Source organism: Marinobacter sp. DUT-3, from assembly GCF_050379435.1.
In the GTDB taxonomy this organism is placed as follows: Bacteria; Pseudomonadota; Gammaproteobacteria; order Pseudomonadales; family Oleiphilaceae; genus Marinobacter.
This window is the reverse complement of sequence record NZ_JBNRMG010000003.1, coordinates 230,687-648,678: the sequence shown is the minus strand read 5'-3', so window position 1 is coordinate 648,678 and position 417,992 is coordinate 230,687. Positions and strand designations below refer to the sequence as shown.

380 protein-coding genes, 4 tRNA genes and 2 pseudogenes (1 of these 386 cut by a window edge) are annotated in these 417,992 nt (G+C 57.6%); 168 read left to right on the top strand and 218 right to left on the bottom strand.

Features of this window, described 5'->3' with window-relative positions; genetic code table 11:
• Nucleotides 1–380: 380 nt before the first annotated feature.
• Genes purT through ACQUWM_RS08315 form a run of 4 tightly spaced genes read right to left on the bottom strand, consistent with a single transcriptional unit; the run spans nucleotide 381 to nucleotide 2,918 of the window.
• On the bottom strand, nucleotides 381–1,571 hold the full coding sequence (gene purT / locus ACQUWM_RS08330) for a formate-dependent phosphoribosylglycinamide formyltransferase (RefSeq protein ID WP_428921807.1): 1,191 nt from the start codon (nucleotides 1,569–1,571) through the stop codon (nucleotides 381–383).
• 27 nt (nucleotides 1,572–1,598) lie between these two features.
• Complete coding sequence (locus ACQUWM_RS08325) at nucleotides 1,599–1,781, bottom strand: DUF1289 domain-containing protein (RefSeq protein WP_406999872.1); 183 nt, start codon at nucleotides 1,779–1,781, stop codon at nucleotides 1,599–1,601.
• Nucleotides 1,778–2,311, bottom strand: coding sequence for a gamma carbonic anhydrase family protein (locus ACQUWM_RS08320; RefSeq protein ID WP_406999870.1), 534 nt, complete (start codon nucleotides 2,309–2,311; stop codon nucleotides 1,778–1,780). The genes ACQUWM_RS08325 and ACQUWM_RS08320 overlap by 4 nt, the downstream gene beginning before the upstream one ends.
• A 1-nt stretch (nucleotide 2,312) precedes the next feature.
• Nucleotides 2,313–2,918 carry an NUDIX hydrolase gene (locus ACQUWM_RS08315; RefSeq protein WP_406999869.1) on the bottom strand — a complete coding sequence of 202 codons (606 nt, stop codon included), beginning with the start codon at nucleotides 2,916–2,918 and terminating at the stop codon, nucleotides 2,313–2,315.
• Nucleotides 2,919–3,015: 97 nt separating this feature from the next.
• On the opposite strand from ACQUWM_RS08315, the gene ACQUWM_RS08310 reads away from it, so the two are divergent.
• Entirely contained in the window at nucleotides 3,016–3,564 is a 549-nt protein-coding gene (locus ACQUWM_RS08310; RefSeq protein ID WP_406987718.1) for an NUDIX hydrolase, read from the top strand.
• A gap of 6 nt (nucleotides 3,565–3,570) precedes the next feature.
• On the opposite strand, the gene ACQUWM_RS08305 is transcribed toward ACQUWM_RS08310, so the two are convergent.
• Both ACQUWM_RS08305 and purL read right to left on the bottom strand, forming a co-directional pair.
• Complete coding sequence (locus ACQUWM_RS08305) at nucleotides 3,571–3,882, bottom strand: NGG1p interacting factor NIF3 (RefSeq protein WP_406999867.1); 312 nt, start codon at nucleotides 3,880–3,882, stop codon at nucleotides 3,571–3,573.
• Nucleotides 3,883–4,320: 438 nt separating this feature from the next.
• Nucleotides 4,321–8,226: a phosphoribosylformylglycinamidine synthase gene (gene purL, locus ACQUWM_RS08300; protein ID WP_428921806.1), complete on the bottom strand. Its 3,906-nt coding sequence runs from the start codon at nucleotides 8,224–8,226 to the stop codon at nucleotides 4,321–4,323.
• 379 nt (nucleotides 8,227–8,605) lie between these two features.
• On the opposite strand from purL, the gene mltF reads away from it, so the two are divergent.
• A complete protein-coding gene (gene mltF / locus ACQUWM_RS08295) occupies nucleotides 8,606–10,084 on the top strand; it encodes a membrane-bound lytic murein transglycosylase MltF (protein WP_428921820.1) in 1,479 nt (492 codons plus the stop codon).
• Between the two features lie 11 nt (nucleotides 10,085–10,095).
• Here the strand turns inward: mltF and ACQUWM_RS08290 are convergent, their stop codons facing one another.
• Entirely contained in the window at nucleotides 10,096–10,581 is a 486-nt protein-coding gene (locus tag ACQUWM_RS08290; protein ID WP_406999864.1) for a regulatory protein RecX, read from the bottom strand.
• A 172-nt stretch (nucleotides 10,582–10,753) separates the two neighbouring features.
• On the opposite strand from ACQUWM_RS08290, the gene ACQUWM_RS08285 reads away from it, so the two are divergent.
• Nucleotides 10,754–13,225, top strand: a complete 2,472-nt coding sequence (locus ACQUWM_RS08285; protein ID WP_428921805.1) for a DUF349 domain-containing protein — start codon at nucleotides 10,754–10,756, stop codon at nucleotides 13,223–13,225.
• An 11-nt stretch (nucleotides 13,226–13,236) separates the two neighbouring features.
• On the opposite strand, the gene ACQUWM_RS08280 is transcribed toward ACQUWM_RS08285, so the two are convergent.
• Nucleotides 13,237–13,500 (bottom strand): late competence development ComFB family protein, encoded by a 264-nt coding sequence (locus tag ACQUWM_RS08280; RefSeq protein WP_428921804.1) that lies wholly within the window; start codon nucleotides 13,498–13,500, stop codon nucleotides 13,237–13,239.
• Nucleotides 13,501–13,687: 187 nt separating this feature from the next.
• Here ACQUWM_RS08280 and ACQUWM_RS08275 point away from each other — a divergent pair, with 187 nt between their 5' ends.
• From ACQUWM_RS08275 to ACQUWM_RS08260, 4 genes are all read left to right on the top strand, one after another.
• On the top strand, nucleotides 13,688–14,896 hold the full coding sequence (locus ACQUWM_RS08275; RefSeq protein WP_406987729.1) for an acetyl-CoA C-acetyltransferase: 1,209 nt from the start codon (nucleotides 13,688–13,690) through the stop codon (nucleotides 14,894–14,896).
• 33 nt (nucleotides 14,897–14,929) lie between these two features.
• Nucleotides 14,930–17,080: a 3-hydroxyacyl-CoA dehydrogenase NAD-binding domain-containing protein gene (locus tag ACQUWM_RS08270; protein ID WP_428921803.1), complete on the top strand. Its 2,151-nt coding sequence runs from the start codon at nucleotides 14,930–14,932 to the stop codon at nucleotides 17,078–17,080.
• A gap of 259 nt (nucleotides 17,081–17,339) precedes the next feature.
• On the top strand, nucleotides 17,340–19,496 hold the full coding sequence (locus ACQUWM_RS08265; protein WP_428921802.1) for a carboxy terminal-processing peptidase: 2,157 nt from the start codon (nucleotides 17,340–17,342) through the stop codon (nucleotides 19,494–19,496).
• 35 nt (nucleotides 19,497–19,531) lie between these two features.
• Nucleotides 19,532–20,245, top strand: a complete 714-nt coding sequence (locus ACQUWM_RS08260) for a helix-turn-helix domain-containing protein (RefSeq protein ID WP_406999854.1) — start codon at nucleotides 19,532–19,534, stop codon at nucleotides 20,243–20,245.
• On the opposite strand, the gene mtnA is transcribed toward ACQUWM_RS08260, so the two are convergent.
• Entirely contained in the window at nucleotides 20,234–21,298 is a 1,065-nt protein-coding gene (gene mtnA / locus ACQUWM_RS08255) for an S-methyl-5-thioribose-1-phosphate isomerase (RefSeq protein WP_428921801.1), read from the bottom strand. The two genes, ACQUWM_RS08260 and mtnA, sit on opposite strands and share 12 nt — an antisense overlap.
• Nucleotides 21,299–21,481: 183 nt before the next feature.
• Here mtnA and ACQUWM_RS08250 point away from each other — a divergent pair, with 183 nt between their 5' ends.
• The 8 genes from ACQUWM_RS08250 to rdgC all read left to right on the top strand — a co-directional run bounded on the left by ACQUWM_RS08250 (nucleotide 21,482) and on the right by rdgC (nucleotide 27,310).
• Nucleotides 21,482–22,813, top strand: coding sequence for a TRZ/ATZ family hydrolase (locus ACQUWM_RS08250; RefSeq protein ID WP_406999851.1), 1,332 nt, complete (start codon nucleotides 21,482–21,484; stop codon nucleotides 22,811–22,813).
• Between the two features lie 52 nt (nucleotides 22,814–22,865).
• A complete protein-coding gene (gene ubiG / locus ACQUWM_RS08245; protein WP_428921800.1) occupies nucleotides 22,866–23,594 on the top strand; it encodes a bifunctional 2-polyprenyl-6-hydroxyphenol methylase/3-demethylubiquinol 3-O-methyltransferase UbiG in 729 nt (242 codons plus the stop codon).
• Complete coding sequence (locus ACQUWM_RS08240) at nucleotides 23,591–24,250, top strand: HAD family hydrolase (RefSeq protein ID WP_428921799.1); 660 nt, start codon at nucleotides 23,591–23,593, stop codon at nucleotides 24,248–24,250. Before ubiG ends, ACQUWM_RS08240 begins: the two co-directional genes overlap by 4 nt.
• A 48-nt stretch (nucleotides 24,251–24,298) precedes the next feature.
• Complete coding sequence (locus tag ACQUWM_RS08235) at nucleotides 24,299–25,048, top strand: YciK family oxidoreductase (RefSeq protein WP_406999845.1); 750 nt, start codon at nucleotides 24,299–24,301, stop codon at nucleotides 25,046–25,048.
• Entirely contained in the window at nucleotides 25,048–25,281 is a 234-nt protein-coding gene (locus tag ACQUWM_RS08230) for a glutaredoxin family protein (protein WP_127331718.1), read from the top strand. The genes ACQUWM_RS08235 and ACQUWM_RS08230 overlap by 1 nt, the downstream gene beginning before the upstream one ends.
• A 12-nt stretch (nucleotides 25,282–25,293) precedes the next feature.
• On the top strand, nucleotides 25,294–26,064 hold the full coding sequence (gene yaaA / locus ACQUWM_RS08225) for a peroxide stress protein YaaA (protein WP_406987743.1): 771 nt from the start codon (nucleotides 25,294–25,296) through the stop codon (nucleotides 26,062–26,064).
• A gap of 26 nt (nucleotides 26,065–26,090) precedes the next feature.
• A complete protein-coding gene (locus tag ACQUWM_RS08220) occupies nucleotides 26,091–26,291 on the top strand; it encodes a DUF2788 domain-containing protein (RefSeq protein WP_406987744.1) in 201 nt (66 codons plus the stop codon).
• An 89-nt stretch (nucleotides 26,292–26,380) separates the two neighbouring features.
• Nucleotides 26,381–27,310 carry a recombination-associated protein RdgC gene (gene rdgC, locus ACQUWM_RS08215; RefSeq protein WP_406999841.1) on the top strand — a complete coding sequence of 310 codons (930 nt, stop codon included), beginning with the start codon at nucleotides 26,381–26,383 and terminating at the stop codon, nucleotides 27,308–27,310.
• A gap of 22 nt (nucleotides 27,311–27,332) precedes the next feature.
• Here rdgC and ACQUWM_RS08210 read toward each other — a convergent pair whose 3' ends face one another.
• Complete coding sequence (locus ACQUWM_RS08210; RefSeq protein ID WP_406999839.1) at nucleotides 27,333–30,077, bottom strand: GNAT family N-acetyltransferase; 2,745 nt, start codon at nucleotides 30,075–30,077, stop codon at nucleotides 27,333–27,335.
• Between the two features lie 203 nt (nucleotides 30,078–30,280).
• On the opposite strand from ACQUWM_RS08210, the gene ACQUWM_RS08205 reads away from it, so the two are divergent.
• On the top strand, nucleotides 30,281–31,207 hold the full coding sequence (locus ACQUWM_RS08205; RefSeq protein ID WP_406999837.1) for a histone deacetylase family protein: 927 nt from the start codon (nucleotides 30,281–30,283) through the stop codon (nucleotides 31,205–31,207).
• On the opposite strand, the gene ACQUWM_RS08200 is transcribed toward ACQUWM_RS08205, so the two are convergent.
• Entirely contained in the window at nucleotides 31,204–32,064 is an 861-nt protein-coding gene (locus ACQUWM_RS08200; protein ID WP_428921819.1) for a flagellar protein MotY, read from the bottom strand. The genes ACQUWM_RS08205 and ACQUWM_RS08200 overlap by 4 nt on opposite strands.
• A 215-nt stretch (nucleotides 32,065–32,279) precedes the next feature.
• Between ACQUWM_RS08200 and pyrC the strand changes: the two genes are divergently transcribed.
• Complete coding sequence (pyrC, locus tag ACQUWM_RS08195; protein ID WP_406999835.1) at nucleotides 32,280–33,317, top strand: dihydroorotase; 1,038 nt, start codon at nucleotides 32,280–32,282, stop codon at nucleotides 33,315–33,317.
• Between the two features lie 66 nt (nucleotides 33,318–33,383).
• Nucleotides 33,384–34,040 carry a ribonuclease T gene (gene rnt, locus ACQUWM_RS08190; RefSeq protein ID WP_406999833.1) on the top strand — a complete coding sequence of 219 codons (657 nt, stop codon included), beginning with the start codon at nucleotides 33,384–33,386 and terminating at the stop codon, nucleotides 34,038–34,040.
• Between the two features lie 58 nt (nucleotides 34,041–34,098).
• On the opposite strand, the gene ACQUWM_RS08185 is transcribed toward rnt, so the two are convergent.
• Entirely contained in the window at nucleotides 34,099–36,084 is a 1,986-nt protein-coding gene (locus ACQUWM_RS08185; protein ID WP_428921798.1) for an SDR family oxidoreductase, read from the bottom strand.
• A 380-nt stretch (nucleotides 36,085–36,464) separates the two neighbouring features.
• On the opposite strand from ACQUWM_RS08185, the gene ACQUWM_RS08180 reads away from it, so the two are divergent.
• Nucleotides 36,465–36,764 carry a hypothetical protein gene (locus tag ACQUWM_RS08180; RefSeq protein ID WP_406987752.1) on the top strand — a complete coding sequence of 100 codons (300 nt, stop codon included), beginning with the start codon at nucleotides 36,465–36,467 and terminating at the stop codon, nucleotides 36,762–36,764.
• A 20-nt stretch (nucleotides 36,765–36,784) separates the two neighbouring features.
• On the top strand, nucleotides 36,785–39,637 hold the full coding sequence (locus ACQUWM_RS08175) for an insulinase family protein (RefSeq protein WP_428921797.1): 2,853 nt from the start codon (nucleotides 36,785–36,787) through the stop codon (nucleotides 39,635–39,637).
• A gap of 12 nt (nucleotides 39,638–39,649) precedes the next feature.
• On the opposite strand, the gene ACQUWM_RS08170 is transcribed toward ACQUWM_RS08175, so the two are convergent.
• Complete coding sequence (locus ACQUWM_RS08170; protein WP_428921796.1) at nucleotides 39,650–40,288, bottom strand: TIGR04282 family arsenosugar biosynthesis glycosyltransferase; 639 nt, start codon at nucleotides 40,286–40,288, stop codon at nucleotides 39,650–39,652.
• Nucleotides 40,272–41,015 carry a TIGR04283 family arsenosugar biosynthesis glycosyltransferase gene (locus tag ACQUWM_RS08165; RefSeq protein WP_428921795.1) on the bottom strand — a complete coding sequence of 248 codons (744 nt, stop codon included), beginning with the start codon at nucleotides 41,013–41,015 and terminating at the stop codon, nucleotides 40,272–40,274. The genes ACQUWM_RS08170 and ACQUWM_RS08165 overlap by 17 nt, the downstream gene beginning before the upstream one ends.
• 96 nt (nucleotides 41,016–41,111) lie before the next feature.
• Between ACQUWM_RS08165 and ACQUWM_RS08160 the strand changes: the two genes are divergently transcribed.
• The 6 genes from ACQUWM_RS08160 (at nucleotide 41,112) to ACQUWM_RS08135 (ending at nucleotide 45,044) form a co-directional block, all read left to right on the top strand.
• A complete protein-coding gene (locus ACQUWM_RS08160; protein WP_428921794.1) occupies nucleotides 41,112–41,759 on the top strand; it encodes an MBL fold metallo-hydrolase in 648 nt (215 codons plus the stop codon).
• Between the two features lie 60 nt (nucleotides 41,760–41,819).
• Nucleotides 41,820–41,896, top strand: a tRNA-Arg gene (locus tag ACQUWM_RS08155).
• A 264-nt stretch (nucleotides 41,897–42,160) separates the two neighbouring features.
• Nucleotides 42,161–42,634, top strand: a complete 474-nt coding sequence (locus ACQUWM_RS08150) for an AtaL-like protein (RefSeq protein WP_428921793.1) — start codon at nucleotides 42,161–42,163, stop codon at nucleotides 42,632–42,634.
• Nucleotides 42,635–42,676: 42 nt separating this feature from the next.
• On the top strand, nucleotides 42,677–43,261 hold the full coding sequence (locus tag ACQUWM_RS08145) for an antibiotic biosynthesis monooxygenase (protein ID WP_428921792.1): 585 nt from the start codon (nucleotides 42,677–42,679) through the stop codon (nucleotides 43,259–43,261).
• Nucleotides 43,262–43,280: 19 nt separating this feature from the next.
• Nucleotides 43,281–44,318 carry a lipid A deacylase LpxR family protein gene (locus tag ACQUWM_RS08140; protein WP_428921791.1) on the top strand — a complete coding sequence of 346 codons (1,038 nt, stop codon included), beginning with the start codon at nucleotides 43,281–43,283 and terminating at the stop codon, nucleotides 44,316–44,318.
• A gap of 33 nt (nucleotides 44,319–44,351) precedes the next feature.
• A complete protein-coding gene (locus tag ACQUWM_RS08135) occupies nucleotides 44,352–45,044 on the top strand; it encodes a pirin family protein (RefSeq protein WP_428921790.1) in 693 nt (230 codons plus the stop codon).
• A 27-nt stretch (nucleotides 45,045–45,071) separates the two neighbouring features.
• On the opposite strand, the gene ACQUWM_RS08130 is transcribed toward ACQUWM_RS08135, so the two are convergent.
• Nucleotides 45,072–45,959, bottom strand: a complete 888-nt coding sequence (locus ACQUWM_RS08130) for a LysR family transcriptional regulator (protein WP_428921789.1) — start codon at nucleotides 45,957–45,959, stop codon at nucleotides 45,072–45,074.
• A gap of 253 nt (nucleotides 45,960–46,212) precedes the next feature.
• Here ACQUWM_RS08130 and ACQUWM_RS08125 point away from each other — a divergent pair, with 253 nt between their 5' ends.
• The 3 genes from ACQUWM_RS08125 (at nucleotide 46,213) to ACQUWM_RS08115 (ending at nucleotide 48,052) form a co-directional block, all read left to right on the top strand.
• Entirely contained in the window at nucleotides 46,213–46,863 is a 651-nt protein-coding gene (locus tag ACQUWM_RS08125) for a hydrolase (RefSeq protein WP_428921818.1), read from the top strand.
• 50 nt (nucleotides 46,864–46,913) lie between these two features.
• Entirely contained in the window at nucleotides 46,914–47,231 is a 318-nt protein-coding gene (locus tag ACQUWM_RS08120) for a c-type cytochrome (RefSeq protein WP_428921788.1), read from the top strand.
• Between the two features lie 146 nt (nucleotides 47,232–47,377).
• Nucleotides 47,378–48,052: a spermidine synthase gene (locus ACQUWM_RS08115; RefSeq protein WP_407002376.1), complete on the top strand. Its 675-nt coding sequence runs from the start codon at nucleotides 47,378–47,380 to the stop codon at nucleotides 48,050–48,052.
• Between the two features lie 66 nt (nucleotides 48,053–48,118).
• Here the strand turns inward: ACQUWM_RS08115 and eat are convergent, their stop codons facing one another.
• The 3 genes from eat to ACQUWM_RS08100 are packed head-to-tail and all read right to left on the bottom strand — an operon-like array spanning nucleotide 48,119 to nucleotide 51,819.
• Entirely contained in the window at nucleotides 48,119–49,561 is a 1,443-nt protein-coding gene (eat, locus tag ACQUWM_RS08110; protein ID WP_428921787.1) for an ethanolamine permease, read from the bottom strand.
• A 22-nt stretch (nucleotides 49,562–49,583) separates the two neighbouring features.
• Nucleotides 49,584–50,414: an ethanolamine ammonia-lyase subunit EutC gene (gene eutC, locus ACQUWM_RS08105; RefSeq protein WP_428921786.1), complete on the bottom strand. Its 831-nt coding sequence runs from the start codon at nucleotides 50,412–50,414 to the stop codon at nucleotides 49,584–49,586.
• Entirely contained in the window at nucleotides 50,407–51,819 is a 1,413-nt protein-coding gene (locus tag ACQUWM_RS08100; RefSeq protein WP_428921785.1) for an ethanolamine ammonia-lyase subunit EutB, read from the bottom strand. The genes eutC and ACQUWM_RS08100 overlap by 8 nt, the downstream gene beginning before the upstream one ends.
• A 223-nt stretch (nucleotides 51,820–52,042) precedes the next feature.
• On the opposite strand from ACQUWM_RS08100, the gene ACQUWM_RS08095 reads away from it, so the two are divergent.
• Entirely contained in the window at nucleotides 52,043–52,999 is a 957-nt protein-coding gene (locus ACQUWM_RS08095) for a helix-turn-helix domain-containing protein (protein WP_428921784.1), read from the top strand.
• A 50-nt stretch (nucleotides 53,000–53,049) separates the two neighbouring features.
• Here ACQUWM_RS08095 and ACQUWM_RS08090 read toward each other — a convergent pair whose 3' ends face one another.
• From ACQUWM_RS08090 to ACQUWM_RS08080, 3 genes are all read right to left on the bottom strand, one after another.
• Nucleotides 53,050–54,060, bottom strand: a complete 1,011-nt coding sequence (locus ACQUWM_RS08090) for a hypothetical protein (RefSeq protein ID WP_428921783.1) — start codon at nucleotides 54,058–54,060, stop codon at nucleotides 53,050–53,052.
• Between the two features lie 135 nt (nucleotides 54,061–54,195).
• The gene (locus ACQUWM_RS08085) at nucleotides 54,196–56,838 is read right to left on the bottom strand and encodes an AAA family ATPase (RefSeq protein WP_428921782.1); all 2,643 of its coding nucleotides are present in this window, start codon (nucleotides 56,836–56,838) and stop codon (nucleotides 54,196–54,198) included.
• Nucleotides 56,835–57,986, bottom strand: coding sequence for a metallophosphoesterase family protein (locus tag ACQUWM_RS08080; protein WP_428921781.1), 1,152 nt, complete (start codon nucleotides 57,984–57,986; stop codon nucleotides 56,835–56,837). Before ACQUWM_RS08080 ends, ACQUWM_RS08085 begins: the two co-directional genes overlap by 4 nt.
• Nucleotides 57,987–58,164: 178 nt before the next feature.
• On the opposite strand from ACQUWM_RS08080, the gene ACQUWM_RS08075 reads away from it, so the two are divergent.
• Nucleotides 58,165–58,827 (top strand): hypothetical protein, encoded by a 663-nt coding sequence (locus tag ACQUWM_RS08075; protein ID WP_407002368.1) that lies wholly within the window; start codon nucleotides 58,165–58,167, stop codon nucleotides 58,825–58,827.
• A gap of 55 nt (nucleotides 58,828–58,882) precedes the next feature.
• Here the strand turns inward: ACQUWM_RS08075 and ACQUWM_RS08070 are convergent, their stop codons facing one another.
• The gene (locus ACQUWM_RS08070; protein WP_428921780.1) at nucleotides 58,883–59,506 is read right to left on the bottom strand and encodes an L-threonylcarbamoyladenylate synthase; all 624 of its coding nucleotides are present in this window, start codon (nucleotides 59,504–59,506) and stop codon (nucleotides 58,883–58,885) included.
• Complete coding sequence (locus tag ACQUWM_RS08065; RefSeq protein WP_407002366.1) at nucleotides 59,503–59,847, bottom strand: BolA family protein; 345 nt, start codon at nucleotides 59,845–59,847, stop codon at nucleotides 59,503–59,505. The genes ACQUWM_RS08070 and ACQUWM_RS08065 overlap by 4 nt, the downstream gene beginning before the upstream one ends.
• Nucleotides 59,848–59,962: 115 nt before the next feature.
• Here ACQUWM_RS08065 and ACQUWM_RS08060 point away from each other — a divergent pair, with 115 nt between their 5' ends.
• The 4 genes from ACQUWM_RS08060 to ACQUWM_RS08045 all read left to right on the top strand — a co-directional run bounded on the left by ACQUWM_RS08060 (nucleotide 59,963) and on the right by ACQUWM_RS08045 (nucleotide 67,186).
• The gene (locus tag ACQUWM_RS08060) at nucleotides 59,963–62,131 is read left to right on the top strand and encodes a DNA topoisomerase III (protein ID WP_428921779.1); all 2,169 of its coding nucleotides are present in this window, start codon (nucleotides 59,963–59,965) and stop codon (nucleotides 62,129–62,131) included.
• 68 nt (nucleotides 62,132–62,199) lie between these two features.
• Nucleotides 62,200–62,925, top strand: coding sequence for a response regulator transcription factor (locus tag ACQUWM_RS08055; protein WP_407002364.1), 726 nt, complete (start codon nucleotides 62,200–62,202; stop codon nucleotides 62,923–62,925).
• A gap of 73 nt (nucleotides 62,926–62,998) precedes the next feature.
• Nucleotides 62,999–64,573, top strand: a complete 1,575-nt coding sequence (locus tag ACQUWM_RS08050) for a FecR domain-containing protein (protein ID WP_428921817.1) — start codon at nucleotides 62,999–63,001, stop codon at nucleotides 64,571–64,573.
• 33 nt (nucleotides 64,574–64,606) lie between these two features.
• Nucleotides 64,607–67,186, top strand: a complete 2,580-nt coding sequence (locus ACQUWM_RS08045; RefSeq protein ID WP_428921778.1) for a CHASE2 domain-containing protein — start codon at nucleotides 64,607–64,609, stop codon at nucleotides 67,184–67,186.
• A gap of 18 nt (nucleotides 67,187–67,204) precedes the next feature.
• Here the strand turns inward: ACQUWM_RS08045 and ACQUWM_RS08040 are convergent, their stop codons facing one another.
• From ACQUWM_RS08040 to rpsB, 26 genes are all read right to left on the bottom strand, one after another.
• A complete protein-coding gene (locus ACQUWM_RS08040; RefSeq protein ID WP_407002362.1) occupies nucleotides 67,205–67,441 on the bottom strand; it encodes a fibronectin type III domain-containing protein in 237 nt (78 codons plus the stop codon).
• Nucleotides 67,442–67,890: 449 nt separating this feature from the next.
• Nucleotides 67,891–68,517 carry a condensin complex protein MksE gene (locus tag ACQUWM_RS08035; protein WP_407002361.1) on the bottom strand — a complete coding sequence of 209 codons (627 nt, stop codon included), beginning with the start codon at nucleotides 68,515–68,517 and terminating at the stop codon, nucleotides 67,891–67,893.
• Nucleotides 68,510–69,937, bottom strand: a complete 1,428-nt coding sequence (locus ACQUWM_RS08030) for a hypothetical protein (protein WP_407002360.1) — start codon at nucleotides 69,935–69,937, stop codon at nucleotides 68,510–68,512. The genes ACQUWM_RS08035 and ACQUWM_RS08030 overlap by 8 nt, the downstream gene beginning before the upstream one ends.
• Complete coding sequence (locus ACQUWM_RS08025) at nucleotides 69,930–72,872, bottom strand: hypothetical protein (RefSeq protein WP_428921777.1); 2,943 nt, start codon at nucleotides 72,870–72,872, stop codon at nucleotides 69,930–69,932. Before ACQUWM_RS08025 ends, ACQUWM_RS08030 begins: the two co-directional genes overlap by 8 nt.
• The gene (locus ACQUWM_RS08020) at nucleotides 72,865–73,647 is read right to left on the bottom strand and encodes a hypothetical protein (RefSeq protein WP_428921776.1); all 783 of its coding nucleotides are present in this window, start codon (nucleotides 73,645–73,647) and stop codon (nucleotides 72,865–72,867) included. Before ACQUWM_RS08020 ends, ACQUWM_RS08025 begins: the two co-directional genes overlap by 8 nt.
• A 146-nt stretch (nucleotides 73,648–73,793) precedes the next feature.
• Nucleotides 73,794–75,101 (bottom strand): DUF3883 domain-containing protein, encoded by a 1,308-nt coding sequence (locus ACQUWM_RS08015; protein ID WP_428921775.1) that lies wholly within the window; start codon nucleotides 75,099–75,101, stop codon nucleotides 73,794–73,796.
• Nucleotides 75,098–75,493 carry an HIT family protein gene (locus tag ACQUWM_RS08010; protein WP_428921774.1) on the bottom strand — a complete coding sequence of 132 codons (396 nt, stop codon included), beginning with the start codon at nucleotides 75,491–75,493 and terminating at the stop codon, nucleotides 75,098–75,100. Before ACQUWM_RS08010 ends, ACQUWM_RS08015 begins: the two co-directional genes overlap by 4 nt.
• A 13-nt stretch (nucleotides 75,494–75,506) precedes the next feature.
• Nucleotides 75,507–75,824, bottom strand: a complete 318-nt coding sequence (locus ACQUWM_RS08005; protein ID WP_407002354.1) for a hypothetical protein — start codon at nucleotides 75,822–75,824, stop codon at nucleotides 75,507–75,509.
• Between the two features lie 261 nt (nucleotides 75,825–76,085).
• Nucleotides 76,086–76,898 carry an SDR family NAD(P)-dependent oxidoreductase gene (locus ACQUWM_RS08000; RefSeq protein ID WP_407002353.1) on the bottom strand — a complete coding sequence of 271 codons (813 nt, stop codon included), beginning with the start codon at nucleotides 76,896–76,898 and terminating at the stop codon, nucleotides 76,086–76,088.
• 8 nt (nucleotides 76,899–76,906) lie between these two features.
• Nucleotides 76,907–77,977 (bottom strand): AraC family transcriptional regulator, encoded by a 1,071-nt coding sequence (locus ACQUWM_RS07995; RefSeq protein WP_428921773.1) that lies wholly within the window; start codon nucleotides 77,975–77,977, stop codon nucleotides 76,907–76,909.
• A gap of 439 nt (nucleotides 77,978–78,416) precedes the next feature.
• Nucleotides 78,417–78,493: transfer RNA gene (locus tag ACQUWM_RS07990), tRNA-Met, on the bottom strand.
• Between the two features lie 70 nt (nucleotides 78,494–78,563).
• A complete protein-coding gene (gene rnhB, locus ACQUWM_RS07985) occupies nucleotides 78,564–79,241 on the bottom strand; it encodes a ribonuclease HII (RefSeq protein WP_428921772.1) in 678 nt (225 codons plus the stop codon).
• Nucleotides 79,238–80,416, bottom strand: a complete 1,179-nt coding sequence (gene lpxB / locus ACQUWM_RS07980; protein WP_428921771.1) for a lipid-A-disaccharide synthase — start codon at nucleotides 80,414–80,416, stop codon at nucleotides 79,238–79,240. Before lpxB ends, rnhB begins: the two co-directional genes overlap by 4 nt.
• 17 nt (nucleotides 80,417–80,433) lie before the next feature.
• Nucleotides 80,434–81,225 carry an acyl-ACP--UDP-N-acetylglucosamine O-acyltransferase gene (lpxA, locus tag ACQUWM_RS07975; protein ID WP_407002349.1) on the bottom strand — a complete coding sequence of 264 codons (792 nt, stop codon included), beginning with the start codon at nucleotides 81,223–81,225 and terminating at the stop codon, nucleotides 80,434–80,436.
• A complete protein-coding gene (gene fabZ, locus ACQUWM_RS07970) occupies nucleotides 81,225–81,662 on the bottom strand; it encodes a 3-hydroxyacyl-ACP dehydratase FabZ (RefSeq protein ID WP_407002348.1) in 438 nt (145 codons plus the stop codon). The genes lpxA and fabZ overlap by 1 nt, the downstream gene beginning before the upstream one ends.
• Nucleotides 81,663–81,673: 11 nt before the next feature.
• Nucleotides 81,674–82,699, bottom strand: coding sequence for a UDP-3-O-(3-hydroxymyristoyl)glucosamine N-acyltransferase (lpxD, locus tag ACQUWM_RS07965; protein ID WP_428921770.1), 1,026 nt, complete (start codon nucleotides 82,697–82,699; stop codon nucleotides 81,674–81,676).
• Between the two features lie 64 nt (nucleotides 82,700–82,763).
• Nucleotides 82,764–83,261 carry an OmpH family outer membrane protein gene (locus ACQUWM_RS07960; RefSeq protein ID WP_428921769.1) on the bottom strand — a complete coding sequence of 166 codons (498 nt, stop codon included), beginning with the start codon at nucleotides 83,259–83,261 and terminating at the stop codon, nucleotides 82,764–82,766.
• 44 nt (nucleotides 83,262–83,305) lie between these two features.
• On the bottom strand, nucleotides 83,306–85,624 hold the full coding sequence (gene bamA / locus ACQUWM_RS07955; protein WP_428921768.1) for an outer membrane protein assembly factor BamA: 2,319 nt from the start codon (nucleotides 85,622–85,624) through the stop codon (nucleotides 83,306–83,308).
• Nucleotides 85,625–85,667: 43 nt separating this feature from the next.
• Nucleotides 85,668–87,017 (bottom strand): RIP metalloprotease RseP, encoded by a 1,350-nt coding sequence (gene rseP / locus ACQUWM_RS07950; protein WP_428921767.1) that lies wholly within the window; start codon nucleotides 87,015–87,017, stop codon nucleotides 85,668–85,670.
• A 53-nt stretch (nucleotides 87,018–87,070) separates the two neighbouring features.
• Complete coding sequence (gene ispC, locus ACQUWM_RS07945; protein ID WP_407002343.1) at nucleotides 87,071–88,246, bottom strand: 1-deoxy-D-xylulose-5-phosphate reductoisomerase; 1,176 nt, start codon at nucleotides 88,244–88,246, stop codon at nucleotides 87,071–87,073.
• Between the two features lie 8 nt (nucleotides 88,247–88,254).
• The gene (locus tag ACQUWM_RS07940; protein ID WP_428921816.1) at nucleotides 88,255–89,094 is read right to left on the bottom strand and encodes a phosphatidate cytidylyltransferase; all 840 of its coding nucleotides are present in this window, start codon (nucleotides 89,092–89,094) and stop codon (nucleotides 88,255–88,257) included.
• 22 nt (nucleotides 89,095–89,116) lie between these two features.
• A complete protein-coding gene (uppS, locus tag ACQUWM_RS07935) occupies nucleotides 89,117–89,887 on the bottom strand; it encodes a polyprenyl diphosphate synthase (RefSeq protein ID WP_406987857.1) in 771 nt (256 codons plus the stop codon).
• Between the two features lie 67 nt (nucleotides 89,888–89,954).
• Nucleotides 89,955–90,512, bottom strand: a complete 558-nt coding sequence (gene frr, locus ACQUWM_RS07930) for a ribosome recycling factor (protein WP_407002340.1) — start codon at nucleotides 90,510–90,512, stop codon at nucleotides 89,955–89,957.
• A 72-nt stretch (nucleotides 90,513–90,584) separates the two neighbouring features.
• Nucleotides 90,585–91,313, bottom strand: coding sequence for a UMP kinase (pyrH, locus tag ACQUWM_RS07925; protein WP_406987859.1), 729 nt, complete (start codon nucleotides 91,311–91,313; stop codon nucleotides 90,585–90,587).
• Between the two features lie 188 nt (nucleotides 91,314–91,501).
• Nucleotides 91,502–92,371, bottom strand: coding sequence for a translation elongation factor Ts (tsf, locus tag ACQUWM_RS07920; RefSeq protein WP_407002339.1), 870 nt, complete (start codon nucleotides 92,369–92,371; stop codon nucleotides 91,502–91,504).
• A gap of 89 nt (nucleotides 92,372–92,460) precedes the next feature.
• A complete protein-coding gene (rpsB, locus tag ACQUWM_RS07915; RefSeq protein ID WP_407002338.1) occupies nucleotides 92,461–93,213 on the bottom strand; it encodes a 30S ribosomal protein S2 in 753 nt (250 codons plus the stop codon).
• Nucleotides 93,214–93,557: 344 nt separating this feature from the next.
• On the opposite strand from rpsB, the gene ACQUWM_RS07910 reads away from it, so the two are divergent.
• The 3 genes from ACQUWM_RS07910 to ACQUWM_RS07900 are packed head-to-tail and all read left to right on the top strand — an operon-like array spanning nucleotide 93,558 to nucleotide 95,785.
• Nucleotides 93,558–94,076: an SRPBCC family protein gene (locus tag ACQUWM_RS07910; protein ID WP_407002337.1), complete on the top strand. Its 519-nt coding sequence runs from the start codon at nucleotides 93,558–93,560 to the stop codon at nucleotides 94,074–94,076.
• A gap of 42 nt (nucleotides 94,077–94,118) precedes the next feature.
• The gene (locus tag ACQUWM_RS07905; RefSeq protein ID WP_428921766.1) at nucleotides 94,119–94,976 is read left to right on the top strand and encodes an SDR family oxidoreductase; all 858 of its coding nucleotides are present in this window, start codon (nucleotides 94,119–94,121) and stop codon (nucleotides 94,974–94,976) included.
• 53 nt (nucleotides 94,977–95,029) lie between these two features.
• The gene (locus ACQUWM_RS07900) at nucleotides 95,030–95,785 is read left to right on the top strand and encodes an AfsA-related hotdog domain-containing protein (RefSeq protein ID WP_407002334.1); all 756 of its coding nucleotides are present in this window, start codon (nucleotides 95,030–95,032) and stop codon (nucleotides 95,783–95,785) included.
• On the opposite strand, the gene ACQUWM_RS07895 is transcribed toward ACQUWM_RS07900, so the two are convergent.
• A complete protein-coding gene (locus ACQUWM_RS07895) occupies nucleotides 95,770–96,702 on the bottom strand; it encodes a LysR family transcriptional regulator (protein WP_407002333.1) in 933 nt (310 codons plus the stop codon). The genes ACQUWM_RS07900 and ACQUWM_RS07895 overlap by 16 nt on opposite strands.
• 49 nt (nucleotides 96,703–96,751) lie before the next feature.
• Between ACQUWM_RS07895 and ACQUWM_RS07890 the strand changes: the two genes are divergently transcribed.
• Together ACQUWM_RS07890 and ACQUWM_RS07885 are read left to right on the top strand one after the other, a co-directional pair.
• Nucleotides 96,752–98,395, top strand: coding sequence for an FAD-dependent monooxygenase (locus tag ACQUWM_RS07890; protein ID WP_428921765.1), 1,644 nt, complete (start codon nucleotides 96,752–96,754; stop codon nucleotides 98,393–98,395).
• Nucleotides 98,392–99,105: an HAD family hydrolase gene (locus ACQUWM_RS07885; protein ID WP_428921764.1), complete on the top strand. Its 714-nt coding sequence runs from the start codon at nucleotides 98,392–98,394 to the stop codon at nucleotides 99,103–99,105. Before ACQUWM_RS07890 ends, ACQUWM_RS07885 begins: the two co-directional genes overlap by 4 nt.
• A gap of 69 nt (nucleotides 99,106–99,174) precedes the next feature.
• Here the strand turns inward: ACQUWM_RS07885 and ACQUWM_RS07880 are convergent, their stop codons facing one another.
• Nucleotides 99,175–100,032 (bottom strand): SMP-30/gluconolactonase/LRE family protein, encoded by an 858-nt coding sequence (locus tag ACQUWM_RS07880; RefSeq protein WP_428921763.1) that lies wholly within the window; start codon nucleotides 100,030–100,032, stop codon nucleotides 99,175–99,177.
• Nucleotides 100,033–100,151: 119 nt separating this feature from the next.
• On the opposite strand from ACQUWM_RS07880, the gene ACQUWM_RS07875 reads away from it, so the two are divergent.
• From ACQUWM_RS07875 to dapE, 7 genes are read left to right on the top strand one after another with little or no spacing between them, the layout of a single operon-like run.
• Entirely contained in the window at nucleotides 100,152–100,925 is a 774-nt protein-coding gene (locus ACQUWM_RS07875; RefSeq protein ID WP_407002329.1) for a helix-turn-helix transcriptional regulator, read from the top strand.
• Nucleotides 100,926–100,959: 34 nt separating this feature from the next.
• Nucleotides 100,960–101,730 (top strand): type I methionyl aminopeptidase, encoded by a 771-nt coding sequence (map, locus tag ACQUWM_RS07870; protein WP_406987866.1) that lies wholly within the window; start codon nucleotides 100,960–100,962, stop codon nucleotides 101,728–101,730.
• Complete coding sequence (locus ACQUWM_RS07865; RefSeq protein WP_407002328.1) at nucleotides 101,731–104,376, top strand: [protein-PII] uridylyltransferase; 2,646 nt, start codon at nucleotides 101,731–101,733, stop codon at nucleotides 104,374–104,376.
• Nucleotides 104,373–105,575 carry a succinyldiaminopimelate transaminase gene (dapC, locus tag ACQUWM_RS07860; RefSeq protein WP_428921762.1) on the top strand — a complete coding sequence of 401 codons (1,203 nt, stop codon included), beginning with the start codon at nucleotides 104,373–104,375 and terminating at the stop codon, nucleotides 105,573–105,575. Before ACQUWM_RS07865 ends, dapC begins: the two co-directional genes overlap by 4 nt.
• Nucleotides 105,572–105,919: an ArsC family reductase gene (locus ACQUWM_RS07855; protein WP_428921761.1), complete on the top strand. Its 348-nt coding sequence runs from the start codon at nucleotides 105,572–105,574 to the stop codon at nucleotides 105,917–105,919. The genes dapC and ACQUWM_RS07855 overlap by 4 nt, the downstream gene beginning before the upstream one ends.
• Before the next feature lie 27 nt (nucleotides 105,920–105,946).
• Nucleotides 105,947–106,975: a 2,3,4,5-tetrahydropyridine-2,6-dicarboxylate N-succinyltransferase gene (gene dapD, locus ACQUWM_RS07850; RefSeq protein WP_407002324.1), complete on the top strand. Its 1,029-nt coding sequence runs from the start codon at nucleotides 105,947–105,949 to the stop codon at nucleotides 106,973–106,975.
• Entirely contained in the window at nucleotides 106,962–108,098 is a 1,137-nt protein-coding gene (gene dapE / locus ACQUWM_RS07845) for a succinyl-diaminopimelate desuccinylase (protein WP_428921760.1), read from the top strand. Before dapD ends, dapE begins: the two co-directional genes overlap by 14 nt.
• Before the next feature lie 2 nt (nucleotides 108,099–108,100).
• Here dapE and ACQUWM_RS07840 read toward each other — a convergent pair whose 3' ends face one another.
• On the bottom strand, nucleotides 108,101–108,319 hold the full coding sequence (locus tag ACQUWM_RS07840) for a SlyX family protein (protein ID WP_407002322.1): 219 nt from the start codon (nucleotides 108,317–108,319) through the stop codon (nucleotides 108,101–108,103).
• Between the two features lie 218 nt (nucleotides 108,320–108,537).
• On the opposite strand from ACQUWM_RS07840, the gene ACQUWM_RS07835 reads away from it, so the two are divergent.
• Nucleotides 108,538–109,083, top strand: coding sequence for a cold-shock protein (locus ACQUWM_RS07835; RefSeq protein WP_428921759.1), 546 nt, complete (start codon nucleotides 108,538–108,540; stop codon nucleotides 109,081–109,083).
• 57 nt (nucleotides 109,084–109,140) lie between these two features.
• On the opposite strand, the gene ACQUWM_RS07830 is transcribed toward ACQUWM_RS07835, so the two are convergent.
• The 4 genes from ACQUWM_RS07830 to ACQUWM_RS07815 all read right to left on the bottom strand — a co-directional run bounded on the left by ACQUWM_RS07830 (nucleotide 109,141) and on the right by ACQUWM_RS07815 (nucleotide 112,896).
• Nucleotides 109,141–109,518, bottom strand: a complete 378-nt coding sequence (locus tag ACQUWM_RS07830) for a hypothetical protein (protein ID WP_428921758.1) — start codon at nucleotides 109,516–109,518, stop codon at nucleotides 109,141–109,143.
• A complete protein-coding gene (locus tag ACQUWM_RS07825; protein ID WP_428921757.1) occupies nucleotides 109,490–110,896 on the bottom strand; it encodes a hypothetical protein in 1,407 nt (468 codons plus the stop codon). The genes ACQUWM_RS07830 and ACQUWM_RS07825 overlap by 29 nt, the downstream gene beginning before the upstream one ends.
• 61 nt (nucleotides 110,897–110,957) lie before the next feature.
• Nucleotides 110,958–112,364 (bottom strand): mannose-1-phosphate guanylyltransferase/mannose-6-phosphate isomerase, encoded by a 1,407-nt coding sequence (locus ACQUWM_RS07820; protein ID WP_428921756.1) that lies wholly within the window; start codon nucleotides 112,362–112,364, stop codon nucleotides 110,958–110,960.
• Between the two features lie 91 nt (nucleotides 112,365–112,455).
• Complete coding sequence (locus ACQUWM_RS07815) at nucleotides 112,456–112,896, bottom strand: VOC family protein (protein WP_428921755.1); 441 nt, start codon at nucleotides 112,894–112,896, stop codon at nucleotides 112,456–112,458.
• A 131-nt stretch (nucleotides 112,897–113,027) separates the two neighbouring features.
• Between ACQUWM_RS07815 and ACQUWM_RS07810 the strand changes: the two genes are divergently transcribed.
• The 4 genes from ACQUWM_RS07810 to ACQUWM_RS07795 all read left to right on the top strand — a co-directional run bounded on the left by ACQUWM_RS07810 (nucleotide 113,028) and on the right by ACQUWM_RS07795 (nucleotide 117,328).
• Nucleotides 113,028–113,453, top strand: coding sequence for a hypothetical protein (locus ACQUWM_RS07810; protein ID WP_407002316.1), 426 nt, complete (start codon nucleotides 113,028–113,030; stop codon nucleotides 113,451–113,453).
• Between the two features lie 43 nt (nucleotides 113,454–113,496).
• Entirely contained in the window at nucleotides 113,497–114,408 is a 912-nt protein-coding gene (locus tag ACQUWM_RS07805) for a DUF1853 family protein (RefSeq protein ID WP_428921754.1), read from the top strand.
• Between the two features lie 52 nt (nucleotides 114,409–114,460).
• Nucleotides 114,461–116,338 carry an MFS transporter gene (locus ACQUWM_RS07800; RefSeq protein WP_428921753.1) on the top strand — a complete coding sequence of 626 codons (1,878 nt, stop codon included), beginning with the start codon at nucleotides 114,461–114,463 and terminating at the stop codon, nucleotides 116,336–116,338.
• A gap of 141 nt (nucleotides 116,339–116,479) precedes the next feature.
• Complete coding sequence (locus ACQUWM_RS07795) at nucleotides 116,480–117,328, top strand: substrate-binding periplasmic protein (protein WP_428921752.1); 849 nt, start codon at nucleotides 116,480–116,482, stop codon at nucleotides 117,326–117,328.
• Between the two features lie 101 nt (nucleotides 117,329–117,429).
• Here the strand turns inward: ACQUWM_RS07795 and ACQUWM_RS07790 are convergent, their stop codons facing one another.
• The 6 genes from ACQUWM_RS07790 to ACQUWM_RS07765 all read right to left on the bottom strand — a co-directional run bounded on the left by ACQUWM_RS07790 (nucleotide 117,430) and on the right by ACQUWM_RS07765 (nucleotide 128,506).
• Nucleotides 117,430–119,586 (bottom strand): hypothetical protein, encoded by a 2,157-nt coding sequence (locus ACQUWM_RS07790; RefSeq protein WP_428921751.1) that lies wholly within the window; start codon nucleotides 119,584–119,586, stop codon nucleotides 117,430–117,432.
• Between the two features lie 253 nt (nucleotides 119,587–119,839).
• The gene (locus ACQUWM_RS07785; RefSeq protein ID WP_428921750.1) at nucleotides 119,840–120,283 is read right to left on the bottom strand and encodes a hypothetical protein; all 444 of its coding nucleotides are present in this window, start codon (nucleotides 120,281–120,283) and stop codon (nucleotides 119,840–119,842) included.
• Nucleotides 120,284–120,387: 104 nt separating this feature from the next.
• Nucleotides 120,388–120,729 (bottom strand): hypothetical protein, encoded by a 342-nt coding sequence (locus ACQUWM_RS07780; RefSeq protein ID WP_428921749.1) that lies wholly within the window; start codon nucleotides 120,727–120,729, stop codon nucleotides 120,388–120,390.
• A 7-nt stretch (nucleotides 120,730–120,736) separates the two neighbouring features.
• Nucleotides 120,737–125,653, bottom strand: coding sequence for an RHS repeat-associated core domain-containing protein (locus tag ACQUWM_RS07775; protein WP_428921748.1), 4,917 nt, complete (start codon nucleotides 125,651–125,653; stop codon nucleotides 120,737–120,739).
• Nucleotides 125,654–125,667: 14 nt separating this feature from the next.
• A complete protein-coding gene (locus ACQUWM_RS07770) occupies nucleotides 125,668–126,498 on the bottom strand; it encodes a DUF4123 domain-containing protein (protein ID WP_428921747.1) in 831 nt (276 codons plus the stop codon).
• A complete protein-coding gene (locus ACQUWM_RS07765; protein WP_428921746.1) occupies nucleotides 126,443–128,506 on the bottom strand; it encodes a type VI secretion system Vgr family protein in 2,064 nt (687 codons plus the stop codon). Before ACQUWM_RS07765 ends, ACQUWM_RS07770 begins: the two co-directional genes overlap by 56 nt.
• A 170-nt stretch (nucleotides 128,507–128,676) precedes the next feature.
• Between ACQUWM_RS07765 and ACQUWM_RS07760 the strand changes: the two genes are divergently transcribed.
• Nucleotides 128,677–129,702: an NADP-dependent oxidoreductase gene (locus ACQUWM_RS07760; protein ID WP_428921745.1), complete on the top strand. Its 1,026-nt coding sequence runs from the start codon at nucleotides 128,677–128,679 to the stop codon at nucleotides 129,700–129,702.
• 50 nt (nucleotides 129,703–129,752) lie between these two features.
• Here ACQUWM_RS07760 and ACQUWM_RS07755 read toward each other — a convergent pair whose 3' ends face one another.
• The 5 genes from ACQUWM_RS07755 to ACQUWM_RS07735 are packed head-to-tail and all read right to left on the bottom strand — an operon-like array spanning nucleotide 129,753 to nucleotide 135,666.
• Complete coding sequence (locus ACQUWM_RS07755) at nucleotides 129,753–130,718, bottom strand: NAD(P)H-quinone oxidoreductase (protein WP_428921815.1); 966 nt, start codon at nucleotides 130,716–130,718, stop codon at nucleotides 129,753–129,755.
• Between the two features lie 22 nt (nucleotides 130,719–130,740).
• Nucleotides 130,741–131,880 carry a tRNA-queuosine alpha-mannosyltransferase domain-containing protein gene (locus ACQUWM_RS07750; RefSeq protein WP_428921744.1) on the bottom strand — a complete coding sequence of 380 codons (1,140 nt, stop codon included), beginning with the start codon at nucleotides 131,878–131,880 and terminating at the stop codon, nucleotides 130,741–130,743.
• A gap of 14 nt (nucleotides 131,881–131,894) precedes the next feature.
• Nucleotides 131,895–133,625 carry an alpha-amylase family glycosyl hydrolase gene (locus ACQUWM_RS07745; protein ID WP_428921743.1) on the bottom strand — a complete coding sequence of 577 codons (1,731 nt, stop codon included), beginning with the start codon at nucleotides 133,623–133,625 and terminating at the stop codon, nucleotides 131,895–131,897.
• The gene (locus ACQUWM_RS07740) at nucleotides 133,622–134,845 is read right to left on the bottom strand and encodes a glycosyl transferase (protein ID WP_407002302.1); all 1,224 of its coding nucleotides are present in this window, start codon (nucleotides 134,843–134,845) and stop codon (nucleotides 133,622–133,624) included. The genes ACQUWM_RS07745 and ACQUWM_RS07740 overlap by 4 nt, the downstream gene beginning before the upstream one ends.
• A 17-nt stretch (nucleotides 134,846–134,862) precedes the next feature.
• Nucleotides 134,863–135,666, bottom strand: a complete 804-nt coding sequence (locus ACQUWM_RS07735; RefSeq protein ID WP_407002301.1) for an HAD-IIB family hydrolase — start codon at nucleotides 135,664–135,666, stop codon at nucleotides 134,863–134,865.
• Between the two features lie 316 nt (nucleotides 135,667–135,982).
• On the opposite strand from ACQUWM_RS07735, the gene ACQUWM_RS07730 reads away from it, so the two are divergent.
• Nucleotides 135,983–137,437 (top strand): protein adenylyltransferase SelO, encoded by a 1,455-nt coding sequence (locus ACQUWM_RS07730; protein ID WP_428921742.1) that lies wholly within the window; start codon nucleotides 135,983–135,985, stop codon nucleotides 137,435–137,437.
• A 33-nt stretch (nucleotides 137,438–137,470) separates the two neighbouring features.
• On the opposite strand, the gene ACQUWM_RS07725 is transcribed toward ACQUWM_RS07730, so the two are convergent.
• Nucleotides 137,471–138,985, bottom strand: a complete 1,515-nt coding sequence (locus ACQUWM_RS07725; RefSeq protein ID WP_406987909.1) for a fumarate hydratase — start codon at nucleotides 138,983–138,985, stop codon at nucleotides 137,471–137,473.
• Nucleotides 138,986–139,150: 165 nt separating this feature from the next.
• On the opposite strand from ACQUWM_RS07725, the gene ACQUWM_RS07720 reads away from it, so the two are divergent.
• Both ACQUWM_RS07720 and ACQUWM_RS07715 read left to right on the top strand, forming a co-directional pair.
• The gene (locus tag ACQUWM_RS07720) at nucleotides 139,151–139,924 is read left to right on the top strand and encodes an enoyl-CoA hydratase (RefSeq protein WP_428921741.1); all 774 of its coding nucleotides are present in this window, start codon (nucleotides 139,151–139,153) and stop codon (nucleotides 139,922–139,924) included.
• Between the two features lie 287 nt (nucleotides 139,925–140,211).
• A complete protein-coding gene (locus ACQUWM_RS07715) occupies nucleotides 140,212–142,968 on the top strand; it encodes a hypothetical protein (protein WP_428921740.1) in 2,757 nt (918 codons plus the stop codon).
• 112 nt (nucleotides 142,969–143,080) lie between these two features.
• On the opposite strand, the gene ACQUWM_RS07710 is transcribed toward ACQUWM_RS07715, so the two are convergent.
• Nucleotides 143,081–143,434 (bottom strand): EF-hand domain-containing protein, encoded by a 354-nt coding sequence (locus ACQUWM_RS07710; RefSeq protein WP_428921739.1) that lies wholly within the window; start codon nucleotides 143,432–143,434, stop codon nucleotides 143,081–143,083.
• A 111-nt stretch (nucleotides 143,435–143,545) separates the two neighbouring features.
• Entirely contained in the window at nucleotides 143,546–144,670 is a 1,125-nt protein-coding gene (locus ACQUWM_RS07705; RefSeq protein ID WP_428921738.1) for a CaiB/BaiF CoA transferase family protein, read from the bottom strand.
• Nucleotides 144,671–144,843: 173 nt separating this feature from the next.
• Here ACQUWM_RS07705 and ACQUWM_RS07700 point away from each other — a divergent pair, with 173 nt between their 5' ends.
• On the top strand, nucleotides 144,844–145,863 hold the full coding sequence (locus ACQUWM_RS07700) for an AraC family transcriptional regulator (RefSeq protein WP_428921737.1): 1,020 nt from the start codon (nucleotides 144,844–144,846) through the stop codon (nucleotides 145,861–145,863).
• A gap of 9 nt (nucleotides 145,864–145,872) precedes the next feature.
• Here the strand turns inward: ACQUWM_RS07700 and ACQUWM_RS07695 are convergent, their stop codons facing one another.
• Complete coding sequence (locus ACQUWM_RS07695) at nucleotides 145,873–146,730, bottom strand: hypothetical protein (protein WP_407002293.1); 858 nt, start codon at nucleotides 146,728–146,730, stop codon at nucleotides 145,873–145,875.
• A 5-nt stretch (nucleotides 146,731–146,735) separates the two neighbouring features.
• A complete protein-coding gene (locus ACQUWM_RS07690; RefSeq protein ID WP_428921814.1) occupies nucleotides 146,736–147,968 on the bottom strand; it encodes a DNA recombination protein RmuC in 1,233 nt (410 codons plus the stop codon).
• Between the two features lie 324 nt (nucleotides 147,969–148,292).
• Between ACQUWM_RS07690 and ACQUWM_RS07685 the strand changes: the two genes are divergently transcribed.
• From ACQUWM_RS07685 to ACQUWM_RS07670, 4 genes are all read left to right on the top strand, one after another.
• Nucleotides 148,293–148,664, top strand: a complete 372-nt coding sequence (locus tag ACQUWM_RS07685; RefSeq protein WP_428921736.1) for a hypothetical protein — start codon at nucleotides 148,293–148,295, stop codon at nucleotides 148,662–148,664.
• Between the two features lie 167 nt (nucleotides 148,665–148,831).
• Nucleotides 148,832–149,623 (top strand): ATP-dependent zinc protease family protein, encoded by a 792-nt coding sequence (locus ACQUWM_RS07680; protein ID WP_428921735.1) that lies wholly within the window; start codon nucleotides 148,832–148,834, stop codon nucleotides 149,621–149,623.
• Nucleotides 149,620–151,137, top strand: coding sequence for an inactive transglutaminase family protein (locus tag ACQUWM_RS07675; RefSeq protein WP_428921734.1), 1,518 nt, complete (start codon nucleotides 149,620–149,622; stop codon nucleotides 151,135–151,137). Before ACQUWM_RS07680 ends, ACQUWM_RS07675 begins: the two co-directional genes overlap by 4 nt.
• Entirely contained in the window at nucleotides 151,137–152,087 is a 951-nt protein-coding gene (locus ACQUWM_RS07670; protein ID WP_407002288.1) for an alpha-L-glutamate ligase-like protein, read from the top strand. The genes ACQUWM_RS07675 and ACQUWM_RS07670 overlap by 1 nt, the downstream gene beginning before the upstream one ends.
• 75 nt (nucleotides 152,088–152,162) lie before the next feature.
• Here the strand turns inward: ACQUWM_RS07670 and ACQUWM_RS07665 are convergent, their stop codons facing one another.
• Nucleotides 152,163–153,752, bottom strand: a complete 1,590-nt coding sequence (locus ACQUWM_RS07665) for a BCCT family transporter (protein WP_428921733.1) — start codon at nucleotides 153,750–153,752, stop codon at nucleotides 152,163–152,165.
• 231 nt (nucleotides 153,753–153,983) lie between these two features.
• Here ACQUWM_RS07665 and ACQUWM_RS07660 point away from each other — a divergent pair, with 231 nt between their 5' ends.
• The 4 genes from ACQUWM_RS07660 (at nucleotide 153,984) to ACQUWM_RS07645 (ending at nucleotide 157,436) form a co-directional block, all read left to right on the top strand.
• Nucleotides 153,984–155,627, top strand: a complete 1,644-nt coding sequence (locus ACQUWM_RS07660) for an FMN-binding glutamate synthase family protein (protein WP_428921732.1) — start codon at nucleotides 153,984–153,986, stop codon at nucleotides 155,625–155,627.
• A gap of 112 nt (nucleotides 155,628–155,739) precedes the next feature.
• Nucleotides 155,740–155,816: transfer RNA gene (locus ACQUWM_RS07655), tRNA-Pro, on the top strand.
• Between the two features lie 160 nt (nucleotides 155,817–155,976).
• On the top strand, nucleotides 155,977–156,819 hold the full coding sequence (locus tag ACQUWM_RS07650; RefSeq protein ID WP_428921731.1) for a cytochrome c oxidase assembly protein: 843 nt from the start codon (nucleotides 155,977–155,979) through the stop codon (nucleotides 156,817–156,819).
• Nucleotides 156,816–157,436, top strand: coding sequence for an SCO family protein (locus ACQUWM_RS07645; RefSeq protein ID WP_428921730.1), 621 nt, complete (start codon nucleotides 156,816–156,818; stop codon nucleotides 157,434–157,436). Before ACQUWM_RS07650 ends, ACQUWM_RS07645 begins: the two co-directional genes overlap by 4 nt.
• A 23-nt stretch (nucleotides 157,437–157,459) precedes the next feature.
• On the opposite strand, the gene ACQUWM_RS07640 is transcribed toward ACQUWM_RS07645, so the two are convergent.
• The 23 genes from ACQUWM_RS07640 to ACQUWM_RS07530 all read right to left on the bottom strand — a co-directional run bounded on the left by ACQUWM_RS07640 (nucleotide 157,460) and on the right by ACQUWM_RS07530 (nucleotide 186,186).
• Entirely contained in the window at nucleotides 157,460–158,380 is a 921-nt protein-coding gene (locus tag ACQUWM_RS07640) for a pirin family protein (RefSeq protein WP_428921729.1), read from the bottom strand.
• A gap of 21 nt (nucleotides 158,381–158,401) precedes the next feature.
• Entirely contained in the window at nucleotides 158,402–158,965 is a 564-nt protein-coding gene (locus ACQUWM_RS07635; RefSeq protein ID WP_428921728.1) for an NADPH-dependent FMN reductase, read from the bottom strand.
• A 121-nt stretch (nucleotides 158,966–159,086) separates the two neighbouring features.
• Entirely contained in the window at nucleotides 159,087–159,452 is a 366-nt protein-coding gene (locus tag ACQUWM_RS07630) for a MerR family transcriptional regulator (protein WP_407002281.1), read from the bottom strand.
• Nucleotides 159,433–159,735, bottom strand: a complete 303-nt coding sequence (ihfA, locus tag ACQUWM_RS07625) for an integration host factor subunit alpha (RefSeq protein WP_127331513.1) — start codon at nucleotides 159,733–159,735, stop codon at nucleotides 159,433–159,435. The genes ACQUWM_RS07630 and ihfA overlap by 20 nt, the downstream gene beginning before the upstream one ends.
• A gap of 3 nt (nucleotides 159,736–159,738) precedes the next feature.
• Nucleotides 159,739–162,111 (bottom strand): phenylalanine--tRNA ligase subunit beta, encoded by a 2,373-nt coding sequence (gene pheT, locus ACQUWM_RS07620; protein WP_428921727.1) that lies wholly within the window; start codon nucleotides 162,109–162,111, stop codon nucleotides 159,739–159,741.
• Nucleotides 162,112–162,172: 61 nt separating this feature from the next.
• Nucleotides 162,173–163,171 carry a phenylalanine--tRNA ligase subunit alpha gene (gene pheS, locus ACQUWM_RS07615; protein WP_297796664.1) on the bottom strand — a complete coding sequence of 333 codons (999 nt, stop codon included), beginning with the start codon at nucleotides 163,169–163,171 and terminating at the stop codon, nucleotides 162,173–162,175.
• A 171-nt stretch (nucleotides 163,172–163,342) separates the two neighbouring features.
• Entirely contained in the window at nucleotides 163,343–163,696 is a 354-nt protein-coding gene (gene rplT / locus ACQUWM_RS07610) for a 50S ribosomal protein L20 (RefSeq protein ID WP_012138471.1), read from the bottom strand.
• Between the two features lie 50 nt (nucleotides 163,697–163,746).
• Nucleotides 163,747–163,938 carry a 50S ribosomal protein L35 gene (gene rpmI, locus ACQUWM_RS07605; protein ID WP_250090481.1) on the bottom strand — a complete coding sequence of 64 codons (192 nt, stop codon included), beginning with the start codon at nucleotides 163,936–163,938 and terminating at the stop codon, nucleotides 163,747–163,749.
• A 94-nt stretch (nucleotides 163,939–164,032) separates the two neighbouring features.
• Nucleotides 164,033–164,578 (bottom strand): translation initiation factor IF-3, encoded by a 546-nt coding sequence (gene infC / locus ACQUWM_RS07600; RefSeq protein ID WP_406988020.1) that lies wholly within the window; start codon nucleotides 164,576–164,578, stop codon nucleotides 164,033–164,035.
• A complete protein-coding gene (thrS, locus tag ACQUWM_RS07595) occupies nucleotides 164,575–166,500 on the bottom strand; it encodes a threonine--tRNA ligase (protein ID WP_407002279.1) in 1,926 nt (641 codons plus the stop codon). Before thrS ends, infC begins: the two co-directional genes overlap by 4 nt.
• 151 nt (nucleotides 166,501–166,651) lie before the next feature.
• The gene (locus ACQUWM_RS07590; RefSeq protein WP_428921726.1) at nucleotides 166,652–169,252 is read right to left on the bottom strand and encodes a TRAP transporter permease; all 2,601 of its coding nucleotides are present in this window, start codon (nucleotides 169,250–169,252) and stop codon (nucleotides 166,652–166,654) included.
• A gap of 84 nt (nucleotides 169,253–169,336) precedes the next feature.
• Nucleotides 169,337–170,320 (bottom strand): TAXI family TRAP transporter solute-binding subunit, encoded by a 984-nt coding sequence (locus ACQUWM_RS07585; RefSeq protein WP_428921725.1) that lies wholly within the window; start codon nucleotides 170,318–170,320, stop codon nucleotides 169,337–169,339.
• Between the two features lie 181 nt (nucleotides 170,321–170,501).
• Complete coding sequence (locus ACQUWM_RS07580) at nucleotides 170,502–172,886, bottom strand: efflux RND transporter permease subunit (RefSeq protein WP_428921724.1); 2,385 nt, start codon at nucleotides 172,884–172,886, stop codon at nucleotides 170,502–170,504.
• A 46-nt stretch (nucleotides 172,887–172,932) separates the two neighbouring features.
• Entirely contained in the window at nucleotides 172,933–174,027 is a 1,095-nt protein-coding gene (locus ACQUWM_RS07575) for a YCF48-related protein (protein ID WP_428921723.1), read from the bottom strand.
• A 204-nt stretch (nucleotides 174,028–174,231) separates the two neighbouring features.
• Complete coding sequence (locus ACQUWM_RS07570) at nucleotides 174,232–175,620, bottom strand: DUF1329 domain-containing protein (protein WP_428921722.1); 1,389 nt, start codon at nucleotides 175,618–175,620, stop codon at nucleotides 174,232–174,234.
• A gap of 144 nt (nucleotides 175,621–175,764) precedes the next feature.
• A complete protein-coding gene (gene pepN, locus ACQUWM_RS07565) occupies nucleotides 175,765–178,407 on the bottom strand; it encodes an aminopeptidase N (protein ID WP_428921721.1) in 2,643 nt (880 codons plus the stop codon).
• A gap of 73 nt (nucleotides 178,408–178,480) precedes the next feature.
• Nucleotides 178,481–179,323: a DUF2797 domain-containing protein gene (locus tag ACQUWM_RS07560; RefSeq protein WP_407002271.1), complete on the bottom strand. Its 843-nt coding sequence runs from the start codon at nucleotides 179,321–179,323 to the stop codon at nucleotides 178,481–178,483.
• Nucleotides 179,320–179,610, bottom strand: coding sequence for a YeaC family protein (locus tag ACQUWM_RS07555; protein ID WP_407002270.1), 291 nt, complete (start codon nucleotides 179,608–179,610; stop codon nucleotides 179,320–179,322). The genes ACQUWM_RS07560 and ACQUWM_RS07555 overlap by 4 nt, the downstream gene beginning before the upstream one ends.
• A gap of 169 nt (nucleotides 179,611–179,779) precedes the next feature.
• Complete coding sequence (locus ACQUWM_RS07550; protein ID WP_428921720.1) at nucleotides 179,780–180,640, bottom strand: rhomboid family intramembrane serine protease; 861 nt, start codon at nucleotides 180,638–180,640, stop codon at nucleotides 179,780–179,782.
• Between the two features lie 3 nt (nucleotides 180,641–180,643).
• Entirely contained in the window at nucleotides 180,644–181,657 is a 1,014-nt protein-coding gene (locus tag ACQUWM_RS07545) for a metallophosphoesterase (RefSeq protein ID WP_407002268.1), read from the bottom strand.
• A 2-nt stretch (nucleotides 181,658–181,659) separates the two neighbouring features.
• Nucleotides 181,660–182,544, bottom strand: coding sequence for an NAD(+) kinase (locus ACQUWM_RS07540; protein WP_127331485.1), 885 nt, complete (start codon nucleotides 182,542–182,544; stop codon nucleotides 181,660–181,662).
• Between the two features lie 129 nt (nucleotides 182,545–182,673).
• Nucleotides 182,674–183,924, bottom strand: coding sequence for a DNA repair protein (locus ACQUWM_RS07535; RefSeq protein ID WP_407002267.1), 1,251 nt, complete (start codon nucleotides 183,922–183,924; stop codon nucleotides 182,674–182,676).
• A 192-nt stretch (nucleotides 183,925–184,116) separates the two neighbouring features.
• Nucleotides 184,117–186,186 carry an FAD-dependent oxidoreductase gene (locus ACQUWM_RS07530; protein WP_428921719.1) on the bottom strand — a complete coding sequence of 690 codons (2,070 nt, stop codon included), beginning with the start codon at nucleotides 186,184–186,186 and terminating at the stop codon, nucleotides 184,117–184,119.
• Between the two features lie 146 nt (nucleotides 186,187–186,332).
• On the opposite strand from ACQUWM_RS07530, the gene ACQUWM_RS07525 reads away from it, so the two are divergent.
• Entirely contained in the window at nucleotides 186,333–187,394 is a 1,062-nt protein-coding gene (locus ACQUWM_RS07525) for an AraC family transcriptional regulator (protein WP_428921718.1), read from the top strand.
• A 63-nt stretch (nucleotides 187,395–187,457) separates the two neighbouring features.
• On the opposite strand, the gene ACQUWM_RS07520 is transcribed toward ACQUWM_RS07525, so the two are convergent.
• Nucleotides 187,458–187,534: transfer RNA gene (locus ACQUWM_RS07520), tRNA-Asp, on the bottom strand.
• Nucleotides 187,535–187,703: 169 nt separating this feature from the next.
• Nucleotides 187,704–188,735 (bottom strand): AraC family transcriptional regulator, encoded by a 1,032-nt coding sequence (locus ACQUWM_RS07515; protein ID WP_407002264.1) that lies wholly within the window; start codon nucleotides 188,733–188,735, stop codon nucleotides 187,704–187,706.
• 230 nt (nucleotides 188,736–188,965) lie between these two features.
• On the opposite strand from ACQUWM_RS07515, the gene ACQUWM_RS07510 reads away from it, so the two are divergent.
• A complete protein-coding gene (locus tag ACQUWM_RS07510) occupies nucleotides 188,966–189,838 on the top strand; it encodes a MaoC/PaaZ C-terminal domain-containing protein (protein WP_428921717.1) in 873 nt (290 codons plus the stop codon).
• On the opposite strand, the gene ACQUWM_RS07505 is transcribed toward ACQUWM_RS07510, so the two are convergent.
• The 6 genes from ACQUWM_RS07505 to pncC all read right to left on the bottom strand — a co-directional run bounded on the left by ACQUWM_RS07505 (nucleotide 189,835) and on the right by pncC (nucleotide 196,810).
• The gene (locus ACQUWM_RS07505) at nucleotides 189,835–191,421 is read right to left on the bottom strand and encodes an ATP-binding response regulator (protein ID WP_428921716.1); all 1,587 of its coding nucleotides are present in this window, start codon (nucleotides 191,419–191,421) and stop codon (nucleotides 189,835–189,837) included. The genes ACQUWM_RS07510 and ACQUWM_RS07505 overlap by 4 nt on opposite strands.
• Before the next feature lie 44 nt (nucleotides 191,422–191,465).
• Nucleotides 191,466–192,092: a response regulator FixJ gene (fixJ, locus tag ACQUWM_RS07500; protein ID WP_407002261.1), complete on the bottom strand. Its 627-nt coding sequence runs from the start codon at nucleotides 192,090–192,092 to the stop codon at nucleotides 191,466–191,468.
• A gap of 37 nt (nucleotides 192,093–192,129) precedes the next feature.
• Nucleotides 192,130–194,538 (bottom strand): Lon protease family protein, encoded by a 2,409-nt coding sequence (locus tag ACQUWM_RS07495; protein WP_428921715.1) that lies wholly within the window; start codon nucleotides 194,536–194,538, stop codon nucleotides 192,130–192,132.
• Nucleotides 194,539–194,693: 155 nt separating this feature from the next.
• Nucleotides 194,694–195,155 carry a flavodoxin family protein gene (locus ACQUWM_RS07490; RefSeq protein WP_428921714.1) on the bottom strand — a complete coding sequence of 154 codons (462 nt, stop codon included), beginning with the start codon at nucleotides 195,153–195,155 and terminating at the stop codon, nucleotides 194,694–194,696.
• Nucleotides 195,156–195,182: 27 nt separating this feature from the next.
• A complete protein-coding gene (recA, locus tag ACQUWM_RS07485; protein ID WP_428921713.1) occupies nucleotides 195,183–196,235 on the bottom strand; it encodes a recombinase RecA in 1,053 nt (350 codons plus the stop codon).
• Between the two features lie 74 nt (nucleotides 196,236–196,309).
• Complete coding sequence (gene pncC, locus ACQUWM_RS07480) at nucleotides 196,310–196,810, bottom strand: nicotinamide-nucleotide amidase (protein WP_428921712.1); 501 nt, start codon at nucleotides 196,808–196,810, stop codon at nucleotides 196,310–196,312.
• Between the two features lie 103 nt (nucleotides 196,811–196,913).
• Here pncC and mutS point away from each other — a divergent pair, with 103 nt between their 5' ends.
• Together mutS and fdxA are read left to right on the top strand one after the other, a co-directional pair.
• Nucleotides 196,914–199,553 (top strand): DNA mismatch repair protein MutS, encoded by a 2,640-nt coding sequence (mutS, locus tag ACQUWM_RS07475; protein ID WP_407002255.1) that lies wholly within the window; start codon nucleotides 196,914–196,916, stop codon nucleotides 199,551–199,553.
• Nucleotides 199,554–199,692: 139 nt separating this feature from the next.
• The gene (fdxA, locus tag ACQUWM_RS07470) at nucleotides 199,693–200,016 is read left to right on the top strand and encodes a ferredoxin FdxA (protein WP_200364774.1); all 324 of its coding nucleotides are present in this window, start codon (nucleotides 199,693–199,695) and stop codon (nucleotides 200,014–200,016) included.
• 78 nt (nucleotides 200,017–200,094) lie between these two features.
• Here fdxA and ACQUWM_RS07465 read toward each other — a convergent pair whose 3' ends face one another.
• The 6 genes from ACQUWM_RS07465 to ACQUWM_RS07440 all read right to left on the bottom strand — a co-directional run bounded on the left by ACQUWM_RS07465 (nucleotide 200,095) and on the right by ACQUWM_RS07440 (nucleotide 207,161).
• Nucleotides 200,095–200,727: a LysE family translocator gene (locus ACQUWM_RS07465; protein WP_428921711.1), complete on the bottom strand. Its 633-nt coding sequence runs from the start codon at nucleotides 200,725–200,727 to the stop codon at nucleotides 200,095–200,097.
• A 37-nt stretch (nucleotides 200,728–200,764) separates the two neighbouring features.
• Complete coding sequence (locus ACQUWM_RS07460; RefSeq protein WP_428921710.1) at nucleotides 200,765–201,799, bottom strand: hypothetical protein; 1,035 nt, start codon at nucleotides 201,797–201,799, stop codon at nucleotides 200,765–200,767.
• A 138-nt stretch (nucleotides 201,800–201,937) separates the two neighbouring features.
• Complete coding sequence (locus ACQUWM_RS07455; RefSeq protein WP_428921709.1) at nucleotides 201,938–202,888, bottom strand: DegV family protein; 951 nt, start codon at nucleotides 202,886–202,888, stop codon at nucleotides 201,938–201,940.
• A gap of 110 nt (nucleotides 202,889–202,998) precedes the next feature.
• On the bottom strand, nucleotides 202,999–203,832 hold the full coding sequence (locus ACQUWM_RS07450; protein WP_428921708.1) for a metal-dependent hydrolase: 834 nt from the start codon (nucleotides 203,830–203,832) through the stop codon (nucleotides 202,999–203,001).
• 227 nt (nucleotides 203,833–204,059) lie between these two features.
• Nucleotides 204,060–205,436: a solute carrier family 23 protein gene (locus ACQUWM_RS07445; protein WP_428921707.1), complete on the bottom strand. Its 1,377-nt coding sequence runs from the start codon at nucleotides 205,434–205,436 to the stop codon at nucleotides 204,060–204,062.
• Nucleotides 205,437–205,532: 96 nt separating this feature from the next.
• A complete protein-coding gene (locus ACQUWM_RS07440; protein ID WP_428921706.1) occupies nucleotides 205,533–207,161 on the bottom strand; it encodes an acyl-CoA synthetase in 1,629 nt (542 codons plus the stop codon).
• Between the two features lie 173 nt (nucleotides 207,162–207,334).
• On the opposite strand from ACQUWM_RS07440, the gene ACQUWM_RS07435 reads away from it, so the two are divergent.
• Nucleotides 207,335–208,813 (top strand): sensor histidine kinase, encoded by a 1,479-nt coding sequence (locus ACQUWM_RS07435; RefSeq protein WP_428921705.1) that lies wholly within the window; start codon nucleotides 207,335–207,337, stop codon nucleotides 208,811–208,813.
• Complete coding sequence (locus ACQUWM_RS07430; protein WP_428921704.1) at nucleotides 208,806–209,453, top strand: response regulator transcription factor; 648 nt, start codon at nucleotides 208,806–208,808, stop codon at nucleotides 209,451–209,453. The genes ACQUWM_RS07435 and ACQUWM_RS07430 overlap by 8 nt, the downstream gene beginning before the upstream one ends.
• On the opposite strand, the gene ACQUWM_RS07425 is transcribed toward ACQUWM_RS07430, so the two are convergent.
• Nucleotides 209,439–210,848: a PLP-dependent aminotransferase family protein gene (locus tag ACQUWM_RS07425; protein WP_428921703.1), complete on the bottom strand. Its 1,410-nt coding sequence runs from the start codon at nucleotides 210,846–210,848 to the stop codon at nucleotides 209,439–209,441. The two genes, ACQUWM_RS07430 and ACQUWM_RS07425, sit on opposite strands and share 15 nt — an antisense overlap.
• A 178-nt stretch (nucleotides 210,849–211,026) precedes the next feature.
• Here ACQUWM_RS07425 and ACQUWM_RS07420 point away from each other — a divergent pair, with 178 nt between their 5' ends.
• The 4 genes from ACQUWM_RS07420 (at nucleotide 211,027) to ACQUWM_RS07405 (ending at nucleotide 214,746) form a co-directional block, all read left to right on the top strand.
• Nucleotides 211,027–211,332, top strand: a complete 306-nt coding sequence (locus ACQUWM_RS07420) for a hypothetical protein (protein WP_428921702.1) — start codon at nucleotides 211,027–211,029, stop codon at nucleotides 211,330–211,332.
• Nucleotides 211,329–212,132 (top strand): PhzF family phenazine biosynthesis protein, encoded by an 804-nt coding sequence (locus ACQUWM_RS07415; RefSeq protein WP_428921701.1) that lies wholly within the window; start codon nucleotides 211,329–211,331, stop codon nucleotides 212,130–212,132. The genes ACQUWM_RS07420 and ACQUWM_RS07415 overlap by 4 nt, the downstream gene beginning before the upstream one ends.
• 94 nt (nucleotides 212,133–212,226) lie before the next feature.
• A complete protein-coding gene (locus tag ACQUWM_RS07410) occupies nucleotides 212,227–213,408 on the top strand; it encodes an NAD(P)/FAD-dependent oxidoreductase (RefSeq protein WP_428921700.1) in 1,182 nt (393 codons plus the stop codon).
• A gap of 57 nt (nucleotides 213,409–213,465) precedes the next feature.
• Nucleotides 213,466–214,746: an MgtC/SapB family protein gene (locus ACQUWM_RS07405; RefSeq protein WP_428921699.1), complete on the top strand. Its 1,281-nt coding sequence runs from the start codon at nucleotides 213,466–213,468 to the stop codon at nucleotides 214,744–214,746.
• 20 nt (nucleotides 214,747–214,766) lie between these two features.
• On the opposite strand, the gene alkB is transcribed toward ACQUWM_RS07405, so the two are convergent.
• A complete protein-coding gene (gene alkB / locus ACQUWM_RS07400) occupies nucleotides 214,767–215,435 on the bottom strand; it encodes a DNA oxidative demethylase AlkB (protein WP_428921698.1) in 669 nt (222 codons plus the stop codon).
• A gap of 80 nt (nucleotides 215,436–215,515) precedes the next feature.
• Here alkB and ACQUWM_RS07395 point away from each other — a divergent pair, with 80 nt between their 5' ends.
• The 4 genes from ACQUWM_RS07395 to ACQUWM_RS07380 are packed head-to-tail and all read left to right on the top strand — an operon-like array spanning nucleotide 215,516 to nucleotide 222,486.
• Nucleotides 215,516–218,389 (top strand): HD domain-containing phosphohydrolase, encoded by a 2,874-nt coding sequence (locus tag ACQUWM_RS07395; RefSeq protein WP_428921697.1) that lies wholly within the window; start codon nucleotides 215,516–215,518, stop codon nucleotides 218,387–218,389.
• 47 nt (nucleotides 218,390–218,436) lie between these two features.
• Nucleotides 218,437–219,207 (top strand): co-chaperone DjlA, encoded by a 771-nt coding sequence (djlA, locus tag ACQUWM_RS07390; RefSeq protein ID WP_428921696.1) that lies wholly within the window; start codon nucleotides 218,437–218,439, stop codon nucleotides 219,205–219,207.
• Nucleotides 219,204–220,613, top strand: coding sequence for an amidase (locus ACQUWM_RS07385; RefSeq protein ID WP_428921695.1), 1,410 nt, complete (start codon nucleotides 219,204–219,206; stop codon nucleotides 220,611–220,613). The genes djlA and ACQUWM_RS07385 overlap by 4 nt, the downstream gene beginning before the upstream one ends.
• Nucleotides 220,606–222,486 carry a sensor domain-containing phosphodiesterase gene (locus ACQUWM_RS07380; protein WP_428921694.1) on the top strand — a complete coding sequence of 627 codons (1,881 nt, stop codon included), beginning with the start codon at nucleotides 220,606–220,608 and terminating at the stop codon, nucleotides 222,484–222,486. Before ACQUWM_RS07385 ends, ACQUWM_RS07380 begins: the two co-directional genes overlap by 8 nt.
• On the opposite strand, the gene ACQUWM_RS07375 is transcribed toward ACQUWM_RS07380, so the two are convergent.
• Genes ACQUWM_RS07375 through ACQUWM_RS07365 form a run of 3 tightly spaced genes read right to left on the bottom strand, consistent with a single transcriptional unit; the run spans nucleotide 222,478 to nucleotide 227,410 of the window.
• Nucleotides 222,478–223,254, bottom strand: a complete 777-nt coding sequence (locus tag ACQUWM_RS07375) for a pseudouridine synthase (RefSeq protein ID WP_428921693.1) — start codon at nucleotides 223,252–223,254, stop codon at nucleotides 222,478–222,480. The genes ACQUWM_RS07380 and ACQUWM_RS07375 overlap by 9 nt on opposite strands.
• The gene (locus tag ACQUWM_RS07370; RefSeq protein ID WP_428921692.1) at nucleotides 223,251–226,322 is read right to left on the bottom strand and encodes an efflux RND transporter permease subunit; all 3,072 of its coding nucleotides are present in this window, start codon (nucleotides 226,320–226,322) and stop codon (nucleotides 223,251–223,253) included. Before ACQUWM_RS07370 ends, ACQUWM_RS07375 begins: the two co-directional genes overlap by 4 nt.
• A gap of 5 nt (nucleotides 226,323–226,327) precedes the next feature.
• Nucleotides 226,328–227,410, bottom strand: a complete 1,083-nt coding sequence (locus ACQUWM_RS07365; RefSeq protein ID WP_428921691.1) for an efflux RND transporter periplasmic adaptor subunit — start codon at nucleotides 227,408–227,410, stop codon at nucleotides 226,328–226,330.
• A gap of 316 nt (nucleotides 227,411–227,726) precedes the next feature.
• Between ACQUWM_RS07365 and ilvG the strand changes: the two genes are divergently transcribed.
• The gene (gene ilvG, locus ACQUWM_RS07360; RefSeq protein ID WP_428921690.1) at nucleotides 227,727–229,427 is read left to right on the top strand and encodes an acetolactate synthase 2 catalytic subunit; all 1,701 of its coding nucleotides are present in this window, start codon (nucleotides 227,727–227,729) and stop codon (nucleotides 229,425–229,427) included.
• Entirely contained in the window at nucleotides 229,424–229,702 is a 279-nt protein-coding gene (locus ACQUWM_RS07355; protein WP_407002230.1) for an ACT domain-containing protein, read from the top strand. The genes ilvG and ACQUWM_RS07355 overlap by 4 nt, the downstream gene beginning before the upstream one ends.
• Nucleotides 229,703–229,709: 7 nt before the next feature.
• Here the strand turns inward: ACQUWM_RS07355 and ACQUWM_RS07350 are convergent, their stop codons facing one another.
• Nucleotides 229,710–231,047, bottom strand: a complete 1,338-nt coding sequence (locus tag ACQUWM_RS07350; protein ID WP_407002229.1) for a sodium-dependent transporter — start codon at nucleotides 231,045–231,047, stop codon at nucleotides 229,710–229,712.
• A 92-nt stretch (nucleotides 231,048–231,139) separates the two neighbouring features.
• Between ACQUWM_RS07350 and ACQUWM_RS07345 the strand changes: the two genes are divergently transcribed.
• Entirely contained in the window at nucleotides 231,140–232,144 is a 1,005-nt protein-coding gene (locus ACQUWM_RS07345; RefSeq protein ID WP_428921689.1) for an AraC family transcriptional regulator, read from the top strand.
• A 6-nt stretch (nucleotides 232,145–232,150) separates the two neighbouring features.
• Here ACQUWM_RS07345 and ACQUWM_RS07340 read toward each other — a convergent pair whose 3' ends face one another.
• Genes ACQUWM_RS07340 through ACQUWM_RS07330 form a run of 3 tightly spaced genes read right to left on the bottom strand, consistent with a single transcriptional unit; the run spans nucleotide 232,151 to nucleotide 235,291 of the window.
• The gene (locus tag ACQUWM_RS07340; protein WP_428921688.1) at nucleotides 232,151–233,332 is read right to left on the bottom strand and encodes a thiolase family protein; all 1,182 of its coding nucleotides are present in this window, start codon (nucleotides 233,330–233,332) and stop codon (nucleotides 232,151–232,153) included.
• Nucleotides 233,333–233,354: 22 nt separating this feature from the next.
• The gene (locus tag ACQUWM_RS07335; protein WP_428921687.1) at nucleotides 233,355–234,506 is read right to left on the bottom strand and encodes an acyl-CoA dehydrogenase family protein; all 1,152 of its coding nucleotides are present in this window, start codon (nucleotides 234,504–234,506) and stop codon (nucleotides 233,355–233,357) included.
• A 23-nt stretch (nucleotides 234,507–234,529) separates the two neighbouring features.
• Nucleotides 234,530–235,291, bottom strand: a complete 762-nt coding sequence (locus ACQUWM_RS07330) for an SDR family NAD(P)-dependent oxidoreductase (RefSeq protein WP_428921686.1) — start codon at nucleotides 235,289–235,291, stop codon at nucleotides 234,530–234,532.
• Nucleotides 235,292–235,485: 194 nt separating this feature from the next.
• Between ACQUWM_RS07330 and ACQUWM_RS07325 the strand changes: the two genes are divergently transcribed.
• From ACQUWM_RS07325 to ACQUWM_RS07260, 14 genes are all read left to right on the top strand, one after another.
• Nucleotides 235,486–235,932 carry a MerR family transcriptional regulator gene (locus ACQUWM_RS07325; RefSeq protein ID WP_406988029.1) on the top strand — a complete coding sequence of 149 codons (447 nt, stop codon included), beginning with the start codon at nucleotides 235,486–235,488 and terminating at the stop codon, nucleotides 235,930–235,932.
• A gap of 24 nt (nucleotides 235,933–235,956) precedes the next feature.
• Entirely contained in the window at nucleotides 235,957–237,123 is a 1,167-nt protein-coding gene (locus tag ACQUWM_RS07320; RefSeq protein WP_407002224.1) for an isovaleryl-CoA dehydrogenase, read from the top strand.
• A gap of 194 nt (nucleotides 237,124–237,317) precedes the next feature.
• On the top strand, nucleotides 237,318–238,925 hold the full coding sequence (locus ACQUWM_RS07315; RefSeq protein WP_406988032.1) for a carboxyl transferase domain-containing protein: 1,608 nt from the start codon (nucleotides 237,318–237,320) through the stop codon (nucleotides 238,923–238,925).
• A 14-nt stretch (nucleotides 238,926–238,939) separates the two neighbouring features.
• Nucleotides 238,940–239,743 carry an enoyl-CoA hydratase-related protein gene (locus tag ACQUWM_RS07310; RefSeq protein ID WP_406988034.1) on the top strand — a complete coding sequence of 268 codons (804 nt, stop codon included), beginning with the start codon at nucleotides 238,940–238,942 and terminating at the stop codon, nucleotides 239,741–239,743.
• A gap of 5 nt (nucleotides 239,744–239,748) precedes the next feature.
• Nucleotides 239,749–241,743, top strand: coding sequence for an acetyl/propionyl/methylcrotonyl-CoA carboxylase subunit alpha (locus ACQUWM_RS07305; protein ID WP_428921685.1), 1,995 nt, complete (start codon nucleotides 239,749–239,751; stop codon nucleotides 241,741–241,743).
• Between the two features lies 1 nt (nucleotide 241,744).
• A complete protein-coding gene (locus ACQUWM_RS07300) occupies nucleotides 241,745–242,653 on the top strand; it encodes a hydroxymethylglutaryl-CoA lyase (protein WP_428921684.1) in 909 nt (302 codons plus the stop codon).
• Nucleotides 242,650–243,228 carry a peroxidase-related enzyme gene (locus tag ACQUWM_RS07295; protein WP_407002219.1) on the top strand — a complete coding sequence of 193 codons (579 nt, stop codon included), beginning with the start codon at nucleotides 242,650–242,652 and terminating at the stop codon, nucleotides 243,226–243,228. Before ACQUWM_RS07300 ends, ACQUWM_RS07295 begins: the two co-directional genes overlap by 4 nt.
• A gap of 49 nt (nucleotides 243,229–243,277) precedes the next feature.
• Entirely contained in the window at nucleotides 243,278–244,966 is a 1,689-nt protein-coding gene (locus ACQUWM_RS07290) for an AMP-binding protein (RefSeq protein ID WP_428921683.1), read from the top strand.
• A gap of 313 nt (nucleotides 244,967–245,279) precedes the next feature.
• Nucleotides 245,280–245,978: a hypothetical protein gene (locus tag ACQUWM_RS07285; protein WP_428921682.1), complete on the top strand. Its 699-nt coding sequence runs from the start codon at nucleotides 245,280–245,282 to the stop codon at nucleotides 245,976–245,978.
• Between the two features lie 131 nt (nucleotides 245,979–246,109).
• The gene (locus ACQUWM_RS07280; RefSeq protein WP_428921681.1) at nucleotides 246,110–246,880 is read left to right on the top strand and encodes a hypothetical protein; all 771 of its coding nucleotides are present in this window, start codon (nucleotides 246,110–246,112) and stop codon (nucleotides 246,878–246,880) included.
• A gap of 414 nt (nucleotides 246,881–247,294) precedes the next feature.
• Nucleotides 247,295–248,491 carry a hypothetical protein gene (locus ACQUWM_RS07275; protein WP_428921680.1) on the top strand — a complete coding sequence of 399 codons (1,197 nt, stop codon included), beginning with the start codon at nucleotides 247,295–247,297 and terminating at the stop codon, nucleotides 248,489–248,491.
• A gap of 90 nt (nucleotides 248,492–248,581) precedes the next feature.
• A complete protein-coding gene (locus tag ACQUWM_RS07270) occupies nucleotides 248,582–250,099 on the top strand; it encodes an LA2681 family HEPN domain-containing protein (RefSeq protein ID WP_428921679.1) in 1,518 nt (505 codons plus the stop codon).
• Between the two features lie 101 nt (nucleotides 250,100–250,200).
• Entirely contained in the window at nucleotides 250,201–250,782 is a 582-nt protein-coding gene (locus tag ACQUWM_RS07265; protein WP_428921678.1) for a hypothetical protein, read from the top strand.
• 31 nt (nucleotides 250,783–250,813) lie between these two features.
• Nucleotides 250,814–251,185, top strand: a complete 372-nt coding sequence (locus ACQUWM_RS07260) for a hypothetical protein (RefSeq protein WP_428921677.1) — start codon at nucleotides 250,814–250,816, stop codon at nucleotides 251,183–251,185.
• 123 nt (nucleotides 251,186–251,308) lie between these two features.
• Here ACQUWM_RS07260 and ACQUWM_RS07255 read toward each other — a convergent pair whose 3' ends face one another.
• Nucleotides 251,309–252,241 (bottom strand): AraC family transcriptional regulator N-terminal domain-containing protein, encoded by a 933-nt coding sequence (locus tag ACQUWM_RS07255; protein ID WP_428921676.1) that lies wholly within the window; start codon nucleotides 252,239–252,241, stop codon nucleotides 251,309–251,311.
• A gap of 196 nt (nucleotides 252,242–252,437) precedes the next feature.
• Between ACQUWM_RS07255 and ACQUWM_RS07250 the strand changes: the two genes are divergently transcribed.
• Both ACQUWM_RS07250 and ACQUWM_RS07245 read left to right on the top strand, forming a co-directional pair.
• Nucleotides 252,438–253,523: an aldo/keto reductase gene (locus tag ACQUWM_RS07250; protein WP_428921675.1), complete on the top strand. Its 1,086-nt coding sequence runs from the start codon at nucleotides 252,438–252,440 to the stop codon at nucleotides 253,521–253,523.
• A gap of 82 nt (nucleotides 253,524–253,605) precedes the next feature.
• Entirely contained in the window at nucleotides 253,606–254,157 is a 552-nt protein-coding gene (locus tag ACQUWM_RS07245; protein WP_428921674.1) for a YdeI/OmpD-associated family protein, read from the top strand.
• Between the two features lie 10 nt (nucleotides 254,158–254,167).
• On the opposite strand, the gene ACQUWM_RS07240 is transcribed toward ACQUWM_RS07245, so the two are convergent.
• On the bottom strand, nucleotides 254,168–254,764 hold the full coding sequence (locus tag ACQUWM_RS07240; protein ID WP_428921673.1) for a glutathione S-transferase family protein: 597 nt from the start codon (nucleotides 254,762–254,764) through the stop codon (nucleotides 254,168–254,170).
• Nucleotides 254,765–254,777: 13 nt separating this feature from the next.
• On the bottom strand, nucleotides 254,778–255,230 hold the full coding sequence (locus ACQUWM_RS07235; protein WP_407002207.1) for a VOC family protein: 453 nt from the start codon (nucleotides 255,228–255,230) through the stop codon (nucleotides 254,778–254,780).
• Nucleotides 255,231–255,364: 134 nt separating this feature from the next.
• On the opposite strand from ACQUWM_RS07235, the gene ACQUWM_RS07230 reads away from it, so the two are divergent.
• The gene (locus tag ACQUWM_RS07230) at nucleotides 255,365–256,369 is read left to right on the top strand and encodes a LysR family transcriptional regulator (protein WP_428921672.1); all 1,005 of its coding nucleotides are present in this window, start codon (nucleotides 255,365–255,367) and stop codon (nucleotides 256,367–256,369) included.
• Here the strand turns inward: ACQUWM_RS07230 and ACQUWM_RS07225 are convergent.
• Genes ACQUWM_RS07225 through ACQUWM_RS07215 form a run of 3 tightly spaced genes read right to left on the bottom strand, consistent with a single transcriptional unit; the run spans nucleotide 256,359 to nucleotide 257,266 of the window.
• On the bottom strand, nucleotides 256,359–256,610 hold the full coding sequence (locus tag ACQUWM_RS07225) for a bacteriocin immunity protein (RefSeq protein ID WP_407002205.1): 252 nt from the start codon (nucleotides 256,608–256,610) through the stop codon (nucleotides 256,359–256,361). The genes ACQUWM_RS07230 and ACQUWM_RS07225 overlap by 11 nt on opposite strands.
• 7 nt (nucleotides 256,611–256,617) lie before the next feature.
• On the bottom strand, nucleotides 256,618–256,875 hold the full coding sequence (locus ACQUWM_RS07220; RefSeq protein WP_407002204.1) for a bacteriocin immunity protein: 258 nt from the start codon (nucleotides 256,873–256,875) through the stop codon (nucleotides 256,618–256,620).
• Between the two features lie 16 nt (nucleotides 256,876–256,891).
• Nucleotides 256,892–257,266, bottom strand: coding sequence for a bacteriocin immunity protein (locus ACQUWM_RS07215; protein ID WP_428921671.1), 375 nt, complete (start codon nucleotides 257,264–257,266; stop codon nucleotides 256,892–256,894).
• A gap of 322 nt (nucleotides 257,267–257,588) precedes the next feature.
• On the opposite strand from ACQUWM_RS07215, the gene ACQUWM_RS07210 reads away from it, so the two are divergent.
• The 9 genes from ACQUWM_RS07210 (at nucleotide 257,589) to ACQUWM_RS07170 (ending at nucleotide 264,887) form a co-directional block, all read left to right on the top strand.
• Nucleotides 257,589–258,023 (top strand): GFA family protein, encoded by a 435-nt coding sequence (locus tag ACQUWM_RS07210; protein ID WP_428921670.1) that lies wholly within the window; start codon nucleotides 257,589–257,591, stop codon nucleotides 258,021–258,023.
• 67 nt (nucleotides 258,024–258,090) lie between these two features.
• Nucleotides 258,091–258,555, top strand: a complete 465-nt coding sequence (locus ACQUWM_RS07205; RefSeq protein WP_428921669.1) for a GNAT family N-acetyltransferase — start codon at nucleotides 258,091–258,093, stop codon at nucleotides 258,553–258,555.
• A gap of 68 nt (nucleotides 258,556–258,623) precedes the next feature.
• Nucleotides 258,624–258,941, top strand: coding sequence for an antibiotic biosynthesis monooxygenase family protein (locus tag ACQUWM_RS07200; RefSeq protein ID WP_428921668.1), 318 nt, complete (start codon nucleotides 258,624–258,626; stop codon nucleotides 258,939–258,941).
• A gap of 53 nt (nucleotides 258,942–258,994) precedes the next feature.
• On the top strand, nucleotides 258,995–259,609 hold the full coding sequence (locus ACQUWM_RS07195; RefSeq protein WP_428921667.1) for a class I SAM-dependent methyltransferase: 615 nt from the start codon (nucleotides 258,995–258,997) through the stop codon (nucleotides 259,607–259,609).
• 92 nt (nucleotides 259,610–259,701) lie between these two features.
• The gene (locus ACQUWM_RS07190) at nucleotides 259,702–260,340 is read left to right on the top strand and encodes a glutathione S-transferase family protein (RefSeq protein ID WP_428921666.1); all 639 of its coding nucleotides are present in this window, start codon (nucleotides 259,702–259,704) and stop codon (nucleotides 260,338–260,340) included.
• A gap of 113 nt (nucleotides 260,341–260,453) precedes the next feature.
• Nucleotides 260,454–260,873 carry a VOC family protein gene (locus tag ACQUWM_RS07185; RefSeq protein WP_428921665.1) on the top strand — a complete coding sequence of 140 codons (420 nt, stop codon included), beginning with the start codon at nucleotides 260,454–260,456 and terminating at the stop codon, nucleotides 260,871–260,873.
• A gap of 160 nt (nucleotides 260,874–261,033) precedes the next feature.
• On the top strand, nucleotides 261,034–261,720 hold the full coding sequence (locus ACQUWM_RS07180; RefSeq protein WP_428921664.1) for a DUF2959 domain-containing protein: 687 nt from the start codon (nucleotides 261,034–261,036) through the stop codon (nucleotides 261,718–261,720).
• 85 nt (nucleotides 261,721–261,805) lie between these two features.
• Nucleotides 261,806–263,791, top strand: coding sequence for a hypothetical protein (locus ACQUWM_RS07175; RefSeq protein ID WP_428921663.1), 1,986 nt, complete (start codon nucleotides 261,806–261,808; stop codon nucleotides 263,789–263,791).
• Nucleotides 263,792–263,849: 58 nt separating this feature from the next.
• Entirely contained in the window at nucleotides 263,850–264,887 is a 1,038-nt protein-coding gene (locus ACQUWM_RS07170; protein WP_428921662.1) for a fatty acid desaturase family protein, read from the top strand.
• An 8-nt stretch (nucleotides 264,888–264,895) separates the two neighbouring features.
• Here the strand turns inward: ACQUWM_RS07170 and ACQUWM_RS07165 are convergent, their stop codons facing one another.
• Entirely contained in the window at nucleotides 264,896–265,276 is a 381-nt protein-coding gene (locus tag ACQUWM_RS07165) for a nuclear transport factor 2 family protein (protein WP_428921661.1), read from the bottom strand.
• Nucleotides 265,277–265,487: 211 nt separating this feature from the next.
• Here ACQUWM_RS07165 and ACQUWM_RS07160 point away from each other — a divergent pair, with 211 nt between their 5' ends.
• The 3 genes from ACQUWM_RS07160 to ACQUWM_RS07150 all read left to right on the top strand — a co-directional run bounded on the left by ACQUWM_RS07160 (nucleotide 265,488) and on the right by ACQUWM_RS07150 (nucleotide 267,601).
• On the top strand, nucleotides 265,488–266,120 hold the full coding sequence (locus ACQUWM_RS07160) for an MBL fold metallo-hydrolase (RefSeq protein ID WP_428921660.1): 633 nt from the start codon (nucleotides 265,488–265,490) through the stop codon (nucleotides 266,118–266,120).
• A gap of 152 nt (nucleotides 266,121–266,272) precedes the next feature.
• Complete coding sequence (locus ACQUWM_RS07155; RefSeq protein WP_428921659.1) at nucleotides 266,273–267,094, top strand: YciI family protein; 822 nt, start codon at nucleotides 266,273–266,275, stop codon at nucleotides 267,092–267,094.
• 21 nt (nucleotides 267,095–267,115) lie between these two features.
• Entirely contained in the window at nucleotides 267,116–267,601 is a 486-nt protein-coding gene (locus tag ACQUWM_RS07150; protein ID WP_428921658.1) for a VOC family protein, read from the top strand.
• 65 nt (nucleotides 267,602–267,666) lie between these two features.
• Here the strand turns inward: ACQUWM_RS07150 and ACQUWM_RS07145 are convergent.
• Nucleotides 267,667–267,837: pseudogene (locus ACQUWM_RS07145) on the bottom strand (diguanylate cyclase domain-containing protein); the annotation flags it as partial.
• Between the two features lie 176 nt (nucleotides 267,838–268,013).
• Between ACQUWM_RS07145 and ACQUWM_RS07140 the strand changes: the two are divergent.
• The 8 genes from ACQUWM_RS07140 to ACQUWM_RS07105 are packed head-to-tail and all read left to right on the top strand — an operon-like array spanning nucleotide 268,014 to nucleotide 279,719.
• Complete coding sequence (locus ACQUWM_RS07140; protein ID WP_428921657.1) at nucleotides 268,014–269,459, top strand: YfcC family protein; 1,446 nt, start codon at nucleotides 268,014–268,016, stop codon at nucleotides 269,457–269,459.
• A gap of 23 nt (nucleotides 269,460–269,482) precedes the next feature.
• A complete protein-coding gene (locus ACQUWM_RS07135) occupies nucleotides 269,483–270,712 on the top strand; it encodes an arginine deiminase (protein ID WP_428921656.1) in 1,230 nt (409 codons plus the stop codon).
• An 18-nt stretch (nucleotides 270,713–270,730) separates the two neighbouring features.
• Nucleotides 270,731–271,732: an ornithine carbamoyltransferase gene (gene argF, locus ACQUWM_RS07130; RefSeq protein WP_428921655.1), complete on the top strand. Its 1,002-nt coding sequence runs from the start codon at nucleotides 270,731–270,733 to the stop codon at nucleotides 271,730–271,732.
• Nucleotides 271,733–271,747: 15 nt separating this feature from the next.
• A complete protein-coding gene (arcC, locus tag ACQUWM_RS07125) occupies nucleotides 271,748–272,653 on the top strand; it encodes a carbamate kinase (protein ID WP_428921654.1) in 906 nt (301 codons plus the stop codon).
• Nucleotides 272,604–275,357 carry a cation-translocating P-type ATPase gene (locus ACQUWM_RS07120; RefSeq protein WP_428921653.1) on the top strand — a complete coding sequence of 918 codons (2,754 nt, stop codon included), beginning with the start codon at nucleotides 272,604–272,606 and terminating at the stop codon, nucleotides 275,355–275,357. The genes arcC and ACQUWM_RS07120 overlap by 50 nt, the downstream gene beginning before the upstream one ends.
• Before the next feature lie 45 nt (nucleotides 275,358–275,402).
• Nucleotides 275,403–277,124 carry a cation:proton antiporter gene (locus tag ACQUWM_RS07115; protein ID WP_428921652.1) on the top strand — a complete coding sequence of 574 codons (1,722 nt, stop codon included), beginning with the start codon at nucleotides 275,403–275,405 and terminating at the stop codon, nucleotides 277,122–277,124.
• Nucleotides 277,111–278,073 carry a universal stress protein gene (locus tag ACQUWM_RS07110; protein WP_428921651.1) on the top strand — a complete coding sequence of 321 codons (963 nt, stop codon included), beginning with the start codon at nucleotides 277,111–277,113 and terminating at the stop codon, nucleotides 278,071–278,073. The genes ACQUWM_RS07115 and ACQUWM_RS07110 overlap by 14 nt, the downstream gene beginning before the upstream one ends.
• A gap of 26 nt (nucleotides 278,074–278,099) precedes the next feature.
• Nucleotides 278,100–279,719 (top strand): Na/Pi cotransporter family protein, encoded by a 1,620-nt coding sequence (locus ACQUWM_RS07105; RefSeq protein ID WP_428921650.1) that lies wholly within the window; start codon nucleotides 278,100–278,102, stop codon nucleotides 279,717–279,719.
• Nucleotides 279,720–279,756: 37 nt separating this feature from the next.
• On the opposite strand, the gene ACQUWM_RS07100 is transcribed toward ACQUWM_RS07105, so the two are convergent.
• Entirely contained in the window at nucleotides 279,757–280,734 is a 978-nt protein-coding gene (locus tag ACQUWM_RS07100; protein ID WP_428921649.1) for a helix-turn-helix transcriptional regulator, read from the bottom strand.
• Between the two features lie 162 nt (nucleotides 280,735–280,896).
• Between ACQUWM_RS07100 and ACQUWM_RS07095 the strand changes: the two genes are divergently transcribed.
• A complete protein-coding gene (locus ACQUWM_RS07095; protein WP_407002179.1) occupies nucleotides 280,897–281,532 on the top strand; it encodes a glutathione S-transferase family protein in 636 nt (211 codons plus the stop codon).
• A 3-nt stretch (nucleotides 281,533–281,535) separates the two neighbouring features.
• Here the strand turns inward: ACQUWM_RS07095 and ACQUWM_RS07090 are convergent, their stop codons facing one another.
• On the bottom strand, nucleotides 281,536–282,453 hold the full coding sequence (locus ACQUWM_RS07090) for a LysR substrate-binding domain-containing protein (protein WP_428921648.1): 918 nt from the start codon (nucleotides 282,451–282,453) through the stop codon (nucleotides 281,536–281,538).
• A 122-nt stretch (nucleotides 282,454–282,575) separates the two neighbouring features.
• On the opposite strand from ACQUWM_RS07090, the gene ACQUWM_RS07085 reads away from it, so the two are divergent.
• Nucleotides 282,576–283,277 carry an FMN-dependent NADH-azoreductase gene (locus ACQUWM_RS07085; protein ID WP_428921647.1) on the top strand — a complete coding sequence of 234 codons (702 nt, stop codon included), beginning with the start codon at nucleotides 282,576–282,578 and terminating at the stop codon, nucleotides 283,275–283,277.
• Nucleotides 283,278–283,304: 27 nt separating this feature from the next.
• Here the strand turns inward: ACQUWM_RS07085 and ACQUWM_RS07080 are convergent, their stop codons facing one another.
• Nucleotides 283,305–286,442, bottom strand: a complete 3,138-nt coding sequence (locus ACQUWM_RS07080; RefSeq protein WP_428921646.1) for an efflux RND transporter permease subunit — start codon at nucleotides 286,440–286,442, stop codon at nucleotides 283,305–283,307.
• The gene (locus tag ACQUWM_RS07075; RefSeq protein ID WP_428921645.1) at nucleotides 286,439–287,632 is read right to left on the bottom strand and encodes an efflux RND transporter periplasmic adaptor subunit; all 1,194 of its coding nucleotides are present in this window, start codon (nucleotides 287,630–287,632) and stop codon (nucleotides 286,439–286,441) included. The genes ACQUWM_RS07080 and ACQUWM_RS07075 overlap by 4 nt, the downstream gene beginning before the upstream one ends.
• A 186-nt stretch (nucleotides 287,633–287,818) precedes the next feature.
• On the opposite strand from ACQUWM_RS07075, the gene ACQUWM_RS07070 reads away from it, so the two are divergent.
• Both ACQUWM_RS07070 and ACQUWM_RS07065 read left to right on the top strand, forming a co-directional pair.
• On the top strand, nucleotides 287,819–288,337 hold the full coding sequence (locus ACQUWM_RS07070) for a hypothetical protein (RefSeq protein WP_407002174.1): 519 nt from the start codon (nucleotides 287,819–287,821) through the stop codon (nucleotides 288,335–288,337).
• Between the two features lie 175 nt (nucleotides 288,338–288,512).
• Entirely contained in the window at nucleotides 288,513–288,947 is a 435-nt protein-coding gene (locus ACQUWM_RS07065; RefSeq protein WP_407002173.1) for a DUF7282 domain-containing protein, read from the top strand.
• 57 nt (nucleotides 288,948–289,004) lie between these two features.
• Here the strand turns inward: ACQUWM_RS07065 and ACQUWM_RS07060 are convergent, their stop codons facing one another.
• The 39 genes from ACQUWM_RS07060 to ACQUWM_RS06870 form a co-directional block, all read right to left on the bottom strand.
• Nucleotides 289,005–289,985, bottom strand: coding sequence for a tetratricopeptide repeat protein (locus tag ACQUWM_RS07060; RefSeq protein WP_428921644.1), 981 nt, complete (start codon nucleotides 289,983–289,985; stop codon nucleotides 289,005–289,007).
• A 29-nt stretch (nucleotides 289,986–290,014) separates the two neighbouring features.
• Nucleotides 290,015–290,974: a type II secretion system F family protein gene (locus ACQUWM_RS07055; RefSeq protein WP_428921643.1), complete on the bottom strand. Its 960-nt coding sequence runs from the start codon at nucleotides 290,972–290,974 to the stop codon at nucleotides 290,015–290,017.
• A gap of 12 nt (nucleotides 290,975–290,986) precedes the next feature.
• On the bottom strand, nucleotides 290,987–291,970 hold the full coding sequence (locus tag ACQUWM_RS07050; protein ID WP_428921642.1) for a type II secretion system F family protein: 984 nt from the start codon (nucleotides 291,968–291,970) through the stop codon (nucleotides 290,987–290,989).
• A gap of 3 nt (nucleotides 291,971–291,973) precedes the next feature.
• The gene (locus ACQUWM_RS07045) at nucleotides 291,974–293,341 is read right to left on the bottom strand and encodes a CpaF family protein (protein ID WP_428921641.1); all 1,368 of its coding nucleotides are present in this window, start codon (nucleotides 293,339–293,341) and stop codon (nucleotides 291,974–291,976) included.
• Between the two features lie 10 nt (nucleotides 293,342–293,351).
• Complete coding sequence (locus tag ACQUWM_RS07040; protein ID WP_407002168.1) at nucleotides 293,352–294,530, bottom strand: AAA family ATPase; 1,179 nt, start codon at nucleotides 294,528–294,530, stop codon at nucleotides 293,352–293,354.
• Nucleotides 294,531–294,552: 22 nt separating this feature from the next.
• A complete protein-coding gene (locus ACQUWM_RS07035; protein ID WP_407002167.1) occupies nucleotides 294,553–295,038 on the bottom strand; it encodes a TadE/TadG family type IV pilus assembly protein in 486 nt (161 codons plus the stop codon).
• Complete coding sequence (locus ACQUWM_RS07030; RefSeq protein ID WP_407002166.1) at nucleotides 295,035–295,493, bottom strand: TadE/TadG family type IV pilus assembly protein; 459 nt, start codon at nucleotides 295,491–295,493, stop codon at nucleotides 295,035–295,037. Before ACQUWM_RS07030 ends, ACQUWM_RS07035 begins: the two co-directional genes overlap by 4 nt.
• A 29-nt stretch (nucleotides 295,494–295,522) precedes the next feature.
• On the bottom strand, nucleotides 295,523–296,728 hold the full coding sequence (locus tag ACQUWM_RS07025; RefSeq protein WP_428921640.1) for a Tad domain-containing protein: 1,206 nt from the start codon (nucleotides 296,726–296,728) through the stop codon (nucleotides 295,523–295,525).
• Between the two features lie 27 nt (nucleotides 296,729–296,755).
• Entirely contained in the window at nucleotides 296,756–297,064 is a 309-nt protein-coding gene (locus tag ACQUWM_RS07020; protein ID WP_428921639.1) for a hypothetical protein, read from the bottom strand.
• On the bottom strand, nucleotides 297,054–298,547 hold the full coding sequence (locus ACQUWM_RS07015; RefSeq protein ID WP_428921638.1) for a type II and III secretion system protein family protein: 1,494 nt from the start codon (nucleotides 298,545–298,547) through the stop codon (nucleotides 297,054–297,056). The genes ACQUWM_RS07020 and ACQUWM_RS07015 overlap by 11 nt, the downstream gene beginning before the upstream one ends.
• 72 nt (nucleotides 298,548–298,619) lie before the next feature.
• On the bottom strand, nucleotides 298,620–299,396 hold the full coding sequence (cpaB, locus tag ACQUWM_RS07010; protein WP_428921637.1) for a Flp pilus assembly protein CpaB: 777 nt from the start codon (nucleotides 299,394–299,396) through the stop codon (nucleotides 298,620–298,622).
• Between the two features lie 29 nt (nucleotides 299,397–299,425).
• Entirely contained in the window at nucleotides 299,426–300,748 is a 1,323-nt protein-coding gene (locus ACQUWM_RS07005) for an AAA family ATPase (RefSeq protein WP_428921636.1), read from the bottom strand.
• Nucleotides 300,749–300,787: 39 nt separating this feature from the next.
• Nucleotides 300,788–301,300 (bottom strand): A24 family peptidase, encoded by a 513-nt coding sequence (locus ACQUWM_RS07000; protein WP_428921635.1) that lies wholly within the window; start codon nucleotides 301,298–301,300, stop codon nucleotides 300,788–300,790.
• Between the two features lie 69 nt (nucleotides 301,301–301,369).
• The gene (locus ACQUWM_RS06995) at nucleotides 301,370–301,564 is read right to left on the bottom strand and encodes a Flp family type IVb pilin (protein ID WP_428921634.1); all 195 of its coding nucleotides are present in this window, start codon (nucleotides 301,562–301,564) and stop codon (nucleotides 301,370–301,372) included.
• A 142-nt stretch (nucleotides 301,565–301,706) separates the two neighbouring features.
• Complete coding sequence (locus ACQUWM_RS06990) at nucleotides 301,707–302,540, bottom strand: helix-turn-helix domain-containing protein (RefSeq protein ID WP_428921633.1); 834 nt, start codon at nucleotides 302,538–302,540, stop codon at nucleotides 301,707–301,709.
• Between the two features lie 257 nt (nucleotides 302,541–302,797).
• Nucleotides 302,798–303,793, bottom strand: coding sequence for a branched-chain amino acid ABC transporter permease (locus ACQUWM_RS06985; protein WP_428921632.1), 996 nt, complete (start codon nucleotides 303,791–303,793; stop codon nucleotides 302,798–302,800).
• Between the two features lie 2 nt (nucleotides 303,794–303,795).
• The gene (locus ACQUWM_RS06980; protein WP_428921631.1) at nucleotides 303,796–304,683 is read right to left on the bottom strand and encodes a branched-chain amino acid ABC transporter permease; all 888 of its coding nucleotides are present in this window, start codon (nucleotides 304,681–304,683) and stop codon (nucleotides 303,796–303,798) included.
• 104 nt (nucleotides 304,684–304,787) lie between these two features.
• A complete protein-coding gene (locus ACQUWM_RS06975) occupies nucleotides 304,788–306,002 on the bottom strand; it encodes an ABC transporter substrate-binding protein (RefSeq protein WP_428921630.1) in 1,215 nt (404 codons plus the stop codon).
• A 78-nt stretch (nucleotides 306,003–306,080) separates the two neighbouring features.
• Nucleotides 306,081–306,803 carry an ABC transporter ATP-binding protein gene (locus ACQUWM_RS06970; protein WP_428921629.1) on the bottom strand — a complete coding sequence of 241 codons (723 nt, stop codon included), beginning with the start codon at nucleotides 306,801–306,803 and terminating at the stop codon, nucleotides 306,081–306,083.
• Complete coding sequence (locus tag ACQUWM_RS06965) at nucleotides 306,800–307,573, bottom strand: ABC transporter ATP-binding protein (RefSeq protein ID WP_407002154.1); 774 nt, start codon at nucleotides 307,571–307,573, stop codon at nucleotides 306,800–306,802. Before ACQUWM_RS06965 ends, ACQUWM_RS06970 begins: the two co-directional genes overlap by 4 nt.
• A gap of 81 nt (nucleotides 307,574–307,654) precedes the next feature.
• Complete coding sequence (locus tag ACQUWM_RS06960; RefSeq protein WP_428921628.1) at nucleotides 307,655–308,458, bottom strand: alpha/beta fold hydrolase; 804 nt, start codon at nucleotides 308,456–308,458, stop codon at nucleotides 307,655–307,657.
• A gap of 4 nt (nucleotides 308,459–308,462) precedes the next feature.
• The gene (locus tag ACQUWM_RS06955; protein WP_407002152.1) at nucleotides 308,463–308,879 is read right to left on the bottom strand and encodes a PaaI family thioesterase; all 417 of its coding nucleotides are present in this window, start codon (nucleotides 308,877–308,879) and stop codon (nucleotides 308,463–308,465) included.
• A complete protein-coding gene (locus ACQUWM_RS06950) occupies nucleotides 308,876–310,525 on the bottom strand; it encodes an AMP-binding protein (RefSeq protein WP_428921627.1) in 1,650 nt (549 codons plus the stop codon). Before ACQUWM_RS06950 ends, ACQUWM_RS06955 begins: the two co-directional genes overlap by 4 nt.
• A 119-nt stretch (nucleotides 310,526–310,644) precedes the next feature.
• Complete coding sequence (locus ACQUWM_RS06945; RefSeq protein WP_428921626.1) at nucleotides 310,645–311,688, bottom strand: proline racemase family protein; 1,044 nt, start codon at nucleotides 311,686–311,688, stop codon at nucleotides 310,645–310,647.
• Complete coding sequence (locus tag ACQUWM_RS06940) at nucleotides 311,688–312,830, bottom strand: zinc-binding dehydrogenase (protein ID WP_428921625.1); 1,143 nt, start codon at nucleotides 312,828–312,830, stop codon at nucleotides 311,688–311,690. The genes ACQUWM_RS06945 and ACQUWM_RS06940 overlap by 1 nt, the downstream gene beginning before the upstream one ends.
• Before the next feature lie 102 nt (nucleotides 312,831–312,932).
• Entirely contained in the window at nucleotides 312,933–313,631 is a 699-nt protein-coding gene (locus ACQUWM_RS06935) for a DUF3592 domain-containing protein (protein WP_428921624.1), read from the bottom strand.
• 110 nt (nucleotides 313,632–313,741) lie between these two features.
• Nucleotides 313,742–314,605, bottom strand: coding sequence for a hypothetical protein (locus ACQUWM_RS06930; protein ID WP_428921623.1), 864 nt, complete (start codon nucleotides 314,603–314,605; stop codon nucleotides 313,742–313,744).
• Nucleotides 314,606–314,708: 103 nt separating this feature from the next.
• Nucleotides 314,709–315,731, bottom strand: a complete 1,023-nt coding sequence (locus tag ACQUWM_RS06925) for a tetratricopeptide repeat protein (RefSeq protein WP_428921622.1) — start codon at nucleotides 315,729–315,731, stop codon at nucleotides 314,709–314,711.
• 2 nt (nucleotides 315,732–315,733) lie between these two features.
• Nucleotides 315,734–316,753 (bottom strand): tetratricopeptide repeat protein, encoded by a 1,020-nt coding sequence (locus tag ACQUWM_RS06920; protein WP_428921621.1) that lies wholly within the window; start codon nucleotides 316,751–316,753, stop codon nucleotides 315,734–315,736.
• A 2-nt stretch (nucleotides 316,754–316,755) separates the two neighbouring features.
• Nucleotides 316,756–317,748: a tetratricopeptide repeat protein gene (locus tag ACQUWM_RS06915; RefSeq protein WP_428921620.1), complete on the bottom strand. Its 993-nt coding sequence runs from the start codon at nucleotides 317,746–317,748 to the stop codon at nucleotides 316,756–316,758.
• 3 nt (nucleotides 317,749–317,751) lie between these two features.
• Complete coding sequence (locus ACQUWM_RS06910; protein ID WP_428921619.1) at nucleotides 317,752–320,628, bottom strand: hypothetical protein; 2,877 nt, start codon at nucleotides 320,626–320,628, stop codon at nucleotides 317,752–317,754.
• A gap of 217 nt (nucleotides 320,629–320,845) precedes the next feature.
• Nucleotides 320,846–321,694 (bottom strand): DUF4123 domain-containing protein, encoded by an 849-nt coding sequence (locus ACQUWM_RS06905; RefSeq protein WP_428921618.1) that lies wholly within the window; start codon nucleotides 321,692–321,694, stop codon nucleotides 320,846–320,848.
• A 62-nt stretch (nucleotides 321,695–321,756) separates the two neighbouring features.
• Nucleotides 321,757–322,242 (bottom strand): hypothetical protein, encoded by a 486-nt coding sequence (locus tag ACQUWM_RS06900; protein ID WP_407002140.1) that lies wholly within the window; start codon nucleotides 322,240–322,242, stop codon nucleotides 321,757–321,759.
• 39 nt (nucleotides 322,243–322,281) lie between these two features.
• The gene (locus tag ACQUWM_RS06895) at nucleotides 322,282–324,411 is read right to left on the bottom strand and encodes a type VI secretion system Vgr family protein (RefSeq protein WP_428921617.1); all 2,130 of its coding nucleotides are present in this window, start codon (nucleotides 324,409–324,411) and stop codon (nucleotides 322,282–322,284) included.
• Nucleotides 324,412–324,580: 169 nt separating this feature from the next.
• On the bottom strand, nucleotides 324,581–325,468 hold the full coding sequence (gene mmsB / locus ACQUWM_RS06890) for a 3-hydroxyisobutyrate dehydrogenase (protein WP_407001965.1): 888 nt from the start codon (nucleotides 325,466–325,468) through the stop codon (nucleotides 324,581–324,583).
• A gap of 63 nt (nucleotides 325,469–325,531) precedes the next feature.
• On the bottom strand, nucleotides 325,532–326,617 hold the full coding sequence (locus ACQUWM_RS06885) for an enoyl-CoA hydratase/isomerase family protein (protein ID WP_428921616.1): 1,086 nt from the start codon (nucleotides 326,615–326,617) through the stop codon (nucleotides 325,532–325,534).
• A gap of 1 nt (nucleotide 326,618) precedes the next feature.
• Nucleotides 326,619–327,398, bottom strand: coding sequence for an enoyl-CoA hydratase (locus ACQUWM_RS06880; RefSeq protein WP_428921615.1), 780 nt, complete (start codon nucleotides 327,396–327,398; stop codon nucleotides 326,619–326,621).
• A 53-nt stretch (nucleotides 327,399–327,451) separates the two neighbouring features.
• Complete coding sequence (locus tag ACQUWM_RS06875; protein ID WP_407001968.1) at nucleotides 327,452–328,618, bottom strand: acyl-CoA dehydrogenase family protein; 1,167 nt, start codon at nucleotides 328,616–328,618, stop codon at nucleotides 327,452–327,454.
• A 103-nt stretch (nucleotides 328,619–328,721) separates the two neighbouring features.
• Entirely contained in the window at nucleotides 328,722–330,218 is a 1,497-nt protein-coding gene (locus tag ACQUWM_RS06870) for a CoA-acylating methylmalonate-semialdehyde dehydrogenase (protein WP_428921614.1), read from the bottom strand.
• A 164-nt stretch (nucleotides 330,219–330,382) separates the two neighbouring features.
• On the opposite strand from ACQUWM_RS06870, the gene ACQUWM_RS06865 reads away from it, so the two are divergent.
• From ACQUWM_RS06865 to ACQUWM_RS06850, 4 genes are all read left to right on the top strand, one after another.
• Nucleotides 330,383–331,255 (top strand): AraC family transcriptional regulator, encoded by an 873-nt coding sequence (locus ACQUWM_RS06865; protein WP_406988600.1) that lies wholly within the window; start codon nucleotides 330,383–330,385, stop codon nucleotides 331,253–331,255.
• A gap of 167 nt (nucleotides 331,256–331,422) precedes the next feature.
• Entirely contained in the window at nucleotides 331,423–331,851 is a 429-nt protein-coding gene (locus tag ACQUWM_RS06860) for an SRPBCC family protein (protein ID WP_407001970.1), read from the top strand.
• 207 nt (nucleotides 331,852–332,058) lie between these two features.
• On the top strand, nucleotides 332,059–332,427 hold the full coding sequence (locus ACQUWM_RS06855) for a hypothetical protein (protein WP_407001971.1): 369 nt from the start codon (nucleotides 332,059–332,061) through the stop codon (nucleotides 332,425–332,427).
• Nucleotides 332,428–332,578: 151 nt separating this feature from the next.
• Complete coding sequence (locus ACQUWM_RS06850) at nucleotides 332,579–333,301, top strand: YebC/PmpR family DNA-binding transcriptional regulator (RefSeq protein ID WP_428921613.1); 723 nt, start codon at nucleotides 332,579–332,581, stop codon at nucleotides 333,299–333,301.
• A gap of 64 nt (nucleotides 333,302–333,365) precedes the next feature.
• On the opposite strand, the gene ACQUWM_RS06845 is transcribed toward ACQUWM_RS06850, so the two are convergent.
• The 4 genes from ACQUWM_RS06845 to ACQUWM_RS06830 form a co-directional block, all read right to left on the bottom strand.
• Nucleotides 333,366–333,977 (bottom strand): CAP domain-containing protein, encoded by a 612-nt coding sequence (locus ACQUWM_RS06845; protein WP_428921612.1) that lies wholly within the window; start codon nucleotides 333,975–333,977, stop codon nucleotides 333,366–333,368.
• Between the two features lie 254 nt (nucleotides 333,978–334,231).
• Nucleotides 334,232–334,582, bottom strand: coding sequence for an FHA domain-containing protein (locus ACQUWM_RS06840; protein WP_407001976.1), 351 nt, complete (start codon nucleotides 334,580–334,582; stop codon nucleotides 334,232–334,234).
• Between the two features lie 16 nt (nucleotides 334,583–334,598).
• A complete protein-coding gene (locus tag ACQUWM_RS06835) occupies nucleotides 334,599–335,360 on the bottom strand; it encodes a PP2C family protein-serine/threonine phosphatase (protein WP_428921611.1) in 762 nt (253 codons plus the stop codon).
• The gene (locus ACQUWM_RS06830; protein WP_428921610.1) at nucleotides 335,360–337,015 is read right to left on the bottom strand and encodes a protein kinase domain-containing protein; all 1,656 of its coding nucleotides are present in this window, start codon (nucleotides 337,013–337,015) and stop codon (nucleotides 335,360–335,362) included. Before ACQUWM_RS06830 ends, ACQUWM_RS06835 begins: the two co-directional genes overlap by 1 nt.
• A 213-nt stretch (nucleotides 337,016–337,228) precedes the next feature.
• Between ACQUWM_RS06830 and ACQUWM_RS06825 the strand changes: the two genes are divergently transcribed.
• From ACQUWM_RS06825 to ACQUWM_RS06815, 3 genes are all read left to right on the top strand, one after another.
• Nucleotides 337,229–338,683: a phospholipase D family protein gene (locus tag ACQUWM_RS06825; RefSeq protein ID WP_428921609.1), complete on the top strand. Its 1,455-nt coding sequence runs from the start codon at nucleotides 337,229–337,231 to the stop codon at nucleotides 338,681–338,683.
• Between the two features lie 182 nt (nucleotides 338,684–338,865).
• Nucleotides 338,866–339,267: a PA2779 family protein gene (locus ACQUWM_RS06820; RefSeq protein WP_428921608.1), complete on the top strand. Its 402-nt coding sequence runs from the start codon at nucleotides 338,866–338,868 to the stop codon at nucleotides 339,265–339,267.
• A gap of 17 nt (nucleotides 339,268–339,284) precedes the next feature.
• The gene (locus ACQUWM_RS06815) at nucleotides 339,285–340,289 is read left to right on the top strand and encodes a PA2778 family cysteine peptidase (RefSeq protein ID WP_428921607.1); all 1,005 of its coding nucleotides are present in this window, start codon (nucleotides 339,285–339,287) and stop codon (nucleotides 340,287–340,289) included.
• A 4-nt stretch (nucleotides 340,290–340,293) separates the two neighbouring features.
• Here ACQUWM_RS06815 and ACQUWM_RS06810 read toward each other — a convergent pair whose 3' ends face one another.
• Nucleotides 340,294–340,962, bottom strand: coding sequence for a class I SAM-dependent methyltransferase (locus ACQUWM_RS06810; RefSeq protein WP_428921606.1), 669 nt, complete (start codon nucleotides 340,960–340,962; stop codon nucleotides 340,294–340,296).
• A 129-nt stretch (nucleotides 340,963–341,091) separates the two neighbouring features.
• On the opposite strand from ACQUWM_RS06810, the gene ACQUWM_RS06805 reads away from it, so the two are divergent.
• The 3 genes from ACQUWM_RS06805 (at nucleotide 341,092) to ACQUWM_RS06795 (ending at nucleotide 345,097) form a co-directional block, all read left to right on the top strand.
• The gene (locus ACQUWM_RS06805) at nucleotides 341,092–342,114 is read left to right on the top strand and encodes a helix-turn-helix domain-containing protein (protein ID WP_428921605.1); all 1,023 of its coding nucleotides are present in this window, start codon (nucleotides 341,092–341,094) and stop codon (nucleotides 342,112–342,114) included.
• 204 nt (nucleotides 342,115–342,318) lie between these two features.
• Nucleotides 342,319–344,184, top strand: a complete 1,866-nt coding sequence (locus ACQUWM_RS06800; protein ID WP_428921604.1) for a choice-of-anchor D domain-containing protein — start codon at nucleotides 342,319–342,321, stop codon at nucleotides 344,182–344,184.
• 88 nt (nucleotides 344,185–344,272) lie between these two features.
• Complete coding sequence (locus ACQUWM_RS06795) at nucleotides 344,273–345,097, top strand: DUF6160 family protein (protein ID WP_407001985.1); 825 nt, start codon at nucleotides 344,273–344,275, stop codon at nucleotides 345,095–345,097.
• Between the two features lie 39 nt (nucleotides 345,098–345,136).
• Here the strand turns inward: ACQUWM_RS06795 and ACQUWM_RS06790 are convergent, their stop codons facing one another.
• From ACQUWM_RS06790 to ACQUWM_RS06770, 5 genes are all read right to left on the bottom strand, one after another.
• On the bottom strand, nucleotides 345,137–346,129 hold the full coding sequence (locus ACQUWM_RS06790) for a CobW family GTP-binding protein (protein ID WP_407001986.1): 993 nt from the start codon (nucleotides 346,127–346,129) through the stop codon (nucleotides 345,137–345,139).
• Nucleotides 346,130–346,207: 78 nt separating this feature from the next.
• On the bottom strand, nucleotides 346,208–347,002 hold the full coding sequence (locus ACQUWM_RS06785) for an ABC transporter permease (RefSeq protein WP_407001987.1): 795 nt from the start codon (nucleotides 347,000–347,002) through the stop codon (nucleotides 346,208–346,210).
• Nucleotides 347,002–347,613 (bottom strand): ABC transporter ATP-binding protein, encoded by a 612-nt coding sequence (locus ACQUWM_RS06780; RefSeq protein WP_428921603.1) that lies wholly within the window; start codon nucleotides 347,611–347,613, stop codon nucleotides 347,002–347,004. The genes ACQUWM_RS06785 and ACQUWM_RS06780 overlap by 1 nt, the downstream gene beginning before the upstream one ends.
• A gap of 36 nt (nucleotides 347,614–347,649) precedes the next feature.
• A complete protein-coding gene (arfB, locus tag ACQUWM_RS06775; RefSeq protein WP_406988570.1) occupies nucleotides 347,650–348,063 on the bottom strand; it encodes an alternative ribosome rescue aminoacyl-tRNA hydrolase ArfB in 414 nt (137 codons plus the stop codon).
• Nucleotides 348,064–348,118: 55 nt separating this feature from the next.
• On the bottom strand, nucleotides 348,119–349,042 hold the full coding sequence (locus ACQUWM_RS06770; RefSeq protein ID WP_407001989.1) for a GGDEF domain-containing protein: 924 nt from the start codon (nucleotides 349,040–349,042) through the stop codon (nucleotides 348,119–348,121).
• Nucleotides 349,043–349,248: 206 nt separating this feature from the next.
• Between ACQUWM_RS06770 and rluF the strand changes: the two genes are divergently transcribed.
• The 5 genes from rluF to ACQUWM_RS06745 all read left to right on the top strand — a co-directional run bounded on the left by rluF (nucleotide 349,249) and on the right by ACQUWM_RS06745 (nucleotide 354,256).
• Nucleotides 349,249–350,151 (top strand): 23S rRNA pseudouridine(2604) synthase RluF, encoded by a 903-nt coding sequence (gene rluF / locus ACQUWM_RS06765; protein ID WP_428921602.1) that lies wholly within the window; start codon nucleotides 349,249–349,251, stop codon nucleotides 350,149–350,151.
• 133 nt (nucleotides 350,152–350,284) lie between these two features.
• Nucleotides 350,285–351,568, top strand: coding sequence for a sensor histidine kinase (locus tag ACQUWM_RS06760; RefSeq protein ID WP_428921601.1), 1,284 nt, complete (start codon nucleotides 350,285–350,287; stop codon nucleotides 351,566–351,568).
• A complete protein-coding gene (locus ACQUWM_RS06755; protein WP_428921600.1) occupies nucleotides 351,565–352,008 on the top strand; it encodes a response regulator in 444 nt (147 codons plus the stop codon). The genes ACQUWM_RS06760 and ACQUWM_RS06755 overlap by 4 nt, the downstream gene beginning before the upstream one ends.
• On the top strand, nucleotides 351,992–353,758 hold the full coding sequence (locus tag ACQUWM_RS06750) for a putative bifunctional diguanylate cyclase/phosphodiesterase (protein WP_428921599.1): 1,767 nt from the start codon (nucleotides 351,992–351,994) through the stop codon (nucleotides 353,756–353,758). The genes ACQUWM_RS06755 and ACQUWM_RS06750 overlap by 17 nt, the downstream gene beginning before the upstream one ends.
• A gap of 6 nt (nucleotides 353,759–353,764) precedes the next feature.
• On the top strand, nucleotides 353,765–354,256 hold the full coding sequence (locus tag ACQUWM_RS06745) for a hypothetical protein (RefSeq protein WP_428921598.1): 492 nt from the start codon (nucleotides 353,765–353,767) through the stop codon (nucleotides 354,254–354,256).
• A 42-nt stretch (nucleotides 354,257–354,298) separates the two neighbouring features.
• Here ACQUWM_RS06745 and ACQUWM_RS06740 read toward each other — a convergent pair whose 3' ends face one another.
• The 8 genes from ACQUWM_RS06740 to ACQUWM_RS06705 form a co-directional block, all read right to left on the bottom strand.
• Complete coding sequence (locus ACQUWM_RS06740; protein ID WP_407001992.1) at nucleotides 354,299–354,643, bottom strand: YdbL family protein; 345 nt, start codon at nucleotides 354,641–354,643, stop codon at nucleotides 354,299–354,301.
• A gap of 29 nt (nucleotides 354,644–354,672) precedes the next feature.
• On the bottom strand, nucleotides 354,673–354,855 hold the full coding sequence (locus ACQUWM_RS06735; RefSeq protein ID WP_407002057.1) for a YnbE family lipoprotein: 183 nt from the start codon (nucleotides 354,853–354,855) through the stop codon (nucleotides 354,673–354,675).
• A 29-nt stretch (nucleotides 354,856–354,884) separates the two neighbouring features.
• On the bottom strand, nucleotides 354,885–356,384 hold the full coding sequence (locus tag ACQUWM_RS06730; protein WP_428921597.1) for an intermembrane phospholipid transport protein YdbH family protein: 1,500 nt from the start codon (nucleotides 356,382–356,384) through the stop codon (nucleotides 354,885–354,887).
• A 41-nt stretch (nucleotides 356,385–356,425) separates the two neighbouring features.
• A complete protein-coding gene (locus ACQUWM_RS06725; RefSeq protein WP_428921596.1) occupies nucleotides 356,426–357,994 on the bottom strand; it encodes a nitrilase-related carbon-nitrogen hydrolase in 1,569 nt (522 codons plus the stop codon).
• Between the two features lie 72 nt (nucleotides 357,995–358,066).
• Nucleotides 358,067–358,609, bottom strand: a complete 543-nt coding sequence (thpR, locus tag ACQUWM_RS06720) for an RNA 2',3'-cyclic phosphodiesterase (protein ID WP_428921595.1) — start codon at nucleotides 358,607–358,609, stop codon at nucleotides 358,067–358,069.
• Nucleotides 358,610–358,619: 10 nt separating this feature from the next.
• Complete coding sequence (locus ACQUWM_RS06715) at nucleotides 358,620–359,048, bottom strand: organic hydroperoxide resistance protein (RefSeq protein WP_407001996.1); 429 nt, start codon at nucleotides 359,046–359,048, stop codon at nucleotides 358,620–358,622.
• 58 nt (nucleotides 359,049–359,106) lie between these two features.
• Nucleotides 359,107–359,592: a MarR family winged helix-turn-helix transcriptional regulator gene (locus ACQUWM_RS06710; RefSeq protein ID WP_428921594.1), complete on the bottom strand. Its 486-nt coding sequence runs from the start codon at nucleotides 359,590–359,592 to the stop codon at nucleotides 359,107–359,109.
• A 74-nt stretch (nucleotides 359,593–359,666) separates the two neighbouring features.
• On the bottom strand, nucleotides 359,667–359,984 hold the full coding sequence (locus tag ACQUWM_RS06705; protein ID WP_406988556.1) for a DUF2007 domain-containing protein: 318 nt from the start codon (nucleotides 359,982–359,984) through the stop codon (nucleotides 359,667–359,669).
• Between the two features lie 196 nt (nucleotides 359,985–360,180).
• Between ACQUWM_RS06705 and ACQUWM_RS06700 the strand changes: the two genes are divergently transcribed.
• The 4 genes from ACQUWM_RS06700 (at nucleotide 360,181) to ACQUWM_RS06685 (ending at nucleotide 362,419) form a co-directional block, all read left to right on the top strand.
• The gene (locus ACQUWM_RS06700) at nucleotides 360,181–360,750 is read left to right on the top strand and encodes a DJ-1/PfpI family protein (protein WP_407001998.1); all 570 of its coding nucleotides are present in this window, start codon (nucleotides 360,181–360,183) and stop codon (nucleotides 360,748–360,750) included.
• Between the two features lie 51 nt (nucleotides 360,751–360,801).
• Nucleotides 360,802–361,182 carry a ribbon-helix-helix domain-containing protein gene (locus tag ACQUWM_RS06695; protein WP_407001999.1) on the top strand — a complete coding sequence of 127 codons (381 nt, stop codon included), beginning with the start codon at nucleotides 360,802–360,804 and terminating at the stop codon, nucleotides 361,180–361,182.
• 88 nt (nucleotides 361,183–361,270) lie between these two features.
• Nucleotides 361,271–361,774 (top strand): C40 family peptidase, encoded by a 504-nt coding sequence (locus ACQUWM_RS06690; protein WP_428921593.1) that lies wholly within the window; start codon nucleotides 361,271–361,273, stop codon nucleotides 361,772–361,774.
• 18 nt (nucleotides 361,775–361,792) lie between these two features.
• Nucleotides 361,793–362,419, top strand: coding sequence for a hypothetical protein (locus ACQUWM_RS06685; RefSeq protein WP_428921592.1), 627 nt, complete (start codon nucleotides 361,793–361,795; stop codon nucleotides 362,417–362,419).
• Between the two features lie 15 nt (nucleotides 362,420–362,434).
• Here the strand turns inward: ACQUWM_RS06685 and ACQUWM_RS06680 are convergent, their stop codons facing one another.
• Entirely contained in the window at nucleotides 362,435–363,043 is a 609-nt protein-coding gene (locus ACQUWM_RS06680) for a LysE/ArgO family amino acid transporter (RefSeq protein ID WP_428921591.1), read from the bottom strand.
• 88 nt (nucleotides 363,044–363,131) lie between these two features.
• Between ACQUWM_RS06680 and ACQUWM_RS06675 the strand changes: the two genes are divergently transcribed.
• Together ACQUWM_RS06675 and ACQUWM_RS06670 are read left to right on the top strand one after the other, a co-directional pair.
• Nucleotides 363,132–364,007: a LysR family transcriptional regulator ArgP gene (locus ACQUWM_RS06675; RefSeq protein WP_428921590.1), complete on the top strand. Its 876-nt coding sequence runs from the start codon at nucleotides 363,132–363,134 to the stop codon at nucleotides 364,005–364,007.
• 151 nt (nucleotides 364,008–364,158) lie between these two features.
• Nucleotides 364,159–364,434 carry a MerC family mercury resistance protein gene (locus tag ACQUWM_RS06670; RefSeq protein WP_428921589.1) on the top strand — a complete coding sequence of 92 codons (276 nt, stop codon included), beginning with the start codon at nucleotides 364,159–364,161 and terminating at the stop codon, nucleotides 364,432–364,434.
• Here ACQUWM_RS06670 and ACQUWM_RS06665 read toward each other — a convergent pair.
• Nucleotides 364,424–367,312: a BACON domain-containing protein gene (locus ACQUWM_RS06665; RefSeq protein ID WP_428921588.1), complete on the bottom strand. Its 2,889-nt coding sequence runs from the start codon at nucleotides 367,310–367,312 to the stop codon at nucleotides 364,424–364,426. The two genes, ACQUWM_RS06670 and ACQUWM_RS06665, sit on opposite strands and share 11 nt — an antisense overlap.
• A gap of 302 nt (nucleotides 367,313–367,614) precedes the next feature.
• On the opposite strand from ACQUWM_RS06665, the gene ACQUWM_RS06660 reads away from it, so the two are divergent.
• A complete protein-coding gene (locus ACQUWM_RS06660) occupies nucleotides 367,615–368,034 on the top strand; it encodes a DUF2721 domain-containing protein (protein WP_407002009.1) in 420 nt (139 codons plus the stop codon).
• Here ACQUWM_RS06660 and ACQUWM_RS06655 read toward each other — a convergent pair.
• From ACQUWM_RS06655 to ACQUWM_RS06640, 4 genes are all read right to left on the bottom strand, one after another.
• Nucleotides 368,025–368,645 (bottom strand): lysostaphin resistance A-like protein, encoded by a 621-nt coding sequence (locus ACQUWM_RS06655; RefSeq protein WP_428921587.1) that lies wholly within the window; start codon nucleotides 368,643–368,645, stop codon nucleotides 368,025–368,027. The genes ACQUWM_RS06660 and ACQUWM_RS06655 overlap by 10 nt on opposite strands.
• On the bottom strand, nucleotides 368,646–369,500 hold the full coding sequence (locus ACQUWM_RS06650; RefSeq protein ID WP_407002011.1) for a crotonase/enoyl-CoA hydratase family protein: 855 nt from the start codon (nucleotides 369,498–369,500) through the stop codon (nucleotides 368,646–368,648).
• 106 nt (nucleotides 369,501–369,606) lie between these two features.
• A complete protein-coding gene (locus tag ACQUWM_RS06645) occupies nucleotides 369,607–370,005 on the bottom strand; it encodes a DUF2784 domain-containing protein (protein ID WP_428921586.1) in 399 nt (132 codons plus the stop codon).
• Between the two features lies 1 nt (nucleotide 370,006).
• The gene (locus ACQUWM_RS06640) at nucleotides 370,007–370,333 is read right to left on the bottom strand and encodes an antibiotic biosynthesis monooxygenase family protein (RefSeq protein ID WP_407002013.1); all 327 of its coding nucleotides are present in this window, start codon (nucleotides 370,331–370,333) and stop codon (nucleotides 370,007–370,009) included.
• A gap of 242 nt (nucleotides 370,334–370,575) precedes the next feature.
• Between ACQUWM_RS06640 and ACQUWM_RS06635 the strand changes: the two genes are divergently transcribed.
• Complete coding sequence (locus ACQUWM_RS06635; RefSeq protein ID WP_406988534.1) at nucleotides 370,576–370,782, top strand: cold-shock protein; 207 nt, start codon at nucleotides 370,576–370,578, stop codon at nucleotides 370,780–370,782.
• A 62-nt stretch (nucleotides 370,783–370,844) separates the two neighbouring features.
• Here the strand turns inward: ACQUWM_RS06635 and ACQUWM_RS06630 are convergent, their stop codons facing one another.
• Nucleotides 370,845–371,978 carry an AI-2E family transporter gene (locus ACQUWM_RS06630; protein ID WP_407002015.1) on the bottom strand — a complete coding sequence of 378 codons (1,134 nt, stop codon included), beginning with the start codon at nucleotides 371,976–371,978 and terminating at the stop codon, nucleotides 370,845–370,847.
• A 33-nt stretch (nucleotides 371,979–372,011) separates the two neighbouring features.
• Nucleotides 372,012–372,683, bottom strand: coding sequence for an SDR family oxidoreductase (locus ACQUWM_RS06625; RefSeq protein ID WP_428921585.1), 672 nt, complete (start codon nucleotides 372,681–372,683; stop codon nucleotides 372,012–372,014).
• A 127-nt stretch (nucleotides 372,684–372,810) separates the two neighbouring features.
• Between ACQUWM_RS06625 and ACQUWM_RS06620 the strand changes: the two genes are divergently transcribed.
• Together ACQUWM_RS06620 and ACQUWM_RS06615 are read left to right on the top strand one after the other, a co-directional pair.
• Entirely contained in the window at nucleotides 372,811–373,845 is a 1,035-nt protein-coding gene (locus tag ACQUWM_RS06620; protein WP_428921584.1) for a 2-dehydropantoate 2-reductase, read from the top strand.
• 73 nt (nucleotides 373,846–373,918) lie between these two features.
• A complete protein-coding gene (locus ACQUWM_RS06615; protein WP_428921583.1) occupies nucleotides 373,919–374,788 on the top strand; it encodes a zinc-dependent peptidase in 870 nt (289 codons plus the stop codon).
• Here the strand turns inward: ACQUWM_RS06615 and ACQUWM_RS06610 are convergent.
• On the bottom strand, nucleotides 374,727–375,650 hold the full coding sequence (locus ACQUWM_RS06610) for a LysR family transcriptional regulator (RefSeq protein WP_428921582.1): 924 nt from the start codon (nucleotides 375,648–375,650) through the stop codon (nucleotides 374,727–374,729). The two genes, ACQUWM_RS06615 and ACQUWM_RS06610, sit on opposite strands and share 62 nt — an antisense overlap.
• 111 nt (nucleotides 375,651–375,761) lie before the next feature.
• Between ACQUWM_RS06610 and ACQUWM_RS06605 the strand changes: the two genes are divergently transcribed.
• Together ACQUWM_RS06605 and ACQUWM_RS06600 are read left to right on the top strand one after the other, a co-directional pair.
• Nucleotides 375,762–376,202 (top strand): DoxX family protein, encoded by a 441-nt coding sequence (locus tag ACQUWM_RS06605; protein WP_428921581.1) that lies wholly within the window; start codon nucleotides 375,762–375,764, stop codon nucleotides 376,200–376,202.
• A 41-nt stretch (nucleotides 376,203–376,243) separates the two neighbouring features.
• Entirely contained in the window at nucleotides 376,244–377,056 is an 813-nt protein-coding gene (locus ACQUWM_RS06600; protein WP_428921580.1) for a DODA-type extradiol aromatic ring-opening family dioxygenase, read from the top strand.
• Here ACQUWM_RS06600 and ACQUWM_RS06595 read toward each other — a convergent pair.
• Together ACQUWM_RS06595 and ACQUWM_RS06590 are read right to left on the bottom strand one after the other, a co-directional pair.
• Nucleotides 377,017–377,259, bottom strand: coding sequence for a hypothetical protein (locus ACQUWM_RS06595; protein ID WP_428921579.1), 243 nt, complete (start codon nucleotides 377,257–377,259; stop codon nucleotides 377,017–377,019). The genes ACQUWM_RS06600 and ACQUWM_RS06595 overlap by 40 nt on opposite strands.
• Nucleotides 377,260–377,925, bottom strand: coding sequence for a DNA-3-methyladenine glycosylase I (locus ACQUWM_RS06590; RefSeq protein WP_407002025.1), 666 nt, complete (start codon nucleotides 377,923–377,925; stop codon nucleotides 377,260–377,262).
• 89 nt (nucleotides 377,926–378,014) lie between these two features.
• Here ACQUWM_RS06590 and ACQUWM_RS06585 point away from each other — a divergent pair, with 89 nt between their 5' ends.
• Nucleotides 378,015–378,191: a DUF2897 family protein gene (locus ACQUWM_RS06585; RefSeq protein WP_407002026.1), complete on the top strand. Its 177-nt coding sequence runs from the start codon at nucleotides 378,015–378,017 to the stop codon at nucleotides 378,189–378,191.
• 17 nt (nucleotides 378,192–378,208) lie between these two features.
• Here the strand turns inward: ACQUWM_RS06585 and ACQUWM_RS06580 are convergent, their stop codons facing one another.
• From ACQUWM_RS06580 to ACQUWM_RS06570, 3 genes and pseudogenes are all read right to left on the bottom strand, one after another.
• Nucleotides 378,209–378,724, bottom strand: coding sequence for a copper chaperone PCu(A)C (locus ACQUWM_RS06580; RefSeq protein WP_428921578.1), 516 nt, complete (start codon nucleotides 378,722–378,724; stop codon nucleotides 378,209–378,211).
• A 77-nt stretch (nucleotides 378,725–378,801) separates the two neighbouring features.
• Nucleotides 378,802–379,140: a zinc ribbon domain-containing protein YjdM gene (locus ACQUWM_RS06575; RefSeq protein ID WP_407002028.1), complete on the bottom strand. Its 339-nt coding sequence runs from the start codon at nucleotides 379,138–379,140 to the stop codon at nucleotides 378,802–378,804.
• A gap of 70 nt (nucleotides 379,141–379,210) precedes the next feature.
• Nucleotides 379,211–379,634: pseudogene (locus ACQUWM_RS06570) on the bottom strand (histidine phosphatase family protein).
• A gap of 329 nt (nucleotides 379,635–379,963) precedes the next feature.
• Between ACQUWM_RS06570 and ACQUWM_RS06565 the strand changes: the two are divergent.
• The 6 genes from ACQUWM_RS06565 to ACQUWM_RS06540 all read left to right on the top strand — a co-directional run bounded on the left by ACQUWM_RS06565 (nucleotide 379,964) and on the right by ACQUWM_RS06540 (nucleotide 386,920).
• The gene (locus tag ACQUWM_RS06565) at nucleotides 379,964–380,416 is read left to right on the top strand and encodes a YaiI/YqxD family protein (protein WP_428921577.1); all 453 of its coding nucleotides are present in this window, start codon (nucleotides 379,964–379,966) and stop codon (nucleotides 380,414–380,416) included.
• Nucleotides 380,417–380,515: 99 nt separating this feature from the next.
• Nucleotides 380,516–382,306 (top strand): ABC transporter ATP-binding protein, encoded by a 1,791-nt coding sequence (locus ACQUWM_RS06560; RefSeq protein WP_428921576.1) that lies wholly within the window; start codon nucleotides 380,516–380,518, stop codon nucleotides 382,304–382,306.
• Nucleotides 382,307–382,402: 96 nt separating this feature from the next.
• Nucleotides 382,403–383,176, top strand: a complete 774-nt coding sequence (locus tag ACQUWM_RS06555) for an ABC transporter ATP-binding protein (protein WP_407002031.1) — start codon at nucleotides 382,403–382,405, stop codon at nucleotides 383,174–383,176.
• Nucleotides 383,166–384,098, top strand: coding sequence for an ABC transporter substrate-binding protein (locus ACQUWM_RS06550; RefSeq protein WP_407002032.1), 933 nt, complete (start codon nucleotides 383,166–383,168; stop codon nucleotides 384,096–384,098). The genes ACQUWM_RS06555 and ACQUWM_RS06550 overlap by 11 nt, the downstream gene beginning before the upstream one ends.
• Nucleotides 384,088–386,118, top strand: coding sequence for a Fe(3+)-hydroxamate ABC transporter permease FhuB (gene fhuB / locus ACQUWM_RS06545; protein ID WP_428921575.1), 2,031 nt, complete (start codon nucleotides 384,088–384,090; stop codon nucleotides 386,116–386,118). Before ACQUWM_RS06550 ends, fhuB begins: the two co-directional genes overlap by 11 nt.
• Nucleotides 386,105–386,920, top strand: a complete 816-nt coding sequence (locus tag ACQUWM_RS06540) for a (2Fe-2S)-binding protein (RefSeq protein ID WP_428921574.1) — start codon at nucleotides 386,105–386,107, stop codon at nucleotides 386,918–386,920. The genes fhuB and ACQUWM_RS06540 overlap by 14 nt, the downstream gene beginning before the upstream one ends.
• 172 nt (nucleotides 386,921–387,092) lie before the next feature.
• On the opposite strand, the gene ACQUWM_RS06535 is transcribed toward ACQUWM_RS06540, so the two are convergent.
• A complete protein-coding gene (locus tag ACQUWM_RS06535; RefSeq protein ID WP_428921573.1) occupies nucleotides 387,093–389,270 on the bottom strand; it encodes a TonB-dependent siderophore receptor in 2,178 nt (725 codons plus the stop codon).
• 228 nt (nucleotides 389,271–389,498) lie between these two features.
• Between ACQUWM_RS06535 and ACQUWM_RS06530 the strand changes: the two genes are divergently transcribed.
• The gene (locus tag ACQUWM_RS06530; protein ID WP_428921813.1) at nucleotides 389,499–390,587 is read left to right on the top strand and encodes a PQQ-dependent sugar dehydrogenase; all 1,089 of its coding nucleotides are present in this window, start codon (nucleotides 389,499–389,501) and stop codon (nucleotides 390,585–390,587) included.
• Between the two features lie 13 nt (nucleotides 390,588–390,600).
• On the opposite strand, the gene ACQUWM_RS06525 is transcribed toward ACQUWM_RS06530, so the two are convergent.
• Nucleotides 390,601–391,014: a GFA family protein gene (locus ACQUWM_RS06525; protein WP_406988495.1), complete on the bottom strand. Its 414-nt coding sequence runs from the start codon at nucleotides 391,012–391,014 to the stop codon at nucleotides 390,601–390,603.
• Nucleotides 391,015–391,146: 132 nt separating this feature from the next.
• Here ACQUWM_RS06525 and dkgB point away from each other — a divergent pair, with 132 nt between their 5' ends.
• Nucleotides 391,147–391,956 carry a 2,5-didehydrogluconate reductase DkgB gene (dkgB, locus tag ACQUWM_RS06520; protein WP_428921572.1) on the top strand — a complete coding sequence of 270 codons (810 nt, stop codon included), beginning with the start codon at nucleotides 391,147–391,149 and terminating at the stop codon, nucleotides 391,954–391,956.
• A 40-nt stretch (nucleotides 391,957–391,996) separates the two neighbouring features.
• Here dkgB and ACQUWM_RS06515 read toward each other — a convergent pair whose 3' ends face one another.
• Entirely contained in the window at nucleotides 391,997–392,767 is a 771-nt protein-coding gene (locus tag ACQUWM_RS06515; RefSeq protein WP_428921571.1) for a glutathione S-transferase N-terminal domain-containing protein, read from the bottom strand.
• A 263-nt stretch (nucleotides 392,768–393,030) separates the two neighbouring features.
• On the opposite strand from ACQUWM_RS06515, the gene dacB reads away from it, so the two are divergent.
• From dacB to ACQUWM_RS06500, 3 genes are all read left to right on the top strand, one after another.
• A complete protein-coding gene (gene dacB, locus ACQUWM_RS06510) occupies nucleotides 393,031–394,617 on the top strand; it encodes a D-alanyl-D-alanine carboxypeptidase/D-alanyl-D-alanine endopeptidase (protein WP_428921570.1) in 1,587 nt (528 codons plus the stop codon).
• A gap of 205 nt (nucleotides 394,618–394,822) precedes the next feature.
• Nucleotides 394,823–395,197, top strand: coding sequence for a DUF4398 domain-containing protein (locus tag ACQUWM_RS06505; RefSeq protein WP_428921569.1), 375 nt, complete (start codon nucleotides 394,823–394,825; stop codon nucleotides 395,195–395,197).
• A 27-nt stretch (nucleotides 395,198–395,224) separates the two neighbouring features.
• On the top strand, nucleotides 395,225–396,037 hold the full coding sequence (locus tag ACQUWM_RS06500) for an OmpA family protein (RefSeq protein WP_428921568.1): 813 nt from the start codon (nucleotides 395,225–395,227) through the stop codon (nucleotides 396,035–396,037).
• 69 nt (nucleotides 396,038–396,106) lie between these two features.
• On the opposite strand, the gene ACQUWM_RS06495 is transcribed toward ACQUWM_RS06500, so the two are convergent.
• The 5 genes from ACQUWM_RS06495 to ACQUWM_RS06475 form a co-directional block, all read right to left on the bottom strand.
• The gene (locus ACQUWM_RS06495) at nucleotides 396,107–396,874 is read right to left on the bottom strand and encodes an SDR family oxidoreductase (protein WP_428921567.1); all 768 of its coding nucleotides are present in this window, start codon (nucleotides 396,872–396,874) and stop codon (nucleotides 396,107–396,109) included.
• 17 nt (nucleotides 396,875–396,891) lie between these two features.
• Nucleotides 396,892–397,581 (bottom strand): histidine phosphatase family protein, encoded by a 690-nt coding sequence (locus ACQUWM_RS06490; RefSeq protein ID WP_407002043.1) that lies wholly within the window; start codon nucleotides 397,579–397,581, stop codon nucleotides 396,892–396,894.
• The gene (locus ACQUWM_RS06485; RefSeq protein WP_428921566.1) at nucleotides 397,581–398,645 is read right to left on the bottom strand and encodes a phosphotransferase family protein; all 1,065 of its coding nucleotides are present in this window, start codon (nucleotides 398,643–398,645) and stop codon (nucleotides 397,581–397,583) included. Before ACQUWM_RS06485 ends, ACQUWM_RS06490 begins: the two co-directional genes overlap by 1 nt.
• Before the next feature lie 61 nt (nucleotides 398,646–398,706).
• Nucleotides 398,707–399,525 (bottom strand): SDR family oxidoreductase, encoded by an 819-nt coding sequence (locus ACQUWM_RS06480; protein WP_407002045.1) that lies wholly within the window; start codon nucleotides 399,523–399,525, stop codon nucleotides 398,707–398,709.
• Between the two features lie 389 nt (nucleotides 399,526–399,914).
• Complete coding sequence (locus ACQUWM_RS06475) at nucleotides 399,915–401,126, bottom strand: acyl-CoA dehydrogenase family protein (RefSeq protein WP_428921565.1); 1,212 nt, start codon at nucleotides 401,124–401,126, stop codon at nucleotides 399,915–399,917.
• Between the two features lie 121 nt (nucleotides 401,127–401,247).
• Here ACQUWM_RS06475 and ACQUWM_RS06470 point away from each other — a divergent pair, with 121 nt between their 5' ends.
• Nucleotides 401,248–402,141, top strand: a complete 894-nt coding sequence (locus tag ACQUWM_RS06470; RefSeq protein WP_407002047.1) for a LysR family transcriptional regulator — start codon at nucleotides 401,248–401,250, stop codon at nucleotides 402,139–402,141.
• 9 nt (nucleotides 402,142–402,150) lie between these two features.
• Here ACQUWM_RS06470 and ACQUWM_RS06465 read toward each other — a convergent pair whose 3' ends face one another.
• Nucleotides 402,151–402,507 (bottom strand): hypothetical protein, encoded by a 357-nt coding sequence (locus ACQUWM_RS06465; protein WP_407002048.1) that lies wholly within the window; start codon nucleotides 402,505–402,507, stop codon nucleotides 402,151–402,153.
• Between the two features lie 177 nt (nucleotides 402,508–402,684).
• Here ACQUWM_RS06465 and ACQUWM_RS06460 point away from each other — a divergent pair, with 177 nt between their 5' ends.
• Together ACQUWM_RS06460 and ACQUWM_RS06455 are read left to right on the top strand one after the other, a co-directional pair.
• Nucleotides 402,685–403,845, top strand: a complete 1,161-nt coding sequence (locus tag ACQUWM_RS06460) for an isocitrate/isopropylmalate dehydrogenase family protein (RefSeq protein WP_428921564.1) — start codon at nucleotides 402,685–402,687, stop codon at nucleotides 403,843–403,845.
• Nucleotides 403,846–403,922: 77 nt separating this feature from the next.
• On the top strand, nucleotides 403,923–405,182 hold the full coding sequence (locus ACQUWM_RS06455) for an aspartate aminotransferase family protein (protein WP_428921563.1): 1,260 nt from the start codon (nucleotides 403,923–403,925) through the stop codon (nucleotides 405,180–405,182).
• A gap of 72 nt (nucleotides 405,183–405,254) precedes the next feature.
• Here the strand turns inward: ACQUWM_RS06455 and ACQUWM_RS06450 are convergent, their stop codons facing one another.
• The 3 genes from ACQUWM_RS06450 to ACQUWM_RS06440 all read right to left on the bottom strand — a co-directional run bounded on the left by ACQUWM_RS06450 (nucleotide 405,255) and on the right by ACQUWM_RS06440 (nucleotide 407,337).
• Entirely contained in the window at nucleotides 405,255–405,824 is a 570-nt protein-coding gene (locus ACQUWM_RS06450) for a DUF1439 domain-containing protein (RefSeq protein ID WP_407002051.1), read from the bottom strand.
• Nucleotides 405,825–405,911: 87 nt separating this feature from the next.
• Complete coding sequence (locus tag ACQUWM_RS06445; protein ID WP_407002052.1) at nucleotides 405,912–406,103, bottom strand: CPXCG motif-containing cysteine-rich protein; 192 nt, start codon at nucleotides 406,101–406,103, stop codon at nucleotides 405,912–405,914.
• A gap of 7 nt (nucleotides 406,104–406,110) precedes the next feature.
• On the bottom strand, nucleotides 406,111–407,337 hold the full coding sequence (locus ACQUWM_RS06440) for a pyridoxal phosphate-dependent aminotransferase (protein ID WP_407002053.1): 1,227 nt from the start codon (nucleotides 407,335–407,337) through the stop codon (nucleotides 406,111–406,113).
• A gap of 259 nt (nucleotides 407,338–407,596) precedes the next feature.
• Between ACQUWM_RS06440 and ACQUWM_RS06435 the strand changes: the two genes are divergently transcribed.
• Nucleotides 407,597–408,580, top strand: a complete 984-nt coding sequence (locus ACQUWM_RS06435) for a D-2-hydroxyacid dehydrogenase (protein ID WP_428921562.1) — start codon at nucleotides 407,597–407,599, stop codon at nucleotides 408,578–408,580.
• Between the two features lie 57 nt (nucleotides 408,581–408,637).
• On the opposite strand, the gene ACQUWM_RS06430 is transcribed toward ACQUWM_RS06435, so the two are convergent.
• The 4 genes from ACQUWM_RS06430 to ACQUWM_RS06415 form a co-directional block, all read right to left on the bottom strand.
• Nucleotides 408,638–409,714, bottom strand: coding sequence for a fatty acid desaturase family protein (locus tag ACQUWM_RS06430; RefSeq protein ID WP_428921561.1), 1,077 nt, complete (start codon nucleotides 409,712–409,714; stop codon nucleotides 408,638–408,640).
• A gap of 389 nt (nucleotides 409,715–410,103) precedes the next feature.
• On the bottom strand, nucleotides 410,104–410,769 hold the full coding sequence (locus ACQUWM_RS06425; RefSeq protein ID WP_406986502.1) for a LuxR C-terminal-related transcriptional regulator: 666 nt from the start codon (nucleotides 410,767–410,769) through the stop codon (nucleotides 410,104–410,106).
• Nucleotides 410,770–410,813: 44 nt separating this feature from the next.
• On the bottom strand, nucleotides 410,814–412,760 hold the full coding sequence (acs, locus tag ACQUWM_RS06420) for an acetate--CoA ligase (protein WP_428921560.1): 1,947 nt from the start codon (nucleotides 412,758–412,760) through the stop codon (nucleotides 410,814–410,816).
• A 325-nt stretch (nucleotides 412,761–413,085) separates the two neighbouring features.
• On the bottom strand, nucleotides 413,086–414,621 hold the full coding sequence (locus tag ACQUWM_RS06415) for a fatty acyl-CoA reductase (protein ID WP_428921559.1): 1,536 nt from the start codon (nucleotides 414,619–414,621) through the stop codon (nucleotides 413,086–413,088).
• A gap of 718 nt (nucleotides 414,622–415,339) precedes the next feature.
• Between ACQUWM_RS06415 and ACQUWM_RS06410 the strand changes: the two genes are divergently transcribed.
• On the top strand, nucleotides 415,340–417,328 hold the full coding sequence (locus ACQUWM_RS06410; RefSeq protein ID WP_428921558.1) for an HDOD domain-containing protein: 1,989 nt from the start codon (nucleotides 415,340–415,342) through the stop codon (nucleotides 417,326–417,328).
• Nucleotides 417,329–417,348: 20 nt separating this feature from the next.
• Nucleotides 417,349–417,992: the 5' portion of a putative bifunctional diguanylate cyclase/phosphodiesterase gene (locus ACQUWM_RS06405; protein ID WP_407002063.1), read on the top strand. Its footprint extends 1,528 nt past the window's final position; 644 of the gene's 2,172 nt are visible here — the first part of the coding sequence; its start codon is at nucleotides 417,349–417,351; its stop codon lies beyond the right edge, outside the window.

Below are 417,992 nucleotides of genomic sequence, written 5' to 3'. Positions count from 1 at the left end.
CCTCGGCCAGCGCCCACACGAATTACTTGGTTAACTTTTTAAAGAGCGTTCGGGGCTTGCCCGATCAAGGTGGCGTATTCTACATCGCTCCGCCGCCTTGTCAACCGTTTATTTTCCGTTGTTTCCGTCTCCGGAAACCGCCGAAAAATGAACCGGCTTACTGCTGTATCGAGGCGCGCATTCTACACTGAACCGCCACCTTGTCAACTGCTTTCTGAAGAAATTTGAAACTCATTTTCTTCAATACTTTCAAACAGTTGCCTTCCGAATCCGGAGTCGCCTAAGTGGCTTACCCCTCGAAAGAGATGCGCATTCTACAGAGCTCAGGCGAGGTGTCAACGGTTCATTTGAAACTTTTTCCAAAGACCGTCACTGCCCCACTATATATCCACTTTTACGGCTGCTGCGGAACCGGTTGCCTTTGCCCGTGCTTCTTCTATCGATTCCGCTTTCGCAAGGGCAACACCCATGCGGCGGCGCCCCTTCAGTTCCGGCTTACCAAACAGCCTTAACTGGGTATCGGGATGAGCCAGCGCATTTTCAAGGCCGGTATAGGACACCTCTGAAGAATCCCCTTCCGGGAGGATCACGGCTGAGGCGGAAGGCCCCTGCTGGCGAATCGCCGGTACCGGCAACCCGAGGATTGCACGGGCATGCAGTGCAAACTCAGACAGATCCTGGGAAACCAGCGTCACCAGGCCGGTGTCATGGGGGCGAGGTGACACTTCGGAAAACCATACATCGTCTTCCTTTATGAAAAGCTCAACCCCGTATACGCCATAACCGCCAAGATTGCCCGCGACGGCTTCCGCTATTTCCCTTGAGCGGGCCAGGGCTTTTGCACTCATTGGTTGCGGTTGCCAGGACTCCCGGTAATCACCGTCCTCCTGACGGTGACCTATCGGATCACAAAAGGAGATACCATCCCGGTGCTTCACCGTCAGCAATGTGATTTCGTAATCAAAATCCACAAAGCCCTCAACAATCACTCGCCCCTTACCTGCCCTGCCGCCGGTTTGCGCATATTCCCAGGCCGCCTCTATATCGCTTTCTGTTTTGACGGTGCTCTGTCCTTTACCAGATGAACTCATCACCGGCTTCACCACCAGAGGCAAACCAACTTCCCGGACCGCCGCCAGATAATCTTCCCGGGTTTCCGCAAACCGGTACGGTGAAGTAGGCAGCCCCAACTCTTCTGCGGCAAGCCGCCGGATCCCTTCACGATTCATGGTGAGATTGACCGCCCGGGCCGTCGGTATAACCCGATACCCTTCTTTCTCCAACTCCACCAGTTCCGGCGTTGCAATCGCCTCGATCTCCGGAACAATCAGATTGGGGCGTTCCTGCTCAATAATCGCTCGAAGCGCCTTACCATCCAGCATATCCACGACATGACTACGGTGGGCCACCTGCATCGCCGGCGCGTTGGCGTAGCGATCAACTGCTATTACCTCGACGCCAAGACGCTGGAGCTCAATGACAACTTCCTTCCCCAGCTCCCCAGAGCCACAGAACAGGACTTTGAAGGCATTTGATTTCAACGGCGTACCAATGCGCACGGTTTCAGACATCGTTCAGGGTTCCTGTAGCTTCAAGGTTTACAGCGCAACTTTCTCTTCACGCCTGGCAACTTTCTTTAGAACTTCACGGCGCTCATCATTGGTCATCCGGGTCCAGCGCATGATCTCATCACCGGTCCGATGGCATCCGATGCAGACATCATTGGCATCAAGAGCGCAGACACTGACGCACGGGGAGCGCACCTTATCAGCAACTTTCATTGTTCAGGCTCATACGGTGCCAGTTGACCAAGATAGCGCTCGGCATTCTCGACATAATGAAGGGCGCTGAGCTCCAGCATCTTCTTCTGGTTGTCATTCAGTTCGCGCTTGATCTTGCCAGGCGACCCAACAACCATGGAGCCATCGGGAATTTCCATACCCTCGGGTATCAGGGTGTTGGCCCCTATCAGGCAGTGCTTGCCGATCTTTGCACCGTTAAGGATCACGGCATTGATACCGATCAGCGAATAGTCACCGATATTGCAGCCATGAAGCATCGCCTTGTGGCCAACCGTAACACCGCGACCGAGGGTCAGAGGGATCCCCGGATCGGTATGAAGTACTGAGCCATCCTGCACATTGGATTCGGGACCAATCGTAATCAGATCGTTATCCCCACGGATGACCACGTTAAACCAGACACTGGCCTTGTCCATCAACCGGACACTGCCAATAACCGTTGCGTTGTCGGCGACATACTGACCAGCGCCCTCCAGCTCTGGCTTGCGATCGCCCAGCGAATAAAACATATCAGCCTCCTGTGCGGGAAGTTTTGGGAGTGGGTGGTTCCAGAAGATCAATACCAGCGCCGTATACGGCGTTGAGAAAATCGACCAGCACCACAGCCGACAACCCCCAGATCTGGTAACGCTCCCATCGGTAACAGGGAACATAAAAAGTATGATTCAGAAAATCGAGAGCATCCGTACGCTCCCTGTTGTCCTCCAGAAAAAACTCCAGAGGGACCCGAAAAATACTCTCGATTTCATAGGGATTCGCAGTCAACGGATGATCGCCGGGAATCACACCCACGTATGGTGTCACCAAGATCCCATACCGCGACATAACCTGACTCAGTGGTGCGACTACCCGCACCTGATCCGGGGGCAATCCGATTTCCTCGTGTGTCTCCCGAAGTGCTGTTGCCGCCAGGGAAGGATCGGACACATCCCGCTTACCGCCAGGGAAAGCCACCTGCCCTCGATGGGTATTGAGATTGGACGACCTCAGCGTGAACACCATTTCGGGATTCCGCTGGTCGTCTGTAACCGGTACAAGAATTCCGGCCTCCGGATAATCCAACGCCAGTTGACGGGGCGCGTATCCGGCAAGCCGTTCTTTAAGGAGGTCGTGCAAAACCCTGCTCCAATTACGACTGGCTATTGAATGAGACAGCGGCAGCGCAGATCGTTAAACTTGCTACCAAACATTTTATAAGTATACGGTGAAACCCATGAAATACTGCAGCACATGCGGCCATCCTGTTGAACAACGAATTCCCCAGGGAGATAACCGCCACCGCTATGTGTGCGTGAGCTGCGAAACCATACATTACCAGAACCCCCGTATCGTAGCGGGCACGGTTCCCATTTGGGAAGGCCGCATTTTGCTTTGCCGGCGCGCCATCGAACCTCGCTATGGTTACTGGACCCTGCCGGCCGGTTTCATGGAAAACGCGGAAACCACCATCGAAGCCGCCGCCCGGGAAACCCGGGAAGAGGCGCTGGCCGAGGTCAACATTGATGGCCTCTACACGATTATCGATGTCCCTCACATCAATCAGGTACACATGTTCTATCGTGCGACGCTGATCGACGGCACCTACGGGGCCGGTGAGGAATCCCTGGAAACCCAGCTGTTCGACCTTGATGACATTCCATGGGACGAGATTTCATTTCCGACGGTCCGGAAAACCCTGGAGCTCTACCTGGAAGATCTGAGACGCGAATCCTTCCAGGTACATGTCAGTGACATTCGCTACTCAATCAAAGCCCGCACGTAAGACCCGCTACATAGCCTCCATTCGGTAGACTTCGTAGGCGGGCTCCTCATAGGGGTGCGCCTTCTTGAACGCTTCCAGCGCCTCACCGATGAGCTCGTCTTTACATACCAGCTCAACCTTGTATTCATCCACCACTTCCAGCTCGCCCTGCTGACCAAGAAATGGCTGACTGCCATCCAGGGGACGGAACTGCCCCTGCCCCCGACATTGCCAGGCACAACAGTCGTAATCACCGATGCGGCCCGCCCCGGCTTCAAATAGCGCCGCTTTGGTTTGTTCCAGGTGTGTTTCCGGCACGAAATAACAAAGCTTGTACATGGCTTTCACTCCTCGAAACGAAACATCCGCCCCAACAACGTCGGATATTTTTTGTACAGATTAAGCATTTACCCACTTACCCACAGAATCTGTGGATAACTCTGGGGAAAGTTTTTGGGTACACGCCCCCATCCCCCGTGATTACTGCACTTTCGTTAAATTGGCGACAAATTCACCTAAAGCAATAAATCTTTATTTATCAATCAGTTAACAAAGTCGATTAAAAGTTGAACCAAAAATCATCTAATTGCTCATGGATCACACAACAGGGCACCAACAATGTGCATAAACGTAATGAGTCAAGAGAAAAAATAGCATTTCCAGGAGAAATTCCCCTTGAATTATGCACAGACTTGAGACTTGCAGGCACAAAAAAACCGGCCTGAAGACTTGCAGTTTTGCAACTCCTCAGGCCGGTTCCCGATTCAAGCAAAGCGATCAGCCAAACCAGCGACGCGCATTGCGGAACATCCGCATCCAGGGTCCGTCTTCCTGCCACTCGCCAGGACGCCAGGAATGCTGAACCGCCCGGAACACCCGCTCAGGGTGAGGCATCATGATAGTGACCCTGCCATCACGCGTGGTCACACCGGTAATGCCAGCCTCGGAACCGTTGGGGTTATAGGGGTACCGCTCGGTCGCCTGGGCGCGATTATCCACATACCTCAAGGCCACCAGCTCGCTTTCCTCCAGAGCCGCAGCGGAAGCCGCACCACCGAATTCGACGCGGCCCTCACCGTGGGCAACCGCAATGGGCATCTTCGAGCCTGCCATACCGTCCATAAACGCAGACGGAGAAGGCATGACTTCGGCCATCACCAGGCGCGCTTCAAACTGCTCTGACTGGTTGCGCACAAAGCGTGGCCACCCTTCGCTGCCCGGGATCAGTTCATGGAGGTTGGAGAGCATCTGACAGCCGTTACAGACACCCAGCGCCAGGGTGTCCTGACGGTTGAAGAATGCCGCAAACTGGTCCCGGACACGATCGCTGAACAAAATCGACTTGGCCCAGCCTTCGCCCGCTCCCAGTACGTCACCGTATGAGAAGCCACCGCACGCCACAAGGCTGTTGAAACCTTCCAGCGAAATGCGACCGGACAGCAGGTCACTCATGTGAACATCAACCGACTCGAATCCAGCCCGATCGAAGGCCGCCGCCATTTCAACCTGACCATTAACACCCTGCTCCCTGAGCACGGCGACCTTTGGCCGGGCACCGGTGTTCACAAACGGAGCAGCGATGTCTTCATTGATATCGTAACTGAGATCGATACTGAGCCCGGGATCTTCCCGATCCAGCAGGTTGTCGAACTCTTCCTGCGCGCACTCGGCATTATCACGCAGGGACTGGACGCGATAGCTTGTTTCCGCCCACAACCGCTGCAAATCAGCCCGGGCTTCATCGACCACCGCTTTGCCTTCAAAGGTAAAGCGGACGCGATCGTCTTCCCTCAAAGAACCAATCACCGAGGTATGATCGCCAAGACCGGCTCCGGAGAACTGTTGCAGTACAAAATCGGTGTCTTCGCGGCGCACCTGGATGACAGCCCCGAGCTCTTCGTTAAACAGCTCCCGGGCAAACTGGGAGGCCTCTTCTGCCAGCCCGTCCAGCTTGATGTCGATGCCGGTGTGACCCGCAAAGCTCATTTCGGCGAGGGTTACGAACAGCCCGCCGTCCGAGCGATCGTGATAGGCCAGCAGTTTATTGTCGCCGTTGAGCCCCTGAATGACAGCAAAGAACGCCTTGATATCCTCAGGGTCGTCCAGGTCGGGAGCAACAGCGCCTACGTGGCGATATACCTGCGCCAGGGCCGACCCACCAAGACGGTTCTGCCCCGCGGCCAGATCAATCAGGATCAGGTCGGTGTCGCCGGCATCCGTTTTCAGCTGCGGAGTCAGCGTTCGTGCCACGTCGGTAACCGGAGCAAAACCGCTGATAATCAGGGACAGTGGCGATGTCACGCTCTTCTGTTCACCGCCGTCTTCGTCCCAGACGGTTTTCATGGACATGGAATCCTTGCCCACCGGGATGGTAATGCCCAGCTCGGGGCACAATTCCATGCCCACCGCACGAACGGTTTCGTATAGGTTTTCATCCTCACCCGGGTGGCCCGCTGCAGCCATCCAGTTCGCGGACAAGCGAATATCTGACAGCTCCGCAATGGACGCCGCGGCGAGGTTGGTGATCACCTCACCCACGGCCATGCGTCCGGAAGCCGGAGCATCAATCACGGCGACCGGGGTTCTCTCACCCATCGCCATGGCTTCACCGGTACGGACATCAAAAGAGCTTGCCGTAACAGCCACATCGCTGACCGGCACCTGCCAGGGTCCGACCATCTGGTCCCGGGCCACCAGCCCGGTGATGGTACGATCCCCGATCGTAATCAGGAAACTCTTGGAGCCAACCGATGGCAATCGCAATACCCGCCGGATAGCGTCGTTCAGATCCACCTTGGTGGAGTCGAAGATCGGCTTGGTAAAAGAAGACCGGGACACGCTACGGTGCATGCGCGGCGGCTTGCCGAACAGCACGTCCATGGGAAGGTCAACGGGCTTGTCATCAAAATAGGAGTCACCCAGCTCCAGGTGATGCGCTTCGGTGGCTTCACCAATGACTGCGTAAGGGCAACGCTCACGACGGCACAGCGCATCAAACTGTTCCAGGTTCTCCGCTGCCACTGCCATGACGTAGCGTTCCTGGGATTCATTGCACCAGATCTCAAGCGGGGACATGCCCGGCTCATCGCTGGGGATATCGCGCAGCTCAAACTTGCCGCCACGACCACCATCCTTGACCAGTTCCGGCATGGCGTTCGACAGGCCACCGGCACCGACATCATGAATGAAGGCGATGGGGTTGTTCTCACCCATCTGCCAACAGCGGTCAATCACTTCCTGGCAACGGCGCTCCATCTCCGGGTTATCACGCTGTACCGAGGCAAAATCCAGGTTTTCGTTACTGGCGCCGGAATCCATGGACGACGCGGCACCGCCACCGAGGCCAATCAGCATGGACGGACCACCAAGCACAATCAGTTTGGCGCCGACCGGAATATTGCCTTTCTCTACATGCTCGCCCCGGATGTTGCCGAGACCACCGGCAATCATGATGGGCTTGTGATAACCGCGAACTTCCTCACCGGCCGCGCCTGGCACCAGCTCTTCAAAGGTGCGGAAGTAACCGGCCAGATTCGGACGGCCAAATTCGTTGTTGAATGCAGCGCCGCCAATCGGCCCCTCAATCATGATGTCCAGAGGCGAGGCAATGCGGTCCGGCTTGCCGTAACCGATTTCCCAAGGCTGCGGATCATCGGGGATATTCAGGTTCGACACCGTGAAGCCCGCCAGCCCGGCTTTTGGCTTCGAACCGCGACCGGTTGCGCCCTCGTCACGTATCTCGCCCCCGGAGCCAGTCGCGGCCCCGGCAGCAGGCGCGATCGCTGTGGGGTGGTTATGGGTTTCCACCTTCATCAGGATGTGGATGTCTTCCTGGTTGTACCCGTAAATACCGGTCTCAGGATCCGGGAAGAAACGGCCACCACGGCTGCCACGAATAACGGAGGCATTGTCCTTGTAGGCGGACAACACCCCTTCACTGTTCATTTCATAGGTGTTGCGAATCATCGCGAACAGGGACTTATCCTGTCCTTCCCCATCGATATCCCAGGAAGCATTGAAGATTTTGTGGCGGCAGTGCTCGGAGTTCGCCTGGGCAAACATCATGAGCTCCACGTCGGTGGGATCGCGCTCCAGCTCCGTGAACGACTTCACCAGATAATCAATCTCATCTTCCGCCAGCGCCAGCCCCAGCGACTGGTTGGCCTCGACCAGAGCATCGCGACCACCGGCCAGGACTGGCACGCGGTTCAGCAAACGGGGCTCTTCATGACTGAACAGTAATTCCGCGCCGCCCATTTCATGAAATACTTTCTGGGTCATACGGTCATGCAGGAGGGCGGCGATTTTCTCGCGCTGGGCCAGGTTCAGCTTGCGGTTGGCGCGGACGTAATAGGCAATACCCCGCTCAATCCGACGAATCTGACGCAGGCCGCAATTACGGGCGATGTCCGTTGCCTTGCTCGACCAGGGAGACAGGGTACCGGGGCGCGGAACAACGAGAAACAGAACGCCCTCGGGCTCCTCCACCTGCACACTCGGCCCGTAGGTCAGCAATCGGTCCAGAATGGCCTGTTCCGGCTCGGAAAGCTCAAACTCCAGATCGGTGAAGTGCATGAACTCGGCATAGACGTGCTCAACCTCTGGCACAACGTCCTGAATGCGAGCATGCAATTTACTGGAGCGGAAAGGCGAAAGCGCGGGAGCGCCGCGAAGTTCAAGCATGATAGAAACCTGTATCGCGCGAAACTGGGAGGTCAGGGCAGCTGCCAGAACTGGCAGAAGGCACCCGGCCATCTGAAAGGCCGCCATGATACTTGAAAGCGTGGCAGGGATACAGCGCCACACGTGTAATTACGGCCATGTACAATTGACATTGTTTTGCATATTAATTGACCACGTTTATTGACCAGCAAGACCGGACCGGAGATCATGGTTTTGCGGCAACGGACGCCGCCGTCAGCAAAGAACTCGGATCAACCTGCATATTGGCTTCAACGGTGATCGCTCCAGCAGAGGTTGGTCGTACACTCAGGGTCCTGCAGCAGTTCCAGGGGAGACCAGGGATTTGTCAAAACTAAAATGGTATGCCGGCAGCCGATGGATGCGCTGGCTATTGCCTTTCGCCATTATCATGTTGGCAGGCGGATGCTCCAGGCCGACCACGTTGCAGGAGATCCGCTCGGAAGGCGTACTGCATATTATTACCCGCACTGCCCCGTCCATATACTTTGAGGGGCGTGATGGCATCACCGGGTATGACTACGAACTCGCCAAACGTTTTGCAGAGAAGCTGGGCGTGGAGCTTCGAGTACGCGTGGCCGAGAACAATACCGAAATCCTGTCTGTTCTCGATCGCAATTTCGCGCACATTGGCCTGACGGGCCTGTCGAATCGTCCCGGGCTGGCTGAGAAATATCACGCATTGCCAACAGGAATTGAGGCCGAGTCCGTGGTTGTCTACCACCGGGGCACTGACCGCCCGGAAACCGCTGAAGACCTGGCCGGCACCACCGTGCACCTGGTGGCCGACAGCAACCACGAACACAGACTGCTGGAGCTCCGGGAAAAGCACCCGGATCTGAACTGGCAGGTTCACGCCACGCTGGATGCAGCCGGCGTCCTGGCACGCGTGGAGTCCGGGGAATTCACCACGGCCATTGTGTCGTCGAACGAGCTGGACCTGAACCACGTCTACTTTCCGCAGGTGAAGGAATCCTTTTCCCTGGGCGAACCGGAAGAACTGGCCTGGCTTTTCCCCGCAGAGCAGGACGATTCACTGACAACAGCCGCACGGGATTTTCTCAACCAGCTCCGTGACGACGGCACGCTCGCACAGCTGTCCGAGAGGTTTTACGGCCACCTTGACCGACTCAACTACGTGGGTGCCCGCACCTTCGCTCACCACGCCAATAATCGCCTGCCAAAATATGAAGCGCTTTTCCGCAGCTATGCTGAGGAATACGGCATTGACTGGCGATTATTGGCTGCGATCGGTTACCAGGAATCCCATTGGCGCCCGAATGCCGTATCTCCCACCGGAGTCCGGGGCCTGATGATGCTGACACGGAATACCGCGGGCCAGATTGGCATCAACAACCGGCTGGATGCGGAAGAAAGCATCCATGGCGGCGCGAAGTACTTTACTTTCGTTCACCGCCAGATCCCAGACCGCATTCCGGAACCAGACCGGACCTGGTTCGCACTGGCTTCCTACAACGTGGGCTTCGGCCATCTGGAAGACGCACGAAGACTGACAGAAGACGCTGGCAGGAATCCGGACCGCTGGATGGACGTCAAGGAATTTCTGCCATTGCTGGCGCAGAAAGAATGGTACACAAAGACCCGTTATGGGTATGCCCGGGGGCACGAACCGGTGATCTATGTACAAAACATCCGCCGCTACTACGACGTTCTGGCCTGGATGACGGAACCGGAAGAAGAACGCCCCGCACCGAAAGAGCCCTGGTTCGTCGATCTGGACGGGGCTGAGACCAGCGACGGTTCCGCCAGTTCCGGGTCCGAAGACGGCATGAGAGCCATGTTACCGCGAGAGCTGGGAATGATTCCTCCCACCCTATAACGGTCGGGGCATCACCACTCCCCGCCTTCCCGCTCCACATAATCAAGCGCGGCCTCGACATGAGGCGAAGCGAACCCACGTCGCGTCAGGAACCTCGCCTGGCGCGCCTTCTCCTCCCAGTCCTCACGGATATCGATTCCGCCAAACCGTTTCAGACGCAACCGGATAGCCCGCTCCGACCAGTCTTTGTCATTCAGATCGTTCACACAGGCCGGGGTATGATGCACGCCTCGCTGCTGAAGCTCGGCAAGGATGCGGAGCGGACCGTAACCAAGATCCATGCGTTGGCGGGCGTAGATATCGGCAAAACGGTCATCATCCAGCCAGCCTTCCGCTTCATAGTCATCCAGCACCGGCTCAATCACCTCACTGGGGATTTTTCGTTGCCGCAACTTGAGACTGAGTTCCAGCCTGCTGTGCTCTCGCCTGGCCAGCAACCGCAGCGCTGCCGAGCGGGCCCTGTATTCCAGATCCTCCGGATTTTCCTGTTTTCCCATTCTGACCCTTCCCGCAAACGCAGACAAAACGCTAGACTAGTGCGCCAAAGCGGATGCCTGATATTCAGGCAACCCCTGACTTCTCCGGCCCCCTGCCATGGGATGCCGATGGTCGGTGCCGGCACACTGTGCCCCACACCGGGAACTGGTTTCAATATTCAAGGATACCCTGATGGCTGCATTCATCCAGAAACTGTTCAAAAACCGTAAATCCACCGGAAAATCAGGCGCGACACCGGGTCGGGCAAAAGCCGCGCCGGTGCAACAGAAAGAGACACCGGAAGTGGACCTGAGGAAAGAGCAGCTTGAGGAACAAAAGCAGCAATTATCGGGCTCTCCAACCGGGGATCAGTTGGAGCAGCTGGCCATTGGCGGGTTAACCGCTGACCTGCGTACCGAGGCAGCCCGCCAGATTACCGACAAGTCCGCTCTGCAACGGGTGCAGAAAGAAGCCAAGGGGCGCGATAAGGCCGTCTATCAGCTGGTACGCCAGGCCCTGCAGGAAATCCGCCATGAAGAAGAACAGCAACAGAAAACCCGGGAACGCATAGAAACGTTGGTGGCCCAGGCGGGAGACCAGGCCCGCAGCGAAGACACCAAACTCTACGAAGCCCGCCTGGACGCTCTGCTCAGGCAGTGGGCCGAAGTAGAGCATGAAGCTTCCAGTGAGCAAACCACCAAATTCCTCGAAGCCGTTCACCGCTGCCGCGAACGGGTCGAGCACCTGAAGGCCGAGGCCGAGCAGACCCTGCGCCAGCAGGAGCAACAGAAACAACGCACCGAAACCCTTGAACTGCTGCAAGCAACCCTGGACGAGCTCCGACAACAATCACCGGACCAGGCACCCTCCCTTTCTACACTGGATGCGCTGCAAAAGACCCAGGAAAACCGCTGGCTGGAAGCCACCCGCGAAACGTCGGTTGAAAAGCACGAACAGAAAACCTACGAAAGCTGCATGCAACCGCTGCGCAATTACATCGGGGCGCTGAAGCGATTTACCCAGCACCGGGACCAGCTGTCTGCCCTGACGGAAAACCCGTCCGCGGATGGAGATCCGCAGAACGAGGCCCGGGAACTGATCAAGACCATCGACTGGCCAACAGACTTCAGTCGCCCCGCCCAGTTGGAGACGGTCTGTAAACTAGCCGGCACGGCCAAAACAAAACCGGCCCCCCAGCGGGACAGCAAGGAACAGAAACAACAGGCTGATGCCTTGAAAACCACCCTGGAGAAGCTGGACGCTGCGCTTGAAGCCAAGCAGCTCAAGGAATCCAGACAGCTGTTCAAACACGCCCAGCACCAGTTCAGGGATCTGGATCACCGGCACGGCAAACCATTCCAGGCACGTATGCAACTGCTGGGCGGGCAACTCCGCGAACTGACAGACTGGCAGGGGTTTGCGACCGAACCCAAACAGATAGCCCTGTGTGAACAGATGGAATATCTGGCCACCCAGCCAATGGAGCCGGAAGCCAAAGCCGAGCGCATACACGAGCTTCAGAACGAATGGCGAGAGCTGGGCGGTTCGTCTGACCGGGCGCTTTGGACTCGCTTCAAAGCCGCATCAGACAAGGCATATGAACCGTGCAAAGCCTACTTTTCAGCCAAGTCCGGCCTCAAACAGGCCAACCTGGAAAAGCGCAAAGCGATCTGCGAGGAGCTGGAAACCTTCCTCGGCGCCGCCGACTGGTCCGCGATCGACTGGAAAACCGCGGAGCGTATACACCAGACAGCGCGCCAGGAATGGAAAGCGGCCTGGCCCATTGAGTTCCGGGACAACCGGCCGGTACAGAAACGCTTTGACGCATTACTGAAAAAACTCGAAGACCCTCTGAATACAGAGCGCCAGAAGAACGAAGCGCTGAAACAGGACATCGTCGACCGCGCCAACGCCCTGATCAACCATGAACCCCTGACCGACGCGATGAATCAGGCCAAGGCATTACAGACTGAATGGAAACAGATCGGCATCACCCGACACCGGGAGGACCGCAAGCTCTGGCAGGCATTCCGCAAAGCCTGTGACGAGATCTTCGCCCGCCGCGATGCCCGGAAGTCCGAGCAACAACAGGCCGCACGAGAGGCCGACGAGCGGGTGGAAGCGGTGATCGCGTCCTGTGAAACCCTGAATGGTGATGAAATCGATACCGGCGTCATCGAAAACGCGCTGGGTGATCTCAAAACCCTGGCGTCGGAACCCGTCTCGCAATCAGTCCGGGATCGCATCGGGGAGCAAAAGCGCCGCTTGTCGGGCATGCTGGAAGACCTTAAAACCCGAAGCAAGGTGCAATCCTGGCAGGACCACGTCCAGGCCCGGCTTGCCGGAAATCAGGACAACGACAGCATCCCAGCAGCATGGCCGGCGCTGGCCGACGAGCCTGACACCATGGACGCCAGGGAGCTGGTCATCCGCGCAGAGATTCTGACCGGCGCGCCCTCCCCTGAATCGGATCAGGGGCGGCGAATGGAAATTCAGGTACAGCGCCTGGCGGACGGTATGGGAAATACAGGAGGTACGGATAGCGACAAGAATCGTCAGTTGGAAAGCCTGGTGGCGAACTGGTGCATCCAGCAACCCCAGGAAGCGCTTGACGATGATCTGGCGACGCGCCTTAACACGGCACTGGAAACGCTGCTGGGCTGAAGGTCACGCCCTCAGTTCCTCTGATGGTTCGCCACAAAATCCCTGGCTTCCTTAACGGCAGCCAGGGATTTTTGCTTCATACTCTTTAATTCGTCATCCCCCAGGTAGAACATCATATCGATAGAGTGGCAGTAATATCGCGGTGGTAACCGATTGAGGGCAACGCACATCACATCCGTCAGGAAGTCGGCAGTATCGGAATCCTGCCGGGTGGCATCGATTGCATCCACCACCAGCCTTTCATAGAAATTGTCGACCGCATCTCTCAGGGACATTCTCAGCCTCCTGTTTCGAGTTGCCTGTAGTTAAACCATAGATCTCCCCAGCTCCCTTGTCATGGACCCGGTGAGCACTTTCGCCAATACGATTGGCAGCCCGCGTCATTACCCACGGTGCCTGCAACCCGCTATGGTTAATGCATCGGACTATCGTCCCGAAACAATAACCACCAGAGGAATAGCAATGACCACCGAAGCGTATATCTTCGATGCAGTACGCACCCCCCGGGGGCGCGGCAAGAAAGACGGTTCCCTGCACAGCGTCAAGCCCATCACGCTGCTGACCACCGTTCTCAACGCACTGCAGGAGAGAAACAGCCTGGACACTGCCCAGGTAGACGATATCGTGATGGGGTGTGTCACCGCCGTTGGCGATCAGGGGGCAGACATTGCCAAGACCGCAGCCCTGGCCGCCGACTGGGATGAAAAAGTGGCCGGCGTCACCCTGAACCGTTTCTGTGCCTCCGGCCTGGAAGCGGTCAACCTCGCCGCCATGAAAGTCCGTTCAGGCTGGGAGGATATGGTCGTGGCCGGCGGCGTGGAAGCCATGTCCCGAGTGCCCATGGGTTCCGACGGCGGCGCCTGGGCAACGGACCCTGCAACCAACCTGCACACCGGCTTCATGCCGCAGGGTATCGGTGCTGACCTGATCGCAACGATCGAAGGCTTCAGCCGTGAAGATGTGGATGGTTTCGCGGTGAAATCCCAGCAAAAGGCAGCCAGTGCCTGGGAAAAGGGCCATTTCGTCAAATCCATCATCCCCGTGACTGATCAGAATGGCGTGGTTATCCTGGATCGCGACGAACAGGTCCGCGCCAACACCACGGTTGAATCTCTCGCCGGGCTGAAGCCTTCTTTCCAGATGATGGGCGAGATGGGCTTCGACGGTGTTGCACGGGAAAAATACCACTACGTGGAGAAGATCAACCACGTACACCATGCCGGTAACTCCTCCGGTATTGTGGACGGCGCTACCGCCATGCTGATTGGCAGCGAAGCCAAGGGCAAAGCCCTGGGGCTCAAACCCCGGGCACGCATCGTGGCAACCGCGGTCACCAGCACCGATCCCACCATCATGCTCACCGGCCCTGCCCCTGCTACCCGCAAGGCCCTGGAAAAGGCCGGCATGACCGTCGATCAGATCGACCTGTTTGAAGTAAACGAAGCGTTTGCCTCCGTGGTTATGCGCTTCCAGAAGGAGCTGTCTGTTCCGGATGAAAAAGTGAACGTCAACGGCGGCGCCATCGCCATGGGCCACCCGCTGGGTGCCACCGGCGCCATGATCCTGGGCACCCTGCTCGATGAACTGGAACGCCGTGAACTGCGCTTCGGTCTCGCCACCCTGTGTGTGGGCGGCGGCATGGGTATTGCCACCATCATCGAGCGCATCTGAGCCCGACACTTTTTCTGACAGGAGAACCGAATTATGAGCGCCATCCGATACGAACTGGGTTCAGACCAGATTCTGACCCTGACCATTGATATGCCCGGCCAGTCCGCCAACACCATGAATGCGGATTTCCGCCAGGGATTGACCGAGACCGTTGCAAAGGTCAAAGAAGACCTCGAAAACATCCGCGGTATTATCGTTACCTCCGCCAAGAAAACCTTCTTCGCCGGTGGCGACCTGAAAGAGCTGCACAAAGTCACCCGCGACGATGCACAGGCTTTCGAAGATATGGTTAACGGCCTGAAAGCCGAAATGCGGGCGCTGGAAACCTGTGGCAAGCCGGTTGTTGCTGCCATTAACGGCTCTGCGCTTGGTGGCGGTCTGGAGATTGCCCTCGCCTGCCATCACCGCATTGTGCTGGACAACGACAGCATCCAGCTGGGCCTGCCCGAAGTCACTCTGGGCCTGCTGCCCGGCGGTGGCGGCACCCAGCGTCTGCCACGGATGATCGGCCTGGAAGCCGCGTTTCCGTTCCTGATGGAAGGCAAGAAGGTCAAACCCAAGGCCGCGCTGAAAGCCGGCATCGTCAATGAGCTGGCGTCATCACCGGAAGACATGATGACCAAGGCCCGGGCCTTCATCGAAGCCAATCCCAAGTGCCAGCAACCGTGGGATCAGAAAGGTTTCAAACTGCCCGGCGGTGCGCCCCATCACCCGGCCATGGCACAGAAGCTGGCCATTGCCCCGGCGATGCTCAAACAGAAGACCAAGGGCTGCTACCCGGCACCGGAGCGCATTCTCTCCGCCGCGGTGGAAGGCTCTCAGGTGGACTTCGACAACGGCAGTCTGATCGAAACCCGGTATTTCGCCGAACTGGTTATTGGCCAGGTCGCCAAGAACATGACCGGCACCTTCTGGTTCCAGCTCAACGCCATTAACGCCGGTGGCAGCCGCCCTGAGGGCGTCGAAAAGGAAACCTTCAAGAAGGTGGGTGTTCTGGGTGCCGGCATGATGGGCGCTGGCATCGCCTACTCCACCGCTACCCGCGGCGTTGAGGTTGTCCTCAAGGACGTATCAGTGGAAAACGCCGAGAAAGGCAAAAGCTACTCCGAAAAACTGCTAACCAAGAAGGTCAGCCGTGGCCGCATGACCGAAGAGCAGAAAGCCGAAGTCCTGGGCCGCATCAAGGCCACGGACTCTGCCGACGATCTGGAAGGTTGCGATCTGGTGATCGAAGCCGTCTTCGAAGACAGCGGCCTGAAAGCCAAGGTCACCCAGGAAGCCGAACCCAAACTGGTGAACAACGGTATCTTTGCCTCCAACACCTCGACCATCCCTATTACGCAATTGGCCGAGGCTTCCGCCAAGCCGGATAACTTTATCGGCCTGCACTTCTTCTCCCCGGTGGACAAGATGCAGCTGGTGGAAATCATCGTGGGCGAGAAAACCTCCGATGAGACGCTGGCAAGAGCGTTCGATTACGTTCAGCAGATTGGCAAAATCCCCATTGTGGTCAACGACAGCCGTGGCTTCTTCACCTCACGGGTGTTCGGCACCTTCGTAAACGAGGGAATCTCCATGCTGGGCGAAGGGGTGCATCCCTCCAGCATCGAAAATGCGGGCGTACTTGCCGGTATGCCCGTCGGGCCCCTGGCGATCTCCGATGAAGTCAGCATGACCCTGATGCAGCACATCCGCGCCCAGAGCAAGAAGGACACCGAAGCCGCTGGCGGCACCTGGCAGCCGCACCCGGCGGAGGCCGTGATTGATCAGATGGTGGATACCCATAACCGCAAGGGCAAGGCCGCCGGCGCCGGGTTCTATGAGTATCCCGCCAATGGCAAGAAGTATCTGTGGCCGGAGCTGGAAAACCTGTACGTGGATGCCGGCAAGGCCAGCACTGTGAGGCTCCAGGACCTGAAGGATCGTATCCTGTTTATTCAGGCCATCGAGACGGTCCGCTGCCTGGAAGAAGGCGTACTCAAAACCGTGGAAGACGCCAACATCGGCAGCATATTCGGCATTGGTTACGCCCCCTGGACCGGTGGCGCCATCCAGTTCATCAACCAGTATGGCGTGAGGGCCTTCGCAGAACGAGCCAAAGAACTGGCGGATCAGTACGGTGACCGATTTGCCCCTCCGGCACTGCTGCTGGAAAAGGCCGAAACCAGCGCCCTGTTCTCGTAACCGGTGCAAGGCGGGGGCTATATGGCCCCCGCCCCTCCCTGCGTTTTCCTGATCCAACGACAAACCTGCCCACATCATGGACAGATTGTCACGAACCGATACGTCGGGGCTATGGCAACCGCCATTACGCTTGCCTACAATAAATTCATAAGCCAAATCCGGCGATACCGTTCAGGCGTATCTGTTTCAGGGGTACCTACCCACGCAGCTTACCCGCCAGGCATATCTGTATTGCCATGCACCGTCAGGTAAAACGTTTATGAGCATTGCGCAACGATTGATCACCAGAAACATGCAAGCCCGGCCGTTGGCAAAAGGCATCACCCTCGCCCTGATGCTGGCCATGCCGTTTTCAGTCTCTGGCGCTATCGATCGGGACGCACAGTACGAACCTGTCACTCCCACGGTAGAGCAGGCGCGCGCCAATATACTGATCGCCCGCCAGCTTCAGTTCACCCATTTCCGGGATCTGGGCATCAATGATTCCCTCTCCGGTGATGTCTTCGATGCCTACCTGGACTATCTGGATGGCCAGCGAATCTACCTCACCCAGGAGGACATCCAGAAGTTTTCGGCAATCCGCATGGGGCTCGGTTCCGCCCTGAAGACCGGGCAACTCCAGCCGGGGTTTGATATTTACAACCTGGTCCAGCAGCGCATTATTGAGCGCCTCAACTTTGCTCTCGGACTTATTGACGAGGGCATCGACAATCTCAACTTCGATGCCGAGGAAACCATTCTCCTGGATCGCTCAGGGGCCGAGTGGGAACCCAACAAAGAAGCCCTGGACGAACTCTGGGTGAAACGAGTCAAGAACGCCGTTCTGGCGCAGCGACTGAATGGCTCAGACGACGAAGCCATTAAAGATAGCCTGCGCCAGCGCTATGAAGGCCAGCTCAAGCGTGCCTACCAGGCCCGCAGCGAGGACGCATTCCAGGCCTACATGAACGCCTTCGCTGGCATGTGGGACCCCCACACTTCCTATTTTTCACCGCGCACCTCCGAGAACTTCAACATCAACATGAGCCTGTCCCTCGAGGGTATTGGCGCGGTGCTACAGTCCGACAATGAATACACCAAAGTGGTCAGACTGGTTCCTGGCGGCCCCGCAGCCAAGCAGGGCCAGCTAAAACCGGCGGATCGCATCGTCTCCGTGACCCAGGAAGATGAAGAAAAGCCGGTCAACGTCATCGGCTGGCGCCTGGATGAAGTGGTGGACCTGATTCGCGGTCCCCGGGAATCCACGGTGACCCTGGAAGTTGTTCCCGCCAGCGCCACGGACGAAACCGTCACCAAGACCATCGCCATCAAGCGCGACAAGGTAAAACTGGAAGAACAAAGCGCCAGCAAGGACGTTATCGAGCTTGACCGCGGCGGCGAGAGTTACCGTATTGGCGTTATTAACATTCCCACTTTCTATGCCGATTTTCAGGCCATGCAGGAAGGCGATCCCAACTACAAGAGTACCACCCGCGATGTCCGCAACCTGATTGAAGAACTCAAGGAAGACGGCGTCGACGGGGTGGTGATGGATTTGCGAAACAACGGCGGCGGTGCATTGCACGAAGCCAATGACCTGGTGGGCCTGTTCATCGATCAGGGCCCCACGGTGCAGATCCGCAATTCCAATAACGACGTGCAGGTCCTTACCGATGAAGACCCCTCGGTAACCTACGACGGCCCGCTGGTCGTGCTGGTCAATCGCATGAGCGCGTCTGCCTCTGAAATCTTCGCTGGCGCCATACAGGACTATGGCCGCGGCCTGGTCGTCGGTTCCCAGACCTTCGGCAAGGGCACCGTACAGGCAGTGCGCCCGCTGAACCACGGTCAGCTGAAAATTACCCAATCGAAGTTTTACCGGGTATCCGGTGGCTCCACACAACACAAAGGCGTCATCCCCGATATCGAGATTCCGTCCCGGGTCGATAAAACCCGCATTGGGGAAGATGCCCTTGATCACGCCCTGCCCTGGGATCAGATAGAGGCAGTCCCCCACGCCCGGTATTTTGATTTCAGCGGCATTATCGACGAACTGCGCAAGCGCCACGACGAGCGCTTTGAAACCAGTCCGGAATTCCGCCTGTTGCAGCAGGAAATTGATTTCCTGAAGGAACAGCGGGAAATGGAATCCGTTAGCCTGAACCATGAACAACGCAAGGAACACCAGTCCCAGATCGAGCGCACACGGCTGACCATCGCCAATGCACGGCGCGAGCTCCGTGGTGAAGAGCCGTTCGACACACTGGAAGAACTGGATGACTGGCAGGATATGCAGGCCGCAGATCTCGACAGCACCGATGAAGAGCTTGATTTCATCATCCGTGAGGGCGGCCATATCATGGCCGACATGCTCGAGCTGGACCAACGCATGGCGTCTATCCTGAACCCCAGGCAAATCACTGCCCAGGCGCGCTGAGAGCAGCGCCTGGCGCCCGACCAACAAGGCCATCAATGACCGCCACAGACGACGACCGCAAGAAAGCACAGGCGCTTCAGGGCATGCTTATGGACGCCATGCATGCCATGAAGTCTCTGGACGAAGTGGAAGGCCTTGAACAGGGGGCGGAGTCCCGGGATCAGAGGTCCCTGGTGAATCGCATTACCGGCATGACCGGCTCTGCCCTGCGTTTCGCCGCTCGTTCGACCGACACCTCCCTGCGTGTCGGCAAGGCGCTGATAAACTCCCAGGACCAGTTGCGGATGATGCTGACGGCCGGACAGTCCCTCAAGGACATCCGCGAAGTCGCCGGGCTGACATTGTCGGAAATGAGCGAGGCGCTGAATCTCAAGGACAAGTCTGTCCTTGAGGCTGTGGAAAATGGCACCGCCACCCTGTCATTCGAGCTTATTCTGCGACTTGCCGCGCTGATTGCCCGCAACGACCCGATCCCCTTCATCCTGCGCACCACCCGTAACTACAACCCGGAAGTCTGGCAAATCCTCAACGACTGGGGCATCGGTCGGCTGCCGTTACAGTTCGAGCGGGAGCGGGAATTCATCAACATCTTCCGCCGCCATGACGACGCCCGGAACCTCTCGGACGAAGGGTTCCGGAAAGTCCTTGAGTTCACCCGGCAAAGCTTTGAAATGTCCCTGCATTTCGTTGAGGAACAGGAGCAGAAGGTCGCTGAACTCCGGGATAAGTACGAAGACTCAGCCGAATAGCGCGCGCATTCCGGTAATATTGGGGTTATGGACTACGCCCTTCTCGGTCACGATGGCGTCGATCAGACTGGCCGGGGTGACATCAAAGACCGGATTGAACACGCTCACGCCTTCCGGTGCGATGGGAACCCCTTTGATCTGCCTCACCTCACTGCCCTCGCGCTCTTCAATGGGAATGTCCTGCCCCGACGCCAGAGCCATATCGACGGTGCTTGAAGGCGCCACCACCATGAATCCAACCTTGTGGTGACGCGCCAGCACCGCCAGGCTATACGTACCAATCTTGTTAGCGACGTCACCATTAGCGGTGATCCGGTCCGCGCCCACCACAACCCATTTAACATCGCCCCGGGCGAGAATCGCAGCGGCTGCACCGTCTGCATTCAGCGTGACAGGAACCCCCTCCCGAGCCAGCTCCCACGCCGTCAGGCGGCTGCCCTGAAGCCAGGGGCGGGTTTCATCGGCGTACACCCGCTTCAACAGTTTTTCCTCATGAAGGCGGCGAATAACCCCCAGCGCCGTGCCGTAACCGCCGGTCGCCAGCGCCCCGGTATTGCAATGGGTCAGCACCGAAAACGGCGTTTCCGGAGCCATGAATTCCAGGGCATGGTCTGCCATGGCCAGATTGGCCGCAAGATCATCCTCATGGATGCGCACCGCCATCGCCGAAAGGCGCTTGACCGCCTCATCCAGCGAATGGCAGCCATGGAACTCCTGCTCCATGATCTGCAGCGCCCAGAACAGGTTGACCGCGGTCGGACGCGACGCCGACAGTTCACGAATGGCCTGTTTTATTTCCGCCTGCCAGTCGCCACCACCGGCATGGCGGGCGGCCAGGGCCACGCCATAGGCAGCACTGATGCCAATGGCGGGCGCGCCACGTACCACCATATCGCGAATACACTGGGCAACGCCGGATGCGCCTTCCAGCGTAATCCAGTGCTCCTCCGTCGGCAGCAGCCGCTGGTCCAGCAACTCCAGACTGCTTTCATGCCAACGCATGGCAACGGTACCAATTGCACGGTTTGCAGACGGCTTGGAAGACTTCGGCATCAGTGAGCTCCGGTAGATTAAATCCATAACACAGGCCCGCCAGTATACCCACGTTAACGGGGGATTCTCAGCCCTGAATCCAGGGTAGTTCTCCGGGCGGTGGCTGGTTATACTTTCCGGCTACATTCTCCGGGATCTGATCATGGTGACAGACGCCCGTACCGCACCCAAAAGGCAGGGTAAATGACGGCAGATACCATTACTGCAGCCGATATACGCATTAACGCCCGCTGGCTCGTTCCGGTGGAACCCGCTAACACCGTACTGCACAACCAGGCCGTTATCATCCAGGGCGACCGGATTGCAGCGGTGGTATCCCGGGAAGAGGCCGACGCCCGCTTCCGGGCCCGTGAAACCATAGACCTGGACCAGCACGTGGTTTTGCCAGGCCTGATCAACATGCACGGCCACGCCGCCATGTCACTGTTCCGGGGCATGGCGGACGACCTGCCGCTGATGACCTGGCTGAACGATCATATATGGCCCGCCGAGGGCGCCTTTGTCAGTGAGGAATTCATTGCCGATGGCACTCAACTGGCCATGGCCGAAATGCTGCGCACCGGCACCACTACCTTTTCGGACATGTACTTCTTTCCGGAAATAGTTGCCCAGATGGCCCACGATGCCGGCATGCGGGCGCAGGTCTGCTTTCCCCTGCTGGATTTCCCGACCCCCTGGGGCTCCGGCCCGGATGAGTATCTCAGCAAAGGGGCGGCCTTTATCCGGGAATGGCAAGGTGATGAATACATCATGCCCGCCATTGGTCCCCACGCGCCCTACACGGTATCCGATGATCCGATGACGCGCGCGGTGGCACTGTCTGCCGACACCGGAGCGCCCATCCAGATTCACCTGCATGAAACGGCGTTCGAGGTAGCGGATGCGCTGGAAAAGTCAGGCAAGCGCCCCACGGCCAGGCTCGCCGAGCTGGGGGTACTCGGTGCCCACACCCAATGTGTGCACATGACCCAGATCGACGAATCCGATATCGCCTTGCTGCAGCAGACCGGCGCCCATGTAATCCATTGCCCGGAATCCAACCTCAAGCTCGCCAGCGGGCTGTGTCCGGTGCATAAACTGGCGGAGGCCGGCATCAACGTGGCCATCGGTACCGATGGCGCCGCCAGCAACAACAACCTGGACCTGTTCGGGGAAATCAATACCGCCGCCATGGTGGCCAAGGTTGTCGCCGATGATGCCTCCGCCCTGTCTGCCCATCAGGCCATTGCCATGGCCACGATACAGGGTGCCCGGGCGTTGGGACGGGACCACGAACTGGGCTCGCTGGAAGCCGGCAAACTGGCGGATGTCATCGCTGTTGACCTGAGCGATCCCTTCCTGCAACCGGTTTATGATCCGGCTTCCCATCTGGTTTACAGCAACCACGGTCGCCAGGTCAGCCATAGCTGGATCAATGGCATTCCCCAGGTTCAGGATGGTCGGCTGACCCGAATCGATGTGCCGGACCTGATGCTCAGGGTACAATCCTGGTCTGACCGGATTCGTAACCAATAAGACAGGCACTCCCCCTGGCCGCCACCGTATTTTCAATCAGGCAGAACCGACTATGAGTAACCATAACGTAGACCACAACGAAATCGCCAAGTTCGAGGCCCTTGCCAGCCGGTGGTGGGATCCGACCAGCGAGTTCCGGCCGCTGCATGACATCAACCCGCTGCGCCTGAACTACATCGACGAACGTGCGCCCCTCGCCGGCAAGCGGGTGCTGGATGTGGGCTGTGGCGGCGGCCTGCTGTCAGAGGGCATGGCCCGGAGGGGCGCCCACGTCACTGGAATAGACATGGGTGAAGCCCCGCTGTCCGTGGCCCGACTGCATGGCCTGGAAAGCGGTATCAAAGTGGACTACCGGCAAATCACCGTGGAAGCCCTGGCGGCGGACCCGGAGCACGCCGGGCAGTACGATGTGGTGACCTGCCTGGAAATGCTGGAGCACGTGCCCGATCCGTCATCGGTCATCAAGGCCTGTGCGGCCATGCTCAAGCCCGGCGGCCACCTGTTTGTCTCCACCATCAACCGCAACCCGAAGTCGTTCCTGTTTGCCATTGTTGGTGCGGAATACGTGCTGGGCCTGCTGCCAAAGGGCACCCATGAATGGCGCAAATTCATCCGTCCGTCGGAAATGTCGGATCACCTGCGTCACGCGGGGCTGGACGTCCGTGAACTCACCGGCATGACCTATAACCCCGTCACCAAGGTTTACCGCCTCGGCCGTGATGTGGATGTGAATTACATGATGCACGCCCTGGATACCCGGGAAGGTGACCCACAACCGTGAACCAGCAACCTTCAACCGTACTGTTCGACCTGGACGGCACGCTGATAGATACCGCACCGGACTTCATCCGCTGCCTGAACCTGTTGCGGGGCCATCACGGTATGGAACCGCTGCCGCCGGAAACCATCCGTCGTTCCGTGTCCAACGGCGCCCGTGCCATGGTTCGTGTCGGTTTCGGACTGGAGCCTGAACACCCCGACTACCTGGAAAAACATACCGCGTTTCTGGACCTCTATGAGGAAGGCGTCGCCGTTGAAACCAGCCTGTTCCGGGGCATGGATACGATTCTCCGCGATCTTGAGTCCCGGGACATCCCCTGGGGCATCGTCACCAACAAACCGGTGCGCTTCGCGGCGCCCCTGGTAGAGGCCCTTGGCCTGGCGAAACGTTGTGCCGCAGTCATCTGCCCGGACCACGTCACCCACCGCAAACCCCACCCCGAAGCCCTTCACCTGGCTTGCCAACATATAGGAGCCGATCCGGCTAAGGGCATCTACGTAGGCGATCACGAGCGGGATATCGAAGCAGGCCGCAATGCCGGCATGACAACCATTGCCGTACGTTATGGCTACATTGAAGAGCCCGAAACGGTTGACCTGTGGCAAGCAGACCTCATCGCCGACACCGTCCAGGACCTGGCAAAACTGTTACAATAGCCCCATTCAAACGTTGGACCCATCGGTTTCCCAAATCGGAGACAGGTTATGCAAGATTATCAGGCACCGGCAGATCTGCTGAAAGACCGTATCATCATGGTGACGGGCGCCGGCAGCGGTATTGGTCGTGTGGCCGCCAAGACTTTCGCAGCCCATGGCGCGACCGTGATTCTGCTCGGTCGGACGGTGTCAAAGCTGGAATCCGTATACGATGAAATTGAAGCCGCCGGGCACCCCAAGCCGGCCATTGTGCCCCTGAACCTCGAAGGCGCGGCGGTCAAGGAATACGAAGAACTGGCCATGACCATTGAAGACAACTTCGGTCGGCTTGATGGTTTGCTGCACAATGCCGGCATTCTCGGCACCCGCAGCCCGGTGGAAATGTATGACCCCGAAACCTGGAACCAGGTCATGCACGTCAACGCCACTGCCCCATTCCTTCTGACCCGTGCCGCTATTCCATTGCTGCGCAAGTCCACCGACGCCTCAGTGGTGTTTACCTCATCAGGTGTCGGCCGTAAGGCGAAGCCATACTGGGGAGCTTACGCGGTCTCGAAGTTCGCCCTTGAAGGGCTGAGCCAGCTGCTGTCAGAAGAACTGGATGACGAGCGCCACAACGTGCGCGTCAACAGCCTGAACCCCGGAGCCACCCGCACCAATATGCGGGCCCACGCCTACCCGGCGGAAAACCCTCAGCAAAACCCGGCGCCGGAAGACCTGATGCCCATCTACCTGTACCTGATGGGTAAGGACAGCGCAGGCGTCAATGGCCAACAACTGGACGCCCAACCGAAATAATGGAACTGCTGTTTTACACCACATCCCAGTGCCATCTGTGTGAACTGGCGGAAGCCCTGCTCGTAAACACTCCCATGCCGGCCCCGATCCCGGTCGATGTGGTGGACATTGCCCAGTCCGAGGCTCTGGTGGAGCGTTACGGCACCCGTATTCCGGTGTTGCGCCGCAACGACACCGGCGCCGAATTGGACTGGCCGTTCACCCGGGACCAGTTACTGACTTTTCTGCAATGAGGACAGCCTGACATGTTGATGGTTATTTCCCCGGCCAAGACCCTGGACTACGAGAGTCCACTGGCAACTGAACACTTCAGCCAGCCGGATTTCCTCGATGATGCCTGTGAACTGGTGGACCAGCTGAAAACCCTGGAGCCCCATCAGGTCAGCAACCTGATGAACATCAGCGACAAGCTGGGACAACTGAACGCCGAGCGTTTCCAGCAATGGCACACGCCATTCACGCCGGAGAACGCCCGCCAGGCCATTCTCGCCTTCAAGGGCGACGTCTACACCGGGCTGGATGCCGAAAGTTTCAGTGAAAAAGAGTTCGAATTTGCCCAGAAACACCTGCGCATGCTGTCCGGCCTGTACGGTGTGCTCAAACCCCTGGACCTGATGCAGCCCTACCGGCTGGAAATGGGCACCCGGTTCGAGAATACCCGGGGCAAGGACCTGTATGCATTCTGGGGCAACCGGATCACCGACGAACTGAACCGGCTGCTGGCTGAGGATGACGGTGCGCTGGTCAACCTGGCTTCCAACGAATACTTCAAGAGCGTTCGCAAGAAGGACCTGAAAGGTCGGCTGATCACCCCGCAGTTCAAGGACTGGAAGAACGGCCAGTACAAGATGATCAGCTTCTACGCCAAGAAAGCCCGCGGCCTGATGTGCCGCTACGCCATTCAGAACGGCATTACCCAGGCGGACGATCTGAAAGGCTTCAACCTTGATGGTTACTACTTCTGCGAAGAGCAGTCCGACCAGGACAACTGGCTGTTCCTGCGGGACGAGCAGTAACCCTGTCAGCATTTCCGGAGCATTGAATGAACGAAGCAGTGTTTTCCCAGATTGCCATGCTGGTACTACTTACCGGCCTGATTATCTGGATGGGCTTTATCGTCTGGGATCTCGCCAAGAAATCCCAGGCAGGCCGTTTTGGTACCATCGCCCTGTTTACCGTACTGGGCGCGGGTGTTGTCGGCTTTATCGTGAAAACCGTTCTGGTTGAAATCATGCAGCTGTAATGTGACGCCCGCGCCGCCACTTTACGGCCACTGACCGGTGGCCGTATCATCCCTTTCCCATTTTGAAACTCTGACAAGGATCGACCCTGATGTGGTTTCGTAATGCCCGTGTATTTCGATTTACCAAGCCCTTCGATATTTCCGCTGAAGCTTTGGAAGAAAAGCTGCAGAACGATGGATTCAAACCTTGCGGTCCCCAGGAAACCACGCGCCAGGGCTGGGTTCCGCCACTGGGCAAACACAGCGACATGCTGGTGCACAGCACCAACGGCTACCATCTGGTCGCACTGCGCAAGGAAGAGAAAATCCTGCCTGGCCCTGTCGTAAAAGAGTTGGTCGAAGAACGCGCCGAAGCCATTGAAGCCGAACAGGGGCGAAAGGTTCGCCGCAAGGAAAAGGACGAAATCAAAGAACAGGTGATGCTGGAAATGCTACCCCAGGCCTTTTCCAAGAACCGCCGCTGCTTTGCCTACCTGGCACCGAAAGACGGCGTGCTCGTAGTCGATGCCGGCTCCTCCAAGCAGGCCGAAGACCTGGCGTCATTCCTGCGTAAGAGCCTTGGTTCCCTGCCCGTCAGGCCGCCTGCGGTAGAACAGGCTCCGGCCTTCACGTTCACCGGCTGGCTGAATGAGAGCGTTGACCTGCCATCCACCATCGAACTCGGCAGCGAATGCGAGCTCAAGGATCCGTCCGAGGATGGCGGTGTTGTGCGCTGCAAGGGTCTGGACCTGCAGGCCGACGAAATCCGCAACCATCTGGATGCCGGCATGCAGGTAACCAAGCTGGCCGTCACCTGGGACGACAGCCTGTCATTCGTGCTGGATGAGGAACTGGGCATCCGCCGGCTCAAGTTTGGCGACACCCTGCAGGAGAAACTGGACGACGTGGATGCGGATGATGCCGCCGCCAGGTTCGATGCGGCGTTTGCGCTGATGACCCTGGAACTGGCCAGGCTCATTCCGGGCTTGCTGGAAGCCCTGGGTGGCGAGGATCGCTCGGCGATTGTCGAGGAAGCCTGAAGCCTAGTGTCCCGTCTGACTGTCAGTGGGAGCTCTTGAGCAGCCGCTCCCGCTGCCAGTCCTTATCCGGCTCATTCAGCACCAGCCGCAAGTCCATCACTTCCTCTTCCATGTTGTACTGGACCTCGAACCCGAGATGTTCTGCCAATTGCAGCATGGGCCGGTTATCCGGCAATACGTTACCGACCATTTCCACGGTTCCCCGTGACCGGCAGTAATCAATCATCTTCTGCATCAACGCCACACCGAGGCCTTCCCCCTTCATGTTGTCATGCACCATGACGGCGAATTCGCAGCGGAGATTATCGGCGTCCGTCCAGACCCGGACGGTTCCCAGGGTCTCCTCACCTTCCCCGTCTTCCCTCGGGGCATTGGCGATAAAGACCATTTCCCGGTCATAGTCGATCTGCACCATCTGGGCGACATCCTCGCGGGAGAAATGCTTCCGATACTGAAAGAACCGGTAGCGGATGGACTCCGGCGACTGCAGCTCATGAAAGGCCCGGTGGGCCGGCTCGTCTTCCGCCAGCACCGGCCGGATGATCACCCGCCGCCCGGACTTCGGCAGCATGATCCACTCTTCCAGTTCCCGGGGATAAGGCTGGATGATGGGCCGCCCGGGTTTGTCGGCCAGATCGATGGCAATGTTCACCGCCACAGCACCCTGTTCGTTAAAGAGCAGCGGGGCGATTTCCAGGCCGCGGATTTCAGGGATATCGATCACGATCTGGGACAGAGTCACCAGGGTTTCAGACACCGCCCGAATATCTTCTTCCGGTTTCAGGCTGTGTTCCTTGAGGAGCTTGTACATATAGGTGCGGCGTAGAAGCTCTCGCGCCAGCACCATGTTCAGAGGCGGCAACGCAATCTGGCGATCAGTCATTACGTTGATCTGGGCACCGGCGGCGCCACAGACCACCAGCGGGCCAAACACCGGATCCCGGGTGATACCAACGCTGAACTCAATACCGCCTACATGCTGATAGGAGCGCTGCACGGCAAAGCCGAGGAACCCGCTGCCCGGAAAATGGTTTTGATACTCCTCCATCAACACCCGACAGGAATCAATGATCGCCGCTTCGCTATTGAGCTTCTGAATGGTTCCCTTGAATCGGCGCTGCCCGGTGCTCAGCTCCAAAAACGGGTAACACGCCTGTTCGTGGATCAGCGTGATATCCACCGGACGACGCTCCACCGAAAACGCCTCCAGCACCTCTTCCACATCATCGCAATAGATGGTCTCAATGGTGTTGATGCCGTAATCCCGAATGACCTCCCGTGCTTCACGATTCGACAGATGCATCCGCCCGGAACGCATGGCCCCCATCACCACACGACGAGTCTGGGTGCGATCATCGAAATGATCGGTAAACGACTCCGGGGTTTCAGTGAGCAGACGCTGTACCCGCTGGTGACGCACATGCTGCATGAAAGCCATCACCGCTTTTTCCGGATTGAAAAACGACGGCAGCCCGGCGCGGTAAAATTCATCACGGGCATCCATTACGGTGCTCTGCCCCAACCAGCAGGTAAATACGTTCAACCGACTGCCCTTGGCGGCCTGGACCACCGCATCAGCAATCTGCAGGCTGTCTTCCGTCAGGCTGGGAGCGTACATCACCAGCACATTCGCCACCTCCGGATCCTTGGCCAGGATCTTGATGGCTTTGGCATACAGCTCCGGTGAGGCGTCGTAGTTGAGGTCAATCGGATTCTTACGGGTCCAGTACGGCGGCAGGTTTTCCGCCAGCGCCTCAATGGTGTGCTCCGACAGGTTGGCCAGCTCGCCTCCCAGATCAATCAGCCGGTCAACCGCCAACACCCCCGGGCCCACACCATTGGCCATGATCGCCAGGGATTCCCGGCGCAAGGGGCGCATCCGGGTCAGTGTCTCCAGGGCATCAAACATCTGCCCCAGGCCATCCACCCTCAGCACACCGGCGCGCTGGAGCATGGCGTCGTATATCGGATCGCTCCGTCGGAGGCCCGCCGGTAGTTGATGGGCGAACCATTCCGATTCCGGCGTGCGGCCACTTTTCACCGCGATGACCGGCTTGGTGCGGGAAGCCACCCGAACGGCCGACATAAAGCGCCGGGGGTTGGGGATATTCTCGATGTGCAGCAGGATGGCCCGGGTCTGGCTGTCCTGGGCCAGGTAGTCGATCAGATCGTCATGATCGATGTCCATGCCATCGCCAAGGGTCAGGAAGTAGGAAAAGCCCACGCCCCGGGCAAACGCCCAGTCAATGATGGAGCTGGCCACGGTGCCGGACTGGCCAATGAACGCCACTTTGCCGGGAATGGCCCCCATATGGGCGTAGGTTGCGTTCAGGCTCCGCGCGGGCACCATCAGCCCGATGGTATTGGGCCCCAGAACCCGGATTCCGGTTTCCCGCGCTGCATCCCGTACCGAATACATCAGCGGCTGGCCGGTTTTACTGTGGGTACGGGACATGCCCCCGGTCATGACGATGGCGGTGCGTACCCCGGCCTCCCCGAGCCGGCGCACCATTTTCGGCACCGTGTCCGGTGGCGTACAGATAATAGCCAGATCCGGACTGAACTCCATTTTCGAGACCTTGCGGACACAGGGCACGCCATGAACGTTGTCATAATCGTTCTGGTTGATGACCAGAAGCCTGCCGGGATAGCCGCCGCCCAGAAGGTTACGCAGCACCATGCCGCCCAGGTTGTCTGCCCGCTCGGAAGCACCGATCACCACAATGGACGATGGATTGAAGAGACTTTCCAGATAGCGGGTGCTCAAGCGTAAACTCCTTGCTGTTTTCAATCGTTGACGAGGCTATCCTTATCTTAGGCGGTTGTTTCCTGATGTAAAATGTCGATTACCCCTATAAGACCAAAGAAACACGGCAACCACCTACCATCCCTGATAATATTGGTGGAAATACAAGCATAAACCTCGCGTGCAGGACACACGCATGCAGGAAAAGAGTAGTCAGGACCCGTATGACCACAGCCTTCTTCTCTCATGATGACTACCTGAAGCACAACATGGGCCCGGAGCACCCCGAGTCGCCGGAGCGGCTGTCAGCCATCATCAGTTACCTGGCCGATTCCGGCGTTGGTGATGTACTGGACTGGGTACGCCCGGATGAAATCACCCGTGACCAGCTGCTGACGGTTCATCCTGAAAAATATCTGCACCAGCTGGACCTGATGCAACCAACCCGTGGACGCGTTTTCACCGACCCCGATACCGCCATGATGCCGGACACCTTGCGGGCAGCCCGGCTGGCAGCCGGCGCCAATATCCAGGCGGTGGACATGGTCATGAGCAGCCAGGTGACCAATGCCTTTGTCTGCGCGCGGCCACCGGGGCACCACGCCGAACGCAGCAAATCCATGGGTTTCTGCTTCTACAACAACATTGCACTGGCGGCGATGCGGGCGCTGAACTTCCATCATCTGGAACGGATCGCCATCATCGATTTCGACGTTCATCAGGGCAACGGCACCGCTGACATCATTGGCGGTGACGAACGAATACTGATGTGCTCCAGCTTCCAGCACCCGTTCTACCCGCACTCCCACGTACACCGTCAGCCGGAAAACATCGTCAACATTCCCATTGCCTCCGACTGTTCGGCACTGGACTACCGCAAAGCCGTAGAGGCCGGATGGCTGAAGAAGCTGCAGGATTTCAGGCCCCAGGTGGTCCTGGTGTCGGCGGGCTTCGATGGCCACCGGCTTGATCCGATGGCCGAGCTGAACCTGGAGGTGGAGGATTATCGCTGGCTGACGGAAATGATCACCAGCGTCGCCGGTGACCACGCCAATGATCGGGTCATCTCAACCCTGGAAGGGGGCTACCACCTGAGGGCATTGGCAGAAAGCGTCAATGCCCACCTGGAAGTACTGAGCGCCGTTAACTAGCCGGAATATCCGGCTTCATAACCATTGGCCTGCTGAAGGTCGGGCCGTTCGCCCAGACGCTGCAGGCGAATGGTGGCACGCCGGTTATCCGCCGGGCGCCCGGAAGCCGGGTACTGGTCGGCGTGGGCGCGGACAGTGATCAGATCCTGGGGAATCCCTTGCCCGATCAGGTAATCCGCCACGGCATTGGCCCGCTCTTCCGACAGGGCGCGATTATCAATGCGACTGCCACTGCTGTCGGTGTGACCATCCACAAAGATACGCTCCACCGTCGAATCCGCCTGCACATAAGCCACGATGTTGTCCAGCAACTCACGGTCGCCGCCCGACAGACTGGTACTGCCGGCACGAAACGGGATTCGAGAGCGTTTGATCTGGTCGTAGTTAACCGGTAGCAGGCTGGCGGTACAGGCACGATAGCTTTCGTACTGACCGGCGAAATTGATATTGGAAACCCGTACCCGGACCGGGCTTCGGTCATACCAGGATTCCCGCGTGACGGTCGGGGTCATGCCATCAAGCAGACCCCGGGCAATCACCATGGCCTGGCGTGAGCTCAGCGCGACTGGCCGCCGGCCCTCACCGACATTGACCGTCCCCACTTTTCGTGGCGCCGCCCCCGGACGCCAGGCCGGTGCTTCCACCACCAGGCTGCCCCTGCCCGGACGCATCAAGGCGGTATCCGATTCAAGGTAAAACGACAGCTCCTCCCCGGCCTTATGACGGAAGACGGCGCGGCCATAACCGGGAACTTCATGCACCATGGCGCATTCAAACACCGACTCCGACACGTACCACTGGCTGTTTTCGATACCGGCGCCAAAACTGGACGGCAGGGCTGTACCACTGATCCCCATCAGCACCGTGAGGGCAAATGCAGCTCTATACGGGAGCAAGGTTGCTAGTCTGACCATGGCGTCTATCCGTCAGTATCTGGGTTTCTGACCGTTTAACGGCGGCATGATTCGTTTCTTTAGCCTTTCACCGGAAACAATCGTAAACGGCATCTGGTATAATCCCGCCAAATTTTCACCGGCATCTGCCCGAGCTGACCTGGAACTGGAATCGCCGCATGACCGAACAACTGACCATCACCCGCCCCGATGACTGGCACCTCCACGTCAGAGACGGCGCCGTCCTGAACGATGTGGTACCGGCCACCGCCCGGTGCTTTGGCCGCGCGATCATCATGCCGAACCTGGTGCCACCGGTGACCACGGCCAGCGATGCCATGGCGTACCGCCAGCGCATCCTGAGCGCAGCTGGCGACACCCCGTTCGAACCGCTGATGACCCTGTACCTGACCGAGTCCACCTCGGCAGAGGACATCCGCGAAGCAAAATCCGCCGGAGTAGTCGCCGCCAAACTTTACCCGGCCGGCGCCACCACCAACTCCGCATCCGGTGTGACCGATATCCGCAATATCTACCCGGTACTGGAAGCGATGGCTGATTGCGGCATGTTGCTGCTGGTCCACGGCGAAGTGACCGATGGGGATATTGATATTTTCGACCGGGAGAAGGTGTTCCTTGAGCGTGTACTGGCGCCCACCCTGGAAGCCTTCCCCAACCTGAAAGTCGTGCTGGAGCACATCACCACCGCTGATTCCGCCGACTTCGTCCGCCAGCACAAAGGTGACAACCTGGCCGCGACCCTGACGCCGCAGCACCTGATGTACAACCGTAACCATATGCTGGTGGGCGGTATTCGGCCCCACCTTTACTGCCTGCCGATCCTGAAGCGAAACAAGCACCAGCAGGCCCTGCGGGATGCCGTTGCCAGCGGTGACAAACGCTTCTTCCTGGGCACGGATTCAGCCCCTCACGGGCGGGACAAGAAGGAAGCCTCCTGTGGTTGTGCCGGCTGCTACTCCGCCTACGGCGCGATTGCCCTGTACGCCGGGATTTTCGAGGAGCTGGGCGTTCTCGACAAGCTGGAGGCCTTCGCCAGTTTCAACGGCGCAGACTTTTACGGGCTGCCACGCAATACCGACACTATTACTCTGACCAGGGAAAGCTGGACCATGCCAACGGAGCTACCGCTGGCAGACGGCACCATTGTTCCGCTTTGCGCCGGCGAAACCCTGAAGTGGCAACTGACAAGCGCCTGAACCAGACACCCTGTACCTTTTTACCCGTACTCTTTACCGTATTCTGGCTAATCCCTAGGAGTTTGAGTGACTGACGAAAACAAAGAACCGCATCCGATGGCCCGACGTTTCCGGGGATTTCTCCCGGTGGTTGTCGATGTCGAAACCGGTGGTTTCAATCCCGAGACAGACGCCCTGCTGGAAGTGGCTGCGGTGCTGTTGACCATGGACGAAGACGGCTGGCTGAGACGCACCGAAACCCACGTCCAGCAAATTGATCCCTTCGAAGGCGCCAACCTAGAGCAGTCCGCACTCGACTTTACCGGAATCGATCCCTGGAGCCTGGAGCGGGAAGCCGTGCCGGAGCGGGAAGGCCTGAGTGAAATCTTCAGCCCTATCCGCAAGGCGGTCAAAGCCCACGACTGCAAGCGCGCGGTGCTGGTGGGCCACAACGCCACCTTTGATCACAACTTCGTATTCGCTGCGGCCCTGCGTTCGGACATCAAGCGCAACCCATTCCATCCGTTCTCGACATTTGATACCGCCACGCTTGCCGGGTTGGCCTATGGCCACACGGTACTGGCGCAGGCATGCAAACTGGCCGGCATTCCCTTCAGCAACAAGGAAGCCCATTCGGCAGCCTATGATGCGGAAAAGACCGCGGACCTGTTCTGCGGCATCGTCAATCGCTGGAAGGAACTGGGAGGGTTTCCTCCGCCGCTGATCAGCGAGACAGAGGAATAAAACGAGTTGATAAAAAACGCCTCCCGAGGGAGGCGTTTTTTTATGTCCAACCGGACAATTACCAGTAAATACCCCGCATGATCGCCGCAAAGGCCACCTGTTCCGTGGACACCTTGGGCTTCTCGCCAGACCGGCTGCCGGCCGCCGCCGGAGAGTCCGGGAACATGCGATAACCGGTGTTCATCACGATCTCGCCCATCTTCGGCGCGAGTGCGTGCAGAACCTGGGCAAAAATACCCAGTCGGGTAGCGATCCGCTTGGGCCGGTATACAATAGCGTCCGCCACCATTTCCGCCGCCTCATCCGGAGTCAGGGTCGGCACCGAATCGTAGATCTTGGTGGGTGCAATCATCGGGGTCTTCACCAGCGGCATGTTGATGGTGGTGAAGGTAACGTTGCGATCAGACCACTCCGCCGCTGCACAGCGACTGAACGCATCCAGCGCGGACTTGGACGCCACGTAGGCCGAGAAACGCGGTGCGTTGGTCAGCACGCCGATGGAGGAAATGTTCACCACATGGCCACGACGGCGCTCCAGCATGGCCGGGGCAAAGCCCATGATCAGGCGCACGGAACCAAAGTAGTTCAACTGCATGGTGCGCTCGAAATCGTGGAATCGGTCAAACGAAAGTGCCAGCGACCGACGGATGGAACGACCGGCGTTGTTGACCAGCACATCCACGTGGCCGTGGTTGTCCAGAACGGTTTTCACGAAGCGATCACAGTCTTCCATTTCGGCAAAGTCACACTGGTAGGCGTGAACATTGCCCCCACGGGCCTCCAGGTCGGCCGCAATTTCCGCCAGCCGTTCTTTCTTGCGAGCGCCAATCACCAGGATGGCACCCGCATCGGCCAGTTTCTGGGCCGTTGCCAGACCAATGCCTGAAGTACCGCCGGTCACCACACACACCTTGCCTTCCACGGTGCCACGCAACGTACGGTCCTTGAACAGGTCCGGATCCAGGTGACGCTCCCAGAAATCCCAGATCACCGGTGCGTAATCCGGCAGGCGCGGAACCGCAATATCGGTGTCCTTCAGGACCCGCTCGGTTTCCCGGGCATCGAACCGGGTCGGGTAATTGATAAACGAAAGCACGGACGGAGGAATGCCCATGTCATCCAGCACCGCGTTGGTCAGACGCTTCACCGGTGGCAGGTTCTTCAGGCTCTGGCGGATGAACGGCGGCACAAAACCGAACATCCGCGAGTCGATGCGCATCCCCATACGTGGCGCATGACCGGCCTCACAGAAGATATTAAGGATCTCGCCCACTTTGTAAGGATCGGAATCCACCAGATGGAAACAGTTGCCGTCTTCACCGTCCAGATGAGCAATGTGATCCAGAGCATTCACCACGAAATCCACCGGCACCACGTTCAGTCGGCCACCTTCAACACCAATCGTCGGCACCCACTGCGGCAGCGCGTGGCGGATTTTCTGGATCATCTTGAAGAAGTAGTAAGGCCCGTCCACCTTGTCCATCTCGCCGGTTTCGGAATGGCCAATCACCATGCCCGGACGATAGATGCGGAACGGCACCTTGCAACTTTCACGAACCACTTTTTCGGATTCATGCTTGGTCAGCAGGTAGGGATGATCCAGCTTCTCCGCTTCCTCGAACATATCCTCACGGAACGTGCCCTTGAACAATCCGGCGGCGGCGATGGAAGACACGTGATGGAAGCAACCGGCACCCATGGCCTGGGCTGCATTGACCGCGCTGCGGGTGCCCTCAATGTTGGTCGCCTGCTGGGCTTCTTCGTCGGCGCCCATGTCGTACACGGCGGCCAGATGGAAGAAGTGGTCAATATGACCTTTCAGGGAATCCATGGTTTTGTCGTCAATGCCCAGATTGGGGCTGGTCAGGTCGCCAATAACCGCCTTTATCTGGTTCTCGTCTGCTCCCCAGCGTTCCCTCAGGGTGTCCAGCTTGCCCAGGGATTGCTCACGTACCAGCACATGTACGGTGCCGCCACGCGCGAGGAGTTTTTCTACGAGAAAACGGCCGATAAATCCGGTGCCACCCGTCAGAAAGTAGTTCATCGATAGTCCACCTTGCCAGTTGTTCAATTGTTATCTGTCCTTAAGCCCGAACGTCTACGACTAAAGTCTTAGATCATTCGGGAGCGCCGGCATTGTACTTAATTGCAACCCTCATGTATCGAACTTTTTTAGAGCATTTACTCTTGCAAGTCATTGTTTTATTTAGAGTAACTACTCTACATTTTTTCGCCGGGACAAGCGGGCACGCAGAAAGCACCGCTGAAATCGACACACTGAATTTGAGCCTAGCACAAGGTTTTGGAGCTGACCGAAAAACTGCCGGATTACCAGAAAGAAATGAAACCACCCTATAGCAATGACATAATCCGCCCATACATCCGCAACACGCGAACCACTCACTCCACACCGGATACCCGTATATGAAGAAAGACGACGCCAACGCCGAACGCTATATCGCCATCGCCCGGGCCTGCCTGAAAGCCATTAACGACACCACGGCGGATGCCGGCTCCCGCGAGGAGAAGGTCCAGGCGGTTTACCAGGCGATTGACGACGCCTTCCAGGCGGAATTTGCTGATTACCGGCAGTCCGTCGCAGTGATGGGCACCGTGCTTGAGCGCATCGCATCCGGGCAACTGGATGCTGATACAGCAGCCTCTCTCGCCCGTAAAACTCTTGACCAGCAACCAGAGAGCACAAAGAACGCAATAATCCACTGATTTCCGGAGCGAGCGACACCATGCCTTCAGGTCTGAACCTTATAGCCCGCCATTGGCGCTGTCTGTCCCAGTTGTTGACCCTGCTTCTGTTCCTGGCCGCAAGCGCCCTCACCCAGGCCGCCATCGAGCCGGTGAAAAGCCCCAATGACCGGAACAGCTACCGCTACCTTGAACTGGATAACGGCATGCAGGTATTGCTGGCATCCTCTCCGGGTTCCGATAAGGCGGCTGCCTCCATGAACGTTGCGGTAGGCAGTGGCGATGACCCGGAGGAGCGGGAAGGCCTGTCCCATTTCCTCGAACACATGCTATTCCTGGGCACCGAGAAATACCCCGATCCCGGCGAGTACCAGCAGTTCATCAAGAGCCACGGTGGCAGCCACAACGCATTCACCTCGTTCCAGGACACCAACTACTTCTTCGATATCCAGGCCGACCACCTGGATGACGCACTGGATCGCTTCGCCCAGCAGTTTTCCGCGCCCCTGTTCACCCCCGATCTGGTCGACCGGGAACGGCAAGCCGTGCATTCGGAGTTCACCTCGAAGCAAAAAGACGATGGCCGCCGGATCTATTCCGTCAGGAAAGCCATCAGCAATCCGGCGCACGCCTTCAGCCAGTTCGCAGTCGGCAATCTCAGCACCCTCGAAAACACCGATGAGCGCCCACTGCGGCCGGACCTGATCGAATTCTGGAAGAACCACTACTCATCGAACCTGATGAGCCTGTCGGTGTATGGCCCTCAATCCCTCGATGAACTGGAGCGAATGGTCAGGGGCCGTTTCGAGGCCATCGAAAACAGGAACCTGGAACCGAAAGTTCACGACGTGCCGCTGCTGGAGCCAGACCGCCTGCCGGCCGAGGTAACCGTGGATGCCCTGAAGGACCTGCGCAGCCTGTCGCTGACGTTTCCCATCCCTTCCCAGCGGGAGAATTACCGCAGCAAGCCTGCCAGCTCCATCGCCAACCTGCTGGGGCACGAGGGCCCCGGCAGCCTGTTTGATGTCCTGAAACAGGCCGGCCTGGTGGACAGCCTGTCGGCGGGTAGCGGTATGGATACCGGGACGGAATCCAGCCTGGTACTTTCCATGGCCCTTACGCCCAAAGGGCTGGAGAACAAGGACCGGATCCTCCGCCTGGTGTTCGCCTATATCGAGGACGTCCGTGAGGAAGGTATCTCGGAGGAACGCTTTGAGGAGATGAAGAACCTGGCGGAAATCGATTTCCGTTTCCGTGAGCGGGGCGAGCCAGTCAGCGAGGTCATGCGTCTTTCCAGCCACCTGCGTCATTATGACGCGACCGATGTCCTCCGGGCGCCCTGGATGATGGAAGCCTACACACCGGAAAAATACCGCGACATTCTGCAGCGCCTGACGCCGGATAATGTACTCATCACCGTAGTGGAACCGGAACCCGAGATCGAGACACCCAGCCTGACCCAGTGGTACCAGGCCGCCTGGGAACTCAAACCCGTCGATCCGTCGGTGATCGCAGCCACACCCGACAAGGCGCTGGCCAGCCAGCTTCGCCTGCCCGAGCCCAACCCGTTTGTCCCCGAAAACCTGAACATGGTCTCTGGCGCGGATATGGACAAGCCGGTGAAACTGGCTGACCAGGGCGGCCTCTCTGTGTGGTACGCCCGGGATACCCAATTCGGCACGCCGAAAGCCAATGTCTACGTCAGCATCCGCACCCCGCTGGCGCAAGCCTCCGCCCGCGGCAAGGTACTCACGCAACTGTTGGTGGATGCCGTCAACACCAACCTCAACGCCTGGGCCTACCCGGCGCAGCTGGCGGGGCTGGACTACAGCGTTTACTCTCACCTGCGCGGCGTGACCATCCGGGTGGGGGGCTACAGCGACAAACTGCACACCCTGATGACACGGATCCTGACCCAGGTGGCAGACCCGCACCTGACACAGCAACGCTTTGATATTGCCCGTCAGAATGTGATCGACAACCTGCAAAACAAGGCCAAGGAACGACCAGTCCAGCAGACGTCTGAAAAAGTGCAGACCCTGCTGATCGAAGGCGCGTGGGGCACCGACGAACGCCTCCGGGCAGCTCGGGAAGTAACGTTGGACGAGCTCCGGAACTTCGCCAGCGAACTGTTCGCTCAAACCGATCCGGTGATGCTGGCCCACGGCAACCTGAGTCAGGCGGCTGCCCTGAACCTTGCCCAGCAAGTCCGGGCAGTGGTGCTGAATGGTGCCGCGATCACCGAGGTGCCCCGCAGCACCGTACGGCAGCTCCCCGAGGGCGAGTCCGTCGTGCCGCTGTCAGTGGACCACCCGGATACCGGCTATACCCTCTACATGCAGGGAGACAATACCGGCTTCAGCGAACGCGCTGCCTTCCGGCTGCTGGGCCAGATCATCAGCAGCCCCTTCTATGAAGAGATTCGCACCACCCGGCAACTGGGCTACATAGTCTACGCCACGCCCTTTGAGATGCTGGAAACACCGGCACTGGGTTTCGTGGTTCAGTCCCCGGAAGCTTCAGGCGAGGAAATCGACCAGGCCGTTCGTGAGTTTTCCGACACATTCGAGGAACGTCTGAGTTCCCTCAGCGACAGTGATCTCGAGCGGGAGAAGCAGGCGGTGATCAGCCAACTGATGGAACAGGATCGTACTCTTGGCGCGGTGTCAGAGCGTTTCTGGCGGGAGATTGACCGGGAAGCTACAAATTTCGATTCGCGGGAACAGCTGGTCAAAGCAGTAAAAGCGGTTGACCGGGACCAACTGATAAAGACCTACCGCAAGGCTGTTCTTGACCGTGAACATGCCCTCAGAGTGGTCACCGGCGCCTCGCTGACGAACGCCAGCACCCTCGTCCAACGCATCCTGGAACAGGCGCCTGTCCCGGACGCCTGATCCCGGGTCCGCTCAGCCTGGAGACTGGTCGAGGAACCGCTGCCAGTCTTCGGGCTCATCCACGTCCCAACGGGGCGGCAACAGCCCCACCGACAGACCCAGTCCGGCCATTCCGGTGCAGGTCTGGTCCAGCACACTCCCGGTGCCCCAGTTCACGCCATCGAGCATCCCGGCGACCACCCGGCGAGCGCCAATCATCACGTACCCACCGTCATTGGACGGCCCCAGCACCACATCGCTGGTATCCAGCTCCGTCACCGCCTGCCGCACGTAATCCGGATCCACCGAGGGGCAATCACTGCCAACCACCAGGGCCTTGTCATGATCCTCCAGCACTCGGGCCAACGCGGCTTCCATTCGTTGTCCCAGATTGTCGCCCTGTTGAATACCCGTGGTGATCTGCGCCGCATCCAGCTTGGACAACACCGGGGCCGCTGCGGCGGGTGCCTGATCCAGCGGGCGATCCCACCAGAACTGAACCGGGAACCCGCTAGCGATGAGATTGTCCAGTACTTCCAGGCTCAGCCTGACATGAGCCGCCAACGCGCCACTGGCACCCAGCGCCGGCATCAGCCGGGTTTTCACCCTGCCCTCTTCCGGCCACTTGGAGAACTGCATAACCAATACTGACGACTCAGGGCTCTTGGGCATTACGAACATCCGAACGATAGGCATTTGCCAGGGATTCCGGCGATTCGCCGCGCCAATAGCGCCAGCGCAACCGCCACATCAGGAAGATAGTACGCCAGGCCCCACCCTGTTCCCAGCGTCGGCTATCAGTGACCACCGGATCGGTGACACAGAACGGGCGGGACACCAGCCTCAGCCGGGAACACAGCTCCACGTCCTCCATTAACGGCATCTCCCTGAAGCCCCTGAGCACTTCAAACACCGGGCGCTGCACAAACAACGCCTGATCACCGGTGGCGATGCCCGTCAACCAGGACCGCTGATTCATGAACCATTCAATGACACGGAACAGAAGGCGCTGGCCGCTCAACCGGACATTGAACCGCCCCCAGGCATTGCGACTGGCGTGGAACCGCTCCAGCGCCGCCAGTGCGGACTCGGGCAGGCGCGTGTCTGCATGTAAAAACAGCAGGACATCACCGGTGGCCACCTCTGCCCCGGCGTTCATCTGACACGCACGGCCACGCCCGGACGACAGCACCCGGTCACACAGGGGCTCGGCGAGCTTCTGAGTACCGTCGTCGCTACCACCATCCACCACAATCACCTGATGGCCAGCCTCACGAATCGGCGCCAACTGCTGCAGGGTAGCCGTAATGGTTGCGGCTTCCTGCCAGACCGGAACAATCACGCTTAGCCTTAGTGGTTCTCCCGGTTCGTCATCCTCACGCGATGACTGCTCGCTCATCCGCAACACTCTCCTTACCTTGAAAATTCGAGCCGAGACTCGATTACCTTTACCATAGCCATTCTAAACCAGTACAGCCGTCAGATGAGTATCACTATGCCACTGAAATACAGAATCATTCCTGTGACCCCGTTCCAACAGAACTGTTCCCTGATCTGGTGCGAGGATTCCGGGGTAGCAGCCGTTGTCGATCCGGGCGGCGATTTGGACAGGATCCGCGCAGCGGTCGAGGAAGAAGGCGTGAAGGTCGAAAAGATACTGCTGACCCACGCCCATATCGATCATGCCGGCGGCACCGCTGAACTGTCACGGTCGCTGGGCATTCCCATTGAAGGGCCTCACCGGGAAGACGATTTCTGGATTCAGGGCCTGCCCATGCAGGCACAGATGTTTGGCTTTCCGGCGCCGGAAATATTCACCCCGGACCGCTGGTTGGAAGATGGCGAGCAGGTCACCGTTGGTAACCAAACACTGGAAGTTCTGCACTGCCCCGGCCACACACCGGGCCACGTAGTGTTTTATCACGGTGAATCAAAACTGGCCCTGGTGGGCGATGTACTGTTCCAGGGCTCCATTGGCCGCACCGACTTCCCGAAAGGCGACTACAACACCCTGGTGCGATCCATCCGCGAAAAGCTGTTCCCCCTGGGGGACGACATCGCCTTCGTACCGGGCCACGGCCCCATGTCCACCTTCGGCCACGAAAAGGCCAGTAACCCGTTCGTATCCGATCATCGGGGATAAATGCCCGCGGGCCCTTGAGACACATCAACGGGCCCGCTATCATACCCGCCTTCTGACGATGCCCCCGTAGCTCATCTGGATAGAGCGATCCCCTCCTAAGGGATAGGTAGCAGGTTCGAGTCCTGCCGGGGGTACCATCATTTTCCCCGCCCCACATCGCGTTCTATATATGGAACATACAGTTCAAAAGTTCCGCCTATCCTCGCTCACAATTATCAATTAGATTTACCCCAGTGGCGTACTTTCATTGTAAAGGCGGAAAATGATTCTTTGGTGACGTCCGCCACACTCCTTTTTGCTGCCCTGTTTTTTTTCAATTGAAGGCATCGCAGCCCTGCTGGTTATTGGGGTCGCTATTCGAAACCAGCAGGCTTATTCACCTGTCGCAAGAGGAACCCAACGTGCAATTTGAACACGTAATCCAGGTTAATGACCTCACCGACCAATCAATCGCCAATCTGACCAGAAAACAGTTGTGGGACGGGCTCGTCTCCCGGGCAACCGCTCCCGAACATTACGTCATTGGACTGGGCGAGTATGAACTGGACTGGCAGGACGATAAGCGGCTCAAGCGCAGCCTTGAATTGCCAGGATTAATGGTCGAAGACCTGGTTACGTTTCAAGAAGAAGAGTCCGTGCATTACGAGATCCTTCCAACGGCCAACGTACCGGGCGGCAACCTGACCATGACGATCGAAGAGCCGGAACCGGAATCGCTGTTCGTACGCTTCAGTTACTGCGCTCGCTATGTTGATAATTTAGGTGAGGAGCTGCCCTATGACCTGTTTGTCCAGCAGGCTTACGTTGCGGCGGACATCGACACGATTCAAATTATTCGAAATCGTGCGAAAGAAAACGGCACACCCCCCCAGTAATTCGCCGGCTATACTCCACTAAAGCGATTGCGGAATGAAGCTATGAGCAATGAAGCGGAAAACGCCACACCCAGCGTGCATTACAATTCCGGTAGATCGATCATTATCCGACACACCGTCCGCCCACACCTCAGGGACCGCTACGAAACCTGGCTCAGACAGATTATCTCTGCCGCAGCTGAATTTCCCGGTCATCAGGGCGTTCATGTAGTCCGGCCTCCAGAAGGCAATGACACCTTTGAGATCGCAGTGCGCTTTTCAACCAATGAGGAAGCCGAGGCCTGGCTGAGCTCGGATATCCGCAAGGAACTGATATCCGACATCGCCTCCGCACTGGCTTCCGACGAGCAGGTTGAAATCAAAAGCGGCATCGACTTTTGGTTTACCCCACCAGCTTCGAAAGCCAAGCAACCCACACGATGGAAACAATGGCTCATCACAACTTCGGTGATATGGCCCCTTACCATGATCGTGCCAGTGGTGTATCAGCCTGTGTTTGAAAGAATTCCAGAGCTTGCAGTCTGGGGCGTTCGGCATGGGATAGTCGCCGCCACCATTGTTGCTCTTGTGGTGTACTTGATCATGCCTCGAGTGGTTCGCCTCGTTGCGGGCTGGTTATTTCGCTAAATCTGACAGTGTTGAGACTATGCGTATTCGTAACCGGATTTTCTGGCCAGGTCGTCAACTGGCAAAAGCTCTCCTGATCTTATGGTCTTGGGAAGCTTCAGCAGACTCGCCGAATGGCACCTGGTTTTTGTCAGTCGACAACGACAGCTTCGCCCAAACGGATGACCACTACACCAACGGCCTGCAGATAGGATGGGTATCAGGCTATCTGGAAAAGTATGAAGAGGGTCCCGTTCCTGGTTTTGTTGCGACGGGTTTGGGATCTCTACCGTTGATCAACAAACAAGGCCGCCAAAGATTCATTAGCCACAGCCTCTCCCATCGAATTTTCACCCCTAACGATACAGAAACCACCGAAGCGGTTGAAAATGATGTGCCATACAGTGGGATGCTGTTTGCCTCCCTCACGGCTGGCGCCCAGGACGCAAAAAACATGGACGCTTTTACGTTTTACTATGGTTTTGCTGGTCCGAGTGCACGTGGCGAAGAAGTGCAGAATGAATTCCATCGCCTGATTGGCGTAGATCAAGTCAATGGTTGGGATCACCAGATTCACGACGAAATCCTGTTAAACGTTGCCTATGAACATCGTCGACGTTTGTGGAGTTTTGGCAGCAATCAAGGCTGGGGCGGTGACGTTATCGGTCAACTTGGCGGCAGTCTCGGCAACCTGATATCAATGGCTACCGCTGGCATAGGTGCTCGTTTCGGTTGGGGCGTACCCGACGACTATGGCATTCCCCCTCAATTCTTTGGGGAGGAAACCATCGGTTCTCGCCCCTATACCTCCTACGGAACACAATCCGGGGTTTGGCTGTTCACTTTGCTCAACGGCTCTTACATAGCGAATGCAATATTCTGGGACGGCAACACCTTCAAGGACAGCATGTCTGTTGATTACGACCCCGGTATTGCCCGCCTGTACACGGGAATCAATGCTCGCTCAGGCAATTGGAGCGGGAGTTTTGCCATCACCAAAACGACGGTGCCTTGGGAAAACCCTACTGATAGAAAAGTACAAACCTACGGGCGCATAGGGATCACGTATACCTATTAACCAGCAATATCCCAGTGAAACAGGGGGCAAACAATGATTAAAGTCAGAGCGGGTAACGACCGGGGACATGCCAAACACGGTTGGCTGGACTCCCGGCACTCCTTTTCATTCGCAGAATACTATGATCCCGCGTTCATGGGGTTTTCCGACCTTCGAGTCATTAACGATGACTGGGTCGATCCTGGTGCTGGATTTGGCACTCACCCTCATCAAGACATGGAGATCATCACCTATGTTCTTGAGGGAACCGTCGAACACCGGGATACCATGAATACGCATTCGAGAGTGAGCGCCGGCGAGGTACAGATTATGAGCGCAGGCTCGGGTGTGCGACACAGTGAGTACAACGCCTCATCAACCGAGCCCCTGAATTTTCTACAGATATGGATTATTCCCAACCAGCGGGACGCAGAACCTCGATACGGCCAAAAGGATTTTTCTGACAGCGCGGGAATCACACTGCTGATATCTCCCGACGGCGAGGAAGGGTCCCTGCCAATCCGTCAGGATACCCGGGTGTACAAGATTCTGATTAACAGCGAAGCCCTCCCGTTTAAGCCGGCACCCAAGCGTATCTACTACGTTCAGATAGCAAGAGGTGAGCTGTCCTTGAACGGTACGGCTCTCACTGCGGGCGACGGGGCTTATATTGTCGAAGAAGAAAGCTTGACGTTCAGTGCAGACCAGCAAGCCGAAGCACTCTTGTTCGAATTGCGTTCCTTTTAACACCGATCCCCATGACCTGCGGGGTGTCTACCCCGCTCTGCTCAGACTCGAACTTAGCTCACTAATGAACGCCCGGGCAGCTGGCCCCATTCGATCTTTACATAGATAGTTGAGATAGAAGCTTATGGTCCTTCGTGCCCCCTCTTTCAAAGGCAGGCACCGAAGGTGTCCGCTTTCAAGGTCATCTTTAATCGCATGCGATGGCAGCCAGGCAAACCCCAGTCCGGAACTTACTAACGCCACGGACGTACGCATGTTACTGACAGTCCAACATTCTTCCGAGCCTAACCACCCTGAGCTGACATTCTTATAGAGAGCAGAGTCCCTCACTATGATCTGGCGACAAGTCTTCAGATCCTCAAATTCCAATGGCCTCTCCAGCCGAATCAGAGCATGTTTTTCATGTGCAACGGCCATAAATTCGACCTGACATATCTCCTCATGCAGCCCATTGTAAAAAGGGAACGGGGATATAGCGATATCGACTCTGCCTGAGTTTAAAAGTTCGTTTGCACCAGACAGGACGGCGTCATAGATGTCGATCTGCAGTTGTGGGTACACCCTGGAGACGTGATCAAGGGCTGCAAACATGCGATCCTGATAGATGGCCCCATCAATGGCAACCGCTAGTGACGTTTCTATGCCAGAGCTTAGCGAGTCGGCTACTGACTCAATACGATCAACCTCTGTCAACAGTGAGGCGCTCCTTTTGAGCAATAGGCTCCCCTCCTCCGTGAGTACCACTTTTCGCCCATCCAGTTTGAACAGCTTCAGGTTAAGACTTTCTTCCAGCTTGCCAACCGCATGATGGACGGCTGACTGACTCTTGTGAGTTTTCTTTGCCGCTAGCGCAAACCCCCCGCAATCCACAACGGCTTTAAACATCCGCCATTGCTCAAGTGTCGTTTTGGACATTATGTAGCGTTACCTTTTTATTGATATTGATGTGTAGGGGCGGGGTTAGCCCTTTTTTATCCTAGTAAATCGAAAGCTTCGGTCAATTTTTCGAATTTTTATTACATTCATGCACGTTCTATCTTTTATAAGAGCCTGCTCAAATGCAGGAATTCGAAATAAAAAAGTCGCACTAAAAGGAAAACATCCCATGAAAATAAACAACTGCATAGCGCTGGTGTGTGCAACATTGTTCACAATGCTTGCTTCTGGCATGGTGGCTGCCGGGGAACCTGGCAAGGGTATGTTAACACCTGACAACCACTCCCTGATCCTGATTGATCATCAACCACAGATGGCATTCGCAACCCATTCGCACGACATTGTTGAATTACGAAACAACGTAGCGGGACTAGCCAAAGCGGCCAAGGTCTTTGAAGTTCCCACCATTTTAACAACCGTTGCAGAAAAAACATTCGCTGGCCCGATATTCCCTGAAGTTCAGGCAGTTTTCCCTGACCAAAAGCCCATAGACCGAACCACTATGAATACTTGGGAAGACAAGCGCGTCACTGACCTCATTGAAGATTATGATCGCAAAAAGGTAGTTATTGCAGCACTGTGGACTGAAGTCTGTGGTGTCGGCCCGGCACTTTCCGCCATTGACGAAGGCTACGAAGTCTATTTCGTGACCGATGCCTCCGGCGGCGTCAGTAAAGAAGCCCACGACATGGCGGTTCAACGCATGGTTCAGGCCGGCGCACAACCAATCACCTGGCTGCAGTACATGCTGGAACTCCAGCGAGACTGGGCCAGAACCGGTACCTATAAGGCAGTTACCGATATTGCCAAAGAACACGGCGGTGGTTACGGCCTTGGCCTTATCTACGCAGAGGATATGTTTGGCGCAAGTGAAGGCCAATAAATCAATCATCAGGCGGGACCCATGGGTCCCGCTTTAAAGAGGTAGCCGTTATGACCAGGTTTCAGCTTTGCGCCCTCCCTTTGTGTTTTTTAGTCGCAGCCCTTTGCCGTGCTGAGGATACAACCTTAATTGAACAGGGACGAGAACTTGCTCAATACTGCGTTGGCTGTCATGGAATCGACGGGCGGACCGATATTGACTCGCACCCCCGGTTAGCCGGCCAGAACCAGGCCTACTTGGAGTCAGCCCTTAAAGCGTACCGTGACGGAAATCGACGCGGGGACCTTGCCGACATCATGCGGCAAAATGCCAGGGGGCTTTCAGACCAAGAGATCCGGGCGCTGGCAGCTTACTATTCCTCACTGTAGGCAACCTGCTTAGAAATAAAATCATTGCAGTTATAGGGAAACGTTGACTAATCCCGAACAAATAGCCCCGTTGAAGCGCCAAACAGAACATATGCCGTTGTCCGTAGGTTAAGATGTCGATCCAAACACGCCAAACGGAACCCCAAATGGCTCGCTTCAACGAAATCGGCACCGCAACCATTCCCGGCAAGGGAACTCAGCTACGCCTGCTGCAACGCAATGATGAATTCTCCATCAAGATTGCCGGTACCACCGGTGAACTGATGAACAGCCGGATACACGGCTCCGAGGATGCCCTGGCCACGCTTGCCTGTGAGCGTATCAACGGGCAACCAGAGCCCCGCGTGTTGATTGGCGGGCTGGGCATGGGATTTACATTGGCAGCGGCGCTGTCATCGCTGAATGACGATGCCCGGGTAACGGTGGCCGAACTGGTGCCCGAAGTGGAAACCTGGAACCGGGGGCCGCTGGGGGCTGCAGCCGGGTTCCCGTTGAATGACCCGAGGGCCAGCGTTCACGTTGGCGATGTGGCGGAGTTGCTCAGGGATGGCGATGGCGACTGGGATGCCATCCTGCTGGATGTGGACAACGGCCCGGAAGGACTGACCCGTAAGGAAAACAATTGGATCTACTCCCCTGCGGGCATTGCCGCCGCCCAGAAATCCTTGCGTCCGGACGGCATCCTGGCCTATTGGTCCGCGGGCCCCGAGCACGCCTTTACCGAAAGGCTCCGCCGTGCCGGGTTTGCCGTGGAACCGGTTACGGTGCGAGCCTTGCGTCCCGGCAAAGGTGCACGCCACGTGATCTGGCTGGCCTGGTAAAGGTCTCTGTCATTCATGGGCCCGGGGCGCCCGCCACTACAGGCAGCACCCCGGGGCTCATGGCGTTCAGGCCTCGGCAGCCTTGGGTGGCACCTCCCCTGCACTGTCTTCCTCCAGATCCGATTCCGCATCCAGAATCAGAGCCAGCTCTTCATCCGCTGTCTTGGCGACAAGCTTGTTCTTGCCATAGGCAAAGTAATAAACAGCGCCGACCACAAACAACACCAGCGTGTAGTTGAAGGCACGCGGATCAAAAGCGTAGACACCCGTCATGGCGACCAGCGACAGCACCAGTGCCAATGACGAGGTGAAGATGCCACCGGGGGTTTTGTAGGGGCGCGGCAGGTCCGGCCGATTCAGGCGCAGCAGGATGTGGCTGCCGGCCATCAGGGCGTAGGAGATGGTCGCGCCGACCACGGCCATGCCCAGGATCAGATCCCCTTCCCCGGTCAGCGACACCAGGAAGCCGAACACACCGGGCACGATCAACGCCCACTTTGGCGCCTTGCGCTCGCTGGTCAGTGACAGGACCTTGGGCAAGTAGCCTGCGCGGGAGAGTGCAAACACCAGCCGGCTGTAGCCATAAATGATGGAGAAGAAGGAGGCAATCAGCCCCATCAGACCCAGCATGTTGATAAAGGTAGCAAGATTCCCGCTGCCGGTGGCTTTGAGGGCATCCACCAGGGGAACCCCACTTGCACCAATCAGATCAGCACCGGCCGCCCCAGCCAGCAGGAACACCACCAGCGTGGCGGTGAAAAGCAGAAAAATCATCGCACCGATGATGCCCCTGGGCATATCCCGCGCCGGGTCCTTGGATTCTTCCGCTGCCAGGGGAACACCTTCAACGGCCAGAAACAGCCACATACCAAACGGAAGCGCTGCCCAGACCCCGTACCAGCCGAACGGCAGGAACTCGCTGGCGCCGGCGGCATCCGTGGGCGCGATATTGAAGAGGTTGGCGGTATCAAAATCGCCAACAAGGGCCACTGCAGTGGCGATGATAGCCACCACGGCCAGCCCGCTGATCACCATCATCACCTTGAGCGCCTCACCCACGCCGGCAAGGTGAATACCGACGAACACCGCATAGAACAGGGCATAGACCCAGGGCCCGTTGATGCCCAGCAGTTCCTCTACCGCGGCGCCGATGAAGATGACGATGGCCGCGGGCGCCAGGGCGTATTCAATCAAAACCGCCAGCCCGGTCAGGTATCCACCTGCCGGCCCCATGGCGTGCCGGGCAAAGCTATAGCCGCCCCCGGCTACCGGAATCGAGGCCGACATCTCCGCCAGCGACAGCACCAGTGCGAAATACATCACGGCCATCAGCGCCGCGGCAATGGCAAAGCCACCCCAGCCGGCTTCACCGATACCAAAGTTCCAGCCGGCAAAGTCGCCGGAAATGACGTAAGAAACACCCAGCCCCGCCAGCAGTACCCAGCCGGCCGTGCCTTTCTTTAACTGGCGCTTGGCCAGATAATCCTTGTCTACGTTGCTCGTTGTCATCTGCGTTCTCCAGGTAAGTTCATCAGTTATCCGTGAGGAAGTTTTTGTTATTCGCGGTTTTCTCGATCACCACCTCTTCTGTCCGATCCTTGAGACCGACTCCGGAAATCCCGAGCCGTCTTGCTTCACGCATCAGATAGAGGAGGCGTTGGCTGGCATGTTCAAAACTCAAACCCGCAGGCCGCACGTTGGAGATGCAATTGCGGCGCGCGTCGCTTAACCCACTCTCGGGGCCCCAGGTGAGGTAAATCCCCAGGCTGTCGGGAGAGCTGAGACCGGGGCGCTCGCCGATCAGGACAACCACCACGCTGGCTCCCAGGCATTCACCAATCTGGTCACCGATGGCCACCCGCCCCTGCTCAACAATGGTCAGGGGCGCCAGTCGCCAATCCCCTGAGTTGTCCTCAAGATCCCTGAGAAACTGCGTGACCATGGGCACTGCGTTATTCTGGATGGCGGATGACGACAGGCCATCGACAATCACGATGGCGATGTCTGACTCACCCGGATCGCTGGCTCGATGCCCAGCGAGGCACTCCACAGATTCCTGGGACAGGCACCGCCCGAGATCCGGGCGCTGTAGATAGGTCAGTCGATCTTCCGCCTGGCTTTTGAGCCGCAGCGGAGACTTCTCAGGTAATGCCGTTGATGATTCGGCCAGATCGTCCACCAGACGCTCCACATCCAGGGGAAAGTGGACGGCATCCCTCGCCTGGGCGTGGGCCAGCTGGAACTTGAGGAGTTCGTGGGTAGGCAGGCTGACACCGGCTCTGCCGAGACCAATCCTGGCGTCAGTGAACTGGCGCAACACCCGCCAGACATTGCCGGTCACAATCGGCTTGTGCTCACTCATGACCGGCCTCCCGGGTGAGCCCCTTCAATGGCGTCTTGAACAGGTCTGGTAACTGCCTGCTCGGTTCATAGCGGGAGGCACTTTCGAAGATCTGCATTCGAACCAGCCAATCCTCGAATTCGGGGGCCGGCTTCAGGTCCAGGACACGGCGGGCGTAAAGAGCGTCATGGAAGGAGGTGGTCTGGTAATTCAGCATGATGTCGTCGGAGCCGGGAATGCCCATGATGAACGTGCAACCGGCGACCCCCAGCAAGGTCAGCAGGTTGTCCATATCGTTCTGGTCGGCTTCGGCGTGGTTGGTGTAACAGATGTCGCACCCCATGGGCACGCCCAGCAACTTGCCGCAGAAGTGGTCCTCCAGTCCCGCCCGGGTGATTTCCTTGCCGTCAAACAGGTACTCCGGCCCGATAAACCCGACGACGGTGTTGACCAGTAACGGATCGAAACGCCGCGCCACGGCGTAGGCCCTGGCTTCACAGGTCTGCTGGTCAAGACCGTGGTGGGCGTTGGCGGATAGCGAGCTGCCCTGCCCCGTCTCGAAATACATCACGTTGTTGCCGACCGTGCCCCGCTTCAGGGACAGGGCCGCATCCTGGGCCTCCTGCAACGTCGCCAGATTGAACCCGAAGCTGCTGTTGGTGGCCTCCGTGCCGCCGATGGACTGGAACACCAGGTCCACGGGTGCGCCCTGCTCAATGGCCTCCAGGGTGTTGGTAACGTGAGTGAGCACACAGGACTGGGTGGGAATGTCGTATTTCTGGATAACATCATCCATCAGGCCCATCAGCTTGATGGCCTGGCTGACGTTGTCCGTGGCCGGGTTGATGCCGATCACCGCATCGCCGTTGCCATAGAGCAGGCCGTCCAGCAGGCTTGCGGCAATGCCCGACACGTTGTCGGTCGGGTGGTTCGGCTGGAGGCGGGTTGAGAGATGGCCAGGCAGGCCGATGGTGTTGCGGAACGCCGTTGTCACCTGGCATTTCTTGGCCACCAGGATGAGATCCTGGTTCCGCATCAGCTTGCTGACGGCCGCCACCATTTCCGGCGTCAGGCCGCTGCGGAGCCGTTCCAGCGCTTCTGGCGTGGCCTGGTCGCTCAGCAACCAGTTGCGAAAATCCCCAACGGTGAGATGGGCAACCGGAGCAAACGCAGCTGAATCGTGAGAGTCCAGTATCAGGCGCGTCACCTCATCCTGTTCATAGGGCACCAGCGCCTCGGAAAGAAACGCCAGCAACGGCAACTCGGCCAGGCGCATCTGGGCAACAACGCGCTCCTCAGCCGACTCTGCAATAACCCCGGCGAGCCGGTCACCGGAGCGTGCCGGCGTGGCCTTGGCCATCAGGTCAGCCAGATTCCTGAAATGCCAGGTCCGCGTGCCCAATGTGTACGTGTACTTGTAACCCATGTGCTTTTTCGCCCCTTAACAGTGTTCCCCCGGAACAATCACTCAATCCGGGGGAACGGATATTGCTGTCCATTCCACTGTAATCCTCCTGTCACAACTGAGTTATCGAAAAATGGCAAACCTCGATGGGCACGGAAGTCGTATGGAATTAGGCGCTAAGTCCTGTTGGCAGAATCCGGAAAGCGGGTCCAAGCTGGAACAAAACGACTCTTTCGGAGTTCCCATGAACCAACAACAAGAAAAAAAGGCACCAAAGAGGTGCACTTCGGTCGCGGATGATGCCAATGAGCACGCCGGCAACCTGACCAACTGGCATCAGCAATACGATCAGGTGGGAAGTGGCCGGTTCTATGGCCGGATCGACGAGCTGCACCTGGATGGCATCCAGCTCTTCATCGAACACACCAGCCATGCCGTGAGACAGCAATGCATGGTGTGGCCGGAATCCATCTGGTTCGGCATTCCGAGCAGGAACGAGGACGTTCGCATCAACGGCCAGCAGGCCGATCACACAGACATCCTGTGCCGCCCGGGAAGCCGGCATTTTGAGCTGGTAACGCCTGACAGCTTCGACATGCTCAGCCTGGTGGTCCACCAACGGGAGCTGGAGCAGCAATCGGAATCCCAGGGCATCGAACTCAAGGTGCTGGATACCTCAAGCTATCCAAGACTGAAGCTGCCAGCCCAGACCCTTCGGAATATTCAGTATTTGTTGCGGAGGATTGTCCGCACCGATTCCAGCCGGCTGGACGGACAAATCCACCACGATCTGCTGATCATGGCGGTGCTGGAATTGCTCGCTGTGGAGAAGCCCAACCGCACGGTGGCGCCAAGCTACGCCCACCGGAAAGCGGTGGTGGAAAAAATAAAGGCCTATGTGAATACCGTCGACGATTTGCCCGTCACCATGACAAAGCTCTGTGAAGTGGGATGCGTCAGCCGGCGCACGCTTCAATACAGCTTTGAAAGCATACTCGGCATAAGCCCGCTCCAGTTTCTGAGGATCAGCAGGCTGAACCGGGTCCGGCGCATGTTGCGGGAGGAAGGCGCTCAGTCCGTATCAGATATTGCGGCGTTCAATGGTTTCTACCATCACAGCCAGTTTTCTGCTGACTACAAGCAGTTGTTTGGGGAGTGTCCGTCTGAGACGTTGGGGCGGTGTTCGGGGGAGGTTGCTTAGAAGAGGCAGCGGGCGGTAGGTACCTTCTCCACCCGCTGCCAGGTTACTTGTTAGAAAATCAGCTCATCACAAGTGTTATAGAATACCTGTTCACTACTATTGATCTCGACCACGGCCACATCATCTGGCCCACCAGTGCCTGTCATATCGTCGCCGTAGCGGATCTCGGCAAATGTTCCGCCGTCTCCACCCAGTTTGATAATGCCATTTCCCGGGCAACTTTCACCGGAAGCCACAACAACGGACTTTTCTGTAGAGATATCAATGTAGCCATCAATCGCCGACCCGATGAGCTTGGACGCGAGCGAGACAACCACACCTGAGCTATCGACCTGCAACTCCGTCAGCGCATTAGCGATGGCAAAGTAATTGTCTCCGATGATGAACTCCAGCGCGTCAGTCTGATAGGTTTCAGTCCGCTCGTCGCCATTGTCAACGATCTCCCACTCATCCAGTCCCTTGGCGACAATGGCGTCCCCATCCGCAACCACGGTCCCGGTTATATTAAACACCTGAAAACCGGCATTGCCGTTGCTCATGACTTCGTTGACATAGGCGTAATCACCGTTCAGGACGATACGGTCAAACGTCGGTGTGTTCAGATCGCAGTTGTTAAAACGCCAGCGCTCGTCGTCACTCACATCGTCGCTGTTTACCGTGATGACAACCTGTCCGCCATTTTCACAGTCGTAGGTCAGTTCATTGTCCGAGATACTGGGTGGCGATGAGGTTACCGCTGTATCCACCTCTTCAATCAGGCGGTAAGCGTTTTCAGCGTCGTCGTACAGTACGAGAATTGCATTAGTGTCTGCCTCTCCGCTGATGGTCACTTGCCGTTCTGCATAACCATCGGGATCGACAGAAATATCAGCGTCGGAAGGGCGTTGGGTTTCGGTGCGGTCGCCGCTACTGCTACTCCCGCCTCCGCCACCACCGCAAGCGGTTAAACCCCATGCGCATACGATTGCCAGAATTCCGGCAGTTGTTGTTTTGACCACAGCAAGTACTCCCTTTTGTACCGGCCGGCGCGAACAGATGAACAATCTCGGTTCACCTGACATCCTTTCGCGTCTTCCTGAACTCACTCATAAACCAGTGGGCCGAAGCGACCCCCGGTTACATAATCGATACACCTGTAAGTGAGAGTAGTCTATGCAACAAATTTCCGGCAGTATTTTGCAAGATTTGACGATTGTTTAATCGGCGGTTTTCAACGCTTCAAGATCCCTGGGCGCCACGCCGAGGTCCTGCCAGTTTTCCGGGTGGCAGGTAAACAGCAGCACCTGATGCCGGCTGGCGGCGTCAAACAGGATGCGCTTCATCTGGTCCAGGCGCTGGCGATCGCTGTGCACCAGGGTGTCGTCGAGGATGATCAGGGTTGGTCGGCCGGCTTCTCGCAGCAGATCCGCGTAGGCCAGGCGGCTGATCAGCCCCATCTGTTCCCGGGCGCCGAAGCTCAGTTCAAGGACATCCCCGGTTTCCTGGCCCTGTTGGCCGGTGCGGGTTAACTGGCCGGGCATCAGGTTATCGTCCACGTCCAGGTTGGCCTTGGGGAACAGCACGCCCAGATAGTGGTTCAGATGTTTTTGCAGCGGCGCCTGGAGGCGGCGGGTCAGCGCCTGGCGCTTTTCCTGCAGGAGCGCGAGCAGCAATTTCAGGGCTTCCGCGCGCCGATGCAACTCAGAGTAGCGGCGAACCACATGCTCCAGCCGCGCCGCCAGTTCCTCTCTTTGCTCCTCCAGCCCTTCGGCGCCCTGGCTTTCCAGTTTGCTTTCAAGGCTGGTCAGCTCCAGGGCTTCCTGCTGGTGGCTGCGTTCCAATTGTTCGGCGCTGGCTTTGAAGCGAGCCATGTCCTGTTGCAACAACTCCGGGCGCGCTTCGTCAATCTGCTCCTGCCGTTTGCTGACGGACTGTTGCAGGCGCGTTTCCCGCTCCCCGGTTTCGGCAATCTGCGTCTGGAGGGATTGCTCGGCCGCCTGGCGTTCCGGGTTGTCCAGTTCATCTTTCAGTTGTTGCCATTCGGCTTGTGCATTCTCCAGCGCCTGGGTGGCGGCGAACAGTTGCTTACTGTGTTCCTGAAGGTTGCCATCCGCCTCCCGCAATTGCTGTTCCGCCAGTTCCAGTGCCGCTTCCGCACTGGTCAGGGACACCGGTTCCCCCGGAATATCCGACAGCGTTTTCTGCTCCGACTGCAGTTGTTCCAGCCGTCTGGCGAGTTCCTGTTGCTGCCCCTCCAATACGTCCACACCCTGGGGCGCAATGGATGCCAGCAAAGCCTCCAGGCGCTGGATGGTTTCCTTGCGTTGCGCCTGCCGCTCAGCCAGTGTTCCCGCCTGTTCGGGGGAGTCCACTTTCATGGATTTCAGTTGGCTGTCGTAACTTTCCTGTAGCCGCTCCAACTGGCGCTGAACCCTGGCGAGGTCGTCACCGCCGGGCGTAATCGTCAGCTCGCCGATACCGGGTAATGCCAGGGTCGTGGCTTCCAGCAGCAGTGCATCGCCCTCTCCCCGAACGGATTCCCCGTTCAGTGTTACCGACTGGCCTTCTTCCAGGGCGTAATGCAGGCGGGTGGCGATGGCCTGTGATCGAACCCGCTCCTGCTCCAGTTGGCGCTGGGTTTTTCTGAGGGTTTCCAGCGCTTCCAGATCAAGAGGGTTGGCTTGTTGCTGGTTGCGGGTTTCCTGAAGCTCGGCCTGATGGGCGCGGGCCTTCTCCAGGTTTTGACCAAGCGCTTCCAGTTGCTGCTGCAACTGTTTGATATCGTTGTCCAGACGGTTGCGCTGTTCCTGCTCCTTCGCCACCCGCACCTGTTCACGCGCCTTGTCGTAAGCCTGCCTGGCCTGCTTCTGAGCAACCGTCACCGGTTCTTCCCTGGTCTTCAGGGTATTCACGGTCTCTTTGCAGTGTGCCAGCGTCTGCTCCCGTTCCGTCAGCTTGCGGGCGGCCATTTGCGATTGCTGGTGTTGCTGGCGCAACAGCTGGAGATTCTGCCGGCAGTCATCCAGCGCCTGCTGTTCCCGCTTCTGCTCCTGTTGCCACTGTTCGATTTCCCGGAAACGGTTCTCCGCCTTCTGATAGTTCTGGCGGGCGGCTTCCCAGGGACGCTCCTGCTCATTGCGCTGATAACGCTGGCGCAGCTCTCCCAGCCGGTCAACCATGGATTGATAGTGCGCCACCCGCTCGTCGAGGGCTTCCAGTTCGGCGGCCAGTTCGCTTTGTTCCTCGCCCAGGCGGGCATAATCACCCCGGGGCTTACCGGTGGCTGTCAGCAATTCAGCGCGCTGGGCCTGCACCTGCTGGATGACATCGTCCCCGCCGCTGCTGGCCACTTCGCCCAGCAGACTGTTGAGGGCTGATTTCAGGTGATCACCGGCATAGGCAACGGCTTCGTGAACATTCTGGCCGCTGCCCTGCTCGACCCATAACAGACCCGGGATTCCCCAATGCTTATCCTGGCTGGTGCCACGGGAGGCGAATTGAAAGCCCAACAGGTCCGCCAGCTTGTCCTCCGCCTCTTCTCCGGAGTAACTCTCGCCGGCTACCTGGAGGTCGCAGCGTTTCTGCTGCAGGAACCGCTTCCTGAGCTGCCACTGAACGGCCTGGCATTCAAAGTCCAGCTCCACGGACGGCGCTGCCGATGAATCACCCCAGGGTCTGAGATCATCCACACTGCTGGACCGGTGGCGTTCAAAGAAGGCGGCACGAATGGCCCGCACCAGGGTACTCTTGCCGGACTCATTGGGGCCATGAATAAGATTAAGGCCCGGCCCAAGTTCACCCAGTTCCAGGGGTTGCCGGAACTGTCGCAACTGTTCAATGCGAAGACGCTGCAGTTTCATGGCTGGCCCTCCCCGGCGCTTTCGGACACCGGTTCGATGCGGTCCCGCAGCAGGCTGGTCAGAATCGCCAGCGCGTCCCGCGATGCGGCGGCCTTATCGTCATCGGCACTTTCCTGTTGCTCTCTCAGGTCACCAATCACCTCGCCCAGATAGCCATCGGCATTGAGTTCGGCAATATCTTCATCCGTGGGCTGGAGGGCCAGTTGGCTGCGATCGCACTGCACGCTTCGATGCCGGGCTTCAGCGACGGAAAGGGCGTGGAGAAGTTTCTGCTCGCCGGCCAGGTCCACTTCGCCGGACAGCCGTATATCGACCACCGCCGGTGCCGGCAGGTCTTCCAGCCTCTGCAGCAGTTCATCCAGATCCGTGGCCACACTGAGATGTTCCCGCCACTGCACCCACTCAAACTGACCAATGCGATGGCGGGTGACTTCCGGTTCCGCTCCCGGGCCGGTGATATCCACGACGAGCGCCACGCCAGCCTCATTGTTACGGAAACGCTCCGGTTCCGGAGTACCGCTGTACCAGGTGCGGGCATTGATCTGTTTCACGCCGTGCCAGTCACCCAGGGCAAAATAATCCAGGTTTGCCTGCGCGGTCCGGTCGACGGCGATCGGGTTGGCCGAATCGATATCGTCCGCCAGCAGGCCCTGAACGCTGCCATGGGCCAGCCCGACGCGCAGCAGTTCCGGGGGCGTTTCCAGATGATCAAAGTTCTCGGTGAGGTCACTGTGGGTATGGCGCTGGGTCAGGGGGGCGGCCAGAACGGCCAGCCCCTGCTCCTTCAGCTCAACAACGCCGGGCTCCAGGGCCAGATGGACATTATCCGGCACTGCGTTGAGGCGGCGGGCACGGGTCCATACACTTTCCGCCAGGGCGGCATCGTGGTTACCGGGCAGCATCACCCAGGGGCCGGTAAAACCAGACATGGCATTGAACACCCGGCGAATGGTCCGATCCGCCACGGTCTGGGCATCAAACACATCCCCCGCTACCAGAACCGCATCGCATTGCTCATCGCTGGCCAGCCGGGCCAGCCGTTCAATGGCGGTAAACCGGGCTTCCGCCAGCGCGACCGCGTCGTCGTTATCAAATCGGCTGTAGTAGCGGCCCATCTGCCAGTCTGCGGTGTGAAGAAAACGGGGCATGACATTCCTTTTCAGCGGATCAACGAATCTGGCTGCTAACTCTACGTTCAATCGGCGGCTTAGTGAACCGTTCGGTAGCTAGCACAAGATGACTCGATTGGCCCGATTTGTGCAGAAACCCGATCCATACGTTCGAATTCTGTCACAGGCCAGCCGTGACGATGGGAGGAAGACAGCCGTGTCGCTGCTTACATCACTGATCAAAGCCAGCACCCAATTCCAGACCGCCATGGAAAAGCGCCCTGCGGCAACCGGTGACCAGCACCCGGGCAAGGCCGCTGGCGCGGCAGCTGCAGAGCAGCCGGCATCGCCCACCGATGACCGGTTTACCCGCTCCGCTCCGGAAAACCCGGACCTGGCAGCGCTGAAATCGAGGAAGCTGTCGGTCACCGATTACAAGCAAACTGTGGGGCAGGACCTTGCCTTTGTGCGGGAAACCCTGCGGCACAAACTTGCCGAATACGGAATGCATCCGGCAACGGCCATTAACGTCACAAGGGACGACAGCGGAAACGTTCAGGTTGACGGAAAACTGCCGGAGGCAAAACGCGGTCAGATTGAGCAGGACTTAAACCACAACAAGGGGTTTCGTGAAGCCTTCAACCGCCTGAGCGTGAACGAACCCACCCTGCACTTCGTGGACAACGCGCTCAAGCTTAACAAGGCTTACGGGGTCAACAACTCCCTGCTGGATACGATGGTCAGCGATAACCAGCAGTTCAACGGCCTGCAGGACCTGGTACACCGTTACGACACCCTACGTAAATCCGTCGGCGCGGAGCAGGTGGAGGCCGCCGGCCACCGCAAACATTACGCTTTCAGTTTCAATACCCGCGCCTGACGCGGCTCCGGATACAAGTAAGGCCGGTATTCCGGCCTTACTTTCTTTGAGCAAATCAAATCTGGAATGGCGCCGGATCCCCTTTCCCGGTCCGGGTAACTTCAGGCACGTCATCGGTCATGTTCACCACCGTTGTCGCCTCAAAGCCACAGAACCCGCCGTCGATAATCAGATCCAGCTCATGCTCGAGGGTTTCGCGGATCTCGTAGGGGTCCGTCATGGGGTCGGTTTCGCCCGGCAGGATCAGGGTGCTGCTCATGATCGGCTCACCCAGCTCTCCCAGCAACGCCTGCACAATGGGATTATCCGGCACCCTCAACCCGATGGTGCGACGCTTTGGGTGCAACAATCTGCGCGGCACTTCGCTGGTGGCATCCAGAATGAAGGTGTAGGGGCCCGGCGTGAAGGTCTTGAGCAACCGATACTGGGTATTGCCCACCTTGGCATACACACCGATGTCCGACAGATCCCGGCACATCAGGGTGAAATTGTGCTTGTCATCCAGCTTGCGAATCCGCTTGATCCGGTCCGCCGCCTGCTTGTCTCCGAGATGACAGCCAATGGCATAGGCCGAATCCGTGGGGTAGACGATTACCCCGCCATTGCGAAGGATATCCACCGCCTGCTTGACCAGCCGCTTCTGCGGCGTTTCCGGGTGAATCTGGAAAAACTGGCTCATTGACTCGCTCCTGACTTCATGGCCGGATCCTTTTTGGAACCGCCCATACAATTTGGTGACTCCGGCGCCGATTGACCGGAATCCACCCACTCCTGGGGAGAGTATAGATGCAAGGCCAGCGCATGAACCTCACCCGCCAGTTCATCCGCCAATACCTTGTAGATTGCCTGGTGCCTTTTTACCTTCATCTGCCCATCAAAATCCGCAGACACCAGGGTAACCTTGAAGTGGGTTTCGGAGTTCGGCGGCACACTGTGCTTGTGGCTTTCGTTTTCCACCTGCAGGTGGTTTACCGCAAAAGCCCGTGACAGTTTTTCCTCGATCGCGTTCTGAATCTTCATAACCGTTGTAACTCCTTAACTTTCCATAACTGCAGCATACTACACAGGGCAAGAACCTTGACACACCCATGCCAAAAGGCCATCTTCCCCTCCCAATCCGAACGCACCCGAAACCATGCATCTGTACATCGCCGAAAAACCCAGTCTGGGCCGCGCCATTGCAGCCTCCCTGCCCGCTCCGCACCAGAAAGGTCCGGGCTGGATTCGCTGTGGCCAGGGCGACAATGCGGTCACCGTCAGCTGGTGCATCGGTCACCTGCTGGAACCGGCGGAGCCGGCACAGTACGACCCACGCTGGAAGAAGTGGCGGCAGGAAGACCTGCCCCTGGTGCCGGAGCGCTGGGAAGTTACCCCGAAAGACAGCGTTCGCCAGCAGCTCAACGTGCTGGAATCCCTGATTCGCCAGGCAGACACCATCGTCCACGCCGGCGACCCCGACCGCGAAGGCCAGTTGCTGGTCGACGAAGTGATCCGCTATTTCGGCGCTACCTGCCCGGTCCAGCGGATACTGATCAACGACCTGACACCCGCAGCCGTTGCCAAAGCCATCCAGACACCAAAAGACAATCGCGACTATCGCCGGCTGTCGCACTCGGCCCTGGCCAGGCAACGGGCCGACTGGCTGTACGGTATCAACCTGACCCGCTATTACACCCTCAGCTACCAACAGCAGGGCCAGCAGGGTGTCTATTCGGTGGGCCGGGTACAAACGCCGGTACTCGGGCTGGTGGTGGAACGCGACAACACCATTGAGAGTTTTGAGCCCAAGCCCTACTACCGGATTGAAGCAACGTGCCACGGGCTGGAACCGGACAGCGATCCGGCATCGTTCACTGCCCGCTGGCTGGCGGATGAGGCGTTTCGTGAACACCTGGATGAAGAAGACAGGTTGCTGGACAAGGCCACGGCCGAACAAATTGCCGCGGCTGTGGAAGGCCGCCCCGGTCGCGTTACCGAATCTCGCTTCCGCGACCGCAACGAGGCGCCCCCGCTCCCGCTGTCACTCTCCGCCCTGCAGATTGAAGCCGGCCGGTTGTTCCGCATGGGCGCCAAGGACGTACTGGATACCGCCCAGAACCTGTACGAGCGACACCAGCTGATTACCTACCCCCGGTCCGATTGCCGCTACCTGCCAGAAGGGCATTACGGGCAGCGGGAAAGCGTAGTACGCGCGATCGGCAAGGTGTCACCCGAACTGACCCCGGCCTGTGAACAGGCAGACCTTTCCCGGCGCACCGCCGCCTGGAATGACAAGCAGGTCGACGCCCACCACGCCATCATTCCGACCAGCCGATCAGCCTCCAACGGCAAACTGACCGCGGCGGAAGAAAAAATCTACGGTCTGATCAGTCGCTACTACCTGATGCAGTTCAGCGCCGACGCTGTCCACCGGGAAGGCCGTTTGACCGTTACCATTGGCGAACATCGTTTCCGCGCCACGGAAACCGCGGTGCTGACCCCCGGCTGGAAAGCCCTGGAGATCCGTCTCCGGGAAGGTCGGAAGGAGCCGCAGAAAGCACCGCTGCCACGGCTGGAGAAAGACGAGCCGATACTGTGCGATCAAACCAGCATCCGGGAACGGAAAACCCAGCCGCCCCAGCACTTCACGGACGCCACGCTGCTGTCCGCGATGACCAATATCGCCCGCTTTGTCACCGATGCAGAGTTGCGCAAGACCCTGCGTGAAACCGACGGCCTCGGCACGGAGGCGACCCGCGCGGCGATCATCGACACCCTGTTCAAGCGCGACTACCTGTACCGCGACAGTCGCCACATCAAAGCCACGGGCAAGGGCAAAGCGCTGATTGGCTCGCTACCGGAAACCGTCAGCAAACCGGATATGACTGCGGTCTGGGAAGCTGCGCTGGAAACGATTCGGCGCGGAGAAGGCGATCCGAGAAAATTCCTGGAGGGTCTGAAAGAGCAGATTCGGGGCTTCGTCAACGCCCCCATGGGCACACCGGGAGAACCAGGGACAGATCAGCCAGCCTCTCCCCACTGCCCTAAATGCCGCACGCCCATGCGTGAACGGGACGGCAAGTTCGGCCGGTTCTGGGCCTGCACCCGTTTCCCGGATTGCAACGGAACGCGCCCGCTGGAAGACGAGGCGCCTACCGACGGCACCAGCCAGAAACCCGTACCCTGCCCCCACTGCTTTTCACCGCTGGTTCGGCGCAAGGGTAAAAAAGGCTGGTTTTGGGGCTGCAGTAATTTTCCCGCCTGCCGACAAACAGTTGATGACGACAATGGAACACCGGCTATTCGTTTACGCAATACTACATAACGACACTGAAGGCCAGCCGATGTTCTGTGATAATGGCCCGAAAATCAAACAGTCTCAGGAGACGCTTGATGCGCATCGCTCTGCTTGAAGATGAACATGAACAGGCACAGCACATTCAGTCCATTCTCTCAGAGCGCGGGCATCACTGTGACAGCTTCCCCTCCGGCCAGTCTTTTCTGAGCGCGGTACTGCATCGTAGCTACGATCTGCTCATTCTCGATTGGCAGATCCCTGACATGACCGGCATTGACGTGCTTGAAAATGTACGTGCCCAGTTAAACTGGCCTATACCCGTGGTGTTCCTGACCCAGAGAGACAGCGAGGCGGACATTGTTCGTGCACTGGATGCCGGCGCGGATGACTACCTCTCCAAGCCAGCCCGTGAAGCAGAGCTGGTAGCCCGCATCAACGCCCTGGCCCGCCGTACCCATCCGGACAATGAAAAAGAAGTGCTTCGGTACGGCCCGTTCGAGATCAATACCCAGCAGCGTTCCATCCTCCTGCATGGTGAACTACTGACCCTCACCGACAAGGACTTTGACCTGACCCTGTTCCTGTTCCAGAACCAGGGACGGCTGCTGACCCGGGAAATGCTGCTGGAACGTGTCTGGGGCCTGACCCGGGACATCAACACCCGCACCGTGGATACCCACATGAGCCGGCTGCGCCGGCGGCTGGGCCTGAATCCGGAGAACGGTTTCCGGATCAAAACCATTTACCAGCGCGGCTACAGGCTTGAAGCCATGACCGCAAGCGCAACCGACGACCCGATCCCGACAACGGACCAGGCCTGATATGACACACCGCGTTGCCCGCTTTTGGGTTCTGCACAAGATTCTTCCAGCACTGGCGATCATGGCACTGGCCATGCCCCTGCAGGCCGAGCTGTCCATAACCCGTGGCTCTCATACACTTGCGGGCCCTAGCCAGCAAACCGCCACCACGCCTGAGTGGCAATACACCCTGCGCCCTGGGGAAAGCTTCAGCGAAGTTGCGAAGGCCCTGCTGTCGAAAACAGTCCGGGCCCAGCGCCTGCTGCAGTACAACAACATCAGCAATGCGGCGGCTCTTGGCGAAGGGGATACCCTGCGCATTCCGCTGGCCTGGCTACAGCGTCAGCCGGACCCCGCCCGGGTTACCTCGGTATCCGGCCAGGTACAGCATATCTCCGGCAATACCGGCAGGAAGCATTCCCTGACCGCTGACACGCTGGTGCGGGTGGGCGATGAAATCCTGTCCGGCTCCGGCAGCGCCACCGTTGAACTGGCCGACGGCTCCCAGGTACGGATCTCACCAGAGTCCCGGCTGATCTTTAACCGTCTGACCCAGTACGGAAAGTCCGGGATGGTGGATACCCGGCTACGACTTGATCACGGAGAGGTGCACACTCAGGTCAAGCCCGTGATTGAGGGCGGCGCACGGTTTGAAATCGAAACCCCATCGGCCGTGGCGGCGGTGCGCGGTACCGTATTTTCCATGCAGTCAGGCCCCGGCACCACCAGCCTTCAGGTCACTGAAGGGGAAGTGAACTTCGGTCCCCCGGGCAAGACCCGGAACATTCCGGCCGGCTACAGTGCAAGTGTTTCCACCGCGGCCAACGGCAGCCTCAGCATTCACCGGCTGCCACCAGCGCCCACGCTGAATCCGCTGCCGTCCCAGATCAACCAATTGCCAACGGAACTAAGCTGGCAACCCAGTGGTGCGCCCGCTCACCGACTCGATATTTTTGAAGCGGAAACCGGACGCTGGGTCGAAAGCCGCAGGATTGATGGCAATCAGTACAACCTCAACCTGCTGGACAACGGCACCTACGAAGTTCACCTGGCCGCGCTGAACAATCGCGGCACTCCTGGCATGCCTGGCGTTCTGGAAGTGGAAATCGACCTGAAAGCCAGTGCGGCCGAGCTGCTGTCACCGGAGGCAGGCGCTACCGTTAACGACGATATGCCGGAGTTCCGCTGGGAGCTGAAAGGCACCAATGAGGTCGCCCGTATCGAGATTGCCGAAGACAACGCCTTCCGCAATCTGGTGGCGACCAGCGAATGGGCGCCGGACAGCCAGGCGCTTCCCTCCAGACCGCTGACGCCCGGCACCTATTACTGGCGCGTGGTCAGTGAGGCTGGCGGCAATTCGGTGGCCACCAGTGAGCCCCGGGAGTTTACCGTCAACGGAACGTTACCTCCGGTGCGGATTATCAGCGTAAACTACGTTGACAGCCAGGTTCGCGTATTCTGGGAGAAGGTCGATACCGCGTCCGATTACCGCCTTCAGCTCTCGGAAGAGCCCGGTTTTTCCAATATCATCAAGGAAGCAACGTTGTCGGAAACCACGGCAGCCTTGCGCCTGATTCCCGGAAGGCGGTATTTTGTGCGTCTTAAAGCTCTTTCTGACGGCCCGCTGGCAAGCCGCTGGGGACCGGGGAGGGAATTGTATTTGGAATAATCCATCGCACTCTTACATCTGACAGCAGGGCTCATGACACGGGATTGGCTGCCAATAAAAACAACGCCCCTGACCCTGGGCCTGCTATTGTTTGCCATACTGCTACTCCTGCAGGCAACCGCACTACCACAGCGCCTCGACTACTGGCTCTACGACGCCCAGATCACCACCCATCCCGCACCGCTGGACGATGACGTAGTTGTCATTGCCATTGATGAAATCAGCCTCGACCGGCTGGGCCGCTGGCCCTGGTCCCGGGATACCCATGCCCGGCTCATCGAAAAGCTCGACAAGGCCGGAGCCGAGACCATTGTGTTCGACATCCTGTTCCCGGAACCCTCTGGCGAGGACCCGGAACTGGCCGCCGCCATGGAGCAGCATGGCAAGGTGGTGCTGCCGCTTTATCTGTCGCCGCCCTCACGCAATTACCTGATCAGTGAACAGTTGCCTACCAGTGATCTGGCGGCTGCCGCCTCCGCCCTTGGCCACGCCCACGTGGAACTGGACAAAGACGGCCTGGCAAGGGGGCTGTACCTGCTCAACGGTCTTGGCGATCATCTTTGGCCCAGCCTGGCGCTGGCCGCTTCGGAACACCAGGAAGGCGCCTACAAAACCACTGGGGATGATAGCCATCCCGCCTTCATGAACGTGCGCCAACATTACCGCGCTATCCCCATGGCCGGCGGCGCTGGCACGCTGCCAACCTATTCCTACGTACAGGTGCTGTCCGCGCCGCCGGCTCCCGGACTGTTTGAAGGCAAAACCGTGTTTGTCGGCGCCACGGCTCCCGGCTTTGGCGACATCCTGCCAACCCCGTTCTCTGGTCTCAATCGCCCCATGCCCGGGGTGGAGTTCCATGCCAACAGTTACTCGGCGCTGGTCAACGGGGAGCTGATCAAGCCCCTGCCGACCACTCTGTCCCTGGCCATCGCAGTCAGCACTATTGCGATGCTGGCACTGCTCCTGCCCAGAATGCGCCCGACAAGAACATTATGCCTGTGCATTGCCGTCATAGCCGCACTCATCATCGGGCATATGGGGCTGCTTCTCGGAGCAAGGCTGTGGCTGCCCATTTCCCACGCGGTTCTGATGCCCTTATTTGCCTTCCCCGTCTCCAGCGCCCTGCGACTGGCGATGACCAACCGCTTCCTCAACCGGCAACTGGACGATCTGGCCCGGGGCCCGCAGGTGGCCCTGCCAGAACCCTCACGGCGACACCCCACCCAGTTACTGGAGCATTTTCAGGCGCTGCTGCAACCGCAAGGCTGGTGGCTGTCAGAGGGCAAAGAGGTCCACTCCGCCCGGCAGCTGACGGAAAGCGACATCCCCCCTCTGGAACAGGGACGCTGGATTCACACCGACAACCAGAGCTGGATCAGCCTCCGGCGCAGTGGCAGGGACTACACCCTCGGCCTGTTGCTGCCCAACGACCTCAGCCGGGAAGCCATACAGCGCTATCTGCGCAGACTCACCCTGGACTCGGAAGGCAAGGGCCTGAAGCCGGAGAAACCGAGGGAAAACATATCGGCGCGAATCGAGCGGGTCAGGCTTGCAACGGACCGCATGAACAACATCCAGCAGTTTATCCGCCGCAGCTTCGAGCGGATGCCCGACGGCATCATTGTGACCGACGAGCTCGGCGTGATCCGATTCGCCAACGGCCATATTGAGGAGTGGTTCCAGGAGCCCATGCCAAGCCTGAGCGGGCTTCCCCTCGCCCGGCTGCTGGAAGGACATGATCCGCGGGAAACCCCACCCTGGCACGAAACCGTCTCGGAAACCCTCACAATGAACCAGAGTCGCACGGTCGACCTGCACATCAGGAACAAGGATTTCCTGATCCATTTTGCCCCTTTTGCGCTGCCCGAAAGCCAGCAGAATGGCATCATCGCCAACATTTCAGACATTTCCGAGTTACGGGAACAGCAACGACAACACCGCGAGGCCATCGACTTCATCTCCCACGACGTCAGATCACCCCTGGTTTCACAACTGGCGCTCATCGAACAACTGAAACGCAACCCGGGGCACATTGAACCGGCGCAGCTTGAGCAATTGGGCCGGTTGGCACGCCGCAGCTATCACCTGGCGGAAGAGTTTGTGCAACTGGCGCGGGCCGAGCAGCTCACCGAAACCCGCTTCTACGAATGCGAATTCCTGGCTATTGTCGAGAACGCCCGGGACAGCGTCAGCGAGCAGGCTGCGGAAAAAGGCATCCAGTTAATATTACAGGGAACCGAAGATCTCTGGCTGAGGGGCAATGCCGAGCTCCTGGAGCGGGCCGTGATCAACCTGCTGACCAATGCGGTTCAGTACAGCCCCAGAGGCTCTACAGTCAACATTCAGGTTTTCCTTGCCGGTCACCAGGCGTGCCTGACAGTGAGCGATGAGGGCAGCGGTATCGCCCCGGAAGAGCTGCCACACCTGTTTGACCGCTATCGCCGGCAAAAAAGCAGCGAACTGTCCGGAAATCACGGCACCGGGCTTGGGCTGTCTTTCGTCAATGTGGTGGTGGAAAAGCATCGGGGGGAAATCGCGGTATTCTCGGAAGTCGGGGAAGGCTCGGCGTTCACACTCAAATTGCCGGTAGCCAATCCCCTTGAACATTCCTGAGACTTCAAAACGCCGGAATCAGCCCTGGATCTTCTTGCTGACGGGCTGGGAGGGCGCGCTGACAAGCCCTTCAACATCCTCTACCTGAATACTGAAATACCAGGTGCCATTGTCCAGGTTGGTGACCGTGTACTCCATGGTGTCGGCACTGTCGATACGTACCGTTTCGGTCAGGTTGGCGGGGTCCTGCCCATAGCGGATGATGTAACCGCTCAGCTCACCCATGGCAAGAGAGTCGTTATTAACACGGGTCATCGGGGCATTCCAGCTCAAATCAGCGGTTCTGTCCCCATATTCACCGACCACATTAGCGGCGGTACTACCATCTGAACCCTGGGAGTCGTTTTTCACCGAATCACCACCCCCACCGGAAGAGCTGCCCCCACAACCTGTCAGGATAACTCCAATACATAACGCGGCAATCCATGCCTTTGACATTTTAATGACGCGCTTCATAAGCTATTCACACCAATATTTTGTCGAATAAGTGAAATTGTATAAAACGCGTGCAAGTATCAATGCGAAGGGTGTCAACTCCCTAATTACGAAATTGTCAATTTTTCGACAGAATTTGGTAATGACTTGAGGAAAGGCACTGATATTTCGGGCAATTTTTTGCCTGATCAGCGAAAATCTGATGGGCGGGTGGTGGAAAAAAGTATTAGAAAAGGTGACAGGGAGTAATCAAAACAACGACAGGAAAGTTACACCTGCTCATACTCCCGAACCAGCTCCTGCAGAAAATAAAGACCGGCGGAACTCAGAAAGCAGCGACCCGCACCGGAACGAAACAGCAGATTGCGTTTATCGAGATAATCCAACGCTTCGGGAAAGCCTTTTTCAAAGCGCGCGGCCCTCAGAATTTCCTGATACTCCTCATCGCCCGCCAATGCGGTGAGGTCTTGCTCGTTCAATCCGGCATCGGGGCGACCGAGGTATTCCAGATCCCGACCGCTGCGTGCGAAATAGCGCCCGATCAGCAGCAGTATCACCTGCACCCGGAAGGCGTTTTCGTCGTGCTCCTCACTCTCGTCGTCGCTGCTTTCCTTGAGAAAGAAGAACGCACCGGTTTCATTGAACACCAGCTCGCTGCCGAGATGCTCATAAAAGGTGCGGAAGTGGGCAAGATGGTTGTACAGCAGATTGTATAGCGGATTGGCCCGCAGCTCGGAGCGGTTGCTGTCCCAGACATCACGCACAATCACCCGGCCAGCCTGGAATTCGCGGTAGATAGCGGTGCTTTGAGCAGGCAGGATCTGGTCGAACGTGCTCGAAGCTTGTGTAGTGTCTAAAGATTCGGTGGTTTCCATGGCGTCAGAGAATTCAGGCATGGTGTTGCTCTTCTTGGTTTACGGGCTCATCTGTTTCCAGACGACGCCTGCGGTAGACAAACTGTTCGCTGCCAGATGATTGATCCAGGGTTCGGAAACGGTTGGTGGTGACCACCTGCAGGCCGTTCGGTGGCGAGTTTACCAGCCGGTTCAGAGCCGCCAGCAAATCCGGAAAGCGGTAGCCGGGGATAAAGCCGTCCAGGCGGCCGTGCAGCTCCCGCACCAGATCGGTGGTGGGCCGCAGCTCCAGGGTTTCCAGCCATTGATACAGCTGGTTGATACGCTGAACATCAATGCGTGTGTGGCGGCCGCTGCCATCCACTTCCTGCAGAACCGGCACCTCGGCCTTACGGCGAAGATCGCTCAGTCGCAGTTCCAGTTCGCTGAACAGCAACTGGTAGTAGCTGGACGAATTACCGAAGGCGTAGTGTTTCGGGCTCTGCTGGGCCCGCAGGCCCACCAGGAAGCCGGTACTGCGGGCAAAATCCCCGCCTTCCAGCCACTTTCGGCGCAGGCTGAGGGTCTCCGTTTCGCCCTTGAGTTCCTGCAGCTTGCCGTAGAAATGCTCCATGGCATTGTACTGGACCATGCCCTGGCGAGTCTTGCGCAGAAAGTGCTCCACTTCCTGGGCCACCGCCTGAATGGGTTTGTACAGGGCATTCAGGCTGATGGAGGAGCGGAACAACTGGTCCGCCAGGCTGTGGTCGCCGTGGTTTTCCAACAGCCGGACCATGGCTTCCAGGGTCTCAAACAGGTTGCTGCCATCGGGCAATCGCGTGTCGGGGTTCAGGAACACCAGGGTCGGTTTGATGTGGCGCTCGTAAAGCGTAACGATCTGCTCAAACAGATTCTGGCGGAATTCCAGGTATTTCTCCGGCGCCCGGCTGGCATCGCCGGACAGGTCTGCAAGCTGGGCGCTGATGGTCTGCATACGCAGGACATTCTGGCGCAACAGGCCGATGAGCTGGCTGACCCGCTCGTTCAGGTCGTCCCGCAGTTCGGTGTAATCCGGGTCGGCGTCGCTGAAGCTGCTGGTTTCCAGACGATTGCGCACATCCCGCAAGGTAACCAGATGGCCCCGCAGGCGGGCATCGGTCAGTTCCTGGTACAGCGACGCATTACAGGCCCGCATCAGGTTGATCAGGGCATCCTGGAACACCAGTCGCCGCTCGCCCTCGGCCTTGATGATGTCGATCACCAGACCGCTGCGGAACAGATTGTCGGTGTTCAACGCCAGACGCACCCTGTCCCGGTCCGCTTTGCCAAGGGCGCTGGTGTAGTCCATCACCTCGGCCACCAGGTCGCTTTCCCGGATATATCGGCTCTCGTTCCGGTCCATCCGTTCGATCATCCTGAACAGGATCTTCGGGTGCTCGAACAGAAGCCGGGTGGTGTCCAGGGTGCTGAAGCGTTTACTCATCCACCGGCTCCAGCAGACTATTCTGGGTCTGATCGCCCCAATGGCTCACGGCTTCACCATTGGTAAAACCCTCGGCGCCACCCCAGAACACCAGGGTGCGCTGCGGGCTGTAGGGGCGTGCCGTGCGCATCTGCCCCACCTCCAGGTGCCGGCCGATCAGATAGATCACCTCCGCGCTGGCACTGTGGGTGGCGGCGGAGAACAGATTGAAGCCCTGCCTGCGCAACCGATCCAGCAGCGATGGCATCTGGCTGATGTCCACGCTTGCCAGCTCGTCCAGCACCATGGGGAACGACAGGTGCACGCCCGGATACAACACGCGTTTTAGCAGCCGATATACCAGTTCCAGATTAATAAGCGCTGTGGTGGAGGTGGACTGGCCCTTCTTATCCAGGTTAGCGGCGTTTTCCTTGCGGGTACGGTAGGAAATACCGGTGATCACCTTGTCCATGGTCAGGTGCTTGCTACCGCCCTGCTCCCCGAAAAAGTCCGCCACAAACACCCGCAAACGATCATAGAACGCGTCCGACTGTAGCTGGTTGCCATAAGGGTCGATGTTGTTGGCTTCTTCCACCAGATTGCGAAATTTCGGATCGGTATGGATATCCACGCGGATTTCCACCAGATCGTTGATGCGCACGCCATCCAGCTCTCGGTTGAGCTGTGCTTCAAAACGGGCAATGTGCTCGTGGTTGGATTTCAGGGCCTGTCGGTAGCTGGCGACTGTCTCGTTATGGATCCCAACCTGCTGCTCCAGCACATTCCAGCGCTCAACCATGCCCGCAAACAGGTCCGACAGACTTTTGAAAGTCTCACGAATAACCGATGACGCCGGACTGTCTTTCTGCAACTCGCCCTCGGCATCTTCATGGATGCCCAGGTAGACGAACTGACGCAGGTGGTCGAGGATACTGCGACGGCGATCTTCCAGATCGTCCAGCTGGGTTTGCAGGTCGTCAAAGGCGGCGGCGGAGACCTGTTCAATGGCCAGTGGCTGCTCGGCCTCCACCACTTTCAGGTGCGGGAAGCGATGTTCCACGGTGCCCACGCTACGGCTAAGGCCCGCCAGTTCCCGCTCCCGCTCTTCGATACGCTCTTTCTCGGTTTTGGCCCTGGCGGCTTTCTGCTGCACGGCATCCTGCTTCTCCTGCTCCAGCCGGGCCTGCTCTTCCAGTTTGGCCAGTTGCTCTTCCGCCGCCTGTTTTTCCTCGGTGGCATCCCGCAGAGTGGTGGCTGCCGCCGGGTAACGGCTCAGGGTGTCCAGGTCTTTCTCGATGGCGCGGATTTCCTTTTCCGTGCGCTCGATCAGTCGGGGCCGGTCATGTTCCTGGTTCGCGGTGTCCGCCAGCTCGGACCGTTCCTTTTCCAGGCCGTGAAGTTCGCCTTCAAAGTGCTGGCGCTGCTCGGCGAAGTTGGTCTGCCGGGGCGGCTGGGCCGGGTATTCGGTGTCAAACCAATCGTAGCCGGAATCATTGGGCACAAACAGCCGGGCAAACGCTTCAATGGCCGCCTTGCTGTCGGCGTCCAGGTCCTGGCCCGGGCTGGCCATGATCAAACGGGGGTCCACCGACCGCAGCGGCGCGGCGGTGGCTTCATCAAGCTGGTTTTGCAGTTGCCATTGCTGCTTGCTTTCCCGATCCTTCAGGGATTCGAGTTTGCGTTCAAGGTCCTGCTTCTTCTTCTGGATCCGCTCCAGCCGGATCTCCGCCTGAGCGGCACTCTTCAGGGCAGCCAGATGCTCTTTCTTGCCTTCCAGCTCCTCTTTCTGGATGTCCTCGATTTCCTGCAGGGTCATCTCACCGTACTGGGACACCAGCAGTTTTCCATCTTTCTGATTTTGCTCCGCCTGCTTGATGCGCCGCTCTGCGGAACGGATCTCGCCTTTCAGGCCGCTGGCGTCCTGCTCCAGTTTTTTCAGGGTCTGCAGTACATGGCGCAGCGTGTCGTTCTGTTCATTGAACGCATCCACCGCGGCTTTGCGCCTGGCACCAATGTCCTGCAAAGCATTCGTCACGCCATCCCGGAAAGCGGCAAAATCGTGCTGGCTACGAAGCAGAGTCTGGTACGCCTGATAATCCCGGTATAGCTTTTCAAACCGGGGGCGCTCTTTTTCGATTCGAGTCAGCTGGATTTGTTGCTGCTTTAACTGCTCATGCCTATTGAGGAAGTCGTCGATGTTAAAATCGAAAGCATCGTCCGCAAACTTCTTGTCCGCTTCAATGATACTGGCGACCGCGTTGGCCATGGCCTGATCGTCCGCCTTCATTTCGAACAACAGCAGAATCAGCGTGCGCAGAGACTGCACCCGGCGCTCGTCGGACTCCCCCAGGGGCAACACGGAATAGCGCACCGCATCCGCGTTCATCAGCTCGCTGCTGTAAAGCATGGATTTGAGTTTGGCCGGGTCGCTCACCAGCCGGGTTTCTTTGGAGAGCTTTTTCAGAGCCTCTGACAGGCGGCTGAACGACAGCTCCGGCACTGCCTGGCCAATGCCGTCCTCATCCTCGCCATTCCAGAACAAAGGCCGCAGTTGGTCGTAGCCTACCGGTACAAAAGCCCGTCCGTAACTGAGCTGGCTGGCGTTGTCCCGGTACAGAATCTGGCAATGCACACCAGCCGGGTTCTCGGCTTCCATGATCAGAAAACTGAACTGGCTGGGAAAGTAATGCTGGTAGCTTTCTTCGTTGGTATAAAAGCTGCCGGCGCTGGCGTTGCGGAACGCAAATTTCTTGCGGCTGTTCTTGAAGTTGTTCTCCGGTAACAGGAACAGACGCAGGGAATTCAGGAGGCTGGACTTGCCCAGATTGCCCGGCCCCAGGATCAGGCCGTGGTTGTCTACCGGAATTTCCACGTAACAGAAGCCGGCGGAATCCACCAGCACAAGACGGCGGATGCCGAAGGTAAAATTGCTTGGGCTCGCCTGGAGTTCACTCATCCAGAACCATCTCCTGTTCCATGAATTTTCCGGTGGCTCGAAAGGCCTCTGCCAGGGACACAAATCCAAGGGCTTCAGCCAGTGACAGCGCCCTGGTAAACCGCTCAGTGCTGTCCGGCACCTTGCAGAAACGGTCTAGCCAGGGCTGCCAGTTGGTCGGCTGCACGAACGTGGCTATGTCACCGAGAGAGGCCGCCATTGTCGAGAACATTTGCAGACCACCCGCATCATAATCGAATGCGCAGAATACGTCTTCGTAGCCCCTCAACCAGTCAAGAATCGCACCCCGGGTAATCCGGTTGCCACCACCCAACACCACATCACACTCCGCCAACGCCAGACGCTTGCCCAGCGCCTCACTGGCAAAGTTCAGCATCTGTCGATATTGATAGAAATTACGCTCGTTCTCCACTACCAGCACAGAGCGTGCGCGGTGAAAACCAATGTCGACGGAATCGTTTCCGATGACCACCACATCTGGCCGGCTGGACGTCAATCCCTGATGGTAAGCCAGAAGAAAGCTGACGTCGGTGCCATGGCGGTGGGAGTTGCCCTTTTTCGCGGCATCCACCCGGCTTGCCGGGGCCTCCGCCGTATTCTGCAACTGCGCGAAAGCAGTTTCATCGAGGACGGTGACAACCCACCGGTTTGTTTGCACCTTTTCCGTCGCAAATATTTCCCGATGCCGGTGGCGAAACTGGTCCGGGAGTTTCTTCAGGAAGGCTTCGTAGTTAATGGGCTGGCCATGGAGGATTTTCTTGAGGTAGTTGTTCAAGGGGACACCAGAATCACTCTGAATATTGTTTTTCGACACATGTTTTGGGGTTAGTGTACCGTTATCAGGCGCCTATTGTACCGGGGCTTGCCCGACCGACGCAGCATCCATCTTCTGGCTTCTTCTGGTTAGTGATTTCGGTCCTATCAAAACCGCGCTCGGTAGTTTTGGGGCAACAACTGCACATGCTGTTCAATCGCCCCAGGCAAGATGAAAAATTTCGGGGCCGTGGTAAATTCGTAAACCCGGTACAGGCGGAATGCGTCTGAGAAGTCATTGGAAAATGCCCGCTCGTTCTCGCTGATGAAAAACGGCAGATACTTGCCAGAGTTGGTCGCCTTAACCTCCAAGAAGCGCTCTTGATCCCTCGAGGCATCAAAAGACCGGATATCGAAACCCAACCCATCACCCCGGTCCTTGCTCGACCACTCAACCTCTGCCGCCAAGTCAGGCCGACCTTGTGCGGTAAGCCTCTGCCGCTCCATACGAAGAACGAATTCCTCGGCGCGCTCCCCCAACTGGCGATTGCGTCGCTCACGCTCTGAGAAGTCGATACGTGTCGCCAAGTAATTGGGCCGGCCCTCGGCGACATGAGGAATGCGCTCTGGCGGTTCTGGATCAAACACCGCATCCCAGGCCCAATCCTGATTTTCGGGTTCATCGACAACCTTATCAGCAACGAGATTTACGTCGTCGACGACCTCCTGATGGCCAGCAAGATAAGACAGAACCACCTGTTTGAGCTGGTGCTGATAGTTGAAAGCGGGCTTATAGCCGGGGATGTATGGGAGCCCCAACTCCAATAACGCAGCACTGACGTTCTGGTGTTTGTATTCGATCGATCCCTCGGAGCGGTTATTCAATCGCGGCTGCAGCGCCCTGCGATGCGACGCTTTGCTGTAAGGCGCTCCGACGAGATGTTTCTCCAGCATCGTCACGTAATCATTGACTAAAAACTCGCATTCCAACCAGTCCCAACCACCACGTTCCGGTTGAAGAAGGTCACGAATCGACTTTTCATCAAGGCTAGTTAACAGTGCGGACCTCAGAAGCTCGCGGGCAATCTGGTTACCCAGCAGTTCAAACAGCTCATCGTCCAGAAACGAATGATCGATGTGGGCATCGATGACCCCTTGCGATGTCGCCGTCGTCAGTTTTTGATATGGCTCTTGTTGACCGGGTCTGATTTTGTGGTGCCAAAACCCCTCACTCCGCAGGTGGAAAAACGGTAAATGGGGATTGTTCCGATCCGAAGGAGACGCCAATGCCTGAAAACGATCGCTGAAATGGCGCTTGAGATCATCGTCAAAATAAAACCGGTTGTTCGTAACTTCGCCCGACGCTACGAGATCCATGACCGCCTGCAACATGGCCACTTTGTGAGGGCTCTTATTAGCACCACCACTGTTCACTCGAAGCGTTGAAAAACGCTTCTCGTAATCAAGCAAACTCACCGGCCACTCCAGTAATCTGCCTTCTCCGGGATGACCCATCGCACGCCACCACGAGGATCTTGCTGGTCGCCGGCATATCTCGGTATCAAATGACAATGCATGTGCATTACCGTCTGCCCCGCCGCAGCTCCACAGTTCATTCCAATATTGTAGCCATCCGGCTGGTAACGCTCTTCAAGCCACTGCTTGCCTTGCTCGACCAACTCCATAATGGCTTGTTGTTCAGCCGAGGTAAGGTCAAACCAGTCCGCGGCATGCCGGTTGGGGACAATTAACAAATGACCTTGGGAAACTGGAAAGCCATCCAGGCGGATATGAGCCAACGCATTGGACGGCATTGAACCTTGTTCTGATGCTTCATTGGCGGCGCAAAATGGGCAGTTCTGTTTCATCGGGAACTTCCAGTTACAGATTACGAGGGGGAAGCATGGGGCTGAGGTAGGCTCTGGCCAGCTCAAAGGTTAGCGCTGCCGGTAAATCCGGGGCTGGAATTATGTCCATGGCGGCCTCTCGGTCGAAGGACCATTGGAACGGCCTCTTGTTTTCATCCACCAGCAGCGGGAAGTCTGTACTTAGCTTTTCCAGATCTCTCTGGATGGATCGCATAGTGACTGAGAAGCCGTGGTCTTCGAGCAGTTCTGCCAGTTCAGTGGTGGTGATGGACTTGGGGAAGCGTGGCACCATTCGGAGCATGGTGAGGTAACGGACGGCAGTGTTGGACATAGGTAATCGGCAGCCAAGCAAACATGTAAAAGGAAATGTAGCAACAAACCGTCAATTTACGTCGCAAAACAGGCAAACACAAAAAGAAGGAAATCCGAGTCAACTTAAATCAGAACAGACCCTCGTTCTTACCCGCCACCAGATTCGGTACATGGCCATCGCTCAGCTCAAAACGAGCCGGCCCACGGCAGCGAAAATGCACCCAGGCCGGTTCCCACATCAAAAGTCGGAGAAGCATCATGGCTTTCAAAGTAAGGGTAATTAACGGGCGGAACGGTTCCCAACAACTCCTTGAAGAATCCGCGAGACAAACTGTTGGGGGAACAGTGAGGAAACGGGAACCAGTTTATTCAATCCGGGCAGCGCCACCCGCTGCTTTTTCTCAATGGCCCGAATTCCGCACTCGGCAACTTGTGCTGCATCCATCGCAACCAGGTCGGCAAGAGAGCTGATGGAGCCACGGCTGTGCTGTTCTGACGATAAACCCATGGCATCGTATATCTTGGTGCGGGTTATTCCGGGACACAGCATTCCTACATAGATCCCATGAGGAGCCAGTTCATCGGCCAGCGCATGAGTAAAGGCGATCACATAGTGTTTACTACCGGCGTAGGCGGCCAGTTTCGGGACGGGCACATAACCACCAATGGAGGCGACATTAAGGATGTGCCCCTGCACCCCTGCCTCTATCATCCGCCTGGCAATCACTGCCACCAACTCGGTGACAACCTGAATGTTGAGAGTCAGGGCTTTGCGCACGCTCTTTGTGTCGAGTTCCGTGTGGTTGCCCAACAAGCCAGTACCGGCATTGTTCACCAGCACTTCTACGCTGAATCCCTGGTCATCAAGTTGCTGCATCAACGTTTCAACGGCGTCGTCAGCCGTAAGGTCCATCTGGATGGGAATGAATTCACCAGGGCCATTACCCAATTCTGCCTTCAATGACTCAAGTTCATCCGGGTCCAGGGTCGCGGTTGCAACTCTTGCCCCCATCGCGTGGAGCAAAACGACCATTTCACGCCCGATGCCACTGCCACCGCCGGTTACCAATACCTGCCTTTGATTCCAGTCCATACCTTTCGTTACCTCTCTTCATTGCCTTGATTGGCTGCTTGCTGTCTGAACTGGGAAGGAGTCATCCCGTGGCAGGCCTTGAACCACCTTATAAAAGACTGGCTTTCGGTGTACTGCAGACGATGCGCAATAGCTTCGATGCTCTCATTGCTTTCCAGAAGAAGCTTCCTCGCCATCTCCTCACGTAATTCACCCAACAATGCTCGATAGCTGCCACCCTCATCGCTCAACCGGCGCAGGAGATGACGACTGCTCATACCCAGGGCATCTGCCAACGCAGATCGGGAAGGCTTCCCACGCATCACCATCGTTTTCAGAATTGCGCGGGCATTCCCGAGAAAATCAGGTTCTGTTTGTTTGCTTTCGAGGGAACGGGCATGGCTCTCCAGGACATCCCGCATTGCACTATTGGAATGCAGCAACGGTGCGTCCAGAGCCGCCAGTGGAAATACCAGCGCATTTGTTGGCTGACCAAAATGCACGGGACAACGAAATACCCGCTCATATTCCCTGAGTTGGTCAGCGATTTCTGGTGCCCTGCGCTGGAGGAGCACGCAATCAAAATCCCAGTGGGTTATGTTTGGCAGGTGCACCCTCACCGTGGCGAGACTACCCAGCATGTAATCCACCGCTTGCGACCGAAACACTGGGTTGGTTGTGGCCAAATTCCAGGTCCAGGCAACTTGTCCGGGCCTGAATTCAAACGAGGTGCTTCCGACACTGCTTACCAGGTGCTCATACCGCATGCACATCTCAATCACTTCGCGAAGCGTTCCACAGGCCCGCACTATATAGCCGGCCACGCCGAAACTTTCGGGCTGGGTGAACTCCGCCAGATGAAGGCCGAGGAGATCATCACCGGTATCCTTAACACCCGCATTGAGTACGTGTTCAAGGTACCGCATTGGTACCATCTGGTTTGGGTCAGTCAGGGTCTCAGGACTCAGCCCGGCCTCACTTAACAGGGCGTTGTAGGATAATCCGAACTGCTCGGCGAGGATCAGAAGATTCCTCAAGAGACCCGCCAGCACTAGACCCCCGTCGTCGTTGACGCCACCATCCTCGATGTCTGATTGCATACCGTGACCGCTCTTCCCAATCATTGGAACCCGGATTAGAGTCAGATCCATCAAGCCAATGTTGTGTACATTCCGTGCACAATACTGGACACGCGGGCAAACTGACCATCACATCTTGGGACCACCAATAAACATTTTAGGACATGCTCGGGATCACATCTGTCCAGGCTGAAGGCCACAGGAACAACCTTCCTATCCCAGCAACGGATCTCGAAGCCACCTTTGGTGCTGCGTCGAAAAGAATTTCTGCCACCCCAAACGCAAAAAAGGCAGACCAGTAAGTACTGATCTGCCTTTCTTTTATGTGGTAGCGGGGAGCAGGCGCGAAAGAGCGCCTGCGGCGGCAGCATCTCTGCGCGAAGCGCAAAAAAGAGTGCCGACTCAAAAAGCCCCCGCTTGAAAGCAATAAGGCCAGCGTAAGCTGGCCTTATTTCAATAGTGGTAGCGGGGGCTGGATTCGAACCAACGACCTTCGGGTTATGAGCCCGACGAGCTACCAGACTGCTCCACCCCGCATCAAACTGGTTGTTTATCGGGGAACCCCCGAATCAACGTGCGCGTATCTTAAGGATTAGCCCCGTACCTGTCAATCGATATTTTCAAACAGATCGCCTGGATAAGTGAGACTCTCCTGCGGTGCCTGCTCAAACATACCCACCTTATCGATTGCCTCCTGCACGGGCCGGAACGAGCGTCGGTGGTGAACGGTGGCGCCGAGGCGATTCAACGCCTCGAGGTGAACCGGTGTGGGATAGCCTTTGTGCCTGGCAAGTTCGTAACCGGGGAACTGTTTGTCCAGTTCGGCCATTTCGCGGTCGCGTACCACCTTTGCGATGATGGATGCCGCGCTGATGGCCTCGACACGGCTATCCCCTTTAACGACCGGCTCAGAGGGCCAGCGCCATTTGGGGCAGCGGTTTCCATCAACAAGTACATACTCCGGCTCAACGGCCAGGCCAGCGACCGCCCTTTCCATTGCCACCATGGTGGCCTGGTAGATGTTCAGGCGATCAATCTCATCCGCTTCGGCTCGCCCGACACTCCAGGCGGCGGCCTTCTCAACAATTTCTTCGTACAGGGCTTCTCTGCGCTTCTCTGTGAGCTTCTTGGAGTCCGCCAGCCCCGCTATCGGGCGTTCAGGGTCCAGGATCACCGCTGCAGTAACAACCGCTCCAATTAATGGCCCCCGTCCGACTTCATCGACCCCCGCAAGGCGCGAGCCGGAGTAATGACACTGGAACGGGGGTAATGGGGGTTTACTCAAGATGATTGCTCCAGCAGTTCGGAGATGGCGTCCGCCGCTTTTTCATCCGCATTCTGGCGGAGTTGCAGATGCAGCTCGGTGAATGCCTCGGTCAGGCGGGTTCGTTCATCCTCGTTCTCGAGGCGTTCCAGCACTGCGGCTCCCAGAGCCTCGGGGGTGGCGTCGTCCTGAAGCAACTCCGGCACCAGCGGCTCACGGGCCAACAGGTTGGGAAGTGCGACATGAGGCACCTTGACCAGGTGGGATAGCAGCTTGTAACTGAGGTTGCTTAGCCGGTAGCCGACCACCATTGGCTTTTTCAGCAACATGGCTTCGAGGGTCGCGGTGCCTGATGCCAGCAGTACCACATCGGACGCCGCCATCACTTCCCTGGACCGCCCCCGGACAATGGTCACCGGCAAGGCAACCTCGAGGGATTCCACCAATCCCTGAACCTGACGTTCGCGGTCGCGGTTGATGCAGGGAATGACCAGTTGGAGATCCGGACGGGAGGCCTGTATCCAGCGGGCTGCGGCCAGGAACAGGCTACCCAGGCGTTCAACTTCGCCCCCACGGCTGCCCGGCAATATCGCCAGCACCGGCTTGTTTTCATCCAGCCCGAGAGAGCGGCGGGCACCCGCGGTGTCCGGCTCCATCGGAATGCGGTTTGCCAGCGGGTGCCCCACAAAAGCGACCGGCACATCGTGCTCTTCGTAGAATCGGGCCTCGAAGGGAAACAGGGTCAGCATCAGGTTCACGGATTTCGCAATCTTGAAGATGCGCTTTTGTCGCCACGCCCAGACTGAGGGGCTGACGTAGTGAACCGTGGGAATGCCGGCATCACGGCAGCGGCGTTCGACACCGAGGGTAAAATCCGGGGAATCGATACCGATGACCACATCCGGTGGCGTGGCCAGGAAATAGTCCATCAGGCGTGCGCGGATACTGAACAGCTCGCGGATGCGACCAAGGACTTCCACCAATCCCATCACCGACAAGCGCTCCATCGGCACCAGCGAGTGAAAACCGGCGGCCTCCATCTCTTCCCCGCCGATGCCAACAAAACGGGCACGGGGGTATCTGGCCCGCAGCGAATAGATCAGACCAGCACCGAGTATGTCACCCGATGCCTCGCCAGCAACGATGCCAAATGTGATTGGTCGGTCGCTAATGACCCTGGAAGGGGGATGGTCCATCACCTGTCCGGGCCCGACTATCGGATAATGCCGCGGTGTGCACCACGAAGAGAGTCAATAAGCGGACGTATTTCGTCCATATCCGGGTAGGATTTTTCCAGATCTTCAACGGCCTGCTCGGTGGTCAGACCTTGCCGGTAGATAACCTTGTAGGCCCTGCGCAGGGTCAGCAGCACTTCCTTGCTGAACCCACGGCGGCGAAGACCTTCCACGTTCATGCCATGGGGCTGGGCAGACTGACCGCTGGCCATGACATAAGCCGGAATATCCTTGAGTACGATGCTGCCCCCGGCCGCCATGCTATGCGGACCGATGTGACAGAACTGGTGGACCATGGTGCCACCGCCGAGAATAGCCCAGTCGCCAACGGTGACGTGCCCTGCCAGGGTCGCGCAGTTGGCGAGTATGGTGTTGTCACCAACCGTGCAATCGTGGGCCACGTGGACGTATGCCATCAGCAGGTTGCCGCTGCCAATGCGGGTTTCGCCGCGATCCTGAACCGTGCCGCGGTGAATAGTGCAGTTTTCCCGGATCACGTTGTCATCACCGATCACCAGGGTGGTCGGCTCGCCGGCGTATTTCTTGTCCTGACACTCTTCTCCGATACTGGAGAACTGGAAAATGCGGTTGTTCCGGCCAATAACCGTAGGCCCTTTGACCACCACATGGGAGAGGATTTCGGTACCCTCTCCTATTTCCACATCGGGGCCGATGTAGCTCCACGGACCAACGGTTACGTTATCCGCCAGCCTGGCTGATGGGTCTACAATCGCTTGAGGATGGACACCCGACCAGTCATTTGTCGCCATCAAACTTCTCTCTCAGCGGTCAATATGTCGGCCACGCAGACGACTTCACCATCGACCAGTGCCCGGCACTCAAATTTCCAGATTCCGCGCTTGCCAGAGATGAAGGTCGATTCCATGCAGAGTCGGTCTCCTGGCACCACGGGGCGCTTGAAGCGCACCTTACTGGACCCAGCCAGATATTGTACCACGCCATCCGACGGTTTCCGTTCAACCGTCACAAATCCAAGCACCCCCGAAAGCTGCGCCATCGCCTCTATTATCAGCACTCCGGGCATGATCGGCTTATTCGGAAAATGGCCTGTAAAGAATGGTTCGTTGAAGGAAATGTTCTTATATCCCTTAATGGATTTACCCTTCTCGATTTCAGTAACCCGATCAACCAGCAAAAACGGGTATCTGTGGGGCAAATATTCCCGAATTTCTTCAATATACATCATCTTTAACGGCCTCAGCCTTCTGATTTCTTTTCCAGTTCTTTAAGCCTTCGCGCCATGGCGTCCAGCTGTCGAAAGCGAACTGCGTTTTTGCGCCACTGGCGATTCTTGTCGGCACTGGTGCCGGAAGAATACACCCCCGGCTCCCGGATATCACCGGTAACCAGTGTCATCCCTGTGAGATGCACCTGATCGGCAATCTCAAGGTGTCCGGCCACCCCGGACGCGCCGCCAAACACACAATGACTGCCGATGCGGGTACTGCCTGCGATCCCGACCATGGCCGCCATGGCACTGTGATCGCCGATGCGTACGTTGTGGGCGATCTGGATCAGGTTATCCAGTTTGACGCCGTTGCCAATCACGGTGTCGTCCAGAGCACCGCGATCAATCGTGGTATTGGCGCCCACCTCCACATCGTCACCCAGAACAACCTTGCCGATCTGGGCGATTCGGTGCCAGGCGCCTTTTTCATTGGCAAAACCAAAGCCGTCGGACCCGACCACCGCCCCACTAAGGATATGGCAACGCTGCCCCACGATGATGTCGTGAGCCAGGGTTACCCGGGGGCGTAATACAGTCTGACTTCCGATGCGGCATCGGGCGCCAACAATGGAGCCGGCTCCGATAATCACATGATCTCCGATCTCCGCTTCCGCTTCGATCACCACCTGGGGGCCAATGGCCGCGGTGTCTGAAATCCTTGCAGACGAATCCACAACCGCAGACGGATGAATGCCGGGCTGCTGGCGGGGCGCAGGATCAAACCAGTGACTGAGGCGAGCGTACCCGAGATAGGGATTGTCCAGTAACAGGACATTGGTCGGAGAATCGCCAGCCGCCGCCGGCGACAGGATGACGGCCGAGGCCTGGGTTTCTTTCAGGTATCGACCGTAGGAAGGATTGGCCAGAAAGGATATCTGCCCTGGCGTAGCCGCCTGCAGCGTGGCGACACCATGAATCTGTGTATCCGGATCTCCCCTGAGCTCCGCCCCCAGTTCGGCAGCAATGTCCCCCAGCCGGTAACAACGTTCTGTCATCACTTACTCCACAAGGTAAGACGGCCTGGCGCCGAATGGCACACCAGGCCGGCGCCGGGTCTGATCAGCGGTTCAGCTTGTCCAGCAATTCGTCTGTCAGGTTCATTTCCGGCTTCACGTAGACCACGGCTTCGCTGGGGAGAATCAGGTCCAGATCGTGTTCCTCAAGAAGCTCCTGAACGGCGCTATCGACATTCGGGCGGGCGTTTTCCAGGAAGGACTGTTTACGACTGGCCACAGTGGAATCCAGGCGTTGCTTGAGGAAGTTGAATTCCTTCACTTTTTCCTGAAACTCGGTGGTCAGTTGGCTACGCTCGGATTCGTTCATCATTGCGCCATCTTTTTCCAGGCGGTCCTTCAGTTTTCTCGCTGCTTCCTGGGCCTGGCGCACTTCGGCCTCGTCATCGGCGAAATCCCTCTGGAGGCTTTCACTGAATGTTTTTGCCTCGTTTGAAGAAAACAGGGCCTGACGGAGATCCACAACACCTATACGGGTCTCGGCCGCTGCCGGGAAAGACACGGCCAGCGCCAGCAGGGCGGCCATTGCTGCAAATCGAAACATGGTATTTCTCCTCTGTATCTTTCTTTTTCTACATCGTCCACTGATCAGAAGGTCTGTCCCAGTGAGAACTGGAAGATCTGTGTATCGTCACCACTCTTATCGTTCAGCGGCTTGGCCAGACTGAATGCCAGCGGACCGACGGCGGTGATCCACTGGAATCCGATACCCGCTGACACCCGTAATTCGTTCGCAGCAGGCTCAAAATCCCGGTCCGGATCAAACACCTGACCGGCATCCACAAAGAATGCCGAGCGCATGGAACGGCTATCCCCCGCAAACGGAGTCGGGAAGATCAGCTCCAGACTGCCCTCGGTCAGGACGTTACCACCAAACGGGTCCGGGTCTGACAAATCATTGGGGCTGTTTGTCGCCCTCGGCCCGAGGGAATTCGCTTCGAACCCACGGACAGAACCATAGCCGCCGGCATAGAAATGCTCATAAAACGGCATGACGTCACGGCCACTGTAGCCATCACCATACCCCACTTCCGTGCGCGCCCGCACGACCCAGGTCTGGTTTTCGTTCAGAGGCTGGTAGAAGTCGGTCTTATGGGTGAGCTTATAGAAGGTCAGATCACTCCCGGGAACGGCCACATCACCGGACAGGGAATGACTGTAACCATCGCTGGGCAGCACGCCACGGTTCAGGGTGCTGCGGCGCCAGGAACCAAACAGGAAGTAGTTGTGGAAATCGTTCCCTTCCTCGGCAATGAAATCCCGCACTTCCTGGGAAGTAAACCTGCCGCTTTTGACCTTGGACAGCGTGTACCCAACCCCGAAGTTCAGGCGGGTAATGCTGTCGGTCGGATACCCGAAAGTAAGCCGGCCACCGTACTCATCCAGCAGGTAGGAGGAAATATCCTGTTCTTCGAAATCCGTTTCCCGGGCAAATATACTGAAGCCACGGCTGACGCCATCGACCGTGTAGTAGGGATCGGAATAGGAGAAATTGGCACTTTTGATGGAATCACTGACGTTGACGCCAAACGAAACCCGCTTGCCACTGCCGAAGAAATTGTTCTCTGAGACATTCGCGCCCAGGATCACACCCGACGCCTGGGAGAAGCCAACCGATGCAGAGAGGCTACCCGTAGGCTGCTCAACAACGGAGTAGTTCACATCCACCATGTCATCCGTGCCGGGCACCGGAGTGGTTTCGACGTCTACGGTCTGGAAGAACCCCAGCCGCTCCAGCTTGGTCTTGGAGTATTCGATTCGATCCGTGGAAGCCACGCCGCCTTCCATCTGGGTCATTTCCTGGCGCAGGACTTCGTCCCGGGTAGACACGTTGCCCTCGAAGTTAACCCGGCGGACATAGGCGCGTTTTCCGGGTTCAACGTAGAACGTGACCGAGGCGGTATTGTCATCACTCGGTTCCGGCACCGCATTAACGTTGGCAAAGGCATAGCCTTCGCGACCCAGGCGCCGCGACAGACGCTCAGACACGGCCGTCATCATCGAGCGGGAGAACACATCCCCTTCCTCTATCGTGATGAGTTCACGCAACTCTTCCTCATCGACGATCAGTTCGCCCCGAAGCTGGACGTCAGACACTGTGTACTGAGGCCCCTCGTTCAGCGCAATCGCAATGAAGACCTGTTTCTTGTCGGGTGAGATTGATACCTGGCTGGACTCCACGTTGAAGTCCAGATAACCACGGTCCAGGTAGAACGATCTCAGGGTCTCCAGGTCACCGCTGAGCCGCTCCCGCGCATATTTGTCGGCATTGGTGATGGAGTTCCACCAGCTGCTGGTCCGGAGTTCAAACAGATCCAGCAACTCCTCATCATTGAAGTTTTCGTTGCCAATGATATTCATGTGCTGAATGGCCGCCACATCGCCTTCGTTGATATCGAGCTTGATGGCGACCCGGTTGCGGGGTAACTCTTCGGCGGTTGCCTTCACCCGGGCGTTGTAACGGCCCTGACTGATGTAAGAGCGCAGAATCTCAAGCTCAAGGCGTTCCAGCGTGGCACGACGGAATACCTGGCCCTCTTCAAGACCGGCTCCGGACAATGCATCCAGGAGCATATCCGTTTCAATATTCTTGTTGCCGTCGATTTCAATGGAGGTGATGGAAGGCCGTTCCAGGACCGTCAGGATCAGAACGCCACCGTCCCGGCTTGCTTCAATATCCGTGAACAGCCCCGTCCGGAACAGATCCTTGATCGCCCCGGCAAGTTCGGCTTCGTCCACCGGCTCCCCGATGTCGACCGGGAAGGCGGAGAAAACGGTACCTGCGGATACCCGTTGTAATCCCTCTACCTCAATATCAGAAACCGTAAATTCGTCAGCATGCGCTGAACTCATGCCGGTACCGGCAATTGCCAGACCTATGGCTACACCTAGAAGAGAACGTCTCATTCAGTCATTTCGCCTGTTAATGCGCGTAAGGAGCTCGCAATTCTCACAACCGCATCAGGTCGTTGTAAAGAGCAAACACCATTAATGTGAGAATCAATGCCATACCGATTCGTAATCCAAGCGCCTGAGCCTGCTCGGAAAGCGGCTTACGGCGAATCGCCTCGATGGTGTAATAAATGATATGACCACCATCCAGAACCGGTATCGGCAGAAGGTTGAGCACCCCCAGGCTTACGCTCAGGTAAGCCAGGAAGCGGATAAAGTCCTCGAAGCCGGAACTGACACTGGCTTCCGCAACCCGGGCAATCGTAATAGGGCCGCTGAGATTGGTGGGCGACAACAGCCCGGTAACCATCTTCTTGATGGCCACCAGCGTCAACCGGGTATCCGCCCAGGTTTCACTGACCGCATTGGGCACGGCCGCAACAGGCCCGAACCGTACGTCCCGCAGCACTTCGTCCGGCCAGCTTACCTGGGCCACACCGGCGCCCACAAAGCCAATTTTCTCGCCGCTTTCCGTGGTTTTCGATTCCGGCGTTACCTGCAAGTCCAGGCGTTCACCCTGACGCTCAACGGTTACCGCCAGGGTTGAGGCCGGTGAGGCGCGGATGATGTCCACCAACTCAAACCAGCCCGCAACGGGCTGTCCTTCCACGGCAACCACGCGATCTCCGGGTTGCAGGCCAGCGGCTTCGGCGGCACCGCCACTGACTATTTCATCCAGTACAGCGGGAATGGCCGGTCGCCAGGGTTCTATGCCGAACGCCCCCAGGGGATCGGGCCTGCTGTCCTGCAAGCGCCAGCCATCGAGGGATGTGGATAGTTCGCCACGACTGCCATTACGACTGACTACCAGAGCAACGCTGCTGTGCTCCCCGGCTCGCTCCAGCAGGCGCATGTTAATATCTCGCCAGGACGTCACCCTGTGACCATCCACCTCGTGGATTTCCATTCCCTCGACCAGACCCATGCGTTCCGCAATACTATCCGGCTTCACGTCGCCTACGATGGGCGCCACGGCGGTAAAGCCGACCACGCTCAACAACCAGTATGCGGCTATGGCGAAGAGAAAATTCGCTATCGGTCCGGCGGCTGCGATCGCAATACGCTTTGACGGCGGCTTGGAGGTAAACGCCTGGTCACGCAGCTCCTCGGGGACGGGCCCTTCCCGCTCATCGAGCATTTTGACGTAGCCACCCAGCGGAATCGCGGCTATCGCGAATTCAGTGCCATGGCGGTCGTACCAGGAAAACATGGGCTTCCCGAAACCGACGGAGAAACGAAGCACCTTGACCCCACAGCGTCTGGCCACCCAGAAATGGCCAAACTCATGAAGGGTCACCAGTATGCCCAGCGTTAAAGCGAGTGCAAGGACGGTTTGAACTATGTGCATAGTGCTCTCGATAGTTGGCGATTATCCCGACGGACCGGCCCGGTAGCGATAACTCAGACCGTCAGCAAGCGTATCTGTTCCCGGGCAAACCCACGGGCTTCAGCATCTTTTGCAAAGATGATATCGAAACTGTCGGCGGAAACCACCTCGGTCGCCGTCAGGGTGCGCTCTATAATAACGGGGATATCGGTAAAGCAAAGGTCGCCCGCCAAAAATGCCGCCACCGCCTCTTCGTTGGCGGCATTCAGCACTGCCGGAGCAGTCCCGCCGGATTGAAAGGCCTCCGCAGCCAGGCGTAGACAGGGAAACCGGATCATGTCCGGACGCTCGAAATGGAACCGACCGATGGCAAACAGATCCAGCGGCGCTACGCCGGCATCAATGCGTTCTGGCCAGGCCAGACCGTTGGCAATCGGCGTACGCATATCGGGGCTGCCCAACTGGGCCAGAACCGACCCATCGGCATACTCAACCATCGAATGGATGATGCTTTCCGGGTGGACGTGCACTTCAATCCGCGTCGGATCGGTGTTGAACAGCCAGCATGCTTCAATCAGCTCCAGCCCCTTGTTCATCAGGGTGGCGGAGTCCACGGAGATTTTCCGCCCCATGGACCAGTTGGGGTGGGCGCAGGCCTGTGACGGAGACACGCTCTTCAGCTCGTCTTCGGAATGCTGCCGGAAGGGCCCGCCGGACGCCGTGAGCAGTATACGGGTGATACCGGCGCCATCGGGATCACGAACCCTGTCCGCTGGCATGCACTGGAAGATCGCGTTGTGCTCACTGTCGATTGGCAGCAACTCAGCACCGGACTCGGCCACCGCGTCCATAAACAGCCGGCCGGACATGACCAGGGCTTCCTTGTTGGCCAGCAGGACGCGCTTTCCAGCCCGTACGGCGGAAAGCGTTGGCGGGAGGCCGGCAGCGCCTACAATAGCCGCCATGACCGTATCCACATCATCCGAACAGGCAACCTGGCACAACCCCGACTCTCCGCCGAGAACGGTTGTCGGAAGTTCCGATATGGCATCTGCCAACTGGCTGGCGGCGTCGTTGTCGGCCATGACGGCATAGGCCGGCCGGAACTCACGACACAGAATCACCATATCCTCAACCCGGGTGCTGGCCGTGAGGGCGTGAATCCGGAAGCGGTCCGGGTGGCGACGAATCACATCCAGCGTGCTCCGGCCAATCGACCCGGTGGCTCCAAGGATGGTTACATGGCGCATAATTTCACTCACCAGTGGCCAGCCGTCAGCCAGCCAAGCTGGGTAATAATCAGGGCAAACACGGGAATGGCAGCCGTAAGGCTGTCAATCCGGTCCATAATACCACCATGACCAGGAAGCAGTTGGCTGCTGTCCTTTATGCCACGAAAACGCTTGAGCATGCTCTCCAGGAGATCTCCCAACACTGAAACCAGCCCCGTCGCCAGGCTGGCGATCACCAGCAGCAGCGTCTGGTCCATGGGCGCGGAAGCCAGCTGACTTACGATGACCGCGAATACCGCAACCGCCACCAGGCCGCCCCAGACACCGGCCCAGGATTTTCCGGGGCTGACTCGTGGAGCCAGCTTGGCCTTGCCGAACGCCCGGCCCGCGAAATAGGCGCCGATATCGGCAACCCAGACAACGCAGAATACAAACAATATGACTAATAAATTGTTGGCAACATCACCGAACTGAAACGATCCGGTCCGCAAATGGTTCAACCCCACCCAGGCCGGAACCAGCACAAGCAGCCCCATCACGGCGCGAACAGGCAACCCGCCCCAGCGCTCGGATCCGGCCGGGTAACTGCGAACCATCAGGAAACAGATAAACCACCAGATAACGGCCAGCCAGAGCACGGCAACAGCGGATACATTGAGCAACCCGTACATCACGGCGGCAGCCACCGCCGCGTAGACCACGCGAGCCAACTGGGAGGTCATGCCCGACATGTTGGCCCATTCCCAGGCACCGATGGTGATAATGGCACCGGTAAACAGGGCAAAGCCGAGCGGTGGCAGAAAGAAGATGCCGCCAATGGCAATCGGGGCAAGGATAAGCGCAGTTATGATTCTGGTTTTTAGCACAATAGAGTTCGCTGTCTTGTCGTTATTTTTCCGGCTGGCGACTGGCAATCTGGTCATCGGTCTGGCCAAACCGCCGCTGCCGACCGGCATAGGCCTTCAGCGCTTCCCTCATTTCGTCCTCAAGGAAGTCGGGCCAGTAAACCGGTGAGAAGTACAGTTCGGTGTACGCCAGGTGCCAGAGCATGAAATTGCTGATGCGCTGCTCGCCCGCCGTGCGGATCATCAGGTCCGGCATGGGCAGGTCGCCAATGGAGAGATGCTGCTGAATCAGGCCATCGGTCACATCCGACGGTTCCAGCCCCCCTGCCCGGACCTTTTCCGCAACCTGCCTGGTTGCCTGCGTGATATCCCAGTGACCGCCATAGTTGGCGGCAATGACCAGGGTCATCAGGGTGTTATTGCGGGTCAACGCTTCCGCCTTTTCCATATGTTCCTGCAACGCAGGACTGAAGGCGGTCCGGTCACCGATGATCCGGAGCCGGATGTTGTTCCGATGAAGCTTTTTGACTTCCCGCTCCAGTGCAAACAGGAACAGGCGCATCAAGGCAGAGACCTCATCTTTGGGGCGCCGCCAGTTCTCGCTTGAGAAGGCAAACAGGGTCAGTACCTCCACCCCCTCGCGGGCGCAGGTCTCCACGACAGCTTTCACCGCATTCACGCCCGCCTTGTGGCCGGCCACCCCCGTCAGCTGGCGCGCTTTCGCCCAGCGGTTATTACCATCCATGATAATGGCCACATGCCGGGGCCGACTGTCAGCCGACACCGGAATCTCTGCGGATACAGTTTCCGTCATGAAGTCCCCTGCTCAGCCAGCGGGTGGACGCTGGCTGATCGTTGTGTCCGAATAAGACCCGGCTGAATCAGACAGCCATCAAGTCTTCTTCTTTTCCTTTGAGCATTTTTTCAATGTCGGCGATGTAACGATCCGTCAGCTTCTGAATCTCTTCCTCGCCCTTACGCTCCTCGTCTTCGTTGATTTCCTTCTCTTTGAGCAGTTCTTTCAACATGGAGTTGGCGTCACGACGAGCGTTACGGATAGAGACCCGACCGTGCTCGGCATCGGCTTTTGCCTGCTTGACCATTTCCTTACGGGTTTCTTCGGTCAGCATCGGCATCGGAACGCGGATGGTGTCGCCGCTGGTGGCAGGGTTCAAACCCAGATCCGACGTCATGATGGCTTTTTCAATCGTCGGCACGAGGTTCTTTTCCCAGGGCGATATCGTCAGTGTACGGTTGTCTTCAACGTTCACGCTCGCAACCTGCTTCAGCGGCGTTTCCTGGCCATAGTAGTTCACCATGACGCTGTCGAGAATGGCAGGATGGGCACGGCCTGTGCGGATTTTGTTGAAGGCTGAGTGGAGAGCATCAACGCTCTTTTTCATTTTCTTCTCAGCTTCGGATTTGATGTCGTTGATCACTAGAGCATCCTCAATTCGTTATTCATGTCAGTCCGTTTTCCGGCCAGTCTGATGCGGGCCGGATCAACCACGTTATTCGATCAGTGTACCTTCTTTTTCGCCGGTCACGATGCGCGTCAGCGCACCCGGGCGATTCATATCGAACACCCGCAGCGGCATACCGTGATCCCGGGCCAGGCAGATCGCTGTCAGGTCCATCACGCCCAGCTTTTTATCCAGCACTTCGTCATAGGTCAGATGGTCGTATTTTTCTGCTGACGAGTCGAGATAGGGGTCCGCCGAATAGACACCATCCACCTTGGTCGCCTTCAGGACCGCATCCGCCTCGATCTCGATACCACGCAGACAGGCAGCGGAGTCAGTGGTAAAGAAGGGGTTACCCGTGCCGGCGCAGAAAATCACCACATCACCGTCTTTCAGGTCGCGCACTGCGCGACGGCGATCATAGTGCTCAACGATGCCGCTCATGGGAATGGCCGACATGACACGGGTACGGATATTCGAGCGCTCAAGCGCATCGCGCATAGCCAACCCGTTCATCACGGTTGCCAGCATACCCATGTGGTCGCCGGTTACCCGATCCATGCCCGCGGCATTCAGGGCAGCGCCACGGAACAGGTTACCGCCACCGATAACCAGGCCTACCTGAACACCAATACCGATCAGGGCGCCGATTTCCAGTGCCATGCGGTCAAGAACTTTGGGATCAATACCGAAATCGTGCTCGCCCATCAGGGCTTCGCCACTGAGCTTGAGCAGAACACGCTTGTATCTGGGCTGGGTTTTCGATGATGTCGGCATGGTGATCCCCTTTTCGTCTGTTGGCTGCTATCTGGCGCGACAAGCTTCGCAGGCTTGTATCTGACATACTCCTCAATAAAAAGGGGTATCTCAGATACAAGCCCGCCACGAGAGCCAGGTCACCCCAGCCAACGTGGCAGACTCAGGTGGCGCTGCAACCACTGGGGTCGCAGCGCCAAACAGAAGGATCAGGCCTTGCCTGTGCCGGCTGCAGCAGCAACCTCGGCAGCAAAGTCCACTTCTTCCTTCTCAATACCTTCACCGACTTCCAGGCGAACAAAACCAACCAGCTCACCGCCGGCGGACTTGATCAGCTCACCCACGGTCTGGTCAGGGTTCTTGACGAAAGGCTGCTCAACAAGGCTGTTTTCCTTGAGGAACTTCTTGATGCGGCCGCCCATCATCTTCTCGACGATTTCGGCAGGCTTGCCTTCCATATCCGGCTGGGCCTTGATGACGTCTTTTTCTTTCTCGAGTTCATCGGCAGGCATGTCTTCCGGCTTGCCAACCCGCGGGTTAACAGCGGCAGCGTGCATGGCGATGTCACGGGCAACCTCGGAGTCACCAGCGGTCAGGGCCACAACAGATGCGATCTTGTTGTTGCTGTGGACATAGCCGCCCACAACCGGACCTTCGACCTTAACGATGCGACGTACAGTGATGTTCTCGCCAATCTTCTGAACCAGCGCTTCACGCTTGGCTTCCAGATCGCCGTCCATCAGCTTGGCTACGTCGGTTTCACCCTTTTCGAAGGCAACGTCCAGAACGTCGTTGGCGAAGCTGATGAAGTTGTCATCACGGGCAACGAAGTCGGTCTCGGAGTTGACTTCCAGGATGAAGGCAACGGTGTTGTCGTCAGAAATCTTGATCAGAGATACGCCTTCAGCGGCAGTACGGCCGGCCTTTTTGGCGGCTTTCAGGCCGGAAGACTTGCGCAGCTCTTCAATCGCAGTATCAACACTGCCATCAGCTTCGACCAGTGCTTTCTTGCACTCCATCATGCCGAGGCCGGTACGCTCACGCAGCTCTTTAACCATTGCAGCGGTAATTGCAGCCATGTTCAATCCTCTTGTTCCGAATTCGGTGGGAAGGTGTGCCCGGGGTTAATCACGGGCACACCCGACATCTCAAATCTGAAGGGAAAACATTACTCAGCGGCTGGAGCAGCACCTTCAGCATCTTCGCTGACTTCAACAAACTCGTCAGCGCCGGCACCGGCAGACTGGGTCGCATCGATGCAGGTATCGGCAACGGCCTTCACGTAAATCTGGATAGCGCGAATGGCGTCATCGTTGCCCGGGATTACGTAATCAACACCGTCAGGATCGCTGTTGGTATCAACAACACCGATAACAGGAATGCCCAGCTTGTTGGCTTCCTTGATGGCGATGCGCTCGTGGTCCACGTCGATTACGAACATGGCATCCGGCAGGCCACCCATGTCCTTGATACCGCCGATAGAACGCTCAAGGCGGTCCATTTCGCGGGTGCGATCAAGGGCTTCTTTCTTGGTCAGCTTGTCGAAAGTACCATCCTGGCTCTGAGCTTCCAGGTCACGGTAGCGACGGATAGACTGACGGATGGTCTTGTAGTTGGTCAGCATGCCACCCAACCAGCGGTGGTTTACGAAAGGCTGACCAGCGCGCTCGGCTTCTTCCTTCACGATTTTCGCTGCGGCACGCTTGGTACCTACGAACAGAACCTTGTTCTTGTTCTCTGCCAGTTGCTGAACGAACTTGAGTGCGTCGTTCATGGCAGGAACAGTCTGTTCCAGGTTGATGATATGAATCTTGTTGCGGGCGCCGAAGATGAACTTCGACATTTTCGGGTTCCAGTAACGGGTCTGGTGACCGAAGTGAGCACCTGCCTTGAGCAGGTCACGCATATTTACCTGAGCCATGATATTTACCTTTTTAGCTTCGGGTTAGTCCTCCACGCGTCCGATTGACCCAACCATGCTCCTTAAAACAGGAGACGGCACCCTGGGACAACGTGTCGACACGTGTGTGAATTTGCCGGATTTGTTTCCAGCGGGCGCGTTTATACCATAAAAACGCACCCTGGTGCCATCTATTTCAGCATGCCGATGACTCCCCGCCAAGGCTTCATATCAATCCTGTTATAGCGGCTATATCACCCCAGCTATTACTTGCCTCCCTTCTATGACGAATAATTCCAAACACACCGCACCAAGCAGACCAGGACAAAAAAGACACAACAGGGAAACCACGAAAGGAGGCAACGGTGTTCAAACTGGCAACCACATTCACACTTGCGGCAGCAGCTCTGGGTACCGCCCAGGCGGCGGAGGTCCGCATCGATCGCACACTCAACGCCCCGATTGAGCAGATCTGGGAGTCATTCAGCACATTCTGCTCTATCCAGAACTGGCAGTCGCTGGTCAACACCTGCGACGTCTACGAGAACCGCCACGGCATTCACCGCACCATCGTCATGAATGACGGCGGCGTGTTTGTAGAGCGGCTCAGCGAGTTCTCGGACAGCCAGCACTCGTACACCTACACCATTGTTGCCGGCCCGCTTGGCCTTAAAAACTACCAGGCAAGCCTGGACTTTGATGCCACGCAAGCCAGACGCACCCACCTCACCTGGCGGGCCAGCTTCGACATCGAGCCGGAACTGGAACAGGAAATGACCGAAACCCTGACCCTCCTGTTCAACAACGGCATCGACGGCATGGAAGACATGCTGAACGAGGCCCGGCGCGGCAACCCTCATCACACACATTCACAGCACCGGTAAACCCGGCGCACTTTGCAAACCAAACCGTAAAGGAGTAACGCAATGATTCTAGTAATTGGAGCCACAGGCAACACCGGCAGCCAGGTCTGCCAGGAACTCAGCGCCCAGGGCATCGCCTACCGCGCCCTGACCCGCAACGCCGACGACGCACGCGGCAAGCTGCCCACTGAGGCTGAGATTGTTGAGGCTGACCTCGGCAATGCCGATCAGGTTCTGAGAGCGCTTCAGGGTGTCACCGGCGTATACCTGGCCACACCGCCAAACGCCGAAATGGTCGACTGGCAGATTGGCGTGATCGACGCGGCCAAACAGGCCGGCGTCAGCAAGGTGGTGAAACTCTCGGGCCTGGGCGCCTCGCCAGACGCCGGACCGCGGCTTCCACGGCTTCACGCTCAAGTCGAGGAGCACCTGCGCACCTCCGGACTGGACTACTGCATCCTGCAACCCAACCTGTTCATGCAGAACCTTCTGGGGCACGGCGACAGCGTCAAGTCCGACGGACTGATCTACGCGCCCGCAGCCAATGGCCAGATCAGCTTTACCGACATCGGCGACATTGCCCGGACCGCGGTGCGTTGCCTCACTGATGACAACCTGAAACAGGAAGTCATCGCCCTTACCGGGCGCAGCGCCGAAACGTTCCACAGCGTTGCCGAGGAGTTGTCCCACCTGACCGGCAAGCAGGTTCAGTACCAACCGGTCTCCTTCTCGGATGCCCGCGCCTCCATGGTTGATGCAGGCTATGGTGAGTGGCTCTCGGACGCGCTGATCGAGTTGTTTGAGCTCTACGCCGACAACCAGGGCAGCTATGTCAGTGATGATTACAAGAAAGTGATGGGGCGCCAACCCACGCAGGTTAACGAATTCCTCAAGCAGCATCAGTCAGCCTTTATGTCGTAACCCACCAGCAGGCCACAATTCGTGGCCTGCTTTATTTCAAGGAGAGAAACGTCATGGATATGAACTACCTGATCGTTGTCGGCGACAAGTTTTCCGGGTTCGCCAGAAATGAAAACATCGTCAAACAATCGCAACTGGACGTCGAACTCAAACAGCGCACCCATCAGCCCACCTCACTGATAGCCGGCCAGGGATTGACCCGGGAAACGATTGAGGAAATCGACCGCCTGATCGCTCGATTCCCGCGAACCCAGTGGCTTGAAGCCGAAGGCACCGGACTAGAGACAGCCCCCGAACGCCTGTGCCACAAGAGTCGGGCAGAGAATCGCCTGGTCAGCCTTCCGACCCGCCTGAGTGAGCGGCATATGCAGATGGACCTGCTGGTGCACAATGACAATGAGCTGATGCTCGACCATATAACTGGCCAGCACATTCAGGGCATGGTTCTGATAGAAGCCGCGCGGCAAAGCTTCCTGACCGTAACGGAGCAGTTCCACGCCAAGAAGGATCAGCAGTACTATTTTGTCATCAACCGTATGGACACGCGCTTCCACAGTTTCGTGTTCCCTCTGGGCGCTACCATTGACTACCAGATTCATTCGCTCAGAGCCAGCAAGCGGGGCACCATTTCCAGCGCCGCCACCATCAATTTCCATCAATGCAACGACACTCCCGCCACAACCTGCGAGGTTGAATTCACCGCATACCCTGCGGAATTCCTGGCCGGAAAGGAGCAGAACCTGGCCGCTAACATGGTCACACGCTTTGTCAGCGAATTCGCTGAAGAGGGTTCTCAACTGTCAGCTTGATGTGCAATGCCCGCCCTGCCCACCACGCGCTGGACAATTTCTCTTATCCAGCGCTGGGCAGGGTCGCGGTCCAGACGCCTCAACCAGATAAGAAAAAAGGTGTGAACGTGACTCTTCAAAGGCAACTCATGAAGCACCAGTGGATACCGCCTCGCGTAATAACGGGCAAACTGACGGGGAAGTGTGCAAATCAGGTCGCTGTCGGCAACCAGTTGCAGCGCGTTGGTAAAGAACGGCAGGCGCAGCCGAATCCTTCGGTGCATCGACAACTTGGCCAGCTCATCGTCAATCCATCCACTGCGTGCGTCTTCATAGGTGACGAGGATATGCTCGAGCCGGCTGAACGCATCCAGCGTCAGAGGACCGCCTCCGACCAGAGGGTGATGCTCCCGGGCCACGGTCACGTAATCGTCCTGAAACAGCGGTTCATAGCAATACAGCGAACTGCTACTGAAGTGCGACACGATCGCCACGTCGATGGCGCTCTTTTCGAGCAGGGACAAGGCATCAAGGTAGTTGGCACTGAGAAAGGAAAGACTCACCCCCGCGCTCTCTCTCATTACTGCCTGAATCAACGGGTTGGCGTGAAGGCTGAGCACCAGGTCATTCACTCCGAGCCGAAAGTTCACATCGGACCGGTTTGGCTGAAACTCCCTGAAACAATCGATTCCCGCATGAAGGCTGTCCAGTGCCTGCTCCACATAACTGGCCATGAGCATGGCCTTGGGCGTCGGCAGCATACGATTCCGATGCCGGGTGAAGAGCGGGTCGTTGAGACTGTCCCGCATACGGGCCAGGCAGCGGCTGATCGAGGGCTGGCTGGTATCCAGCTGATCAGCGGCAGCAGAAAGGTTTTTGGTCTTGTAGATGGCATCAAACACCATCAACGACTTGATATCCATATCCCTGATATCCATTCGAACAATCCCTTTAAATTTGAGTCCCTGGGCAAAACAGGAGGTTAAAATGAGACAGCAAGACAGCGTGCTGATCGTCGGGGCCGGCCCCGTGGGTATGGCCACGGCGGCGACCCTTGCCAAGCACGGTATTCGCCCAATCATTATTGAACGCAATGCCAGTCCGACGTCGTTGTCGAAAGCCATTGGCATTCACGCTATCACACTGGAACTGATGCAAACACTGGGACTATCAGAGCAATTCGTTGCTCACGGTGTCCCTCACCGATACGCTACCCTGAACGCCAGTTCGCGCGAGATTCTGCGGATTGATTTCGAGCAGATCCAGTCATCCTACCCTATGGTGCTCGCACTGCCCCAAAGCTCAACCGAAAGATTACTCCGTCAGACACTCAACTGCCATGACATTGAGATTAAATGGAATACCGAACTCACCAAGCTGAAAACGCTGGCCGACGGCAGCTGTGAAGTGGCACTGGTAAACGGTAAGGTCCGGGAAACACGCCAGGTTCAGTGGGTGCTCGCTTGCGACGGCAGCCACAGCACGGTGCGGCGCCTGCAGGACATTCCCTTCCCGGGTGGCGAGTACGAACGGGCGTTCATACTTGGCGACGTCATGATGGACTGGCCGGATGGCAACCCGGAGCAACTACAGTTCTTCCTGTCCCGCCAGGGCTATATTCTGATTGTTCCACTCCCCGAGGGGCGGCACCGGATAATCTGCCAGACAGACGCCGAGTTCATTGCCGGTGATAAGACCGGGGAGCGACGCGCCATCACCCTGGACGACCTGCAGCGCATCGTCGACCGCAATGGCCCCGGCGGCATCAAGGTACACAGCCCTCAATGGCTGACTTCTGCACCGTTTTATCATCGCATGGCCGACAACCCGATTCAGGGCAACATCATTCTGCTGGGCGATGCATTTCACCTGTTCAGTCCGCTGGGCGGCCAGGGGCTGAATACCGGTTTTCAGGATGCGTTCAACCTGGGCTGGAAGCTGGCCTGGCACCTGAAAGGATGGGCGGACCGATCCCTGGTTGAGACCTACGCCACGGAGCGCACCCAGGTGGCCCAGCGTATCCAGCAGGTCACGGCCAAGACCACAAGCTTCATCACCGGCACATCCCTCCCCCTGGATCTGATCCGCCGCTACCTGGTTCCCCTCTACGGCAGCCGGCAGAGTGTGCAAAATTCCCTGCCCTGGCTGTATTCCGGGCTACGTCAGTGCTACACCAACTCTCCGCTGGTTAACCAGCAGCCACTGGGCCAGCTTCAAAGCGGACACCGCTTACCGTACCTGACCCTGTCGCAACCAGGCTCAACCCGGGAGCAACCCATCGACCAGCTGATCCACGGTCAGGCGTTCACGCTATTCCTTGTTAACCGTAAGCTGTCATCGGCTGATATTGAGCCAGGCGCAAGAGAACTGGCAAATTTCACCCGACATCTGCCGGTTCTGGGTATCAGCATCAATCACGAGAGTTCCGGCTTCGACACCTACCGGGTGGAGCAGAACGCTCTCAAAGCATGGCTCGGCAAGGAGCGCGGTGGCTGGGTATTGGTACGACCCGACGGCCACGTGGCTACGGTCGCTGCCATAGGTGAGGAGCAACGAATCAGTGGCTACTTGAAGGACTTGCTGCCGGGGCTTATAGATAAACAGCGTACAGAACAGGAGGAAGCCGCATGAAGGCCGCTTTCTTTGACGTCGATGAAACCCTGATCCGCCTCAAATCCATGGTGAGCTTCCAGCAATACTACTTCTCCCAGGCCAGTGCGCAGGGCTGGCCCATGGACGAGCCCTTCAGCACGTTTGAGGCATTCATGGCGCATTTCCGCCAGCTTTCGGAAACCGTGCCCCGGGAAAACCTCAACCGCGCCTATTACCAGTCCTTCGCCGGGCGCCCCGTTGACCGAATAACGAGATGCGGCCAGGAATGGTTCCAGGCTCGCTTGCAGGATACGGCAGTTCCGTTCTGGCACGAGCCCGGAGTCGCGGAACTGCGTCGCTGCCAGCGGTCCGGCTACCGAATCGTGCTGGTCTCAGGCTCATTCAATGAGCTGCTTGCTCCCATCGCCACCGATTTGAAGGTCGACGGCGTCATTGCCACCCACATCGTCCGGGAGGGCAACGTTTTTACCGGTGAGATTACCGGCACACCCTGTATCGGCGAAGGCAAGGCCGCCCGCATTCAGGACTACGCATTGCGTCATCGCATAGACCTTGCCAGGAGCCTGGCGGTGGGGGATCACCAGTCGGACATCCCTATGCTTGAGTCAACGGGATCCGCTTGTTACGTTCCTGGCGACACAGTTCTGGAAAAAGCCGCCGAGGCCTCGGGATGGAGGCCTCTTAGCGCGACATCCAATGGGCAACAGCCCCTGCCAGTTAACCTCTAGGTCATAAACCGGCTACTAAAAAGCCGCAACGTGCTCACGCACGCTGCGGCTCTTGTTTTTTGCCGGACCTCAGGGCAACTGAACAGCCCGCACCTCGCCATCGAACATGTACGGCAGATAGAGCACATCGCCCGCGGCGCCAATGTCCGCCACGCCCGGGGCCAGTTCGGCGGCGACAGTGCCCTGGCCGTCAGCGGTGATCCGGAACAGGCGACCGTTCATCCAGTCGTTGGCCAGAAGCTGATCCCCAATCCTGGCCACACCATCCAGGTTACCCAACTGTTCGCCACCAGCCACCTGGGTCAGCGCTTTGTCCTGAAAACCAATACGCAACAGGCTTCCGGCCTCCTCCGTACTGAAGTCGGCGGCAATCGGCGCTCCCCAGCCTGCGACCAACAGGGAATCTTCATCGGCCAACACGCCGTTGGGATGCATCAGGCGCTCATCCTCAAGCCAAAGGGTCAAGGCCTGGCCGTCGTAGCGGTAGATGGCATTCCCCATCATGTCGGACACGTAGACGTCACCATCGTCGCTGACGGACACATCGTTAAGGAACTGGGCCTCGGGCGGGGAAAACTGCTCCAGAACCTCGCCGCTGACCAAGTCGATAATCAGGAAACGATCAATATCGGTGACAAACAGCTGTCCTCCCTGAATCCCCATGCCTTTGGGGGCGTTCAGTCCGTTGACCCAGTGCTTCTCAACAACCTTGCCATCGTTCGACAGTTTGGAGATGTAGCCCTGGGCGTTCTTTTCACCAGGCTGGCCATGGATACTGGATACGTAGAGATGCGAGCCCTCGGCGTCTGATACCACCGATTCCGGCTGGTCGAATCCGGATTGCACCCACATCACTTCGGGATCCCCATGCGCCAGGCCGGGTATCGCCAGTGCCAGGGTTAAAACGGGTAGGGTTTTCTTCATCATATAAGCCTCCATTGCTTTCAAGTGCCTCTGAAACCCTAGCGCCAACCATCCGACCTTGATACCAAAAATATATAAGGTATCTTTATTTGATACTCACCATTCCAAGCCGGTATCAGATCATGTCAAAAGAATTGTTCACCCGCCTGAAGACCGCGCTCAAGGCCCGCGGGTTAACCTATGCCGACATCGCCGAACGGTTAGACGTGTCGGAAATCACCGTCAAGCGCCTGTTTGCAGAGCAGGACTGCAAACTCAGCCGACTCAATGCCATCTGTCGCGCCGCTGGCCTGCAACTGCATGAACTGGTTGAGGCGACAGGGCAAAACCCGGCGCCTCCCAACCAGTTAAGCGGAAAGCAGTCCCGCGCCTTGTCTGCCAATCGCTCACTGCTTTCAGTATTCCTTTTACTCCTGAACCGGTATGAGCCAGCCCGGATCCAGGCGATCTACCAGCTCACCGATCAAACCCTGTATCAATACCTGCGATCCCTTGAGCAGTTGCAATTGATCCAACTGACCGACAACCGCGACGTGAAGCTGCTGATCGAACCGCCCGTCGACTTCCTGGCCGACAAGAGCCTGGACCAGGAGATTCGCAAGATTAATGCGGACTTCCTTAACTGGGTGTTTAACCATCGCCACCGTACCGGCTACCAGTTTGAATCAGTGACCCGTCATATGAGCCGGGCCAGTGCGGAAGAGATACACCGGGACATCTCTGAACTGAATGACAAAATCAAACACCTGGCCCGGAGGGACCATCTGCTCATGCCTGAAATGGAGCTGACCGGCTACAAACTCTCCTGCGCCTTTGGCCTGACGCCCTTCGACCAGCTTTTTTCTGTTCGGGCGCAGGATGTCCCCGAGCTTGTCCCCTCGGTCCAGCATCCCTAGAATAACGGTTTGGTATTGATTAACAGGAAGCCCAATGCAGGTATCAATCAAAACTCCGGAAGAAATCGAGAAGATGCGCGTAGCAGGCCGTCTGGCCGCTGAAGTTCTTGAAATGATCGGGGAGCACATCAAACCCGGCGTTTCCACCGAAGAACTGGACCGCATCTGTCACGACTATATTGTCAATGTGCAAAAAGCGATTCCGGCCCCTCTGAACTACAAGGGTTTCCCAAAATCTGTTTGCACCTCCGTCAATCACGTTATCTGTCATGGCATCCCCTCAGAGAAAAAGGTGCTGAAGGACGGAGACATCATGAACATTGATGTGACCGTTATAAAAGACGAGTACCACGGTGACACCAGCAAGATGTTTATTGTCGGCAAGCCCAAGCCGGGCACCGAACGGCTGATAAACATTACCCAGGAATGCCTCTATAAAGGCATTGAGCTGGTCAAGCCGGGCACTCGACTGGGCGATATTGGCCATGTGATCCAGCAGCACGCGGAGAAGCACCGCTACTCGGTGGTTCGGGATTATTGCGGACACGGCATTGGCAAGGTCTTCCATGAAGATCCCCAGGTCATGCATTACGGCAAGCCCGGTACCGGCATGGAGCTGCAGGAAGGTATGACCTTTACCATTGAACCGATGATCAATCAGGGCAAGTACCACACAAAACTGTTGCCGGATGGCTGGACCGTGGTCACCAAGGACCACAAACTGTCGGCCCAGTGGGAACACACCCTCCTGGTCACGGCCGACGGTTGCGACGTCCTGACAAAACGTACGGAAGAGTCTTTCTAGGTGGACCGAAGCGAACTCGAAACCCGCATCAGCAACGATGACTCGCCCGTCGTCGCCGCCCGCGAATTATTGCGGGGTCGATACAACGCCGATGCGGAGGCGTTCCGCCAGGGGGCCGATGTCAGGGCCCTGGTCCATTCCCGGGCCGACACGGTGGATACCACCCTGCGGCTGATCTGGAACCGCTACCCATTCTCAACTTCCACCGACATCTCCCTGGTTGCGGTTGGAGGCTATGGTCGCGGCGAGCTCCACCCTCACTCAGACGTCGACCTGCTGATACTGACTCGCAACGGCATCCGCAAGGAGTGGCAGGAGGACCTCGGAGCCTTTATTACCCTGCTCTGGGATCTGAAGCTGGACATCGGCCACAGTGTTCGCAGTATCGAGGAGAGCAAGGCCGCTGCCCGGGAAGACATCACCATCCTCACCAACCTGCTGGAAACCCGCACCATTGCAGGCCCCGACGAGCTCCGGGAAACCCTGAGCGAGCAGGTCTATGCCGATGATGTCAGTTCTGATCGTGAGTATTTCATTGCCAAACGGGAAGAGCAGCAGCAACGCCACAAAAAGTACGGTGATACCGAATACAACCTGGAACCCAACGTCAAAGGCTCGCCAGGCGCCCTTCGCGACATCCAGACCATTGGCTGGATCACCAAGCGCCATTTCGGACTGCAGAACATCGCCGACCTGACCCGTTTCAGCATCCTGACCGAGGAGGAGCACCAGATCCTGTTCCAGGGTGAGACTTTCCTCTGGCGCCTGCGGTATGGCCTGCAACTGATCGCCGACCGCAATGAAAACCGCCTGCTGTTCGACCATCAGCGAGCCCTGGCGGAAATGCTGGGCTACCAGGACGAGGGCAAGCGACTGGGCGTCGAATTGATGATGCAGTCGTACTACCGCACTGTGCTGGCCCTGGCGGAGCTCGCCGATGTCATTCTTCAGTACTACGACGAGGCAATTCTTGGCGCCGGCGATGCCGATGACATACAACCCCTGAACAAACGCTTCCAGATTCGCAACCGATATATCGAAGCAGTGAACAATCAGGTTTTCGCCTACGCGCCCTACTCCATCATGGAGATTTTCGTGCTGATGGCGCAGCACCCGGAAATCAAGGGCATACGGGCCACCACCATTCGCTCCCTGCGGGCGCACCGCCACTTGATAGACGATGCCTTCCGCTCGGACCTTGCGGTCACCTCCCTGTTCATGGAGTTACTGAGGACGCCCCACGCGCTGGACCAGACGCTGTCCGCCATGAAGAAATACAACGTGCTGGGCCGCTATCTGCCGGAATTCGGTCAGATCATCGGGCAGATGCAGCACGACCTGTTCCATATCTACACCGTGGATGCCCATACCATGAGGGTCATCCGCAATATGGCTCGGCTGACCAGCCCGGAGGCGCGAACAGAGTATCCGCTGGCTTCCCGACTGATTCACCGCCTGCCGAAACTGGAAACCCTGTTTATCTCAGGCCTCTATCACGATATTGCAAAGGGCCGGGGCGGCGACCATTCGGATCTGGGCGCGATTGATGCCGAAGACTTCTGCGCGCGGCATCACCTCAGTGAGCGTGACACCCAACTGGTTTCCTGGCTGGTGGAGAATCACCTGCTGATGTCCATGACTGCACAGCGCAAGGACATTTCCGATCCCGACATCATCCACGCCTTTGCCCAGTCGGTTCCCAGCCAGGCGCATCTGGACTATCTGTACGTGCTCACAGTTTGCGACATCAGCGCCACCAACCCCAAGCTCTGGAATACCTGGCGCGCCTCACTCTTGCGTCAGCTCTACATCGAGACCAAACGAGCACTGCGCCGGGGCTCGGAAACCCCGGTGGATCGTCAGGAGTGGGTGCGGGCAACACAGTCCGAGGCCCGGGAGATTCTCCATGCCCAGAACATGACTGACGAGCAGATCGACAGCATCTGGGACACCCTGGACGAGGACTACTTCCTCCAGGACTCCACCGTGGATATTGCCTGGCAGACCGCGGCCATCATCCGCCACGGCGACAACCCCGATCCACTGGTGCTGATTCGTGATACCCGTGGCGGCCCGACAGACGGCTACTCCCAGATCATCATCTACATGCGGGACCGTGTTGCTCTTTTCGCCGCGACCACGGCTGTGCTGGAACAACTCAACCTCAACATCGTCGACGCACGGATCAGCTCCAGTGAAAGCCCTTACTCCATAAGCTCATACGTGGTACTGGATGAAAAGGGCCAACCCCTGGGCATTGACCCGGCCCGTAAGAGCCGCGTACGCCAACGGCTTATCGAGGAGCTGGACGATCCCGAGGATTACCCCGACATCATCCATCGCCGCACTCCCCGACAGCTCAAGCACTTCGCCTTCCCCACCGAAGTCACCCTGTCCAACGACACCGTCAATCAGCGCACGGTGATTGAAGTCATCACTCCGGACCGGCCCGGGCTGCTGGCACGGGTGGGTCAGGTTCTGCTTGAGCATCGCGTCAGACTGACCAACGCCAAAATCGCCACCCTGGGGGAGCGCGTGGAAGACGCCTTTTTTGTTACCAACGAGCAGGGCGAGCAAATCAGTGACCCTGCCATCTGTCAGGCCCTGCAGGAAGACCTTCGTACAATGCTGGACGACACTCAATGAATCCCAATCTGGACCGATTACACCCTTACCCGTTTGAGAAGCTGACGAAACTGAAAGCTGGCATTTCCGTGCCCGAGCACCTGGCGCCTATTTCGCTGGGAATTGGCGAGCCCAAACACCCGTCACCGGCCTTCGTAAAACAGGTCATTGCTGACAATCTGGACAAGCTGGCCAATTACCCCACGACCAAAGGTACCGACGAACTGCGGCAAGCCATCAGCCAATGGGCAACCCGCCGTTTCGACCTGCAGCCCGGCAGCCTGTCCGCCAGCGACAACATTGTTCCGGTCAACGGCACCCGTGAGGCCATTTTTTCCCTGGTTCAGGCCGTGGTCGATGGCAGTAAACCAGCCACTGTGGTCAGCCCGAACCCGTTTTACCAGGTCTACGAGGGGGCGGCTTTTCTCGCCGGCGCGACGCCCGTCTACCTGCCTTGCGACAGCAGCAACGGCTTCATCCCGGATTTCGACCAGGTACCCGATGACGTCTGGCAGGACTGTCAGGTGCTGTTTCTCTGCTCACCGGGCAATCCCAGTGGCGCCGTGGTACCCCGCGAAACACTGATCAAAGTGATCGAACTGGCGGACCGCCACGACTTCATCGTTGCCTCGGACGAGTGCTATTCCGAACTCTACCCGGACGAATCCCGGCCGCCAGAAGGCCTGCTGCAGACCTGCGCGGCGATCGGTCGACACGACTTTTCCCGCTGTGTGGTTTTCCATAGCCTGTCCAAGCGCAGCAACCTGCCCGGACTGCGCTCAGGCTTTGTCGCGGGTGACGCGGAGATCCTGAAAGGCTACCTGAAGTACCGCACCTATCACGGCTGCGCCATGCCCATCCACAATCAGCTGGCCAGCATCGCTGCCTGGCAGGATGAAGATCATGTGCGGGAAAACCGCGCCGCCTACCGTGCGAAGTTCGAAGCCGTGGTGCCCATCCTCCGGGAAGTCATGTCCGTCGATTTTCCGGATGCCGGCTTCTACCTCTGGCCCGAAACGCCGATGGATGACGAAACCTTCGCCAGGGACCTTTCCGCCCAGCAGAACGTTCATGTACTGCCGGGGCGCTATTTGTCCCGCACGGTTGATGGCCACAACCCCGGCGAGAACCGGGTACGCATGGCGCTGGTCGCGCCATTGGAAGAGTGTGTCGAGGCTGCGAAACGCATTGTGGAATTTGTAAAGGCAAACAAGGCATGAAGATTTACGGCATCAAGAACTGCGATACGGTCAAGAAAGCCCGCAAATGGCTGGACGAACAAGGCGTCCGCTATGATTTTCACGACTTCAAAAAAGACGGACTGGATGACACCCTGCTCTCACGCCTGGAACAGTCTGTCGGCTGGGAAACCCTGCTGAACCGCCGGGGAACCACCTGGCGCAAACTTCCCGAGGACGTTCGTGATACCATTGATGCCCAATCCGCCCATGACGTCATGTTAGAGAACCCTTCCATCATTAAACGACCGGTGGTCGAGCACGAAGGGAATGTCAGCGTCGGCTTCAGTGCCGACGAATGGGCCACCCGTTTTTCCCAAGAATGAACCTGAGACAATAGGAGCAACCACCTGATGAGTTTTGCATTCGGTATCGGTATCGGCACCCAGAACAACCAGGGCGAATGGCTGGAAGTGTTTTATCAGCAGCCGGTGATGACACCCGATAACAGCCTGATAGAGGTGGCGGGCAACTCGCTCGGTTACAAGGGCGGCAATCAGGCACTTCAAGTCACTGGTGACGATCTGAATGCGCTGTCTGAAGCACTGCGTCAGGTGGGGAACACCGATCAGGCGAGCCTGGCTGAAAAGGCCTCAAAGAGCACCCGTCCGGTGGTGGTCACCATCCTGGAAACCGATGACACCGCCTCCAGCACGCCGGAGGTGTACCTGAAGCTGCACCTGATTTCCCACCGCATGGCCAAACCCCATGGCGTGAAACTGGATGGCATCTTTGGCCTGCTGCCCAACCTGGCGTGGACCAACGAAGGCGCGATCGACCTGAACGAACTGTCCGAGCGCCAGCTGAAAGCCCGCCTGGAGGATCGCATCCTCGAAGTGAAATCCGTGGACAAGTTCCCGCAGATGACCGACTACGTGGTTCCCAAGGGTGTACGCATCGCCGACACTGCACGGGTTCGCCTGGGCGCCTATGTGGGCGAAGGTACCACCGTCATGCACGAAGGCTTCATCAACTTCAACGCCGGCACCGAAGGCACCAGCATGATCGAAGGCCGCATTTCTGCTGGCGTCATGGTCGGCCAGGGCTCGGATCTCGGTGGCGGCTGCTCCACCATGGGTACCCTGTCCGGTGGTGGCAACATCATCATTTCCGTGGGCGAGAACTGCCTGATCGGCGCCAACTCCGGCATCGGCATTCCGCTGGGAGACCGCTGCAAAGTGGAAGCCGGCCTGTACATCACCGCCGGTACCAAGGTGGCACTGCTGGATGACAACAACGAGCTGGTGGAAGTGATCAAGGCCCGTGATCTGGCCAACAAGCCTGACCTGTTGTTCCGCCGTAACAGCCAGACCGGCGCAGTAGAGTGCAAGTCCAACAAAACCGCGATCGAGCTGAACGAAGAACTGCATGCAAACAACTAATTCCCCAACGCTCGATCTGGCCATCGACCTGATCCGCCGGCGATCCGTCACACCGGATGACGCCGGCTGCCAGGAACTGATGATGTCCCGCCTGGCCGCGCTCGGCTTTGAGGGCGAATCACTCCGGTTTGGCGAGACCGACAACCTCTGGGCCCGCAAGGGCTCAGAGGGGCCGGTGCTGGCATTCGCCGGTCATACCGATGTGGTCCCCACCGGTCCCGAGAAGAACTGGGCCCACCCACCGTTTGAGCCGGTGATACAGGACGGATACCTGTACGGCCGTGGGGCGGCAGACATGAAAGGCAGCCTGGCTGCGTTCGTGACGGCCTGCGAACGGTTCGTGGCAAACCACCCGGACCATCGCGGTTCCATCGCCCTGCTCATCACCAGCGATGAAGAAGGCCCGGCCCAGGACGGCACCGTCAAGGTGGTGGAAACCCTGGAAGCCAGGAACGAGAAGATCGACTGGTGCCTGATCGGTGAACCGTCCAGTACCCAGGAAGTGGGGGATGTCATCAAGAACGGTCGGCGCGGCTCACTGCACGGCTATCTGACCGTCCACGGTGTTCAGGGCCATGTCGCCTATCCCCATCTGGCAGAGAACCCGGTGCATTCCGTTGCGCCGGCACTGGACGCTCTGGCCCGCGAATTCTGGGATAACGGCAATGACTTTTTCCCGCCCACCACCTTCCAGATCACCAAGGTGGAATCCGGTACCGGCAGTAACATTATCCCCGGTGAATGCCTGGTGCACTTCAATTTCCGCTATTGCACGGAAAACACGGCGGAAAGCCTGGAAGAGCGCGTGGTTGCGGTTCTGGACCGGTTCGGTTTCAAGTATGACCTGCAGTGGCACCTGAGCGGTCGCCCGTTCCTGACGGATCGCGGCGCGCTGGTCTCCGCCAGCCAGAATGCCATTCGCACGGTCACCGGTCGGGAAACGGAACTCTCCACGTCCGGCGGCACCTCCGATGGCCGCTTCATCGCGCCCACTGGCGCGCAGGTGGTTGAGCTTGGCCCGATCAACGCCACCATCCATAAAGTGGACGAGTGCGTGAAAGCCGCTGATCTGGATACCCTGTCGGACATCTACGAACAGGTCCTGGTCGAACTGCTGGCGTGAGATCAGTAATGCGGGGGCGGGGTTTCCTCCTCCTCCCGCTTGATGTTCGACGGTGAGACTTCTTTCAACTGCTTGTTCAGAAGCCGTTTGGCTTCCCACAGCTCCCGAATATCCATTTCCTGCCTGGCCACCTGATCACTCAGGGTGTTGATGAGGTCATCCTGAAACGCCAGCCGGGTTTCAAGCTCATCCAGTCGTGCTTCCAGATCGATATGTGCCATTGGTCGTGACTGCTCTCCGCAAACCTTGTGATCGATGTATCTGACTGACCACTTGCTTGGTCAGCGCTCCCCGTTATCTGGTATCATGCCGCTTTTGCCCGCCAAGGCCCGTCTTTATTCGGTCACTTTGGCGGTTATCACCGGCCGGATAGACGATTTTACCCGATATCCGGCTCTTTATCGTTAGCGTTAACAAAGTAATGGAGAAATCTCAGTCAATGCGTAATCCAGCCAAAGCGATCCTTGTTGCTCTCCTGATCGCCATTCCGTCACCGTTTATCCTCGGCTTTCTGTTGGTCAGCTTTACTCCGGAAGTGTTCCAGATTATGTCGAAATCCGGGTCCAGCGAACTGGCAACCAACACCCCGTTCATCCTTGGCAGCGCCCAGGGCATCGCAGCCTACATCATTGCCGTTGTACTTTTTGGCATTGCCGGCTTCCTGACCGTGGCTTTTGCCGCCAGACAAGGCGCCAAACGCTCCCGCCCTGCTCAGTCCCGTCCGTCCGGCCAGAACGATGACGAAGGCGACGACTTTGACGACACCAGCCCGGAAGGCGATGAGGAAGGCACTGTTAAGTGGTTCAACGTGAAGAAAGGTTTTGGCTTCATCGTTCGCGACAGTGGTGACGAAGTATTCGTTCACTTCCGTGCCATTCGTGGCCGTGGCCGTCGCGTGCTGCGCCAGGGCCAGCTTGTTCGTTTCAACGTTGTTGAAGCCGACAAGGGCCTGCAGGCCGATAACGTCTCCATCCTGAGCGACTGATTACGCCGGATGTAGCGAAAAGGGGCAGCCAGACGGCTGCCCCTTTTTTTAGCTCCCTCAGTTCCAGACCACCAGGTGTTCACCCCGGGCATCCAGACGCCACCATTTTTCATCCTCAACCGGTTCACCCTCTTTCCAGTCACCGGGACTGCAGCGAACCTCCGTATCCATGGCATCCCAGGCACTGCGGGCGAACTCCAGATCAGAACGCCAGGGCAGCGCAGGCCCCTCCAGCACCAGGCAGGCATAGCGTTTACCAGAAGCACCCGGATACAGGCTGATGTTGACGGTCACACCTTCATAAAGAGCCCTGCCCTTGATGGCCTTTGCGTCGACCTGTTGGTCATCCAGTTCAAGTTTATCCAGATGACTGGATAACCACTGTGAAGCCGCCAGAGGCTTCAGGTCACGAATGTATATTTCGAGGTCCTGCACCCGTTGTTTCTCCCCCATCATGATCACAATGGACAACATAGTGAACCGGGCCGGGACGGGCTGCAACCCAACGCTCAAGTTCCTGCTGTAAATCCTCCACCGTCAGGGTGCGCAAGGTGCCAGCCGCCTCCCGCTCATGCCAGGCCACTTCGACGGCCGTTCGCTCAATTTCCAGCTGCGCCAGGCTGGCTTCCAGTTCATCCAGTGGTTCGTGGCGGGCAATCGCCACCAGACATTGCCGGCGCAATGTGTCCATCTGGCCGGCCAGCGCCACTGCATCCACCGGACCGCGGCTGGCAAACAGGTTAAGCCTGGCCGCAGCCCGCTCCACCCACCGAAGCATGCCGCCGGGAGACCCCACAGCCCGGCTCCGGCACCCGGCCGCAAAGCTCATGACCGGTTCGGAGAGGCGCACATTCCACTGCCTCTCGATGGCTGGCTGATGGGCTGTCAGAATGGATTTTTTCTGGGTAGAGCCGGACTCCGCCATGTCGAAAACCTCCATGGAACGGCCAAGCCAGTGCTCCAGCTTCGCGACATCGTCAGAAGATTCCCGGACGGACGGTCCCAGCAACAACAGCGGGCCCTGCCAGGACTGCACCAGCTGTGCCGCAAGGCTGTCCCAGCGACCGGCCAGTATGATGGCATCGGCAGGGGATACGTTATCAAGGATAAGCGCTGGCCAATCCCGTTGGGGCACGTTGCTGCCAGGAACCGCGGGATGATCACTGGCGACCAGTTCCGACTCCCGCCGCAGATCCAGCTCTACATAGCCGTTTTCAAGGCACGGCAACAGTGATTTCAACCAGGAGGATTTACCGGCACCGCGATCCCCCCGGAGCCAGATCAGTGCATCGGGGGAAGCCGCGATGGTCACCGCAACCTCTTCCGCCAGGGACAGCCAGCCAAGGTCACTGACCACAACAGGAATACCATCCGGGCTTTCGCTGCCTTCAGCATCTTCAGCCCAGCCCGACAGCGGCCACTCCCCCACCAGTTCCAGAACCGAGACGTACGCTTTCTCCTGCAGCCGCTCTGCGTTGGAGGCCAGGGTCGACAGCAGAACCGGCCAGTCAAGCCAGGGTGCGTCAGATATTTCGCGGGCGGATGAGAGCCAGTACAGGAGTTGGGATGAGAGGCGACCTTCCCCACCAACTTCCGTGACGATGGGCTGTTCACACTGGACGGTTCTTACCAGCTCGTCGAGGTCGACGCCCCGCGCTCTCAGAAAACCGGACACCACTGGCTCCCCTTCAACCAGCGCCAGAAGAAAATCCTCAACAGTGATCGCAAAACCACCACGGTGGGTAACGCTGTCCCGCGCTCGTTGCAGGGCGGTTTGACATAAGGGGCTCAGGCATCCTTGCCAGTCTTCCATTCAGCATCTCCTTTGCTTGAGGCCGCCCATCCCGGGCAGCCAGATTCATAAATCGGCTCAATCAAACGCGGTTATAGGTGTCCTCGAAGCGGACAATGTCATCTTCCCCCAGATAGCTCCCGGTCTGGACTTCGATCAGCTCCAGCGGAATCACTCCGGGGTTGGTCAGCCTGTGGGTGACACCCAGGGGAATATAGGTGGACTGGTCTTCAGTCAGCAACAGGGTTTCCTCCCCCCGATTCACCGTGGCGGTGCCCTTGACCACGACCCAGTGCTCTGCCCGGTGATGGTGCTTCTGGAGCGAGAGGGACGCACCGGGATTCACCGTAATCCGCTTGACCTGAAAGCGCTCACCCATGGCAATCCCCTCATAGGTGCCCCAGGGCCGATGCACTTTCTTGTGAAAACGGTGCTCCAGGCGTCCCTGGGCCTTCACCTGCGCCACCAGCTTCTTGACATCCTGAACGCGGTTGCGATCGGCCACCAGAACAACGTCATCGGTTTCCACAATGACATGATCACTGACCCCCAGCGCCGCGATCAGCCGGCCTTCGGAATGAATATAGGAGCCGGAGACATCCTCGGTAATCACATCGCCGCGACACACGTTGCCCTGACTGTCCTGCGGCTGGATTTCCCAGAGTGCAGACCAGGAGCCAACATCCGACCAGCCGGCATCCAGCGGGACAACCACGGCGTCGTCGGTTTTTTCCATCACGGCATAGTCAATGGAATCATCCGGGCAACTCTCGAAGGCTGCCTTACCGACGCGAGTAAAATCCATATCGATCTGTTTTTGCTGCCAGGCTTCGCGACAGGCCTTCAGCATCTCGGGCTTGTGGGTTCCGAGCTCCTGCAGATACCGGTCCGCCCGGAACAGGAACATGCCACTGTTCCAGAAGTAATCGCCTTCGGCCAGGTATCGTTCGGCTGTTGTCTCGTCCGGCTTCTCAACGAAGGCGGCAACCTCCTGATAACCATTCTTCCGTGCGCCAGCTTTGATGTAACCATAACCGGTGTGCGGTGAGGCAGGAACGACACCAAAAGTCACCAGCTTGCCGGAACGGGCTGCATCGGCGCCTTTCTGCACCGCCTCACGGAACGCCGCAAGATTTTTCAGCACGTGATCGGAGGGCATCACCAGCAACAACTCTTCCGGATTGTCCTCGGCGGCGGCCAGGGCTGCCAACGCAATCGCAGGCGCTGTGTTGCGGCCTACCGGCTCAAGAATGATGCCTGCGGTGCGATCAGCCGCCTGGGCATGGAGCTGGGCAGCCACCACGAAACGGTGGTCCTCATTAGTGATGGCCATCACCCGGGCGCTGTTATCCAGCGTCAGCCCCCGCTCAATGGTCTCCGCCAGCAGGGAATCATCAGACACTACCGGCAAAAACTGCTTGGGGTACGCTTCACGGGAAAGCGGCCAGAGCCGGGTTCCTGAGCCACCGGAAAGAATCACTGCAAGCATGTGTCATCCTTGGTTGAACGTTTCGCGAATTCTAGCGTAAAGCCGCCTGGTTTCCCATTGCGGCCCCGTCATCTCTACTGACCTGCTGCCCTCACCATGTCCCGGTATTTTCCATGCTGACCCAGGGTTCCCTGGGCTCCAGCGCTTCACCTTGCTGCAGCAATTCGATGGAAATGCCATCCGGCGAACGCACAAACGCCATGTGTCCATCCCGGGGTGGCCGATTAATGGTGACGCCATTGGCCTGTAGGTGCTCACACAGGGCATAGATATCGTCCACACGATAGGCAAGATGCCCAAAATTGCGACCGCCGCTGTATTCCTCGGGATCCCAGTTGTACGTCAACTCGATCATCGGTGCCTTGTCCTCCCCTGCGCGGGCTTCGTCTTCAGGCGCAGCCAGGAAGACCAGGGTAAAACGCCCCTTCTCGCTGCTCTTGCGGTTCATTTCCTTCAAACCGAGCAGATCACAGAAAAAATGCAGGGATTCGTCGAGGTTACTGACACGAATCATGGTATGGAGATATTGCATGGTGATTCTCCTGATTAAATTCACTTGAGCGTATGTGCGGTAACGCCTACCCTTCATACGCGGATATAGGGAAGTTATCCGCTGTTGTACATCAACCACAACCCATGAATCCAGGGAAAGGAGCAGACATTATGTCCGACCAACCCATTACTTCCATCATGATTATCGCCTCCACCGCCCGCATGAAGTACGCCGGGTCCGACATGTACGCAGAGATCATGATTCCGGGTGTTGCAGCCACAGAGGCCGCCCTGCCTGGCAATAAGGGCGAGACCAGAGTGTTCACCATCGGTGCCAGTGGCACCAAAAAAGCCAGCGAAATATCCCCGGCGGATATTTCCATCAGCACCGAGCCACCCAACGAAGGCAATGCCTGGCTCCCCTCGGCCCTCTATATTCTCGGCAAAGGGGACTCCAGCGATTACCAGGTGATCTGTGCCATTCCGGAGTGGCCGGAGCAGGTGTGGCTGAGCCAGGATCCGAACGACCACTACCTCCCCGACGCTGTCCCGGGCATAAGCCTGGACCTGGTACTGAAAGCCCTCAACCCGGCCTGACCTCACAGCTGTTCCGTCGTCAGGATTAGCGTATGCTTTGGGGATGACTGCTTCTGCACCATCCCCGATGATCTTCAAAACGCCTGCGGTTCGCCATCTGGCCTGGATGATGGCGGCACCGCAGTTACTATTCGATGAGCGTGTGTTTTGCCCGGCACACTACGCGACTGCCGAAGCCTTTCAGCGGCTACGGGAATGGGATCTGAGTCCGTCAGACGGACCGGGAATACTGTCCGAACAACCCAACCCCAGACTGGGATATCACTTCGAAAGACTGTACGAATGCCTGCTGACCGACCTGCTGGGCTGGACCGTATTGCTGAAGAACCAACAAATACGGCGGGAAAACCGAACCATCGGTGAGCTGGATTTTGTCGTACACAACCCCCACGACCGCCGTACCGAACATCATGAAATTGCGGTGAAATACTACTTGGGTTTTCCATCCGCCAACGGGCAGAACCGCTGGTATGGTCCCAATGCCAGAGACCGGCTGGATCTGAAAACCGACCATATGCTGCACCGCCAGAGCCATCTCACCAGTCAACCGGAAACCATACAGGTACTGAACGACCAGGGCATCAAAGGGCCGGTCACCACACGCATCTTTATGCCCGGCTATCTGTTCTACCCCGGCACTACCCACATTCAGGCGCCAGATACCGTGCCGGAAAACCACCTCCGGGGCCGCTGGATGTATCTGAGTGAGGTACAGCCCGACATCACCAAACACTGGGTTCCGCTGAACAAACCGCATTGGCTTGGGCCCTGGCTGCAGCAGGAAGCGCCTGTCGCGTCCCACGTACAACAGGCGCTGAATACCGTCTCCGCCAACAGGATGCCGCGTCTGTTCGCAGAACTGGAACACTGCGAGCAGGACGGCGACTGGCAAGAAACCTCTCGCATATTTGTGGTGCCCGACACCTGGCCAGCACCCGGCGCCCTGATTCAGTAACCGGTTTGTGGCAGAATGTTCCTCGCCAACTAAACGACGATGGATGCACATCATGGATGATCACAGCCAGTTCCGGCTACTTTCCGAGCGACGATTTCTGCCGTTCTTCCTGACACAGTTCTCCGGGGCGTTTAACGACAACCTGTTCCGTAATGTCCTGTTGCTGCTGATCACCTACACCGCCGGTGGCCTGCTGGGCCTGCCCATTGATGTGGTGGTGAATGTCGCGGCCTTCCTGTTTATCCTGCCCTTTTTCCTGTTTTCCGGCATCGCCGGTCAACTGGCGGACAAATACGAAAAATCCCGGGTGATTCGCTGGGTAAAACTCGCGGAAATCGCCATCATGGCACTGGCGGCCGCCGGGCTCTGGCAAGGCTGGTACGAATCGCTCCTGCTGCTGTTATTCCTGATGGGGGTGCAATCCACGTTCTTCGGCCCGGTGAAGTACGCCATCCTGCCCCAGGTGCTAAAGGACGATGAACTGGTGGGCGGGAACGCCCTGGTGGAAATGGGAACCTTCGTGGCCATTCTGGTGGGCACGCTGGCTGCGGGCCTGTTAATGGGCAGCGACCAGCCGGAGAAACTCGCCGCCATCGGGGTTGTGGTTCTGGCGGTGTTTGGCTACCTGGCGGCACGACAGGTACCGGTTACCGGAGCAACCAATCCCGGAATGACCATTCACCTCCGCCCCCTGCGGGAAACCTGGAACCTGATGCGCCTGGCCGCGGAAAACCATTCCGTGCTGCTGTGCATCATGGCGATCTCCTGGTTCTGGTTCCTGGGCGCCGCCTATCTGACCCAGTTCCCCAGCTTTGCACAGACCGACCTGATGGGCGACGAGACCGTCGTCACCCTTCTGCTGGCGATTTTCACCATAGGTATTGCACTGGGCTCAGTGGCTTGTGAGCGGCTTTCCGGCCACCGGATCGAACTGGGCATCGTGCCCATCGGCTCCCTCGGCATCAGCCTATTCGGCCTTGACCTCTTCTTCAACATGCCCGCCAACCCGGTGCCCACCGACTGGTGGATGATGATCAGCGACAGCCAGCACCGACAAGTGGCTATTGATCTGCTGGGTATCGGCTTCTTTGGCGGCCTGTTTATCGTGCCACTTTACGCCTTCGTGCAGCGGGAAACCCCGGAGGCCCGGCGGGCCCGCGTGATTGCAGCGCTGAACGTCTTCAACGCCCTGTTCATGGTGGTCAGCGCCATTATGGGCATCCTGATGCTGGGCGTTATCGGGCTCAGTATTCCCGAGTTCTTCCTGGTGCTATCCATCATGAACCTGGTGGTGGCGGGATTTGTGTACCAGCAGGTGCCGGAATTCGCGCTCCGGTTTATCGTATGGGTGCTCTCTCACACCATCTATCGGGTTCGCCACGAAGGCTTGCACCGCATACCTGAGGAAGGCCCGGTGCTGTTGGTCTGCAACCACGTCACCTACATGGACGCGCTGGTCATCGCTGGTGCAGTAAGGCGGCCGGTCCGGTTCGTGATGGACTACCAGATCTTCAAAACGCCGATACTGGGCGCCATTTTCAGGCTCGCCAAGACCATTCCCATCGGCTCCCGCAACCGGGTGCCGGAGATCTATGACGCCGCTTTCGAGCGCATTGACGAAGAGCTGGACGCCGGAAACGTGGTTTGCATCTTCCCCGAGGGACGACTGACCTCCGATGGCGAGGTAGCCACCTTCCGCAGCGGAGTTGAAATTATCCTGGAGCGCAGGCCCGTGCCCGTTGTGCCCATGGCGTTGCGCGGCTTGTGGGGGAGCTTCTTCAGCCACTGCGGCGGACCGGCCCTGAGACACTTCCCCAGGCGGTTCTGGTCGCGGATTGAGTTGCTGGCCGGAGATCCCATACCGGCAGAACGGGCAAGCGCTGAACGACTGGAAGAAACCGTGAAAAATCTGAAGGGAAACAGCCGCTAAACACTGCCTCTGCGACAGAGTTGTAAAGAGCCGGCCCCATGCTACTCTTTGGATATAACCAATTGACGCTCTCTCTTCACGGTGGTGCCTCGCACGCAGGACGGTATTGTCCAGCCAGCGCCGCCATGCCTGGATGGAAAGATGCATTTGCAAGGACAGCTCAGCCGCAACCGGTTCGTGAATCGACTTCGCAACCTGCTTTTGGGTGGGGTGCTGCTCTGCACCCTGGCGCCGAACCTGAAAGCCGACGAGCCCGCCCCGGGCGTGCGACTCACCAACGGGCACTGGCCCCCATACATGGAGAACACCCCTCCACATTACGGGGTGATTTCACACATCGTCACTTTGGCCTTTGCCAAACACGATACACCAGTAACCTATGGCTTCTTCCCCTGGTCCCGGGCCCGCATGCTGGCAGCAAAAGGCGTGTGGGACGGCTCGGTAGCCTGGACCTGCCGCCCGGAAATGCTCAAGCAATTCCACTTCAGCGACCCCATCGTGGCTCACAACTATGCCCTGTTCCACCGCACGAGCATGGACTTTGACTGGGACAACGTAAAAGACCTGGAAAGCTATCGCATGGGCCTGACCCAAGACTACAACTACGGTGAAGAATTCGAGGAAGCCGTGGCCGCCGGCACCATCAGTGCGGATGTAACCACCTCGGACCGGGCTAACCTCCGCAAACTGGCCGCTGGACGAATCGACCTGTTCCCCATGGAACCGGCCGTGGGCATGGGTATGCTCAAGAAATTGAACCTGAGCGACAAAATCACCTTCCACACCACCCCGCTGCAGTCGGACTACCTTTACCTGATCCTGTCCCGGCGAGCGCCAGACAGCGAGCGGTATCTGGAGGCATTCAACGAAGGGTTGAACGAGCTGCGGGAGTCCGGCCGGCTTGAAGAGTTGATTACGACCTCGCTGCCGGATTTGCCGGTTCGGTATTTGGTGGTGGAGGATGGGGATAAAGTGCAGTGTGTAGAGTGAGAGTCTCCAGCAGGTTCAGGTGTTCCTTGTGCTGCGCCTCAATAGAATCATAATTCCAGAGGCGCAACAGGTGTCAATTCGATGGCAATTTAGCGACTACGTCACTCAACCGGTGTGGGATAGTTCACCGATGCAATATCCCCCCAAAAACGGACCACTGCACCACCGCCCTCAAGCCGTTCAAGCGGCTCACCGTTACGATCATGCCAGAAGGGTACCAACGCCCCGCCATCCTGATCGTATGCGACCAGGGGAAGGTGCTTGAGATCAAAGGTCGACTGCACCTTCAGCAGATCCTCCAACAGTTCTTCACTGATCTGCAGTGTTCCTCTGGCAACTTGCTCCAGCTGATACGCATCACCGGACGACGTAACTGGCAGAGCAGCGCGCTCCATCCGATACGAGGGGGCGTTACTGCTATCAGGCTTTAAATCAAACCGTGGCACATTTCCCCGATACAACGTTCGCTGCCCCACAACCTCACCGCCATTCATCGTTGTCCTGGCAGCGGGGGCAGAGAAGGTCATTTCCTCTGTTCGAGTGCTGTAGTAATGAAATTTGAGACGCTCTATCGGGTCGGCTTCCGTCCCGGTAAATTCAAATATAATCTCGCCGTCTTTTTCATGGGGAGGCATCATCGAGAGGCTCCGCATTAACGCCTCTGCCATAGCTTTCTTCCCGCCGCGTGGATCCATCGATCCCAGGATTGACTCGAACGCAGAATGCGTCATCCGCAGGCCAAACTGGGGCACAGGCTCTCCTGCTGTATCAACCGGATACCCCATGATGCGGGGCAGCTCGCCTAACGAAATCCCGCCAGTTTCAGACACACGAATACGCACCGCCTTAGAGTTCCACTCATCAATAGACAGCTTCAGACCGGCCTCTTTCAACTCCTTCACTGTCTCGTTCTGATCCAGAAAGGCTGAATACATCTGATCGGGCGTGGTCACCGGCACATCGAGTTCGATCACATCGATCAACGCCAACTGGTCATCCGTCAAGTCCTGACGAAGGAAGGGCACCCGGTCAGAGTCAGGCCGCCCCCGGCTACTAGCCGGCTTAAGCATCCTGAAGTCGGGATTCGGCAATACATCTTCCTGTATCAACTTTCCTTCAGCATCAAACAACCGGACGCTTGCCACAGGATGAAACGTCGCCCGCTGCAGTTCAACGGAATTGAGTTGTGGCTCTAACCCCTTCCCTCGTCCGTATCCGTAATCTACCGGCTCAGTGCCGAACCACAACAACGTCCTCTCCAGCTTAGCGAGGGATTCCTCAGCGGTAGCTGGACCAAAGGGAGGGACGAAGTAGTCGTCAAAGATCGAACTTGATGTATCAACAGGTCGGGCTCGCAATGACATCTGCGCCATGGAAAGCAGCTTCTGGGTGTCCGGATCCTGTTCGACATTGGTCTGCCTGACAGTCAACTGGCTTGTGACCTGAAAGGTTGATCCTTTGTGATCCTGTCCGGCCAAGATCTGCACACTAGCCCGCCGGGGCCAACCAGTGTCGCGCTCAAGATCAAGATAGCCCGCCACTCGATAGGTATTTGCAGTTAAGTCCTCGCCTGCCGACTGGGCGTCCGTGTCAGCAGGGCCAAACGTCAGGGTAACCGTCTGGTCATCCAGATGACTGACTTCAAATTGCAGCCCCTTCAAGGTTGACCCACCCTGCTCCTGGTCCGGTGTCTGCCAGGACAATCCCAACGTCAGCTCTTCATCAGGGACCTGAGCTGGATACCATGAGAAAAGACTCAGGCTCCTGAGCAGGATGGTCTGCAATACCTCTGGCCGGTCTTTGACGCTATCGAGCGAATCGAGTGCGTCCTGGTTCCGGTAGGAAATATCGATGGGCACCGCTTGAGAGCTGACCCGCTCAACCACTCCGGACTGCAGGAAACCCGCCAGCAGCTTCATGTCCGCGCTTTGGCGCTCACCCCGCTCGGTATCCACAAGGGCTCGGCCCCGCAACCTCTCCACCGCCTTGACGGCGCCGGTTTGCAGTTCAACAACACCGTCCCGGACATCCAGGACTTCACTGCGCAGAACGCTGCTCATCCTGGTGGAGGCCCCGCGCCTGCCTGCCATACCCGGCAAACCGATCTCCGTGGTCTGTTCAATCGAGAAGTAGCGAACATCCCCAACCGGGGGATTGAAGGCAGGGTTATCTACGGCAGAGGTACTTTCAGAAAATACCCAAAAAACGGCAATACCCAGTATAAGAGCGCAGGTCAGCGCACCAATGAATCTCATCATTTAATTCCTTTCCTTGGATTATTGAATCCCTCAGGATCCTCGTTTTAAATCAGTTTGCAGCCTCATGGTGGAGGATGGGAATAAAATGCGGTTTTTGGAATGAATTAATCTACAAAGCTTTTTCAAATTGGTTTATGGCTGGAGAAGCTTAAGATCAACGAGCAACGATAAAATCAATAACCTTTGCCGGTATCTCTTAAAAATAAAGCTTGGCTGAATAGCCACCCCTTTAAATCCGACACACACTATATTTTCATGCCGGTGCAATATCCAACTCACTCAAGGAAGGCAGCGACATTCCCTGACGATCTAATTCAGCCCCCCAAAACTCGAGAGCCAGTCGATATACTTCCTCAAAGAACAACCTCCCGTTATTTATTTCCCAATCAAAGGGCAAACAGAAAGTGTCTGCTTCCTCAGGTTCAAAGACCGACAAAAAATCGTAGTCTGGATCCCTGAGTGCCCCCAAAAGAGATTCGACAAGAACCTTTTTATGAGCTGAAGTAAGGACTTGAGCCCTTGCGCCTTGAAAAAACAACTTCCGAAGAAGCTGATTAACTTCAGCTCTGTCGTTAGGATCAAACTGGTTTAAATACTCACCTAGAGATTCCTCTCGGTCGTAGACGTCAAATTCTCCCATGAAATACATCGGAGATGGATGAAAAGGAATATTTGTGTTCAGCCAAGTGCGTTTCAACGCTTATTCCCTTGTTGGTCAGCCCAGCCTTATATCGACCCAATTAGGTGTCCCTATCACCACGCACATAGTATTTTTTATTTTCATTCTACATTTAAATAATGTTAATAAAATCGCTCGCCGTACAACGCAAACCATAATAAAGAAAAGAAATTTCTCGGCTCTTCTACTGGCTCAAATGGCATCTCTACCGCATCCAGTATTACCTGATAGTCAGATTTAGGATCTGAAAGCAAATCAAAAAGTCTGGATTTAATCAATGATTTAGACATATCATCCAAGACTTCATATTCTGGAACAATGAACCTTTTGAACACTTCTAACATCTGCCCCTCGTTACTAGGGTCGACTTCTTTTAATTCATCCCAGACAAAGGCATCAAGCATTTCATAATCAAAATTTTTAATTATCGTCACAATCGCTGAAACATCAAATCTTCTTTTCATAATGCAATCACTTACCCAGTATCGGAAAAGCCGTTATTGGCTGAGCAGCTCTATTGAACCAAACTTGTACGCTAAACGATGTGTCATAGAGTCCACTTCCACCATGATAACCCTCACCAGCTTGCGATCGATATACTAAAGGTCGTTCCGCCAAAGCCTTACTGCCTGTATTTTCGTATATTCTCATGGCCCGCTCTATCGCATTAATTTGATCTCGATGACTCAAAAATCTTGTCGAATTTGGGGTTACCAGGTTTCCGTTTCTACGATAAACAAGTTTCTGCGTTACTGGATCTATACCATTTACAGCCCTATCGTACTGCTGCTCGAGTGTCGTTTGAGCTCCATGCCTACCCTTGAAATGTGCTCCAGGTATCGATTTTTCTAGGGCGTCTAGCCTTTCAGCGGCTATATTTTCTAGCCTGTCATTTATAATTTCTCCACGTTCCTCAGCTGAGACATGAGCATATTTCTGGCGGAGTTGTTCACCTCGGCTCGGCTGAGTATTAGTTTGATCGGGAGAGCTCTTTTCTACCGACACCAACCCCAACGGATCCACCCATCCCGTCGGATTAGGCACATACTGGTAGTTATTCAACCCACCCGCAAGCCCAATCGGGTCCGGGGTCAGGAAACGTCCGGTGTTGGGATTGTAGTACCGGTGGCGGTTGTAGTGCAGGCCGGTTTCCGGGTCGTGGTATTGACCCTGGAAACGGATCGGGTTGTCGATTTCATTGACCAGGGCGCGGACTACGTTGCCGTAGGCGCGGTAAGTCACCGACCAGACGAGATCACCCTGTGCATTGGTGAGTTCCTGGGGTGTGCCCAGGTGGTCCAGGTGGTAGTAGTAAATGCTGGCCTGTTCGGGGCCGTAGCCGTCTACCAGTGCCAGGGGCTTGAAGGTGTCTGGCTCGTATACGTAGGTGCGGTACTGGTCGCCGGTTTCTTCGGCGATCAGGCGGTCGCCCTGCCAGAGGAACTCGGTCCGGGTCAGGCCGTTGGTTTTGGCGATGCGGCGGCCGAAGGCGTCGTATTCGTAGTGCCAGGTGCTGCCGTCCGGCTTGGTGACGCTGGTCAGCCTGTGTTCGCAGTCGTAGGTGTAGCGGGTAACCAGTTTTTGGTCTTTACCACGGCGCTCTTCGGTCAGGTTGCCGAATTCGTCGTATTCGTAGTGGCAGTCACCGTGCATGGTGAGGCGGTTGCCGCGTACGTTGGCGGTGTTTCCACTGGCCGGACTCTGGCTCTGTTCCAGCAAGTTGCCGGCAGGGTCGTGGATCAGCTGTTCGTACAGGTCGCCGCGCACGCCAACCAGCCGGTCCATCGGATCATAGACGTATTCCCGCAGGCCTTTGCGGCTATCCTGGATAGCTTTGAGGTTACCGTTGGGATCGTACTGGTAATCCCGCTGGGCGGCGATGTCCTTGATGCGGCCCTGATGAATGCGGTGCTGGGTCAGGCGGCCTTCTTCGTCGTAGACATAGGCGCTCAGCAGATCGCCCTGTTGCCGCTCCATTTCCTCGCCGGTGGCTGCCATACGATGGCGGGTCAGCGGCTGGCCGTTCAGGTCGATGCCGGATAGCAGGCCGGATTTGTCGTGCTGGTAGGCCAGCGCCTGGCCATCGGGCAACACCATGCCGCTCAGGCGGTCCATGTCATCGTAGCAATATTGAAGGGTGGCCCAGCCTTGGTGCTCCGTTTTCAGCAGCCCAAACTCGTCGTACTTGAAGGCCAGCGGCCAGTGGCCATCGTCCACACCAGTCAGCTTGCCGTCGGCGTTGTAGCCGTACTGGATTTCACGACCGTCTGGCAGCACTTTTTTCAGTAGCTGCCCGAGTTCGTCCCGCTCATAAGCCGTGGTTTGCAGGACATCGCTGGAGGTGCCGTACTCGGCTTTCTCAATCAAATGGCCGTTCAGGTCGTACTGGTAGGCGGTACGATGACCGTCAAAAGCCGTTTCCTGTTTGACCAGGCCATTCGGGTAATAGTCGATGCGGTACTCTTCACCCCGTTCGTTCTCGATATGGGTGAGCAGGAAGCGGTGATGATCATAGCGGTAGCGCAGTTCGCTGCCGTCCGGGTTGATGCGCCGGGTCAGCAGGTGGAGGTTGTTGCCGTATTCGTAACGGGTTTCCCGTCCCTTCTCGTCAACAAAGCGCGTCACCTTGTTGTAGTGGTTGTAGTGATACTGTCGGCGCCGGTTGCCTGATAGAATCTCCTCGGTCACCCGCCCCAGGCCATCGTACTGGTACCGGGTGATGGCACCCCGGGCGTCTTTCTTGGCCAATAGCTGGCCGAACTCATCGTACCGGTATTGGTAGAAAGCGCCGGTGGGCGTGGTTTCCTCGATCAGTTGGCCGTGGCTGTTCCAGCCCCATTTGTGGGTTCGGCCATCGGGCAGGTTTACCTGGGTCAGCTGGCCCTGCGGGGTGTAGCTGTAGCGGGTTACCCGACCCTTAGGATCAGTTTCACGTTCAAGATCGCCCAGGCCAGTGTAATCAAACGCCCAGGTCTGGCCATTGCGGTGAATTTCCGCGATGCGGCCCTTGCGGTAGGTGAACAGAATGGGCTGACCGTCCGGCCCGATTTTGCCCTGGAGGCGGCCATTCTTATCGTACTGATATTCAGTGCGCGCCCCCATGGGGTCAACGGTGGCTTGCAGGCGGCCTTTATCATCGTATTCGCTGACGTGTTTGGCACCGTCCGGGTCGATCTTCTCCTGCAGCTGGGCGCTACCATCGTAATGCCAGATTTCCTTGCTGCCGTCGACGTAGCTGACGGTGCAGGTGTGATTGTCGTCGTCCCACTCAAACCGGGTATCGACCTGCGCGCTGTCGCCCCATTGGTGAACACAACGCCCCTTGGGCGAAGCTTCGTCCCAGGCCAGATAGAAGCTGTAACCGCCCGCCAGTTGGCGACTGGTCAGCATGTGGTTGTCGTAACCGTAACGCTCGGTGCCACCAACCGCATCTTTAGCGGCGATCAGGTCATCGTTGCTATCGTATTCGTAACGGCGCTCGGTTCGCAGTTGCTGCCACTGATAGCCCGTGTCTGTGAGCTTGCGGCGCAACAGGTTGACGACCTTGAGATAGCTCCCATCAAATTCAAATGCCAGGGCGTCGCCAGCCTCACTGACCAGTCGCTCAAGCTGGCCGTGGAGGTCGTATTCAACCTGGAGCTTGTTGCCATACCGATCCGATATCTTCGCCAGCACGCCATGATCACCTTCTCGGCGGAAGTGGTAGCGCGGTGCTTTTTCCCCGGCACAGGCAACAATGTGTTCACCCTCTTTCCAGGCAGCCATGCCGGTCTGGGAATTGGTGCCGAAGGGGGCGCTGTCGAGCTCAGGCAAGCGGGTGTTCTTGCCCTCGTGGTCGTGCCAGGTAATGCTGCTGCCATCAAAACTCAGGCTGTGGTTCAGGCTGTGGCGCCAGCCGTATCCCATATCCTGGCGGCGGTCACTGCTGCCGGAGCGATACACCCGCTTGAATTCGAACGGCAACGGGCCGCTGAGGCGTGCATCGGTGAGCTCAAGCACCTCTTCACCGGTAACCGTGCTTATCGGGTCCTCCACGCTTGCCGTGGATTCGTTGTCCTGGGTAACCCGGCCCTGATCGGTTTGGGAGGGAGACGGTTCATCTCGAACCGGGGCGGTACTGGCTTCACTGGTTGCACCATGATCACGGCCGCCGGCCTGTAGATTCGCCACCTCATCGTTGTCAGCCATTTCCTGGTACACGGCATTGCGGTTACGTACATCCGTCCCGGGCTGGGTGCTGGACGGATTCAGGCGACTGCCCCCTGCAACCTGGATGGCACGGTGATTGGTACCAATGTCTTCCATGAAATCCTGAAATTCTCTGGCGAACTGCCCGAGGAATTCACCCAGAATGTTTTTGCTGGCACGCGCACTGTCTGCCACATTCATCGCACTGGCAGCAGCTTTACTGCCAATGCGGGCGCCATATTTGGCTGCCAGGCCAGCACCGCCGGTAATGATCAGCCCGACGACGACATCGAACAGGATCTGCCCTACCAACTCACCAGACACTTCAGCAACCTGTGTCGGTGACAGCAAGCGGAAGTACTGGCGAACGGTGTACATCACAAGAAACAGGAAAATCTCATCATTCGCTACCAGACATGCCTTCAGATAGGCATCGTCGGCTTGTTTCAGGGTTTCCATCTGCTCCTGGAGCTCTTCCGGCAGGTTGCTAAAGTCATAATCCAGCAACCCGCAAATCACGTCATAAATACGACGGATATCGTCCAGCACCGCAGTAAATCCATCCGCGATACCTTCCTGAAGGCGCCCGTAGACGGCCAGCGACTGCTCCGTGGAACTCATTGACAGATAACTGTCCCACTCCTGGCGGGCTCCGTTGTTCCAAGTGGTCTCCAGCAAGGAGCAGCACCGGTCTATGAACCCTTCGTAGGTCGCGTAGAGGGCATCCATATCAGCCTGTGAGACGTCAGGAGACATCACCACCCGGTACTCTTTCCCGGGAGTTACCGGCACTTCCGCTATTCCATTTTCATCCGTGGTGCCGCTGTGGATGGTGTCCCAACTATCGAACAGCCAACCAGTGTTCTCCTGGATTTCAAAAGGCGTGGAAGGGATCGGGGTCTTGCTCACGTTCTCGTGGAAATGAGCAATCTTGATCTTGCGTGTTTCCTCACAGGGAGCCACCGTGGAGGAAACCACTTCGTCTTCACCGACGTCCTCGCGGTTGGCCTCGCCATTAACCTCCAGGATCTGCTCATGCCCCATGAAGATTGATGAGAACCAACCCTCACGCCAGTCTTCATAGGAATTGGCAAGGCATTCCCGCAGTTCCCGGGTAATGGCGTTAATATCCGGAAGGGCGCCAGAAACCTGATCGGAAGTCTGTTCTGAAGCCTGAAGAGCCGTCCTTGACTCGATCATTGATCCATCCTCACTCAGTATGCGCCCTGCGATGCCTCACGCATCAGGGCTTCATGTATGGCTTGCACGTGTTCCGGGGCAAGTTTCGTCACCACCTCTGCGCTGGTCAGCCGCCGTAAATGGCGCTCAACTTTCTGGCGGGCGATGGGCTCCGGATAGCGGCTTAGGGGAGATTGCTTTTTTTTGCCGAGGGCTGAGACAGTGTTGTCCACCAGTTGCCCCCAACAAAGGACTGCGATTTTTTTCAAGGTTTCCGCCGGCAGCGAAAACCACGGAAATTCCGGCTCCGGTTTTGGACCTGCCGGCGTTCCCGGGTGGTTGATAACCTCACCATCAGGCAACACGACAGATGCAACCGGTCCCATCAACTGGGCGAGGTGAGCCTCATCGACACTGCCGAGGATCGGACCAAAAAATCTGGCATCCCAATAACGAAAAAACACCTCCTGCCCGTCCGGCAGGATAATCTTGGTCAGGCTGCGGATGTGGCCGAACACCTCTTCCAGCGAGGCGTCACTCACCAGTCCCCAGCCCCAATCGGTACTGTCGGTTTCGTCAATCCAGTTCAGGAACGCACTTGTGTCCGTCACCTGCGCAAGAAACGGCATCACTTCCTGCCAACTGGCATATTGCGTGCCCTGGAACAGCGGGCGGGCTGTCAGCCCATCGGTCGCGTAGAAGTGGCGCACGGGTTTAGCTGCACTGGTACCGCTGAGCACAAGATAAACAGAACCTTTGTGGTCACGCTGTTCACAGAGGCTGTGAAGTTGGGTACGAAAATCCGACGGTTCAGACACTGCACACCCCATCACGACATTTAACACACTCTTCACAGAATGGTGCATCGGACATCAGGTTCTTAAACTGCGGCGCCGTAAGTGGCACCTCTGACAGCATGGCTGGTTCAATAACCTGTTGCACCAGTCCCTCGAGGTCCTGCGGCATTCCCGGCATCACCACACCCTGCCCCGAACCACTACCCGGCGAACCACCGGAATTGATCTTGATGCCAGCGCCCGCCAGCGTCACACCACTCGGATCCAGCTTCAGCAGACTGCCACCGGCGGATATAGTGAGTTCCGCACCCGCGTCCAGCACCACTTTGGCGCCGGCCTTATGGTGAACTTCGGTGCCGGCTTCGCTGAGGGTGCCCTTGCCTGATTTCTGGTGGAAGGTACCGCCGATGGTCTGGCTGCAATCGCCGCCGATGGTCTGGCGCTTTTCGCCATCTACGGTGCAGTGATCGTTGCCCTTGATGTGGGTGACATTGTTATTCTCGACCGTTCGGTGGCTGTCGTTCCTGACAACTTCGGTGCGGTTGTTTTCCGTCAGCAGGTCCAGGTCTTTCTGGGCGTGGACGTAGATCTGTTGCTGGTCGGCTTCGTCCTCAAATCGCAACTCATTGCTGCCTTCGCCCTTGTGGGTCTGGGTTTTGAGGGTGGTTCTTGTCTTGTGCTCCGGCAGCGCATAGGGCGGTGTGTTGGTGGCATGGTAGGTGCGACCGGTAATGATCGGCTGGTCCGGGTCCCCGTCCAGGAAGGAGACGATGACTTCGTTGCCGATTCTTGGCAGTGCCATGAAGCCGTATTGTCCACCGGCCCAGTCCTGGCTGATTCGCAGCCAGGCGCTGCTGTGTTCGTCGTTCTTGCTGTATCTGTCCCATGGAAAGCGGACTTTCACTCGGCCGTGTTCGTCGCAGTGGATCTCTTCGCCTTTCGGGCCGGTGACGATGGCGATCTGGGGGCCGTCCATCCGCGGGCGGTGTTGGATCTGTGGGCGCCAGGTGCGGTCCGCCGGGATGGCATTGAAGGCGTTGTGGTAGGTGGTGGCACCACTACCACCCTCTTCTTCCAGGGCCTGGGGCTGCTCGCCGGTATGGCTGATGCTGGTGAACAGCCATTCCCGGTTCAGGGCCTGGTTGTCGTGTTCGGTGAGTTCGACTTTGGCGCCCACGGTAAAGTCGGGGCGGTTGCTCTGGCCGTTGGCGGTGGCAGCGTCGTTTCTCAGGGCATCCAGGCGGCTTTCGGTGAACGGCTGGCCGCTGGCGTCGGCCTTGAAGCGGCCAGGGTAATCGTAGTGCTGGTAGTCTTCCCGGTGCTGGACATCGCCAGCCGCACTGTCGTGCATCAAGGCATAGGCAGGATTCCTGAAGGTGTAGTCCTTCATGGCCACAGAGGCGGCCTTGATCCGTTCGCGGTAACTGAACTGGAAGATGGCGCTCTGGCGGGTACTGCCACCGGCTTTGCCGTTGTATTCGGCGGACTCGAGCCTGGGGGCGTCGCCGTGGTGGTCGGCGATGACCAGGGCCGGCTGTTCTTCGCCGTCGACCGAACCGTGGTGGTAGCGGTAATGCCAGCCTTCCTCCGCGGCCAGTCGCTCTACGAAATCCAGGTCGCTTTCCCGGTGCTGGACGCAGTATTCCCGTTCTTCCGGGCGGCGTTTGAGGTCGAACACGGTATCGACGATGCCCCGCTCTTCCAGCAGGGTGCGCACGATGGCGTCGGTGGTCTGGGTCTGGAAGATGCGGCTGTTGTGCATCAGGCCCAGGCGCCAAAGCGGGGGCTGTATGATGACTTCGTAGCGGGTACGGCGGTGGCCGGAATCACCGCGGGCGAATTCGTTGACCACGCCGGTGAAGCGCCGCAACGGCGCGCCGTCCTGCCAGACCACCAGGTCCACGGCCTGTTCCAGTACATCGGCTGCCGCGACCGACGGGTCGGTGCTGGCCAGTTCCAGCTTGCCGTAAAACAGCTCGGAAAGGTTTTCGGTCAGCTCAAAGCCGACAACGGAAAAGTGATCAGAGGAAAATCCGCCAATGGTGGCGGTGAACTGCAGTCCGCTTGCCTGGGGCATGTCTTCGGTCCCTGAAGATAAAGTCGTATGTTCATTACTCGTCCTGAGCATGGCCGATTATAACGATCAGGCCGAGGAATGTAACCCCGGGGATCCCGAGTTGAGAGGTTGACCTCAAACCCATTCTGCTGCACTCTAATCTGGTTTCATTATGCAACCGGAGGAAGTCAGTGAACGACTACAAGAACCATGCAATCGTGCTCAAACAGCGCCCCCAGGGCGAAATCCAGGATGGCGACCTTGTTATGGAAGAGCGCCCTGTTCGGCCACCCAACGAGGGAGAGGTGGTCGCCCAGGTCCTGTGGCTGTCGCTGGATCCTTACATGCGCCCGCGCATGAACGATGCCAAGGGGTACATGGACCCCATTGCCATTGATGAGGTGATCGTGGGTGAAAGCGTCGCGCGGATCGTGGAGTCCAACTCCGACAAGCTCAAGGTCGGCGACCTGGTCACCTGCTACTCCGGCTGGCAGGAATACGTGACCTTCCCGGCGGATGCGCCGATGGTTTACAAGATCAACCAGAAAGACAATGTGCCCCTGCAGACTTATCTGGGCGTAGCGGGTATGCCCGGTCGTACCGGCTACTGCGGCCTGATGTACGTGGGCAAACCCAAGGCGGGTGAAACCGTGGTGGTGTCTGCCGCTTCCGGCCCTGTTGGCACCGTGGTTGGACAAACCGCCAAAAAAGAAGGCTGTCGCGTTGTCGGTGTGGCCGGCGGGCCGGACAAATGCGGTTTTGTGGTTGAGGAACTGGGTTTTGATGCCTGTGTCGATTACAAGGCGGGTAACCTTGAAGAGGATCTGAAAGCGGCCTGCCCTGACGGCATTGATATCTATTTCGAGAACGTTGGCGGCGCCGTGACCCGCGCAGTCGCGCCGTTACTGAACCCGGGGGCTCGCGTGCCTATCTGTGGTTATGTGTCGGCCTACAACGCCAGTGACATGGCGTCGGTCGAGACGCCTTTCCACGTCCTGAAAGCATTGGATCCGGTACCAGAGCACCGTTTTTTCCTGGTCACGGAGTGGCAGGACAAGCATCAGGAGATTACCGGTATTCTCGCTGACCGGATTGCCTCCGGTGAGCTGAAGTATCGGGAGACCATTGCCGAAGGACTGGATAATGCCGTTGACGCGTTCAAGGGGATGCTGAAAGGGCAGAACTTTGGCAAGCAGCTGGTCCATGTTTCGGACTGACCTGACGTGCCTGTGTCGGGTTACGCTTCGCTAACCCGACCTACTTTTCATCAGGCGCTGACTCTTAACAGCACTTTGCCGGTATTCCTGTTCTCGGCCACGTAGGCCATGGCTTCGGCGGTCTCTTCAATCGGCCAGTCCCGATCAATAATCGGCACAATCTGCTTCGAGCTCAGCAACGGCCAGACATGACGATAAAGGGCCTGCATGACCTCCCCTTTGACCGCCACGGGTCGTGACCGCAGGGTGGATCCGATCAGGCGATGACGTTTCACCAGCATCAGGCCAAGATCCACTTCGGCTGTCCGACCACCCATCAGGCCAATCAATACGATTCGACCATCTGCGTTCAGGACTTTCTGGTTATCGCCGATGTAACTGCCGCCCACCGGGTCCAGCACCATGTCGATGCCACCCCATTTACGGACCGCATCCACGAACGAGCCGTTCGTTCGGTTCCAGATACCGGTCGCACCAAGCTTCTGACAGGCGGCCAACTTTTCATCATCTCCGGCGGTGGCAAACACCGGATTCCCAAACGCGGTGGCCAGCTGTATAACCGCCGTACCCAGACCACTGGCGGCGGCGTGGAGCAGGACTTTTTCGCCGGGTTCCAGTCCCGCCTCCCGGTACAGATTCAACCAGGCCGTTGCGAACACCTCAGGCACCGCCGCAGCCTGCCTGAGTGACAGCCCATCCGGAATCGGCAACACCTGCACTGCCGGCACAATCACCTTGGTGGCGTAGCCGCCGCCGGTCAGCAGGGCACAGACTTCGTCCCCCGGATTAAAGCCGGTCACGCCCTCACCAACGTCGGCAATGGTCCCGCTCACTTCCAGCCCCAGGATGTCCGAGGCGCCGGGAGGCGGCGGATAAACGCCGGCCCTCTGCATCAGGTCAGCACGATTGATAGCGGTCCATGCCACGTCAATGCTGACATGGCCTTCTGGCAGTTCCGTGGGAGCGTCGCAGGTCTCCCAGTTCAGAGCATCGCCGACAACCTTGATCGCCTTCATCATATTCGCCCGCTCCGGTGGTTCATTTTTGATTGGTTGAGCATAACGCGTCACCGCCTATGGTGACATACATGGCATTGTGATAGCTGCGTTTCAATTCGGTCAGGCGCCATTCATCAGGGCGCTTTATAGCCGGCTTCTGCGCCAGCAGTGATATCAATGTGTCGGCAGCACAGCGAGCTTCCCGCTGCGGATCATCGACCAGGCTGGTATAACGCTGGGAGGCAGGAACATACTCCGGATACGCCAGACGATCCGGCGCCAGGGCCAGGCAGCCAGAGGCCATGGCTTCCAGCATTGATAGCCCCTGAAAATCGTGCAGTGCCGTGGACACCACTACGTCGGCCTCATGCAACAGTTTGTCGTACGCTTCACGACTTTCCATATATCCCCAGCGCACAAGCCGGCTGCCATGGCGGTTCTGTATCTCGTCAAACACCCGGGGCTGGTTCCTGAACTGCTCTCCTACCACGCTGATGCGAAAATCCTGGCCCAGCTCCACCAGCCGGTCAAGCAGCAGTAACAGCCGGTCCGGCGATTTGTCGTACTCCCAGCGGTGATTCCACAACAAATGTGGGCAGGCGACGTTATGGGGAACGGCGCGCTCCCGGAACAGAGAGTCCTCTATCGGCACGGGAATCACGCTGGACTTGTCCCGTATCTGACGAATCACGCCATCGGGCAGGCCGTCAGGCAGCTGGTCGAGAAAGCCATAGGCTTCGTCCAGAAAGCTGTCCCGGTTCCACTCGCTGTTGAACACCACGCGATCCGCCGCAACCGCGCTGTACAGGTTGACCATCTTGGGCTCGGCACTGGAGTGCTGCCTGCCGGAATCCGGGTAGGCAAACTGATTCTCATGCATGTAGAGCAAAGCCGGGGTACGGGCGAGATGGGGCTGGAAGCCGCGAATGGACGCCAGATCCACCATGGAGGTGACCACCAACAGATCCCAGCTTTGCCGGAGCGCGGGCTCCTGTAGCCAGGTCAGCGCGTTACCGCGAATCCGCCAGCGAAAGAACCGGGGCGGTAAGGCAAGCACGTGCCAGTCGAATGCCGGCTGGCTGGCGACCAGTTGTTCCCGCCAGCGTTTGTGGCTGCCGGCATCGTAGGCTGACAGTAAAAGTACTCTTGGTGTTGACGATGGTAGTGGTTGCTCGGGCATGAGCGCATTCTGCCCTACTCCCGATTCGACAGCCAGACGCTCTGGTAAGGCTTCAGCGTAAGAGAGCCGCTCAGGTCATCCACCCGCAGCCCGGAAATCAGGTCCACCCACTGGTCGGTGCCAATCAGGTTGATATCACTCAAAGCCACTTCCTGGAATTCATCGCTGATATTGTGGATGCAGAAAATGGACTGATCCCGCCGCATGCTCTGGCGCCAGAACCCAAACAACTGCAGCCCGAGATGGAGCGTGAACTGGGTGGCGTTGGGGTGGAACGCCGGCTGCCGGCGACGAATGGCAATCAGGCGTTTCAGCTCTTTGAACACCTCGCTGTGATGGCTTAGCGGATTGGCCAGTTCACTTTCAATCGATTCGAGCTTCCACTGCCCCCGATTGATGGAACGCAGACGGCCGGTGTGCTCGGCTCGCTCGTAGTCGTTTTCGGTGGCCAGCAAACTGTGAATGTAGAAGGCGGGAATGCCCTCCAGCGCCAGCATCACTGCATGGGCGCAGATGAAGCGCTGCAATTGCCAGTGATCGGCCCCACCTTTGACCGTGCCCTTGAGCGCATCGTACAGCGCAATGTTGATCTCGTAGGGCTGGTCACGACCGTCTTCTGTGCGGCGGTAGGAGACCTTGCCGCCGAAGGACTCCATGGCATTGATCAGCCCCTGCTTCTCGTCTTCAGTCAGTAGGCCATCGGTGGGACGCAGCCCCACACCGTCATGGGAAGCAATGAAATTCAGGTAAGTGGTGCCCATCTGCGCCGGCGGCATGCTCATCAACCAGGTTTTCAGGTGGCGACAGTTGCCGGTCACCAGGGTATGGATCAGCAGCGGCGGCAGGGAAAAGTTGTAAATCGCGTGCGCTTCATTGGCGTTACCAAAATACGTCAGGTTTTCCCGATTCGGCACGTTGGTTTCAGTGATCACCACTGCCCGCGGGCTGTGATGTTCAATCAGCAGCCTCAGGATCTTGATCAGTTCGTGGGTCTGCTGGAGGTGGATAGAGGGAGTTCCCGGTTCTTTCCACAGGAATGCCACGGCGTCGAGCCGGAACATGACCACGCCGCGCTCCAGGTATTTGCGGATGATCGACACAAATTCGCTCAACACCCGCGGGTTGGCAAAGTTCAGGTCCACCTGATCTTCACTGAACGTACACCACACGTAGCGTTCGCCGTCCTCCGTCATCACCGGATTCAGCAGTGGCGATGTCCGAGGGCGCACCACCGCACTCAGATCGTCACTCAGGCTGGCTTCGAAAAAGTAATCCTTGCCCGGGTCCACGCGCTTGCGGAAATTCTCAAACCAACGGCTGCGGGCGGACATGTGGTTGATCACCAGATCCGCCATCAGCTTGAAATCTCCGGCGATACGCTCGATATCATCCCAGTTGCCATGGGATTCGTTCACCGCCAGGTAATCCATCACCGAAAAACCATCGTCGGAGCTGTACGGGAAAAACGGCAGGATATGGACCGCTGAAACGGTATCCGCCAGGCAATCGTTCAGAAACCCACGGAGCGTCACCAGCGGTTTCTCATCCGCCCTGCGCACCGTGTCTGCATAGGTAATCAGGACGATGTCCGATGCATCCCAGTTGTTCTGGTGCGCTGGCGGGGGCTCCTGGTTCGGCGCCAGCCCCATGGTTTTGAGCAGCTTTTCCGCAAGAAACCCACTGTCGAGATCGGGATAAACGACCTCCAGCATCCCCGCCAGCTTGGATTTCAGTGGTTCTTTCATGGGCGGAACTCCTCGTTATCCAGATCCACCGCCTCCATCAGTTGCTCCTTGATGTCCGGAATCGCACTTGCCACCCGGTTCCAACTGGGAATGAACGGTGTATCCATAGGATTATCGAGGAAATAGGCCCCGGCGCGCATCACATTCTGCGCAAACAGCTCCACGGCCTTTTCTTCCTTATGCCGATCAAAGGTCAGGCCATTGATGATGGCGTCATTCTGATAGGTCTCAACAAAATCCAGCGCGATCCGGAAATAGGTGGCCTTGATGGTGCGGAACTTCTCATTGGAGAAGATCTCGCCATTGGTGGCCAGCTTACGGAACAGCGCCTTGGAGATGTCCGTGCTCATCTTGGACAACCCACGGTTGGCATCTTCCGGCGACAGCTCCTGGTGTTTGTGATCGTAGGTATCGGCAATGTCCACCTGGCACAATCGGTTGGTGGCGTAGTTGCGCTTCATTTCAGACAGCACCCCCACTTCCAGCCCCCAGTCACTGGGGATGCGCAAATCGTTGATCACATCGGTGCGGAAAGAGAATTCGCCCGCCAGCGGGTAGCGGTAGCTGTCCAGGTAGTCCAGAAAATCATTGGGGCCACAGACTTTTTTCAGCGCCCGGATCAGCGGTGTTACCAGTAATCGGCTGACGCGACCGTTCATCTTGCTGTCCGCCACACGGGCGTAATAGCCTTTACAAAACATATAGTTGAACGCAGGGTTGGCGACCGGGTAGATCAGGCGCGCCACCAGATCCCGGGAATAGGTCAGAATATCGCAGTCGTGCAGTGCCACGGATTTGCTGAGACCGGAGGCCAGCACATAACCAAAGCAGTACCAGACATTGCGCCCCTTCCCCATTTCCGTCGGCGCCAGATTCTGCTCACGGAGCTTGAGATCAATGGCACGCAGCCTGGGACCATCATTCCAGAGCACCTTGAAATTCTGAGGCAGCTCTGAAAAATACTCCATCGCGTAGCGATACTGAGCTTCGGTTGCCTGGTCCAGCCCGATCACAATCTGCTCCAGATAAGGCACCCTGGCCAGCTCGCTGACGATGTTTTTCAGGGCAGGACCTTCCAGTTCCGAAAACAGTGAGGGCAGCACCAGTGACATGGGGCGCTCCTTGCGAAAGTTCATCAGTTCCTGTTCCAGATCCTCCACCGGGCGGCGGGTCAGGTTATGAAGGGTGGTGACGATGCCGTTCTGGTAGAAATCGCCCATGGCTGAGTTCCTCTTGCTCAGTAACCGTACTCAAAAAGGATATTGAGTACGCATTCATTCCAGCCTTCAGGGCCGGGCTTGAGGGAGCGCATGGCGTGGCGATCCGAGGTCAGCTGCACCTGATCAGACAGAGCGCCGCGGATAATGACCGGAAGATTGACCGACTCCAGCATCCTCTGATCGTTGGGGCTGTCCCCCAGCGCGACAGTCAACAGGGATTCCCGACCATAGTGCTCCCGATATTTACTCAGCAAGAAACGGACCCCATCCGCTTTATCGAAGTTTCCCATGGCATGAAAAAAGCGCCCTCCCCGTACCAGGCGCAGGTTTTCCGCGGCCAGCTGTTCAGTAAAACACTCTCGCTCCTCTTCTGTGCCTTCCCATAGCAAAGGCTCTGTTCCCAGCCGGTCCTGGGCCTGCCCGGCGGAAGCCAGAGACAGTCCGGTGCAACGGGCCAGCTCCTCCGCCGACATGTCCGCGAAGCCCCGGAACCTGAAACCCTGTGAGCGCATATGCTGCAAGACCGCCAACACCTGATCCCGCGGTGCTCCAAAATGCACCAACTGCTCGGCCCCTGATCCAAAACAGTTCGCCGGAAGCACCACCGCTGCCCCATTTTCGACAATGAACGGGTCATGGATGTCCAGCGCGGCCCGGATATCGCGAATTTCCGGGGCTGTCTTGCTGGAATTGAGAATCACCGGGATATTTGCCCGCCGCAGCCGCTCCAAAGCGGGCTCCGCGGCCTGCCAACGGTAGGTGTCGTGGTCTAGCAGCGTGCCGTCCAGATCGGTGAATACCAGCAGGCGGGGCTTGGTCATGTCGTATCTCCGTCAGGCTGTTCGTAATCGAGGCAAGCCCAGGTTCTGGTCATCGGTCATGATTCCGAGGGCGCCGGGCATTCGCCCCTTTTTGGTGCATCGCCCTGACGCCGGGCCAGCGACTGAACATGCCTTGCCAGCGGTACGATGGTCTGTTCCCCTGTCCTCACGTAGGATGGCAGTAAGGATTCCTGATCCATCAGGGGCAGCAGTTTTTTTCAGAAGCTGTTGATCAGCCACGGTCCGGCGTCCCGAGAAAATTGTGTTTACATCATGATTTAGCATGTTTTGTACCAGTTGAGAGTATAAGCGTCCTATGAGCAACAACCGTTTTCGGGTGGAACATCGCTATCTGGAGCTGCCGGACAGCTTCTACACCCGGGTACAGCCCACACCGCTGAAAGACGCTCGCATGGCGTGCTTTAACCATGCGCTGGCGAAACAGATGGGCTTTCACAGCAACCAGCCGGAAGATTGGACCGGCGTGGGCGCCGGTACTGAATTACTGGAAGGCATGGACCCGGTAGCCATGAAATACACCGGCCACCAGTTCGGCATGTACAACCCGGACCTGGGGGATGGCCGCGGCCTGCTGCTATGGGAAACCATCGGTCCGGACGGACGGCGCTGGGACTGGCACCTGAAAGGCTCCGGCATGACCCCCTATTCCCGCTTTGGTGATGGCCGCGCGGTGCTACGCTCCACCATTCGCGAATACCTCTGCAGCGAGGCCATGCATGGCCTGGGCATTCCCACCACACGCGCGCTGTTCATGGTCAGCGCCCGGGACCCGGTCCGCCGCGAATCCATTGAGACCGCTGCCGCCCTGGTCCGCGTGGCCGAAACCCACATACGTTTCGGGCATTTCGAGTTCGCCGCTCACCACGAAGGCAAGGACACACTGAAAACCCTGATGGACCATGTCATTGCCCTGCACTTTCCCCATTTGATCGGGCTGGCAGACAGCGAGCGCTACGCAAGGTGGTTCGAGGAAGTGGTCGAACGCACCGCGCGGCTGGTCGCCGACTGGCAGGCGGTTGGCTTCTGCCACGGCGTCATGAACAGCGACAACATGTCCATCATCGGCGACACCTTCGATTACGGCCCCTACGCGTTCCTGGATGATTTTGACGCCGGCTACATCGCCAACCACACCGATCAGGGCGGCCGCTACGCCTACAACCGCCAGCCGGAAATCGGCTTTGTAAACTGCCAGTACCTGGCCAATGCCCTGCTGCCCGTCATGGATGAGGACGGTGTCCGCCGCGGCCTCAAGCGATACGAAGTCGCCTACAACGAACGCTTCCTGCAGAACATGCGGGATAAGCTCGGGCTGGTGCAGGAGGATCAGTCAGACCTGCCGCTGATCATGGACACGTTCAGCATGCTCCACGAACATCACGTGGACTTCACCCGGTTCTTCCGTGGGCTGTCCAGCCTGACCACCAAAGGCACCGCGCCCATCCGCGACCTGTTTGTGGATCGAAGCGTGGCGGATCAATGGCTTGAGCGCTATCAACAACGCCTGGAAATGGAAAGCCGCGCCCACGACGCCCGTGAATACGCCATGCGCCAGGTGAACCCCAAATACATCCTGCGGAACTACCTGGCCCAGCAGGTGATTCAGGAAGCGCAGAACGGCGACTATGAGCCGATGAAGGAATTGCTGAAGGTATTGGAAAAGCCGTTTGACGAACAGCCGGAATTCGAAGGGTATGCGGCGCTTCCCCCGGACTGGGGGAAGCACCTGAACATCAGTTGCTCGTCCTGATCCCGGCCGGGATCAGGAACACGCCATCAGCGATCAGACTGCTTTGGCAGAAATGATCTTGTCGTGCCACTCCGCCGGACCGGTCTGGTGGACGGAGGACCCTGTGGAATCCACTGCCACGGTGACGGGCATGTCTTCCACCTCAAACTCATAGATGGCTTCCATACCCAGCTCTTCAAAGGCCACCACTTCCGCCTTCTTGATGGCTTTCGATACCAGGTAAGCGGAACCGCCCACGGCCATCAGGTACACCGCACCAAATTCGCGGATGGCGTCAATCGCTACCTGACCACGCTCGGCCTTGCCGATCATGCCGGTGAGGCCGGTTTTCTCCAGCATGGTGCGGGTGAACTTGTCCATACGGGTGGCGGTGGTGGGGCCAGCCGGGCCAACCACTTCTTCACGCACCGGATCGACCGGGCCCACGTAATAGATGAAGCGACCTTTCAGATCCACCGGCAGCTCTTCGCCGCGTTCGATCATGTCCACCATCTTCTTGTGGGCGGCATCACGACCGGTCAGCATCTTGCCGGACAGCAGTACGGTTTCACCCGGTTTCCAGTCTTTCACGTCTTCCGGAGTCACCGTATCCAGGTTCACGCGGCGAACGCTGTCACCCACTTCCCAGGTGATTTCCGGCCAGTCTTCCAGGCTCGGCGGAGTTTGCAGTGAGGGGCCGGAGCCATCCAGCACAAAGTGTGCGTGGCGGGTGGCGGCGCAGTTCGGAATGATCGCCACCGGCTTGTTGGCCGCGTGGGTGGGATAATCCTTCACTTTCACGTCCAGAACCGTGGTCAGGCCGCCCAGGCCCTGGGCGCCGATGCCCAGTTCGTTAACCTTGTCGAACAGCTCCAGGCGCAGTTCCTCGGAGCGGTTGGACGCACCACGGGCCTGCAGGTCATGAATATCGATCGGGTCCAGCAGGGACTCTTTTGCCAGCTCCATCGCCTTCTCGGCGGTGCCGCCAATACCAATACCCAGCATACCCGGTGGACACCAGCCGGCACCCATCTGCGGCACCATTTTCAGAACCCAGTCCACCACCGAGTCGGACGGGTTCAGCATGGCAAACTTGGACTTGGCCTCGGAACCACCGCCTTTGGCCGCCACGTGGACATCCACGGTATTGCCCGGAACCATCTTGTAATGGATTACCGCCGGGGTGTTGTCCTTGGTGTTGGCGCGCTTGCCGTCCGGATCGGCGAGTACGGAAGCCCGCAGCACGTTATCCGAGTGAGTGTAAGCGCGGCGAACGCCTTCATTAATAATGTCGTCCAGCGGCATGTCGGCATCCCACTGCACATCCATACCGATGGTGACGAATACCGTCACAATGCCCGTATCCTGACAGATCGGCCGCTTGCCCTGGGCGCACATGCGGGAGTTGATCAGGATTTGCGCCATGGCATCCTTCGCCGCCTGGGACTCTTCTCTCTGATAGGCCTCATACACAGCCTGAATAAAATCTTTCGGGTGGTAGTAGGAAATGAACTGCAGCGCGTCCGCTACGCTCTCGATCAGGTCGTCCTGGCGAATTACGGTGGTCATAGGCGTCTCATCAGTTTTGGTTTATCGATGAAAAAATCGGAAGCGGGAGTTTACCAGAAAATGACCAAAGCGCGGCATCGGGCAGTTGATGAAAAACCGTAAAAAAAACCATGGAAAGAAGGTACCATCCTAACGAATAAATCAAGAAAGACAGCAGGAGACACCGTGACCGACCTCGTCCTCACTGAAAAAAACAAACAGGTACTGGTGGTGCGCATCAATCGCCTGGACCGGAAAAACGCACTCACCCACGCCATGTATACAGCCCTGGGTGATGCCCTTGAACAGGCCCACGCCGATGCGGATATCCGCTGCGTGCTGTTTACCGGCAGCGACGACTGTTTTACCGCCGGGAACGACCTGAGCGATTTCGCCCAGGGCCTGCCAGGCTCCTTCGAGGAAACCCCGGTCGGTCGCTTCCTGTTCCTGCTGGCGACGGCCACCAAGCCCGTTGTAGCCGCTGTTAATGGCCCCGCAGTCGGCATCGGCACCACCATGCTGTTGCACTGCGACCTGGTATTCGCTGGTAACAACACCCGTTTCCAGATGCCCTTTGCCAACCTGGGCCTGTGCCCGGAAGGCGGTTCCAGCCTGCTGCTGCCTTCATGGATTGGCCGCGTCCGCGCAGCGGAATTGCTGATGCTGGGCGGCGCCTTCACTGCTGAGGACGCTAACCGCCTGGGTATCATCAACCGGGTATGCGAGCCGGAAGCCACTGAAGCCACCGCCCTGGAAACCTGCCACCAACTGGCCGCCCAGGCGCCGGCAGCTATCCGCGCCACCAAGGAACTGCTGAACCGCCCCACTCTGGAACAGCTGAAAGACACCATGATTGCAGAGGGAGCGCTGTTCGGCGAACGCCTCAAATCCGGAGAAGCCGCCGAAGCCTTCAAAGCCTTTATGGAGAAGCGGAAGCCGGACTTCACAAAGTTCGACTGACCACCCTGAGCAAACTCGACAAACGCCTCCCCGCCAACTATTTTTCAAACAGGCCAAACTCCTTCCGTGCGGGGAGGCTCCAAAACGCCAGAATCACACTTTTGGCTGATCAACTGTTGCCATACTGTCGCTATAGTCAAAGTTACAGAAATTGGCACAGAGCGCTGGCTACAATTTCAAATAACCGTATTAGCAACACAGGCCTCTGACACAGGGTTTACCGGAGCAGACCGGCCCCGTCACCGGCCGACAATAACGACACAACAACAGGAAAAGGTTCCACACCCATGTTCAAGAAAACACTAATAAGTCTTGCCGTGGCGTCTTCCCTTGGTCTGACAGGGTGCTTCGATAGCGCCGGCTCCGGGAAGAATGCGAATCCGGATTATAAGATCAATAATCCCGCCATTGACGGGAAAACCTGGCCAGTTTTTAATCCGCTGCTGAGCCAGCTTCCTATTCCGAACGATCTGATTTTTGACTCTGAACAGGGTGACGGCACCTTTGGCGTTGCAGATAGCTCTCCGCCCGTTACGACCGCACTGAACGAACTGAGCGGCGCGTCTACCGTTGCTCCGGCGGTAATCCAGTTTAATGGACAGATTGATCCAGGCACCGTGGTTTACGGTGAGACCGTGTTCCTTCTTGAACTGGATTATGCCAGTGGCGATCCGGTACAAGGCCTGAGCATTGGCGAGCCACCGACCGTGGTTGGCCCAGCTCCTGCTCGTGCTGATGTTGAAACACTGGACGGCACATCAGCCATCCGCATCCTGCCTCTGCAACCGCTGAACCCGCGCAAGCGTTACATAGCAGTTGTGACCAAGGACATCACCGACATCAATGGCGAAGCCATTATTGCTTCACCCAGCTACAGCAACCTGACCGATGAAGAGCAGCCGCTGGGTAACGCTGCCCTGGCTCCGGTTCGGACGCTCATCAATAGCTTGTGGGAGCCGATTGCCGGCGCTGCGCTTGGCATTACTGATGAAGACATTGCGATTAGTTACAGCTTTACTACGTCGAACGATGAGAAGGTGTTGCAGTATATTGCTGAGCCTGCGGCTTGGTTTGCAGATCAACTGCTAACTTTCGTCAAGGTTTCTGCCGCAGAGGCTGCAATCGAAGGTGGTGCCTCTAGTTTCGATCAGGTAGACGCCACTGTTACCGGTGCCGTAACTGCTTTCCCGAGCGCGGAAATAAAAGGCGCTCTCGATCCGGGCGACCAGTGCCCAGTCACTGGCGAAGATTTCATAAACTGCGTCGCACCGGGAATTGCTGCCCAATTTAGCCCACTACTCCCTACACCCACGCCTGATAACCGCAGCGCAGACGACTTTGATTTGGGGGCCCCAGAACCGGTTACGCTGGTATCCTCAGTTGCAGCTTCCGTTTACTCCGCGCTAGATGAGCAGTTGGGCGGTACAGCTCCCACAGTTTTAGCGGTTCAGGGTACGGTATCCTTACCCTATTACTTGGGCACCTCAGGCTCCAACATACTGACAAACTCCTGGAAGGCAGATGACACACTCGCCTCTACATTGAACGACACGTTTGCTGACCTTGGGCTTGTGATACCTCAATCCGACACCAGCGTTTCAACTACGGTGAACTATATCTTCCCGTTCCCCAAGAAAACTGCTGATGTTGATGTCCCAGCACTGATCATTTATCCAGCAACCGGCACAACAAATGGTGTTGTCATGTACCAGCATGGTATCACCACCGATCGCAGTGCCGCCCTAAGCTTCGGTACTGCCCTCGCAACCCTTGGCTACACAGTGGTAGCAATTGATCAACCTCTTCACGGCGTAGGCGCTTTTACCGAGGAAGATCAGGATACGCTGGCGACTCGCCTATTAGAGGCTGGGCAGGACGCAGGTTTGCCAGCATCCCTGGCACCCTCCGAGACCACCAACGCGGCCCTTATTGCAGGTCAACTAAACCTCAACTTCGTTATGCAGGCTCTTAGTCAAGATGAAGCTACCGCCCAAGCTACAATCGATGACGTGCTTACAGGCGGCACATCTGGTGATGCTGGCGTAGACATGGCCATCGGCTTCCTTGCTGGCGCTGAAAACTCCGTTGCCAATGCAGGGAGCACTGTACCTGGCCTTGCACCAATGGAAGGCAATGAACGCCACTTCGGCTTCTACTCACCAACACCAGGAACTGTTGACGCTATTGACTACGCCGCTGGCGAAGGCGACTCAGGAAGTATGTTCATCAACCTCCTGAACTTCACCAATAGCCGTGACAATATCCGCCAGAGTGCAGTGGATCAGATGAACCTACGCGTCAGCCTGAGCGATCTCGATCTGTCAGGCATTGGAGGTGCAGACCTTAGCACCGCCCAGTTCAACTTCGCCGGCCACTCTCTCGGCACAATTACAGGTGCTCCGTTTGTAGCCAGCGTCAATGAAAACCAGCTGCCGGCAATTCTGGCAGGTGATCCTGCAGCGCCCGTGCCCTCCACCTACAACGATATCGCAGCAGTAAACATGCTGACACCAGGCGGCGGAGTCGTTCGACTGCTGGAGAACTCCCGCACCTTCGCTCCCCAGATCCTTGCCGGTCTTGGCCAGAGCGGTCTCAGCCAGGGCGATGCAAACCTCGAATCATTCCTGAACGTATTCCAGGCCACAATCGATACGGCTGACCCGATCAACTTCGTAGACAATCTGGCTGGCAGCACACCGACTTACCTGATGTCGGAAGTAGAAGCGGATACTGTCATACCGAATGCAGCCGATGAGGCTATCTGGGGCATTCCTGCACTCTCCGCCACAATCCCTGCATCCGAAACAGGATTGCAGGCATCAGTGACCGTAGACAGCTTTAACGCGCCATTGGCTGGCTCACGCCCTCTTAGCCTGATGTATGCAGATGGCATCGCTGACGCACTGTACGCCACATATACGCAAGCTGACTTCCCTGCTGGCGAAGGGGAAGACCCACTGAATCACGGTACACCGGTTTCAGCTTCCCCTGCAGCTGCGTTCTCTCAGATGGTTCAGGAGGCTGCCGCAACGTTCACTCCGTAACCTGAAAATTAAAGCTCTAGAACAAAAAAGCCCCCGGATTTCCGGGGGCTTTTTCGTTCATACCGCTAAATATTAGATGTCATACTCTGAAGATCTAACTTTCACAAGCCACCTACTCCATCTGCTCAAACTCATCCTGAGTTAACTGGCCATCACTGTCCCGATCCAGCTCCATCATCATGTCGCGAGTATCCTGACCTGACATGGACTCCTCGTCGGGGTTACCGGCTGCGGTGCTGCCGTAGACGTTCAGTTCGTCCTCGGTGAGGACACCATCCTGGTTGGCATCAAGCTCCTCAAAGGATTTGGATTGCATGCCGTGCCCTGTGGTTTCGCTTTGTTGCATTTGGTCACCACTGCCCTCCATTGCATCTTTTTCCATCTCGTCAGAACCGGCAGCGTAAACGGCCGGAATGCAGAGCGCCATGGACATCATGGTGGCAAGGCTCAGGGTTTTAATGCTCATCAGACACCTCCTTGATCATTTTTTGATCTATGGTTGACTGCATTTTCAATTAAGAACCCAATTTCGATAAAACGCCAATGACGCTTTAGCAACCTGCGGGCAACGCTTAGTTCAGGAAAGAATAGCGTCGCTATCCGCTCCCAGCTTCCTGCCTACATACTTTGCGGAACACGGGGTCTGACTGAACTTGATGGGGTAGCCAATCTGCCTTTGTTCACTGCCATCTTCCCGGTCCACACCGATCACCATTCCCCTCTCCTTTAATTGGGGATGCTCCGCCGCCTCGGAGATGGTCAGTACCGGTTCCACACACGCGTCCTCGTCCGCAAAGATCTCCTGCCATTGCGCCAGTGTTTTTTCGGCAATTTTCTCTTTCAGGGCCGCTTTCATTTTTTGCTGGTGTTCCGGGTTCTGGCTGAGGGCAAAGCTCTTTATATCGGGCAGACCCAGGGTGTCGCACAGGCGTGATGAGAACTGGGGCTCCAGGCTGCCGACGGACAGCCAGCGGCCATCGCTGGTCTGGTAGTAATCGTAGAAACTGCCGCCATTAAGAAGGCTGCTTTCCGGTTTCTGTTCCTGACCACCGGCCAGACAGGCGGCGCCGGACATGGCGTTAAGAGCGAAGGCCGCGTCGGTCATGCTGATATCGACAAACTGCCCTTCCCCGGTCTGCTGGCGGTGAACAACCGCCGCGAGAATCCCCATCACCGCGTGATGGGAGCCGCCGGCCACATCCGCAATCTGGATGCCCATGGGCGGTGGGCCGCTGTCCGCACGGCCACAATGGCTGGATACACCGGCCAGGGACAGGTAATTGATGTCGTGGCCCGCGCGGTTTTTATAGGGGCCAGTCTGGCCATAGCCGGTGATGGCGCAGTAAATCAGCTTCGGGTTAATGGCCTTGAGGGTGTCGTAGCCAATACCCAGGCGGTCCATCACGCCCGGACGGAATTGTTCGATGACGATGTCGAAGTCCTGCACCAGTTCCTTGATAACGTCGGCACTGCCCTCTTTCTTGAGGTCGATGCCGAGGGACCGCTTACCGCGGTTCAGATACGCATGGGCGGTGCTGGTGCCGCCGTCGTGGGGCGGCATGACCCGGGTCAGCTCCATTCGGTCCGGCGCTTCCACGCGCAGCACCTCCGCCCCCATGTCCGCCAGCAGCATGGTGGCGTAGGGTCCGGGCAGCAGGGTGCTGAAGTCGAGCACTTTCAGGGATGTCAGTGGGCCTGGCATGTTGTTCTCCTTGTTGGTGGTTACTTCTATGCTGACGTTTTTTTCCGATGGGGCCAACTGCGGGTTCCGTCATTCCAATTGGCCATTTCTTCCAGCTTTTGAGATGCCTGCAGGTTGCATTGTAGCCGGGGGGTTTTATGATGGGCTTCGTTTTCCAGGAAATAGCGAGTGGCATGTCAAACCTGACGGTTTCCCGGCACTTTGTTGAGGCATCCCTGATTGGCGCGGAGCGCGCTGGCTATGACACCCGCGATATGCTGCGGGAAGCCGGCATCTCGCCGGATCTGCTGAAAATAGAGATGGCCCGGGTCAACAGCGACCAGTTCAGCCGGCTGATGCAGGTCATCTGGAGCCGTATGGACGACGAGTTCATGGGCTTCGGGCCGAGGCAATGCCGTGCCGGCACGTTCGCCACCATGTGCGCCCTGGTGATTGACTGCCCCAACCTGGGGGCGGTCTACCGGCAGGCGTTCCAGTTCTCACGCCTGTTCGAGCCCATGGTGTCCATGGAACTGGAAGTGGATGACCAGGTGGCCCGTCTGGTAACGGTGATTGAGGGGGACATCAATGATCCCCGGTATTTCATGCGGGAAAGTCTGCTGGTGATCTGGCACCGCCTGGGTAGCTGGCTGGTCGGCCAGCCGGTGGAGTTGCTGAAGGCTGAATTCGACTACCCCCGCCCCGATCATGGCGATGAATACCGCCACATTTTTCGCTGCCCACTGGCATTTGAGGCCGAACGCACCACCCTCACCTTCGATAAGCGGTTTCTGTCAGCGCCGGTGATCCGCGACCGGCCGGAAATGCAGCAGTTCCTCAAGACATCCCCGGCGGATCTGCTGTCACGACCGGATGAAAGCAACACGTTCACTGGCCGGATTCGCGCCCTGATTGGCCGCGACTTCTCCAAACCCCTGCCGGATTTCGAGTGGATTGCCGCCGAACTGCACACCAGCCCGCAAACCCTGCGCCGACGACTGAAGCAGGAAAACACCTCGTTTCAGGAAATAAAGGATCTGCTGCGACGGGACATGGCGATTTACTATCTGGGCCGGCAGGATCTGCCGATCAACGACATTGCCACCAAGGTGGGGTTCACGGAACCATCCACCTTCCACCGCGCCTTCAAGAAGTGGACAGGGGTCACCCCCGGCGCCTATCGCGAGGGTGAACGGAGCAGCGCCGGGGAATAGCGGTGCTGATTAACCCGGGGTCTGGAGCGTCTTGATCAGGCGGCCCAGGGTACTGGCAATCTCTTCGGCGCGGTCACGGTTTGGCCCGAGCTTCAGCAATCTGGAGCCATCCCTGGGGTCATACACCCAGCAGGTCCCGGCGGAAGGCTGGCAGTCCCACTCAACCTGGGGGCTGATGCCGTATACGTTGATGGACTGGGTGTTTTTGGTGATCCGCTCGTCGTCTTCCCTGCTGGATTCCTGAACTTCGATCTGGCTGTTGCCGGACGCGATCTGGTAACTCACATCCGCGGGCACGTCGAGCCTGACCACCCGCTGATCGGCCCGCCACCCTGCCACTTCCAGCAGGCTGTTCAGGTGAAGGGTCAGCGCTTCCCGATCGGAATCCACCAAGTACAGCTTGCGCAGGTTCGCCAGCTCCTGCTGACCGGCAGGCTCAATGATAGCGACCGGCTCTCTCTTACTGACCTGGTTCTGGTCTTTACTCGCACGTTCCTTGCGGGACTTCTCAATGGCGGTGATACGCTTAAGCGCATCCCGATAATGGCTGCCTTCGGATCCGGCACGGGAAACGTATGCCTCCAGAGCCGATTGTGCTTCATTAAAGTGAGAGGATTCCTGCATGACGCGGCCGCGGAAATAGTAATAGTCCACGGGCTTCTCTCCCTCCAGACCCTGGAGCCGGTTGAGGTATTCTCCGGCCTCGCCCCAGTTCTTGGCGGCAACGGCTTCCTCGGTGGCCAGCATCAGGCGGCGGACTTCGTGCTCCGGAGCCAGGGATGTGGCCTGGGCGCCGATGCTTGCCAGCAACGAGGCCAGCACCAGACTACGAGCCAAGTTGCGCCCCGTTTGGGATGTTTTTTCCATTACCTCTACTCCTGCTCACTGTCGGCAAATTCACCAGGATCCACTTCGGCCTGATCCATGATGGCCTTTGGTAGTTCTTTTTTAACACGAACCCCAAGCTCCACAAAGCGGTTCGCCTGTGAAACCAGGTTTCCGCGACCCCGGGTCAGGGTGTTCATGGCGGCATCGTAGCTGCCCTGCGCCGTATGGAGCTGGGCCCCTAGCTTTTCCATGGACTCCACGAAAACCCGAAGCTTGTCGTACACCGCACCGGCCCGCTCGGCTATGCGCTCGGCATTCTGGCTTTGCCGTTCATAACGCCAGATATTCTCGATGGTGCGAAGGGTGGCCAGCAAGGTGGTTGGTGTTACTACAATAATCTTTCGTTCGAAGGCTTCTGCGAAGAGGTTCTCGTCCTGCTGAAACGCCGCCACAAATGCCGGTTCAATGGGCATGAACAGCAGGACAAAATCCGGGGAGTGAAGACCGTTGAGCTGACTGTAGTCTTTCTCACTCAGGGTGCGGATATGGGTACGAACAGCCTCTACGTGTTGCCTGAGCGCCTCTGCATTAACGCTGTCATCTTCTTCATTGATCCACTGTTGGTAGGCCACCAGCGATACTTTGGAATCCACCACCAGATTGCGGTTATCCGGCAGATGCACCACCACATCCGGGCGCAGCAGCTGGTTGTCACCATCCCGGTAACTGCCCTGGGTCTCGTATTCAATACCCTTGCGCAACCCTGAGCGCTCCAATACCCGCTCCAGTATCAGCTCGCCCCAGTTACCCTGAATCTTCTTGTCGCCTTTCAAAGCGCGGGTAAGACTAGCAGCCTCTTCGGTGATTTGTCGGTTAAGGTCCTGTAAGGATTTGATTTCGCTGCGCAATGCCTGCCGGTCCCGGGTTTCCGAGGTGTAGACATCCTCCACGCGCTTGCGGAAGTCCTGAAGCTGGTCGCGGAATGGGTTAAGCAGGGTATCCAGACTGGTGCGGGTCTGCTGACTGAAGCGCTCGCTTTTCTGCTCGAAAATACGGTTGGCCAGGTTTTCGAACTCCTGCTTCAAGGCATCCCGGTTGTGCTCCAGCAGCGCCAGTTTCTCCGAGCTGGCACGCCGCTCACTGGCAAGGTTTACCTCGTACTCACGCAACTGCACCCGGGCATTTGCCAATTCCTCCCCCAGCGATTCCGCCCGCCGCTGTTGCTCGGCTTTCTCTGCCTCAAGCTGACGAATCCTGATGCGGTTGCTGCGGACCATCAGCGTAACCAGAAAACCAACCAACACCACCAGAAACGCAACAATACTGAAAACCACTGGCTGATTCCGGATGATGTCTGCAAAGGCTTCGGGCACATTTTCCTCCTGTTGACTGGAACCTTTTTCGTTCAGGCGCGTCCTGATGAATACCCTGAACGCACAAATCGTGACTGCTTGGCAAAACGGGGGATGACTTTGCATCCACCTATAGACTCGAGTCGTAATATAAACTAAAAGAGTAAAGTGTTCTGTCGAACCGGCGGAATTACCGGTTTTTAACCGGTGATCGGGGTTCCGGAGCGATAAGAGGAGTGGGCAATAATCATGTTGAAAGAGCTCTGGAGAAAACTGGGATCAGAGTTTTCCCAATCCGGCTACGCAGGAGGCCAGGGCTGTGGGGATGACGATGCTCCGGGCAACAGTTTCCGTCTCCTTCCCCACATCACGCATACCGGTGAGTTCCATCTGGAGCGGCTAACGGCCTTGCTGAAAAGCCGTTACAACAAGTCCTTCAAGCAGTTAGACGAAACTGCTGATGAAGGTATCCGGGACCTCATACGTTTCGCTTCCCGCATTCAGGATCAGGATATCCAGCGGGAATTGCTGCTCTTTTACCTGAACTGTTCCCCGGTGATTCAGGAATACCTGCGCTCCGAAGATGTGCTCGACCACCAGCACTTCCTCAACAAAGCCTGAAAAACAGCACAAACCGTAAAAATTTCCTACCCTTAACCAACTGTAAAGCAACCACACACATCGGTTGTTGTATACTCCCCCTGCGAGTATCTTACTGCGGATATTTGCAGGTCTTCATGGCGAACCCAGGCTGATAAACTATTGGTTCGCAGGTTCAGGGGTTATAGATGTTTTCAACGCGTTTTCGATGCGGGAAGCCGCTGGCTGGTCTCGCTATTCTGTTTGTATTGTCAGGCTGCTCCGCGGACCGCTATTTAATGGTGCCCAAGGAAAATCTGGACAAGCTCAACGGTTCTGTTCAGTCCCAGCGCGCTACGCTGGTTACCATGGAAGGGAATGCAGCGTCCCGCCACGAAAAACTGCTGGACCTCAATAACACCTCTACCAAAAGCATTCTTGAAGCCATTGAACAGAAAATCGAAAAGCCCAAGTGCCCAGTGGTCACCGCTCAGGCTTGCCCTCCTGTCAGGGATCAGCGGGACACAGGTCGTGCAGACCGTTTGAAAGGTAAGGTGATCGTTGGTGAACTTGAAAAGTTCTACCTCGCCGGTCCCGGCCTGGTTTATAACGCCCGCATCGACAGCGGCGCGGAAACATCATCCATTGACGCCCGCAACGTGACCAAATTCGAACGGGACGGTAACAACTGGGTTCGTTTTGATGTCCCGGTGCCAGACAGCGATCAGTACGTCACCATGGAAAAGGAAGTTTCCCGCCGCGTGAAAATCATCCAGTCCAGCGCGGATGAAGCAGATCGCCGTGTGGTTGTCGAACTGCAGTTTGCCATCGGCGACCACCAGCAGGTGGCGGAATTTACACTGACGGACCGTCAGCACCTGTCGCACAATGTTCTGATCGGACGAAACGTTCTCCGCGACGTGATGTTAATCGACGTCGGCAAGGAGTTCTCCACCAAACTGCCGGAATCCCTCACCAAAAAGAACGGGGATGATTTGTGAATACCCGCTCCCGAATTCCATTTTTCTCTGCCATTGCTCTGCTGATCCTGGCAGGGACCGCACTTGCCATCTGGCGCCATGTTGAACTGGGCATTCCCTGGTTTACCGGTGAGCAACACCCAGTCTGGATGGTTGAAGCGAGAGTTGACTTCGACGCCGCTGACCAGCCGGTGCTGGCAAGCCTCAACATTCCCGAGCAGTCCCCGGGGTTTCGGATACTTTCCGAACAGGCGGCATCTCCGGGGTATGGCTTCTCGGTAGTCGAGAAAGACGGAAGCCGTCGGGCCGAATGGAGTAAACGGGACGTCACCGGCCCGCAAACGCTCTACTTCAAGACCCAGTTTATTCCCGACCCGAATGCGAACCGGGACCGCCCCCGCCGCGCACCCAAGCCCATGGCCGTATTCTGGGAAGAACCACAGGCTACCGCCGTGCGGGAGATTCTCCAGCAGGCAGAGGAGCGCTCGAGCACCGCCGAGAGCATGACCCGGGAGCTGATCCGCCTGATGCAGCCTGATGCCCAGGCACAGAACACGACATTGCTGGTGTCCGGAACCAATTATCTGGATCTCCTGGTCCGGATGCTGAATCACGCCGGCATACCGGCCAGGACCGCCGATGGCCTCAAACTGGAAGACGCCCGCAGGCGCCAGGGACTGACGCCCTTCCTGCAAATCTATAACGGTGACGAATGGCTGACCTTTGACCCCCGCTCCGGCGAGCAAGGGCTCCCTGAGGATATCCTGCTGTGGCGTCAGGGCGCCGAATCACTGCTGGATGTGATGGGTGGCGGCAACTCCACAGTCAGTTTTTCAATCCTGCGCCAGACCATTCCCGCCCTGCAGTTGGCAGCCATGCAATCCGAAGAGAACGGCTTCGGGTTCCTGAGCCTGTACCAGCTTCCGGTCGAAGAACAAAGCATGTTCCGCATGCTGCTACTGCTCCCGCTGGGCGCTCTCATGGTTGCCTTCATGCGTATTGTCATTGGCATTCGTACCTCGGGTACCTTCATGCCAGTGCTGATTGCCGTGGCGTTCGTCCAGACCAATCTGCTACCGGGGCTGATCGCGTTCACATCGGTGGTTTCCATTGGTCTGCTGATGCGCGGGTACCTGTCCAGCCTGAACCTGTTATTGGTTTCAAGGATTTCCGCCCTGATTATCCTGGTGATATTTATCACGGCCGGCCTGAGTATTGTGGGCTACCAGATGGGATTCAACACCGGCATGACTGTGACCTTCTTCCCGATGGTCATCATCGCCTGGACCATTGAGCGCATGTCCATACTGTGGGAAGAAGAAGGAGCGCACGAGGTATTCGTGCAAGGTGCGGGCAGTCTGTTTGTGGCTGTGTGCGCGTTCCTGGTGATGGATGCGCCGCTATCCCGGCACCTGACCTTCAACTTCCCGGAACTGCATTTCGTCGTGCTGGGTCTTATCCTGCTGATGGGTCAGTACACCGGCTACAAGTTGAGTGAACTTCGTCGCTTCACACCGATGAAGGCTTACGATTGATGGATTGGATATCGCCCCGCGCCCTGACCCGGATGGGCATGCTCAACATGAACCGGCGAAATGTCGATTACATTTCCCGGTACAATGAGCGAACCGCCTATCCGCTGGTGGACAACAAGCTGAAAACCAAGCTGGTGGTGGCCGAGTATGGCGTCAAAACCCCCAAGCTGTTGCAGGTGGTTCGCCAACAACACGAGATTCCCCATTTCCGCGACATGGCGGACGAGCTGGCGGGCTTCGCCATAAAGCCCGCCAAAGGCTCCGGCGGCAAGGGCATCACAGTCATTACTGGCCGTGACGAGCAGGAGTTCATCAAAGCATCCGGCGCCAGGGTGCCCACAGCTTACCTGGAACGCCACCTGTCCAATATCCTGGCCGGCCTGTATTCCCTGGCAGGGACGCCCGATGTCGCGATTGTCGAGAACCTGGTGCAGTCGGTACCGGAACTGGCCAAATACTCCTTCCAGGGCGTTCCGGACATTCGCATTATCATCTTTCAGGGGTACCCGGTTATGGCTATGCTCCGGCTGGCCACCACCGCCTCTGATGGCAAGGCTAATCTCCACCAGGGCGCAGTTGGCGTAGGCCTGGACATTGGCACGGGAAAAAGCCTGAACTCTGTGCAGTTCAACCGTCCGATCACCCTCCATCCGGACACGGGCCTTGCCCTGGAAAACATCAATATTGACGACTGGGAAGAGATGCTGACCATGGCCTCACGGTGCTATGAAGCAACCGGACTCGGCTACATGGGGGTAGACCTGGTGGTGGATATCAACGAGGGGCCGTTGCTACTGGAATTGAACGCACGCCCGGGGCTGGCCATTCAGATGGCCAATGGCAGAGGACTGTTGCCGCGACTGCGCACGATTGAAAGCCTCAAGAGACATCATTTCACCCCGGAGGAGCGCGCCCGCTTCGCCATAGAGACTTTCGCCAGTGAGCGATAGCAGACTGGGCAGAGAATGAAGGCCAAAAAAAACCGGAGCCCTTGAGCTCCGGTTTTTTTATTCAACTGCGAGTCATCACAGCTTCCCATCCGCAATCAACAGCTTCCGTTCATGGGTCAGGCCCTTCAACAGCCCCCACGTCATGATCAACAGAATCGCTGTGAACGGCAGACCGGCAGAGATGGCCGTTGCCTGTATCGCGCCCAGGGCATCCTCGCCACCACCAAAGATAAGGGCAGCGGCAATCGCACCTTCCATGATCACCCAGAAGACACGCTGAGCTGTCGGAGCATCGGTTTTACCGCCGGCGGTGATGCTATCGACAACCAACGAGCCGGAGTCCGAAGAGGTCACGAAGAACACCAGCACCAGCACAATCCCGATAAAGGAAATGATGCCGGTCAGCGGCAGGTTGGCAAACATCTGGAACATGGCCAGAGACACGTCAGTCAGACCATTCTCTGCCAGAGCGCCAATGCCCTGCTGGATCTGCTCCAGAGCTGAGCCGCCAAACGCGCTCATCCACACCACGGTAATGACAGTCGGAATAACCAGCACTGCGGTCACGAACTCACGAACCGTACGGCCCTTGGAAACGCGGGCGATAAACATCCCTACGAACGGTGACCAGGAAATCCACCATGCCCAATAGAAGACAGTCCAGCCATGGAACCAGGCCTCATCTTCACGGCCAAACGGATTACTGAGCGGCACTATGTTGGCCACGTAGGTTGACGACGTCACCCACAGTGTTTCGACGATGGTCATCGTGGGTCCAGCAAAGATAATAAAAAACAGCAGGATACCCGCCAGGGCCATATTGAAGTTACTGAGAATCTTCACGCCGCCGTCAAGGCCGCGCAGCACCGAAATCAAAGCAACGGCCGTGACGCCGGTAATAATTGCCATCTGGACGTTGATTCCAGACGAGATTCCAAATAGGTAATCGAGCCCTGAAGCCGCTTGTTGGGCGCCAAAGCCCAAAGAGGTAGCAAGACCAAAAATCGTAGCGACAACCGCCAATATATCGATGATGTGCCCGGGCCATCCCCAGACTTTGTCACGCAGCAGCGGGAAAAACGCTGAGCGGATGGTCAGCGGCATGCCCTTGTTGTAAGCGAAAAATGCCAGCGACAGGGCGACAATGGCGTAGATTGCCCAGGGGTGAAGACCCCAGTGGTACATGGTGGCGCCCATGGCCAGGTCACGCGCTTCGGCGGTATTCGCCTCAACGTTGAAGGGCGTTTCGTACCACCCGGTGAAATAGGCTGTTGGCTCTGCAACGGCCCAGAACATCAGGCCGATACCCATACCTGCCGCAAACAGCATTGCGAACCAGGAGATGGTGGAGAATTCAGGCTTGGCATCCATACCGCCAATCCGGATCTTACCAACCGGCATGAAAATGAGCGCTATGCACACCACCACGAAGATGTTGGCACTGATCAGGAAAAACCAGTCAAAGGTGCCGATAATATTCCATTTCGCACCGTCAAGGAGCTCCTTTGCCTCGGCCGGAAACATCAGCGTTCCGACGACAAAAAGAACCACCAATATCGCCGTAATCGGGAATACCGGTGCATGAAGGTCGAGGCCGAAAGGACTTATATTGTCCTGGCCCGCGACGTAATCCGTCTGGTACTCGTCTTTTACAACGTCGCCCACGTTTGGAGCCTCCTGTTCAGAATGATTACCAAAAATTAAGGTTCACAGGTTACAAGGGCGCCAGTCTAGTGTTTTGAGCCCGAAACATCAAAGACACAACTTAGAGTCGCCACCTCACTGAGCATAGACCAATTTGTCAGGTGTCGCCGTTGGAAGAGAAAATCGGTTAATGGTTTTATGCCGTAAGCACGTACACTTACCTGCAAATCGCAAACGTAGAAAGAGGACACCATGGAGAAAACCACCACCTTCCCCCTGAGGTATACCGCTTTTGCCCTGAGCATTACGGGCCTGCTGATCACCATGCCGCTCAGTATCTTCCTGGAAGGATGGTACCTGCTCCCGGTTACGTTTGGCGTACTTACCGCCGTTGGCACATGGGACATGATGCAACGCCGGCGTACCGTGAGCCGCAACTACCCGATTCTCGCCAACTTCCGCTATTTCCTGGAGTCCATTGGTCCGGAGATCCGCCAGTACTTCATTCAGTCCGATACGGAAGAGCGCCCCTTCTCCCGGGAACAAAGGACCATCGTTTACCAGCGGGCGAAGAACGTGCTCGACAAACGCCCTTTCGGTTCCCAACTGGGCATGTACGACCAGGGCTACGAATGGATGAACCATTCCCTGAACCCGACACACCTGGACAACAGCGATTTCCGGATTCTTATTGGCAAACAGTGCCAGAAGCCATACAGCGCCAGCGTATTCAACATTTCCGCCATGAGTTTTGGCTCCCTCTCCGCCAATGCCATCCTGAGCCTGAATACTGGCGCGAAGATGGGCAACTTCTACCACGACACCGGGGAGGGATCGATCTCCCGCTACCACCGCGAGCCCGGCGGCGACCTGGTGTGGGAAATCGGCTCCGGCTACTTCGGATGCCGCCACCCGGACGGCACCTTCAACGAAGATATGTTTGTGAAAAATGCCACCCTGGACCAGGTGAAAATGATAGAGCTCAAACTATCTCAAGGGGCAAAACCAGGGCATGGAGGTATTCTCCCCGGCGCCAAAGTGACGCCGGAGATCGCGGAAGCCAGGGGCGTCGCCGTAGGTGAAGACGTCGTATCTCCGGCCAGGCACTCAGCATTTAATACCCCCATTGAAATGCTGGCGTTCATTGAACGCCTGAGGGAGTTGTCCGGCGGCAAGCCCGTGGGCTTCAAGCTCGCCATCGGGCACCCCTGGGAGTGGTTTGCAATCGTCAAGGCCATGCTGAAAACCGGTATGAAACCGGATTTCATCGTAGTGGATGGCGGCGAAGGCGGCACCGGCGCCGCCCCCCTGGAGTTCATCAACCGCCTGGGCATGCCCATGAAGGAAGCCTTGCTGCTGGTACACAACACCCTGGTAGGCACCAACCTGCGGGAAGACATCGCCATTGGCGCCGCGGGCAAGATTACGTCGGCGTTCAATATCGCCCGCACCCTGGCCCTTGGCGCGGACTGGTGCAACGCCGCCCGGGGCTACATGTTTTCGCTGGGGTGTATCCAGGCCCTGAACTGTCATACCGGACGCTGTCCCAGCGGTGTAGCCACGCAGGATCCCCGCCGCGGCAACAAGCTGGACGTTGAAAACAAGAGCCAGCGCGTTTACAACTATCACAAAAATACCCTGTGCGCCCTGCAGAACCTGCTTGAAGCGTCTGGCCTGAACCATCCTTCCGAGCTTGGGCCGGAGCACATCATTCAACGGACCTCAAAGACCGAGGTGCAGTCCTACATGGACATGCTCCCCTTCCTCGCCCCGGGCGCCCTACTGGAAGGGAAAACCGGTCTTAGCGTATTCGACAAATACTGGCCGGAAGCTCAGCCGGATACTTTTGGACCACCGGAGTTCATCATTAAGCTGCGGGAAACCAAGCTCCATTAAAATCCTGCCTAAACGCCAAAAGCCTGTTTATTTTTGGTTTGGGCTGGTGTAGACTTCGCTCCCGCTAAGCCACTGAGATTTCTCCCAAGTTTCTCTCTGGCCAATAGCATTTCGGGGCGTAGCGCAGCTTGGTAGCGCATCTGCATGGGGTGCAGAGGGTCGCAGGTTCAAATCCTGCCGTCCCGACCAATTCCTCAAACAAAGCCCGGGCCGAAAGGTCCGGGCTTTGTTTTATCTGAAAACCGGCCCGGTTTTCAGGCATCACCATCTTGTAATTCCTTTCATTTCCGGCAACACTCAGAATCCTTAATAAAAACACCCATGCGTTCTACTTGTTGCTGGCGCTCTCATGTCCATGCTTGACTATGTAGTCCCCTACGACTTCTCTGCACTGACCGTACTGAGCTACCTGCTGATACTCGCATTCTATGGTTATGGCATTCTCCGGATGCCGGAAAGCGACCGCCCGGGCAGCGGTCGCATCCTGACGTTCGTGCTGGGCGTCATGCTTTGCTACGGCGTTATGCAGACCCGATTTGATTACTACTCCCAGTACATGTTCTTCGTCCACCGGGGCCAACACCTGATCCTTCACCACCTCGGACCTTTCCTGATCGCCCTGTCCAACCCGTTACCGGTGATGCGCTTCTGGTATGACCGAATAAGCCCCGGGTTTAGGAGCATCCTGAAGCCTGTAGGGTTTGTGTATCGATGCCTCCAGCAGCCATTGATTGCCTCCGTGCTGTTCGTGGGCCTGATCTATTTCTGGTTATGGCCACCGATCCACTTTGACGCGATGCTGAGCCGCAATCTCTACTGGGTCATGAACTGGAGCATGCTACTTGATGGCCTGCTTTTCTGGTGGCTGATCTTTGATCCTCGATCTCCGGCCCTCAGCTCCGCTCTGGGCTATGGCAAGCGTATGCTGATCCTCGCGCTGGTCGCGATACCCCAGATGATCCTGGGGGCCACCATCGTCTTTTCCCGGGGCATGGTGTACGACGTCTACGAAGTGTGCGGCCGGGCATGGCCCATGGAACCTGCAACCGACCAACTGATTGGAGGGCTGTTGACCTGGATACCACCCGCCATGATGAGCATCCTTGGTATTCTGATTATCCTGCGACGGGCGATGCACGAAGATGGCAAATACCCAACCCGATCCACCACGATCAAGGTGACGACTTCATGAGCTTCCACTTTCCCGCAAACCTTCGGGCATGGCTCAACCTGCCCCTGCTTCTGGCCACAACTTTCGTGCTGGGAGGCTGCCTCGGAGAGGATAACTTATGGCACGGGAAGGATATTCAGGGTCTGATGCCAGAGCTGGCGTTTGAGCTGAAAGGCACCTCGGGAGAAACCGTCAGGGCGGGAGAACTGGATGGGCAAATACGGTTGTTGTTCTTTGGTTTCACCTCCTGTCCGGATGTCTGCCCGACCACACTCCAGAAGCTCAACCAGGCCATAAAAGCCATGCCGTCGGAAATGCAGTCACAGACGCTGGCCTTGTTTGTCAGCGTCGACCCCAAGAGGGACACCCCGGAACGCCTGGCCAGTTACGTAGATTTTTTTGGAAAGCGGATCGTGGGCCTGACCGGTGACGAGCCAGAGTTGCGTGAGCTTGCCAAGCGCTATCGCACCACCTTCGGTTATGACGAGCCCGATGCTGACGGTAACTACGCGGTCTCTCACAGCAGCGCTGTGTATGTATTTGACCGGGAGGGCGAAGCCCGCCTGCTGATCAGGCCAGACCTGAGCGCTGACCAGATTCGCCAGGACCTTATTGCACTGGTCAGGGAAAACTCCTGACGCTCCGTTGCAGCCAGGGGCCCCTACCTCTGGGGTAACGGAATAAACTCCACCTCGTCCCCGGGCACCTTATCAAACCGGCCTTCCGTCCAGTCATTTTTCGCCTGTTCGATGCGCTCCTTGCGGCTGGACACGAAATTCCATTCGATAAACCGCTTGCCCAAGGGCTCTCCACCGATCAGTGCAATCCGGGATTCTTCCACTGCGGTGATTGTAATGCCCGGCTGGTTGGCGAAGATCGTCATGGACTGGGCAGGCAGGTCGGTATCCTGGGCTTTCAGCGCGCCACTGGCGACGTAGACCGCTCGCTCCTCGGCTTCTGGCAGGCTCAGGGTTTGTCCAGGCTGTAAATGGGCTTCCACATACAGAGTGTCTGAGAAAAGCCGCACCGGGGATGTCATGCCGTAGGCACTCCCCATCATCACTCTCACGGGTACGCCGTCCACTTTTACCGCAGGTATGTCTTCACTCGGGTAATGATGGAACGACGGCTCTACCTCTTCGTCCTGCTCCGGCAGGGCCAGCCAGAGCTGTAACCCGTCGAGCGTGTGGTCTGTCGCGGTCACTTCCGGGCGCTCCCGCTCGGAATGCACCATTCCGCTCCCCGTGACCATCAGATTGATATCCCCCGGACGGATCGGTTGCAGGCTCCCAAGGGAATCACGGTGCAGAATCTCCCCTTCGAACAGGTAAGTGACGGTGGCAATACCAATATGCGGGTGAGGCCGCACATTGATCCCCTGCCCTGCTGGAAAGTGAGCCGGCCCCATGTGATCGAAGAAGATCCAGGGCCCGACCATTTTGCGTTTCGCCGTAGGCAACAACCGCCTGACGGAAAAGCCACCAAGATCGGTCTCTCTCGGCGTGAGAATCAACTCTACCGCACTGCAAGGGGAGGAAACCGCATCACAAGCCTGTTCGGCTTCAGCCATTGTGTTACTCACGACGTCACTCCTTTCATTGATTCAGCGCATGACCTTGAGTGCCTGCGCCCATTTGGCCATCTCTTCCAGCATCGCCTTGCCCGAGCTTTCGTGGTGCTCAGAGGCATTGAAGGTTTTACTCTCGTCTATTTGCTCCCACGGCATCTGCACCATGACACCCTCGACCATCGGCATCATTTTCAGGGTCGTGACCAGTTGCTTTGAAAGCTGTGCCGACCTCAAACCACCAGAGACACCGCCGTAACTCACAAAACCACAGGGTTTGTAGTTCCATTCGCTGTAGACATAATCAAGTGCGTTGACGAACGCAGGGGACGGACAGAAATTGTATTCGGGGACCACAAACGCATAGGCGTCAGCCGCGGCAACACTCCGGGACCAGGCTTTGGTGTGTTCATGCTCGTACTGCTGCATACGCGGATGCCTGGGCTCATCGTAGACCGGCAGGTTGAAGTCAGCCAGGTCCACCAGACTGCTCTCAAACTGCCCCTGACTGTTGGCAAAGTCATGGAACCAGGTAGCGACCGCAGGACCTACCCGGCCCGGGCGGGTACTGCAGATAATAGTGTGAAGTTTCAAGGCCATAATCTTATTTCCTCTGTATGGGCTAAAAGCAAGGCAACACCCATCAGCATAGTCGATGCCAGAACCAGGCATAAAAAAACCGAAGGCGCACCTTCGGTTTTTTTCGTCTGACCCACCGCGATCAACGCAATGGGGCGTTCAGCACTTCCAACACTTCTTCCAGCTCTGTAATCATCTGCCGGATAAGTTGCTTGTACTGGGAGGTGTCGTCTTTCACCTCATGACTGCTCAGCTTCTGCTTGGCGCCACCAATGGTGTACCCCTGATCGTACAGCAGGCTGCGGATCTGGCGAATGGTAATAACATCCGCCCTCTGGTAGTAGCGGCGATTCCCGCGGCGCTTGACCGGCGACAACTGCGGGAATTCCTGCTCCCAGTAACGGAGTACGTGCGCTTTTACGGCACACAGCTCGGCTACTTCACCAATCGTGAAGTAGCGCTTACCCGGAATAGCGGGTAACTCGTTGTTATGACTCGGTTCCAGCATACGTTTCTACTTTCTGCTTTAATTTTTGCCCTGGACGAAACGTAACAACCCGCCGTGCACTGATCGGTATTTCCTCACCAGTTTTCGGATTCCGTCCCGGTCGCTGCTTCTTGTCTCGCAGGTCAAAGTTACCGAAACCGGACAACTTCACCTGTTCGTTATGGCTGAGTGCGCCTCTGATTTCATCGAAAAAGGCTTCCACCATTTCCTTGGCTTCGCGTTTGTTCAGGCCCAGTTCCTCGTACAAGCGCTCGGCCATTTCCGCTTTCGTCAAAGCCGCCATCTGTTAACTCCTCAGTGTTGCCCCCAGCTCTTCCTTCAATGCTTCAATCACACCGTTGAAGAGTGAGTGCACCTCTTCTTCGTTAAGCGTGCGATCAGGATGCTGCCAGAAAAGGCTCAGGGCAAGGCTGCGGTTGCCTTCACCCAGGCTTTCGCCTTCATAGACATCAAACGCACGCAACGCCGTCAGGCACTCGCCAGCATGCTTTTTGGCTACACGCTCCACATCGGCAAACGCCACATCGTTTCCGATAATAATAGCCAAATCTCGCCGAACTTCAGGGAATTTTGAAATTTCTTTGAAATTAGGCACATATCCAGAGACGATCGAATTCAAGGATAGCTCAAACATCAGGATCGTGCCATTAAGTTCAAGATTTTTCTGAACTTGTGGGTGTAACGTTCCAATCCAGCCAACATGCTCACCGTCTCGTACCAGCTCCGCCGTTTGCCCCGGATGCAACGCCGGGTGCTGACTGGCCAGGAACTGAATCTCGATTCCCAGGAGACGGAACAGACTTTCCAGTTCCCCTTTGACATCAAAAAAGTCAGCCGCCCTGCGACCATTAACCCAGTTTTCGGGCTGTTGCGAGCCAACCACGACACCTGCCAGCATCGGTTGCTGATCAATGGCATCACCATCTTTCAGAAAGCGCAGACCAGTTTCGAACAAGCGGATGCGCGGCTGCTGCCGGTTCTGGTTATGGGCTACGGTTTTCAGCAAGCCACTCCACAGACTCGTACGCATCACCGACAGATCCGAGGAAATCGGGTTGGCCAGCTCGATGCCCTCACGATCCGGATCGACCAGTTGCTGAACCTTTGGATCCACAAAGCTGTAGGTAATGGCTTCCTGATAGCCACAAGCCACGAAGTAGTTCTGGATTGCCGATACCGGACGAACCGCCTCTTCCTGGGCGCGCAGCCCCAGGGACCCTGTCGGCTCGGTGACAGGCAGGTTGTTGTATCCGTAGATCCGGCCAATCTCTTCAATCAGATCTTCTTCGATGGAGATATCCGGTCGGAAGGTGGGCACATGCACGCGCCAGCCGTCTTTCAACAGCTTATCGATATGCAGACCGAGGCGAGTCAGAATTTCCTCGACCTTCGTGCGGTCAATGGCCAGGCCCAGTACATCGGCGACACGCTGCTCCCGCAGATCAATGGTACGATCCCCAGGCAGATGTTCGTCGCTGGCAACTTCAACGATCTCGCCAGGCTCACCGCCGACGATTTCCATCAACAGCGCCGTGCAACGCTCCATGGAATCGCGGGCGAGCTCATAATCCACACCCCGCTCGAAGCGATGAGAGGCATCGGTATGCAGGCCATAGTGCCGTGCCTTGCCGGCGAGAGAAATAGGATCGAAATAGGCAGATTCGAGCACCAGATCACGGGTCCTTGTGCTCACGCCTGAATGCTCGCCACCCATAACACCCGCAATTGCCACGGGCTTTTCATGATCTGCGATCACCAGGGTATCGGCAGTCAATTCCACTTCCTGGCCGTCCAGCAACACCAGTTTTTCGCCCTGCTCTGCCATCCGCACCACGATGCCTCCCTTGATCTCGTCCCGATCAAAGGCATGCATGGGCTGACCCAGCTCCAGCATGACGTAGTTGGTGACGTCCACCGCCGCATCGATAGAGCGGATACCAGAGCGCCGGAGCTTTTCCTGCATCCACAACGGGGATTCCGCCTGGAGGTTCACATTACGCAAAACCCGCCCCAGGTACCGGGGGCAACCAGACGGAGCTTTCACGGCAATATCCGGCACTTCCGAATGAACCGCTTCAATTGGTTCAATCACCGGCGCTTCGACCACCAGGCTGTTAAGCACACCCACTTCACGAGCAATGCCCTTGATGGACAGGCAATCTGCACGATTGGGGGTGAGGTCGACATCAATGGTCACATCGTTGAGCTTGAGATAATCACTCAGATCCCGGCCCACAGGTGCATCCGCAGGCAACTCCATCAACCCATCACTGTTATCCGACAACCCCAGCTCTGACTCGGCACACAGCATGCCTTCGGAGGGCTGACCCCGCAGCTTGGCTTTCTTGATCCTGAAATCACCCGGGAGCACGGCGCCCACAACGGCAAAAGGAACCTTGAGCCCGTCACGCACGTTCGGCGCACCACAGACCACCTGTACCGTCTCTTTGCCGTTGCTGACCTGGCACACGCGAAGCTTGTCGGCATCGGGATGGGGCTCGACGGAGAGCACTTCCCCGACGATGACACCGCTGAATTGCCCTGCAACCGGCTCGAATCCGTCGACTTCCAGCCCCGCCATGGTGATCTGGTCCATCAACGCCTGGGAGTTGAGTGCCGGGTTAACCCATTCGCGCAGCCACTGTTCACTGAATTTCATGGTATTTGCCTTGTCCTGATGCGGTTTTGCCTGTTGATTCGATTACCTGTTGATCACGGTGTTATCGGAACTGGCGCAGGAAGCGCAGATCGTTCTCGAAAAACATGCGCAGATCATTCACGCCGTAGCGAAGCATGGCCAGGCGCTCTACACCCAGACCAAAGGCAAAGCCACGGTACTCTTCGGCATCAATACCGCAATGTTCAAATACTTTCGGGTGCACCATTCCGCAGCCCATGACTTCCAGCCACTTGATGCTGCCGTCAGCCTCACGCCCCCACTCGATGTCCACTTCCGCAGACGGCTCGGTGAACGGGAAGTAAGACGGCCGAAACCGTACCTCCAGATCGCGCTCAAAGAACACCCTGAGGAACTCTTCCACCGTGCTCTTAAGGTCGGCAAAGCTGACGTCTTTCTCCACCAGCAACCCTTCCACCTGATGGAACATAGGGGTATGGGTCATGTCGGAGTCACAGCGATAGACCCGCCCCGGGCAGATCATCCGGAACGGAGGCTTGCCCGCCTCCATGGTACGGATCTGCACCGGCGAGGTGTGGGTACGCAGCAAAGTGCCCGGATTAAAATAGAAGGTATCGTGCATGGCGCGGGCCGGGTGATGGCCGGGAATATTGAGGGCTTCGAAGTTATGATAGTCATCTTCGATTTCCGGGCCCTGCTCCACGGTATAGCCCGCACGGGAGAAGAACTGCTCGATGCGCTGCAGGGTGCGCGTTACCGGGTGGAGACCGCCCAGATCCTGACCGCGGCCTGGCAGTGTCACGTCAATGGATTCGCTGGCCAGCTTCTGCTCAATCGCGGCGCGCTCCAGGTCCGAGCGGCGGGCGTTGATGGCCTGCTCAACCTGCCCCTTGGCCTCGTTGATTTTCTGGCCGGCGGCGGGGCGCTCTTCTGCGGAAAGCTTGCCCAGCGTTTTCGCCTGCTGGGTGATCACACCCTTCTTGCCAAGGTATTCAACACGAATTTGATCAAGTGCCTGCAAGCTGTCGGCGCTTTCTACCGCAGCCAACCCGTCCTGAACCAGTTGCTCCAGGTTTTCCATTGACCCTGCTCCAAACCAGAAATGGGAGTACTAAAACCAGTATCTATAAACAAAACCAGTACTTATAAACAAAAATAGGGGAAGAGCGCGCCCTTCCCCTATTAGAGGACGCCATCATGAACCCATGAGGACGTCCGGATCGATCAATAATCGATGAAAGAGCTTAAGCGATCACAGGGACGCTTTGGCCTTCTCAACTACGGCAGCAAATGCCTGCTGCTCGTTCATGGCCAGATCGGCCAGAACCTTACGATCGATCTCAACGTTAGCCTTCTTCAGACCAGCGATCAGACGGCTGTATGACAGACCGTTGGCGCGGGCACCCGCGTTGATACGGGCAATCCACAGGGCGCGGAATGCGCGCTTACGGTTACGACGGTCACGGTATGCATACTGACCGGCTTTGATAACCGCCTGTTTGGCTACACGATAAACGCGACTACGCGCTCCGTAATAACCCTTGGCCTGACTGAGAATCTTCTTGTGACGACGACGTGCTACCACGCCACGTTTTACACGAGCCATACTTTAATCCTTCTACCTTTAAACCTTTGCAGGAATGGTTAGCGGCTGAATCAGCACGCTGTCATACGCTTGATGGAAGCCACGTCAGACTTGGCAATCAGCTTGGTACCACGAAGCTGACGCTTACGCTTGGGGCTCTTCTTGGTCAAGATATGACTGGTGAAGGACTGCTTGTGCTTGAAGCCGGTGGCGGTTTTCTTGAACCGCTTGGTAGCTCCGCTTTTGGTTTTCATCTTAGACATTTTTAAAACTCCGCATTCTATTTTTAAATAAAACAAAATGTGCCCCTGAACGACAAATCCCCCGCAGACGCGGGGGATCATCACCCGATCAGGTTCACTTCTTTTTGCGGGGAGCCACAATCATGGTCATCTGCCGGCCTTCCATTTTCGGCCGCATCTCAACCGTTGCAATCTCTTCGATGTCCGTTTCGATCCGACCCATGAGCTTCATACCGATTTCCTGGTGTGCCATCTCACGGCCACGGAAACGAATCGTGATCTTGCCGCGGTCCCCGTTTTCAAGGAAACGTACCAGGTTGCGTAGTTTGACCTGATAATCCCCTTCTTCAGTTCCTGGACGGAACTTAAGCTCTTTGACCTGCGTCTGCTTCTGCTTTTTCTTGGCAGCCGCCTTGGCCTTCTTATCTTCGAAGACCTTCTTGCCGTAATCCATTATCTTACAGACGATCGGATCGGAATCCGTAACCTGTACCAGATCAAGAGTGGCTTCTTCCGCCTGCTTCAAGGCCTCTTCGATCGGAACAATTCCCACCTGGGTGCCTTCGGCATCGATCAGGCGGACTTCAGTTGCGTCAATGTTGTCATTGATCGGCGCCTTTGGTGTGCGCCCACCCCGATTCGCTCGCTGTTTAATAATCAGATCTCCGTTTTGGTTCTGCCCTTGCGTTGAATGTCATCAGCCAGTAGCTGTTCGAACGCTTCAAGCGACATAGTTCCCAGATCTTCGCCTTTGCGGGTTCTCACCGCAACGGCGTTGTTCTCGATTTCTTTGTCACCGACAACAACCAAAAAGGGAACTTTATTAATAGTGTGCTCGCGGATTTTAAAGCCGATCTTCTCGTTTCTCAAGTCAGCATTAACCCTATAGCCCAAAGAATCCCACTTTTTCGCCAGATTCTGACAATAATCACGCTGATTATCGGTGATATTGAGGACCGCGACCTGGGTTGGTGCCAGCCAGGCGGGAAATGCGCCTTCGTATTCCTCGATGAGGATACCAATGAAACGTTCGAACGACCCGAGCACCGCCCGGTGCAGCATTACCGGCGTCTTGCGCTCGGAATTATCTGCCACATACTGGGCGCCAAGGCGGCCCGGCATGGAAAAATCGACCTGAATGGTACCGCATTGCCATACCCGACCGATACAGTCTTTCAGGGAGAATTCAATTTTCGGGCCATAGAATGCACCCTCACCCGGCAACAATTCCCAATCCACGCCTTCGCGGTTCAGTGCTTCTTCCAGGGCCGCTTCCGACTTGTCCCATACCTCATCGGAGCCTACACGCTTCTCCGGACGGGTCGACAGCTTGTAGAGGATCTGGTCAAAACCGAAATCCTTGTACACCTCGTGGAGCAGGTCGATAAAGCGCGACACTTCCTCCTGAATGGCGTCTTCTTCGCAGAAGATGTGGGCATCGTCCTGGGTAAAGCCGCGAACACGCATCAGCCCGTGCAGCGCGCCAGAGGCCTCGTTCCGATGGCAGGAGCCGAATTCAGCGAGGCGCAGCGGCAGGTCCTTGTAACTTTTCAGACCCTGGTTGAACACCTGGATGTGACACGGGCAGTTCATCGGCTTGATGGCAAAGTCGTGCTTTTCGGACTCGGTGGTGAACATGTCATCGTGGAACTTGTCCCAATGACCGGATTTTTCCCACAATGCCCGGGAAACCACCTGGGGCGTCTTGATTTCCTTATAGCCGTGACGGTGCAGGATATCGCGCATGTACTGCTCGATTTCCTGGTACAGGGACCAGCCATCCGGATGCCAGAACACCATACCCGGAGCTTCTTCCTGCATATGGAACAGGTTCAGTTTCTTACCGATCTTCCGATGGTCCCGCTTTTCGGCCTCTTCCAGGCGATGCAGGTAGGCCTTCAGGTCTTTCTTGTTGCCCCAGGCTGTACCGTACACGCGCTGGAGCTGCTCATTGCCGGTATCACCCCGCCAGTAGGCGCCTGCCACCTTGGTCAGCTTGAACGCCTTGAGCTTTCCGGTATTGGGCACGTGGGGCCCACGGCAGAGATCAATAAAGTCACCCTGACGGTAGAAAGACAGGTCTTCATCACCGGGAATGTCCTCGATGATACGCACCTTGTATTCCTCGCCCATCTCGTTAAAGAGTTTCACCGCCTCTTCCCGGGACATCACCGAACGCGACACCGGAATGTCCTGCTTGGCCAACTCTTCCATGCGCTTTTCAATGCGCGCCAGATCTTCGTTGGTAAACGGACGGTCAAACTTGAAATCGTAGTAGAAGCCGTTATCGACCACAGGGCCAATGGTGACCTGGGCTGACGGGAACAACTCCTTGACCGCCATGGCCAGCAGGTGGGCAGTGGAATGACGGATAATATCTACGCCATCTTCATCCCGCTCAGTCACAATGGCGAGATCAGCGTCATCTTCAATCTGGAAACTGGTGTCCACCAATTTGCCATTGACGCGTCCGGCAAGGGCGGCCTTTGCAAGACCTGCGCCGATATCAGCGGCGACGTCGTGTACGGTGACGGCTTCGGCAAAGCTGCGGTGGCTGCCGTCCGGCAGGGTTACTACGGGCATGATTCTCTCCTGTGGGTCTCAGCGGTGATCCGTACCAAAGATCACGTGTAGGCGGCCATCCGCGATACAAACCACGGGCCGCATTCGCAGCGGAGTTTAACAGAAAAAAACCCGGCAGGTTAATGCCGGGTTTTCCTGACAGTCAGAGCAATCAAGCCGTTGCGGCGGCAGCGTCCTCCCTGCTCTTGCGCCGCAGCTGACCAAAGGCCACCAACCCGAGCAGAATCAGGGCGGGGATGAACATGATTTCCCGGGGAGGACGGTCCAGCTCTACCTGAACGGCGTCTATTGTCCAGCCGAACTGGATACCGGCATCCTCCGCCGGACTTCCAAATCCGACGAATTCAACCGCCATACGATCGCCGTCAGCCCGCAATTCCAGACCCGCATTCATCAGCCGCTCTTTTGGCGAATCGCCTTCCGGGATTTCGAGCTTGAGATACGTGGTTACGTCACTGCCATCCAGCGACATGCCCGACGCTTTCAGGATAATGGGGTTATCCGCAGGCACTGTCTCCACATACTCCATGATCTCCACCCCGGGACGATCCTCGCTGGGAGGATAAACCATGTCCCACCAGAAGCCGGGCCGGAACAGGGTGAAAGTAATGAGCAGAAGCAGCAGTGATTCCCACTTGTAGCTCTTGGTAAACCAGAATCCCTGAGTGGCCGCCGAAAACACCAATATCGCCGTCACAGCGCTGGCAATGGTGATCAGCAGATCCAGCCACCCGGTCAGCCCGATCAGCAACAACTGGGTGTTAAAGATAAACATGAACGGCAGGATGGCCGTCCGGATGTCGTAGGTAAAACCCTGGATACCGGTTCGTATGGGATCGGCCCCCGATATGGCGGCAGCCGCGTAGGCTGCCAGCCCCACAGGCGGCGTATCGTCCGCGAGGATGCCAAAGTAGAACACAAACAGGTGAACCGCAATCAGCGGAACAATCAACCCGTTCTGAGCGCCCAGGGTGACGATGACCGGCGCCATCAGGGTAGACACCACAATGTAGTTTGCGGTGGTGGGCAACCCCATCCCCAGAATCAGACTGATGACCGCAGTGAAGATCAGCATCAGCAACAGATTGCCACCGGACAGGAATTCCACGAATTCCGTCATGACCAGACCGATGCCCGTGAGGGTGACGGTGCCAACCACAATGCCTGCGGTTGCAGTCGCAACACCAATACCCACCATATTGCGTGCGCCGGTGGACAACGAATGGGCCAGGTCCAGCACGCCGGTTTTGAAGCTTTCAAGGAGGGCACCCTGCTTGCGGAAAAACGCCCTCAACGGCCGCTGGGTAACCACGATGAAAATCATGAAAACAGTCGCCCAGAACGCGGACAACTGAGGAGAAAAACGCTCTACCGTCAGACACCAGACCAGAACAACCACCGGCAGCAGGTAGTACAAACCGGTTTTGACCGTCGGCCCCATCTCCGGAAGCTCGCCCATGTCGGCGTTCGGATCATCGATTTCCAGTTCCGGGAAACGCGTTGCGTAGGCCACGAGCCCCACGTATACAAGCAGGAGCAACGGCCCCAGAACCCAGACAGCCGCTTCGCCAAGCCAGGTTTTCATCCAGCCAACGCCATAATAGACCGCAAGCGTCAGTGCACTGAGGCCGATCAGGAGAACTACCCAGTTCAACATTCTCTGGGCAAGTGTCGGGCGATTCAGGCGCTCAATACCCTTCATTTTCAGCTTACAGGCTTCCAGGTGAACAATGTAAATCAGCGCGACATAGGAGATCAGCGCTGGCAGGATTGCGTGCTTGATCACCTCAAGATAGGAAATGCCCACATACTCGACCATCAGAAACGCGGCGGCGCCCATGATTGGCGGGGTCAACTGACCATTGGTTGAGGCGGCAACCTCGACCGCACCGGCCTTGGTTGCCGGAAAACCCACACGCTTCATCAGCGGAATTGTGAACGTGCCGGTCGTCACCACGTTGGCGATAGAAGAACCTGAAATCACCCCGCTCAAACCACTGGAGACCACCGCAGCCTTGGCCGGCCCGCCACGCATGTGCCCGAGGCCTGCATAGGCTACTTTGATAAAATAGTTACCGGCCCCCGCCCGCTCTAGCAGGGCGCCAAACAGTACAAAGAGGAAGACGAAACTGGTGGACACACCCAGCGCCACCCCGAACACCCCTTCAGTACCGAGCCACTGGTGCGAGGCAAGCTTATTGAGACTCACGCCCTTATGGGCAATGACATTCGGCATATAAGGGCCGGCGATGGAATAGGCGATGAAAACAGCAGCAACAATCGTCAGCGGCAGTCCCAGGGAGCGGCGCGTGGCTTCCAGCAACAGCACCAGACCGATCATGGAAACCCAGAGGTCCGTGGTCGTCGGAAGCCCGGGGCGACTGGATAGCCCCTCATAGAAAACGTATAGATACGAAGCACAGAAAGCCGCTACCAGGGCCAGAATCCAATCATAGAAAGGCACACTGTGAAGGTTCCGCCCCTTAATCATCGGGAAGGCCGAAAACGCCAGAAAAACGGCAAAGGCCAGATGTATGGAGCGTGCTTCGGTGGAATTGAACAACCCGAAATTGAAGATATACGGCAGTGGTGATGCAATCCAGAGCTGGAACAGCGACCACACCAAAGGAATGACAAAAAGAATGACGGCAGCATTACCGCTGGTTGCCCTACCCCCGGTTTCTGTCTGCAAAATCTGCTCTACATTTCCGCCATCCACACCAGGCCCTTTAGCCGGGTCGCTCGTTGCCATAAAAAATTCCTGTTACGTAAAAGATTGATCCATGAATAGACAACACAGCGGACCCATGGCCCGCTGTGTTGAGATACCGACAGATCAGTCGATCAGGCCGGCTTCCTTGTAGTACTTCTCGGCGCCCGGATGCAGGGGGGCACTGAGAGCGTCGGACACCATTTCTTCCTTGTTCAGGTTTCCAAACGCGGGGTGCAGACGCTTGAAGCTGTCGAAGTTTTCGAACACAGCTTTAACAACCGCATACACCACGTCATTGGGCACGTCTGTGGAAGACACGAACGTCGCCGCGACACCGAAGGTGGTGGCGTCGTCATCGCTGCCGCGATACATGCCACCAGGGATGACGGCTTTACGATAGTATGGGTTGTCGTCGATCAGCTTCTTGGTGGCGTCGTTGTCGACATTCACAATGACACTGTCGCAGGACGTGGTCGCTTCCTTGATGGCACCGGATGGGTGGCCAACGGTGTAGAAGAAAGCGTCGATGTTGCCATCACACAGTGCCTGGGACTGCTCGGCAGCCTTGATTTCCGCTGCCAGGGAGAACTTGTCCTGGGTCCAGCCCATTTCCTTCATCAGCACTTCCGCCGTAGCCCGCTGACCGGAACCGGGGTTACCAATGGAAACGCGCTTGCCTTCCAGGTCCTCAAAGGTCTTGATGCCGGAGCCTTTGCTCGCAACAACGGTGAACGGCTCAGGGTGCAGCGAGAAGACTGCCCGCAGCTTTTCATTCTTGCCGGCGTCTTCAAATTCACTGGTGCCGTTGTAGGCATGGTATTGCCAGTCGGACTGGGCAACCGCCAGATCCAGCTCCCCTTCACGAATGGCGTTCAGGTTGTAAACGGAACCACCGGTACTCTCGACAGAACAACGAATACCGTGTTCCTTCCGGTCCATGTTCACCAGACGGCAGATTGCACCACCGGCCGGATAGTAAACGCCGGTTACCCCGCCAGTGCCAATGGTGACAAACCGCTGTTCCTGCGCGGAAACCGCAGAGGAAGCGGCGCCAAGACTAACGGCGGCAGCAAGGGCGAGAACAGAACTTTTAATTTTTAGCGTCATGGGATCTTCCTTTTTCATCATTATCATATGGAACCCGCATCCGCATGCGGACAAACTTCTGGTTCGTCTTGAAACATAGACCACTTCGGACCATAAATAAAGGTTGCATTAGCTGGCTAACCAGTTGACCGGGAAACAAAAAAGCCCGCTAAGCGGGCTTTTTTGCGGGCTTGGGCGGCGGTTATTTCGTTGACCGCGCCTTGGCCAGCATACGGTCCGGACGCAGCAAGAAGCGCGCCAGTGCCGGAAGCAGCCAGATGGCCCCGACCATGTTCCACAGGAACATGAAGAACAGCAGGAAGCCCATGTCGGCCTGGAATTTGATCGGAGAGAAGATCCAGGTCACCACACCGAGGCCCAGGGTCACGCCGGTAAAGATAACCGCTTTACCCGTTGAGCGCAGGGTCTCGTAATAAGCTTCCTGAAGGGGTTTGCCCTCCAGCAGGTATTTCTCCAGCTTGGTGTAGATATAGATGCCGTAATCGACACCGATACCCACACCCAGCGCGATTACCGGCAGGGTCGCCACCTTGATGCCGATACCGGACACCGCCATGATCGCCTCACACAGGATCGAAGTCAGCCCCAGCGGGATCACGACACACGCCACCGCGCGAATGGAGCGGAACGTCAGGAAACACAACAGACTGACCACGCCGTACACGAAGACCAGCATCATGTTCTTGGCGCTGGAAATCACTTCGTTGGTGGCTGCCTCAACACCGGCATTACCCGCTGCCAGCAGGAAGTTATGCTCCTCGTTGCTGTTGTTCTCGGCGAATTCCTCAACACGCTCAACCACGGTCTGCAGCGTTTCGGCCTTGTGATCCTCCAGGAACACCAGCACCGGCGTCAGGTCGCAGTTGGTGTTGATCAGACCAGCCGGCGCCTCACGAATGGACGCGTTGATAATGGTCTGGTTGCGGGATATTTCATACCACTTCCAGTTACCCTCGTTGAGAGCCTTGGTCACGATCTTGGACACATCCGCCAGCGACGCTGAAGACTGGACGCCCGGCGTATTCTGAAGCTCCCACTGCAGGCTGTCCATGGCGCGCAACACATTGTACTGGGTGCACTGCTCTTCTGGCGTCTTCACCATCACCACCAGAACGTCGGCACTGGTGGAGTAGTTGTCGATGATGTAGGCGTTGTCCTTGTTATAGCGGGAGTCCGCGCGCAGTTCGGGCGCACCCTGGTCGAGGTCGCCTACTTTCAGATCCTGCTTGAAGTACAGCCCAAGGCCCAGACCGATCACCGCGATCAGCAAAGAAATGGGCGCCACGCCAGGATGGGAGAAGTAGGACATGACCCGCCATTTGCGATCCTGCTTTTCGCCGTGATTCTGCACATGCCGGACACCGCCCTTGGTAATACCGATATAGGACATGATCAGAGGATGCAGAACCAGGTTGGTAATAATCACGATTGCCACACCCAGACCGGCAGCCACTGCCAGATCCTTGATCACGTCAATCTGGATGAACAAGAGGGTCAGGAACCCGAAGGCATCCGAAATCAACGCCAGCATGCCCGGGATATAAAGGGCGCGGAAGGCAAGCCGTGCGGCGGTAATCGGGTCAAAGCCCTTGGAGGCTTCAATTGCCATGGCGTTGACCACCTGAACGCCGTGACTGATACCAATCGCAAATACCAGGAAGGGCACCAGCACCGAGTAGGGGTCCAGGCCATAACCGAGAAGCCTGAGAATACCCAGCTGCCAGAATACCGCCACGATGGATGAGAAGACCGGCACCAACGTGCCCGCAATACAACGGGAGTACCAGAACAGCAGCAGCGTTGTCAGCAGAATCGTGATGCCGGCAAAGTAGGCAATGGAGCCAATACCTTCAATCAGGTCGCCGACTTTCTTGGCAAAACCAACAATGTGAATTTCGATATTGGGGTTATTTGCACCGTACTTATCACGGATTTTCTCTTCCAGCTGACGGGAGAAGTTGCCGTAGTCCAGGGGCTCGCCGGTCTCCGGGTTATTCTCGTACAGCGGCGCGTACACAATGGTGGAACGGAAGTTGTCCGAAATCAGGCGGCCAACCTCGTTGGAACGCAGAACGTTCTGGCGCAAGGCTTCCAGGCTGTCCCGGGAGCCGTCATAACCGTCCGGAATCACGGTACCGCCCTGGAAGCCCTGCTCGGTCACTTCCACCCATCGCACGTTGGAAGTCCACAGCGACTTCAACCCTGAGCGGTCCACACCGTTCAGGTAGAACACCTCGTCGGTGATCTGTTTCAGGGTTTCCATGTACTCCTTGGTGAAGATATCGCCTTCCTTCACTTCCACGGCGATCCGCACAAAGTTACCCAGATTCTCCAGATCGTTCCGGTGTTCCAGCATGTTTACAATATAGGGATGTTCAAGCGGGATCATCCGCTCGAAGCTGGCATCCGGCTGAATCTTGATGGCGTTATAGCCCAGAAACAGCGTCAGGAAAAAGAATGCAATCAGGATCATGGCCCGATTGTTGAAGATCAGACGTTCCAGGAACGGCTCCGCCTTCGGTGTCGTCAGGTAATGTTCGCCCTTATCGTGCTTCGGGTTCGACATTCAAAAGCCCCTCTATTATCCGTTCTGTTGTTGCCGCATCAGGGCGTTATTGAAGGTTCTTGCCACGGGCATCGGTGAACTTGACGCCACCCTCGCCTACGATGAGAAGGTTGGTTCCGGAAATCGGAACAACCGCCATGACGCCTTCCCGGTCAGTGCGGAAGTACGGGCGAAAAGATTCGCCGCCGTTGGTGCTCATCAGAACTGCGCCGCCGTTTCCTACCAGGGTGATACGTCCATCGTCCGCAACCACGCCACTGTTCAGAGTGGCGCCGGCCTCATTGGGAATCATCTCCCAGGACTTGCCCAGATCCGTCGAGCGCATCTTGTTGCCTCGCAGTCCGAACGCCAGCATTTCATTGGGCTCACCGGTACCGACAACGCCGAAAAGCGACCCCGAGTAAGGGCTCTCGCGACGTTCCCAGGTGTCTCCACCATCAACGGACACGTGAATATTGCCAGCCTCACCGACCAACACCAGTGCGCCACCGGTTACCTGGGTGATGCTGTTGAGGTGGAAGCTTTGCGGGTTATCAATCTGCGTCGACCAGTCTCGCCAGGTGTCGCCGCCATCGGTGGTGCGAAGAATCATGCCATAGGCGCCGACGACAAAACCGTGGTTCTCATTCTCAAACCACACATCCAGCAACGGATTCACCGGCCCGACGTCGAGATCGGCTTCCAGGTTGCCCAATGTGAAAAACACATCGTCCAGCGCCCATTCAAGATCGCCCTTCTCTTCTTCCGGCGCTTCTTCGATCTGCTGTTCAAGTTCGGCAATCTGTTCCTGTTTGGTTTCAATCGCCAGTTTTGCCGCTTCGACACCGGTCAACTGAAGCTCCCAGGATTCACCAGCATCGCCTGAGTGCAATATCACCCCGCTGTGACCAACGGCCCAGCCATGCTGTTCGGTGCCAAAATCAATTCCTGTCAGGGTGACGGAAACAGGCACTTGCCCCTGCTCCCAGGTCTGCCCTTCGTCATCCGAGTAAATGATATGGCCCCGCTCACCCGTCGCCACGATCCTGTCACCCGCTTTTGTCACATCGTTAAGCAGTGACTTCGGAGCCAGATCGGTTGGCCGTGATGGGGTTTCGATGATATCCGCAAGCGCAAACGCCGAGGGAGCGGACAGTGCCATGGATGCTCCAAGACAAGCCGCACCCAGAGTCTTGCACATCAACCTTGTAGCCATTCAGATTGCCTATTATGTTGTTTTGAACTGTGTCTCTGTTGTGCCGTGTAACGGCCAGTGTCATAAACATACCGGCAACCTTGTGGTTACCGGTATGCAGATTCGCCGATAACTTCGGGCGAAGACGTCATTCCCGAAGCAGTATCAACCTCAGCGCACACTCCGGCGGCGAAGGGACGCCGGAGAGAAATAACGCCTGTTGGGAACATCGTCGGAAAAGGTACGGGTATTCGGCTCTTCCGTATCCAGTCCCAGAACGTGGTAACGCCGGGCCTGCAGATCGTGGTAAACATCCAGTACTGTCCACACGCCCGGAAGCTCATAATAGTTCTTAGGGAGGCCCATAGTGACACGCCAGAGCTCTCCCCGCCCGTCGTACTGATCCACCAGAACGGTGTTCCAGCTGTCTTCATCGATATAGAAACGGCGCTTGGCGTATATGTGGCGCTCACCGTCCTTCAGGTTTGCTTCCACAACATGCACCCGGTGAAGCTCCCAGCGGGTGAGGTCCGGATTGACGTGGGAAACACCAAGGATTTCAGAGTATGGCGTGCCCTTCTCACCGATGCGGTAATTATTGTAGGGAATGTAGATTTCCCGCATGCCTTCGTAGTTCCAGTTATACCGGTCCAATGCACCGTTAAAGATGTCGGTATCATCGGCAGTACGAAGGTTGTCAGCAGCGGCAATGGGGGAATCGTAGCCCAGGTTCGGAGCCCTGCGTACACGGCGTTGGCCGGCGTTATACCCCCAGCCATTGCGCGGATTGATAATCTGATTCAATGTTTCGTGGATCAGGATGGCACCACCGGCAAGACGGGGCGGTGACTGGGTAAAGGAGAGGTAGTAGAAAATCACGTTATCCAGATCTTCTTCACCACCTTCAGGGTTGTAATAATTGAAGAAGGCTTCCTGCTGGGACGTAACGAGGGAATAATCGCCGTCGGTCTGGACTGCCACTTCACTGGAGCGACGGGTGACACTGACGCCCCGCCACCGGGTCAGGTGATTCCAGATCGCCTGCCACGCCTTTTCTTCGTTGTTGCCATGAAGGATAGGGAACGGGTAGCCGCCAAACGCACCGTCAAGCCCCTCACCCTCGCCGACGATCTCCGCGTTCACCGCATTTTCTTTGGTGTTTTCGGCAACCCAGTCCGGCACGGCATGGGTACGCCGGCTCTTGTAGACCGGAATCCGGAAGGTGGTGGGGTAGGCTTCCAGCATAGCCCTGACACCGTCGGTAAGATGGTCGCTGTACTGCCCCATGTTCGATGCGTTGATAGTGAACAGCACGTCGTCATCCGGGAACGGATTGATGTGATGCTGGCCACTGCCTTCATAGCCATCGGGAGGCGTTGTCAGACCGCCATCCCAGGCAGGAATGGTACCCGCCTCATTGCCGGCCTTGATGGAACCGAAGGGTGTCAGGTCCTGCCCGAGCCGTGCGGCTTCACTGGATGACACCGCGGCCGCTGCGGGGGCAGAAGCCACGGATAACGCGAGTACGCTGCCCAGGAAAAAGTTCTTGTTATAGATCATTATGAAACCCTAATACCGTCTGGAGGCCCTTTCGAGAGCCTTTTTTATTGTCGTTTCATGGTTTATCGACTATCCAACAGGTTAGCCGATCGGCCAATATTGTCTATCGACCGAAAGTGCGATTTTGCACCCGCAGCGGCTCCCCTAGCCGACGAGACTCTTGTGAACCACCTCGTACACATCCCGTGACAGCCCTTTCTTGTCCCGGATCTGCTCAAGGGCGACTTTCATCTGATCACCATGGACCGGTGCAAATTTCTTCCACCGGGTCAGCGGCGTCACCAGGCGCGCCGCGATCTGCGGATTGCTGTCATCAAGACGGCAGACCTGCTCCGCCAGGAAGCGATAGCCGGAACCGTCCGCTGCGTGGAATGCCGACAGGTTCTGACCGGCAAAGACGCCGATGACCGAACGCACCTTGTTGGGGTTCTTCCAGTCGAACGCTTCGTGGGTCATCAACTGGCGGATCTGCTCCAGGCTGCCGGTGGCCGGGCTGGATGACTGCACCGAGAACCACTGCTCCACCACCTGAGGATCCGCGGAAAACTGCCGATAGAAGTTCTCCAGCGCCTGCTCCCGCTCCTGCACGAATCCGGAGTTGACCAGAGCCCGCAATGCGCCGAGCCGGTCGGTCATGTTATCCGCCTCGCGGAACTGGTCCATGGCCAGGTCGCGACCCTGCTCATCATCAATGTGAAGGAGCCACGCCAACGCGGTATTGCGCAGACTGCGGCCGGCAATCTCTTCAGGGGACAAGCCATAGGACCCGTCCGCTGCGTGGCGCTGATAGCAGGCCAGCAGATCCTGCCGCAGCTCACCGGCCAGATGCGCGAGCACGCGTTCCCGAGCCTGGTGAATGGCGGGTACATCCGGGCTGTCCGCCAGCTCAATCAGGTAGGCCTCCGAGGGCAACTGCATCATTTTGGCCACCAGCGCCTGATCCAGAGATTCATCCGACAGTAACTGGCGGTATGCGGCAACCAGCCTGGGCTCAATGTCGGCATCACCCTCTGCATCAACCAGCGACTGGATCACATCCACGGCCAGTCTCTGGCCGGCATCCCAGCGGTTGAACCCGTCGGTGTCGTGGCTCATCAGAAACAGCAGCTGCTCGCGCGTCCACGGATACGCCACCCGCACTGGCGCGGAGAAGTGTCTCAGTAGCGACGGCACCGGGCGCTCACTGACACCGGGGAATTCGAACGTGTGGCTGGCATCGGTCAACTCCAGCACCCGCTCTGACGGGGAATCGCCGTTCTCACCGGCCAGGGTCAGGGGCATATCCTGACCGTTGCTATCGAGCAGGCCCAGAGCAAAGGGAATGTGCTGGGGCTGCTTGCCCTGCTGCCCGGGTGTATCCGGAATGCTCTGCTTGATGGTGAGGCTGTACGTGCCGGCCGCGTCATCATAATGATCACTGACATTCAGCACTGGCGTCCCCGCCTGTACATACCAGAGCCGGAACTGGGAAAGATCTCGACCGCTGGCATCTTCCATTGCGGAAACAAAATCATCGGTGGTGACCGCCTGGCCATCGTGCCTCTCGAAATACAGGTCACTGCCTTTACGGAACAGCTCCGGCCCCAGCAGGGTATGGATCATCCGTACCACTTCTTCCCCTTTTTCGTAGATCGTCAGGGTGTAGAAGTTGGAAATCTCCATGTACGAGGCCGGGCGCACCGGATGCGCCATGGGGCCGCCATCCTCGGCAAATTGCGCCGTTCTCAGCAGGGTGACGTCCTCGATACGCTTGACCGTGGGCGAGCCCATGTCGGAGGAAAACTGCGCATCCCGGAAGACCGTGAAGCCTTCCTTCAGGCTCAGCTGGAACCAGTCGCGGCAAGTGACGCGGTTACCGGACCAGTTATGGAAGTACTCATGGGCGACAATCGCTTCGATGCGCTGGAACGCCAGGTCCGTAGCGGTGTCCTGACTGGCAAGCACGCAGGAGGAATTGAAGATGTTCAGCCCCTTGTTCTCCATTGCCCCCATGTTGAAGTCATCCACGGCAACAATCATGAAGATATCAAGATCGTATTCCCGGCCGTAGACTTCTTCATCCCAGCGCATGGAGCGTTTGAGGGAATCCATCGCGTGCTCGCATTTCTCCGAGTTGCGCGGCTCCACATACATCCGCAGGTCGATGTCGCGGCCCGACACAGTGGTGAAGGTATCCCGCTTTTCCACCAGGTCTCCAGCCACCAGCGCGAACAGGTAACAGGGTTTCGGGAACGGGTCTTCCCAGGTGACAAAGTGCCGGCCGTCAGCCAGGTCGCCCCGCTCCACATCGTTACCGTTGGACAACAGGATCGGATAGGCGGCCTTGTCCGCCTCGATCCGGGTACGGAAACGCGCCATCACGTCCGGCCGGTCCGGGAAAAAGGTGATGCAACGGAAGCCCTCCGCCTCACACTGGGTGCAAAACATCCCCGATGACTTGTACAGCCCCTCAAGACGGGTGTTGTTCTGGGGTTCAATCCAGGTGACCACCTTAAGCTCGAAGGCATCGGGCACGTTTGTGACTACCAGGGTGTCGCCGAGGTCCTCGTATTGCCCCTCATCCAGGGTAGCGCCATCCAGCGCCACGGACTCCAGCTTCAGGCTGTCACCGTCCAGCTCAAGGGCGCCATGATTGTCACCCGACTCTGGATTCCGGCGCATGGACAGCACGCTGTGCACGCGGGCGCCATCTTCAAACAACTCGAAACGGAGGTCGACGTGGTCCACCAGGAAGGCCGGTACACGGTAATCTTTCAGGTAAATGGTTTGTGGCTGGCTGGTACGCATTCGCTGTCTCCAGAAATTCGTTGCGGTCGATACGGACTACGCCTACCGACACGGATGTATCACTCGAGCGGACTCAGGGCCTGGGAAATACCCGGAAGCGGACGTCATAACCGGTGTATTTACGAATATTGATCACCCCGGTGTCGAGCATCAGGTACTGTCCCTTGATGCCCTGGAGTGTGCCTTCCGCCGAAGGCTCCTTGTCCAGATTATGGGTTTTGATTTTCTGCGGCCAGACCTGGACCGGATAACTGAGATCCAGACTCGGCTCATCCACTGCCTGCAAGGCATCTGCCCCATGGGCCGCTTTCAGCTGCTCCAGATCGTCGGCAATCAACGCCAACATCCGGTCGCGCTCGGCAACCAGGTCCATCTCGGGCACATCCCCTTTGAGCATGGCACGCCAATTGGTGCGATCGGCAACGTGCTGCTTGCAAGCCACTTCGACAAATCCGGCCAGTTGTCGGGTGGCGACCCGCATCATTGGAATCGCATCCACCGCGCCCTGGTCAATCCACCGGGTCGGCACCTGGGAAGCCCGGGTAATCCCCACTTTCAGTCCGGAGGAGTTTGCCAGATACACGACATGCTCAACCATGCAGTGTGTCTCACCCCATTCCGGCTCCCGGCAGGTGCCTTCGTGGTAATGGCACTTTTCCGGGCTCATGATGCAGGTATCACAGGCAGCCAGTTTGCGGAAACACGGGTAGCAATACCCCTGGCTGAAACTCTTTTTGGTGGTGCGGTTACAGTGTATACAACGAATGACACCGTCATAATCAATCTGTACCGGGTAACCGATCATTTCATTGAGCGGAACCCGGGTATCCCCGACCTGAATCACATAATCGACCGGCTGCCCCGCCTCCACTGGCATCTTTCGCAGCCGGCCACTCACATCCACCAATGCACTCAAGACTTGACCTCAACAAACTGCGACGAATCCACATCGCCAGAACCGGACGCCTGCTTTACCGATGGGTCACAGGCCGTTCCCGCCTTGCTTCCGCGATCCAGAAATCCGACTCGTTCGGTCTCGGGAATGCTGTGCAGGTTCTCGTAGTATATAACCGCTTCCAGGCAGATTTCGCGCTGCTCTGGCGTTAACTTACGGCCATCCGGCCATTTGCCCAGCTCAATGGAGCGTCGCAGGTTCTGGTAAACCGTTGGGTCCAGTCGCTCAATCAGCTCTTCGTATGTCATGGTCTTCTCCTGCAAAACGCTTCTGCTAAAAAAATAGTTGCAACGGGTTGACAGACGCAAATGATAATGATTATTATTAACTCACCAAATGACGAAGGTCGTATTCATTTGGTCTCTCTCATCAGGAGCTATAAGCTCTTTTAATGCCCCGCCTTTTGGCGGGGCTTTTTTATGTCCTTGCCACCCTCACCGGCAGCACGACCGCCAATGCCAACCCGGCAATAAAGCCGCCAAGGTGGGCCTCGTTAGCCATACGCCCCAGCCCCAGCATTTCCGGTAACGGTGTAAAACCGATCACCATCCATACCACGGCGAACGTTACCAGAGCCGGCGGGAACTGGAACCTCGGCACACGTCGCTGGCTAAGCCAGCAATACCCCAGAATGCCGTAAACCACGCCGGACAAACCGCCAAATAAAGGCCCGGACACGAAATACTGCAAACCATTGGATACCAGGCTGGTAAAAATGAACAGACTCACCAGTCTGGCTTTACCATCAAACCACTCAATCTGGCTGCCCAGGAACCAGAGCATGACCGAGTTGAAAATAATATGGGTCCAGCTGAAATGCAGGAAATCCGGCGAAATCAGCCGCCAGACCTGGCCACTGGCAAGGGTCTCCCGCAAGGCGTACACCCTTGATGACACGGTGTTCCAATCAAAGCTTTGGGGATCAATCACCATCAACAGTGTGGAAATCTGGTTACGGCCCATCCCGGTGATCCAGGCAGCCAGCACGGCAAGTACGATAATGCCCAACACCAGCGGCGCATGACGGGGAGACGGCTGCCAGCGCCCCCCGCGGTATACCTGAGAGTCACTGGCGGAATTCACTGCATTCCGCACCTCGGGCTCTTCCAGGAAGCGATCCAGAGCCCGCAGAACAGGCTCGGTGTGATCCGCGTTTTCCAGCCACAGTACCTGAAAACCACCTTCCTCGGTGATGCGGTGCGCCACCCCCTGCTCACGCAGCCAGCGGCTGAACCCCGCCAGGTCGACACTGACATCCATCTGCTTAACGCGATACACGAATTACCTCGCCACACTGTCTTCGCTGGTCGGATAGTCCGGTTGCTCCGGCCGGTCCACGTCCACCCAGACAAACTTGTCTTTCGACAGTGTACGCTCTCCATCCATGCGATAGGCCACCAGTTTGCCGTACTTAACGGCGCTGTAATCAATGCAGGCCACGTTCGCCTTCAACGGCGCGGGGCTGCTATCCATCCAGTAATGCCCGACAAAAACCGGCGGTTCACTCAACGGGTAGGAAATCAACTGACGGCGCTCCCCATCGGACAACGGCATACGGGCTACCTCCGGCGGCAGCGGGTCCGGCTGGAACACCACGTCGGCGTAGGTTTGCGGATTCTCCGCCCAGAACTTGGTGCGGAAGAATTCCCGCACGTAGCCATCCTTGCCGGTGATCTTCACGCCCTCGGGCAACCGCAGATCGGTCCCCCTCAGCAAAGTATCCATCACCTGCCCGGCAAAGGACTCAATGGCGGAAGACGCGTGCAGAAAATCTTCATCAATGCAGGCGCCACCCTGGGCATGCTTGAACTTGTTAATCAGATCACCATCCCAGCAGGCATGAACCACCCGGAACCCTTCCTCTTCAATGAACAGGGGAATGGTATAAAACCATTCGAGGAATTCGTTCCACTCATGGGGGTAAGGCTCAAACTGTTGCAGGGTTTCCTGGATCAGCCGGTCATGGCGGGCGTTATGCTCTCGCAGCCATTTTTTCCCGCTGCCCGGCCGCGCCCGGGTGCAATAACCCAGGGCATTGTACTCATGGTTTCCCATCACGATTCGGGCTGAACCGTGCTCGACCATATCCCGCACCAGGTGCAACGCTTCACGGATACGGGGGCCCCGATCAATGATGTCGCCGATGAATATGGCCTGCCGGCGAGGGTGCTGGTAGACGCCGTTGACTTTCCGATACCCCATCTGATCCAGCAGTCGGGTCAATGTGTGGGCACACCCGTGAATATCGCCAATGATATCGTAACCACGACTCGCGGTTTGTATTTGTCCTGACATGCTCAACTCGCTGCAATCTCACTGGCCCAGCCCAGCTTACCGCGGCATGTGGCGTAAAAATTGTGATCCGTAGGATGAATAAGACGGATCTTGAAGGGTTTTTTGGTGATTCGGATGATGTCTCCGGGGGCACAGGCAATGTTCATCTGGCCATCGAAACTGATCTGGGGATAGGTCTCATTGGTTTCACCGATAACCAGTTTGATCTCGCTCTTGCCATCCACCACGATGGGCCGGCTACTCAGGGTATGGGGGAACATGGGCACCAGCACGATGGCGTCCAGCTTGGGATGCATGATAGGCCCGCCGGCGGATAATGAATACGCGGTCGACCCCGTCGGAGTGGCCACAATAAGGCCATCCGAACGCTGGCTATATACGAAATGTCCGTCAATAAACAGGTCAAACCCGATCATTCGGGTGGACTTGCCGGGATGCAGCACCACGTCATTCAGTGCGGTCCCGAACCCCAGTGGCTGGCCATTGCGTTCCACATTACCATCCAGCAGGAAGCGGGTTTCCTCGATGTATTCGCCCTGCAGCACCTTTCCCAGACGCTCTTCAAGGTCAGAGGGAGAAATATCGGTGAGGAACCCCAGGCGGCCACGATTGACCCCAAGCAAAGGGATCTTTGATTTGGCCAGCTCCCGCGCAGCTCCGAGAAGGCTGCCATCGCCACCCACCACGATCACCAGGTCACAGATCTCACCCAGCAGCTTTTTGCTGGCCACTTGCAGACCGTGGCCAGGCAGCATGCTGGCCGTGTCTTCCTCGATGATGACGTGGTAGTGATTATTGACCAGGTACTGCTTGAGCTGGCGCAGGGATTCCACCACCTTGACGCTGCCCATACGGCCAATCACGCCGATATTCCTGAATTGATCCATGTAGCTTCCTGTGGTGTCGGGAATGGAGCCGGGCCGGTTTCAGGACGGGACCCGGTGACGATCTTGAGACAGTTTAACGAAAGTCACACCGATACTGAAAAAAGAGTCGCCCCGGGATACAAAATCGGCTCACGCCGTAACCGGCTCCCGGTGTTTCTCACAACGGTCGTCCGTCCCCGCACGAAAGTCCGCAGGCTGGCTCACACGCATGACCGGCTCGCCACAGGCCTTGCCGTCATCCCCCTGATGCAGGCACACCGGGTTTTCGTAATGTTCGAGCCACTCCCGATAAGCGGGCTCGTTGAGACCACACCGTTCTGCGGCGTAGGCCACCGGGTTGTTGAAATAGGTCTCAATGTCATCGTAAGGAAGGGTAAGGTGCCCAACACCGGCGTGGTAGGCCACCAGGAAGACCGACTGGCGTTGCAGGTGCTCCATCACGGAGTTTTCCGGCGGTTCGCGGTGCCGCAGTTCATAGTTCTCCTGCTCAAGAGCCACGAGCTTGTCATCCCGCAGTTCCAGTTCCCGCTGCTTGCGCTCGAGCTGTTCGCGGAGCAACACCATCTCGGCGTCGGAGTTGGCGTCCTTGCGAACGTCCTGCTCCGCCCCCTGGGTTATCTGCTCCTGCATGGTGAGGTACTGTTCGTTTCTCTCCGCCAGCCGTTTTTTGAGCTGTTCGTTGCTCAGGCGCTGGCGCTCATACTTCTGCTCCAACGCCGACATCTCGCTGCGTAGCGCCTGCATTTCCAGGCGATGCTCACGCTGAATATCCGACAACGAATCCCGGTGAACACTCTGGAGGGTCTTGATGCGCAGACGCTGTTCCCGGATCAACTGGGCCAGCCGTGCACGATCACCGGAGCCGGACGATGATTCCCCCGCATTCGATTCCGCCGCAAGCACCGGAATGTTTTCTTCCTGGGCAGGTTCAATCTTGCGAAACTTGAGGGAGTTGGCTTCCACCGCCTTGCGAATGGATTGGAAGTGGTTGCTACCCGGCGTCATGTCCGGGTCCCAGAGTTCCTCTGCGAACGACGGATCCGGGCACTGACTACGACACACCAGGCGAATGGGCCCGGCGCCCATATCGGGCCCCTTGGCGCCCTCCAGAGCAAGCTTTTCGATAGGAACATTCCAGTGGCTATCCGCGCGCCCTTCCTCATCAAAATAGATGCGGAAAAACACCAGCGACTGAACCTGTAGGTCCCCGGCGAGATCCACCAGGACTGCCTTTACATCGGTTTCCGCAAGATCGGACAGCCCGACATACCCATCAAGGAAGGCGCCGAATTCGGTCGCGCGCATTTGCCGCGACACATTGCTGCCGTCCATGAAAAACACCGCCGAATAACCATCGCTTGCCTGGTCGGCAGACACCATTGTTGACTCCCCGCTATTCCGAAACCTGACATCAACACGCCCAACACCCCGTAGGTGTTCCATTGTTGTTGAAGTCGGCGCCCTCGCCCCGGGCACTTGGGCCCGGGGCGAAATTTCAAACTGACAGACTTCCGGATAATAGTCTAGCCAGACTGGCGACGGGGAACAGCGAAAAACTGAAACGTTTTGTGATCAGATCTCCGCTGCCAAACGGCTACCCTGGTCGATAGCACGTTTGGCATCCAGCTCGGCCGCAACGTCGGCGCCGCCGATCAGGTGAACCGGAAGCCCGGCGGATTCCAGACCCTGCTGCAGCTCACGCAGTGGCTCCTGGCCAGCGCAGAGGATAATGGTATCTACCGGCAACAGCTTGTCTTCGCCCTGCTCCGCCCCCTTTGGAGTAACGGTGATGTGCAGCCCTTCATCATCAATCCTGCGGTAAGTCACCCCCGGCACCATCTGTACCTGACGATTCTTGAGGGAGGTGCGGTGTATCCAGCCGGTGGTCTTGCCCAGATTCTTGCCCACTTTCGAGACCTTGCGCTGAAGCAGATAGACTTCCCGCGCCGGCTCGGGCACCTCTGGGGTTACCCCCTTGATGCCGCCACGGTGCTCAACGCTGAGGTCCACACCCCACTCCCGCATGAAGTGCTCCGGGTCCAGCGCCGCGGACGTACCTTTGTGAACGATGAATTCCGATACGTCGAAGCCAATGCCGCCGGCGCCAATCACCGCTACCTTCTGACCAACCGGCTTACGCTCCAGCAGCGCATCCAGATAGCCAATCACCTTGGGATGATCGACACCTTCGATCTCCGGCGTGCGGGGCTCGACACCCGTGGCCAGGACCACGTCATCAAAACCACCGGCCTTGAGTGCATCCACGTCGACCCGGGTGTTCAGGCGAACATCCACACCGTGCTTATCCAGCATGACACGGAAATAACGCAGGGTTTCGTAGAACTCTTCCTTGCCGGGGATACGCTTGGCCACATTGAACTGGCCACCAACTTCACTCCCCGCATCAAACAGGGTCACCTTGTGCCCGCGCTCCGCAGCCACCGTCGCAAACGCCAGGCCTGCCGGGCCGGCACCGACCACCGCGATGGATTTCGGAGACGCCGTCTTCACATAGCTGAGCTCGGTTTCATGACAGGCTCTCGGATTCACCAGGCAGGAGGTCAGTTTGCCGCCGAAGGTGTGATCCAGACAGGCCTGGTTGCAGCCAATACAGGTATTGATTTCATCCGCGCGGTCCTCCGCTGCCTTTTGCACCAGATCCGCATCGGCAAGGAATGGACGAGCCATTGAAACCATATCCGCATCGCCTTCCGCAAGAATCTTCTCCGCGACATCTGGCATGTTGATACGGTTAGTGGTCACCAGCGGAATCGACACTTCTTCTTTCATGCGTGCAGTGACTTTGGAGAACGCGCCACGGGGCACCGAAGTGGCAATGGTCGGTACACGGGCTTCATGCCAGCCGATACCGGTATTGATAATGGTCGCACCGGCTTTCTCGATTTCCTTCGCCAGATGAACCACCTCGTCCCAGGTGCTGCCATCCTCAATCAGGTCAAGCATCGACAGCCGATAGATCAGGATAAATTCGTTACCTACCCGCTCGCGAACGCGGCGCACGATTTCAATCGGCAGGCGGATGCGGTTTTCGTAACTGCCACCCCAGCGATCCGTACGATGGTTGGTGTGGGAAACGATGAACTGGTTAATGAAATATCCCTCGGAACCCATGACCTCTACGCCGTCGTAACCGGCACGCTGTGCCAGTGCAGCGCAATCCACGTAATCCTGGATCTGCTTCTCGATACCGGCCTCATCAAGCTCATTCGGCTTGAACGGGTTGATCGGCGCCTGAATCGCAGAGGGTGCCACCAGCGTCGGGGCATAGGCGTAGCGCCCCGCGTGCAGAATCTGCATACAGATTTTGCCGTCCGCCTCGTGGACTGCCCGGGTAATTACCTGGTGCCGGTCCGCTTCTTCCTCGGTGCTCATCTTGGCCGCGTGCTGGAACACGCCACCTTCCTCATTGGGCGCGATACCACCGGTAACGATCAGACCAGCCCCGCCCCGGGCACGCTCGGCGTAAAAGGCAGCCAGGCGGTCAAAACCGTGCTTCGCTTCTTCCAGGCCCGTGTGCATGGACCCCATCAGGGTGCGGTTACGCAAACGGGTAAAGCCCAGATCCAGTGGCTCCAGAAGGTTCGGGTATTTCTTCACGCCGGGGGTCGATGCTGCGGTCATAATCTCTCTCCTCAGTATTTATCCGGGCTGATCGAAAACCAATGCCAGCCCTTTTGATGAGGCTAAATTACCGATGCACCTTGCAATGAACAATATCCCCGAATTACATTTTGATATCTTCAAATAACACATCCGGAAGAGCCATCATGGAAGCGACATCAGCCCGACGCCGTAACTCACTGGGAGACATCAGTGTTCTTTACGTTTCAGTCCTGATGAGAGCCGTTGCCGCAGAGGGAAAAAGCCCCGCCCCCCTGCTTGAGCGATTCCGCCTCAACGACGAGGCCCTGGCATCTCCGGATGCCCGTATCAGCATTCCCCGCTTCATGCGCCTGGGGCAGGCCGCCATTGAACTGACCGGTCAGCCCGCGATTGGCCTGACCATGGGCACACTGAGCCGCCCGGTGGATGCCGGTATCGCCGGGCTGGCCGGCCAGTGCGACGCCACCATCGGGGAGGCGCTGACCACCCTGATCCGCTACAGCCTGCTGACCAGCCACAATAGCCGGGGCGCCTCACATACCAGCCACAGCGGGCAACAGGCACATTTTTACTCCATACGCCCCTACAACGTGTTCAACTTCTTTGTGGTCGACTCAGTGCTGGCTGCCTGGACCCAGTTTGTACGCACCATCAGCGGCCAGCAGACGGTTCTTGAACGGGTAACCATCGAGTACCCGTCCATTGGCCTGGATGCGCAGTTTGAAGACTGGTTTGGCTGTCCGGTTTACTTTGGTGCTGACAGCAACAGCATTACCCTTGCCCCGGACATACTCCACCTTCCCTCCAGGGACGCACAAAGCGCCGTTCATGCCGCCCTGGTGCGACAATGTGAAGACGCGTTGCGGAAAATACGCCACGGCTGGACGACGGGAGACAAGGTCAGGGACCTTCTGACACCCTTACTGCGAGGGGAAACGCCCTCACTGGAAACCATCGCAACCCGTCTTGGAACGGCCCCATGGACTCTGCAACGGCAACTGGCGGAGGAACAGACGGGGTTTCGGGAACTGGTGGATGAAACACGAAAGGAACTGGCGGCTGACTATATCCGGGAAACCAGGACATCTCTGGCGGAAATTGCCTGGCTGCTCGGCTTCGCCAATCCGGCGGCCTTTCACAAAGCCTACAAGCGCTGGTTTGACATCAGCCCGGGTGAGCACCGCAAGCAGTTCCATGAGGAACAGAGAGTCAAAGGCATACGCTGAAAAGCGTATTTCAGGAATGTCAGATAACGGATAAAAACGGAGATCAAATCAGGGAAGGAAAAATGGCGGAGCGGACGGGACTCGAACCCGCGACCCCCGGCGTGACAGGCCGGTATTCTAACCAGCTGAACTACCGCTCCGCGTTGGCTATCACCTTCCGAACTGAACATCACTTTCTCGTTTGAGATCAGCTTGTTCCGCTCATCACAGTCAGGGGCCTGACTGCTTGGTGACAACGAGGGCGCATTATAAAGAGGCCCCCGTTTATGTCAACGATTTTTTCCAAAAAACTTTAAAAAGATGGATGCCTTACATGGCATCAATCATCGCATCCTTGCCCTGCGCGGTTTTGCGGTACTCAATCGGCGTCATACCCGACCACCGCTTGAACGCACGGTAAAAGGTACTGGGTTCGGAAAAACCGGTCAGGTAGACGATCTCATCAATGGATTCGTCCGTGGTCGCCAGCAATTGACGCGCCAGCCGGTAACGGAAATCCGCCAGCACCTGATTAAAGCTGGTCTCGGCTTCGGTCAGCCGGGTACGAAGCGTACGGGGCTTGATACCCAGCCGCTCGGCCACCGCATCCAGAGTGACTTCCCCGCTATCGAGTAGCTCCGCCACGATGCGCTCGACCTGGCCGACGATGTCTTTCTTCTCAAGGCGAGCCACCTGCTCACTGGCAAATCGCTCATGGAGGTCCAGCAGTTCCGGCTCAGCATGGGGTGACGCATGGGACAGCATCGCCGCCGGAAAATACAGTCGATTTTCCTCGGCTCCGAAGACCACATCACATCCCAGCACTTCCGCCACATGATCCTGCCCACGATCACGCTGATGCTCAAACTCAATGCGGGATGGCTGGAATTCCCCTTCGGTAATCGACTGGAAAAAGATGATCATTCCCTGCACGAAACATTCGTTGAAATGCTTGAGGCGACTAATCTCCTCGGACGCGGCGTCCAGCACCATGCAGGCGTTGTCACCTTCAATGAAGAAGTCGGTGTTGGCGGCGTCACTCAGAAGACGCTGATAGTTCTGAGCCCGGCGCAGGCCTTCACCAAAGTTGGGACTGCTCAGAAAGAGATACTCAAGCACCTGTCCCTTGTAGGCGGGAAGTAACTGTCCCAGATGCAAACCGATATCAGGGTCACCGGAAACATCCTCTACTGCCTGCCAGAAGTAAACCTGAGCGCTATGGGGTGTTCTTAGCTGGTCGGTGTATACGTACTTTTCGTCCACACCCAACCGGCTGAATATTGCATCTGTGTCGATACCCTTCCGTTTCATCGCCTCATAGATCAGGCGCAACATCACTCCTGCGTCACGAAGTTCCTGCATAACATCCCGCTTTATAGTTGTGTTTGAAAACCGCCTTGGCCCATGGGACAAACCCCACCGGGAACCAAGTCAATGCCGAATCCGGCCGGGTTTGCCAGACTTTATACCTTGGTCTTATATTAGAGCATATCAGGCCAGATGCGCACAGTTGTACCAGATTGTTTACACATCTCACCTTTTTGGTCACCAATTGGAATCTAACTGTTTCAAAGTGTTGGAGATTTAACGATATGTCCGATGTGTCTGTCTACCAGAGCCGTCCACCTTCACTCTGGACACTGTATGGCAAGGCCATACTGCCCAAAGGCCAGAAAGCCAGCGGTGACCTGGAAATTCCCGGCCTCAGGTCGAGCCTGGTGGGCGTCAGTACGGCCAACGATAACCTGAAACGCTACCAGAAGGTATGTGGCTTTGCGACACAAACCCACGCCCCCATCACCTGGCCCCACATACTGGCGTTTCCGCTTCACCTGAAGTTACTGACCGAGAAAGCCTTTCCCCTGCCCTTGCTGGGCCTGGTCCACCTGCGCAACACCATCACGCAGCACAGACCCATCAGAATTGGCGAAACTCTGGACATCGACGTCCGACTGGACGGACAGAACCAGGGAGCGAAGGGACTTGAGTTTGACCTGGTCACGGAAGTGAGCTCAGCCGGAAAGCTGGTATGGGAAGAAGTCAGCACCAACCTGTTCCGGCAGCCGCAACAGGGTGAGAAAACAAACCCCGGAAAACCACCGGAGCTGCAGCGTTACCCCAACACCCTGAACATCAATGCGCCGGAATCCATTGGTCGCCAGTACGCCAAGGTATCCGGGGACCGCAACCCCATCCACCTGCATGCACTGACGGCCAGGGCGTTCGGGTTCCCCCGGGCTATCGCCCATGGCATGTGGAGCAAGGCACAGGTTCTGGCACTGCTGGAGCAGCAGGCGGGCTGGAAACATGAAGCCGTATCGGTGGCCTGTCAGTTCAAGAAACCGCTGTTTCTGCCGGGCACGGCCCAGCTTAACTGGCAAACCGGTGACAGTAACTGGGACTACCAGCTACTGAACGCAAAGGGCGATGCACCCCACCTGACCGGGAACATCACCTGGGGCTAAGCGCCCCGCTCGGTGAGTTCATTAACCTCACAGGGATTCCCCTCGGCGCCCGCAACGGGCAACGTGAAGAAAAAGCGGGCGCCACCATCTTCCGGCCTTTCAAACCCGATATCGCCACCCTGGGCCTGAATCAGCGAGCGGCACATGGAAAGGCCAATGCCCATGCCATCGTCTTTTGTTGAGTAGAAAGGCAGGAAAAGCTTCTCCTCGGCATCCTCCGGCAGGCCCGTGCCGTAGTCCCTCACCTCTATCCGCACACAGCTACTGCCTGTCATGGCCGCCGAGACCTCCACCGGAGCCGAGGAACCGGCACTACCTGTGGCCTCCAGGGCGTTGCGAATCAGGTTCAGGGCCACCTGCTGCACCTGGATCGGGTCCGCCAGAACGTCTGGCACGTCATCCGCCACCGTGACTTCAATTCCACCCTCGTTGTTGCGCATGTCCACCTCAGCGAACTGCCGGGTATCCTCCAGCAACGCCGGTACGGACAGGGTTTCCTTACCGGTCGCCGGCTTCTTCATGAAACGGCGGATACGGCGGATAATTTCGCTGGCACGATGGGATTGAGCCTCAATCTTGTCGAGGGTTTCCTGAAGCAGGTCCCGGTCCAGATCTTCTTTGGCCATCATGCGCTTGGCGACACGGGCATAATTGGTAATGGCGGTCAGCGGCTGGTTGACCTCATGGGCAAAGCCGGCGGCCATTTCGCCCATGGTGGACAGCCTCGACGCGTGCGCCAGCTGATCCCGCTGCTCCTGAACAATCGCCCTGGCGTCTTCCAGCGCCTGCTCGCTTTCCAGCTCGGCAGTGATATCCCGGAACACGACCACAGCACCACGAAGCTCTTCACCATCCAGCTTGGGCGTGGAACGGTACTCGGCGGGAAACGACGTCCCATCGGGCCGGCCCATGACAATATTTCTCTGGTTCTCGGCAATCCCCTGGCGACAGGTTGACTGCACCGGATGCTGCGAGGTACCCGCACCAACGTCGGCGCAATGAAGATCAAAGAAATTACGGCCAATCAACTCTTCCGCCGGGGTACGTACGATCAGCGCGGCGGCGGGGTTGGCAAAAACGATGGTGCCTTCGGCATCCAGGCCGTAAATGCCCTCACTGATGGAGTTCAGAATGCGGGCCTGGTCACTCTCCAGTTGCCGGTTACGCTCCTGGAGTTCACGTTCGAGGCGGATAACGCGGGCGTGGGTCTTTACCCGTGCGATGACTTCCTGAGCCTGGAACGGTTTGGATATATAGTCTGCACCACCCAGACCAAACCCCTTCACCTTGGCCTGGACATCATCCAGGGCCGACAGGAATACAACGGCGCAGTCAGAGGTGACCGGATCGGCTTTCAATCGCTCACACACCTGATAGCCGTCTAGCTCCGGCATCATGATATCCAGCAGGATCACTTCTGGCTGGTGGCGGTGTGCCAGGTCCAGGGCCTTTTCGCCGTCATTGGCGATTAGCAGGCGATAGCCTTTGTCTTTCAGGGTCTCATAGAGGACTTTCAGGTTCTGCGGATTATCATCCACGAGCAGAACCGTCGCCTCTGCGGTCTCGCTGACAGCTTCAGTCATATAAACAGGCCGGTTGAAATGTTAACCGTATCATGCCGGCCTATTCAGCGGGCGTCGATAAGGTCCTTTACGGACAGAACCATACGAACCAGGTGCGCCAGGGAGTGAGTCCCCATCTTGTGCATCACCCGCGAGCGGTGGATTTCGACAGTGCGCTGACTGATTTCCAGTTCAATGGCGATCACCTTGTTGGCCTGACCCTCGATCATCCGGTCCATGATCTCATGTTCCCGGGGCGTCAGGCTTTTGATGCGCTTGATGATTTCCTGCTTCTCATCCAGAGATTTCCGCTGCTCAAGATCCTGCTCCAGAGCGGCTTCAATTTTCTCCAGCAACGCCTCTTCGCGGTATGGCTTCTGGATAAAGTCCACCGCGCCCTCTTTCATGGCATCCACCGCCATGGGCACATCACCGTGACCGGTCACAAAAATAATCGGCAGAATGGAGTGTTTTTCATTGAGCTTTTTCTGAAGCTCCATGCCATCCATCCCCGGCATGCGGATATCCAGCACGATACAACCGGCCATTTTCTCGGAGTAATCCCGCAGAAAAGCCGTGGCGTTCTCGTAGGTCTTTACCGGCTTGCCGTCGGACTTGAGCAGCAGCTCCAGTGAGTCACGGACGGCTTCGTCATCTTCTACCACGTAAACGGTTTGCTGGATATCAGTCATGTGATCTTACTCTCCTGTCCTTTATTATCTTGTCCGGTCAGTGGATTGACGGATCTTTGTGATCATCCCGGGCGTGCTCCTGGCGCTCATGCTCGCGCATTTTTTCGAGGCGTTGCTGGATAATGCCAAAAACACTCTGCTTCGGGTACCGGCCCTTGGCATCGGCCTTGCCCGCGGGTTTACCCAGCAGCAATGTGATCGCCTCCTCCGCACGACTGACGGAATAAACCGCGAACTGATCCTTACGTACAGCCTGGACCACTTCGCTGTCCAACATCAGGTTCTGCACATTAGTAGCCGGAAGGACCACCCCCTGGGCACCCGTAAGGCCGCCCTTGAGCTGGCAGGTGTGGAAAAAACCTTCAACCTTCTCGTTGACGCCACCAATCGGCTGTACCTCGCCAAACTGGTTCACCGAGCCGGTAATCGCCAGATCCTGGCGAACCGGCAGTCCGGACAAAGCGGACACCAGGGCACACAACTCTGCCAGAGAAGCGCTGTCACCATCCACTTCCCCATAGTTCTGTTCGAACGTCAGGCTGGCAGACAGATGCATGGGATCATTGATGGCAAAATGGGCTGCCAGCCAGGAGCTGAGGATCATCACCCCTTTCGAGTGGATATTCCCCCCCAGTTTGACATCCCGTTCAATGTCCATCACCGCGCCATCACCATAATAGCAGGTGGCAGTGATCCGGTTTGATAAGCCAAATTCGAAACCACCCGTGGACAGCACCGACAGGGCATTGACCTGCCCGACGCAAGTCCCTGTCGTGGACACCAGTGTCGAACCGTCCCGGATGGAATCATAGAACTGATCGCGGATACGGCTGCTGCGATACTTCGCGCTCTCCAGCGCACGCTCCACATGAACATCCTGAATCAGCCGGGCTCCAGCCTGACGGGCCCAGAAATCCGATTCCCGCAGCAGGTTGGCAATGTCCGCCGCGTGGAGTGAAAGCCGATCCTGATGATCGGCCATACGGGCACTGTATTCGATGATCCGCGCCACCGCCTTGTTGTTGCAGTGCAGCAGCTTCTTCTCGTTGACCAGGCTGGCAATGAACTTGGCGTACAGCAGCTGGCTGTCATCGGTGCGGTACATTTCGTTCTCGAAATCCGCTGTAACCCGGAACAGCTCGGCAAACTCGGGATCGTAATCCTGCAGCAGCATCCAGGTTTCGCGGTCACCGAACAGTACAATCTTGACGTCCAGGGGAACGGCTTCCGGTTCGATGGAAATGGTTCCGGACAGGGTCATTTCCCGCTCCAGGGAATTGATCTGAATCGATTTGGAACGCAATGCCCGCTTCAGCCCGTCCCAGACAAATGGCTGCTCCAGCACCTTGATGGCATCCATCAACAGGTAGCCGCCATTGGCCCGGTGCAGGCTCCCCGGCCGAATCAGGGAGAAGTCGGTAAACACCGTGCCCTTGTAGGTTACGTTCTCCACATAACCGAACAGGTTGTGGTAGGTCGGATTGTCTTCCACCACCACCGGAACCTCATCGTTTTTCTGGTGAACCAACACGTTGACCAGATAGCGGCGGGGCATTTTCTTGTCCAGAGAGGCGTAGGCAATGGCGGCCTGCTCCTCATTGTCTTCAAGAAAGATATCCAGGCTTTCAGCCAGATCAGCGCGCACCGCCTCGAAATAAGCCACTACTTCTGGCAAATCCTTGTACTTGGCAATCAGCTCATCAAGCTGGTGCCCGGAAATACCCTCCAGAGTCTCCTGATTGAGAGCCATCTGTTTCTCGGCATACTCCTGTTCCCAGTCCGCCAGTTTACGCAGCGCCTGGCGCAGCTTTTTCTCAAGCTTGTTGATAGAGTCCTCGAACTTGTCGCGCTGCTCATCGGTCAGTTCCTTGAACGATTCAGCGGTATGGGGTTCGTCTCCATTCATTGCCACCAAGCGGTAACCGCCCGGTGTCGAGACCGTCAGGCTGACCTTCTTGCGCCTGGCCTGGCTGGCCACTTTTTCCAGTTCGTCTTCCTGCTTTTTTCCATACTCGTTCTTGAGCTGTTCCGCGCGCTCCAGGAAACTGTCGCTGTCAAACGTCTGGGGGATCATTTTCATCAGCCTCCCCATCAGCCGCTCCATATCCTGTTTCAGGGTATTGCCCTTGCCTGCGGGCAAACGGAGCAGCTTTGGTATGCGGGGCTCCTCGAAATTGGCCACGTAACACCAGTCATGGCTACTCTGCTCGGTGTCCACATGATGCTCCAGATACCGGAGCATCATGGTGCGCTTACCCAAGCCGTTACGGCCGACGGCATAGACGTTGTAACCGCTATGGGGCATGGCCAGTGCAAAACGGACGGCTTCCTGGGCCCGGTTCTGGCCAACGATTTCAGCCAACGGCTCCAGTTGCCGGGTGGTCTTGAATGGCAGATCTTTTAGGACACAGGCTTTGTATAGCTGATGCAGGGACAGTGACTTCAAGGTTCGGTCCTGTAACGGTCTGAATGCTTTGGCGATCCCCCCTTCGGGTGTGAAACGCCAAACGGGTTAGTTCCATGGCCGGTCATTGTAGAATCTGCCGCCCGCTATGTCGCGTTCCCACCAAAGATTTCTGCAATCGTTACGCCGGACATGCGTTACAGCAGACCAGCATCAAGACTGGCTGCCACGTACATTCCCAGTTCCCGGCACTGCTCCTCAAACTCGTGCTTATAGTCGCCACGGCAGATCAGCGGTTCCTGGATCAGCTTCCAGCGCAGGCCAGTGGTGATGCTTTCGATGGCGCGGTTGGTGCCGGTGCCGTCGTGACCGGCGCGGATGTAGTAGGTAAAAGGCAGGCCCTGGGTCAGTTCCAGGCAGGGGTAATAGCTGCGGTCAAAGAAGTCCTTGAGGGCGCCACTCATGTAACCGAGGTTTTCAGTGGTACCGAGGATGATGGCATCGCAGGCGAGGATATCATCGGGGCCAGCCTCCAGCGGTGCTTTGACCACCACCTCGACGGCCTCGATGTCTTCATGGCGGGCACCGTCTTTAACGGCGTCGCGCAATCGCAGGGTATTCGGGGAAGGCGCGTGAGCGACGATTAATAGTCGTTTCATGGCATCCTCCCCCAAAAGGCTGGAACCTTAAAGCAGCTCACCATTGGCTTCCGCCGGCTCTTCTGCAGCCGCCGCTTCTTTCTTGGAAACCGGCTTCGGCATCAGCTTGTCACGCACCTTGGCTTCGATTTCGTGGGCGATTTCCAGGTTTTCTTCAAGGTACTTGCAGGCATTGGCCTTGCCCTGGCCGATCTTGTCACCGTTGTAGGCATACCAGGCCCCGGACTTGTCCACGAAACCTTCTTTCACGCCCATATCAAGCACTTCGGCCATGTGGTAGATGCCCTTGCCGTACATGATCTGGAACTCGGCCTGCTTGAACGGCGGGGATACCTTGTTCTTGACCACTTTGACGCGGGTTTCGTTGCCCACCACTTCGTCGCCGTCTTTAACGGCACCGATGCGACGGATGTCGAGACGCACAGATGAGTAGAACTTCAGGGCGTTACCACCGGTAGTGGTTTCCGGAGAGCCGAACATAACGCCGATCTTCATGCGGATCTGGTTGATGAACACCAACAGACAGCTGGCGTGTTTGACGTTACCGGTCAGCTTACGCAGGGCCTGGGACATCAGGCGGGCCTGCAGGCCAACGTGGCTGTCACCCATTTCGCCTTCGATTTCGGCTTTTGGCGTGAGGGCCGCAACGGAGTCGACGATGATGACGTCAACCGCATTGGAGCGAACCAGCATGTCGGCGATTTCCAGGGCCTGTTCGCCGGTGTCCGGCTGGGAAACCAGCAATTCGTCAACGTTGACGCCCAGCTTTTCGGCATACACAGGATCCAGGGCGTGCTCGGCGTCGACGAAGGCGCAGGTTTTGCCCTGCTTCTGGGCTTCGGCAATCACCTGGAGGGTCAGCGTGGTTTTACCGGAGCTTTCCGGGCCGTAGATTTCGACAATCCGACCGTATGGCAGGCCACCAATACCGAGGGCAACATCCAACCCCAGGGAACCGGTGGAAACCGCAGGGATGGCTTCACGGGGCTGATCGCCCATTTTCATCACGGCGCCCTTGCCGAACTGGCGCTCGATCTGGCTCAGTGCTGCGCTTAATGCTTTCTTGCGGTTGTCTTCCATCGGTGCGAAACCCTCATTCCTGTATATTTGAACAGTATTAAAACATAACCCGTCGGCGAGACCAACCCCTGTTTTCAGGCAGCCCCGAGAAACGCTGTAACGCCCTGAAGTACATACAAAACAGCCTGTCTTCGGACCTCATCCCGATCACCCGGGAAGCATTCTACCCTGGCCACGGTGTCGTCCGGGCCGGTGCCCCAGGCAAACCAGACCGTGCCCACAGGCTTGTCATCACTGCCGCCACCAGGGCCGGCTACGCCACTGATCGCGACCGCCACGCCAGCACCGGTAGCAGCCAGGGCGCCCGCCACCATTTCCCGCACCACCGGTTCGCTCACGGCACCATGTTCTTCCAGGGACTTTTCGGTGACGCCAAGCAATTTTATTTTTGCCTCATTGCTGTAAGTCACCAACCCCGCTTCTACGTAAGCAGAAGATCCGGCGCGGTCAGTCAGCACCTTGGCAACCCAGCCGCCTGTGCAACTCTCAGCCGTGGCAATCGTGCGCTCCTGACGGATCAATTCATCCCCGAGACGATTCCCGGCATCCGCGAGTTGTTCATCGGTCACAGACATAATCCTCTCCCTCGTTTCATCCGGAGCATTAGGAGCTATTCAGAGGCTCCCTATTTTCTTACAATCCCCGACTCTGTAAAAAGCCAATGATCCGGACGTCTTCATGTCAGTAGCCCAGACCGACCTATCCCAGCACACGCCGATGATGAGGCAGTATCTCAAAATCAAGGGCGAACACCCGAATGAAATGGTGTTCTACCGTATGGGAGACTTTTACGAGCTGTTCTACGATGACGCCAAAAAAGCGGCGGAGCTGATGGACATTACGCTCACCGCCCGCGGTCAGTCCGGTGGCAGTCCGATTCCCATGGCCGGGATTCCATACCATTCCGCTGAAGGTTACATTGCACGGCTGGTGCGGGCAGGTCAATCCATCGCCATCTGCGAACAGATTGGTGATCCGGCCACCAGCAAAGGTCCGGTGGAGCGGCAGGTCGTTCGCATTGTCACGCCCGGCACCCTGAGTGACGATGCGTTTCTGGAGGACCGTCGCGACAACCTGCTGGTGGCGATCCACAGCCACCGCGAACAATTCGGCTTTGCTTCTCTGGACATTTCCAGTGGTCGCTTTGCCGTGTCCGAACTGGAAAGCCTCGAGGCCCTTCAGGGCGAACTCCAGCGCCTGCGCCCGGCAGAGATCCTGATCAGCGAGGACTTCCCTTACGAGGAACTGCTGGAAGGCTTCACCGGCATTCGCAGACAAGGCCCCTGGCTGTTTGAGTCCGACACCGCCCGCCGGGTGATTACCCAGCAACTCCAGGTGCGGGACCTGACCGGCTTCGGCTGCGAGGACCTGACCCTGGCGATCTGTGCCGCCGGCTGCCTGCTGCAATACGCCCGGGAAACCCAGCGTACGTCCCTGCCCCACATTCGTAAGCTGACCCGCGAGCGCCGCGAGGAAGCCGTTATCTTGGACGCCACCAGTCGCCGCAATCTGGAAATCGACACCAATCTGATGGGCGGCCATCAACACACCCTGGCCTGGGTGATGGACAAAACCGCTACTTCCATGGGTGGCCGCGAGCTACGTCGCTGGCTCAATCGGCCCCTGCGGGACGTTGACGTGGTACAACAGCGCCAGCAGGCGGTCTCCGCCCTTCTGGACGGCTTCCACTATGAGCCGGTTCACGATCTTCTGAAAACCGTGGGGGATATTGAGCGGGTACTTGCCCGGGTCGCGCTGCGATCAGCACGGCCCCGGGACCTGGCCCGGCTGAGGGATGCGTTTCAGGCCCTGCCGGACCTGCAGGAAGCATTGAAACCGGTCAGTTCCCACCACATCGTCAAACTGGCGTCCATCATCGGGGAATATCCGGAACTGTCTGACCTGCTGGAGCGGTCGATCATCGACAACCCGCCCGTGGTGATCCGCGACGGCGGCGTCATCCGCGAGGGCTTTGACGAAGAGCTGGACGAACTGCGCAACATCAGCGAAAACGCCGGCCAGTACCTGCTGGACGTGGAAACCCGGGAGAAAGAACGTACCGGCATCACCACCCTGAAGGTGGGCTACAACCGGGTTCACGGCTACTACATTGAAATCAGCCGCGCCCAGTCCGACCAGGCGCCGGTGGACTACATCCGTCGCCAGACCCTGAAGAATGCCGAGCGTTTTATCACGCCGGAACTGAAAGAATTCGAGGACAAAGCCCTGAGCGCCAAGAGCCGCGCCCTGGCCCGGGAGAAATCCCTCTACGACGAGGTGCTGGAAACCGTTGCCGCGGAACTGGCGCCGCTGCAGGATGCAGCCCAGGCCCTTGCCGAACTCGACGTACTGAGTAACTTTGCCGAGCGCGCCACCAGTCTGCGCTTCTGTGCGCCCGAGTTCAGTGAGATGCCGGGCTTTGATATCGAGGAAGGCCGTCATCCGGTTGTAGAGCAGTTGCTGAGCGAGCCTTACGTACCCAATGACCTGCTGATGGACACCCAGCGTCGCATGCTGGTGATCACCGGCCCCAACATGGGCGGTAAGTCCACCTACATGCGCCAGGCGGCACTGATTGCCCTGCTGGCCTATACCGGCAGTTTTGTACCGGCCAACCGCGCGATTATTGGGCCAGTGGACCGCATCTTTACCCGCATGGGTTCCTCCGATGACATCGCCGGCGGCCGCTCCACCTTCATGGTGGAAATGACGGAAACCGCCAACATTCTCCACAACGCCACCGAGTACAGCCTGGTACTGATGGACGAGGTGGGGCGTGGTACCAGTACCTTCGACGGCCTGTCCCTGGCCTGGGCCACCGCCGAGCACCTGGCCAAGGAAACCCGTTGCTACACCCTGTTCGCCACCCATTACTTCGAGCTGACGCAACTGGCCGAAGAGCTGCGGCACGCGGTCAACGTGCACCTGACTGCCACCGAACACGATGACAGCATTGTGTTCCTGCACAACGTCCACGACGGCCCGGCCAGTCAGAGCTACGGCCTGCAGGTGGCCAAGCTCGCCGGGGTTCCCCAGGACGTTATCCGCAATGCCAGGGCCCAGTTGACCCATCTGGAAGGCAACAGCACACCGGTGAATCCGATTGCGCCAGCACAGGCAGGCGGGCAAGAAGAAACCAGGGCCACGCCAGCTGTCAGTGAACCAAGGGTGAATGAGCCGGTATGGCAGGGGGACATGTTCGCCAGCATGGAGCCAAGCGCGGTAGAGGAAGCCCTGAAAACACTCGACGTGGATGACCTGACACCGCGGGAAGCGCTGAACCGGCTGTACGAACTAAAACAATTAATGGCGAAGTAGACGGCAAATCCGGCCGGATTGATCTAAGTAATAAGTTTATAGCGGCCTGACGCTTGCGGGAGCGGGGGTCGCTCCCTACAATATCGCGCACTTCATATTATAAACTGATGAGACTGACCACTGGACCAGGAATCAAACTATGGCCTTTATCGTTACTGATAACTGTATCAAGTGTAAATACACCGACTGCGTAGAGGTGTGTCCGGTTGACTGCTTCTACGAAGGCCCGAACTTTCTGGTGATCGACCCGGACGAGTGTATTGACTGCGCCCTGTGCGAGCCGGAATGCCCTGCCGAAGCGATTTTCTCCGAAGACGAACTGCCCGCCGATCAGGTCGAGTTTGTTGAGATCAACGCTGATCTGGCTGGCAAATGGCCGAACATCACCGAGAAGAAAGACCCGCTCCCGGACGCCGAAGAATGGGATGGTAAGCCCAACAAGCTCCAGTACCTGGAGAAGTAATCCCAGCGCGTCCCGTGACGTGAATCAGAAAAGGGAAGCCTCGGCTTCCCTTTTTCTTTGCCCGGTCGGGAACCTGCATCAGTTCGTCGCCAGCTTTGCCCCCATGGCCACAAAGAACCCGCCCGTCAACGCATTCAGCGCACGCTTGAGCCGGACACTGGCGCCCAGCCCCCGGAACCGGACAACCACCCACGCCAGCCCACATTGCCAGAACATCGCCAACAGGAAATGCACCCCTGCCAGAATCAGTGACTGCTGGAAAGCATTGCCGGACGGATCCACGAACTGCGGCAACAATGCCATATAGAACAACGCGGTTTTGGGGTTGAGAACGTTGGAAAGCAGACCTTCCCGAAAAGATAGCCAGCGGGAAACAGGGCGCCGGGCCACCGGGGATTCGACAGCGCGGGGCTCATCGCCGCGCTTGATGGCCCGGCGCAGAGAACCGATACCCAGCCACACCAGATAGCAGGCGCCTGCCCACTTGAGCGCGGAGAAGGCCCAGGCCGTCTCCACCAACAAAATGGAAATACCCAGTGCGGACAATGAGGCGTGAATGAAGAGACCGCTACAGATACCCACGCTGGTCACGCAGCCATCCTTCAGCCCACCCCGGCCGGTGTTGCGCATCACCAGCAGGGTATCGACTCCCGGGGTGACGGTCAGCAGCGTGATGGCCACAAGGTAGGCCCAGAACAGTTCCGAAAACAACAGCGCCTCCACTTATACAAGCCGGAGGCGCTCGCTGTCAGGCCTCCTGCTGGAGAATCTTTTTCGCCGCGGCGGATTTGTAGAACGATGACAAGCGGCGGCGGACCAGGGCCTCAACATAACCCTCTTCCCGCAAAACGTCCACAATGGGCAGGATGAAACCATCGATCTCCGACATGATGACCTCTCTGGTAACGCCAACGTCATTCAGCAGGTCGGAAATGGGCCGGTCACCGTATTTGGCAAACAGATGAGACACTACCGCCCTGACGCAGCCTTCAAAGTACGGCGTCTTACGGAACTGCAGCCAGAACTCGTACCCCATGACCACGAATTCCTGCAACTGAATGTCACCCAGACCTTCGTGCAGGTCTTCAATGGTGCGATCTTCCACCGCCACCCAGGCCGCCATCACGCTGTCTCGCAGCTCATTGTCGGACAGGGCGCGATGCAGGAACTGTTCACTGCGGTTGATCAGCCCGGGCAGGCTGTCGGACAGCCACGCCTTGATCCGCCGTTCGAAGGTCTCGTCCAGGCCTGGCACAGCCCTGTTGGCCATGCGCTTGCCAAACTTCATTACTGAGCCCACCGCCGGAACCGACTTGGTAATCAGGTTGTCTTCATAGAGATAATTGACCAGCCCGTGATACACCACATTGGAGACCAGCTCCTGGTAGACCGGGTGGGCCATGATTTCGCTGATGATCCGTTCCCGCTGCTGCCGTAACTCCAGCGCCTCCTCCAGAAAACCGGTGGCCTGCTCGCGGGTAAGGATCTCGCCCAGGGTTGTCTCGGCCTGTACCGGGGCATTCAGCACCTCCGTGGCCATTTCCGCAGCCATTTCAGGAAGCCCGTCCCCCAACTCCATATCCACAACGATGCGCTGGATCACCCCCATCACCTGCTCTTCCGAGGTTATGCGGCCAAGGGTAACCTCGTCTGCATAACGCAACAGCTCATCGACTTCATGCTCTACAAACTTGCGCAGTTTCGCGCCCTTCAGCGCCGCCATTTCATGCTTGACGTGCTGCTCAAGCAGCTCGTTGGCGAGATCCGTATTGCCTTTTGTCATGGTGTCAGCTGTCCTGTTTCTGGAATGGAATCCGATGGCCAGAGGCTAACACGAAGACCGACGGGAAAGGTTTGCCAAAAATACGGCCAGGCGGGTGCGGCCCGGCCAGTGGCCATCAACTGAAGGGAAGACCAGCCATTACTGGAAATCTTTGAAATCATGGGGCTCAGCCGCCAGCGACAGACAGAGACTGCCTGGCCCCACATAAATACTGCTGGTGATGCCCATCTGGGAGAGCAGTAACTCCACACCGTTACGTTCGCAGGCATCCCTGAGTTGGTTCAGGCCCGGCAGATCCTCGATTTCGGTCCAGGTCAGCCCACAGGAAAGACTGACATAGGGAGTGAGCAAACCCGCGTCAACCCTGGCCGCGGCGTAGTTCATCACTTTCTCGACCGCGATATCGAAACTTCGCGTTTTCGCTACCGGAGTACCAACAGCGCCCTGGCCGAAAATAACCGGAGTAATATTCAGTGCCTTACCCAGAAATGCCACCAGAGCAGAGACACTCTTGTCGCCACGACGACGGGCACGCTCGCGGATGTAGTGAAGATCCCTCGGAATCACACAGGTATAGATTTTATCCGTGAAGCGGTCCACTTCATTACGCAGAGCATTCTTCGATATTTTCTGCCCGATCAACCGAAGAGTATGAGCAGCGAGCAACCCCTGCCCTGCGAATATCTGCTTACTGTCGATCACCCGCATGGAGAACCGACCTTCCCGCCCAGCGGCTTTCCGTGGCTCCTGGTAGTGTGCCATGACACTGTTCATCGCTTCGGTGGCGTTCTGAAAAATGAGGCTTCGCGTTCTGGTAACCGTTTCACAGATCGCCAGATCATACTGTGTCACGATTTTTTCCATGAACAGGTCATGGATCTGCTCAGCGGTGAATGCCTGGGTTTCGGCGTGGTGCCCTCGCTGCAAAAGGCCACTTTGATAGAACTCCTGGGTACGAACAGGATCATGTTCATCAATATAGGTCTGGCCGTCGATCACCGCGGTGACGGGAAGTACAAACAGATCGTGCTTGCGACTGAACTCATAGGGCAAATCGCACGCAGAATCCACGATTAAACCAACTCGCATGGGTGCCTCCAGCTGTGGGAACTTCCTGGCATGGAATTCCCTTTTTATTGTCGTTGTTTTTGGCAGCAGCCAGTCTTGCACAAAGTGATCATTATTTCAGCAATCACCTGTTACGAACCCGACGCCACGTTTTCCAGCTCCCGCAGATTGTCCTCCAGAAGTGATCGGTTATCCTGCTGCCACGGGTGAAAGCCTTTACGGAAATAGGCCATGAAATCCGGCATGCACTTGCGCAACACCCCGGGCTTACCCCAAAGGAAATTCAGGCCGCCCATCCAGGTCCGCAGGCTCCAGAGTTTGCCGTCAGTTTTCAGTAGGCTGCAGGTATTGATAAAGGTGTACTTGAAGAAGTTCCAGGTCACGAAAAGGAAGACAATACGCCGTAGCCGCTCATTGCCGATGCAGTGACGGTAGACATCAAAGGCGACGGACTTGTGCTCGGTTTCTTCAATGGCGTGCCAGCGCCACAAGGCCCTCATGGTCGGCGTTGCGCCGTCCATCCACTCGGGATGACTGAGGATCGCGTTGGCCAGCACGGCGGTGTAATGCTCCGCGCCACAGGTGCCTGCAAGCTGGCGGCTCGGGGGAAGCCGGCCCACCCACGCCATGTGCTTTCGAAACCTCCGGTCCAGCCCTTCGATGTCATAACCACGGGCTTTCAGGGCTTCGTTATAGCTCTTGTGTTCACGACTGTGCAGCGCTTCCTGACCGATAAAGCCGCGAATCTCCTCTGCCAGCTTGGGGTCATCAACCCTGTCCCGGTACAGACGTACGGCATTGATGAACTGCTGCTCACCGTCGGGGAACTGCAGGGATAAGGCGTTGAAAAACGCGGTACGGAAGGCATCGTTCCCGTGCCACAGGGTTTTAAGGTCGTCGGCGACGTCGAACCGCAGGTGCCGGGGAGCAACGTTCACGCCGTCGGGCGTGGAGCTGATGGTCATGACTGCCTCCGGTTTTTATGGTTATGGAGTGGCGGACGAAAAATAACCAGCCAAATCAGTTTAAACCTGAAAAGCAGAGGGAAGGAAGTCGATGACAGGCAAAACCAGACAATTTGTCACAAAATGACATTCAGTCAAAAAAAAGGGGAGGTATGGCAGTGCCGATACCTCCCGAAGGACACACAGGGGTTGGGTCGCCTCCGGTGCAGAAGCCGGAGGCGACCGGTTTAGTGCTCTTCCGCGGCTTGCACACCCGGCGCTTCGGGGTCCGCGGTGAAGCCAAGCAACTTGGTACGTTCAATCAGGAAATACAGCACCGCGCCGGTGGCCAGCCCCCAGCCAGCTCCGTACACCGCCAGCACCACACCCATGGTGCCGGCGATACCACGCTCGGTGTTGTTCTCCAACTGCTCCAGCCCCACCATCAGGCAGATATAACCGGTCAGCAGCAGGGTCAGTGACAGTGCAATCGGCAGCACCGGCTGGAAGAAGCTCACCAACGGCAATACGAACAGCGCGATGAAACCGGTAATCCAGAAGGTGCCGCCGCCGCTGTAGATGGAGTCCATGGCGTTACGGCCATACTTGTAACGCTCCGCCATGGTGGCGGTAACCGCCGTCCAGATCGGGCCTGCCAGGCCAGGATACGGTGCGAAGAAGGCATGGCCACCGTTGCGAATGGCAGTCACCAGATGAACGCGATCGATGCTGTTGTCGATGTCCTCGTCCTTGCGCAGGTGATCCACCCGGTTCATCAGCGACTGGCCGACAACGATATCGCCAAAGGCAATGACGTAGGCAATCACCGCCGTGGGAATGGCGTACATGAACACTTCGGCATCCGGGAAGCCAACCGCAAACGGCAGGTAGTTCCAGAGTTCGTCAAACGCCGGTTTGGTAATGCCCCACTCCACGTTCGGAACTGCATACTCACCGGTGGCAAAGCCCACCAGAATCGCAACCACCATCCCCGGTACCATGCCGTAGTTGGCGATCTTACGGGCAAGGTTGCTGGTATCCACGAAGCCCTTGAACGACACGGAGAACATCAGGTACAGACACACCAGACCACCGACAATCAGCGAGATCGGCGTTTCCGCCAACCGTCCGCCAGCTTCGATTTCCCCCATCAGCGCCGCGATACCGGCACCGATGATGATGCCACCTTTCATCGAACGGGGAATCAGCTCCACCAGTTTGCTGCCCAGGCGGGTTACTCCCAGCACCAGGAAGATAATGAACACAAGGAACTGCAGTGCGAAAAGCGCCTGAATCGCCTCGGGACCGGGCTCGTAGTCACCCAGGAACAGCAACACCACCGGAATGCCCGGGGTAATCCAGCCTGGCACCAATGGTACGCCCAGCAGGGCCGGCAGCATAAATCCGATTCCACAGATGACCACATAGGCCAGCGCTACGTCATAAGGCACGCCCAGGTATTTCTCCAGCAGCGGAATCATTGCCAGACTGACCACGAACATGATCAGTGCCTGGACCATCTCCGCGAATTCCCAGCGGTAGTGGATAAACGGCAGGCGAACCTTAAACGGCCCTGCAGGCCAGTACGGCTGCTCTTCCCCGTTGTTTCGATGAAAAATTTGCATAATAAGGCCTCCGGGTGCATGCCAGTGCATGCACCTGATGTTGTTTTTGTGGGGGTTAGTTAGAGGCGGCGAGCGCCAGACCAGAAAGGCGCCGGGTTATTCCAGCTCTTTCGCCTGGTCACGCAGCACAAACTTCTGGATCTTGCCGGTGGATGTCTTGGGCAATTCCGAGAAAACCACCGTCTTGGGCACCTTGAAGCGGGCCAGGTGCTCGCGACAGAAACTGATGATGTCTTCCTCGCTGACATCGCCGGCTTCCGGCTTGAGGGTCACGAAAGCACAGGGCGTTTCGCCCCATTTCTCGTCCGGGCGGGCAACCACCGCAGCCTCAAGCACAGCAGGATGACGATAGAGGGTGTCCTCCACTTCGATGGTGGAGATGTTCTCGCCGCCGGAAATGATGATGTCTTTCAGGCGGTCCTTGATTTCCATGTAGCCGTCTTCATGCCACACCGCCAGATCCCCGGTGTGGAACCAGCCGCCCCGGAAGGCTTCTTCGGTGGCTTTCGGATTCTTCAGGTAACCCTTCATCACGGTATTGCCGCGCAGGAAGATTTCACCAATGGTTTTGCCATCCTTCGGCACCGGTTCCATGGTGTTGGGATCGCCCACCATGGTGCCCGCCAGAGTGTGATAACGAACGCCCTGACGAGCCTTCTTTCTGGCGCGATCATGCAAGGGCAAGGCATCCCACTCGGATTTCCAGGCACAAACCGTGACCGGGCCATACACCTCGGTGAGGCCGTATACATGGGTCACCGCAATGCCCATTTCCTCAATGGCGCCAATCACCTGCGCAGGGGGTGCGGCACCGGCGGTCATGGACTTCACTTCGTGATCTATACCGGTCTTGGCCGACTCCGGCACGTTCAGCAACGCATTCAGCACAATCGGCGCACCGCACATGTGGGTGACCTGATGATCACGGATCAGCTGCAGGATCTTTTCCGGGTCCACCCGGCGCAGGCACACATGGGTGCCTGCCATGGCGGTAATGGTCCAGGGGAAGCACCAGCCGTTGCAATGGAACATCGGCAGGGTCCAGAGATATACCGGGTGCATGTCCATGGACCACACAGCCTGGTTGCCCAGCGAATTCAGGTAGGCGCCACGGTGGTGATACACCACCCCTTTCGGGTTGCCGGTGGTACCGGAGGTGTAGTTCAGGGAGATTGCATCCCACTCGTTTTCCGGGAAACGCCACGCGTAGTTCGGATCCCCTTCCTGCAGGAAGGCTTCATAGTCCAGGTCACTGACCTGGGTGCCTTCGCCGTACTCCGGATCATCCACATCAACCACCAGCGGCTTGGTGTCCAGCCGGCTGACCGCATCGCGGATCACTTCGCCGAATTCCCGATCGGCGATCACCACTTTCGCCTCGCCATGCCCCAGCATGAATGCGATGGCTTCCGCATCCAAACGGACGTTGAGGGTATTAAGCACCGCACCGATCATTGGCACGCCGAAATGGCACTCCACCATGGCGGGAATGTTAGGCAGCATCACCGCTACGGTGTCACCACGACCAATACCGCGACCGGCCAGAGCCGAGGCAAGACGGCGGCTGCGGTCGTAAGTCTGCTGCCAGGTATAGCGCAGCGCCCCGTGAATCACGGCCGGGTAGTCCGGGTACACACTGGCGGTGCGCTCAATGAAATCAATGGGAGACTGAACAGCGTAGTTGGCATCAAGGGGCGCGAGACCCTGGTCAAAAATCGAGGTCATGGTTGTGGTCCTCTGTGAGCGGCATTGTTCTTATGGTGTATTCAGGGAGTACGCTATAACAGCTATACTCCAACATAGCCGGAATAGTATTTGATAGGTAATATGATAGAAATTACACCAACGTATTATAGTATAAACACTATAAAAATATCAGATCATGAGACGTTATCCCCTTGACCAAGCTTAGCCCACTTCAGAACCTCGACCCGGAAGCCACCCTTATTCTGGATGGCAACGCACAGGTGAAAGGTAAAAACCTGGCAGCCTCAAAGCTGTGCCAGCACTGTCATCACAATGAAGCTGCGGCCTTACTCCCGGTAAACACCCGGGCTTTGGTGAAAGCTTGCCTGGACCAGCAGCGGGCCATTGAATCCGTTGAAAGCCGGGTGGCCGACTGCATCTTGCTGTGGACCTTTATACCGGCGCCCGACACCGGTGAGGTGATTGCACGCGGGCGGAATGCCACCGAAGAGATCCAGGCACGGGACGAGGCGGCCCGCGCCAGCCGGTTGTATCGCCTGATCACCGAGAACACCACAGACCTGATCTCCCGCCACGCCCCCGATGGCCAGTTTATTGATGCCACCCCCGCGTCCTGGCGTTTGCTGGGTTACTGGCCCGAGGAACTTCGCGGCAAACCCCTGGAGGACATCTTTCGGGGAACCGGAGTGAGCCAGCAACTGGAGGAGACCCGCCGCCAGCTCCGGGACGATGGCTACGCCACCATGACCCTGAACATCACCCATCGGGACGGCAGCAAGCGCTGGTTCGAGATCGCCAGCCGTGCCATTCGTGAAACCTACACCGGGGCGGTAATTGAGGTTGTCAGCGTATCGCGGGATATTACTGCGAGGGTGGAATCTGAGGAAAATAACCGCAGACTGGCCGATGAACTGGCCCACACCGCGCGCCTGGCCACCCTCGGCGAGCTGGCATCCAGCATTGCCCATGAGATGAACCAGCCCCTGGCCACCATCGTGAACTTTGCCAGCGCCAGCCAGCGATACCTGAAACAGGCGCGGGACAACCCGGATTGCCTGGACCGGGTGGACGATGGCCTGCAGCGCATCACCCACCACGCCAACCGGGCATCGGAAGTGATCAAGCGCCTGCGTGCATTCCTGCGTAAAGGCCAGAAGCGCACCGCCCCCATCGCGGTCAACGACGTCATCACCAACGTGGCACGCCTGTGCCAGTGGGATGCGGAGAAACACGGCATCACCATCCGGGAGCAGCTTGCAGATCCCGGTCCGGTCATTACCGCCGACCCGGTCTTGTTGGAACAGGTGCTGATCAACCTGATTCGAAACGGCATCGACGCCAACATCGAATCAGCCAATGAGCGCCCATCCCGGATCACCCTTACCACTACCGTCACCGGGGCCCGGGAAACCCTGATCCAGGTCACCGATCAGGGCCCGGGGCTGGACGACGAAGGGCTGCGGCAGATGTTCACGCCGTTCTATACCAGCAAGCCCCAGGGCCTGGGGCTCGGCCTGTCCATGAGCCGCTCCATTATAGAGGGCTTCGGCGGCTTCCTGGACGCTGCCAGGACTGAACAGGGCGGACTGACCCTGACCTGCCGGTTTCCGCCCGCGACATCCTCACGCCATAAACCTGTTCATATAACGGAGACACCCCCACATGACTGACGCTTCCACCACCGTATACGTGGTTGATGACGATGCCGGCATGCTTGAATCCACCCAGTGGCTGTTGGAATCCGTTGGCCTCAACGTCCAGGCGTACGCGGACGGCCGCCAGTTTCTGGAGGCCCTGGCGGACGCCACCAGCGGCTGCGTGATCCTCGACGTAAGAATGCCCGGCCTGGGCGGACTGAATGTGCAGGAAGAATTGCAGAAGCGCGGTTCCCGGCTGCCGATTATCTTTGTGTCCGGGCATGCGGATGTGCCGATTGTCGTGAGAGCCTTCAAGTCAGGCGCCTTCGACTTCATCGAAAAACCGTTCAACGAGCAGCTGTTGCTGGACAGTGTGCAGCAGGCATTGCAGGAACATCAGCAAACCAGCCAGCAGCAACGCGGGGGCGAGGATACCGAAGCGCTGATCGCCACCCTCACCCGACGGGAACGGGACGTGTTCCTGCCGTTGGCCCAGGGTTACACCAGCCGCGAGATTGCCGACATGCTGGATGTCAGTATCAAGACCATCGACCTGTACCGCTCCCGGGTGATGAAACGCCTGGGCGTGGAACGCATGCAGGATGTCACCGGCATCGCTATTGCGGCCGGGCTGATGGATCCGCTGGATCTGCGGGACTCAGCCGTTCAGTGACTGCTCCGCCAGCTCCCCTAGCCTGCGTACGGCACCTTCGATACGTTCGCTCCAGGGATTGGCGCTGTTCAGCCTCAGACAATTGCTGTATTTATCCGCGGTCGAGAACATCAGCCCCGGCGCGACATTGATGTTTTCCTCCCGGGCACGCCGGTAGACCTCGGTGCCGGTATTCTTGCCCGGCAGTTGTACCCAAAGCACAAACCCGCCCTGGGGCCGGCTCACCGCTGTGCCCTCCGGGAACCAACGCGCCACGGCGGTTCGCATCCGCTCCGTGGTCTGCCTGTAGTTCTGTCTGGCCGAACGCAGGTAGCGGTCATAGCTGCCCTGCTCCAGAAAGTGCGCCACCGCCAGTTGCGGGATGCTGGAGGTCGCCAGATTGACGAAGTACTTGTGTTGGCGCGCCTCGGCCATGTAGCGCCCGGGCACCATCCAGCCCAGCCGAAGCCCCGGGGAAATGGTTTTCGAGAAGGAACTGCAGTAAATCACATTACCGGTACGGTCAAAGGCCTTGGCTGGTCGCGGGCGTTCACCGCTATGGAACAGGTCGCCATAGATGTCGTCCTCTATCAGCGGCACCCGCGCATCTTCCAGCATGGTCACCAGCTGGTGCTTGCGCTCATCGGACATGCGCGCGCCCATCGGGTTACTGTGATTGGTCACCACTACGCAGGCTTTGACCGGCCACTGCTCCAACGCCATTTCCAGGCCTTCCAGGCTCAGCCCGTCGGATGGATGGGTAGGCACTTCAATAACCCGCAAGCCCACCACTTCCAACGCGTGAAGAATGCCGGGAAAAGAGGGAGACTCCACCACCACGATATCACCGGGTACGGTCACCGCACGCAGGGCCAGAATGATGGCTTCCTGGGCGCCGTTGGTGGCGAGGATATCGTCTGCAGTCACCGGCACCCCGAGAGCGGCCATGCGCTGGGCCAGCTGGCGCCGGAAGGACTCCTTGCCCGGGAAAGCATAATCCTGATATTCCAGCCCGCGCCGGGCGGCCCAGAGGATGGACTGCTGAATCTGCCGTACCGGCAGAAAATCCGGGTGCGGGACCGCAGCAGCGAGAGGCACCATGCGCTTCTGCTCATCGGCACACAGCTCCAGGGCCATGTCCCGTGCACTGACGGGCACCGGCCTTGCGCGGTATCGACGCATGATCGGCTCAGGCGCATCTTTGGCCGGCAACCGTACAAAGTAGCCACTGCGTTCACGGGCTTCCAGGTACCCCCGGCCCTCCAGGGTCTGGTGCGCTTGCAGAACAGTCGAAATACTCACGCCAAACTGCCGGCTTAATACCCGAACTCCGGGCAAACGTTCGCCTTCGCGATAGACGCCATCGCGAATCAGAGCCTGAAGCTGATCTGCCACCTGATTATAGAGAATACCCATAGCGTTATCCTGCCAAACCTGAGGCAACCACGGGCAGTACAGATGGCCCGGATTCACACCGGTACAGATGACTCAACACCTCATCTGTACCGGTTCAAAAACAGATTATCTGAATCTGTTATGGAAGTCAGCCAGGAAAGACAATGGAGTCATCGTCACAGGAAGAAGGAATTTCTCCATGAACGCATTGAACAGGGCCCTGCCCCACAGCTTTACCCCGCCCCCGCGCAGCAGCACGAAGGATCTGCTGGCGCTGAACCACGTACCGGCCACGCCTGTTACGCTGAAAGGTATGCGCGCAACCCTGCAATGGCTGGACGATCTTGGCTTCCGGGTGGATCGGAAACAACAGGATCACTGGGTGCTCACCCACACCCGTCCCTTGCCGGAACTGCATTTTTACAGTGAAATCGAGCTTGAACGGTTTGCCACCGGAAAAGCCCACCACTACGCTAAACGAATTCTCAGGGAGACATGCCGATGAGCTATCCAATTTATCAGGTAGACGCGTTCACCAGTAATCTGTTCGGCGGCAACCCCGCAGCCGTCATGCCGCTGGAAAGCTGGCTCGAGGACAAGACACTGCAGGCCCTCGCCCTTGAAAACAAACTGTCGGAAACCGCCTACTTCGTGGCAGAGAAAGACGATCCCGAAGTGGACTTTCACATCCGCTGGTTTACGCCGGGCGCCGAAGTGCCCCTGTGCGGCCATGCCACCCTCGCCAGCGCCTGGATCATTTTCAACAAGCTGGGCTGGGAGAAAGACACCGTCCACTTCCGTTCAAAGAGCGGCATCCTTGGCGTCCGCCAGACCGATGATGGCTGGCTGATCCTGGATTTCCCGCGCCTGGACTGGCAGGAACAGCCCACACCGGAGCTCATCACGCAGGCTTTGCCGGGCGCTCCTGATACCGCTCTGTATGTGCCCAATGACACCAACTACCTGGTCGTCCTGGAGTCGGAGCAGGCGGTGATTGATGCCAAACCGGACCTGCGGCTGTTGAAGCAACTGGGCAACCAGGGCCTGATCGTCACCGCCCGGGGCAAGGACTGCGATTTCGTCAGTCGCTATTTTGCGCCGGGCGTGGGCGTTGACGAGGACCCGGTGACCGGTTCTATTCACAGCGTACTGGTTCCGTACTGGGCTGAACGTCTGGAACGCAACACACTCGAGGCCCGGCAACTTTCTGCCCGCGGTGGCGAGTTACGCTGTGAACTGAAAGGCGACCGGGTCGACATAGCTGGGCAAGCCGCGTTCTACATGGAAGGCCAGGTGTACCTCTGACCGGCTGGTTCAGGGACGCACCGCCGTACCCGGCAGACGTCGCCGACGCCAATCCGTATAATCTCCGCACCTTTTAACGGATTGCGGTTATACCATGGCTTCAGACTACGACGTGATTATCATCGGTGCCGGGGCGGCGGGCCTGATGTGCGCCGCCACCGCGGGTTATCGCGGGCGCCGGGTGCTGGTGCTGGACCATGCCAACAAACCGGGCAAGAAGATCCTGATGTCCGGCGGTGGGCGCTGTAATTTCACCAATCTCAACAGCACCCCCGCCAACTTCCTGTCGGAGAATCCCCACTTCTGTATCTCCGCCCTGAAACGCTACACGCCTCAGCATTTTCTGGAACTGGTGGAGCGCCACGGTATCGAGCACGAAGAAAAAGCGGCCGGGCAGCTATTCTGCCGGGACAGCGCCAAGGATATCCTCAACCTGCTACTGACCGAGTGTGAATGGGCCGGCGCCGAGATTCGCATGAAAACCCAGGCGCGAAATATCGTCGCAACATCCGACGGTTACCAGTTGGATACCGGCTCAGGCACCCTGAGTTGCGAATCCCTCGTCGTCGCCTGCGGCGGACTGTCCATTCCCACCATGGGGGCCACAGGCTTCGGTTATGACATCGCAAAGCAATTCGGACTTGAGGTGCTGCCAACTCGTGCGGGCCTGGTGCCCTTTACACTCCATCCGGAGCTGAAACAGCAACTCGCGCCCCTGTCCGGCATCAGCTGCCCGGTGGACGTCAGCTGTCACAATGAGCACTTCCGTGAGCCCATGCTGGTCACCCATCGCGGCCTCAGCGGTCCGGCCATGCTGCAGATTTCCAGCTTCTGGGAGCCGGGTGACAGCCTCGCCGTCAACCTGCTGCCCGCATGCCAGATTCGCGAAGACCTGCTGTCACTGCGCAAAGCCAAACCGCAATCCACCGTAGGCCAGTACCTCGCCCAGCACCTGCCCAAACGGTTTGCCCAGGCTTTCAACGATCTCAATGGCTGGACCGGCCCTCTGCAGGGCTACAAGAATACCGATATCGACCAGGTCGCCAGCACCCTCGGCCAATGGTCCATCAAGCCAGCAGGTACCGAAGGGTATCGTACTGCGGAGGTTACCCTGGGCGGTGTGGACACGCGGCAGCTGTCTTCCAAAACCATGGCAGTACTGGACCAGCCAAACCTGTATTTCATCGGCGAGGTAGTCGATGTGACCGGGCATCTGGGTGGGCATAATTTCCAGTGGGCCTGGGCATCGGGTGTGGCCGCCGGGAATAGCGCCTAGACTCTACAGATATACCCGATTCTGACGAGTCGACCAGTTCAGCAACCGAGTACACGGATGGAAGACGTAGCCAGTCAATTCTTCGACACGAACCAAACCACACTCAATCTGGCCATTGCCTTGCTGCTGGGCGCCATCATTGGCCTCGAAAGAGGCTGGGGAGCTCGGGAAAGGAAAGCGGGGGAGCGTATCGCAGGTATACGCACCTTCGCCCTGATAGGGCTTTTGGGGGGCGTTGCTGCGGTATTGACCGAGGAAGTTACCGAGTGGGCGTTTCCGGTGTTGCTGGCGAGTGTAGTGGCTATGGCGCTGGTGGCGTATAGCGAACGAATGGCACATATTCGCGACTTCAGCATTACCGGCACCGTGGGCATGGTCCTCACATTCTGTTTTGGCGCCATTGCCGTAGCCGTCGACCCTGCCATTGCGGTCGGAGCGGCGGTTATTACCGCCATCATTCTCGACAACAAGCAGTCCATTCACAACGCGCTGAGCCGGCTGAAATCCCACGAACTGGATGCTGCCCTGAAGCTGTTGCTGATTTCCCTGGTCATGTTGCCGCTACTGCCCAACGAAGGCATGGGGCCAGGTGGCGTACTGAACCCCTACGAAATCTGGTGGCTGGTGGTGTTGATCGCATCCATTTCATTTGTCGGTTATTTTGCCATCCGGTTGGCCGGCATGAGCAAAGGCATTCTGTTTACCAGCCTGTTTGCCGGCCTCAGTTCATCCACGGCGCTGACGCTCCACTTTGCACGTCAGGCTTCAACGGCGCCCAATCTCAGCCCTCAGTTTGCAAGCGGTACGCTGATCGCCTGCGGTACCATGTTTCCCCGCATTCTGGCGTACTGTGCACTCATTAACCCGGCACTACTGCCCTCGCTCCTGTGGCCGGTGATCGTGATGTCAGTCCTGCTTTATGGCCCTGCATGGCTGATCTGGAAACGCCATGAAAACCGCCTGGACATACCGCAACCGGAACTGACCCAAAACCCACTGGACCTAAAATCCGCCTTCCTGTTCGGGTTGCTGCTGACGGTTATCCTGCTGCTCGGGGAATATCTGCAGAACTGGTTCGGGGAAGCCGGCGTACTGGTTCTTGCGGCCACCTCGGGGATTGCCGACGTGGATGCCATCACGCTGTCGCTCACCCGCATGTCCCTTGAAGCGATTTCAATGCCGACCGCCGTCATCGGCATCGTGATAGCCGCCGCAGTGAACAACCTGGTCAAGGCGGGCATGTCCGGCAGCATTGGCGGGAAGGAAATGGGCCTTTTGGTCGGAGCGCCCATGGTGATATCTCTCCTGGCGGGGCTCGCCGTTGCCTGGCTGCTGTAGTATTACCGACACTACGTTTGTCAGCGGGCACGCCGGAAAGTGAGGTTGTACCTGAGCTCCCCCGTCAGTGGATGCTGTCCCGGTTTGAGCCGAAGAACCCCATGATAGCTCATCCGGGCCGAGCGACCCCACACCACCACATCACCACTGGTCAGCGTGGTATTTACCGGGCGGTCGCGGCGTCTGGCGCCACCCAATTGAAACGTTGCCGGAACCCCGAGTGATACCGACACGATGGGCTGGGTGAAATCCTTCTCGTCCTTGTCCTGGTGCAGGCCCATTTTAGCGCCGGGCTGGTAACGGTTGATCAGGCAGGCATCCGGCTCAAAGCCGGGATAACCCGCCCCAGTTGCCGCCTCCCGCGCCAGATCCCGAAACACCTTCGGCATCGCTGGCCACGGCTGGCCGCTGCCGGGATCGGAATGCTGGTAGCGGTAGCCCGAGGTATCCGTCACCCAGCCCCACTCCCCGCAACAGGTCATCGCCACCGACATGGTATGACCACCCGGTGTTCGCATGTTCCGGAAAGGCGCCTTTTCGGCAATACCGGCAATGGCCGCCAGCAGCGTTTCCTCCCTTTCCAGTGCGAAATGCCGCAGGACAACCGCATCGTCAGCAATGGTATCTATCCAGGGGTCCTGAAACTCCCCGGCAAACAGGTCAGGAGTTATAGAGAGAGACTTTTTCATAACATTCAAAGAAAAAACGCGGTTCAGGGTCTACCTTTCTACTATCGGAATACGTTCTTCCTGTCCTTCAAGGATCATTGATGTCAGCCAAACACCAGTCGGCCCAGGTTTCCCTGGCTTTCCTGATTGCGTCGGCGATTACCCTGGGCATGCTCATTCTGACCATTGTACTCGTTGGTCAGAGTTTTCGCGGCATGGAATCAGCCAAGGTCACAGCCGCCAGCGCCACCGCAAAACAACTGGCGGTCAGCGTCGATGACCGCATCCGCGCCATCACCGGACCGCCGGCGGCGGCACTCGCGGTACTCAGCCATGACCCACTCGCCGCGACCGACAACCTGGAGCAACGGCTGACCCGTTTACCGGTCATTGCGGACATCCTGACCAGCAGCGATATCGTCAGCGCCGTGTATGCCGGGTACGGCGATGGCGACTTCTTCCTGCTGCGAAAAGTTCGCGAGAGTGAAGTTTCCCGCTTCCCCGACGCACCGCCGAATACCCGGTTCCTGCTACAGACCATCACCCGGGGCAGCGAAGGCGATCGCGATCCCCAGTGGCATTTCTACGATCAGGACCGGACCCTGATCTCCCGCCAGTACCCCGAAACCTATGAGTTCGACCCTCGGGTCCGGCCCTGGTATCAACAGGCCAGGCAATCCGGTGTCACTGAGCTAACCGACCCCTATGTGTTCTTCACCACCCGCGAGACCGGGTTGACCCTCTCTCGCCGCGCCACCGGTGACGGCGACAACGGCGCTGTGTTCGGTGTGGATGTCACCGTATCGGATCTCAGCCAGCAACTGGCCGAACTGCGACACACGCCGGGCACCCGGATTGGCATAGTGAATCATGAAGGGGCGGTGCTGGCCTATTCCAACACTGACCAGCCTCTCAGCACCGACACCACCGAGGCAGGGCCGGTTCAGGTCGACAACCTGCCTCATCCAGCGCTGGCAGATGCCATTGCCCATGCCCAAACGGAAGACGGAAATCACGGTGTCAGCCGCTACACCTCCTCAGACCGTGACTGGTATGGCATGACCGAACCATTGGCGTCGCTCGACGGAGAAGGCCTGACCATTGCGGTCGCCATTCCCGCCGACGAACTGCTGGCCGACGTCTGGAGCGCCCTGTCACGACAGACGGTAATGGCTGGAGCCATTGCCCTGCTGTTGCTGATCATCGGCTGGCTGCTGGGCCGCCGCGTCGGAAAGCCCCTGGAGCGACTGACCGACCGGGTCAGTTCGTTGTCCCGTTTCCGCTTTGATACCCCGATCAAGGTGGATTCCCATATCCGTGAAGCCCGGCAACTCAGTGTGGCGCTGGACGACATGGCCAGTGCCATTCACAGTTTCCAGAACATCGCCACTGTCCTGAACCGGGGGCAGGACCTGAATACCCTGCTCCGCGACATCCTCGACCAGATTGTGCACATCGTCGGCCAGAACCGGGGTGCTATCTACCTGTTCAGCCGGCAAAACAGCGAACTGACCCTCGCCGTCGACAGAGATCTCCATCTGCCGACCACCATTACCGCTGTGACCACCGATGCGGATGACAGCGACATCATCAGACACCTGCGCCAGCACCTGCCCGGGCATCCGGTGTTCGCCATTCTCCGCAACCGTCGGAAACAGTTGATCGGCGCCATGGTTATTGAAATGGAGCACGGGGATCACACCCACCTCGGCGACGACCTGATTGTGTTCGTCGATGAAATAGCCGGCTCCGCCGCCGTCGCCATTGAAACCCGCGAGCTGATCGAGAGCCAGCAGGCCCTGCTGGAGGGCATTATCCGCCTGGTGGCCAACGCCATTGACGCCAAATCACCCTACACCGGCGGCCATTGTGACCGGGTCCCCAAGCTGGCCCAGATGCTGGTTGATGAGGCAGAGAAAAGCACCGAAGCGCCGTTCCGCGATTTTCAGCTCAATGAAGAACAACGCTACGAATTCCACCTTGCCGCCTGGCTGCACGACTGCGGCAAGATCACCAGCCCCGAATACGTGGTGGACAAAGCCGTCAAACTGGAAACCATCCACAATCGCATCCATGACATCCGCACCCGCTTCGAGGTGCTGTACCGGGATGCCGAAATCGCCTGCCTGAGCGCCATCCTGAACGGAGAAGACGCAGACCAGGCCCGCCAGCAGCGGGATCAGATGCAGCAGACCCTGCAGGAGGAGTTCGCGTTCATCGCCAAAGCCAACATTGGTGGCGAATTCATGGACGAGGCCGACATTGCCCGTATCCGGAGCATTGCCCTGCGCCCCTGGCAGAGACATTTCAGCGACCGTATCGGCCTTTCCACTGATGAGCGCCAGGCCCTGAAAGGTGCCCCTGAGGAGAACCTGCCGGCCACCGAAACGCTGCTGGCCGACAAGCCATCACACCTGCGCGCATGGGGCGATCAGGTGCCGCCGGTGCAAAAGGACGATCCCCGCAACCGCTGGGGCTTTGATATGGAATTGCCCGAGTACGCGTTCAACCGGGGGGAAATCCACAACCTGACAATTGCCAAAGGCACCCTGACGGACGAAGAGCGTTTCAAGATCAACGAACACATCGTCCAGACCATCTGCATGCTCGACACTTTGCCCCTGCCCGACCGACTGGCCAATGTGCCCCACCTCGCCGGCACCCATCATGAGCGAATGGATGGTAAGGGCTACCCCTGCAGGCTCACCAGTGAAGAGATGGGGATTCCCGAACGCATTATGGCGGTGGCCGATGTGTTCGAGGCGCTGACGGCCGTTGACCGACCCTATAAGGAAGGCAAAACCCTCACTCAGGCTCTGACCATCATGTCGCGCATGGTGGACGAGGGCCATATCGACCGGACCGTGTTCGAGCTGTTTGTACGGTCGGGAACCTACCGGCGCTATGGAGAACAACACCTTAGGCCGGAACAGATTGATGAGGTCGATGAAAGCCAGTTCATGAAAACTGACTGAAAACCCGTATACTTTGCGACTGATCTATCGTTTCTGAAGGGATATCCATGCTGTTTGCAATCATAATTGGTGGTCTGATCGGGTACGCGTTTGGCAAATTCCCCGGCTTTCTTATCGGCGCGGCCCTCGGCGCGTTTCTCATGCAGCGCCTGAAAAGCCGCCTGCTGGGCAAGCTCCAGAACATACAGTTGGGCTTCGTGGACTCGGTTTTTGCCGTCATGGGCGCCCTGTGTAAAGCCGACGGCGTTGTCAGCCGGGATGAAATCCAGATGGCGGAATCCCTGTTCGTGCGCTTCCGGCTGTCGGAAGAACAAAAAGCCTCCGCCAAGGCCGCCTTCAACCGGGGCAAGGAACCGGACTTCGACCTGGAGGCCGAGTTGAGTCACTTCCTGCGGATCAGTGGCGGGCAGCCGGCATTGCTGCAGATGTTTCTCCAGGTGCAGGTATCCGCAGTCGCGGCCGATGGCGTAGTGCATCCCGCCGAGCATGAAATGCTGGTGCGAATCGCTCGCGGGCTGGGACTGCCGGAAAGCCAGGTGGATCAACTGGAAGCCATGCTTCGCGGCGCCCACGCCGGCCAGGCCGGCGGTGCACGCCCCTCATCGGCACAACAGGTCGACGACGCCTACAAGGCCCTTGGGGTATCCCCCTCCGCCAGCGATGAAGAAATCAAGAAAGCCTACCGCAAGCTGATGAGTGAAAATCACCCGGACAAACTGGCCGGGCGTGGTCTTCCGGAAAGCATGCGGGAAATGGCCGAAGAACGGACACGGGAAATCAGCCACGCCTACGATGTCATCAAGGACGCCAGAAAATGACCATGCGGGAACAGCCAGACAGCATCCATGCCTTTCAGGACGATGCCCTGGGACATCACGATGCCACCGCGCTGGCTGACCTGATTCGCCGGGGCGAGCTGTCTGTGGCCGAGGTTACCGCTGCGGCCATCGCCCGTGCACGCCAGGTTGAACCGTTTATTCAGGGCATCGCGTATGAGGCCTTTGACCAGGCCCGGAAGCGCACGGCAACCGGCGGCTTCTTCCACGGGGTTCCCACCTTTATCAAGGACAACACCGATGTCGCGGGCATGCCGACCTGCCATGGTTCGGAAGCCGTGCCATCCCGGGTGGCGACCAAAACCAGTCCGCTCGCCGAACAGATGCTGGCCCAGGGTTATGTGTGCCTCGGCAAGAGCACACTACCGGAATTCGGTTTCAACGCTTCCACCGAACACGCCAGCGCACCACCGTCACGAAATCCCTGGAACCTCGCCTATTCCACCGGCGCCTCCTCCGGTGGCTCCGCCGCGCTGGTGGCCGCCGGCGTGGTGCCTCTGGCCCACGCTAACGACGGTGGCGGCTCCATCCGGATACCCGCTGCCTGCTGTGGGTTGATCGGCCTGAAACCCAGCCGCGGCCGCCTGGTGGATAATGACGCGGCCAAATCCCTACCCATCAATATCGTCAGTGACGGCGTGGTGACCCGCAGCGTTCGTGATACCGCCCGCTTCTACGCCGAGGCGGAAAAGCACTACCGCAACCACAAGCTGCCGGAAATCGGCATGGTCGAGGGGCCGTCGCAGCGTTCCATGACCATCGGCCTGGTGCTGGATTCCATCAACGGTCATGCCACTGACAGGGCAACCCGCGAGACGGTAGAGCATACCGCACGTTTACTGGAAGGCATGGGGCACCGCGTTGTACCAATGGATGTGCCCATCGCGTCTTCGTTCCCGGACGACTTCGCCCGCTACTGGGGCATGCTGGCGTTTGGCGTCCGGGCCAGCGGCCGGAAGCTGATGCATCCAGAATTCGACAAATCCCGGGTGGACAGCCTGACCAGGGGACTCGACAGAATGTTCCGCCGGCAGCTCCACAAGCTCCCTGCTACCCTGTGGCGGCTTCGCCGCAGTTACCATGACTATGCCAGGGCAGTCGCCGGCTTTGACGCCATTCTGACCCCGGCACTCGGTCACACCACGCCGGAAATAGGTTACCTGAACCCGGAGCAGGATTTTGACACCCTGTTCGAGCGCCTCACCCGCTATGTCAGTTTCACGCCTCTGGCAAACGCCACCGGAGCCCCGGCGATCGCTGTTCCCATGGGGCAAACCGACAATAACCTACCGGTTGCAGCTCACCTGATGGGTCGCCACGGCGGTGAACAAACTCTGCTAGAGTTAGCGTATTCCCTGGAGGAGGAATATTCTCTCTACTATGCATGAACACTCTACCTTTGTGAGCTATCACAAGGCCCTGATGGAGTTAAGCCACAACTCCGGCTTTATCAGGCAACAAAGACACCACAAACTTTCAGCGTTAACGGCCCTTTGTGGACGCCTGCTGGAGGTGGAGAGGGTGAGCGTGTGGTATTTCCCCCCGGAGCGGGACCGGATTACCTGCGAATGCCTGTATGACCAGCGCCATGAGCCAAAAGCCCGTCAGCAAAGCGTCGCCTCTTACGAAGAGGACCTGAGTCCGGTCAGCCTCTATCGCTCTGACCATCCAAGCTATTTTCAGGCCATCGTCGAGGAACGGATTCTGGCGGTCAATGACGCGCGCAACGATTCCCGAACCGCCAGCTTCAACTCGGATTACCTGCCATCGGTCGGGATCCACTCCATGCTCGACGCTCCGGTATTCGATGGGTCCCGCCTGAGCGGCGTGGTGTGCCTGGAAGCCTGTCATCCGAGGGAATGGACACTTCCGGAGCTCTCATTTGCCATATCCATTGCCGACACCATCAGTCTTATCAACACCCACGAAGCCTGGATTAACTCAAAAAGAGCGCTGGATTTCATCTCCCGGTTCGACACACTCACCGGGCTCGCCAATATTGATTCCCTGAAAAATCGGGTGATTCACCTGGCGGAAAAAATCCAGCGGCGTAAAACCGGCAGCCTGGCGCTGATCTGGGTCGACGTGGACCGCCTGAAAGCCATAAACGACGGCCTGGGACCGCAGGCCGGAGACAGCGTTATTGCGGAGATTGGTCAGCGTCTCAAGGCACTGCGTCTTGAGGGCAAGGACCTGCTGGCTCGCATCGGCGGCGACGAGTTTGCAATACTGATCCGTCACCACACCCAGGCAGACGTCCTGAACGACACGACAGACCGCATCCTTATGGCCATAGGGCAACCCATACGGGTGGCGGGTCAATCCCTGAACATCAGTGCCAGCCTGGGCATCTGCCATCTCCCGGAAGATTGCCTGGAACCACAGGAACTGCTGCGAGGCGCGGAAGCCGCCATGTACCACGCCAAAAACCTCGGCCGGGCACGGGCCACCGTTTTTGATTCCGCCATCCAGGTCAGCGCCCAGTCGAGATTCGCCCTGGAGCGAGAGTTGCGGGCAGCCATCAGCAGTTACGCCCTGGATGTGTTCTACCAGCCCATTGTGGACCAATCGGGAGAAAAGATGGTGTGCATGGAAGCCCTGGTACGCTGGAATCACCCGCAGCGGGGGTGGCTGTCTCCCATAGAGTTCCTGGACATTGCCCGCGGCAGCGACCTGATGTACGCCCTGGGCGAATGCGTACTGCGCAGGGTTTGTGAAGACTGGGCCAAGGCAGACTCAGCGGGCATTAAGCTCCCCATCATCTCGGTCAACCTGTCTGCCGAACAGGTGCTGACCATCGACCTACCTGACCGCATAAAAGAAATATGCGCCAAGCAACGGATGCCGGTCAGTGCATTGCAGTTTGAAGTCACCGAAGACTCCATTCAGGGGGATTTCAACAATTTAGCGGGCGTGCTGGAAACTCTGGTCAATGACGGCGCAAAGCTCGCCATTGATGACTTTGGTACCGGTTATTCCTCACTGGCACGACTGAAGGGCCTGCCGTTCTCTCATATCAAAATCGACCGGTCGTTTATCAACCATCTTCCCGATGACGAAAACGACTGTGCGATCACCCTTTCCATTATCGGCCTGGCCCGCGGGCTGGGGCTGTCTGTGGTGGCCGAGGGCGTAGAGACCGAGGCCCACGAACAATGGCTGATTGAAAAGGGATGCGACTTTCTCCAGGGCTATCTATACAGCAAGCCCCTGCCCTTCCCTGAACTGATGGAACGTTATTTTTCGGCTGAGTTACGCTGAATTTCCTTCCAGGCCACTGAATGCGCCGTCGTGCTGATCACAAAACCCGGGAAACAGCTCAAGTGCCCGGATAAAGCTCTGCTCCAGCGGGCAGCGGATGCTCATCATTGTGCCCGTGGCCGGGTGTGCAAAGGCAATGCCGGTAGCGGCCAGTAACAGCCGGCCCTCACCAAAGCGCTTGGCGAAATATCGATTATGGCGACCGCGCCCATGATTGGCATCACCAATGATGGGATGACTGATGTGCTTCATGTGCCGTCGTAGCTGGTGTTTCCGGCCGGTTTTCGGTTCCAGCTCCACCACGGCGTACCGGCTGGTGGGATAGGTTTCCACCGCCACGGGAATTTCCGTCGTGGCCAACCGCCGATAATGGGTCAGCGCGTCACGAACCGGTTGAGCCTGTCCCTTCAGACGCCGGTCTTCAGGCTCCTCTTTCAGGGGGTGATCAATCACCCCCTGCTCCGGGGGCCAGCCACGCACCACCGCCAGATAGGTCTTGCTCACTTCTCCCGCCATCATTTGCAGGCCCAGTTGCCTCGCCGCCTCCGGGTCACGGGCAAACACCAACACACCGGAAGTCGGCCGATCCAGCCGATGCACCGGGTACACATGCTCCCCGCCGTTCAACGCCCGCGCATACTGCAGGGCGAACTCAGTTTCATGCCGGTCGATGGGGCTCCGGTGCACCAGCAGACCTGCCGGTTTGTGCACCACCAGCAGTTGGGCATCCCGATACAGTTCCGTCAGGGGGTTGTGCTCAAACGTCATCGTCTGATGATCCCCCTGACCCTGTGCCCCACCCGGTCACCCAGAACCAGCAGCGCCGGGGTCAATAGCAAGGTCAGGATGGTCGCAAAGGTCAGGCCGCCGGCAATGGCACTGGACAGTTGGGTCCACCACTGGGTGGATGGCGCCCCGATGCCGAGGGACGGGGTCAGCAAATCCACGTTGACGCCCAGCACCATGGGCATCAGGCCCAGCACCGTGGTGACCGCCGTCAGCAATACCGGCCGCAAACGCAGACAACCGGTTTCCAGTGCTGCTTCGAAGGCCTCAAGGCCGCTCTTTCGCATTTGATTGTAGGTGTCGATCAGGATGATGTTGTTGTTCACCACAATCCCGGCCAGGGCAATGATCCCCATGCCCACCATGACAATGCCAAATGACTGACCATTCAGCAGCAGTCCCAACAGGACCCCTGCCGTGGAAAGCACAATCGCAGACAGGATCAGGAAAGTCTGGTAAAGGGAATTGAACTGGGTCACCAGTATCAACAACATCAGCGCGATGGCTACCAGGAAGGCAGTGGTCAGAAAGTTGGCCGCCTGCTGCTGGTCCTGGTTTTCCCCTGCCACCTGAACGGTCACACCTTCCGGCGGCTCCGGCATGTCTGCCTGCAGGCTGCGCAGCAATTCATCCACTCGGCGACCGGGCTCAATATCCGATTTGATGGTCACCGTGCGCTGACCATCCACCCGGACAATGCTGCCGGTCTTCTGCCCCGGTTCCAGGGACACAAACTCCGACAACGGCGCCTGACCTCGACTGGTGTGGATGGTCTGGCGCTGGAACTGGTCCAGTTCGCGCCAGTTGTTAGGCACCCGCACCGCGATGTCCACTTCGTCCCGCACGTCCTCCGGCCGGTACGTTGCCAGGACCAGGCCGTTGGTGATCAATCGCACGGCGCTCCCGACACTCAGAACATCGGTACCAAAGCGGGCCGCCGATTCACGATCCACCTGCAACTGCCATTCAATGCCCGGCAGGCTTCGGTCGTCTTCAATATCCACAAAACCGCTCATGGCGGACATGCGGTCCTGAATCTGGTCCACGTAGCTGTTGAGCTTTTCACTGTCCATGCTGCTCACTTTCAGCTCCACCGGCTTGCCATCCGCCGGACCGCCCTCCTGCTTGCGGAACTCCAGCTCAATTCCGGGGATGTCCTCGGTACGCGCCCGAAAGTCCTCCAGAATCTCGTTTGCGGGCCGCCGGGTGAACCAGTCGGTAAACTGGAACTGCAACACCCCTACCACGTCCGGAGCCATCTGATTGCCCGCACTCACCATCGAACGGGCATAAAGCGCCTTGACCTCCGGCATGCCCTGCAGCCGTTCCTCTACCTCGCGGACGATACTGTCCCGCTCCCATATTGACAGGTCTCCCCGGGCCCGGACCTGCACCTGGGCAGAGTCAGGCTCCACACTGGGGAAAAATTCCACGCCGTGGTTGAACTTCGCATAGCCGGCATAAATCACAATAATCAGCCCCAGCACGCCCAGCAGTGTCAGGCCGGGACGGCCCAGTAAAGTGGCCAGCACCTTGCGGTAGCCGGCCATCATGGCGCCGCCGCCCATGGACTGCCGGGCCCGCTTGCCGCCACTGACAGCCCCCAGTACCGGCAGGAACACCAGCGCCATCAGCAGCGAGGCCGCCAGGCAGATAATCACCGTGGTGGGCAGGAACTTCATGAACTCACCCACCACGCCCGGCCAGAACAGCAACGGCGCAAATACCGCCAGGGTGGTTGCGGTGGACGCAATGATCGGCCAGGCCATACGACTTGCCGCCTCCGCCCAGGCGGACCGGACGCCCAACCCTTCCGACAGGTTTCTGTCCGCCAGTTCCGATACCACGATGGCGCCATCCACCAGCATGCCGGCGACCAGGATCAGGCTGAACAGAACAACGATATTGAGGGTCAGCCCCATGCCCCAGATCACCAGGATGCCAGTCAGGAATGCACCGGGGATGGTCAGACCCACCAGTACCGCCGAACGCGGCCCCATGGCGGCGATGACCACAATGATGACCAGTACGATGGCGGTCAGTACGTTGTTCAGGAGGTCGCTGAGGATGTCGCGGACTTCCGTGGACTGATCCATGATGTAGCGAACATCCAGCTCCTCCGGCAGTTCGGAGTCCGCCGCCTCGATCAGCCCCCGGACCTGGGCGATGGTTTCGATGATGTTGGCGCCTGCCCGTTTGGAGACTTCCAGCACCAGCGCGGGCTCACCATTGATGCGGGCAAATCCGGTCGGGTCCTTGAAGGTACGCTGCAACATGGCCACGTCGCCAAAGGTGACCACCGTGTTGCCGTCCACCTTGATCGGCATGGACATCACATCTTCAATGTTCTCGATCACCCCGGGTACTTTCATCGCCATCCGCCCGGCGCCAGTGTCCAGGCTGCCGGCTGCCACCAGCTGGTTGTTGCGGGAAACCAGGGTGGCCAGCTGGTCGAAATCAACCCCGTAGCTTTCCAGCACCTGGGGGTCCACCACCACCTCCAGCAGGTCTTCCCGGTCGCCGCCGATGTCCACTTCCAGCACTTCCGGAATACCCTCAATGGCATCCTGAAGCCGTCGTGCAATGGTGATCAGCTCCCGCTCCGACAATGGGCCGGAAAGCCCGACCGACAGCACCGGGAACAGGGACACGTTGATTTCATTCACCCGGGGCTCATCCGCTTCCTGGGGGATCTTCGCGCGGGCAGTATCGACTTTCTCCCGCACGTCCTGAAGGGCCTTGTCAGGATCGAAGCCGGCATCAAATTCCAGCATCACCGAGGCGTGCCCTTCCGAGGCTGTCCCTTTCATTTCCTTGACGCCTTCCAGTGAGCGCAGCTCCTGCTCCATCGGCCGCACCAGCAAGCGCTCGCCGTCTTCCGGGCTGATCCCCTCCAGTGTCATGGAGACATAGATCATCGGAATGGTGACATCCGGGTTGGCTTCCTTGGGAATACTATAGAAAGCCGCAATGCCCCCAAGAATGAGGAAGGTCAGGGTCAGAAGACTGGTGCGGCTGCGGTCCATGGCCGCAAGAATCAGTGTGCGCATGCTGTTCAGCCCCGGTTATGCGAGCGGTCAACCGGCTGCACTTCCTGCCCGATGGACACGAAGCCACCACCACGGGTGATCAGGCGGACTTCATCCGGCAGCCCGCTGACCCAGGCGCCGTCGGTGGTCACATTCAGCAAAGTCACGTTGCGGAACACCACCTGGTTGTTGTCATCCACATAGCGCACACCCGGTCGGCCATCGTCCCCAAGGGAAAGGTAAGCCGGCGACAGGAAAGTGGCCCGGGTTTCCGGTAACGCAATCCGCAGTGTGGCGCTGCCGCCGGCAACCCGCCGGAGATCCGGGTTTTCCACCGTCACCTCCACAGCGAAGCTGCGGGTTTCCGGGTTTGCGGCGCTCGCCACGAAGCTCACCTGCCCTTCCAGGGAGCCGCCATTGAGCAAACGAATGGAAACGCTCTGGCCTTCCGCGACCTCGGCAACGGACTGCTGGGGGATTTGCCCGGTCGCTTTCAGGCGTTCGACCTGGACCAGTTCGAGCATTTCAGTGCCCGGCTGAACCAGACTGCCCAGATCCACGTTCCGGCGATTCACGATCCCGTCAAAGGGCGCCCTGGGCGCGAGATCGCTGACGGCCTCCCGGGCCTGCGCCAGTTCCGCGCGGGCGCCGGACAGATCGCTTTCCAGCCCGAGGATTTCCGACTGACTGGCCAGGTTACTGGAACCCAGGCGGCGTGCGGCAGCCAGGTCCGCCTCCAGTTTCCGGATGCGGGCCTGCCACCGGTCCACGCCGGACTGGCGACCATCGTCGGACAGGCGCAGCAGGGTCTGGCCCTGCTCCACACGCTGCCCCTGATCCACCAACAGTTCTTCGACCGTGCCGCTGACGCCGGCGCTGATCGCCACCGTCCGCCACGGCTCCAGTTGCCCCTGCAACATCAGGCCTGGCTCATAGAGGCGCGCCTGCAAGGTTTCCACTTCCACACTGGGGAGCTCTCCGACAGCGGACTCTTCCATGTCCGGCGCTTCCTGTTGCGCCACTTTCACCTCACCGCTGGCCATCCACAGCACCAGTGCGATGATCACCAGTAATGACAACCCAAGGGAGCCCCACCTGCTCTTGCTCATGTTCTTCTCGTTTGTTGCGCATGCATTAAGGAGTCAAACGGTAGCACAAAAATGTGGAATCAGGGGTTGCGCTGGCCTCCATTGCTGGGTTAACTTTTCACTATCGTAAACAAAGTTTGAGCAAGCGCACTTATCTCATGAACTTCAACGCTGTAATCGTCCTTGTGAAGCTAGTCCTGGTGGTCGTGGTACCGTCCGGGGGCTTTTGCGTGGACAAGCGGGTGAGATAGCGACAAACCTGACAAGACACCAAGAGCCCCCGGCACCGAAAGGTCCCGGGGGCTTTTTTTTGCGGAAGAAAAAGGGAAAAACGACCATGAACGGCGCACAGCACATTCTTGAAGCGTTCCACCGCCACACCATCAGCACGGTTTTCGGTTATCCGGGCGGCTGCATCATGCCGCTATACGACGCGCTGGTGGACGATGTGGGTGTGGAACACGTGCTGTGCCGCCATGAGCAGGGCTGCGCCCTGGCCGCCGACGGCTATGCCCGGGCCAGCGGCAAGCTGGGCGTTTGCATCGCCACTTCCGGCCCCGGCGCCACCAACCTCATTACCGGCGTGGCCAACGCTCACCGGGATTCCATTCCCATGCTGGTGATCACCGGGCAGGTGCCCTCCGGCCTGATTGGCACAGATGCCTTCCAGGAAACCGACGTATTGGGCATGACCCTGGGTATCGTCAAACACAGCTATCTGGTGGATGACGCCGACACCCTGCCCGCCATCATGGAAGAAGCCATTGAACTGGCCCAGAGCGGCCGGCCAGGACCGGTATGGATTGATATTCCCAAGGACCTGTTACTCACTGACGTTGCCGATACTTCCTGCTCCCGGTCAGAGCCACAGCCCACCACCAGCCCGGATTTGACCGAAGCACTGGCCATGCTGCGCACCGCCCGCAAGCCCCTGCTCTACAGTGGCGGCGGCATCAGCCTGGCCCATGCCGAGGACAACTTCCGCGCAGTTGCCGAGTCATCGGCCATGCCGGCGGTAGTGACCCTCAAGGGCATTGGCAACGCCGGCAAGCACAATCCCTACAATCTCGGCATGCTTGGAATGCACGGCTCCCGCGCCGCCAACAAGGCGGTGGACGAATGTGATCTGTTGCTGGTGATCGGCGCCCGCCTGGATGACCGCGCCACCGGCAAACTGGACGGTTTCGCCCCCAACGCGAAGATGATCCACATCGACGCCGACGCTGCCGAAATCAACAAGCTGCGTCCGGCGGACCTGGCTATCCGGGGGGATCTCAACAGCATCCTGAAGGCACTGACAAAGGCATTGAAGGACAAACCACTGGCCATCGGAGACTGGCAAAAACAGTGCCGTACCTGGCATACCACGGCCGGCTTCCACGCCGCCGACAATGAAGAAGCCCTGGCGCCCATCACCGGCCCGGCGTTTATCCGCCAGCTCTCCCGCGTCGCGCCGGACGACACCGTCATTGCCTGCGATGTCGGCCAACACCAGATGTGGGTAGCCCAGCACTACGAGTTCGACCATCCTCGCCATCACCTCACCAGCGGAGGCCTCGGCACCATGGGCTTCGGGCTGCCGGCTGCCATCGGCGCCCAGTTTGCTTACCGCAACAGCACCGTTATCAACGTAACGGGCGATGGCTCGTTCATGATGAACGCCCAGGAGCTGGCCACCATCCGTCGCTACAACCTGCCGGTCAAACTGATCGTAATGGACAACCAGTGCCTGGGCATGGTCCGCCAGCAGCAGGAGCTGTTCTACAACAACCGGGAAAGCCAGATCAATCTGGACGACAACCCCGACTTCGTGGCCATGGCCCGGGCGTTCGACATCCCGGCATTGCACATTGAGCGCACCGACCAGATTCGGCGGGGCATCGAAACCATCCTGGCTTTCAACGGCCCGATGTTGCTGCATGTGGCTATCAGCCGGGAAGAAAACGTCTGGCCCATCGTCAAACCCGGCGCCAGCAACCGAGAAATGATCGACGAAACCCAGCGCACAGCCAAAACCAACAAGGAGCAAGTTGCATGAACCCTCAGAGCCAGCCCTCAATACCAAGCTATACACTTAACTGCCGAATGACCCAGGAAGCGGCAGCTCTGGAGCGCCTTTGTCAGGTGGTGCGTATTCGCGGGTTCCGCATTGCGAGAATGGCTGTGGAAAGCGCAGAGGAACACTTCAACATTGCCCTGACGCTCGAAGGCGCACGACCGATTGCCATGCTTCAGTCACAGTTGGAGAAATTGCATACCGTCGCTGAGGTCGCTCTGGAGAAGCCGGCGACAACTCAGTCCCGGACGGCCTGATTCTACATCAGTCCGGAGGAACACCAAGCTGGCTAAGGGCATAGGTCACCACCACCCAGAGCACCACCAACAGCGGCAGGTAGCGGCCTATCAGATAGATCCGCCATTCCCACCAGCGGGTCTCTGTGCCCAGAACCGTCCGTATGCGCTGGGGTGGGATGAACCAGCAAAACAGTGCCGCGCCCAGCACACCGGAGAAAATAATCACGTTACCGCCGGCGACCCGGTCAATCACATCAAGAACAGGTTCGCCGGCAATCGTCCACTCCAGGGGAGTGAAGCTCAGGGCGGAAGCAGTGCCCAGTACCAGCATAACCACCGTAACAATGCTGACCGCCTTCACGTTGCTCAGCCGGAACTCTTCGGCGATGGCCGCAATCATCACTTTCAGGCCGGCCAGGCTTGAACTGAAGGCGGCCATGAAGAACAGCGCAAAAAACAATGTACCGACCCAATAGCCGCCGGCCATATCGTCAAATACCTGGGGCATGGTCACGAACGCCAGCTGGCTGCCCTCGGCAGGCTCCATGCCCAGGCTGAAGACAAACGGGAAGATCATCCAGCCCGCGAGCAGGGCCACACTGGTTTCCGTACCGGCTACAATCAGACAGGCCCGGGGCACATGGGTTTTCCTCGGGATAAAGCTGCCGTAGGTGACCAGATAACCCTGGCCGATCGCCAGGGTGTAGAACGCCTGACCAAAGGCGAACGCCCAGAGCGTGCCATCGGTCATTCGGCGCCAGTCTACCTGGAAGAAGAAATCCTTCGTTTGCTCCCACCCCGGCGTCCGGCTGGCGAACACCACCAAACCGATCATCACCACCAGCAGAACCGGCATCAGAATCTTGGATAACAACTCAATGGCGGTGACATCCCGGGCGAGGATAACCGCCCCCAACAGGGTAACGGCGATGAAATACCAGAGCGAGTTATAGCCGGCGCTGAATTCCCCGAACACCCGCAGGTTATTTGTGGCGGCGTCTACGGCATAACCCAGTGTCCAGCCGGTTATCACCAGATAGTAACTGGTGATGGCCACAGTAATCAGCACCACAAACCAGCCGTAAACCACCCCGAAGCGGTTAACCTGTCGATAGGTCTGCACCGCACTGCCTTTGGAAAGCCGCCCGGCGGCAACCTCCAGAATCATGATAGGCAGCACAACCACAATCAGTGCCAGCAGGTACGCCACCACAAAGGCGCCACCGCCGTTCTCCCCCACTATGTAGGGGAAACGCCACAGGTTCCCGAGCCCTACGGCCGCAGCCGCCATGGAGGCCACAAAGGCGGGCTCTGAACTCCATTGCTTGCGTGACTCTTCGATGAATTCGTGGCGTTTTCTCACAGACCTCCAGACTACTTCCAATGTTGTATGTGAGAATTAAGGCTAGCAAATCAATGGAGCACCCGCATGACCGGCATCAAGGATCACGTGTAATGAACCATCTGACGTTCTCATCCCATTACGCCAGAGCCATTCTCCATGGGCTTGAGCAGAAGGGATTACCCACGGCCGAACTGCTGCACAGGAACGGTATCGATCCGGACTTCATCTACCCGCCACGGGCGCGGCTGCCCACCGAGCAGTTCATTCGCCTGTTCCGCATGACGTGGAAAGTGCTGGATGATGAATTCATGGGGCGCACCACCCACCCGTGCCGGGTCGGACATTTTCATCTGATGGGGTCCTTGGTGGTGCACAGCGCCACCCTGGAAGACGTGATCCGCCAGAGCATTCGCTGCTACCGGCTGTTCAACCACGACATCGAGATCGAACTGAACACCGAGGGGGAAGAAGCGGAGCTGACCATGACCCATCGCCATCCGGAGCTGGATCCGGATCAGTTCCTGGTGGAATGGCTGTTGATGGTATGGCACCGGCTGGTGGGATGGCTGATCGGACGCAAGATCGTGCTCAGTCACGCCACCTTTCAGCATGGACTGCCCGGCCATTTCGATGAATACCGCTTTGTCTTCCCGTGCCAGTGCCACTTCGATCAGCAGCGCAACAGCCTGTTCTTCAGCAAAGCGTATCTAGCCATGCCGGTCACACGGACGCCGGCGGAACTGGACGAATTTATCCTGAGTTCCCCCCGCAACCTGCTGGTCTGGACAGACGATGATGACAGCCTGACAACCCAGGTAAGAAGACTACTGGAAGGGATGGAGCAGGATCGCTTACCGACCCTGGAGACAATGGCGGATCACCTCAACATGACCAGCAACACCCTGAGCCGCAAGCTCAAGTCCGAAGGCAGCGCCTATCAGAAGATCAAGGACAACCTGCGGCGGGATCAGGCGGTCACGCTGTTGCTGCGACCTAACCTGACCATCACCGAGATTTCATCCCAACTGGGGTTCACCGAGCCCGGCGCCTTCTCCCGTGCCTTCAAGCACTGGACCGGGCTCAGCCCCCTGGCCTACCGCAAGCAGGACTATTAGACCCGCTTACAGCAACTCAATGGCAACGGCTGTACCTTCGCCACCACCGATGCACAGTGAAGCAACACCGCGCTTGAGGCCCCGCTGTTTCAGGGCGTTCATCAGGGTGATGATGATGCGCGAACCGGACGACCCGATCGGGTGACCGAGAGCGCAGGCACCGCCGTACACGTTGACCTTCTCGGCAGGCAGCTTCAGCTCGTTGATGGCTGCCAGGGTTACCACCGCGAAGGCCTCGTTGATCTCGAACAGATCCACATCGTCCACCGACCAGCCGGCCCTCTTCAATACCTTCTCGATGGAGCCGATGGGCGCCAGGGTGAATTCAGACGGCAAACGGGCATGGGTTGCGTGGGCCACGATGCGCGCCTGGGGTGTCAGCCCCCGGGACTCGGCTTCCGCTGCGGACGCCAGAACCAGCGCCGAGGCACCATCACTGATGGAGCTGGCATTGGCCGCTGTCACCGTGCCGTCTTTGGCAAACGCCGGCTTGAGCGTCGGAATCTTTTCCGGGCGCGCCTTGCCCGGCTGCTCGTCGGTGTCCACCACCGTGTCACCACCACGGCCAGGCACACTCACCGGCACGATTTCCGGTTTGAACCAGCCGCTCTCGATGGCCGCCAGGGATTTGTTCAGGGAGCCGATGGCGAATTCATCCATAGCTTCCCGGGTAATGTTGAACTTGTCTGCCGTGCGCTGGGCAAACACACCCATCAGACCGCCTTCGTAGGCGTCTTCCAGACCGTCCAGGAACATGCTGTCCATCACCTGGCCGTGGCCCATGCGCATGCCGCCACGGGCCTTGGGCAGCAGGTACGGCGCCTGGCTCATGTTTTCCATGCCACCGGCAATCATGAAGTTATTGGTCCCGGCCTTGATCTGGTCGTGGGCCATGATGACTGCCTGCATGCCGGAGCCGCACATCTTGTTGATGGTGGTGCAACCGGAGCTGTCGGGGATGCCGGAGGCGCGTGAAGCCTGGCGCGCCGGCGCCTGACCCAGCCCGGCCGGCAATACGCAGCCCATAATCACTTCCTGGATGTCCGCCGGCTGCAGACCGGAACGCTCAATGGCCGCCTTGATGGACACCGCACCCAGTTCCGGGGAGCGGACCGAACTCAGGGCGCCCATCATGCCGCCCATGGGGGTGCGGGCAGAACCGGCAATAACTACACTGTTGTCACTCATACTCTATTCCTCACTTAATCAATCAGGCCTTGCCCAGTACCGAACGGGCTATGATTTCTTTCATCACTTCCGACGTGCCGCCATAGATCCGCTGCACGCGGGCGTCTATAAACGCTCGGGAAATGGGGTATTCCGTGGTGTAACCGTAGCCGCCGAACAGCTGCAGGCAGCCATCCGCCACCCGGCACTGCATTTCCGTGGCGCTGTACTTGGCCATGGATGCAGTGGGCGCATCCAGTTCGCCACGGTCGTACTGATCGATGCACTGGTCCACGAAGGCTCTGTTGACCCGATAATCGGTTTCCATTCGCGCGATTTCGAATCGGGTGTTCTGTAGCTGGGCCAGTTTCTGGCCGAACAGCTCACGTTCCTGGGCGTAAGCGATGGTCAGATCCAGCGAACCGCGAGCAGCGGCAACGCCGAGAGCGCCAATCACCAGGCGTTCACGAGGCAGTTCCCGCATCAGGTACATAAAGCCCTGCCCTTCTTCACCGAGCAATGCGGAGGCAGGTATGCGCATGTCGGAGAAAAACAGTTCCGAGGTGTCGCCGGAATGCTGACCGATCTTGTCCAGATTCCGACCCTTGCTGTAACCCGGCAGGGACGTGTCCACCAGGAACAGGCTGATGCCCCGGGCACCGGCGTTGGGGTCGGTCTTGGCTGCGACGATCACCATGTCCGCATGCTGGCCATTGGTGATAAAGGTCTTGGAACCGTTGAGGATGTAGTCATCCCCGTCTTTCACGGCGCTGGTGCGGATCGCCTGCAGGTCACTGCCGGCACCGGGTTCGGTCATGGCAATTGCGCCGACTACCTCGCCGGAGACCATTTTCGGCAACCACTGCTGTTTCTGCTCCTCGTTACCGATATGGCTCAGGTACGGGGCAACAATGTCCGAGTGCACCATCACGTTGGTGGACAGAGCGCCAAAGCCCAGCCGTGCCATCTCTTCGCCAACCACCACGGAATACTGGAAAGGCGCGCCGCAACCGCCGCACTCTTCCGGCACATCCACACACAACATGCCGGCGTTGCCCAGGGTGTTCCAGAGTTCGCGGGGCACAATCCCGGATTTTTCCCAGGCTTCGTAGTGGGGCTTCACTTCGGTTTCCAGGGCCTTGATAACGGACTCCCGGAACATCTCGAGCTCTTCTTTATCGATTGGACTGCTCATAACCTTCTCCCGATTGGTCGGACTCACTTGGGCGCCATGCGCAGCGCGCAATCCAGGCGAACCACTTCACCGTTGAGGATCGGATTGCGAACCATCTGATCCACCATCATGCCAAACTCTTCCGGCTTGCCGAGGCGCTTGGGGAACGGCAAGGTAGCGGCCAGGCTGTCCTGCACTTCCTCGGGCATGCCGGCCATCATCGGCGTCATGAACAGACCCGGTGCAATGGTATTCACGCGAATACCCTCGCGGGCCAGTTCCCGGGCGGCCTGCAGTGTCAACGACACCACACCGCCTTTCGATGCACTGTAAGCCGCCTGACCGATCTGGCCTTCATAGGCAGCGACAGACGCCGTGGAAATAATCACACCGCGCTCACCATCGGCGTTGGGTTCACGCTGAGCCATATCCGCCGCGGCCAGACGCAGGATGTTAAAGGTACCTATCAGGTTGACCTGAATGACCTTGCTGAAGTTCTCCAGCGGCATCACCCCGTCACGGCCCAGAATCTTCGCCGCCGGCGCGATGCCGGCACAGTTCACGGCCACACCACACGGACCGTGGGCTTCGCGGGCCGTGGCCAGGGCAGCCTCGGCGCTTTCCGATGAAGTTACGTCGCAGTGCACGAACAGCCCGCCAATATCCCGGGCCACGGCTTCACCCTGCTCTTTCTGCACATCGAAAATAGCGACCTTACAACCCGCTGCCGCCAGGGCACGCGCGGCCCCCTCGCCCAAACCGGATGCACCCCCGGTAACAATCGCCGGTACGTTCTGAAATTCCATAGCGTTCTCCTTGTTGTCAGAAACTGTTTACTGGTTGTTGTAAAGTGTGTTCCAGGCCCGGCACCTATGCCATGACATATTCCGCCACAATATTTGTTAAAAAAATCAATTCTGAAAATCGTCCCTTTTACGCCCAAAATTTACTTTACGTTTACGTAAACTTTATCTAACCTTAGTCTAAAAAGGAAATCGCCATGGCAGACAAAAGCACCTACAGCATCAGTGAACTCGCCAAGGAGTTCGACGTCACAACACGAAGCGTCCGCTTTTATGAGGATCAGGGCTTGCTGAAGCCCTCCCGCAGGGGGCAGACACGGATATTCAGTTCAAAGGATCGGGTGCGCCTGAAACTCATCCTGCGGGGCAAGCGCATGGGCTTCTCCCTGGCGGAGACCAAAGAGCTGTTCGATTTGTGGGATGAAACCCTCAGCGGCAACGAAAAGCAGCTGCTGAAAATGCTGGAAATTCTGGAAGCCCGGCGGGCACAACTGGAACAACAGAAAAACGACATTGCCCAGGCGGAAATGGAAATGGACACGGCAGAAGCCCGTTGCCGCGAAGCACTGGCGGACCTGCAGAAGAGAAAACGCCAGCAGGCAACGGCTGAACAAGAAGAACCTGACCCGGTAGAACAGAAATAACGCGAACGACATAGGTAGCCAACAATGAAATCACAATACACAGAGTTCAACTTCGGCCTCGGCGAAACCCTCGACATGCTCCGCGAGCAGATCAACGGCTTCGCCGCCGCGGAAATCGCTCCCCGCGCAGAAGAGATCGACCGTAACAACGAATTCCCCATGGACCTGTGGCGCAAAATGGGCGACATGGGCCTGCTGGGGATTACCGTAAAAGAAGAATACGGCGGCTCCGACATGGGCTACCTGGCGCACGTCATCGCCATGGAAGAAATCAGCCGTGCTTCGGCCTCCGTTGGCCTCTCCTACGGCGCCCACTCCAACCTCTGTGTAAACCAGATTCATCGCAACGGCACCGAAGAGCAAAAACAGACATACCTGCCGAAACTGATCAGCGGCGAACACGTGGGCGCATTGGCCATGTCCGAGCCCAACGCCGGCTCCGACGTGATCTCCATGAAACTCACCGCCCGTGACGAAGGCGACCACTTCGTCCTCAACGGCACCAAGATGTGGATCACCAACGGCCCGGACGCCCACACCTACGTCATCTACGCCAAAACCGACACCCAGGCCGGTTCCCGGGGCGTCACCGCCTTCATCGTCGAACGCGATTACCCGGGCTTCAGCCGCCACCAGAAACTCGACAAACTCGGCATGCGCGGCTCCAACACCTGCGAACTGGTGTTCGAAGACTGCAAAGTACCCCGGGAAAACATCCTCGGGGGCGAAGGCAACGGCGCCAAAGTCCTCATGAGCGGCCTCGACTACGAACGTCTCGTCCTCTCCGGCGGCCCGCTGGGCATCATGCAGGCAGCACTGGACGTCACCGTTCCCTACATCCGCGAGCGCAAACAGTTCGGCCAGGCCATCGGCGAATTCGAACTGGTCCAGGGCAAAGTGGCGGATATGTACACCTGGATGAACACCGCCAAGTCCTACGTCTACATGGTGGCCATGTCCGCCGACCGCGGCGAAACCACCCGCAAAGACGCCGCCGGCGCGATCCTCTACTCCGCAGAAATGGCCACCAAAATTGCCCTGGACGCCATCCAGCTGCTGGGCGGCAACGGTTACATCAACGAATACCCGACAGGCCGTTTACTGCGCGACGCCAAGCTCTATGAAATCGGTGCTGGCACGTCCGAAATCCGCCGCATGCTGATCGGCAGAGAGCTGTTCCTGAACAAGTAAACCGGTAGGTTCAAGCCAGTGGCTCCAGGAAGCCAGCACCCAATGTATGACGAGGGGCTGGCGGGGTGTCTTTCCGGGAATTTCGAAGGCCAAGGATGGCCTGAGAGAAGCGCACATGGATGTGCTCGTAGCGGTTCCCGGAAAGACACCCCGCCAGCCCCGGACGCCCCCAAATCTTGAGGGAAAAAAAAGCCATGACCATGCTCCAAAGCAAAATAAATCCAAGGTCTGATGAATTCCAGGCCAACCAGGAATCCATGGCCCAGGCCGTGGCCGACCTGCGGGATAAAGTGTCCACCATCCAGCAAGGCGGCGGCCCCACCTACCAGGAGCGACACCTGGCACGTGGCAAACTGCTGCCCCGTGAGCGCATCAACCAACTGCTGGATGACGGCTCCCCCTTCCTGGAAATCGGCCAGTTCGCCGCCTACAACGTCTACGGCGAAGAAGTCCCCGCCGCCGGCGTCATCGCCGGCATCGGCCGCGTCTCCGGCACCGAATGCATGATCATCGCCAACGACGCGACAGTGAAAGGCGGCAGCTACTACCCGCTGTCCGTGAAAAAACACCTGCGCGCCCAGGAAATCGCCCTGCAGAACCGCCTGCCCTGCATCTACCTGGTAGACTCCGGCGGCGCCAACCTGCCACGACAGGACGAAGTCTTCCCGGACCGCGACCACTTCGGCCGCATCTTCTACAACCAGGCCCGCATGTCCGCGGATGACATCCCCCAGATCGCCGTGGTCATGGGCCTGTGCACCGCCGGCGGCGCCTACGTACCCGCCATGGCAGACGAATCCATCATCGTCCGCAACCAGGGCACCATCTTCCTGGCCGGCCCGCCGCTGGTAAAAGCCGCCACCGGTGAAGTCGTCAGCGCCGAAGACCTGGGCGGTGCCGACGTACACTGCAAAATCTCCGGCGTGGCCGACCACTACGCCGAAAACGACGCCCACGCCCTGGAAATCGCCCGCCGCTGCGTCTCCAACCTCAACCGCCGCAAACCGGCGGACGTGGAAATCCGCAAGCCCAAGGCACCGGTTTACGACCCCGAAGAAATCTACGGCATCGTCGGCACCGACCTGCGCAAACAGTTCGATGTACGGGACGTCATCGCCCGCATCGTCGACGGCTCCGAATTCGACGAATTCAAACGCTACTACGGCCAGACCCTGGTCACCGGCTTTGCCCACATCCACGGCTACCCTGTGGGCATCATCGCCAACAACGGCATCCTGTTCAGCGAAGCGGCCCAGAAAGGCGCTCATTTCATCGAACTGTGCTGCCAGCGCAACATCCCGCTGCTGTTCCTGCAGAACATCACCGGCTTCATGGTGGGCCAGAAATACGAAGCCGAAGGCATCGCCAAACACGGCGCCAAAATGGTCATGGCCGTAGCCTGCGCCAACGTACCCAAGATCACCGTACTGATCGGTGGCAGCTTCGGCGCCGGCAACTATGGTATGTGTGGCCGCGCCTACAGCCCGGACTTCCTGTGGATGTGGCCCAACGCCCGCATCTCCGTGATGGGCGGCGAACAGGCCGCCGGCGTACTGGCCCAGGTTCGCCGCGAAGGCATGGAGCGCAAAGGCCAGGAATGGAGCGCCGAGGAAGAGGCCGAGTTCAAGCAGCCGGTCATCGACAAGTACGAGGAACAGGGCCACCCCTACTACGCCAGCGCGCGGCTGTGGGACGACGGCGTTATCGACCCGGCCCAGACCCGCGAGGTCGTGGCCCTGAGCCTGTCCGCCACCCTGAACCGCCCGGCCAAGCCAACACGCTTCGGCGTGTTCCGCATGTAACGGAGGACAGCGCCATGACCGATCAGGAATCAGCAGTAATGCTCAACCAACGCGCCAAAGGTGTCACCGAAGTGGTGCTCAACCGCCCGGACAAACGTAACGCGTTCGACGACGTCATCATCCAGCAACTGATCAACGCGCTGGAAAAAGTGAATGCCGACGACAACACCAACATCGTCATCCTGCGCTCCGAAGGCAAGCACTTCTCCGCCGGCGCGGACCTGGGCTGGATGCGCCGCATGGCGGACAACACCCGCCAGGAAAACCTGGACGACTCACGAGAGCTCGCGCGGCTGATGGACACCCTGAACCACCTCGGCAAGCCGGTGATCGGCCTGGTACAGGGTGCGGCTTTCGGCGGCGCCGTGGGCCTGGCCGCCTGTTGCGATATCGTTCTCGCCACGGAGAAAGCCAGTTTCTGTCTGAGCGAAGTGAAGCTCGGCCTGATTCCCGCCGTGATCAGCCCCTACGTGGTAAGGGCCATTGGCGAACGCCAGGCCAGGCGCTATTTCATCTCCGCTGAGATATTCACTGCCCAACAAGCCGAACACTTCGGCCTGGTGCACGAAGTGTGTGACGACGTAGCCGCCATGGAGCGCCGCTGCGACGAACTGCTGCTGCAGCTCGCCCTCAACGGCCCGGAAGCCATGCAGGCGGCCAAGGATCTGGTGTTCGCCGTCAGCCACAAGCAGATCGGCAACGACGTCATTGAAGACACCGCACAACGCATCGCGGATATCCGGGTGGGTGCCGAAGGCCAGGAAGGACTCAGCGCCTTCCTGAACAAACGCAAGGCCAACTGGGCTCCGGAGGACTAACAACAATGTTCAGCAAGATACTCATAGCCAACCGGGGCGAAATCGCCTGCCGGATCATCCAGACCGCCCACCGCATGGGCATTCGTGTTGTCGCCGTGTATTCCGACGCCGATGCCGACGCGCGGCACGTGGCCATGGCCGACGAAGCCTTCAACATTGGCCCCGCCCCCAGCTCCGAAAGCTACCTGCGGGCCGACAAGATCATCGAAATCGCCAAGGAAAGCGGTGCCCAGGCCATTCACCCGGGCTACGGCTTCCTGTCGGAAAACACCCAGTTTGCCGAGGCCTGCGAAGCCAACGACATCGTGTTCATCGGCCCGCCCTCCTCGGCCATCGCCGCCATGGGCTCCAAGTCCGCCGCCAAGGCCATCATGGAAAAGGCCGGTGTACCGCTGGTGCCCGGTTACCACGGCGACGACCAGTCACCGGAAACACTGCGCGCCGAAGCCGAAAAATGCGGCTTCCCGCTGCTGCTCAAAGCCGTGGCCGGTGGCGGCGGCAAGGGCATGCGCGTGGTCGAGCGCCTGGAAGACTTTGACGATGCCCTGGCTGCAGCCAAACGGGAATCCAAGAACGCCTTCGGCAATCCGGACATGCTGATCGAGCGCTACCTGACCCAGCCGCGCCACGTGGAAATCCAGGTGTTCTGTGACCAGGACGGCCACGGCGTGTACCTGGCCGAGCGGGACTGCTCCGTGCAGCGCCGCCACCAGAAAGTGCTGGAAGAAGCGCCAGCCCCGGGCCTGTCGGAAGAGACCCGCAAGGCCATGGGCGAAGCGGCCGTGAAAGCCGCCCAGGCCATCAATTACGTCGGCGCCGGCACCGTGGAATTCCTCTACGACGTGGACGGCTCCTTCTTCTTCATGGAAATGAACACCCGCCTGCAGGTGGAACATCCGGTCACTGAAATGGTCACCGGCCAGGACCTGGTGGAATGGCAATTGAAAGTGGCCTGGGGCGAGCCCCTGCCGCTGGAACAGGCCCAGGTGAAAACCCGGGGCCACGCCCTGGAAGCGCGCATCTACGCCGAAGACCCGGACCAGGACTTCCTGCCCGCCACCGGCACCCTGCGCTACCTGAGCACTCCGGACGAAAGCGTCCACGTGCGGGTGGACACCGGCGTCACCGAAGGCGACGAGATCAGCATCCATTACGATCCGATGATCGCCAAGCTGATCGTCTGGGATGAAACCCGGGACCAGGCCATCAACCGCATGGTGCAGGCCCTGGAGCATTACCGCATTGCCGGTGTGAAGACCAACATCCGCTTCCTCCACGCACTGGCCGATGCCCAGCCGTTCCGGGAAGCCGACCTGACCACCGGGTTTATCGAGGACCACCGGGATCTGCTGTTCCCGAAATCCAAACTGGACACCCACAAGGCCCTGGTGCTGGCCGCCGGTTTTGTACTGGAACAGCGCAAGTCCCGGGAAGTGGTCAGCACCGATCCCTGGTCGCCGTTTGGCCGCCAGAACAGCTGGCGCATGAACTCCGAATACGCCCAGCCGCTGAAACTGCAGGTGGGTGAAGACATCCACGAACTCAAGGTGCTGGAACGGGACGACCGCTATCAGGTCCACGTTGGCGGCAGTGTTTACAACCTTACTGCCCGTCTGGACGACGACTACCTGCAGGCGGTGATCAACGGCCATCGCATCAGCATTCATGGCAACCTGCACAACGACAAACTGGTGTTGTTCTACGAAGGCGACACCTTCCAGTGCACCCTTTACCGGGAGACCTACGGCCTCGAGGAAATGGCCGGTGAAGGCAGCCTGTCAGCACCAATGAACGGCGCCGTCGTCGCCATCCAGGCCAAGGTGGGTGACAAGGTGACCGCCGGCCAGACCCTGGTGATCATGGAAGCCATGAAAATGGAGCATGCCATCAAGGCCCCGGCCGACGGCGTCGTGACCGACATTTTCTTCGCTGAAGGGGATCAGGTGTCCGAAGGCGCGGACCTGATCGCCATCGAAACCAGTGACGAGGAGGTGGCGTAACATGGCCTTTCCGAAACAGGTACGACTGGTGGAAATGAGCCCCCGGGACGGCCTGCAGAACGAACCCGGCCCGGTGATCAAAACCCGCATCAAAACCGGGCTGATCGACCGGCTGGCCGACTGCGGCCTGAACCATATCGAATCCGCCAGCTTTGTGTCCCCGAAATGGGTGCCGCAAATGGGCGATGCCGCCGAAGTCATGGCCGGCATCAACCGCAAACCGGGCGTTCGCTACTCCGTGCTCACCCCCAACCTCAAGGGCTTCGAAAACGCCCTGGCGGCGGGGGTGGACGAAGTCGCGGTATTCGGCGCCGCGTCTGAATCCTTCAGCCAGAAAAACATCAACTGCTCCATTGCCGAAAGCCTCGACCGCTTCCTGCCGGTGATGGAAGCCGCCAATAAAGCCGGCATTCCGGTACGGGGCTACGTCTCCACTGTGCTCGGCTGCCCCTACGAGGGCGACATCGCCCCCGAACAGGTGGCCAAAGTCGCCAAAGCCCTGGCCGACATGGGCTGCTACGAAATCTCCCTGGGCGACACCATTGGCGTGGGCACACCCCAGAAGGCCAAACGCATGCTTGAAGCCGTCGCCGCCCAGGTGCCGATTGAAAAGCTGGCCGCCCACTTCCACGACACCTACGGCCAGGCTCTGGCGAATCTTTACGCCGTTCTGGAAGAAGGCGTAGCCGTCATCGACGCCTCCGTCGCCGGCCTCGGCGGTTGCCCCTACGCCAAAGGCGCCTCCGGCAACGTCGCCACCGAGGACGTGCTATACCTTCTGAACGGTCTTGGCATCGAAACCGGCGTAGACCTGGACAAACTGGTCGCCACCGGCGACTGGGTATGCCGCCAGATTAAGCGCCATAACGGTTCCAAAGTCGGTCAGGCCCTTGGAGGGAATTGCGCATGAACCAGAACAAGAACGTGGTCGCCCTGGATTTGCCGATCCCCGAGATCCGCGACATGCCGGAAGACACCCAGAAGTACTTCCAGATCTGCCAGGAAAAACTCGGCATGATCCCGAATGTGCTGACCGCCTACAGCCAGAACCTGAAACAGCTCGAAGGCTTCACCCGCCTGTACAACGAACTGATGCTGGGCGAAGGCGAACTGAGCAAGCTGGAGCGGGAAATGGTGGCCGTGGTGGTCTCCTCCGAGAACAAGTGCTACTACTGCCTGGTGGCCCACGGCGCCGCCGTGCGGGTACTGAGCGGCGACCCCCAACTGGGCGAACACATGGTGATGAACTACCGCAGCGCCAGACTCGACAAGCGCCAGCGGGCAATGCTGGATTTTGCATCCCACCTCACCCGTTCACCGGCCACCGTCACCGAAGAGCACATCCAGGCCCTGCGGGATGCCGGCCTCAGCGATAGCGCCATCTGGGATCTGAGCAACCTGATCGGCTTCTACAACATGTCCAATCGCGTGGCCATCGCCAGCGATATGCAACCTAATCCCGAGTATCACAGCCAGAGTCGCTAGCAGATAGACACTGCTCGCCCTCGACTACAACAACAATGGAGGCAGAGATATGAGCAACACTCTCCCAAGTTATACAAGCGGCACCTCAGAGACGCCGCTACTGGGCATGACCATCGGCGAAATGCTCGACCGCACCGCCGACAAGTACCCCGATACCGAAGCCCTGGTCGCCCTGCACCAGGACATCCGCTGGACCTACAAAGAGTTTGTTGAAAAGGTCAACGAAGCCGCCCGCGCCTTCATGGCCATCGGCGTCAAACGTGGCGACCGCGTTGGCATCTGGTCCCCCAACCGTTATGAGTGGACCGTGACCCAGTTCGCCACCGCCAAAGTCGGCGCTATTCTGGTCAACATCAACCCGGCCTATGGCGTACACGAACTGGACTATGCCCTGAACCTGGCCGGCATCTCCGTGCTGGTGACGGCGGACAGCTTCAAGGCCTCCGACTACCGCAAAATGGTCTACGACCTGGCGCCGGAACTGAAGGCCAGCACCCCGGGCCAACTCAAGGCCCAGCAGGTGCCCGAATTGCGCGCCGTGGTCAACCTGGACAAAGACAAACACGACGGCATGTGGACTTGGGACGAGTTCGTGGGCTTTGCCAGCGACGTCAGCCAGGGAGAACTGGACAAGGTACAGGGCCAGCTCCAGTTCGATGATCCCATCAACATCCAGTTCACCTCCGGCACCACCGGTAACCCCAAGGGCGCCACCCTCACCCACCACAACATCCTCAACAACGGATACTTTGTGGCGGAGAGCCAGCGTTTCACCGAGAAAGACCGCCTGGTCATCCCCGTGCCCCTGTACCACTGCTTCGGCATGGTCATGGGCAACCTGGGCTGCATTACCCACGGCTCCACCATGATCTACCCGGGCGAAGGCTTCGAGCCCAAATCCGTGCTGCAGGCCGTACACCAGGAAAAAGCCACCGCCCTGTACGGCGTGCCCACCATGTTCATCGCCGAACTGGCCGAGCCGGAGTTTGAAAGCTACGACCTCTCCACCCTGCGCACCGGCATCATGGCCGGCTCCATCTGCCCGGCGGAAGTGATGAAAAAGGTCAACGGCAAGATGCACATGAAAGAAGTGCAGATTGCCTACGGCATGACCGAAACCAGCCCGGTGTCCACCCAGACCAGCGCCCTCGACCCGTTCGAGAAACAGGTCACCACCGTGGGCCGCACCCAGCCGCACCTGGAAACCAAAATCGTCGACCCGGGCACCGGTAACGTAGTCCCCCGCGGCGAAATCGGCGAACTGTGCACCCGTGGCTACAGCGTGATGCTGAAATACTGGAACAACGAAGAAAAAACCCGCGAAGCCATCGACGACGCCGGCTGGATGCACACCGGCGACCTGGCCACCATGGACGAAGACGGCTACATCCAGATCGTCGGCCGCATCAAAGACATGGTCATCCGCGGTGGGGAAAACATCTACCCGAAAGAAATCGAAGAATTCCTCTACTCCCACCCCGCCATCGAGGAAGTGCAGGTCACCGGCATCCCCGATGACAAATACGGCGAAGAGCTCATCGCCTGGGTGAAACTGAACCCGGATGCACACCCGGTGACTGGCGACGAATTGAGGGAATTCTGCAAGGGCAAGATCGCCCACTTCAAGATCCCCAAGAACTACAAGTTCGTGGATGAATTCCCGATGACGGTGACCGGGAAGATCCAGAAGTTCAAGATGCGGGAGATTTCTATTGAGGAGATGGGGTTGAAGAAGTAAGCCACCCCCTGCTCTGTTCCTACCTTCAGACCCCGGCTAATTGTCGGGGTTTGTTCGTTCTGATCCAGCCTTATTCGTCTCCAGGAACCCCGCAATCATGAAGCGTGCTTCGTTATTGCGCGGTGATATTGCAGGAATGCTGGCTGCTAGCTTTGCAGGGCCCTGATTTTTAGGCTATTTTGTTGGTTAGGTTACAAACGAAGGTGGAATAACGAAGCTGCCGGATTTTTGTTGGCGGCGTGACTGCTTTCAAATTGCGGTTAAATCAATAAGGTGAAAATCGCCGTCCCAAAGATGAAAAAGATGAGTTGAAATGGTACCCATAAATCTTGAATCGATTAGAGAAAGCTGTGAACGATTTAGGCTCAATGTCGACGATATTGCGACTTTCTACTTATCCGCTCGCATGAGTGCAGAACTCATGTGTGGAGTTGAAAAATTAGAATCGTCGGAACTTGAACTACACGTTAGCGATGATTTTCCAAGATCCTGGACGACCATTCGAACTCCCAAAGACGTGGTAGACCTTTACGAGCAAGGAGAGTTCGAAAGGCTTAATGCATACCAATCATTAGTCAGCGTTTGTTCTGCTTTTGAGGCTCTTTTCTCCGAATTGCATGAGATCAGTGATGCCCCAACTATGGACAAGGTGGTCATACGGTCTTACAGAAGAAAGGGCAGCTTTGAAATCAGAAATAAAGCTGCTTGCTCGGTGAGGGCAATACATGAGCATCTGGGTCTCAATAGTCCCCTAAATTTTGATAGCGCAATCTGCTGGATTTATAACTATTTCCTGTTGCGAAACATTGTCGTACATGAGAGGGGTATGGTTACTAGCGCAAAGAAACCAAGGATTGTTGGCGAACTGGCGGAAACTCCTGTTGGAGGTAGGCTTCAAATAACAAGCAATAAACTAGATGATCTTTTTAACTTTACTAAAGATCATGTGTCTGCGTTTGAGGCACGGGTAACAAGTAAATATGAAGAGCAGTCGGTTGACTTGGGTGCGTAGAGCAAGCATTTTTCCTGCTCAATGGACTGTGCTCCTGACGTTCCTGCATTCATTACTGAAACTGTACATTTATATTTAACAAGGCGCAGCAGGTCGCCGCTGTGCTTCGCGTTATATCAAAGGGAGTATCGATGGATACATGGATTGAAATGACCTCAACGATGGAAAAAGATATCAATGAGACAATTGATGCGTGTTATCCCTATGACTGGGAAGAAAACCACATTACAAGGTCGGTGTTGGCAGCAATACAATCTACCTTTTCTAGTCGCCGCTATTTGCGTGGTGTTGAGAACGTCTCTGTAAGCATTGAGAGCTATAAGTTAGATGGGAAATACGAAACCCACTTTGGTGATATTGTTTTTCTAATACAGATAGCACGCAAAGGTGAGAAGCCAATAGTCGGTGCCGCCTTTTTAGAAGCCAAGCGCCGCGACCTGAAATCAATCCGCTACTCTGAGATTAAAGTACCGCAGGCACGTCGAATCCTCCGCGTGGCTCCCCGTGCTTTTTACATTCTTTATGACTATGAATTCACGACTCGTTTCGTGACACAGGAGGGCTATTCTCCTTGGACAACCCCAAGAAGCCCGATGCTTGCTCGAGGCGTCGAGTACGCGCAGGTTGCTCGTGTTCTGGCCACTCCAATTAATGCCGCTTTGGCTAGTGGTAGTAAAGATATTGGACTATACAATCAAGCTCTACCGTTCACCGCGCAGTTCATGTCGCGCTACCTGTGCGGATTAGATTTAGAGTATGAACCAGAGGCGTTGGCAGTTGCTGCTGGGTGGAGAGAGAAGAAGGGATTGCCTAAACGAATAGTGCGTGTTGACGTTTATGAGGGACGCGAGCCACCTGAACCGATCAAAGTAAATGACAATCTGTACCACCAAGAGGGCTGAAAATAGATTTAACAATCGGCTGCACAGCGACCGATTTCCGCCGCTTCGCGGCTCCAAATCGGCGCATGAGCCGGGCGTTGAGGCTGTAGGAAAAGGTCGAAGGTCCATCCCGAGCTGAAAACGATCAATAAATGAGCTAAAAATAGGACCTATTCTTAAATTCTGGAGCACTCACGATCAAAAAACGCTTTCAGATTTCACGTAGGAGCGCGATCAGACAAAGGGGCGGGACTTTTTCTACAGCCTTGTATGGATAATTTTTCCGTGTTTTGGGTAAATTGAGGCCCACCCTCAGCGGCCACTGAGGCAGCTCGATACAACCCTGGTACTCTCTGAGAGAGACCGTTAACAAGTCCGTGCGCTGCATGACTCGTTAGAGCCACGGCAATCGAATATAAATGGTAGGGAGTGAACATGTCAGAAGAAACAGAAAAAGCTGAACCAAAGCAGCGTGGTCCAAAGTCGGGCAAAAAGAAGATTTCGACGGCTGACCTCCCGAAAAAAACATTGGAGGAATGTCTTGTCGTCATTAATCCGATTCACGAAATATACGCAGGTGGATCGGCGACCTGGGATGAAATTGCAGGAGCAATGAATGCTGGCCCCAAATCCCCCAATACTAAATACCTAATATGGGCCGCACAGGCATACGAATTAATTCTCAAAGATGGTGAAAAATTTCATCTATCCGAAACTGGCCGAAAACTGCTCGCTCCGAACTACCCAGAAGAGAAGTCGGAAGCAGCGATTAAGGCAGTGCGCATACCTACAATTCCTAGCAAGTTTTATTCTGACTATGATGGAAAGCTTATTCCAGATGACGAGTTTCTAAACAATGTCCTAGAAAATCGATATTCTGTACCTCGCGATCGCGTCGAAGAAGCTAAAGGCATAATAATTTCCAACGCGGAGTACGCTGGGATAATTCTTGAACACTCCGGCGGAAAAAGGACCATCCGACTGGATGGGGCGGTTAATAGCACCACGAAAAAATTAATAGAGAATGAAGAGAAACAGGATATTGCCGAAGAAGAGCAACAAGAGGTTGATGCTGCACCCATTGACGATATCGATGATGACTCGGCCGATATTTCAGACACAGAAAAACTATGTTTTTATATTACTCCAATTGGGGAGGAATCATCTTCAGAGAGAAAACATGCAGATATGCTTCTTAAGCACCTCGTCGAGCCTGCTTTCTCTAAGTTCGGGATCAAGGTTGTAAGAGCTGACAAAATTGGACGTTCTGGGCTAATTTCCCAACAAATATTCGAGCATATAGTTTCCAGCAAATTTTGTGTGGCTGATCTTTCATTTGGGAACCCAAACGCTTTTTATGAATTGGGTGTCAGACACATGACAAAACTACCAACCATCCAAATAATACGAAAAGGAGACAAGATTCCGTTCGACGTGGCCCAAGGTCGCACAATAGTCATTGACGTTTCGGACATTTATACCTTGATGGACAGAATGGCGTCGGCTAAGAACGAGCTGATTGAGCACATAAAGAACTACCTAAGCCCGTCTGACAATAATAGGAGTGAGGATAATCCAATCAGCATTTACCTGCCAGGGTTACAGGTCAAACTCCCCAAAATTGAAGGTTGAATGCTCTAAAAATCGCATGTTGGCGGACATGGACTTCCCCCAGTGTAGTGGACATGCATGCTGGCTGCCGTTAGATTTTCAGGAGGCTTAGTGGAATTAGCTGAGCAAGCGGAAAGTCTGAATCACTTGGTCGACGAGAACCCGCGCGAAGCTATTCGTCAAGCGCTGGAGCTCTCCGGGAATATCAACATTGATTTGTTGAAGGCAGCCATTCTGGTTGACGCTGGAGGGTTGCTAAAGGACTTTGATTCAGTTTTTAAAGGAGTAGAAATTTTTCGGTTTGTTGTCGGCAAGTGTAAAGAAAACTCGGAGCTAAACTATAATTTGGCGAATGGCCTTCATGCTCTTGCCTTGTCTACGAGCTACGAAGGGTATAGTTGGTATGGAGTAACTGAAAAGTATCGATTAGAGGCCCGGCAGCTGTTCTATAAATCAGCGATTGATGCGGAAGCATCTTCTGATACCCGATCTCAATCCTTTACTAATTTGGGTAATCTTCTTTGGTCATCTTATCGGTGGGTTGAAGCATATGATTTTTATTCTCAAGCCTTAGAGGAAAACCCGAAAAATGCCGTCGCAAGCTCAGGTGCCTTGAAAATGCTGAGATATGCATTAGGGCAAGGCTTAGGTGACCCTGATTTGGTAAAAGCAGAGATCGAACATCTTGCATCTCACATTAATCAGAATATTGACACCATACATGCATACTCGGGTGAGTATGGGGTGAACGGAATAATGGGCGAAATAACCAATATTCGTCCATCTAGAAAATCGGACCAAGAGGTTCAGGTCGATAGCTACGAGAGATTTGTCATAAAGAACAATCTGACGCTCTCGCCCACTATTCACTCACATTCGCATAATTCTGAACACTGGGACAATATTAATATATCTTCGGTAACCTCTCCTTCAGGGTCAGAATTCGGTGTCCCTGAGATTTTTGCGATGGTCAATGTTATCAAATCTGATTACATTCTAGCCAGGCAAATATTTTTCCATGCGTGCAACGACCACTTCAATGAAACTGCCAACTATAATGACACCCTTGATTATGCTAGCTACGGCATAAATGAGTCAGCCTTAGCTTTAGCACAACGTAGCGCCCTAGATATCCTTGATAAAATTGCTGTGGCATCGCTCTCTTATCTCAAGGTCAGTAGTGCGAAGGACGCGTCTATGAAGAACGCTTGGTTTAAGAAACCCGAGAAAGGCCAAAAAACGAGAGAATTCGATCCGATAATTAAAGCGGAAATTGAAAATGGTAATACGGCACTTTTGGCACTGACAGAGGTTTCTAGAGACCTATCGAACAAACAAGGTTTTTTGTCGAAAAAACAGAGCTCAAGAAACTCCTCGACGCATCGATTTACTGTTCTTCACGACATGGGGATCCCACGAGAAAAAGGTACCTCCGGGTGTGTTGAACACTTTGACCTTGAAGAGTTTACCCATGAGTCCCTTTCTACGTTGAAGTTGACTAGGGCCGCAGTGGTTTATTTCGTGCAAATGGTACTGATTAGAGAAAGGAGGATTTCCGAGGAAACGGGCGAAGTGACTGTGCCTCTATTCGTGCCTTCTCATGAGTATATTCGCGGGGGCGACGAGTAGTAGTCTAACAATACGCGTCACACGGATGTCCTTTTCTCCGCTTCGCTCCAAAAAGGCAACCGGTGCGCTCTGCGTTGGGCGTCGAACTAGGTAACCATGATATGAAAATTGGCGACTTCCTTTATTTTGCTCCCAACATCCGTTTCTCCCAGGTTGACCTCAGCGGCGAGCAACTTCCGAGGCAGTATGCCTCTCGTGTCGAAGGGTTCTACCTGACGCCAGCTGCTTTGTTGGCTGATTCAGGTCACGGCTTTGCGTCCGGCCTGCTTGTACTAACAGCCATTGATGCCTTGGCTAGACTCTCTCGCGAAGAGGAGCGCGTTGGAGCCCGTGTTAAGGCTTGGCTAGGCAACGAACTAAGGGGGCTTCATAATCCGCGACAGGCAGATGCTCTTTACTCGGAAGTTAGGAATGGGCTTGTTCATGAGGCAAGGCTAAAGGCGGGCGTAGAGTTCTCTCTTGAACAAGAAACGCTTGTAAATGAAGGGCCGGTGGTGAGCTTCAATCCTCGGATACTGCTAAGCGAGGTTCGAGAGGCTCTCTCTAGGCTGGTTGACCAATTGGAGTCGGATGCCGCCGCTCGACAGGCTTTCCTTGACAGACTAAAAGAGGAGTTCGTTTTTGAACTTCAGGGGTTGAGAGGCGCAAATCGCCCAACAAGGCCATCCAGCCGACGCGGCTGATGACTAGCGTTATGTTTCTGAGAGGAAGACGATGTTTAAAACCATTACCTTTATAGGATTTCTCACGTTGAGCATTGCCCTCAATGTGCATGCAGATGACAGCGCTCGGATTGATCGACTGGAGAAGCAAGTCCAAGAACTGAAGATTCAGGTATCGAACCTAGAATCCCTGCTCAGTGATCAAGATGAAGCCCAGGAATTCGTGGCGAATGGGGATGCCTGGAAATCAATCGCAAACTGGAGAAAGCTCTCAACAGCAATGGGTTATGATGATGTTGAAAGAATTCTCGGCAAGCCTGAGCGAGTGGATGGAGGTAACCTTGCGCATTGGTATTATCCAAACCGCGCAGAAGTTGTCTTTATTCGTGGGAAGGTCGAGTCATGGTCGGAACCAAGACAATAATTCATAATAAGGCCATTAAGGTTGTTCCGGGCCGAAGGCTCTCGGTAATCCCCCATTTTTAACGAAGTTCAAAAGTAGACCACAGGCCGCCATGGCCAATTTCTATTGAGGGGTAATCCCACCTCATACCCCACTCTCAATCGCCACGCTAGACCGCATCACGGCCTTATCCCGGCCCGGTGGTGCACCAAACAGCTTGCGGTAATCGCGGCTGAACTGGGACGGGCTTTCATAGCCGACCTGGTAGCCAACACTCGCCACTTCCTGATCGCTTAACAACAGCCGCCGGGCTTCCTGCAAGCGCACCAGCTTCTGGAATTGCACGGGCGTTAACCGGGTGATGCTCTTGAAATGCCGGTGAAAGGTCGCCGGGCTCATACTCGCCATTGCCGCCAGCTCAGCCACCCGGAAGGGCTGTTGGTAGTTTGCCTGCATCCAGGCCGTTACCCGGCCAATGCGGGCGGTGTCGCTGTCCTTCAGGCCGATCTGCTGCAGGGCCGGCCCCAGCGGCGACCGCAATACACGCCAGCAGATTTCCCGGCGGACAAGCGGCTCCAGCACTTCACGGTCATCCGGTTGATCGAGCAACCGCAGCAGGCGGATGACAGGATCGTACAGCTCATCCGGCATCCCGGCCGTGACCAACCCCGGCTGTTTGGGGCCCCGGTACGCCATTTCCGGATGGGTCACCAGCAGCTCGGAAATCATTGCCGGATCAATCGACAGGCTCAACGCTAGATACGGTTTATCGGGGGCGGCCTGCACGATCCGGGAGTTCACCGGCACATTGACGGACGCCAGCAGGCACTCGCTCTGTCGATAATGAAACGCCGACTCTCCAACCGCCGTCACCTTGGCCCCCTGCACTACGATGCAGAACGAGGTCTGGTAAAGGGCCCGGATGGTGCCGCTGGGTTCCAGGGCGCGGGTCAGGCGCAAACCGTCGATCGCGTTCTCCGGGCCATGGGTCAGCCATTGCTGCTCGACAAGATCACGGAGCCGACTCAGGGATGGGTTGGCCGGTTGCATTGGAATGACGTTGGGCTGGGCGGTCATGATGGTCTCCTGTTCTGGTGGAATCATAGACTGTCCGGCGCCGCACTTCAGCAGGGGCATCCCCGGGCTGATACCAGGTTGAGAGGATTGTGCAATCCTCTGAGAGGTTCCGCCAGCCCGATTGGCCTTGCGTCACCTAGTATGAACCCACGGTCCTGCCCTGGCAGGTTCTTCCACAATGAAGAGGTGATCGGCTATGACAACTCCCAACCTACCCCAATCCCCCCATGACGCGCCCCTGCGCCTGAGAACGCTGGGCAACTCGGGTCTGTTTGTATCGGAACTGTGCCTGGGCACCATGACCTTCGGCGGCGGGGACGACATGTGGGGGCTGATCGGCCAGTTGCAGCAGGAACAGGCTGATGAGCTGATGAAGACCGCTCTGGAGGCGGGCATCAACTTTATCGATACCGCCAACGTTTATGGGGGCGGTGCCAGTGAACGCATCGTAGGCCAGTCCCTGAAGAATCTGGACGTCCGCCGCGAAGATGTCGTACTGGCCACCAAGGTGCTCGGCCCGATGGGCGACGGCCCCAATGCCCGCGGCGCCTCCCGTGGCCACATCATGAGCGAGTGCAAGGCCAGCCTGCAGCGACTGCAAACAGACTATATCGATCTGTACCAGATCCACGGCTTCGACCCGGCCACGCCGATGGAAGAAACCCTGGAGGCGCTGAACACCCTGGTGCAGCACGGCCACGTCCGTTACGTCGGCCTGTCGAACTGGGCCGCCTGGCAGGTGATGAAAGCCGTTGGTATTACCCGGGCCCGCCGCCTGTGCCCGATTCTGTCCTTGCAGGCCTACTACACCCTCGTGGGCCGGGATCTGGAGCGGGAAGTGATCCCCATGCTGGAGTCCGAAAACATCGGTCTGATGGTGTGGAGCCCGTTGGCGGGCGGCTACCTTTCCGGCAAGTACGAAGGGCCGGACGTCTCCGAGGAAAACCGGCGCGCCAAGTTTGATTTCCCGCCGGTCAACCGGGAGCGTGGCAGCGCGGTCATCGCCGTGATGCGGGAGATCGCCGCCGGCAAGCAGGTCGACGGCCAGCCCGTCAGCGTGGCTCAAACCGCGCTCGCCTGGCTGCTGCACCAGAACGCGGTGACCAGTGTCATTATCGGCGCCAAGCGGGTCGACCAGTTACGGGACAATCTCCTGGCGGCACAAATCCGGTTCTCAGCCGACGAACTGGCGGCCCTGGATGAGGTCAGCCGCCTGCCGGCGGAGTATCCGGGCTGGATGCTGGAGCGACAGGGGGAGTATCGGGCGCATAGGCAGGGGTGATGATTTGAGTTCACTCTTTGTCAGGAGTCTGGTATCCATTTAGAGTCTTATCAATCAGGGCAGATTGAGCTTCGAGGATCCCATGACGCAACAAGACACAAGGTCTGAGTTCAACGAGCGGCTGCTTCGGCCGAAGGAATCAGGTAGCGGCGGTACGTGGGCTTTCATCGTTCTGCCCAGAGAGGCAAGCGCAAAGCTCCCGAGGCGTGGTCGGGTCACTGTAATGGCAGCGATTAACGGGCACGGTTTCCAGGCCTTGCTCGAGCCGGATGGCCAGAAAAGTCACTGGCTGCGGATTGATGAAGATCTGCTTGAAGCTTCACACGCACGAATCGGGGACGAGGCCCACTTCGAAATCGCGGCCGTGGAGCAAGAGCCTGAGCCGGAAATACCTGCTGACCTGGCGCAAGCTCTGGAAGCTGCCCCTGAATCCCTGGCTACGTGGAATTCAACAACGCCAATCGCACGCCTCGATTGGATTCATTGGATTACGTCGGCCAAACAGGCAAAAACCCGCGTGAAGCGCATCAACGATGCATGTGACATGCTCGCCTCAGGCAAGAAGCGGGTCTGCTGTTTTGATCCATCGGGGTTCTACAGCAAGGCATTCAGTGCGCCGCAGATTGAGGAATAGACACGTCCAGTTACTCGATGCCCGGCATGGTGATGTATCCCGGCAGCGCCTTGATACGGTCGATCCACGCCCGGATCGCTGGGTAGGGTTCAAGCAACACGCCCCCTTCCCAGCCAACGGCGATGTAGGGGAACACGGCGCAGTCCGCGATGGTCGGACGGCCCAGGGCCAGCCAGGCGTGCTCGTTCAGGTGCTGCTCGATCAGGGGCAAAACTTGGGCACTGACGTTCAGTGCGTGCGCCTTGTCCATTGGGTATCCAAACTTGTCCACCAGCCGGGCGACGTTTGGGCCGTTGTGGATTTCGTTGGCAGCGGTGGACAGCCACTGCATGATCTCGCCCTGGTGGGCGGCCGCATCTGGCCACCACTGATGGCCGCCATACTGGCGTGCCAGGTACACCAGGATCGCCTGGGAATCCCGCAGCACCAGGTTCCCGTCGGTCAGTACCGGCACCTGGCCCCAGGGGTTCAGGTCAATGAACGGTGAGCGCTTGTGGGCGCCGCCGGGCAGATCCACCGGTTCCCGTTCCAGCTCAATGCCCGCCAAAGCGGCAAACAGACGAACTTTGTAGCAGTTACCGGAGAGTTCCAGGTCGTACAGTGTCATGGTCGGTTCCTCCTCAGGATGTGGGTGTGTGGCTTGATATGTCGTCGTGGGGCGCCGGTTCAGGCAGCAGCTGGTTGAACTCCAGCACGTTTCTGTCCGGGTCGCGGATGAACAGGGTGATCCGACGCGGGCCAAGGCGATGGATGCCTTCGGTGATGGGAATGCCCGCCTGATCAAGCCAGTCCTTCAGGGCGTAGAGGTCGTCCACCACAAAAGCCGGGTGGGTGACGCCGGGCAGCTTGATCGGCTCGTCCAGAAGGACATTCCTGCCGTGGGGCAATCGCGTGGCATTGAAAATCAGGTTGATACGTACGCCATCGGTCGTTTCCATTTCATTGGCCTCGTATTGGCCGAAACGACGCACCTCCTGGAACCCGAGTTGCTCATAGAAAGCGACCGCCTCCTGACGATCGCTCACCCGGATACCGACATGGTCATATTGATGAATGCGCTGAGGTTGTTTCATGGCTGACTCCGTAGGGGTGACGTTGTGTTGCCAGTAAACGCCTCTACACGGATTCAATAAATGCCGCGGACCTGTTAGGTTTATTCAGGTTTTTGCACAAATCCCCTGTGAGCGGCTGCGGAAGGTATCTGACAATGGACAAACTCAAGGCCATGAGCACCTTTGTCGCCATTGTCGACGAGGGCAGTCTGTCCGCCGCCGCCAACAGACTGGACCGGTCCCCGGCCGCTGTGGTGCGGACCCTTGCCACACTGGAAAAGCACCTTGGCGTTCGCCTGCTGAACCGCAGCACCCGTCGCATTGCGTTAACGGACGAAGGCCGTGATTACCTGCTGCACAGCCGGCAAATACTTGCGGATATCGAGGCGATGGAGGTCCGGCTCGACAGCTGCCGTGCCAACCCGGCCGGCAAGCTGAGGATCACTGCCCCGGAAACGTTCGGACGCCTGCACCTGGCGCCGTTGCTGAACCAGTGGCTCAAGCAGAATCCTGGCATGAGCGCTGAACTGACCCTGGACGATCATATTGTGGATATGATCGAGCAGGGGTTTGATCTGGCGCTGCGTATCGGCCATCTCGCCGATTCTTCTCTGGTGGCTCGGGTGGTCGGTAGCACTCCATACGTAATCTGTGCGAGTCCGGCATTGATCGGGCAGATGGGAATGCCCACCCACCCCAGGCAGTTGTCAGACTGGCCGACTGTGTGCTTCGACCCCTCGGGAGAGGTATGGCAGTTTCAGGTAGATGGGGAGCCCTGGGAGCAGCGCGTCCATCCCGTTGTCAGTGTCAACAGGATCGAGGCAGGGCTTGACGCCGCCCGGGACGGCCTCGGCCTCTGCCGGGTGCTGGGTTACCAGGCGCAGAAAGACGTTGAATATGGCACGTTGGTACCGGTCCTGGCCGACTACATCATGTCGGAACTGCCTGTGCAGTTTGTTTTCCCCCACAGCCGCCTGCTGTCACCGAGGGTACGGCACTTTCTGGAATCGGTGGTGGAACCGTTGCAGCAACGCATTAAGGCCATACCGGTGGAGTGGAATAAAGGAGGGTTTGCTGCTTTGATCCATCGGGGTTCTGCAGCAAGGCATTCAGTGCACCGCAGATTGAGGAATAGAAAAGTCGAGCAGCCTAACCTTTGAAACTGGGCAATCCGTTGCGGGCGCGCCATTCCGCAACAATCTCTACGATACGCTCAGGCGTTGAATCCTCAGGATTCTCAGGGTAGAAAATCAGGTCAGATCCATCTGGGTGCTGTGATAAATCCTCGAACTGGTCGACGAGTTCATCGTGGGTATCCCGACGCCCCTTCACATCAAAGATTTTCTCCAGAAGACTGAGGAATTCCTCTCGAGTCATGTCTTCAATTCGGATGCTGCCCATATTGGATTTATGCCCTGAAACAGGCTTTGCCCTGTTCTCGATACCACTTTTTTAGTTCGTCGATCACACCCTCGGGTGAATCATCGCGATTGCCAGGCGGGTAGAAAATCAAATCACTTTTCTCGGGGTGCTCGATGATCTCATTGAAGCGTTGCACGAACTCATATTCCTCAGCTTCCGTCATATCGCCGTCCCAGAATTCCTTGAGGATTTCCAGAAACTCGTTCTCCGAGTATTCGATTAAATGCCCCTTATCCAGCTTCATATGGGCTTCCCATGTATTAGCTCAATAAGCCGGGCAATCCGTTCCGGGCGCGCCATTCTTTGACGGTTTCAAGGATTCGCTTTGGCGTTGCGTCAGCCGGATTCTCTGGGTAATAGATCAAATCAGACCCCGACGGGTGTTCCGTAATCTGGATAAAGTGCTCCAGTAACTGATCCTGATACTCCTCCGACCCATTGGCCTCAACTATGTCGACCAATAGCTCAAGAAACTCCGATTCCGTGTAATCACTGAACTGGTTTTTAACCTGGTGGCGACTGACGCCGCTGGGAAGCAAACTGGCCAACTCTTTTTCAGGGCACTGATCCCTTTGGCCTTCAATCATCAACGCTTCGTGGAGCGCAAGCGAATGCGGGCTAACAATTTTAGTCACGTCCATGTTCTCGCAAAGGTTTGTTAATCGGCAGTTCCATGCCTAAAGGTGCCCCCAATTTACTGAATTTTCTGCCCTGGTCCAAGTCCCGGCCAGGACGCCCCGGAACCAGCCCCTCACCTCATCGCAGGGGGTTCTCCGGACAATCGCACTTCGTGATTACGTTGTGATATTACAGAATATTACCCATCGGCATGGCACGCCTTTAATTTTCCCACTATTTTGTTGGTTGGTTTGAACACAAAAGCGTAATAATTCAGCGGTCACGTTTCTGTAGTCAGTGTGACCGCTATCCAATTGCTGCATTCAGGGAGATGGACCTTTGAGCAACCTAACAGGGAAGTGTTTGTGCGAAACGGTGAGCTATGAAATTGAAGGGCGACTCGGCCCTATTTTCAATTGTCATTGCTCCAAGTGCCGGCGGTGGCACGGTGCTGCTTTCCGCACTCGCGCCTCGATTCGTAGTGATCAGTTTCGGTGGCTGTCAGGAGAGCACAATCTCACACCGTATGCCTCGTCTGAGAACGTCACCAAGTACTTTTGCAAGACGTGTGGCTCGCCTTTAATCAGTACCTATAAAGATCGTCCGGAAGTTGTCGGCATCCCACTTGGTGGTCTGGAAGGTGACATCGATGATGAGCCCGAGGCGCATATTTTTACAGGTTCAAAGGCAAGCTGGCATCAAATCACAGATTTGCTGCCACAGTTCGACAACTGGCCAGACAGTGAGTCCCGGGTCAGAGAGACAAAGGCATAACCATGCCAGTCACGGCTACGGCATTGGCCCCATTAACACTGGCGTCACACGGCGACAGCCATGCCTTATGAGTTCGGTAAAATTAAGGGCACTTCAACAAAAAGATAGAGCAGCTGTTGTGTCGATGCTGGGAGATTCCAGGGTGATGAGGTTTCTGGGACCTCGTCGCCCGCTTACGGAAGATGAGGCGGTCTCCTGGTTCAGAAGTGCGCTCGACAATCCTTCCCGGTTTGTTATCGCGGAGGCTGATACCGATGAATTCATTGGGTTCTGCGGCATCAAAGAAATCAACGATGTGCTCGATTTTGGTTACTTCATCAGATCGGAGTCCTGGGGAAAAGGCATTGCCGCCAAGGCCTGTAAGTTAGCCGTTGAAAAGCTGGCCACAGAGGTGGATTTAGAGGCGGTCCAGGTTTTCATCGCCGAGGATAACGTAGCCAGCCAGAAAGTAGCCGAAAAATTGGGTTGGCAAGTAAAACAGGTTGGTTACAAGGATGGAGAGCATGGCCGATACTACCGAATCACTCTGTAACCGGGAGCAATTTATTAGTCCTCAGCCTTTGTGATCCCTGTCAGGGCATTCAATATTCGGAGAAATTCATGTCTGAAATCGCCAACACCCCCAAACCTCCCTATTACGCCGTCATTTTCACCAGCCACCGCACGGACGGTGACAACGGCTACGCCGAGATGGCTGAAAGAATGGCGGAGTTAGCTGCCGAGCAGCCAGGCTTTTTGGGCATGGAGTCCGCCAGGGAGAATCTGGGCATTACGGTTTCCTACTGGGAAAGCCTTGAGGCCATCCGCAACTGGAAGATGAACGCTGAGCATCAAGAAGCCCAGCGGATTGGTCGTCAGCAATGGTATTCCAGCTTTCGGGTCCGGATAGCGAAGGTGGAGCGTGAATACGGTATTTAACCCATCACTCAGGGAACGGACATGACCGCACAGAACGTTGTGATGAGGGACGAATGAAGGGTTCAAAAGAGTTCTGGGACAAGAGCGCACCCCGCTATGCCAAAAGCCCGGTGCGGGACGAGGAAACCTATCAGAAGAAACTGGCCATCACTCAGGGGTATTTTCAGCCAGGCTGGTCGGTACTGGAATTCGGCTGTGGTACTGGCAGCACCGCCCTTGTTCATGCGCCCTATGTGAAAGAGATTCTTGCTACCGACATATCCGGCACGATGCTGGATATCGCCGCGCAGAAGGCCCGCGATGCCGGCGTTGGGAATGTACGCTTTCAGCAGGGCACGCTGGAGAGCCTGGAACTGGAGGCGGAAAGCTTTGATGCCGTGTTGGGGCTCAGTATCCTGCATCTGTTGGAAGATGCAGAGGCGGCAATTTCCCGGGTTCACGGGTTGCTGAAGCCCGGCGGTATTTTTGTATCCAGCACCGCGCTGGTGGCCGAACTCATGTTTCTCTGGCGGCTGTTGATTCCGGCCATGCAGACGGTGGGGCTGGCGCCGTTTGTGAATCGCTTGAACCGGCAGCAACTGGTGTCGATGCTGATCAATGCCGGATTCAGCATTGACTACGAATGGCAGCCGAATAAGGCATCGGTTTTTCTCGTGGCCCGGAAGTAAGTGTTGTCAGCACTGTCGATTTCCCATGCTCCCGTTCGACTAGATTAAGAACCCATCGAACGAACGGTGCCCGCGCACCTGTGGAGCTGAACATGCTGAAATTATACGGAACACCCCCTACCCGAGCACTGCGCGTTATCTGGTTGCTCAACGAACTCGGCCTGGAGTACGAACTGCACCCGGTGGACCTCCTGCATGGAGAGCAACTCCAGCAAGATTTTCTTTCCCTCAACCCTGCCGCCAAAGTGCCGGTATTGGTAGACGGCAGCCTTGTGGTAACTGAATCGGCCGCGATCCAGCTTTACCTGGCCGAGAAACATCCCCAGGCGGGCTTCATCCCGGAGTCAGTGGAGGACAGAGCGCAGATGTACCGCTGGATTTTCTTCCTGGTGACCGAGATTGAGCAGCCTCTGTGGCGCATCGCGCGTCACACGTTCGTTTACCCGGAAGAGAAGCAATTGCCTCAGGATGTCGAGTTGGCAACGCAGGAGTGCGTGGACATGGTGGCCGTGCTCGAGACGCACATGGCAGAACGCGAGTTCCTCGTTGGCGACCGGCTCAGCGTGGCGGACTTCAACGCCGCGTATACGCTGGACTGGGCGAACGAAGAGAAGATGCTCGACAATGCACCAAGGCTGCGAGAATACCTGAGGGCGATGTACGCCCGCCCTACAGCGCCGATAACCATTGGTGAGGCTTTCGCAGCGATGGAAAGCCAGGCCTTAAAATAAGGCAAAAAGATCAACAAAATCTGATTCGGTGTCGATTTCACATGCTCCAGTTCGACTGAATAATGATTCGCTAGAACAAGCGCAGTCACTCAACAAACTTTAGGAGAACAGCAATGTCTCGAATGATTTTTGTGAACCTGCCGGTAACGAACCTGGAAGCATCGATGGCTTTCTACAAATCGATCGGCTTCGAGAACAACCCTCATTTTACAGACGATACTGCTGCGTGCATGGTGTGGAGCAAGGCAATTAACGTCATGCTGCTTACACACGACAAGTGGCGCACCTTCACAAATCGCCCCATCCCACCCTCAACGTCTAGCGAGGTGATGCTTGCGATATCCTGCGACAGTCGCGAGACGGTCGATGCCATGAACGAGGCGGCGGCTGCGAACGGCGGCACAGCGGACATCAATCCCGTTCAGGAGCTTGGTTTCATGTATAACCGTAACCTCGCGGATCCCGACGGCCACGTTTGGGAAACAATGTGGACGGACCCGGCAGCAATGCCTCCGAACGAATCAACAGCCTGAAGGAAGGTGTGAGACACTCTCTCAGGAAAAGGCCTGATACCCCTGAGAACCACAGGGTCGCCCCATGCGCCAGGATAATGCCCAGGAATCGGATCTGCTTGTCAGCAAGCCGCCGCCATGCTTCACTTTCCGGACGCGTACCCCAACCGGAGACTACTTTATGTCCAACCCTGTCACTGTCAGTTCATTAAAGCCACAAGGTGCCCGTCAGTTGTGGCTGTTGCTGCTCAGTGTCTTGTTTCTGGGCGGGTGTTCCTCGGTGTACTACAAAACCATGGAAAAATTCGGGTATGAAAAGCGTGACATCCTGGTGGACCGGGTGGAAGACGCGCGGGACAGCCAGAATGACGCCCAGGAAACCTTCCGCTCATCTCTGGAGCGCTTCCAGAGCGTCGTGGATACGCCGGATACCGAACTCAAGGATCGGTATACTGAGATCAGCGATGCCTACGAAGACAGCAAGTCGAGTGCGGAGGACGTCCGCGATCGCATCGACAAGGTGGAGGAGGTTGCAGAAGATCTGTTCGATGAATGGGAAGATGAACTCGATCTCTACGAAAGCGCCTCTCTGCGACGCAACAGCGAACAGCAGCTTGATGAGACCCGAGCTCAGTACAGTCAACTGATCAGCCGTATGCACGAGGCCGAAGAGCGTATGGAGCCAGTGTTGCAGGCGTTTCAGGATCAGGTGCTGTATCTCAAGCATAACCTGAACGCCCAGGCGATCGGTTCCCTGGAGAACGAGCTGGTGAGTATCCGCCAGGACGTGGATGAATTGATTCGCAATATGGAACAATCAATCGACGAGTCCGAGGCCTTTATCCGGCGCTTCCGCGAAGGCGGGTAACGCCTGCCGCGACACTGCGGCACCCGCGAGCGGCACCACCCTGTTGCGCGCCGCCGAGGCTTGCAAAGACAAGGGAGTCGAAGCTATGGAGCGCCAAAACGCCGACCCTGCACTCGAGCTGGCATTGAGACAGTTTGATGAGGCGCTAGCGGACTTCGCCCGCGCCCGTCTGGCCGATCCCAGGGCCTCCAGCCTTGGGCTGCTGGAGCGCGCCCGAATGCTGATGACGCTGCCGGGCGGCTTTGACGCCCTGTACCGGCGGGTCCGCCCGCTGGAATCCGCTGGCATCTTCGGCGCCAGCGACTGGGCGCAGCCGGCCATCCTGCAGCCGGCACTGGCCAAGCACTCCCTGCGCGAGGCCGGGCCCGTTACGACCATCGTAGAGGCCATCAGCGAGCTACGGATGCTCGCTGTCACCCTGGGTGATTACTTCCATCCCGGCATTTCTGCGGAACAGGCTCGCCATTTCCTGACCCAGGTTATGGCGTTGAACCTGGATCTGCTGTCTGGCCAACTCACGGAAGCTGATCGGGAGCGCCCGAAACAGCTCGGGCTGATTGTCCAGGAACTCTACCGATATCTGATTTCCCATCTTGGCTATGAGAGCCTGCTGGACAGCCTGGTGGAGGAAGTCTGGCGGTTGCTGGACCAGGGACCAGTGCAGGTTGACAGCATCTGCGAGATGATCGATCAGATCGCCAAGTGCCTTTATGACCCCAAGATAAAAACCACCGGCAACGACGCCGCAACCCGCCTGGTCAACGCCCTGTTTGCACCCACACCAGCCAGCGCCGAAGACCCTGGCCTGCAGATCTATGAGCAGCGGCTATCGGAGATGGACGACGCAGAACTGTCTTCCGAAGCCACGTGCTTTGCCCGCAGCATGCACGACACCGGTCTGGCCTCCCCTTACCACGCGGTTATGCTGAGGTTCCTGCGCGACAGTGACCAGGACGATCTGATACCCGACACACTGGGGCTGACCATGACCGGCCTGGACGATCTTTACTGCTACACCGAACTGGTCCATGCCCTGATTGACGAGGCCATATACCCGGAAACCTGCCAGGCCGTTTATGGCCTTACCATGATGCTGGAGCGTGGTTCGCTGTTCACGCCTTCCGTGGCCCAGGCCCTGTGGCGGCAAATCAAACTCCACCTGTCAGTGGAGACCGCACACACCCTGCAAGAGGTCTTTGGCAATGCCCGGCCGCCCCGGGTATTCCTGCTGGCCGGTGTCATCAATCTTTTGGGGCAACCGTTGGGTGTGGGCCAGGGCAACAACCCCACCTGCCAGTCAGCAATCGGTCTGTCGATGTGGGCGTCCAACGAGGCCGATTACCTGCTTCAAGTACTGGCCTGGGCGGCCCGGGACAACGAAGTGCTGAGCCGCTTCGAGGGCCAGAACGTCTCTTCCAGAGATCTGGAGCCCGGGCTGGTCGACGGAACGCCGGTCGATGTGGACCCGGTCTCGCTGATCCTTATCCCCCACCTGGATCGCATCTACGGCGAAATGTGGCGCCGTTGTGAAAACCGGGATGACGATGCCCACCGCTGGATCAACCCGGAATTCTATGGCTGGTGGGTCAGCCAGGGGTTCCGTGTGGTGGCCGATATCCACACTGGCGAGGTGCGCGACTACGAGGGCTTCATCCGGCACTTCTATGCCAGCTACCACCCTTTCTACAACGGGAACATGCCAGTGATTCACGCCCAGCCGGCCGGCATTGCCGTCACGGACAGTGCTGCCCGCTACGTAGGCCGCCACGCCATCAACATCCTGAGAGTCGGGCTCAGCCCCCAGGACCAGATGCGGGTCTACTTCTTCAACCCCAACAACGACAGCGGCCAGGACTGGGGCCAGGGAATTACCTGCTCCACCCAGGGCCACGGCGAATTTCGCGGCGAAGCCTCCCTGCCCATTGCCGAGTTTACCTCTCGCCTGTACGCATTCCATTACGACACCCTGGAACTGGGTGACCTGTCGGCAGTACCAGATGCCGAAGTCACCCGTATTATGGAGCTTGGCTACACTAGCTGGGCGGCCTCGCCTGAGAATTCACCACAATAATTGCCGATGGAAATCACCTGCCAAAAGATCTAATTTTATAGGCAAGGAGGGACGGACCATGCGTCAGGATAATGTCCAGGAGTCGGACGACACCTTGCCGGAACACAGCGAAGGCATCCGGGTAGGCCGGGAACTGCTCGCTGCCACGAGGCCTTACGTTGAAGAGTCTACTGCGACAAGCTGGTGGCACGTCGGCTCTACCTTTGTGTTGATGATTGCCGCGCTGACGGCTGCCGGGATGATCCCGTGGTGGCCCCTCAGACTGGTGTTTTCGGTCTTGGGCGCCCTGCTGATGGTGCGGGCCTTCATCACCTTTCACGACTACCTGCACCGTGCAATTCTCAACAACTCGCGGGTTGCCTACTGGCTCTTCCATGCCTTCGGCGCTCTGATGCTGACGCCAACACGCTCCTGGCTTGCCAGCCACAATTATCACCACGGCCATGTGGGCCAGATATCGGATGCCGGTGTGGGCGCTTTTCCGCTCATTACCGCCCGTATGTGGCGGGACTCAACGCCGTGGCAGCGCTTTACCTATCGCGCCCAGCGCAATCCCCTGGTGGTGCTGTTGAGTTACCCTGTTGTTTTCGGTTTGAACATTACGCTCATGCCTCTGCTGAGGAACCCCCGCAAACACCTCGACTCCCTGACAGCACTGATCAGTCATTTCGGGTTGATCGCCGTGGTGTGGATGCTGGGCGGGTTCAGCATGGTCTTCTTTGTCATCCTGCTGCCGATCATCCTGGCCTCCGCGATGGGGTGCTATCTGTTTTTTGCCCAGCACAGTTTCCGGCGCATGCAGATTGCTTCGCCCGAAGCCTGGACCTATTACCGGGGGGCCATGGAGTCTTCAAGTTATATGCGGATGAATAAGGTTATGCAGTGGTTTACCGGGAATATTGGCTACCACCATATTCACCATCTCAACGTTCGAATTCCCTTCTACCGCCTCCCTGAAGTGATGGACGCGATACCTGAACTGCAATCGCCATTGGTAACGACCCTTGCCCCCCGCGACATTGCAGACTGCTTCCGGTTCGCCCTTTGGGATGAAGATAAACAGCGAATGGTGTCCTATCGGGAGGCCGGCGGCTGAGTCTTCGCTCAAGAACCGGCTGAAGGCAGGTTGCCTCCCAGCATGTTTTCAACCACTGCTGCATTATAGAAGGCTTCAACCGTCTGTATTTTATCGTTCCGGACACGAAACCAGACGGCAAGCCGCACATCTCCGATCGGCTCGAAGTGGGTCCGGTAGTCCAGGATCGCGAATACGTGATCGCCGTCGGCACTGAGCTGACGGACAACCAGGTCTTTCTGGATGGCAGCCATACCGAACTGGTAGGCCAGCATGTCATCGGGGCGAAGAAACCTCATATTCGGCCCCACATATTCAAACCCCTCGGTAACCAGCCAGTCCTTTGCTTCATCAAAGCGCTGCGCATGGATATCGGCGATGAACTGCGCCACGATGTCTTTTGGCTGCATGAATGGACTCCGTTTCTGCGATAGGGATGATTCGGGTGCCTGGATTCCCGTTGATACCGGAAAAGTTGCGGGCTCAACTCACATCTAGTCTATAAAGCCGGCAATGACAAATCAGCCCGTCCTCTCCTTGCTTGACCTCAAGTTTACTTGAAGTTTTACACTCAGCTATGTCGGTCGGCAAGTCGCTGACCCCATAAAAGGAGAACGCATCATGCAACAGATACTGCCGGATCTCTGGGAAACCGAAGTTGAACGCCCTGCCCCGGGGCTCAACACACACGCCTACCTGTTAACGCGTCCTCAGGGCAATATCCTGTTCTATAACACCAGCAAAGACAGTGCCTGGCCGGTGATCCAGGAGTTGGGAGGAATCAGCTTGCAACTGCTGAGCCACCAGGATGAGGTTGGCCAACCGCTGCAACTCATTCGTGAGCGCTTCGGGGCAAAGCTGGGCATCCATGAACTGGAGCGGGACGCAGCGGCGAAGTTTTGCGAGCCGGACCTGCTGTTCAGCGAATCCGGACCGCTTATTGAGGGCGTGGATATCATTCACACCCCCGGCCATACGCCGGGAAGCACCTGTTTCCAGGTCACAGGCCAGGACGGTCTGGTTTATCTGTTTACCGGCGACACCCTGTACCGCGCTGAAGGGGGCGACTGGCGTGCGGGCATGATTGACGGTTACAGCAACCGGCCACAGTTACAGAGCAGCCTCCATAAGCTGCGAACGCTGGCTCCGGATGTGGTGATCTCAAGTGCTTTTAGCGGTGATGCCAGCCACCAGCGCCTGAAGGATAACGAGTGGCAAAAGCTGCTGGACGATGCACTGGCCGAGCTGGGATGAAAAACAGGCCTCTCACGCCGGAGAGCTTCCCAGCTTCTCCGGCGATCCATCTCCCATTCCCATCGCCAAAAAATTTTCATCTCGTTGTCGATTTCCATCGGCACTGCGCGACTCACCGGTGAAGACACTCAACAATCACCGGAGAACAAGCTATGAAATACATGCTGATGCGCAAGGCTGATACCGACACCGAGAATGCCGTCTTGCCCACTGAAGGCATCCTGCAGGCAATGGCCGACTATAATGATCGCATGACGCAGGCCGGAGTTTTTGTGGATGGCAATGGGTTGAGACCAACGAGCGAAGGCTGCCGCATTCAGTTCCGTAACGGCGAACCCACCGTGATCCAGGGCCCGTTCGAACAAACCGGCGAGCTGCTGGCCGGCTACAGCGTGCTTGAAGTGGATTCCCTGGAAGAGGCCATCGCCTGGGCCAAACAATGGCCTCCGGAGGATGCGGACGGCAATGTCACCCTTGAGTTACGCCGTTACTTTACACTGGAGGATTTCGAACCCAGCGCTGCGCTTGAACAACACCGCGCCCAGGAAAAGCTACCCCGGGAGATGAATGTGCATGTGGCCTTTGCCGGCAACTGCCGGGAAGCCATGGAATTTTATGCGGAGGTGACCGGAGGCAATCTGGAAGCCATGATTACCTACGGAGAAACGCCAGCAGCGGAGGACATGCCTCCGGAGATGCATGACCGCATCGTCCATTCGTCCCTTAATCTCAGGGGCCGTCGGCTGATGGGGGCAGATATGGCAGGCGATTGCTATCAGCCGCCCCAGGGTGCCCAGGTTCACCTGGACTACGCCAGTCCCGAACAGGGAGAGCGGGTATTCCAGGCGCTTTCCGAAGGGGGCACGGTCATCATGCCGTTTGAAAAAACGTTCTGGGCACACCGTTTCGGCATGGTCACGGATCGTTTCGGCGTACAGTGGATGATCAGCGCCGAGCTCGAACATTGCCAGTAAGCCAGACAAGGGAGATAAAGCATGACGACGCGAGCCAAAAACACGATATGCCTGTGGTACAACGGGGATGCCGAAGAGGCGGCACGATTTTACGCAGAAACCTTCCCGAACTCATCGGTGGATGCCGTGCTCCGTGCGCCGGGCGACTATCCGGCCGGCTCCGAGGGGGACGTTATTACGGTGGAATTCACTGTGCTGGGCATTCCCTGCCTCGGACTCAATGGCGGCCCGGCTTTCAAGCACTGTGAAGCCTTCTCGTTTCAGGTGGCCACCGCCGATCAGGAGGAAACGGATCGTTATTGGCATGCAATTGTGGGCAACGGCGGCGAAGAAAGCGCATGTGGCTGGTGCAGAGACAAATGGGGAATTTCCTGGCAGATCACGCCAGTGGCTTTGTCAGAAGCGATAGCCGATCCTGATCGCGCTGCCGCCAAGCGTGCGTTCGAGGCTATGATGCAGATGGGGAAAATCGACATAGCGACCATTGAGGCGGCGCGCCGGGGTTGATGCTTCGCCGCTCAGCTACCCCGCTTGTCCTCGTACATGCTGGTATCTGCCTTGCTCAGCAATTATCTCGCGGTCTCCCCATCTTCCGGGTACAAAACTGTGCCGATGCTGCATGTACGAGGACAAGCGGTATCGAGTGCTGCATGATCGCAGATATCCGTCAGCAGGACCGTGAATTCATCGCCACCCATACGGGCGACGGTATCCGTCTCACGCGTACAGAACTCCAACCGGCGGCCCTGTCATCTCGCTCACGGAGTAACCAGGCAACCGCTCACATGCTTCACTGATAAACACGATTGTTCCATGTTCAGTTGAGTTGATCTTTGTCAGTTTACCTTCTTGCGAGAGGGTCCATACTAACTGTGGCTGAAGGTTCCATCAGCGAGCTACTAAGGACAGGAGACGCTCCATGACTGACGAAAAGCCCCCCTCATCGAATCCCGAAGAAGACCTGGCAACACGATTCCCCACGGCGTACACCATACTGTTTCTGTTGATCATTCTGGTTGCAGCTCTGACCTGGATTGTTCCGGCGGGACAATATGAGCGCTCCATGAATGAAGATGTCGGGCGGGAAGTGGCAGTGCCCGGCACCTACCAGACTGTCGACCCCAACCCCCAGGGTTTTGTGGACGTCATGCTGGCGCCCACGGCTGGCTTCTATGACCCTGACAGCTACGCGGCCAATGCCATTGATGTGGCTTTGTTTGTTCTGTTCCTTGGTGGTTTCCTGGGGGTCATGAACGCCACCGGTGCGATCGATACCGGCATCCGCAGCGCCATGCACCGGCTGGAAGGGCGTGAGATATGGATGATCCCGATACTGATGACCCTGTTCGCCCTGGGTGGCACAACCTATGGCATGGCCGAGGAGACCCTGGCGTTCTACGCCATTCTGATACCGGTGATCATCTCGGCAGGGTATGACGCCGTGACCGGGGTCGCCATCATTCTGGTGGGTGCCGGCATCGGTGTGCTGGGGTCCACCATAAACCCGTTCGCGACGGTTATTGCCGCGAACGCCGCCAATATCCCCTTTACTGACGGCATTGTGCTGCGATTTGTCCTGCTTGTGGGTGGCCTCATTATCTGTGCCGCCTATGTGATGCGCTATGCCCATCGGGTCAAGCTGGACCCGTCCCGCTCTGTGGTTGCCAAACAGAGAGAAGCCCACCGCAAGCTCTTCCTCCAGGGCCATGATGAGCTGGAAAACTTTGAACTCACAGGCACCCAGAAAATAGCCCTGATCATCTTCGCCCTCACCTTCGTGGTTATGATCTGGGGCGTATCGTCACAGGGCTGGTGGATGGCGCAGATGGGCTCGCTGTTCTTTGGCTCTGCCATCGTGATTGGCCTTATTGCCCGGCTGGGTGAAAAAAAGCTGACCGGCAGTTTTGTCGACGGCGCCCGCGACCTGCTCGGTGTTGCCCTGGTGGTGGGCCTGGCCCGGGGCATTGTGGTGATCATGGAGCAAGGCATGATTGCCGACACCATCCTGCACAGCGCCGAAACCACCCTGGGCGGATTGCCGGAACTGGCCTTTATCAACCTGATGTTCTGGATTGAAGTGGGCATGAGTTTCTTTGTGCCGTCCTCATCCGGCCTGGCTGTGCTGTCCATGCCCATCCTTGCGCCACTGGCGGACTTCGCCAACGTGGGACGTGATCTGGTGGTTACCGCTTACCAGTCAGCCAACGGCCTGGTGAACCTCATCAACCCGACGTTTGCCGTGGTGGTTGGTGGCCTGGCTATCGGCCGGGTGTCCTATGACCGCTGGCTGGCATTCATCTGGCCCCTGCTGCTGATTCTCACCGTGTTCATCACCGTGGTGATCAGCATTGGCGCGTTTCTATAATTCAGGGCAAAGGAGCACGGGACATGGCTGAACACACCCTTGGCGTTCATTCCGAAACCGGCACGCTACGACAGGTGATCGTCTGCCGGCCGGGCCTGGCCCACCGAAGGCTGACACCGTCCAACTGCGATGCACTGCTGTTCGACGATGTGTTCTGGGTCAAGCAGGCCCAGAAAGACCACGACGTCTTCGCCGGGCTGATGCGTGCCCGGGGCGTGGAGGTGCTGGACGTTAACGAACTGCTGGCAGAGACACTTGATCTCCCGGAGGCACGGGCCTGGATCCTCGACAACCGGATTACCTGGAACCATATCGGCGTGGGCATGATCTCGGACCTCCGTGCCTGGATGGACGAGCTTCCCGGCCAGACCCTGGCGGAGTTCCTGATCGGCGGGCTGGAAGTGGGCGACCTGCCTTTTGACCCGTCCGGCTTGTTTGGTAACCACCTGGGGCCCCACGGGTTCGTGCTGCCACCGCTGCCAAACTTCCTGTTCACCCGGGACAACAGCGCCTGGATCTATGGCGGTGTCACCCTGAACCCCATGTACTGGGCTGCGCGCAAACCGGAAACATTGCTGATGAGCGCGATTTACCGGTTCCATCCGAAGTTCGCCGACAAGGTTAACGTGCACTGGGGTGATCCTCTCCAGGACCACGCCCTGGCAACCCTGGAAGGGGGCGACATCATGCCGGTGGGCAATGGCGTGGTGCTGGTGGGTATGGGTGAACGCTCATCTCCCCAGGCTATCGGCCAGCTGGCCCGGGCTCTTTTTGCCAACAGCACTGCAGAGCGTGTGATCGCCTGCCAGATTCCAAAAACCCGTTCCGCGATGCACCTGGACACCGTGTTTACCTTCTGCGGCGGCAATGTGGTAACGACCTTCAAGGAAGTCGCGGATCAGATGATCTGCTACGACCTGCGCCCGGGCAAGGGCAGCAAGCACCTGTCGTTCCAGCAGGATCCACGCCCTTTGTTTGACGTGGTGGCGGAAGTGCTGGGCTACCCCTCGCTGAAAGTGGTCGCCACCGGCGGCAACACCCCTGCGGAGCGGGAGCGGGAGCAATGGAACGATGGCAACAACGTACTGGCCCTGAGCCCGGGCGTCGTCATCGGTTACGACCGCAACGACGATACCAACGCCGCCCTGGAAGCCGCCGGCATAGAAGTGCTGGCCATTCCCGGTGCGGAACTGGGCCGTGGCAGGGGCGGTGGGCGCTGCATGAGCTGCCCGACCATACGAGACGCAGTCTGACAAGGAAGGAGCAGAACCATGGCTTTCAATCTCAAGAACCGGCATTTCCTGACCCTGCGGGACTTCACTCCCCGGGAGATCACCTTTTTGCTCAAGCTTTCAGCAGACCTTAAAACCGCCAAATACGCGGGCACCGAAGTTCCGCAATTACAGGGCAAGGATATTGCGCTGATCTTCGAAAAAAACTCCACCCGAACCAGGGTGGGTTTCGAGGTTGCAGCGTTTGATCAGGGTGCCCGGGTAACCTATCTGGGGCCGACGGGCACCCATATCGGCCACAAGGAATCCGTCAAGGACACCGCCCGTGTGCTGGGGCGCGTTTACGACGCCATTGAATACCGGGGGTTCGGCCAGGCGGTTGTTGAGGAGCTGGCGCAATATGCCGGCGTGCCTGTCTACAACGGCCTGACCAACGAGTTCCACCCCACACAGATACTGGCGGATTTCCTGACCATGCAGGAAAACGTGGAAAAGCCCCTGCGGGACGTGGCATTTGTGTTCATCGGGGACGCCGCCAACAACATGGGTGACAGCCTGCTGATCGGTGGCGCCAAGATGGGCATGGACGTACGCCTGTGTGCTCCCGAAGCCTGCTGGCCCAGTGAGGCGATTCAGAACGAGGCCCGAGCCATTGCCAGTGACACCGGTGCACGGATCATGATCACTGAAGACATTGATGCGGCCGTAACCGGCGTGGACTTTGTCTACACTGACGTTTGGGTGTCCATGGGCGAGCCCAAGGAGAAGTGGGCAGAACGGATCAAACTGTTGCAGCCCTACCAGGTCAACGCCGGGCTGATGGAGAAGAGCGGCAATCCCCGGGTAAGGTTCATGCACTGCCTTCCTGCCTTCCATAATACCGAAACCACCGTTGGCAAGGAGATACAGGCGGAGTTCGGTATCGATGCCATGGAAGTCACCGAAGAGGTCTTTGAGAGCCCCGCCTCCATTGTCTTTGATCAGGCGGAAAACCGGATGCACACCATCAAAGCGGTGCTTGTCGCCACACTTGGAACATGACAAAGGGAGCCTGACATGCTTGTGGTAGCAGCTCTGGGAGGCAATGCCCTGTTGCGGCGCGGAGAACCACTGACCGCCGGGGCCCAACGCGCCAATGTTAAGATTGCCGCGGAATCACTGGCGGGCATTGTACGTGCCGGCCATCAACTGGTTATCACCCACGGCAACGGCCCGCAGGTGGGCCTGCTGGCGCTTCAGGGCGCCGCCTACAAGCCGGACGAAGCCTATCCGCTGGACGTACTGGGTGCCGAAACGGAAGGCATGATCGGCTATATCATCGAGCAAGAGCTGGAAAACGCCCTGGCCCACGACCGCCCGGTGGCAACCCTGCTGACCCAGGTGCTGGTGGACAAGGACGACCCAGCCTTCCAGAACCCCACAAAGTTTGTCGGGCCGGTTTATGAGAAGGCAGAGGCCGAGACCAGAGCAGAAGCCGCCGGCTGGCACATCGCCCGGGATGGCGACAAGTGGCGCCGGGTGGTGCCCTCCCCCAAGCCCCTGGAAATTCCGGACATGCGGGTGCTCCAACTGCTGTTGGATCAGGGCGTGGTGGTGATCTGCGCCGGAGGCGGAGGCATTCCTGTTCTGCGCCGGGACGACGGCAGTATGATCGGAGTGGAGGCCGTGATCGACAAGGACGCGGCCAGTGCTCTGCTAGCCCGACAGCTGGGGGCCGACGCCCTGTTGCTGCTCACCGATGTGGACGCCATCTACCGCGATTTCGGCACGGACGCCGCTGAACCCATTCACCAACTCACCGTTGCCGACGCCACTGAGCTGGACTTGCCGGCTGGCTCCATGGGTCCCAAACTCACCGCCGCGGCCGGTTTTGCGCAGGGAGGCGGCATCAGTGGTATAGGCAGGCTTGAGGATGCAGTCGCGATCCTGGAACGCCGGGCAGGTACCTGTGTTGTCAGTTGATTCGTCGAACGTGCAGCCGCCGGAACAGCACTGGCACACCCTAGAGGCCTCCAGTGCCAGAGAACAGCTGGAAGCCACCAACCCCCTGAGTGCTGACGAGGTCAGGTCCCGGCTGGCCGCCTATGGCCCCAACCGCCTGCCGGAAGGAAAGGCAAGCGGGCCCCTGGCCAGGCTCGGGCGCCAGCTCCGTAACTTCCTGATATACGTTCTGCTGGCAGCCGCCGCCATTACCGGTGCGCTCGGCCATTGGGTGGACGCAGGGGTGATTATGGCGGTAGTGGTCATCCAGACACTGGTGGGCTTCATACAGGAAGGCAAGGCTGAACAGGCGCTGTCTGCCATCCGGCACATGCTGGCGCCGAAAGCCCGCGTAATCCGTGAAGATGGCCAGCATCAGATTGATGCCGCTGACCTGGTACCCGGGGACACAATCCTGCTGGAACCCGGAGACCGTGTACCGGCGGATATCCGGCTGGAAAAGTGCCACAACCTGAAGATCGAAGAAGCCATTCTGACAGGTGAATCCGAGGCGGTAGAGAAATCCCCGGAACCGGCAGAGAAAGACGCTGCACTGGGTGACCAGAACGGCATGGCGTTTTCCGGCACCATGGTGTCCACGGGAACCGGTCGCGGCGTGGTGGTTCGCACCGGATCAGCGACAGAAATCGGTCGTATCTCCGGTCTTCTGGCCCGCACCACCTCCCTGAAAACGCCGTTGCTGGAACAGATGGACCGTTTCGCCCGGGTGCTTTCAATCATCGTTATCGTCGCCGGAGCGGCCATTTTCGCGGGTGGCCTTGTCTTCAGTGGCCTGCCCTTCCGGGAACTGTTCATGGCCGTGGTTGGCTTGACGGTGGCGGCGATTCCCGAGGGACTGCCCGCGATACTCACCATTACCCTGGCCATTGGTGTGCGCCAGATGGCACGCCGCCAGGCCGTTGTCCGGCGAATGCCCGTTATCGAGTCTCTGGGGGCGGTTTCCGTTATCTGCTCCGACAAGACCGGCACCCTCACCCGCAATGAAATGATGGTGACCACCGCCGTGCAGGGCCATCGAAGGCTGGATGTGACTGGCGAGGGCTATGAACTGGAAGGCGTGGTGCGCCAGGACAACCAGCCCGCCGAAATCACCGGGGCGCTGGATGAGCTCGCCCGCGCCGCCGCCCTCTGCAACGATGCCCATCTTGATTTTCAGGACGGCTTTCCACGCATCCAGGGCGACCCCATGGAAGCCGCCCTAAAGGTATTTGCCCACAAGGCGGCGTTCGATATCGAAGCCAGTGCCAGCTACTGGCCCCGCAAGGATGAGATTCCCTTCGACACCCAGACCCGCTTTATGGCCACTCTGAACCACGATCACCATGGCCATGGTGTGGTGTATATCAAGGGTGCACCGGAGCGCATCCTGGATATGTGCGAAGCAGAGTTAGCGGCGGATGGCGAAACAGCCGCCCTGGACCGGGCCCGGTGGGACCAGGTAATTGCCGATCTGGCATCGGAAGGTCTGAGGGTGCTTGCACTGGCGCGCAAATCCGTACCCCGTGGCACCACGGACCTGGCCGTTGAGGACCTGGATACCGGTGTAGAACTGCTGGGGCTCGTGGGCCTGCTAGACCCACCCAGACAGGAAGCGATCCGCGCCATTTCCGACTGCCATGATGCCGGCATCCGGGTAAAAATGATCACCGGGGACCATGCCCTGACCGCCGGCGCCATTGCCCGCAAACTGGGGCTGCGAAACAGCGAGCGGGTGTTAACAGGGAAGGAACTGGATGGCCTGAGTGCCGAAGAATTGCAACGGTTGGCGACCGAAGTGGACGTGTTTGCCCGCACCAGCCCGGAACACAAACTGAGGCTGGTGGAGGCCCTGCAGGCGCAACACGGCGTTGTCGCCATGACCGGCGACGGTGTCAATGACGCCCCCGCCCTGAAGCGCGCCGATGTGGGCATCGCCATGGGCGTCAAGGGCTCTGAAGCGGCACGGGAAGCTTCTTCGGTGGTCTTGCTGGACGATAACTTTGCCAGCATCGCCGCTGCCGTTCGCGAGGGGCGCACCGTCTACACCAACCTCAAAAAGGGCATCGCGTTCATGTTGCCCATCAACGGCGGCGAGTCCATCAGCCTTATCACCGCTTTGCTGCTGGGGCTGGCACTGCCCATTTCGGCGCTGCAGATTCTGTGGGTCAACATGGTCAGTTCTGTTGTCCTGGCCATGACCCTGGCCTTTGAACCACCGGAACCGGATGTTATGAAACAGCCGCCCCGACCCAGAGGGCAATCCCTGCTGCAGGGATTCCTGGTCTGGCGGGTGTTTTTTGTATCGCTCCTGTTCCTGGTGGGTATCTTCGCAGCCTGGTTCTGGGCCATGCACCACCATGGCAACCAGAGCGTGGCCCGTACCCTGGCCGTCAACACCCTGGTGGCCATGGAGGTGTTCTACCTATTTGCCGTGCGCTACCTGGATACACCGTCCATCACACTGCGCGGGGTGCTCGGAACGCCGGTGGTGCTGGGTGCGGTCGCGTCCGTCGTGGTCCTGCAGCTGCTGTTTACCTATCTGCCATGGTTCCATAACACCTTTGAAACCCGCCCTCTATCCCTGGAAATGCTGGTCTTCGCCTGTCTTGCAGGGGTCTCGGTGCTGGTTATCTTGGAGATCGAAACATGGGGTCGCAGGTGCTTGCGACCGGGCGAATTGAACTAGCATGAAGGGGAGAGAACCAAAGAATGTAAATCAGGAGCTTAAACATTGCTTGATTTGATTGTGCAATCCTCCTTTACAGAGGTGGCAGCCCTTCTCGTATTGGCCGCCTTCATAGGGTTCATCGGCATATTGCTGAGGCAACCGCTCATAGTGAGTTTTATCGCTGTTGGTCTGATCGCAGGGCCATCGGTTCTGGATATCGTTCATTCCAGGGAACAGATCGAGCTTCTTTCCGAGTTAGGGATCGCCGTCCTTCTGTTCCTTGTGGGTATCAAGCTGGATGTGAAGCTGATTCGATCCATTGGCGGAGTTTCCGTGCTCACGGGGCTTGGCCAGGTGGCTTTCACATCCATTCTCGGCTACTTCATCGGCCTGGCGATTGGCCTGGATCACATAACCAGCATTTACGTTGCAGTCGCCCTCACCTTTTCATCCACCATTATCATCGTCAAGCTGCTCTCGGATAAGCGGGAAATTGACTCATTACATGGTCAGATAGCGCTGGGTTTCCTGATTGTCCAGGATCTTGTCGTTGTCATGGCAATGATTGTGCTGGCGGCAATTGGCATAGGAACCGGGCACGCCCCGGCCAGTAATTCTTCGGTCTGGCAAGTAGCCATTTCCGGCATTGGCTTGCTGTTATTTGTCATCCTGTTTGTCCGGTACATCGCCGATCCGCTTACCGAGAAACTGGCGAAGGCAACTGAATTGTTGGTTGTTTACGCCATCGCTCAAACGGCATTATTCGCGGCGATCGGCGACTTGGTGGGTCTGGGCAAGGAAGTGGGCGGCTTATTGGCGGGTGTCGCGCTGGCTTCCACGCCCTATCGTGAAAGTATCGCGGCCAGGCTTGCGCCGCTACGCGATTTCTTACTGCTGTTTTTCTTTATCGCACTGGGGGCGCAATTGGATTTGTCGCTGCTGGGCTCTCACATCTCCGGCGCTATCTTCTTCTCGCTGTTTGTTCTTATCGGTAACCCACTGATTGTAATTATCATTATGGGTGCCATGGGGTACCGAAAAAGGACCAGCTTTCTGGCCGGCCTGACAGTAGCTCAAATCAGTGAGTTTTCGCTCATTTTCGTTGCCATGGGTATCAGCCTGGGCCATATGCAGCAGGATGTACTCGGCCTGGTCACTCTGGTCGGTATTGTCACTATCGCGGCATCGACTTACATGATCACCTATTCGCATCAACTTTACAGGCTGTTTGAGCCCTTACTCGGGATGTTTGAACGGTCGGGCACTCCCCGTGAACAGTCTGTAGAACAGCACACTGGTGATCATTATCAGGTGATCATTTTTGGCCTGGGCCGCCTGGGTACAGCCATCGCCACTCGTCTCAAAGCCACGGACATCAGGGTGTTGGGACTGGATTTCAATCCCGCTGCTATCAAATACTGGCGGCATCTGGGATTGGATACCGAATACGGAGATGTCACGGATGCAGAGTTTGTGGCCGAGTTACCGCTCAGGCACGCGAAGTGGGTTGTGTCCGCTATTCCACATCACCAGACAGGGGTCTCCTCCGAGGATATGCGGAAAACGATTATTCAATTGACCCGGGCTGCTGGGTTCACCGGACAGGTGGCGACAGTGTCACAAAGCAAAATGGAATCGGAAGAGTTGAAGCTGCTGGGCGTTGATCTAGTTCTGGAACCCTTCCAGGATGCGGCGGATCGAGCCTGCGAATTACTGCTCGAAGGCCTTGATTTCCAGCCTGGTAAACCGAAGGCAAACGGAGAACCGGACGATGAACAGGTTTAAGAACATTCTGTATGTACTGAATGAGAAAATCGGTGAGCCCTCAACCTCATTGAGTCGAGTCGTTTCCCTAGCCAAGAATAATCAGGCGGATTTGACACTACTGTATGTACTCCCAAAGCTTTCCTTATCGTCGTATTCAAGGCAGGTCGGTATCAGTGGACAGGACCTAAAAAGCAAGATCCTGGCACATGAGCAGGCCGCCCTGGATCGAATGCGCTCGTTGCTGGACCAGAACCTGACCATCAAGACCGGGATTCGGGTTGGAAAACGATACCTGGAGAGCATTCGCGCTGTGCGGGCCGATGACTTCGATTTGGTGGTCAAGGAAGCGGATACGATTGACTGGCTTGACCGTTTACTCGGCAGCGACGACATGCACCTGTTGCGCAACTGTCCCTGCCCGGTCTGGCTGATGAAGAAAGACGAGAAAGCGGATTACGAACACATCATGGCCGCCGTGGATTTCGACACCGCTGATGAAGACACCAGAAATGATGAGCTGAACCCGATGATACTAGACCTGGCCAGCTCGCTGGCCTTGGCAGACTTCACCTCGCTGGACGTGGTGAACGTTTATGACGTACCGGAGGCAGGTTTTATCAGTCTATGGGTGGATCAGCCAGACAAGGTCGAGAGAGAGCTGCTGGAGTCCGAGTACTGCCTGAGAGCTCGCAGGATGGACATGCTTCTTGAAGGACTGAAGCACAAGCTGGGAATAGAATCTTATAACTACCTGTCTCCCTGCTCCCACCTTGTCCAGGGGGTTCCGGGTCGCGAGATCCCCAAAATGGCCAAAAACGTCAAGGCAGACCTGGTTGTGATGGGAACCGTCGCACGTACGGGTATCGCTGGCATCATTATTGGCAACACGGCCGAGCTAATCCTTTCCCAGCTCAGTTGTTCAGTGCTGGCGATCAAGCCTCGGGGTTTTGTGTCACCTGTGTTATAGCGCAAGGCATTCAGAGCGGAGACTGAATGATCACAACCTTATCAATACTCCTTGGGGGCATTGGCCTTTTCCTGCTGGGGATGATCCTGATGACCGACGGCCTCAAGGCCGTTGCCGGTGATGCCCTGCGCTCGCTGCTGGCAAACTTCACCGGCTCGCGCACCAAAGCTGTGGCAACCGGAGCGGGTATCACCGCGCTGGTGCAGTCATCCAGCGCCACGACCTTGGCGACGATCGGCTTTGTATCAGCGGGGTTGCTTACTTTCGGCAATGCCATCGGTGTGATTATTGGCGCCAACCTCGGTACCACGAGTACCGGCTGGATTGTGTCCTTGCTAGGACTGAAATTGTCGATCGGTAAGGTACTACTGCCCTTTATTGGCGTGGGCGCGTTTATGCGACTGTTAGGGCGGGGGTGGCATGCACACGCGGGCAGTGCTCTGGCCGGCTTTGGTGTGATCTTTGTCGGCATCGACATCATGCAGAACGGCATGGGCGATCTGGCCGGGCAGGTGGATCTTTCTCAGTACAGTACAGCCGGCATGCAGGCCCGGTTGATGCTGGTGTTGATCGGCGCGGTGATGACGGTACTCATGCAGTCGTCCAGTGCTGCGGTGGCAACAACCCTGACCGCGTTGGCCGCAGGTGCCATATCGGTTGAGCAGGCGGCTGCTGTAGTGATTGGACAGAACGTGGGGACGACCGTAACCGCAGGCATTGCAGCCGTGGGTGCCAGTGTGCCGGCCAAGAGGACTGCGTTGGTGCATGTGGTTTTCAATCTGGGCACTGGCACCATCGCCTTCTTCATTCTACCGTCGTTCACAGCGGGGGTGGACCTCTTTACGGAGCGTTGGTTGGGGGATAACCAGGCCCTGACCATTGCGGCCTTTCATACCGCCTTTAACCTCCTTGGGGCGGCCGTGTTCCTGCCTCTGACACCATCGCTGGACTGGTTGGCGACCCGGGCCATTCCCGAAAAGCGACCGGGACTGACCCGAAATCAGGACCTTAGTATACGTGAGGTACCGTCCCTAGCTGTCAATGCCGCTTATGACTCCCTGCGGCAGTGTGCATTGATCACACTGCAGAACGGTGCGGCACGTCTGCGCGGTGAGGAGGGCCCAGGCATTGAACAAGCACTCTCCGAAGTGCAGCACGCCACCCATGATACTGGCGAGTTCCTGGCTCGGTTGCCCAGTGTCGACGCGCCTGTGCTCGGGCGGCTGACAGCGGCGTTACATGTCATGGATCACGTGACCCAGTGCGCGCGGGATGCCTCATTGCTGCCGGCCATGGCGCGGTTGCGGACAATGCCGGAACTGCGCAAGCAAGCTGATCTGCTTGCAGAACTTTTTATGTCCGGCGCTGAGGCTTTGTCCGGAACGATTTCGCCGGACCCGGCGAACGTAGCAGAGCAACTCAAGAACACTCTGACCAGTGGTGCCGATGCACGCCCCGCCATTTTGCAGTCCGCCGCCCGCCATACACTGGGAATAGAGGATGCGCTGTATGGTCTGACCATACAGCGCTCGCTTGATCGCCTGGCTCATGACGCCGCACGCGCCCTGCACTACTTGCACTTGCTGGATGAGCGAACAGTTGAGGCTCCATCACTTGCGGAGATGGATGTCCGCGACGGCGGATAACCCGAAAGCCACCGAGAGGACAGCGCCTTCCCTGCGTTCATTCACAACTGACCAGCAACCGCATAGCATGCTCCCGCAAGGCATCCTTAAGGCCATCGGGTTTGAGGATAGTAAACCGGAACGGGAGCTGCGCCAGCCACCAGGCAAACCACTCGAAGCTGTCCGTTCGGGTGGTCAGCAGTAGTCCGTCCTCCCGCTGTTCGAATCCATCCGCACAGGATGAGTGAAAATCAAACACGGTGGCGGCGGACTCACGGTTTGTATGCAGCAACAGTGACACCTCATGGGTTCGGCCCCAGGACAGGAAGCTCTCACTCAGGAATTCCGCTGCATCAAAATCCGGTGGCCGCTGGAAGGTACCAGACAACAGGTGAACGCCGTTGATGCGGTCCAGCCTGAACGACCGCATGGCTTCCCTGAGATGGCAAAAGCCGGTGAGGTACCAACGCCCCTGCCTGAACACCAGTCCGTAGGGATCCACCCGGCGGTCCATCCCGCCACGCTCTGGAGAATGCCCGACACGCTCTGGGGAATGATAGGTAAACCCCACAGTCCGCGCTGCTTCCGTGGCAACCGTCAGCGTTTGCAGGGCGCGATCGTCCAGGCTGGGTTCACCCCGGGGCAGGATCACCCGGGTGGTATCGCTGACACCACGCACGCGCTTCTTCAGATTGGCTGGCATTACCCTTTCCAGTTTCGCCTGCACACTGGCAATGGCCGGCGCTGCATCCGAAAGCCCTAGCTGCCGGGCCGCCAACAATCCCAGGGAAACCGCCAGGGTTTCTTCTTCCGTGAACATCATCGGTGGCAACTTGAAACCCGCCACCAACCGGTAACCGCCATAACGCCCCTGCTCTGTCATTACAGGAATGCCCAGTTCTTCCAGCACCGAGATGTAGCGTCTGATGGTCCGCCTGTCCACGCCCAGACGTTCCGCCAGCTCTGCGCCTCCAATCTGGCCGTGCGTCTGCAATAATTCCAACACGGTGAGCACGCGGGTTGTAGGACCAGACATAATCGCCTTCCTCCTGGCGTCGTTTTCCGATGATTTGAATAAATTTGCATTGTCCTGCTTATTTAGGACAGATTCTCACCTATTTACAAACTAATCTGATCTCGCAGTACTTAAGGAACCTCTGAACACTACTTGAATCACTGACTGGAAATGGAGATCGGCATGTCAGAACTCACGTTTTACACCCATCCTATGTCTCGCGGGCGCGTTGTACGCTGGATGCTGGAAGAAGTCGGCGTTCCCTACTCAGTAGAGACCATGGAATTCGGCGCGGACATGAAAACCCCGGAGTACCTGGCCATTAACCCCATGGGCAAGGTGCCGGCCATCAAACACGGCAACACCATTGTGACCGAAGTGGCGGCTATCTGTGCCTACCTGGCGGACCAGTTTCCGGACAAGCAGCTGGCGCCATCGCCACAGTCCCCGGAACGCGGCGCTTACTACCGCTGGCTGTTCTTCATGGCGGGGCCGTTTGAGATGGCCACCAGTGCACTCGCCTATGGCTGGAAAATCGATAGCAACAACGTGCAGGCCGTCGGCTGCGGCCGCGTGGAAGATCCCATCAATACCCTGGAGAAAGTGCTAAGCCAGACGCCGTATATCTGTGGCGACCAGTTCACCGCAGCGGATGTGCTGGTCAGCAGTTACCTCTGGTGGGAAACGATGCAGAAGAACATCCCGCCGAACGAGGTTTTCCAAGACTACATCAACCGTACGGAAAGCAGGCCGGCTGCCAAACGTGCCAATGACCTGGACGATGCACTGGCCGAACAGATGAACGTCGCCATGGCCTGAAAGTCAGAGAGCTGACGCTGGCGATACTGTGCATATACCGCCCGGTACATTCCGTACCCAGTCGCGGATGGCCAGTATCGTCGGGTCCTGCCGACGACTTTCCGGGTAAACCAGATAGAAGGGTTTACCCTCCAATTCAGGGCCGAAGGGCTGCACCAGCCGCCCTTCGGCCAACTCATCCTCAATCAGAGGCCGACTCATCAACGCCACGCCTTGGCCACCCACTGCGGCGGAAATGGCGTGGGTTTCATCGGAAAACACCAGCCCGGCACTGACATCCAGCCCTGGTATTCCCGCCAGCTTCTGCCAGCCTGCCCAATCCAATGGTGTTATCGACGCCTGCTGTGGCCGAAAGTGAATCAGCGGATGATTTGGCAGATCTTCCGCCCTCGTCAGCCCCAGATAGGGACTGCAGGCCGGTATGAAAGTGTTATCAAACAGTTTTTCAGCGACCAGACCTGGCCAATGCCCATCCCCGTAGCGAATAGCAAGATCCGCCGTCACCCCGTCCAGAGCCACCGCTTCGTGTGAGGCGTGGATACGCAAATCAATATCCGGATGGGTATCCCGCAGCATGCATACCCAGGACAGCAGCCAGCGAACTGCCACCGCCGGCGTCGTCGAGAGGGTAACTCCCTGGCGCGCTGGCACTGCTTTCAGTCGCTCAATCGTATTGCTGATATTGTCGAAAGCAGAACCCAGCACTTCTTGCAGCTCCCGGCCCTGAGGCGTCAGCACCAGCTGCCGGGGTTTGCGAACGAACAGGGCGATCCCCAGTGCTTCCTCAAGCCCGCGAATCTGATGACTGATGGCCGTTGCGGTTACAGATAGTTCCTGTGCGGCCTGCTTGGCACTCTCATGGCGGGCAGCAGCTTCGAAGGATCGCAAGGCAGACAACGAGGGCAGGCGACGGGGGTTCATGGATGAATTCACCTCATCTACAGGAGCAAAAAATCATCGTTTGTGAGCCTGAGAGTATGGATTTAGGCTTAATTTGCTGTCAACAACAGATGAATTTTTCTAGCAACCAAATGGAACCCCATATGACTCACATCCTGCAACTCGACGCCTCCGCCCGTCCCGGCCGTGCCGGCACCCATGAACATGGTTCCCACAGCCGCAACCTCACTCATCGGTTCGTCGAACGGTGGCAGCTCCAACACCCCGAAGACACCGTCACCTACCGGGATGTTGGCGGCACACCGCCCTCATTCATCGATCAACGCTGGATACAGGCCGCTTTCACGCCAGCACAGCAACAGGAGCCCTGGATGGCCGACACACTGGCGGAAAGTGACCGGCTGATTGATGAGCTGATCGCAGCGGATATCCTGGTCATCGGCGCCCCGCTGTATAACTTCGGCATGCCTGCAGCGCTCAAGGCCTGGGTTGATCAGGTGGTTCGCATGGACCGGACCGTGTCTTATGATCCCTCAACGCCCGAGGACCCGTTCACACCGCTCCTCGCAGACCGCCCCCGCCATGCGGTTATTCTCTCGTCCCGTGGTGGCGCGGGATTCGATCCCCATGGCGAAATGGCGCACATGAATCATCTCGAGCCCGCCCTGAGCACCGTGCTCGAATTCATCGGCATCACCAACATTCACAGTGTTGCCATCGAGAATCAGGAGGAAGGCGGTGATGCGCTGGCCGCTTCGGTTGTAGCAGCGGAGCAGCGGGTGGACGCACTGGTGGCCCGGTTGCAGGGCACGTCCCAGGCGGCTCCGAAACCAGAGCTTGCGTAACGCTGCCTGTGGCGAACGCTTGTTTCTTTACGGAACAACCGATTCCTGGGGCGATTCTGATTTGCCAGTAGCGTAAACCCTGTCCCGGACTGTCTGGATCCACTGGTAGAAAACCGGCACCAGCAACGTTCCCAGGATGGTTGCCGCGACCATGCCGCTCAGCACCGTAACACCAAGACTCACCCGGCTGGCGGCACCAGCGCCACTGGCGAACACCAACGGCAGTACGCCCAGCACAAAGGATAACGCCGTCATCAGGACCGCCCGGAACCGGAGTACGGCTGCTTTTCTGGCCGCCTCTTCGGTGGACATACCGGATTGCCGGAGCTGCATCGCAAATTCAACGATCAGAATGGCGGTTTTGGTCGACAGCCCGACCAACAACACCAGCCCGACCTGAGCGTAGATGTTATTGGCCAGCCCCAGCAGCCAAAGCCCGCCCATGGCGCCGAACATGGCAAGGGGAACCGCACCGATCACCGCAAGCGGAAGCGTCCAGCTTTCGTACTGGGCCACCAGGAACAGGTATACAAACACAATGGCCAGCAGGAAAATCACGGTAGCCAGGCTGCCCGCCTGCAGTTCCTGCAGGCTCTGCCCCGCCCAGCTAAATTCATAGCCCTGGGGCAGCTTCTCGGCCAGGTTTGCCATCGTTGTAAGTGCATCGCCACTGGCAAAGCCCGGGGCGGCTTCACCGGATATGGTCGCTGAGCGCTTGAGATTGAAATGCTGGATACTCGACGGCCCCAGAACCGGTTCCAGTGATGCCAGAGTGGTCAGTGGCACCATGTCGCCCTGTTGGTTTCGCACGTAGTAATAGGACAGATCCTCGGGTTTCTGCCGAAAACTCCCCTCTGCCTGCAGCAATACCCGGTAGTTCTTTCCGAAACGGGTGAAGTCGTTAACGTAGAGCGAGCCAAGCTGGGTCTGCAGGGTGGAGAAAATATCGGAGAGCTGTATGCCAAGGGCCTTGGCCTTGTTGCGATCCACATGCAACAGATACTGAGGGATATTGGCGCGATAGGTACTGTAGACCCGAGTCAGCGATTCCTGCTGGTTGGCTTCGAATATCAGGCCGTTCATAACTTGGGAAAGCTCCGCAACGTCTCGCCCGAGATTGTCCTGAAGACGGAAATCAAACCCCGCCGAGGTGCCAAGCCCGGGAATGGGCGGCGCGTTGAATACCATTACCTGCGCTTCTGGCACGGTCCAGAGCCGCGATGACAGGCGGGGGATGACCTGCTGCAGACCCAGCGTTGCGTCTTGCCGCTCCTCCCAGTCCTTCAGCATGACGATGCCCAGGCCGTTATTGGAATTGGTGCCGCCCAACAGAGAGAAGCCCGATACCGTGATGAAATCGGTCACGGCAGGGTCTTCCAGCACCATGTCCGTCACTTTCTCGAGCACGGCGTCGGTTCGCTCAAGCGCTGCTGCGTCCGGCAGCTGCACATCCACAAACAGGAATCCCTGGTCCTCTGGCGGCACAAAGGCGGTCGGCACCGCCTTGAACAGACCGGCACTGGCGATCAGGAGGGCCACCAGCGCCACACCGACCAGCGCGCCCTTGCGAAGCAGCCGCGTCACGACACCGTCGTAGCCCTTTGTGCCACTGACGATCAACCGCTCGAACGGGCGCAGCCAGCGAATGGACTGGTTACCGCCCCGCCCAAGCAGGGAGACGCAAAGCGCCGGGCTTAGAGTCAGCGCATTGATCGAGGAAATGATCACCGCCACGGAAATGGTGACGGAAAACTGCTTGTACAACTCACCGGTAATGCCGGGCATGAAGCCGACCGGGACGAACACCGCCAGCAACACCAGAGTGGTGGCAATCACCGGGCCGGTCACCTCCGCCATGGCTTTCGTCACCGCCTCGCGAATGGGCAGTTTTTCTTCCTGCAGGATGCGTTCGACGTTTTCGATCACCACAATGGCATCATCCACCACTATGCCAATGGCAAGCACCAGACCGAACAGAGTGATGGTGTTGATGGAATAGCCCAGTACCGCCATGACCGCAAAAGTGCCAATCAGTGAAACGGGAATCGCGATGCTGGGAATGAGCGTAGCCCGCCAGTTCTGCAGAAACAGAAAAACCACCAGAATCACCAGCCCGACGGCCTGGAACAGGGTGAGGATCACCTCATCGATAGAGCGGCTGATGAATTCCGTGGTGTCGTAGAGCACACTGTAGCCAACGCCGTCGGGAAAACCCGGTTCGGCATCCGCTACCACCTTCTTGACACGCTCGGCGACTTCAAGCGCATTGGCGTCGGGCAACTGATAGATCACCAGGAAGGCCGTGTCCTGGTTATTGACCTTGGCGGTGGAGGCATAGGATCGGGAGCCCAGCTCGATCCGACCAACGTCCCGTAAACGTACAAAGCCACCATCAGACTTTGCCCGGAGGATGGTCTGGGCAAACTCTTCAGGGTCGGACAGCCGTTCACGACTCTGGATGCTGTACACAAATTGCTGCCCGGCAGGCACCGGCGGCTGACCCAGCTTGCCCGCGGCGACAATCTGATTCTGCTCCCTCAGTGCCGCCGCCACGTCCGCAACCGTGATATCGAGGGATGACATGCTCTGTGGGTTCAACCAGACCCGCATGCTGTAGTCTTTCGCACCCATCACTTCCGCCGAGCCTACACCGGGCACCCGCCCCAACGCCTCGACCAGATTGTTGGAGGCATAATTGCTGAGAAAAACACCGTCCAGGTCCGACCGGTCGGACGTCAGGTTGATGCCCATCAGCATATTGCCGGCCTGCTTGCTGACCACCACCCCCTGCCTTCTCACTTCATCCGGCAAAAACGGCTCCGCGAGCGCGACCCGGTTCTGAACATTGACCTGGGCAATATCAGTGTCGGTGCCGCTTTCGAACGTCAGGGTGATCTTGGCCGTGCCGTCGCTGGAGGCCGTTGACTCGATGTAGATCATGCCCTCAACCCCGTTGAGTTGTTGCTCAACCGGGCGAATGACCGCTTCCTCAACCACCTGGGCACTGGCGCCAGGCAGCGACGCCGACACCTGAACCTGAGGCGGCGCCATATCGGGATACATATTCACTGGCAGGCCACGAAGCGCGAGAAGGCCAGCCAGGGTAATCAGGATGGATATAACGAACGCAAACTTAGGCCGCCGAATGAAAACACCGCTGATCATTTTTCAACCTCACCTGCATCGGCGAGGGCACCGGTATCCGGATCAATACGCTTTTGCACCGGGTTGACCGTAACCCCGGATCGGACTTTCTGCAGCCCCTCCACAATCACTCGCTCGCCAGCCTCAAGCCCACTCTCTGCAACTAACATTGCCCCCCGGGTAGGCCCGGTTTTGATGAAGCGCTGGACCACCTGTTGCTGGTCGTCCACCAACAACACAAACTTGCCTTCAATGGTTTCCTGAACCGCTACCTGGGGAACCAGAATCCGCGCCTCGCCGGTCTGCCCTTCCACATGGAGGGTGACGTAGAGCCCCGGTAGAAGAATCGCTTCGGAATTGGGAAACACCGCTCTCATGGCGACGGTCCCTGTACTGGCGTCCGTGGTGACATCCGCAAAGTCCAGCACACCGCCCTGGGTATAGCGCTCGCCGTCCGGCAAGGTGAGGTACAAAGACAGATTACTGACAATATCCTCGGCGGCGTCCCTTCCAGCTCGTCGGAATGCTACGTAGTCCGCTTCGTTGAGCTGGAATTCCACGTAGATGGGATCGGTTACCAGAATTTCAGTAATGGCACCGCTGGCAGGGCTGACCACCGCGCCCACATCAAAATTCAGTTTTCCGATCCAGCCGTCAAAGGGCGCCTTTATTTCTGTATAGCCAAGGTTGTTTGCCGCCTTCTGTACAGCCGCTTCCGCCGTCTGCAAACGCCCTTCGGCCGCGTTGAAGCGGTCCCTCAGTTTGTCCAGGTCGGCAGCCGAAAGGTACCCCTTGTCGGCCACATCCTCGCCACGCTGAAGGTTTTTAGTGGCGGACTGCAACTCTGCCCGGGAAGCAGCCAGTTCTGCCTTGGCCTGGCTGAGATCTGCGCTGGCATTGGTATCCTCCAGTCGAACCAGCAGTTGCCCCTCTTCAACCCGGGAGCCTTCCTTGAACTGGATTTCCCGGATTTCTGCTTCGATGCGTGCGGAGATATCGGCTTTCGCTGACGCGGCCGTTCTGGCAACGAATTCCCGGGATGGTCTTACTTCGGCGTTTTCCAGCACCACCACTGAGACGGAAACCGGCGCAGCCTTGGGTGCTTCGGTCGGCTCGGAGCACCCGGCAATCAGTGTGAGAAAAAGGGCTGGAATAAATAGCAGAGCCAGCGGTTTCCGGGCAGGCTGGCAAGAGTATCTGAATCTGAACATTAACTTTCTTCCTTGATCGGATTGGCGGTCCGGGAGCATTCTCTGGTTTGGATTAAAGGATAGCCAATGCGTCCATACCCCGCCATTTATTGGACATTTAGCCGGCTTGCTCTTTACATCCTCATGATAATTACGCTACATGACAGGAAACCGACTTCCGATCACCCACGTTTGATGGATAAAACGATGACAACTCGACTGACAGTTCCTCTGGCCTTTCTGGCACTCTCACTGACCGGCTGTGCCTATCAGGAATCCCTGAAGAGCGGCACCGAAAACCCGTGCGCCACCCTGAAAAACATCGTGGCGGATTACCCGACGGGGTTCGCTTCGTACCGGAAAGGTGGGTCGGATTTCAGAGCGGTGACGATTTACCAGGCAAAGGAAGAACTGATTCGCGGCCATTGTGAAGTATGGGCCTGGGGCAATGCTGACTCAGCCTACGTGTGTACCGTGGCAGCTCCGGATCCGGAGGTAGCCACTGAGCGCTATACCCAGGCAGTGGAACAGGTTTCAGGTTGCCTCGGGCCAGACTGGGTTGCCGAAGAAGGAGCCCGGGAGAGAGACGGCGAGGCCGATGGCGTAGCTACCCGTTTCCAGTCTCAGGACGCGAAGATGCCTGTGGTCTCCATACACAACGTCAAGGATCGTTGGCGCCGGTCAGTCTATCTTTACATCGGAAGTCCCGCACGCGAGCACGAGTGACTAATGAGCGGCGCCCCGTGATTTATCCTTCGGATAGCCAGGGGCACGCTGACTGCCGCCAAATTTTTTTTGCTATCAGATGCATCTTTCCCGGAACTTTCCCCGTATCACTCGGTACACCCACCCATTAAACATTGGAAGTGGTGGGAAACAACCCGATGACGAGGAGAACAAGATGAAGAAGCACTTCAAGACAGGCGCATTTTTGGCAGCTACGTTTATGTCTGGTGCCCTGATGTCCGGGAGCGCACTGGCTGGTGATCACGCCAAGGTTGGTGTTTGGGGCGACGATCAATCCGTCTCTGACGGCACGGTTACCGCCAAGAAAGTCGTAGCCGAGAAGAACGGCTGGCTGGTAGTCCACCGCACCGATGAGAGCATGAAGCCAGGCCCTGTTGTTGGACACGCACCTCTCAAAATGGGCAAAAACAAGGATGTAGCCGCGATTCTTACCGAAGAAGTGGCATCCGGCGATATGCTGATGCTCATGCTTCACGCCGAGGACGGCGGTATGAAAACCGGCATCTTCGAATACACCCTGGGCGCCAAGGAAGACGGCCCGGTCAAGAAAGACGGCAAGCTGGTGATGAAAACCATCACCGTGAAGTAATTACCCAGTGGTTGTGCAGGCAGGGCCTTCACCGGCCCTGCCTGTCCCCCTTTCCGGTCAGTTCCCTTCTTTCGCGATCAAACGCCGTACCTGCGCCAGGTTTTCATTGGACGTGACGTGGTAACTGGGTGATGCCTTGGCTGCCTTCTGAAAGAAGGTCTCGGCCTGCGGGTAGTCTCCCTCCGCCATGCGGATGTACCCCATGGTGTTCCAGGCATCGGCTTCGTCCATCACTTTGGCGAGCGCATCCAGTGCCTCGTCGTAGCGCTGCAGCCGGGTGTATAACTGTCCCAGGTTCCGCCATGTGCGTTCGTGCCCTGGCTCCAGGTTCAGCGCGGTCTGGTACTGATTCTCCGCCCGGCTCCAGTGGCCGATCAGGTAGTAGGAATAGCCCAGGTTATTGTGAAGTTTGACGTTACGGGGGGCGATCACCAGTGCCCTGTCGTAGTAGCTCCTGGCTTCCGCAAAATCACCCCTCAAATCTGCCATGATGCCCAGCCCGTTAAGCGCCTGCCACCGGTTGCTGTCGGTTTCAATTGCCTTTTCCAGCATCAACCGGGCCTGTTCGTAGTCTCGCTGTTTCATCAGCATCAGCCCCAGCCCCTCCAGGGCTCCGGGATGGGTAGCGTCTTTTTCAAGGGCGAGACGAAAAGCAGAGGCAGCCTTGCCATTGGCCTCCTTGTGAAGGTTGATCACTCCGATTTTATAGAAGGTATCGGCGTTGTCCGGATCCAACTCCAGAGAGCGAATGTATTCAAACACCGCCTCATCCACTTTGCCTTGCCGGTATGCCGCGTCGCCCCTTGCGATAGCCTCCTCTGCCGATTCCACGGGCATCAGCGTGGAGAAAGTGAGCTCTGACGTGCCTTCGTAGAGTTGCTTGTAGCTGTTACCGGATTTAACCGCTGGGCTGCTGGCACAGCCGCCCAGGACCAGTGCCGTGATGACAATGCCCGCCTGTACCAGCTTCCTCATACCATGCCGGTCAGCGGCCCGATCATCCTTGTACGTTGCTTTTGTTTGCTGATGTTCCATCATGGTAACTCCTCGGATTATTTTTGTGTTTGTCACCAGGCCTGAAAGTGGTCCAGCAACCCAACGACAGCAGGGCCTATGGCCACGACAAAAAATGCAGGGAACATGCACAACACCAGTGGAAACACCATTTTTGTGGAGATGGTGGCTGCGGTTTCCTCTGCTTTTTGCATACGCTTGTCACGAAACTCCTCGGAATAAATCCTCAGGGATTCCGCAGTGCTGGTGCCAAACCTCAGGCTTTGGCTGAGCAGGGCCACAAGCCCGCCAATTTCTTCCAGCCCGGTGCGGTCGGCCAGGTTCTTCAGCGCCTCAACCCGATCGACACCGGCGCGCATTTCGCTGTTTACCAGGGCCAGTTCCTCGGCCAACTCAGGGTGCCCAACCGCCAGTTCATCGGATACCCGCTGTATGGCAGGTTTCAGGCCATATCCCGCTTCGGTGCATACCACCAAAAGGTCAAGAGCATCGGGGAACCCGTTATACAGTTTGCGCTTGCGCTTCTCGATCAACTTACCCAATACAATGTTCGGACCAATGGTTCCCACTAACATGGCCCCAGCAGCTGCCTGCACTACCTCCTTGGTGGTCAATCCTGGTACCCAGCGCAATCCGAAAAACACTAACAGTGGCAGCCCTACAATCATTAAGGTTTTTATTGCGTAGAAGTTTGCCAGCGCGTTGTCATTGCGAAAGCCTGCGTGCATCAGTCGCTCAAGGGTGCGGTTACGCTCTTTTTCTTTCTTGGGTAGAAAATGCGGAGCGACGGACTTCAACATAGGACTGAAGAAACCCTCTTTTTCCGTTTCCCCGGCTTCTGGAGCAACCACAGTGTGTAATCGGCTTCGCACTGGATGGAACAGAGTAGACATCAGGAACATCCCGGCAAGAGCGAGACAAAAAACCGCCACAGCCATCAGCGCCACGAAAGCCAGCTGCGCCATGTGCCGATCTTGGAGGATGCTATCAAGCATTCCGATCAGATAATCCATTGCCCTTCCCTCCTACACCTTTATGTTGAGGATCTTCTTGATCCAGAAAACCCCGACAACGATCAGAATCAGGGAAGTCAGGATGATATCGCCACCCCGGGGATTCTCGGTAAGCATGGGCATGTAGCCTGGATTCACCAGAGTGATCATTAAGAACAGTACAAACGGTGTCAGGGTGAGCACCCAGGCGGAGACTCGCCCCTCAGCGGAGAGCGTTCGAACCCGGCGCTGAAAACGGAACCGGCCACGGATGACTGAGGCGATCTTCTCCAGCACCTCAGCCAGGTTGCCGCCCGATTCACGTTGTACAAGCACAGCGGTAATCAGGGCCATGATCAGTACACTGGGTACCCGCTGCAGCAGGCCAAACAGAGCTATGCGGACATCGCCCCCGTAATTGATCTCGTTGAACGTTGTCTGGAATTCCTCTTTAACCGGGCTCGGCATTTCAGTGGAAACCAGACGAATCGCTTCAATAAACGGATGACCCGCTCGCAGGGCTCGGATAATGACATCCACCACGTCGGGTAATTGCTCCTCAATTTTCGCAATACGCTGACTACGCTTCCTGCGCAAGTAGAGGAAGGGAATAGCGGCCCCGAGAGGCGAGAGTGCCAGAGGCGCCCACCAGATGCCGGTCAGGGAATAACCCATGAATCCAGCCAGCGCAGCCAGCAATATGGCCATCAACAGCACCCGGTAAGCCCGGGTACGGTATCCGCTCTGAGCGATCAGTGTGACCAGCGGCTGCAGCAACGACATGGATTCCAGCTGTTTCTCCAGTGGCGACAGGTCCCGCAGGTATTGCTCCCGCACCAGGGATACCCGCTCCGCAGCCCCGTCCGATTCGCTAATCTGTTTCATGCGCTGGCCCAGCCGTTTTCGGGCGCCGCGGCTCTCTCCGAATACCGGAATCACCAGTCCTTGCGACAGCAGGAATACAGCCACGAAGACCAGTGCAATAAAAATCCAGAGTTTATCTCCCAACACGTCCATGGCTCAGCTCCCGAATTCCGGATCATAGAGTGACAACGGCAACACAATGCCCCGTTGGTGCAGATGCTCCTGGAAACGGGGCACAATACCCGTTGCAAGGTAACTGCCCAGTACACGACCATGCTCATCGCGGCCATGACGGCGGAAGGTAAAGATTTCCGACATGGTAATCACATCGCCTTCCATACCGTTGATTTCCTGCACGCTCACCAGCCGGCGGGTACCGTCCTCCTGACGCTCGACCTGAACAACGACATCGATGGCCGAGGCAACCTGGGAACGAATGGCCTTGACCGGCATGGTGGTTCCCGTCATGGATACCATGTTCTCGATCCGGGTCAGTGCGTCCCGGGGGGCGTTGGCGTGAAGGGTGGTCATGGAGCCATCGTGGCCGGTATTCATTGCCTGCAACATATCCAGCGCCTCTGTTCCCCGCACCTCGCCGACGATGATGCGGTCCGGGCGCATCCGTAAACTGTTACGGACCAGGTCCCGCTGGGTAACTTCACCCTTGCTCTCAATGTTCGGCGGGCGGGTTTCCAGTCGCGCCACATGGGGCTGCTGCAGTTGCAGTTCCGCGGAATCCTCAATGGTGACGATCCGTTCGTCGTGGGGCACAAACCCGGACATCACGTTCAGAAGGGTGGTCTTGCCGGAACCGGTACCGCCGGAAATCAGCACGTTCAGCCGCCCCCGGACAATGCCTTCCAGCAGGCTGGCGATGGCCGGCGTCAGGGTGCCCTTATCCATCAGCGACTCCATGGACAGGTGGCCAATAGAAAATCGGCGAATAGACAGTAATGGCCCATCCACAGCCAGAGGCGGAATGATGGCGTTCACCCGGGATCCATCCTTGAGACGAGCGTCCACCATGGGCGAGGACTCATCAATACGGCGACCAACACTGGAAACAATTCGATCAATGGTGTTCAACAGGTGAGTGTCGCTCTGAAAGCTGACAGCCTCCCTCTCCAGCTTGCCGTTGCGCTCCACATAGACGCAGTTGTAGCCGTTGACCAGAATATCCGAGATGGACTTGTCAGCCAGCAAGGGCTCCAGCGGGCCAAAGCCGAGGATGTCGTCCTTGATTTGGCGAAGAATTCGCTCGCGGGCGGCCAGCGACAGCGGAATGGACTCTTCCGCCATCAAACGCTGGCCAATATCCCGCAGCTGGCGCTCAGCCTCTTCCCGCCCGAGGGTTCCCAGAAGGGAAAGATCCAGCACCTTCATCAGTTTCTGGTGAATTTTCTGTTTCCAGGCCCGCTCCTGCTCCTCTTCCGCACGTCGGGCTGAGTCCTTGCCATTGCCTGGGTGGACCAGCGGGGGCTCCAGCTCGCCCTTGTCGATGTCATTCATTCTGCCCAGTTCCATAACGCCCTCCTCAGGCTCCTGCCAGTTTTCGCCAGACCCGACCGAGGCCGGACTGAGGCACCACTTTTTTGCCACTCAGGGATTCCGCCATCTGTACCATGCTGCGACTCACCAGCGACGATGGCGCGGCCTCCAGTAGCGGAACCCCCAGGTTTGCACTTTCCGCAACCCTGGCGTAATCATTGGGGATGCAGGTCAGATCCCTGGCGCCCAGGGCTTTCTCGATGTCCGAGGTGGTCAGCGCCAGGCGCTTGTTCCAGCGGTTCACCACCAGACCGATCCGGTCCTCCGGCACGCCCAGATAGCGAGTAAGGTAATGAAGTAACCGGCGGGCATCCTGAATGTGAGCGATGGTCTGCTGCATGACCACCAGCACCCGGTCGGCGGACTCCAGCAGGGCGCCGGTGACACCATCAATCTGTCTTGGCAGGTCAACCACCGTGTGGTCGTACCCCGAGCGCAGCAACATCAGCAGCTTCTGTAACTGGCTCTCGTCGATGTCCCCGGGCACTACCAACTGATCCGAACTGTTGCCCAGAAGATGCAGGCCACTCTTGTGCTTCATCATGTGCCCTTCGAGCGCCAGCAGATCCATGTTGTCCGCCCTCAGGATGGCGTCAATCAGGCTGCCGCTTTCCTGCATATCGAACGCAGACGCCAGGTGGCCGAATTGCAGGTCCATGTCCAGCAGGGCGACCCGGTCCTCAATTCTTTCGGCCAGGCTGTGGGCCAGTGCCGCTGAAATGGTGCTGGCGCCGGATCCCCCTTTGGCATTGATGACCGCAAACAGGCCCCCGGCCTGTTCGTTGGCCGGTTGCAGCTCACGGGCGATGCGCCGCAATGCTTCCAGCAATTCCTGTTTTTGCACCGGGAAGGTGAAGTAGTCCCGTGCGCCCACCCGCATGGAAGTACGCATGACATTGGTATCTTCCGGGCCGGTGACCAACGTCGGCACACGCCCCTGCGCAGGGCGTTCATCAAGGGACTTCAACTCGTCTTCCCAGGCCACTGTGGTGCAGAACACCAGGGCGTCGGGCAAATCCACAACATTGTGGAGCGGATCCGAGTGCCCGTTGGTAATCAAACGCTTGCTTACGGACAGGCCCGACTGGTTAGCAAGCATCTGCTCAAGCTCTTCCAGTTCACGGGCGTTACGCCCTGCTATCAAAACCGTCATCGGTGCTTTCATGGCGTTATCCTTCCCTGCTCACTCAACTGATTGATCCGAAACAACCGGTACCTTCCGGCGACACTCCCAGGCTTTCCCTGGGCAGTACGGTAATAAACGGTGGCAATTCAAATTGCTGGAAAAAGAACGGAATAATCAGCTGATGTTGAAAACCACTGACTTCACTTCTTACAAACGCGATATCCAGGTAGTTCGCTTCCGGATCCGCCATTACACCGCCTGTAACGGTGAGGTAATCGAGGTTAATGAGGTCTTCTGAGAGATCCCGAAGCACCGGACTGTTGCCGGAGGATCCCGGCTCATCGAACATCGCTACCCGCCGAATGGCGCTGTGCTCAACGGGGCAGACAACGGCAACCCGGGCTGCCCGGCGGCTGGTTTCATCCAGCGTATTCCAGACAAACATCAGACGACCGAACTCAATAGCCGCGAACAGCAGGATGAAAAACATCGCCCCGACCAGTGCGAACTCCACGGTATGCAAACCGGACTGCGATCTGATGTTCATAGCGCCCTCATCTGCACGGTGCCGTTCATTTCGAAAGCCACATCAATGGGGTCGCCGCCGTAGAAGGCAGGGATTCTTCCGACAATTGGCACGTAGTTGTATATGGCCCGGACCTCAACGTGGGCAGCGTCGGGGCTGGATACGCTGATATCGCCAGCCGACCAACCAGGCAGAAGCGGCTCGCCGGCGCCCAGGGTATTTCCAAACACCACCAGGTTGCTCACTTCCTGCACCAGGTCGCTATCAATGAAAATCAAACCCACACTGGCTTCCATGGCATTAGATGCTGCATGGCGCGCGCCATCCTGAGTCGCACGTGTCATGGTGTGATACTGGTGGAAGGCCCAGCCCAACTCACTCACAGCGAAAACGACCAGAATCAGCAGAGGCGCCGTCAGCATGAATTCCAGCACGGCGATACCCTGTTGTTTCCCTGCTCTGTGATATGCCCTCATGACTTCACTCCTTGATTCGCCAATACCGCTCAGCTATCGAAGCTATCCGGATCCTTGTAGAGCTGGATAATGTGGGGCCCAAGTCCAGCGCCGGGGTTCGGCCCCGGCGTTCCGCTGCCGCCACAATCGTCCTTGAACTGGCCGTAGAACACGGCCTGCCCCGCCTGATTCATCCGGTCCACCATGTAAAAGCAGCTGAAGCCCAACAAATCCACCGAATCCTGCCCGTTGGCCAGTCCGTCACAGTTACCGACCGGCATGGTCAGGATTCGTCGGCCAGGCGCACCGCTCGGTGGTTGATCCGGAACAACGCTCTCGTATTGCGATTCGTACCAATCCAGGTCGTAGGCGGGCATTGTCTGGTTGTTGTAATCCGCTTCCGTATAGGTCTCATGGTTTGTGAACCAGTCTGGCGGGTAGTCGGTCGAGTTCACCGGGCCGTTATAGATACCCAGGCGGGTGTTGATACCCTGGGCAAACGGACCGACGGTATTGCCTGGCTCTGTTTCGATATCACCATCCCCCCCTGCGGACAGACAGGCGTCGAACTCTCCCGCAGCGGCTTTCCTTACGTCAGCGCCACCGCTGCTGCCATCAAGTCGGATCAGGTAGAAGTTGCCGTTCCCGACTTCCGATGAGGTGCCAGAACCGATTTTCAACTGCTCCACCTCCCCACGGGAGTAACCAAAGGTAGTGCCTGGGGGGCTTTCCTCCTGTGGAGTGCCACAGGCCATCATGGGCACCACATTGCAGGCTTTTTGCAGGGCCGGACTCGGACCGGCAACCGCAGTACCGGCGACCGCCAGCTCATCAAACCCGAGTACCGGGGCAAACCATTCTCCGACGTCATAATTGGCGACACTTGCCCTGACGTATTGTGCGGGTGTGGTGCCGGCCACAAACGGATTCAGCGTGGAAGAGAATTCGAGCACCAGGCTGAGATCGCCATTGCTGGAAGCTGCCCCCAGCCCTGCATTGCCTGGCGCGGCCACGTTGGCAACAAAAGTGGTGTGGCCCGCGCTGCCAGCCAGAGCCGTGTTACCGGTTTGATCCAGCACCTTGGCTGCACTGAGCGCAGCGGCGTCCAGAGCATTCTGGAGCCGCGTCTTTTCCAGGTGAGCATTACTGATATCCAGCGCGAGGGCGGCCATGCCGAGAATACCCACCAGGGAAATAGCCGCCAGCGGCAGAATAGCACCTTGTTGTAACTGCCTGACCCCGTTTACCAGTACCATGGCTCACCCTCCTGTTCAGCGCTGGAATCAGCGCTGGAGCCCAAGACCAACACCGCCGGTCATATCCGGATTCATTCGCGCAGGGTTGCCAGTCTCCTTGCGATAACTGTTGTATCCGGCTTCCGCTTTACGACCATCCAACACCGGCAACTCCCGGGTTTGCTGATCCGGCGAAACGTATTTCTGGGCCGAGATCATCTGGCGCACCGAGTTACCGAACTGGTCCTCGGAACTGGGCGAGGCACATCCGATCATCAGCAAGCCTGCTGCCAGCCCTGCCACTACTGTCTTCCAATTGCGTTTGTAAGCATCCATGGCTTCCACCTCAGAGTTCATGACCGAATTGTCCCTTCACACTTCCCTGCTGGGTCGACTTGGCACCGGTACCAGGCTCATGCCGGCCTTCGGTATACCCCAGCAGGTAAAACTCCAGATCCGACGGCTCCACAAAATAATCCGTCGGCAAGGTAAACCGATCACGATCCACTGGTTTGGCAAAGTGCGGAGTGACCAGAATCACCAGTTCAGTTTTACCCTTGATAAATTCCTGGCTTCGGAACAGGTTGCCCAGTACTGGCAGGTCGCCCAATCCAGGGAACTTGTCCACCCGCTCCCTCAAGGTCTCGTTAATCAGCCCAGCCACCCCGATGGTCTGGCCATTGGCCAGTTCAACCGTGGATGACGCACTTCGACTAGTCAGGGCGTTGATGAAAAAGGTGGCAGATGTATCAGGTACTGCCAGCGCAATGGAATTCTGGTTGCTCAGCTCGCTGACCTTGATGTTGAGCTTAAGGCTGATCATGTTGGAATCCAGTACCGTGGGCAGGAACCCGAGGCTGACGCCAAATTCCTTGAACTCAATTCGAATGCCATCGTCACGCCCGCTGCCAACCGGAATCGGAAACTCGCCCCCCGCATGGAAAGTGGCTTCCTGTCCCGTGAGGGTGGTCAATGTTGGCTCAGCCAGAACCTTGGCCAGATTATTTTCCTGAGCGGCGTCAATCACCAGATCAAACAGGGTGTCGCCGTCCAGGAAGCTGGCAAACAATCCGGTACTTTCAAAAGTCATGGCTTCGCGGAGGATCTGCGTGGCCGGCAACCCGCCTGTTACGGTGTCAAACCCGCCACCCGGAATAAACGCGCCGGACGGGGCCAGTGCGGTGCCATTGTTGCCGGCGCCAATGGTCAACAAGGAGTTGGCATTGATAGCCTCGAATTTGGCGCCAATGCGCTTGAGGAAGTCCCTTGAAACCTCGGCCACCTGAACCTCCAGCATGACCTGCTGCGCGCCCCCCACCTGCATCATGTTGAGCACTTTGCCTTCTTCACTGCCCTGATGGCTGCCGGCGAGATCAAGCGCCGCCATCATACGGGCAGTACTGCTTACCTCGCCGCTCAGAATGATGGCGTCCTGCGATGACCTGACTTCGATCTCCTCATCGGGCAGGATCTGATGGAGCTTCGATTTCAGGCTTTCCAGGTCGTGGTTAACTTCAATACCAACGGCGCTGACCACCTGATTGTCGTTATCCCACAGGGTCACATTGGTAGTCCCCAGCTTCTTGCCCACCACGTAGAGTTGCCGCGAGCGCAGAATCAGGATATCGGCGATATCCGGGTTGCCAACGGAGATCTTTGCTACCGGTTGCTCCAGGTAGAGAATCTGGGACTGGTTCAGGGCCACTTCCACAACCTGCCTGTCCATCCCGCTCGCGAGCATGACTTGAGCGCGGGCTCCTATCGGGAACACCAGTACGCACATCAAAGCCAGGCTGATCAGAAAGCCTTCCAGCGATATATTCCGCGCCTTTATTATCATGGTCACTCTCTCCTGTTTTACTTCCCGTCCGGCTGCTGCAATCCACTGGCAACCGCCACTCCACACATTCGGTTACATGGATACCTTCGAGGTGCTGACTTCCGTGCCACGAATTATCGTGACCCTGGACGAGGTGGCAACCACTCTCCGCGGCTTCGGCGCTGGCGCTTTCACCACGACCTCCTCTTTTACCGGTTCCGGCTCAAGTGCCGGGCGCATGGTGTCGTCCAATGGATTCCGCAAGGCCAGTTGCACCACCCCTTCCTGGGTCGCTTTGATCAGCTCTTCAGCTTCGTCCGAGCTCAGTTCCAGGGTGACTGCCCGCACAATCACCGGCTTGTCTTTTTCCGGTGATGCGGTCTGGTCCACTGCCAGCACCTTGACGTTTTCCAGCAGGGTCCGGGACTGATAGCGGCGGTTTCCGTTGGGAATGGCGGAAACCACATCCACCCGGTTACCGGGCATCAGGAAGCCCGCCACGCCAATCACGTCGTTGACCCGGACGGTCACCGCCCGCTTGTTGGGCGAGATAACGGCCGACAGCGCACTGCCTCCGCCAAAGGCAACCACTTTTTCCTTCAGGATCACCTCACCGGGATAAATGGTGGTCATCGCAACGGTACTCTCAATGGCAACGGGCTCTTCATAGGCCCCGGATGGCACCATGGATCTCGGCATATTGACCACTTTCAGGTCACTCTTTTCCAGTTTCTTTCCGAAAGGAATCTGTAGCGCCGCCACCACCACGGGTACGCCATCGTCAGTAGCTGGTGAAGCAAAGCGATCCACCGCCCAGCCTCGTGCCAGGTAGGCGGCGCCAAGCCCCATCAGCAGCGCAAAAGAAAGCATGAGTAAAGTTCTTGACTTGAACATAGCGGTCACCCCACGTTATCCATGTGTACGAAGTAGTTTTGCCAGGCCCATCGGATGGACTCCCGGCTGAGCCTGGCCGGTAACCCGCGATACCGGCAGTAATCACTGACCAGACCGAGCAGGTCCCGGGGGTGACAGGGCAACAGGACGTTGTCCTGCTTCGGGTATAGCTCTGTCATCATGATCCGGGTAACCTCAGGATCGTTTTCGATCGCCATCTCCTGGCAGACCTGTTGCCATAACCGCAGGTACGATTCCGGCTCCAGGGTTTTAAAACCGATTTTGTGCCCGATCCGGCGCAGGAAGGCTTCGTCTGCCAACTCGAGCGGGTTCAGGTTGGTGGAAAAAATCAACAACATGTCGAACGGAACAGCGAAGTGCTGCCCCGCCCTAAGATTCAGAAAGTCCCGCTTCTCCTCCATGGGAACGATCCAGCGATTCAGCAGATCCATATGGGACACCCGCTGTCTGCCCAGGTCATCAATCAGCAACATGCCGTTGCTGGCCTTGAGCTGTATGGGCGCCTGATACTGTTTCCGCTGTTCATCGAACTTCAGGTCCAGCATGTCCAGGGTCAGCTCACCACCGGTGGTGACCTCAGGGCGATGGCACAGAACGTATCGGGGATCATGGCCACTGGTGAGATGAACCGGGTCCTGCTCCTCGCCATGAACCGGATGATGGAACTCCGGATCAAACAGGCTGATAACGGTATCGCCCACCAGGATGGCGTATGGGACGTAGACCGGACCGGCAAGCAACCTGACCAGTTGGCGGGAGATATAACTCTTGCCACTGCCTGCCGGGCCGTAGATAAATATGGCACGACCGGAATGAACCGCCGGGCCCAGTTGGGCCAACAGGCGTTCCTCCACTACGGTATTGCTGAACAGCCGATGGATATCCTCTTCGGTCACAACGCATTTGGAGACCGACTGGCGCCGGACCAACGCCTCATAATCCGACAGTAAAACCGGAGCCGGACCGCAGTATCCGTCACGTGACAACGCATCAAGCGCCACAGCGCGCCCACGGTCGGTCAGGGCATAACGAAGGCCCTTGCCGGAAAGGTTCTCAGTGCGACTTTCCACCTTGGCTTCCTGCCGCAGCAGGTTTATCACCGGCTCCAAAATGGCACCAGGCAGCGCTGTATGACGGGATAACTGGTGCAGAGTCTGATTGCTGACCAGGTTAAGATGCTTCAGCAGCAGGTCCGCCACGAAGAAGTGATCCAGGCCGGTGTCCTCAAGGGTGTGCGGCCTGGAAATCATTCTGGTTGCCAGGTAATCGACGCCCCAGTCTTCAGAGGGTATGAGTTCGGCTTCCATTGCTCACTCCTTACTTGGAATTTCTTTTGACTCCGGTCGTTAAATAACCGCCAGGGCCGTTCCGCAGGCAATTGCCAGCGCGTAGGGAAAACGGAGTCCGGCAGCCTCGCCAGGCGCCGGAGGAATGTAGCGTGGCTGCATTGTTGCCAGCGACATAAGCATTGATCTATAACGTCGAATCATCTGGAGAAGCCCACCTCTGACAGTGATGTAGATGAGTGCGATCACCCCACCAGCAATCACCGTCAGGATGGCGGCAAACGCCACCTGGGCGGGTCCGATGAGTACTCCTACAGCGGCCAAAAGCTTGACGTCTCCGGCCCCCATCGCACCAAACATATAAAACGGGAGGAAACATAAAAGCCCGACCAACAATCCTGCCAGCGCCTGCAAAAGACCGCCCAAATGTCCCATCCAGGTGTGTAAAACAATCCCCACAACTGCAAGACAAATGATCAGCCAGTTAGGGATGCGGCTTTCAGAGCAATCAAATACCACTGCAGCCACAAGGCCACTGATCAGGATCGCAGTAATGCCGGCTCCTCCATCCATGACGTTCCCCCCTTTTCCAGAAATCAAGCGGGATCAAGGTGATCCCGCTTTCTCAGCACCAAAGTGCAGTTACGGAGCCGCCGGTGCACCGTTTTCAATGATTCCGGTGATTTCACCGATCTTGACCGCTACCGCTTGGCCAAGCTCCGAAAACGCTGTCACGGTCAACACGACAATCAACGAACCTGCTACCGCATACTCCGACAGCTCCAGGCCTTCCTCATCACGAAGAAACTGAACTACTTTTTCCTTGAAGTTTTTCATTTTGTTACTCCTGCAGTCGTTAGACGAGCTTCCTTTGTTGTACAGCCACCATTCCGTGCGCTGTACCAACGATCATAGAAAGGGCCAGGATTAACCGTTAGGAGTATTCTGGTGAAAAAATAGGAGGATCTTGCAAACCCGGTCAGAGCTTGACCGGGTCACTGACTGAGAGCTGGAAAGGGAGGGCAGCCTCACCACGGGCGGTAAGCCATTTATGGCGATACTGGGTCGGCGTCATGCCGGTGTGTCGGTAGAACATCTTGGTGAAATGGGAGGCATCATGGAAACCGACGGACCAGCAAACGTCCATGATGGTGGCGCTGTTGTTGTGCAACAACGTGGTCGCCTTTTCAATGCGGCGCCGCATGATGTAATCCTGGAAGGTAATGCCGTACACCCGCTTGAACGCCCTGCTCAGCTGATAGCTGTTGGTGCCGCACCGTTCGGCTATATCCGCCTGCATCAGTTTGTCGGCCAGGTGTTGCTCAATGTAGGAGGCTGCGGATTCAACCGTTTTGTCCTCGCCGCGGTGCTTCTGGAAGCGGGCGTCGTCAGGCAGGGGCTGCTTCTGATGGATTGTGCTGCGGCGGTCGCGGTTTGAGGATTCCGCCAGAAGCCGATCCAGCCGGTTGAGGGATTCAACCACGGTACCTTCGTTAACCGGCTTTACAAAGTAATCCCAGACCCGGGTTCGCAGGGCCCAAACGGCCAGGGCCTCAGAGTGCTGTTCGGTAAACATCACCATCGGTATCGAGGCAAAATCCCGTTTTGCCTCGCTCAACATCGAGAGACTGGGTATGTCCGGAAAGTCGAACTCAAAACAGGTAATGTATCGTCCCTCGGATGCATAGACCGCTTCGAGATCGTCCTGCTTCGTTACACAGACCAGCGGGAAACGCCGCTCAATCACCCTGACAACCGCCGGGTCTGCCCCATACTGCGTGGCATCCACCAGCACAACGGTAGCTTTTTCCATCCCTACAACCCCTTCTTCCTACTTGTTTTCGGGTTGCCTTCCTTGTCGAGTCGCCAGTTCTCTCCGGATCTGGTGGGGAACAACATGTACTTTTTTTAATATTTTTTGTGACGTGCATCTCATAGATAGGTAATGCACTTAAACATGTCAATAATATCGATACCAGATTTAACAATCTTTGATATTTAAACGAATAAGGGCCGCACTTATGTGCGGCCCTTATTCGATCCCACCAAAGGCTTGGATGGCTGTACGCCTCAACCGAGGTTCTTTTTTACGAACTTCTGGATCTCACCCACAATGCCCGACTGGAAGGCAATCACGGTCAGCACAAAGATGCCGCCCAGGATGGGGTCTACCCAATCCCCCAGCGGGCCCTGGGATAACTGGTATTCCAGGTTAACCACGAAGGTAGCGCCAAATACAGGGCCCAGAAGCGTGCCTGTTCCGCCCAGCAGGGTCATCAGGATAACCTCGCCCGACATATGCCAGTGCGCATCATTCAGCGAAGCTAGCTGGAAGACAACGGTTTTCACGGATCCCGCCAATCCGGCCAGCCCGGCAGACATGACAAACGCCAGTACCTTGTACTGGTTGACGTTATAACCCAGGGACACGGCCCGGGGTTCGTTCTGCTTGATGGCTTTGAGAACCTGACCAAAAGGTGATCCTACAACTCTCTGCACCAGCAGGTAGCCCCCCAGGAAAACGGCCAGCACGAAATAGTACATCGCCAGGTTATTTTCCAGGTCAATAAACCCGAACAGGTAGCCCCTGGGCACACCGTGCATGCCGTCCTCACCACCAGTAAACGGCGCCTGGACGAACATGAAGTACACCAGCTGGGCCAGTGCCAGGGTGATCATCGCAAAATAGATACCTTGCCTGCGTATGGCCACCAGGGCGAAAAACACACCCAGCACGGTAGCAGCAACGGTGCCCACGATAATGCCCATTTCCGTTGTCAATCCGGAGTAGTTAGACAGCAGGTAGCCGGTGGTATAGCTCCCGGTCGCCAGGAACGCCGCGTGCCCGAAGGACAGCAAGCCAGTGAAACCCAGCAGCAGGTTGAAAGCCACCGCGAACAGGGCAAAACACAGAATCTTCATCAGGAAGACCGGGTAGAACACCGCCGGTGCAATCAGCAGGAGGGCCAGCAACACCAGATTGAGTATGTGCTTGCGACGCTGATCCGCTTTCTGCTGTTGCAGCATGCTCTTCTGGATATCGCTCTGGTTGACAGGGTTGTCCATGATTACGCCTCCTTACCGAACAGGCCCGACGGGCGAATCAATAACACAACAACCATCACCAGGAAGATGACCGCCGAAGAGAACTCGGGGTAGAAAACCTTGGTAAAGCCTTCTATGACCCCCATCAGCAAGCCGGTAATAATGGCGCCCGCTATGGACCCCATACCGCCGATAACGACGACGGCAAATACCACGATCAGAATGTTCGAGCCCATCACCGGATTCACCGAATAGATTGGCGCAGCCAGAACGCCAGCAAAGGCGGCGATCATGACGCCAAAACCGTAGGTCAGGCTGATCAGCAATGGCACGTTGATACCAAAGCCCTGCATCAGTTGGGCATCTTCGGTGCCAGCCCTCAGATAGGATCCCAACTTGGTTTTCTCAATCATGAACCAGGTACCAAAACACACCAGCAGCGCCATGAAAATGACCCAGGCCCGGTAATACGGCAGGAACATGAAATCCAGTTTGAATCCGCCCTGGAATATGTCCGGCATGGAGTAACGCATGCCGGATACCCCGTAAATATTGGTCAGGATACCCTGGATCATCAGGGCCACGCCGAACGTGAGCAGCAGGCTGTAGATATGGTCCTGGCCGGCAATCCGACGCAGCAGGAAATACTCGATCAGCACACCAAAGCAACCAACCACCACAGGGGCCAGAAACAGAGCGACCCAGTAGTTGATGCCCATGGCATCAAACATAATGACGGTGACCATCGCGCCCAGCATATACATGGCGCCATGGGCAAAGTTAATGATTTTGAGCAGGCCGAATATAACCGCCAGCCCAAGGCTCAACAGGGCATAGAAGGCACCGTTGATTATCCCGAGCAATAGCTGGCCGAACAGCACAGCAACGGGAACTCCCAGAATCATGGACATGTTGCAAACTCCAAAAGCAGTGCAAACCTGGTAGCCGGTCTGCAAATCTGCAGGTTCCAGAGTTCGCCCCGCCGGGGTTGCGGGGCGAACCGTTGGTCAATACCTCAGTTCTTGGATACGAGTGAACACTGGCTCTCGGACAGCGGGCGGTAGGCCTCGTCTCCCGGGATAGTGCGGACAATCTTGTAAAGGTCCCACTCGTTCTCGGACTCTTCCGGAGTTTTCACTTCCGCCAGGTACATGTCATGAACCATGCGGCCGTCTTCACGAATCCGCCCATTGGTGGCGAACATATCGTTGATGGGAGTATCCATCATCTGCTTACGCACGGTCTGAGCATCATCCGAGCCGGTTGCCTTTACCGCGTTCAGGTATTGCATGGTGCTGGAGTAGATGCCCGCATGCACCATGGTCGGACGTACGCCGGTTTCTTCCATGAAGCGGTCGGACCATTTCCGGGTCTCTTCGTTCATGTCCCAGTACCAGCCAGTGGTCAACTGAATTCCCTGAGCGGACTCAACACCCAACGCGTGTACGTCGGTGAGGAACAGCAACAGGGCGGCGAGGGTCTGACCGGATTGGGTCAGGCCAAATTCACCGGCCGTGGTGATGGCGTTCGTGGTATCGGAGCCGGCGTTCGCCAGGGCCACCACATCCGCGCCGGAGGATTGTGCCTGCAGGATGTAGGAGGAGAAGTCCGATGTCGGGAATGGATGGCGGGCGGTCTTGATCACCTTACCACCGTTTTCCTCAACCACGTTGGTCACGTCCCCTTCCAGGGCGTGACCGAAGGCGTAATCCGCTGTCAGGATAAACCACTCTTTACCCCCCTCCTGCACAACGGCCTTTGCGGTACCGTTCGCCAGTGGGTAGGTGTCGTAAACGTAATGAATATGGTTCGGGGTGCAGTGCTCGTTGGTAATGCTGGAGGCTGCAGAGCCAGACACAATGCCCAGGCTGTTGTTCTCCTCCAGAAGCTTGGTCACCGCGATGGTGACAGAGGAGGCGACCATGCCGGCAACCAGATCCACATTTTCATTCTCAAGCCAGCGCCGTACGGTGCTGGAGGAAGAGTCCGGGTTGTTACGGTCATCGGCGCTGACGACTTCAATTTTTGAACCGTTTACTTCACCACCGAAATCGGCAATTGCCATCTCAAGGGCTTTCAGACCGTTAGGGCCCGCCAGATCACGGTAAGTGCCCGACATATCCGCCAGATAACCGATTTTCACGGTTTTATCAGAAATTTCGGCCTGGGCGCTCCCTACCATCATGGCTGAGGCAATCGCTGTTGTGAGGAGCTTTTTCATAATTGTCATTGTTGTATCTCCGCTGCTGTCATTGCGTTGGTTGTATCGGGTTTTTGGTTGTTGCTTTTTGCTCTTATCTACCGGGCTTCAAACGCCCAGATAGTTGTCCAGCATCGACTGCTTGGCCTCAAGCTCGTCGGCGCTGATTTCCTCCACAATCTGGCCGTGCTCCATCACGTAGTGACGGTCCGCCAGGGGTGCGGCGAAATGAAAATTCTGTTCCACCAGGACAATCGTCAGGCCCTTGTTCTTGAGCTTGATCAGCACTTCTCCCAGTTTCTCGACAATCACCGGGGCCAGGCCCTCGGTGATCTCATCCAGCAGCAGCATATTGGCGCCGGTCCTGAGGATGCGCGCCATGGCCAGCATCTGCTGTTCACCGCCGGAGAGCTTGGTGCCCTGGCTGAAACGACGCTCGTACAGGTTCGGGAACATGCTGTAGATTTCTTCCAGACTCATGCCGCCGCTGCGTACCACAGGAGGCAAGGTCAGGTTTTCCTGAACGTTGAGTGCGGAAAAAATGCCCCGGTGTTCGGGGCAATACCCAACACCCAACCTGGCAATATGGTGGGGCTGACAGGTCATGGTTTCGTTGCCGTTGATCATGATCGAGCCGGTGCGGCGGCCGACCATGTTCATGATGGCTTTCAGCGTTGTGCTGCGCCCTGCCCCGTTGCGCCCCAACAGGGTAACCAGTTCGCCACGGTGCACCACCAAATCGATGCCGTGGAGAATGTGGGATTCACCGTAGAAGGCGTGAAGCCCGGAAACTCTGAGTTGTTCGTATTCTTTGTCCGACCCCAGACTCATTCGACTGCCTCCTGAGTGCTCTTCGCGGTACCCATGTAGACTTCCCGTACACGGGGATCCTCGGAGACTTCCTGATACTCCCCTTCCGTTAGCACGGCCCCCTGGGCCAGAACGGTAATCCGGTCACACAGCTTGCTTACCACCCCGAGATTATGCTCAACCATCAGCACGGTCCGCCCTTCGGCGGCTTTGCGCACCAGCTCCACGACCCGCTCCACGTCTTCGCCACCCATGCCCTGGGTTGGCTCATCGAGCAACAGCAACTCCGGCTCCATGGCCAGAGTGGTGGCCAGCTCCAGGGCACGTTTCCGGCCATACGCGAGTTCAACCGTGGTGGTGTTGGCGAATTCGGTGAGTCCTACGGAGTCGAGCAGTTCCATGCAGCGCTCATTCAGTTTGTTCAGGCTGCCTCCCGACTTCCAGAACTGGAACGTGTTGCCCTCAAAACTCTGTAACGCCACACGAATGTTTTCCAGTGCGGTCATATGGGGAAAGACCGCCGAAATCTGAAAGGAACGGACCACGCCCCTGCGAGCGATGGCGGCGGACTTCATCGCGGTGATGTCCTTGCCGTTGAACAGGATCGTGCCTCGTGTCGGGGGGAGGAACTTGGTCAACAGGTTGAAGACGGTCGTCTTACCCGCGCCGTTTGGCCCGATCAGGGCATGGATATGGCCGCGCTGAACCTTGAGGTTCACGTCGTCGACTGCAACGAAGCCTTTGAATTCTTTTACAAGGCCGCGGGTCTCAAGTACGAACTGGTCACTCATGGTGACATCCCACCTTTTGTTATTGTTGTACATGAAAACTAATAATTACAGATTAGGTTAACGTATACGTAAACGTCAATATTAATCTGTGGATTTTTCGGCACTCAGCCCGGCCAGGAATTCACACACCAGTTGCACCACCTCCTCAGGGTGTTCCAGGTGCGGCGAGTGTCCGGTTTCCGGTAGAAAAACCGGTGTGGCCGAATCACCAATTCCCTCGACAATCGCTGTCACCTGTTCGGGAACGCCATACTCATCATCCTCTCCCTGAATGATCATAGACGGGCACTGGATGGCGTCCAGCCAACGGCTGAAATCCATGTATTCCTGGAACCCCTTATCCAGCCAGATGGTGTGCCAGGCATTAAAAATATCATCGGTGCGCTCGCCATGATGGCGCAGCAATTTCTCGCGCAGCCCTTCTTCCCGATAGCGAGTCTGCATTTCCTGGATGCCCGAGACAGTCAGGTGATCGGCCCAGGTATGGGCCGCCATGGTGATTAACCCTTTTACCCGGTCACCGAGCGCACCGGCGGCAATCAGGGCTATCGAACCGCCGTCACTGTGGCCGATCAGGATGACTTCCCGTAGTTCAAGCACGTCCAGCAGGCGCGGCAATAAGACAGAGCCCTCATCCTCCTGATAGGTGTACGGCCGTGGGAGCACTTCATCCGTGGACAGACCGTAGCCCCGGCGTTCGTATATGAGAGCATCCAGCCCTGACGCCCTGGCCAGGCGCTCCGGAAATTTCCGCCAAAGGGCAATATTGCCCAGAGATTCATGCAGAAAAACCAGGGTTGGGCCAGCGCTCGCTTGATGGCGGATTCGCCGGACCTGAAACGCCACACCTTCACCCAAAGGCACCGACATATCACGAATCTGCATGGCGTTACCGATTGGGTGGAATGGAATAGGTCATGGTGGAATGGGCCACGGGTTCCTCAACACCTTCGGAATATACGAACACCTCGCCAACTCCCATGGTGCGCCCCACTTTCAACATCGTTGCCCTGGCCCATATCGGGGCATGGGCGACCGGTTTGCGCAGGAAGTTGATATTGAGATTCGTCGTCACCGCCAGCGGGACCAGGCCAATCTTGCTGAGCAGTGCGGCATAAAGCGTGACATCCGCCAGCCCCATCATGGCCGGGCCAGACACCGTTCCGCCCGGGCGCAGGTGCCCTTCATCCACTTCCAGTTTCATCTCGGCCCAGCCGTCCCCGAGTTTCTGCAGGGAGCCGTAAGCGGCCCCCTGGGGAAACTGCTCATCAAGGAAGGCCTGCAGCTCTTCAAACGTGATGATCATGCGTCGGACTCGTCCTTTGCACGGTTACGCAGCACAAAGCGCTGAATCTTGCCGCTGGGTGTCTTCGGAAGCTCGTCCACGAACTCGATTTCACGGGGATAGGCGTGGGTGGAAAGCCGGCGGCGTACCAATTCCTGAAGTTCATCTTTCAGCGCCTGATCTTCCGTCGGCTCCTGGCCACTCTTGATCACCACATAGGCCTTGATGATAGACCCCCGCTTTTCGTCGGGCTTGCCAACAACGCCGGATTCCGCAACCGCGGCATGTTCCAGGAGGGTGCTTTCAACGTCTGCAGGGCCAACCCGGTATCCGGCTGTGGTGATGATATCGTCATCACGCCCACTGAAAGAGAAGCCGCCATCGCCATGGCAGACCACCATGTCACCGGTCAGGTAATAGCCGTTCACAAACGGGTCTTTCTCGCCCCAGGTGTAGCCGTCGAAATGGAACAGTGGCGAAGCTTTAACATCCACAGCGAGCTGGCCGATTTCGCCCTCACCGACTTCTTCGTTTTTCTCGTTCAGGGCCACCACTTTATGCCCCGGGGACGAGAATCCCATGGAACCCTGGCGCACCGGGTGCTCAAGGCCATGGAAGTTGCAGCAGGTCATGCCGGTTTCCGTCTGGCCATAATGATCCTTGACCGGACAGTAGTGACGGTTCTTGATCCAGTTAACCACTTCCGGGTTCAGCGGCTCGCCAGCGCTGCTGGCCACCCTGAGCCCAAGATTTTCGCCTGCCGGCAACACGTGATCATTGGCCTTGAGCAAACGATAAGCCGTGGGCGCAGCCGCCAGGTTGGTGATTTTGTATTTGCGGATCATGTCGTAGGTGGATTCCGGGGTGAAAGCGCCCGGGTTGAAGTGGGTGGCGTGGCCCATCAACAGCGGTCCAACCACGGCGTAGTACAGGCCATAGGCCCAGCCCGGGTCAGCCACGTTCCAGAACACGTCGTCATCCCGCAAGTCGATGGCGTACTTCATGTACACATAGAACGCCAATAGCGCCTTGGCCGGCACAGCCACACCCTTGGCCTTACCCACGGTTCCGGAAGTAAACATCTGCAGGAACGGATCCGAGCCCTTGATCATCACGGGCTCAAACTCGGGGGACTGCTCTTCCAGGGTTTGTTCGAAATCGGGTATTTCGGACCCAGCCTGATCCGCTTCCAGGCACAGCACCGGCGGGCACTGGTTAACTTCCTTCAGCTTGGGATAGTTCGTCGGATCGGTCACCACCAGTTTTGTATCGGCGCGCTCCAGGCGATACTCAATGGCGCCGGAGCCAAACGCGGTAAACAGGGGCTGGTATACCGCCCCGGCGCGCAGGGCGCCAGCGATCACCACCAGCAACTCGGGGCTGCGTGGCAACAAACCAGCCACCCGGTCGCCCTTGCCGATACCCCGTGACTTCAGATAATTCGCGAAGCGGGCGGATTTTTCTTTCAGCTCCGCAAAGGTCAGGGCGCCGTCGCCGCCATCATCCTTTTCATAGTAAAGCGCCACTCTTTGTGGGTCCGCTGCCCACTTGTCGCAGATTTCGTGGCATACGTTCAGCCCGGATTCCAGGCGTCCATCCAGGATCTCCGCTTCCAGGGCTGCGGCATCAAAATTGTTATAAACCGTTGTGTATTCCGGGAGGCTCATTCTCAACTCCTGTTGTTTTTATCGTTGAATGCTGACCTCTAGGTTTAGCACAGGGTCTTGTTTACGTAAAGGTAAACTTTAGACCAAAAAATCAGGTTGCCGAGCCGTCTTAGAAACGATCAGGAGGCGTGGCCGCTGGTCAGTATGTGGTGCAATCCGTCGCACTCCACCATGGGGTCGTCACAGTTCACCACGATGTCGGATCGGGCGATCACATAGCTCTTGCCGGTGATGTTGTTTTTCACCACCTGATGCTCGCCTTCCTGTTTCACGCCGGTGAACTCGCCGATAAAGCCGGTCTCCCGGAGGGATACCGTTTCCAGCCGATCCCCGGGTTTGATACGGCCTTCGAAGTTCATCAACGCCAGCCGGGCAGAGGTGCCGGTACCGGTGGTACTGCGACAGATCACGCCCGGATGCACGTAGGTGGCCGACCGGGACCGATAGCACCCTTCAGCCACATGCTCCACCGGCCCCATGAAATGCAGGAACGGCAGCGGACCAACGTCACCGAGGGTGTAATGGGAGAACCCCCGCTCCGCCTGAATGGCTTCGACAATAGCGTGCGCGGTGTTGGCAAGCTTGCGCTCTTCGTCCAGGGTCAGGTCGAACCCCAGCTCCGTGGCATCCACCAGGGCATAGAAGCCTCCACTATAGGCCACGCTGTAGGTCACCCGGCCCACCGCCGGCACATCGATAGTGGCCTGGTAGGTGTCAATGTAGCTGGGCAGCCCCTCGCAGGTAATGGCTTCCACCACACCGTTTTCCACGGTGGCGTCGATCTGGACCAATCCGGCCGGGGACTCCAGCACAAAGCTCTGCCTGCCTTCTTTCTTGGCGACAATGCCGCTTTCCAGCACTGCCGTGGCGGTGCATATGGTGTTGGACCCGGAGTAAATCGGGTACCCCATCACTTCCATGATGATATAACCGGCAACCGCTTTCGGGTCTGATGGCGGGACCAGCAGATCCACCGACATCTCCGGAATGCCGTACGGTTCTTCCAGCAGCAGTTTTCTGAGCCCGTCGGCATCGTCCCGCAGATATTCCATCTTCGCCCGGACCGTGTCGCCGGGTAACGCATCAATGCCGCCGGTCACAATACGGCTGACATCGCCGCCGGCATGGGTATCCATCAGTTGAATCGTCAGTTCGGGCTTCATCAGGCGCTCTCCAGGGACCAGGGTTTGCCGTGCTCTTCCCACTGAGAGTCGGGAACAATCACGATCTTGCCGAGATAATTACTACCCCGGTTCACAAAGTAACGCTCGGCCTGATGCAGTTCCGAGAGCTTGAATGCACCGTGCAGGACCGGTTTGAGCTGTCCGCCGCGAATCCACTCCATGAGTTGCTCCGCTTCCTCCCGGGTACCGTGGGAAACACCGAATATCTGCACCTGATACAAGTAGATACGGGTCCACAGGATCTCGCTGATATTGCCGCCACTCGCACCGGCGATGCTCAGGCGCGGGTAGGTATCGCGGGCATTCATGTCAAAGATCATGGTGTCGATAAACACGTCGGTCATTTCACCACCCACCAGATCCATGACCGCATCGAAGGGCTTGCCGCCGGTCGCGGCTTTGGCCCGATCAACGAAGGTGTCCATATCGGATCGATCCAGAACCGCCTCCGCCCCCAGAGTGAGCAATGAATCGGCCTTATCCTGCTGGCTCAGTGCGTAGGGAATCGCGCCCATGATCCTGCACAACTGGATCAGTGCGGTGCCGACACCGCCACTGGCACCGGTGACCAGCACCCGCTCCCCTGCCCTGACATTGGCGGAGGTCAGCATGTGCATGGCGGTCTGGTAGGAACACATGCCCATAGCCGCCACTTCTGCGTCCGCCAGTTCAGGGTTGGGAATAGTATGGAACTGGTCCGATGGCAAGGCCACGTATTCGGCGTAGCCGCCATCGGCGCCGTGGCCGTAATAGTCTGGCGTCAGGTTGATATCACGACGATCATTGGCGTAGATGTTGAAATCCAGCAGGCCCCGCTCACCAATTCTGCCCTCATCAACACCTTCGCCAACAGCGACAACGCGGCCAGCTATATCCGCACCCTGAATCCTGGGAAAAACCAGCGTGGGCTTACCGCCCATCTGGAATGAGGTCATCTCACCTTTTTTAGTGGGGTACAGGCCCTCGCGTGCCTTGCGGTCAGTGTTGTTTTTGGCCGTTGCAGTGACCTGAACAAGCACTTGTCCCGCGCCGGGCTTCGGGGTGGTGACGTCCTGATATTCGAGTGTGTCGATATCACCGTGACCGGTAAGAACCATGGCTTTCATGGTGTTCGGGATCATGGGCGGGCAATCCTCCCTGGCTGCTGAATTTAGGGTATCCAGTCAGGATAGGTTAGATTCCGGGAGGTGTCAGGGGGGTGTTGCGGGTATCCGCAACGGACTTTATGCGGCCCGTTTCGGCAAAAATGATGTGTCCACCCAGTAGTGCTTCGGATTGCTTGGGTTGATATACACCGGGATCGAATCGCTCTCGATATGTTGCGAGGGATCAAACCAGAGGTTGTCACTCCTGAATACGTGAATATCAGAGGTGAGCGGATTCTGCCACTGACATACAATCTGATAGGGGCTTCTGCCATTCATCACCAAACGGGTGTTCCGCTCCACCCCCTGATAACTGCACTGAACCAGCTGCCCGGTTTGCCGCAACTTTGCAGCGCTGCCATTCCTGATGGCAGGCACCACAAACATGCCAGTTCCACTCAGAAAGAAAGCAGCGCCAAGGCCACCAACAATGAGGGAAGCCCCCCAAAGCGAGAAGAAACCGTCGATACGAGCCGACTCCGGTTCACCTGGTGCAAACAGCACGCGAACCTGCTCTCCGCGACTGTAGCCAGGAGGATTGCTGCCGCTTGAGGACTGAAATTCAATAGGCCGACCCTGCTCATCCTCGAATCGGACAACAGGATAATAGGCATTGGAATCACTGGATCGCGAGAGAATCAGATCTGTTACAACGCCTGGCTTGGCTGTTGCGGTTTCAAGAAACGCTGAAGTGCTCTGAAATGAGAAAAAGGCGCCGACGAGCATGCCGAGGCCCACGAGCGTAAAAATCACCCGCAGGGTGTTGAAGGTTTTCATATCAGTTCCTTTGAAGGTTGCGTCCTGGCCCGATAACGGCTTGTTTTCGGGAACTGGGAATTATACGTGGATATTATCCCGAGCGATCCGGGCTCGCCTCGGGGCGCATCTCAAAGACTATGGAATGGCGACCTGTACCCCTCAGGAAGGCTGTTAATCCGCACCCAATATTCAGGTTTGCCAAACTCTCGACAATTAATGCAGCGTAATTTCCCGTCTTCATAGAACTCGATTTGAAGCTCGCCCCATGTATCGTTGGAACTACTGGCTTCACAGCCATCTTCCGAGTTGGGAGAAAACATATTGTAGATATCATGGCGGCCACAATGATGAAATGTATTGGGAAGTGAGCTCCCCAACACGTTAATCATGAACATACCCGCTTTCGAGATCGTTACTTTTGGTGGCTTGTTAAAGCGTCTCTCATGGTCCCGATAATGCGCCACGAACCTGTCATCGGCTTCCAAATCATAGTCTGGGTAGTAGACGCCCCAATTCGCTTCAGGTACCGGGATCAGCTCAGAACTCTCCCAAATGACGGGGTTTATTAGGAAAGGAAGTACCAATACAACGATGACTAGCCCAAAAACCGGCGTTCGGCGCTGCCAAGCGGTGCTCAGTGCCGGCAGAAGCTGAATCACTAACCCAATCCACCCCATTGCCAGGCAGACCGATAGCGCGGCTCGATCTCCCAACAACAACGAAACGAATACAGCTGGCAGCGCAATCACCCCGATTACAACACCTTTGCCAACCAGCGTTGTCTTCCCCTGATCACGGAAAGGCACATTGAAAATAACGCCCAACCAGCCTGCCAGGCTACTCAAGAAAAAAGCGACGAGGAAACCAATATCCAGGATCGGGTTCTCGATCTCCAGGAAAGTGCGCCCGGGCGAGGCCATCAGCATTGTTGCGCAGTAGCTGACAAGAACAATCGTTGAAGGTAATAGAAAAAACGCTGAAACATACTGCATGAAAAAAACGTCCTTGTTCTCCACGGGTTACAGCCAAAGCTGGCGATGTGGAAAAGAGCAGCAACAGCCCGAAGCCCGAGCCATGGAGCGTCTCAAATAAATCTTACAGACCAAATTTCGGCAGGTAGTAGATAATCGGCGTATCCACCAACAACTCCTTAGACCGTTCCTTCGCCTCGGCCATGATTTCAGGCGTCAGATAATCCTGGTAGTACTCAATTAATTCCAGTGGCTCATCCTTGCCCTTCTCTCGATGCACCGCAAGAAGAATGGCGGCGCCCTCGACAGGGCGGGGCTTTTCGAAATGATATGAGATAGTCGGCGACATAATCTCGCCAATATCCGGCCCCATCATGATCTGAACACCGGCCTCGACAAGGGCATTGTAATGGTCGGTTTCTGCCATTTTCTCAATCCAGTAGCGTCCTTCTTCAAACTGCCCCTGCTCTCGGAGCTTGACGGCCAGTTTGCGCATGGCCGGAGGATACCCCTGCTTGGCAGAGGTCCGAAGCCACTTGATAATGTCTTCGCGACGGCCTTCTTCGGTCCAGTAAAAGCCCATTTCCCGCTGGTCCAACAGACCCGTCGCTAGCCAATACTGAGCAAACGCATGGCCATTCTCGGCAGCCCGCTTTACCCACTCAAACCCCTCATCCCGGTCTCCACCAATGCCAGCAGCAAGAGCTACAGCCATCATCGCTTCGGTGTCACCAGCTTCGGCCTTCGGGAGTGCGAATTCCACGGCCCGGTCCAGCCATTCTTCGCGATCATAGTCGCAGTCTCTGAGAGTGCCGCACATTTTGCCTTTTTGGCCCAATCGCAGCATGGCGTAAACCTCACCACCCTCGGCAGCCTGGCGATAAAACTGCTCAGCTTCCGCGGTCATGTAGGTATACCGTTTACGGAGAATCTCACCGACCCAATACGCTGCCTCTGCATGTCCGAGTTTTGCGGCTTTTTCTAAAGGGGTAATAGCAACCGCACCGTAACGTTGTTGGTAATGCGTATAGCCTTCCTTAAATAAGGCTTCCGCTCTTTCCTGATCGGTTTGGGCAAAGACTGGAAGGGCGGAAAAGATTAGTAAAAACAGCCCGAAAACTCGGGCCGAAGAGCGCTTCAAAACCATCCCTACATTCCAAATTTCGGCAAGTAGTAAATGATCGGCGTATTGACCAATAACTCCTTCGAGCGCTCCTCTGCTTCGTCCATGATTTCCGGAGTCAGGTGATCTTGGTAGGACTCAATTAACTGCATTGGCATGTCCTTACCCTTTTCACGGTGCAGGGCAAGGAGAAGTGCAGCACCTTCGACAGGGCTAGGGTGTTTGAAATGGTATGAAAAATCCGGTGACATTACCTCAGCAACATCCGGCCCCATCATAATCTGGCCACCTGCCTCTAAAAGGGCATCGTAATAGTCAGTTCCCGCCATTTTCTCAATCCAGTAGCGTCCTTCTTCAAATTGCCCCTGCTCTCTCAGCTTAACAGCCAGTTTACGCATTGCTTTGGGGAACCCCTGCCTGGCTGAAGCCCTTAGCCACTTCAGCATGTCTTCTCGGCGTCCGCTTTCTGTCCAGTAAAAGCCCATCTCCTGTTCGTCCAGTAGAATGGCCACCCAATACTGGGAAAACGCATGACCGCCTTCTGCGGCACGTTGGATCCACTCCCAGGCCGCATTCTTATCGCCTGCAACCCGGTAGATTGAATAAACCGCCTTCATTGCTTCCAAATCTCCCGCTTCGGCCTTCGGAAGCGCAATCTCCTTTGCCCGGGCGAGCCACTCCTCACGGTCATAATCACAGTTCCTGAGGGTGCCGCACATTTTGCCCTTCTGGGCTAACCGCAACATGGCGTAAACATCGCCCCCATCTGCTGCCTGTCGGTAAAACTCTTCGGCCTCAGGTGTAATGTAAGTCGAATTCCGGCGAAGGATGTTTCCTGCGTAATAGGCCGCCTCGGCATGGCCCAGTTTTGCCGCTTCCTTGAACTTGGCGAAGGCATTCGGGCTGTAATTCTTCTGATATAGAATATAGCCCTCCTGAAACAGCGCCTCTGCTGTTTCTAGGTCGGTTTGGGCTAAGACCGGGAATCCGGCAAAGAGCAGTAAAGATAACCCGCAAATCCGGGCAAGAGAGCGTCCCGAAAACATCCTTACATACCGAACTTCGGCAGGTAGTAAATAATCGGCGTATCAACCAGCAGTTCTTCAGCTCGCTTTTCCGCTCTGGCTATATCTCTGGCGCTCATATCAGCCCTGTATTGTTCAACAAACTCTTTAACTTCGGACTTGCCCATTTGCCGATGTAATGCCATTAGCATGGCCAAGCCCTCTACCGGCCTAGTCTCTGGGTAGCGGAACATCCCGTCTGGTCCGTCCAAAAGAATCAACCCATAGTTAACAAGGGCGTTATAATAATCCGTCTGCCCCATGCGACCGACCCACTCATTGGCCTCCTCGAACCGGCCGTCTTCCTTCAACTCCACTGCCAATTTCAGGATGGCCTTGGGAAAACCTTGCTCGGCTGACGCCCGGAGCCATTTGCGAACGTCTTCCCTTCGGCCCTTTTCGGTCCAATAGAAACCCCTGTCTTGCTCGTCCAGCATGACCGCCATCCAGTATTGGGCAAAGGCATGGCCATTTTCTGCCGCACGCTCAACCCATTCGTAATCCTTATCCGAGTCCCCGCCAATGGCGTAAGCTGAGGATAAGGCCATCATGGCCTGAGTATCACCAGCCTCTGCCTTCGGCAGTGCAAACTCCTTTGCGCGATCCAGCCACTCTTCACGGTCATAATCGCAATCCCTGAGAGTGCCGCACATTTTGCCCTTCTGGGCAAACCGCAACATGGCATAGACTTCTCCGCCCTCTGCAGCCTGAAGGTAAAACTGTTCGGCCTCAGCGGTCATGTAGGCATATCGCTTACGAAGAATTTCACCGACCCAGTATGCTGCTTCTGCGTGCCCGAGCTTTGCGGCTTTTTCTAAAGGGGTAATAGCAACCGCACCGTAACGTTGTTGGTAAAGCGTATAGCCTTCCTTAAATAAGGCTTCCGCTCTTTCCTGATCGGTTTCGGCTGAAACCGGGAATACGGAAATCAGCAGCAACAAAAGCCCGCAAATCTGAGAAAGCGAGAGTTTTGACATAATTTAAACCTGCCCCATAAGATGTAAGCTGAACTTTCTACGCAACTTCTTGTATTTTTGATATCGCTTACTATCAATTGGCAATGTAAACCCCCTCCCCATAAACTCATCCAATCTGCCCACATTATCCCGCGCAAACTGCTTTGGCTCCTCCAGCGGTTTAGTTCCTTGAGAATTCATACGAGTGACCGACTCCTCAAACTGCCGCTGGATGCGATTCGGCGCCGGATCCCGATACGACTCTGGTTGAACCAGTTCAGACTCGCCCATCCATTCTAAGCATTGCAGGATCGATATTTGTTGGCGTTTCAGCATTTCCTCTGGAGACCTCCGCTCTCCATCTTGCCCCTCAAACTCAACCGGTTCAGCCACAAGGTTGTGCAACATGGGGCCGATCGCTTCGGGCTGCAGCCCTATGAACCAGGATTTGTATTCTTCCAACGATACCCTTGGCCGGTCATCAGAGGCCTCACGATTACCTTCTGCAATTTCAACTGCTTCACTGATACTCGCAGCCACGATCCCGGCATTTTCGCTGCTGTGGAAGTTTCTGTAGACCTTTTCAACAAAGTCATAGGTTTGCGCCGCGAGGAACGATATGTTCAGAGCCGCGGAAAGCCGCAGGTTCATCAGCATGCTCAGATACTCAAACGCACCGTCGTCAATCCAGTAAACGCGACGGTATCCGTTATCATGCAGTTCCTGCTGCAAGACGCGCATCAACATGGGGATGACATCAAAATCCAGCTCAAAACCGAAGGCCATGCCACCCCCAAGGCCCGCCACCAGGCGGCCTTTGGCGTGGAAGACCAGCCGCTTGTTGCTCATCCCAATCTTGATTTCTCCCGTGGCACCAAGGCCAGCGGCACCGACCAACTCATCACGGAGCACACCCAGGGTGATCCACTCGGGGACCTCTTCACCCAATCGGCGCCATTTCTCGGACTTTCTGAGCCGCTGAGGAATGGACCATTTCATTTCGGTACGCGTCATCTTCCCCGCCTGAGCCCCAACAAAGGCTTCGAATTCGGCTCCGCTAACCTCTCGTTTATCCCGGTCTACACCCGTGAGCTTTATGCCCTCTCCCTTGACCGCCTCAACGCCTACAGTGCGACTCATCAGCAAGCGGGCCCCAACGAATCCCCAGCACTTGGCGTCAACTTCACAGTAGAACCGCCCCAGATCCAGCTCCCCGCTGCCCCCGAGATTCCGGTAGGGTATGCGGATTGATTCGGCTTCCTCCGGTTTCGGCAGTTTCAGAGAGAGCAGATCCACATGCCCCTGCCTGTACGTCAGGTTGGCGCCAATTCTGGCCTCGCCCAGAGTAAACCCTGCCTTTGGTGCGCCGTTCTTCATGCTAATCTCGGGTTCACTGGCCGGGCCGCTAACGCCCGTCAGCACTTCCACTTTTAAGTTGTTCTGCAGTTCCTGCCCCAGTTCGCCAGTAATACCACTGGATAGCAGCCTGACAAACTGCCCGGTGTAGCTGTCATCAAAACTCATGAGATGACGCTTCGCTTCGGATTCAAACATAAATGCCCGGAGATGGGCGCCCCAAGCATCAAGCTCCGCGGAATTATACTGCTCCAGGACGCCTTCATCTTTGATGTCGTGGAAGAACCGGTCAGGCTGGAATAGTCCCTGGCGGTCGAACCAGTATTCCTGGAGTGGGTATTTTTTCGCACCTTGATCCGTTAACAGTTTCTCCAGAGCTTCATCCTGACCCGGCTTTTGGGCAGTTTTGAGAGACAGGGCGATATCGAAGGATGATTCGGGGGTCTCCGACGTACTCAGTCTTTCCTGGCCACCAGGCAAGTCCAAGAGGGAAAAATGTTGTAGTTCAGAGTTACCTCCTGGCCGGGAGAATTCTCGAAGGGGAACCCCGGGACGCACCAGCGCCCTATAGGGGGGCGTGTTGTATTCGGCCGGGTTCCAGATGAACAGTTTCGGGGGTGACATGCCATTAGCCTGCTCTTCGGCACGGCACCGCAGTGCTTTCTGCTTCTCCTGGCGGGTCTCAATTTTGTGCTGGTATTGCAGAATTTCCGGGGCCGGCGCGGGGCCATTCAGACCAATTACACTAAGCCAGGCCGAACCATGTTCTTTCATATCCTCAGTAAGCTGTTCGATTTCCCATTCAAGCAACCGAAGGTCGGTCATATCCAAAATCCCGTCCTTCACTTGGCGCTGACCATTCGCCAACGCATATTCAGGCGCTGCAATACCGACATTCGCAAGATCCAGCACCGCATCGGCATAGTCCCGCATCTTGCCTTCCAGCTTGTTCAGCTCCCTCAGGTACTGTTCGACCTTCTGGATGTCCGGTGTCTCCTTTCGCCACTCATACGCCATAAGCTCCCGGTTCAGACGGCAAGTGTTTACGAAGATGGCGGCCACCGTTTCGTTGGACAATTCGTCCTCTTCAAAATCCTTTCGAGCTTCCAGGTAGGCCGACAGCATTTTTTTGATGCTCCGCTGCTCCGGTGAGAACAGTTCTTGCTCCACCACATGGAAACCAGCTTCCCGGGCAGCCTCTAATCCTTGATCCTGAAGGTCCATCAATCGGCCGGTCCGATTCTCTTTCTTCGCCCGGATAGCCTCCTTACGATCATCCAGTCCCTGCCGGGTTTGATGCCATTGCGCCTTTTCTTCAATGCCATTGGCATAGTACGCCTCGTCAGAAGAAAGCGCCTTCACCCGTTGGCGATAAGCCTTTTCCTCCTTTTCCAACTCCTGATCCAGCCTTTGTATCTGCCGGTCGGCATCCCGGTTCTGGTTGAGCAATTCGTCCCACTCGGATTGCTCCGCAGGGGGCAAAAAGCTTTTCGCGGAAGCGGGCAGGAACAGATCCGTCAGCCCCGCCTTCTCAAGTTCGGACATCCGTTGTTCCAGGGTCTCCCTTGATGCAGCAGCCTTGAGGCGGGCGGCACTGGTTTCCATCTTGTCGAGAACGTTCTGCGGGAGCACCCAGAAACTGCGATGCCCGGTTACGTAGACCACCGTGGCGTTTTTGCATTGCTGGCAGTCTTTCGCCTCGGATTGGCTTGAGGTCTGATCTGCTTCAGAGACCTTGGAAGGAGGAAGTTGCGCCGGGGCATCAGTCGACATGAGCTACAGTCCTTTGTTCGTTTTCCAAATGAGTCAAGATCTGGCTGGGTGATAATCCCTGATCACTTGCCAGTTGTTGCCAGTTCGTGGATTCCGTTAGCGGAAAGCCTGCCTGGATCGCCAGCCTTACCCAGCGCTCCTGGTCGGCGAGCAGAGTCACCCCTGATTCGTTCGCGGATTTAATTTCCGCCAGAACAAATTGTTCCGGGTCCGGTCCGGGAATATGGGGCCGATAATAGTCCGTCAGCGAAGCGGCAAACTGGGCAAGACGTGCCTCATCCATTGCCTCCAGCTGCGCCCTACCGAGCACAAGCGGCTGTTCTGGCTCCGGCCAGTCGGCGAATTGTGATTCCGTGGTCACCCACCATTGGCCATCGTGACACCAGCACCATTGGGAAGCGCCCATTAGTTGATAACGCTGGTTAGGCTCCAGTACCTTAAGAAGGGGGCCGAGTGAGCGCGGATCGTAGAAGCGGAATACAGATGGCTTTCCATCCAGCGAGGTGATAACGAGTGAGCGAAGGTGGCTCCCCATTGCCGCCAGGCTGACATCTGGCGCAGAGATTAACATGCCCAGGTAGTCCAACTGATAGCGCTCGATCAGCGTCTCACGAAAAACCTGTGAGTCTCTAAGCTCAATCAGTATGGGACCTGTAGACCAGTTGCTTGCCAGTTCGGTCCCTTGGTAAAGGGGGATCCAGGGCATATCACTCGAGTCGAAATGACTGTATAGCCATCCCAGCAGTTGGCCTTCATCTTTCTGGGCCAGGTCCAATATGGCGAAGTCCGTATTCTCTGGTTTTTCAGTTCGTTGGAATATCGACTCAATTATAGTCATGGAGTATTCGCGGTCCGTCGCTATTTCAGTATTCGGGGTGTTAGTGGCCAATTGTTAGCGGCTCACTGGGGTTTCATTTTATAAATCCAGCCGTCATACATTTCCCAAAGCTGACCATTCACTAGCTCAAGATTAATCGAGGGCTCATCGGTAACATCGTAAACATGCAAGACTTTAATAGAAGTTCTATTCGACCCAACCCCGTAAAAGTTGCTCCAGCGATTGACGGCCACTTCTCCTTCATTTGGCAACAGGTAACAAGCCAACTCATAAGATGGATTCGAAATAACAAAATCCCTGACTTTAAAAGTTTCACGCTCAACAATAACCTTTTTGCCTATACGGTCTTTGGCTAAAGACTCTGTAGTCAACCCTCCACCATACTTAACCACGTCAAAGATTTTGTAACTTGAATATAGGTCATTCAAAGAAATTTCCGCACAAGAAGACCTAGTTTTATTGTCGTCAACCGCAAAACAACCTGCAGAGTTTAAACTCAGCATGAGAACCAAAAAATATCTGACCATCAATAATTTCTCGGCCTGCAAGCTACCACTGTCCGTATACAGGCGATGCCCCTAGGGGTTTCAACTGTGCTCGTGAATAACACATTGTCCACTGCTATCAAACTCGCATCCAGACACAACGGTACTTCCAGCTTTGGCAACCCGAGTGAGCACATCAGATGTCAGGGCTGAAACGCCCGAAAATGAAATATTATCGGTAGTAGCGGCTCCCCGTGTACCCGTAGTAGCCAATTGTATCGGGGCATTGTCTGGCTGTACTTGGCCAGCAAGCATGGCCGGTTGGTCGGGTACCTGTGCCGAAGCCCCGGTACCACTCCCCGGCCCACCCCCGGAATTCATCTTCACCATCGGCCCTGAAACGGTCACGCCACTAGGGTCCACTTTCACAAAACTACCACCAGCCTTCAGCGTCACTTCAGCACCCGCTTCGATCACAATTTTCATACCGGCTTTATGGTGGATCTCGCTGCCGGCTTCGATGAGCTGGTTCTTGCCCTGTTTGCTGTGGTGGCTGCCGTTGGCAGTGAGGCTGTAATCGCCGCCGATCTGTTCCCGGTGTTCGCCATTCACTGTGGCGTGGTCGTTACCCTTAACATGGGAAAAGCGGTTGTTCTCGACCGTTTGGTGGCTGTCGTTGTTGATGACTTCGGTGCGGTTGTTTTCCGTCAGCAGGTCCAGATCTTTCTGGGCGTGGACGTAGATCTGCTCTTTGTCTGCCTCGTCCTCAAATCTGAGTTCGTTGCTACCCTCGCCCTTGTGGGTCTGGGTTTTCAATGTGGTTCGGGTCTTGTGTTCCGGCAGCGCGTACGGCGGCGTGTTGGTGGCGTGATAGGTTCTTCCGGTAATAATCGGCTGGTCCGGGTCGCCGTCCAGGAAGGAGACGATGACTTCGTGGCCGATTCTCGGCAGGGCCATGAAGCCGTACTGGCCGCCGGCCCAGCCCTGGCTGACCCGCAGCCAGGCGCTACTGTGTTCGTCGTTCTTGCTGTATCTGTCCCACGGAAACCGCACTTTCACCCGGCCGTGTTCGTCGCAATGGATCTCTTCGCCTTCCGGACCGGTGACGATGGCGATCTGCGGGCCGTCCATTCTGGGACGGCGTTTGATTTGTGAGCGCCAGGTGCGGTCGGCGGGGATCGCATTGAAGCTATTGCTGTAACTGGTGGGCTCGGAACCACCTTCTTCTTCCAGCGCCTGGGGCTGTTTGCCGGTGTGGGTGATGGCGGTCAGCAGCCATTCCCGGTTCAGGGCTTCGCTGTCGTGGTCGGTCAGGGCCACTTTGGCGCCGGCGGTGAAGTCGGCGCGGTTGCTCTTGCCACTGGCGGTGCTGGCGTCGTTTCTCAGGGCGTCCAGCCGGGCTTCGGTGAAGGGCTGGCCGCTGGCGTCCTGTTTGAAGCGGCCGGGGTAGTCGTAGTGCTGGTAATCCTCGCGGTGCTGGACATCACCCGCGGCACTGTCGTGCATCAGGGCATAGGCCGGGTTCCTGAAGGTGTAATCCTTCATCGCCACGGCACTGGCGCGGACCCGCTCCTGGTGGGCAAAACGGAACACGCAGGGGGTTTGGGTGCTGCCGCCGGCCTTGCCGTTGTAAGTCACGGATTCCAGCCTGGGGGCGTCGCCGTGGTGATCGGCGATGATCAGGGCCGGCTGTTCTTCACCGTCGACGGAGCCGTGATGGTAGCGGTAATGCCAGCCTTCCTCGGCGGCCAGTCTCTCTACGAAATCCAGATCGCTTTCCCGGTGCTGGACGCAGTATTCCCGTTCTTCCGGGTTACGCTTGAGATCGAACACGGTATCGACGATGCCCCGCTCTTCCAGCAGGGTGCGCACGATGGCGTCGGTGGTCTGGGTCTGGAAGATGCGGCTGTTGTGCATCAGGCCCAGACGCCACAGCGGGGGCTGGATGATGAGTTCGTAGCGGGTGCGGCGGTGGCCGGCATCACCGCGGGCGAATTCGTTGACCACACCGGTGAAACGCCGCAACGGCGCGCCGTCCTGCCAGACCACCAGGTCCACGGCCTGTTCCAGTACATCGGCTGCCGCTACCGACGGGTCGGTGCTGGCCAGCTCAAGCTTGCCGTAAAACAGCTCGGAAAGGTTCTCGGTCAGCTCAAAGCCGACAACGGAAAAGTGATCAGAGGAAAATCCGCCAATGGTGGCGGTGAACTGCAGTCCGCTTGCCTGGGGCATATCTTCAATCCTTGAAGGTATGGTGAAGTCCTGAATCGGACAGCTATCTGGCAACCCACTCCGTGGTTAACCCGTCCGATTTTCGATTGCAGGAAAACTACCAGCACTGGCCCTGAAAATCCAGTAACCAGTGCCGGAATTGAGGAGGATGCCCTCCTTGCACCGGAGTTTACTCCGGCTTGTACAGGCGCTGGATGCTGGAGAAATCCAGCGCGCCGTTGCCCTGCCCGGCGTGAAGCTCGAACAGATTGCGGGCCAGGGAGCCCATGGGGATGGCAGCGTGGTTTTTGACAGCGTTGTCAAAGGCGAGCCCAAGATCCTTGTTCATCAGGTTCACCAGGAAACCGCCCTCATAGCCACGGGATGCAGGAACGCCTTCCATCACTCCCGGCCATGGGTTGTACACGTTCAGTGCCCAGTTACCACCGGAGCTCTGCTTCATTATTTCGGACAGAACGGCAGGGTCCAGTCCGTTTTTTACGCCCAGCGCCAGCGCTTCGCTGGTGCCTGCCATCAGGATCGCCAGCATCATGTTGTTGCAGATTTTGGCCACCTGGCCGGAGCCGTGCTCACCAGCGAGGAAGATGTTTTTGCCCATGGCCTCGAGAATCGGCTTGGCCTTGTTGAAGGTCTCTTCCGCGCCGCCGCAGATGAACGTCAGGGTGCCGGCCTTGGCGCCACCAACGCCACCGGACACCGGGGCATCGATGAACGGAATGTCGCGGGCTTTGGCTTCTTCGGCCACACCACGGGCGGTTTCTGGCGCAATGGTGGATGAATCAATCACCAGGGTTCCTGCCGGCAGGTTGGCCAGCAGGCCATCGTCACCCAGGTACACCGTTTCCACGTGCTGACCGGCGGGTAGCATGGTAATCACGCATTCGGCGCCCCTGGCCGCTTCGTGGGCGGTGTCTGCGGATTTCGCGCCTTCGGAAACCAGTGTTGCGACGGCGTCCTTCGACAGGTCAAACACGGTGACGTCATGTCCCGCCTTGACCAGGTTGCTGGCCATGGGGCCGCCCATGTTGCCCAGTCCGATGAAGGTAATCGTTGCCATATCTCTTCCCCTTTCTTGTTGTATTCAGTCAAACGGGCCGGCGCTTTATGCCGGCCTGCCTAGCTATCGAGTGAAAAAGTCGTCGATCCAGGCGCTGTCCATTTCCGACACCGAGGCATAGCGCCAGCGGGGCTGCTGATCCTTGTCGATCAACAGCGCGCGGATACCTTCGGCAAACTCGCCCTTTGTCAGGCAGTTGCGGGAGATCGTCAGCTCCTTGTCCAGAACTTCCTTCAGGCTGTCGTGGCGAACGTTGTTCAGGTGTCGCCAGCACAGCGCCAGAGAGGTGGGCGAAGCCGTTGCCAGCGACTTGGTCGCCTTGGCCAGCCAGCCGTTGCCACCGGACAACTCGTTCAGCTGGGCGATGATCTCTTCGAGTGTGTCGGCATCCGTCACCCGGTTGATGTCATCGAAGTGGTTGCGTACCGGCGATTCCGGTCGAGCATCGGCGCTTTGCTGTTCGAACTGCCTCAGCACGCTGCTGACCACGGCGTAACTGTCCTCGTTCTGCCAGTTCCGCTGTTTCAGGGCGTCCACCACCCCGGCTTTCAGATCGTGCCGGATGAAGCGGTCCGCCAACCCGACAAACAATGCGTCCGCGCCATTCATTCGGGCGCCGGTCAGGCCCAGGAACAGACCCGTGCGGCCCGGTGTGCGGTTGAGAAACCAGCCGGCAGCGACGTCCGGATACAGACCGATGCTGCTCTCCGGCATGGCCAGTTTGGAGCCCTCGGTGACCACCCGGTGGGACGCGCCCGCCATGATCCCCATACCGCCACCCATGACAATGCCATGGCCCCAGCACACAATGGGCTTGGGAAAGGTATGGATGAGGTAGTCCATTTCGTACTCTTCCTCGAAGAAGGTGGCGCCCTCACTCGCTCCTGCCCCGGCATCCTTGGGCTCAGTCATGCTGCGGTACAGGGCCACGATGTCGCCACCGGCGCAGAATGCCTTGTCGCCCTCAGCTTCCAGCCACACCGCACAGATACTGCTGTCTTCCGCCCAGCGCTTGAGCTGCGGCGTCAGCAGCCGGATCATTTCCAGAGACAGGGAGTTGAGTGCCTTCGGCATGTTTAGCCGGGCCACGGCGATGTGACTGCCGTCGGCCGTGGGCCACTCTTCGAAAACCATCGCTTGACCAGTCATATCAACGGTTCTTCCATTCCGGTTTGCGCTTGTCCAGAAAAGCGTTCACGCCTTCTTTCTGGTCCTCGGTGGAGAACAGCTCGATGAACAGTTCCCGTTCCATGCGCCAGCCATCATCATGGCTGCGGCCATCACGGGCGCTCATCACCAGTGTCTTGCAACGGGCAGTCGAGGACGGACTCTGTTTGCAGGCCATCTCCGCCAGTTCCAGTGCTTTGTCCAGTCCCTGACCGGTAGGCACCACCTCTTCCACCAGTCCGATCTGCAGGGCCTTGTCCGCCTTGACCCGTTCGCCGCACAGAATCATCCGCTTGGCCCAGCCTTCACCCACCAGCCAGGGCAGGTTCTGGGTGCCACCGGCGCAGGGCAACAGGCCAACACCGGCTTCCGGCAGCGCCATTTGGGCATGCTCTTCGGCAATGCGGATGTCACAGGCCATGGCACATTCAAGGCCGCCGCCCATGGCATAACCGTTCACCGCGGCAATGGATACACCACGGAATCCGGATAATGCCGCAAAGGCCTCACCAAACGCCTGGGCCATCTCGTTGGCACGGGCTATGTCGCCGTCAGCGAAGGACTTCAGGTCAGCGCCTGCGGAGAAGAACTTCTCCCCCTGACCAGTCACCACCAGGGCAAAAATGTCACGGTCTTCGTTCAGTTCACGGATGGTTGCCGTCAGCGCCGCCAGGGACTCTTTGGTCCAGGTATTCGCCGGCGGGTTGTTGATGGTCAGTACCGCAATGTGTCCGCGTTTTTCGAGCTGAATCAGATCGCTCATGGATCTCTCCTTATTAATTGGCTCCGCGCCTTATTGAATAGCTTCCGCAACTCTTATTGGATCGCTTCCGCAACACCGTCATCCAGCAATCGGCGGGCGACAATCAGGCGCATGATTTCGTTGGTGCCTTCCAGAATCTGGTGTACCCGCAGATCCCTCAGGTAACGCTCCAGCGGATATTCACGGATATAGCCGTAGCCGCCGTGCAGTTGCAGGGCATCGTTCACCACATCAAAACAGGCGTCGGTGGCGAACCGCTTGGCCATGGCACAGTGCAGCGTCGCTTCGGGGTCACCGCTGTCCAGCTTGAAAGCCCCCAGGCGCACCATCTGCCGTGCCGCCACCAGGTTGGTACCCATATCGGCCAGTTTGAATTGCAGGGCCTGAAACGCCGCCAGGGGTTTGCCGAACTGCTCGCGCTCATGCATGTAGTTGCGAGCCCGCAGAAGTGCCGCCTGGGCGCCGCCCAGCGAGCACGTGGCAATGTTCAGGCGACCGCCATCAAGTCCTTTCATGGCGATGGCAAACCCATCACCCTCGTTCCCGACCCGGTTGCTGGCAGGGATGCGAACGTTCTCAAGGCTGATCATGCGGGTGGGCTGACTGTGCCAGCCCATTTTCTCTTCGTTCTTACCGTAGGAAATGCCGTCGGCATCGGCGGGAATCACAAAGGTGGATATGCCTTTGGAGCCGGAATCCGGGTCACCGGTACGGGCCATCAATACCAGGATATCGGTAGCGCCGGCGCCGGAGATAAACACCTTGCTGCCATTGATAACATAGCTGTCGCCATCCCGGACGGCCTTGGTCCGCAAACTGGCCGCATCAGACCCGGCGCCGGGTTCGGTCAGGCAGTAGGATGCCAGCCACTCACCAGTGGCAAGTTTCGGCACAATTTCCTGTTTAAGGTCGTCCGAGGCAAAGCTGGCAACCATCCAAGTGGCCATGTTATGGATGGTGATAAAGGCTGCAGTGGATGGGCAGGCCGCGGCCAACTCTTCCACGATTACCGAGGTGTCCAGCCGTGAAAGCCCCATTCCGCCGAGGGCTTCCGGTGTGTACAGGCCCATGAAGCCCATTTCGCCAGCTTCTTTCAGTACATCTTTCGGAAAGATGTGCTCGTCGTCCCATTGGGCAGCATGGGGCGCCATGGATTTCTCCGCGAACGCCCGGGCCGCCTCACGAAACGCTAGCTGGTCTTCAGTCAGGTTAAAGTCCATCGTTACGCTCCAGTCTGAGAGGCTTGTTGTCAGTGGGAGAAACTTTCTGTGCCACTACAGGGCCGGAAACGGGTTCCGGCCCAAACACCCACCTTCAACGCTGTTAACGCAGCTGGATCGAGAAGTTCGCTTCGGACGTCGCTGTCGCCTCTTTGGAGAACCAGCGGGAAGTCACGGTCTTGGTCTCGGTATAGAAACGCACCGCCTGCTTGCCGTAGGCATGCTGATCACCGTAGAACGAGCCTTTCCAGCCGGTGAAGGAGAAGAACGGCAGGGGTACCGGAATGGGAATGTTCACACCCACCTGGCCCACATCGATCTCGTGCTGGAAGCGACGGGCGCACCCGCCGGAATTGGTAAAGATCGACACACCGTTGCCGTACGGGCTGTTGTTGATCAGCTCGATGGCTTCACCCAGGCTGTCCAGTTCCACGCAGGACAGCACCGGCCCGAAGATTTCCTCGTTGTAGATGTCCATGTCCGGGGTCACGCCGGAGAACAGTGTCGGGCCAATCCAGTTACCATCGGGCAGACCGTCAACGCTGCAGCCACGGCCATCCAACTGCAGCTTGGCGCCCTGGGCTTCACCGGTGGCTATCAGGGATTCAATACGATCCTTGGCCTTGGCGCTGATGACCGGGCCGTAGCTGGCACCGGAATCGTTCCAGGCGCCCGGACGAGCCTTCGCCATGGCCTCCTTCAGTTCCGGAATCCACTCCTGTGCTTCGCCCACGAACACCGCCACGGAAATCGCCATGCAACGCTGCCCGGCCGCGCCAACAGAGGCGCCCACCAGGGCATTGATCACCTGCTGCTTGTCGGCATCCGGCAGGATCACCATGTGGTTCTTGGCGCCAGCGAAGCTCTGTACACGCTTCATATTGCGGGTACCGGTTTCGTAGATGTATCGACCGACCGGCACGGAACCGACGAAGGACACTGCCCTGATGGCCGGATCGGTCAGCAGTACGTCGACCTGTTCCTTGCCACCGTGGACCACCTGCAGAACGCCCTTGGGCGCGCCGGCTTCCTCAAACAGTTCAGCCAGGCGCATCGGTGTCATCGGGTCCTGCTCGGACGGCTTCAGGATAAAGGTGTTACCGCAGGCAATGGCCATCGGGAACATCCACAGCGGGATCATCGCGGGGAAGTTGAACGGGGTAATACCGGCACAGACACCCAGCGGCTGGATCCAGGAATGGGTATCCACTTCCCGCGCCACGTTCTCGACCGTCTCGCCCATCATCATGGAAGCCACGTTGGCGGCGTGCTCCACCACTTCAATGCCACGCCAGACATCGCCCTTGGCGTCGTCAAAGGTTTTACCGGTTTCCTTGGACAGAATTTCGGCAATCTCGTCGTGGTGCTCTTTCAGCAGCGCCTGGTAGCGCAGCATGACCCGGGCACGCTCGGAGACTGGCACTTCCTTCCAGGTCTTGAACATTTCGCTGGCGCTGTCGATGGCCTTTCGCATTTCCACGTCGGTCGTGCACGGGGCCTTGGCGATCACTTCGTTGGTCGCGGGATCCGTGACATCAATCCATTCACTGGCCTGGCTCTGAACAAATTCACCTGCAAGATACAGTGGTACGTTCTTCATCGTATGTTCCCTGCTTGTTGTTGTACGGGTGGGAGCCGCCCGACCTACAGGTGGACGACCATGTTTTAATTGATGCTAGCACAGGAATTCAGACTGCACCGATTGACTAAATTTCGTTCGTGATGGATTATCTTTCGATCACGCACCAATAAATCGGCACGTCCATGACTCAGACCTCCCAGTGGCCGGTACCGGCAGACAGCATCCGTTATGTGGTTCCCGCGCCAATCATACGACTATTGTCTACCTATCCACTCACCCGGGACCTGTACCCGCTGGCGTTTGGCCACTATCGGCGGGCCACGGGGCATCACATGCACCGGGAGCACCACCACGACAATCTTTTGATTTACTGCACCGAAGGCCAGGCCTTCCTCAATGTCGAGGGAGAAGCTTATACCGTGGAAGCTGGCGACCTGTTGTTACTACCCGCCGGCGCGTCCCACCGCTACACCGCTGACCCGGACAATCCATGGACCATTCACTGGGTGCACTACACCGGGCCACTGGCAGAGGATTTCCGCCATTACATGGGATTCGACAACACCCGGATACGACACCTGGGCCGCCAGCCACGACTGCTGGTGGACTTCAACGGCTTGCTGTCTGTGCGGCAGACGGGGTTTCGCACCCGGGGCCTGATCCACGCGGCCAACCGACTCCGCCAGTTACTGGCCGCCGTGCCACTGAATGCCGACGAAACCAGCCATGAACGCAAGACGGAGCTGGATACCATTCACAGTTATATGAGGGAGCACCTGGACGAGCGGGTATCACTGGAGCAGTTGGCCGACCTTGCGGGCCTGTCTCCGGCCCACTTTGCCACACGCTATCGGGAACAGACCGGCACCTCCCCCATCCAGCACTTCCTGCACCTGAAGGTGGAGCGGGCCTGCCAGATGCTGGACACCACCAGCCTGAGTTTTGCCGATATCAGCCGGCGCCTGGGATATGACGATTCCTATTACTTCTCGAGACTGTTCAAAAAAGTCATGGGGCAGTCCCCGAGAGACTACCGGCACACCAGCCGGCACTGAGGGCCGGAGCCCCGGCACCGTGCGATTCAGGCCAAGGTTCGGTCCGCCGGCATCTACGACTTTTGTTGTAGCCTCCGGAACGATAGGCTAGTGTCCATTGACAATAGTTTGTCGGATTACGGCTCCATCTAATCCGACAGCAACTTTTTATAAGAAAGAGCGACTCCATGGCCATGTATACCATTGAAATAGATGAAACCTTTGACGTACCCCGAAACCGGGTTTTTGCACTGTTCGCCGACCACGGCCGCTTTGGTAAACTGCTGGGCGCACCGGTCAAGCGCATCCAGGACAGCGACCAGGCCGACCCCAACGGCATCGGCTCGGTGCGCAAAATCGGCATTGGTCCACTGAGCCTGGAAGAGACCGTGATCGGCTTCGAGCCGGACTCTCTGATTGAATACACCATCACCAGCATGAGCCCGATCCGTAACCACATGGGCCGCATCCGCTTTGAGGATGCCGGTGAAGGCGTAACGCGGGTGAACTACACCATCACCTTCGAGGACATTGTTCCCTTCACCGGCAAGGTGGTCAGTGCCGCACTGGAACAGGGTATCCGCAAAGGTATCAAACGCGTACCCAAACTGGCGTAACCAGGCGCTCAGGCGGCCGGCCACTGCCGGCCGTAAGTAGTATCCGCATTGTCATATCAGGCCTCCAGATCTATCCCCACTATTCTTTTCCTGCAACACCTGTGTACAGTTGTACACACAATAGAGCGCGGCCAGGAAGGCCCGTAACAAAAAAGCACCCATAGGGTTCCATTTTTTGTTTGTTTCTCTGAATAAGGAGGCTCAACTATGAGCATCAACACAAATCGTTTGATTGGTTTGACCCAGGAACGGGCGATTGAACTGAAAACCGGCGTCACTGACCTGCACGTTGGCTGGCAGAATGAATACAGCCAGCAGGAACAGAAGGACCCCATGGGACACAATCACCGGGCGCCAGTCGTAACCTGGAAAAAAGACGACGTGACTTACCAGTTCGTCCCCAGGCTGGTATTCCGGGTCAATGTGACCGAAACACCGTGGATCAGACGGGTTCTCGGAATGACTGACGATCCCGCCTACATCGTCGACAAGGAAGAGCTCACCACGGCCATCGAGCACCAGTTGCTGAGCCGGGGCCGGGAAAACCTCAACCAGAGGGAAGCCGCCGAGGCGTAATCCCAGGTGGCACACTAAGGGGGACAGCAGGGTGATGCTGTCCCCCTTTTCATCACTTCCCGCCGTCCTGACTCCTCTACAAGAAAGCTGTAACCCGATCCGTTTGTTGGGTAGAATCCGACCCTTTCCGAACGATCAATGAGGCAGTGCAATGGGCAGAGCCTATCAAAACCGCAAAGATTCCATGGCCAAGACGGCCGCCGCAAAAACCAAGGTCTATAGTAAATACGGGCGCGAGATCTACATGTCAGCCAAGTCCGGCGGCACCGACCCGGACGGCAACCTGTCCCTGCGTGGACTGATCGACCGTGCCAAGAAAGATCAGGTGCCGTCACACGTCATTGACAAGGCGCTCGAAAAAGCCAAGGGTGGCGCCGGTGAAGACTATTCCCCGGCCCGCTACGAAGGCTACGGCCCCGGCAATTGCATGGTGATTGTAGATTGCCTTACCGACAATCCGAACCGCACCTTCGGTGATGTTCGCCTCGCGTTCACCAAGACCAAATGCAAAATCGGGACCCCTGGCGCCGTTGCCCACATGTTCGACCACTGCGCCATCTTCGCCTTCAACGGCGACGACGAGGAAGCAGTATTGGAAGCGCTGATGGACGCCGATGTGGACGTCACGGATATCGAAAACGAGAACGGCCTGATCACCGTGTTCACCCCCAACACCGAATACGCCAAGGCCAGACAGGCGCTGGTGGATACCATCGAGGACATTGATTTCGAGGTGGACGAAATCCAGTTCCTGCCCAAGACTTCCACACCGGTGGAAGGTGATGATGTGGCGATGTTCGAGAAGTTCTGCGACATGCTGAATGACCTGGACGATGTCCAGAACATTTATCACAACGCGGAATTGCCCAAGTAAACACAGGGCCACAAAAAAGCCCCGCTGATCTCACGAGCAGCGGGGCTTTTTTATGTCTGACCGGTTATCGCGGCGTTGCGAACACCTGGGTCCAGTAGTTTTCGTAATCGGCGCCGGTGGCGTCCACCCGATCAACCGCGAATTGGCTGAAACGGGAATCCATGATGTTACGACAGTGTCCCGGGCTGTCCAGCCAAGCCTGAACAACGGTATCCACATCGTCATAGCCGGCGGCAATATTCTCACCGACAACCGACCACTCGTATCCCGTTGCCGTCACCCTGGCGCCCACACGCAGACCGTCGGAACCTGTGTGACTGAAGAAATTGTGGTCAGCCATATCATTACTGTGATGAGTGGCCGCGCCTTCAATCGGGCAGTTGTATGTCAGCGGTTCGGCGGCGGCAAACTGCTCTGATCCACAGCTTCGGGCCGAAGCACGGGCGGCATTCACCTTTTCAAGCATGTCAGCCTGATACTGGTCCACCTCGCATCCGGCGATCACTACGGTCTCAGCGCCTCCGGTCTGAGTTTCCTGAGAGATTTCGGAGTCATTGGCCACCGCCGAGGAACGACCGCTGTCCGAGGAGCTGCTGCTTCCGCCGCCCCCTCCGCCACAGGCTGTCAGGAATACCGCAGACATCAAAAGCGCAGGAGCCGCCAAATAACCGTTCATAAATCACCACAATTCGCGTCAATAATGTGGTGAATATACAGAAGAGACTCGACGGTGTGTGTGACATGTGCATAAGAACTACAACACATTACAAAGGCTTACCGCACGGATATAGACACCAGCAGCCTGCTTACACATGACACAATAAGACAAGGGCACGGCGGGCACACATCCACGGGAACAGCCATGCAACAACCCGGAGGCCACCGGGCTGATTTCGCGATTCGCGGAACTTGCGGTGAGGGACTGGGCCGTCAGTCCAGTATGTAGGCGGTTTTTTCGAGGGCGTTTTCGTTCTCGTCAACAAAACGGAACTCATTCCAGCCGATACGGACAACGTCGTGACTGTTGAGGCGCTGGCGCTCATCAATGCGGATTTCGTTGACGAATGTGCCGTTAGTGCTGTCGCTGTCGGTGATGTAGTAGTCCACGGTTCCCTCAAGGTAGACATTGGGGACGGACTCAATCACCGCATGGTGACCACTGACGGAAATTTCGTCGATGCGAATGTCATTGTCGGCCTTGCGGCCGATGCGAATCTCCGGCTGATTCACTTCAAACGTGTTAACCACCACGTTATCAACCAGCTGTGAAAGTGATGCCATACTACAGGCTCCTCGGCTAGATCAGGGTCAATACAACAACGGAAACATTATCAGCAGCCTGGTTATCCAGACTGGCGGCGACCAGCGCTTCCACCGCGCTTTGCGTGCGCTCATGCTTCTCCAGGATGCCCGGCCATTGCTGGTCCGGCAGGGCATTGGTCAGGCCATCGGAACACAGCAGCAGCCTGTCTCCGCAACCTACTTCAAGACACTGGCAACTCGCCTCCACCGACGTCGAAGCGCCCAGCGCCCGGGTCAGTACGTTACGGAAGGGCACGTACGGTGCATCCGCTTCGGTAATACTGCCATCGTCCAGCATGTTCTGGACCACGGTGTCATCGCGGGTGAGACAGTCGACATGACCGTTGCGCAGCAGGTAGCACCGGGAGTCGCCCACGTGGGCAATGTGGGCTTTGCCGTCAATGACCCACGCCATCACCAGGGTTGTCCCCATCTTGTCCAGGCTGTCATTGCCTGCCCGGCCGGCGATGATACTGTCGTTGGCGCGAGTCACACTGTCCCGGAGCATCATGGCGATGGTGTCGTCCCCCACGTTCGCGTAACTGGAGGCCGGCTCCGCCAGCCTGGGCGCCATCGAACCCAGCACGGTGTCCACCGCCAGCCGGCTGGCAATTTCCCCGCCATAATGTCCACCCATACCATCAGCGACCAGCAGCAATGCCTGGCGCCCATCGTGACTCAGGCGCCAGGCCACCACGTCCTGATTGGAGCGGCGGGCAGTGCCGATGTCACTGAGACCGGAAATATCGTAGAGCATCAGGATGCTTCCTCTCTTGCTTCCCGTACCGCGAGCCGGCGCACCGCTTCCGCCATGTCAGCGGCACTGGCAAATCGCTTGTCGGGGTCCCGCTGAATGGCCTTGTTGATCAGGCGCACCACACCGTTGGACAACTCCGGATTATACTCCCTCACACTCCGTGGTCGCCTGTTCAGAATCTGGTATGTCAGGCTGGCAAGGGTGTCTCCCTGATACGGCGTCTCACCGCTGACCAACCGGTACAGGGTGACCCCCAGACTATAGATATCAGACGCGCCCGACACCTTCTGCCCCTTCAACTGCTCGGGTGACATGTACAGGGGACTGCCCATCACACTGCCGGTTCGGGTGCGGGAATCATCGGCGATTTTCGCGATACCGAAATCGGTAATCTTCACCTCGCCACTGTCTGGATTGTAAATAATGTTCCCCGGCTTGATATCCCGATGCACGATCTTCCGGGCATGGGCATATTCCAGAGCATCCGCCACCCGGGCCACGATATCCAGCGTGGTGGCCAGCGGCAGCAACCCCCCTGCCCGGCCAAAATCACTTAAGGGACGGCCCTGAGCATAATCCATGGCAATGTAGGCGAGATCCGTTTCCTCGCCCACATCATAGACTGTCACAATGGCCGGGTGATTCAATCGTCCGGCGGCTTCGGCCTCACGGAAAAAGCGTGCTTTGAGGTCGGCCAGTTCTTTTTCCTCGAACGCCTGATAACCGAGGGTTTTGATTGCTACGGTTCGGGCAATACGGGGATCCTTTCCCAGGTAGACCACACCCATGGCACCCCGGCCTATCTCCCGCTCGATCTCATAACGACCAAGGGTTGGACGGCTGACCGCACTCTCCGGCATAACCAGGGTCCGGGTACTGTCAAAGTGGCCGGCAGTGAATCCACCGCCACCCCCTTGCAGACTCTCCAGTGCCGCCAGACGGTCACGCGCGTCCCGGAAAGCTTTCCGGTGCCGCAGTATGTCGCGGTATGACACCACTGCTTTGTCGTAATGACGTTTGCGCTCCTGCTGCAGCGCGATCTCGTATTGCAACTCCAGTCGCTCCACCGAGACAGGACATTCATCAAGCGCTGCCAGCGCCTCGTCCGTATTTCCCTGCTGCAGCAGGACCTTCCCGAGCCGGATTCGTGCGGCCCGCACATTCTCTGTCAATGCCCGCACCTCCCGGTGAGGTTGCAGCCAGAACAACATGATCAGATACCCGCCAAGCAGTAGCGTTACGACTTCGCCCAGCGGCAACCAGGTACTGCGGTAGAACATGAAACCCGCCTGCACGACCACCAGCGCGCCGGCGATCAGCAGCGTCACCGGGAGCGCAACCGACGCACCCATGGCGGGCACGGCCAACACCAGATAAAGCGCAGCCGCCATCAATCCAGCCCGCAACGTCATTGCCGACCAGTAGGGCTCTGACAGGCCCCGGTTTTCCAGGGCGGTGACGAAGGCTTCCGGGCGCAGATCCTGCATCAGGACGGGGGCTGCTGCGGACGAGCTACCCAACAGGCTGAAGAGTACCTGGTCCACCCAGGCGAGTATCGGCAGATGATCCCCCGCCACAGCGAAAATCAGCGCCAGCAGTACCACCAGTACTCGGAGGCTGAAACAGCGGGAACCTAGATATGCAATTGCGTTCACAGGCGTTATTGTCGTAACTGATTGATCTGACAAGTGTAGAAATACCTGGCCCAAGGCGATAGAGGCACAGGGGCAGTTTTTTGTAAGTGTTTGTTGGCCTGGGACGACCATCACGTGTGACAGAGCACGGTCACGCAGGGGGAAGAAAGACGAATGGGCACTGAGTGCAGTATAGTTTTCGGGATTTTGTCTCAGGAGCCAGGAAGCTTGCCCATGACAGTGAAGTTAGTAATCGCCGCGTTGTTGTTGCTTGTGGCCGGAACCGGCCTGTACCACACTCTGAAGCCCCTTCCCGCGGGCATCGGCTTTCTCGGATCGGAAGCGCCATTAAGGGACTCGAAACTGCTGACTGACGTCACGGTGCACAATGCCGACGGCAGTACCCGGCTCGAACACAACATTTTCGATGAGGTCCTGCGACAGATCGCCAATGCCGAGCGCTTCATCCTCGTGGACATGTTTCTGTTCAACGACAGCAAACCGGACGGCGCTACCGGATACCGGCCACTCGCTCGCCAGCTCACCGAAGCCCTGATTCAGCGCAAACAGGCGGTCCCTGACATCCGCATTGTGGTGATCTCGGATCCCATCAATACCTTTTACGGTGGTACCCGCTCGCCCTGGTTCGACGCTCTGAACGAAGCAGGTATCACCGTGGTGGAAACCAACCTTGCCAGACTCCGGGACAGCAATCCCGCCTGGTCCGCGATCTGGCGGGTGTGTTGCCAGTGGCTGGGTAATTCACCGGATGGCGGCTGGCTGCCCAACGCCTTGAAAGGCGGCCCGGTCACCCTGCGGAGCTACCTGGCGCTGCCCAATTTCAAGGCCAACCACCGCAAACTGATTGTCACCGATGACGACGACCGCCTACGTGGTCTGGTCACCTCCGCCAACCCTCACGATGGCAGCAGTCGTCACAGCAATATCGGCCTGAGTTTCACCGGGCCGGCGGTGGCGGATTTACTGGAAAACGAGCAGGCGGTCCTGGCCATGTCGGGCGTTGAAGCCCCCTTCATCCATAACGCCATTGCCGAAATCCGACAGGCTCAGGGCGTTCCTGCCGAACAGGCGCCGGAAGGCTCCATTCAGGTGGTCACCGAATCCGCCATACTGGCCAGCGCACTTGGCATCATCGAATCTGCGAGCGCCGGCGACCGTATCGACCTGGCGATGTTCTATCTCTCTCATCGGCGGATTATCCAGGCGCTGACCGACGCTCACCAGCGCGAGGCCGACATCCGGGTGCTGCTGGACGCCAACAACGATGCCTTTGGCCATGAAAAGAACGGCATTCCCAATCGCCCGGTGGCTGCTGAACTGGTTAGCGCCGGCATACCGGTGCGCTGGTGCCATACCCGGGGGGAACAATGCCACAGTAAGCTGCTGATCAGGCGTGGCCGTGAAGGCTCGGCGGATATCCTGCTCGGGTCGGCGAACTTCACCCGACGCAACCTGGATGACCTGAATCTGGAAACCAGTGTTCGCCTGCGAACATCCCGCTCCTCGGCAGTGGCCAGCGATGCGGTCCGTTTTTTCGAAAGACACTGGCAGCACGGCCCTGAATCGGACCCCGTACTCAGCCACCCCTATGAAACCTGGGCGGATGAGTCCGGATTCAAATACTGGCGCTATCGCCTGATGGAGGCCACCGGGATGTCCACGTTCTGAGACAGGATTCAGAAGGCGTGTCAGGAGCTTGCTGACAAAATGGTAACCCGCCCTGCAATCCTCGGCAGGCCTGAACGCAGGCCGGATGCGCAAAGTGACGGGCTGTTCATCAAGTTGCTATCAAACAGCGAACTGCTCTATCGTATTTATCAGGTGATTATCTATAAGAGCAGGAGTTAGGGATGCAGACAATTCGCAAGAACCTGAGACATGTGTCGTTCTTTCTGGCCATCCTGATGGCCATGACAACGGTATGGTCATCCGCCGCAACTGCCGACGTGATTGGCACCGGAGAACTCCTGACCGAACAGCGTGCCGAGCTGGACCGCGAATCCCTCCTGAACATGCTTGAGCAGCAGGAGGTGAAGGACAAACTGGCAGACATGGGCGTCAGCCAGGACGTGGTGGAAGAACGAATCCAGAACCTGACACCGTCCGAGCTGGCGGAATTTGAACAGCAACTGGCACAGGCGGAAGTCGGCGAAGGGGTCGTGGGCGTGATCGTCCTGTTCCTGCTGGTCTTTATCATCACCGACATGCTGTGTGCGACGAACATTTTCTCGTTCATTAACTGTATTCGCTAGGATTGCGCCGACAGCCAGTGACCACCCATCTTTGCCGCTACCTGTCCGCAACCGCCCTCAGCCTGGTGCTGATGGCGGTTCTGGCGGGCTGCGCCAGCAGCCCAAAATGGCCGGATCAAACCGCAGAAGGCAGCAAGGCTGACCTTCACCAGCGACTCGTCCTCGACTCCGTCCCGTTCTATCCCCAGGAGCGCTACCAGTGTGGCCCCGCCTCCCTGGCGATGATGTTGAATACCCGGGGCCTGCAGACCAACCCCGAAGTACTGAAAGAACTGGTCTACCTGCCGGAGCGCGAGGGCAGTCTGCGAGTAGAGCTCGTGGCGGGGGCCAGAAGTCACGGCATGCTGGTCTACGAACTGGATGGCACGCTGGAAAGCCTGCTCACCGAAGTAGCCGCCGGCAATCCGGTGCTGGTCATGCAGAATCTGGGATTCGACTGGTGGCCGCAATGGCACTTTGCGGTGGTGATCGGCTTTGATCAGCAGGAACGCCAGATCATCCTTCATACCGATACCCGGGCCCGCCACGAACAAAGCCTGAAAGTATTTGCCACCACCTGGAGCCGGGCCGACCGATGGTCAGCGGTGGTGATGAAACCGGATCAGCTGCCTGCCACGGCAGAACCCCTGGACTACCTGATGGCCGCCAATGACCTGGAAACCACCGGGCGTACATTTGCGGCCATGTCGGCTTACAAGACAGCGGAAGGAGCCTGGCCGGATCAGCCCGCCGCGCTGATGGGACAGGGCAATATCGCCTACGCACAAGCCGACTGGCCAAACGCCATCCGGCACTATCAGCGAATGACCCGGCGGTTTCCCGAGGTGGCGCCGGGCTGGAACAACCTGTCCGAGGCGCTGAAAAAAACCGGTTGCCCCGGTCAGGCCAGATCAGCCGCGATGTGTGCGGCGGAATTGGCGCCAGAGCGCTTTGACGCGCCATCCGGCCCAGTCAGTAATACAAACAGCGCCGAAAGCCCCCGTTGCCCGGTTATTCGCTGTCCCATCCCGCTGGACCGTTAGTCAGTCATATTTTACGGAACAGAACCACGTCCTTGACCGGCACCTCCATCGTCCACCCCAGCTTTTCCGCCAGCCAGGCCATGGTCGCTTCACGATAAAACACCACATGGGTGGGATCGCGGCGGTAGTGCCAGTTGGCGAACTTGCTATCCTCGGTCTGGAAACAGGTCATGACACCCAGCCAGCCACCAGTCTTAACCAACCGGTCCAACTGGCGGAACACCGCGCCCGGCTGGTGCAGGTGCTCCACCACTTCGGTACAGGTGACAAAATCGTAGCGCTGTTCCAGGGTCGCCGGTTGCGGATAGAAGAAGGGATCGTAGAGGCTGACCGTCATACCCGCCTCTTCCATCATCCTGGCGAGGGCCGGCCCCGGCCCGCAGCCAAAGTCCAGGCCATGGGCCCCTGCGGGCAAACGATCCAGCAGCGGCGTCGTCAGTTTCGAGAGAAACCGGCGGTAGCCGGGATCGTCGGGATCATTGTCGTGAAGATCATAAACCGCCCGCTCCTGCTCTGGCGTCAGCCAGTCGCTGGCATCCATTACCGTGGCCTCACATACCGGACAGCGGTGGTACAGGGTATCCCGCACCCGCTGAAACTGCCGCAGCTCCCCGTTTTCGCATACGGGACACGTCAGGGAACGGCTATCCGGCTCTGGTATCTTTGAGTTCAAGGAATCTCCCGGCAATGTTAAGAATCTTTCATTGTCATATCCGGCCATGACACGGAAACCGTGATCAACCCGCAAATTCACCGAAATAACCCATGCGTATACTGGTCATTATTTTTCAGGGACAGATCCATGGAAACTTCCAGTCGCGTGGCACTCGAAGTACCCATTATTTCCGCACGCTATGCACGCCGCTTTATTCACTTCATGGAAAGCAAGGGAGTCAAGCGCCAGGCCATCCTGCAGGACACCGATATTACCAGCGAACTGCTGGATAATCCGGATGCCAGCCTGTCCATGCAACAGGTTATGGACCTGCTGGGCACGGCCGAGTGGCTGATGGGGGATGAGCGCGCGCCCTTCCAGTTTGGCCAACAGCTTGATCTGCCCGCCCACGGACTGCTGGGCTTCGCCGTGCTGGGACAGGAAAACCCCCGGCGTCTGATCAGCATGATTGTACAGTACCTGCGCGTGGGCCTGCCGCTGATGGACATGGAACTGAGCTCCACCGGCGCCACCTTCCGGATCCGCCTGATCGACACCTGGGGGCTCGGTGACCTCCGCCCCTGTCTCACCAAGATCTACATGGGTAGCATTCTGCGCATTTCATCGCAGGTTTGCAGCCACTTCAGCGTGGCCTTCGACTTCCCCTCCAGACTCGGCCCCGAGCCCTGGCAATTGCTTGCCACCGATTGTGAATTCCGGTTTGAGGCCGGCGACAGCGAAATCATCATGCCGCTCTCGGGTACGCCGATCCGCACCGATGACGCCGGCCTCGAATTTATTCTTGCCCGTAGCCGCGCTCATCCAATGCAGAACGAAGAGCAGCAGGATGAAACCGTGATGCAGGTGCGCGAGATGATCATGAGTCAACCGGGGCGCCCCTGTACCACCGAGAACATCGCCCGCCGGCTTGGCATCAGCACACGCTCGTTGCGCCAGCACCTGGCGGCAGCAGGCTCGTCCTTCCGCGAACTGCGCAATAACATCCGCGAAAACTTCGCCACGCTGTACCTCAGGGACACCAGTGTTTCTCTGGAATCCATTGCTGAAAAGCTCGGATTCAGTGACCAGGCCAGCTTCACCAGGGCCTACCGCTCCTGGACGGGGCAAACACCGGGTGACGTTCGTCGCCAAAGCCGGGACAGCAGGTAGCCCCGCCCCTGAGTACACATCTGGTTTGATGGGCGTCACGAATTCAACATTTTTTACACCCATCTTCCGCTTTGAACAAAAACCTCGCCGGCCCTGGCAATGACCCCGCGGCACCCTCCCCTGCCAAATAGTACCCGCCCCGCCAGCTTCCGCTGCCGGGGCGGGGAATTCATTGCAAGACCGATACAGCAGTCCTCATCGGTGATGTCTGCAACCCACAACAACAACGACGACTTTAGCCTTACAGAGGACGAACTCATGAAACTCAGGAATCACAATTCGATGGTCCGCAAGCTCGGACCGGCCGTTGCGGCGGCTGCACTGATGACAGGTGGTGGCCAGGCGCTGGCCGAACCCGTGTCCCTCGAACTGGAATTCACTTGCCCATTTCCATTGATTGGTGACCAGCCGATCCGCGCGGAAATCAGCGCCGACATTCCGGCCCAGCAAACCGTGGGCGACCCGACCCCGGAGTTCACCATCCAGGCCCTGACCGTGGTCAACGAGGATTCCCGGACCGGCCTAAAGCTGGTTGGCTCCGAAACCATCGAAGGCACGGCGATCAACCAGACCACCGTTGTCACCCCGAACCGGGAAATGGACCTCACGGTGCCGCTGACCATCCCGCCTTCCCCGATTCCCAACGAACCCGGCGAATTCACCATTCCGGCCGAAGGGGTATCACCCGCCATCACCTTCAATAATGATGATGTCGGTGAAGCGCTGATTACCGTCGGCACCCTGCAGCTGGACATGATTGCCCGCACCGCCAATGGCGATATTGCGCCGGCGCCGATTGGCGAATTCACCTCCGACTGCACCCAGAATCCCGGGCAGGACAATGTCCTCCAGACGGTCCAGGTGGTGGAAGACGAGGTCGAGACTCCCCGCATCAGCGTTAATCGCGAGGAGATCGCCTTTGGCAACGTCCAGGCAGGTCTGACTGCCGAAGAAACGGTTACGATTGCCAACACCGGCAATGCCGAGTTGGGCATCAACAACATCAGTATCGGCGGTGCCGACAGCAGCGCGTTCATGCAAACCAGCAGCTGCACCACGATTGCGCCGTCATCAAGCTGCGATGTCACCGTGACCTATATCCCCAGTGGTGAGGGCGAACAGAGCGCGGCTCTGACCATCGAGTCCAGCGACGCGGAAAACCCCGCCGTGGACGTCAGCCTGAGCGGCAAGAGTGTGCTTGCGCCGGTGCCGGAGATCTCCGTGACCCCGGAAAGCCTCGATCTTGGCAGTGTTCTGATTGGTGAAACCGCCGCAGCGCAAGTGGTCATCGGCAATGCCGGCAATGAAACCCTGCTGATCAACGGCATCGAAATCGAAGGGGCCGACAGCGGTGAGTTCCAGCAAACCAACAACTGCACCACCGTCGCTCCCGACCAGAGCTGTTCCGTGGAGGTCAGCTTTACCGCGTCCTCCGAGGGCACCCGCAACGCGGTCCTGAGAATCACCTCGGACGACCCGGAGAACCCCGATATCAGCGTGGATCTGAGCGGTTATGGCGATAGCGGCGCCAGCGATATTCTGGAGTTGCTGCTGGACCTTGAAGGTTCCACCTACATCAAGTCATCCGACAGCACCCTGCCCCTGAACGGCAGCATCGCCACTGAACTGGAACTGTCCAGCGGTACCTTTGAGGCCGACCTTGACCTGGAACCCACCAGCGGCCAGTTCGAAATCAAATTGCTGTTCAGCAAGCTGAAAGCCGACGCGGACGTTGAATTCGAGCAGGCCGAGACGACCACCGGCACCCTGATCGACGGCACGCTGACCGCCAACTCCAGGCTGTATGTGAAGGTACCGAAAGTGGAGATGAAGCTCTTCGGCCTGCCCATCCGCGTGGGTGGCGGAAATGACTGCCGCACCATTGAGCCGGTCAACATCAACCTTGAATCCAACGAGGGCACAACGTTCTCACCAGCCACAGGCGGCGATGTCACTGGCGTCTATGACCTGCCGCCACTGGAGAAATGCGGGCTGCTGACCGACGTCCTCAACCAGTTCCTGACCGGTTCCGGGAATACCATTGACCTGTCACTGACCCCGGCGCCCTAAGGAAGAAACGGAGAAACGGTTTTCTCCGGGCCTGCCAGCCGACTCCGGTTGGCAGGCCATAACAACAACAGCAACAAGGAACAACACAATGAAAAGCCTGAAGAAAGCAACACTGGCACTGGCTGTGGCGGCTCTGCCACTGGCCGGCTACGCTGACCTCAAACCCCTGGGAGACTCTCACATGGGCAACATCACCGGCCAGGCCGGTGTGACCATTGAGCTGGAAACCAAGGTCACCATGGATGAGTTTATCTATACCGATGAAGGCTCACTGTCGGTCAAGGATATTTTCATCGGCGGTGCTGACCGCACCGACATGTTCGAGGAATTCGACGACCCGGCGATCCGCCCGCTCCTGTTTGGCGAAAGCAGCGACCTGATCGACAACATCAAGATCGAAATCGACATCCTTGATGACGGCGATGCCCAGATCAACGTCTTCCCGTTGGTCGCAGCCCCCATCGATTTCTCCGTTCGCACCGGAGGCTGGACCCTTCAGGGCCATACCGACAGCACACTGATCGCAGACAACCTGTCGATTGACGGCATCCTCACCGAACTGAAGATCAATGTGGACACCGAAACCGACGTGTTGAACCTGCAAACCCTGTTCGCCATTGATGATATGGATATGGACATTCCCTTCCTTGCCATGGGGATCCGTGACTTGCGCCTGACCGGCGCCAACTACGATCCGGACAACCCCATCATCACGCAACTTGGCGCCAAGGTGGACATGGACGTCTACAACGGTAGCAACGCTGCGGGTAACTCATCCCTGGCGGTTGACATCAATACCTTCGAGGCCGACATGCAGATTGGTCAGGTTCTGGTAGGCGGCACATCCATCGGCTCCGTGGCCCTGGATAACCTGTCTGTCCAGAACACGGCCATGCGCATCTACGGCCACTAGGCAACACCGGGCCCCGCGAACCTTTTCGGGGGGCCCGAACTAGCGCCCGTCATGCATGCCGGCACACGCCCTGAGTTGCTGATCGAACTCATCTTCATCCAACGCCCGAGAAGCAATCATCTCGATCCGTGACATCTCCCTGGACTCCGCCTCAACCACAGAGAGAGCGCCGTCCGCCATATTCACCGCACGCCAACCGTCGGAGCAGTGGACCACTGCCTTGAAGCGCGACAGCCGATCATCCAGGGCCATTGCCATAAGGCCATTCTCATCCAGCACCAGATCCGGATGAATCCGCCAACCAATACTGAAATAGCCCTGCCCTTCATTGCTCACCCGTTGCCAGGGCTCTTCGCTGACAGGCACCGCAGGATCAGGCTTCGACTGGTGGTTGTGGTGATGGTGGGCCTGTGGCGATGTGACTTCCGGCAGGTCGGTGCAGCCGTCCAGCCATTCCGGTGCCAGACGCCCGAAACTGGTGTGAAAGACCGCGCGCTTGGCCGGTTCCAGCTTCGCTGCCCACTGATCGAAAGCAGACAACTGCTCCGGGGAACAGGCATCAACCTTGTTAGCCACCAGGATATCGGCTGCCGCCACCTGATCGCGGAACTGCACATTCTCCACCACCCGGGGCTCTTCCAGGCGGCGTGGATCCACCAGACTGATCACCGGGCCAAGGGCAAGTACGTCCTGGTAGTGTTCGCTGGTCAGGGTGTCGATAATCTGCGAAGGGTGCCCCAGGCCGGTCGGTTCAATCAGCAGGCGGTCCGGCCTGGCTTTATGGATCAACTGGTTCAGACCAATCTGCATGGGCAGCCCGGCGACACAGCACATGCAGCCTCCGGGTACTTCGCGGATAAACGCCCCCTCGGTTTCCAGCAGGGCACCGTCAATCCCGACTTCACCAAACTCATTGACCAGAACTGCCCAGACTTCGCCTTCCGGCCGGTTCTTCAGCAGATCGAGTATGGCGGTGGTTTTACCAACCCCCAGAAAGCCGAGGATCAGATTGGTAGGGATCGGTGTCTTCATGAAGCGACTCGCAGAGGGTGGCGCGGGAAATTATTGTTATACTATAACACCAACGCCGGGGAAGCGGAATGCACGCCTTTAACCTGAGAGCCGATCCAGACGCAGCCGTTCCCGATCATCAAACAGGCGGCGACTGCCCCATGCCACGGCCATCAGGGCGCCAAAACCGGTGCCAACGGTAATGGTCAGCATCACCAGGATCTGATATTTCACCGCCACTGCCGGCGGGCTGCCCGCCAGGATTTGCCCTGTCATCATCCCGGGCAAACTGACAATACCCGCTGCCGCCATCGCGTTAATCGAAGGCATCATGCCGCTGCGCATGGCATCCCGACGGATATCCCCCACTGCCTGCTGCCAGGGCTGCCCCAGCATCAGGCGGTTCTCAATGACTGCGCGCTGCCGCCACACCGCTTCGGTTAATCGGTCCAGGCTCAGGGCCACGCCGGTCATGGTGTTGCCGAGCATCATGCCCAGCAGCGGAATCGCATATTGCGGCGCATACCAGGGGTCGGGACCAATCACTACCGTGAGGGTCAGCACGGTTACCGTAAACGAGGACAGAAACATGGCGCCGGTGCCAATGCCGAACGCCCAGCCGCCGGTCAGGCGGCGTTGCTGCCTGGCCATGACCTCCCGGCCAGCTACCAGCAACATAACCAGGGCCATCAGCGCGATCCAGTGTAACCCGGAAGAAGCAAACAACACTTCCAGCACCAGCCCTATCAACGCCAGTTGAATACCGGTGCGGAGGCTGGCAATTAACAGGCTTCTGGTCACGCCCAGGCGGCTCAGATGGGTAAAGATCGCCAGCAGCACAATCATTCCAGCGGCCAGCGCCAGCTTCCACCAAGCCAGGTCGATGACATCCATCAGCATGCCTCCAGGGTGTGGCCGCGAATCGCGAAGTGATGGTGGGCAACCCGGCGGATCTGTTCCCTGTCGTGGGCGACCCAAAGCACCGACAGTTGCCGATGTGCGATCTCCCGCAGCAACCAGCGTTCCGCCAACGCCACCGAGTCTGCATCCAGGTTCGCGGTGGGTTCGTCCAGCAACAACGCGGACGGGTTCATGGCCATCGCCCGCAATAACGCCATGCGCTGTTTCTCGCCGGAAGACAGGCGGCTCACCGACCACTCCAGGGCGTTTTCATCAAGCCCAAGATCCGCCAGCGGGAGAGAGGTGTGACTGCCTGCGTCGACATCAACGGGAAAATGATCACGCACCCGCTCGGCCCACCACTGGCTCTCCGCAGGAACCATCAATACTTGCCGCCGCCATTGATGAGCCGGGACATCACCCTGCCCGGTATCACCCAGCCAGACAGAGCCACCGTGGGCGTCCAGATCCGCCACCGCTCTCAGCAGGCGGCTCTTACCACTCCCGGAACGACCAGACAGGCACACGACTTCTCCTGCCGGCACGGTTATGGACACACTGTTCAGAGAGCCAATGGAGAGATCTTCGAGCCGGAGGTCGGGCATGAGCAGAGCATCCTTTACACATCAGAAAACCAGGCATCAGAGATCCACTTTTCCCCGGAGCGCCTTGGTTTTTCCTTTCCGGGTTTTGCTGTCAACACGGCGACGCTGGGAAGACTTCGTAGGCCGCGTGGGGCGACGGGCCTTCTGCTGCTTCACGGCTTCCTGAATCAGCTCCTTCAGGCGCTCCAGAGCGTCTTCCTTATTGAGTTCCAGAGTGCGGAACGACTGTGCCTTAATCACAACAATGCCGTCTTTACTGATGCGCTGATCGGATAAAGCCATCAGTCGTTGCTTGTAGAACGGCGGCAAGGTGGAGTGAAGGATGTCAAAACGGAGGTGTACGGCCGACGCCACCTTGTTCACATTCTGGCCGCCGGCGCCCTGGGCGCGAATCTGTGTGATCTCGATTTCCCAGTCAGCCAGTTCAACGGCGTTGGAGATTTTCAGCATAGCTCAGCTCAATGTTTGATGGCTCTGGTATCCCGTCTGGCCATCCAAATGAGCCTTACGTTAAAGAATCCTGGGATATAACACAATTGCGCCCGGCCGCTTTGCCGGCATAGAGGGCGTTGTCCGCCCTCTTCATCAGCGAATCATATGACTTGTCTGTCGATGTGAAGGAAGCCACTCCCACGGTAATGGTGGCATGGAAAGTAACGCCATCCATCTTGAAACAAACGGTTTCTATCAGCCTGCGTACCCGCTCGCCAAACGCGACGGCTTCCTGCAATTGAGCGTTAGGCAAAATGATCGCAAATTCCTCACCCCCGACACGGCAGGCAACGTCAGAAGGCCGTAGGTCTTCCATAATAAGCTTCGCGGCATCGATCAACACCCTATCCCCGCCCGCATGGCCGTATTGATCGTTGATGACTTTGAAGTTATCAAAATCGAACATGACGATGGAAGCCGGTATGCCCGAACGAACAAATGCGGAGAACTGCGCCTTGAGCTGGGCCTTGAAGTGCTTCCTGTTATAGAAACCGGTCATTTCGTCAGTCAGTGACTCCAGGGTCAGCCGGTCTTCCAGCTCTCGCTGGTAGGTGACATCCCTGACCAGAGCCATGGCGACCCGAACCCCATCCAACATGATGGCATTGATCATGATATCGACCGGCACCTGCGTGCCATCGGCGCGCAGCCCGGAAAACCGTCTGCCCTCCCCCATGGGGCGGGCATGGGGCGCCCGGAAATAACCCTTCACGTTCATTCTGTGTGCATTCCGGTGGTGCTCCGGAATGAGCATTTTCAGGTCGGAGCCTGCCAGAGCATCCGCAGGGTAACCAAACATTTCCCCGGCGCGGGCGTTAACCAGTACGATCTTATGGTCTGCGTTGGTGATGATGACGGCATCAGGCAAGGATTCAATAAACGGCAACAAACCCTGAGAAGTCGTAACGAGCATGTTGACGTTTTTCTGGACGGGCATGGCTGGCAAGGCACCCCTTAGGGGAAAAGTGACGGAACATTCACAATGTTACCTTCCTGACAGTGAAATATCTCACGCATTTATAAGATTTGACCATTTATGACATATTTGCACATAACGGCCGCCACTGACGCATTCCTGAGACCCTGCTATCATGCGCACTGCAACCCGATAACGAGAGTAAGCTCATCCATCACAGGACCCCCATGGCCTCCGGAAATACCACCCGCCTTAACAAATACATCAGTGAGAGCGGCCTGTGCTCGCGCCGGGAGGCTGACCGTTACATCGAGCAGGGTAACGTTTACATCAATGGCAAGCGCGCGACCGTAGGCGACCAGGTACTACCGGGCGATACGGTCAAGGTGAACGGCCAGCTTATCGAGCCACGCTCGGAAGAAGACCTGGTCTTTATCGCCCTGAACAAACCGGTTGGCGTTGTCAGCACCACCGACAGCGCAGAAAAACACAACATCCAGCGTTTCGTTGGCCACAGCGAACGGATCTTCCCCATCGGACGACTGGACAAGGATTCCCAGGGCCTGATCTTCATGACCAGCAACGGGGACTTGGTCAACAAGATACTGCGGGCGGGGAACAATCACGAAAAGGAATACCTGGTCACCGTCGACAAACCCATTACCAGGGAATTCATCCAGGGAATGGCCAGCGGTGTTCCGATACTCGGTACCGTGACGAAAAAGTGCAAAGTGAACCAGGAATCCCGCTTTGTCTTTCGCATCACCCTGATCCAGGGGTTGAACCGGCAGATTCGCCGGATGTGTGAGCACTTCGGCTACGAAGTTACCAAACTTGAACGTATCCGCATCATGAACGTCAGCCTGAAAGGGCTTGCGGTGGGTCAATGGCGGGATTTGACGCAACAGGAACTGGCAGATCTTTTTAGTGCTATCCGTCATTCAACATCGGAAGCACCGCCCGCGCCGCAAAAGAAGATGCGAAAAAATGATCAGCGCCCCCCTCGGAAACGTCCCGAGAAAACCTCCGGGGCGCCCGGAAAACCGCGTAAACCCGGGAACAAAGAGATTTCGCCCTCCCGCAAAAGACCAAAGCCCGGAAAACCAAGGCAACGTAGCGTCAAGCGTTAATATGAAACAACGATAAAAACAGCATCTGGTACTAGACTGTATAGGTATGCCCTGAAGCAAGGGGAACCCGCCACACTCATGGCATTTGATTCGAGGATGCCCGGGCGGTGGATACAGCCAAAAGGAGCCACTGATGACTGTTCACGCTAACGAATTGCATGAGTGGTTTGACGTGACCTTTATGGGGCACGGCCATTGCTACTTGTGGCGGTCTGACCTGGTGTTGTTGCATTCGATTTCTGACGTCCTGATAGCGATGGCCTATTTCACAATTCCCATCGCCCTGTACGTTCTGGTGGTCAAGCGAAAGGATCTGGAATATCAGTGGATGTTCGTCCTGTTTGCCATATTCATTTTTGCCTGTGGCACTACCCACTTACTGGCCGTCTGGAACATATGGAATGGTGACTACTATCTCTCCGGTGCAGTCAAAGCGATCACCGCCATTGTTTCCCTCCTCACAGCAGCCTTGATATGGCCACTCATTCCCAAGGCGCTCGCGCTGCCCCGCCCCCTGGAACTCCAGCAGGCCAACAACGATTTACAGGCCGAAATCGGTCTTCGGAAAGTATCTGAGAACAACCTCCGCTCGGCCCGCAATGAGCTTCAGAGTCATGTAAAGGAACTGCTTGAGGCGAAGAAACAACTGGAAATGGAAATCGCACACCGCCGTGCGGCAGAGGAGAAAGAAAAAACCAAGACCCTTGCGCTCGAGCGATCAAACGAAGACCTGGAACAGTTTGCTTTCATCGCATCTCACGATCTGAGGGAGCCACTGAGGAAGCTGATGTCATTCACACAGCTTTTGTCCTCCGGCCGTTACGGGAGTTTCGACGAGAAGGGAGAGCAGTTTGTCTCATACATCCGCGATGCCGCCGAGCGAATGGAAGCCCTGATAAACAGCCTTCTGGCATACAGCCGGGTGACAACGCAGAGTCGTGATTTTGAGAGAGTCTCTTTTTCAGAGCTGACCAATGAAGTGGAACGGGATCTGCAACTCCGAATTGACGAATGCGGCGCCCACATAGAAAAAGACATCAGTGGCTCGGTGTCGGGCAATCGATCCCAGCTCCGACAGGTGATGCAGAACCTTATAGGCAACGCTCTGAAGTACCGGTCACCGGACAAGCCTCCCGTCATCCGGGTTTCCGGAGGCCCCGTCTCCGATAACCGATACCGGATAACCGTCTCGGACAACGGCATTGGTTTTGACCCGCAATACAAGGACCAGATATTCGAGGTATTCAAGCGCCTTCACGGACGAGACGAATATGAAGGCACTGGTATGGGGCTCGCCATTTGCAAAAAGATCATCGAGCGGCATGGTGGTCAGATAAACGCGACAAGTCAGCTCGGGGAGGGTTCTACCTTCCAGATCGATCTGCCCATCAGTGATATGAGGCCTTTCTCCGCATGAGACCAATCACCATATTAATGGCCGATGACGACCCTCTGGATCGCATGCTCACCCAGGAGGCCTTTCTGGAGAGCAGATCCATAAATCCCCTGTACTTCGTGGAAAACGGTGAGGAACTACTGAAGTATCTGCGACGTGATCCCCCCTATACCCCGACGGAGCACCCATTCCCGGATCTCATACTGCTCGACCTGAACATGCCCAAAAAGGACGGCCGGGATTGCCTGATAGAAATCAAAAATGATCCGGAGTTGAGACACCTCCCCATCATTGTCCTTACAACCTCGAACAGGGAAGAAGAGGTTTTCAGAAGCTATAACCTGGGCGCCAGTTCCTTTATATCGAAACCGGTCGATTTTGAAAAATTGGTCAGTCAGATAAAGGTCTTCAACAGTTACTGGTGCTCCATTGTGGAGTTACCCGATGTCAACGAACAATGAGTTCAACGTTGTCGTCATCGAAGACGACAACGCCGACTTCATCATTCTGGAAAGTCTTCTTTCGGCTTCTCAACGTTTTCGTTTCCAGCTTACTCACATCAAAAATTTTCAGGAGGCCCAGCAATATCTCACTGAGGACAGTCACGACATTTTCCTGCTGGATTATTTTCTCGGCGCCGACACGGCCATCGATTTTCTTAAAGAAGCGTCACTACTGCATATCCCACAGCCGATTGTGGTACTGACTGGAGCGGATTCAGGTCGCATTGACGATGAAGTCATCGACCTTGGCGCTGCCGATTTCATTCCCAAGAACGAACTGTCCACATCACTGTTGGAGCGTACGATTCATCATGCCGTAGAGCACAAACGCGCAGAACTCAATCTGGAGCGAATGGCAAAGCGTGATCCTCTGACCGGGCTTGGTAACAGGTTGTTGTTCGAGGAAATGCTGGAGGCATCTTTAGCGCGAGCCGAACGTAAAAAGGGCAAGTTGGCGGTGCTCTTCCTGGACCTCGACCGCTTCAAGGAAATCAACGATTCATTGGGACACCCAACCGGCGACCTCCTGCTTACCCTCATCGCAGATCGCATACGCAAAGTCATTCGCAACTCAGACTTCGCGGCCAGAATCGGCGGCGATGAATTCACGATCCTGGTCGACGAAATTCACAATTACGAAGACGCTGTATTGGTCGCCAATAAACTGCTCGACGCGATATCCCCACCAACTGCAATCCGCGGCCATGAACTCAACATATCCGCCAGCATTGGCATCGCTCTATATCCGGAAAATGGCAAAACCCCTATCAAGCTGATGCAGAAAGCGGACATTGCACTTTACGAAGCCAAACGACACGGAATAAACCGTCTTCAGTGTTTTACTGCCAGACTACAAACGGAGCTGGAAAAAAACATTAAGCTTGAGAAAGGGTTGCGCAGGGCACTGGAACACAACGAATGCGAACTCAACCTGCAGCCCAAGTGGAACCTCTCCAGCCGGAAGATTATCGGGTTTGAAGCCCTGCTCCGCTGGTTTGAGGATGAAGGGGGCGTCAAGAGGTTTGTTTCCCCTGCAGAATTCATCCCTGTTGCGGAGAAAACCGGCCTGATCATCCCTTTAGGCGCGTGGGTTATCCGTCAAACCTGCAAACTACTGAAAAGCTGGGAAGAACAGGGAATATCCGATTACCCGATTGCCATCAACGTGTCTCCGGTCCAGCTGAAACCCGGGAATTTTGGCGCCTTTCTGAAGACCATTCTGGATAAGGAAAGAATATCAGCGCATATGCTTGAGATAGAATTGACAGAAGAAACTCTGGTGGACATACACTCGGAAGATGACAATGCTCTGGAAGAGTTGGAACAGATAAGGTCAACTGGCGCCAAGATCTCAATTGACGATTTCGGCACGGGGTATTCCTCTCTCAAGTACCTGAAACATTTTCCCGCGGATTATCTCAAAATCGACAAAAGCTTCGTCTCAGTTGACGGATCGGACTCACTTGCGGAACCCGCTATTTGTCGAGCCATTGTCACCATGGCAGAGTCGTTGGGGATGCAGGTTATTGCCGAGGGCATTGAAACCGAGGAACAACTTCAGGCGCTCAAAGAGATTCATTGCACCATGGGGCAAGGTTATCTGATTGCCAAGCCGATGCCAGCGGAACAGGCACTGCAATTCGCTCTTGATCACAATTGCCTGAACCCTGAGTACACGGATCAGTTTTCATCACCGGGGGGGGAGTAAGCGTCAATGAACATGCCCACCGGTCCGATGAACGATAGCCGAAAGGAGCCCTCTCCCGATAAGAAACCGTTCAAAGTTGCTCTTCTCGCTCCCGGCGACGAAGAAAGGGAGGAGCTTTGTGATGCCCTGCAGGCCAACTCTATCGGGCATGAACTCCTGATCTTTAGAGACGCAGACCAGTTTTTCGAAGTGATCGACTCAGTCAGTGCGGGCCGCAATATCGATCACGCGTTACTTCCAAATCTGCTAATGATTGCCCAGGCTGGAGAAAGCGTGGCATGCGCCGACATTCTCGCTCGCGTCAAACGCACGCCTGTGATCAAGGCCATTCCTGTTATCGTTTTTTCTCCCCACGATATGGCCTCGAATACCCCACAGCTTTACCAACTGGGAGCAGCATCGGTTATCCGTATGCCTCTGCGGTTCGACGGCCTGGTCAAGATTGTCCAGGTCATGGAAGATTACTGGTTCAATGTGGCATCACCTCCTAACATGTAGGAGGAGGCAATCCAGCATCCTTCCACAATAGCTGCCAGGGCCCTACTTTTTCACCCACTGCCCCTCAATCAACACGAACTGGCCGGAGGGCGTTTTGTCGATCGCCTTCTTTCCCGCCACGGTTTCCACCTGGGTAACCGGAATATCGTGTTTTTCGGCAATGCGGGTGTATTCGTCCCTGCGGGCACTATTGATGGCTTCGACCACCTCGCGGGCTTGGCCGTCGGCACGAACCACATCCAGGTAGCCTGTCGGCGTCTCACCCACCAGACCCTGCTGCTTGACGGATTCCAGTTTCTGCTTGGCTTCATCCAGCCCCATGGCGAGCGCGGGCAGACTCATGCCGATCGCAAGAATGAACGCACCCAGTTGTATCAATCGTTTCATTATCAACCCCTTGGAATATCCGGCTTCGCTCAGAACAACCCTTGCTCACTGAACAGTTCATCCACTTCCTTGTCCACTTTGACGTAGATTTCGTGCTGGATCTTGACGTTCAGGTTTACGGTAATCGGTTCTTTGGGTGCGGCCATCTGCACCGTTGGCGTACAAGCGTACAACGCCAGTGGCAGCATCAGTATCATCAATGCTCTCACCATAAGCGATCGGTGCGACCGCGCTACATTCGTCATGGCACTGCCTCCTGCCCGGATTGTTGCAGTCGCTCCCGAACGCGTTCGGTCACGGCTTCGTTCACCCTGCCACTCAGCTGAAGGCTGGTTAACAGGGCGGGAATGTCTTCTTCAAGACTGATATTGAGCACCACCGGTTGCCCGCCCCTGACCTCCGGATTTTCCCCTTCGAGACTCAGATCAAGCACAAGCTTGCCCTTTTCATCGTAGTCTATCGTGCTCTTCAGCACCGAATAGTGAAAGTTTTGCAAAGCTTCCACCACCAGGGTCATAGCCTCACTGCTGCCAAGCATCGCCTGAAGCCGTTCAGCCGGGAGTTCCAGTACACCACCCGGAGCGCTGGCAGAGATCTTGCCCTGCTCAACCTTGATGCCGGCGTCACTGATCAGAACCGGAATACGGCCACTGAGCGCTCCGGTTCCTTCCAGGCCTTCGGTCGGATACACCTGCAGCAAGCGCGCCAGGGAGACGTCATAGACATCAACGGGTACCTGCCAGGGCTTGGTGGAGAGATCAATGGCGCCTGGCGCCACTCTCAGGCGGCCATCCAGAAACCCGGCGGTTGCCTGTTGAAGATTAAGAACGCCCGCAAGGGCGTCCGATTGCGGTGCCTCGTAGTCTGCCAGAAAACGAACAGAGCCGATGCCAATTCCGGAGTTGATCTGACCGATAGTCACGTCGCGAAAGCGGGCGAACAGTGAGCCCCGTTCCAGACTGACCAGCAGTCGTCCGTTCAGATCGGATATCGCAGTACGATCCATGACCCCGCCAACGCCGTCGAAATTCAACTGGCCATGGAGTGCCAACGGGGTGCCGGGTTCCGTGCGAAATTCCGCTTCGGCCTGCACCTGCCCCGCATGCAGCTCCAGAAGCTCCGGCCAGTCAGCGAGGGTACCGGCCATGGCCTTACTGCCCTTATCCCCATCAACCTTCGCAGTAGCACGGGCAGCCAAATATTCGCCCGGTACGTTTCTCACCGTCACATCAGCAACCAGACCGGAATCAGACCGCACCTGACCTTCAGCCCGCAGATCCGTCACGGGGCCATTCACCACGCCCTCAAATCGCCAGCCCTGACGTTTCAGGCGCGGATGCTGCAGCGCACCGACCTCGATAACCACCGGACCGGCCAAGGTGCTTCGCTCCGCCAAGGGCCCAATGCCCCCGAGGTTCACTGTCAGTGTGACGCCCCTCAGGTCCACACGGACATCAGTGAGTTGAACCGGTGTGTCGCCGGCGTCCTGAACAATACCCGCCGCCCGCAACCGGGACCCGGGCCTGAAATGGACGGTCGCCGCGCGATTGTCTGCCTCGACGGCGGTGACCACATCAGCGCGAATTCCGGTCACAGCCCAGCCGCCCGAATGAATGTCCGGCAGCGTCAGTCCGATCTGCCCCTGCTGCAGCATCAGCGACCAGCCTGCTCCGAACGCAGGCTGCGCTGTCAGGGCAAATAGCACCAGGACTGCAAGGTAGATCCATCGCTTCCATGGCATGGGGCCATCAAATGGCAAAACAACGCTCCTGTCGGTTCCGGCTATTCACCACGCCAGGTCACGCTGTAGAGGTCGTGACGGCGATCCTGAAGGTTTTTTACGGTACCACTGTTGCGAGCAGTGAGCAGCACCTCCGGTCTCAAATCAGCAAAGGCCACTGTCTCAACATTGGGTTCGGTGTCTGCCGCGATGCCATCCCGGGCAAACGGGAAATCACAGGGAGTAAGAATACAGCTCTGACCGTACTGGATTTCCATGTTCGGTACCTTCGGCAGGTTGCCAACATTACCGGACATCACCACATACACCTGATTCTCCACGGCCCGCGCCTGACAGCAATAACGCACCCGCAGGTAACTCTGGCGCTCGTCCGTACAGAACGGCACAAAGATGATGTGGACACCCTGATCCACCAGGTGCCGGGTCAGTTCCGGAAATTCCGCGTCGTAGCAGATCAGTACACCTATGGTGCCGCAGTCAGTCTCGATGGCGCTGACCCGATTGCCTCCCTTCACGTTCCACCAAAAGGCCTCGTTGGGAGTGGGGTGAATTTTGGGCTGGGTAAAGACCTGGCCGTCCCTGAGAAACACATGGGCCATGTTCCGAATGGCGCCATCATCTTCGCGCACAGGGGTGGAGCCGGCGACAATATTGATGTTGTGGCGCAGGGACAGATCCCGCATCAGTTCCCGGTAGCGTTCCGCATAGTGGGTGACTGCTGCAAACGCCTCTGCAGGGCTGCCCTTACGGGCTTCAATGGAAAGCAGCTGGAGAGTGAAAAGCTCAGGAAACACCACGAAATCGCCCTTGTAGGTGGATACGACATCCACGAAGTAACGGACAATTTCACTGAATTCATCAAACGAAGCCACCGGCCTTTGCTGGTACTGAACCGTGCCGATACGCACGGTATCCCGCATACGCTGGCCATACCGTTTGCGTTGTTCGTTGTCGCTGTTCCGGGATACTGTCGGATTACGCCAGACCAGGTGGACACCATAGCCCATGGAATCATGATCGGCATCCAGATAATGAGGAATGATTCCGTGCACCTCGAAGCCCTGAAGGAGTTGAAAGGATAGCACCGGATCCTTTTGTTCCTTGCTCCTGATGGCTTCAACGTAATCTTCAACACTGCCAAACTTTTTCAGCCGCTGCCGCAGGCTGGGCAGGCGACCGGCAAACACCACACCCTGCAGTTTCAGCGTCTGGCATAACTGCTTGCGTTCGTTGTACAGCCGCTCGCCAATACGGTATCCGCGGCACTCAGGATCCACACACACTTCCATGCCGTACAGCCAGTCACCTTCCGGGTCGTGCCGGGAGGCATAGCCATTACCGGTGATGGAAGTCCAGTCATGGGCTGCCAGGGCGACCTCTTCAGCAATGCGGAAAGTCGCGCAGTAACCCACCACGGTATCCCCCAGCATGGCGACAAACTGACCATCCGGAAAGGTGTTGATCTGCCCGGTCAGCGGCCCCTTGGTGTAGCCATACATGCCGGTGCCTTCATAGACACGGCGGCTGAGCTGGATGATGCCGGGAATATCCGCCAGCGTGGCATTACGCACAAACAGACGCAGATCAGGATCGGAAAACGGCGGGCACATAGAAACCTCGGAAAAGGCGTTGATATGCCTTCATCTATGGTGGCCAGATGGGTTTTCGTCAAGGGAAATCGGTCAGGGCGGGTCAGCCAATGGAAAGCGTTCGACCACCGAGTAGACGGATCCGCTGGGTCCCTGATTGCTTTCAAGCAGAAGAATCTCGGAAACCGCAAACTGCCCGAAAACCGAATCGCGATGATCTTCCAGCAATGCCTCCACCGATCCCCGCTGTTTTTTAAATCTCGCCAGGGTGATATGGGGGCGAAACGGTCGGCTCTCCGGCGCAATCCCGAGGCCTGCCATTCTGGTCTTGAGAGCGCCATGCAGCGCCGCTACGGGTTCCGGCGGTTGCACGCCCGCCCATAGGTTTCTCGGGCTACGGGGCTGACCGAAACAGCCGAGACCGGTCACCTCAAGCTCAAAAGCCTCTACCGGGATATCTCGAACGGCATCGCACAGTGATGCTGTCCTGCCCTGCTCAACATCTCCCAGGAACAGCAAGGTGATATGCAATTGCTCAGGGCTTTGCCATTTTGCGCCGGAAACCGGCGCAATCACCCCGAGCAAACGCTGTTTGATGCCGGTTGGAATTTCCAACCCGAAAAACAAACGGCTCATGGGAAGTGGCTCAGGCAACCCGGTTGAGGGTCACGTCGATGTTGCCACGTGTGGCATTGGAGTACGGACACACCTTGTGGGCCTCGTCGATCAGCTTCTTTGCCTCAGCATCGTCCATACCCGGCAGGCTGATACGCAGTTCGACTTCAATACCAAAGCCACCCGGAATCTGGCCAATGCCCACGACACCCTCAATAGAGGCATCCTCTGGCATCTTGAGCTTGTCACGACCGGCCACGAACTTCATGGCTCCGATGAAACAGGCGGAGTAGCCGGCAGCAAACAGCTGCTCCGGGTTGGTGCCCTTGCCGCCGGCGCCACCCAGTTCCTTCGGCGTCGTCAGTTCCACATCCAGGATGCCATCGGATGAAATAGCGCGGCCGTCACGACCACCGGTTGCTTCTGCGCTGGCTCGGTAAGCGACTTGTTCAATTGACATGGTTTTCTCCTTTTCGCTGTGGGCGGACCTCTGACATGCCACTCGGAATGAGCGGCGTTCAGGCTGGCCCGGATTCAAGATGACTGTGCAATCGTTGCCTGAGTGCGTTGAGCTGGTTCTTCAGGTCCTCCAGTTCGGCCAGGGAGCAGCCGGATGCCTCGGCCACATGCTCGGGCACCGGTTGCGCCCTTTCCCTCAGGCTGTGGCCACTGGCCGTGAGATGGATCAGCACCTGCCGCTCGTCTTCCGGCGGCCGGGTACGGGTCAGCAATTCCTGTTTTTCCAGACGTTTGATCAATGGCGTCAAGGTGCCGTAATCCAGGTGAAGACGCTCTTTCAGCGCCGACACCGTGATGCCGTCCTGTTCCCAAAGCACCAGCATCACCAGGTATTGGGGATAAGTCAGGCCAAGGTCAGACAGCACCGGTTTATAAAGTTTGGTCATGGCCAGCGAGGCGGAATACAGGGCAAAGCACATCTGCCTGTCCAACTTCAGCAGCTCACTTCCCGGCTCGCATGACTGTGACGATTTCAGTTCTTTCATAATTAACTCACTCACGATTACCTCGTGTACGAGTTATCATAACCCATGGATCAGTTGTCTGGGAAATTAATCTCCTAGTAAAGATTGAACAGCAACCACCCGAGAACGGCTAACACCAACAGAAACCAGCGCGCGTAAAAGTCCGGGCGGTCGTCATCATCCTCGGTCGCGACGTATCCGTGGCGGGTTGATTCGTATTCGGTGACCAGTTGCCGCGCACGGTAAAGGTCTTCGTCCTCCACATGAACGTTGCTGAAACCGGCAGCTCCGATTTCTCCCATGGCCCCCTGAAGATAGTGGCCACCCACGTAGGTTTCGATGCCGTTGGCCTCAAGCAGGCCGGCCACAATGTGCGCCTCGGTAATATCCCGGGCCCTGTAGGCTATTTGCAACGCCCGCCTCCTTCTGTGACCTGGTCAGTACAGCACCTGCAAACATCGCCGGTCCTATTCCAAGCATAGTCCGCCAAGACAGACAGGACCAACAAACCGCAACAGACATGAGCCTGTAGTATCCCGTTAATACCCGCTCGCCGGGCACCGCTGCTACTGTTTCCTGACCTGGCAGGACAATCACAAGGAGATAGTCATGAGCGGAAAGAAAATTCTGATGATTACCGGTGACTTCACCGAAGACTACGAAACCATGGTGCCTTTCCAGGCGCTGCAGGCAGTCGGTCACACGGTTCATGCCGTCTGCCCGGACAAGAAAGCCGGCGATACCGTCGCCACCGCCATCCACGATTTCGAGGGTGACCAGACCTACACCGAGAAACCCGGCCACCGTTTTGCCCTGAATGCCGATTTCGAGGGAATCAACCCGGCGGATTACGACGCTCTGGTGGTTCCCGGCGGACGCGCCCCGGAATATTTGCGGCTGAACGACGATGTGAAGAATCTGGTACGACACTTTTTCGACACGGAAAAACCGGTTGCCGCCATCTGTCACGGCGCGCAACTGTTAGCGGCCGCAGGCGTCCTGAAAGGCCGCGAGTGCTCGGCCTACCCTGCCTGTCAGCCGGAAGTTGAACTCGCCGGAGGCCGGTTTGCCAGCATTGAGGTTGATCAGGCTGTCACCGATGCTAATCTGGTAACAGCACCCGCCTGGCCCGCCCATCCGGCCTGGCTGGCGCAGTTTTTCAAGTTACTGGACAACTAAGCCAATGGGGCTGGAATTCCGGCCCCATTGGACACAGAGCCGGAAACGCCCATGTGCAAGCTCTTCATCAACGCCGACCCCGAGCTGTGGGTCAGCAAGACCCACTCCCTTCGTATCGACGGGATGGTAACCAGCGTTCGCATGGAAAATGCCTTCTGGCATGTCCTCGCCGAACTGGCCGAACGGGACGGCATGAACCTGCCCCAGATGATCACCAGGCTGTATCACGAGTCCATCGATGCAGGGCATGACCTGGGGAATTTCACCTCGTTCCTGCGGGTCTGCGCGATGCGTTATCTGGAGCTGCAGTTAACCGGCGATGTCCCAAGGGACACCCGGGTACCCATTGCCTCCCTGGATGCCGACCGGATCCTGGAGAAGAACCCGGCGTCGGAAGTGCTTGCCGCGCCGGGAGGTAAATCCACCCACTGATCCGGCACGGCATTCCAAACCGTAACCTGACATCCGATCGAAGGAATAATACAGTTGGAACACAGAACAGGCGGGTCTGAGTTTCAATATGCGTGAATCGTTCCGATACATCCTCATCCTGGTCATATCAGCCCTTGCCCTGGGCGGGTGCGCCAGCCATCAGAGCTTGCCCGGAAGCACGGCCGACGCGCCCTTGTCCTCGCCGACGGCTGCGGCACAGGAATCCGGCAAAGCGCAAAAGCTCTGGCAGGTATTCGAGCGCTACCGGGGCACGCCCTATCAGTACGGCGGCACTTCCTCCAATGGTTTCGACTGTTCCGGCTTCATCCTGACGGCCTATCAGGAAGGACTGGGCAAGCAACTACCCAGAACCACCTCACAAATGCTGGCCAGCGGCGATGCCGTGCACCCCGGAAATATACAGCCTGGCGATCTCGTCTTTTTCCGCATTGGCGGCAAGGAACAACACGCCGGCATTTACATGGGTGACGACCGATTTATCCATGCCTCCACCTCAATCGGCGTGACCCAGTCGTCCATGAACGGTTATTACTGGAAGGGTCGTTTTACCCAGGCCCGACGCTTTGACTGACGCCGGAGCAATGAGCCCATGACTCTCACCCGATCCCTGTGCTGTTACCTGGCTCTGCTTCCATTGGCCATGCCGGCTGCAGCGGAGGTGGAGCTCACGCCGTTTGTCGGCTTCCGAATGGGGGGTGAATTCGACACCAGAAACGACACCGACGATTCCGAAAGCCGAGTGAAGCTGGATGACACGGTAAGTCAGGGCTTGTTGGTAAACATCGATTTGCAGGAACCGGGCAAGCAGCTGGAACTGTACGTGGGGAGGCAGGACACAACGGCCGACATTCCGCAGGGGTTATTGTCGCCGCCCCGTGACCGGGTGGATATCACCCTCTACCAGCTGCAATTTGGCGGACTTTATTTCCCCGGCGGCACAACCACCGGCGGTTTTATTTCAGGCGTGGCAGGCGTGACCCGGCTCGACCCCAAACCTTCCGGTCTGGACACCCACCATCGGGCATCACTGACACTGGGCGGCGGATACAAGTTCCCGGTGACCGACCAGGTCCTGTTGCGACTGGACCTGCGTGGAATCTACACCGTGCTCGACAGCGGTGGCTCGGTGTTCTGCTCCGGCGGCTGCAACGTCCGGTTTGAAAGCAGCGGGTATTTGCAGGTTGAGGCGGGTGCCGGGCTGGCTATCCGTTTCTGACCGCCCCCATGAATCCTACAGACCACCATTTACGGCAAGGTGCACCGCAATACCCGCCATCATCAGGCCAATAACACCATCAATCACGCGCCAGGCCATCGGCCGAGACAGAACCGGCGCCAGCGCCGATCCGCTCCATGCCAGCAGCCCGAACCAGAGAATCGACGCACTGCTGGCGCCAGCGACAAAAGTGGTGGCGTCTTCCTGCTGCGCACCCACCGCCGGTATCAACACCAGGGTATCGAGATACACCTGAGGGTTCAGCAAAGTAACCGCCAGCGTGGTGAACAGCACGCCCTTCAGGCTTCGTTTTGTCACTTCTCCGACTTCCAGAGCCACCCTGCCCCGACCGGCGCGAACGAAGGCCTGGATAGCCAGCCAACCGAGGAACACCACCCCGAGCCAGCGCAGGATTTCCAGGGCCTGGGGCATGGCCATCAGCGCAGCGCTGACACCGAACATACCCAGGGTAAACAGGGTGACATCCGCCGCCATGCACAAGCTGGCTGACCACCAATGGTGCTCCCTGCGGATCGCCTGGCTCAGCACGTAGGCATTCTGGGCTCCGATGGCGACAATGATGCCACCGCACACAATCAAACCGGTCAGGTAACTCTCCAGCACGTTTAAACCTCCTTATCCAATAGCGCAAGATTACCGGGTTACCGCTATACTGGAAATTCATATTCATAATGCTGCATCAGTTTTTCTTATGATCGATTACAAACTCCTGGAAGCCCTCGCCACAGTGATCGAATGCGGTGGTTTTGAACGTGCCGGCGGGGCCCTGGGACTCAGTCAATCAGCGGTGTCCCAGCGCCTGCGCACATTGGAAATCCGGCTTGGCCAGCCCGTTCTGATTCGTAGCCCGGTTATCAAGGCCACTCCTGCCGGTCAGAGGCTGCTGAACCATGTGCAGCAGGTGCAACTGCTGGAACGGGATCTGGCCGGTTCCATTCCGGCACTTTCGGAGCCAACGGCAAGGCTCCGCATTGCCCTGAACGCGGACAGTCTCGCCACCTGGTGGGCGACGGCTATTGGCGAATTCTGCGCAGAGGAAGCACTGCTACTGGATATGGTGATCGAAGATCAGGACATTGGCCTGCGCCGCATGCGCGAAGGCGATGTTGCCGCCTGCCTGTGCAGCAGCCCACAACCGGTCGCCGGTGCCCGCTGCGTGCCAGTCGGCACGATGACCTACCTGCCACTGGCCACGCCGGCATATGTTCAGCGGTATTTCTCCAGCGGCTTTACGGCTGGCAATCTCGAATCCGCCCCGGCGATTGTGTTCGGCCCCAATGATCAGCTTCAGCACCGCTTTCTCGCCCAGTGCGGCTACCACGGCCCGGTGCCCCACCATCTCTGCCCGTCCTCGGAAGGCTTCGTGAAGCTGGCCCTGGCGGGGATGGGGTACGGCATGATCCCCCAGGCCCAGGTGCAACAGGAACTGGACACGGGACAACTGGTCAACATCGCCCCCGGCCAATCCCTGGAAGTGCGGCTCTACTGGCATTTCTGGCGCCATAGCGGCGGTGTTATGGACCGCCTGACCACGGCTATCCAGTCGGCCAGCCCCCTTGATCGATAGCCGTTACTCCCTTCCCCGCGTTACTGTTGCCATTCATCATTGGCGAGGATCATCTTCGGGATTCAGGTATTCAATGCCCCAGGGGCCGATTCCGTGGAGCTGGATAACCACCTCTCCCTCGGTATAGCCGTACATCGGATCCCCGGGAGACATGATCGCCAGACTGCCTTCCGGCAGCTCCCTAGGCATCGGGGTCTTTACGGCGCTGACCGTGCTCGCTGTGGCTGCGGGGAAACGACGCCATCACCAGATCATGCCTACCCTGATAGCCTTGGCGGGGGCTTGCCTCGTGTTCTTTGCCCTGTTTGTCTCCTACTGGTTTGTTGTGGAGCTGGCCGGTTTCATTCTGTTGATAGGTGCGGTATTCCGGGACCTGACACTTCGCCGGAGAGATGAGGCCCGGCGCCTGGGGCTCACTAGGGACTAACGTTAAACACTCCATGCACCACGGTTTCCCCGGAGGAGTCACTGCTCACGGCCGTGATCTGGTGCTGTCCGTCCAGGCCCTGGAGGTCAAATGGATAGGCGTTGCGGGGTGGCGTCAGGATGGTGCCCGCGAAATCCCAAGGTGCATTGCCCTCCACCTTGATCGGTTTGGCTAGCCGATTGGGGTCGTCAAGGTAGAACGATACCTTCTCAATGCCAGCCGCCTCGGGGACAAAAACATAGACATTGCCGGACAGGGTTGTGCCATCCAGCGGAAACGCTGAGCTACGGTCCGGAGACAGGGATACCAGAAGTCCGGAGCTGGACTGCTGGCCATAGAACAGGTCAACGCTCACGGATTCCTGATCGCCGCTGTCCGCCAATACCGTGACCTGCCCATGATACTGCCCAGGGGACAGGTCGTTGACCTGCGCGGTCACGGTCAGGGTTTCCGGCAGGGTACCGGAGGACGGGCTGACCGTGAGCCAGCTTGCGTTGGTTTGGGCGGTATAGGCCAGCACCTGGCCGTCGGTCATTTGAGCCAGCACGCTGTCCTCCGCCATGGATTGCGGTGCTATCACCTGCAACGAAAGGCTGGGCGGGCTGACCGCCAGTTGAGGCGCATCATTGGCAACCTGGAAACTGGAATCCACTAGCACTTCCAGACCACTGCCCAGGGACAAGCGAGCACCCATTGCATGGCCGCCATCGGCCAGTGTCTCTGTGTCAAACGGGTAGGCACTGTCGTCCGGGGCGGTTCCTCCCAGATCAAACGGGGCTATGTTCTCTGTCTTGGTGACTGTGCCAGTTCCGGTGGGGTCATCCAGGTAGAAGCGCACCTTTTTGACGTCGGTATCCGGGCTGGTGAAGATATAGCGATTACCCTGCAACACGGCGCTTTCCAGGGGCTGGGCCGACAGCCGTTGCGGGTTATCGGCCACCCACAGGCTGTAGTCCGAGGAGCCAACCACCAGCGACACCGGCAACCAGGTAGCATTGTCAGCCCCATCCGAGAACTCCAGAACCCCACTGTACTTGCCCACGGCCAGCCCCTGGGCGTCGGCGGTGAGCTGGAGGTTTGCCGGCGTAGTGCCACTTACGGCGGACACCGACAGCCAACCCGGTATCTGGGTCACCTCGAATGGAATGGTTGTGCCATCGGCCGTCAGTTGCACCTCCAGGCTCTCCACTTCCCCGGATTCCAGATTGAACGCCACTTGCGTAGGTTGGGCGGCGAATTCCGGGCCGCAGGTCTGGGTGGTATAGCGTACCCGGTCGATTCGCAGGGGCGGCGCCCCGTTACCCGCAACACCATGGATATCGACATCCAGCACCCCCGCCGAAGACACTGTCAAATGCGCGTAATGGTGCAGGGTATTGTCCCGTGTAACCGTCCAGTCAGGTGGCGGCGATGACGACCAGGGGGAAAACCCCTTGGAGATATTACTGAGCTTGCCACCGGGAGCCACCTTCAGCCAGGTAACCCCATCGTCCAGTGTATAGCAATGGCGATCAGTGGATGTCGGAGTATTATCGGCGGGCACGTTCTCCAACGGATAGGTTCGCTCATAGGATTGGTCGTGGGCAGTTAATACAACCTGCACGCCGGCGGCTTCGAACACAGGTCCCAGTTGGCCCCGCAATGTCAAGGCGGATGGATGATTCTTGCCATCGGAGAACGGAGCCGCATGAAAGAAAGGAATCAGCCAGCGCTGTCCCTGCTGGGAAGCAGCGGCCAGATCGGCGGCCAGCCAATCGAGCGCATCCTGGGGCAGGGTCTGGAATTCATCTACCCCGAATAATGCTACGAAATGGATGTCCCCAACATCGAAACTGTACATACGCCGGTTGTTCCAGCCGTCCGGCGTGGGGAAGTACTGCACCCAGGTGTCAAAGCCCTCACCCAGCACCACCTCATGGTTGCCATATACCGGCATCATGGGCGTATTCCCCGCCACTGCCGCCATTTGATCAAACCAGGCGGCAATGGTGCGTTCCAGGGTGCCAAACCGCTTGTCGGTATCAAAATAGACGTAGTCACCGCCCAACAGCACCAACCGGGGCGACAGGGCAGCAATCTCCGCGATCACTTGCTCGGTCCCCGTTGCCAGGCCATCGGTACGGCCAACCAGCCCGGTATCCGCCACGAACACTGCGTCAAAATCCTGGGGCCCCGGAGCAGGCGCGGTCTGGCTTTGATAGACCTTGCTCCACACACTGTCCGCCAACGCCACGCGGAATTCATAGGGGGTATCGGGTATCAGCCCGGAAAGGGCAACCTTGAGATACCTGCCATCCGATGTTTGATGATTGAGCGAACCGCTGGCCTGAGCCCAGTCGGAATCACCGGTCATTCTGTAGCTCACCATGGCCGGCACCGATGCATCCGGGGTGAACCAAACCAGGCTTAACGATGTGGCCGGGTCCGCTTGCCAACCGACATGCAGCTGCTGGGCCTCATCACCAGGCTCGGGGGCTGGCTGGTTCGTCACCTGCATGCCCACATCCAGGGTTTGTACGGTGACTCCGCCCTTGTTCAACTGGGCCCTCAGGGCGTAGGTGCCATCCAGCAGTTCGTGAGTGTCGAAGGGCAAGGCGAGTTCATCCGGGGTTGTACCCTCCAAGTCCCAGGGCACGTTGTTCTCGGTTTTAACCAGTGTGTTATCCAGGTAGAAGCGCACCTGGTCCATATCATCAGCGTCGGCCACAAAGACGTAGACCACGCCCGAGACTGGCCCGGATGCAACAGGTGTGGGAGCGCTGCGATCGGGGGATGTGGAGACCATCAATGAAGCGGCCTGCAGTGCGCTGGAAACCCCCATTATCAGGGAGATTGCAAGCGCCATGATCACCGGTAACCATTGCCGAATGTGGTTCATGAAGCCTCTCTCCTTTAGCTTATCCGCAAAGAGACACTCTGGAAATACGGCAGCATATTCAGTGCCAGCGCTGCAACTGGCTGAACGCTATGGGGAAGGTTTTGGCGGGGTCGCCATTAGGCGAGTATTGTGTAAGAAAAACTGACATCGGGTGGTGGCTGAACACGACGCTGTCACAGCATTAGATCAACGGCTTACCTTGAAAGTTACCAACCCTATTTTGCAGTTACCGACTTTATTTCAATCCCATATAATGGCCAGGTATTACCGGCTAACGCACTGATCTCAAAAAGGACGACGAATTGGATCTGACAACGCCCGCCCTGCTGTTTCCTGCTATCTCACTGCTGTTGCTCGCGTACACCAATCGCTTTCTGGTACTGGCGCAGCTGATTCGTCAGCTCAGGCAAATGGATACCGAAGAGGACCATGCATTGATCGCCCGGCAGATCGGTATGTTGCGAAAGCGGATAGTGCTGACCAAGCGCATGCAGGCTTACGGCGTGCTCAGTTTCTTCCTCTGCACTGTCTCCATGTTCCTGCTCTTCCTGGGGGCTGAATTGGCCGGGGTGGTGGCTTTTGGCGCCAGCCTGGTGTTGCTGTCTTTTTCGCTGCTGTATTCCCTGTACGAGATACAGATTTCAACCAACGCTATCAACGTTGAGCTGGCCAGTTTCGAAGCCCGGAAAAGTACCGGCAGGGAAGATATCGACTATTCCTGATGCTCCGGGTGACCGGAACCCGCTTCCCTGACACCAAACCAGCGCGGAAAACGGAGCAGGCAAAACAGGGCAATCATGTCGTAGACCGCGTGCCAGATCATGACCAGCGCAATACTGTCAGACAGAACATAAGCCACACCCAGAATCAGCCCCAGCCCAGTGGCGATCAGGAAATAGGTGAACGACACATAGTGCACCAGACCAAAGAAAACCGAAGCCACCAGTACCGCGACAGTGGCGTTGGTGTGTTCCAGCAACCAGCCCTGCACCGCGCCACGGAACAGCAATTCCTCGCCAATGCCCGCCAGTAACGACAGCACAATCAGCATGGTCCGCGAATAGCTGGACGCAAAGTTATACAGCCCCTGCATCTGCCGCTCCAGATTATCCGGCAGTAATCCGGGAATCTGTGTGAATAAAAGCAGCGTGACATAAGTGAGCAAGGCACCGACCACGCCGTACACGAGGCTGAGCCATAGGCCAGGCCCCAGGAGCGGCACCGTGATATCGAAAATCAGAATGGCAGCCAGGCCGAGCACGCCAATGGCGCCCTGGAACACCAGGGCTGCCATGGGGGAGATTCCGGATGTGCGCCGGTTTCTCATAGGCATTTACTGCTCAAACAGCGGTTTTACCGGGAACAAGGCATCGTACTGGGGGGCCTGCTTCTGCGCTTTGGCCTGGAAGGATTTCATCATGTCGGTGGGACGGAACATGCCGGCCTGCCATGTGGCCATATACTTCAGGCTGTCTTCCACGCTGTGATCACGGCTGTAGTTCAGCATTTCCTTGCAGCCGGTGACCGCCAGCGGTGAGTTGGCTGCGATTTGCCCTGCCACCTTCATCACGGCCGCCAGCATCGCTTCCTGATCGGCATAGACCGAGTTCACAAACCCAAGGCTCCGGGCTTCTTCCGCCGAGAACTTGCGCCCGGTGTATGCCAGCTCCCGAACCACGCCCTCCGGCATCAGTTTGGGCAGACGCTGAAGGGTGCCGACGTCGGCTGTCATACCCAGCTCAGTTTCCTTGATGGTGAAATAGGCATCTTCCGTGCAGTAACGGCTATCAGCCGCACAGACAAGATCCAGCGCACCACCGATGCAACCACCGTGTATAGCGGCCAGTACCGGCAGACGGATCTTTTCCAGCGATGTCAGCGTGTCCTGCAGCTGCAACACGACCCGGCGCAGATTTTCCGCCATACGGCCAGGATCGCCGCTCATGGGTACGGATTTTGGGTCGCTGAATACACTCAGATCCATCCCCGCGGAGAAATGCTTGCCAGTGGACGAAATCACGATCACCCGTGCGTCGGTGTTGGCTTCGATATCCTGCATGCACTGTGGCAGCTCCAGCCAGAACGCCTTGTTCATGGTGTTCAGCGCTTCCGGGCGGCTGAACTGCACATGGGCGATGTGGTCGGATACCTCGATGGAAAAACTCTGATAGTTCGCAAGTTCTGGCACGTAGCACTCCTTGTATGGGGATCTGGTTCAGGTCTGGGGCAGATTAAACCATGTTCCCGCGCCATTCACCCATAGGGATTCAATCCGTGACGCTTGTCCCTGCCCTCTAGTGTTTCTTTCTACGGAATCGCGGTGGGCAGTACCACCAGGTCAGCACAACCAGCAGCCCGAACAGCGTATAGGCCAGGATGAACACCCAGGCTGGTGCCTGGTAGTAGAGCAATTCCTGCAACCAGTACTGCACGAAACTCCCGGAATAGCCCGCTTCACCAGCTTGAGAACGCAACCACACCTCCAGTGTGGTCAACGGGCACAGAACCCCCAGCCACGCCTGCAGCACCACTATGGCAATGGCAATCACATGGGTAAGCCGGAACCACAGGTTATTGACCCACACCCAGCCCCGGAGGTTACCGGCAATTATCAAGACCAACCCACCGACAACAAACAGTACGATCACCGCATGAATCGTCAGGACCGTATCGGCCAGGATCTGGTATGGCATGTCATTCCTGGCCCGACTTGCCGTGAGGCATGACCACCCACTCTGGGTCCTCAAACTCGCCCAACGGTTGGATCTCCACAAACGGCGCGGCGCTACGGATAATGTCGGTGATTTCAGGGTTCTTGTCAGACTCCATCGCATCCCGTGCCGCCTTGCTTTCCCAGGTGGCGATGGCAATCAACGTGTCGGGATCACCAATCTTTCGATGCAGCTCTGTTCCCCTGGCCCCGGGGGCCTGCTGGATCAGCTCACTCGCCCGTACCCAGGCATCTGCGTAGTCTTCAGCGGTGTAGCCATCTTTGATACGAACTTCAAAGATATACTTCATACAACCTCCCTTGGTATATGCCTATACGAAATAGCTTTGCATTCCGTTCCCACTGGGGTACAGTGAGTCCCGTTGGAAAGATAGAGCAAAGCATTTCATCAATAAGACGCATCTCTGTTGTAATTAGTAGTGCATCGTCCTGTTTTTGACCACGCCAGTTTTTTGTTTCCGCATTCCGCTGATCAGTCATCACGCCGATGATCTGACGGCAAGTTAAATAATTGAATTCAGGATAGTTAAATATGTCTACTGTTACCGGTACTGTTAAGTTCTTCAACGAAGCAAAAGGCTTTGGCTTTATTACTCGTGAAGGCGGCCCGGACGTTTTTGTTCACTACAGCGCCATCCAGGGCGGCGGCTTCAAGACTCTGGCAGAAGGCCAGCAGGTTGATTTCACCGTAACTGAAGGCCAGAAAGGTCCTCAGGCGGAAAACGTAGTTGGCCTGTAAATAACAGCCAATACGTAGCAAAAAAGGCAGCCTCGGCTGCCTTTTTTTCGTTCAGTGGACGCCTATTTGCCCAGCAACTCCCCCACCGGGCGTAAGTTGACGATATGATCGCAAAGAGACTTGGTGATCATCAGAATGGGAGTGGCAATAATTAACCCGACCGGTCCCCAGATCCACCCCCAGAACAGCAGACCGATAAAGATCGAGACGGTGTTCAGACTGGATACTTTGCTGGTCATCCACGGTGTCATCAGGTTGCCCTGAATACTGGTGATAATCAGGGACGTCACCGCAACAATGATTGCCATATCAGGCGTTCCAAACTGAAGGAAAGCCGCCAGCCCGCACCCGATAAACACCAGAAACGGGCCCAGGTAGGGAATGGCACTGGCCACCCCCGCCGCGACACCCCACAACCCTGCTTCTTCAACCCCCAGCGCGAGAAATGCCATCCAGGTAGCCAGGCCGACAAACAGGGCACCGATCAGCATCACGAACAGAAACCGCCGGACCTGATGGTGAAATTCGCTCATGAGGCGAGCTGCATTGCGCATGCGGCGAAGCGAAGGCCCGGACAACCGTATGATTTTCCTGCGGTACAGTTTGCCGACGGACAACTGAAAATACACCAGTAACAGCACGGAAAACAGCTGAGATATGAGCAACAAGGCTGATGATGAGCCCCTCAGCAGGTAGTTCCTGAGGTTAAAGGAGTCGTCGACAATTCGCACGGGTGTGACCCCGGGTTCGGACTCCTCCTCGTCCTCCGCGGTGGATTCTATTTCCTTGACCGCCTTTTCTGCTTTCTCCAGCATATCCTCTTCGCCGGTCACAGCTGCGCTGGCCCGTATCTGTTTTACTTTCTGGGCTGCCAACGGCACCTTGTCCAGCATAGACATGGCCTCACGCTGGAGAGGGATACTGGCGATCGACACCATGGCAACCAGGCTCAAAAGGATAATAGCCGCGCCGATAGCCCGGGGAATCCGAAGCCGCTCCAGGGCAGACACCAGCGGGTCAAGGGTGTAGGAAACCAGCACCGCAACCACCAGCGGCAGCAGAATGGCCTCTGCCCAGTCGATGAAGTAAACCGTCGCGATAGTCGCAATCACGACCAGGGCGGCATCCCTTATATTGATCTTCCCCGTCAAGCCCCGCTGTTCCGGAGCTGAAGGTTCCCTCTCAGTGTCTTTCATGGGGTTCGTCCTTCCCACCCGCCCTAGCTGCTGCTACCAGGGCAACAGCTCCCCATTGCTGTGCCAGAACGAACCGGTGTTTTCCAGGTTCAGTTCCTCAATTCGATCTGCCAGACCTTTCGCGGATTCCGTGGGCGTGATCAGCCCACCGAAATTCACCATGCGGGTTTTGACATAGCCCGGGTGCAACTGGGCAACGGCAATGCCTTTTGGTTGCAGATCCACGGCCAGGGATTTCCCAAAGGCGTTCAACGCCGCCTTTGACGCGCGGTAACCGTAACGACCGCCGGAATCGTTGTCGGCAATCGAGCCCATGCGGCTGGTTATGTTGGCAATCTTGCCGCCGTAGGGAATCTGGCCCACCAGCGCCTCGGCCACACGCAACGGTGCGTAGGCATTGATTTCCATCTGGGTACGGATGGAGTCGAAGTCGATACTGCCCAGCTTCTCATCCTGCAACAGACCGGCATTATTGATCAGCAGGTCAATGGTCTGGCCTTCCAGTTCGCTCACCAGCTTCCGGATACCGTCGTCCAAGGTGACATCCACGCCCTCAATGACCTTCGCAGCCGTTTCCCGCAACTCCGCGGAGGCCTCACGGCATATTCCAATCACCTGGCAGCCTTGCCCCGCGTAATGTCGAGCCAGTTCAAGGCCGATACCACGATTGGCACCGGTAATAACCACCGTCGGGTTCTCAGACATATCCCTTTTCCTCCTGCAGACTCATTGATGCGCCAAGACATTAGAGTATGGCATCACTGGGGCAGGCAGGCCAAAATGGCCGTGCTTGCACGAAAACAATAAACGAAACCAGCATAAGGCTTACCCTGTGACGAAGACTACTTTCCGAGTTGTCATTTTTGGTGCCGGTAGCATCGGCTGCTATCTGGGCGGGCGGCTGCTGTCCGCCGGCGTTGATGTGATTATGGTTGGCCGACCCGGAATGCGGGAGGTGCTTCAGGCCAATCCCCTGGTGGTGACCGACTACGAGGGCTTCAGCTTTCGCAGCCAGCTTGCCGAAAACCGGTACGTAACCTCCGCCGAAGCCGCCCGGGAGGCGGACCTGGTTCTGGTCACAGTGAAATCCGCAGCGACGTCTGAAGCGGGCAAACAGCTCGCCCCCTGGGTGCCAGCAGGCATACCGGTGGTCAGCCTGCAGAACGGAATTTCCAACGCGTCACACCTTCAGGAGGCAATGCCGGAAGCCAACGTACTGGCCGGCATGGTGCCTTTCAATGTGTTACAGCAGCAGCCAGGGCATTTCCATCAGGGTACCGAAGGCCACCTGATGGCAGAGCAGCATCCATCCTTCGATCCCGCCCTGCCCTGGTTTGATAAGGCAGGATTACCCCTGGAACCGAGGTCCGACATCGAATCGGTGATGTGGTCCAAGCTGTTGTTGAACCTGAACAACCCGGTCAACGCGCTTTCAGGCGTCCCCCTGCTGGATGAGCTATCACAGCGGGACTTTCGCCGCTGCCTTGCCCTGGCGCAACGTGAAACGCTGCAACTTCTGAAGACCGCCGGAATCCCGACCGTCAAACTGACCGGCCTGCCGATGAACCTGATTCCGCCACTGATGTCGACGCCGGACTGGCTGTTTACCCGGTTGGCGAAACAGATGCTGACCATCGACCCGGTCGCCCGCTCCTCCATGTGGGAAGATCTCCAGGCCGGACGGCCGACGGAGATCGACTGGATCAATGGCGAAGTGGTGAAACTGGCGGAACGACTGGGGAAGGATGCCCCCGTCAACCGGAAGCTGGTGGAGCTGATGCACGAACGGGAAAACCAGCCCCGAACCTGGAATGCGGGTGAATTGCTGACTGCGTTACAGGGCAGCCGGGCAGGCTCTATCACTTAACCGATCGTTCGCCCCAAACAAACCGTATTTCCGGTAAGATGCGCATAGCCCCATAATCCAGACAGGCTCAGGAATGTCATCAGCGCTGATCTACACAGTTTTTGCCGTAACACTGATCGGATTGAGTGTCTTCTACCTGTTCTTCTATCAGCAATGGCGCCGCGAACGGGCACTGCAACGACCCTTTCCGGAGCAATGGCGACAACTACTGAATACCCAGGTGCCCCTGTACCGCAGACTTTCCCCGTCATTGCGACAACAGCTTGAACAACGGGTGCAGCTGTTCCTCTCGGAAAAATCCTTCTACGGGTGCGATGATTTTGATGTGGATGACACGGTCCGGCTCACCATTGCCGGTCACGCCTGCCTGCTGATTCTGGCCCGTGACTATAGCGATTTCGATGAAGTACGCAGCATCCTGGTGTATCCGGACGCCTATCACGTGAGGGATGTGGAAAACGATGGCATGGTGGTGAGCGTCAGTAACCAGATTCGTGCCGGTGAAGCCTCCAGCCGTGGCCAGGTGGTACTGGCCTGGGCGGAATGCGAAGAAGGTGCGGTGAATCCAAACGGCGAACACAACGTGATTCTCCATGAATTCGCACACCAGCTTGATTACCTCGACGGCACCGCGGATGGCGCGCCTCCGCTCAGCGGCGAACAGGCCAGGCAGTGGCAGCAAACCATGACCCGCGCCTATGAACACCTGCGCCACTCGCTCCGGCATCACCAGCACAGCTGGCTGGATCCGTACGGTGCCACTGAGCCGGCTGAGTTCTTTGCCGTGCTGACAGAAGCCTTCTTTCAGCAACCCAAACACCTGAACGACGAACAGCCGGAAGTGTACAAAGCCCTCTGCGGGTTCTACCGCTTTGATCCGCTCACGGATGTGTCCGGTGATCAGGCTGCGCCTGTCGCAGGCCACCCGAAAACTTCTCACTGAGAAAGTCCACCAACGCCCTGACCTTGGGCGCAACAAACTTGCGAGTCGGATAAATCGCGTAGACCCCCAGCTCCATGGAACGGTACTCCGGCATCACTTCCACCAGCGATCCCGCCGCCAGGTCTCCGCCCACCAGAAAATCCGGTTGCAGAATAATACCCTGATGGCTGAGCGCCACGGCACGACAGGTGTCGCCGTTGTTGGTGTTGAGCCAGGGTTGAATGCGAACAGACACCGCACCATTCGGCCCTTCAAAATGCCAGTCGTGACGCGTGGCCAGATTGCTGTAGGCGATGATTCTGTGCTCCGCCAATTCCGACGGGTGCTCCGGCGTTCCGTGGGTTGCCAGGTAGTCCGGCGAAGCACACAACATTATGCGGGTAGAGGCCAGCTTGCGACTGATCAGCGTGGAACTGGGCAGGCTGGCGATGCGGATAGCCAGGTCAAACCCTTCCTCGACAATATCCACAATCCGGTCAGCCAGGCTGACCTCCAGCTGTACATCCGGGTGCCGCTGATGAAACTCCCCCCAAAGCGGCCCGAGATGGCCAATGCCAAAACTCACCGGAACATTGATTCTCAGCAGCCCGCGGGCATTACCGCTGCGGGAATCCAACTCCGCCTCGGCCTCCTCAACAGCTGACAGCAGTTCCTTGCACCGGAAATAGAACACCTCCCCCTCATCCGTCAGTGACAGCCGACGGGTGGTGCGATGCAGCAGCCTCACGCCCAACCGCGTCTCCAGGTCATTTACATACCGGGATGCCGCTGCTTTGGACACCCCCATTACCTCAGCTGCCCCGACAAAACTCTTGGCATCCACCACAGATACGAAGGTCTGCATCTCCAACAACTTATCCATTGTTTCATTTCCCGAGACAGTTAATATCAATTTACCATGTTTATCCCATTTACCATGACGAGTAAAGTTCACTCCATGGTTTAGCAACGAACCCACACAGGAGAGAACACAATGAGCACTCAATTGATCAATCGCGTATTTGCAACCAACTCAAGCTGGGCGGCCCTGGCACTGAGAATCCCCGTCGGCATCATCTTTGTGGCCCACGGCGCCCAGAAACTGTTTGGCTGGTTTGGTGGTTACGGCCTGGAAGGTACTGGCCAGTGGATGGATTCCATCGGCCTCAGCCCCGGCTACCTGATGGCCCTGATGGCCGGCGGCGCGGAATTCCTCGGCGGCCTGGCCCTGATCATCGGCCTGCTGGTTCGGCCCGCCAGTGCGGCCCTGGCCTTCGCCATGCTGATCGCGATCTTCAGCGTGCATATCGGCAACGGCCTGTTCATGAGTAACAATGGTTATGAGTTTGGTCTTGCACTGCTGGCCGTGTCTGTATCGCTGGTCTTCAGCGGTGGTGGCCGGGCTTCCGTAGACGCCCTGCTCGCCAGGCAGTAAGACCGAATAAAACCATCAGCCCGCGCCCAAAGGAGGATGACATGAAGACATTACCAAGCCTGTTCGTCTCCCACGGCGCGCCCACCTTTGCACTGGACCCTGGCCTCGCTGGCCGGGGTCTGGCTGAGTTGGGGCGTACGCTGAGTCGGCCAAAGGCAATACTCGTGGTATCTCCTCACTGGATGACACGTGGAGTAGAGGTGGGTACTGCTATCCGGCCAGAGACCATCCACGATTTTGGCGGATTTGATCCTGCCCTTTACGACATCGTATACCCGGTCACTGGCCAACCTGAGGTCGCCACCCGCGCCCTGGAACTCCTATCAAAGGCAGGCTGGCCGGCAACCGCTAATCAACACCGGGGACTCGACCACGGTGCCTGGGTGCCCTTGCTGCACCTGTTCCCGCAAGCCGATGTACCGGTATTTCAGGTGTCCATGCCATCGGACCTGGATGCGGATTCGGCCTTTCAGTTTGGCCGGACCCTTTCACCACTGGCCGACGAGGGCGTCCTGATCGTCGGGTCCGGTAGCCTGACCCACAATATCCATGAGTTCCGAAACAGACACGATGACGGCGAGGCTTATGCCAGCGAGTTCTCCGAATGGATCCGCCGCGCAGTTATGGATGGGGATCTTCACCGGCTCCAGAACGCCCTGGAACTGGCGCCCCATGCCCGGCGTGCACACCCGACCACGGAGCACTTCTTACCGCTGCTGGTCTCACTCGGCGCGGCAAGCGCCCCTTATGAGGCTCGCCTTATTGAAGGCGGCATCCAGCATGGGGTACTGGCAATGGACTCCTTTGTTTTTGATCATTGTCCATTGCCCTTCACGCCCAACCGGTCCAGGTAGACGTGAAGTTCCTGTTCACTGATGTTCACATACTCCAGCACCCGCCCGTACAACATTACGGTGGGCACGTTACGACCGTTCAGTTCACGCTGGGTTTCCTGAAGCACATACAGGATTGTCCGCTCTGTGCGCGTCAGGCCATCGCGAACATCGGGAATGACTTCACGCACTGCGTTAAATGAGGGCGATGTTTTTGACATCATTCACCCCACCGAACAAGACAGAATGCGGGACAGATGGCTATACGGCAGCCCGGTCTCCCGATGCCAGTTGGTGAACGCCTGCTGCGCCTGGACCAGGGCTTTCTTGCTTCCAGGTGTCGCGTCCAGCAGTTCCTCCCGCCGCAGCCCGGCGACCACATCCGGTGACAGGATAAAACCGTCCCAACCGATCCTGCGCAAAAAGTACTGAGCCGTGTTGCCGCCCAGACGTGCTCCGTTACGCTTGAGCCAAAGCAGCAGGCCCACCTGATCCTCGGATGGCCAGTTGCCCAGAAACGCGCCGAAACTGCCCTGCTCGCGGGCAGCATCGACGATCATACGGGCGTTTTCAGGGACCGTACGGATCTTCTGCATGTTTCGCACAATGCGTTCATCCCGCACCAGATCTTCCAGCACTTCCGGCGGCACCTGCTGCCAATAGAGCGGTACAAAGCCCTGAAACGCCGCCTCGAAGCCCGGCCACTTGTTCTCAATCACTCGCCAGACAAACCCTGCCTTGAAAATGCAACGGGTAACTTCGGACAGGTAGCGGTCATCTCCAATCGCTTCCAGCTCTCCGGCTTCCGCCACACGAGGCAGGAGTGAACGCAACGCCACCTCACCCCCTTTGTGGGCTGCGGCCTGGTCGTAAATTCTGGAGAAGGACATGATGCATTCTTCCGGGTTTCAGGTTGTCGAAACTGACCATTCTGGTCCACTATAAAAGAACAAACCAATCGGATCAGTGAGGCATACATATGCCAGCTATAGGATGGATATTCATCATACTTGCCCTCGGTCTGGTGCTTGGTAGCCTGTTTATGCTGCGCGATAGCGCCAGCAAATTCCGGATCTCTGACGAAAAGATGAAAAAGATCCAGCAGCGCAAAGCGGAGGTCGAGGCCGAGGAAAGTGCCGAGGACAAGGAGAACTAAGCTCCCTGTCCATGCTGTCAGTGGTGCTCATGCCCCTGCATGCCCATCTTGTCTTTCTTCTCTGGGGCCGTGGCGCTGTCCAGTGATTCAACATTCAGTTCAACATCCATTGCCTCTGCGCCGTCAAAGTTTACGGTCAGTGGAATGCTCTCACCTTCTTTCAGCGGCCCCTTCAGTTTTTCCAGCATCAGGTGATAACCGTGGGGTTTGAGTTCCACGGTTTCGCCGGCAGGGATGATCAGACCGTCATCCAGCGGCCGCATGCTCATCACACCATCGGTCATGGTGCTTTCATGAATGGACACATTGCCGGCTCTGGGGGTGTCGGCACGGGTAAAGGTAATATCGCTGTCGCCGTTATTGGTGATTGCCATATAACCCACTCCCATGGGCGTACCCGGAGGTGTGGGCCGGCTCCAGGGGTGATCAATGGTGACATCACCTCGAGTATAGTCGTGTGCCATCGCGGGTGTGGTGATCAGGGTGCTAGCAGCCAGCAACAGGGCAGCGGTCAGGCATTTGGTTGTGGTCATGGTGTCTCACGTAAGTTGCGTTTGAATGAAACGGGCAATCTGTTCAAGATTCAGGCAGTCCGGAAGGACTGATCAATTCACGCCTTTTTGACGAACTCCGATTTCAGCTTCATGGCACCAATGCCGTCGATCTTGCAATCGATATCGTGGTCACCATCCACCAGACGAATGTTCTTCACCTTGGTGCCAACCTTGACCACGGCACTGGAGCCTTTCACTTTCAGATCCTTGATCACAGTCACGGTATCGCCATCCTGCAATTCATTGCCGTTGGCGTCACGGATCAATTGTCCGGCCTCTTCGGCCGCCGTTTCCGCCTCACTCCATTCATGGCCACATTCCGGGCACACCAGTTGAACCCCGTCTTCGTAGGCGTACTCGGACTGACACTGCGGGCAAGGCGGAAGCTGGGACATGGAATGGTTCCTGTAGTGATATAAAGAGCGCCAAGTTTACCAGAAACCATGGTCCCTGGTGCGGCAACGACTAACCGCCAGGCGAAACCCGCGCCAGCACGGTCGGGTTCTCCGACAACGGCAGGGCAATGATCACCCCCTCGTTCGATGCCGGATACACATCCGTGAGCCGGGTAATATTGACCTGATGAGACACCAGAACAACAGGCGCCCCTTCTCCCAAGTCATTCACCAGTGCAATGGTCTGCTTCGTTGCCATACCGCCATCCCCGCGATTGCCGAAAAACGAATTCAGAGACGGCCACTCAGTCACTGTCCCCATATTCATTTCCGTAGCCGTCTCCATACACCGACACCACTGGCTGCTGAATACACGGGCCTGCCGGATCCCCGGTACCCGGCGCCAGAGCATGGCGAAGCATCAGAACTGCCCGGCCTTCCCGCAAGGCTTGCCAGGCTTCTGAATCATCTGATTTTGCGGGACCAGCCATCATCAAAAGGACGCAGACACATGCTAAAGCCAGGACTGCACCCGGATAACTGTTTATTTTCATTTTGTCTCCCCTTAAAGCGCTGGCCGCGGCGGTAACTCCTCAGTATGGTCGCGCCATTGGGAGGGGCTGTCCAAAAATTTCGGAGGCCATGGATGGCCGGAGAGAAGCGCACATGGATGTGCTCGTAGCGGTTTTTGGACAGCCCCTCCCAATGGTGCAAGCCCGCCAAAGATGCGATCCCGATAAACAATACGCGGAACAGACCTACCAAGCTCGCTACAACAAAAGGTAAACTTCATCCCAGAACCATACCGACAAAGGAACCAGCCATGCCAATCTGGGTCGACGCCGACGCCTGCCCCGTTCCCATCCGGGAAATCCTCTGCCGCGCCGCCACCCGCTGGCAAATTGACACCACCTTCATTGCCAACCACGCCATCAGCCTGCCTCCGAGTCCCTACATCAAGCGTATGCAAGTGCCCCAGGGCTTTGATGTCGCGGACAACGAAATCATGGATCAGATGAGCCCCGGAGACCTGGTCATCACCCAGGATATCCCTCTGGCAGCCGAGGCGATCGACAAAGGCGCCGACGTCTTCAACCCCCGGGGGCAGGCCTTCACCAAAGAAAACATCCGCCAGCGCCTGGCCATGCGCAACTTCATGGAAGAAATGCGCAGCGCCGGTCAGGTCACTGGTGGTCCAGCCCCGTTCAGCCAGACCGATCGCAAGGAATTCGCTGACAAGCTGGACCGCTGGCTGCAACGCCACGCCCACAAGTGATAATGATTCTGTTTTAAAACCCGGACAAATCCGCTACCCTTCCCGGCTTTATGCCTGTAGGTGCCTGTACCTGCGTGTTTCACGGGAGAGAAGCGAAGTATGTCCTCACACAGCCACACAACCACCAGCAGCTTTGCCGCCCTCGCCCGCCTGCTGAAGTACGCCCGGGGCTACCGCCGGCAGATCATTGCGGCCGCCACCTGCTCCGTCATCAACAAGCTCTTCGACATCGCGCCGGAAATTCTCATCGGTGTCGCCATTGATGTGGTGGTCAACAAGGAAGAGAGCTTTGTAGCTGGCCTGGGGTTCGAAACCGCCCAGGAACAGATCACCATTCTGGCCATTCTCACCTTCTTCATCTGGGCCGGCGAATCGCTGTTTGAGTACCTGTTCCAGATCCTCTGGCGCAACCTGGCGCAACGACTACAGTCAGACCTGCGACAGGACGCTTATGAACACGCCCAGCGCCTGGACATGAGTTTCTTCGAAGCCCGCAGTTCCGGTCAGTTAGTGGCCACTATGAACGACGACGTGAACCAGCTTGAGCGTTTCCTGGACGGCGGCGCCAACGCCATGATCCAGGTACTGGTCACGGTGGTCGCTGTGGGCGCGGTGTTCTTTGTACTCTCCCCGCTGATCGCGCTGCTGGCGTTCACCCCGATTCCCCTGATCGTCTGGGGCGCTTTCTACTTCCAACGCAAGGCCGGTCCTCTGTACGCCGATGTACGGGAAAAAGTGGGTGATCTGTCCAGCCGCCTGGCCAACAACCTCGGCGGCATTGCCACCATCAAGAGCTTCACCGCCGAGCAACGTGAGGCCCAGCGGCTGAAGGAAAGCAGTGAAGCCTATGTGGAAGCCAACCGTCGGGCCATTCGCATCAGCTCCGCGTTCATCCCCGTGATCCGCATGGCCATTCTGGCCGGCTTCCTCGCCACCTTTACCGTTGGCGGGATGATGGCTCTGAACGGCACCCTGAACGTGGGCGCCTACGGTGTGCTGGTGTTCCTGACCCAACGCCTGCTTTGGCCGCTGACCGGCCTGGCGGAAGTCATCGACCTGTTCGAACGGGCCATGGCCAGCACCCGTCGTATCCTCGACCTGTTGTCCGAACCGGTGCATGTACGCGATGAGGCCGGGAAAACTCTCAACAACCCCGTGAAGGGCGAAGTGGCGCTGGAAAACGTAAGCTTTCACTACCCCACCAGCGGCGCTGGCATCCGCGACATAGACCTGCAAGTGCCAGCTGGCAACACCCTCGCTCTGGTCGGTGCGACTGGCTCAGGGAAATCCACCCTGATCAAGCTGTTACTGCGATTTTACGACCCCAGTCATGGCGAGATTCGCATCGATGGCCAGCCCATTCAGAGCATCAGCCTGAAATCCCTGCGCAGCGCCATCGGCCTGGTGAGCCAGGATGTGTATCTGTTCGAAGGCAGCATTCGCGAAAACCTGGCGTACGGCAAGCCCGATGCATCCGATGCCGAGATCATTGAGGCCGCCAGAACGGCAGAAGCCTGGTCATTCATCGAAGCACTGCCCGACGGCCTGGATACCGCGGTGGGTGAGCGCGGTGTTCGCCTCTCCGGCGGCCAGCGGCAACGCCTGTCCCTGGCCCGCGCGCTGCTGAAGAATCCCCCGATCCTGGTGCTGGACGAGGCTACCAGTGCGGTGGACAACGAAACCGAGGCGGCCATTCAGCGATCCCTGAAACGAATTGGCCATAACCGCACCGTGATCATGATTGCCCATCGCCTTTCCACAATTGTCGATGCGGATTCCATTGCCGTGGTGGACGGCGGCAAGGTCGTGGAAAGCGGTACCCATCAGCAACTGCTTGAGCAGAACGGGGCCTATGCCGCCCAGTGGCGAGTGCAGACCGGCCAGGTTTAAAACCCGGTCGGCTCCCCAACATACATTGATAGTAATTCGCATTTAGATTATTCTGCAGGCCCTCAGCAACCATCCTTCAGACCCAAGAGAGCCTGCATGTCTGCGTTCTTCAAAGTATCCGGCCTGGGTGTGCACATCGGTGACGCCGCCATCCTTCGCAATATCAACCTTGAGTTTCGCGAAGGCGAAGTCACCGCCCTGCTCGGACACAATGGCTCCGGCAAGTCTACATTGCTGAAAATCCTGGCTCGCCAGATGTCTCCGTCGACCGGCGATGTCAGCGTGCTGGGCACGTCGTTCAACGGTACCGGAGCCCGGGAGTTCGCCCGCACGGTGGGTTACCTTCCCCAACACCCACCCGGAACCGACGGCCTGACGGTCAGGGAACTGGTGGCCCTTGGCCGCTACCCGTGGCGGGGTCCGCTGGGCCGTTACAACGATGAGGATTACCGACTGATCGACCAGGCCATCGACGATACCGGGCTCGGCCGTTTTCAGCATCGTTCCGTGGATACCCTGTCGGGTGGTGAACGCCAGCGTGCCTGGATCGCTATGTTGCTGGCCCAGCAGACCCGCTGCCTGCTACTGGATGAGCCGATTTCCGCGCTTGATGTAAAACATCAGGTGGAAACTCTGCGGCTGGTCCACCGCCTGGCCGAAGAGCGGGAGTTGACCGTGATAGTGGTATTGCACGACGTGGACCTCGCCGCCCGTTTCTGTGACCGCCTGGTGGCACTGAAAACCGGCGAACTGGTTGCCGACGGCAGCCCGAGCGAGATTATGGACTCCGGCATTCTCGAATCCATTTACGGTGTGCCCATGGGCGTTATGGAGCGGGCACCGGGACAGTGGGTTTCCTATGTTCACTGACCGCCAGCCAACACGCCTGATCGCGACGCTGCTTCTGATCCTGCTGCCCATGCTGGCCAGCGCCGCAACCTGGCAGCATGAATACGGCACCCTCACCCTTGACGAACCACCGAAACGGGTGATTACCCTGAACTGGGCGGCCACCGAAGCCCTGTTGCTTCTCGGCGTCACCCCCGTCGGGGTGGCGGATCGGGATGGCTACTCGGTCTGGGTCAAGGAACCGGAACTGCCGGATGGCGTAGCCGATATCGGCACCCGGGTAGCGCCAAGCCTGGAAGCCATCGCCGAACTGAAACCGGACCTGATTGTCACCAGTTCCGAAATGGCGCCGGCCGCCGATCTGCTGGAACGGATCGCCCCCACCTACGTGATCAGCGTGTACAGGGAGGGAAGCCAGCCGTTCGACAAGGCCCGGGAAATGCTGCTGACACTGGGCGACATGCTGGATCGCGAGGCACGCGCGGAAGCTATCCTGGCGGATATAGAACGGACCCTGAAGACCCAACGCCAACGCCTGGAAAACGCCGGCATGACTGATAGGCCGGTCGCCCTGGTGAACTTCCTGGACGATCGCCATGTGCGGATCTATGCCCCCAACGGCCTATACCAGAGAGCTCTTGAGGGGCTTGGCCTGACCAACACCTGGTCACGGCAGGGCAACTTCTGGGGCTTTTCAGTGGTCGGGCTTGAGGCGATTGCCCCCTATGAAGACAGCCGTGTCGTGGTGATTTCACCAACCCCGCCCGGACTGTCGGATAATCTCGCCAGCAGCCCGTTCTGGACTTACCTGCCACCAGTAAAGCGTGAGCAGATCTATCAAGTGGACGCCACATGGCCATTTGGCGGCGTGTTTCCGGTTAAACGACTCGCGACGCAGCTTGCCGACAGCTTGTTGGAAGGAGGGGCCGACAATGTACGCTGACACTTCCCCCCTGCCTTCGGCACGCCCGACCATTCCGGCCACACTACCAACGGCAGCGGTGATTCTCTGGCTCGGCGCCCTCATCGCCAGCGCCACGCCCTGGCTGAATCAGCTGGAGCCTGCAGCGCTGCTCTCCGCATTCTGGACATTCGATCCCGATCAGTACGCCTCGGTGCTGGCCCATTACAGCTGGGCGCCCCGCGTATCCATAGCCATTATGATCGGCTGTGGATTGGGCCTGGCCGGAGCCGTCACCCAGCAGATCCTCGGCAACCCCCTGGCGTCTCCCACGACGCTGGGTGTCGAGGCCGGCGGCCAGTTTGGCGTCACCGTGGCCACCCTGTTTGCGCCCGGCCTGCTGGCATTCAGTCCGGACCTGGCCGCCATGGGAGGTGGCTTGCTGGCTATCGGACTGGTCGTCGCACTGACCTGGCGCCTGGGCTTTTCACCAGTGACGGTCATTCTCGCCGGCCTGGTGATTACCTTTTTCCTGGGCGCCATGAACATGGCCTTCCTGCTGCTCAAAGGGGAATGGCTCGGCAACCTGTTCATCTGGGGGGCTGGCTCCCTGGTTCAGAGTAACTGGGAGCCGTTCATGGACCTCTGGCCGCGGGTACTGGTGCTCGCATTCCTCATGTTACTGCTGATTCGACCGTTGCAGTTGCTTCAGTTGGGGCAGGCATCCGCCAGCTCACTGGGCGCGCGGGTGGCGTTGATCCGCATGCTGGCGCTGTTCCTGGTGGTATTGATGAGCACCACGGTGGTCGCCCGCGTCGGCGTTGTCGCGTTTATCGGGCTCGCAGCGCCGGTGCTCGCCAGACTCCTGGGCGCACGTACCCTGGGCAGCCGTTTGCTGTGGAGCACGTTAATGGGCGGCGGACTGCTTCTATTGGCCGACACCCTGGCGCACTGGGCTTCCACCTGGGGTGATGGCTCCCTGGTACCCACCGGAACGACCACGGCACTGATTGGCGGGCCGGTCATCCTCATGGCCCTGCAAAGCTTCCGGAATACCCACCATATGCCTGGCCAGGAATCGAGCCCGGCTGGCTTCCTGCCGAAACGACGCTCGCCCTTCATGGTCAGTGGCGTTGTTGTGGCTCTGCTGCTAATCACCATAGTGGTGTCCATGAGCTGGTCCCCGGGGCTTGAGGGCTGGAACTGGACGGCCATCAGCCAGTGGCACGAAGCCTGGGTCTGGCGCGGCCCCAGGCTGCTTGCGGCAACTCTTGCGGGCGTCGCCCTGGGGCTGGCCGGCACGCTGATCCAACGCATGACCGGCAATCCCATGGGTAGCCCGGAGATGCTGGGCATCAGTGGTGGCGCAGCCCTGGTCATGGTCATGATCGTGCTGTCCGGCCTGGAAGTCGGGCGCGTCGGTCAGGTTGGCGCCGCCACCCTCGGCGCCGCCTCGGCGCTCGGCCTGCTGATCCTGTTGGCACGCAAGCACCGGTTTGCCGGCAACCAACTCCTGCTTGGCGGCCTGGCGTTGTATGTATTCATGGATGCGGGGCTGCGACTGGTGATGGCCTCGGGTGGCACCGTGGCCTCCCAGCTTCTGAACTGGATGTACGGCTCCACCTGGCTGATTTCGGAGAATGAAGCCTTTGGCCTGATGGCATTTGTTGTCCTGATCGGCGGGTTTCTGTGCCTGGTGGTCCGCCCCCTGACCCTTTTGCCACTCGGCGACACCTCCGCATCATCGCTGGGCTTGCCGGTTGCCAAGGCTCGTTTGCTGCTTCTGCTGGTCGCGGCGGTGCTGACCGCTTCCGCCACGGTGGTGATCGGGCCGCTGAGCTTCGTGGGACTGATTGCGCCCCACCTGGCCCGCGTGCTTGGCCAGCAGACGGTTGGCCGCCAGATGGTGGTCGCAGCCCTGGTCGGCGGGCTGCTGCTTGCCGCCGCCGATTACCTGTCCCGCATTGTGGTTTATCCAGGTCAGTTGCCAGCGGGACTACTCGCGGCCCTGGTCGGTGGCGTCTACTTCCTGTGGGGGCTGAGCCGCCATGGTCGCGCCTGAAACGGAACTCCGGCAGTGGCCGGAGCTGTATCGCCAGTTGCTTGTCGAGGCCGGGCTGGATCGGGACACGGAACTGGCCGCAGCCCTGCAACCTCAGGATACCAACCGGCCGGCGCTGTTCTCCCTGTCACAGGCCCTCCACCAGCCAGATTTACTGAGGCAGCAGGTTCGCGCCGATTACCCGGACGCACAAAGCGGCCGAGCCGTCACCGCGCGTTTGTCTGTGCTGCAACAGGAGCTTGTCCTGAACATCATCGCGCCTCTGACCTTACGGCTTTTTCTGCATGGGGAAGCGCCCCTGCCGGATCCCGACCGGATCTTTTTCGGAGCATTGCGCCCTGGGAAGGAGCAGCCATCACGCTGGTTTCAGGCAACCACCTTGGCCCCGGTCAACGTGAGTGATTTTGTCAGTGGCGTGGAAGCACGGGTGAATGCCTGGTACCCGATATTCCGGCAGGCATTCGGCGTGAGTCCTGGCGCTTACTGGAGCAGTATCGGGCTGGGGCTCAGCGCGCCGTTCTCAGTGGTATGGAACCGTGGCGAGCCGGCTGCCGTTTGCCGGCTGGCTCAATCATGGCTGAAACAGTTCGAGTGCGATGCCAACCGTTTTATAGACTGGATTCCCGCAGAGTTCAGCGGCCATTCATGCGCTCTCCCTCAGCGCAAGGGCTGCTGTCTGCAGTATCTGTTACCGGAGGGCGGTTATTGCGGGACTTGCGGTATCTATCGAAAGGAACGCATGGCAACGCTCAGCCACCAAAAGCCGAGATCAACACCAGCCCAATGGCAGCCAAACCTATAAGCAGCCCGGAACTTGCGGCTATTTTTAATCCTTCAATCATTTCCTGCTCGGGTGTCATTCCCTGCCCTCCCTTCAGTCTCTGCAGTCGCTGATCAAAAAAGTATGGCCAAGCCGGCTTTCCCCGACTGATTCCATGCCGGAGCAGGAAGAGCGCTCCTGCTCCGGCCCGCGATCAGTACCTCCAGGAAACCGTCAGGTTGGCGTTGGCCGGCTCTCCGTAAAAGCCCTGGGCCGAGGCGCCGAACTTCTTCAGGCTCTCGATGTATTTCTCGTCAGTGACGTTGTTCACATTGAGTGTGGCATTCCAGTTGCGGGCAAAGTCATAGCTGGCCATCAGGTCCAGAACGGCGTAGCTGCTCTGCTCGGTGACAATCGTGGCCCCGGTATTCGGACCAACCGTGGCAACGCCCTGATCCTGGCTGATCCCTGACTGCCAGCGTATCTGACTGCCCAGCTCAAGGCCGTTCACACCAGGCACTGTCCAGGTACCGCGCAGTTGCGCCAGATGCTCCGGAATAAATTCCCGTGTCGAGTGTCCATCCGCGTCTTCGATATTGACCCAGGTATACCCGGCAAACACCTGAATGCGATCAGTCACATCCCCCACAAACTCCAGCTCAACGCCTTCACTGCTGATCCCATCAACGCCACGGTAGAAGGTATCCACACCGTTCTCAAAAGTACCTGCGGCCTCGGCCAGGTTCTCCTGTTTGGTCCGGAAAATGGCCGCAGTTGTGTGAACGCGGTCATCAAGGAACTCGCTCTTCAGCCCCAGCTCATAATTCACGCCGTCAATCGGGTCCAGACGATCCCGGTTGATGTCCTCTTCCGTTTGCGGAGTGAATATTTCGGTGTAGCTGGCGTACACGGAATGGTTGCGGTTGAGATCGTAAATCAGCCCGGCATAGGGGGTATCAATTGCGTCATAGCTGGTGTCTTTGCTATTGCCGTAATTGGTACCCTCGGAATCCAGCCAGGTCAGACGCACACCGGTGATGGCCGTCAGGCGATCCGTCAGTGACCAGCGGGAGGCCAGATAGGTGCTGATTTCCTTGTCGGTCCAGTCGGATCCATCCACACCCGCATCGAACGTCGGTTTGGAATAGTTACCGTCCCACTCCTCCAACGGCGGCAGCGGATTCCCGATACCCTGGCCGTAGCGTGATTCATCTTCGGTTTCCGAACGTGACCAGGTTGCCCCCAGAACCAGTTCATGGGTGCGATTGGCCAACTGAAAAGGCCCGGTGGCATAGGCATCCACCACCAGCTGCTCCACGTTCAGGTCATACTGACTGGCGTAAGCCATCAGCCCCTCGCCGGTTTCCCGGTCGGGCACACCAAACTGATAGAACAGCTCGGATTCGCTGTCCTTCTCAAGGCGCAGCACCGAACCCCTGGCTTGCCAGCCGCCACCCAGCTGTTGCTGCAATTCAATGAAGCTGTTGTGATTGGTATTGTCCCAATAGGACCAGTCTGAGGCCGTGCTGGTGGAGCGCTTGAAGTCCGTTGCCGATCCATCGGTGTAAAACAGCGGCAGGGCCCCCCAAAGCGGGCTGTCAGTATCAGAGGTTTGAGTGGCATGCCCCAGAGTCAGTAATGTGGTGTTGGTGATGTCAGCCTCCACCACACCATAAAACATCTGTTTCTCGTTGCTGTAGCGATCGAGATAAGAATCCCGATCCTGGTATCCCGCGACAACACGACCACGCACCTTGCCAGACTCAGATACTGAACCGGACAGGTCACCGACAATACGCCGATTGTCCCAGGAGCCTCCGGTCACAGCCACGGAGGCCTGTGTGTCCGCCGTGGGTCGTTTGCGGATGAAGTTGATCGTGGCTGACGGGTTGCCAGAGCCAGTCATCAAGCCGTTGGCACCACGGAGTACTTCAATCCGGTCATAAAAAGCGGTATCCAGGTCGCCCTGAACATTGTCATAAACTGCAGGCAGGCCCACGCCGTCGTATTGGAAGTTGTTGATATCAAAACCACGAGCGGTGTAATAGGTGCGGTCCGTTTCTACCGATTCGACAGTTACCCCGGTCGCGCCTTCAAGCACGTCGTTCACATCATCCTGACCAAAATCGTCCATCTGCTTGCGGGTAATGACCGTCACAGCCTGCGGAGTTTCCCTGTGGGACAGGTCCATTTTCATCGCAGTGCTGGTTGTACCGGCTTTGTAGCTACCGGTGGACTCAGAAGACTCCGCTCCCCTGTCTGCGGACACCTGAATGGCATCCAGTGTGGTGGTTTCCTGCTCCTGGGCGACGGAAAAACCGGGCAAACTGGCCCAGAGGATGGCACTGGCCAGTGCTTTGCGGCGAAAGCCGGTGGTCGGGGACTGCGGCATGACTTCTCTCCTGACTCAGAATGATTACAAACGGCGCATATACTAATGCGAATCATTATTATTTTAAACATCAAACAATAATTAATTCTGAATAGACTGGGCTCGTTTTTACAACTCGCACCTGAGCTTGAGAGTGCTACCCTGAAGAATGGCCCCGGTAACGCACAGAGGACAGGCATCATGGTCGAATTATTCAGGTCGGCAGCAACATTGACACTGGGCGTGGGTATGTTGGGATGCCTTCCCTATGCCGCCCTTGGCGACACATTTACTTCGAACAAGGCAAACTTCAGGCTGGAGACCATCGCCACTGGCCTGGCGTACCCCTGGAGCCTTGCCTTCCTGCCGGACGGTTCGCAACTGGTGACCGAGCGCAACGGTCAGCTGCGGCGCATCCGCGATGGAAAGTTGCAAGATACCCCCATCGACGGCTTGCCCGAGCTGGTGGTGTCCGGCCAGGGCGGCCTGCTGGATATCATCCTCCACCCCGACTTTGAACAAAACCGCACCCTCTTCCTCAGCTACGCCCACAAAATAAGCCGGGAGGGCATGACTACCCGCGTTGCCAGGGCAACCCTGAACGGGGACCAGCTTGAGGATGTGGAGGTTATCTTCGAAGCCATGCCGCGGGGAGACACCGCCCGGCACTTCGCCGGTCGCATGGCATTTGATGCTGACGGCAACCTGTACGTGGCCGTGGGCGATCGGGGCGAGATGGATCGCGCGCAGAATACCGATGACGACGCCGGCGGCGTCCACCGCATCACCACCACCGGCGACCCTGCTCCCGGCAATCCGTTCCTGGACGATTCCGCCGTCAACGATACCTTCTTTACCTACGGCAACCGCAACATCCAGGGCATGACCATTCACCCGGACACCGGTGAAATCTGGAGCCACGAGCACGGCCCCCGGGGCGGCGATGAGATCAATATCATCCGCGCCGGCCACAATTATGGCTGGCCCAGGGTGACCTACGGAATCGACTATTCTGGTGCAACCATCTCTGGCAAAACCACCATGGAGGGCATGACCGATCCCCTGCACTACTGGGATCCGTCCATTGCCCCGTCCGGCATGGCGTTCTACACCGGGGACCAGTTTCCGGAGTGGAAGGGTGACCTGTTTGTAGGCGCTCTCAAGATGCAGAAACTGGTTCGTCTGGGCATTGAGGACGAGGAAGTGACAGAAGAGGAAGACCTTCTGGAGGCTCTCGGTGAACGTATCCGCGATGTGCGTATGGGGCCGGATGGCGCGCTGTGGCTGCTGACCGACTCATCCAAAGGCAAGGTCTACCGGGTGGTGCCGGCCCGGTAACCGCTTACGGTTATCAATGGGGGTCGTTGGTTCTTTCGGTCTTCTCGAACTGGGGAATGTCGTCAGTAATTTCGAACCAGTCGGATTTGGAGCCCACGAAGACGTGTTGCGCCGGTCCCTTGCCAAGCGGTTCGTTGATAACACCGACGCGTAACCGCAGGATGCCGGGTATGGCGTCCACGCGACTGTACAGGTGACTGCCACAACGACCGCAGAATGCGCGATATTTTCCGGGACGTGATTCGTACTCCCGGACCTGATCTTCGCCACTGACGAAACGAAAGCGAACTTTCTGCACCGGCGCACTGGCGGAGAAGGCACTGCCGTGGGCACGGCGGCACTGGCTGCAATGGCACAGGGCAACCGGTCCCAGGGGACCTTCGTATTCAAAGGTGATGTCGCCGCATAGACACTGGCCGGTCAGCATGATTTGCCCTTTTGCTCCGCGCTGCTGTGATAGCTGATTGGGTTACAGGGCCGCCATGATACCTGCGGGCCACTTGAAGAACCAGTACGCGGACACCACATTAAAGACACAGAATTCGCAAAGGAGGACACCATGTCATTCAGCGCACTTCCAGAGATCGGTATGGGTACTTTTCGCCTGAAAGGCAATGACGCCAGAGACGCCGTCAAGAGCGCCTTATCCCTTGGCTACCGCCATATCGACACCGCCCAGATGTACGAGAACGAGGCGGAAGTGGGCGATGGCATTGTTTCCAGCGGCATTCCCCGCCGGGAGATTTTCCTGACCACCAAGATCTGGCACGACAAGCTCCACGCCAGCGACCTGATCAACAGCCTCCACGACAGCCTGGCGCGGTTAAAGACGGATCACGTGGATCTGGCATTGATTCACTGGCCCTCGCCGGGAGACGAAGTACCGATGTCCGAGTACCTGGGTGCGTTGCGGGATGCCCGGAGAGAAGGGCTGGCCGACCACATCGGTATTTCCAACTTCACCTGCGCCCAGATGGACCAGGCAAAGGATATATTGGGGGATACCCCGATCTTTACGAATCAGGTGGAGGTTCACCCCTTCCTCGGTAATCGCAAGGTCATCGAGCACGCCCGGGCACTGGACATCCCGGTAACAGGCTATATGCCACTGGCGGTGGGCAAGGTCATGGAAAATGACACCCTGATCCGTATCGGTGCCGAGCACAACGCCTCTGCTGCACAGATTGCCATTGCCTGGATAGTCTCGAAAGGAGTGGCTGCCATCCCGTCCTCCACCCGGCCCAGGCACCAGAAGGCCAACCTGGATGCCTTGAATATCAAGCTCAGTGAGAAGGAGATCGCCGCCATAGATCAACTGGACAGGAACGAACGCATCGCCAATCCCGGATTCGCTCCGAACTGGGACTGACAGACGCAAATGTCATGGGGCAAGACAGCCAAGGACAGCATCAACTGACGTAAGTAGCATCCAGGTATTTCAGGATACGGGACGACTCAAATAACCCCTCGCCAGTATTGGGATCCTCCAGATACGGCACCTGCACGCGCTTGTGAACCTGAAAGAACGCGTCCCGCTTGCCACCCGGAATCGGCGTGTAGGGCCCTGGCTTGATACGCTGCTTTGCCGGCCCGATCTCGGTCCAGTGTTCCTTGCCCAGATTATGGATGGTGTAGGGAATCTCCAACTCACACAACTTCTCACGAACCAGGCGGGAGAAAGGACTGCCCTCAAAGCTCCAGAGGTGCAACGGTTGCTGCGGCGCTTTCGCAGGTGTGGCTCTCAGCCCCCGCAGGGCACTGGCGGCGGATGCCAAAGAACCGAGAGCCGGTTGGTAGGTTTTGCTCCGATAGAAGCCGGGTACTGATCGGTTACCGTACTCACGGAACAGGTAGGCCACGATGGCCTCGGACTCATACATCACCGTGTCGGAATTCTCGTCCACCAGCAGAGGAAACTGCTGCTTGCCGCCGACAGCCTCGGCTTCCGGCCGGAACCGCCTTCCCCCTTTCGGGCATGGACGAATCTCAGCATCCAGATTCAGCGCAGTCAGCGCCTCCCTCACCCGGCGGCAGTAGGGGCAGGCTTCGATGTCATAGAGTACAAGCGGTTTCTCCGGTTGCTTCCCCTGCTTCACAACCAGGCAACCACGCCATGCCGCCAGTGATGAAGTGGCGACCGAACCCAGCACGTTGACGTTATGGACGAACAAATTGGACATGATTGATGTCTCCATGACGAAATAAGGTTGGCCGCCATTATCACTCAGGCACACAAATTTCCATTGGCTCACGGAACCCGGTGTCGTGTTCATACAGCGCACCTTAACTACCTGATTCCAAAGGGACCTTACAAGCCTTCACAAAAATGCAATATAAACAACGACTCTACTGGCATTTTTTAACGTCATGTAGAGCTTTTCCACATAGTATGATCCGCAAATTTGGGCTATTGTTGTCGAATAACACACGGATGGGTCCGGCCATGTTCACGTCAGCGATATTCCGCTTAAAACAATCTGTCTTCCGTTGCCAGCAAACGTCGCCTGATCGTCGCCCTGGCCTGCGCGCGCCGACAACGTTTGTCGCTGGCGCTGCCGCCTTTGCCCTGGCTTGCAGCCCGGTTGTTCTTGCGCAGGATGAGGCGACCAGATCCGAAACCAGAACCTGGAGCAATCAGGTCCGGGATTACGCCGTTGAGTCGCTGAGTAATGACAATGCCCTGAGCATGGCCGCCATCCCTCTCAATGGACCAGGTATTGACCAGTACATCAATGCCGATGCGCTGATGAGCCCCGGCTCAATCATGAAACTGGTCACCACTTACGCAGCCCTGGAAATACTCGGCCCCACCCACCACTGGGATACCGATTTCCTGACGGATGGTCAGCTCACCGGCAATACCCTGGACGGCAACTTCTACGTCAGGTTCGGAGGCGACCCCAAGCTGACCCTGGAGCGGCTTTGGAGCACCCTGCGGGAACTGCGCGGCATGGGCGTCACAACGATCAATGGTGATCTGATCCTGGATGGCGATTACTTCGAAATTGCAGGCGGGCTGCCGACATTCGACGATAACGGTAACAACCCTTACGCTCCCTTCCTGGTGAAGCCGTCCGCAGTACTGACCAACCTGAACCTGATCCACTTCCAGGTTCGTGCCGACGAGCGTGGCACCCAGGCCTGGAGCGCCCCGGCCCTGAGTGAAGTGGTGATAGATAACCGGGTAACGGCCACCGCTGAAGGCCCCTGCCCTTCCCGCCGCGGCTTTACATGGGAGCCGGTGTTCCACACAGATCAGCGGGTGACCGTCCGGGTAACCGGTGAGTTGCCCCAAGGCTGTCGCACCACCGCTTACCTGTCACTGCTGCCTCACGAACAGTACACCGCATCGCTGATCCGCTCCCTGTTATCGGAGATGGGAATCACCCTGGCTGGCAACAACCTCACCGGGACCACCCCTGACGATGCCCGCCTGATGCTCAAAACCACGTCACCGGACCTGGTCACCATGGTGCGGGATATCAACAAGTGGAGCAGTAACGTGATGGCTCGCCAGTTGTTGTTGACGATTGGAGCGGAAAGCCGCGTCGAAGGCGAAGACGATGACCGGGTCGCCGGGATTCGCGCAATTTATGAATGGCTGGAAAACAAAGGGGTGTCCACTGCCGGCATGGTGATCGATAACGGCGCGGGGCTGACACGCCATGGCCGGATTACTGCCCGCCAGGGCGCCCAGATCCTTCAACACGCCTGGAACAGTCCGTTTTCCGCAGACCTGATGGCATCCATGCCACTGATCGCGATGGACGGCACCATGGCCAGGCGCCTGCGGAATGTCGGCATGGATGGCCTGGGCCGGATTAAAACCGGCTACCTGGAAAATGTCCGTTCCATTGCCGGTTTCACCCGCGATGAAAGCAACACCACCTGGGCTGTGGTCGGTATGGTGAACACCGATCCGGCCTGGAATGGCCAGGCCGTGCTTGACCGCATTCTCTATTCACTGCACCACCAGCCTCCGGTAGGAACCACCCTGTCCAAGGCAGAAGGTGGCCCTGAAATCCGCTAAAGGGCCGCCAGTTCCCACCTTTTCTCGCATTTTCTTGCCAACCTTTCATGTCGACAACGGAACTGACTGCTAATCTTATCCGTAGCACCAACAGACACTCTGGATAAGAGCGTCCATGTGCGACTCCGGATCAAGGCTGTACCCGGGAGTGTCGATCGTTCGGGTGGGGTACCTTTCCCCGTCCTTCACTGGAAGGAGATAGTGCATGAACAAGCATACTTCGATGTTAACCGCTACGGGCATCATCGGCATCGCGTTGGTGATGGGTGGTTGTGCCAGTTCCGGCGAACGACCGGATGGGGAGCTTCGGACCGCCGAGTCCTCAATTCAGCAAGCCGTGTCATCGGACGCCCGGGATTTCGAACCCGTCCTGCTTAATCAGGCGCAGAACAGGGTTGCCGACGCGGAAGAGCTCATTGAACAGGAAAAGTACATTGAAGCCGAGCGTCTGCTGGAAAAGGCATCCGTCGATGCGCAACTGGCCGGCGCCAGATCGGACACCGCCAAGGCGCAACAAGCCGTTGAGGAGATTAACCGCAGTATCGACTCTCTTCGTGAGCGAATCGAACAACGCCAGTAAAGGCCTCAGCTGAGTAAGGAGATAGTTATGAACACACGCAACTTGACTCTGGGCATGGCTGTGGGCTTGTCGGTCTTCATGGCAGGGTGTGCCGGTACGCCCCCGGACAACCAAAAGGTCAACGAGGCACGTGCTGCCTACGAAGAGATCCGCAACGACCCTAACGTCGCCCGTAGCGGGGACCGACAACTCAGAAATGCACGTGACCAGTTGGCCCGCGCGGAATCTCTGCTGGAGGACGGCGCTGAAATCGTCGAAGTCGAACACGCGGCCTACCTCGCGAACCGACATGCTGAGATTGCCAGTGAACAGGGTAAGCGGGCTCAACTGCAGAGCGAAATCAATTCCGCCGAGGAGCGCCGTAAGGAGCTGGAACTGCGAATGAGTTCCTCCGCGGCAGAGGAGGCCCGGCGTGAAGCCGAACTGCTTCGTGCCCGGATGGCGGAAATGGAAGCCGAGCAGACGGATCGTGGCATGGTGCTGACACTGGGCGATGTGCTGTTCGACCTCAACCGTGCCGATCTCAAACCGGCCGGCGAACAAACCATTTCCCGCCTCGCAGATTTCATGTCGGAGTACGAAGAACGCCGCGTTCGCGTGGAAGGCTACACCGACAGCACCGGGGCTGCCTCGTACAACCAGGGGCTTTCGGAGCGTCGGGCCGAGGCCGTGCGCAATGCTCTGACAGACAGGGGCATCAGCCGGAGCCGGATCGAGACCCGCGGCTATGGCGAGGAGTACCCGGTTGCCAGTAACGACAGTGCGGCAGGCCGGCAACAGAACCGTCGCGTGGAAATCGTGATTTCTGATGAAACAGGTAACATCAAACGGCGGGAGTGATGGCAGGATCCGGCCAGCTACCCACAGTACGTAGCTGGCCTCTCCTTTTCAGCCGTCGGCTTATCACGTTCAGACAGTCAGGTAGCCACCATCGGCATTGATGCAGGCGCCAGTGGTGTAACTGGAAGCATCTGAAGCCAGGTACAGCACAGTACCCGCCATCTCGCTCGGATCAGCGACCCGCTTCATCGGGATATGGGCCATGGCCTGTTTCTTGATGGCATCGTTGGATGTCAGGGCACTGGCGAACTTGGTGTCCGTCAGTCCTGGCAGCAGAGCGTTGACGCGGATCTTCTGCTGTCCCAGCTCCATGGCAAAGGACTTGGTCATGGAAATCACTGCCGCCTTGGTAACGGAGTAAATGCCCTGGAAGTGGCCGGGGTTTACGCCGTTGACGGACGCCACGTTGACGATCGATCCACCGCCATTTTTCTTCATCAGCTGCGCGCCACGGGCACACATGAAGAAGTACCCGCGAATATTCACATCCACGGTTTTATGGTAAGCGCCCAGGTCGGTGTCCTCTACCGGCCCAAAATACGGGTTAGCGGCGGCATTGTTGACCAGGATGTCCAGCCTGCCATGCTCTGCCCCGATATGCGCCCAGATATCCTCAATCTGGTCCATCTCACCAATATGGCAGGCATAAGCTTCCGCACTGCCGCCGGCATCCCGAATACTGCTGGCCACCGCTTCGCAGCCCTCGATTTTACGGCTGCTGCAGATTACGTGGGCCCCGTAGTCCGCCAGTGTCCGCGCAACGCTTTCGCCAATACCACGGCTGGCACCGGTCACCAGCGCGACTTTACCTGTCAGGTCAAACAGCTCTTTACTCATGCATTCACCTCAAATCGTTATCGGAAGGTCACCAGGGCAGGGTCTTCCGCTTCCAGATGACTGTAATTATTGAAAACCGCCAGGCTGCGACGGGCACCGGAATAGAGAATGCGTGAAACGCTGGTATTGGCGATCACGCTGTTCATCTCCAGCGCCTTGTGGTCGCTCAGGTGCAACAGGTGTTGGGCAATCACGGCAATGGGTCCGCCGGAGGTAGACACCAGGGTATCGCCGCCATCGGCGTACTCGATCAATTCGTTCAGCGCGGTGATGACACGGCTTCGGAAGGCGTCCCAGCTTTCGCTGTACTCGTCATCGTGGTCACCACTGACCCAGCGGGCCATGGCTTCCTCAAACACCTGCTGAAAGGCACGGGCGGGCTTGGGAAAAGCAGCAAGATCCGTGGCCATACGCTGCCGGTCGGCCCATTCCGGACGAAGTCGTTCAACCACCTGCATATGATCAAACTCGTTCAGGCCACCCACCGCCTGCATGTCCGGCAGGGCATCGCCGTAACCGCTGGCAATGGCTTCCACGGTTTCCCGGTGACGTTCCATGTTGCCGCCAAACACCGCATTGGGCTGCACCTTGCCCGCCAGCCAGCGACCAAGCACCCGGCCCTGCTCCCAGCCACGGGGCGAAAGCTGGTCGTAGTTATCCTTGCCAAAACTGGCCTGTCCGTGGCGAATCAGATAGATCGTCGCCATTACAGGTCACTCGCTTCAATCAGCCGCTGACAGCGCTTCTCAAGGTAATTGGCCGCATGACCAAAGGCGGCAAAACGCTTGTCTTTGGTCTGACCGTGGTAGAAGCGGTAATAGATCTGCTGAACAATCACCGCAAGACGGAACAGCCCGTAGATCTCGTAGAAATCGAAGTTATCGACTTTGAAACCGGACTTATCCATGTAGTATTCCACCACTTCCTTACGGGTCAGCATGCCCGGACGATGAGTCGGCTGCCGGCGCAACATCTGGAACGGCCCCTCGTCGTCCGCCTCGATCCAGTAAGCCAGGCTGTTGCCCAGGTCCATCAGCGGATCACCAATGGTGGCCATTTCCCAATCCAGCACGCCGATCACTTCAAACGGGTTATCCGGGTTCAGAACCACGTTGTCGAAGCGGAAATCGTTGTGGATGACGACCTGAGCGATGTCCTCGGGCATCTTGTCATTCAGCCAGCTCATCACGGCTTCAAAATCCCCCACATCGTCGGTGCGGGCCTTGCGGAAACGATCGCTCCAGCCACCGATCTGACGCTGCACATAACCGGCGCCCTTGCCCAACTTGTCCAGGCCCGCGGCTTTGGCATCCACGGTGTGCAGGTCAACCAACTTGTCGATCACATTGAGACAAAGCTTGCGGGTATCCGCCTCGCTCAATTCAAAGTCCTTCGGGAAATCCTGACGCAGGATGATGCCCTTCAGACGTTCCATCACATAGAAGTCACAACCCAGAACGTCATGATCATCACAGATCGCCACAATGTTCGGCACGTAGGGATACACCGGTTTCAGTGCATCCATTACCCTCGCCTCCCGCAGCATGTCGTGGGCGGATTTGGCGATCTTGCCAAACGGCGGGCGACGCAATACGTAGGAGCGATCGCCATAATCCACCTGATAGGTCAGGTTGGAGGCACCACCCGGGTACTGGCGGATGTCGGGATCACCTTGCAGATCCGGAATGGCCTGCTTCATAAAGCGGTCAACGGCGCTGACATCCAGTTCCTCGCCTTCGCGGATGTCTACGGCCTGGTCGATCTGGGTCATTCAGGGCTCTCCTGTCGGTTCATCAATACAGACTTCATCATTAAAGGGGCAACGGCAACACTTACGCCTTACCACCGCCCATCTTGTTCATCCAGCGCTTGCTCTCCTGGTGCATCAGCCAGTCAAAGGCCCAGGGTGCATGGCGCTTGAGCATCCACATACGACGCTCCTTGGCGTGGGGAAGCACCCAGAAATCCTTTTCTTTAACGGAACGGAAGATATCTTCAGCCACATCGTCCGCGGTGATACTGGAGCGCTTCATCAGTTTGTTCACATTCTGCTGGATACCGGGAATATCCGATCGCATGCTGCTGGTCAGATTGGTCTGGAAAAACGCCGGACACACGCAACTCACATGAATCCCGGCATCCCTCAACTCCTGGCTCAGCGTCTCGGACAGGGCAATAACCCCGGCCTTGGTGACATTGTAGCTGTCCATCAGCGGCGCCAGCATAAGCCCGGCCATCGAGGCCACATTCACAAACGCACCAGAGCCCTGCTCTTTGAACTGCGGCGTAAACGCCTTGCAGCCACGAACGACGCCCAGTACGTTGATATCCAGAATCCACTCCCAGTCAGCCATGGTGGTATCCTCGATGGAGCCCGCAGAGGCAACACCGGCATTGTTCACCACCACATCGACACCGCCCCACTTCTTGACCAGATCATCCCGGACCTTCTCAAAGTCTGTCAGCCTGCGGACATCACACTCGACAAAATAACCTTCGCCCCCGGCGGCGTTGATCTCTTGCTCAACGTCAACGCCTTGCTCCGGGTTGATATCGCCGATACAGACCTTGGCGCCTTCTTTGGCAAAACGCAGTGCAATTGCCCGGCCCAGACCGCTGGCCCCGCCTGTGATAAATACTCGCTGTGTCATCTGTGTTCCCCGTCTTTTTTATCTGAATCCGTGCAAGAGTCAGCTGCGAGAGCCACTTCTGAAACACGCTGTGAATACATCCATGTACGCTCCGCTCCGCCATCCATGGCTCCGCAGGGTTTCAGAAGTGGCTCTCGCAGCTGACTCCCATAATTTTCAGTTATCCGATCCAAACTCCAAACTTCCCCCAATACCTGAATGACTTCACGTTGAATGCACTCTCCCAGAGTTTGGAGGAGCAGGTGGGATGGGGGTTCTGAAACTGTGCGGAGCCATGGATGGCGGAGCCCAAGCGTCACATGGATGTGCCGAAGGAGCGTGTTTCAGAACCCCCATCCCACCTGCTCCATGCACCAACTCTAGAGGCCTCACCGAACCAGGCACCAAAGTCAGGACTTGTACTTGCGAAGCTCCAGACGAGCCACCATAGCCCGATGAACCTCGTCCGGGCCATCGGCCAACCGCAATACCCGAGCATAGGCGAACAATTGCGTCAGTGGGAAATCATCGTCGCTGACACCCGCACCGCCGTGAATCTGAATCGCCTGATCCACAATGGTCTGCAGCATGGACGGAATCACCGCCTTGATCATGGACACTTCCTGCAGCGCCCCGGCGATACCCTTGGTATCCAGCGCCCAGGCACACTTGAGGGTCAACAAACGGGCCTGCTCAATCGACATGCGCGCATTAGCAATGATGTCCGGATTACCGCCCAGCTTTGCGATCGGGCGTCCAAAAGCTTCACGGCTGGTTGCACGTTTGATCAGTAACTCCAACGTGCGTTCAGCGGCGCCGATGGCCCGCATGCAGTGATGAACACGGCCCGGTCCCAGGCGGCCCTGGGCGATTTCAAAACCACGACCCGGGCCGGCAATGAAGGCGCTCTTCGGCAAACGGACATTCTCAAATGAGACGACACCATGACCGTACGGCTCATCGTATTCGCCAAACACCGGCAGCATGCGCTCGATTTTGACGCCCGGGGTATCCAGCGGCACCAGAACCATGGAGTGGCGGCGGTGCTTCTGGGCTTCCGGGTCGGTCAGGCCCATGAAGATCGCCACCTTGCAATCCGGATGACCAATGCCGGTGCTCCACCACTTGCGGCCATTGAGGACCACTTCATCACCTTCAACAATGGCGGTGGCTTCCATATTGGTTGCGTCCGATGAGGCAACTGCCGGTTCCGTCATACAGAAAGCGGAACGGATTTCGCCGCTTTGCAGCCGTGGCAGCCACTCGGCTTTCTGCTCTTCGGAGCCGTAATGGATCAGCACCTCCATGTTGCCGGTGTCAGGCGCGTTGCAGTTGAAGATTTCCGGAGCAATGAAACTGCGGCCGGTTTCCTCGGCAATCAGGGCGTAGTCGGAGTTAAGCAGGCCGCAACCGTGCTCTTCATCGGGGAAGAACATGTTCCACAGGCCCTGGGCTTTGGCCTTTTCCTTCAGTTCCCTGATGATGGGCAGCACTACCCAGCGGTTATCCAGGGAGGCCAGCTCCCGGTGGTACTGTTCTTCAATCGGAAATATCTCATCTTTCATGAACGCTTTAACGCGTTCGAGATAATCCTGGCCTTTCGCTGAGATGGTAAAGTCCATAGCTGGTTCCTCGCCTCTTGACTGATTGAAGCCAGTCTAGAACCCTGCCAACTATTACGCGACTGAATTTTTCTTATCGTTTATCATTAGCCATACTTATTCACCAAATTGGCAATCAATCATGGCTCTGAACCGACTGGACCTTAACCTTTTGCACGTTTTCGACACCATCTATCGGGAAGGCAGCCTGACCCGCGCCGCCAAGGCGCTGCACCTGACACAACCGGCAGTCAGCCATTCCCTGTCACGGTTGCGAGAGCATTTTGACGATCCACTGTTTACCCGTCAGGGCAACCAGATGATTCCCACCCCCCTGGCCCGTCGATTCCTGGAATCCATGCGCCCCGGGCTTACCCAGATCCAGGGGGCGGTCAACCAGTTCCACGCCTTTGATCCTGCGACCCAGCGTAAGACCTACTCCCTGGCGTTGCGGGATATTCTGGAATCGACTTTCCTGCCACAGCTGATGCAACGGCTCGACCACTACCCGGAACTGGAAATTGTCAGCCAACGTATTCCCCGGCGGGACATGGAAACCCAGCTCGCCGCGGGAAAGCTGGATTTCGCGGTGGACGTGCTGCTGCCGGTGAGCAATCAGACCGCCCATGAGCTGTTGCGGCGGGATCGCCTGGTGGTATTGGCAAGGGCGGGGCATCCGCTGGCTGAAGGTGAGCTTACAATGGACAGGTATATCGCCGCCCAGCACGTGTTGGTGTCCTCACGCACCGAGGGCCCCGGAATCGAGGATTTCGAGCTGTCGCGTCTGGGCGTGCAACGGCATATACGTCTGCGTTGTCAGCATTACTACGCAGCCTGCCGGGTCGTCGAGGGGACGAACCTGCTACTGACCATGCCCGAAACCTACGCCCGGATCATCGCGGAGCGTGCGGATATACACATCCTCACACCGCCCGCAGACCTACCCGGCCTGGATGTACACCTCTACTGGCACAAGGCTTATGAACGGGAACCCGCATTAATCTGGTTCCGCGAACAGCTCAGGCACATTGCATGAAAGCGCCGGTCAGTAGGCACCAACCAGGCCAAGGAAGCCAAAAAACCCGGCGGCGGTGATACCCATCGACAGGACCACGATCCCAAAGCCCCACCAGATAGCCGCGCCATCGGAAACCGGCACGTCATGGCCCCGCAAGGTTCGGTAGAACGCCCAGGGGCCCAGAATAAACGCCCCCACCACGGCAAACACCAACCCGACACTGATACCGGCGAAGGTCCAGGTGGCCAGCACCGTTGCCCGGTCGGAGGCCTGTTCCTCCACTCCGTGACGCAATAGAAACTGCTTACAGAAAAACCAGATCAGGGCGAACAGGACGATAACAAACACCAGCCCGCCAACAATCGTAACAATGCGATAGAACAAGATATTACCTCTGAGTTGGGCACGCTATCCCAGGATAGCGGAAGATCCCACTCACTATAGCGCCCGCCCTTTCTCACGTAAAACAACGTTCATGTTGAGCGGTGGCATCCATCACCGTCGCGACTACACTGACAGGGATAGTTCAATACGCTTTCAAAACCAACAGGAGTTTCCGGAATGGCCCAGAAAACCCGCATCGCCGTCACCCCGGGCGACGGCATTGGCCCTGAAGTTGTCGCCGAGGCTGTGCGTTGCCTGGAGACACTGCGCTCCAGGCATAACCTGGACCTGGAATGGACCCGCTTTCCCTGGCCCTCCCACGCCTGGCATGAAGAACATGGCGAATCCATGCCGGAAGATGCGCTGACCCAACTCAAGGAATTTGATGCCATCCTGTTGGGCGCCCTGGGCGATCCCGGCCCGGTGGATGACCCACAGCGCTACCTGTTGCCGGACAGCATTTCCCTGGCGCCACTGCTGGATATGCGCAAGGGGTTTGACCAGTGGGTTTGCGAACGGCCCGCCCGGCTGTTGCCCGGAGCCCGCCAGTACCTGGCCGATGAGCGTGCCAAAGACATCGACATGCTGGTCATCCGGGAAAACAGCGAAGGCGAATACGTCAGCCAGGGTGGTCGGCTGCGTAAGGGCACACCCGATGAAGTCGCCACCCAGATGGAAGTGTTCACCCGCCACGCCACTGACCGGATCATTCGCTACGGTTTTGAACAGGCCCGCCTGCGAGCCAGTGATCGGATCAAAGAGGGGCGCACACGCCACTTCAAAACCCTGGACGGCCGCACCTGCGAAAGCCAGGTCTGCATTGTTACCAAGCGCAATGCCCTGCGCTACTGGGGTGACATGTACTCCGAAGCCTTTGAAGACATCAGCAAGGAATACCCGGACGTAGCCACTCACCACGAACTGGTGGATGCCGCCTGCATGAAGTTCGTGCAGTGCCCCTGGGCCTTTGATGTGGTGGTCGCCAGTAACCTGCAGGGTGACATTCTGACGGACCTGGCCGCTGTTCTTTCAGGAGGCATGGGTGTTGCCCCGTCCTGCAACCTGAACCCCACCGACCCCGATATGCCGTCCATGTTCGAGCCCACCCACGGCAGTGCCCCGGATATCGCCGGCCAGGGCCTGGCGGACCCCACGGCCATGCTGTTCACCACCGCACGCATGCTGGAGTGGCTGGGGCGCAATGACCCGGCGCTGGCCGCTGCCGGGCAAAAGCTGTTTGACGCCGTGGCGTCGGATCTCGCGGAGAACGCCGGAACCCGACGGGGCACCAATGAAGTCGGCAGCGCGATCTGCCAGCGCCTGGATGCGGGCAACTAATCTTTCTCATGCATTTGAAAAGCAGCTTTTTAGGACTAGGCTGCAAAAGGGACTAAATTCACTTCGGGAGGTGCACCGTGACCGATCAAAAAGGCAAGTTATCACCACTGCTGAAACAGGCGACTGGCATAACCGCAGCCAAGGGCGAAGGCGCCTATATCATTGATCCGGATGGCCGACGGTATCTGGATTTCACCTCCGGCATTGGCGTCACCAGTACCGGTCACTGTCACCCGAAAGTTGTGGAAGCTGCACAGAAACAGGTGGCGACCATGATTCACGCCCAGGCGACCACGGTGATGAATCCACGGCTCCCGGAACTCGCGGAAAAACTGGGCGAACTCACCCCGGACCCGCTGAATGCATTCTTTTTCTCCAACGCCGGCACCGAGGTGGCTGAAGGCGCCATCCGACTGGTACGCCAGGCCACGGGGCGGCCAAACATCATTGTTTTTCATGGTGGCTTCCATGGGCGCACCATGGGCTCCCTGTCCCTGACTACATCCAGTGTGGGGCTGCGCGCCGGGGTGAGCCCGATGATGGGCGGCGTTGTCGTGGCGCCCTTCCCCCACGCCCACCATTATGGCTGGAACCTGGAAGACACCACCGACTTCTGCCTGCGGGAACTGGATCGCATCTTTGTAACCTACTCCGCGCCCAAAGAAACCGCCGCCATGCTGATTGAACCGATTCAGGGCGAAGGCGGCTATGTGCCCGCCAATGCCCGCTTCCTGGAAGGCCTGCGGGAACGTTGTGACAAGCACGGCATTATGCTGGTGTTCGATGAGGTCCAGGCCGGCTTCGGCCGCAGCGGCAAGTTCTGGGCCCACCAACACTTTGGCGTGACGCCGGATGCCATCATGATAGCCAAGGGCCTGGCCAGCGGCTTCCCGATTTCGGCATTGGCGGCATCGGAAGAAACCATGGCCAAGGGCTGGCCCGGCTCCCAGGGCGGCACCTACGGAGGCAATGCGGTCGCAGCGGCTGCAGCTATTGCCACCATCGACGTCATCCGCGAAGAAGGACTGGTGGAAAATGCGGAAAGGATGGGCAAACGCCTGTCAGACAGTCTTCACAGCCTGAAAAACGATTATCCGGACATGGCGGATGTTCGCGGCAAGGGCTTGATGGTCGGCGTGGAAATGCGGCGGGACGGCTGTCCGGATGGCGAGCGCGCCGGCAAGATCCTCAAGGAATGCGAGCAGCGCGGCTTGCTGATGCTGCGCTGCGGCCCCTACCAGGAAATTGTTCGCTGGCTGCCGCCACTGATCGTCAATGAACAACAGATTGATGAGGCGGTGAATATCTTCGAGGAAGCCCTGAAAGCAACCGCCTGATTTTCCCCATAACGCAGACAACGTAACGTAAAAGGGGCCGCTGATTCCGGCCCCTTTTACGTTATTCCACGCTTATTCTGACATCACAAACTCAAGCCGACCGGGGGCCACCCGGACATCCATCGGGACCATTCCGAACATGCGCTGGGCAACATCCGTGTCGTCCAGGCGGTAGACCGGCATGGTCTCCAGCATCTGCGCCACAACCCGCATCACGTTGTCGGTCACTGGCTTGAGATCACCCTTGAACAGAGGTGAATCGATACTGCTCTCCAGCAGCTGGAGGCGACGGATATAAACCGCCCTTTCCTCGGCATCATAGACCGGCGCCCCTTCCACTTTCAGCGCAAGGTCCACCGGCAGCTTGGCCATCAGAGCATTGAGTGCCACCTGGCCCTTGAGATCGATAACAGCCACATCCCGGCCGTCGGGCCCCAGGGTGATATCGGCATCACTCAGACTCAGGCTTAATGGCGAGCCACTTTTCAACTGCTCCCGGTCAAAGGTGGTGACAGCATCCTGAAAGTGACGCTCCAGTGTCGCTTCCGAGATCGAATAAGGCGACAGGCTGGCGCAACCGCTGATCAGGCTGACTGCCAGGGCGAGAACAGCCGGCAGGACGGATGAACGCTTGAAAACCATGGAATCTTCTCCGGAATGATCACGAACAGAAGGGGCTAGCCTAAGCCATCCCGAACGCAGAGTAGGTTAAGAATTCGTTAGAGAGGCTCACTCGTTCTCCGCGTGAACCTCAACATGGGGCGTCAGGTCATCATCTACCGCGACCTTCAGCAGGATAGGCTGACAGCATACCTGGCAGTCCTCAACATACTCCTGCTCCTGCACCGAGGGGTCGACGCTGACTTCCAGCGTCTCCCAGCAGTACGGGCATTGAATGAGAACCGAGTCCAGGGCTGCCATATCCACCTCAGAACTGTTGCTTCGCCATCCACGGTATTACCCGGTCAAACGCTTCTTCGAGTTTCTCACACGTGGTCGAGAAACTGATCCTGACTGCATTGGTGCAGTGTTCGCCGAAGGCATCGCCGGGCACCATGCACACGCCGGTTTCTTTCAACATGCGCAGGGCCAGATCAGAACCATCCACATGGGGCGGCAGATCCGGGAAGGCAAAGAATGCACCGCCTGGCTTGTAACCGGTCATATGGGGCGTCTGATCGATCAGCTCAACCACCTTGTCACGGCGCTCCCGGTATATGTCCACCATATCCTTGACGCACTGCTGGTCACCGGTCAATGCCGCGACCCCGGCAAACTGGGACGGGGTGTTGGCCACCGAGGTGGTAAACATGTGATAGCGACGCAGCGACTTGATGGCCGCCTGGCTCGAAATAACCCATCCGATCCGCAGCCCCGCCATACTGTAAGTCTTGGAAAAACTGCTGATGCACATGATGTTGTCCAGATCCATCGAACAGTTCAGCACGCTGGCGAAGTCATCGTCGTCGAAAATCAGGTGGTCGTAGACCTCATCCGCATACACCTGAATCCCGCGGTAGGCACACTCTTCCAGAATGGTCTCCACCGTGCTGCGGGGATAGACCGCTCCGGTGGGGTTGTTCGGGTTATTGAGGATAAGGGCGAAGGTGCGCGCGCCCATAGCGCGGATGACCTCGTCCGGATCCAGCTGATGATTGTTCTCCGCCCGGGTGGGAACAAACTTGACCTCGCCACCGTTCATGCGGATCAGCGGGGCATACAGCAGGAACGACGGATCGGTCACAATAAACTGCCGCCCCGGCGCTGATGTGGCGGAGATAGCCAGGTACATCGCTTCGGTGGCGCCACTGGTAATCAGGATGTTGTCCCGCGTCAGCCGCCGGTTGTAACGCTTGCCGTAATAGTCCCGCAGTGCCACCAGCAGCTCCGGCAAACCTGCGTCCATGGTGTAACCGGTCTGCCCGGCATTCAGGGCATCGATGTAGGCATCGATAATGTGCTTGGGCGTTGGCAGATCCGGCTGACCGATGGACAGGTGAATCACATCCTTCATGGTCGCCGCCATATTCACCATGCGACGAATGCCGGGGACCGGAATGGCCTGCATGGCGGGATTCCAACTGGCCTTGCTCTTGCGATACTTCACTTTCCGTGGCTTGGCCTGGCCAGTTTCGTTGTTGGCGGCTCCGACCATAAGAACACCTCCTGCAAACAAGGCAAAATATAAGGTACTCATGCAGGTTAGTCAGTAAACAGGAGAGGAACAAGGCCTGACAACAGAAAGATTCAAGGCTTGGATCAACTGTCATTTTCCGGGCACTGAACGCCTCTGTTTCGGCAACTCAGGTTGACCGCCCGCCACCGGCGAACCAGACTGTACAAGGCTGGATCGTAACGCCTTGCCATGCGTTTCCGGCGCCCTCAAACAGCGTATTCAGGTGAGTGGAGGACAGATGACAAAACACAGCAAACCGGTCGTAACCGTTCTGACTGCCCCGGACGAACAGGAACCGCCTGGAATGGATGCCCTCCGGGCCAGAGCCACCGTACGGTTTGCCTGTGACGAACCTACTCTGAGAGACACCCTCCCCGGCACCGATGTCATGATGGTGACGGACTTTCGCACCGAAGCCCTGGAAGCCGCCTGGCCCGCCGCCGACAAACTTCAGTGGATTCACGCCACCAGCGCCGGCGTGGACGCCCTGATGTTCCCCGCGCTGACCGAAGGCGACGTAACGGTTACCAACGCCCGGGGTATTTTCGACCGCACCATTGCTGAATACGTGCTCTGCACCATTCTGATGTTCGCCAAGGACTTCCCCCGCTCCATCCGCCTGCAGATGGACCGCAAGTGGCAGCACCGGGATACCGAACGGGCACAAGGCAATCATGTCCTGGTGGTGGGCGCCGGCTCTATCGGCCGCCAGATCGGTCGCCTGGTCAGCGCCATTGGCATGAATCCCCACGGCATTGCCCGCAAGGCGCGCCATGACGACCCTGACTTTGTCGCCGTGCACAGCAACGACGACCTGTTCGAACAGCTGGCCCTGGCGGATTATGTGGTCATCGCCGCGCCGCTAACGCCTCAGACCGAAGGCCTGTTCGACAGCAAGGCATTCAAGACCATGCGCCCCCACGCTCGGCTGATCAACATCGGCCGCGGCCCCATCGTTAAAACCGATGATCTGGTCGACGCCTTAAAGAACGGTGAGATCGCCGGTGCCGGCCTGGATGTGTTCGAGGAAGAACCGCTACCTGAAGATCACCCACTATGGGACATGGAAAACGTCATCATGACGGCCCACATGGCCGGCGATTTCATCGGCTGGAAACGCGCCCTCACCGACCAGTTCCTGGAGAACTTTGATCGCTGGCATGGTGGTGAGGAGCTGTTTAATCTGGTGAACAAGGAGCTTGGGTACGCCGGGAGCAAGTAGCGCGGGATTATCGGAGTCCGGAGCGGGCACAGGCGTAATCCGACAAAACCAAATCATTTAACGACTATTACTAGCCGCAAACTGACTCTGCAACGGCAACAAATCAAACACCCGCTCCGGATTATTCGGATCCACCAACTCCGTGGACGACTTATAAACCCTCGGAGTGGTGTAAAGAAGCTTCAGCGCCGTGCCATGGGGCATCGCCATATACCGCTCCCCGTGATTCTCCTCCAGCCACTTCCGCACCCGCGGCGCCATGTTGTGCCCCATTTTCGGAAAGAAATGGTGCTCCACATGATGACTGAACCGGAAGTGCAACCGATCCAGCACCGGATGGCTGCGCAGGCTCATGGAGTTATCCAGTGGATTATTGGTGGCCGTCTGAGGGCGCAGGAAGTGATTGGTGAGGATATACCCCTGCCCCAGGGCATTGGCCACCATGAATGGCACAACCACCGTAAACAGCGCCAGAGGACCGGAGATCACCGCAAGTACAGCCCACAGCGCCATGCAGTAAAAGGTCTGGCGAATCGCCTTGCTACGATCGAAGCCCTGAAACTGCTTGCGACGCTTCGCCTGGAACCACAACACCAGTTGCGCATGAAACGTGAACGAATAGGTCAGGAACAGATAGCTGTACCAGGTACCTGAACCCGGCGCCAGCTTGGTGAACTTCTTCTGCTTGGGATCGGTCTTGTAACGGCGCAAAGTACCAAAACTGTCCGGGTCTGAATCGCCGGTATTGGTATTCCCGTGATGCACCACATTGTGCCACTTACGCCAGAACTCCGGCGGCACAATCATCGGCCCGAACCCCAGCCAACCAAAGAAATTCTGCCAGCGCTTGCTCATGCCCAGCGCCCCGTGCAACACCTCATGGGCCAGCAGCGCCTGAGCACCAATGGTATGCCCGACCACCAGCCCAAGGCCCAGATTCGCATACCACGGCAAACCCGCCAGCAGAATCGTCGCGATCCCACCCCAGATGATCATCTGCAACGGCAAAAACCAGATCACCCGCCAGGTCTGCGCCTGGAACGTATCCGCCGGCAGTTCCTTCTTCATCCGGTCCCGAAGCTCGCGCTCATCGGGTTTTCCAAACACGGCATTGCCCATTGAATCGGGTTTCACAGCAGCGTTCATTCGTCACCTTTCATTCTGAAAACACAATCGTCCAGCACACTCTATATATTTGAGCGTACATGTGTGAGCCGAATTTACAGAAAGAAACAGCCAATAACAATGGCATTTAGATGAATATTTGGTGAACAACAAACAATTGCGTACACGTGTACTTTTTAAAAGAGAAGCCATCACCGTAGTCGGAGGGGCTGGGCGGGTGAGCCTTCCACGGGATCTCTTTGGCCATGGATGGCCAAAGCGAAGCGCACAGGGATGTGCTCGTAGCGTGCCCGTGGAAGGCTCACCCGCCCAGCACCACACACCAAAAGAAAAGGGCTAAAAACAAAAAACGGGAGCCAAAAGGCTCCCGCTTCATGAACACCGGAAAAAGCTGAACGTCAGCTACCAGACAACGACTGATCCGAAGGATCAATCTCCATCTGCTGAATCGCAATCACCGCCTGAGTCCGATTCCGAACCCCAAGCTTCCGGAACACCGCCGTAATATGCGCCTTGATCGTCGCCTCCGACACATCCAGATCATACGCAATCTGCTTGTTCAGAAGCCCCTCGGCCAACATACCCAGCACCCGGAACTGCTGCGGCGTCAGCGACGCCAGCTTCTCGGAAAAATCCGTCATATCCGAATGCATCTGCTCAATCTTGTCCGCCACACCCTCCGGCAACCAGACATCCCCTTCCAGGACCGCCTGGATCGCCTCGGTAATGGTCGGCAACGGCGCCGACTTCGGAATGAAGCCGGACGCCCCGTAATCGATCGAACGACGCATCACCTGCAATTCCTCCGATCCTGACACAACCACCACTGGCAACCCGGGATATTGCCCGCGCATGAACACCAGCCCGGAGAAGCCGTGGGCACCCGGCATATTGAGATCCAGCAATACCAGATCCGCATCCGGATGCGACTCCACCGCCGCCTGCAGTGCCTTGATGCTGTCAACCTCGACTGTTTTGGCATCAGGTACCGCCTGACTGACCGCCTGCTTCAAAGCTGCACGAAACAGCGGGTGATCATCGGCGACGATAATTGTTTGTGTCATTCAACAGATTCCTCACAGATACACGGCCTGATAACAAGCAGGCCTTACTTGTTCGCACGACCGCTGATCAGGTCATCCACCACACCCGGATCCGCCAGTGTGGAGGTGTCCCCCAGCTGATCGTGCTCGTTAGACGCAATTTTACGCAAAATCCGGCGCATAATCTTGCCAGAGCGGGTCTTGGGCAGTCCAGGCGCCCACTGAATCACATCCGGAGACGCAATCGGACCAATTTCCTTGCGCACCCACTGGACCAGCTCCTTCTTCAGCTCGTCCGAGGGATCCTCACCGTGAACCAGGGTCACGTAGACATAGATGCCCTGCCCCTTGATCTCGTGAGGGTAGCCTACCACAGCCGCCTCGGCGACTTTATCGTGCGCGACCAGCGCGCTCTCGACCTCGGCGGTACCCAGACGGTGACCGGACACGTTCAGAACGTCGTCCACCCGGCCGGTGATCCAGTAGTAGCCATCCTCATCACGACGGGCGCCGTCGCCGGTGAAATACATGCCCTTATATGTGCTGAAGTAGGTCTGCTTGAAGCGCTCATGGTCGCCGTAGATGGTGCGCATCTGGCCGGGCCAGCTGTCCAGGATCACCAGGTTACCCTCGGTCTTGCCTTCCAGGATCTTGCCGTCATTATCCACCAGTGCCGGCTTCACACCGAAGAACGGCACGGTAGCCGAACCCGGCTTCAGGTCGACGGCGCCCGGCAGCGGCGAAATCAGGATGCCGCCGGTCTCGGTCTGCCACCAGGTATCCACAATCGGGCACTTACTGTTGCCGATAACACGGTGGTACCACTCCCAGGCTTCGGGGTTGATGGGCTCACCCACGGAACCCAGAAGACGCAGGCTGTCACGGGTGGTGCCATCCATGCAGGACTCGCCTTCCGCCATCAAGGCGCGGATGGCGGTAGGCGCTGTGTACAGGATGTTCACCTTGTGCTTGTCGACCACCTGCCCCATGCGGGAGGTATCCGGGTAGTTGGGCACACCCTCGAACAGAACCGTCGTGGCGCCATTGGCGAGCGGGCCATACAGGATATAGCTATGGCCGGTGACCCACCCGAAGTCGGCGGTACACCAGTAAACGTCGCCATCGTGATAATCAAACACATACTGGTGGGTCATCGAGGTATAGACCATGTAGCCACCGGTGGTGTGCAGAACACCCTTCGGTGCGCCGGTAGAGCCGGAGGTGTACAGCATGAACAGCGGGTCTTCCGCGTTCATCGGCTCCGCGGGGCAATCCGTTGAAGCGCTCTTCATAAGCTCTTCATAACTCTGATCACGGCCGTCTTTCCAGGGCACATCGCCACCGGTGCGCTTGACCACAATCACCTTTTCAACATTGGCGTTCGCTTCATTGCTCAGTGCCGCGTCCACGTTCTTCTTCAGGGGGATCTTGCGACCACCCCGAACACCTTCGTCGGCGGTAACCACAAAACGGGACTTGCCGTTGGCGATACGCGCGCCGAGGGCTTCCGGTGAGAAACCACCAAAGACAACGGAGTGAATAGCACCGATACGGGCACAGGCCAGCATGGCAACGCCCGTTTCAACAATCATCGGCATGTAGATGGTAACCACATCCCCCTTTTTCACGCCCTGAGCTTTCAGGACGTTGGCGAACTTACAGGTTTCTTCATACAGTTCGCGATAGGTCACATTGCGGGAATCAGCGGGATCGTCACCTTCGAAAATAATGGCGGTCTGATCGCCGCGCTTTTCCAGATGGCGGTCCAGGCAGTTGGCGGCAGCATTCAGCTCACCGTCTTCAAACCATTTGATGGAGAGGTTGTCGTAGTCGTAGGTGGTATTCTTGACCCGGGAAAACGGCTTGATCCATTCAAGGCGCTTACCGTGCTCGCCCCAGAACGCGTCCGGGTCCTCGATGGATTGCCGATACATATCTTCGTACTGATCACGGTTCAGCAGCGCATGTTTCGCCACCTCCGGACTTACCGGATAAACGTGTTTCTCAGTCATTGTGCTCCCCCTATAGTTTAGAGTCTGTTGTCATTATCGGTTTTGTAATACAGAGCTTGGCGGGCGCCTTGGCCCGGAAGACGGATACCTGTAGTTCAACATGTGTGCCACCACACAATGAATTAGACTAACGTCCTAATGTTACTGAACTTTTCTACGAGAAAGCAGCCAAATCCATATGAAAACAATGGGTAATCACGTTATGTGAGAGTCTGAGTAGAAGGATAGTCCTGTCGCAATGAACCGCAAGGTATGGAGACGGGGATCAACGGGAAGAGAAGGGAACGGAAATGCCCGGCCGGCAGGCCGGGCACCTCACTGGCCATCAGGCGGCCTTTTTTCGCGCTTTCGCACTGCGCAGGCTGTACAGCTTACGCTCCTTCAGGGCGTACTGATTGAGGCCGGCCAGATGGATTTTGCGCAGATAGACTGACCAGTCGATCCGGCGGGCGTCTACCGGGAACAGCGCCTGATCCTGCTCTCCCATTCGGGAAGCCAGAGCCTGCAGCTCATCATTGCGGAAAATGTAATCCGGCGCCGTGTAGAAACCAAAGATGGTCGCCAGGGACCGGCTGGTATCCAGGTTCCGCAGCATCTTCAGTTCACCGTTCTGTCCCAGCATTCTCATGACCCGCGCGGTAACACTCAGCGGTACCCTCACACCACCAACAACCGCATCGAACAGCTTGCGATTCACCGCAATGAATGGCTTGGTCGGCTGGCGATAGAACAGTTGATCATAGGCAGCGTAATTGGCCTTGGATTCCGCCATCAGGTGATCAATGAACTCACCCAGCGAAATCGGATTACTGCTGCCGCTACAGCACTGGTAAACCCGGCGCTGCGGTGAGTCCGAGAGGGCTTCCGCCAGGGACAGAATAATGGCGTTGGCCACCATATCAACGGGAATCACGTCGATGACGCCGCTGCGCTTGCCAGGGAAGAGAGTCACCTTCTCACGGGCGTAGGCGAGGATAATGGCGTCCGCCACTTTGACACCTTCAATCCAGCCCGGAGCGGGTTCTTCCAGGGCGCTTTCGATGATGGACGGTCTGACGATAGTCAGCGCACGCTTATCCAGCGCCTTCATCAGCAGTTGCTCACCCAGCCACTTGGTGAAGGTATAGGTATCGCTCCAGCCGTAGTGGTTGGCTTCCTGAATACCCAGATCAACCAGTTTCTTTTCCAGAACCTTGCCGGAGTATCGGGAACGGACGTCGGCAATCTTGTCTTCCAGGAGCCTGACCAGTTCTTCTATCTCATAGTAACCGGAGGTGCTGCGGGGAATGCTTTCACCGGCAGGTTTGATCACCGACTCGGTCACCTGGCCGGAATTCTTGCCATTCACGTAGCAGGTGGACACCTGGATAACCGCCATACTGCGGTTTTGCCGGGCCAGCTCTACCACATTGTTCAGGCACAAGGTGTTGATAGTCAGGGCCTTGTCCAGCTCTTCGCGGAAGTTCACGCTCGCGGCGGAGTTAATGAACGCATCCGTACGGCTTGCCAGCGCGCTGAAACGCTCAGGCGTCAATCCGAACCCAGGCTTCGTGACTTCACCGGTAATGCAGTGGATCCGCTCATCGATGAAGGTCTCGAAGGCGTCGTTGTCCTCCTGCCTTAACCTTTCAAAAACCGAGGAGGTGGCAATTTCGTGAAGGAAGCGCTCACGCGCATTCGGATGCCGCTTGTTTCCCCGGATCAGTAGATGTATTCCGCCGATATCGGGAACCGCACGAATAAGTTTTTCCAGAACAACCTTACCGAGAAAGCCGGTTGTGCCCGTTACCAGAACGTGCTTTCCCCGCAGCTGTTCCAGAACTGTGGAAGATGACTCTGATGTTTGAAGCTGCTGTACCATTCCGAGAACTCCTTCTCATAAATAATCTGTGGCCACGAATGCTTCTCTCCTGACGACCTGCCGCCCCACTGTGGAAATAAAGGAAGCACTGGAATAGCCGCTGCATTATGCGGGCCACTATCCGAAAGAACGCGGTTAATGTTTGCACGACTTCGATGACGGTGCGGTGACACAAAGCAAATTTACGCTACAAAAAGATACAATCAAATGAAAAAAGCTTTAGGTACGGGTATCCCGCAACAGAGAGGAAAATCAGATCAGGAACGATCGTTGTCAGCCGCCGCCATTGAGCGCACCAACTGATCCTGCTCGCCAGACAATGCCCTCACTCAAGAGAGGCCAGACCAGTCTGGATGATTTCAACTGTCGCGTCATCCACTGTGCGCCCCAACAGTGCAAATATACGGTTGAATGCCTCACATCGCAGCAGCGCGGCATCCTTCTCACACGCCAGCAACTCAGCCCGCTCTTCTATCAACTAACGCTTCTGTCCCTGGCACTGTCGGAAGATTGAGCAGGTTTTCATCCCGCCAAGCGGCACCAAAATCGCCATCAGAACCGGTCTAAATTCTACGCACATCACAAATTGGTGAACACAACGTTCAAAACTGCAGCAATAGCAGTTTAATAAATCCACGTTATTGTCTAAGCTCTTGACGGACAATAATAATGAACATGTCGTCAGAATATGGCGACACCAGGCGCTCACAGGTAGCCCATGCAAATTGCCCCAGACATCCAGTTACCGAGTCTTCCGGAGGTTACCCTGCGGGCACTGGAATCCTGCCGCCAGGACGACAATTACCGCAAGATCAGCGATATCGTCTCCACCGATACCGCGTTGGTCACCCGGGTGCTGGCGCTTGCCAATTCCGCACTTTACGGTCCCGCCACCAGGATACGCTCGATAGAGCAGGCCCTGATGCGACTTGGCACTCATCGTTTCCATACCCTGCTGATGACCACAGCTCTTCGGCAGATGTTGCTCGAACTGGGCGCAGACCAGTGGCAGCAGCTGCGGGATTTCTGGCGTCATTCTCTGACCACAGCGCTGACGGCCCGGGCACTGGCCAACCTCACCCGCTACCCCGAACCTGATCAGGCATTCATGTTGGGCATGCTCCACAACGTCGGCGAACTTGTTGCCCTGAAAACACCACCCGGAAACGCCCGCCAATACTATCTCAACCACCATGCTGACATTGCGGCGGCACTGGTCAGATCCTGGGGGCTCGGCAGCATGGCGGAAGACGCCATGCGCTACCAGCAGGTCCAGCCTTCGGAAGTCCAGAATGCCGGGCATCTGGTCAAACTGATCAGTCTTGCCACCCGGCTGGCCATGTGCGACGCAGCCGGTATCGCCGCCGTTGGCACAGTATTCGGATTGAGTGAGGAGCTGACCCGGGAAATTAACCGCCGCATCGACCGGGAAGTCTCCGACGTCGCGGAATCCCTGGGTATTTCCCTGAACGACGAATACTGTGCCACCGCGGCGCAGCGTCGATTAAAGCACGCCGTTCTTGAGCAGGCCATGACCAGCCATGCTCTGAACATGCCCTCCTTTGAGGGTGCCCCGGAGAGCGCGATGGCCGAAACCGTCGACAGCCTGACCCTGATCACCGGGCTGCCGGCACTGTGTTTTGGCAGCGAGGATGACGGGCTGACGCTGCTGTCCGGAACCATCGGCGACATTCCAGATCTGAACGTCGCGAGCGCCCCCGCCGCCAGCGTCCTGACCGAGGCCTTTACCCGGCAGGCAGCCGTGCACCTGGGACAACGAGATCAAACGGTTCTGGACCGGCAACTGCTGTCACTGCTACACACACCCTCGCTGCTCGCCCTCCCCCTTACCGTGGAAGGTAGCTGCCCCGGTGTATTTGTCCTGGGCACGGACAAAACAAACGCGGCCTCGGCCGAAAATATGGCGACGCTTTTCACGACCGAACTGGCTAAATCCATGATCCGCAAAGGGACGGTGTCACCCCGCATCGGCACCCGGGATGATCAGCTAGAGGCGGAGCTTGCCCAACAGTCATTGCGACGGCAAATTCATGAAGTCACCAATCCACTGACCATTATTCGGCAGTATATCCATCAGCTTCGTCACCAACTCGACGATGCCGGCGTACATAACGAGCTGGACGTTATCCGGGAGGAACTGGACCGGGCCGGAGACCTGCTACTGCGAATCAGTCGCCCGGAGGCGTTCGGAGATACTGGTGATACCGCCCGTGCGACCCTGAATCAGGAGATTCACGCTCTCAAGGAACTTCTGGAAAACGGGCTGTTCGCCGAGGATAGCAAACAACTCACGACCTCACTGTGCAGGGAAAACACCGAGGTGACAGCCCCGCCATCGGCAATCCGACAGATCCTCATCAACCTGACTCGCAATGCCGCCGAATGCCTGGCCGAAGGGGGCAAGGTTTCCATCAGAACATCAGCCCCCGTCTGGCAGAGTGGCCAGGCCTGGGTTGAACTTGAAATTTCCGACAACGGTGGCGGCATTCCTGAACCTATCCGGAACACGCTGTTTTCACCGGTAGAAACCAGCAAGGGGAAAGGCCACAGTGGACTGGGCCTGAGCATTGTCAAACAGCTCATCGACGACATGGAGGGCAGCATCGCTTGCCGCACGGGGAATGAAGGCACGGTCTTCAGGATGTTACTACCCGCGGCAGGCAACCATAAGAACGATAACGATTGAAGAATAACAGGCAAACACCAATGACACCGGCTCACTCCGAACAGCCTTTCTGCGACCGGTTACCGGCGCGGGTTCTCGTGGTTGATGACGAACCCAGACTCCTGGCCAGCCTTGGCTCCCTGCTTCGCAGCCAGGAATACCACGTTACCGAAGCAGACGATGGCCAAAGCGCGTGTCAGTTGATCGACAGCCAGACCTTTGACCTTGCGATGCTGGATTTGCGCATGCCCGGACTGGACGGGTTTGACGTCATGCGGCACATCGCAGCGCGACAACCAGATTGCGGTGTTGTCGTAGTCAGCGGTGAAAGTTCCTTCGACTCAGTGAGCCGCGCCCTGCGACGAGGCGCTCTGGACTATATCCGCAAGCCATTTGATCCGGACGAGTTACTGGCCACCGTTGGCAGCGTACTGGAAAAGCAGGCCCTGCTTCAGGCCCACGAGCACATTCGCGGACGCCTCGAAAAATCCGAAGCGCTGCACCGCTATATCGTCAACAGTTCTCCGGACATCGTTTTCATGCTGGACGGAGACGGTCACTTCTGTTTCGTGAACAACAAGATCGAGAGCATGCTCGGATACCAGCCGCAGGAGTTACGCGGTCGCCATTTTCGCCACATACTCGACGACCGGGACGTGGCCCGGGGCACCTATGCTCTCAATGC

Bases quoted from the DNA above. Each gene is read 5' to 3' on its own strand.
- purT (WP_428921807.1), bottom strand. From the start codon at position 1,571: ATGTCTGAAACCGTGCGCATTGGTACGCCGTTGAAATCAAATGCCTTC.
- ACQUWM_RS08325 (WP_406999872.1), bottom strand. From the start codon at position 1,781: ATGAAAGTTGCTGATAAGGTGCGCTCCCCGTGCGTCAGTGTCTGCGCT.
- ACQUWM_RS08320 (WP_406999870.1), bottom strand. From the start codon at position 2,311: ATGTTTTATTCGCTGGGCGATCGCAAGCCAGAGCTGGAGGGCGCTGGT.
- ACQUWM_RS08310 (WP_406987718.1), top strand. From the start codon at position 3,016: ATGAAATACTGCAGCACATGCGGCCATCCTGTTGAACAACGAATTCCC.
- ACQUWM_RS08305 (WP_406999867.1), bottom strand. From the start codon at position 3,882: ATGTACAAGCTTTGTTATTTCGTGCCGGAAACACACCTGGAACAAACC.
- purL (WP_428921806.1), bottom strand. From the start codon at position 8,226: ATGCTTGAACTTCGCGGCGCTCCCGCGCTTTCGCCTTTCCGCTCCAGT.
- mltF (WP_428921820.1), top strand. From the start codon at position 8,606: ATGCGCTGGCTATTGCCTTTCGCCATTATCATGTTGGCAGGCGGATGC.
- ACQUWM_RS08290 (WP_406999864.1), bottom strand. From the start codon at position 10,581: ATGGGAAAACAGGAAAATCCGGAGGATCTGGAATACAGGGCCCGCTCG.
- ACQUWM_RS08285 (WP_428921805.1), top strand. From the start codon at position 10,754: ATGGCTGCATTCATCCAGAAACTGTTCAAAAACCGTAAATCCACCGGA.
- ACQUWM_RS08280 (WP_428921804.1), bottom strand. From the start codon at position 13,500: ATGTCCCTGAGAGATGCGGTCGACAATTTCTATGAAAGGCTGGTGGTG.
- ACQUWM_RS08275 (WP_406987729.1), top strand. From the start codon at position 13,688: ATGACCACCGAAGCGTATATCTTCGATGCAGTACGCACCCCCCGGGGG.
- ACQUWM_RS08270 (WP_428921803.1), top strand. From the start codon at position 14,930: ATGAGCGCCATCCGATACGAACTGGGTTCAGACCAGATTCTGACCCTG.
- ACQUWM_RS08265 (WP_428921802.1), top strand. From the start codon at position 17,340: ATGAGCATTGCGCAACGATTGATCACCAGAAACATGCAAGCCCGGCCG.
- ACQUWM_RS08260 (WP_406999854.1), top strand. From the start codon at position 19,532: ATGACCGCCACAGACGACGACCGCAAGAAAGCACAGGCGCTTCAGGGC.
- mtnA (WP_428921801.1), bottom strand. From the start codon at position 21,298: ATGCCGAAGTCTTCCAAGCCGTCTGCAAACCGTGCAATTGGTACCGTT.
- ACQUWM_RS08250 (WP_406999851.1), top strand. From the start codon at position 21,482: ATGACGGCAGATACCATTACTGCAGCCGATATACGCATTAACGCCCGC.
- ubiG (WP_428921800.1), top strand. From the start codon at position 22,866: ATGAGTAACCATAACGTAGACCACAACGAAATCGCCAAGTTCGAGGCC.
- ACQUWM_RS08235 (WP_406999845.1), top strand. From the start codon at position 24,299: ATGCAAGATTATCAGGCACCGGCAGATCTGCTGAAAGACCGTATCATC.
- ACQUWM_RS08230 (WP_127331718.1), top strand. From the start codon at position 25,048: ATGGAACTGCTGTTTTACACCACATCCCAGTGCCATCTGTGTGAACTG.
- yaaA (WP_406987743.1), top strand. From the start codon at position 25,294: ATGTTGATGGTTATTTCCCCGGCCAAGACCCTGGACTACGAGAGTCCA.
- ACQUWM_RS08220 (WP_406987744.1), top strand. From the start codon at position 26,091: ATGAACGAAGCAGTGTTTTCCCAGATTGCCATGCTGGTACTACTTACC.
- rdgC (WP_406999841.1), top strand. From the start codon at position 26,381: ATGTGGTTTCGTAATGCCCGTGTATTTCGATTTACCAAGCCCTTCGAT.
- ACQUWM_RS08205 (WP_406999837.1), top strand. From the start codon at position 30,281: ATGACCACAGCCTTCTTCTCTCATGATGACTACCTGAAGCACAACATG.
- ACQUWM_RS08200 (WP_428921819.1), bottom strand. From the start codon at position 32,064: ATGGGGATCAGTGGTACAGCCCTGCCGTCCAGTTTTGGCGCCGGTATC.
- pyrC (WP_406999835.1), top strand. From the start codon at position 32,280: ATGACCGAACAACTGACCATCACCCGCCCCGATGACTGGCACCTCCAC.
- ACQUWM_RS08185 (WP_428921798.1), bottom strand. From the start codon at position 36,084: ATGAACTACTTTCTGACGGGTGGCACCGGATTTATCGGCCGTTTTCTC.
- ACQUWM_RS08180 (WP_406987752.1), top strand. From the start codon at position 36,465: ATGAAGAAAGACGACGCCAACGCCGAACGCTATATCGCCATCGCCCGG.
- ACQUWM_RS08175 (WP_428921797.1), top strand. From the start codon at position 36,785: ATGCCTTCAGGTCTGAACCTTATAGCCCGCCATTGGCGCTGTCTGTCC.
- ACQUWM_RS08170 (WP_428921796.1), bottom strand. From the start codon at position 40,288: ATGCCCAAGAGCCCTGAGTCGTCAGTATTGGTTATGCAGTTCTCCAAG.
- ACQUWM_RS08165 (WP_428921795.1), bottom strand. From the start codon at position 41,015: ATGAGCGAGCAGTCATCGCGTGAGGATGACGAACCGGGAGAACCACTA.
- ACQUWM_RS08160 (WP_428921794.1), top strand. From the start codon at position 41,112: ATGCCACTGAAATACAGAATCATTCCTGTGACCCCGTTCCAACAGAAC.
- ACQUWM_RS08145 (WP_428921792.1), top strand. From the start codon at position 42,677: ATGAGCAATGAAGCGGAAAACGCCACACCCAGCGTGCATTACAATTCC.
- ACQUWM_RS08140 (WP_428921791.1), top strand. From the start codon at position 43,281: ATGCGTATTCGTAACCGGATTTTCTGGCCAGGTCGTCAACTGGCAAAA.
- ACQUWM_RS08135 (WP_428921790.1), top strand. From the start codon at position 44,352: ATGATTAAAGTCAGAGCGGGTAACGACCGGGGACATGCCAAACACGGT.
- ACQUWM_RS08130 (WP_428921789.1), bottom strand. From the start codon at position 45,959: ATGTCCAAAACGACACTTGAGCAATGGCGGATGTTTAAAGCCGTTGTG.
- ACQUWM_RS08125 (WP_428921818.1), top strand. From the start codon at position 46,213: ATGGTGGCTGCCGGGGAACCTGGCAAGGGTATGTTAACACCTGACAAC.
- ACQUWM_RS08120 (WP_428921788.1), top strand. From the start codon at position 46,914: ATGACCAGGTTTCAGCTTTGCGCCCTCCCTTTGTGTTTTTTAGTCGCA.
- ACQUWM_RS08115 (WP_407002376.1), top strand. From the start codon at position 47,378: ATGGCTCGCTTCAACGAAATCGGCACCGCAACCATTCCCGGCAAGGGA.
- eat (WP_428921787.1), bottom strand. From the start codon at position 49,561: ATGACAACGAGCAACGTAGACAAGGATTATCTGGCCAAGCGCCAGTTA.
- eutC (WP_428921786.1), bottom strand. From the start codon at position 50,414: ATGAGTGAGCACAAGCCGATTGTGACCGGCAATGTCTGGCGGGTGTTG.
- ACQUWM_RS08100 (WP_428921785.1), bottom strand. From the start codon at position 51,819: ATGGGTTACAAGTACACGTACACATTGGGCACGCGGACCTGGCATTTC.
- ACQUWM_RS08095 (WP_428921784.1), top strand. From the start codon at position 52,043: ATGAACCAACAACAAGAAAAAAAGGCACCAAAGAGGTGCACTTCGGTC.
- ACQUWM_RS08090 (WP_428921783.1), bottom strand. From the start codon at position 54,060: ATGTCAGGTGAACCGAGATTGTTCATCTGTTCGCGCCGGCCGGTACAA.
- ACQUWM_RS08085 (WP_428921782.1), bottom strand. From the start codon at position 56,838: ATGAAACTGCAGCGTCTTCGCATTGAACAGTTGCGACAGTTCCGGCAA.
- ACQUWM_RS08080 (WP_428921781.1), bottom strand. From the start codon at position 57,986: ATGCCCCGTTTTCTTCACACCGCAGACTGGCAGATGGGCCGCTACTAC.
- ACQUWM_RS08070 (WP_428921780.1), bottom strand. From the start codon at position 59,506: ATGAGCCAGTTTTTCCAGATTCACCCGGAAACGCCGCAGAAGCGGCTG.
- ACQUWM_RS08065 (WP_407002366.1), bottom strand. From the start codon at position 59,847: ATGAAGATTCAGAACGCGATCGAGGAAAAACTGTCACGGGCTTTTGCG.
- ACQUWM_RS08060 (WP_428921779.1), top strand. From the start codon at position 59,963: ATGCATCTGTACATCGCCGAAAAACCCAGTCTGGGCCGCGCCATTGCA.
- ACQUWM_RS08055 (WP_407002364.1), top strand. From the start codon at position 62,200: ATGCGCATCGCTCTGCTTGAAGATGAACATGAACAGGCACAGCACATT.
- ACQUWM_RS08050 (WP_428921817.1), top strand. From the start codon at position 62,999: ATGCCCCTGCAGGCCGAGCTGTCCATAACCCGTGGCTCTCATACACTT.
- ACQUWM_RS08045 (WP_428921778.1), top strand. From the start codon at position 64,607: ATGACACGGGATTGGCTGCCAATAAAAACAACGCCCCTGACCCTGGGC.
- ACQUWM_RS08040 (WP_407002362.1), bottom strand. From the start codon at position 67,441: ATGACCCGTGTTAATAACGACTCTCTTGCCATGGGTGAGCTGAGCGGT.
- ACQUWM_RS08035 (WP_407002361.1), bottom strand. From the start codon at position 68,517: ATGCCTGAATTCTCTGACGCCATGGAAACCACCGAATCTTTAGACACT.
- ACQUWM_RS08030 (WP_407002360.1), bottom strand. From the start codon at position 69,937: ATGAGTAAACGCTTCAGCACCCTGGACACCACCCGGCTTCTGTTCGAG.
- ACQUWM_RS08025 (WP_428921777.1), bottom strand. From the start codon at position 72,872: ATGAGTGAACTCCAGGCGAGCCCAAGCAATTTTACCTTCGGCATCCGC.
- ACQUWM_RS08010 (WP_428921774.1), bottom strand. From the start codon at position 75,493: ATGAAACAGAACTGCCCATTTTGCGCCGCCAATGAAGCATCAGAACAA.
- ACQUWM_RS08005 (WP_407002354.1), bottom strand. From the start codon at position 75,824: ATGTCCAACACTGCCGTCCGTTACCTCACCATGCTCCGAATGGTGCCA.
- ACQUWM_RS08000 (WP_407002353.1), bottom strand. From the start codon at position 76,898: ATGGACTGGAATCAAAGGCAGGTATTGGTAACCGGCGGTGGCAGTGGC.
- ACQUWM_RS07995 (WP_428921773.1), bottom strand. From the start codon at position 77,977: ATGCAATCAGACATCGAGGATGGTGGCGTCAACGACGACGGGGGTCTA.
- lpxB (WP_428921771.1), bottom strand. From the start codon at position 80,416: ATGGACCATCCCCCTTCCAGGGTCATTAGCGACCGACCAATCACATTT.
- lpxA (WP_407002349.1), bottom strand. From the start codon at position 81,225: ATGGCGACAAATGACTGGTCGGGTGTCCATCCTCAAGCGATTGTAGAC.
- fabZ (WP_407002348.1), bottom strand. From the start codon at position 81,662: ATGATGTATATTGAAGAAATTCGGGAATATTTGCCCCACAGATACCCG.
- lpxD (WP_428921770.1), bottom strand. From the start codon at position 82,699: ATGACAGAACGTTGTTACCGGCTGGGGGACATTGCTGCCGAACTGGGG.
- ACQUWM_RS07960 (WP_428921769.1), bottom strand. From the start codon at position 83,261: ATGTTTCGATTTGCAGCAATGGCCGCCCTGCTGGCGCTGGCCGTGTCT.
- bamA (WP_428921768.1), bottom strand. From the start codon at position 85,624: ATGAGACGTTCTCTTCTAGGTGTAGCCATAGGTCTGGCAATTGCCGGT.
- rseP (WP_428921767.1), bottom strand. From the start codon at position 87,017: ATGCACATAGTTCAAACCGTCCTTGCACTCGCTTTAACGCTGGGCATA.
- ispC (WP_407002343.1), bottom strand. From the start codon at position 88,246: ATGCGCCATGTAACCATCCTTGGAGCCACCGGGTCGATTGGCCGGAGC.
- uppS (WP_406987857.1), bottom strand. From the start codon at position 89,887: ATGACGGAAACTGTATCCGCAGAGATTCCGGTGTCGGCTGACAGTCGG.
- pyrH (WP_406987859.1), bottom strand. From the start codon at position 91,313: ATGCCGACATCATCGAAAACCCAGCCCAGATACAAGCGTGTTCTGCTC.
- tsf (WP_407002339.1), bottom strand. From the start codon at position 92,371: ATGGCTGCAATTACCGCTGCAATGGTTAAAGAGCTGCGTGAGCGTACC.
- rpsB (WP_407002338.1), bottom strand. From the start codon at position 93,213: ATGGCTCAGGTAAATATGCGTGACCTGCTCAAGGCAGGTGCTCACTTC.
- ACQUWM_RS07905 (WP_428921766.1), top strand. From the start codon at position 94,119: ATGATTCTAGTAATTGGAGCCACAGGCAACACCGGCAGCCAGGTCTGC.
- ACQUWM_RS07900 (WP_407002334.1), top strand. From the start codon at position 95,030: ATGGATATGAACTACCTGATCGTTGTCGGCGACAAGTTTTCCGGGTTC.
- ACQUWM_RS07895 (WP_407002333.1), bottom strand. From the start codon at position 96,702: ATGGATATCAGGGATATGGATATCAAGTCGTTGATGGTGTTTGATGCC.
- ACQUWM_RS07890 (WP_428921765.1), top strand. From the start codon at position 96,752: ATGAGACAGCAAGACAGCGTGCTGATCGTCGGGGCCGGCCCCGTGGGT.
- ACQUWM_RS07885 (WP_428921764.1), top strand. From the start codon at position 98,392: ATGAAGGCCGCTTTCTTTGACGTCGATGAAACCCTGATCCGCCTCAAA.
- ACQUWM_RS07880 (WP_428921763.1), bottom strand. From the start codon at position 100,032: ATGATGAAGAAAACCCTACCCGTTTTAACCCTGGCACTGGCGATACCC.
- ACQUWM_RS07875 (WP_407002329.1), top strand. From the start codon at position 100,152: ATGTCAAAAGAATTGTTCACCCGCCTGAAGACCGCGCTCAAGGCCCGC.
- map (WP_406987866.1), top strand. From the start codon at position 100,960: ATGCAGGTATCAATCAAAACTCCGGAAGAAATCGAGAAGATGCGCGTA.
- dapC (WP_428921762.1), top strand. From the start codon at position 104,373: ATGAATCCCAATCTGGACCGATTACACCCTTACCCGTTTGAGAAGCTG.
- ACQUWM_RS07855 (WP_428921761.1), top strand. From the start codon at position 105,572: ATGAAGATTTACGGCATCAAGAACTGCGATACGGTCAAGAAAGCCCGC.
- dapD (WP_407002324.1), top strand. From the start codon at position 105,947: ATGAGTTTTGCATTCGGTATCGGTATCGGCACCCAGAACAACCAGGGC.
- dapE (WP_428921760.1), top strand. From the start codon at position 106,962: ATGCAAACAACTAATTCCCCAACGCTCGATCTGGCCATCGACCTGATC.
- ACQUWM_RS07840 (WP_407002322.1), bottom strand. From the start codon at position 108,319: ATGGCACATATCGATCTGGAAGCACGACTGGATGAGCTTGAAACCCGG.
- ACQUWM_RS07835 (WP_428921759.1), top strand. From the start codon at position 108,538: ATGCGTAATCCAGCCAAAGCGATCCTTGTTGCTCTCCTGATCGCCATT.
- ACQUWM_RS07825 (WP_428921757.1), bottom strand. From the start codon at position 110,896: ATGGAAGACTGGCAAGGATGCCTGAGCCCCTTATGTCAAACCGCCCTG.
- ACQUWM_RS07820 (WP_428921756.1), bottom strand. From the start codon at position 112,364: ATGCTTGCAGTGATTCTTTCCGGTGGCTCAGGAACCCGGCTCTGGCCG.
- ACQUWM_RS07815 (WP_428921755.1), bottom strand. From the start codon at position 112,896: ATGCAATATCTCCATACCATGATTCGTGTCAGTAACCTCGACGAATCC.
- ACQUWM_RS07810 (WP_407002316.1), top strand. From the start codon at position 113,028: ATGTCCGACCAACCCATTACTTCCATCATGATTATCGCCTCCACCGCC.
- ACQUWM_RS07805 (WP_428921754.1), top strand. From the start codon at position 113,497: ATGACTGCTTCTGCACCATCCCCGATGATCTTCAAAACGCCTGCGGTT.
- ACQUWM_RS07800 (WP_428921753.1), top strand. From the start codon at position 114,461: ATGGATGATCACAGCCAGTTCCGGCTACTTTCCGAGCGACGATTTCTG.
- ACQUWM_RS07795 (WP_428921752.1), top strand. From the start codon at position 116,480: ATGCATTTGCAAGGACAGCTCAGCCGCAACCGGTTCGTGAATCGACTT.
- ACQUWM_RS07790 (WP_428921751.1), bottom strand. From the start codon at position 119,586: ATGATGAGATTCATTGGTGCGCTGACCTGCGCTCTTATACTGGGTATT.
- ACQUWM_RS07780 (WP_428921749.1), bottom strand. From the start codon at position 120,729: ATGAAAAGAAGATTTGATGTTTCAGCGATTGTGACGATAATTAAAAAT.
- ACQUWM_RS07775 (WP_428921748.1), bottom strand. From the start codon at position 125,653: ATGATCGAGTCAAGGACGGCTCTTCAGGCTTCAGAACAGACTTCCGAT.
- ACQUWM_RS07770 (WP_428921747.1), bottom strand. From the start codon at position 126,498: ATGCACCATTCTGTGAAGAGTGTGTTAAATGTCGTGATGGGGTGTGCA.
- ACQUWM_RS07765 (WP_428921746.1), bottom strand. From the start codon at position 128,506: ATGCCCCAGGCAAGCGGACTGCAGTTCACCGCCACCATTGGCGGATTT.
- ACQUWM_RS07755 (WP_428921815.1), bottom strand. From the start codon at position 130,718: ATGAAGGCGATCAAGGTTGTCGGCGATGCTCTGAACTGGGAGACCTGC.
- ACQUWM_RS07750 (WP_428921744.1), bottom strand. From the start codon at position 131,880: ATGCCCGAGCAACCACTACCATCGTCAACACCAAGAGTACTTTTACTG.
- ACQUWM_RS07745 (WP_428921743.1), bottom strand. From the start codon at position 133,625: ATGAAAGAACCACTGAAATCCAAGCTGGCGGGGATGCTGGAGGTCGTT.
- ACQUWM_RS07740 (WP_407002302.1), bottom strand. From the start codon at position 134,845: ATGGGCGATTTCTACCAGAACGGCATCGTCACCACCCTTCATAACCTG.
- ACQUWM_RS07735 (WP_407002301.1), bottom strand. From the start codon at position 135,666: ATGACCAAGCCCCGCCTGCTGGTATTCACCGATCTGGACGGCACGCTG.
- ACQUWM_RS07730 (WP_428921742.1), top strand. From the start codon at position 135,983: ATGAGCAACAACCGTTTTCGGGTGGAACATCGCTATCTGGAGCTGCCG.
- ACQUWM_RS07725 (WP_406987909.1), bottom strand. From the start codon at position 138,985: ATGACCACCGTAATTCGCCAGGACGACCTGATCGAGAGCGTAGCGGAC.
- ACQUWM_RS07715 (WP_428921740.1), top strand. From the start codon at position 140,212: ATGTTCAAGAAAACACTAATAAGTCTTGCCGTGGCGTCTTCCCTTGGT.
- ACQUWM_RS07710 (WP_428921739.1), bottom strand. From the start codon at position 143,434: ATGAGCATTAAAACCCTGAGCCTTGCCACCATGATGTCCATGGCGCTC.
- ACQUWM_RS07705 (WP_428921738.1), bottom strand. From the start codon at position 144,670: ATGCCAGGCCCACTGACATCCCTGAAAGTGCTCGACTTCAGCACCCTG.
- ACQUWM_RS07700 (WP_428921737.1), top strand. From the start codon at position 144,844: ATGTCAAACCTGACGGTTTCCCGGCACTTTGTTGAGGCATCCCTGATT.
- ACQUWM_RS07695 (WP_407002293.1), bottom strand. From the start codon at position 146,730: ATGGAAAAAACATCCCAAACGGGGCGCAACTTGGCTCGTAGTCTGGTG.
- ACQUWM_RS07690 (WP_428921814.1), bottom strand. From the start codon at position 147,968: ATGGTCCGCAGCAACCGCATCAGGATTCGTCAGCTTGAGGCAGAGAAA.
- ACQUWM_RS07685 (WP_428921736.1), top strand. From the start codon at position 148,293: ATGTTGAAAGAGCTCTGGAGAAAACTGGGATCAGAGTTTTCCCAATCC.
- ACQUWM_RS07680 (WP_428921735.1), top strand. From the start codon at position 148,832: ATGTTTTCAACGCGTTTTCGATGCGGGAAGCCGCTGGCTGGTCTCGCT.
- ACQUWM_RS07670 (WP_407002288.1), top strand. From the start codon at position 151,137: ATGGATTGGATATCGCCCCGCGCCCTGACCCGGATGGGCATGCTCAAC.
- ACQUWM_RS07660 (WP_428921732.1), top strand. From the start codon at position 153,984: ATGGAGAAAACCACCACCTTCCCCCTGAGGTATACCGCTTTTGCCCTG.
- ACQUWM_RS07650 (WP_428921731.1), top strand. From the start codon at position 155,977: ATGTCCATGCTTGACTATGTAGTCCCCTACGACTTCTCTGCACTGACC.
- ACQUWM_RS07645 (WP_428921730.1), top strand. From the start codon at position 156,816: ATGAGCTTCCACTTTCCCGCAAACCTTCGGGCATGGCTCAACCTGCCC.
- ACQUWM_RS07635 (WP_428921728.1), bottom strand. From the start codon at position 158,965: ATGGCCTTGAAACTTCACACTATTATCTGCAGTACCCGCCCGGGCCGG.
- ACQUWM_RS07630 (WP_407002281.1), bottom strand. From the start codon at position 159,452: ATGCTGGAACCGAGTCATAACAACGAGTTACCCGCTATTCCGGGTAAG.
- ihfA (WP_127331513.1), bottom strand. From the start codon at position 159,735: ATGGCGGCTTTGACGAAAGCGGAAATGGCCGAGCGCTTGTACGAGGAA.
- pheT (WP_428921727.1), bottom strand. From the start codon at position 162,111: ATGAAATTCAGTGAACAGTGGCTGCGCGAATGGGTTAACCCGGCACTC.
- pheS (WP_297796664.1), bottom strand. From the start codon at position 163,171: ATGGAAAACCTGGAGCAACTGGTTCAGGACGGGTTGGCTGCGGTAGAA.
- rplT (WP_012138471.1), bottom strand. From the start codon at position 163,696: ATGGCTCGTGTAAAACGTGGCGTGGTAGCACGTCGTCGTCACAAGAAG.
- rpmI (WP_250090481.1), bottom strand. From the start codon at position 163,938: ATGTCTAAGATGAAAACCAAAAGCGGAGCTACCAAGCGGTTCAAGAAA.
- thrS (WP_407002279.1), bottom strand. From the start codon at position 166,500: ATGCCCGTAGTAACCCTGCCGGACGGCAGCCACCGCAGCTTTGCCGAA.
- ACQUWM_RS07590 (WP_428921726.1), bottom strand. From the start codon at position 169,252: ATGGCAACGAGCGACCCGGCTAAAGGGCCTGGTGTGGATGGCGGAAAT.
- ACQUWM_RS07585 (WP_428921725.1), bottom strand. From the start codon at position 170,320: ATGACGCTAAAAATTAAAAGTTCTGTTCTCGCCCTTGCTGCCGCCGTT.
- ACQUWM_RS07580 (WP_428921724.1), bottom strand. From the start codon at position 172,886: ATGTCGAACCCGAAGCACGATAAGGGCGAACATTACCTGACGACACCG.
- ACQUWM_RS07575 (WP_428921723.1), bottom strand. From the start codon at position 174,027: ATGGCACTGTCCGCTCCCTCGGCGTTTGCGCTTGCGGATATCATCGAA.
- ACQUWM_RS07570 (WP_428921722.1), bottom strand. From the start codon at position 175,620: ATGATCTATAACAAGAACTTTTTCCTGGGCAGCGTACTCGCGTTATCC.
- pepN (WP_428921721.1), bottom strand. From the start codon at position 178,407: ATGCGTACCAGCCAGCCACAAACCATTTACCTGAAAGATTACCGTGTA.
- ACQUWM_RS07555 (WP_407002270.1), bottom strand. From the start codon at position 179,610: ATGACATACGAAGAGCTGATTGAGCGACTGGACCCAACGGTTTACCAG.
- ACQUWM_RS07545 (WP_407002268.1), bottom strand. From the start codon at position 181,657: ATGTCAGGACAAATACAAACCGCGAGTCGTGGTTACGATATCATTGGC.
- ACQUWM_RS07540 (WP_127331485.1), bottom strand. From the start codon at position 182,544: ATGGATCAATTCAGGAATATCGGCGTGATTGGCCGTATGGGCAGCGTC.
- ACQUWM_RS07535 (WP_407002267.1), bottom strand. From the start codon at position 183,924: ATGGTGTCTGCCGACCAGGCAAGCGATGGTTATTCGGCGGTGTTTTTC.
- ACQUWM_RS07530 (WP_428921719.1), bottom strand. From the start codon at position 186,186: ATGACCGCAGCATCGACCCCCGGCGTGAAGAAATACCCGAACCTTCTG.
- ACQUWM_RS07525 (WP_428921718.1), top strand. From the start codon at position 186,333: ATGGAAGCGACATCAGCCCGACGCCGTAACTCACTGGGAGACATCAGT.
- ACQUWM_RS07515 (WP_407002264.1), bottom strand. From the start codon at position 188,735: ATGCAGGAACTTCGTGACGCAGGAGTGATGTTGCGCCTGATCTATGAG.
- ACQUWM_RS07510 (WP_428921717.1), top strand. From the start codon at position 188,966: ATGTCCGATGTGTCTGTCTACCAGAGCCGTCCACCTTCACTCTGGACA.
- ACQUWM_RS07505 (WP_428921716.1), bottom strand. From the start codon at position 191,421: ATGACTGAAGCTGTCAGCGAGACCGCAGAGGCGACGGTTCTGCTCGTG.
- fixJ (WP_407002261.1), bottom strand. From the start codon at position 192,092: ATGACTGATATCCAGCAAACCGTTTACGTGGTAGAAGATGACGAAGCC.
- ACQUWM_RS07490 (WP_428921714.1), bottom strand. From the start codon at position 195,155: ATGAAACGACTATTAATCGTCGCTCACGCGCCTTCCCCGAATACCCTG.
- recA (WP_428921713.1), bottom strand. From the start codon at position 196,235: ATGGAAGACAACCGCAAGAAAGCATTAAGCGCAGCACTGAGCCAGATC.
- pncC (WP_428921712.1), bottom strand. From the start codon at position 196,810: ATGTCTGTGACCGATGAACAACTCGCGGATGCCGGGAATCGTCTCGGG.
- mutS (WP_407002255.1), top strand. From the start codon at position 196,914: ATGTCAGTAGCCCAGACCGACCTATCCCAGCACACGCCGATGATGAGG.
- fdxA (WP_200364774.1), top strand. From the start codon at position 199,693: ATGGCCTTTATCGTTACTGATAACTGTATCAAGTGTAAATACACCGAC.
- ACQUWM_RS07460 (WP_428921710.1), bottom strand. From the start codon at position 201,799: ATGACAAAAGGCAATACGGATCTCGCCAACGAGCTGCTTGAGCAGCAC.
- ACQUWM_RS07455 (WP_428921709.1), bottom strand. From the start codon at position 202,888: ATGCGAGTTGGTTTAATCGTGGATTCTGCGTGCGATTTGCCCTATGAG.
- ACQUWM_RS07450 (WP_428921708.1), bottom strand. From the start codon at position 203,832: ATGACCATCAGCTCCACGCCCGACGGCGTGAACGTTGCTCCCCGGCAC.
- ACQUWM_RS07445 (WP_428921707.1), bottom strand. From the start codon at position 205,436: ATGCAAATTTTTCATCGAAACAACGGGGAAGAGCAGCCGTACTGGCCT.
- ACQUWM_RS07440 (WP_428921706.1), bottom strand. From the start codon at position 207,161: ATGACCTCGATTTTTGACCAGGGTCTCGCGCCCCTTGATGCCAACTAC.
- ACQUWM_RS07430 (WP_428921704.1), top strand. From the start codon at position 208,806: ATGACTGACGCTTCCACCACCGTATACGTGGTTGATGACGATGCCGGC.
- ACQUWM_RS07425 (WP_428921703.1), bottom strand. From the start codon at position 210,848: ATGGGTATTCTCTATAATCAGGTGGCAGATCAGCTTCAGGCTCTGATT.
- ACQUWM_RS07420 (WP_428921702.1), top strand. From the start codon at position 211,027: ATGAACGCATTGAACAGGGCCCTGCCCCACAGCTTTACCCCGCCCCCG.
- ACQUWM_RS07415 (WP_428921701.1), top strand. From the start codon at position 211,329: ATGAGCTATCCAATTTATCAGGTAGACGCGTTCACCAGTAATCTGTTC.
- ACQUWM_RS07410 (WP_428921700.1), top strand. From the start codon at position 212,227: ATGGCTTCAGACTACGACGTGATTATCATCGGTGCCGGGGCGGCGGGC.
- ACQUWM_RS07405 (WP_428921699.1), top strand. From the start codon at position 213,466: ATGGAAGACGTAGCCAGTCAATTCTTCGACACGAACCAAACCACACTC.
- alkB (WP_428921698.1), bottom strand. From the start codon at position 215,435: ATGAAAAAGTCTCTCTCTATAACTCCTGACCTGTTTGCCGGGGAGTTT.
- ACQUWM_RS07395 (WP_428921697.1), top strand. From the start codon at position 215,516: ATGTCAGCCAAACACCAGTCGGCCCAGGTTTCCCTGGCTTTCCTGATT.
- djlA (WP_428921696.1), top strand. From the start codon at position 218,437: ATGCTGTTTGCAATCATAATTGGTGGTCTGATCGGGTACGCGTTTGGC.
- ACQUWM_RS07385 (WP_428921695.1), top strand. From the start codon at position 219,204: ATGACCATGCGGGAACAGCCAGACAGCATCCATGCCTTTCAGGACGAT.
- ACQUWM_RS07380 (WP_428921694.1), top strand. From the start codon at position 220,606: ATGCATGAACACTCTACCTTTGTGAGCTATCACAAGGCCCTGATGGAG.
- ACQUWM_RS07375 (WP_428921693.1), bottom strand. From the start codon at position 223,254: ATGACGTTTGAGCACAACCCCCTGACGGAACTGTATCGGGATGCCCAA.
- ACQUWM_RS07370 (WP_428921692.1), bottom strand. From the start codon at position 226,322: ATGCGCACACTGATTCTTGCGGCCATGGACCGCAGCCGCACCAGTCTT.
- ACQUWM_RS07365 (WP_428921691.1), bottom strand. From the start codon at position 227,410: ATGAGCAAGAGCAGGTGGGGCTCCCTTGGGTTGTCATTACTGGTGATC.
- ilvG (WP_428921690.1), top strand. From the start codon at position 227,727: ATGAACGGCGCACAGCACATTCTTGAAGCGTTCCACCGCCACACCATC.
- ACQUWM_RS07355 (WP_407002230.1), top strand. From the start codon at position 229,424: ATGAACCCTCAGAGCCAGCCCTCAATACCAAGCTATACACTTAACTGC.
- ACQUWM_RS07345 (WP_428921689.1), top strand. From the start codon at position 231,140: ATGAACCATCTGACGTTCTCATCCCATTACGCCAGAGCCATTCTCCAT.
- ACQUWM_RS07340 (WP_428921688.1), bottom strand. From the start codon at position 233,332: ATGAGTGACAACAGTGTAGTTATTGCCGGTTCTGCCCGCACCCCCATG.
- ACQUWM_RS07335 (WP_428921687.1), bottom strand. From the start codon at position 234,506: ATGAGCAGTCCAATCGATAAAGAAGAGCTCGAGATGTTCCGGGAGTCC.
- ACQUWM_RS07330 (WP_428921686.1), bottom strand. From the start codon at position 235,291: ATGGAATTTCAGAACGTACCGGCGATTGTTACCGGGGGTGCATCCGGT.
- ACQUWM_RS07325 (WP_406988029.1), top strand. From the start codon at position 235,486: ATGGCAGACAAAAGCACCTACAGCATCAGTGAACTCGCCAAGGAGTTC.
- ACQUWM_RS07320 (WP_407002224.1), top strand. From the start codon at position 235,957: ATGAAATCACAATACACAGAGTTCAACTTCGGCCTCGGCGAAACCCTC.
- ACQUWM_RS07315 (WP_406988032.1), top strand. From the start codon at position 237,318: ATGACCATGCTCCAAAGCAAAATAAATCCAAGGTCTGATGAATTCCAG.
- ACQUWM_RS07310 (WP_406988034.1), top strand. From the start codon at position 238,940: ATGACCGATCAGGAATCAGCAGTAATGCTCAACCAACGCGCCAAAGGT.
- ACQUWM_RS07305 (WP_428921685.1), top strand. From the start codon at position 239,749: ATGTTCAGCAAGATACTCATAGCCAACCGGGGCGAAATCGCCTGCCGG.
- ACQUWM_RS07300 (WP_428921684.1), top strand. From the start codon at position 241,745: ATGGCCTTTCCGAAACAGGTACGACTGGTGGAAATGAGCCCCCGGGAC.
- ACQUWM_RS07295 (WP_407002219.1), top strand. From the start codon at position 242,650: ATGAACCAGAACAAGAACGTGGTCGCCCTGGATTTGCCGATCCCCGAG.
- ACQUWM_RS07290 (WP_428921683.1), top strand. From the start codon at position 243,278: ATGAGCAACACTCTCCCAAGTTATACAAGCGGCACCTCAGAGACGCCG.
- ACQUWM_RS07285 (WP_428921682.1), top strand. From the start codon at position 245,280: ATGGTACCCATAAATCTTGAATCGATTAGAGAAAGCTGTGAACGATTT.
- ACQUWM_RS07280 (WP_428921681.1), top strand. From the start codon at position 246,110: ATGGATACATGGATTGAAATGACCTCAACGATGGAAAAAGATATCAAT.
- ACQUWM_RS07275 (WP_428921680.1), top strand. From the start codon at position 247,295: ATGTCAGAAGAAACAGAAAAAGCTGAACCAAAGCAGCGTGGTCCAAAG.
- ACQUWM_RS07265 (WP_428921678.1), top strand. From the start codon at position 250,201: ATGAAAATTGGCGACTTCCTTTATTTTGCTCCCAACATCCGTTTCTCC.
- ACQUWM_RS07260 (WP_428921677.1), top strand. From the start codon at position 250,814: ATGTTTAAAACCATTACCTTTATAGGATTTCTCACGTTGAGCATTGCC.
- ACQUWM_RS07255 (WP_428921676.1), bottom strand. From the start codon at position 252,241: ATGACCGCCCAGCCCAACGTCATTCCAATGCAACCGGCCAACCCATCC.
- ACQUWM_RS07250 (WP_428921675.1), top strand. From the start codon at position 252,438: ATGACAACTCCCAACCTACCCCAATCCCCCCATGACGCGCCCCTGCGC.
- ACQUWM_RS07245 (WP_428921674.1), top strand. From the start codon at position 253,606: ATGACGCAACAAGACACAAGGTCTGAGTTCAACGAGCGGCTGCTTCGG.
- ACQUWM_RS07240 (WP_428921673.1), bottom strand. From the start codon at position 254,764: ATGACACTGTACGACCTGGAACTCTCCGGTAACTGCTACAAAGTTCGT.
- ACQUWM_RS07235 (WP_407002207.1), bottom strand. From the start codon at position 255,230: ATGAAACAACCTCAGCGCATTCATCAATATGACCATGTCGGTATCCGG.
- ACQUWM_RS07230 (WP_428921672.1), top strand. From the start codon at position 255,365: ATGGACAAACTCAAGGCCATGAGCACCTTTGTCGCCATTGTCGACGAG.
- ACQUWM_RS07225 (WP_407002205.1), bottom strand. From the start codon at position 256,610: ATGGGCAGCATCCGAATTGAAGACATGACTCGAGAGGAATTCCTCAGT.
- ACQUWM_RS07220 (WP_407002204.1), bottom strand. From the start codon at position 256,875: ATGAAGCTGGATAAGGGGCATTTAATCGAATACTCGGAGAACGAGTTT.
- ACQUWM_RS07205 (WP_428921669.1), top strand. From the start codon at position 258,091: ATGAGTTCGGTAAAATTAAGGGCACTTCAACAAAAAGATAGAGCAGCT.
- ACQUWM_RS07200 (WP_428921668.1), top strand. From the start codon at position 258,624: ATGTCTGAAATCGCCAACACCCCCAAACCTCCCTATTACGCCGTCATT.
- ACQUWM_RS07195 (WP_428921667.1), top strand. From the start codon at position 258,995: ATGAAGGGTTCAAAAGAGTTCTGGGACAAGAGCGCACCCCGCTATGCC.
- ACQUWM_RS07190 (WP_428921666.1), top strand. From the start codon at position 259,702: ATGCTGAAATTATACGGAACACCCCCTACCCGAGCACTGCGCGTTATC.
- ACQUWM_RS07185 (WP_428921665.1), top strand. From the start codon at position 260,454: ATGTCTCGAATGATTTTTGTGAACCTGCCGGTAACGAACCTGGAAGCA.
- ACQUWM_RS07180 (WP_428921664.1), top strand. From the start codon at position 261,034: ATGTCCAACCCTGTCACTGTCAGTTCATTAAAGCCACAAGGTGCCCGT.
- ACQUWM_RS07175 (WP_428921663.1), top strand. From the start codon at position 261,806: ATGGAGCGCCAAAACGCCGACCCTGCACTCGAGCTGGCATTGAGACAG.
- ACQUWM_RS07170 (WP_428921662.1), top strand. From the start codon at position 263,850: ATGCGTCAGGATAATGTCCAGGAGTCGGACGACACCTTGCCGGAACAC.
- ACQUWM_RS07165 (WP_428921661.1), bottom strand. From the start codon at position 265,276: ATGCAGCCAAAAGACATCGTGGCGCAGTTCATCGCCGATATCCATGCG.
- ACQUWM_RS07160 (WP_428921660.1), top strand. From the start codon at position 265,488: ATGCAACAGATACTGCCGGATCTCTGGGAAACCGAAGTTGAACGCCCT.
- ACQUWM_RS07155 (WP_428921659.1), top strand. From the start codon at position 266,273: ATGAAATACATGCTGATGCGCAAGGCTGATACCGACACCGAGAATGCC.
- ACQUWM_RS07150 (WP_428921658.1), top strand. From the start codon at position 267,116: ATGACGACGCGAGCCAAAAACACGATATGCCTGTGGTACAACGGGGAT.
- ACQUWM_RS07140 (WP_428921657.1), top strand. From the start codon at position 268,014: ATGACTGACGAAAAGCCCCCCTCATCGAATCCCGAAGAAGACCTGGCA.
- ACQUWM_RS07135 (WP_428921656.1), top strand. From the start codon at position 269,483: ATGGCTGAACACACCCTTGGCGTTCATTCCGAAACCGGCACGCTACGA.
- argF (WP_428921655.1), top strand. From the start codon at position 270,731: ATGGCTTTCAATCTCAAGAACCGGCATTTCCTGACCCTGCGGGACTTC.
- arcC (WP_428921654.1), top strand. From the start codon at position 271,748: ATGCTTGTGGTAGCAGCTCTGGGAGGCAATGCCCTGTTGCGGCGCGGA.
- ACQUWM_RS07120 (WP_428921653.1), top strand. From the start codon at position 272,604: ATGCAGTCGCGATCCTGGAACGCCGGGCAGGTACCTGTGTTGTCAGTT.
- ACQUWM_RS07110 (WP_428921651.1), top strand. From the start codon at position 277,111: ATGAACAGGTTTAAGAACATTCTGTATGTACTGAATGAGAAAATCGGT.
- ACQUWM_RS07105 (WP_428921650.1), top strand. From the start codon at position 278,100: ATGATCACAACCTTATCAATACTCCTTGGGGGCATTGGCCTTTTCCTG.
- ACQUWM_RS07100 (WP_428921649.1), bottom strand. From the start codon at position 280,734: ATGTCTGGTCCTACAACCCGCGTGCTCACCGTGTTGGAATTATTGCAG.
- ACQUWM_RS07095 (WP_407002179.1), top strand. From the start codon at position 280,897: ATGTCAGAACTCACGTTTTACACCCATCCTATGTCTCGCGGGCGCGTT.
- ACQUWM_RS07090 (WP_428921648.1), bottom strand. From the start codon at position 282,453: ATGAACCCCCGTCGCCTGCCCTCGTTGTCTGCCTTGCGATCCTTCGAA.
- ACQUWM_RS07085 (WP_428921647.1), top strand. From the start codon at position 282,576: ATGACTCACATCCTGCAACTCGACGCCTCCGCCCGTCCCGGCCGTGCC.
- ACQUWM_RS07080 (WP_428921646.1), bottom strand. From the start codon at position 286,442: ATGATCAGCGGTGTTTTCATTCGGCGGCCTAAGTTTGCGTTCGTTATA.
- ACQUWM_RS07075 (WP_428921645.1), bottom strand. From the start codon at position 287,632: ATGTTCAGATTCAGATACTCTTGCCAGCCTGCCCGGAAACCGCTGGCT.
- ACQUWM_RS07070 (WP_407002174.1), top strand. From the start codon at position 287,819: ATGACAACTCGACTGACAGTTCCTCTGGCCTTTCTGGCACTCTCACTG.
- ACQUWM_RS07065 (WP_407002173.1), top strand. From the start codon at position 288,513: ATGAAGAAGCACTTCAAGACAGGCGCATTTTTGGCAGCTACGTTTATG.
- ACQUWM_RS07060 (WP_428921644.1), bottom strand. From the start codon at position 289,985: ATGATGGAACATCAGCAAACAAAAGCAACGTACAAGGATGATCGGGCC.
- ACQUWM_RS07055 (WP_428921643.1), bottom strand. From the start codon at position 290,974: ATGGATTATCTGATCGGAATGCTTGATAGCATCCTCCAAGATCGGCAC.
- ACQUWM_RS07050 (WP_428921642.1), bottom strand. From the start codon at position 291,970: ATGGACGTGTTGGGAGATAAACTCTGGATTTTTATTGCACTGGTCTTC.
- ACQUWM_RS07045 (WP_428921641.1), bottom strand. From the start codon at position 293,341: ATGGAACTGGGCAGAATGAATGACATCGACAAGGGCGAGCTGGAGCCC.
- ACQUWM_RS07040 (WP_407002168.1), bottom strand. From the start codon at position 294,530: ATGAAAGCACCGATGACGGTTTTGATAGCAGGGCGTAACGCCCGTGAA.
- ACQUWM_RS07035 (WP_407002167.1), bottom strand. From the start codon at position 295,038: ATGAACATCAGATCGCAGTCCGGTTTGCATACCGTGGAGTTCGCACTG.
- ACQUWM_RS07030 (WP_407002166.1), bottom strand. From the start codon at position 295,493: ATGAGGGCATATCACAGAGCAGGGAAACAACAGGGTATCGCCGTGCTG.
- ACQUWM_RS07025 (WP_428921640.1), bottom strand. From the start codon at position 296,728: ATGGTACTGGTAAACGGGGTCAGGCAGTTACAACAAGGTGCTATTCTG.
- ACQUWM_RS07020 (WP_428921639.1), bottom strand. From the start codon at position 297,064: ATGAACTCTGAGGTGGAAGCCATGGATGCTTACAAACGCAATTGGAAG.
- ACQUWM_RS07015 (WP_428921638.1), bottom strand. From the start codon at position 298,547: ATGATAATAAAGGCGCGGAATATATCGCTGGAAGGCTTTCTGATCAGC.
- cpaB (WP_428921637.1), bottom strand. From the start codon at position 299,396: ATGCTTTCTTTTGCGCTGCTGATGGGGCTTGGCGCCGCCTACCTGGCA.
- ACQUWM_RS07005 (WP_428921636.1), bottom strand. From the start codon at position 300,748: ATGGAAGCCGAACTCATACCCTCTGAAGACTGGGGCGTCGATTACCTG.
- ACQUWM_RS07000 (WP_428921635.1), bottom strand. From the start codon at position 301,300: ATGGATGGAGGAGCCGGCATTACTGCGATCCTGATCAGTGGCCTTGTG.
- ACQUWM_RS06995 (WP_428921634.1), bottom strand. From the start codon at position 301,564: ATGAAAAACTTCAAGGAAAAAGTAGTTCAGTTTCTTCGTGATGAGGAA.
- ACQUWM_RS06990 (WP_428921633.1), bottom strand. From the start codon at position 302,540: ATGGAAAAAGCTACCGTTGTGCTGGTGGATGCCACGCAGTATGGGGCA.
- ACQUWM_RS06985 (WP_428921632.1), bottom strand. From the start codon at position 303,793: ATGGACAACCCTGTCAACCAGAGCGATATCCAGAAGAGCATGCTGCAA.
- ACQUWM_RS06980 (WP_428921631.1), bottom strand. From the start codon at position 304,683: ATGTCCATGATTCTGGGAGTTCCCGTTGCTGTGCTGTTCGGCCAGCTA.
- ACQUWM_RS06975 (WP_428921630.1), bottom strand. From the start codon at position 306,002: ATGACAATTATGAAAAAGCTCCTCACAACAGCGATTGCCTCAGCCATG.
- ACQUWM_RS06970 (WP_428921629.1), bottom strand. From the start codon at position 306,803: ATGAGTCTGGGGTCGGACAAAGAATACGAACAACTCAGAGTTTCCGGG.
- ACQUWM_RS06965 (WP_407002154.1), bottom strand. From the start codon at position 307,573: ATGAGTGACCAGTTCGTACTTGAGACCCGCGGCCTTGTAAAAGAATTC.
- ACQUWM_RS06960 (WP_428921628.1), bottom strand. From the start codon at position 308,458: ATGCAGATTCGTGATATGTCGGTGCCTTTGGGTGAAGGTGTGGCGTTT.
- ACQUWM_RS06955 (WP_407002152.1), bottom strand. From the start codon at position 308,879: ATGATCATCACGTTTGAAGAGCTGCAGGCCTTCCTTGATGAGCAGTTT.
- ACQUWM_RS06950 (WP_428921627.1), bottom strand. From the start codon at position 310,525: ATGAGCCTCCCGGAATACACAACGGTTTATAACAATTTTGATGCCGCA.
- ACQUWM_RS06945 (WP_428921626.1), bottom strand. From the start codon at position 311,688: ATGAAGCCCGAACTGACGATTCAACTGATGGATACCCATGCCGGCGGC.
- ACQUWM_RS06940 (WP_428921625.1), bottom strand. From the start codon at position 312,830: ATGATCCCGAACACCATGAAAGCCATGGTTCTTACCGGTCACGGTGAT.
- ACQUWM_RS06935 (WP_428921624.1), bottom strand. From the start codon at position 313,631: ATGAAAACCTTCAACACCCTGCGGGTGATTTTTACGCTCGTGGGCCTC.
- ACQUWM_RS06930 (WP_428921623.1), bottom strand. From the start codon at position 314,605: ATGCAGTATGTTTCAGCGTTTTTTCTATTACCTTCAACGATTGTTCTT.
- ACQUWM_RS06925 (WP_428921622.1), bottom strand. From the start codon at position 315,731: ATGGTTTTGAAGCGCTCTTCGGCCCGAGTTTTCGGGCTGTTTTTACTA.
- ACQUWM_RS06920 (WP_428921621.1), bottom strand. From the start codon at position 316,753: ATGTTTTCGGGACGCTCTCTTGCCCGGATTTGCGGGTTATCTTTACTG.
- ACQUWM_RS06915 (WP_428921620.1), bottom strand. From the start codon at position 317,748: ATGTCAAAACTCTCGCTTTCTCAGATTTGCGGGCTTTTGTTGCTGCTG.
- ACQUWM_RS06910 (WP_428921619.1), bottom strand. From the start codon at position 320,628: ATGTCCGAACTTGAGAAGGCGGGGCTGACGGATCTGTTCCTGCCCGCT.
- ACQUWM_RS06905 (WP_428921618.1), bottom strand. From the start codon at position 321,694: ATGACTATAATTGAGTCGATATTCCAACGAACTGAAAAACCAGAGAAT.
- ACQUWM_RS06895 (WP_428921617.1), bottom strand. From the start codon at position 324,411: ATGCCCCAGGCAAGCGGACTGCAGTTCACCGCCACCATTGGCGGATTT.
- mmsB (WP_407001965.1), bottom strand. From the start codon at position 325,468: ATGGCAACGATTACCTTCATCGGACTGGGCAACATGGGCGGCCCCATG.
- ACQUWM_RS06885 (WP_428921616.1), bottom strand. From the start codon at position 326,617: ATGACTGGTCAAGCGATGGTTTTCGAAGAGTGGCCCACGGCCGACGGC.
- ACQUWM_RS06880 (WP_428921615.1), bottom strand. From the start codon at position 327,398: ATGAGCGATCTGATTCAGCTCGAAAAACGCGGACACATTGCGGTACTG.
- ACQUWM_RS06875 (WP_407001968.1), bottom strand. From the start codon at position 328,618: ATGGACTTTAACCTGACTGAAGACCAGCTAGCGTTTCGTGAGGCGGCC.
- ACQUWM_RS06870 (WP_428921614.1), bottom strand. From the start codon at position 330,218: ATGAAGAACGTACCACTGTATCTTGCAGGTGAATTTGTTCAGAGCCAG.
- ACQUWM_RS06865 (WP_406988600.1), top strand. From the start codon at position 330,383: ATGACTCAGACCTCCCAGTGGCCGGTACCGGCAGACAGCATCCGTTAT.
- ACQUWM_RS06860 (WP_407001970.1), top strand. From the start codon at position 331,423: ATGGCCATGTATACCATTGAAATAGATGAAACCTTTGACGTACCCCGA.
- ACQUWM_RS06855 (WP_407001971.1), top strand. From the start codon at position 332,059: ATGAGCATCAACACAAATCGTTTGATTGGTTTGACCCAGGAACGGGCG.
- ACQUWM_RS06850 (WP_428921613.1), top strand. From the start codon at position 332,579: ATGGGCAGAGCCTATCAAAACCGCAAAGATTCCATGGCCAAGACGGCC.
- ACQUWM_RS06845 (WP_428921612.1), bottom strand. From the start codon at position 333,977: ATGAACGGTTATTTGGCGGCTCCTGCGCTTTTGATGTCTGCGGTATTC.
- ACQUWM_RS06840 (WP_407001976.1), bottom strand. From the start codon at position 334,582: ATGGCATCACTTTCACAGCTGGTTGATAACGTGGTGGTTAACACGTTT.
- ACQUWM_RS06835 (WP_428921611.1), bottom strand. From the start codon at position 335,360: ATGCTCTACGATATTTCCGGTCTCAGTGACATCGGCACTGCCCGCCGC.
- ACQUWM_RS06825 (WP_428921609.1), top strand. From the start codon at position 337,229: ATGACAGTGAAGTTAGTAATCGCCGCGTTGTTGTTGCTTGTGGCCGGA.
- ACQUWM_RS06820 (WP_428921608.1), top strand. From the start codon at position 338,866: ATGCAGACAATTCGCAAGAACCTGAGACATGTGTCGTTCTTTCTGGCC.
- ACQUWM_RS06805 (WP_428921605.1), top strand. From the start codon at position 341,092: ATGGAAACTTCCAGTCGCGTGGCACTCGAAGTACCCATTATTTCCGCA.
- ACQUWM_RS06800 (WP_428921604.1), top strand. From the start codon at position 342,319: ATGTCTGCAACCCACAACAACAACGACGACTTTAGCCTTACAGAGGAC.
- ACQUWM_RS06795 (WP_407001985.1), top strand. From the start codon at position 344,273: ATGAAAAGCCTGAAGAAAGCAACACTGGCACTGGCTGTGGCGGCTCTG.
- ACQUWM_RS06790 (WP_407001986.1), bottom strand. From the start codon at position 346,129: ATGAAGACACCGATCCCTACCAATCTGATCCTCGGCTTTCTGGGGGTT.
- ACQUWM_RS06785 (WP_407001987.1), bottom strand. From the start codon at position 347,002: ATGGATGTCATCGACCTGGCTTGGTGGAAGCTGGCGCTGGCCGCTGGA.
- ACQUWM_RS06780 (WP_428921603.1), bottom strand. From the start codon at position 347,613: ATGCCCGACCTCCGGCTCGAAGATCTCTCCATTGGCTCTCTGAACAGT.
- arfB (WP_406988570.1), bottom strand. From the start codon at position 348,063: ATGCTGAAAATCTCCAACGCCGTTGAACTGGCTGACTGGGAAATCGAG.
- ACQUWM_RS06770 (WP_407001989.1), bottom strand. From the start codon at position 349,042: ATGCCCGTCCAGAAAAACGTCAACATGCTCGTTACGACTTCTCAGGGT.
- rluF (WP_428921602.1), top strand. From the start codon at position 349,249: ATGGCCTCCGGAAATACCACCCGCCTTAACAAATACATCAGTGAGAGC.
- ACQUWM_RS06760 (WP_428921601.1), top strand. From the start codon at position 350,285: ATGACTGTTCACGCTAACGAATTGCATGAGTGGTTTGACGTGACCTTT.
- ACQUWM_RS06755 (WP_428921600.1), top strand. From the start codon at position 351,565: ATGAGACCAATCACCATATTAATGGCCGATGACGACCCTCTGGATCGC.
- ACQUWM_RS06750 (WP_428921599.1), top strand. From the start codon at position 351,992: ATGTCAACGAACAATGAGTTCAACGTTGTCGTCATCGAAGACGACAAC.
- ACQUWM_RS06745 (WP_428921598.1), top strand. From the start codon at position 353,765: ATGAACATGCCCACCGGTCCGATGAACGATAGCCGAAAGGAGCCCTCT.
- ACQUWM_RS06740 (WP_407001992.1), bottom strand. From the start codon at position 354,643: ATGAAACGATTGATACAACTGGGTGCGTTCATTCTTGCGATCGGCATG.
- ACQUWM_RS06735 (WP_407002057.1), bottom strand. From the start codon at position 354,855: ATGGTGAGAGCATTGATGATACTGATGCTGCCACTGGCGTTGTACGCT.
- ACQUWM_RS06730 (WP_428921597.1), bottom strand. From the start codon at position 356,384: ATGCCATGGAAGCGATGGATCTACCTTGCAGTCCTGGTGCTATTTGCC.
- ACQUWM_RS06725 (WP_428921596.1), bottom strand. From the start codon at position 357,994: ATGTGCCCGCCGTTTTCCGATCCTGATCTGCGTCTGTTTGTGCGTAAT.
- thpR (WP_428921595.1), bottom strand. From the start codon at position 358,609: ATGAGCCGTTTGTTTTTCGGGTTGGAAATTCCAACCGGCATCAAACAG.
- ACQUWM_RS06715 (WP_407001996.1), bottom strand. From the start codon at position 359,048: ATGTCAATTGAACAAGTCGCTTACCGAGCCAGCGCAGAAGCAACCGGT.
- ACQUWM_RS06710 (WP_428921594.1), bottom strand. From the start codon at position 359,592: ATGAAAGAACTGAAATCGTCACAGTCATGCGAGCCGGGAAGTGAGCTG.
- ACQUWM_RS06700 (WP_407001998.1), top strand. From the start codon at position 360,181: ATGAGCGGAAAGAAAATTCTGATGATTACCGGTGACTTCACCGAAGAC.
- ACQUWM_RS06695 (WP_407001999.1), top strand. From the start codon at position 360,802: ATGTGCAAGCTCTTCATCAACGCCGACCCCGAGCTGTGGGTCAGCAAG.
- ACQUWM_RS06690 (WP_428921593.1), top strand. From the start codon at position 361,271: ATGCGTGAATCGTTCCGATACATCCTCATCCTGGTCATATCAGCCCTT.
- ACQUWM_RS06685 (WP_428921592.1), top strand. From the start codon at position 361,793: ATGACTCTCACCCGATCCCTGTGCTGTTACCTGGCTCTGCTTCCATTG.
- ACQUWM_RS06675 (WP_428921590.1), top strand. From the start codon at position 363,132: ATGATCGATTACAAACTCCTGGAAGCCCTCGCCACAGTGATCGAATGC.
- ACQUWM_RS06670 (WP_428921589.1), top strand. From the start codon at position 364,159: ATGATCGCCAGACTGCCTTCCGGCAGCTCCCTAGGCATCGGGGTCTTT.
- ACQUWM_RS06665 (WP_428921588.1), bottom strand. From the start codon at position 367,312: ATGAACCACATTCGGCAATGGTTACCGGTGATCATGGCGCTTGCAATC.
- ACQUWM_RS06655 (WP_428921587.1), bottom strand. From the start codon at position 368,645: ATGCCTATGAGAAACCGGCGCACATCCGGAATCTCCCCCATGGCAGCC.
- ACQUWM_RS06645 (WP_428921586.1), bottom strand. From the start codon at position 370,005: ATGCCATACCAGATCCTGGCCGATACGGTCCTGACGATTCATGCGGTG.
- ACQUWM_RS06640 (WP_407002013.1), bottom strand. From the start codon at position 370,333: ATGAAGTATATCTTTGAAGTTCGTATCAAAGATGGCTACACCGCTGAA.
- ACQUWM_RS06635 (WP_406988534.1), top strand. From the start codon at position 370,576: ATGTCTACTGTTACCGGTACTGTTAAGTTCTTCAACGAAGCAAAAGGC.
- ACQUWM_RS06630 (WP_407002015.1), bottom strand. From the start codon at position 371,978: ATGAAAGACACTGAGAGGGAACCTTCAGCTCCGGAACAGCGGGGCTTG.
- ACQUWM_RS06625 (WP_428921585.1), bottom strand. From the start codon at position 372,683: ATGTCTGAGAACCCGACGGTGGTTATTACCGGTGCCAATCGTGGTATC.
- ACQUWM_RS06615 (WP_428921583.1), top strand. From the start codon at position 373,919: ATGTCATCAGCGCTGATCTACACAGTTTTTGCCGTAACACTGATCGGA.
- ACQUWM_RS06610 (WP_428921582.1), bottom strand. From the start codon at position 375,650: ATGGATAAGTTGTTGGAGATGCAGACCTTCGTATCTGTGGTGGATGCC.
- ACQUWM_RS06605 (WP_428921581.1), top strand. From the start codon at position 375,762: ATGAGCACTCAATTGATCAATCGCGTATTTGCAACCAACTCAAGCTGG.
- ACQUWM_RS06600 (WP_428921580.1), top strand. From the start codon at position 376,244: ATGAAGACATTACCAAGCCTGTTCGTCTCCCACGGCGCGCCCACCTTT.
- ACQUWM_RS06595 (WP_428921579.1), bottom strand. From the start codon at position 377,259: ATGATGTCAAAAACATCGCCCTCATTTAACGCAGTGCGTGAAGTCATT.
- ACQUWM_RS06590 (WP_407002025.1), bottom strand. From the start codon at position 377,925: ATGTCCTTCTCCAGAATTTACGACCAGGCCGCAGCCCACAAAGGGGGT.
- ACQUWM_RS06585 (WP_407002026.1), top strand. From the start codon at position 378,015: ATGCCAGCTATAGGATGGATATTCATCATACTTGCCCTCGGTCTGGTG.
- ACQUWM_RS06580 (WP_428921578.1), bottom strand. From the start codon at position 378,724: ATGACCACAACCAAATGCCTGACCGCTGCCCTGTTGCTGGCTGCTAGC.
- ACQUWM_RS06575 (WP_407002028.1), bottom strand. From the start codon at position 379,140: ATGTCCCAGCTTCCGCCTTGCCCGCAGTGTCAGTCCGAGTACGCCTAC.
- ACQUWM_RS06565 (WP_428921577.1), top strand. From the start codon at position 379,964: ATGCCAATCTGGGTCGACGCCGACGCCTGCCCCGTTCCCATCCGGGAA.
- ACQUWM_RS06560 (WP_428921576.1), top strand. From the start codon at position 380,516: ATGTCCTCACACAGCCACACAACCACCAGCAGCTTTGCCGCCCTCGCC.
- ACQUWM_RS06555 (WP_407002031.1), top strand. From the start codon at position 382,403: ATGTCTGCGTTCTTCAAAGTATCCGGCCTGGGTGTGCACATCGGTGAC.
- ACQUWM_RS06550 (WP_407002032.1), top strand. From the start codon at position 383,166: ATGTTCACTGACCGCCAGCCAACACGCCTGATCGCGACGCTGCTTCTG.
- fhuB (WP_428921575.1), top strand. From the start codon at position 384,088: ATGTACGCTGACACTTCCCCCCTGCCTTCGGCACGCCCGACCATTCCG.
- ACQUWM_RS06540 (WP_428921574.1), top strand. From the start codon at position 386,105: ATGGTCGCGCCTGAAACGGAACTCCGGCAGTGGCCGGAGCTGTATCGC.
- ACQUWM_RS06535 (WP_428921573.1), bottom strand. From the start codon at position 389,270: ATGCCGCAGTCCCCGACCACCGGCTTTCGCCGCAAAGCACTGGCCAGT.
- ACQUWM_RS06530 (WP_428921813.1), top strand. From the start codon at position 389,499: ATGTTGGGATGCCTTCCCTATGCCGCCCTTGGCGACACATTTACTTCG.
- ACQUWM_RS06525 (WP_406988495.1), bottom strand. From the start codon at position 391,014: ATGCTGACCGGCCAGTGTCTATGCGGCGACATCACCTTTGAATACGAA.
- dkgB (WP_428921572.1), top strand. From the start codon at position 391,147: ATGTCATTCAGCGCACTTCCAGAGATCGGTATGGGTACTTTTCGCCTG.
- ACQUWM_RS06515 (WP_428921571.1), bottom strand. From the start codon at position 392,767: ATGTCCAATTTGTTCGTCCATAACGTCAACGTGCTGGGTTCGGTCGCC.
- dacB (WP_428921570.1), top strand. From the start codon at position 393,031: ATGTTCACGTCAGCGATATTCCGCTTAAAACAATCTGTCTTCCGTTGC.
- ACQUWM_RS06505 (WP_428921569.1), top strand. From the start codon at position 394,823: ATGAACAAGCATACTTCGATGTTAACCGCTACGGGCATCATCGGCATC.
- ACQUWM_RS06500 (WP_428921568.1), top strand. From the start codon at position 395,225: ATGAACACACGCAACTTGACTCTGGGCATGGCTGTGGGCTTGTCGGTC.
- ACQUWM_RS06495 (WP_428921567.1), bottom strand. From the start codon at position 396,874: ATGAGTAAAGAGCTGTTTGACCTGACAGGTAAAGTCGCGCTGGTGACC.
- ACQUWM_RS06490 (WP_407002043.1), bottom strand. From the start codon at position 397,581: ATGGCGACGATCTATCTGATTCGCCACGGACAGGCCAGTTTTGGCAAG.
- ACQUWM_RS06485 (WP_428921566.1), bottom strand. From the start codon at position 398,645: ATGACCCAGATCGACCAGGCCGTAGACATCCGCGAAGGCGAGGAACTG.
- ACQUWM_RS06480 (WP_407002045.1), bottom strand. From the start codon at position 399,525: ATGACACAGCGAGTATTTATCACAGGCGGGGCCAGCGGTCTGGGCCGG.
- ACQUWM_RS06475 (WP_428921565.1), bottom strand. From the start codon at position 401,126: ATGGACTTTACCATCTCAGCGAAAGGCCAGGATTATCTCGAACGCGTT.
- ACQUWM_RS06470 (WP_407002047.1), top strand. From the start codon at position 401,248: ATGGCTCTGAACCGACTGGACCTTAACCTTTTGCACGTTTTCGACACC.
- ACQUWM_RS06460 (WP_428921564.1), top strand. From the start codon at position 402,685: ATGGCCCAGAAAACCCGCATCGCCGTCACCCCGGGCGACGGCATTGGC.
- ACQUWM_RS06450 (WP_407002051.1), bottom strand. From the start codon at position 405,824: ATGGTTTTCAAGCGTTCATCCGTCCTGCCGGCTGTTCTCGCCCTGGCA.
- ACQUWM_RS06445 (WP_407002052.1), bottom strand. From the start codon at position 406,103: ATGGCAGCCCTGGACTCGGTTCTCATTCAATGCCCGTACTGCTGGGAG.
- ACQUWM_RS06440 (WP_407002053.1), bottom strand. From the start codon at position 407,337: ATGGTCGGAGCCGCCAACAACGAAACTGGCCAGGCCAAGCCACGGAAA.
- ACQUWM_RS06435 (WP_428921562.1), top strand. From the start codon at position 407,597: ATGACAAAACACAGCAAACCGGTCGTAACCGTTCTGACTGCCCCGGAC.
- ACQUWM_RS06425 (WP_406986502.1), bottom strand. From the start codon at position 410,769: ATGACACAAACAATTATCGTCGCCGATGATCACCCGCTGTTTCGTGCA.
- acs (WP_428921560.1), bottom strand. From the start codon at position 412,760: ATGACTGAGAAACACGTTTATCCGGTAAGTCCGGAGGTGGCGAAACAT.
- ACQUWM_RS06415 (WP_428921559.1), bottom strand. From the start codon at position 414,621: ATGGTACAGCAGCTTCAAACATCAGAGTCATCTTCCACAGTTCTGGAA.
- ACQUWM_RS06410 (WP_428921558.1), top strand. From the start codon at position 415,340: ATGCAAATTGCCCCAGACATCCAGTTACCGAGTCTTCCGGAGGTTACC.